We start from the raw sequence: 461,373 nt of genomic DNA on the forward strand, positions 1-461,373 counted from the left end.
TTGGATTTTGCTCATTACTTACTGCTCCATCACCAAACTCCCATTTATATGAAATAATTTTCCCATCTTCATCTTTTGATCCGTTGCTTGTAAATGAAATTGCTTCATTTACATTTCCACTATACGGACCGTTTATAACCGCAACTGGTGCTTTATTCTCTGCCCCTTCTTCCGTATTAATACCATGGAACACAACATCATATTCAAATTGTCCTGATGCATTCACGCGATAATTTACGAAGTATGCTGTTACTGTTTTATAGCCTGTCCATTCCTTTGCACTTAAACGTTTTAACGTATCATTAACGTTTTGTGTAATTGTTTTCCAATCTTCATATTCTCCTTTTGCTGCAGTTCCTGTATATGTTCCTTGTAGTGTGAATGTATTAAAGAACTGTGATTTATTTTTCTTCACTGATACATTTTTCAATTTTGCTTCCGCTGTTATTTCTGCTGCAATATCTGAAACTGGCTTCGATGCATGATTCGCTAAATAATCGTCTGATACTAATGGCACATTATATTTCTCACGATTATCAACTAACATTTGCATATAGTCTTGATATTCTTTATTTAAATTCGCATCTTTACTTAATGTAGAGCGATATGCATCATATGCTGTTACATCATTTTTCCTAATAAGATCATGTATTTTATCAAACATATCATATCTCTTATTGTACATATACGATTGTAAAGCAAAGGAATAATTATAGAAATCCCACGTTCCATACTTTGCATTTAACGTTCGCTCTGCCGTATAACGCTCTGCTGGGTTTGAAGATAACCCTCCTATAATACTCTTTCTCGGTACAACATTATCCGTTCTCGTTGCCCCTGCAAAAAATTCAGCATTTCCTTCTTCAAACCAAGATAATCTTTCATTTTCATATATTTTTCCTTGTCCCCATAACCCTGGTACTTCATATCTACCTTGTAAATAATGCGTGAACTCGTGCCGGAATAATTCTTCTAAACTATAAATACTTTCTTCTGGCGTACGCTCATAAGTAAAGAACGTACCTGTTCCTTCTATATAAAGACCACCGTTATTCGTTTCATATCCGTACAATTGACGATTAAATTGATATTCCGCTGGGCTATTATAAATAACCATCGTTAATACATCATCAGGATTTCCTTTTTCTAAAGGTTGATCACTTTCAACCGTACGATGGAATTGTGCCTTCACTTCTTTTGCCGCCCAATATAAACGTTTTACTTTTTCTTCTGTCACTTTATCTCCAGCTTTTAAAACAATTGCCCCATCATCAAACGTATACGTTTTTGGCAAATATTTTTTCTTTCCATCTTCTCTTATTTGATCTAAATTCACCACTTTACCATTTGCATCTTTCCCGCCATAATTCGTTGCAATTTGCTCAGCAGCTACGAAATATTGCTCCCCTAAATATGGATATATTTTCATCGCATCTGTTACAACTTGTAACCCTTTCGTTCCTGTACTATGGAACGTACCGAGTCTACCTGTATAATAAATGCCATTATTAATAAGCCAACCGTTTTTTGCTGTAATCGTTCCCATTAATGCAAAACGACTTAATTCATTAATATAACTATCTATTTTCTGATACCATACTGTATCTTTCGGTGCTTTCCTCGTATCGTACAAATACGATTGAATATCATAATCAACACCTTGCATAATATCGTAAATAGCATTTCCAGCTGAAAGATTATCTACTAATGTAGAAAAATTATCATTATATTGTTTAAAAATCTTTGCAGCTGATGTTATCGTTTCCACATCACTCGAAGCGTTTCCTATTAACTTTCCGTATGATGATACCACTCTATTTTGCTCTAATGTACCCAGCTTGAAATTTGAATTGTTAGCTATCGCTTTTAATGCAGGTAAGCATTTATCATGATAACTCCGTTCATTTAATTTACTAAGAACCTGTCTAGAATCTTTTCAATAAAATTGCCACACCTGCCAATAAGCAACTTTGTCTACTGTTTTCAAGTGTTCGTTCACAGTTTTTCCACAGTCTGCGGTAATTTTCCAACCAAGCAAAAGTTCGCTCTACGATCCAGCGTTTGGGTAACACAACAAACTTGTGAAGTTCCGAGCGTTTGATAATTTCAACTGAACAATGAATCGTTTCTTTTATCGATTGTGCAAATGATGGGCCCGTATATCCACCATCACAAAGTATATTTGTCACTTTGTCCAATGATTTTTTATGCTTTTCACACATTTGGATAGCACCTTCTCGATCTGTTATATTCGCAGTTGTTACTTCAATCGCATGAATGAGACCATTGGTGTCTACAGCGATATGTCGTTTGATTCCTGATACTTTCTTTCCCGCATCGTAGCCTTTTTCACTCGCTATCCATGTGTTTTTTACACTTTGTGCATCTACGATGCAGAAGCTTGTCTGTTTTTTTCGCCCCTCTTGTTCACGATAGGTTTCGATCAATTTTTTTATGCACTTTTTCAAGAAGACTTATGCCATTCTCGTCTACTTTCCGCCAAATCTGGTAGTAGGAATAGACGGTTTTCCAGTTTGGAAAGTCCCTTGGCAGATTACGCCATTGACAACCTGTCGTAAGCAAATATAGTACACCGCAGAATACCTCGTACAAATCAACTGTGCGTGGGCGCGTCGTTTTCCGTGCATTTTCTAAATCTTCACGAATCAGTTCAAACTGTTTACGAGTAATATTACTGGTATAATCATGTATCATTAGGAAACATCCTTTTTTGTATAGATTATATCATAGATTTCAGACAGGTTCTAAGTTCCGAATTATAAAATCCTAAATAAAATCCTGAACGTAATACCTCCACTAATGTCTCAATCCCTTTTGAATCATCCTTCGTATAGGCTTGTCCTTGCTGCTTCAATTTATCAATAATCGCCTGCATCCTACTATCATTTTGATAGAATGCTAGACTGTCTGTATTAAACTGAAATAGCCCCGTAATTTGCTCCCAATCAATTGTTACAAGTAAATCTACTAACTGCTGATTGCTTAATTGATTTAATTCAGCAATTGTATAAGTTTTCGCTACAGCTAATTGCTTACTTTCTTTTTTCACCTCAGGTGGTCTTTGTGATAAATCGGCAAATTGTAGCCTTTTCTCAAAAGACTTGCTTTCGAGCACTTTCGATGAATGAGCTAATTCTTGTACTGGTAGTTGTACACCGACTGGCTCCATTTTGAGCACATTTCGATAAGAAACTTGCTCTCCCTTAGTATCTTCTGCCAAACTTCCCCCTTGAAAACTTCCTAACATTAAACTAGCAAAACTTATCCCTACTAACATTTTCTTTGAATAGCCTTTCATGCTCTCCCCTACCTTACATTTTTAGTGTCCCGCTCCATTATTTTACTATTTTTACTTTTTGTCCTGTATTGAGAAAAAAATAAGGTAACGTTCACACATGTATCCATTCCATGTAAAATTAACGCTTGACTTTCCGTGCATTTTATATCAAAAAAAGATAGATAATAGCAAAATTTCTGCTACATCTATCCTCGTTTTCAACACTATGATTTTAACTTTATAAACGTAACTTCCGGTAATGTTTGCATATGCTGAATAAACTCATTCTTTTCTTCTGACGATATATTTTTCAGTTGCATTCCTACCTTATAAACAGTTTCTGTACCTTGCTGTGAAGCTTCCACCTCATATGAGAGTATTGGGATGCCTTTCACTTGTAGTGTTTCTAATATTTGTTGTATCGCTTCATGTTTATTTACAAACATTTGCACTGTTATATTTTGCGGAAATAAAAATTGCACCTTAAAAATACGACTTACAATTTCTAAACCAATTAAAACGAGAATCGTCGCTCCAATGCCTACTACATACATTCCCGCTCCAATTGCTAATCCTATACCGGCAGTAGCCCATAAACCAGCCGCGGTCGTTAATCCTTTCACCGCCTGCTTTTGAATAATAATTGTGCCTGCACCTAAAAAACCAACTCCACTAACGACTTGTGCTGCAATACGACTTGGGTCTAGAGACATATGCTCTTCAAACACAATATCTGAAAAGGCATATTTCGAAACAACCATTATTAACGCACTTCCTACCGCTACGAGGAAATGAGTCTTTAATCCAGCTTCTTTCGATCGAATTTCTCTTTCAATACCAATCATTGCTCCTAACAAGCCAGCAACACCGATTCGTATAATAAAATCAAAATCTACACTCACGGGCACTTCCCCCTTTCATTCATTATAGATAGATAAAACAAAAAATATCACAAACATCCATTTATCAACATGAAGGAATACCACTAAAATACACTTAATACTCCGGCCGTTTTATGTTAATATTTAAAATATTAACATAAAATAAATAACTTCTAATTTTAAACCTTCACTAATTTTCTAAAAAATAAAAGGTGAATTACATGAAATTAGGTTGAGAAACTTCGGAAAACGCTTTCATTTTGTATCATAATTTTTTATAAATACTACATAAACAAAGGAGCTTACTAACAATGAACGTCTCGTTACTTACACCTACTACTGATTTACAAGAAGAATACTTAGATTTCTATAACGAATGGAAAGATAGCGGTGAAACAATGATCCCGTGGGTTATCTCAAAAAATCCTGCTAACTTCCCAGCTATGGTTCAAGAACTTCTCGATGCGCATAACGGAATAAATATCCCTGAAACTTGGGTACCAGATTCTACATATTGGCTCGTTACAAATAATAATAGAATTGTCGGAGCTGTTAATATACGTCATAGTTTAACTGAACATCTATTTAACGCTGGCGGTCATATCGGTTATGGCATTCGCCCTTCTGAAAGAAGAAAAGGTTATGCTACGAAATTACTAGCATTATCATTAGAAAAAACGAAGGAATTAGACATCACGAAAGTACTTGTCGTTTGCGACGCAGTGAATACCGCTTCTGAAAAAACGATTTTACATAACGGCGGGCTTCGTGATCATGATTTCACTGAGGAAGATGGGAATGTAGTAAGAAGATATTGGATTGAGCTATGAATGATCACAAATAAGCGAGAAAGTGATTATACACTTTCTCGCTTATTTTACACTGCTTCTATTTCAAATTGTACTGTAATACCGCTTGGATCTACCACCACAAACCCATTTGTAGTTTCATTTATTTCATGTTGTTTTTCTATTAATCTTTCTTTCACTTCATCTAACGCCTCTTTATACGGTAGTACAATCGTATACACCTTTAGCCCAGTTGCATGTACTGGTGGGTGTGGATTGTTTACTCCGTTCCACGTATTTGCACCAATATGGTGATGATATCCCCCTGCTGAAATAAATAAGCAATCCTCTTCACGCTGTTGTACTTCAAAACCTACTGTTTCCACATAAAATTCATGTGATTTCTCTACATCAGCTATTCGTAAATGTACGTGCCCAACGACAGTATTAGCAGGCAAACCATCAAACTCATAATCAACAAGTGTTGCCAATTCTTTTAAATCAAGTGGTGTACTTCCTCCTGGCCCTTCTCCCCATTGATCACGCGGACGGTCTGCATAAATTTCAATACCATTCCCCTCTAAATCTTGCAAATAAAAAGCTTCGCTATATGTATGATCACTTGCACTATTAAACCTTGAAATTGGTAAAATTTCATTTGAATATGTATAACGCCCTTCTTGCTCATCCGGGCTGTCAATTACATTTTTATTACGAAGAACCCCAAATAGCGCAGAAGCAAAAGCTTCACGAGTCGGAACTAAAAAGGCTACATGATATATACCAGTCGTACGCGGTTCTTGCAGTACCCCGTCCTCTAACCTTTCAAGAACAAGTAACGCGTTCTTTCCACCTTTTCCAGATAAATATGCTTTATTCCCCTCTTGCTTAATTACCTCTAATCCTACAACATTCTCATAAAAAGCAATTTGACGCTCTAAATCTTTCACTTTAAATTCAACATGACCAATACGTGTTTTCGGATGAATTTTTACCATGAATAACTTCATCTCCTTATCCCTATATTTTCCCATTACATATAACCGTTACTATGAAGGATACAACTAAAATCATCCTATGTAAATAAGAAAAGTCAGAATTCACATGCATTTTTATTTTCATAATAAAAATGCCACCTTTTCTAACTTTTAGAAAAGGTGGCATTTTAACTCTTATCTCATTTTATGTACTTCAGCAACTAGCTTTCCACCCTGAATGCCCATATAAAGCTTCACAGGTGCATCATTCGTATTTTCAAATACTAAATCTAAATATGGATATGCAATTGTAGCATCTCTTCCTTGTGGAACATAACCTACCGTTTTAGAATGTGTAGTTCTCTCCACCATTTTCAGGCCAGCTTGATCTGCTGCATTGTATAAAGTTGAAGATGTTTGACAAACACCACCGCCATATCCATCTACTAATTTACCATCTACTATTTCTTTCCCTAATTGATATCCTTTATCTGGTGTTGTATCACCGATTAATGAATTAAAAGAGAAACGGTCTCCTTTTGCTAACACAACTCCATTTATGCTCGCTGCTGACAAACGAATATTCTCAATACGGCCACCTGTTGAACCACCTAAGTTCGTTTCATATCTACCAATTACCGTACCATTTCCTTGCGCATCACTTAATGTTGCGACTGGTTTTTTCTCCACAATCGGCAACTGATACGTAGCATCCCACATACCAACATTTAACAATTTATCTACTAATTCTTTTTCCATTAATTCATAAGAAGGTTTTCCTTCTTGCCAACTTCCATCAGGTGCTATACGTGAAGGAACCATTTTTTTGTCGACGCTTTTTCCAACCTCACCAACAACCTTTGTTACAGACTTTTTAAATTTCGCTTCATCTTCAAAATAGCCTAAACTAGATAAATCTAATTTTTTCACTTCAGTACCAGTTCGACCATCAACTAAACTAATAGTATCCTGCACTTCTGCTTTAGCCTCTACAGTATGCCCACCAATATCACTTACCAATGCAACATCACTTACTTTTGCACCACAGCCACTCATTATAGCTACACATAACACCCCAACCAATATACCCTTTACTTTACGGAACAATATACTCTCTCCCTTTCCCCAACATCACTATTATGTATTTATTTCATTTTTATGTATGTTTTGTTACAATCATTTTACAATATGTTTATAAAATGTTACAAGTTATTTTTCACTCTATATAAATTACTCTTTTCTTTTATAAATGTCTATACATATTTACATAAAAGTTTGAGTTTGATAGAATTGTAACTTTTATGTAAACTCTCTCTTTTATCCAGTATATACCATTAAGCAAAAGAAATACAAATCAAAAACCCTCAAGCTATTTTTTATAAAGTGAAACTGTAATCAGTGGGGGTTTTACGGGCATCCCGACCTTCTTTGTTTCTGCTGAATTTTGACATGGGGGTCTTATTGCCCAGCAAATAGCGGGATAAAGAGAAATCCCGTCAACATAAATAGGTATTTGCCGTGCCACCACTCCGCTTTTGCACATACATTATGGTGAATTCAACCTATTTTAAAGAAATGGAGGATGTTATTATGTATCCCTACAATCCATATGATCCATATAATCAATATGCGTACCAACAACCACAGTATGACTTACAAACACAATATCAATCTTATATAGATCAAGCAGAGCACACGAATCCATATGACCAAAATAGACAATTCCAACTTCCAATCTCTTTTCCTGGCACTGGAAATCGTCAATTAGAAAGACGCGTAAATGAGCTTGAACAAAGAGTTCGTCAACTAGAAAATACAGTTGAGCGCCATACACGTAGACTAAACCGCTTAAACCAACGTTTACGCACAGTAGAAAACAGACTAAACATTCCATTCGCAGCATTAGAAGACGGATTTTAATCGAGAAAATAAAGATTATATAAAGGAAGGGGCTTCCCCTTCCTTATATAAATTGACGAAAGTTTTTTCCATCTCTATACTGATAAGAGTTAATGAAATGAAACAAGGTGATAAATATGGATTTTGAAATAAATTATCTTTCCTTTTATGTTGTACAAGTAGAAGGAAAAGGTGAAGCAGTTGATAAACGCTACAAACATTTTCAAACTTTAGACGCTGAAGAATATGAAGATAGTTCCTTAAAAGAATTTTTGAATGGTGAGTTATTAAAAATATCGAAGCGAAAAGTAGAACGTCATGCAAAAACAGAACAAGCCCCAACAAAAATTGGTCGCTTTATTGTAGAAGAAGGGCACGAACTTGATTCAAACCCTCATTACAACCTTTTTAATCGTATTCGCTTTGCAGAAACAAAAGAAAACTTTAAAGATATGAGCGAACCTCTCGTTTATACATATCTTGACACAAGCGCTGTACGTGGTGGTGTATTTTTAATTGCTCAGGCAAAACTACGCAAATACTTTGATGATCCCTTCGTATTCGTAATGAAATGCGACTTTGAACCAAAGGTTGCTTCTATTTCTGATGAATCAACACTGATTCGTAACGTTGAAATGGCCATCACAACAAAGAATATGAAATCTATCCAATATCCGTACATGCCTGAAGAAGGTATGGTTGAAGTAGGCGAACTAAAAATACACCAAGCATCACATGCCCGCTACTTTGAAGACTTCTTAAAATTCGTCGAATACGAACGCTCTATGCCTGAAATTATGAAAACACAAGTAATGGACATGGTATACGACCAAATTGAAGATGTATTTGAAGAAGGTACGGAAGAACGCGAACAATTCGACCAAGCGATGGAAGTATGGGCTGCCAGTCCGAAACGCGAAATTATGGAACAATTTTCAACCGAAGAAGTAATGGAAGCAACTGCTCAAATCGTCGAGCATGCTCCTGAAGTCGAATTAAAACTAAAAGCAGATCATATCTCTGTGAAGGCCCTGCTTGCTGATTTCGGGGATCAAATACATATTGCGAAGGTAAATGATCGATATGTACTTATGATTGAAGCAGACACACTTACATTTGAAAAAGGCTTCTCTCCTATTGAGTTTCTGAAGCCAGATGAGCTGCAAGATGTGATTGAGCGGATTGAGAATAAGCAGCAGTATTCGTTTGATCCGAGCGGTATTGAATAAAGTGAAACTTTAATCAGTGGGGTTTTGTTCATCCCCCACTAATTATTAACCCTCACCAATCGGGCCTTTACGGGATAAATACTTCCATATAACTGTTGTTACTGGGCGCTTTTAATAAGCGCTCTTTTGTTTATATTAAAAACCGATTCTACTAAGAATCGATTTTTCTGCTTTATAATAAAACATGTTTATTTTCAAATTTTTTTGATGCAAGATGACATTTGTTGCAGAATCAAATACATCCCTTCCTTGTTATACAAGCTTATTTCCATTAGAAATATCTACTTCAATATTTCTAGTTGACCAAGTCCTTCTATAAGTTGTTAAGATGCAAATTTCACTTTACTACCTCAAATTTATTGTACTCGTAAAAAGATAATTGAAAACGATATTCCGGATGTTCTCTCACCCAATCGTAGGCTTCTTCTAAAATTTCCATTTTGTTTTGCAAGTCATTAAGTTCACTACATTCGTCCCTTTTCTGTTTGCACAGAGGGCAGAATCCATTCACTATTTCCGCACTCGTCGCCCTAATAGTTTTACTTTCTAAATCAACTACTAGACGAAGAATAACAGAATGCTCTTCTTTTGTAGTCACCTTCATTTCAGCAATCCGATCCTCATTCCAAAAGACACCGTTTAATTGCATCTTTACTGTGACATCTTTAATATCCAAGTCTACCACTATCACACCTCCCTTGTACAAAACTCAATCTTACTCTTCTATTTTAAACTTTAATACACCACAACTTAAAGAGATATTAAGTTTTTTCCAATTCTTCTTTACTATGAAAGAAAGTGTAGTTAATGCTAATTGTGTGGTAAATATTATCCCAAAAACTAAAACAGTTAAAATGTTAAAGATTGTTTCCATTAAACTACACTCTTTTCTTTATATATATTTTTATTTTATTAATACGGTTTAAAACTCTTATTACGTCTTAACAATCCCAAAGCAATTATAATGCACAATCACAACAACAAGTTGATGCCTATTTAATATCAATACGCTGTTATTACATGTATGTAGTTAGAGGTGGAGGAGAAATTCATTTAACCTCTGTATTCTCCTCCATCTCAGCCAAATACCTAATCTGCCGTTCCGCTTTTCTCACTGCTGTACGAAAATGTTTTTTCAGGAGTTCTACTGTATTTTCACTTATATAATATCTTTCCGTTATACTTTCCCACGTGTCACCACTTTCAAATGTACTCCATTCAAAAGGGCGTTCTGTATTTTTCTTTAGTTCTTTAAACACCCATTTTCGCATCTTTTTTTTCGCTTTTTCTGTTAGTTTTCCGTTTTTTACAAGTTCAAGTTCACCATGTCTTTTGTATCGCTTATTAATATCTCTCTCGCTATATACTTTAAGAAGTATATTTGCTGTATTTTCAGCATCTGCTAAAGCACGGTGCTGTTTTCCTTCCCACGTTAAAGCGAGCTGTTCTACCGCAAATTGTAAACTTGGCGTATGTTCAAACAATTCCTCATATGCTTGGAAAACAAATTTTTGCAAATCAATTCTATTTTCTTTTTCTATACTTGGGCATTCAACACCATATAATGTACAATCATGAGATAGAAAGCGATAATCTTCTTTTCCCCATGAAACAAATATAGAACCTTCGCCGATGAACTGAATAAATTTCTCTATAATTTGAGGGAATTTTTCTACACCCATTAAATCTTTTTTCGTAATACCGGTTAATTTTGTTGTATGACGAGTTAATCGTGCACTTGGTTTTACTAACTCCGAAAATTCTTCAATTATCTTCATTGTACCTATTTCTATTTTTACAGCTCCGATATCAACTATTTCTGATGGATCTTCTGATTTATACGGTCTGAAATTCCTTTCAATATCAAACACAATGAAATGTGTAGCGTTTTTCAATTTATTTACCTCTTTCTAAATTCCTTTTCACACAAACACTTTATTTTCAGTATTTATTTATTCATGTACTTTATACAAAAATACTCCGAATAAATGAATGAAAATTCAGTCTTGTTATGATATGTAAGTAGGAGGACATCTATAAAAATGCAAAAAAAAAGAAGGGCGAGCCCTTCTTTTTTCAAAAATTACTTCTTGTTTACGTTAGTAGCTTGAGGTCCACGGTTACCTTGTTCTACTTCGAAAGTAACTTCTTGACCTTCTTCTAAAGTTTTGAAGCCTTCGCCTTGGATAGCTGAGAAATGAACGAATACGTCTTCTCCGCCTTCAACTTCGATGAAACCGAAACCTTTTTCTGAGTTAAACCATTTTACTTTACCGTTTTGCATGAAAAAAATCCTCCTACAATGTACGTATATGTACATATTCATTTTCAACCACCTTACAATAATAAGCCAGATATTAAAAAACTGCAACCCCTGAGGAGATTTAACATTGCTATCCTCCTCGGAAGTTACAGCTCATTTAAATCTCTATATTATTAAAAGTAAAATGGTTTAAATATACTATATCATATCAATATAATAAAAGTAAAGTTTTTTTCTTAAATTATTTTTTGTTCCCACTGCATTGCTTTTAATTCACCTGATCCGGCTACTACATAACCATCTTTTTGATTAACAATGCGCCATCCGTGCCCTTTAACTGAATCACATACTGTAACAATACCTTCTTCAAGAAGCACACGGCACACACTACTAATCCCCGCCTTATTTTGCGTTGAAGTTGTATATAAAACATGTTGATCTACACTTAAGTCTAAATAACTACTTGCTTTCTGCTCACTTTGACATGTATGCCAATATATTTTTTCACTTGCAATACTTTCATCTATTTTACAATAAGAAATATTCCCGCTAACTCCCTTGCACGATCCACTTGCCGCTACTAAATAAGAATTGTGTAAAGTCAACGCGGAGATCATTTGATTCATCGCAATTTTAATCCTCTTTAATTTACGTGTCTTCAAATCAAAGAGCCAAACACCACCATATTTAGCATGTATTTTCGTACCAATAAATAAGTAATGTTTATATAAAAATAATGATCGAATAGACGGTGCCGCACTGCCATACTCAAGAAACGGATGAATAGTTTCCCATGTCAAACCGAAATTATGAGAAAGATACAGCGTTTTTTCTCCATGAGCAACAACAGTTCCTTGTACAGTGCTACATACATTCCAACTCGTTGCTTTTGTTGGAAAACGCTGAATTGTCCAGTTCTCTCCACCATTCATACTGCGAATAAAAATCCCTTCGTCACCTACACCATAAACTACATTATCTTCGCTATGTAAATCCCTAATTCGTTTTTGAAAACCATTTAAAATTCGTTTCCATTCTCCGTCTTGTTCAACAAATAAGCCATTATATGTAGTAGCTAACAACAGTTTTCCATCTCTTAACTTTGTAATAGCAGTTGCACTTAACATTGTCTCCACGTTGACACTCCCATTCTTAGAACTTCTCAGCAAATGCAATTGCAAAATTACTGCATTTTTCAACATCCTCTTCATCTTCTGGAGCTAATTCAATTTTCAGCCCTTCTTGTACAAGCTCTGCACCGCGTTCCACAAGACGTTCTTCAAATATCGTTACCGCTTCACAAAACAGTTCATACGCCGTATCACCCGATCCGAATACCGCTACCTTTTTCCCAGCTAAATCTATATTTTCTAAGTCATCATGAAAATCTTCCGCTTCAAATGGTAATTCACCATCGCCCCACGTATAAGATCCTAAAATGATTCCATCATAAGCTAATAATTCTTCAGCATCCATGCCTTCCATTTCTTGCAATACTACTTCATGATCAAAAGCATCTAAACTAACTTTAATTAAATCAGCAATACTCTCTGTATTTCCTGACATACTTGCATAAGCTATTAAAATTTTTGCCACTTTGGCATCCCCCTCTAACGATAAATGATTCTCATTCTCATTATATTAATAATGAGAATCAATTTCAATTGATTTTTTCTACTTTTATTTACATTTCACATTACTTATTTCAAATAAAGTGAGGGTATTCATCCCCCACCTAACTTCTTTGTTTCCGCTGAATTTTGAGGCGGGGGGTCTTACTGCCCGGCAAATAGCGGGATAAATAAAAAAGCACAGATGACTATACAATCATCTGTGCTTTTTTATTATTTTTTAAAAATACCAAAAGGCTTTCCTACTGGTAAAACAACTTTTCCGAAGTGTGTATTTAACACTGCTGCTGCTGAACCGTAGAAAGATAATAACGAAATAAGAAGTTCAGAATATGCTGCTAAATTATGCATTGCATGCGGCATAACACCTAAAGTACTTAATGAAAGACCGATAAATAAGAAATCAATAAGGACGAAAATCATAAATAATACTTTATGTGTTTCCATTGCACCAATTGTCATAAAGATTGTGAAAATCAAATATCCGATAAAGGCTACACCAAGCTGTTTTGAATCTGCAGCTTGTGCTAATTTTTCGCCAAATACTCCAAGTTGAATTAACCAAGTCATTCCAACACCTAGCCAAAATAGACCGTACGCACCGAATGCTGTTGTACCAAATGTATTGTTATGCTTTGCATCATGAATGCAAGCAAAGATTTGTGCAAATCCTCCTAAAAAGATTGCCCACGGTAATACAAGTGAAACGCCATCTGTTAAGCCTAACTTTTGAGATGATGCTACAAGTGTTACCATCGCTAATCCAAATAGACCAATTCCAGATGGATCCGCTGTTGTCATTTTCACATGATGTGTAGTAGTTTGATTGCTCATATAAACCTCCTGATTATAAACATACTCGAATACAATACTTAAATCAGAAGACTATGTCAATGGTTTTTTTTGTATGTTGTCAGACGTTATATTTTATAATGATTAAATATATTTCTGACCACTTCATAAGGTTTTATATTCACTTTTTCCAACTCGTTTATCGGTAGCCATAACGGAATATAATTTCCCCTACCTTCCAGCTGAAATTCCTCAGCTGTCCCGCTTTCGAACACTCCGCCTGTAATATAGGCAGCATAATAATATTCATTTCCTTTATATTTTACCTTTGTAATAAGGTGCTCCACTTGTATATGTACCCCTAATTCTTCGTATACCTCTCTTTTCGTTGCCTCTTCAGGCGTTTCACCTTCCTCAATCCCTCCGCCAGGAAAAACATAATATGTTTCCTCTTCTCGAATACGTTTTATAAGAGCGATTTTTCCTTCCTGTACAATGATAGCGGCTCCGCGATTTCTTATCATTTTATTACCTCAATACGAATCGCAACTGTTCCCCACTCTTTTTCTTGTTCTTTCGTATATATTTTGTATGTACTTTCTAACCTCTCCTCTAAACTATCATTTTCACAATCCAATAATTTTTTATCGATTTGTTCATACATAGCTTTAAAGCTCTCGTATCGCTTTATTTCCGTTACTTTTACCGTCATCATTTCTGTTGTCGTAAGATTCGTAAATACGATTTCATCGCCTTTGTTTATTAGTTGACGTTTTTTATCGTATAGGCGTACTTCATATACTTTTTTCCCTGATTGAATTGACTGAAACGGTTTATTATATAAACCCATTTCGTATCGCATACATCCCACTCCCTTTTGTTCATTTCACCTATTAATACAGTTCACATTACTACATCTTGCATATAATATTCCATACGTATCACTTAATTGAGAAAGGAGGCTGAAGAAGCATGTTATATTTAAATCAAAAACCTGAATATAATAAATATGATATTGGTGATTATACTTATAGTAAAGTAGGGCCAACCATTTTTTCTTGGAACGATGAAACAAAATTGAAAATAGGTAAGTTTTGTTCATTAGCAGAAGAAGTCGTTTTCATACTTGGCGGTGAACATCGCGCAGACTGGATAACAACTTATCCATTTAATGCACTTTTTGATGAAGGAGCACATATTACTGGTCACCCTTCTTCAAAAGGTGATATCGTAGTTGGCAATGATGTATGGATTGGTTATCAATCCTGCATTTTATCTGGTGTTACAATTGGTAACGGTGCCATTATTGGTGCAAAAAGTGTTGTTACAAAGGACGTACCGCCATATGCAATTGTGGCTGGTAATCCAGCAAAATTTATTCGATATCGTTTCCCGCAAGAAACAATTGACAAACTAGAGAATCTTGCATGGTGGGACTGGGACATTTCTGTTATAAAAGGAGCTATTCCATTACTACTTTCCGACAAAATCGACGAATTTTTCACCTCGCCCGAAAAAGAATCTACATGATTAATGTAGAAAGAGCATCCTTCTCTTACAGGATGCTCTTTCTTCATTTATTTTTTCTTTATTTGCAAATGATCACACGGAGAACATTGAAAAGGAATTTTCCCTAAGCAATTAAGATTCGTTTCGCAAATTTGTTCAATTGTTGGAACAAATGGAATGACAACTATGTTACTTTCTACTATTTGTGTAACAGGTGGCAACACTGTGCCTACTTGATGTTCAAAACGAATACTCGCTTGATTTATATAATTTCCTGAACCATTTGGCGCGCTCTGTACTGCTACTTGGAACGAAACTGTCCTTGCTTCACCAGGATTTAAACTTCCTATAATAAATCCTGATACTGGGTTTACATTTGGCACTGGCGTATTATCAACCGTTACAGTTCCAAGAACAAATTGAACACTACTATCTAACATATCTTGAAAACGAATATTTTGTATTGCTGTATCCCCCGTATTTGTAATAACTGTCGTAAACGTAATAACATCTCCAATTGTTGCTGCCTGTAAATTTGCTGTTTTTACGACTGTCGTTGAGACATTTTGAGGAATAAACGGGATAACAACTGTATTACTATCACCTTCAACTACTAATGGCGGCTCATTCGGATTTACAGTTGCAAGCCCATTCGCTGTAGCAGTATTTGTAACTAAATTATTTATTTGCCCTCCTATTATTACAACTTGGAAATTAATAATTGCTGCATCATTTGGCTGAAAATCACCTAACGGAATACCAGTATTCGGGTTAGCGAATGGAAAAGATACATCATTTACCGTTACCGTGCCATTTATAAATAGCGTATTCGGATCAATGATATCTGTTAACACAATGTTGGTCACAGGAACTGTACTATCATTTATAACAGCGATTCCGTAAGTGACAACATCCCCTATCATTGCTACTTCAAAGTTTGCTCCTTTTGCAACAAATAAGATTGCAGTATTTACCGTCACTATAACGGTATTGCTCGTATCCATCACTGTAACTGGCGGCTCCCCTGGTACTAAAATATATTCTGCTAACGCCCCAGCAACGTTCACTACTGTACCACCATCTGGAAAACTTGTAATCGTAGCTTCATATGTTACAATCGCCGTCTCACCGACTGGAATGTCTACAATCGTAAATCCAACCTGCGGATTTACTCCCGGACGAGCTACTCCATTTACAGTTACACTATTTGGTACAAAAACAGCTTCCTGAGATAGGACATCGATAAATTGAATATTCATCGCATCAGCAGTACCAGTATTTAATATTCGAACCGTATACTTTACTGTTTCTCCTACTCCAACAATTGAATGATCTACTTCTTTTTGCATATCTAAACTGCCTCTATTTACTGGTGTGACTGTCGTATTACTTGAATTCGTAATTGTAAACGGAGGTTCTCCTGGAATTAATTCAAAATCACCCGTTACTCTTGCTGTATTCATAATGCTACTAGAAGGCGGAACTGCGATTACATTTACTTCAAATGTAATTAATACGCTATCCCCTACTGCAAGATTAGGCAATGCAAAGCCTACAAATGGATCTAAACCTACTTGCGGAATCCCATTTATTTGTACACTTCCAGGAACGAATTCTAAACTAGGTGATGGAACATCGCTAAACTGAACGTTCGTCGCTGGCACTGTTCCCGTATTTGTAACTTGCACACTATACGTTAACGTATCTCCTAATCGTGTTGCTTCTTTATTTACAGATTTTATAACGCTGAATCGTCCTCTATTCACTCTAGTTATCGTCGTATTACTCGGCTCTGTTACTACAACCGGTGGCTCTCCTGGCACTAAAGTAAAGCTTCCTGTTATATTTGCAACGTTCGTAATTGTTCCTGATGACGGGATGTTTGTAACTGTCGCTTGAAACGTCACTATAACTGTCTCACCAACTGGGATATCTCCAACTCCAAATCCAGTAATCGGATTTAAGTTTGGTTGCGGAGCTCCATTTATCGTTACACTATTTGGTACAAATGACGCACCTGTTGAAATCGTATCAATAAACTGAACATTGTTAGCTGTTACTGTTCCTGTATTCGTTATTTGCACTGTATACGTCAATACATCTCCAACTAGAGTAGCGGCTCTATTTACTTGTTTAATAACATTAAAGCGTCCTCTATTTACAGTTGTGAGTGTTGTATTACTTGGCTGATTTACTATAACTGGTGGTTCTCCTGGTACTAAAATAAAGCTTCCGGTAACATTTGCCGTATTGGCAATTGTTCCGTTTGACGGAACGCTAACAACTGTTACTTGGAATGTGACTTCTACACTTTCACCTGGAATTATATCCGGAAGTGAGAAGCCAGTGTTAGGGTCTAATCCAGGCTGTAACGCACCGTTTATCGTTACACTATTCGGTACGAATGTTATAGAGGATGGTAATACATCACTATATTGAACATTCGTCGCTATCACTGTTCCCGTATTTTGAACTACTGTTGTATATGTGATTGTATCGCCTACTGCAACAACCGGCTGACTTACTGATTTTAAAACATTCAAACCAGATTCATTTATTTCTGTTAATGTCGTGTTACTTGTCGTCGTTTCCGTAATAGGCGGCTCTGTTTCACTTACAGCAAACGTAGCTGTAACATCTACAAAGTTAACAATCGTTCCACCTTCTGGTATGCTCGTAACCACTTCCTGATATGTGACGAGTACAAAATCATCTACAGGTATATCTGGAACTGTAAAACCAATGAAAGGATCTAATCCTGGTGCTGGTACCCCGTTTATACTCACGCTTCCTGGTACGAATGCTACACCGGCGGAAGTAGTATCGATAAATTGAACATTCGTCGCTGGCACTGTTCCGAAATTAAAAATCAATACATCATACGTTAATATTTCTCCTACAGTCGCTACTTCCTTATCTACTATTTTCACTGGAAAAATAAACGCTATATTAATTGTCGTAACGACTAAATTCGTTAATATCGTTTCCGTAATCGGTGGTTCCTGCGGATTTGGTTGTGAAGTAAATGTAACGTCTGCATCATTTAATATGACTTCATTATCTGGAATTTCTGTAATCGTCACTTGGAATGTGACCTCAATACTTCCACCAGCGATTAATAATGGCGTAACTGTAAATCCTATTTCTGGATTTAAACCAAGTTGCTGCACTCCACCTATCGTTACACTATTGTCAACAAACGTCGTTCCTTCTGGTATGACATCTTGGAAGAACACATCTGTAACAGGGATAATTCCTACGTTTGAAATGAGCACGGTATACGTTAATACATCCCCAACAGCCCCAGTTGCAACATCAACTGTTTTTGTTGCTGTTACTTCACCAGGAGGAGGTAACGGTATTGTAACTACCGTTGTATTACTTGAATTCGTTGTTGTTACAGGTGGTTGTAAAGGATTTAATAAGAAAGTGGCTGTAGCAGATGCTGTATTTAATACTGCTCCACGTGTAGACGGTGCAACTACCGTAACTTGGAACGTTACTGTCAATGCTGTTCCAGCTGCAATATTAGGAAGCGGGAAACCAACATTTGGGTCAAATCCAGGTTGTGGCGTTCCATTTATCGTTACACTATTTGCTACAAATGTTGTTTCTGGAGAAACTGGATCAAGGAAAGAGACATTCGTTGCTGTTACTGTACCGTTATTTCGAATGACAACAGAATACGTGTAAGTTTCTCCAAGTGCTGCTTGTTGTACAGATGAAGATTTTTGTATATTTAACTGTGCTGTGTTTACTTGCGTCACTACAAAATTACTATTTGTAACAGTCGTTATTGGAGGGTTTGCTGGATTTATAAGAAAACTTGCAGTAACGTTCGATTGGTTTCTTATATTTCCACCGCTCGGAACACCCGTCACTGTAACTTGAAACGTAATGGTAGCCGTTTGCCCGACCGGAATATTTGGTACCGGGAATCCTGCCATAGGATCCGCGCCTTGCTGTACGACTCCATTTATCGTCACACTATTTGCTACAAAGGCAGTACCAGACGGAATTGGATCTTGAAAACCAATATTCGTTGCAGGAACAGTTCCTGTATTTTGAATAAGAATCGTATACGTTAACGTATCTCCTACACCGGCTTATGGTGTATTTACACTCTTCATTACATTAAGTGATCCTACATTCACTCGCGTCACAACAATATTACTAATCGTTACAATTGTAATTGGTGGCTGGAGAGGACTTACTTGGAAATCAGCAGTGACATTCGCATTATTCGGAAGAACTCTATTTGGTGGTACACTCGTGATTGTCACTTGAAAAGTGACCGTCACCATACCTCCTACTGGAATATTAGCAAGTGGAAATCCAGTTGTCGGGTTTAAACCTGGTTGAGGTGTCCCGTTTATCGTTACACTATTCGCTACAAAAGTGGTTCCAGCTGGAATCGGATCAAGGAATGATACATTTGTCGCTACTACCGTTCCACTATTTTGTATAGCAACTGTATATGTTAGTGTATCTCCTACACCTGCTTCAGTAGCGCTCACACTCTTCATTACATTTAACCCTGAGGAATTCACAACTGTCATAACAGTATTACTTGGAACCGTCACAGTAATTGGTGGCTCTGTTGGATTTACAAGAAAATCTCCAGTTACATTCGCGTTATTTACAACATTATTCCCTGGTGGAATTTCATCAATTAATACCTCAAATGAAATAATTACACTCGCGCCAGTAGGTAAATCATTTAATGGGAATCCTAGTCCTGGATCTGCCCCCTCTTGTAAAACACCATCAACCAATACACTATTTTCAATAAATAATGTCCCTTGTGGAATTGAATCTTGGAAAAATACATTTGCAGCTGGTACACTACCTGCATTTATAACTTCGATTGTATATACTAAAACATCTCCTACCGTTGCAACATCCGTATTGACTGCTTTCACAACTTCAAAGTTTCCTGATTGTACTGTCGTATTCACAACATTACTCGGTACATTGATTGTTACTGGTGGTTCATTCGGATTCACTTGAAAGCTTGCTGTTACATTTGCTTGATTTAAAATATCTTCATTTTCTGGATTCTGTACAATTACTACGTCAAATGTGACTACAACCGTTTGAGCCGCAGGAATATTCGGAAGAGAGAATCCTGTATTCGGATTTAGTCCACTTTGCTGTACTCCATTAATTGTTACAGAATTTGCAACAAATGAAACAGCAGAAGAAATAGGGTCTTGGAAAAATACATTTGTTAACGGAACGTTCCCTGTATTTTGGACGGCAATTGTGTACGTTAAAGTATCCCCTACCGCCGCTTGCGTTGTATTTACTTCTTTTATTACATTTAAACCGCCTGTATTAACTTGTGTCACAACTGTATTCGTTTGTCTATTAATTGTTATCGGTGGCTGATTCGGAATAACGACGAAATTAGCAGATACATTTCCGCGATTCGCAATCGTACCTCCCGATGGTGTAGATGTTACTCGTACTTGAAATGTAACAGTCCTACTTCCGCCAGGAGATATATTAGCTACTGTAAACCCAGTCGCTGGATTTACCCCAGGTTGTGAAACCCCATCCACAGTCACACTATTTACGATAAATGTCGTTCCAATTGGGATCGGATCTTGAAAAATAACGTTCGTTGCAAGTACATTTCCTGTATTTTGAATTGTTACCGTGTACGTAAGAACGTCGTTAACCGTTGCAAAAGCTTTATCCACTGTTTTTCTCGTTGCTATATCAGCTATATTAATTGTCGTAACTACAGTATTACTTGTCGCTTGCCCTGAAACTGGTTGTTGACCAGGCACTGGAGTAAAGGTAAATGTTACACTCGCACGGTTTGGAATTGGATTGACAAGAGGGTTCGATGTTACTCGAACTTGAAAGCGCACTACAGTCGTTTGCGATGCATTAATACTTCCAAGATTAATACTACTTGCTGGATTCGCTCCTGGACGCGCTACTCCATTTACCGTAACGCTATTTGCGACAAATGTTGTTCCAGCAGGGATACTATCAACAAAAATAACATTGTTCGCAGTGACGTTTCCATTATTTGTGACATTAACTGTGTACGTTAATACATCATTAAGCGTTGCCGTCTGTAAATCTACAGATTTCTGCATACTTATAGTTGCTTGATTCACTGTCGTTTGTACTGTGTTTGAAGAAGACGTACTTGTAATAGGAGGACTACCAACGAAGGGACGGAATTGATATGACACCATTGCACGATTTAAAATAGGATTGGGATTCGGGAATGATGTTATTCGAACTTGAAATGTAACAATTCTCTGCGTGTTATTTGGGATTGTGCCTAAATTAATTCCATTAGCAGGGTTTGCATTCGGCTGTGTTACTCCCCCTACCGTAACACTACCTGCAACAAACGTCGTTCCGCTCGGAATACTATCACGTAATACAACGTTTTCTGCACTTCCTGTTCCTGTATTTGGGACCGTAATTGTATAAGTGAGAGTATCCCCTACCCCCGCGACTGTTCTATTAACTGATTTAACAGGATTAATAATTGGACCTGTTGCATCAATTTGAACACCAAAACCAGCTGCAGCGTATCCATCTCCATTTGTAACAAATCGAACCGTTGCTGATGTTTGACTGTTTACTAAAGATGAGGAGGCATCTACATTCGTAATATCCCACCCCTGTCTTCGGACGGCCAAAGCTACCCCTAACGGCTGATTCAAATCTCCAAACGTGCCGCTCGTATCTAAATTTCCACTGTCATTACAAATTTGTGACTGAAAGAAATTATTCGCAGGATTTCTCGGTCCGAATAATGCAACTGTAGCATTTGCATTCGGCCCAAAGCGAAGTTGATCTCCAACAATGTTAGAATCACCTTCTTGAGCAGTTACGAGCACTCTTCCTGTAACAGCTCCTGTTGCCGGCGTAGCAAAACCTGAAATTGTAGCATCAACTGGCGGGGATGAAGCATCGATAATTTCTTGACCTGCATATACTGACAAATTTCGAAGTGGTAAACTTGCATTTTGATACACAACCTCAAGCGTCCATCCAGCTGAACGACTGATTGTTGGGTCGGCTGAAGTTCTTGCAGCTGGCACAGCACCCGTTGTATATGTGCCTGCCCCACCTGCACTAACAAGATTCGTTACATTGGCAGAGCGAGCATAATAAAACTGATTTCCTACTGAACCTTGCTGCGCGGTAGCAGGATCTGGCGTAACAGAAAACGTCCCTGCTGGCGTTGTAAATGTAATGTTATCATTTAAAAATGGTAACACATCTTCCGTATCAGTCCGGAAAGTACCAGCCCAAACTAATTCTGCATATAATACACTGCTTCCCGCTGGAAGATTTAAAATTGCACTTGAAGAATTCAATTGCCATTCATCTGTTGTCCCTGCTGGGAACCCTGGTACTTGCAATGCTGTATTTACTGTCGTAAACACAGCAAGTGTACCAAAAATATTACCTGGTGCAGGTGATGTAGGGCTAAGTCCCAGCGTATTCCCAGTAAACGTGACGGCACCAGGTACTGTTGTCGTAAACCTATTTATAAAAGGCACACAATCATCTCATTTCAATTATAGTAAAAAGTGCTCTATACTATAAAATGTAGACAAACTATACAATGTACGTTGTCCAACAAAATTCCGCACATATGAGAGGGGTTTATAAAACTATGCGCTACGTTATCATAACAGGAACTTCACAAGGTTTAGGTGAGGCAATCGCTACGCAATTATTAGAAGAAAATACAACTGTCATCTCTATTTCTAGAAGAGAAAATAAAGAGCTTACGAAACTTGCAGAACAATATAACAGCAATTGCATTTTTTATTCCCTAGATCTTCAAGATGTACATAACTTAGAAACTAACTTTAAAGAAATCATCTCATTTATTAAAAAAGACAATGTATCCTCTATTCATTTAATTAATAATGCGGGTACAGTTGCACCTATGAAACCAATTGAAAAAGCAGAAAGCGAACAATTCATTACGAACGTTCACATTAATTTACTTGCACCTATGATTCTTACATCTACATTTATGAAACATACGAAAGACTGGAAAGCAGATAAACGCGTTATTAACATTTCATCTGGCGCAGGAAAAAATCCTTACTTTGGCTGGGGTGCTTATTGTACAACGAAAGCTGGTGTAAATATGTTTACACAGTGCGTAGCAACTGAAGAAGCAGAAAAAGAATATCCAGTAAAAATCGTCGCTTTTGCACCTGGCGTTGTTGATACTAATATGCAATCACAAATTCGTGAAACAAATAAAGAAGATTTCATAAACTTGGACCGCTTCATTGCATTAAAAGAAGAAGGAAAACTATTATCACCTGAATATGTTGCGAAAGCTATTCGTAACTTACTAGAAACTGAGGACTTCCCTCAAGGCGAGATTATTAGAATTGATGAATAACAAAAAGGTGTGCTAAAATAGCACACCTTTTTGTTTTACTTCTCTAAAAATATAAGCACAGACTCCGCAATTTTCTCATAACCAATTTCTTGATAAATTTTATTCGATATCGGATTCGCTAAATCAGTATATAACGTAGTCGTCTTATACCCTTCCTCTAACATACGTTGACTAAGTGCTGCTACACACTTAGATGCGTATCCCTTTTTCCTTGCTTCTTTCGGCGTATATACAAAATTAACTGTTATATTATTTTTAGTTGGTCTCGTTTTTGCAGCTACAGAAACGAGTTTCCCATCCACTTCCAAACCAAACAGTCGATTTGTAGTTATTAATGTATACGCAGTTTGTTTTGCTTCTTCTTTCGTAGTAGGAAGCTTTACGTCTTCACAAAATTGATATATCCACTGTTCTATTAATGGTAATTCATCATTATTTACCGCTCGAAAAAGTCCATTCGCATTACACTTCTTCTTTACTCTGTTCAACTCATACACACCTTGCTCCATTGCAACATGCGTTTTTTTATTTTCTAATACTGCAATCTCTTCCGCTAATTTCTGTACAATTTTCTTATTACCGATCAATCCAGGAATATCCGGATATACTTTCGTTAATTCTTTTGCAAGTTCCTCAATAGTTACTCCCGCAATTTCAGAAGTTGCAACAATGATTTGTTTCTTCTCTTCTGTTTGCAGAAATACAACCGCAATTTCTTCTCCTTGTTTCGCTATCCCCATAAATGTTGGTTGTTGGACCATTTGTAATACACCTAATATGAGATTGTTTTCCTGCTCATTCTTTTCTAGAAATGGTGTAACATCTTCTTTAAAATGAACAATCTCTTCATATACATGTAATTGAATCATCGACAATCTCTTCTCTCTATTTATATTTTAATTAAGTATTGGCGATTAATTCATTAAATCCCTCTTTTACGATTCAATAATATTCAAAGCTAATGTATTCAAAGCATTTTCAGCATGTAAAATTCTCTGTTTTTCCTTTTCAAATACATCTTCTTCTTTTCGAAATGACTCTTGTCGATTTTTAATCATACGATTCATTTCTTTTTTACTCGGTCCACCGTATACATTTCTTTTTTGAATAAAAGCTTCTGGCGATATAATTTCTTTCCACTCTTTTTCTAATAAATTTATTTTAAAATGTTCTTGCAAGTACATATTTACCTCTTTGAAGTGTAATTCATGTAGCTCTTTTTTCTGCTCCAATAACATATTTGCAATAGCACTTGCTGCATGATGAGCATGCCGAAATGGAATTTCATAGTTTTTTGTTAAAACATCGGCGAAATCCGTTATCGTTATTGCATGTTTATAGGAACGACTTTTTAACGTTTCTTCTTCTACTTTCATCGTTCGGATCACTGCATTCATCATACAAAAAACACGAATTGCCTTTTCAATCCCTTTATATAAATATGGCTGCAGGTCATCTTCCGTATCGACAATATCACCAAATGGTGTATTATGAATCATTTGAAATACTGTAAATGCTTCTCCTAAAGCACTACTCGTAATTGCACGAGCGTGTTCAATTGAAACCGGATTTCGTTTTTGCGGCATAATACTACTGATTTGTACATATGGCTTTGCAACAGTAATACCGTCATATTCTTTCGTTGCTAACAACAAAAAGTCATGAATCCATCTACTCGTATTCGTCATCATTACCATAAGTAGCGAGCTAACTTCTAATAAATAATCCGCTCCAGCAACAGCATCATATGAGTTCTCAATTACATTTGTAAATCCAAGTAGATGAGCAACTCGTTCTCGTTTAATCGGGAAACTTGTTGTAGAGAGTGCAGCTGCCCCCATTGGAGACTGATTTAAAAGCTGGTACGTTTTTTTCATTCGTTCTAAATCTCTTTGCATCGTATCATAAATTGCTAACGTATAATGACCAAATGTTGTTGGCTGTGCTGGTTGTGTATGTGTATAAGCTGGCATGATCGTTTCCTTATGATCAGCGGCAAGTTGCAGTACACTTTCTTGCAATAACAAATGATGTTCTATTAATCGTAATACATATCGCCTTAAACTCATGCGATACATCGTTACGCCCATATCATTTCTACTTCTACCAATATGCATATTACTTACAAAATCGCATTTCGCTTCTTGAGAAATTAAATGTTCGACTAAAAAAAAGAGATCTTCATGCTGCTCTGTATAGAGCAATTGCTCTTCTGGAATTCCCTCTACCTTTTTTAATGCGTGTAATATAACTTTAGCTTCTTCCTTTTTCATTAAATTTTCTTCCGTCAGCATCGTAATATGTGCTTTATGCACTTGAAACATATCTTTCAATAAGTAATTTCTTTGAAAATGAAATACATGTTGTAATACACAATCCACATATGTTTTCCCAGGGAAATCAGCGCCTTCACTCTTTATAAACTCTTCTTTACTTTGTTTCATCACCTTTTCCCCTCTCACCTAAGTATTACTACCCATCATACCCAGAGATAGAAAAAAAGTGCTTGTACATAAAAATAAACTCGGTGCTCTCTGCACCGAGTTTATTTAATAAAAGTCGCATCATACTTATCACTTTGCAACACTTGGAAATGTAAGTTTGCTAAATGTTTCCGTATTTCTGCACTATCGTCTTCATTTAAATTATTCGCCAAAAACACAATCTCCGTACAGTTTCCACGTTTATCCATAGCGTAAACTGCTTTTGTAACCGTCCATGGTGTGTAACCATTCTTTTGCCCCGCATGTCTGAATGTTTTACGGTATTTCTTGGCACTCATGTCTGTTTCAACGATATTTGCCCACACTTTTTCTTCAGCCTCTGTCAAGCCACCTTTATGGTTTGCCTTTTGAAGTAATACCATATAATCATTTGCAGAAGCTGCTGGTAATCTATCTGACCAAATTTTGTCGTAACGTTCCTCTAAATAAAGCGGAATTTCCTTCTGTAATAATGGTCCCTTCTTCTTTAAGCGTTCATGAATAATCATCGCATATTCACGATATTGCTCTTGAGACATTTCTTTTAACTTTTTCTCTATTTTATATTTTGGAACATGTAATTCTTTATGCAAATATCCCGGGATATACAAAGATGAAACGATTGGAAATAGTGGTTGATGTGCAGGAAGTGATAAACTTTGTAAATTTCGATTGATGTTATCTAATCCTAACAATTCCATTAAGTATTCAGCATTTGCATTCGAACTAAACTTAACCATTCCTTTTGCCACTTCTTCTAAAGAAACCGCTCCTTCAGTTATCTTGCCCGTCTTCTCCAAATACTTTTGCCATCTATCTTGTGCACCACCATCTGTATTCGGCACATAATAACGATTCACATCATTAATCGACACGAAACTAGAAGAATCAATTTTCCCTTCAGTAACTTGTTTCGTATATTCAAGCGCCACAATTAATTTCATCGTACTAGCAACTGGCAATACAACATTTGGGTTTACAGAATAAACAACTTTATCATTTCTCTTTACTAGAAGCGCACTATTTTTTTCATCTTTATGTTCTTCAATAAAAGATGCAATATACTGTGCATCATCATTATTTGAACTCCACACTTTTTTCACTAAAAAGTTACCCGATATTAGCAAAACAAAAATACCCACAATTACTGCGCATACTATAGTTTTTTTCAAGTAAAATTCCTCTCCTATTGTGTAACTCTTCTCTATTTATCATTTAAAAACAAAATAATGGAGATGGTCATTTAAATAACCATCTCCATTATTTTAACTTGTATGCTCCTATTATGTCTACGTCATAAATTTCACAAAATCCTCAAGAAACTTTTTATAATGTAACGACCAACCAATTCGCACCCAATTTTTTAATGCTTTTGCATCAGGTTGAGGCCGAAAATCAGCAATACTCTCTCCTTTTGCAATTCCAACTGTATCTACATCGACACGACGATATACATAATCTAAAATGGATGGATTTGCCGCAACCATCATTGTAACGACGTCATGTACTGGACTACCTGTTATTTTCGGGTTTAACTTTTTATATGCTTTATAATAATACGTAAATATCGGCTCGATTAACTTATTAAAACTCGTTTTAGAGTGTTTCGTAATATATTTTACCATTTCCGGTGTAATAATTGCTTCAGATGTAACGTTAAGTGGCACTAATGTCACATTTTTGGCATTTTGCATAACTAATTGTGACGCAATGGGATCACCATGAAAATTCGCCTCTGCGACTGGTGTTACATTGCCAGGCATTAAGAAAGCACCGCCCATTATATAATATTCTTTCACATACTTCATCATCGGCTTTTCTAAAATAAATGCTGTCGCTAATGTTGTTGATCTACCAGCATCGACTATTATTAATTCTCCTTTATATTTTTCAAGAAGATCAAAAAATGTACAAAAAGGCTTTATATTTGGTGAAAAAGTTTTTGGAGGTTTAATTGGCCCTAAACCGTCTGTCCCATGAATTTCTGGATAATACGTCGTAATATCTCCGGATAAAGGAATTTTCGCACCATTAATAACAGGTATATCTTCCCGTCCTGCCATTTGCAATAAATATGCGGCATTACTTGTCGCCTTTTCTTGTGTTACATTTCCATATCCCGTTACTACACCAACAATATCAATATCAGGATGCAACAATCCATACATAATTGCTAAAGAGTCATCAATTCCTGGGTCTCCTAAAAATAACACTTTTTTCATCGACCTCAACTCCATCCCCTCAGTTGTTATTAATTTATGAATAACCGTGGATATACAGAATAAAAAAAGAACAAATTCATAAGAAAAAACGCAGTCTTATAAGGACTACGTTCTTCAGCTAACCTATACTGTTTTTTTTACAGCACTCATACTTCCAATAACATAAGCGATAAACGCAAAACAAATCGGGAAGACAACTGTATGTATACCGAATGGATTTGGATAGAAAAGATGAATACACATATATGAGCCTACCCCAACTAAAATAGACGCAAGCGCTCCTGTAGCATTTCCTTTCCTCCAATATAACCCTAATACGATTGGCCAAATGAATGCTGCTTCTAATCCACCGAAAGAAAATAAATTTAGCCATATTAAAAAATCTGGTGGTTTAATCGCCGCTGCATAAACGAGTAGTCCTACAATACCAGTAATCCATAAACTTCCTTTTTTTATCGTACTGTCTGCTGCATCTTTATTTATGTAATTTACGTATATATCTTTAATAATTGACGAGCTTACAAGTAATAATAAAGAGTTTACTGTAGACATAATCGCTGCCATCGGTGCAGCTAAGAAAACTCCAGCTAACCAAGGAGGTAACACTTCCATCGCAAGTAGCGGCATTACTTTATCTGGTACCGTTATACCTGGAAGTACTACTCTTGCAAATACACCAGTTAAATGCATACCGATCATAATTGTGCCAACGACAACGGTTCCAATTATTAAAGCTTGATGCATCGCTTTTGAATTTTTATAAGACATGGCACGCACGCTAATTTGCGGTAAGCCGACAACGCCAATTCCAATTAAAATCCAAAATGATGTAACATATGATTTCGTTAAACTGCCATCTGCTCCGAATGGTGTAATTAACTTTGGATTAATTTGAACAAGTTCCTGCATAATCTTTTCAATTCCACCACCAGCAATGACAGTAGCAATTAAAATGATTGTCGTTCCAACTAACATAATGATTCCTAATAATGTATCTGATAGAGCAACTGCACGAAATCCACCAATTAATACGTACACAAGTACAGAAAAAGTAAATAAAAATAGTGCTGTTGTATACGATAGACCCGTTAGTGACTCGATTAATCGTCCACCACCGACCCACTGGGCTACTGTCGCTGAAAATAAAAAGATAATAATACATAACGCAGAAAGTATAACAACTGCTTTATTATTGTATCTCCCTTTTAAATAATCGATAAGAGTAATTGCTTCCATCTTCCTAGCGATAATTGCAAACTTTTTACCGATAACCGTTAAAACGATATAGCCTGTTACAACTTGAATCGCAGATAACAGTACCCATCCAAGCCCCATATTGTAAGCAATACCAGGGCCACCAATAAAGCTACTTGCACTACCGTACGTAGCAATCATTGTCATCGCTAATAATAAACCGCCTAGCTCACGCCCACCAAGAAAATATTCTTGTAAAAATTTATTATGAGCAGTTGCTTGCACACGTCTTGAAGCATATACACCAATTAAAAATACAACGATAAACGAAATTATCATTGGAATGATTACATACCAATTCATCTATTATTCCTCACTTTTTTCTTCCTCATCGAGTGAAATATCTTGAAATACAAAACGAACAACTAAACTAAGTAAAATAACCATAACGATAAATCCAACGATACAGCTATAAAAAAACCATGCGGGAAAACCTAATACATATGTATATTCATTCGGATTTTTACTACCAAGCCCATAAGCAAATCCGTACCATATTATAAAATTAATAATAGCAAGTCCAAGACCAATTAACGCTTCTCTATGGGCTATTCGAAAGCGTGGATCATCATGATAATCTTTCATTTTTACCCCTCCTCTCACGATGTATTATTGTACCATTGTTCTTCTAGTTTTTCCTACTAGAAAGCAAAAACAAGCAGGATTTTTTATAATCATATAGAAGCTTCTCTTACATTACATATTTTTTACAATTGTAACACAAATGAAATTTGAATTTTCAGTATTTCTTAATTATGATTTTAATTAGAGGCTTTCCATCTAGTTTCCACATCCTTGATTTCGGAATAAGCGCCGTCTCGTACTGCGTTTACATTATATTTTCAAGGGGGTTATACAAATGAGTCAACTAGCTGTAAATCTTCGTGAAAAGGTAGAGAAATTTCTTCAAGGTACAAAAAAGTTATATGTGAATGGATCTTTCATCGAAAGCGCTTCCGGTAAAACATTTAAAACACCTAACCCAGCAACTGGTGAAACTCTTGCCGTCGTTTCTGAAGCTGGTCGCGAAGATATTCATAAAGCTGTAGTCGCAGCTCGTATGGCTTTTGACGAAGGTCCTTGGTCTCGTATGAGCACCGCTGAGCGAAGCCGTCTCATGTACAAGTTAGCAGATTTAATGGAAGAACATAAAGAAGAGCTTGCACAGCTCGAAACATTAGATAACGGAAAGCCAATCCGTGAAACAATGGCAGCAGACATACCACTTGCAATTGAGCATATGCGCTATTACGCTGGTTGGGCTACGAAAATCGTTGGTCAAACAATTCCTGTTTCCGGTGATTACTTTAACTATACACGCCATGAAGCTGTTGGTGTCGTTGGTCAAATTATCCCTTGGAACTTCCCGCTTCTTATGGCAATGTGGAAAATGGGAGCAGCGCTTGCTACAGGATGTACAATCGTTTTAAAACCTGCAGAACAAACTCCACTATCTGCTCTATACTTAGCTGAATTAATTGAAGAAGCTGGATTCCCGAAAGGTGTTATTAATATCGTACCTGGATTCGGTGAATCAGCTGGACAAGCTCTCGTTAATCATCCACTCGTTGACAAAATTGCATTTACCGGTTCTACTCCTGTCGGTAAACAAATTATGCGACAAGCATCCGAAACATTAAAACGCGTTACACTTGAATTAGGCGGTAAATCACCAAATATCATATTGCCAGATGCTGATTTATCTCGCGCGATTCCTGGTGCACTTTCTGGTGTTATGTTTAACCAAGGACAAGTATGCTCTGCTGGATCACGCTTATTTGTTCCGAAGAAAATGTATGATAATGTCATGGCTGATCTCGTCCTCTATTCTAAAAAACTAAATCAAGGTGTCGGTCTTAACCCTGAAACAACAATTGGCCCTCTCGTTTCCGAAGAACAACAAAAACGTGTAATGGGCTACATTGAAAAAGGGATTGAAGAAGGCGCTGAAGTACTTTGCGGAGGAAGTAATCCATTCGATCAAGGCTACTTCGTTTCTCCTACAGTATTCGCTGACGTAAATGATGAAATGACGATCGCAAAAGAAGAAATTTTCGGTCCAGTTATTTCTGCAATACCGTTTAACGATATTGACGAAGTAATTGAACGTGCAAATAAATCACAATTCGGCTTAGCGGCTGGTGTGTGGACAGAAAATGTTAAAACAGCACACTATGTTGCAAGTAAAGTACGTGCAGGTACAGTATGGGTAAACTGTTATAACGTCTTTGATGCAGCATCTCCATTTGGAGGATTTAAACAATCTGGTCTTGGCCGTGAAATGGGATCTTACGCATTAAATAACTATACAGAAGTAAAGAGCGTTTGGCTTAACTTAAATTAATGAGAAAGAACCTGACCTACCTGGTCAGGTTCTTTTCATTATGTATTCCTTTAAACTTGCAGTCCTCCGCTCACATTTAATACTTCACCTGTAATATAAGATGCGTATTCTGATGCTAAAAAGGCTGCTGCGTTCGCAATATCTTCTGGCGTTCCAATTCTACCAACTGGAATAGCGCCAACCATCTTTTCTTTCACTTTATTTGGTATCGTTTTGGTCATATCTGTATCCATAAACCCCGGACAAATCGCATTACAAGTAATACCGAAACTTCCAACTTCTTTCGCTGCTGTTTTCGTTAATCCTACAACTCCTGCCTTTGTAGCCGCATAATTTGCTTGACCTATGTTTCCTTCTCTACTAATTGAAGATATATTAATAATGCGTCCATACCCTTGTTGTCTCATGTAAAGAAGCGCGGGTTGCATACAATAAAAAACTCCAGTTAAATTCACTTGTAATACTTGTTCCCAAGCAGACTTCTCCATTTTATGTAACATTGCGTCTCTTGTAATTCCAGCATTATTCACCAAAATATGTAATGTACCAAATTTTTGAACCGCATATTCAATTAACGACTTTGCTTCATTTTGATTACTCACATCACATCGATATGAGCACACTTCATATCCTTCATCTGATAACTCATGTGTCGTTTTTTGTAGATTCTCTTCATTTACATCGCTAATTAATACTTTCGCCCCTAGTTTTGCATAAACCCTTGCAATCTCTTTTCCAATTCCCTGTGCAGCTCCTGTTACAACAGCTGTTTTCCCATTTAAAAACTCCATTCCTATCCCCCATTTCTATTACTTATACTGTATATTTCGGCTCCTTGCTTTCCAATTCCTCTTTGTATAAAAAAGTCTATTTGTGTCAAACTAACTTTGCAACGTCGCATAAACGCAAGGAGATTGTGTCGAATGAACAAAAAGAATTTCAAACAAAGCAAAGCAACGGATGGCATTGATGTTGAGTTCTCTCGCGAACTTGCTGACCACAATGACTTAGAAGCAAACGCACGTGCAAATGCCGCTGATGCACGTCAAAAGCGCCAATCAACCGAAAAATAAGGTACATCACAACCTTATTCTTTTCAAAAGGGACCTACTACCCAACAAAATAAACCGAGAGACATCTCTCGGTTTATTTTCTATATTTTTTTGCATAATGAGCCAAAGTAAGCAACGGATATATATGAGCATAACTATGATAACGAATATAAAACCCACCTGGTAAACCTGTTCCAGTAGGATATTTTTCATTTATATAAGAGTTGGAGAGCAAATATGAAATACCTTTTCGAATAACTGGCGTTTCTTTATCATAGTAAGAAATGAGGGCATCTAACGCCCATGCTGTTTGGGATGGTGTACTAAATGGCAAAGTAACAAATCTTTTTTCCACACTACTTTGGCAAGATTCTCCCCAGCCACCATCTTCATGCTGTATATGTTCAAGCCATAAAGCTGCTCGTTTCACTGATGGATCGCTAGATGGTATTCCTAGTGACCGTAAACCAGTCAACACTGCCCACGTACCATATATATAACAAATTCCCCATTTCCCATACCACGATCCATTTTCCTCTTGTACATTCATTAACCAATTTATCGCACTTTGTTTTTGTTTCTCGGGCAATTCATTTTGCGTATACGTTCCGAAAAATTCTAATACTCTTCCTGTAATATCTGGTGTAGAAGGATCTGTAATCATATCACTTGCATTTTCGATTGGTAAATTTGCTAATATACGGCTCGTTACCCCTTTTTCAAAAGCCCCCCAACCACCATCATTATTTTGCAATCCTTTAACCCAATTAACCGCTCGCTTCCAAGCAGTGTCTACATTTTCGTTCCCTCTACTTCGCGCCAATGCTCTTAACGCAGCAGTTGTATCATCAATATCTGGAATCGTCGTATTCACATCCGAAAAGCCCCAACCACCTGGGAAGAGATCCGGTGCATGTACACTCCAATCTACTTTCTTCGTTTGCTGTTTTCTTAATAAATATGCTGATGCATTGTGAATCACTTTACTTGCTTTCGGAACTTGAGCTTCTTGCAAAGCATAACTGAGTAAAGCTGTATCCCATACAGTTGATGGAGAGTTTTGCAAATGGCTCCCTCTCTCCATCTTCCATATATAAGATGTGATTCCCGTTATAGCTTTTTGAATAATTGGTGATTGAATAGAATGTCCTAATGCAAGTAAAGCATAAATCATATAAAACGAGGCAGTTGCGTAGCTATATAATGTTCCATTTTCATCAATACGCCCTTTCATAAAACGTTCTACTTCCTCATATCCTTTATGATGCAAAGAAAGTGGATACGTTATAATTTTCTTCACGTCACTTACTAACGTTTGAAAAACTGGAGACCGATCCTCCCGAAACCATTCTCCGCCCCCGCCTGCAATGTGATTTAAATTTGGCAATAACTTTTTCCCTACTCGGAATCTTTTATTTAAACACAACATCATCGGAATTAAATGAATACGTGCTGAGCTACTCAGTTCAAAAATACTGAGAGGGGAATCATTCTGCAGAAACATAATTGGTGTTGGCAAATGAAAGAGAGAAGGATATTCATATTCTCCATGAATCGCTAATAAAAACTTCGTCATAAAATGAGCACGCGCTACCCCACCGCGCTCATTTATAAACATTTCCGCTCGCTTCATATTCGCATCTTCTTTTGTATATTTTTCCGATGCAAGTAAGGCAGCATAAGATTGAATTGTAGCAGATAAATTACCACCCACTTCATCTTCATACAATTTCCATGTTCCTTCATTTGTTTGGAGTGATGCTAATCTTTTTACAAACGGTTCTATCTCTTTATCTTTACCTAATAATTTTAATAAAAAAATCATATGACAATCTGTTAGTGGCGCTCCTTCAAAACAAAACCGCCACGTACCATCTTGCCGTTGCATTGTTTGAAGTGCAGTTGTTCTTCTCGCTATTTCTTCATGCACTTTTTCATATAATAACAAGTTGCTCACCCACCCTTTCGAAATCCGTATAACGATATTCAAAAAGGTAGCTGAATATGTATAAAAACAAAGAAAAGCAGAACATATAAAATGTTCTGCTCATAAACAATACCCTACTCCGACAATAATCCCTAATAAAGCACCGACTACTACTTCATACGGTGTATGCCCAACAAGTTCATTTAACTTCTTATATTCTGTTTCTCTACCGTGAAAAAAATCATTCAATATTTTTGCTTGTTTACTTACTGCAAGCCTTACTCCTGAAGCATCATACATAACAATAATGGCAAAAATAGTAGCAACCGCAAACATCGAGCTTTCCACACCTTCTACTACCCCAACTCCTGTAGCAAGTGCTGTAACAGTTGAAGCATGAGAACTCGGCATCCCACCTGAAGCGAAAAACTTTGCAAAATCAAATTCACCCGTTTTGACTAATTTAAAGACTACTTTCGTTAATTGTGCTAAAAACCATGAAATTACAGCGGCCATAAGCGGATCATTATGTAAAATTGTTTCCATGTTCTCAGCTCCCTACTAGCTATGATGGAAATCCTATATAGTATCAGTATAAAGAAAAATGCGTAGAAAATACTACGCATTATGATACTTTTGCTGATTTATTTTTTATAAATTTCGGTTGTTTCTGCACTAAAAACTTTGTCTTCGCTACCGAGAATACAAATAAAGCAACCCATATACAGAAAAATGCAATCATATGTGTAGATGTGAAATGTTCACCAAATACAAATACACCTAAAATTAAGCTAATTGTTGGCGCAATATATTGTAAAAATCCCACCATATAAAGCGGAATAAGTTGTGCTCCTTTTGCAAAATAAAATAGTGGTAATGCCGTTACAATACCTGCTCCTATTAAAAGTAACGTTGATAACATTGAAATAGATCCAAATGAGCCGAAACCATGTGCTCCTGTCATAACAAGATAAATGATTGCAAACGGCGTCACTAACATCGTTTCCATCGTAAGTCCAATTGTGGCATCATAGTTTAACAGTTTTTTCGTTAATCCGTATAATCCAAATGAAAAGGCAAGTGAAAGAGAAACCCACGGAATAGATCCGAAACGTACTGTTAAAATGACAACCCCTACTCCTGCTAAACCAACTGCAACATATTGCCAAAAGTTTAACTTTTCCTTTAAAACGACTGTACCAAGTAAAATACTAATAAGCGGATTAATATAATAGCCAAGACTCGCTTCAATAACATGATTATGATTAACGGCCCATATGTAAACAAACCAGTTTCCGCTAATCAAGACTGAAGCTATTGTTAATGACATTAATAATTTAGGTCGTTTAAAAAGATTCACAAATTCCCCAATAAACTGGCGAAACCTCTTCGTAACACCTAATACGAGTAACATAAAAACAAATGCCCAAACGATGCGGTGTGCTAATATTTCATCTGCTGGAACTTCCTCAACCCATTTCCAATAAATCGGTAGAATTCCCCACATCGTATAAGCACCAGCCGCATATAGTATCCCTTTTTTTTGCTCTGCTGATTGACTCCCCATCTTCCTTTTTCTCCTCTTCTCATTTTTTCTCCATTATACGGTCTCACATGCTCACTTTACCAATAATCAATCTGCATTTCTTTCGACATTTCTCATACAACGAATAATAAACATACCGTTATTACAACAAGTAACGGTATGCCGAAAACAAATTTCTTTTTATGAGTTTTATGATGAAACATATACATGCCGATCCAAGCTCCAACTGCTCCTCCAGCTGCCGCCGATAAAAACAAAGTACTTTCTGGCGTTCTCCACTGTTTCTTCTTTGCTTTTCGTTTATCAAGCCCCATAAGGCTAAAAGCTATAACGTTAATAATAAGAAAATAAATCCATTTCATCGCTTTCTCTCCTTATGAAAAATTCGATTAATAGTAACACGAAAAAACGACGGAAACAACTGAAGAACTCTTTTTATCCAACTAGTTTCATTCCTTTTTCTTAATTAGCTACCTTCATATTTACATAACCAACTAAAATCGCAGTTAAAGCATTTAATATAGAAAAATGTTATGAGCAGAATCTTATATTTCATTACATTCATCCACTACCATATCATCAAAAAAATTGCTCTCAATCACTTTCTCATCAAAACGAAGAACTACAATTAGCCCTACATATAAAGAAACAAAATTTAGAAACCATTCCCCATTCTCATCTTTCTTAGCTAAGCATTTAAATATCTCTTGAAATTGCCCCCGCTCGTCTACAGCAACAATGGGACGTACACCAAAATATTTCAATACAAGATTCAGCTTCAGCTGTACGGATAATGATAAAATATATTTTAATAGCTTCGTGTACTCTGCACTATCTTTTTGACTATACAACTTCACAAGCTTTGGATGTAAATTCGAAATCGATAATTCCTCGTCAGTCATTCTAGTTACTTCTATCGTTTCAATCATCTTTTTCATATCCATCACATTCACCCCTTCTGAAAAAATTCTAAAGCCAAAGAGTACTTAATTCAAAATGTACAACAATTGTGCGTTTCTCGTCTCTCGTTCTTCCTCACTGACTAAATCATACTTTTTTAGGAGGTGAAAAACATCATTTAATAATTTCTGCGAATGAATACCTTGCAAAAAACTCTTTAACTCTTTAAAGATCCCTTCAGGTAAAAAATTCTTTTGACTTTCAAGCTTATTCATCACATCTTCAATAGAATGATCAATGTTACATGCCATACTAAACTTCCCCCTCTATCCTCTATAAATAATATCCTCAGCTAACGATGTAAACACTTCTCCAACAAGAGAATCGTCATCATATACAGATGAACCATTATTTTCTTCACGTTTTGCAAAAGGTATCTTGGCAATTACTTCTGCTTGCAATTGTTCTGCAAGCATTTCGCCGCCGCCTTTTCCGAAGAGATAATTTTTCGATCCATCTTGCTCTTCATAATAAGCCATATTTTCCACAATACCTAAAATCTCATGCTTCGTATGTTTTGCCATTACACCGACTCTTGAAGCAACGAATGAAGCTACATTGTGCGGAGTTGTAACAATTATTTCTTTCGCTTGCGGAATCATCGCTGCAACATCAATCGCAACATCTCCTGTACCTGGTGGTAAATCAAGTAATAAATAATCTAATTCTCCCCAGTGCGTATTCGCAAGGAAATTTTGAATCCATTTATTTAGCATCGGTCCGCGCCACATAACTGGGTTATTTCCTTCTGTAAAAAATCCCATCGACATGATTTTAACACCGTGACTAATGACTGGAATTGCCGTTTGATCAATCATCGTTGGTTTCGTATTCGTTTCCATCATAGCTGGAATACTAAAACCATATATATCTGCATCTAATATCCCCACTTTCTTGCCCATACGAGCTAGTGCAGTTGCAAGATTAATTGTCACCGTTGATTTTCCAACTCCGCCTTTTCCACTCGTTACAGTAATAAAACGTACTCCTGAATCCGGGCGAAGCATGCTCGGCATACCAGTTTTTGTTCTAGTATTTTTCTTTAACTTCTCTGTTAAAGCTGCACGTTCTTCTTGTGTCATAGAACCAAATGTTACATCCACTTTAGAAGCACCAATTGCGTGAAGTGATTCTTCAATATCTTGTTGAATTTTTGCTTTTAACGGACAACCTTGGATTGTTAGTACTACTTCAAGTTTAACCTCTGTTCCGTTCATTTGTACATTTCTAACCATATTTAATTCTACAACACTTTTGTGTAACTCTGGGTCCTCTACATGTTTTAATGCATTCATTATTTGTTCTTGAGTAAGCATGGAACTCATCCCTTCTCTTATTCTAATTTATATACAACATCTTCTTGGCGCTTCATCTGGTGAAAAAGCTTATTACCCGCCGCTAACGGGCGGGATTAATGCGACTATATCTCCAGCCTTTATCATCTCTTCATTCATTACAAGCTCCTCATTAACAGCCACCATCACTTTATCCAGCGATTGTAAACAATAGCTGACTTTGAGCCATTCTTTTAATTGCTGCACTGTCATTTCTTGCTTTTCTGAAATTACTAATCGATCCGATCCAACTTCCTCACGCAAATTTGCAAATAATAAAATTGTAATCATTTTCTCATTCTTCCTTCTTTGGTTTTCCTTCTGGATATGGTGTGTTTTCAAGTTGATCTCCAATCCACATCGTTCCATCTTCCCAAAATTCTTTTTTCCAAATTGGAACAATTCGTTTTATACGTTCAATCGCGTACTCATTCGCTTCATAAGCTACTTTACGATGCGGTGATGAAACTGCAATGACTACCGCAATATCCATTATTTCTAGCCGCCCTACACGGTGCGTAATTGCTACTTTTGCATCCGGCCATCTTTCACTAATCTCTTCACCAATTCTCATAAGTTGTTTTACTGCCATCGGTTTATATGCTTCATACTCTAAATGTAGCGTTCGTTTTCCTTTTGTTAATTCTCTCACCGTACCAATGAATGTTGTAATCGCACCTGCTTCCCTTCTTGCGACTTTATTCGTTACTTCTTCAACTAAAATCGGATTATCTACAATTTCAAATAGCGCTTGTCTCATTAGAACCACCTCTCACTTTATGAAATGTCCAAGGCCATTCACTACCTTCGTTATCTTCTAATAATAGAACATCAACAAACATATCTTTTTTATATCCTCTTGTCCCGCCCGGCAATACGATAAACGCATTTGATTCTGCCAATGAAGAAACTGAGCTAGATTTATCAAACCCTGATGGATAAGCGATTAATTTCCCCTCATCATATTGCAATTTTGCTCGTACAAATCTTGTAAATGGATTCGGTTTTAGAAAATCTTCTCCTAATAACGCTTTTTCTCTTTTTAAATGTACTTTTTCACTAAACATATACGTCCGAATACACGGTCTTACGAATAATTCAAACCCTACGTAACAAGCGGATGGATTTCCTGATAAACCAAATAATAACTTGCCATTTAATTGTGCTACAGTCGTAACACTTCCTGGTCGCATTGCAACTTTATTAAAAAGAACAGATGCACCTAACTTTTCGTAAATAGCTGGTAAATAATCATAATCTCCTACTGATACACCGCCCGTTGTAATTAACATATCTACTTGGCCAAGCGCTTCTTTCACAGCTGTAAAACACGTATTAAAATCATCACTAAACTTCCCAAAATATTTTACTCTGCCGCCCGCTCTTCGAATTTGAGACAATATCATATACGTATTACTGTTTCGGATTTTCCCTGGCTGTAATGAATCATCGACATCAAGCAATTCACTCCCAGTCGCTAACAGTCCAATTACAGGCTTTCTCGCAACTGGCACTTCACTATAACCGAATGTAGCAAGAAGAGCTGAAATACCTGGATTAATGTACGAGCCTTTCTTTGCAAGAACCGTTCCTTTACGAGCATCTTCACCTTGAAAAGAAATATTGTCGCCCGTTTTGAATGATCGCTTCACTTCCATATAATTGTTGCCATTCTTCTCATATTGACGAGTCAGCTCTAACATAACAACCGCATCACACTCATTCGGAATTTGTGCTCCCGTCATAATTCGAACTGCTTGAAACGGACCTACTTTCTCATGGAATAGCGATCCTGCACCAATTTCACCCACTACTTCAAATACAATTGGCGTTTTATAACTTGCTAAATTAGTATCTTCTGCTCGAATAGCAAATCCGTCATACGGCGAACGATTAAATGACGGTACATCATGGTCAGCTACTAAATCCTCCGCTAATATACGTCCATAAGCTAATTCAATTGGTAATAGCTCCTTTAAGCCTTTATCAGCAAATCCCAGCACTTTACGAACAGCTTCTTCAACCGTAATTGGCACTCTTCTTTCCATTGTTGACACCCTCTCTATTAACCGAATACGCGATAATATAGTTGTTTCGCTTTCGAAATATCATTTGTACCATGAATAAAAACACGACCATCTCGAAAAACAACCACGCGGTAATCATCGAATTGGCAAGATAGTAAATACGGATTCCGATCTACTTTTCCCAGTTTTTTTAATACTTTTTCTATATCATCAAAATTGTATTTCCTATTGTCTACTGTTCTAATTTGAACTGTATTTCTTCCGCATAAAACAGCTGCTTTCGTTTGATTTTCGTATGATAAATAAGGATAAGTTCGATTCAAACCGCATGAGAGACAAGCGTCTGTTTTTATTTTCCCTAATTTTATAAAATGATTTTGATTACTCCATATATCAAACATGAAAAATGTTTTTCTAATTGCTGAGAAATCTTCCACTAAAATTTTGAGCGCTTCTGCCACTTGATATGCTGCGACGATTTGAACAGTCGGGCTAATAATCCCAGCAGTATCACACGTCACACCTGTAACAGGGATATTTTTCAGCATACAATGTAAACACGGTGTCTCTTGCGGAATAATTATATAACTCATACCATATGATCCAACGCAAGAACCATATACCCACGGAATATTATGTTTTTGTGATAAATCATTTATTACAAATCGAATATCAAAATTATCTGTTGCATCAATGATTACATCTACATTTTTTAATAGACCTTCCATATTTTCTGAAGTTGCATCCATTACGAAAGCATGTATTTGTACTTCCGAATTAATTTGTTCTAGCCGATTTTTTGCAGCAATTGCTTTCGGCATTTTCTCTCTCGCATCTTGTTCAGAGTACAATTGTTGCCTTTGTAAATTACTCCATTCAACGTAGTCACGATCGATAATCGTCAACTTGCCAACACCTGCACGTACGAAACTTTCGGCACTTGCACTTCCTAATGCGCCTGCCCCTACAATTAACACATGTTTATTTCGAATTTTTTCTTGTCCTTTACTCCCAATTGGTTTGAACAACTGTTGTCGTGAATACCGATCAGCCATTACATACCCTTCCTCTCAAGAACTCTATTTCATATTAGAATGTTGTTTCTGATAACAAGCAAAGTAAGCAAAACCAACAAACCCAGCTCCTCCAATTACATTTCCGATAAAAACAGGAACAAAATTTTTAGCCAGATCCATCCACGTTAGATGACCAGCAAAAATAACAGCGGAAATGACAAACATATTTGCTACTACTTGCTGAAATCCAATCACTACAAATGCCATAATTGGAATCCAAATTCCGATGATTTTCCCGACAAAATCACTCGTCCCGTAAGCGAGCCAAAGAGCAAGACAAACGAGCCAATTACAACCAATTGCTAAAATCAAAGTTCTCCCAAATGATTCATGTAACTTCCCTTCCGCTATCGCTACCGTTTTATTTAAATACTCTCCCTCTGTTAATCCGCCAAGATGTCCAAAGCAATACGCAACGAAAATTGCTCCAATAAAGTTCATGAGAGTAATCCAAACCCAGTTATTCAGTACACTTATCAATGTAATTTTCTTTGCATAAAGCGCCATAGACAGTGACATCATATTTCCCGTAATTAATTCTCCTCCTGCTAATACTACGAGCATGAGTCCAACAGGAAATACTGCTCCTCCTAAAACATTCACTAGACTTCCCCAGCGCTCAGGTAAATTCCCTAAAACTCGAATGTTAAGTAAAAAACCTATCGCAATAAACGCTCCTCCTAAAAAACCGAGAATAAGCATCGCTGGCAATGTCTGTCTTACTTTTTGAACACCGGCCTCAATGACAAGCTCAGCAATTTGTTCCGGCTTATGAAATGCCATTACCCATTCCTCCATTTTCTCTAAATAAAAAAGCAGCTTCAAAAAACCTTCTCAAAATAAAGGTTTTTGAATGCTGCTTAATTTCTCTGCACATCTTTTACAGAGATATCAATCATCACTTTTACTATAAAATAGAAAATCCACAACTCTTGTAAATTTTCCATTTTTCACTATGACGCTAGCTTTATATATTAACCACCGATATGTGACATTTCAATTTTAGGTATTGTTTTCTTATTTGTATGATTTAAGCGTTCATCTGAATAACGCTCTTCCCTATTATTCCATATATCGCGTACTACATCTGTAATGTCCTCATCTGTATGTTCAGAACGAAGCAATTCTCTTAAATCACTTCCTTTAGAAGCAAATAAGCAAGTATATAATTTTCCTTCTGCAGAAATACGAGCTCTCGTACATGATGAGCAAAAAGAATCTGTTACTGATGAAATAATACCTATTTCCTCATCGCTTCCTATATAATGATACCTAGTAGCCACTTCACCAGAATAATTTGCTTCTATCCGTTCTAACGGCATAACTTGATGAATCGTATCTACTATTTCTTGTTTAGAGACGACCTCTTTTAAATCCCAACCATTATAATTTCCAACATCCATATACTCAATAAAACGAAGAATATGCTTATTTTCCTTAAAATATTGCGCCATCTGCAAAATGTCCTGTTCGTTTTTTCCCTTTTGAACGACCATGTTTATTTTAATTTTCATTCCAACTTCAGCTGCAGCCTGTATTCCTTCCAGAACCCTTTGCACTTTGCTCTTATTACCATTTAAATAGAAAAACCGCTCTTCTTCTAAGGAATCTAAGCTAACTGTTACACGTGATAGTCCCGCCTTATATAAATCAGGAGCAAACTTTTTAAGTAACGATCCATTGGTTGTTAAACCGATATCTTCTACACCATCAATTTTATTAAGGCGCTCAATAAGCTTTGGAAGCCCTCTTCGAAGTAACGGTTCTCCGCCTGTAATCCGTAATTTTCTCACACCTAAAGAAACGAAAATACGTGTTATCCTTTCAATTTCATCAAAAGATAAAATTTTATCATTAGACAAAAACGAGTAATCAGGACCAAATATTTCTTCTGGCATACAATATCGGCAGCGAAAATTACAGCGATCAGTAACTGAAATACGTAAATCCTTTAACGGACGTTGCAACTTGTCTAATGTAACTGATTTCATCTTCATTGCCTCACTTTTATTTTATATTTAAAACACGTTCTGGATGGGTATATACATTTAAGGAGTGATTACGAATAAATCCTATTGTCGTAATACCTAAATCTTCCGCTAGTTGCAAAGCTAACTCAGTTGGAGCTGATTTTGATAGTATAATTTCACAACCGATTTTTGCAACTTTCAATAATATTTCCGAAGAAATACGACCACTAAAAACAATGATTTTATCTTTTATAGAAATATCGTTTCTTAAACAATAACCGTAAATTTTGTCTAGTGCATTATGCCTACCAATATCCATTCGGCTTAAAATAATACCATTCACATCACATAAAGTTGCATTATGAACCCCACCAGTACGATGAAACGTATCCGCAGATTGCTGCATTTCTTTCATTAACCGAAAACAATCATCGGCAGCAACCTGTACATGGACACCCTTCATTTTTTTTGCACTTAGTGCATCATTTGCAAAAACAAACCCTTGCCTACTCATACCACAACAAGACGTAATATAGCGTTTATTTTGCATTTGTTCATAATACGGATTTACTTTTGTCGTTGTTACATGCACAAATCCTTCTTTCTCCTGCACCCATACACTATCAATATCTTCATACTTCCGAATGATTCCTTCAGACGCTAAGAAGCCTATTACCATATCTTCTATATATTCTGGAGTACTAACCATTGTAACAAACTCCTGTCCGTTCATTTTAATGGTAACAGGAAACTCTGTTACAATGCTGTCCTCTATATGTTTAAATGCTCCTTGTTCATAACGAAAGATTTCTCTTTCTACCTGTATCGATTTCACGATCAGTATCCTTCTCTCACGTTATATTTTTATCAAAAACAAATACAGAAACTGCAATATCTTCTTCTACTTTCATATCTGAAAACAAATTCACTAATTTCGCTCCAACAAGTTCCTCCAAATGTTCACGGGAATTCGCAGCATACACTTCTTGAATCATTTTCGTTCTAGCCATATGAACCATTTCCGCACCGTCCATCGTACTTGAAATAAATTTTTCAGTAGGTGTTAAGTTTCCATAAAGAGTCGCTATAGCCATATTTTCCGCAAAAACAGTATGAATTCGTTCTGGTCCTTTTCCGAAAAGTTCCTTTCGAAGTTTTCGTATCATATCATTAAATTCATGTACTTTTTTTGACATACAATTATACCTCCCAAAAGCCTCATTTTACTCTATTATATATTTTACCAAAATGAGCCTTCCGCCCAAACTATTTCCTACAAATATTTGGGCGGAAAGGTTCACTTCATGAAGTTTATTCGTCTTTTAACCCTTTCCCCATACCTTTTAAGAAATGAAGCCCAAACCCGATAGCACGGTTAATATCTGGGTCTTTCAATACTTTCATAAGATCGAATATCCCTACTTTTTTACTACTTTCTAGATGTTCATTACCTTCTTCTAGCCCGACTAATAAACTACCTATAAGCTTTTTCGTAAGTTCTGGGTCAAGTTCAGTTAACGCACCTGCAGCGCCCATCATATTATTAATTAAATTTGTAACAGGCTCACGAGTTACTTGACCTAGAACAATTTTCGCAATTGGTTCTTTCGCTTTTAGCATTGAATTTGCAGCTTCTAGCATTCCAATGTCATTTAATTCCCCTACTATATTAAACACCTGATTTAGAGCTTCTTCATTATTAGTTAGAAGCTCTTTTAAATCATCTAACTTTTGCTGTTTTATTTCTTCCTCAGTTAATTCTTGTTTTTGAATCATTTTTATAGGTGCAGCCATAGTTTTCTCCTCCTACTTATCCGTTAAATGCACATACCCTGGACGTGCCCACTTACGATGTACCTCAATTCCAGCTTGAGGGTGACGTTTTTTATTGCGTGGGTTCGCTTTTGGCATCGGATTTTCGCCATCAACTTCTAATACTTCCATACGTACTTTTGTTTGTTTATACGCAGGTGTATTCGTACGTACATCCACAGCAGGACCTGTTAAGAAATTAATTGCCGTTTCGTTATCTGTAGAGTTCATCGGTAAATATAACTCATTCGCTTTTACACGATCTGTAACGAGTGCACGTAATTTTAATGCTCCAAAAGGAGAGACAAGACGAACTAACGAACCTGTTTTTACGCCACGTTCTTTTGCAAGGTCTGGAGAGATTTCAACGAAAACACCAGGTACTTTCGTTTGAATACCTGTTGATTTATTTGTCATATTCCCTTCATGGAAATGCTCAAGCATACGACCGTTGTTAATGTGAAGGTCAAACTCAGCTGGAAATTCAGCTGGACGTACCCAGTCAGCAATCGCAAAACGAGCTTTTTTATCTGGGAAGTTAAATCCGTCTTGGAACAGAAGTGGTGTATTCGTTCCAAGACGGATTTAACTTCCCCAATGGAAACTGTTCCATCCTTCAAGCACTTCATAGTTCGCTTGCGAGAACAATGGTGATAAACTTGCCATCTCAGCAAAGATTTCACTTGGGTGGCTATAATTCCAGTTTGCACCTAGTTTATTCGCAACTTCCTGGACGATCCACCAGTCTGGTTTCGCATCTCCTAGCGTAGGAAGAACTTGATATAATCTTTGGACACGGCGCTCTGTATTTGTGAAAGTACCTTCTTTCTCAAGAGATGGCGCTGCTGGTAATACAACATCTGCATATTGAGCAGTTTTAGAAAGGAAAACATCTTGCACAACGAAGAAATCAAGGCTCGATAACACTTCATGTACATGATTTGCATTAGAATCTACAAGAGCCATATCTTCTCCTACAAGATACATTGCTTTCATTTTTCCTTCGTCAATTGCGTGAAGCATTTCGATATTATTAAGACCTGGTTCACTATCAATTTTCACTCCGTAAGCAGTTTCAAATTTCGCACGTTCCATTTCGTTAGTAACGTGCTGATATCCTGGAAGCCATCCTGGTAAAGTCCCCATATCACAAGCACCTTGTACGTTATTGTGGCCTCGAAGTGGGTATGCACCTGCTCCTGGACGACGATAGTTCCCTGTTGCAAGAAGTAAGTTTGAAATTGCAGCGGAAGTATCAGAACCACCTGTATTTTGCGTTACCCCCATACCCCAAAGGATACATGTACCATCTGCATCACGAATCATTTCAGCCATTTGAATAAGTGTTTCTTTTGAAATGCCTGTTACTTCTTCTGCATATTCAAGTGTATATTCCTCTAGGCTTTCTTTGAAATCTTCAAAGAAGTTTACATTCTCATTAATGAATTCCTGATCATGCCAACCTTGATCGATCATATATTTCGTAACAGCCATTAACCAAACTTGATCTGTTCCTTGTTTTGGACTAATAAAGACATCTGATCGCTCTGCCATTTCGGTTTTACGAAGATCAGCTACAATTAACTTTTGTCCGTGTAATTTATGTGCACGTTTAATACGTGTAGCTAGAACAGGATGACCTTCTGTCGGATTACATCCTACAATAATAACAAGACCAGATTGCGCAATATCTTTAATCGTTCCGGCATCACCGCCCATACCAATTGTACGGAACAAACCATCCGTTGCTGGTGATTGGCAATAACGTGAGCAGTTATCAATATTATTCGTTCCAAATACTTGTCGAGCTAATTTTTGAATTACATAATTGTCTTCATTTGTAATTTTAGAGGAAGAAATGAATCCGATAGAACCTTTACCGTACTCTTCTTTAATAGCGCCTAATTTATTTGCAACTACATTCAGTGCTTCTTCCCATGTAGATTCAACAAACGTTCCATTTTTACGAATTAAAGGTTTTGTTATTCGTTCTTTAGAATTTACGAAATCCCAACCAAATTTCCCTTTTACACAAGTGGAAATTGCGTTAACTGGTGCATCTGAAGATGGCTGTACTTTAAGAATTTTACGCCCCTTCGTCCACACTTCAAACGAACAACCTACACCACAAAATGTACATACTGTTTTCGTTTTCTTCGTACGAGTATCACGCATGGCCGCTTCCACTTCTGATACCGCAAAAATACCGCTATATCCAGGCTCAACTTCTTTAATTAAATCTACCATCGGTTCAAGAATATCTGGTTTTAATCCCGTCATAAATAAATTACAAAACCTTATTCTCTTAAAAGCGCATAAAACCGCTATATTACGCAATTTTGCACTATATCCAAATTTATAAATAGCAACATATTTCTGGTTATTTATGACCAATTTGTTACCGCAAAAATTCAAAATGAAACTAATAAAAAATAAAAGAGCACAGCGTGTTAATAAAGTGTACCACCACTTTATTAACCGTTCGCCTAACGTAACTAGGCAAACACCTGCTGTAACTCTTTATGTACCTTATTTTATCGTACATAAGGGTTCCTCCGCAACAGTTTGCTTACATTTTGTGGCATACTGTTGCTTTTTTATTTCCAAAGGAGACGAGCCCTTATGAAAAAACTAACTGCCTATAATGCAGATGTTCAAAAATATATGCAACGAAATCGTTTAAGCACGCAAAAGAAATATGAGATTATGGATACTTTGAGAAAACGTGTCGATGATACGAATCAAAGCTTCGAAAGTTTATTTCCTTCTCGCTCTAAACGAAAAGATGTAATGGATCATATTATTTATTTACTTTCTGGAAATGGTATATGCAAGATTTCCGCTGAAACACTAGCAGATAAGGCTGACTGTTCTGTAAGAACTGTGACCGATACTGTTCGTGCATTAAAACAAACAGGTGAAATCCTAGTCGCTGGATTAGCTGATGGTAAGAATAAATATGTATTTGTATTAAAAATGCACCCTAATTTCACAACAATCATGAAAGAAGTATTTTACATAGATGCCAACCAAATTGCTGAACGAACTGCCGAGCAGGTTGCCGAACAGAAAAACTCTGAAACCGTTGAGGCTGTAAGCCTGAAAGACGAAAAAACGAGTTCTAACTATAATAACTCTATTAACTCTTTTAATTCTTTAAAACAAGAAAAAAATAATGATAAAGTATCCTTAATGGAATCCATTGAAATTGAGCTAAAAGAAGTGCAAAACGATGCACAAAAAGAATTCGAAAGAATCCATACGTATTTTGTGAATGAATACCAAGAAATGATGTACCACACAATCAAAGCTGGAACATATCACCCTGCTTTAAAAATCAATGCATCGATTATCGGTCTACGTGTAGGTAGCAATTGTGATGAAAACCTATTTCGTCTTGCATTCAATGCGCTAGGGAAAATTGATAGGTTCTTAAAAAACAACGGTATTCTTACAGACAGTATACAAGCCTTATTTACGAAAGTTTATACGACTAACATCAAACTATCTAGAATTCCTAAAAAAACTAATATAGGTCCTTCTGATGTACATAACCAAGAATCATCCTTCATTTTTTACAATTGGCTAAATGATACTGGCTCAAAAGAGCCGTCCACAAAGACAATAGACGGCTCTCTTGCTCCAGGTGTGTATTACAAAATATCTAAAGAAGAAGCTGATGAAATGGGGTTATATTGAATAGAGCAGATGTCCTGATTTCACTTTACAATTCAGGTATAACATGTACTTTTGTATATACACCTTGTTGCACAGCGAATTGTTCTAATGTCTTTTGCCTGTATGATGTGAGCGTAAAAAAGTGAATAATAGGGACTTTCCCGTTATATTTGTTTTTATAATACACAGTGAATTCACCGTACCGATTCATTTTTTCAGCGTTTATATTCATCGTCTGTTTACGATCAATTTCTACAGCGTTTAATATCCCGTCGTCATCTCGGAATTTCACATCAGAAATAATCGTTTTCTTTCGGTCATTTACTTTATAACGGATGGGTGCTTCTATTTGCCAGTCATCAGGACAAAACAGATAAAGCCATGCTTCGTTTCTCATAAGACTATGCGCTAACCGACTATTGGGTATAACTTTCTCATTATCATCAAATAGCTCTCTACCCTTTTTATTTAGGTAATATACATGTTCTTTTTTATACACTGTACTATTCACGAATGAGCTTAAACCCTTTAATATACGGTTTGCATTTCTTATGCCACCTAAATCATGTATAGCCATTAAATGCCTACGTGTAGCAAATTTCAGCTTTCTAATCGAGGTCAGAATCATCATTTGTCTGTTGATTTTGATATGTGTCTGGATGTTCATCTTTCTTCACCTCATATTGTTTTAGTACATCCCACATCTTTTCATTCGTAATATAAGGAACTTGCACTTCAGTCAATCGATCAGTCTTAAAAATCGCACGCCCTGGAATGCTGTGTATGGTTTCAAGCCCTGGTTCATCTATAACAACTTGTGAAGCTGTTGCTGTTGGCAACCTGAAGCCTAGCTTCGCATCTGAATTCTGTTTCACTTGGCGTGGTAACGTATCCCCAGTTGGATACTGTGTACAGAAAATTAGTCTAAACCCTAATGCTCCACCTATACGCGCTATATGAGACAGCATTTGTTGGCAAGCTCCTAATAACTTTTGTTGTTCTCTATTCATACTTTTATCAGGACAAAGTTCTGCGCCTTCATCCACGATAATAAAATAGCGTTCTTTTATATTTGTTTCTACCACATTGGTATAATGGTGTCCTTTCATAAAAAGCATTTTTTCTTCCATCCTTTTTAAAATCATACTCAATACTTGAAAGGCCTCAATTGGCTTTTCCGCAATAGATTCTACCTGTTTTACGTTCGTGTAAGGTCCAAACTCCAATCCACCCTTTAAATCAATAATGTAAAAGTGAACATGCTCTGGATTAGCTACAGTAAGTGAAGTGAATACATTCTTTAAAAACACCGTTTTTCCCATCCTCGTTAGTCCACCTAAAGTCATGTGCGGTGTTTTATCAAAGTCATGACAAATTAACTCTTCTAAACTTTGCCCGATTGGTACACGCCATTTGCGCTCTTGAATTAAATTCGTTGACCATTCCCATCTCGTAGGTATTTCTTTATGGAATACTCGAATATTCAATTCATAATTATCATACTGGATTCGAACGGGTTTATTTAGTCCTTCAGAAACAACGTCCTCGACCTTCTGGATGATTTTACTTGGCATACCAACAGGTAAAGTGTAAATGTATGTTGTACTGCGATCATCAATATTTTTCTTTTGAAATTTTGGATAATGTAGCTTTTCTTCTTTTTTGATTGCGATTCCAGACACTTCAAAGAATACTTGTATCTTGCGTTTATCATCATCTTTACGTTTGAGCTTATCACTTACCAAGGCATATCCAAATGAAGCAACGGGTATTAACAATAATTCAAGCATTGATGAACACTCCTTATATATCCTATAAGGATATAGTTGCATTTTTTTGGAAGATAACAGGACGAGCATTTTTGCTTGTGAGTTCTATTGTCCCTCTCTTCCACATCGTATTCCTTCATAGAAACATAACGAGAATATAACGTAGAAGATATAAGAACGAGCCCGTAAGCGTCGTATACAAGGTTATACGTGGAAGCCAATGTGGAACACTCTTCCCCATTTTTTCAGCTGCACTCATCGCAATTACAGACAAGCCTGTTGCCGTCCAAATAATGACTGCTTCTCCTGCAAGTGTCATAGCCATTCCTCCTCAACCAGTTCCTCTTTCTCACGAAATTTAATCCCTGATTTGGTAGCTACAATTTGATACCGCTCCATTAAATCTTGCCAATTCAATATATCTTCCTCTTCTCCATATAAATCTTCTTCAATAACTTGCGATAAGCTGAAATACCCTTTGTACTCTTTGTTATCAAATACTTCATGGTTCCTCATGTGAGTAAGAATGGATTCCGTCTCTTTTCTGGATCTTGACTCGTTATACATGTGACGTAGTTCTTTTGATGAATATAAATACGGTGTTGCATTGAGGTAACTATACTGAGAACGCATATAATCCTCTCCTCCGTTGATATCTACAGTACCATTTGGAATTCCAAGTAGATTTCTTCGTGGGCTTCCGAATGGAAGTAATATAGGTATATGACGTGGAAATTGTTTTTTGCATGTCCTCATCATTTTTTCCACTTATTACTTGTACTTTTTTTGCAGGTATTTGAAATTACTTGTAGAAATTGATTTCTTGAGGTGAACACGTATGAATTTTAAATGTAGATTGAAAATCATATTTGCAGAAATGGATATTAAACAAAGTGACTTTGCTAAAAAAATCGGCATCGACGGCTCGACTCTTAGTGCCATTGTTCGGAATAGAACTCAGCCAAGATTTGATACTGCATACATGATTTGTAAAGAACTAAAAAAACCTATTGAAGAAATATGGATACTTGAAGAGGAGTAACACAATGCAAAAACCAACATTCAAAACACTAAATCAAATCGTTGAAGGATACTATCATCCAGAAAAGGGATTATCTGAGGTTGCAAAGTTTATTGTAGAACATGAGGAAGAATCTTTATTTGTACTGGATTACAAAGGAATTTTGTATCAAAAAACATCCGGTCAAAAATATGATCAAGGTTACGAAACACTACTACTACCTTATACAGAAATACATTCAAACTCTAAACAAGACTTACTACAGCTGTTGAAACAAAAAATGATTGTTTATTTTACATATACCGAAAAAGATCAACAAAAAGAGGATTTTGTACCTTTTATGAGGAATCAGATTTTTTCATTTATGAGTCATCTGCTGAAAAATATCCAGCAGAATAAAAAAGCAAATGCAGTTAAATTTTTTCTCATGGATATTGAGGCTATAGGTTATATTCCTAAACTTCCTAAAATTATGGCTGGCTGCCGTGGGTTTAATATGGGGACTTTTTTATTTGTAGATGATAAAGAAACGCTATTATATGGATATGACAAAGAACAAGTAGATAAGATGTATAACAACAGTCTCGTTATTTCTAAAGTATACAAATAAAAAATCCGCCTCCAAAAGGAGACGGATTCTTTGTTGTGCAATAGATCAGAGAACATATTTAAAATATAAATCATATAGAATTATCAGTCAATAAAAAGTTCTATCTTTCAATCATATTGGATATACTGTAAATGACATCTAGAGAATCACCACATGAGAGTCGCCTTCAACTGGGGAAGGCGACTCTCATATTTTAAACATATTTTCAAAAATCTTTACATATATTAAAATGCTCCTGTTATGTTATACACGATTCTTTCTATACGAAAAGGCAATCCAGACTCACCACCCTGGATTGCCTTTTCATTTTTAGTCGCGCGCTCTCATTTTTTACATATATTAAAATGATTCCATACAACAAAATATATCTTTTCGTCTCATCCATATGCACTTTTTCACTGAACGCGTACAAAAGCCACCCTTTTGCTAACACACTATACAAAGGAGGTGCTAATTTGAATATTCAAGATTTACACCAACAACTAGAGGAACTACAGCAAAATGATTATCTATACTTGTATACATGTAATTTAGACGAACTTACCTCTACCATGATGCAACATATGGGTACAATCGATGCCTACACAAGAGAAATGCTCATTTATCCATGTTTTCAGTATTTTATACAACATAATCTTTTAGATATTGCACAATTAGAAGTTTTACTAGCCTCCTGCCTCAATCCAGATTATTTATATTTTGAAATATCTTCTTCGCAAACAGATGGCATTTTCACTCGTTCCTACACACTTGCACTGCTCACTTTAATCATACAATATGATACAAAGCACTCTTTTTTAACAGAAAAGCAACTAGTAGACGCTCTAGAAAAAATACTCCAATACTTTAAATTAGAACAAGATTATCGGGTGATCGTGCCTGACAAGGGATATACACGGCATATGCTACATGCTTCATCAGCCCTACATGCCCTGATTCAAAACCCCAATATTTTAACTATTCATTATGAAAAAGTAGTTCATTGCTTACTGAATACAGCATTTCACTACCAACACCTCTACTATAACAACGAAGACGAATATATCATTACACCAATCATAGCAATGTTACAGCATGAATTTCCACAAACACAATTTCTATCAATTCTTACTAAGAAAATCCAACGTCTTCCTCAAATGAAAGAAAGGCTTACACTAACACAATTTTCTATTTTATATGGAAATATCAAAATTTTTTTACGAACATTGTTTTTCCGTGCGAAAAAAGATATGAGCTTAACAAACACTGCAAATCAAATTGAAAAAATACTCAATCAATTACCTCAATATTTTTAAAACAAGGAGGCGAAAACCTCCTTGTTCTCTCTTCCCTACTTCACATACACAAAGGCTTCGCTTGCTGTCATATAGTATGTGTGCCCTTTACTATTGTGTACTTTAAATTGCGTGAAGCCATCCACACTTACTTTTTCATCGATTATAAATCCTTCGCCACTATCGACTGTACCCGCTACAGCGCTATCCTGCCATGACGGTGAATCATAGAATCGAAGGTTCTCCACTTTGGCCATAACACGTTTCCCTACAACCGGATTTACTGATTCTTGCTTTTCAAACCTGATGTACGCTGGATTATATTTCACCCATTGGTCACCACCAAGGTTGAGCCATCCATCTTGCTCTCCCCACACTTGATACGCTTCAGGCTTATTCAGCTGACGAATCTTAGAATAACTTGTACCTGGTCCTTTACGTAAATTCACATTGTAGCCTTCAATATAAGCAATCCCATCTGTTACTGCTGTTGGTACTTCTTCTGGTTTAGACGGAACAGAAACATCCACACTAGAGTTATTATATGCTCGCTGCACATCACTTCTAAACTGTGATTCTGACACGCCATGGCTACGTAAATAATCAATCGGGTCTTCATGATCTGTACCGCCCAGGTACTTTCTCACGTCGTTATGCGTCCATAATCCTTTTTCTACGGATAGATTCTTATCTTGTAAGATTTTCGCTAACAGTTTTACGTATTTCTCATAACTCTGTTTAAACTTGGTGTAATCAGCCGTCTCACATAACTCTACATGGACAAATCGGTTATTTGCTCCTGGTCCTGCACCGTACGCAATGTATTTTGTATCCGCAATCTGAATGGTTTCATTCCAGTCCACTGCGTAATGAACGAATGCATTTCTCCAGGTACGTGTCTCATAACGCTGAATGTTAATGGCCGGCGCTTCCGGTGTTGCCGTACTGTGAGCAACCACTCCTTCATACGCTCCTACACCGCCCCTGTATGGCGTTTTTGGTACATCAGGTATCAGAAGTATTCTATCGGCAAAAACACTCGTAGAAAGCGAAAATACTATACATACTATTGTAACTATCCCCAGCAATTGTTTCATGTTTATTTCTCCTCCCATAGAAAAACGCACCACCGATTGGTGATGCGTTCTCTTTGTTTTTATTTGTCTGTTTGTACTGTGCCTTCGTGGTCGCTCCAGATTCCTAAAGCGACGCCCAGTGTGAAAATATACGGTAGTACTTCATCGATAAAACTCTTCGTTTCTAGTAATCCAGCCTTCGCACAAATAAATCCCAAAAGGGAGGCAAGTGCCACCCATGTTTTCCAGTTACGTAATCGTTTTTGCATGTTTTCTCTTGTCATGTTTTAGAGTCCCCCTTTTAATACAAACGCCAGTATCGCTGCAATCATTCCGCCTACAATACTTTTTACTAACCAATTGGTATTACTTAAAATTTTCTCGATATTCTCTTCAATCTTCGCCACCTTGCTTTCCACAACGGCGAGACGGACTTGAATATCCTGTACTTCTTGTTTTGCTTCCTCGCATTCTCTACAGTGTTCCATTGGTATCCGCTCCTCGGCAATAAAAAATAGAGCCCCTAGTAAGGAGCTCTCCTATCCCTATTTACATAATTTTGATAACTAACCCTAATATTCCGGTTACAACTGCACCGATTACAATCCGTAAAATCCAAGTTGTATTCATACTAATTTTCTCTAATTGCTTATTAATTGTTAAAATATCTTTTTCAGTTATTGTTGTACGTATCTCTAGAGTACGTATATCCCGCATCATTTCTTTTTGCGTAAATTTTAATTCTTCTATTTCCTTCCCGATATCTCCCATATATCCACATCCTTGTCCTAAAAAATCCCCCTCTCTTTTCTAGAATATTCTAGGAGCGGACAAGATGTTCTCACTTATGATGAAGAGCCCTTATTTGTAATCAGGTCTAAAAATGGTAATGCCCTCTCGCGCAAGTGCACGCATCTCTTCATCCAGACGATCTAATTCACTTCGTTTTACTTCTGAATCCATCGCTGTATCTGATTTCACTTGATAATACTCTTTACGTAATTTCGCCATCGCTTTATCTACCTTATGGAACGACTTCATTTCATCCGCATTCGGTGCGTCTTCCTCATTCTTTTTACTATCCGCCCCAATTGCTTGTTGTTCTTCCATGATGTTATAGTAATCTTCCATGACTTTCCCGCCACCTTGCCCATTGACAAAAAATGTTTTCAGACCTGGGGTGGATTCATTCCACTCCTGCGCAACTGGTGTCGGTGTTTCTTTATTCGATATTAATGAAATAGCGGCGTCTAATCCTTTTAATGGATATTGTCCCAATCCCGCCGTATATCCTTTATATACATTATCAATCTTGTATGGAGAAGCTTCGATTCCAACTGTATCTAATGCATGTGCCATTTCACGTGCCGTCAGGCTCGTATTCGGGCCATACTGTTCTTTCGGTGAATTCTTTTCATCACGCGTTGGCACAATTTTTCCATCTCTAAAAAAGCTATAGTTTGCCATATTTTCCACAACTGGCTGCATGACGGTAGGCATCCAAGGTACTTTCACCGCATCGTTGATGGTTTTCCCATATCCCTCAAACGCGTAGGGGTCACCCTCGTCCATTCGATTCGCCCGTTCTGCCGTGTTGGCCAGTAAGGAAATATCAAATGGCTTTGGAATTCGTCCCACTTTATCTGTTCCAGGAATCGCGTAGGACCAATACGTGTCTTTCTCTTGCTGCGTCATATTATCGATCATTTCTTTTTGTTTCTCATTTCCCATTTGATAACTCGCGTAGGCTACTGCACTTGGCGGAAGGGTAGAACCAGCAATACGAGCGCTCGTCCGAATTGGATGTTCTTTCATGGATCGAATCAATTTATCTTTTCCTTGTAGGTTAGCATTTAAGAATGTGAACACACGATTAGCAGACTGTACGGAATTCCCCATACGGTTGAAATCCATTAAATCACGCGCTTGATAAGCCGATTCTTCAGGTGTGAGCCCTTTCTTCAGAGCTTTCTGATACGCTCCCACTTTCGTTGCTTCTTCGGATACTTCAGAAATCGTTTGTAATACTTTCAGCCAATTCTTCGGATTCGCAGGAGCGGTTATGGTTTGTATGGCTTTTGAAAGACCTTCTTTTTGCTGGTTACCGATTCCCTCTAACTGTTCTTTCAACAAGTCACGATCGGCAGATAAATACCCACCATATGAACCACCCTGATTGACCCAGTCATCATACACCTCTGAACCTTTTCCGAATCTCTTTTTCCCAACTTCTTTCAGTCCCTTTACAAAATCAAATGGATTGTATCCGACATCACTCGTCACATAAGCTGCAAATTGGTCACGTATTGGGTTTCGCAGTGCAAATTCAGGCGTTAAGGTTGCCCCAGCACGTAGCCAATCACTTGGTTTCGATGCGGCCAATATAAACTTATTTGTCACTTCCTTGTCCATTGCTTTCACGGCACGATACAATTCCGGCGCAAGTTGATATTGTTCTTTCTCACCATTGCGGAAAACAGTAACGATATTTTCTTTTGCCACAGACTCTTTTCCATCACCGGCAAGCTTTTCAATCCATTTCCCTGCGCCTTCTTTTTCTGCTAAATCCGCAAGAGACAAACCGACTTTATTTCGTTCTATTGCTTGCATCGATTTGAAGGTATTTTTCACAATGCTTTCAAATGGATCAATGACATTTCGGCTCGAACCTTCTATACGTTTCACAGGATTTGTTAAGTCAACAAATCCTTTTCCGCCTCCGAACCCTTCCCCCACACCCTCTTCATCAAAGTAACGGTTAAATGGCATGTAGTTTGGATGCTTTTCCCGCATGGCAGCAACAGCATCCTTAGATAACATATTTCCTTCTACCAACATATCTAACAAGGAGTCATTGTAAGCTTTTATCTTTTGGTGTGCTTCTTGTATTTCGGGCTTATCAAATCTCATAATCGTTTTTTCAATTTCTTCCGGGGTGAATCCTGTTTTGATTCCTTGTCCTTCTAAGTCTCTCGCATGAATGGCAGTCACATAATCCCGTATATCCGCCATATCAACCTTGGAATCTCCAAAGATATTACGGAACTCTTCCACCTTCATTTGCGCCTTTTTAGGCGTTCCTGCCGCAAGTCTTGCTTTCTTATAAGGAGAGACCGAAGCATCGGCTAATTCCCCGCCAAGTATGTCTTTTTCCGCTTTAGAGATAGGATAGAGCCTGTCTATTCCCTCTGTATAGAATTCCTCTTTTGAACTCGGTAGCTTTTGCAGTACTTGCTTTATACGTTCCAAACCGGTAGATTTTTCATTTACATTGATTTTCCCACGGAAACGTGCTTCATCCCCTTGGTTCGCCCATATTTGCGCGTCTTCTTGGACTTTTTGTAACCCCTTCTGTACATCCTTCGGAATGATACTTTGAAAGTGCTTCATAAACTCAGGTGCTTCTTGTTCTGCCATGGCTGGGTTGAGTAAGTAACGACGCATAAATTCCGCCATACCTTCTTGACGAATTTGTTCAGGGGTATAATTTTGACCGGATGTATGAGCACCCAGTTTCATGAATTCCTCATCAAATTTTGGGTCATTCAATCCAAATTTCTTATCCAAATGATGACCTGTTTCATGCGCTAACGTTTCTAAGTCCCCGTACTCACGTGTACGAATGACTTCCGGATTTGTTTTATACATGCCCGTAACAGCCTCGTCTCCGATACCCATACGCCCTGTACGAAGCGTAATGCCTAGATTCTCACGGAAACTATCTAGTAACTTTTTATGCGTAATGGTCCGCCCATCTGGCGCCATAGCGGATTGAATGACCGGAGGTGCATGGCGCATCGCTTGTACGTCATCAGGAAGTTCTCCATTTGAAGAAGCTTTCTTTTTCTGTTTCGCCACACTTTCTAGTGCTTGTTCTAACGATGGTGCGGATTCTGATGCAGCTTGAATCGGTAAAGATTCTGTTTCATTTCTAATACGTGTATCTTGCAATGCTTGTTCTTCCACAGCGTTGTTCGTTAATTCCCTTTGTTGTCTTTCCTGCTGCATGACATCATCCGATACGTTAGAAGTATGCCCCTTCGTCTTACGTAAATTTTGCACCGCATTCATCAAACCGTGGGCAAGTGGGTTAATGGCCGCCCCTGCTGCGGTCTCTACGCCAATCCGTTTCAAATGGTCTCCTACCGTCTGTTCCGGATTCACATATGCTTTGGCTGGTGTTTCTGCACCTGCAATAAGAGCACCTGTTACCGCGCCCTCTTTGGCATATTGCCCTATCTTTCCAAGTTTAGAAGTATTTTCTCCCACCTTCGCAGCCATTCCCAGCTTCCCCGCTACGTTCGCAGCGCCTGCACCTGGGATTACATAGCCAAGCCCCGTTGATACAAAGTCAGCGACATTTTCTCCTACACCTTCACGATGATCTTGCCAATCTACCGCATCTTGTCCTCTTACTTTTTTCATGGCCGCACTTGGCGCATGGAGTAACGTGGAATCCATGGTACGATTTGCAAAGCGATTGACTTCTTTCGTTCCTCTGCTTTTCCCACCATCTTTCATATACTCATCCCAAACTTCTTGTCTGGTCTTACCTTCAGGTGGCTTAATCATTTCACCAAATTTTCCTGCTGCGAATTTTAGGTCATCCAAAAAACCACCTTCCTGAGAAGGTGGCTTTTTCGAAATACTATCAATGGTACTCATCATACGATTGGTACGACTAGCTTCTTCCTGTTGTTTCATCCAGTCTGTGGATGTGGATTGTGAAATACTGTTCGCTGCTTTTATTTGATCTAAAAACGGATTTCTCTCTGGTGGCTTTCTATGGTCCTCGTTATTTTTATCAAATTCAAGGTTTTGATAGATATTCTCTAAAGGTTCTTCCTCTTGTCCTTCTTTCAAAGCAAAAATTTCTTTTTTACAAGATTACCTGTATTTTCATTCCGAACTTGAATGGATTGCGTATTTTTTTCATATTTATCTTGATTCCCACTATAATAATCCACACGACGCACATCTTGCTGTGCTGTATTGGAATGGAGTTCAATCATGCGTTGCAGCGTAGCACGCTGATTATCATCTAGCCCACCATTGTCTTTTTCCCAATCCTTCACCATAGAAGAAGCTTGTTCTCTTTCTATATCGCTTTTCTTTTTACGAGGCATCCTTCACACTCCCTACCAAAATCCTTTCGGTCCAAACTGTTTCAACAACGGCGAAGACTCCCATGGCTTCCTCATTAACAGCGACTCTGCATACGATGGTGCGTTCTTTGTTTCTTCCTTCTTCTGTCCATAGGCATACGGGGCATGATTTGGATTACTGTACCAATTGATTTGATCACGTGTATAACCGTTCAATAAAGATTTTGAACTTAAACTTGGTGAACTGTTAGAAGAACTACCACTACTTGACGTTCCTCGCGAGCCGCCACCTCCACCACTATTTCTAGAGGCGGCTACTTGCTTTTTTAAGTTATACTCCTGTTGCCAATGGCTATCAGATACACCATCTCTCCCAGAACGATAATTGAATTCTTGTTGCCAACGATTGTCGGATACACTGTCGCGACCGGCCCGGTAATTATAATCTTGCTGCCAACGGTTATCCGATACACTGTCCCGACTTACTTGATAGTTATAATCACGTGTATCTTTTTGTTTCCCATAATTAAAACGACTCAAATCGAGATTGTAGTTCCGATTATCATGATTTACGGAATGATTAAATCGGCTCACATCAAGATTATAATCACGTAAGTCTTTCTCCTTTCCATAATGAAAACGATTCAGGTCTAAATTATAATTCCGATCATCATTTTTCATTTGATAGTTAAATCTATTTTTATCAAGATTATAGTTTCGACCATCATGAAAAATCGTATAATTAAAACGCTGTTGGTCTAAATCATAATTTCGATCGTCATTTTTCACGGTGTGGTTGAAACGATTGATATCCAGATCATAGTTTCGATCATCATTTCGAACCGTATGATCAAACCGGTCTCGTTCTAACCCATAGTTTCGATTATCATTTTTCACTTGATGGTCAAATCGTTTGTTATCAAATTGATAATCTCTCCAATCTTTGTCTTTCGTATAATCAAACTTATCACGCTCTAACTCACGATTTAATGTGTCATTTTTCTGTTGATAATCGAAGCGCTCTTTATCAAAATGATGGTTTCGTAAATCATTTTTCTGTTGATATTCAAAACGGTCTTGATCCATCTTCATTCCTTGTTCTCCACTCCATTCCTGAAACGCCTGTTGGCGTTCACGGAAACCAAGGTCTTGGTCACGTTCCATCAGTTGGCGAGCTAAAGAAGCAACTTTTTGTGTACGCTCTGCTTCTAAATTTCCTCTTTGTGATAAACCTGCAATCGCGATTTTATTCATCGCATCTTGTGATAAACCCGAGCTCCCCATCCCTCTTGCAGCTGCTTGTTCTGCTGCTTGTGTTTGACTATCCGCTACACTCGTTTGCATGTTTTGCAATGCTCTTTCATATAAAGAACCTAGCTCATCATTCGCTTGTAAGCGTGCATCTTGCATACTTACATTACGCCGTTCTGGCGTTGTAAACACTGGATAATTCGTCATATAAATTCACCTCATCCCATTGAAATGGCAATATAATGAAAAGCCATTGAAGTATCTCTTGTTGTATTTTTATTGTGCAAAGTAAGTGTAAAAGAAGTCACCGTAACTTGTGACAGATATACCACGATGTCTCCTGTTCCAATATCTCCATTCGCCGCTGTCACTGTAACAAATGGAATTTGGGAAAAGGCAGGAGTAAATAAGATTTGTTTCTGCAACGTTTGCCCACGACTGATCTGAATAAAATCTGTCTTTCCTGCTCGTACGTTATTTTTATAGAACCCATACTCATTTAAATTTTGTAAAATCCCATCATTGTCATTATGAGCATTAATTAAATTCGTAAATTCTTCATTTACTTGCCCAGATGAAATGGTTGTACCTGGCATAAAATTATATTTTCTTTGAATTTGTACCATATGACGTCTCCTTTCTTCTTTTCAATTCATACTGAACCCCGATGCCGTATACAACAAAAGGACGTATATGAGTTACGTCCTCAATCATCATGCCTATTTTTTTCGTTCGATTACTTACCCGTAGTCGATTAATATACATTTCGATTCTATCAAATGTATGCTGATCCCAAATCGCTTCATCCCAATTGGACACATTCGCAGCATTTGGTCTTGTACCATCTACCTGCTTGGTTTCAAAATCTAATTTCACTCCTAACCGATACCCGCCCGGTTGATTACTATGCAACCATATCCGATGAATCTTTTTGTCTTGTGTCATCAAACCAAAATCAAAATACTTGGTTTCCATGCGAAAAGGAATCGGCTTTCCATCATCATGATATTCAGGATGAAAGACATACGCATTTTTATTGCTTCCAAAATAAAAATTCCCATCATAGTTTACGAATACATCCGCTTTGATATTTGAATACACAGTCCAACACGCTAGCAATTCATCATAGACAAGTGTTTTTCCATTTGGAAAAGATAGATAGTACTTCCCTTCAAAATAACCCGCAACAGCTTTACTTTTTTCTGTAAGTGGGATCGCACGCATTGTCGATTCTATTTGCTTGGTTATAATTTGTGCACTTACCATATTAAAGTCATTCGCAAATAATCCATATACATGTGTATCACTCAAATAAAAAATTTGATTTCCAACTACTTGAATACTCTCAGGTGCCATACAGCCCGTTGGTGTATTGATTTTTACCAATTCATAATCATATGTTGTTTTTCCATATAAAGCCCATATGGAATGCCGGCAGAAGATAAGTAAACTATTTCGAAACGTTACCAGCCCTACGATTTCATCATTTTCATGACTTGCCACATCAAAAAAATTAATGGCGGGAAAATAATCATATACAGCGTATCCAAGTTTGGGATCGATGTGGGAGAATGAAACCCGATTCTTTATGTCATGACCCACAACAAATAACCGCCCGCCAAAGAAAGCCATGTATTTGCAGGTAAATAAAGAACCTATATCATTCAATCCTGGATTTCTTTGTTCATCCGCAGTCGGTACATATGGTGTGACAGAGGATAGCTGATTGTCAGCATACACTTTTAGAGAGATATTATTGGCAACTAAAACAACACGGTTTCCTTTTCGGTCTTTCATCGTGATAAAATTCGCTCTGTCACCAGTAGAGGGCGGACCTGGGATATCAACAAAGAACTTCCCATTCCATCTCCTCAGACGGTCACCCATCATCAATAACTCATTTGTGCCATCCGACTTGAGAAATGTATAGGCACCTGTTATCTTTTCTCCTACATAACCAACTTGCTTATAACCTGTTCGTTTCCGAATTTCCCCTACACCAATCACTGCATTTTCTACTTTACTTAGTTCTTTATCCTCAATTACATTTGCATACACTGTATCATTCAATCCCATTGAAAAATCTTTGAATTCAGCAGTATCCTTCACTCCTCATCACCTACTTTCAATCCGCAAGGAAGGTAGGAGCATCACTATACTCGTGGATGGTCTTCATTCGCACACCTGACCTCTTTACTTTCCGTTTCTCACGAAAGACGGCATATTGTTGCCTACGTTGTTCATATCGCTGCATACGATCTGGCCTATCCGCATAATCTCCATCCATAAACTGTAGTTGTCCAACAGCGTATAAAATTAATAAATCGTGATAGGGACTATCCATTTCAGGTACATCTTCCATTCCTTTTAGATGACTTAACTTTTTATAATAATAGACCTCAATAGGTTGTTGACTCCCGCCTTGTAACATCAATTCATTTCCCCACACCCAATACCCTTGCTGATTTTCTTCCCCTACAGGTATACGCGGAAATACTTTGTTCGTTTGCATCACTCGTTCTATATCTTGTACGTCATTTGGTAATGTGTATGGATATGTTAAAGTGGCTTTCTTTTCTATCCTTGCAATCGGGGTGATATCATCTAATGCACGATTGAGCCAATGTTGAATATCTCCATTTTCAAAAATGTCGTCAACATCCCGATTCACTTGCAGGATTAGTTCTTGCAGATTCACAATAATTCCCTCCCACTTTTACACCCTGTACATATTTTTGTACCCCATCCACACGGCCATATGCATGCGCGTTCCAAAAGGCTTCTTTTGATTCTCTCGCATAATCTTCCGCTAGATCATTCAGTTTTCTCTCTTCTTCTTGTTGTCTCTTTTTCTCTGTATCTTCCACAGTTTGAACAGCGGAGAATCCGTTCACTGTATGGATTCTCTTGATATGGTCTACAATTCTTGCGTCCAATTGTTCAAATCCGATTTGTGGAATTTTCATAATCGACATATCTAGTAATCCATCCATGATGACATGTTCCCCATTTTTAGGATTCCACATAAGATACAAGTGAGGATCATAGGATTGTAGCTGTTCTTCCACATGATAGATGTCATTTAAAACTGTTCGTTGAAATCCTCTTTTTTGATACGGATTCATGATTTATACCTCCATGTTCGAACATGCAAAAGAGGAGCGATTCGCTCCTCTCATTTTATTTTGTATATCCAGTTGCTTCTTGCACGTCTGACAGTTGCCAGAAGGCATTACGTGCGTGACATACCACTGTTTCTAACATATACGCGGTCGCTTCATATGCAGCTTTATTCGGTACACGCGAGAACATTGAACCATCCTCTTCCATGAACTGAAGGTCCGCTACACGGTATAATCCTAAATCGTCATAATTTCCTCCCCACACAATACCTGCCGGCATATAACGGTCTACTAAGAATGGTTTCCCATCAAACTCTAATGCAGAATAGCCACCTTCTAACTGCATTACATTTGTGTAGCGTTTATTTGTAGTCAGTACAGCCTCGTATGCTGCACGTACACCGTGCGAACCCATAAGAAAGTCTGTTTCTTTCCCACTCACAATGGATGTTTCATCCATCACTAAACGTAGTAGCGCATCGGAAATCGGACGAGCCGTTCCATTATTCGCAAACATATTTGCTTTCCACCATGTATATGTGGAAGGATTTAACCCTTGCAAGATGAGCTTATCATCAATAATTCCGTTTAACCCCATTGGCTCTAAATTAGAAGACCCAGTCGAAACAATACCATCTGTCGCCGCGGTTGCAACTGCAGCACCGTCAATCGTAATGGTAGTCGCTGCACGATCAATCGCTGTAACAGTTCGATTGCTTGTTGTCACGCTACCTGTCGCATTGACAATATCGACTTTTTGACCAACAAAGAATCCCTTCACACTACTTACGACAAGTGCATTTGCAGCTGTCGCTTGTGCGGTACAGTTTGCAATACGTCCTGAACCATTACCGAAGGTAACACGTGCACGGAAGTTTTTCATATCCGTTGTAAGTCCCTTTACCTCTGATTCTACTGCACGAAGATACGACGTTTCATTTTTCTTCGATGATTCAATGGTTTGTACGGTAAGTTCTAAACGACCAGCCACCATACGTGCTGTACCTGTCGAGCTCTTATACGCTTGTTGCCCCGCTGTTGGTAAGTTACCATTTTCAGCAACTGCTCCAACGCCTGTATTACGTCCAAAGTGGTGAGGAATTAAGAAATTCGAACCATCACCATTAATCTTTTCCACTTTCTTTTCCAACTGTGAAACGATGTAATTCGCATTGTTGATTTGTTCTTTAATCCCTGGTAAGTAATCGATTTTTAAAACATCCGCTAATGTCGTTAATGTAGCACCCATAAGTAGGATACCTCCTTATATTTGTTGGTTTGCTGATCGTAATCGTTGCAATGCTCTTTCACGCGCCACTTTAAAATCTGTAGTTGGTTCATCAGATACAAGTCCTGTTACACCAGGACCTTCCACCTTCGGCGCTTTCTTACTTTGTAAATATTCCTGAATGGCCGTTTCTTTTGCTGAAGTAAGCTGTTCTTCTAACTGCTGCGCACGCATGGCGTTATACGCTACTTCAAAATTAGGAACATTCTGTTCCACCATGAATTGTTCTAACGCTGCTGCATCTGCGCCTTTTTCTTGTGCGAATTGCCCTAACGCTTGAGTGAATCGTTGTGATAATTGTTGTTGTTCACGCTGATATTCCAGTTCTTCTGCTCTTTGTGCCTTTGCTTCCAGACTCTCTAATTTCTGCTGAATTTCAGGCGTCACACCAAACTTTTCAGCACGTTGTAATAAGTCTTGCTGTTCAATTGCTTGCATCATACTATCAAGATCATTATGGCCAGATTGTTGCATGAAGAAATTCATCGCACGATTATACTGGTCATAGTTACCGTATCTTTCAGCAGCCTCTTGTTCCCAACGCTGACGTTCTTCCATCAGTGCGGCTTGTGTACGCTCTTGTAGTCTCTTAGCAAAAGCTTCTGACTGTTCCATTGCTTCAGGTGGTTGTCCTTCTGGATTGTTTTCTATTGGCGATTGCTCAATTTGTTCAGGTGGCGTTGTAACTTCTCCTGTACCTTGTGGGAGCTCGACTTCTCCACCTTCAACGTTAGGAGGTGCAGTTTCAGTTAGTGGTTCACCACCGCCTTCCAAACCATTAAAGTATTGAAAATTACCTAAACGTAAACGAAATGGTTTTAACATATTTCTTTCCTCCTGTGGGTGGGCGCAAGTCCACATTCAACGCCCGAATTTTTGTATAGAAAAAAGCCGCTATTAGTAGCGACTTATAAAACAACCCAATCTTCTGCTAAAGTATCAGAAGTACTTGGAGACCATGTAGCAACATCGTTTTGGGCTGTTTTCAATGCAAGATATGCACGATACGGGACATTTTCACCGCCAAATGCTTCTTTCATAATATCTGTAGCTGGTGGATATGATGCAGCAGGCACATAATAAACGAACATACCTTTACCATTCCAACCTTTACGTGCAATTTTATTTCCCTTTTTAACCGCTTCAATTGCTTGTCCAAAATCCATTTATTTCTCTCCCTTCTGCACTTGTTTTTCTACTTTCTTTTCTTCAATATCTAATTTACGATGTTGTAGCTGTAAGTCTTGTTCTTTCATAGCTTTCTGTTCTTCTTGCATGTGTTGTTCTTGTTCCATCTGCTGCCTTCTATCCGCTTCCATTGGCGCATTGAGTGCCTCCATATGTTGCTGTACATGGTCATCAACTAACTGCTGCACTTCAGGCGGTAATTCATCGTATAAGCTTGATTTTCGAAAAGCATTATGAATATATACATGCACTTCATGATCGTAAAAGTCACGCACCTGCGGTGTCGCTAGTTGTAGTTGCGGTGGTTGCATTCCTGCCTGCATGGGGTCTACACCTTGTGCTTGCATCGCTTGGGCTTGCTCCTCAAACTGTTGTTGTTGCATGCTGTATTGTTGCAATGCTTGTAACGACTCTGGATTCTGTGCAAGTTGCTCAAATTGTTTATTTTCCATTTTCGCTTTGTTTTCGTCTAATTGCTGCATTTCAAATAGCTCATTGCTATCTCCCATACCCATTAATTTTAAAAATCCCTGGGTATCTGGTGAGCCGTCTTTCTTCACAATTGCCCCTTTATCCCACATGGTCATAATGCGGTCTTGTTGCGCTGATTTCATTTCTGGAAGAGAAGAACCTTGAATAATATTAATGTCTTCTCCACCACTTAAATCAGATCCAGTAAAGCTTATTAATTCAATATCATTATCAGGACCAAGAATACGGGCCATACGTTCTTCGGTATAATGTTTCTTCATCAGCATAAGTACACGTTGCAATAAACGTTTCATACCATGCTCATAGTTTTGAGAAGAAACCGCAAGCTTCTCATTCTCCTGTTCTACCATAAGAGATAACCCACTATACGTATCTAATCCAGACGGTAAACGTCCTTGTGAGATTTCACGTGCACCTGATAAATCATCGATATCCGCATCATGATTATTTAAAATCCGATCATAGAAGGACGGGATATCTGGCGCACCAACTCTTTCCGGTCTCGCGCCCTCAATCGGTGTGTAGTGAACAATTCCGCCTTCTTCATTCGTAATTTCATCTTCATCCACACTTGAACCCATGGGCACAAGCCACATACTATTCCCCATTTTCCTTGCATGTGTGGCAAACATAGAGCGCATAATATTGATTTCACGCTGAATCGGCAACATATCTTTAATAAATGCTTCCGCTTTTACACTTCCTGGTATCGGAATATCACCAAAGATAAAGAACGGAATGTCCCCAGCATTTTCGTCTATATCCAGTAATTGTCCACCTGCAATCGTAACTTTCAATCCATTTGGATGCTTACCACACGGTTTTACCCACATTTCATCTACCATTGCCATATTAGGACGCTTTTTACTTGTAGAGTTGAATCCATTTTGCGGTGTCACATCAAACGCGGCCGCAAACCCTACATTCTCATCGGCAGATACGTCTTTTCCATACCGTTCTTTGATGTAATCAATATCACGTGGCTTTCTTTCCACAATCCAACGAATCTCTTCGTCCATTTCGGCGGCGGGGTCAATGTATACAGTGAGCGGGTCACAAATACGACAACGGATTTCACCTGTATACAACTTTTGCATATCTTCTTCGAATCCAATTTCCCCTTCCCCTGGTGTAATATCTTGACCAGCTTCCGCATCAAAGTACACTTTTGCGGCACACCAGCCTTTTACACCGTTATTCAGGAAAATATCACGTGTTTTTCGATCCATTCCTGTTTGTTCCCACCAATATTTAAGAAATTTTGATGCTGCCTTCGCAATTTCAATACGAGTTTCATCGTTACTATCCGGTACCACATCAAATTTCACACGATTTTTAATTTGTTTCGCAAGCTTTACCATCATACGCGGTCGAATTTGGTTTACTGTAATTCGCTGTTCTCCATTTTCAAGAGGTGCCGTAATCATTTTCTTACTTGTCGGATTCCATACAAGCCACTGATTCCCACGATAATAATTTACTTGTGCCATCATTTGGCGCTTTTCTTCCCAGTCCTCGGCTTGGGTAATACGTTCTTCCACAAGAGACACCCAATCATCAGGACGCTTCTGTTCTTGCTTTCGTTCCTTTGGTTTATTGAGACCAAACAATCATCTTCACCCTCTTCCCACAAAAAAAGAGCTTAGACAGTCTCTGCCGCAAGCTCTTGTAATTCTGATAATGTCGTTTTACTTTTGACTTCCATACCTTGTTTCTCCAAGTGTTCTTTCAATTCCGCTTTTGTCGCATTCTCGATCCAGTTCTCATATTGCACTAGTTTGGTTTTCTCTTTCGGAATAGCATGCGCTTCTATCACATAACTAGGTATGTGTAATTCTTGAATCTCCACAGGCGTGTAGGCAAATGCCGGGTCAACTTCAGCTCTCTTTTCATACATTTCCTCATAATTATCCGCTACTGCGAATCTGTCTATACTTCCTAATGTTAAGCGAAATACTTTTGCCATAAAAAGCACACTCTCCTTTTTCTCACATATTAAATTTCATTATCGTAATGCCAAAAAGAAGAAAGAGCTGTTCACAAACCAATTATATTGGTTTATAACACAGCTCTCTTTTCATGAAGTTATAATTTTAACAACATTTTTCTTGTATTTCGTTCATCATGTCCATCGTATATTTCATCATTTCATCACATTCTTGCATTTTATCCCGCAGAGCCATATCCATTTTCATATCCATACACATCATATTATCCATCATCATCTTCATACACTTCATCTCACAAATCATTTTTTCCATAGACATCATCATAGGCATTTGATTTAACATTGTTTTTTCCATTTTTACATCCCCCTAAAAATTTTATAGTCTTGCAAGTGGTTTAATTCCCCTTCTTTCTACAAAAACCTTCAGTTCTATTAAAAACAACATTGAGAAATATATAGTTGGGATGCTTACTTATTCTAAATGATATATTGGTACTGGCTTTTCTTCTTTCTGAGCTTTCACCATCTTCACTTCACCCTGCTTGTATTCGGCAAAAGATGGTGCTTGGATACGATCATACAATTCCTTACGCTCTAAGCTCCACAATTCAATCAATTTATATTTCTCTTCACGATATAATCTTTCAATATATCGGAACATATAGCCTTGATATAAGATAATGGCTACCAATATAAAAAAGACAACATATGTCATTGTAGTTGCCCCCCTTTTCTTCGCCCTCTTGATAGTCTAATAATGTGGCGATGTACCTTTTCTTCTAATGTCACTGGCTCTTTTGGAATGAATTTTTCCTTCGCATGATAATAGATAAATCGGTTTAATGCTTGTGACATTGCATCTACCTGGTCATCATTTTTTCCTTGTGGAAATGATGCGCACTCTTCCACAAAATCCTGTGTCCATGGAGCTTGTCTTGGTAAATACACATTACCTGATTCAATATATGGTGAAACTGCATTCACACGTGCAACCTTCCCGCCTTGTGGATTCACTGGAATCATACCGCCTATTTCATTCTTTAACATCGAAATAATCGCTGGTCCATTCGCCTTATCCTCCACTAATTTAGCGTGTGCTTTCGGATATTTCCTTACCATATTGCGAATGGCTTGTAGGGTAGTTGGGAAGTTCATACGTGCCTTGAGATTATCGATTAAATACATATCCGCACCATTCTTGCCCCATACCTGAATACAAACAAAGTCACTGTCTGCTTCATCTTTAAACGTTGCATCAATACTCATAATCGTATGCACCATCTTTGGCAACGTATCATAATACTGCCACCATTTACGTTTTAATAGATTCCCTTCCGCTGCGGTTGGTCTGCCTTGATACAATGAGTTAAAGCTACTTGGATATCGTTTCCGTTCTTGTATGAATTCGAGTCCATATCGCTCGGGCCATAATGGTTCACCTACTGCTCGTCCTATTACATCATCTTCCTCGGCTTCCAGTGGAAGATTGTAGACTTGCCACGGTAAAGGCTCACCATATTCCTTACTTAACAACCTCCCCTGTAAATCATCTTCGTGCCATCTTGTTAGAATGAGAATAACAATTGCACCCGGATGTAAACGAGTAGAGAAGCTATCTATCCACTCATCCCATATCTTACCGCGATGTGTTTCACTATCCGCTTCTTCACGGTTCTTAATCGGGTCATCGATAATCATTAAGTCCGCACCCATACCAGTGATACCTGATAATACACCACGTGAGATCATGCCACCTATTTCATTATCGAGTAACCATTCATCATGTGCCGAGCTTTCTTTTGATATATGGATATCAAACAAATCTGCTCCATACTGTTTTACCTTCTCTTTATTCTTCTTACCAAAACGACGAGCGAATGTATCACTATAACTTATCTCAATCACTCTCTCCTCTGGGAAGTTCCCCAAATAATAAGATGGTAACGTCTCTGTAATCGTCATGGACTTACTATGACGTGGTGGCATATTGATAGCAATGTATTGGTTCGTGGTTGGAATCTCACCTGCATTCATTTGCTTCTTCTTATCAATCGCTTCTTGAATAACACGTCCAACAAACTCACTATGCGGTGCTTTTTTATATCTACCTTCATGCACATAGCACACATACTCATAGTAATCACGACGAGCTATTTCCCTTTGTATCTCCTCCACTGTCGGTAGGTTTGGTAAGGATTGACTCAATTTGTTTCAACTCCTCCACAGACAGGTTGCTCAGTTCTGGCTTTTGTACAACGGTTTGTTTCATCTCCCCACTATGGTCAATCTCACGTCGATCACGCCACACAGTTGGCTTTCGATTCTTGAGCCAAAAGATAATGGCTGTTGTATCAGGTGGGACTTGTCGTTTCACTCGTTTAGTTTCTATGCTTTGAAACTCACCGTCCACCTTCTCCCTCTCCACAGTGACTTCTTCATACGTGTAGCCTGTCGCTCGCTTAAATAATGCATTCTCTACTTCACGATCTGATACTTCTTTTCCTTTTGCTAATGCACCTATAATTAACGGGTATTTATTCTTCCAATTACTCAGTGTAGAACGCCTCACACCCATGTTATGGGCAATCTGTTCTTCTATAAGTCCATCACGTGCCCATCCTTCTATTTTTAACAATCCTTCCTTTGTCAGCCAAGGGTGTACTTTTCCTTTTTTCATATCTCTCACCTCATGTTCGTTTTAAACTAAAAAAAGTAGCTGTTAGGCTACTTTACATGTGCTGTATTGTTTTCATTTTCTCGTATATATCTGTATAAGGTCGCTCTTGCTACATCAAACATCTCACATACTTCCACTTTTGTTTTACCAGCTTCCAGCATTTCCATCATACCTTCAATCTGTTGTGGCGTATGAGCTTTCTTTCTACCGCCTTCACGTCCTCTTGCCTTTGCAGCAGCCACACCGCTTACCACACGTTCATTAATTACCTCTCGCTCCATTTCAGCCATCGCACCGAATATATGGAATAAAAACCTGCCCATTGTTGTCGAGGTGTCAATCCCATCTTTAATCGATACAAAGTGAATCCCTTTTTCATGAAACTCTTGGAGCAAGTTCACAAGCTGATGCATCGTTCTTCCTAAACGATCTAACTTGTAGACAACCAATGTGTCACCTTTTCGAAGCTTTCCAAGAAGGGATTGAAGCTCAACCCTATCTTTTTTCGCTCCACTTTCCTTTTCTGTGACGATTTCTTCACACCCAAACTGCTTTAATTCGTCCCATTGCATATCTAAATTTTGGTTTCTTGTTGAAACACGCGCATATCCAAATATCATAAAACCATCACCCCTTACCTTTGATGGTTTCATTGTATCAATTTCATGTATCAAAATCAATAGTTTTTAATACATAGTTTTGATACGCAGCGAACGTTACTAATAGGCTCTATGTCTGAACGTCTCATAATCTGTAGTTTTTGAGACATTCACTTTACAACATATCAGTCTTTATTAATCAAGATAATAGCTGGTCCTTCCACAACTACTCCAGCCACTTCCACCTTTACATGTGGCTCCACCTGAATTTTCGTTACTCCTTCACGTGTCTCTAATTCTTCACTTATGTCTTTTGTAGCGATGCTCTGTAAGTTCATCTTACCCCCTCCTTCATCAACATTCATCTTATGTACCAAAACCATTTTTAGAAGTCTGGTTCGTCCAACACAAAGAGAGCACCCGCGCCAGTTGGATGCTCTTCATGTGAGTAGGAGTTTCTTATGAGTGAACAATACCCTAACGAAGGATTGTCTCCACACTTTAATATATGCTTGTCTGTATCAAAAGGTGACATAGAGAAAGCGCCCGTTTCCGCGAGTGCTCTCATAAAAAATGACATAACCGATAAGAGTGTTTTGTTATATACTATCCCATTAGCCAGCAAAGTGTGCACATGAAAAGAGCACCTGTGCCAGGGTGCCCTCTAGAAAGGTATTATGTTGCGAGCATGAAATAAGAATATTGGAGCTTATTCCATACTCTATTTTATGATTTTTTTCTGATATCGTTACTTTAATTACGGTACTCAAAAGGTAACAGATTCATTTAATTTCTATACTAGAGATTCACGCATAATCCGGTAGTATTCTTCAATTAAACTTTGAATCGCATCTTCTTTTTCAACTTCAGATAGTGACGTATTACTTAACACTTGAGAGACCCCATTTTTCAGATGAAATCTTGGGTCTCTCATTTTTTTACGTTTCATTAGAATGCTTCGTGTTCTTCCCGCCCAATCATCCAGCTCAAAGCCATTCAGTTGTTGGAACTCTTCCGCCGATGGTAAAAATGGTTCTAATTCTTTTTTCATGTTTCATCCTCCTTGAAAATTTACCATTACGGTATGTGATATTTTATTGTCTCTATAAAAAAGAGCAACCGATACGTTCAGTTACTCTTTCGTCAAATGTCTATGCTATTACTATAAACCATTTTTTCAATGGGGACTATTCACAAAACTGGGTGTCAATAAAGTGATAATTGTTCAACCAGTTTCATTCGCTTTAGAATTTCTGCATGTTTCTTATATATGTAACTAGAACTGTACCCTAATTCATATGCGATAGTGTCTAACGTTTTACCTTCCACATATTTTCTACACATAATCATATATTCTAGCCCTTTAAATTGATTAATTAGATTCTTTAAATCATACCTATCGTTCATTCTATGCGCCAATTCATACTCAATGGCCGCAATATGATCCTCTACTTTTGTACCATCTGAATCAGGGGCTAATTTATACTTGGCTAAATCACCACCTCTCCAGCGTTTTAATTCTCTTTTACTCCGATGAAGGTTATGTTCTAAGTAGATAATCTCGTCTTCTAATTTTTGATAGTCGTTTAGCCATTTGAACAAGGATGATTCACCTACTCTCGTTATACGTTCTTAAAACCCCTTCTAAGCGCTTCTAACATTCCATACACCTATGGTATTCAGAAAAGATTTAAACTTCAATTTAATAGGTTCCTGTGAGTCTTTTTTCGTTACAAAAGGCATTTTCAGAATGGAACCCTCTTTTTGTGCTCAGGTACATGATATACCTAACCTTGTACTATACTTTCATTGATTTTTTCAATTAATTCTTCTAATTCCGCTGCCGTTTCTAAATCCGCTGTATTATCCGCAATCTCTGTTAATTTTGCAGATAATGCTAATAAAAAATCTGTGGATGCTTTCATTTCTGTTACCTCCGTATAAAATTATCATTTTGATTCATACTATACTTAGCCTCCATAAGGCTGTAATTCTGAATTCTATGAATGAATTTCTCCTGATTCCTTTGTATCGCTTAGCAGTTAGCTTTTGCTAGCTGCTTTGTTTTTTTGTATAAAAAATTGAAACCGATACATACTATAAACACTTGATTTCGAACCTTTCTGTTCTACCTGAGGAACTCTTGCGCAGGAGTTCCCTTTTTTACGCCCTATTTTAGGGGAGAAAATGACTTTCTACTCATTCCATGACCTTTGGTATTCAAAAGCAATGAGAACAAAAGTTTCTCCCTGTAGTTAGGACGTTTTTCGCATACGTTCGGCAATTCTTTGACGCTGTTCCTCTGTAAGTACCCGTTCTTTTCGTAATGTCACGTTTTTCTCACTCAGAATGCACTGGATTGCTATTGGTGTTCCTTTCTCATCTTTATCCATTACTTTTATTTCTTTACCCAACTGCATTAATTTGCGAATATGTTTCGGAACTGCGGTATATACTTTCCATTCACGAATCTCGTTATCAAATACAAGTACTGTTTCTTGTTCTGATTTTGAATACGCCATTGTTTATTTTCCACCCTTCGCTCCATTGATTAACTGTGTAATTTCATAAACACCGTTCTCCCTTACATTCATGATTTCCCCTCCCCTTCTACTAATCGCTCCAGCTCCTCGCAACTCCCTTCAAAGAAATCACGCCCGTCCGGCAGTTTGAATATGTTCTTCTGAATCAGTATTTCTATCAATCTGTCTTGCTTGTTCATGTTGCCTCCTAGCTTAAAAAGTCCCTGCTCTCAAATAATGTTTCGCTTGATAATAAAAATGATGATATATCCAGTTACCACTGAATTTTTTATCTACATACACAATTTCAAAGTTATATTTTGCTTTAAATGTGTTCAGTCTGCCAAGTAACGCTAATGGATTATATTTTGAACGGTACTTACCTTGCAACATCTTTTCATATCCGTGTAGGTCTTCCACAATTAAAGTGAAGGGGATGTCTTTTGAACGAATCAACTCATTTTCAAACGCTGTTTGCGTATCTTTTTGTAAGTTCCCTGTGATCTCATCCATGTGGGCTTTCCGTTCTACTCGGCTATCTAAATAGATATCACGAGGTATTCCTAACTCTTCATTTTTTGGAATCATACAACCATAATCACCGGTATCTAATTTTTGATTTCTAATTGGAATGTCCTTTTGATGTAAGTAATCAAGAATATGGCCATTTACGTTTTCACGCGTATCGATAACGATCGTTAACGTTTTAAGAATGTTGCTTATTTCTTTATCTGTGTAATGAAAATAAATCATCCACATCCTCCTGTCCTTGCATATATAACTGCTCGTTCATATATCTTTCTAGCTATTGCATTAGATTCAGCATCTTCAAATTGGCGATAATCTTCATACACTTCTTTCCATCCGTTCTTCGCAAGTACAATCGTCCAGTCATAGAACATTTGCAGTGAATCCGTATCAGCAAGCAACCAATCATGCAATGGCTGGTTATGCTGCCATCCACAAAATTCATAGAATATCTTCTGGATTGTCACCTGTTCTGCGCTTGCATCCTTCCACGATTGAAACCAAGCATCAATTTCACTGAAATTTTGTTCAGCCGCTTGCATTACTTCCGTTGGAATTAAATTTTTTCTTTTTATCCCAATTCGATTATCAATTGGATCTAAATACATATCGGCACCAGATTTCCAAATAGAACTTATGATTTCTAAAACTTTCAAATCTATCACCTCAATTACTAAAGCGGTATTAAAAACCACTAAAAAGCGCCTCCAACAACTCAAAGTTATTTAAAATAACTCCCTTGAGTCCTACAGCCCCAAGGGTTTGAGGAGAAATCATTATTTTTGTTATCGGCCCGCTACAAAAGCGCTCCTAATATATATATTTATATTTTTTATTTAATATAAGATATACTAACTAAAATAATTAAATATATATAAAACAGGGGTTGAACCCTTGGTATGATTGGATTTCTGAAAAGTTATTAAAAGCTAAGACAAGTTATTTCAAGGGCCAAAATCGTTATTGAGTAAGCTTAAAATGGCTATTTTCCTCATTTTTAATAACTCTTTTGTTAGCTGGCTTCCGTTCGAATAAGGTAATTCCTGTAAGAAATGTCTTATTACCCGTTCCTTTTGTTTTGCCAAATCCCTTCGTTTCTATCATACGATAGAAGGACCGATTCCCTAAAGCTCGTTCCCCAGAACGAAAACACCATGTTTCATACACGTTATACAGTTCCTTTGCTTCCATTTTGATTGCTTCATTTTTCGGTTCATCTATATAACAAACTTCACTCAGAAATGGCCCCAGAATATCCATATCTTCTTTATATCGTCCTGTTGCTTCCGCTACTACTTTTGGCTCTTTGAGCCCCTCTTTTTGCCACTTCATGCACCCTTCAATCGCCCAGTTGAGAATCCCTGACATTTCTAATGATAATTTTTCAGATAATCGTTTATCCCGTTTATGTGCTGGTAGATTCAAGTGAAAAGGAATTAATTTAACGCGTCTCCAAATCCCTTCATCCAATCCTCCCACAATAGGTTTATGATTCGTCGTAAAGAATACTTTGAAGTCTGGAACGAATTCAAAATACTCTTGTCTTAAGAATCGTGCTAAAACAGGCTCTCCGCCCGTTATTTGCTTCACAAATGAATCGGCAAGTCTTTCCCCTTCCTCGCTCTCAATCGCGCTTACAAAGCGAGCTCCGGCCAATCTTGCAATATCATTATTTGCACCTGTTTCTTTCTTCTTAATGAATGTATCTGACTTTGCTTGCTTCCCATACTCACCCATCAAGTCTTTGATGGTATTGATAAATGTGGATTTCCCATTTGAACCACCACCTACTAAAAACATCATGATTTGTTCTGAAATATCACCTGTTAAGCTATATCCAATTAACCGCTGCATATATTCCAGCAATTCTCCATCACCTAAAAAGATTTGATCTAAGAATGTAAGCCAGGTCGGACACTTCGCTTGTTCGTCAAATGTCACGTTGGTGATTTTTGATAGATATAAATTACGATCATGTGGACAAAGCTGACCTGTTCGTAAATCCACCACTCCATTTTCCACATTGAGTAAAAAAGAATGTCGATCAAATGTTTCACGCTCACCTGGAACTAACGGCATAAGGTCCTTAATGCTATTCATTCGAATGTTTCTACGCTCGCACATCCGCGCCCATTTCACTTCCGGCTCATCCTCTGACTTATAGAGACTACGAAGTACTTTTGCTGTCATTCTTTCAATCTCTTTTCTTGTATCTATTCTCCAACGTTTCCCGTCCCATATGAGCCACCCCATCTCGTTTACATACTTGATAATATGGCCATATTCATAGGCAATACGTTCCGCATTTCCGAGTTCTGTTAAACGAAATTTCTTTTTTGGCTTGTCCTCCACAACTTCAGTGGTATTTCCCTCACGGAAATCAAACGAAAATTCTTCAAATTGATCTTGATTATCTAAAATAGTTGTAGGTGTGGAAGAAATCGCATTTGCAATCGTTCTTTCCCCATATGTTTCATTTGTATCTCTAAAATGGATCACATCCCATTTATCACGCATTAGTCCACTCTCACGAAACATAGAATCCATTCGAGTTGCTGAATTCCCAGTCCAAAACGCTAAATAGTTACATAAAGACTGATCGCTTCCGGAATGATCACCATTCTTTACATTACCGTTAAATAAAGAGCGTATGTCATCGCCTTTCTTACTCCGAAACATTCTTTCCCATAATGCTTCGTTTGAAATCTTAATTTCATCTTTTTCAAAGTCAGCTAGATTCACTCGACCTTGAATGTCGCTATCATCAAAGTATGTTTCAAATACTTCCGCTAACTCATCTGTACGATCATACACATCATTTGAATTTTCACGATTCCCAGTGAAAGTAAAGAAGCGACCGTATGAGTAAATTTCTAAACCATGTTTTGTATTTTTTCGTCCTGTTCCTAAAACAGATTGTGGAAGGCTACCTTTGATGATGATATGAATGCCTTTCTCTGATGGTGAAAATTCTGTATAGCTGTCTAATGTATCGATAATCTCTGTTGAAAATGCATTCGTTTTACCGTCCACAACACACTTATCAATATCGATTCCGATGTAATTGTCCTGCCTGCTGAACACGAAACCTATACCGTCGTAATCGCCTTCTAAGTAAAACTTGACCGCTGTCGCAAATGTTGACCAAGTACGTCTATTATTTGCCTGCGCCATCTCCCCTGTAACTTGATAGGGAATTTTAGTTGCCTTACCATCTTTTTTCTCTTTTCGCCAAAGTATCCATTGCGGAAGAGCCTTTAATTCTGTTGGAATTTCGTTGAAATTGTATGGATTCTTTTTCATTTTTTCCTCCCACTTGCCTTTTAGGATATAAAAAAGAGAAGTCGGCACATACCAACCTCTCTATGCAGTTATTTAGAACGGTAACATGTCATCGCCCACTGTTACTGCTGGACTACTTGTTATCGGATTTACGTCCGACACGTCATAATATTTTGCTTTGGCTGCCGTACGCTTTTGTTTCTGGCCATCCACAACCTTATCGTATTCTTCATGTTTTACTGTGATTTTCACATTTTTATTGAGTAATTGTTTCGCCATATCTTCTGGTGAAGTAAAGACATGGTTATTATGAAATCCACATGCTTTTAATAATGAGTTAACGATTTTCACAGAAACCTCATGTTCAAACGTAAAGGTGTTATAGAGTACTTTCACTCCTTGATGATTCTGCGGTACGTCACTACGAATTTCAAAGTCTACAGATAGTTTTGGCTTACCTGCTTGCGTTCTACCCGCTTCTGCATTTACAATGACCGCTTCATATTTACCTTCAGCAACTAATTCAAACCCTGTACTTGCATTTGATTCATCAAATTTAAAGAAACTCATGATTTATTTCCCCCTGTATTTTAGTTTGTGGATGGCGCTATTAATTCTTCTTGTATGCAACCTTTCCTCGCATCGAGATGGTTCTTAGCAAAAATACTTTGATTACCCTCTAAAACAAACCCTCTTGTACCATCTGCCTTTTTCACTAATTGACCAACAACATGAACGATTCCCATAATGTGATTTACGATCTTATCCCGAATATCCGGAATGAATTGTGTATATTGCTGACCATCATCATGAGTGATAGTTCTTGTTGTTTCCCAAGCTGTGAAAATAACATTTGCATCTAATGAATTAAATGTTTCTACTACTTTCAAAAGATGGTTATCTAACAAAGCGTAATCCTTTAATTCTGGCATACCACTTTTTGTCTTTTCACCTTTTTTTAGCAGCCATAATTTTTGGTAATGTGTTAAATTATCGATAAAGACGTTATCGTATTTACCGATGTTTTCTTTTGCCAATGCGTAAAACTGTAGAATGCTTTCATGTGGATGTTCACCATCAATTCTCGCTACATCCACATTGTCATAGCCCGATAACACTTGGCTTGTCCCATCAATATCCAGGACTAATGTTTTACCTGGTAACACCCCCGCAACCGTTGTCTTTCCGTTACCTGGCTTGGAATAGATGATGATTTTCGTCTTTTTACTTTTTGTAATTTGAGCACCGTTGGTGATTTCCATTTTGTTCACTCCCCTCCATACTTTTCAGAACAAAAATTGAAGCTTCGAGGTCGAAAATTTTACCTATCGTATCTAAAATATTCTTTTCTACAATCGGTTTCTTTTCTTCTAGTCTTTCTAACTCGCGCCTGTATTCTCCCAATCGTCTTTGTTCCACAGACAGTGATTTCTCTAATTCTTCAATACCAGCGTTCACTTTACTCACCCGCTACTTTCTTTATGGAATGAGACTCTACATATTGTTTGATGCAATCTGTTTCATCATGTATGTAATCACCATCAATATCGCGGTACTCTTCACCAAAATAGATTTCCTTGCCGCAACTTTTACAATCGCTCATAACATTATTTACTACTGAATCATGACGATTCCTGACTACAATTGGATTTTCAATCATTTACTTTCAGTTCTTTTAATCGGTTTGTCCAAAAATCAACTTGATACTCTGCATGTTTTATTTCGTAATCTCTCCGATGTTGCTCTTCTTCCTCTTCAATTCTTTCAAGGAACTCAACAAGCTTATCTATTTTTTCTTTATCTGTATTAATCCAATAAGAATTAATGGCTTCTTTCAATTCAAAGGCTATATCTAATGCAGTATCATCTGTATTGATATAGTCTTTTTCTTCAGTAATGATATACGAACGTTTGATTCCTAGTTTCGTAACGACTTCATTCAGTCGGTTTGGAAATTTAAAGTAATAACTAACACTCACATCAGACGAATTTAATACATTGTAATTGCCTACATTTCTTTCAACTGTTACAAAATCTTTAACTGGCTTATTCATTTGTCAGCCCCCCAAATTTATTTTTCATTCTTTCTGAAGTGTAAAGAGAATAATAGATGACATTGTCATTGATAAATGAAACTTCATACGGCAACTCTTCTGATTCACGTGAGAGGATGTTTGGTTTCAAACTGTTTTCACCTAACACCCACTCAAATGTTTCATTGCTCAAATGAACTTCATTCCCACGAATACTGAGAATACCGTTCTCGTTTTCTTCGGCTCGTATTGCTTGTACCGCTCGGCTTACTTCTTGAATATCCATTCATCCGTACACTCCTTTTTATATGCATATATGTTATACTGAGATTGAAAATTGTTTTTGTCTAAATTGCCAGTGGCTGCTGGCGATTTCCCTTGAATGATCGTTTTCCTAAGAAAAATGACCTTAGAACCTGTCTGAAATCTATGATATAATCTATACAAAAAAGGATGTTTCCTAATGATACATGATTATACCAGTAATATTACTCGTAAACAGTTTGAACTGATTCGTGAAGATTTAGAAAATGCACGGAAAACGACGCGCCCACGCACAGTTGATTTGTACGAGGTATTCTGCGGTGTACTATATTTGCTTACGACAGGTTGTCAATGGCGTAATCTGCCAAGGGACTTTCCAAACTGGAAAACCGTCTATTCCTACTACCAGATTTGGCGGAAAGTAGACGAGAATGGCATAAGTCTTCTTGAAAAAGTGCATAAAAAAATTGATCGAAACCTATCGTGAACAAGAGGGTCGAAAAAAACAGACAAGCTTCTGCATCGTAGATGCACAAAGTGTAAAAAACACATGGATAGCGAGTGAAAAAGGCTACGATGCGGGAAAGAAAGTATCAGGAATCAAACGACATATCGCTGTAGACACCAATGGTCTCATTCATGCGATTGAAGTAACAACTGCGAATATAACAGATCGAGAAGGTGCTATCCAAATGTGTGAAAAGCATAAAAAATCATTGGACAAAGTGACAAATATACTTTGTGATGGTGGATATACGGGCCCATCATTTGCACAATCGATAAAAGAAACGATTCATTGTTCAGTTGAAATTATCAAACGCTCGGAACTTCACAAGTTTGTTGTGTTATCCAAACGCTGGATCGTAGAGCGAACTTTTGCTTGGTTGGAAAATTATCGCAGACTGTGGAAAAACTGTGAACGAACACTTGAAAACAGTAGACAAAGTTGCTTATTGGCAGGTGTGGCAATTTTATTAAAAAGATTCTAGACAGGTTCTTAGGTTTAACGGTTTATAATTAGGATTGATTTTGAGAAATGCTGCATTTTTCTTTTTTTTCACTGTGGATTCACCCATCTCAAATTTCCTCGCGATTTCTCTTGTCGTATACCCCTCACCAACGTGTAGAATGATTGACTTTTCTTTTTCTCCCAGTACACTCGTTACTTCTTCAAATTCAACTGATAACAGCGCTTCTTCTTCCACATTTATAGGAGAAACTGCAAAAAATCATTTTCTGTATCATCTTCTGTATACAAATCAATGGAATGAAAACACAATTTATTTCTTTCTTCATAATCAACAGACCGTGGAATTTTGATTGTCATACCTTTTGTATGAACTTCATTTCTTATTTTCCACTTTAGTGTCATCATTACATATGCATTAAAAGTAGATTCTTTTTCAGGATCGTAATTCAAACATAATTCCCATAATTTGATTCTTCCTATTTGAACAAGATCATCAAAATCCATATAATTTTTCTTTGCAATTTTTTCTGCATTCGCATGACTATGAAATTGTTGCTTTATTGCAGCAAACACTAAATGTTGTTTCTCTTCGAATAACTTTTCAGGTGTCATATGTATTCTCTCCTTTTTATTTTTATAATTTTCTGATATAATACAAGTGATATTGAGTTCTCAGTATCCCTCTGGTTATTATTTTGTTCTAATCTAGTATTGTGGATAAAGAGACCTAATTTCGGGTCTTTTTGTCTTTTGGGATTTTTTACAAACAGATAATTCAGAATATATTTGGTATAATAATATTGAAGAGTGTTAATTTCTCTCAAGTAGTATGACTATGTACAGAAGAAGTCCTATTTTATAGGGCTTTTTCGCTTTCTACAGCTTGTATGTGTAATTTCGCTGCATCCACTGCATGTTTCTGTAAATCCTTTAAAATCGCTTCCCCAGCCTCTATACCATGCTTATCAATAATAGCTATCACCAATTGATTAAAATCCCACATTCTCGCCATTCCTACTTGTTCGACTAATTGTTTTTCACGTTTGCCATATTGTTTGATATTCATTGTTTATATTTCCCCTTTCTCTAATAACCCCAGATTAGATAGCCACACATTATTCCTACAGCAAATGGAATGATCCCTATTTCTACGAAATATGCAAGCCAATTCAGAGCTTTATTCATCAACAAACACTCCCCTCTGACGCATATACGCATCATCATGACCAGAAACGATGTGGAGGAATCAAGGGGGACTGCTTCTAATCATGATGACAAGCATAGGCTTGTCGTTTTATTGGTTATACGTTTTATAAGCTTTATACAATTCAGATGTAGCTGTAACAATGTTTGAAAAATCGGCTAAGTTGTTAACAAAAACTTGGTCCTTCATAACATCAATTAATTCTGTTAGATCTAAAATCGTTTTCTCTACAGCCTCTTCTAAATGAGCGACTGTTTCTTTTGAACCAGGATGTTGTATGATAATTTCTGCTGGTCCTGTTGCATTGATTCCTCTCGTTTCATTCACATTTAAGGAAAATGTCTCATTCTCATGAACCTGCATCAGGATACTTTTCCTCTCTTCTAACATATTTTTTAACGAAGAGGGGTTTTCTTGTGGACCATCTTCTTCGATAGTCTCGGGTACAGATGCTTCCGCTGTTAACTTTTGTTCAAGCGATTCTACACGTTTGTTCAATTCCCTTAGTGCCTCTTTCATATTACCCATCTCACTCATCCACCTTTTCATTTTGTTTTCCACACGTTAGGCATTGCTAGGCTTTCCCTAGCCGATGTATTATATTTCCATTCATCTTTTTATATCGGTTCACGAAATTATATGTTATAATTACTATCCAATAATTTATTCTCCAACCTTGTGAGCCCTAGCACCCTACTGTTAGGGCTTTCTCCTATTTCAAAACCGCTAGCACTTCTTTCCCACATCGCTGATGTTCTTCATCCCATTTCTTTGCTACCTCTGGTTGCTCACGTAGATCAGCGATTAATTCTCGTAATGCACACTGCGCCATACACGCATGACGGCGTTCTATGTACACTTCTTTTTCCTGTGTGGTCATTTCTCCACATCCTTCATCCACACTCTATCTATCCAATCCATCACATATGCCAATCCGCCTAGACCCGCAAAGAATACAGCTACCATACATAGCGAAAACGTGCTTTCTTCCATCAATCTAACAACCACCTTTCTTCATAAAAGTATCGAGTTTCTTTCGAGTTAATCCTTGCAGCAACACTTTATGCTGATCGACAAGACCGTTCGGAATATCTTCAATCGAACGAAGTTTTAGTTGCCGTTTAATGTAGGAAGTAATTTGGCGCATGACCTGGGTCGTTTCTCTTTTCGTAGCCTCTTCCGCTACGATTTTTTCTACTTTCTTTCTTGCGTTCTCCCCAATTTGTTCTACCATTTTCTCCACTTTGAAACAGTCGTCTGTTGTAAGCTGAACGTTTTCTTTCGCTAACACATGCGCTTTCTCATAACGTTCTTGTTGTAACTGTTCGCGAATGATTCTCTTGGCCACATGCGACCTTGTCGCTTCTTTAAATTGCTGTTTGACTTCTTCCACACTTTCATTTATTTTAGACAGCTTCTTTGTATGTTCTTTCATCGTCTTTTCTGTTTTTGCTTGGCTCGTCAGACTTTCTTCCATGTATGCATGAATGCTATGTAGCGTGGCAGATTGTTCCACCGCTCTCCCATCCAGTGTGATTGGTTCTACAGATTGCTTTCTCATTAATTTTCCCAAGATTCATTCCTCCCGTTATTTATCCAGCAAATGTGTGGTCTAATATTTGTTCCATACGATCCATTAGAGTGCGTATGGACTGAATGTCCCTCCGCAGATACTCTTTTGTAATAGGTGCTGCATTTACAATGGCACCCGTTTGTAAACTACTTACAGAACACGATTTAATAAGTTCTTCAAGCTCTGCTCGTAAAGTGTGGACGGTCCAATTCGCCATAAAGTCCATTGAATCTTGTTCTTGTTGTAAATCCTCCACATTCTTGTGCAGAGCTTTCTCTTTTTCTTGATAGAATCGGAGTTCTTCCTTGAGTTTTTTATTATCATCATTTAATTCGTTTATAATATTAATATGTTTCTTAGACTCGATTTCTACCTCTTTCACCACTTCTTTTTCGACAATCGTAGGTGCTTGTTGTTCTAATTTTTCTAGCTGCTTCCGGGTGAGTTGTTCTGATTTGCGGGCTTGTGTAGCCTCTTTCTGCGCTTGTTGAAGGAGCTTGTCTTTTTCTTTGAGTGACTTTTTGACTTCTCTTAGTTCTCTTACAGTCATCTCATCAACTGTTTTTTCTTCTCCTGTGGAGGGAATCGTGTGTGGTTCTTCGATGAATTGTTGACGGTCTATTTCTGATGGCAATGCAATAATTTGAAAAATCTTAGATGATGGCAAATCGGGAAACGTACCCCGTTTTTCAAATTGTGTATATGCCCTCATGAACTTCCTTGCTGTGCTATCATCTAAATCCATATCAATTAACCAATTACCGAAATCCCCATGCGCTAAATCGTTTTCTTTCACATGCTTTAATCGTTTCCCAATCTCAAATATCGACTGACCTGCAATTTGCTGATAACTTTTTATTTCTGCTGTAATCACATTGATGTCAGTTGATAAAGTTATTACTTCATTCACTGTCTCATCTCCTATCCTATGTACTTAGAATGACTCGTATTGAGTTCGTATGACGATGTACTAAATGTAATTGGCCATCTATCTTCTTAAAGATTAGCCAATTATCAGGATTTAACTTATATGAATTGATATGTATCTTTTCTCTCTTGGTTGGTCTTTTACCATTTTTCATAAATGCTCCTCCCACCTTTTCTGTTTATTTTTCAAACAGCTCGTCCACTGTTGTTTTGAAGTATTTTGCTAGTTTTTGAGCTTCTTTTAAGGTAAAGTCACTTTTACCGTGTTCCTTAGCAAAATATGTTCTTGGTGCAATGTGAATCAAATTTGCCGCTTTCTCTTGTGTCATGCGTTGCTCTTTTCTAGCGATGAATAGGTTTTTGTGCATAGATATCACTCCTTTTAAAAGAAAATGTTGATATTTCAACTCACCAATTAGCTACTTCAGGATAAATTATTTATCATCAAATACCGCAAAATAATCAGGAAAAAGCTCTCTAGCGCTCCTATTAAATACTGTTTGATATCTTGCTATTATATAAGGTCTCGGTATATACCCATCTTCTATCTTCCTTATGTACGCTACTGATATACCTAACTTTTCCGCTAATTGTTTTCTTGTCATTTTGCAATTGAGTCTCTCGTTTTTAACTATATTACTCATTGAATCACCTTCTTATCAGTTTAACCCCTTCGGTATCCTCAGTATAAATGATAACTTTTTGAACATCAACACTTTTTATAAATTATTGAACATTTTTTTCTTAAAAGGGTTTAAATTGATATTTTTTTTAACTATAATGAGAATAAGACATTTCGGTTATGAAAGGGGATTATTCAAATGACCTTGGGCAACAAATTAAAACAATTAAGAGGAAAGCGCACTCAAGGTGAAATAGCTAACCAATTAAACATTTCTAGACCTACTTACTCTCATCTGGAGACAAATAGAATTGAGCCAAGCATGTCCTTACTTACAGCGATCGCTGATTTATATTGTGTGACTACAGATTATTTATTAGGACGATCACAAGATTCCCGTTTAACGGAAGCTGAAGATAAAAAAACGGCTGAAATGGCTTCACGTTTTGCTGAATTGGTATCCGACCTACCAGAAAATGAACAAGAAAATGCGTGGAAACAAGCTTTGATGTATGTGCAATTTACTAAAACGCAAAAATAAGAGATAATTTTCTACCAAAAAAGCTAACTTAATTGTTAGCTTTTTTGGTTTCTATTTCTTCATATACACTTGAGGTAATGACTTGTAACACCTCTTTAACATCTGTTCTCTTGTTTTCTAAAAACCACTTTACCATTAACTCTTTCGCCAATTGTTCTTTGTTCATTTCGCATTCTCCTGATTCCATTCTACACGTATTTAGAACCATACAAAGTCTCTCCTTTTTATAAATTGTAAAATTATAGGTGACCTATTTTTGAAACATACCCCTTTAGAATGGGTCACCCCTAAAAGCACGAAAAGTCACTACTAAGTAGTGACTTTTTTTAAATTCTATTCAGCTAGTTCCCGGATCGTTAAACATATATTTTATTTCTGTTTGTTTCTGTTGAACTTCTTTCTGTTCAAAATCACTTAAACTTCCTCCCCACAAACTCACAATCCCCAGAATCATTAATACTGTCACTATCTTCACTTTCACGCCAACACAACCCCTTCCTTGTTAAGAATCATTTTATACATTTGTCCATAAAAACTCAATCCCATTAATTCAAATTCCAGTAACGCCTGTTTAATACCATCAATATCCTGAATACACATCGAATGTGCAATTCGAGAAAAAGGAGTATGCCCAGCTTCTTTTAACTCTTCAAAAATAGAAAGTGCAAGTTCGCGATTCCCGAAACGATACTCAAATGTCGCCCGCTCAGTTGGATGAAGTGTCGATACATCAATTTTATCAATGTTTATATTATTATATATCCGGACGTGAGCTAAAGTGGTTTGGACTGCTATATATTTTTGAGATGGCTGAGATACTTTAATTTCCTTTAACATATCCCCCGCTTGTACCAAAAGGGCTTCAGCCTTTATAGGATTCTCAACCTGAAAACTTTCCGCCAAACACGAAACGCCTGTCATTTTAATCATCGGAATATCAATAGGTGAATCAATAATCCTATAAGCAATTTTTCTACACTCATTCAACTCTATCCTCCATAAATGCATAAATGCAATGCGTTCATCTGCAAACATGCGAAGGTAATCTTTTATTCTCCCTTTCTTAATTAGTTTAAGATTTGCCTCAACCTCATCTACATATTGAATAATTGCATTATTATTAGGTTTATCCGCCAACGCTAACATATATAAAATGTTAGCCATAACTTGAACATGCGGATTCGAAGAAAAACGAGTCTCCCTAATTTTTTCGTAAAGTAGTTGCCCTCTTAATTCATTTTTATTACGTTTATTAAACAATATGTATATTGTAAAAAATATTGATAAACTAGAATTTTCTTTATTTTGTTCAATAAGCTCATTCATTAAACTATATTCACCTTGTACCTGACAATAAATTAACCCTACTTCTAAATGTGCTGGATGATTACATGCTAGAAAATACTTAGCTGTAATTTTTCGTTTATCCTCAGGATTTTCATACAGAAAATTTATAGCTGTAAAAAACAATTCTACATCCATTTCGCTTTCTGCATTTATACCCCTTCGGAATGTTTCACGACTTGCACCAATCCTTATAGCAAATTGCCGACGTGTGAACCCAGAAGATTCAATTTTCTCCAACAATTCGTCCATAACTTTTTTCATGTTGTTCCCCCTTACCCTTAAAACATAAAAATCCACCATCCTATTTTCTCAACCTCTAAACTGCACTACGAATGATGAATATCTGTTAAACTAAGATAATATGAAGTGACCCCCTAGATTATCAAGTCAGGGATTTTAACCCATAATAATGAGTGAAAACAAACATTACGAATGGGTGTATACCCTATGATAATAGGAGGCCACTATGGAAAATATAATATATATTGGGATGGATGTCCACAAGGAAAGCTTTAGCTTATGTGCATTGCACGGAACAACTGGGGAAATTGTAAGAGAAGCACGATGTGCTTCAAATGTATCTCTCGTAAAAAAATTTGTTGAGAAACTGAAAACAAAATATGGTGAAGATATAAAAATTAAAGCTGGATACGAGGCTGGTTGTTTAGGATATTCACTTCATAATCTGCTGGAGCAAAACGGGATTGATTGTGATATTTTAGCTCCCACAACAATGTACAGTTCATCAAAAAACAAAATGGTGAAAAATGATAAATTCGATGCCAAAATGATTGCTATTAATTTAGCGAATGGCACCTATAAAGAAGTATATGTTCCAGAAGAAGAGGATGTTGCCGTGAAAGAGTATATCCGCATGTTAGGTGATTTTAAAACATCATTGAAAAAAATAAAACAACAGATAAAAGCATTCCTTTTAAGACATGGCTATATTTACGAAGGAAAATCAAGCTGGACAATCGCTTATATGAAATGGGTAAAGAATCTTGATCTACAAGGATTATTCAAAGAAACGTTAGGCGAATACCTATTACAGTATGATGTTCTAGTTGATAAAATTGAGCGGTTCAGTCTGAGACTAGAAGAATTATCTCATAGTGAAAGATACGAAGAACCAGTGGAAAAGTTAAGATGCTTAAAAGGGATAGACACAACCGCAGCAATGACAGTTCATGTGGAGATTGCAGACTTCACTCGGTTCCCGACGGCTAAAGCATTTATGGCTTATGTAGGATTGACGCCAAGCGAAAGCTCAAGTGGAGAGAAAATCAGTCGAAGTTCGATTACAAAGCAAGGCAATTCGACAGTTAGGTCTACTCTTGTAGAATGTGCAAATGCGTTGGTAAAGGGAACAATCGGATTAAAATCGAAACGAGTGAAAGCCAGACAAAGAGGGCAACAAAGCGAAGTAATTTCCTACGCGGATCGGGCAGTAGAACGGTTACAAAGAAAATATCATCGCATGATATATCAAGGGAAACCTCGAAATGTGGCCATTACAGCGATTGCAAGAGAACTTGGGTGTTTTATCTGGGGATTAGAAACAGGTAACATTTACTGAAAATAAAAGAAGAAGGGATATGAAGTTGATGGATTCATAGTTAGAGACCAAAGTATCAATTGATGGCATAGATGAGCTTCAGAGATAGTGAATTACAGGTCTGGCTATCTATGACAACCTCTCTGCTGGCGCGGCTGAAATTCTGATAAACAAGCTATTTATTAGAATTTGAAAAGATGTGATCCACGTATTGAGATTATAAGAGCCTAACGACGGACCATTAACCTGAGGTAACCAATCCACGAATAACAGAGTGGTTAACTGTCGATAGATCTTATTTCTGAAGCTTTTGTATGCCATCAAAAAAATATGGGTGAAAAACTATTGACAAAGGTCACTTCATAACAGGAGGAACTCGTATGATGCAAATGTTTGTCCTAAGGTAGGTTTAGGATGAACGGTGTGAGAGGCTTTATGGGTGGACCTCTTACACACGCTCTGCGAGTTTTATGCTTTAATTATTTTGTTTTTTAGGACTATTCTGTCTATTTGTTTGATACAAACCCATATACTGTATCCAAAGCCAATTTTAGCACAAACACATATTCTATTCCATCATGAAATATATTTCTCAATATAGCTTCTAAGAAAAATATTGAAATTATTCAACTTCTGTTTCAAATATTTCACACAAATAATGAATTGAAGTTCATTTTTTATTGTATTCTACTCAAATCAAGGTAGAAACCAGCCAATTTTCAATAATTACACCCAACCAATTAAAAATTGTATTACAATATTACAAAAAATAAATGTCGAATTTTCTCAATATACGCCCCACAATCATTATGGTAATATGATTTCATCCTTACTTGTATTATCCTGATTGGTTTCCCTAACCAATCTCCCCACTAATCCTAGTGGGGAATTTTATTTTTGGAGTATTTTCGGATTTAAATATGCTATACTGTTTTAAACGGTAATTTTATTTTCATGTAGGTAATATGGTATTAAAATTAAAGTGGTTAAAGTCAAAGAAAAGGCTCTCAATTTATTTTGGGAGCCTTTTCTTTTGGTAACAAACAAGTTATAATCTATTCAATAAATTGAATTATCAATCTTTACATATACAGGAGGGATTCCTATGGTGGTCTACAAAGATAAAGAACGCGGAACCTATTTCTTCGTTGTCAGAGTCCGTCAGTTTGATGGCACTCAAAAACAAGTGAAGCGTCGTGGGTTTAAAACGAAAAAGGAAGCACGTGAAGCTGAAGCTAAAATGTTAGTTGAAAAAGAAACGAACTCTAGCTTGACGTTTGCACAAGTGGCTGATAGTTATTTTGATTGGTATTGCCAAAGGAGGAAACAGTCTTCGATTAACGCCATAAAAAATGCAATTTATAATCATTTACTAAAAGAATTTGGTAAAATGAAAATTGATACCATTACCGCAAAACATGTAATGAACTATCAAAATAAACTCTTAAATAACTACTCCGCTGATACTCTAAAGCAAATTCATACTATACTATCCGCTATATTCAATTTTGCGATAAAATTTTATGGATTGACTAGCAATCCAGCACGTATTGCAGGAAACTTTGAATTAGAATCAAACAAACGAATGAGTTATTGGGAATTCGATGAATTTCAAAGGTTCATCGATACTGTAGATGATTTACTTTACAATGCATTTTTTTCGACACTTTACTATAGCGGCGCTAGGAAAGGTGAATTATTAGCTTTAACATGGGCGGATGTTGATTTTGTAGGAAAAACGATTAACATCAACAAAACTGAATACAATCGTCAAGTTACAAAACCAAAGACAAAATCATCAAATAGAATCATCTTATTGCCTATACTTATCATTAATTTATTGAAGAAATTAAAAGAACATGCTACATTAACAGCACCAGTAAAAAATGATTATGTTGTTTTCGGTGAGTTTTATAATAGTATTGCTACCTCCACGTTAGATGAACGATACAAGAAATATGTGGCTACTGCTGGAGTGAAAAAAATTTTACTTCATGAATTTAGACATTCACATGCATCTTATTTAATTAATAAAGGTGTAAGTCCACTTGTAGTAGCACAACGACTAGGTCATTCTGATGTAGCAACAACTCTGAATACTTATAGTCACTTATATCCGTCAAAACAAGCAGAAGCACTCGCCTTTATAGAAGACGATTTGGCAAAAAAGTTACCAAAGTGTCACCAAGGGCTCTAAAACCCTTGGTATATATGATACCGCATTTAATCCCGTCATAAATCCAGCTTCACCGAGCATCGTTTTCTCCATTAAAGCGTTACAAGGACAAATCGTTACACATTGACCACAGCTAACGCATGAAGAATCATTAATATTTACTCCTTCATCCCAAATAACTCGTGGGCGTTCCGCTTCCCAGTCTATCGATAACGTTTCATTTACTTGTAAGTTTTGACACACCTCAACGCATTGACCGCATGCAATACATTGATTAGGATCATAGCGATAAAACGGATGTGTCATATCAACTTCACTTACATCTACTTTCGGTTCATACGGATATTTTTGATGTTCAATTTCCATTAATTCTGCTGTATTATGCAGTTTACAGTTCCCATTGTTGTTGTCACATACTGTACAGTATAATAAATGATTTTCTAGTAACCGATCCATCGCCTCTGTTTGTGCTTCTTTTGCGCGAACAGAAGCACGTTCAATGTTCATACCTTCCATCACTACTGTCGAACAAGATCGCATTAACTTTCCGTCAACTTCTACAATACAAGTGTCACATGTTTGAATAGGATCTACTTCTGGCACGTAACAAATTTGCGGATGTTCAATCCCGTTCTCATTAATAACACCCAATATCGTTGAACCGGGCTCCGCTGTATACTTTTTTCCTTCAATTGTAATATGAACCATGTTGTTATTCATGGTCTTTCCCCCTTTTTGAGAATAAAAAAACTCCACCACGAAAATATACGCACCGCATTTCGGCACGTTATTATCATGGTGGAGTAGTTTATTAGCACATCTTGCTAAAATACCAATCCATTTATTCATAAATAAAACGATAGAGTCATAACAGGTCATATCACGATTCCATCTTTAACACTATAATTATAGCGTTAAAGTTAAAAATATACAATATAAAATTTAAACTACGCATATGTCAGCTTGTAACTATCCATAATAACCCATATAAAGTGAAACTTTAATCAGTGGGGGGTTTTCTTCATCCCCCACTGATTATCAGCCCTCACCAATCGAGATAAAACATAACAAGGAGTAAGCGAACAAATGGGGTCTTTTAATAAATGGATTCGTGGTGAAAAATCTTTTTCTACCCAAGAGCAAGCTGATTACGCATTAAATAAATCTATCTCTTCTTCCCTTTCCCTTAATTTAAAGCACTTGTCCAAAATGTTTAGCGGTATTCCAGAATTAATAACACGCACTTTTCCATTAAAAAACGGACAGGAAGCTGCACTTATATATATGGAAGGACTTGTAGACAAAACTGTTATTAACGTAAACATTCTTCGTCCTCTCTTATTTAAAGAGTGGAATGAAGACGATTTTTGGGAAGCATCTGTTTCTATCGGAAATATTAAAAAAGTTCAACAGTGGACAGACATTGAACAATCTCTTTTACACGGCAAAAGTATTTTATTTATAAACGGACAACTATCCACTTTAGAGCTTGATACGCAAGCGGCACCAAAAAGGAGCATTGAAGAACCTACAACAGAGAGCTCCATAAAAAGCTCACACGAAGGATTTAATGAAGTAGCGAGCGACAGCCTTGCACTTATTCGTCGATATATTCCAAATCGCGAATTAAAAGTGAAGGAATTCACTGTTGGTGAACGAGCTACTTCAAAGGTTTTTTTGCTTTATCTAGCAGATGTTGCGAACGAAAATGTCGTAAAAGAAATGGCATCTCGTATCGAGTCAGTAAAAGTTGATGCGATTCTTACTACTGGTGAATTAGAGGGGTTTGTTGAAGATAATTCCTTTACTCTCTTTCCGCAATTATCAATAACTGAACGCCCTGACACAACAGCACATCATATTCTAGATGGGCGAATTGCCGTTGTTGTAGATCGCTCACCAGGCGTATTAATAGGACCTATGACCTTTTCATCCTTTTTTCAGACGATAGATGATTACAGCTTCAGACCCATGATTCCATCTTTTATACGACTTCTTCGTTTCACTGGGCTATTTATTGCAATATTTGCTCCTGCTCTTTATATTGCTATGATTTCCTTCCATTATGAAGTGATTCCGCTCAAATTGTTGTTAACGATTGGAGAATCTCGAGCCAAAATTCCTTTCCCCCCATATTAGAAGCTTTATTAATGGAATTAGTTCTCGAAATGCTCCGAGAAGCAGCGATTCGGCTTCCTGGGCCTGTTGGACAAACAATCGGCGTCGTAGGAGGAATTGTAATTGGACAAGCTGCCGTTCAAGCTGGGATTGTTAGTAACGTTATGGTTATCGTCGTATCAATTACTGCGGTTGCCTCCTTCATTATTCCTAACTTAGAAATGTCAGCAGGAATTCGACTTCTTCGATTCCCAATGATGATAGCCGCCTCTTTATTTGGCGTCATTGGAATTATGGTTGGAATGGCAATCATTATTATTCATATACTTTCTATGGAATCTCTCGGTGTTCCTTATGGTAGTCCTTTTTCTCCGTTATTTGCTTCGGATTTAAAAGATACCCTTGTACGTTTCCCATGGAAAATTATGAAGAAACGACCACTATCTCTACAATTAAAACAAGATAACCGGCAAAGAGATGTTGAGGAAAAGGAGGATAATAAGTGACAAAACGTGCAAAGAGGGAGATTAGTTTATTTCAATACATTTTAACGATTAGTGGTGTTCAAGTAGGATTCGGTGTCCTTACACTTCCGCGTGAAGTTGCACAAGGGGCAAATACAGATGGCTGGATGTCTATTATTATTGGATGTGCTCTCACTACTTTAGTCAGTTTATGTATTGTGAAAATTATGGAAAATCATCCTGGATATACTTTACTCGATGTGCTGACTCGTTATCTTGGGGAGTGGCTAGGAAGAGTAGGAATGATTTTTTGGATTTTATATGCTGTCCTTGCAGCTATTTCCTTAATTTTTTCCCTCTTATACGTTATTCACATTTGGATTTTACCTAGAACTCCAATGTTTTTAATTATGATTTTACTATCTATTCCAATGTTAATGCTAGCATGTAAAGGCGTTCTTATTATAAGTCGCTATGCTGTTTTCACTGTATTTTTCACACTATGGATGCCTTTTCTATTGTTTATTCCGCTTAAAGATGGGCATTGGATTTATCTTCTTCCTCTTCTTAAAGAAGGCTGGATACCAGTTTTAAACACAGTAAAATCAACTATCATTGCGTTTCTCGGATTTGAGTTTGCATTTGTCCTTTATCCTTATCTCAGTAATAAATCATCTGCAAAAAAAGGAATTGTTCTTGCGAATTTGATTACGCTATTTATTTATCTTCAAGTCACGTTTGTCTCTTTTGTTTATTTTAGTCCAGATGGTATAACAAAGTTTTTATGGCCGACTCTTTCTCTTGTTACACCATTTCACTTCTCATTTCTTGAGCGATTTGAAATTATCTTTTTGTCATTTTATCTCTTTATTATTTTTGATTCCTGTATTCCTTATATTTTCACTGCTTCAGATGGAATTAATCAATTACTTAACAAAAAAAGCAGTTCATTACCTATTTATGTTTTATTATTCGGGTGTATTTTCATCTTATTCTTTTATATCCCTTCCTCTTACCAAATAAGTTCGTTGCGAGAATTTTGGGGAACTGCAAGTTATTTTATCGTTTTTCTATTCCCAGTCGTATTTCTCTTATACATGACACTTTATCAGCATTGGAAAAGGAGAAGAGTTTAAATGAGGCGCTTTATTCATTTCACTATACTTTACTTTCTCATAACCTTTTTAACAGGCTGTGGAGATCGACTCGACTTAGAAAAACAATCGATTTCATTAATTTACGGCTTTGACGCAAAAGCAAAAGGAAAATTAATTGTGTACCACGTAAATCCTATTTTTAATGAAGACGTAGAAAAAAAGTACGAAACACATGAAGCGAAAGTACGTACACCTCGAGAAGCAAAAGCAACGTTTAATAGTTCAAGTGGCGGTTTAGTATCTACAGAAAAGTTACAGCTCATTTTATTTAGCACAATTTTTTTAAAACAAGAAGGGGCTATGCCTTACCTTGATGTTTGGTATCGTGATCCTAAAAACACTGGAAACATGCGCATGGTTGCAGTAGACGGTCCAATTTCTTCAGTTATATATAATAACTTTAAAGATAAGCCTGCCCTTCCCGAGTATTTAACAGATTTAATTAACACGAACAAACTGTACAATCGGACCGTTTTTACGACATTCCATGAATTTCACAGGCAAACGTTTAATAAAGGTATAACACCTGCTATTTCAGAAATAAAAAAAGGTAAAAAGGATGTTATCGTTACTGGTTCCGCGCTATTAACTTCTCGCGGAATTTATAAAATGTCATTAAATCGTTATGAAAGCGCCCTTCTTCTTTTGTTACAAAAGAAAGCGAATACACCGGTTTCGCTTACATTGAAAATCCCTTCTACTTCAGTTGAAAGTAATAGTGATTTAAAAGATACCGATGGCGGCGATTTCGTAACAATAAATGTTCTTAGCATGAATCGTGATATCCATACAGACTATAGCGATAACCACTTCAAATTTCATGTTAAAATGGATTTAAAAATTGCTGTCTCTGAACTTACATTCAATATGGATATAGACAAAGATAGAAAGAAATTAACTTCTCTTATTACAAAACAACTAAACAAAGATTTGAACGATTTAATCCACAACATTCAAAAACAGCAACTTGATCCATTCGGATTTGGTGATTATGCGAGAGCGTTTCAATATAAAGAATGGAAACAAGTCGAAGATGATTGGCCGAGTGCCTTTTCAAAAGCTAATGTGAAAGTGGCACCAACTATTAAAATTTTAGAAAATGGGATTATTAAATAGAAAAAACACGCTACTTGTTCTTATATGAATAAGTAGCGTGTTTTCATTTCCATTACAAGTATTATTTCAATGGACTATACTTTATTTCTATTTCTAACATTACTATGTTTTTTAGCATATACAAAATATATGAAAACCCCTACTATAATCCATGCCACAAAACTAATTAAAGTAAGCTTAGAAAGGTTCAAAGCTAAATATATACAACTTACTATCGAAACAATAGGTAAAAAAGGTACTAGAGGAGCACGGAATGGCCTCTTCATATTAGGATGTGTCTTTCTTAATACAATGACAGCTATAGATACAAACACAAATGCTGTTATCGTTCCCATATTCACTAAATTAGCTAATAAATTCAAATCCACTAATCCCGCTAATAAAGCTGCTAGTATACCTGTAACCCATGTATTAAAAAATGGAGTTTGTAAACGTTTATGGACACTTGAAAGTCTTTTTGGTAACAATCCATCTCGACTCATCGAATAAGATACACGAACAAATGCAAACATAGCTACTAACAGAACTGTTGTTAGCCCTGCTATCGCTCCCACCGATAACAACCCAGCAATTCTATCTTCTCCTACAATGCGCAACGCATATGCAACCGGATCAGCAACATTTAATTCCGTAAACGGAACCATTCCAGTTAACACGAATGAAACACCTACATATAGAACCGTACAAATGAACAAGGAAACAAGTAGCCCAATTGGCACGTTACGTTGTGGACGCTTCACTTCTTCTGCGGCTGTTGCAACTGCATCAAATCCTAAAAAAGCAAAAAATACAGTAGCAGCGCCTCCTACCACACCGTGAAAACCAAACGGTAGAAATGGTTGCCAATTCTCTGGTCTTACATATTGTGTCCCTACAACAATAAATCCTACAATAACAGCCAGTTTAATAATAACCATTATATTATTTATTCGTGCACTTTCTTTTGCACCACGGCTTAATAAAAATGTAACAACTAAAATAATAAGAACTGCTGGTAAATCAATGATTCCACCCTTCCCCATTCCTGGTGCCGAAGCAAAAACCGTAGGAATGTGAATATTAAAACCTAGTAGCAATGACTGAAAATATGCTGACCAGCCTGCTGCAACCGCAGAAGTCGCTAATAAATACTCCAGCATAACACACCAGCCAACTATAAATGCAAAAATCTCACCTAGTGTCATATATGTATATGAATATACACTTCCCGAAACTGGAACTGTAGATGCAAATTCAGCATAACAGAAAGCTACACATGCACATATAATTGCCGCTAATACAAAAGATAATACAATCGCCGGACCAGCATGTTTCGCTGCTACAATACCAGTTAATACGAAAATACCTGTACCAATAATTGCTCCAATACCTAAAAGAGTTAAATCAATCGCTCCTAAAGTTTGATTCAATACTTTTTTCTTTTCTTCATCCATTGCTTTCTTTATGAAAAGACTCATTCTTTGAAACCTCTTTTTCAAGTTTATCTCTTACTTGTTACATTCTTTATTACTGTTCTATTTTAAAAATAAAAATATACATAGTTCACTTCCCTTATAGACTTAGTAACCCACCTCAAAAAAACAGAAAAATCAATCCCCTTATAGCATATTGAATTTTCAAAATATTAATGGTACAAAAAACCATTAAGAATGCTGATTGAATTTATCATACAATTAATTATATTGTCAATAATAAATCAATCAAAAATAATCGGTTGATTATGTATCAAATGTTATTTTTTATACATAATTATTTTCTCAAAAACATTGTTGTTTTCCACCTTAATATTCATACACATTTTATTACATTGATTTTCATACAATTTTCATTGCATACAATGCAATGAAAATCATAATAACCTCAAATGAATTATTATTTAAAAATAATAATTCATTTGAGGTTATTTTACCATTTTAATACTAACAAAAAAGTGCAGATTTTCATCTGCACTTTTTTTATTCTTCCGCTTCAGCTTCTGCACTACTATTTTCAAGATGCTCCTTCTGAGCTTCCTCTTGCAGCTCCGCTGAAATCATCCCATAATAAAGTTCCGGATATAACCCAAATATTTGATATACACTTCCTAAAAACGGCATCAGAATCCCTCTTTTCTAAAGTTGTATTGCCACTTTTAAGGATTCCCTTTTCATTCATTATACATTCGTTTTTGACGTTTCTTCTTCATCTTGAACACCTAATAAATTTTGCCATTTTTTATACGGAGCGCTATTTGGATCTACATATCCTTTTGCATGCGAGCGATCCCACAATTGTTTAATAAACATTTCTTTCTCTTTCTTTGCCACCATATCGGCACCTGTACCGTAATAGTTCTGGAAATACAACTCGATTTCATCAAGGAATAGTCTTAATAATTCATCTGATGTTTCTTCTAACGTCGGATCATACTTCGCTTCACGGTCATACATTAAAATCATATCTAAAAGATTGTGGACATGTTCTTTTCTAAGCCATCTTACATCTTGGGCTCCTAATACGAACGGATGTGTATATAAATGTCCACCTTGTATCATCGCCTTTTCTTGCTCTTCTTCAAATCGTGACAAGATGTTTTCATAAATAAACGGATTATGAAGCAACGCTCTGTGTAATTTATAACTTTCGCTTGAAATATTTTTCCCCATCGACTGAATTAAAAAGCTACGTCCTACACCGTTATATTGATACACAAACTGTCCATCAACAGCAACTAAACTAATCCAGCGATACATATATGCGTATAGTAATGCACGATTACATTTATCATAATCTAATTTTGTTTGAGTCGCGTTTAAATCTGGCATAAAGGCTGGTAAATGCCAATACTTATCTAAATGCGGCGTTAAACTAGATTTTTTACTATTTAATTTGTTTACACGGCGATAATACGATTGGAAATAGTCACCTTTATCATTCATAAATCCATTTGAAATATGTCCTGATGATAATTTAGGAAAGTTTTGCAGCGATAAGCCGTAATGCGCTCGATAACAGATCACTTCAAATGGCGAAAAGGCTTCATGTACTGTATCTTTTTCTTTAAACATTTCTTGAATTAATTCCTCTTGCAACTCTTTCTTTAAAGAAGGATGTATACCCCAATATTGTAATTCCCTATGATGAGCAACTTTCGGAACGAATGGACTCGCTAAATGGAACAGGTCTTCAATTTTTTCACGAACGTATTCATCGCGATCACGTTTCTTATAATCTGCTTCTTTTCGCAACGCTTCAATAATATTCAGTTCTAATTTATCACGATAGCGTACTTGCAGTTCGTCATAACAATAGCTCAGTATATGTTCTCGGTAGAAATCCTCTACCTTTTTCGACTGAATCTCTTCTGTTTTCGCATCACGACAGTATTCCCCGTACAAACTCATATAAATTTCCGCTGATATATCTTTCGGTAGTACACCTAAATTTAAATGTTGCTGCATATCTTGCCATATCTTTTCTTGCAGCTGTTCCTCAGCTAATACATATACATTCGTCGGGTTTGTTTTCCCTTCAAATTCCTTACTGCGCTTTTGGATTTCAAACAGTAAATTTTCACGTGTTTCATGTAAATTATCAAAAAATCTTTCCCAATATTGAATCATTTTATTAACTGCTTGATATAGCGATTGATATACAAGTTCTAATAGCATTTCTTTTCGATATTCATTTAATTTGTGTACATATTGCGTTACGATGTCTTCAAATTCTCTTTTGAATAAACGTTGCTGATTATTAATCATTTTTCCGAACCAGCCTTGTTGTTGAGCAATTTCTACTCGGCGTACAGCCGTTACCGTTCCATCAATATTACCCACATTAAATTTTTTATCGTAATTTTGAATTACATTACGCTTTTGTTCATTATTTTCATGTAGTCGATTCATTTTTTCTACTAACTGCTTTCGAATTTCATATAACATAAAACGTGCTGCTACTGGGTGAACGGGATCTGTTTTCTTTAAAAACCATGTATTTAATTGATAGGACTGCCCTTCAGAGCCACTTGGTGAAAAGCGGTCTGATTCAATCATGTCATATAAAAGTGTCGTTACATGTTCATGTACCCGGCTCGGAATCGCATACGCATATAAACGAACCGCATGATCCACTCTTGCCACTTCACCCTTCATTTGTTCCATCATTTTCAATTTCGTAGCTGAAATTTTACACTCATGTTGCAGACGATTTAATTCCTCATCTTTTTGCACCGTTCGTTGTACATAACTTTCTACAGCTTCTAAAAAAAGTTTTGATTTCGCAACTCCGAGCTTACCACCCTCTGCTCCTTCACGTGTTTCATTGTACATTTGTCTATAGAAAATATGAGCTTGCTCTGGACGGGTAGCAAGATGCTCCAAGTCCTCTAAATAACTTTTACCTCTCTCCGGCTTTTCACGTTGCATCCCACGTTTTACATCTTGATCGTATCTTTGCTTCTTCTCTTGAAACAGTTGATCTAAATGAAGCCACGATTCATCTAAACCTTGCACAGCCCATTTTAAAGCACAATATTTTAACACATGTTCATATGGATAAATGAGTTTTGCCGTTCCTGCCCCGCAATATCGTCCTTTTCCGCTTGATTCTGCTAATTGCTGAATTTGATTGTCTTCCTGTGCAAAATGACTTGTGGACATCGGGCTAAATAACTGTAAATAAATTGTATTTGCCATCTGTTCCATATAGTCTGATAAATTGTGTAAATGGTGTCCATGTAGGTTTTCGTAATCGTATAAGAAACAATAATTGTACGGTAAATGATGTTGTTTAATTGTATGATTCGTTCTTCCGTCTTCATCTACTTGATCAGGGCGATACTCTAATTCAATTGTTACACCGCCGCGTTTTGATAATTCTCCAGTAGACCCGAGCGTAATAGCATGTAATTCTTTTAACGATGCATAGCCATTTGCTTGCACCGTTTCAAATTCTTTCGCGCTAACCGTTCTCGTCTTTACTAAAACATCCGGCATTAAAAACGCACCGCGTATTAAAATGTTATGATGCTGCAATTTCTTCCGAAGCATTTCACGTAAATATAAAGCAATTTGCAGAAACATCCCTGAACCTGTTCCGCCTGCTAGTGATGTTACTATAATGACACGCACACCATATTCCGTTTGATCACTTGTAACCGGAAAAATCTTCTCGATTTCTTGCCAAAAAGACGTCAATTTATCTTCTTTCATCGCAGCACGTAACGCTAAACGTGAAATGACGCGTAACTGTCCTGCTCCTTCTGTTAATGGTTTATCAAGTATAGTCGGATCCATCGGAAACCACTCTGGGATCGTTGGATCTCCCGCAATATACTCCCTAGGCGTTTTACTAGAACTTGTTTGTGTCTTAAACTTTCGAATATGATCGAATTTACTTAATGTATTCACATCTGTATCAAATACGTGCATTGCTACCTTTTTCCGGCGCTCTTCAGGCAGTTTTTCATATATTTGATGCGTCACAGTACTACCGATTCCACCTAAACCAATTAATATTGTTGGAACTTGTAATGTCATGTGAACCACCTTCCTATTCTTGCTTGTTTGAAAAAAGGGAAAGAGGATCAATACTCCATCCCCTTCTTATCCCTACCTACTATTCACATTCGTACTTGTAAATCTCTTTACCATATCCCCTATCAATTAGTAAAAGTTCATTTGGATATAGTGTCTTATGTTCCATTCCTACTTCATCCTCTGCTATAAACATTCCATCAATAATCATTCCAACTACTTGTGATTCTTTCGCTACAAAGACAGATTTCGAACCTTTCTTCGCTATAAACGTAACGGATTGCACGGTTTTTCTTTCTGCTCTAAATGGGATACCAAAATAATGGTTCCACCATTTATTTCGAAGTAATTCTGGTTCAGATTGATATAGCCAATCTTTCGCTACCTCTTGATCCCATTCATAATACAGTAGTGCTTTCCGGTGAAATCTTGGCCGAACAATCCATCCTAAAACAATGATTCCTACTGCTAGCAGTAATAAAGTGATAGGAATGACAAACTTAAAAATAAGCGCATATTTTTCATAAAACGGAGCATCTTGAATATGGAATGTTATGTTTTTCTTTACTTCTTGTAACTTTGAATCCTGCATTACGATGGTAGCTTCTACGGTGCCGGTATCTGTAAAATTAAATGTGTCGGAGTAATAGGGACGAGGATAAACATAGATTTGATTTCCATGTTGCTTTATTTCATAATTGATTGATTGTTTAGATGTGACACCAGTAGATTTTAATAGTTTTTTTACAGCTTCTTCTGTCATTAACTTACCATCTAACTGTGGTTGTAAAACAAATGGTTTACTATTCTCTAAATTTGTCACTTTTTCTTCATAATCTTTTGTAACAGTTTGAAGTGATAATTTCGGTTTCTCAGCTGTTTCAATTTTAAATTCTTTCGTCTGTCTATAAAACCCCTTTATATTCATATGAACTTTCCCGCGTACTAACCCTTTACCAAGCTTCGTTTCGTAATAAAACACATGCCTTTTATCGTTCCACTTCATTGCATATTGTTTTCCATCTATTTCTACTTCTGCCTGAAAGTAAGAAGACTGAACTGGCAACTCCGTAGGCTTTGCTTCAATAACAGCAGTAACACCTTCGTACATGTTCTCTACATTTTTTTGACTACTATCATCTTTGTCATAAGCAGAAACCGTATAATTAAGCGCTGGTTCAACTAATACTTGTAGTCCTTCTTTCTCAATGTCCTGATCCACTTCTATCGTATAAGTTCCTGGTTTAATAACTTCCTCATTTTCCGTACTTATATGAACTATATTTCCGAACAATTTTGCTTCTCCTGGTGCATGTATGGAAAAAGAAGATTGTAATTGTAATGGTTTAGAAATTTGTGTGACCTGATAATCGGGCAGAGAAGGCGATTGTCGTACAAGCGTCATACGCTTTAACGGAAATGGTGTTGTAATCTCTACTCTTTTCCCCACTACTTTCGTTTTTACAATCGATTCAACAGAGGAGAATGGATCACGATTTGCAACTAATGCTGCCACTTGATTTACACTTTTTACAATGCCATCTTCTCCGCTTGACGGCATCGTAACACCATTTATCTCTTTCTTCCATATTTCCTTGAACGTATTTAGTTGTTCTTTTTCTTGTTGTCCTAAATCTTCTTCCATCGTAATTAAGACTGGATGTAACGATATCTTTTTTGTATCCATTTCTTTCTTAAACTGGGCTAATTTCTGCAAAATTTGTTCTTTTCCGCCAACCTTATCTTTCTCTAAATCATTAAATGCCCCGTCAGTTAATACAATAAGCCAAAATTCACGTTTTCCATCTATATCTGCTTCCTTTTTTATAGATTGCATCGCCGTTTCTACCGCGCTAAATGGAGTATTTAAATACGTTTTCCACGCTCCAATTCCCTCAATTTCTGTTTGCCTTTTATCCTTCGTTAACGAAATGTTTAATGGATCATTCGGCTTACTCATTGGAACGTAAGAAAATTTATCTTTTTCATCCAATAGCGCAACTAAACTTTGCAAAGCATAATTGGCATATTTCCAGCGATCGTTATTTCTCATGCTGCCCGAATCGTCATATACAAGTGAAACGACCCTTTCCTTTGCCTCCTCTCCTTTTGCAAAAGCTGATAAAGGTAAACATATAAATAGAAACAACATGAACGTGGCACAAATTCGGATTTTCATGATGAGGCTTCGCCACCTTTGTAGACAAATTCCTATGTTTAAATTTATGAGAGGAAACAAGATATATGACTTGTATTTTAGGACAACTAACCCACCATAACCTTATTATGTAAACAGATCATACACTTGGTAATATTCCTTCTAGCATTCTCTATCCAATTATATAAGTAAAAAAGCCTGTTTAAGCTCCACGCTTAAAACAGACTTTTCCTACTTTTTATTTTAAAAACACATAACAAAAAGTTTGATTTTTGACTTAACACATCACTTCTATTGTAAATCCACCAGGTGCTTCAATATAAAACGTATACGCATGGGCATGCTTAGGAGGCTCGACCAAAAATCCATCTTCCTTCAATCTTCGATTTATCTTGTCTACTTGTTCTTCACTTTCTTGTGGAAATCCTACATGAAATGTTTTTGGATACTGAACTTCTTTCCCTTTCATTAACGTTAGTATAAATCCATCATTATCACGCATAACTGCAAAGGCATTCCCCCTTGTTCCACTACAAGTTAAGCCAAAATACTTTTCTAAAAACTCTCTTGCAGCTACTACATCTGCAACTGTTAAATTAAGATGTTTAATTCCCAACTCATCACCTTCTTTCTTAATTTTCTAACATTTTATCATACAATTAAAAAACACGCCTTTCACAGCGTGTTTCATTGCTTTACATACACTTCAACAATCGGATTCTCTTTATGATCCGCATGCAAGCGTATATTCTCTTCACCTGTATTATAAATACTAGCTAATAACATTATCGTTAACACATTAGGTGTCTTCGCATCACTTCCGTATTTTCTCTCAAGCGCTTCCTTATATTCAAAATCTAAATCCCCCTGCACATATGTATACACTTCAAAACCATCTTCTAAATTGCAAACTACTGTATCAATAATATCTGTCCCTACTTGCTTCTTCATTTCCTCTCGTAACGCTTCAATAAAATCTTCCCATGGTACTTCGTATGTCTGAAACTGATCTGTAGATTTCATGCCTTTTCCTCCTTATATATCCTCTTCTTATATTTCCCCTTTCCTATAACAATTATGATAGATAGGGCATTCGTACAAGCCGCACTTGTCCCCCTTACATATCGTATTACTGTAATGCGGAAGGAGGAAAGAATATGCATAGACAAAAATGTTATCATACATGCCAACGTTATTTCGGAAAAGTTGTTCGGATTGAAGACCGTGATGGCCGTATACATTTAGGTAAAATAATCGATGTGACACAAAACTCTGTATGGATCGAACCGGTGCAACAGCGCTCATCTTTTGATTCAGGGTTCGGATACTACGACGCTTATGCAAACGGTGGTTGTGACCTTTGCGGCGGCCTTAGCAGGTGTGATAGTTGTGGATTCGGATGCGGTGGTGGATTCAGCAGCTGCGGATGTGGTGGTCGTGGTTGTAGTAGTTGTGGTTGCGGCGGCTGGGGAGGCGGCGGTTGTGGCTGGGGTGTTGAACTCGGATTTGGTTTCATCTTCGGAATTACATTAGCTGCATTATTTTTCATTTAACATAGTAAAGAGTTGGCTACCTTTAGCCAACTCTTTTTCTTTATTTTTCACATATAAAAATACGATGCCCTAAAATGTGTTGGTACATAAGCCGTACATTTTCATGCTGTACCCACGCCTCATATAACTCATTCGGAATATGTGAGGATACATTCCATTCTGGCTCTTCTACATAGCCAGAGATCGTTTCTGCAATCGTGCCACCGCCAGCAATTGTAATTCTTTTAAAATTTGCTTTCTGAAATAATTGTACCCACTCATTCTCAGTTAATAATTCTTTCATACCATATAATTGGGCGATTTTTTCTTCCTCACCCTTATCAATGTGCCTATCAATAATCATTTCAATGACAACAAGCTTACCGTCCTGCTGTAATACACGATAACACTCCGAGATAACCCTTTCTTTGTCTGTAAAAGCGATGATTGATTCTCCAAGTACGAACTCAAATGAGTTATTCAAACACGGTAATTGCTCTACATTTCCTTCAATTAATTGTATAGCTAGCCCTTCAAACAACCATCTATCTTTTGCCTTTTGAATCATAATTTCATTCTTTTCAACCGTTGTTACTTTATAACCAAATTCCCTTGTCATATATGCCGCTGTTTTCCCCGTACCGCAACCTATCTCAAGGACATTCGCTCCATATTTAAAAGGCAGTTGTGCTAACAATTGTTTTGTTAACGTAAAACCACCAGGATGAGCACTTCCTATTCCGTAATAAGCTAGGAAATCGATGTATGTGTTTCGTTTCATGGAATTCTCCCTTTTTTTATTTTATATATTCGAGGACGGAAGAAAAGTGCATAGAAAAAAGGGCGTATTGTACGCCCCTCATCTTACTTATCCTCTGTAATATATGCCCATTTATAGCTGTAGTCTCCACCAACTGGATGGTGAACAATACCTTTTACTTTCTGTCTTTGAACGATAGCATCACCACGTTGATATAATGGTGCAATTACAGCATCATCAAGTAACATTTTCTCAGCTTTTAGTAAGCTATCCCAACGTTCTTTCGTTTTCGTTAATAGCTCGCCTTTACCTTTTTCTACAATTTCATCATATTTTGGATTTGAATATCCAGTTTGGTTATGAGGACCATTTGTAACGAACATATCAATGAATGTCATTGGATCTAAGTAATCAGGGCCCCAACCAGCGTAAGATAAATCATAATCTAAATCTGATTCTAATTTTAACTTTTGTTTAAACGGTTGATTTTTCAAGTTCACTGTTAACCCTGGTAAGTTTTTCTCAAGTTCTCCTTTTAAGAACTCCCCTACTTTTTTCGCATTATCGCTATCGTAGTTTAATAGCTCAATCGTTACTTGCTCTTTTCCAAGTTCTTTTTTCGCTTTTTCCCAATGCTCTTTTGCTTTTTTCACATCTGTTTTTAAAATATCTCCGTTATCTTTACGGAAGTCTTTTCCATCTGGACTCTTCGCAAATTCTTTTGGTACTAAGTAATCTGCCGGTGTAGATCCATCATTTAAAATAACGTTCGTTAAGCCTTTTTTATCATATGCCTTTGCAATCGCTAAACGTAAATCTTTGTTTTTTAATACTGTATCTTGCCCACCACGTTTTTGGTTTAAACGTAAGAAGAACGTTGATGGTGTTTTTTGTGTATAGAAGTCTGGATTTGATTTATATTTGTCAACCATTTCAGATGTAAGTCCCGCACGATCGATTTGTCCGCTTTCATATAAGTTTACACGTGTACCGCTATCTTTTACTACGTTAAAGTTGATTTCATCTAACTTAACTGTTTTATTATCCCAATATTGTGCATTTTTCTTTAATTTCCATCCTTCTTCATGTTTCCAGTCTGTTAATGTAAATGGTCCGTTGTATAACGTTGTATCTGCTTCTAAACCAAATTTTTCACCTTTTTCTTTTACGAATTTTTCATTTAACGGATAGAATGTTCCGAATGAAGTTAATTCTACAAAGTAAGGAACTGGATTTTCTAATTCTACCTCTAATGTGTAGTCATCTACAGCTTTTACACCTAACGTATCAAGTGGTGCTTTCCCATCATTAATTGCTTTTGCGTTCTTTAAATCAAACATAATGTATGCATATTCCGCTGCTGTATTTTTATCTACCGCACGTTTCCAAGCAAACACGAAATCCTTCGCTGTTACAGGGTCTCCATTTGACCATTTTGCATTTTTATTTAATGTAAATGTATACTTTTTACCATCATCACTCTTTTTATATGATTCAGCAACCCCTGGAGCTGCCTTATTATCTTTATCAAGTCGATATAAACCTTCCATTACGTTATTTAAAGCAAGAAACGATACTTGGTCTGTCGCTTTCGAAGAATCCATAGATGGAATTTCTTGGGCTTCTGTTAAATTCAATACTTGCTTAGCTGCTAATTTTCCACCTTCTTTTTCACCACTTTTCGGTGTTGTGCTTGCCTTCTCTTTATCTCCTGATCCAGAGCAAGCTGTTAATGCCATACTCATTACTAAAACTGGTGCTACGACCGCTGTCAATTTTTTCATCTTTTTTCTCTTCATTTTTTTGTACCCTCCCCAATTATATGTACGATATTAACATTTAGAAATTCTCTACTAACTTTCGTTATCAGAAAATTCTTATTAATTAATATTCTACTATTTTTTTAGATTTTGTAAAGTATTTTTGTAAATTTTCTAAATATTTATTTTTTTATTATAGTAACTTGTTGTTTTAACTACTATATGAATTATCCCCCGTCTACTATATGTAAACATCCCTCCCCTTATTCCAATCTATTACTACGTTCTATATTTTTCTTATTAGCATGAGGTCTCTTACTATCATTCATCTGTCTTACTACTTACTGACCTCTCTATTTTCCTCCGTTAGAACCTTCCTAATTACCTACCCGATTCTCAATAGGCTAACGAGATTTATTCCCTTATGCATACTAAAAAGCATTTCAAAAGCAGCTCAGCCACTTTTGAAATGCTTTCACTTTATTTTTTTCCGCCATCCTCAGTTACATACGCCCACTTAAAGCTATATTCTGGACTGATGTTATGTTTCACAATTCCTTTTACATTCGGTTTCATTACGTACGATCTTCCTGTTTGATATAAAGGAACTAACCCTGCATCTTCTTCAAGGAATAACTTTTCAGCTTTCCCTAACGTTTCCCAACGTTTTTTCGCATCACTCATTAATTCATTACCTGCTTTTCCTACCATTTCATCGTATTTTGGATTTGAATAACTCATTTGGTTGTACGGGCTCTTCGATTCAAACATATCAATAAATGTCATTGGATCCGCATAGTCTGGACTCCAACCTGCATAAGAAATTTCATAATCTTGCGCAGTTTCTAATTTTAATTTTTGTTTGAATGGCTGAATTTTCGTATTAATCGTTACACCTTTTAAATTTTTCTCAATTTGATCTTTTACATAGTCAGCAATCTTTTTCGCAGTTCCATCATCATAACTTAGTAATTCAATTGTCACTTGATCTTTTCCAAGTTCTTTTTTCGCCGCTTCCCAAGCTGCTGCTCCTTTTTTCGGATTATATTTCAGACCATTTTTAAATGTATCTTGATAATCTTTACCATCTGGCCCTGTCGCAAGTCCTTTTGGAACCAATTGATCTGTTGCTTTTGATCCATTATTTAAAATTACATTTGCCAATCCTTTTTTATCAACTGATAATGCAATTGCTTCACGTAGTTTTTTGCTCTTTAAAGGTGTATCTTGTCCGTTACGTTTTTGATTTAAACGTAAGAAGAATGTACTTGATTCCGCATACTCACCATATTCTTCTTTGTTCGATTTATATTTATCTACAAACTCTCCTGATAGTAATGTAAAATCAATTGATCCTGTATCATATAAGTTTACTTTCGTTGCAACCTCTTTTACTACACTATAGTTAATTTCTTCTAATTTCACAGTCTTTTTATCCCAGTACTTATCATTTTTCTTCAGCTGCCAACCTTGTTCATGTTTCCATGAAGACATAACGAATGGACCGTTATACACAGTTGTATCTGCTTCTAAACCGTACTTATCACCTTTTTCTTTTACGAATTTTTCATTTAATGGATAGTATGATGGGAATGCTAATAAATTTAAAAAATACGGTACCGGTTTTTCTAATTCTACTTCTAGCGTGTAATCATCTACCGCCTTCGCTCCTAATTCAGTTACAGGTTTTTCCCCTTTATTAATCGCTTCTGCATTTTTAATATAGTAAGCAATAAATGCATATTCTGCCGCAGTATTCTTATCAAGTAAGCGCTGCCATGCGAAAACGAAATCTTTCGCTGTTACAGGATCACCATTTGACCATTTTGCATCTTTTCGCAGTTTAAACGTATACTTTTTACCATCTTCACTTTTCGTACTAGACTCTGCCGCAGCAGGAATTGGCTTATTATCTTTATCAAGGCGATATAGGCCTTCCATCGTGTTCCCTAAAATTTGCGCACCTAATGTATCAGTAGATTTAGAAGTATCCATCGTCGGAATTTCTTGGTTTTCCGTACGATTTAATACTTGTTTCGCTGCATATTTAATATCAGATTTTTTTTCTTCCCCATTATTTGATGTAGTAGTCGTTTTCTTTTCCCCACCTGACCCAGAACATGCTGTCAATGCAACACTCATCGCTAAAACTGGTACCACAACTGCCGTTAACTTTTTCATCTTTTTTCTCTTCATTTTTGTACCCTCCCTAATTATATGTACATTACCAACCCTTGAGAGACCCCTTACTAAAGATTCATTTTTCAGAAAATTACAACTAATGTTATTCTACTCTTTTTTCACATTTGTAAATAGTTTAATTTTAAATATTCTAACTTTTTATTTTAGTAGGATTTATCCCCCATCTACTATATGTACATACTATACACCTTATTCTCCTCTATTTAACCATACTAAAAATTAGTATTTTAAGTTCACAAAAAAAGCATTTCAAAGTAGCTAAGCTACTTTGAAATGCTTTTTTAACTCTATTATTTTTCAGTTACATATGCCCATTTAAAGCTAAATTCTGGACTGATATTATGTTTTACTACTCCCTTTACATTTGGTTGTAAAACATAAGAATCTCCACGTTGATATAAAGGTACAATCGCTACATCTTCTTCAAGTAATGTTTTTTCAGCTTTTCCTAACTCTTCCCAACGTTTTTTTGCATCGCTCATTAATTCCGTTCCAGCTTTTTTCACCATGCCATCATATTTAGGGTCAGAGAAGCTCATTTGGTTATGAGAATGTCCAGTCTCAAACATATCTAAGAACGTCATTGGATCTGCATAATCCGGATTCCATCCGCCATACGAAATATCATATTGTTGTTCAGTTTCTAATTTTAGTTTTTGCTTAAATGGTTGAAGTTTAATATTAACTGTTACACCTTTTAGGTTTTTCTCAATCTGATCTTTAATATATTCGCCAACTTTTTTCGCATTACCAGTATCGTAGTTTAAGAATTCAATCGTAACTTGATCTTTTCCAAGTTCTTTTTTCGCTTCTTCCCAAGCTGCAGCAGCTTTTTTAGGATTTGGTTTCAAACCGTTTTTAAATGTTTCTTGGAAATCTTTACCGTCCGGTCCAGTTGCTAACCCTTTTGGTACTAAGAAGTCAGCTTCTTTTGATCCATCATTTAAAATTACATTTGCTAAATTCTTTTTATCAATTGATAGCGCAATTGCTTCACGTAATTTTTTGCTCTTTAATGGCGTGTCTTGTCCATCACGTTTTTGGTTCATACGAATGAAATACGTACTCACTTGTGAATATGTGCCAAATTCATCTTTCTTGCTTCTATATTTATCAACGAACTCTCCATTTAATAAAGCAAAGTCAACTTGACCGCTATCATATAGATTGACTAAAGTCGCAGCCTCTTTAACAACACTAAAGTTAACTTCTTCCAGTTTCACAGTCTTTTTATCCCAATATTGATCATTTTTCTTTAATTGCCATCCTTGTTCATGCTTCCAATCTTTAAGAACGAACGGTCCGTTATAGACAGTTGTATCAGACTCTAAACCGAACTTCTCGCCCTTTTCTTTTACGAACTTTTCATTTAATGGATAATATGATGGGAATGCTACTAAGTTTAAGAAGTACGGTACTGCTTGCTCTAACTCAACTTCAAGCGTAAGATCATCTACTGCTTTTACTCCTAATTCAGTTACAGGTTTTTCTCCTTTATTTACTACTTCTGCATTTTTAATCGGGAATGCGATAAATGCATACTCAGCAGCTGTTTTTGGATCTAATAGACGTTGCCAAGCGTATACGAAATCTTTCGCAGTTACTGGATCTCCATTTGACCATTTTGCATCTTTGCGTAGTTTGAACGTATATTTTTTACCATCTTCACTTTTCGTGCTAGATTCTGCTGCTGCTGGAATCGGCTTATTATCTTTATCAAGACGATATAACCCTTCCATCGTATTACCTAGCATTTGTGAAGATACTGTATCAGTTGATTTTGAAGAGTCCATCGTCGGAATCTCTTGTGTTACTGTTCGATTTAACACTTGTTTTGCTGCTAATTTTTCCCCTGATTTACTATCTCCACTAGAGCTAGAATTTGTGCTTGTCTTCTTATCTCCACCTGATGTAGAACATGCTGTTAACGCCATGCTCATTGCTAAAACCGGTGCTACAACTGCTGTTAGTTTTTTCATTTGTTTCTTTTTCATTTTGTACCCTCCCTAATTCTTAACGATAGCTATTAAAGAATTTTCTGATAATTCTGTTTTTCTCTATATATTTATCAGACGATTCTTACTAATTCTTATTCTACTAATTTTTTAATTTTTGTAAAGTATTATTATTGAAAATTTTTAAAAAATTATTTTTTTACAGTAATATTCATAAAAATTCCATATTTTGTTCAAACCTTATTTCGCATTCATACACATTCGTTGTTTTAATCACTTTCATCTCATTTACCACTTGAATACTTGTTAATTATTGCTAATAAATAATGCATATATCTAAAAACATCTTTTCTACAAAAATAAAAAAGTCAGCAAAGCTGACTTTTTACCCGACCATTTTCTCTCTTTTCATTTCCTCTACTACTCTCGTATACTTCTCATCATCAAATTCATTTTCACTTTTCGCAACAACTACAGTTGCAATACCGTTACCAATTAAATTAACGATAGCACGTGCTTCTGACATGAAACGATCTACACCAAGTAATAACGCTAAACCTTCTAATGGGATAACATTCATTGCAGATAGAGTAGATGCTAGTACAATGAATCCCCCGCCGGTTACTGCTGCTGCTCCTTTAGATGTAACTAACAAAATAGCTATTATAGTTAATTGTTGACCTAGTGAAAGATCGACGTGAAAAACTTGCGCTAAAAATATAGTTGCCATTGATAAATAAATCGTTGTTCCATCTAAGTTAAAAGAGTAACCTGTTGGAATGACTAAACCTACTACCGGCTTCGAACACCCGAAGTCTTCCATCTTTGTCATCATCCGCGGCAGTACTGATTCTGACGATGATGTCCCGAGAACAATAAGTAATTCTTCTTTAATATGCGCTAAATATTTCCACAAACTAAATTTGTACAGTTTACAAATAAAATTTAAAACAATAAAAACAAATAATGCCATTGTCGCATATACACAAATCATTAATTTACCAAGTGGTATGAGCGTGCTTAAACCATACTTCCCAATTGTAAATGCCATCCCACCGAATGCTCCAACCGGTGCTAATTTCATTACAATTGATAAAATGTTAAAAAATACTTTCGATAATCTTTCAAAAAAGTCAATAACCGGTTGTCCATTTTTCCCTAACATCGTTAACCCTGCGCCGAATAAAATGGAGAAGAACAGAACTTGTAAAATATCACCTTTGGCAAATGCTTCAAACATGTTAGACGGCACGATATGTAAAAAGAAATCCATCCATTTCATTTCTTGTCCGCTTTGAACATATTGTGAAACATCTCCGCCCTTTAGTTTTGAGGGATCTAATCCATCTCCTGGACGTACAACATTCGCTACGATGATACCAATAATTAAAGCCGCTGTTGTAACAATTTCAAAATATAATAGTGCCTTCCCACCAACACGGCCTACCTTTTTCATACTTCCCATACTTGCAATACCTAGCACAATTGTTAAAAAGATAATCGGTGCAATAACCATTTTAATCATATTGATGAATGTTTCACCAATTGGCTTCATTTGTTGTCCAACACTCGGCCAAATTGCCCCTACTGCAATACCACAAATAATAGCCACAATAACTTGGAATGTTAAATTCTTTACGATTCTCATTTTTGATACTCCCCTGTATTTTCATTTCTCCCATACTATTTCAATAATTGCTAATGATATATTCTATGTAATAGCCCCCCTGTTATTTAACTTAAACTATAATTTATGTTACACTATTATCTTAAACTTGAAAATAGTATATAACATTTAAGGATAAAAGACATACTATTTAACATAATAAAAAAGCAGACATTACATCTGCTTTAATTCTCCTCAATCTGTTTTTCACTTAATCCTAGATGTGTTCTAAGAGTATTACTCAAACTCTGTAGATCTTTTTTATTAGGATTATAATAATATACACGTTGCCCGTTTGGGCCATTAGGTAAGTATAAATCATCACCAGCTAATTGTATTTTTTCAACTGAACCGTTTAAACCGTATTTATAAAAAGATAAAATATCATCCATTACTAAATTTGTTTTAAAATCACCATCAACCGCCTCAACTATTTTTTCTAGCTTCGTAACCGATCCTACACTTTTTAATTTACTTAAAATCGCTTCAATAACCAGTTGTTGGCGCTGTCCTCTCATTGCATCACTATCAATATGGCGCGTTCTTGCTAGTGCAAGTGCTTCTTCCCCATTTAATTTTTGTAATCCTTTTTTCAAATGAATCGCATCAGGTTCATCTTTACTATTTTGCTCCGTAAATTCAACTGGGACATCCACTTCAATACCATCTAACCCATCAACAATTTTAGTAAAGGAACCAAAATTAAATTTCACAAAGTAATCAACAGGCACCTGTAACAATTTCTCTACCGCTTCCACAGAAGCTTGCGGTCCTCCATCTTTACCATTTTTAACGAAACCACTTCCATATGCATGGGTTATTTTATCTTTTTTCTTTTCAACTGGAACATATGTATATGTATCACGCGGTATGCTCGTTAATTTCACTGTTTTATCGTCTTTATTAAAAGTCGCTAACAATAATGCATCTGTATGAAATGCACCATTATATTCCTTTTGTCGTTCTTGATTTTCATCAATTCCCATAATTAAAAGTGAAACATGATTTGCAATTGGCTTTACAGATTTCTCACGTAAATTGGATTTTTCACCTCGTGCTAAATTCAAATTAGATTTTTGTACAAGACTAGAAGTTTTCATATATACATAGGCTCCATAGCCAATTCCACCAAATAGTAATACCGCCAGTAGTAAACTTATTATCTTTTTCTTTTTATATTTTTGCTTATTTTTCTCTTCTCTTAAAAATGAATGATTCCCCATTTACTCTCCTCCTGTTTCTATTCATCCAATATGTTTTTCATTTTTTCATATTTAGCGCTATCCTTTTGAAACATACTTTCTTTCAATCCCTTATCTATTTGTATCCATTCAGTCGTAACTGAATATTGAATCAAGCCTTCTTGAAAACTAAGAAATTTCAACATAATCCCTGTATTTTTCTCCACAACCATTTCGAATTTCCCTCTTAAATCTTCAGAGGTGCTAACAGGCATCTCTATGTTTATAACTCCTTCAATTTTGTAGCAATCTAATCCAAGATATTTCGTTTCTTTATAATTCCAATCTTTATATCGAATTAATAAATCTGCGAATTCTGATTGAATACTATATTTAGCTAGCCCTACATATTCATCATCATATCTCTTTTTCTCATCTGATTTTCTCACTAACCTTTCCGTAGGATTTAATTTTAATAGTTCATTGTTTCTTTCTTTCGGGTTCCATTTTGTCTCTTTATAGGTATACTTCTCATCATCAAACTCTTTTTTCTTGCCCTCGTTATATATAATTGTTCGTTTTTTGGCTAGTTTATCTTCTTTCGAAGAGATACCTCTTTGTTTCTCCGTATCAATCGCATACTTATATGTTGTAGCAATTCTTGATGAGCTAGAATATTCCTCAAATTGTCCTGAAATATTTTTAAAATAATCAATAGAATCTAGCATTTTTTGATGAATCTTTTCTTTATCTGGATAATGTACATTCGATTTTATTTCTTCTTCATTTTCATAATCAGAAAACGCTTTTTTCTTTACATATTCAAATACTCCACCATTTTGCGCAAAACTTTGTATAGAAAACTCAGACATAGATACCACTGAAAGTATACAAACCGCTGCACTAATTATCATCATATGAATTTTGTAACTCTTCTTTTTTACCTTAAGATTATGTAGCGTGCCATTAATCTTTTCATTTAACTCTGGAGGTACTATAACATTTTCATCTTTTATTCTCTTTTTTAATTTCTCATCAAATAATTTTTCATTATCCATCCTTTACACCCCCTATTCCATCTTTAATCGTTTTTGTAGTTGTTCCCTCGCACGTGATAATCTTGATTTCACTGTTCCTTTCGGTATTTCTAACAGCTTTGCTACACTCTCTTGATTCATGTCTTCATAGTAATAAAGCACCGTAACAGCTCTTAATTCTTCATGTAACGATTGAATCGCATTACACAAATCTATATCTTCATACTGATCACACGCACTCATAATATAATCATTCTCTTCTGTCACAATTACATTTTTATACGCTCTAATAATATTGTTACACTCATTTATTAGTATTCGAATTAACCAAGTTTGAAAAAATTCTTCTTTTTTTAATTTTTTTATATTTTCATAGGCTTTTAAAATTGTTGTCTGTATCGCATCCTCTATATTTGTCTCATCACGTAACATCGCCTTTGCTATTCGATACATCTTCGCTTTTTCTGTATGTATAAGCGCTATAAAGGCTTCATGATCACCTTTTTTCGCTAAAGAAACATCCGTTTCTTCTTTTACAATCATTTTATATAAAGGGATTACTTTCACAATTGCTCCTCCTGTTTCATCCTCACTTCATCACTTCCAATTTAACTTTACATATATTAGACGTATGAACCTAGAAAAAGGTTCACTTTTTTGAATATTTTTGTAACTAAAAAGATAAATATCCTTTATAAGGATGCAATAAACATACTAGTTTAAATTTACAAATAAAAAAAGCCCACTTTCTCAGTGGACTTTCTACTCTATAACGGTAAATCCCTCTTCCTAAATACTACAATCGCTACGATAAAAATACAAAGCGCTACAGTAGTTAAACCTATACTTACCGGCCATATATTATATGATCCTTCAGCAATTTCTTTCGGACGAAACAGCGTGAATAATGATAGGTTTTTCATCCATTCTAACTTATCACTTAACTTCCCTACCATATCCAATACGAAAAATAAGATAGTTAAACTCGCTGAATAACTTAGTGCTTTTCTTTCGTCATTACATATACAAGAAAAGAAAAATGAATACGCACTAATGACTAAAAATATGAGCCCTCCGACTACATTTATCTTCAAAAATAATTCTTTATTTAAGTTATTATCTTGTAAAAACCATTCTGCACCTACTAACCCAGCTACATACGTAACAGATACAATAATTAGAAGTCCCAATATGAGAACAGCAGCTTGTGTAATCGCAATTTGCACTCTAGATACAGGTGTTGCTAGCAAGTATGCCATTGCGCCTTTATCTACATGACGAGCAATTAAATGTGTCGCAACTGTTACGCAAAAAATTGTTAAAATGATAATAAATAATAGACTATAGTATTCGCCCGCTAGAAAATCCATTACGTTTTGAATCGGACTTTCCATACCAACGATTTTTTTCACGCTATCAGGCATGGCAGCTATTAATTCATTTAGCCCTTTCGCTGATACCATTGACGGGAATATCCAAATTAATAACCACAGATATAAAGCTGCACCAGACGCATAACTCAAAATATTTTTTTGTGTTTCTTTCAAACTAGCTAAAAATAATTGCTTATTCATGCGTTACCCCTTCTTTCTTATCGTAATAATGCATAAATAAATGTTCTAAATCCATCGCTCTCGTTTGAAGTGCCGTTACATTATAGTTTGAAAGTGTTTGTAAAACAGTTTGATAGTTTCCTTGTACAATGATAGATGCCTCTCTGCCTTTTACCGCTTCAAATTGCAAATTACACTTTGTAAGGGACTCAATCTCTTCTTGTGATGATACTGTTACATCTATCACCTGTCTTCTCATACTTTGTAAATCGTGAATATTTTCAACCGTTACGAGTCGACCATCTTTAATAATAGCTACTCTATCACAAGTTCTCTCAATTTCAGTAAAAATATGTGATGACATTAGGATTGTTTTTCCTCTTTGCTTTTCCTCTAATATTAAATCTATAAATACTTGCTGCATAAGTGGATCAAGTCCAGATGTTGGTTCATCTAAAATTAACACCTCTGGATCGTGCATAAATGCAGCGACTATCCCTACTTTTTGCTTCATTCCTTTAGACATTTTGCGAATCGGTGTTTTCACATCAAATTGCAGACGCTCTATCAGTTCATCTCGTCTTTTCGTATCCTTTAATCCTCGCATTCCTTGCATTAATTTTAAAAACTCTAATCCGTTCATTCCTTCAATAAAAGAAATTTCACCCGGTAAGTAACCAACTTCCCTTTGAATTTTCGCCGCTTCATTCCAACAATCTAATCCAAAAATTGTCGCTTTACCAGTTGTCGGTTTTATAAATCCCATTAAATTACGAATCGTCGTTGATTTCCCGGCACCATTCGGTCCTAAATAACCAAATACTTCTCCCTCTTTTACATCAAATGTAATATGAAACAAACCTTTTCCGTTCGAAAACTGTTTTGTGACATCTTGAACTGAAATCATAATTCCACCTCATTTTTTGAAATATTTAATGTGTGATATTTCAAAATTATTGTACTCCTCATCTTCCATATTCGCAACAATTTTTTGAAATATTTATTAGTCCATATTTCAAAATTATTGTTTTCCATTATTTTTTCTTGTATATTTTAAGTGAGGTGATTGCATTGAACGGCTTTGAAAGAGTAAAAGAAAAGAAAAAGCGTGCCATTAAAGAAGCAGCATTCGTATTATTTTCAGAACGTGGATTTAATGAAGTGAAAATAGAACATATCGCAAAAGAAGCAAACGTTTCTCAAGTTACAATTTATAATCATTTCGGAAGTAAAGATGCGTTATTTAGGGAGCTTATACAAGAATTTATCATATCTGAATTTCAATATTATAAAGAGCTTGCAGAAGAAAAATTACCTTTTCATGATATGATGCAAAAAATGATTGTAAGAAAAATGAATACTGGCGGATTATTTCAACCTGATATGTTACTACAAATGATGCAAAGGGACGAAGAACTCCGTAAGTTTATTTATAGTTATCAAAATGAAAAAATCCTACCCTGGTATTTAGAAATATTAGAACGAGCTCAGCGCAAAAACGAAATTAATCCACACCTTACTAAAGAAATGATGTTACTTTACATTCAAATGTTTACAAAATTAGGTGATGAATTTGGAGCACAACTTCTTGAAGGAGATCGGGAAAAACATATAAAAGATATCGTTACGATGTTCTTCTATGGTCTTTCTGTTCCACAAAAATAAAAAGACACGAATTTCGTGTCTTTTTTATTTTATAGAAATGACTCTACCCTTTTCACTACTTTCAATCGCTAATTGAATCAGTTTAATAACATCTAAACCTTCTTTTGCTGTTACAGGTAGTTCCTCACCATTTAATATACTATCTCGTACACCTTTATAATAATTGTCATAACAACCGACTTCTGTTGGAATACGCTCTAAGCTTTCTTCTGTTTCTAAAGTAGCAAAATTCTCTTCATCGTCTACTCCATAACCGTTATCACCTGGCTTCATTCCATTTTTTAATTGCTCTTCCTGCGAATCCATACCGTACTTCACGATAGAACCTTTCTCTCCATGCACTATAAAATGCGGTCCAGCTTTTTTCACATAACTGCTACTACGTAAAATGACACGTTTAACTCCGTAATGAAGTACTATGTGGAAATAATCATCCACCTCTGCACCTGGTCGTTGTTTTATTACATCTGCACTTATCGCATCTGGTTTCCCGAATATTGATAACGCTTGGTCAATTAAATGCGATCCTAAATCGTATAATATACCGAATCCTGGTAGATTTTTTTCTCTCCATCGATCACGTACATGTGGACGGAAACGATCAAAATTCGATTCATATGCGTATACATTCCCTACTCTGTTTTCTCCTAACAATTTCTTAATTGTTAAGAAATCATTATCAAAACGACGATTATGATATACGCTTAACATTACATTATGCTGCTCTGCTAATGAAATAAGCTCTTCTCCTTCTTCAATTGAGACAACAAATGGTTTTTCTACAACAACATGCTTACCTTTTAAAATTGCTTCTTTTACATATGGAAAATGAGTTGTATTAGGTGATGTAATAACAACTAAGTCAACATCAGCTCGCTTCACCAATTCATCAATTGTACTAACAACATTAGCGTTTGGTAATGTTTCTTTTACTACCTCTTCTTTTGAGGATAATACAGCACGAATATCATATTCTTCTATTGTTTGTAATAGTGGGATATGAAATGTCGTACTAGAAAAACCATATCCTACAATCCCTACACCTATTTTTTTCATGTTGCCCCTCCATTTGTCCCGCTTTAACGGGCAGTAAGATTCCTAACTCAAAATTCAGTGAAAGCTAAGGCATTAGGTGAGGAATCAACTGCTTGTTAAAGCCCGATTGGTTCAACTAATAATCAGTGAGGATGAAGAAACTCCCCATTGATTAAAGTTTCACTTTATGAGAACGATTTCATTCAGTTATTATAACAAGATTATTATTATTTACATAATAAATTGCCTAGAAAAAAGCATCTTGCTACTATTCATAGCAAGATGCCCTCTTTATTCTGGTCTTTTCTTCGTCCACGTTTCTACTACTTCACCAGTATCATTAACATCTAGCACAAGGCTACCATTACTATACCGGTCTTTATTTCGATACGCTTTCGGATCAATCTCTTCTACAATGTTTTTCTCTGTCTTCATGTAAACTAATTCATCGTCCCGAACAATTTCAATACCGACAATGCGGTACGGATTACGTTTTAATTCTTTGAAAATAACAAGACCGCGTTTCGCCCTCGTTGACTTTTCAATTTCTGATGCTTTTAGACGTTTTACAGCACCGCGCTGTGTTACGAGAATAAGTTGATCTTTGTCACCATTTAACGGTTTACCAGAAGCGACATAGTCATCTTCTTTTAAATTAATTGCTTTAACACCAGCAGCTCTTACACCGACTGGACTTACTTCATCTTCATGGAAAATAAGTGCATATGCACCGTGTGTAGCAAGAACAATATCACTCGTTCCATCTGTCGCAAATATATCGACAACTTCATCATCTTTTTTCAAGTTTACAGCAACGAATGCCCTTGAATAACGCTGAACTTTATATTGATTTAATTCTGTTTTCTTTATCATACCATTTCGTGTTACAAATACGATAAATCGTTTTTCTTCCTCAAAGTTCGGTACAACCGTTGCCCAAATGATTGTTTCATCCCGGTCGAGTGAAACGATATTAGCAACGTGCTGACCTAAATCTTTCCAACGAATATCTGGCATTTCGTATACTGGCAGATATATATAGTTTCCTTTATTCGTAAATAAGAGGACTGTCTCTGTCGTATTCGTATCGAATCGTTCAAGTAAGATGTCACCCTCTTTCATACCGAAGTCTTTGCCGTTTGAGGCATTATGTGAGCGCCATCCAGTACGTTTCACATATCCTTCTTTCGTTACAGTAACGATGACATCTTCTTGTGGGATCATCACTTCTACATCGATTTTAATTTCCTCGATTTGATCTTCAATAATCGCGCGTCGATCATCACTATATGTTTTCTTAACTCTCTTTAAATCTGTTTTAATTACTTGAAGTAATCTTTTTTCACTTTGTAAAATTGCCTGTAGCTCAATAATTTTCTTATTAAGCTCATCTGCTTCTTCTTGTAACGCCGTAATGTCTGTATTCGTTAAGCGATATAATTGCAAGGAAACAATTGCTTCTGCCTGTGCTTCTGTAAAGCCAAATTTTGCACTTAAATTATCTTTCGCGTTACGTTTATCTTTTGAAGCTCGAATTGTCTCAATTACTTGGTCTAAAATCGATAATGCTTTCTTTAAACCTTCTACAATATGTTGACGATTTTCTGCTTTTCTTAATTCATATTGCGAACGTCTCGTAATAACCTCTTTTTGATGTCCAATATAAGCATCTAAAATTTTCGGTAATGTCATAAGTGTTGGACGACGATTATTGATCGCTACCATATTAAAGTTATATGGAATTTGCAAATCTGTATTTTTATATAAATAATTTAAAATACCTTCGGAGTTTGCTTCTTTCTTTAATTCAACAACAATTCGTAAACCAGTACGATCTGTCTCATCACGCACTTCAGCAATACCATCTAACTTTTTATCTAGACGTAATTCATCCATTTTCTTTACAAGGTTTGCCTTATTCACTTCGTAAGGAATTTCAGTGATTACAATTTGTTGTTTCCCACCGCGCACTGTTTCAACTTCTGCTTTTCCGCGAATAATAATTTTACCTTTACCTGTTTCATACGCCTTTTTAATACCATCAATCCCCTGAATAATACCGCCTGTTGGGAAATCTGGTCCTTTCATAACTGTTAATAAATCGTCAACAGTACTATTTGGCTTATCGATACGCATCATTGTAGCATCAATAACTTCTCCAAGATGATGCGGAGGAATTTCTGTTGCATAACCAGCGGAAATCCCTGTAGATCCGTTCACTAATAAATTCGGGAACGCTGCTGGTAATACAACTGGTTCTTCACTCGTATCATCAAAGTTTGACACGAATTCAACTGTTTCTTTATCAAGATCACGTAATAATTCAGATGCGATTGGTGATAAACGAGCTTCCGTATAACGCATCGCTGCCGCTGGGTCCCCATCAACACTACCGTTATTACCATGCATTTCAACTAAAACATTACGTACTTTCCAAGTTTGGCTTAAGCGTACCATTGCTTCATATACAGAGGAATCTCCATGTGGATGATAATTACCGATAACATTACCTACTGTTTTAGCTGATTTACGAAACGCTTTATCATGTACATTACCTTCTACATACATAGAATATAAAATACGTCTTTGTACTGGCTTTAAGCCATCACGTGCATCTGGAAGTGCACGATCTTGAATAATATATTTACTATAACGTGCAAAGCGATCACCTAACACGTCTTCAAGCGGGAGGTCATGAAACTTCTCTGCTTGCATGTTATTCCACCTCCGTCTCCATAATCATTTCATTTTCTAAAATATTTCCTTCTTCTTGCATACCAAACTGTACATTACGTTCAATCCATTTACGGCGCGGTTCTACTTTATCGCCCATTAATGTTGTAACGCGACGCTCTGCTCTTGCTGCATCATCAATTTTCACGCGAATTAATGTACGCGTTTCAGGATTCATTGTTGTTTCCCATAATTGATCCGCATTCATTTCACCAAGTCCTTTATAACGTTGTAACATATAGCCTTTTCCAACTTTTTTCGTTACACCGTCTAATTCCTCATCTGACCAAGCGTATTCAATTACCTCACTCTTACCTTTTCCTTTACTTACTTTGTATAAAGGAGGAAGTGCGATAAATACTTTACCAGCTTCGATAAGTGGCTTCATATATCTGTAGAAGAACGTTAATAACAATACTTGAATATGAGCCCCATCCGTATCGGCATCGGTCATAATTACAACTTTATCGTAGTTAATATCTTCAACATCAAATTCATTTCCTACACCGCCGCCAATCGCATAAATGATTGTATTAATCTCTTCATTTTTAAAGATATCAGCAAGCTTTGCTTTTTCTGTATTAATTACTTTACCACGTAACGGTAATACGGCCTGGAAACGTCGGTCTCGTCCTTGTTTCGCAGAACCACCGGCAGAGTCACCCTCTACTAGGTACAGTTCATTTTTTTGCGGGTTACGTGATTGTGCAGGTGTTAATTTCCCGCTTAACGTACCTTCTGATTTTTTCTTTTTCTTACCACTACGCGCTTCTTCTCTTGCTTTACGGGCTGCTTCACGGGCTTGTGCTGCTTTAATTGCTTTTCTCACAAGAAGTGTAGCTACATCAGGGTTTTCTTCTAAAAAGTATGCTAAATGCTCAGATACAATGGCATCAATTGAAGAACGCGCTTCACTTGTACCTAGTTTCCCCTTCGTTTGCCCTTCAAACTGAAGCACTTCTTCTGGTACACGTACCGAAACGATAGCCGCTACACCTTCACGAATATCTGTACCTTCTAAGTTTTTATCTTTTTCTTTTAATAGTGCTACTTTACGAGCATACTCGTTAAACACACGCGTCATCGCTGTTTTAAATCCAGCTTCGTGTGTTCCACCATCTTTTGTACGTACGTTATTTACAAACGAAAGAATATTTTCTGAGTAACCATCATTAAACTGGAATGCTAGTTCTGCTTCAATCCCGTTTTGTTCACCAGTGAAATATACAACCGGGTGAATTGAATCTTTTTCTTCGTTTAAATATGAAACGAAAGCTTCGATTCCTGTTTCATAATGAAATATATCTTCTAAATCATTACGTTCGTCTTTTATCGAGATTTTCATTCCTTTTAATAAGAATGCAGATTCACGTAATCTCTCACATAATGTTTCATAATTGTAATTTGTCGTGCTGAAAATCGTTGTATCTGGTTTGAAATGCATCGTAGTACCAGACTCTTTCGTCTTCCCGATTTTCTCAAGCGTCGTTACAGGAACACCGCCATTTTCAAAGCGTTGTTCGTAAATATTTCCGTCACGCTTAATCGTTACGACTAACCATTCTGATAAGGCATTTACAACCGATGCCCCAACACCGTGCAAACCACCACTCGTTTTGTAACCACCTTGACCAAACTTACCACCTGCATGAAGTACAGTTAAAATAACTTCAGGTGTAGGTTTCCCAAGTTTATGCATTCCCGTAGGCATTCCTCGCCCTTTATCTATAACGCTAATACTATTATCTTTATGTATTACGACTGAAATTTCGTCGCCAAATCCCGCTAACGCTTCGTCAACGGAGTTATCTACTATTTCATATACTAAATGATGCAATCCACGGCTATCCGTACTCCCGATATACATACCCGGGCGTTTTCGAACGGCTTCAAGTCCTTCTAACACTTGAATCGCATCTTCATTATATTGGAACTGATGCTTCGCCAAACTCCTTGCCCCTTTCCTAATCCAAAATCAGAACATATGTTTCTATTATAGAATAACGCCTCGACTATAGTTTTGGCAAGTTATCTTATCTCTTTTATATACCATCTTCAATAGAAAAATCCTTGTTTTCTCACAAGGATTCCTCTAGGCTACTATTTCAGAAAAATAATCGTTTGTCAACGAGAAATGGATATGTATTCCAAGATTACACATTCCAAACCTTTATTATGATCCAAATGATCAAGATCCAAAATGGGATTACAAATAACAATCCCCAAAAACAGCCTTTAAAAAATCTCATGATGAACACCTCGTTCATCGGCCCTACTTATCTATAATGAGGGCTGAATCAATCTTTCTACCTTTAAATCTATACTATTTTGTCATCGCATGTTCTACTTTAATACAACGATCCATTATTACAGTATAGTCTTTTTCTTTTAAAAGTTTATATGTATCCTCATCTTGTACTCCTAATTGTGCCCAAAAAACATCTGCATCAATCTCTACAAATTCTTTTGCAACATCCATTAAAAACTCTGAGCGACGAAATACATTTACAATGTCAACGTGTTCCTTAATATCCTTTAGTGAAGAAACTGCCTTTTCTCCGAGCACCTCATCTACTGTTGGATTAACTGGAATAATGCGGTATCCAGCATCTTGCATTGCTTTTGAAACCATATACGATGTACGTTCTGGCTTATCTGATAATCCAACAACCGCAATTGTTTTGCTTTTCTTTAACACTTCACCAATTTCCGTACGAGTTGGGTTTTCAATTGTCATAATTAATCCCTCCTATTCCTTTAGTATAGCCGATAAAGAAAGTCTCTTTCAATATGAAAGAGACTTTCTTTTATTTCGATTATTGATTCTTTGTAGCTGAATTATCTGCTAAAGTAGCCGATTTCGTCATTTTTTGACCGTTACGGTAGAATGTAACTTCTACTTTCTCGCCTACTTTTTTCTTTTCATATAAATATTTACGGAATTGAAGAGCATTCTCTACTTTTTGATTATCTAATGCTACTACAATATCATATTGCTCTAAACCAGCTTTTTCAGCTGGTGATATTGGGTAAATTTTACCTAATACAACGCCGTTTGTTACTTCTTTCGGTACTTTCAATTGATTGACTGCATAAGCTTGCACATCTTCTAGTGAAACAACACCTACTCCAAGAGCTGGACGTTTTACTACTCCATCTTTTTCAAGAGATTCAATAACTGGTTTTGCGATGTTAATTGGAATAGCAAATCCAATTCCTTCAACTTCTTGTTGTGCAATTTTACTTGAATTAATCCCAATTATTTCACCATTTTGGTTAAATAATGCACCACCACTATTACCTGGATTAATCGCTGCATCCGTTTGAATAACTTGTGCTTGCCAATCTGGTCGTTTATCCCCATCAATATCAACCGGAATTTCGCGTTCTTTACTACTGATTATACCTTCCGTTACACTTCCATCAAATCCAAGTGGATTACCGATTGCAATGGCTTTTTCACCCGCACGAAGTTTACTTGAATCACCTAAAGTGGCAACTTTATTTACATTAGATCCATCAATTTCAACAACCGCTAAGTCTAACCAAGGGTCCTTACCAACTAATTTCGCATCAACTTGCTTTCCGTCGCTCAGCTTCACAGCAAGTTTATTTGCTCCATCTACTACGTGGTTGTTTGTTACAATATATGCTTTATTTCCTGCTTTTTTATAAATAACACCTGATCCTGAACCGGCTTGTTGTTCTTGACCTGTCGGTTGCATTGCAAATGGATCAACACTTTGTTGCATATTAATAACACCTACAACAACATCTTTCGCCCCTTCAATCATACCAGGTAAATCAGTTTCATTTTTCGCTTTATTTACAACAGGAACTACAGTACCTTCTACTTTTGAATCCGAACTAAATGATGATACTGGCGCTCCATTATTTTGAGCCCATGGCATATATGGTGCTGCAAAACTAATCGAAACCGCTCCGACTACAGCTCCCACTAAACCTGTGAAGAAATAGCCTTTTTTACTACCTGATTTTCTCACTTCTCTCGTTTCACTATGCTCTTCATTTAAATTTGGTCCGTCGTAATATCCCATGTTTTATTTCCCCTCTCTGGTGAATTCGTATTTTCAGTATAGTCACGTTTTGTGTCCTTCTTGTGAACTCATCGTGAAATCCAATTAAAAAAATACACTTATCTAACATTGTAGACAAAAAAAGTATTTTTTGTACATTTTACCTTCAAAAGAGAGTATAAAATTACCATTTCCCTAGGCTAAATTACACAAAGCGTTCTAGATTATTCTTCAAATTTATAACCAACTCGAATAACAGTACCGATATGCTTCGCTTTATCTCCTAGCTTATTTCGAAGTTTTTTAATATGGGTATCAACCGTTCGGTCATCACCGTAATAGTCATATCCCCATAACTGGTCTAATAAATGTTGACGTGATAACACAATTCCTTTGTTCTCCATTAAATACACAAGAAGTTCAAATTCTTTATGTGTCAATATAATTTCTTCTCCATCTACTAAAACAGTTCTAGATAGACGATTCACTTCTATTCCAGCTAAAGACATAGCATTTTCTTCCGCTACTCCTACCGCACCATCCGCACGTTTCAATAACGTCTTTGCGCGAGCTACTAATACTTTCGGGCTAAATGGTTTCGTTACATACTCGTCTGCACCTAATTCGAAACCTAGCAATGTATCATCCTCATCCGAACGTGCTGTCAACATAATAATTGGTACTGCTGATTCTTTTCTAATTCTTCTACAAACAGACCATCCATCTATTTCCGGTAACATAATATCTAACATAATTAAATCAATTTCATGCTCTGCAAATAACTCTAACGCTTTTTTTCCATCTTCTGCTTCGATTACTTCAAAGCCTTCATTACGAAAATAATCACTAACAATTTCACGTAATCTTCTTTCATCTTCAACAAGCAATACTGTTTTATTCATATAATCTATCCCGCCTTTTTACTCTTTCAATCGAATAATACGTTGATTGGAGCTTCCGCGAAATGGAAGTGTTAAATCTTTTTCCTCAATTTCAAACCTTCCATCGACTAAAACATCCCCATAATGTAACAACTCTATCATATCATTATTTTGAGAACTCTGTATCTCTTCTAACGTATAACCTGTATACATCCATAGGTTTTTTTTCAAATCTTTCACGATTTTTGCTACCATTTTCACTTCAGCAGCTTGAAAAAATGGATCTCCACCTGAAAATGTTACATCAGTTAATGGATTACTTGCAATCTCTTTCACAATTTCTTCTACTGTCATTTCCGTTCCGTTGCAAATATTCCACGATTTCGGATTGTGGCAACCAACGCAACGATGCGGACAGCCCGCAAAAAACACGACTGTCCGCAATCCTTCTCCATCTACTACACTATCATGAATAATATTCATCACTTTCATTTATGTTTCACCCGATCTATCTCTTCACTACGTTTCGCACTATTCCACTTTGACATATCTCCTACAAGATAGCCTGTTATACGGCGAATTCTTTCTATATTAGCCTCATCTTCATTCCCGCAACTTGGACATTCATTCCCAATAACCCCGTGATAACTACAGCACTTACAACGGTCAACAGGATGATTAATTGAACCGTATCCAACGCCATGTTCTGCCATGGCTTGTACAATTTGTTTTAATGCCTTTTTGTTATGCATTGCTGCTCCGTCTAGTTCAATATAAGTAATATGTCCCCCGTTACATAGAGCATGAAACGGGCCTTCTAAACGGATTTTATTTATCGCTTGAATGTTATAATAAACTGGAATATGGAATGAATTCGTATAGTAATTATGGTTCGTTATACCGCTAATCACGCCAAATTCTTTTCTATCTTTTTTCACAAACTTCCCTGATAATCCTTCTGCTGGAGTTGCAATTACTGAGAAATTCAGTTGATGTTCTTCTGTCGCTTTATCCATTCTATCTCTCATAAAGGAAATAATTTCATACCCAAGTTTCCATGATTCTTCATCTTCCCCATGATGCTTTCCTGTTAAAGCTACTAAACATTCCGCAAGACCGATAAAACCAATACTTAACGTCCCTTGTTTTAAAATCGAGGCTACGGAGTCTTCAGGCTGCAACGTTTCTCCACCACGCCATACACCTTGTGAATATAAAAACTGAAAATCTCTTGCTCGCTTCGTACATTGATACGCAAATCTTTCTAATAACTGCTTAATTCCTAAATCTAAATAATAGTTTAGCGCTTCAAAAAACGCTTCTTTTGAACCACTAATTAACGCTAATTTCACTAAATTAATAGACGTAAATGATAAATTCCCTCTACCAATCGCTGTTTCTTCTCCATGTATATTAGACATAACACGGGTACGACATCCCATGTAACATACTTCACTTTCTGGTCTTCCATCATAATGTACTGCATTAAACGGAGCATCTAAAAATGAAAAGTTAGGGAACAATCGTTCAGCCGTTGTCTCTAATGCTAATTCAAATAAATCGTAGTTCGGATCACTTTCTTCAAAATTCACACCTTTTTTCATCTTGAAAATTTGAATCGGAAAAATCGGTGTCTCCCCTTTACCAAGTCCAGCTTGTGTCGCTTTTAAAAGTTGTTTAATTAACATTCTTCCTTCTTTTGATGTATCTGTTCCATAATTAATAGAAATAAACGGTACTTGTCCTCCGCCCCTACTATGCATACTATTCGAATTATGAACGAAAGCCTCACACGCTTGATACGTATCATTTTCCGTTTCTTCCCATGCAAATTCTTCTATTTGTTCTTTCGTAAGCGGATATGATTGTAATCGTTTTTTATGTCTCTCAATTGTTTTTCGTACATAAGGTGCTAAATCAATATCAAAGAGTGCAAACGATTGACCACCATGCTGCATATTTTGATTCGCTTGAAAAATAATAGACGAAAGAGCCAATGCACTTTTAATGTCTTGCGGTTGTCTCATATGTCCATGTCCAGTATGAAAACCATTAGCAAGCATTTGCGCTAACGGAATTTGTGAACAAGTCGTCGTTCCTGTTGCATAAAAATCTAAATCATGTGGATATAATATATTTTCATTTATGGCTTTTTTCACTTGATCTGACAATAAATTCTCAACAGCATAATATTTTGCACTCTCAGATGCGAACGTTCCCATTACGCCCATTGGAGAGCGGCCGTCTACATTTGCATTTTCTTGCATCAAATCTTGTTCATTGCCGTGGACTATTGTCTCAAACACTTTCATTAATTCTTCTTCTCCACGTGTATTATTTTGTAACATTTATAACCCTCCACCAATATGTTGTTATCTTTTGATTAAAATGTTACTACATATAGTCTTACTGTTTCTGTGAGAAATGTAACATTACTGTGAAATTTTTTTCACGAAATAATGAATTTTTCATTTACAAAAAAGAAATGTGCTCTTTACAAATGTATGGTACAATATACGGGAAAAACTCTTTTTACCCTTTATCAACACATTTGAATAAAGGAGACTGAACTTATGGTTACTACATATCTTTTATTTATCGTTGCCTACTTACTTGGCTCGATTCCATTTGCACTAGTTGTTGGAAAAATCGGCTACGGAATCGATATTCGTGAGCACGGGAGCGGTAATCTAGGCGGAACAAACACATTCCGCACATTAGGGAAAAAAGCAGGTTTTACCGTTACAATTGCTGACATTTTAAAAGGGACATTAGCAACAAGTCTACCAATGATTTTCGGGTTAGATATTCATCCACTATGGTTCGGGTTAGCGGCTGTTCTTGGACATGTCTATCCAATCTTCGCGAAATTCCGCGGTGGTAAAGCAGTTGCAACTTCTGCTGGGGTGCTATTATGCTATTCACCAGTTGTTTTTGCAATATTGGCTGTTGTATTTTTCACCCTTTTATTTACAACAAGATACGTATCACTTTCTTCTATGGTAACAGCAGTTGTTGCTGTTATTGCATCCATTGTTAGCGGGGATAAAATCTTCATTATTGCGATGTGTTTATTAGCAGGTATGGTTATTTATAAACACCGTGCAAATATCGGACGAATTATAAATAAAACTGAACCAAAAGCAAACTTTTCAAAAAAGCAAAAATAAGATCGTAACCCACATAACGCAAAAAGAAAACGTGAAGCATATTAATAGCGTCTTTTTGCGTTATTTTTTATACTAAAGAAAAAGCAACATAATTTGGAGGAACTATACATGAATCTTTCCGTAACAAAAGAAGCAGCACAATGGTATAAAACTGAATTAAACTTACAATCAAATGAAACACTACGCTTTTTCGTACAATACGGTGGTTGCAGTACTGTGCAAAAAGGACTTTCTTTAGGTATTCGTAAAGATGATCCTGCACATCCTGCTGTTCAAATTCAAGAAGAAGGTATTAATTTCTTTATTGAAGGCGATGATGAATGGTTCTTCGATGGACATAATTTATCTGTTACACTTAACGAAGGTGACGACTTCCCACAATTTAATTATGAAAAATAAAAAAACGTGGCTTCTGCCACGCTTTTTTATTTTTTCTTAATTTCCTCATATTTCGCATACCACTCAGGATATAACTTTTTAAATGATACAGGGCGGAACCCTTCTTTTTTCGCACAAATATTCGTTGTGCTTGCAGTAATACACAGTTCACCATCACCATTATATATTTCATATCCATATACAACGCGAAGTGGGCTCACAGTATCTACCCATGTTTTTACGATTGCTTTTTCTCCGTAACGCATCGCTTTACGGTATGAAATTTGTAAATCTAACACAGGAGAAATAATTCCTTCTTTCTCCATTTCAACATATGAAAAACCTAAATCTTGTATAAGTTTCGTGCGACCTAACTCAAGCCACACTAAGTAGTTTGAATGGTAAACAACACCCATTTGATCTGTTTCCGCATAACGGATTTCAACTTCATGTTCTGCTACAAACATATGTATTCGCCTTCTTTCACTTCTGCTACCTTGCATACATTTAATCATAATACAGTGACATCAAAAATAAAATAAAAATAGTGAATCTTTTCCCGAAAGGAGCCAGCATATGATTCAAATTGTAACGGTTCGTAGTGGTGATAGCGTATATAGCTTGGCATCAAAATATGGATCAACACCTGACGAAATAGTAAAAGACAATGGATTAAATCCAGCTGAAACGCTCGTTGTTGGTCAGGCACTTATCGTTAATACGAAAGGGAATAATTATTATGCACAGCCTGGTGACAGCCTATATCGAATTTCTCAAACATATAATGTCCCCCTCGCTAGTTTAGCTAAAGTTAATAATTTATCTTTAAAATCTATTCTCCATGTCGGACAACAATTATATGTACCAAAAGGCACAAAACGAGCTGTAGAATCCATCGCTTATTTACAACCTTCAACTATACCGATTAAAGAGAGTTTAGTTAATGCGACACGCGCCATCAATCCATTTTTAACATACTTAGCCTATTTTAGTTTTGAGGCAAAAAGAGATGGCACATTAAAAGAACCTACTGAAACAGCTAAAATTGCTAATATTGCAACGCAAGGTAAAACAATCCCTATGCTCGTTATTACAAATATTGAAAATGGTAATTTCAGTGCCGATCTAACATCAGTTATTTTACGCGACGCAACGATTCAAAACAAATTTATTACTAACATTTTGCAAACAGCTCAAAAATATGGCATGCGAGACATTCATTTCGATTTCGAGAGTGTAGCACCTGAAGACCGCGAGGCGTATAATCGCTTTTTACGAAATGTAAAAACACGCTTACCTAGCGGGTACACATTGAGCACAACTCTCGTACCGAAAACAAGTTCAAATCAAAAGGGAAAATTTTTCGAAGCTCACGATTATAAAGCGCAAGGGCAAATTGTTGATTTCGTCGTCATTATGACATATGACTGGGGATGGCAAGGCGGTCCACCGATGGCGATTTCTCCTATCGGTCCAGTGAAAGAAGTACTTCAATATGCAAAATCTCAAATGCCTCCACAAAAAATTATGATGGGGCAAAATTTATACGGGTTTGATTGGAAGCTTCCATTTAAACAAGGAAATCCACCCGCAAAAGCAATTAGCTCTGTCGCAGCTGTTGCACTAACTCGTAAATATAATGTCCCTATTCGTTATGATTTCACAGCCCAAGCTCCTCATTTTAATTATTTTGATGAAAACGGCGTGCAACACGAAGTTTGGTTTGAAGATTCACGGTCTGTTCAAAGTAAATTCAATTTAATGAAAGAACAAGGTATAGGTGGTATTAGTTACTGGAAAATCGGTTTACCATTCCCACAAAATTGGCGTTTACTCGTTGAAAATTTTACGATTACGAAAAAGGGCTGACAAAAGTCAGCCCTTTTTGTACATTTTGTTAAGATTCATCTTTGATTTCACTTTTTAATGAGTCAATACTTTCTAAACGTCTTTGATTTTTTGCTTCAATAGCAGCACGATCTTTTTCATTAGAAAGTTCCGCTGTTTCTTTTGCTTCATTAAAGTTATCAACTGTATTTTGCACCATTTCTTGTAACTTTTCAGCGTTGTCACTTCGATTATCTGGATTTGGCATGTACTTCCCTCCTAATATTGTATATACACACCATCTTAAATTACCTATCTTTCCTCAAATTTATACATAAAAAAGGAGAATGTAATATTCTCCTTTTCTTTAACCATTATCAACAATCGGTTGTTTACCTGTTTGATCTTGCATTTGCTTTCCTTTATTTCCACCAGCTTTTTTCGATTGTGTTCCAATATGATTTGGTGCAAAGTCTTTTGAATTTTTTTTCGGATTACCCATTACTATCGCCTCCTTAACACTAGTATCGTACTAGTGTTAAGAATTATTCAACTTGCTTAAAAAGTTTCATTTCATAACGTTTTTCAATGCGCTCTTCAATGCGATCAATTGCATCACGATCGCTTAATAATTGTTGTTTATTTTCATTTACAAGTTCTTCAAACGATTTACGGCGACTTCTTCTCATGTTGTTCACCCTCTCTCCTTCGCTTTCTTATTACATAGTATGAGCAAACAAAAAACTCTTTAATCAGATTTGCAAGAAAATTTTATGTTTTAGTACTCCTAAAAAAACTCCGTGTACAATATATTGCACACGGAGTTTTTCATACCATAATATTTAAATACTCTTTCAACTTTTCATCTGCATTCATTTCATTTTCTTTATAATCATGAAGCGCCTGTAATACAAAATCATACTGCTCTAAAATATAACTTTCTAATTTCATAACATCCTCTAAGCTATTAAGCATAATTCTCGTATTACCAACTTCACTTTTTAACGCCGGTTCACATTTTAAACTTGTACATATTTCTTTCACATCTTCTTCTAATATCTCTGTTAATACATATTTCTTTCGCCCTTTTACCTTTAATCTCATAACTGGATAAAAAGCTTTTATATCTAAATAACTTCCTACGTTCATACAACGTAGCCATTCTACATTACGTTTATTACATGCAAGTATTTCTTTCACCGCTTCATATACCGCAGTTTCATCAAGCATAGCCTTATTTACTTTTCGTTTCCCTTCTTCTTCAATAGCTGCACACTTTTGATAAACAGCAGCACACGTAATGCAATCGTCAAATGCATTATGAGAGCTTAAACGAATTCCAAGCATTCGTTTTAACGTTTCAAGTTTATGATTAGGCGCATGCTTCATGTATTTCTTCGCTAAAAATACAGTATCAATTACTTTATTTTTAGGTTCAGGCAACCCAAGCATATTTACATTACTTTTCAAAAAGCGCATATCAAAAGAAGCATTATGAGCCACAATAACATTTGTATGTAAAAATGCTAAAAATAAAGGTAACACTTCTTCAATCGTCGGTGCATCTGAAACGCGATAATTGGTAATACCTGTTAAACTCGTTATTCGGTCCGGAATTGGCCGCTCTGGATTCACGTATGAAACAAATTGATCTACCAGTTCATGATTACGATATTTCACCGCTGCAACTTGAATAATTTTATCATTATAAGGGTTAAATCCTGTTGTTTCAAAATCAATTACAACATAATCTAACGGTAAGGATACATTCCCCACTCCATACACTCCTTTATCTCTAAACGTTTATATTTCTTACATCATATCATGAAGTTATTACTACTTGAAAAAGAAAAGGCAGAAATGGGAACTCTCCACCTCTACCTTTTTACCATTATTTTAATTTAGCAACCCTTTTCTCCATCTCTTTTTGCGTCATCGGCCCAATAAACTTATCTTGAATGACACCTTTTGTATCTATAAAATACGAAGTTGGAATCGTAATTACTTTATACGCTGTTGTCACATCAATGTTCTTGTCCAATAAAACAGGAAAAGTAATTCCTTTTTCTTTAATAAAATTGCTTACCTTTTCTTCCCCCCCACCTTTTTCTGAAGGCGTATAATTGATTGCTAAAATTTCTACGTTTTCTTTATGTTCTTTATAGAAAGCCTCCATATCAGGCATTTCTTGCTGACATGGTCCACACCACGTAGCCCAAAAGTTTAAAATTACTTTCTTTCCTTTTAAATCCGATAACTTTACATTTGTCCCATCTAACTTAGTTAATTCAAAGTCTGGTGCGCTCTTCCCTATCTCAATACCATTCCTTGCGATAATCTCTTTCATCACAGCTTCACTTTTTTCTTGCTTCACTTTTACCGCCTGCTCTTTATTACCAAACTGTTCATAAGCTGCATATCCCGCTAAACAAAGTAACACTACAATAATCGTAAGCTTCCGCCACATTTTATATCACCCTAACGTATTATCTTCTTTTAACACATTCATCAAAATACTATATATCTTATTTTAGCTTATACGGACAAGCTTGGAAATATTCACATTCTAAATAATCAGAATTTTTATAACTGTGATGAAATATTTACCTTTCCATCATATAATTAGAAATAAATAGAATATTTTACAATGAAAGGAGCTCTCATGAATTTATTTGAAAAAATACTTCTATATATTCTTAGTTTTATATTTTCCCCAATCGGAATTATCACATGGATTATCTCACTATTTAGTAAAGACCCTGAAAAAAAACAAGTTGGACGTATTTGTCTCTATATCGCATTAATCTCATTTATCCTTTGGGCAGGCCTCGGCATTATTACTTTTTTCACGATGACTACCATTACTACTATAGAATAGTTATAGAAAGGATGATTATTTTGGGAGAACACCCTATCACCAAAGAGCTACGCTATATACGAATATGCTTAGTTATTTTAGTAATCGTTCTTTTATTTTTCAACAGTGAAAAAGTCGTTGAAATTTCTACAAATCATGATTCCATAGAAAATGTTCCCACCAGTAATATGACACAAATTGCGGAAAATACATTCGCTATTCAAGAATATAATCCATTACTAAGTAGCGAACATACAATTAAGATTGTCAAATATAATCCAGATACAAATCAACTTACTCTCGTCAAAGAAGTTAATTCTAGTGATCCGAATTCTTATACTTATCAACTTAATGAGAACGAATAAAGTGAAACTTTAATCAGCCCTCACCAATCGGGCTGCCCGGCAAATAGCTGAATAAAGATAAGGGCATTACATATTTCTTATCTTTTTGTTTGCAACTCTTTGTACAATGAGTTGCAATTTAATAATTCTCTAGGATTCCCACATTCCACAATAGTCCCATTCTTTATGACAACAACACAATCTGCTATCATCGCTCTCTCTACATCATGTGTTGCCACAATTCTCGTTACATCTCTTCCTATCCCTTCAATCATATTCCAAACCAGTTCTTGATTGCCTGGATCTAACCCAGCCGTCGGTTCATCTAAAATAATAAGAGTTGGATTTGATACAATCGCTCGCAATAATGCGAGACGTTTTCTTTCGCCTCCTGAAAGCTCTTCACCGCTTTTATGTAGCACAGTTTGACTCCCTTCAGGTAACCCTCTAATAATCGGCGTTACATTTATAAGTTCACTATTTTTTTCTAACTGATTTTCTAAACACTCTTCCCCGAAATACATATTCTCTGTTACCGTCGTTCGGAAAAAACGTGGTTCTTGCCAAACTGTAGTCATACGAGCTTCATTACCATAATAAGCAATGCTACCGTTAGATGGTTTATACAAGCCCGTTATTAACTTTAAAAGCGTTGTTTTTCCTGCACCGCTTTCTCCCACAATAATAACGAGTTCACCAGGACGAATTTGCAAATCAATATTACGAATTCTGCATTTCTCTTCGTCATTCTCCTGAAATGAAACATTTGTTATCCTGATACCCATCGCTCTTTCTACATTGTTATCTGCTGCTCGTTTATTTAAAAAGCAAAAAGTTCTATTTGCCGAAGCGACTGCAACTTGTGTCATTATTAATAAATCGCCCACATAACGGACAGGGAAAAAGAGCATCTCAATTGTCGCTAACACTGCAATGAGTGAACCAACTTCTATTTCTCCCCTCATTATTTTTTGTGCACCTATAATGAGAACAAGGATATATGCTCCTGTTTCAATCACCGTTCCAACTACTCCAATACAATGTTGCATCATCGTCTTCTTTACTTCCGATTTATACGATTGTGCCGTTACTCTTTTAAATAAGCGAATTGCCCATTTTTCTTTTTGTAAACTCCGCAAATCTTGTATCCCCTTTACAAACTGTGACACCATCTCTACAACACTTGAGTGATTTTTTTGAGCAACGCTTGCAATATCTCTTACCTTTTCTCCCATCAGTATTGGAACAATTGTACTTAAAAATAAAAACGGAGTTACCCACAATATAAACTGTATATCTATATGTTGTAGTGCTATGAAAGCTCCAATAAATTGGGCAATAGCGTGTATATATTCTATTAATATAGAGCCATATAATCTGACCCAGTTCGGAATATCAGACACGACCAAAGTTTCTAACTCTCCTTGCTTAATCTTCTCACTCTCTTCAAACGGTAATGAGAAATAGTGACGCAATAATTCTATACGTTTCGTTTGTAATATACGTTGACTCGCTTTTGAACTTATATAATCAAATAAAAGATTGTTCGCCCACATTAAAAAGCGACTACCCGCAAACAAAGCTATATATAAATACGCACCTTTTAGCTCTCTTTGAATAAGATTGTCTACAATTAATCCCATGAAAATTGGGCGTGATAAATTTAAAATGGCAGCAATTATCCCACTACATACAGCTGCTATTACTAATATTTTCTCTTGTCGTAACGGCAACAATATTCTTTTATACTCTGTCATGACGTTGCCTCCATTTTTATAGTAAAAAGAAAGGGATGAAACCAAATGGTTTCATCCCTTTCCATAAAATAAGGAAGCTAACTATTGTTAGCTTCCTTATTGTTCATTTTAATTATTTAGTTCGACACTTTTGATTCTTCAATTTTCTCACGAAGAACCATTTGCAGAATACCACCGTGACGGTAGTAATCAATTTCAACTTCACTATCGAAACGAGCTACTACTTCAAATTGTTTTTCGTTGCCATCTAAATCAGTTGCAACTACTTTTACAAGATCACGTGGTCTAACTGATTTGTCGATTTGAATTTCAAATGACTCGTTACCAACAAGACCTAACGTTTCAGCACTTTCGCCATCTTTAAATTGAAGTGGTAATACACCCATTAACACTAAGTTACTGCGGTGAATACGTTCGAAGCTTTCTGCGATTACTGCTTTAATACCTAATAAGTTAGTACCTTTCGCAGCCCAGTCACGAGAACTTCCCATACCATAATCTTTACCAGCAACAACTAGAAGACCTGTGCCATCTTCTTTATATTTCATAGCAGCATCATAGATTGATGTTACTTCACCAGTCGGCCAGTATGTTGTATATCCGCCTTCTGTTCCTGGTGCAATTTGGTTTTTAATACGGATGTTCGCGAATGTACCACGCATCATAACTTCATGGTTACCACGACGAGAACCGTAAGAGTTAAAGTCAACTGGTTGTACGCCGTTTTCTAATAAGTAGCGTCCAGCTGGTGTGTGCTTACCGATTGAACCTGCTGGTGAAATGTGGTCTGTCGTTACAGAGTCACCAAATTTACCAACTACACGTAAGCCTGATAACGTTTCAACTTCACCTGGTTCTTTAGATAAACCTTCAAAGAATGGTGGGTTTTGAATGTATGTTGAATCATTATCCCAAGTATATAAAGCTTCGTTTGAAGTTTGGATTTCATTCCAACGCTCATTGCTGTTAAATACTTGTGCATATTCTTTCTTGAACAGTTCAGATGTAACAACGCTTTGAACTACATCTTCAATTTCTTTAGCTGATGGCCAAATATCGTTGAAGTAAACAGCATTGCCATTTGCATCTTTACCGATTTCATCATTTTTCAGGTCAATATCAACAGTACCTGCAAGTGCATATGCCACAACAAGTGGTGGTGATGCTAAGTAGTTTGCTTTTACAAGTGGATGAATACGACCTTCAAAGTTACGGTTACCAGATAAAACAGATGTTACTAGTAAGTCGTTTGCTGCGATTGCTTCTTCTAATTCTGGCGCTAATGGACCAGAGTTACCGATACAAGTCGTACAGCCGTAACCAACTGTTTGGAAACCTAATTGATCTAAATATGTTGTTAAACCAGACTTATCTAAGTACTCTGTAACAACTTTAGATCCTGGTGCTAATGATGTTTTTACATACTCAGGTACTACAAGTCCTTTTTCAATTGCTTTCTTCGCAACTAGACCTGCTCCAATTAATACGTATGGGTTTGATGTATTTGTACAGCTTGTAATTGCTGCGATTGCAATTGCACCTGTTTTCATCGTTACTTCTTTATCTTCTAATGTAACCTTCACTTCTTTATCGAACTCTTGCTCATTAAATCCAAGTCCTTGTGTTCCAACTGGTGCTACAACAGCTTTATGGAACGCATCTTTCATATCTGAAAGTGGAATTAAATCTTGTGGGCGTTTCGGTCCAGAAAGGTTAGATTCAATTGTATTTAAATCAATTTCAACAAGATCAGTATAGATTGGATCTTTACTGTCTGCTGTATAGAATAAACCGTTCGCTTTACAGTATTCTTCAACAACGCGAATTTGTTCTTCATCTCTACCTGTTAAACGTAAGTATTCTAATGAAATATCATCGATTGGGAAGAATCCACAAGTTGCGCCGTATTCTGGTGCCATATTTGAAATTGTTGCACGGTCAGCTAAAGGCATGCTCTTTAGTCCATTACCGAAGAACTCAACAAATTTACCAACTACACCTTTTTGACGTAATACTTGTGTTACTTTTAATGCAACGTCTGTCGCTGTAGTACCACTTGGAAGTGTACCAGTTAATTTCACACCGATTACTTCAGGTACTGGGAAGTATGAAGGCTGTCCAAGCATTCCTGCTTCTGCTTCAATACCACCAACGCCCCATCCAAGAACGCCGATACCGTTAATCATTGTTGTATGTGAGTCTGTTCCAACTAATGAATCTGGGTATGCAACTAAGTCACCTTCAGCATTTTTCACAGCATGAACAACTGGTGCTAAATATTCAAGGTTTACTTGGTGTACAATACCTGTAGCTGGTGGAACCGCACGGTAGTTATCAAATGATTTCTGTGCCCAGCTTAAAAATTTATAACGTTCTTCATTACGTTTAAACTCTAAGTCCATGTTGAATGCAAGCGCGTCTGCCGTACCCGCTCTATCAACCTGTACAGAGTGGTCAATTACAAGGTCTACAGTAATTTCAGGATTAATTTTGTCAGGATCTCCGCCCATGTCTGCCATTGCTTTACGAAGCGAAGCCAAATCAACAACAGCTGGAACACCAGTGAAATCTTGTAAAATTACACGAGATGGTTTAAATGGAACATCGATATCTTGAACATCTTTCGTTCCCCATTTCGCTAAATTTGTAACATGCTCTTCTGTGATTACACGTCCGTCTACTTGACGAAGTACTGATTCAAGTAAAACTTTCACGGAATATGGTAATTGAGATACGTTGCCAACCCCTGCATTTTCAAGCGCTTTCAAATCATAATAATGATACGTTTTTCCATCTACTTCAAAAGTTGCACGTGATTGAAATGGATTATGTTTGACCATTATGTTTCCCCCCTGTTAAACGTGACTAAGTTGTCTGAATATAAAATGTAGACAAACTTTTCAATACCTTACGATAATATCTTATTACAACTTTCTAAATAAGTAAATAATAAGAAACTTATAGATTATCATAAGTTTTCTTTATGTTTCTAAATTTGAATAGCTTTCATGCTCCTTATGAATACTATTATCATAAAGTAAAGTGCTCTATCCGCGGTTTACTTACAGTTCGTACATACTATGAACTGCTCATCATTCAACATACAAAAAATGTTATAGAGGTGAAATAAAATGGGTAAAAGAAAAGCAAATCATACTATTTCAGGAATGAATGCTGCATCTGCACAAGGACAAGGAACTGGTTACAATGAAGAATTTGCAAACGAGCCTTTAACTCCAGCAGAGCGACAAAATAATAAGAAACGTAAAAAGAACCAGTAAAGAAAAATCCCAAAAGGTCTATTTTCCTTTTGGGATTTTTTCTAATGTTTATAACGTAGTAATTCCGAAACCGTTACAAATCGATAGCCCTGCTTTTTCAGCTCAGGTAAAATTTTTGCTAGTGCTGCTACCGTTTGACTACGATCATTTCCTCCATCATGTAACAATACAATATCGCCACTTTTAGCATTTTTCACTACATGATTTACAATGGATTCAACCCCTGGATTTGCCCAATCACGTGGATCTTGATGCCACGACCATAGAACAGTTTGATAACCAGCTTCTTTTGCTGTTTTAAATACAGCGTCGTTAATATATCCGCCAGGAGGACGGAATAACAAAGGTTCTTTCACCCATTTTTCAAAAAATTTCTTTCCATCTAAAATATCATTTTCTAATTTTTCATCTGATGAATTACTCGCATACAAATGATTCATCGTATGATTTCCAATTTCATGTCCCTCTTTTAACACTTGTTTCACTAAATATGGATTGCGCTGAACTCGAAATCCAATCATAAAAAATGTCGCTTCAGCCTTATATTGACGTAATAAATCTAAAACTTGTGGTGTATACGTTGGATCTGGTCCATCATCAAATGTAATTGCAATAATTTTTTCATTATTAGGTACTTCCCATGTTACATAACCAGTTGGTTCTAACTCTTTTCTGAGCAACATTTTCGCTTCCACTTTTTCCACTTGAAATATATGTACTGCACATAGCAAAGAAAAAACTAATAGAAAAATTTTCTGTTTTAGCATAACGTTTACTAAAGCAGCAAGGTTGTCGAATAAACAACAACCTCATTTACTTTTCTAATCGATCTACATTTCGCATTATATTTTGGAGATTATTTTCATATTGCTCAAGTTGTGGACGTTGTGTTTCTGAAGCTACCTCTAGTGCATTTTGAATTTGTTCATATGCTTCCTGAACCTCTTGGCGTAATTCTTTTAAATCATGACCGTAGTTTGGATCATTTTTCACAATGTTGTTAAATGCATTTTCTGCTTGTGTAACGCCTTGCTGCGCTGCTTGAAACGCTTGTTGTTTATCTTTATGATATGGCATTATATAATCCCCTTTCTGTAATAGTTAGTCCCAATTATCTTTACCTTTTTTTCTAAAAACATTCTCGTATAAATTTGCAAACTTCTCTCATTCTAAAGAGGAAGAGGAGGTGTCACATACAATGGGAAAAAACAATCGTGAAGCGAAAGAAAAAAAAGGACAACCTGAACCATTAAGCGGATCTCATAAAGTAAAAAACCGTAACCATTCACGCCAAAAACATCATGCGCATCATGATATGTAAAACAAAAAGTGCACACTAGCTATCTTTTCCACATACAATGTTTATATTTTTCCATTTATTCTTCACCCCTAATTCATTCATGCATAACATAGTATGAATTGAGATTTTACGGAGGGTGTCTTACATGGGCAAGAAAAAGAAGGATTGTCTTTTTCATGTTGATGGTTTCGAAGAATGGATGGATCAATTTTGTTCTGACTCTTGTAGTAACTTTAGTTTCCCAAATCAAATTCATATTGACCTTTGCGAAACGGAACAAGAATACATTTTGGAAACAGATGTACCAAATGTAACTGAACAAAATGTAGTCATTAAAAAGATGAAGACAGGCCTAACCATTTGCATACTTCATAATAATATTTCTTTACAGCGGATCATTCCTTTACCCGATAATATTATTTATAAGAAGATGCTAGCCTGCTTAGAAAATGGATATTTAGCCATTCATATTTCCAAAAATGAAGTTGCTGATAAGCATGAAAAGAAAGTTCTTTTTTCAAATTAAGAGTTAATATAATACACACTAAGCCCCAGTTGGTTACTGGGGCTTATGTTATTTCGCATGCATTTCTATATTAGAATTTCTATCATATCTTTTTTTCGATAAACCTTTTGTAACTAAAAACACAGGAAATGCCACAGTTGAAAATATAGCTAATGCTGAAAATACTGCAAACCCATTTTGGTACCCGTAGTAATCGAGAAGTACTCCTCCAAACCACGGACCTATTACTGCTCCAATTCCCGAAAAACCCATCGCACCGAAGTATGTTCCTTTTAGATGCGCAACAGCAATATCATCAATAAATACATCCGTCATCGAAAACATTAAGACTTCTCCAATTGTAAAAATAATTGTACAAACGGCAGCACCTAGCATAGATTCTACTATTCCAAAGCCAAATAATCCCCCGCTCACAAATAAAGTCCCAACCATAATTGATGTTAACGGTGTATACTTTTTGCACATTTGAATAACAGGGTATTGGATAATCACTACAACAATTGCATTTAAAGCGAGCATATATGAGAATAGCTTCACCCCATCCTCAAATATATGTGCATTTGCAAAATATTGAGATACTGTCGTCGTTAAATGTGAAAAACCGCAATTACTCAAAATAATACCGACTAAAGCAACTAAAAATACTATATCTTTTCGCAATATACGCATTGCATTTAACATTGTAACAGGTTTTTCTGTACTCACTTTCTTTTTTTCCATTGGATACTTCTTAAATTGGAACGCTAATATAGCTGTATATAGAATATATACCCCAGCTGCTACTAAAAAAGGAATTGTTGATTTTGCACTTCCAATCTGTAATCCAACAATTGGTCCAATAGCAACTCCAACATTTATTGCACCGTATCGTAAGTTATAGACGAGTAACCGATACTCAGGCTTTGTTAAATCTGATAATAATGCTCTTGATGTTGGCTCAAAAAACGACCTACATAATCCATTTAAAGCGTTTAATAAAAAGAAACTTAAAACATGATCCGCAAGTGAAAAACCTATAAACACAAAAATCCAAACGATCATGGACCAGAGCATAATTGTTTTCCGGCCAAATCGATCTGATAAATTCCCTCCGATAAAACTAGCAAAAACACCAACAAGTGCACTCGTTCCGATAATAGCACCAGTCATTCCAGCTGATACACCTTTAACAGTCGTTAAATAAATCGCTAAAAAAGGGATACTCATTGAAGTTGCAAACCTAGCAAACAATGTCCCTAAAATAATACTCATTCCAAGCGGATGAATATGCTGTAGCTTCCCCTTCATCGTTAAACCTACTCTCTCTATTTTCACAAAAAAAAGAAAGCAAAGGATCTGCTTTCTTTTCCTTTTTCTATACTTGAGCTGTTGATACCCGAGTTGTTCTCGTTATGTCCATATCAATTCCATATGTGAACTGTAATTCTTTACACACATCTTTAATTAAGATTGCGACATTATACTTTTCATTAAATTGTAAAACTATGTTTTCTACTTCTTCATATGTATACTTATATTCCCCTGTAATGACACTTTTTAGATCAAAGCATTCGTTAATACAAAGTTGTACAAGTAGCTGGTCATATTTCTCTATTACATCTTCTTTCTTCCAAAGTAACTCTTTTACATATAACCGATCAAACTTCACACTTTCTCGATTACAATCCGTTAAAATCCGGGTCATTTCATTTAATTCTCGATATAATTCAGAAATATTTCTGCTTAAACTAAGCAGTTTATCTACGCCGTTTTCATATAACATATTCATTCCACCCCCGCATTTTCTTTTTCTTATTATAGCAAGAAAATTCTAAAAATAGTTTCTTTCTTCTGAAATATTAGGAAACTAATTTCAATTGCTTTACAATGAAACTAGTTAATGCGGGAGGAGAAAGAAAATTGGAGCACAAATTATATTACACTGACGCTTATAAGCAAGACTTTACTACTAAAATTATAAAGCAAGATTATGATAAAGACGGTAACTTATACGTTGTTTTGAATGAAACAGCATTTTATCCGACAGGTGGCGGACAACCATATGATACTGGTACATTAAATGATATCAATGTAATCAATGTAGAAGAGATAAACGGCGAAATTCGTCACTACATTGCAGAACAATTACATACAGAAGACGTAGAAGGTAAAATCAATTGGGATCGCCGTTTTGATCATATGCAACAACATGCAGCTCAGCACATTTTATCTGCTGCTTTTTGGGACCATTTTAACATGCCTACAATTGGATTCCATCTTGGTAAAGAAACAGTAACAATTGATTTAGAAACAGAAAATCTTCATGCAGAAACGGTTGAAAAAGCAATACAAATTGCAAACAAAATTGTTTTTGAAAACCATCCAATCCGCATCCAGTGGATGAACTTAGAAGAAGCGAAAAGGTTGCCCCTTCGTAAAGAACCGACTATGACAGAAAATATACGCGTTGTTATGATCGAAAACTTTGACTACAACGGCTGTGGTGGAACGCATCCGAAACGAACTGGTGAAGTTGGTCCTATTCAAGTACTAGGATGGGAGCGCAATAAAGGTGGTATACGCTTAACGTTTATCGCTGGTTGGCGTACACTTAAATTAATGGGACAACAGCAACAAATTATGAAAAATGTTTCTAAACAATTAAACAGTAGCGAAACTGATATTCCAGCAAAAGTGGCGCAACTGCTTACTTCTCAAAAAGAAAACGAAAAAGCAATACAAACAATGAATGAAAAATTATTATTTGCAGAGGCAAATGAACTACTTCAACACCCTACGGAAATACATGCCGGCATACTTATTTCTAAAGTATTTACAAATCGTTCTATGCAAGAAATCGCAAAGCTTTCCGCTATTATTACAGAACAACAAGAGCATGCAATTACGTATTTCGTCATCGAAAATGATGACAAACTACAATGTATTCTCGCTTGCGGAAAATCAGTATCGCTCGATATGAATGCTCTTTTAAAAGATGCTCTTCCTACAATCGAAGGAAAAGGTGGCGGAAATAAAAAGAGTGCCCGCGGTGGCGGGAAAGCAATTATGAGTGGAGATGAATTTTTAAATCAGCTTGTTTCTTCTTTACAGTCAGCAGTTTAAAACATGTTATGAAGGATAGCGAAAGGCTATCCTTCCCCTATATTTACAGACCTATATTTTGTTTCAAACCTTGATAACTCCCTGCATTTACAAAACCTTCACTTATAAGATTGATAAAAGTTTCCGAAAAACCATAATGACTTAAATCTTTAATCGGCACCATTTGCACATCATGAATTGGATTATGATCAAACTCGTTAGAAGGTAGCATAATTTCACCTTCAATCCTTTTAAGCAAAAACGTTATATGTAATAAAGACGGGCGAGCATCTGGTTTATCACAAACATAGAGTAGCTTCTGAATGTTAACTTCTAACCCTGTCTCTTCTCTCATTTCTCGAATCATTGCTTCCTCTAACGTTTCGCCATTCTCCACTCTTCCTCCAGGTAAAGACCAATTCCTATTAGCAACTTTTTGCTTTACTAACAATAATTTTTCACCTTCAATTAAAATTCCCGTAACACGAACTTGCATTACATTTTCCATATGTAATCTCCTCTTCCCATTATATTTACAAATTAACCCTTCCATAAAAAGAACATACGTTTTATAATTAAAGAAAATTATGGAAGAAAGTAGTTGTTACATTCATGCGTCCACCTTTAACAAAGTCTATATCAATTGAAGATTTCCAAAACTATTATTGGTTAAAAGCAGAACTCCAAACATTTTGTCGTGAGAATGGGTTGCCAGCTAGTGGCTCTAAGATCGAAATAACCGAGCGTATCTCACATTATTTAACTACTGGTAAAATATTAAAAAACAGCTCTGTTCAAAAGGTGAGTAAAGCTTCCCTATCCTATAAAGACCTTTCTCTTCAAACGATTATTACTAACAATCACCGCTGTAGCGAAGAGGTTCGTGCTTTTTTCAAAGAAAAAATCGGAGCAAACTTCCGCTTTACAGTAGCTCTTCAAAAGTTTTTTAAAGACAATGTTGGAAAAACATATGAAGACGCCGTAGCTTTTTGGCATGAAGAAAACAAACGAAAAAAAGACCCTGCATACAAAACAACTATCGGTGCACAATTTGAATACAATCGCTTTACTCGTGACTTTTTCGAAGATCCAAATAATAAAGGGAAAGCAAAAGCTGATGCGATTGCTGCTTGGAACGAAATGAAAGCGAAACCTGGTAGTAATGTTTATGTTCCTCAAAAAGTAGAAAACTAGTTACCTCGCTAGTCTTCTACTTTCTCAAATAATAGCGCAATCCCTATCCCGCCTCCAATTCCTAATGTAGCAATTCCATATTTCATAGACTCTCTTTGTGCCTGATAAAACAAACGTGTTACAAGCATAGCACCAGATGCGCCGTACGGATGACCGAGCGCAATTGCTCCACCATTTACATTTACTTTTTCGTACGGAATTTGTAACTCTTTTGCGCAAGCAACAACTTTTGAGGCGAATGCTTCATTTATTTCAAAATAATCGATGTCCTCTACTTTTACATTCATTTCGTTTAATAATTTGTTCACCGCAAATATCGGACCAGTCCCTGGAAGATTAGGATCCACTCCCACTACAGCACTACGAACGAAACGAAGGACAGGTTTATACCCTAACTTTCGGGCTTGTCCCTCTTCCATTACAAGAACAGCACATGCCCCATCATTTACACCACATGAATTACCTGCCGTCACTGTTCCATTTTGTAAAAATGCGGGCTTTGTTCTTTTAATGATTCGTTCATAATTCATTTCTGGCTTTATAGATTCATCTAATAATCCATTAAAAGAAAATATTTCATCATGTATATATCCTTTTTCTAACGCTTGCAGTGTCCGCTTATAACTAAGACAAGCATACTCGTCTTGCATTTCTCTCGTTATATTATAACGCTCCGCAACATATTCAGCCGCTACTCCCATGTCAGGATCACCAATTGTTTCAGGTGAAAATCGTGCTCTTTTTTGAAAAGGTGACGTACTTGTACTCTCTACTCCCCCGGCGATATAACACTTACCTGCCCCGCCTTGAATGAGATGACACGCAGTTCGAATTGCTTCTAAACCAGCACCACATTGCCGATCAATCGTTACACCAGGAATATGATAGCCAAGTCCCGCCTCTAAAGCAGATAGTCTCGCAACATTCCCTCCTGGCCCAACAACATTACCTAATATGACATCATCTATTTCCCTCTCAATCCCTTTACTTAAAAACGTAAGAAGCGGCGTTGTTAATTGCTGAACTTCATACTCTTTTAACATCCCATTCTTCTTACCAATAGGTATTCTTTTCGCCTCTACAATAACTGCTCTATTCATATATTTTCTCCCGGTTTTCAATCATACTTTTTGCTTCCATACGAGCGATTTTCCCACTATTTGTATAAGGTATTCCATCTACAAAATGCCATTCTTTCGGTATTTTAAACGAGGATAATCGTTGTAAGCAAAAACTCTTTAATTGTTGTTTTGTAGCACTTCCTTTTACGATCGCGACCGGCTTTTCACCCCAGTAACTATCTTTCACACCAATTACAACTATTTCATCAACAGCTGGGTGTTCATGTAATACACTTTCTATTTCTTCTGGATAAATATTGATTCCTCCAAATAAAATCATATTCTTCTCTCTACCAACAATATATATGAAGCCTTCTTCATCTTCATAGCCTATATCTCGCACTGTCATCCAGCCTTCTGCATTCAACTCCCGTGTTAAAACCCCATCTATTATGTATCCCATAAAAAACTGATCACTTTTCACATAAACAGTTCCTATTTCACCTTTTTGTACTTCTTCGCCTACTTCATTACATATTCGAACTTGCACATTATGACAAGGTTTTCCTACTGAATTTGGCCTTCTTTCGCTTTCTGCATCGACTAGTGCTGTTACAAAACTTAACTCTGATGCACCATAAAATTCATATCTTTTCGCATAAGGAAATATATTCTTTATTTTTTCTTTCGCTTCAGCTTCCCATTTCGCTCCTGATGAAATAATTTTCATTTTATTTTCTATTAATCTATTTTCTTTATATAAAGATTCAAGCATTGTCGGAACTGTATACATAACCGATATATTTTCAGTTTCTAACTTATCTAATACTTGATTCGGAATGAACTTTCTCATAATGTGCACTGTTTGTCCTACATATAATGCACTTATTGCCCCGTATAAGAAAAGAGAATGAACGAGCGTCCCAGCTATTAAAATTGAATCCTCCCTTTTCATATGAAAGTCATGTACATTACAATCAAAACTATGAACCCACGATTGCTGTGCACGTAAAAATGCTTTTGCTGTTCCTGTTGATCCTGATGTAAATCCCATATAAAAAGGAGCATGTTGTACACTTTCTACAGTGGAATATGTAGGAAGATATTTCTCTATCATTCTTTTCCACTCATCAATTTCAATTACTCTTCCTTCTTCATCCAATAGATCATTCACCTTATATCGTTCTGTCACAATCATATCCGGATTACTAATTTCAATTCTTTCTCTGAGCTCATCTTGTTTCCACTTTATATCTAACGGAACACAAACCCACCCGGCCATAGCGGCACCAGAAAATAGTTGTAAAAACTCTATACGATTTTCTAATAGGATTGCTATCGTTTTATTCTTCGATTTTTTTTCATTTAACCAGCTTGCTACTTTACAAACTGATTCAAACCACTCTTTATATGTTAAAACTCTATCATTTTCCTTTATCGCTATTTTATTTGGTTGTAAAGAGGCATGCTTTTTATATTCTTTTGTAATCCCCATATGAGACGTCCTTTCTTTACAATAATAATAAAAAGAAACACGCAATTAACGTGTTTCTTCCCTTTATCATCCCGCATTTGTATATTTTCCATTCTTTAAAGCGGGCGTAATAATATGTTTCAATGAACGATGTAATTTTGTTACGAGAACTGCCGCAATAATTGCTTTTATACAATCCCCTGGTAAAAACACAGCACTCACTTTCATTATCTCCCATACAGAAACATCCATTAAGAACGCTTGTACAGTAATACCAAATACATAAACTACGAAAATACCACCAATTATATTAATACATAATACTTTTATAATAGAAACTTCACGTAAACGCTCAATTAAATAACCAATAACAAACGCCCCAATGATGTAACCAAGTAAATATCCTGCACTTGGTCCAACAAATACACCAAGGCCACCACGTCCACCAGCAAGCAATGGTGCTCCAACTCCTACAATAAGTAAGAAAATAAGCTGACTTAACGCACCTAGACGTGATCCTAACAACCCACCCGCAAGCATAACACCGAGTGATTGCAATGTAATTGGAACTGGTGTAATAGAAAGAGCAATCGGAGGTATTAACCCTAACACTCCCATAATAGAACTAAATAAAGCGACGAAAACTAAATTTTTTGTATTCATATTTGCTTCTCCTATTTGTAAACTTAAAATTGTTTTTAGGTAACATATCACAAAAATTATATTATCTTTCCACCCCCCTTTTGTCAACCGTTAATGCATTAGAGTTTACAAATAGAAGTTCACTTATTTCTCTCTATGCAAATGCTCCAGTTCTTTCCGAAGCGCCTGTTTTAAAAACTTCCCAACAGATGTTTTCGGTATTTCTTCCATAAAGACAATATCGTCTGGCAACCACCACTTCGCAAACTGTGGTTTTAAAAACTCATATATTTCTTCTTTTGTAACCGTACTATTTTTCTTTTGAACAACGCAGGCAATTGGTCGCTCTTGCCACTGAGGGTGAGGAACTGCAACGACAGCCGCTTCAAATATAGCATCATGTGCCATTAAAGCATTTTCAAGATCGACCGAAGAAATCCATTCTCCCCCGCTTTTAATAACATCCTTCGTACGGTCAACAATTTTCACGCAACCTTCCTCATCCACTGTGACAACATCACCAGTATATAACCATCCATCGCGAAAACCTTCGACAGTACGATCATCGTTATAATAGCTTTCAGCGATCCAAGGTGCTCGTAAACATAATTCTCCCATCTCAGTACCATCCCACTTCACGTCACCATTTGTACCGACTACTTTCATCTCGACACCAGGTACAAGATATCCTTGTTTAGAGCGAATTTCTAGTTGCTCTTCATACGATACTTCCGTTTCATAACTTTTTAAACGCGCAAGTGTTACGAGTGGACTCGTTTCAGTCATACCATATGCATGTATGAACGGAACATTATGTTTCTGTTCAAATGCTTTAATAACACTTTTCGGCGCAGCTGCACCTCCGCATAGTATTCTCGTCATACTAGATAAATCGTAACTATTATTTTCTAACTCTTGTAATACGCCGAGCCAAATTGTCGGCACACCCGCAGCTAACGTCACTTTTTCTGATTGAATCATCTCTAATAAAATTTTCGGAGTAAACATCGGTCCTGGAAGAACTTGTTTTGACCCAAACCAAGTAGCAGCGAAAGGAAGTCCCCAAGCGTTCACATGGAACATCGGTACAATCGCCATTGCAGCATCACTTTCCGATAAAGCAGCTGTATCCGCTAAACCGAGTGCCATACAGTGTAATACAGTACTACGATGCGTATATACAACACCTTTCGGATTTCCTGTAGTCGCTGACGTATAACACATACCAGCTGGTGTATTTTCATCAATATCTTTTACAAATTGGAAATTTGGATCGCCTTCTTCTAATAGCTTTTCATAATGATATACAGGCTTCAGCGTAGTGTTTGGGAGTTCATCTTTATCAGTCATAATAATGTAAGCTTGTACAGTTGATAATTGTGATTGAATATTTTCAACAAGCGGTACGAGATCTTCATCTATAAGTAGAATTCGGTCTTCTGCGTGCTGAATAATATATGAAATATGTTGAGGAGATAAACGAATGTTAATTGTGTGCAAAACAGAAGCAATACCTGGAATAGCAAAATACGCTTCCACATGCCGATGATGGTTCCACGCTAATGTTCCTACACGTTCACCTTCTTTAATTCCAAGCTTTTTCAACGCACTGGAGAGTCTTCTCGTCCTTTCCCCTAACTGCTTATACGTTAACGTTGTAACTGTATCATGCGTCCGTGAAACAATTTCTTTCTTCGAAAACAGTTTCTCTGCTCTTTCCATCATAGAACTAATTGTTAGCGGTACATTCATCATCATATTGGTTATATCCCCCTTTAAAGCGTTTTCATTTTTTCGTTTATTATAACAGACTTCCGCAAATGATTACGACATTTTTCTGTATTTTCTGAATTATTTCTTTGGAAATAATTCAGAACGATAAACTATCTATCTTTTTTCTTACTTTCTTTTTCAGTTTAAAAATAAAACGATTACTGTATTCCTTATTTTCTACTAAAATTCGATATATCTCCCATACTCCTAACACACGAACAAAAAGATAAACTCCGATTTGTTGTTATCAAAATAAAAAAACTCCTTGATTCATTTAAAGGAGTTTTCAATGTAAGATATTTCATTGATTCATATATCCTTCTCTAGATATACAATATCTTTTTGTATCGCGATTCTTACCTTTAATAAACATATCCTTCTGAATTGTATATTTGTACTCCATATTCAAACGTTTCATTAATTTTTCAGATGCTTCATTTTCTGAATCACATCCCGCTTCAATACTATTAAGATGCAACTCATGAAAACCATAGTAGAAAAAAGCTAATGCAGCCTCCGTGGCTAATCCTCTTCCCCAATATTTTCGAGATAAGGCGTATGCAATTTCTGCTGTATGTGTGACCAAATCATATTTTATAAATCCACACGTGCCTATAAGTTTTTTCTCCTCTTTTAATACAATTCCAAGAGGTGCTACTTGCCCTTCATTATATTGCCCCACAATTTCTTCTACATAGTTATATGTGTCACATAACGATTGATGAGCATCCCATACAGTAAAAGTTATCATCTCTTTATCTGTAGCATACTCATATATATGTAAACTATCACTCATATTCATTTTCCTTAACATAAGTCGTTTCGTATACAACGTTGGATATGACCATTTCTCAATGATCATAACGGCTTCTGCTTAAACTTTTCATAATGTCGTACTTTTAATAGAAGGATATTCCCGCAATCTGTACAAATATAAGCATCCACCGGTGAAGATGTGAACATCGTTTCCTTTTTCCGTATTTGTGCATATCCGACAAACTCACCTTCTCCTATGTTTTGAGAACCACAATTAGAGCATGTCTGCACGGTTTTTTGTTTCATGAGAGCACCACCTTTAATCTGTTTCCACTCCCTTCGACAGCTCACTTCCATTTCCCTTCCAAAAAACCTCTTATTCTCTCACATTTCAACAGGAATCTCAAAACAAAAATCGTATATGTACTATGAAATATATTTATTAACGGAGGAATTTTATGACTACTGTTATGACACTCGATATAGCAACAGAAATTGAAAATGCAGAAATTGATATGCTCTCTTCTAGATTAGAGAGACTACAAACAATAAGCGGAAACCCAATGCAAGTGCAAATGAAAAATTTCGGTAGTGCCACTGCCTTTTCATCAAAAATAATTGCCGGTCCTGCTTTTAATACGGTAAAAGGTATTACAAATGCAGATGCGATTGATGCAATCATTTCTTATTATGAATCACTACAAATCCCTTGTCGTTTTGAAATTACCCCAGCACAAGGTACAACTGAATTATTTCAATACTTATCTCAAAAAGGGTTTTATCAATCTAGCTTCCATACTGCTTTGTATAGTATACCGAGAGAGGGTTCATCACTTCCTCCTTCTAATATTACAATACGAAAACTAAAAGAAAATGAGTTTGATATTTTTGCAGACATATATATACGTGGATTTAATATGCCATCCTTTACAAAAGATAGCGTGCGCCAAAATAATGAAATTCTTTACAATGAACCAGGATGGCATTTTTTCATAGCTGAAGTTCAAAATATCCCTGCTGGTATTGGTGTCCTGTATATAAATAAAGGTGTCGCATCATTAGCTGCTTCTGCTACTTTACCAGAATTTCAGCGTAAAGGCTGTCATACTGCATTAATTCAAAAACGAATTAAGACAGCTATTGAATCCAATTGTACTTTAATAGTTGGACAAGCAAGGTTCGGTAGCGGCAGTCAAAATAACATGGAACGTGCCCACATGAAAATTGCTTATACAAAATCAATATGGACCGCAAAAGACATATAATTTACTTTATTTCTCCTTCCGTTACATTTTTAAACATTTTATGACAAATCCTTTTCTATCCTATTAATCATTTGAATATTCAAACTAGATTTGTTACGCTATTACTAGATACATCATTCAACTTGCAATATGAAAAGAGAATTCTAATCAAACTACAAGGAGGAGAAATGTATGACTAAACATGATCATGGTTTAAAAGAAAAAGTAGAAGGTGCCATTGATAAGGTAAAAGGTGAAGTAAAAGAAGTTGTTGGGAAAGTAACTGACAATAAGAAATTACAAGCTGAAGGAAAATGGGATAAGGTGAAAGGCACTGCTAAAGATACAGTTGGTAATGTAAAAGAAAAAGTACATGAATATAAAGAACACAAGAAAGAAAAATAAAAAAAGAGCCCATCGGCTCTTTTTTTATTTTCCTTCATTCTTCTCTAGTACGTATAAATCTTCTTCGATATTCGTTAATTTCTCACTTACAAGCTTTCTTGCATCTCCAATTGCTTGATTATATGCAAACGGTCCAACTAATTTAATCATTTCTTCTATTAAACGCTCTGCTTGGAAACGTCCAATTTCATCTAAATCTTCTTCCATAAAAAATTGCTGAATTTGTGCTACAAGTTCTTCTTTTTTATCATTTGGTATTTTTATATTCATCATCGTTGTTACTCCTCTATATTTAAGATAGTATCTTCCTTAACTCTACCATAGAAAAACGATTACCAGGACAGCTTTTTGTAACTCCTTCTAACTCTCTATGACCGAGTATATTTTCTTTCTTTATAGCAAATTGCTTCATAAACAGTTTGCATAAAGAATATAATGCATTCACTTGTGCAGGAGTTGGATCGTATTTATCGAAATTTCCCGTCATACATATTCCAATTGTATGGTGGTTATGGTCTTTCGCGTGCGCTCCAATATGTAAACCTCGTCCTTCCACTACAGTTCCATCCTTTTCGATAAAATAGTTGTAACCAATTCCGCTCCACCCCCTTACAGTTTGATGAAATTCATGCGTTTTATACACGTCCCATCCATCTTCAGCTGTATGGTGAATAATCAGTTTGTTTACTTTTTCTAAAGGAACTAATTCATCTTGAAATGTTAGATTGACACGTTTAATTTCCATTTGAACTGCCTCCTCTTAAAAATCAATCATAATAATCGTTTTATCATCTGGCCTTATTCTTTTTTCGCCTTCTAGCTCTTCAATGATTGCTATATATTCGTTTATACTATTCTTTCTTATATATGCAACAGTTTGTTCTAATGACCAATCTGGGTGAAATAACCCGTCTGAACAAATAAAAATCCCACTCACTTCATCTGTATGTAATTCACCATGTTGTAAATAATGTATCGCTTCTTTCATTCCATTTGCAACTGAATAACCATTTGGCATATTTGCAAGATAACGATTGTATTTTAACTGTTCTCGAACATCTTGAAAAACATATTCTTCTGGTACAGATAACCCTTTTTTACGATCTTCTTCCCTCTTCTTTTTTGCTCTTTTACTAATTCCTTCAACTGTGTCTTTCGTTAATACTTGCATCGTTCCATTTTGAAAAGTTGCGACAATCATACAGTCCCCAAGCTGCGCATATTCAATTTTCTCACCAACTATTTGGACTGCCGCGATACATGTGCACCACAAATGCTCTTTTTTTCTCGTGTCTACTTCATATTCTAACATTTTGCTTTGCAATGCTTCATTTGCTTTGGCAACTGCAAATTGTAAACTATGATTCTCTCGTAATGCAGTAAAATAACTTGCAAATAAATGCGAAGCGATGTATGCTCCATTATGTCCCTTTTCATCACGAAACGGGACAAGTGGTGTTGCACCGTCACATACACCATAAATCTTTTTATCTTTATTACAAAAATAAGAATCCTCACATTCTTGCTTCAACGGGCTTTTCTGTTGATATGTTTTTATCTTCACAACTGTATCCCCTTTCAAATGATAAAATACTCAAATTCTTTCGATTAATCTAATTTACCAAAATAAACTGTTTTTACCCAAAACTTTCAATATCATATATAATCTTGAAATAATATGAATTTTTCAGTGAAGGACGGGAAAGAAATGGTCAGATTCCTTGGTGTTATTATCGGTTCTATTATTATTGCGGTTGCCTTTAATCTTTTCCTTATCCCCCACAAAATTTTAAGTAGTGGAATTGGCGGAATTGCTATTATTTTAGGGATTGTAACCCCTGTAAACACAGGCATTATTAACTTTGTATTAAACTTACCTATCCTTATTTTAGGGTACATAGGTCTTGGAAAAAAAGTAATTTTTAACACAGTTGTCTCTGTAGTTGTATTATCTGTTGCATTATACTACGTTCCAGTAAAAGTCGTAGCAACAGACCCATTGTTATCTTCTATCTTCGGAGGTGTCATCGCCGGAGCTGGTATTGGTCTTGTTTTTAACTGTAATGGATCCACTGGTGGATTTGATATTATCGGTATGCTTTTATCCCGCAAGCGAGACATTAAACTTGGCGGATTCCTTATTATTTTAAATGCAGTCGTTGTAATAATCGCAGGATTCTTCTTCACCTGGGATGTTGCACTTACAAGCTTACTTTCAATTTATGTAACTGGTAAAGTAATTGATGCTGTTCATACAAAACATCGTAAAGTTACACTTATGATTGTAACAAATGAAGCAGAAAAAATGAAAAAACAACTTCTTTCAACTGTTGTACGTGGAATAACGTTACTTGATGGCGAAGGTGCTTATTCAAGCGAGAAAAAGCGTGTACTTATGACCGTCGTTTCTCGTGAAGAATTAGCAAGTATGAAACTAACAATTTCTGAAATCGACCCGAATGCATTCGTTAATATTACAGAAACTGTAGAAGTGTTAGGACTTTTTAGAAGAAGTTAAAGACTAGGTGGGAATCCACCTAGTCTTTATTTTGCATAAATTCAATTCGGTTTCCAAATGGATCTGACACGTAAAATCGAATTACATCTGGCCGTGCATAATCATCAATCACTTTAACACCTTGCTCTATAAGTGTTTGCTTAAATTCATTAATTTCATTCACATAAAAAGCTGGATGAGCCTTTTTTGCTGGTGTAAAGTTCCGCTCGACACCAATATGGATTTCTTGATTTCCGCATTTAAACCAACATCCACCTCGTTTTTTCAACTCTTCTGGCTTTGGAATTTCTTCCATACCAATCGTATTCCCATAAAAATCACGCGCCTCTTCTTCACACCCTACAGGTGCAGCTACTTGCACGTGATCAATCCCTTGAATATAATTTTTCATTTTCTCTCCCCCTCCTCTACCCTAATGTTATACGGAAAACAGCCGTCTGTAACTTACAAAAGGTTTATAAAACAATATAAGCTCCCCTTATTACCATCCTGCATTCACCTTGCAAAAAATAAAAAAAAAACAAAATTTATTCTATAACTTCCATTTTTTATAGAAATACACATTACATCTATATTATAGTTATGAATAGACAAATCTTTTTAGATGCTATTTGTACGGAGGAACTATTATGAGTCGTAAAAAATATTCACCAACTCAAAAAAAACGTCATCCGAACATTTCTAGACGTTTGCGAAACCATATACAAGATCGTTCATTAACAGAAATGTACGCATCTCTGTTCGAACACAATCCTGATAGTATTATTTCATTAAATTTAGAAGGAGTTATTCTACATATAAATCCTTCTGCCGAAAGAATATTAGGTTACACTTCTTTAGAATTAGAACAGAAAAATATTACCTCTATTTTAGAAGCCCATATTTCTGAGCAAGTATTACAAAATATAAAGAATACTGAAGCGGATAATCAACAAGAGTATATCTTATCTATTTATCATAAAAATGGATTCTTATTAGATGTTGTGACAAAACTAGTTCCTATTTTTGTTCAAAATCGTCTTACTGGCGTATATGCTATTATGAAGCCGCTTGAAAAATCAGAAAGAATTGAGAATATGCTAAAAGAAAGTGAGAAGAGATTACGTACATTAGTAAACTCCATGCCTGCGTTTGTTATATTTAAAGATCATGAAGGGCGCTGGCTTGAGGCAAATGATTACGCACTTTCTTGCTTCAATTTCCATCATGTACCTTACCACGGGAAAAAAGATAGCGAACTCATTCAATATAATGAAGCATACCGAGAAGCTTTTTTACATTGTGAAGAAATCGATGAACTAGCATGGCAACAAAGACAAATTCTTCATGGCGAGGAATTTATTATACATAGAGATGATTTCGATCTAATCTTAAGTATATCAAAAGTTCCGCTTTATCATCCTGATGGTTCTCGCAAAGGTCTTATCGTGATGGGGAGAGATGTTACTGAGCTAAAAGAAACTGAAAAGTTACTACGAAAATCAGAGAAGCTCGCAGTAGTCGGACAACTGACAGCTGGAATTGCCCATGAAATTCGAAATCCACTCACTTCTCTAAAAGGTTTTCTAACGTTGCTCCTCCCTGAAATAAGTGAAGAGCAGAAATGGTATATCGATGTTATGTTAAGTGAGATTTCACAAATGGAATCCATCACGAGTCAATTTATGGCGATGTCTAAGCCACAAGTATTATCTATCCAAACTTGTAACATACAAACTTTAATTGAAGAGGTAGTTACATTTATTTTACCGACTGCAATTATGCATAGCGTTCATATCATCATGGATCATTTTGATTACGTATATGATATTCAATGTGACGGTAACCAATTAAAACAAGTTTTTATAAACATATTAAAAAATGCGATAGAAGCAATGCCAAATGGCGGAAATATTTTCATCCAAACAAAACCATTAGAGAATAATTTCATCTTAATACGAATTATCGATGAAGGTTGTGGCATTCCAGAAGATCGTATCTCCCGTCTAGGCGAACCTTTTTATAGTTTAAAAGAAAAAGGCACAGGACTAGGATTAATGATGTGTTACAAAATAATTGAAGAACATCATGGTAAATTACACATTTCAAGCGAATTAAATAAAGGTACAATTGTTGATATTGAGCTACCACTTTCTTCATCTCACCTTGCAATCCAGTCTTAAATAAAAAAGAAGCATCTGCTAATCGTTAGCAGATGCTTCTTTTTTTAAAATACTTTGTCATACCACTCTTTTGCTTTTTCTACTTCACCCATCGTTAATTGATGCCCTCGATTTTCCCAATGCATTGTTACATTCGCATTTGCATTTTCTAATAGTACCTTCAATTCCTCTGACTCTGCTGATGAACAAATTGGGTCATTTGTCCCAGCAGCAATAAACACAGATTTCCCTGCTAAATTTGCTAATTGCATTCCTCTTCTAGGCACCATTGGGTGATGAAGCACAGCACCTTTTAATGCATTCTCATAATGGAATAATAAGCTTGCTGCGATATTTGCCCCATTCGAATAACCGATAGCTACAATGTTATTTCTATCGAATTTATATTCTTTAGCCGCTTCATCTAAAAATTCATTTAATTCCTTCGTACGGAAAATTAAATCCTCTTCATCAAAAATGCCCTCTGCTAATCGGCGGAAGAAACGCGGCATCCCATTCTCTAACACATTTCCCCTAACGCTTAATACCGACGCTTCCGGATCAATTATTTCTGCAAGTGATAGTAAATCTAATTCATTACCACCTGTGCCATGAAGTAATAATAACACTGGTTTTGACGTATCTTTTCCTGTAACTGTTTAGCCTACTTAAAAAGGCAAGATAAAGAGAAGAAATGTCTGTTATACATTTCTCCTCCAATTAGTTGATAAAGGCAATATCCATCGTTCCTTCACGAATTAGTTGTTCTATTGTGTGGAATACAGGTTTACCTTGTTTTTGTGCGGTTTGGATGAAGCTTCTCGTTAAACAAAATATTCACGCTCCATCTTCGGCACGAAACGTACCTGATACTTTTTGTTTTACTTTTGCCATTCGAATATCTCGCTCCGCTTCATTATTATCAAATGGAATATCCGCATGTGTGAGAAAACCTAAAATGGCATCTTTGTCTCGGACAAATCGGTCCCATAAATTTTTGGATGGCGATTGTTTAGAACGCTTTTAGGACTTATTCTTTTCTGCCTGAGGGGGATGACATGCAACTCCATCCTGCAGGATGGCTTCGTATGCCTGCTCAATTTCTAGAAGATCCCATAATGTAAGCTTTCCCTCTTGTTCTTCTTTGCGTTGTTTGGCATCACATAATAATTTTTTCATATTTTCTGCCCATGTTTCACCGGTTTGCTCAAAAATCCCTTGTAAATCTCGTAAAAGATGAGCATTACATAAAATATGTTGGGACTGTTTATATCCAAAATAAGAGGCCCATCCATCATGAACAGCAATTCCTGAGAAACGGGGTAACACACCAATTTCATTCATTGCCTCTTTTCCACGTTTTGTATGTACAACTTGAAGGTTTATGTCTTTTGTGCTCATGGTATGGAGCCACTGACGTTCTCGATTTACACGAATCCTAGTCTCATCAAAATGAACAATGCGAGACTGTAACAAATGAGATTTTGCTTTTTCTTCAAATACGTCCAAACGCTCTCCGAATACACGATTCATATGGACAAGTGTTCCTTCACTAATGGTATGACCGAATTGATCACGAATATAGGCAGCTGTACGGGCATACGAAAGCATCTGATAATTGATGAGATAAACAACTAAAGATTGGATACGAGAACTGTATTGTACAGATTTGGTGACATGGGGTAAAAACAGTCCTTCTTCGAACGACAAACAATTCGAACACACTTTTCCTTCGGATTCATATTGAGTCACCTCTATTTTTGTAGAAGGTAGGTCGAAGACTTGTCGTTTTTTTCGACTGACAATCTGTTCCTGTTCTAAAGAAGATTGACATTTTGAACATAGGAAAATAGGGTGCGTCACAATATGATGTGGATTTTCAACAGGTGCCAGCCTATAACCTTTGTGACCGATTTGTCCACCTGATTTCCGTCCTGTTTTTTTCCTTAAACTTTTCTTGAGGGGCTTTTTACAGCTATCTGTAGAAGGTGGTTTATGGCTATTTGAAGAATTTTTTTGAGACGTTGCTTGTAATTTCTGAATTTCCATCTGCAAAGATGCAACAGTTTCCTTTAATTGTTTGTTTTCCGCTTCTAATTGTTGGATGTATACGGTTGATTTGAGATGTTCCTCCATAAAAAGGTTTTGTATGGCTTCCAAACCCATGTGATACGACTGACAAATTTGTTCCATAGTCACCACTGCTCACCTCTCGTTTCGTCTATTCCTATGAGAAGTATGGGCTAAACTAACAAAAGCTAAACTATGAATTCATCAATATCAACAATATTAAAAGACTAAGCAGTTACCTTTTCCTTTTTGAAAAACATGTTTCATCATAATCCTTTTCCCCCTTCAATCACTTTAATCTAAATTTCTCACTTCAAATGGTAAAAGCGTTTGTTCAATCTGTTTTCTATGTTGTTCATATTGTTCCGGTAACTTTAATTCCTCACCCATCGTCTCTAACGATTCATCATGAGCGAAACCAGGAGGATCTGTTGCAATTTCAAATAAGATTTCACCATGTTCTCTAAAATAAATCGCGTTAAAATAATTTCGATCTTGTACAGGAGTTACGTGATATCCAAAACGCGACACATGCTCTTTCCAGTCTAGCTGATCAGCATCGTCAATCGCTCTCCAAGCTATATGATGAACTGTACCAACGCCCATTTGGCCACGACCGATTGTTGATAATTTCAAATCAATAATATTTCCAATATCAGCAGAAGAACGGAATCGAACAAATTCACCCTCTTCTCCGATTTTCTCAAGACCCATAATATGTTCTAACAATTCAGCTGTTTTTTGAGGCTGTGCAGATAAAAGAACAGCACCTCCAAACCCTTTAATTGCTACTTCTGGTGTAACTTCTCCAAAACTCCAATTATTTAATTCGCCTGCTTCTCTTTCAACTAATTCTATATGCAAACCATGCGGATCATCAAATTCTAAATACTGCTCTCCAAAACGAGTCATTTTCGTATACGAAACATCGAATTTTTCTAATCTATTTTTCCAAAACTCCATTGCACCTTTTGGTACAACGTAAGACGTAATTCCTACTTGACCGTCCCCAATAATACCTTGACGAGCACCTGCCCATGGGAAAAACGTAATAATTGTTCCAGGTTTTCCTCCTTCATTTCCAAAATAAAGATGGTACGTACCTGGATCATCAAAATTCACTGTTTGTTTCACTAAACGTAACCCTAATACACCAGCATAAAAGTCTACATTTTCTTGTGGATGCCCTACAATCGCTGTAATGTGATGGATTCCCATTGTTTTCTTTTCCATTTCTTCCACTCCTTTTTTATTTCATTATAAAAATTCTTTTACATTTAAATTCATTATTCATTTTGTCCATGCTGCAAAGTAAAATCCGTTATAATAATTTTATCTCGAATTCGAGATATTAATTACAAAAATACATATTGGTGTCTAACCTATCAAATTATCTTGAACTCAAGATAATTCACAAAAAATATTCATTCGATTTATAACCATAATAATTTTTCATTATGCATGTTATTTATCTCGAACTCGAGATTTATTATAAGTTACTTATTTTTTATTGTCAATAAGTCCTTACTTTCATTTTACATGTAAAAAGAGTAAACGCTATTCATCGTTTACTCTTTTTGCAAATCATTTCTTTTCTTCTTCCAGTACTGCTTCCATCTCATTAAATTCACGATGAACTGCCTTAACGGGTTCTTTCGTTAATAAACTTACAACGATAACAGTTAATAAACTACAGAAAAATCCAGGTACCATTTCATACATAATTGCTTTTAAACTTGGAATTTGTACCCATGCTATAACAACTACTGCACCAACAATCATACCTGCAAGAACGCCCCATTTATTCGTCCTTTTCCAATATAAACTTAATAAAATGGCTGGTCCGAACGCTGAACCAAATCCAGCCCAAGCATAACCTACAAGTGTTAAAATTGTATCACTTGGATGATACGCTAAAACAACTGCGATCATAGCTACTACTAATACTGACAATCTACCGATAAATACAAGTTCTTTGTCACTTGCATTACGACGGAATAATGTTTTATAGAAGTCTTCCGTTACTGCACTTGAAATAACAAGTAATTGTGAGGAAATACTACTCATAATCGAAGCCAAAATAGCTGATAATAAAAATCCTGTAATGTACGGATGGAATAAAATATTGGAGAATGTTACAAAGACCATTTCTGGATCTTGCAATGTTGCATTATTTTTAGCATAATAAGCGATACCAATTAGACCAGTAAGCATTGCACCTATAATTGAAATTGTCATCCAACCGATACCGATTCTACGAGAAGTCTTTAAATCTTTAATAGAGGTGATTGCCATAAAACGGACAATAATATGCGGTTGACCAAAATACCCAAGTCCCCATGCTAAAAATGAAATAATGCCAAGTATTGTGGTCCCTTTAAACATATCTAAATGCGATGCATCGACTTGTTTAATCGTATTAAATGTTTCTGTTACACCACCGACATCCGTAAAAGCAACAATTGGCACTAGTACAAGCGCAATAAACATAATACAACCTTGCACAAAGTCCGTCCAACTTACGGCTAGAAAGCCACCAAATAGTGTATACGCAACAACGACACCTACTGTTACAAATAAACCAATTTTATAATCAAGGTTAAAAGAATTTTCAAACAAACGTCCACCTGAAACTAAACCAGCCGACGCATAAAATGTGAAAAATACTAAAATGACGATAGCGGAGACAAAACGAAGTATTTTCGTACGATCTTTAAACCGATTCTCTAAAAAGTCTGGAATCGTAATTGAATCATTTGCCACTTCTGTATACGTTCGTAAACGCGGGGCAATGATTAAATAGTTTGCATACGCACCTATTAATAAACCTATCGCAATCCATACACTTGATAATCCTGTTGCATACATCGCACCAGGTAATCCCATTAGCATCCAACCACTCATGTCAGAAGCACCAGCTGATAAAGCTGTAACTGCTGGGCCGAGTCCCCTCCCGCCTAACATATAATCTGATAAATCGGATGTCTTCTTATAAGACCAATATCCGATATACAACATACCTGCCATATAAATAGCAAGCGAAACCATAATTTCAATCTTCACCAAATCTCTCCCTTAGTCCATAAGCCATTCAAAATTTCGAAAAATGACTTTTTCTATTTTCTTGTTTTCGCTTATGGTTCCCTACCTTAACAAACATTTTTTGTTCTTTCAAGTGAACGAGCACTGTTCATTACATGTGAAAACCTTTATAAACGCCTTTATTCCAGTGGATTACAATGATTTTTCAAGAATTCAAAGTAAAAATATTCAGAAAATTATATAGTGTTTTTTCACACCTTATTTACATTCGTTTACCCGATAAATTTTAAAAGAAAAAGCCATACAAATGTATGACTTTTAGCTTATTGACGTCTCAATTTTCGCTTTCTCTACATATACTTTACGAAATTTCATATAGCATCCAATACGCCAAGGTACTATATAACAAACCGCAAGAGTGTAGAAAAGAATGCCGATTGACTTTGGATCTAGACCTTGTAAATGTCTTCTAAAATAAGCACGTAAAAGAATGATAACTAAAAATGTAGCAATAAAAGCGATACTTTTTTTTGCATAAATTTGACCATCTTCTCTGACTTCATACCCACTTAAAATAATAAGTGGAATTGACAATAACAGTCCGATCCCAGCAGCTATACCAATTTGCCAACCAGCAAGTTGTATCGGTGCTGCGTATAAAGAAAAACCTGGTAATAAGAAGAATAATGGCAATAGTAGTCGTCTTCCTTTATTATTAATTGGTCGATTCATAGAGCGCATGCGTCTAAATATAACGAGCCCTATGACGAGTAAAAAAATTGTAATACTGTACGAACCTTGCTGCAAGTGAATCTCTCCCTAAAAATAGTCATTTTCAAAAATACTCCCCTATTATACTCCTAATTTTTCCAAAAATATAATTATTCCTCTAAAAAATCTTACACATCAAATATACTTTTAGGTTTGATTTACTATAGGAAACAATTCCGAAAGAGGAACTACTCTCCCCACCTCGTCTTTAAACACAATATGCTCTCTAGTTAAATGGCGCGGGCTCTTCACTCCCGCCGCTGCCGCTAATGAAAATAAACTATATCTCATACTAATAATATAATTCATGACTCGCCACTTCTTCTCATACGGATCTAACGCTTTTTGATAATGCGGATTCGTCGTGGCTACACCAGATGGACATTGACCAGAATTACATTGAAGGGCCATAATACAGCCACTTGCCATCATAAACCCACGGGCTGAACTTACAGCATCCGCCCCAATCGCTAAAGCAATCGCCACTTTATCTGGTGTGATTAATTTACCCGATGCAAATACTTTAAACTTGTTACGGACACCATAATGGTTTGCTGTATCAATAAATGTAAGTAATGCTGGAATAAGCGGCAGTCCCATATAATCTGCCATCGATTTATACGTTGCTCCTGACCCGCCTTCTGAACCGTCGATTGTAATAAAATCTGGGTAAATGTTTAGTTCTTTCATTGTTTTTATTAAATCTTCCAAAGGCTCCTGCTGACCAATTACAATTTTCATTCCAACTGGTTTACCGCTGTTTTCTTGCAACTGTTGAATAAAACAAAGTGTATCCGCTGCATTCTTTAAAAATGAAAATCGATTCGGTGAATTAATCGTCTCTCCCTTTCGGACGTTGCGAACAGAAGCAATTTTCTCATTTACTTTTTGCCCCTCTAAATGACCACCACGTATTTTAGCACCTTGCCCAAATTTCAATTCGAATGCTCTAATATTACTTTCTTTCGCTTTCTCCATGAATTTTCCCATTGAAAAATTACCGTCTTCATCACGGTATCCAAATAACCCTGGACCAATTTGCGCAACGATATTCGCTCCTGTATGTAAATGTTCTGGAATAACGCCACCTTCACCCGTATTAATCCACGATCCGCCTGCCATTTTTGCTCCAAAACCACTCGCTAAAATATAATTTTCTCCAATCGCACCGTAAGAAGTCGCAGATGCACCAAACATGCCATGTAGCTTCCACGGATATTTACGGTTCTCACCGACTATAATTGCATCATCTTCTTCGTACAGCCAAAGATTCGTTGTATCCGCTGTCAATTTTTCTCTTCTTGAAAATAACCCTTCTTTATGAATCACGTACTTTTTACCTTCCCGCTCTTGCGTGAGATTCACACTTAATTCCTCAGTTAATATCGGAAATAATGTATTAGCAATATAATATCCAGAAGCTTCAAAATCTCGTTTTGATCCAAAACCAAGTATTTCAGAGCGATATTTCGCTAAAAACATAACACTTTGAAAATCATAACGTGAGAAAGGCTTTCCATCCGTATCATGATCAAACCAATATTGTCGAAATTCAGGCCCTATCTTTTCCAGTAAGTAGCGCATTCTTCCTAAGTACGGATGTAATTTTAAAATAGAATGGTGTGTTCGTTTTTTTATAAAAAATGTAATGATAAAAAAGACGATTAAAAGCAACATTAAAAATAGTAATATACTAATAATAACGAGTAGCGTTTCACTCATCCCGCTTCCCCCTATGAAATTCCATAATAAAAGGAGAACACTAGATGTGCTCTCCTTTTATCTTTATTCATACTAACGTAGCAAGATGCTCTTTCGCGTCATATTCAACTAAACTTTCAGCGTGTTTAATTCGATGAACAAAGTCTGGATTAGCAATTAACGGTCTTCCGAATGCCGCTACATCAATCGTTCTTTCTTGCAACGCTTCTTCGGCCTCTTTCGGATTTAAATTACCAACCCCAACAATCGTACCATCCCAATATTTTCTTACTAGTTGATGAAAATTCTTTCCGTCAGCAATCTCTTGGGTATAATTCATCGTTGAAGGATGGATCATCGTTAACCCAACCTCTTTAAACATATTTATGAACGTTTCAATTGCAAACTCAGGGTTTTCCCACATATAAGTAGGATTATCACCTTTGAAAGCAGAGAAACGAAGAAGTGTTTTATTAGCTCCAACAGCTTCTATTACAGCCGCCGTTACTTCTTTCATAAACGTTAACCTTTGTTTTAAATCACCGCCATATTTATCTGTTCGCTTATTCGCAAACTCATACGTAAATTGATCGATTAAATATCCGTGTGCACCGTGAATTTCTACTCCATCAAATCCAGCTTCGATCGCATTTTTCGCAGCTTGTGCGTATTGCCCGATCACTTCTTGTATTTCTTCTAACGTCATTGCTTCTGGCGTATCAAACGGTTTACGAAAGCGTGGAACATTTCCCTCTGCAGCGATAGCCGACGGTGCTTGTGGCATTTGACCACCAATTATTTCATGATGACTCATACGCCCAACATGCCATATTTGAGCAATAATCGTCCCGCCTTCTTTATGTACCGCCTCTGTAACAGGTTTCCAAGAATCGATTTGCTCTTGTGTATAAATACCTGGTACTCCTGGGTTTCCTTTTGCTCTCGGACTAATGACAATTCCTTCTGTAATAATTAGTCCAATTCCATCCGCAGCACGTTTTCTGTAGTACTCCACTACATCCGCACCAACTACTCCAGTCTCATTATCTGCAAAGCATCTTGTCATCGGTGCCATCGCTATACGATTACGAAGAGACCAAGCTCCAACTTGAATTGGATCAAACAACTTTGTTTCTTCAACGTTTTCAAAAAATCCCCCAGCATTTACTTTTGTTCCTTCATAAATACTCGCTGCTTTATTACTTGAACTTGTCATTTTTCTTCCCCCTAAAAAATCTTACTATAATCGCATCATACTTACTTTTAGATAGTAACGTCAATTTTTACGACTTTACAATAAAAAATTCGAATATCCAAAAAATAAAATGCTATAAATAATATTAAAAAGGTTTCCTTAGGAGGAAACCTTTTTTGTTGACCATATATGGCTGTCAATTCGTTTATCTCTTTAATAAAAAAAAACACCTTATCAATAGAAGTAAAAATGGTTCAGTATTCTTCTAAAAATAATAACTTATATACCTAAAACAATGAAAGCCCTACCTCTCTTTCATCCTTACGGCTCCTCGTCCGTGCCAGTGTGAATCAGGATTGCAAAAATCAAGTAACTATTTTATCGAAGTATTCAATTAAACTTCGAACATTCATAAATGAAATTAAAAAATAAAAATGGATTTGATTGTAGTAATAACAATAGAGGTAATGCTCTAAAAGTGGTTTGAAAGAGTTGAATGTCTTTGAAATGATAAATTTTCTATAATTATGTTCCCAAAAAATTCAAGATCTTTTTTGGGATATAATACATTATTTGTAATGAACCTTAACAAAAGCTTTTTATCTGATTTTCTGTGATACCTTCAATTAATCCCAGTTCACTAATCAAAAATTCATATGCGTTATCTAACATCTTCTTTTCGCTTGCATTAAGTGCTTTTTCTTTCTGTATACGCATTAAATCACGCACAACTTCAGCACCTTCTTGCATTTTACCCGTCTTTATTTTATCAGTGTTCAATTTATACCTTTGTTTCCATGTAAGTAATCTATCTGATTCCCCATGTTGAAAAATATCCATTATGTGTGCTAATGCGGTTATATCCGTAACTGGACGTATATTCGAATTCAATATTCTCCCTGCTGGAATCATTAGTTCCATATTACTAGCCGACATTTTTATAACATAATACTGTTGTTTTTCTCCTGAGATTTCCTTCTCTTCTATGGCTTTAATTATACCTGCTCCCTGCATTGGATAAACAATGTTATCGCCAATTTGAAACAAATAATCCACCTCCATATATGGTAACCTTCTCAAGCTTAACATACTTTTAGTTTTTTAGCAAAATTTTTATTTTATCATAAAATTATTTTACACGTCAACACTTCAGAAGCAAGAAATTAAATTTACACAATACACTATAAAAATCGCAATTCCATTAACGGTTCCACACACATTCATTCTCTTTTAATACAAAAACACATCACTACATTTAAGTAGTGATGTGTTTTTGTTAAGGCATAAATAAAGATCTACTTTTCCGTCTATATACTAACTTGCTTACTAACCGTTTCCCTCGCTAAAAGAAAACTCATAATCACTTGCGCTGCTACTCTACTCGTCATATCTCTGAAATCAAGAGTTGGATCAATCTCTACTATATCCATCCCTTGAACGAGCGGTTCTTTACCAAGGAATTCAATCGCATCTAGTAAAGTCGTACTATCCATTCCACCAGGCCCAATTGCTGGACAACCTGGTGCAAACGCTTGGTCTAGCACATCCATATCAAGAGAAATATAAATAGAAGTCACACCTTGATTTCTTAATAATTCAATACTTTCCGTGATAATATCTTTTATTTCTCGCTCTCGTACGTCTTTCATTGTATACACTGTTACACCATGCTCTATTGCATATTCATGGTACGCACGTGCATTAGAAAAATTACGAATTCCAATTTGAACAAGTTGTTTCCCTGTAATGACATCATTTTCTAGTAAACTACGGAATGGTGTACCATTTGACGGGCCTCCATCATCTAAATTACGTAAATCATGATGAGCATCAAATTGAATAATTCCGACCTTTCCTTTACTGTTTGCAAAACCTGTTATACTCGGAAAACTAATCGAGTGGTCACCCCCAAGAACAATTGGTATCATGTTCGGGTTTACTTTCGTTACATGACCAACTGTTTCCGCAATTCGTTTATGACTTTCTTTTATATCCGTCACATGCATCGTAATATCGCCGCAATCATATAAGACACTTTCTTTCATATCGTGTTTTTCTGTAATTGCATATGTGCTATATGCATCTAACATCGCACGAATTGTCTTTGGAGCAAAACTTGCTCCTGAATGACTAATAGATGGTTTAGAAAGGGGTGCTCCAATTAAGGCAGCACCGAATATTTCTACGCCTTCCTCCCAATCTTTAATCATCTCACTCCATTTTGTCACTTCACGATCAATAAACTTTGCATTTTTCTTTAAATAGTGGCCGTGCTCCACGATTGTTCACCTCTTGTATATGCAATATTACCATTCTTCCATACTGTATTCACATGACTTACGCCGTAATGATACGGTACGTAAGCATAATTGTAAGCATCCCATAAAACTAAATCTGCCTTACGACCAACTCTAATTTTCCCAGCTACATCACCACGGTTAATAGCATATGATGAGTTAACCGTTACGGCATTCCAAACTTCTTCTGGTGTCATTTTCAGTTTTAGCATCGCAATGCTCATAATAAGCTGAATATTTTCAGTTGGACAGCTACCTGGGTTAAAGTCTGTAGCTAACGCAACTGCAACACCTTCATCAATCATTTTACGACCACGAGCAAAGCTTTCTTTATTTAAATAGAAAGTTGTTCCTGGTAATAATGTTGCTACTGTATTCGAGTTTGCAAGCATTTCAATCCCTTTATCAGAAGCTCCAACTAAATGGTCCGCTGATGCTGCACCGATTTCTGCCGCTGCTTCCGCACCACCAAGAGGGTCGATTTCATCTGCATGAATTTTCACATCAAAGCCAAGCTCTTTCGCTTTTAATAAAAATTCTTTTGATTCTTCCACAGAGAACACACCTGTTTCACAGAAAATATCAACGAACTCCGCTAATTGTTTCTCTTTCATTTCTGGTAATAAATCTAACATCCATTGTAAAAACTCTTTCGATCTACCTTTATATTCTTTCGGAACTGCATGAGCACCTAAAAATGTGGAAACTAAATCGACTGGATGCTCTTTTTGTAATTGTGCTGTTGCCTCTAATTGTTTCCATTCCGTCTCATCATCTAATCCATAACCACTCTTCGCTTCTACAGTAGTAACTCCGAAAGATAGCATACGGTCTAAATGGAATTTCGCTTTTTGAACAAGTTCTTCTTTCGACGCCTGTTTCGTTGCATTTACAGTTGCAAGTATGCCTCCGCCTTGTTCTAAAATTTCTAAGTACGGAACTCCTTGTAGTTTTAGTGCGATTTCATTTTCACGAGATCCACCAAATACAAGGTGAGTATGCGGGTCAACAAGACCAGGAGAAACCATTTTCCCGCCGCAATCAATAACTTCTCTCGCTTGTAATCCTTTCGCTTCTTCCGCTGTTCCAACGAAAGTAATTACACCATTTTCAATTCCAACCGCACCGTTTTCGATAACAGGAAGCGTGTTCATCGCTTCCCGTCTTAACAAGCCATCTTCTTGATCCATTGTTAGTAATTGACCGATATTTATTAGTAAAGTGTCCAGCATGTTTTCTCCTCCTTATTTCATCATCGGAATGTTAACGCCTTTTTCTTTCGCAGTTTCCACAGCTAAGTCATACCCTGCATCCACGTGACGAACAACACCCATACCAGGATCAGAAGTTAATACGCGCTCAATTCGTTTTGCTGCTGCTTCTGTTCCATCTGCAACGATAACCATTCCCGCATGAAGTGAATAACCCATACCAACGCCACCACCGTGGTGAACAGATACCCAGCTCGCACCGTTTACACTATTAATTAATGCATTTAAAATTGGCCAGTCAGCTACTGCATCACTACCGTCTTTCATCGCTTCTGTTTCACGGTTTGGAGATGCTACTGATCCGCAATCTAAATGGTCACGACCAATAACAATCGGTGCTGATAATTCACCATTTGCAACCATTTCATTAATGATGCGACCAAATTTCGCACGCTCACCGTAACCTAACCAACAAATACGTGATGGAAGTCCTTGGAACTCAACTTGTTGACGTGCCATACGAATCCAGTTACATAAATGTTCATTATCAGCGAACTCACGTAAAATTACTTCGTCTGTTTTATAAATATCTTCTGGATCACCAGAAAGTGCTACCCAGCGGAATGGCCCTTTTCCTTCACAGAATAATGGACGAATAAATGCTGGAACGAATCCTGGGAAATCGAAAGCATTTTTCAAACCTTCATCGAAAGCAACTTGGCGAATGTTATTTCCATAATCAAATGTAATTGCACCTTTTTCTTGCATCGCAAGCATCGCTTCCACATGTTTTGTCATACTTTCTTTTGATAATTGTACGTAACGTTCTGGATCTTTTTCACGAAGTTTCGCTGCTTCTTCTAATGTGTAACCTACTGGAATATAACCGTTTAATGGATCATGAGCAGATGTTTGATCTGTAACTAAATCTGGCGCAATATCACGCTTCACTAGTTCTGGTAAAATCTCTGCCGCATTTCCTAGCAAGCCAATTGAAATTGGTTCTTTCTTCTCTTTATACTCGTTCGCAACAGTTAATGCTTCTTCTAATGATTCTGTATACATGTCACAATATCTCTTTTCAATACGACGATCGATGCTGCGCTTATCAACATCAATAGCAATGACAACACCGCCGTTCATCGTTACAGCAAGAGGTTGTGCACCACCCATACCACCTAAACCAGCAGTAAGTGTTAATGTACCTTTTAATGAACCGTCGAAATGTTGACGAGCTGCTTCACCAAATGTTTCATATGTTCCTTGTAGAATCCCTTGTGTTCCAATGTAAATCCAGCTACCAGCTGTCATTTGTCCGTACATCATAAGACCTTTTTTCTCTAGTTCTCGGAAGTGATCCCAGTTTGCCCATTTTGGTACTAAGTTTGAGTTCGCTAACAGAACGCGAGGTGCATCTTCATGCGATTTAAAAATGGCAACTGGTTTTCCTGATTGAACAAGTAACGTTTCATCGCTTTCTAACGTTTTTAATGAATCTACAATCGCCTGATAGCTTTCCCAGTTACGAGCTGCACGGCCAATTCCGCCATACACAACTAATTCTTCTGGTTTTTCAGCAACTTCCGGATCTAAATTGTTCATTAACATACGAAGTGCAGCTTCTTGCACCCACCCTTTCGTTTGTAACTCTGTACCTCTTGGCGCGCGAATTGTTTGTTTTACTTTTTCCATTTCAATCTCTCCCTTTTCTCGTTTTATAGTGCTGCGTTTACATCCAATCTTTCTTTTATCGAATAATTCGTTTTTAACCAATGTGCAATATTTTCAATATCCGTTGAGAAGATGCGATCATTTGTAATAGATGGTACTTGCTGACGCCCTTGATGGTAGAAGCTCTTCGTCACTGTACTCATGTTTTCAATCCCGCGATATTCTGCCGCTTGCATCGCACAAATCATTTCAATTGAAAGAACACGTCTTACATTTTGAATAATTTGATGTGCATGACGTGAAGCGATTGTTCCCATACTTACGTGATCTTCTTGGTTAGCTGATGACGGGATTGAATCAACACTCGCCGGATGTGCTAACGTTTTATTTTCAGAAACTAGTGACGCTGCAGCATATTGCATAATCATTGCACCAGACTGAAGTCCTGGTTCTGGACTTAAAAATGGCGGTAAATCGTTTAACTGCGGATTTACTAAACGCTCAATACGACGCTCTGAAATGTTTGCAAGTTCTGCCATTCCTACTTTTAAGAAGTCCATCGCAAATGCAATTGGTTGACCGTGGAAATTACCACCTGAAATTACTTTTTCCCCGCCATCAAAGATTAGCGGATTATCTGTCGCCGCATTCATTTCAATTTCTAATTTTTCTTTCACATAATTTAATACTTGCCAAGAAGCACCGTGTACTTGCGGGATACAACGAAGTGAATAGGCATCCTGTACACGTAGTTCTCCTTGTTTTGTTGTTAACTTACTATCATGAAGAATGTCACGAATTCTGCTTGCTACATCCACTTGCTCTTTATAACCACGTGCTTTATGAACATTTTCATCAAATGCATCAATAATGCCTTGTAACCCTTCAATTGTCATCGAAGCAATTAGTTCAGCTTGATACGCCGTTGCTTCTGCTTCTATATAAGAAAGAACTCCTTGTGCTGTCATCGCCTGCGTACCATTAATTAACGCAAGACCTTCTTTCGCTTCAAGTTCAATTGGCTCAAGCCCTTCTTCTGTAAGAGCAACCATTGCATGAACGCGTTTCCCTTTATAGAACACTTCACCTTCGCCTAATAATACGAGCGCAAGATGAGATAAAGGCGCTAAATCTCCACTTGCACCAAGTGAACCTTGTTGCGGAACGACTGGATGAATTTTACGATTTACAAACTCAAGAAGCATATTTACAACAAGCGGCCTTACGCCTGATACTCCTTTAAGCATCGTGTTCGCTCGTAAAATTAACATTCCGCGCGATACTTCTTCCGGGAATGGATCACCTATCCCACATGCATGTGACTGAATTAAATTATGTTGAAGTGCCTTTACATCATCTTTTTGGATAAGCACATCACTAAACTTTCCAAATCCAGTTGTAATACCGTAAACGACTTTTCCGTCCTCTACAATTTTCTCAACTACTTCGCGGCACTCCGCTACCTTTTGCATACTAGTTGGACAAGCTGTTACACCTTCTCCTTCCAGTAATAACCTCTTCATTTCTTCAACTGTCAATGTATGTCCTGTTAACGTAATCATCATTTTTCCTCCTTAAAAAGGCAAAAGGGGACCTTATCTTTTTAAGACAGACTTCTGTCCTAAAAAAGTAAGGCCCCCTTCTAACTAATAGACTATGGGCAAATCATATGTGATTAATTCCTAAACCAATCGCCTCATGCTCAGATCCTTTTACAGGTGCACCAATCGTTCCATATAATGCAACAGCAACCCATTCGCCTTCTTTTTTCCCGTCGTATGGTGTACCGCGCACAATCGCAAAACGAAGTCCTACTGTACGAAGAACGTCTGCTAACTGAATTTGACCTCTCGTCACTCCGTACAAAGCTTCCATAATTGCATGATAAAGTGCATGTGTTTCTCTGTAAACGTCTGTTTCAATAACTTGGTTGCTTTTAGCCGCTGTTTCCATTGCTGCGACAACCTTTTGCGAATTCATCGAACCCACTTTCCCCGTACAATACTTCCAACCTTTTGGAATGGATAATACAGGACTTTCATTCTCATCCGCAAGTGCCAACAGCATGGCCATACGACCAATTCGATGTGTTCCTTGAAGAAGCATGTGACTCTCTCATTTCTTTTGAATTATTTGAATATTACTTAATTTAAGAATATATGAAAACGGTTAAATCGTCAATAGTTTAAAATCATATTCAAACATTTTTTTCATCCCCCTAATTTTGTGTACACAAATGATTTACACAAAATTTCCAGACGTGCTATAGTCTCACTAACAGATGCAAAGGGGCGAAATTTCAGTGACAAAACGAAAAGATATTCATTTTCGAATTGAAGAGAAATTACTTGAAAGGTTTGAATCAGCACTCCATTACGAAGGTTTAAAGAAAACAGATGTATTAACACATGCAATCCAACAATTTTGCACAAAGGTGGAATGTGACAAAATGAATGATGTAAAACGTCAATATAACGTTAGCAACCATTTACAAACACGCATCGACACACATACACATTACGAAGAAAAACACGTAGATTTAGATAAGATCGTCATTGAACATTTACACCTTCAAGGGGATGAAAACATATTAGAGGTTGGGTGCGCTAGTGGAAAATTCCTTTCCCTTTTACAAACAAATGGTCATAAAGGCCCATTAACCGGGTTTGATCAATCCGAAGCTATGCTTGCTGAAGCTGCTAAAATAAATAACTTAATAGAATGGAAACGAGGGGACGCTAGTAAACTTCCTTTCGAAACAAATTGTTATGACCTAATAATTGCAAGACATATGTTATACCATGTGAAAGATGTTGAAAAAACAATTCAAGGCTTTTATAAAGTCATTCGTTCTGGCGGAACACTTTTAGCTACAACAAATTCTAAAGTTTCATTACCTCGTATAGTTGAAATGTGTAACAACATGCTTGACGCATTTGATCTACCGAAAACATCACCAGCAGTCTCTCCATTTTGTTTAGAAAATGGTAAAGAGATAGTAGCATCTGCTTTTCAAACGGTTGAAGAAACAGTTATTCATAATGCGCTCGTTTTTGATCATGCTACCCCAATAGTAAACTATATTTCCAGCATGTTTCCATCGTTAAATATACCCGATAATATGTATCTTCAAGCCGAGATGAAAGAATGGCTAACAGAAGAAATCAACAAGGAATTATCTCTCCATAACGGTATATGGCGCGATCCAAAAACGTTAGTAATTTATCGGTGTAAAAACGTGTAAAAGTTTCTCCATTACTACATTACCTTTACCACAATAAAAATCTGTATTATGTTTGTCTGCCACTCCAAAATAAGAGGCAATTGCTATTCCAAATGGTACAAATGCATGCCCTTGTGCTGTAATAATATTTGAGTGTTGCACAACTTCTTCATACACGAAATTTTCTACTGGAAAACAATCGAATTTTTGATAATCTATAGTCGCAGTATAAGAAATCTCTTTAAATAACCCTGCTTTTGCTAGCGCATACGGTCCAGCACAAATTGCCGCCACTAATTTTTCTTGTTCATGAAATTGACGAATGATTGAAAAAAGAGGTTTTGCATCTTCCAACTGTACTTCTTCTCCACCTGGAATAAGTATCCCCTCATACTCATCTACACGTACTTCACTTACTTCTATATGTGGCTGCACTTGCAACCCAGTTTCACTTATAACCAATTCATTCGTTAAGCCCGCTGTAATGATTTCATATTTATTTTTCAGCAATGCCGTCGCTACTGTTATTTCAAACTCTGCAAATGTTGAGTATACAAATAAAAGTATTTTTTTCATAGCCCTCTCTCCTTTAACCAGTCCATAAAATATACCTCTAAATCGTCCACTGTTAATCTATTCGTGTCCACATAAGTTACAGGAAATTGTTTATACCAGTCTTTTTCAGTTTCTACTAATTTAAATTGCTCCTCAAACGTACTTCTGTTTCTTGTTCTATCATTATTTTTTCTATCATATACATTCTTTTTCGTAACATCTAAGTAAAAAATCACATCCGAACGGCATTCTCTTAATTTATATAATTCATCTTTCAATTCAGTTTCTATATCCCACTCTTCTCCTATAATCGTTGGATAAAAGAGTGTAAAAAACTCAATGTCTTCTGGTCCGCGATCAAAAATTACGACTGAATCTTTCACATTTTGAAACTCCTTTATTTTTGCTTCCATAAACATTTTTTGATTCATAATAAACCCTACTTTTGAATTCATATCTAAATTCAATTTTTTTCGCTTCTCTACAATTGGATATGGATTTTCATATATAACTCGAAACCCTCTCTTTTCTAACCTTTTTGCTAATGTTGTTTTTCCGCTAGCCATCGGCCCTTGCAGTGAAATTACGTATGTCACACCTCTCATTCCCTTACACTTTAGTACACCTATAATATACAGAATCTTGAAAACTCTCAACATTATATATATCATCTTGTTTCTTATTCTTATCTAACTTATAATGAAAAATAGAGATTATGACGGACGCATCAATAATGTAAGCTTGGAAATCCAAGCTTACGTTATTTTTTGCTTTCCCTTTTCTAATAAAAAGAGTATACTAGATTAGAACGTATGTTCTTAATAATTACATACAGTAAGGAGATAGAACAATGGTATACGACACAAAAGCAATTTCTTGGAATGAATCTTTAAAACAACTTCAACGCCGCTATACAAACAAACAAGTTGACCGAAAAGAATTTGAGGATATTGAACTGATGGAATTCTTCCGCGATAACGACTACATTTCTTTACCTACACACATAAGCGGCCTATCAAAAACACGTTTTACTTCTTACTCTATTTTCACAACTGAAGATAAAGATCGTAAAGTTGGCACATTAATCATTGAATATGTAGAAGATGATAATAATAATTTACATGTGGAACAACTATACTTTGTTTAAATGATAACGCTTGGTCAAAATGACCAAGCGTTCTTGCTTTCTATGAATCTCACTGTATATAATATGAATAAAAGAAAACCGCTATCATTAAGGGGGGATATGCTTGCTCGAAGGATGGTTCAGTTGGTTCATTGTATTATGGACGGTTATTTTATTAGGGCTTATGTCTATCGGTGGATACTTTATGTTCAGAAAATTTTTAAAACGTTTACCAAAAGAAGACGGCATGTCCATTTTGGATTGGGAAGAACACTACATAAATAAAACGAGACATTTATGGGCTGACGAACAAAAACAATTGTTAGAAGAGCTTGTAAGTCCTGTTCCAGAACTATTTCGCGATGTTGCAAAATCAAAGATTGCTGGAAAAATCGGGGAACTTGCATTACAAGAAAATGCCTCTCAAATTACACAAGACTTACTTATTAAAGGATATATCATTGCCACACCAAAGCGTGATCATAAATTTTTAATTAAAAAACTACAAGAAAAAAAGATTGATTATTCTAACTATCGATCTTTACTCGCAAAGTAACTTCATATTATTTTCGATAAAAAAGACAGCGCCTTTGACGCTGTCTTTTTATTTGGTACATATACAGTTTTTAAGTTAGCTTCATATCTTTTTCATTATAAAAACCATCTTCTTTTTCCATTTCCTTCTGTAATTTCGTAAAGGAACGATACATTGCAATTCTCCATGACACAATCATCGCGAACGCAAGTAAAAAGAACATGCCACTAAGTTGTCCTAAATCAAGAGATTGGCTTAAGTATGTTTTAAATACAATCCGCACTACAAGTAATCCAATTAATATAAAAACAAAGGCTTTTGAACGCTTCAAATAAATCTCTTGTCCTCTAATTTCAAATTTAGATGTTTTAATAAGAAAAATAGAGAAAAACAAACCGACGCCAATTGCTTCTAACATTTCCGCTGGAGTTAATCGAAATTCAGGAAAAACATACATCAATGCTCCCGTGCTCATAAAAAATGGCGGAAGTATAATTTTTTTCAATGTTGCAGGTTTCTTAGCTGCTTTTAAACGAATAAACATCGCACCGACAGCCATACAAACAGCAACGATACTTGATAAAAGAACTATGTTCATATTTTCTCATCCTTTTTTGTGGCTATATGCAAAATATACTTTCATTATATGCTTTTCCGTTAGTATTTCCAACATTTTCGCAGAATAATACTAAAAACCGGTAAAACCACCAAATAAACTTGAGAAATATACGATAATTTTCGTCATCCAGTTAAAGTATAGGAAGACCCCCATAACAATCATAATATATCCTCCGACTTTCATGAAGGCCATACTATTTCTTTTAATCCAAGACATTTTCGTAATAAAGAATGACAGTACGAAAAACGGGATAGCAAATCCAAGTATGTAAGCAATCATGTAAATCATTGCTGATTCTGGGTTTGTTGCTGCTAATCCAATTACAGACACTAGAATTGGTCCGGTACATGGCGTCCACCCTGCTGCAAAGGCTAATCCAATTAGTACTGATCCAAAATAGCCACTTGGACGATTTTTAAATGTAAATTTACGGTCTTGCATTAAAAATTTCGGCTTAAACACCCCAACAATAATTAAGCCGAACACGATGATAAATATACCACCTAACTGTCTGATTAAATCTTTATAGTCAGTAAAGATTCCTCCAATAAAACTTGTACCAAATCCAATTGCAATAAATATAATTGAAAATCCAAGTAAGAAAAACGCTGTATGTATCATACTTCTTTTGCGAAGCATTGCATTTTCTTCTTTCAATTCAGAAACCGACATACCTGTTATGTACGATAAAAATGCCGGATAAAGCGGTAAGCAACATGGGGAAATAAATGATAAGAACCCGGCGCCAAACGCTAAAAAAATACTAATATCTTGCATCATTCCACTCCTCTCCCTAAATATTGTAACAAAAACACATAAAAATACTATGAACAATTCGTGAAATCACTTTTACAACGTGGCAATAAGAAAAACCGTACTTCCTCACAGTTTCTAATAAAACATTTTCATTTCCTTCTATTATATAGAAAAAACTCAAATGGATTATGAAACTCCTTTAATTGTCACTACCATAACAAAGGTAACATAGTTTCTCAAATAATTAGCACGTTACTAGTACGTCTATATACATATTGGTTTAAAAAATATTTTTTTCAAATGCTAGCTCTATACAATGCAAAGTTGATTTTATAATACTTCTACTATTAATAATTTCAAGATTATGCATAAATATCATACTTTTATTATTATTCTATAAAATGTCATACTTTTCTTTCATTTGACCCTTTATTTCTAATTTTGTATACTTCCCTCTAGTTATATATTTTCGATACGGAACAACTTCATATAGATGGGAGGAATTTTTCATGCTTCGTTATTCTCTTTTAGTTTTATTAGGAGCGTGTAGTTATGGAATTTTAGCTATTTTTGTTAAGCTTGCATATGCAGAAGGATTTTCACTTGGAGAGGTAATTGGCAGCCAATATTTGTTCGGTTGGATTATTTTGCTTGCTATTACACTTCTATTTTCTAGACATCGCGTTCCTTTAAAGCAAGCATTACTTTTATTCGTTGCAGGAACATCTGCAAGTTTTACCGGGATTTTTTATTATGCTTCATTAAAAACTGTACCAGCTTCTATTGCAATTATTCTTTTATTCCAATTCGTTTGGGTCGGAATTATCATTGAAGCAGTCGCAACAAAAACATTACCTTCAAGAGAAAAAGTTATTTCTGTTATTTTCTTACTTGTAGGGACATTTTTATCAAGTGGTTTACTTGAACAATCAGTAGGTGCTTTCGATACGACTGGGGTCATTTTAGGTTTATTATCTGCTGTTACATTCGCAACATACATTTTCGTAAGCGGAAAAGTTGCTGTTGAAGTACCTTCATTACCGCGCGGTGTTCTCTTAATGACTGGTGCTTTAACTTTAGTCATGATTGTATTCCCACCAACATTTATTTTTAATGGTGCCATTTCTCAAGGTCTTTGGAAATACGGTTTAGGATTAGGAACATTTAGTATCGTTATTCCATCTATTGCCTTTACAATCGGGATTCCAAAAATCGGTTCTGGCTTAGCGACTATTCTTGGTGCAGCGGAACTACCAGTTACAACAATTATGTCAGTATTCGTTTTAAAAGAGGCTGTACTATCTTCACAATGGTTCGGTGTATCACTTATATTAATTGGGATTGCAATCCCGCAAATTGCATACGCAATGCGTGGACGTTATCGTAAACATCATACGCATAAAAAAGTCGCAGCATAAAGTGAAACTTTAATTAGTTGAACCAATCGGGCTTTTATGGGATAAACGAGAGAGGATTTTCATTTGAGAATCCTCTCTTTTATTGTTGTATACTTATGATAAATATTTTGCTGAAGAAAGAAGGCATACTACATGGTATCTATTTCAAATCAACTAAAAGAAAAACTTATTTCCATCCGTCGACATTTACATGAGTATCCAGAACTATCATATGAAGAGTTCGAAACAACAAAAGCAATAAAAAATTGGTTAGAAGAAAAAAACATTACTATCATTGATTCCAATTTAGAAACAGGAATTATCGCTGAAGTGTCTGGTAATAAAAACGGACCAATTGTAGCAGTTCGTGCTGATATTGATGCCCTTCCTATTCAAGAAGAAACACATTTGTCCTATGCATCTAGAGTACGAGGGAAAATGCATGCTTGTGGACACGATTTTCATACAGCTGCCATTTTAGGTACTGCTTTCTTATTAAAAGAAAGAGAATCTTCCCTAAATGGAACGGTTCGCTTCATATTCCAACCAGCTGAAGAAAGTAGTAATGGCGCTTGCAAAGTTATTGATGCTGGACATTTACGTAATGTGCAAGCGATTTTCGGCATGCATAATAAACCTGATTTACCAGTAGGTACAATTGGCATTAAAGATGGTCCACTGATGGCTGGAGTTGATCGATTTGAAATTGAAATTCACGGAGTTGGTACACACGCGGCTGTACCAGATGCTGGCGTAGATCCTATTGTCGCATCCTCTCAAATTGTGATGGCACTGCAAACAATTGTAAGCCGAAATATAAGTTCATCTCATAATGCGGTTGTTAGTGTTACAAATATTCACGCAGGAAATACGTGGAACGTGATTCCTGAAAAAGCTACGTTAGAAGGAACGATTCGCACGTTCCAAGCTGAAACACGTGAAAAGATTCCAGCACTCATGGAGCGTATTATTAAAGGTGTATCTGATGCATTAGGTGTAAAAACGAAATTCCGTTTTTATTCAGGCCCTCCTGCTGTTCACAACGATAAAGCTCTTACAGACTTATCTATTCAAGTTGCCACAAAGATGAATCTTAATATCATCTCGCCTAGTCTATCAATGGCTGGAGAAGATTTCTCATTTTACCAACAGGAAATACCAGGTTCATTCGTCTTTATGGGAACGAGCGGTACACATGAATGGCATCATCCTGCTTTTACAATTAATGAAGAGGCACTGCCTATAAGTGCAGAATACTTTGCTTTACTAGCCGAAAGAGCACTTAAACAATTCTCATAAAAAAAGCCGTTCAAAGTGCATCTCAGCACCCTGAACGGCTTTTCTTATTAAGTTAAATCACGTTTTAAAAACACAGTATATGAAATACATAAAAATACGAACAAATAAAGTAGCAACATACATGATGCAAACGGGAATGTTACTCCATCAATAAAACTTCCGTTCTTTGAAATACTATATAAATCTGTGTTTGCTGGCAATAAATATTTCGCCCAGTTATATCTAGTGGCTGCTAATAACGCAATATTGCCTGATAAAGCAAGGAATAGTGAAATACCAATTGCACCTCCACTAGATCTCGTTAACACAGAAATCATAAATGCAAACGATGCGTACACAACCGTTGGTAACCACGATAAAACATAATATTTACTTGCTTCTACAAAAATGTTTTGTTTTATTATATTTCCATCTTGGAAAATAAACTCACTCCATGCAGGCTGTTGGAATTTATAAATAACAAGTCCACATAAAGCGGAGAAGATCATATTAAATATAAATAATAAAGCTGCAAATATAACGATTGCTAAAAATTTTGCTGTTAAAATTTTAAAGCGACTCGCTGGTCGTATCGTTAAAAATTTATATGTTCCCCAGCTATATTCATTCGCAAAAATTGTACTTGCATACACGAGGATAAATGGGAGCAAAATTGGAAATACGATAAAACCTGTATCTCTCATGAAAGAAAGTGGAGAACTGCTTGCCGGTGCTGTATCCGTATCTAAATGCTTCATCTTAAGCTGGTATTCTTTTACAAGCTCATCCCCTGATTTTTCTGCTAAAATAGCTTCTTTTTTCATGCCAAGCTTTTTCTCAATTTCTACAGTTCGTTCTGTATAATCTACTTTCCATCCTTTTGTTTCCGGTTCAAAATACTTTACCGTAACCCATCCTAATCCGATTATTAATACTGCAATAACTGCAAATGGAATAATCGTTCGCTTCCGCTTAAATATTTTATACAGTTCGTTATATACTAAATTAAACAATATCTTTTCCCCCTGTTAATTCTAAAAATTGCTCTTCTAACGTTTTTCTTTCTTCATATACACGATACACTTGAATATTTTTCTCAAGCAATGTACGAATAACATTTGGGATTTCTTCATCTTTTACATTAATAAGTAATTCATTATCTTTTACTAAAACATCATGCCCTAATATTTCTGCTGCTTTATTCGCATCATCTACACGTATACGGATCGTCTCCATCTCTTCGCTTTGGCTATGCTGAATATTTTGCGTAGCCACATATTCCCCGTGCTGAATAATGATAACTCTGTCACACATTAATTCAACTTCTGAAAGTAAGTGACTTGATACAAGTACAGCTTTTCCTTGTTCATGTGCAATTTTTTTTATGTACATTCTCATTTCATGTATTCCACTAGGGTCTAATCCATTTGTCGGTTCATCTAGTATCAACACGTCTGGATCGTGAATAAGTGCCTGAGCGATTCCTAAACGTTGTCTCATGCCGAGTGAATACGCTTTTACTTTGCGATCAATTACTTGTCCCATCCCTAACAATTTCACTACTTCATCGATACGTTCTTCGGTCACATTACCATTCATTCGTCCGAAATATGTTAAATTTTCATAGCCGCTCAAAAAAGGATAAAATTCAGGTGTCTCAATTACCGCTCCAATTTTCGCAGCTGTTTTTTCGAATTGCTGTTTCACAGATTGACCATCAATCCATACTTCACCTTCTGTCATACGGATCATACCAACCATCATTCTCATTAAAGTCGTTTTTCCAGCACCGTTTGGTCCGAGTAAACCGACAACCTCGCCTTTTTTCACTTCAAAACTAATATTTTGTACAAGTGTCTTTGATCCGATTCGCTTCGTTAACCGATCGACTTTTACAATTGATTGTTCATTTGTCATTCTATACAACCTTTCCTTCCCATTCTTTGTCAGGTCTTTTCACTGTAACATGATTATTTTTATGTGTAAAATGGAAAAAGGCATGATTTCTCATGCCTTTTTCTTGAAATGCAACGAATTTTTATCTTGTAAACTTTGAACAAATCGAAAACATTGCACCATCGATAATAGAAGGATAACAATCATAATTATACTCACTACTACTATTGCATATATTGTAATCGGTGCACTATTTATCCCTTGTATTCCTGCTATTCTTATAAAGATAATCGTAAATAATTTTAAAAATAACATCCCATTAACTAATCCAAAAACAAACGCTGCTCCATAAATGAATAATTGCTCCTGACATAATAAACATAGTACATCATTTCTCTTCCTATTCTCTGCTACATAAGATTTAACTTCTTCTTTCTTCACTTGCAGAAGAGAATAAGTCATTTTATATGTAATAAACGTACATATGAAAATGACTACGATAAACAACGTGTAAAAACACATTTGAAATAAAAGCGTAGTCCCTAATTCCCCAGCAACTACTTCATTAAATTGTAACGATATCATAAAAAACAAAATCATAGTACTCATAGCAATCCACATAAATTGCTTTATCCTTTTGGTAGCAAATGTTCTAATATTTTTTCTCGCTAACCGACATAAAGACATAAAATTCTTCCCCTACCTTATTACATACGCATTCTATACTACTAGTGTATAAAAATATGACATTTTAAACATCGCACTACAATCGGAATTTCTTCTAAGTCTTTAGTCCTAGAAAACGAAATGATAAAAAATCACATTTAGAATATAATTGTAAAAAGGAGGAGATTGCATGCGTATAAAATTACTATCAATCTTGTGTTTATTATTACTCCCAAGTTGTAGCCAAATAAAAAACAATGAAGTTGCCATTGTTGAGCCATACAAATTAACAAAAGAGCAAGCTTCTATTTTACAAATGACTCCTTTTCAAGAAGGAAATAGCATGTTTTATAACGTTACGCTTAAAAATGATAAAGATGAAATAAATGCTACAATTGATTATTATAACAATGGTAAAAAAACAAAAGAAATTGCTAATATAGCTACCTCACATTTTTCAAAAAAGAAAGTAAAGCTTTCTTTTTTACCACCACATTTCCAATTCAATAAAGATATACAAGAAAAAAGGCAGTGGTATATGAATATTGAAGGTGGTTCAACGCTTGTTCATGAAGAATCACCACCAAGCGTAAATAGCTCCGCAACTACTACAATCCAATCTATAAAAAATTTAAAATACAATCAAAAAACAATTTTAGCTGCTGTAATCCAAACAAGTAAAGAAACTGTAAGCGTCCCTACAATTGACGAAGACAAAGGTATTGATTTACTCTTAAAAGAAAATGAACACGTTTATCTATTTAGTATCGAGCTAAAAAAAGAACAATAAAGCGGAATTAACTCCATTTTCTGTTACTACTATTACTCATCTTCTACTTCTATTCTTTTCTTCTCTCTTGCAATTTTTAAAAACTCTAGTAGCTCTGGATTACTATTCATTTTTTTGTAAGCCACTGACATTTCTGCCACAAAATTAGAATCATATAATTCTTTATATACAACTTCTGTTTTATATAACTTATTTGCCGATACGGGTATTACTGTAATTCCAATCCCTGCTGCTACAAGCCCCATAACTGTTTGATACTCTGTTGCTTCTTGTACAATACGTGGACTAAATCCTACTTCTCTGCAAAGAGATAAAATTGTATCATACAAAGCTGGCCATACTGGTCTCGTAATAAATACAAACGGCTCATCTCGTAAATCTTCTATATGTATTTCATCTTTCTCTGCAAGTGGATGTGCCTTTGGTAAACATAAGGTGCAAGATAACCTTTGAATTGGCTCTAATTCTAATAATTGTGTTGGAATTGGTGGACGTAAAAAGCCAATATCAATACGGTTATCATGAAGTGCATGAACTTGATCTGGTGTTGACAATTCATGTAATGCAACAGACACTCTCGGAAATTTCTTTCTATATTCCCTAACAATTGATGGTAAAATATCATATATCGCCGCACCTACAAAACCAATTGAAAGTGATCCTACTTCTCCCCTTTGCGCACTTTGTGCAACTTCTACTGCTTTTTCAATTTGTTCAAACGCTTTTTTTACTTCTTTTAAAAACATTTCTCCTGCTTCTGTTAGTTCAACCTTTCTTTTCGTTCTTGAAAATAATGTAACTCCCATTTCTTTTTCTAATTGCTGTATTTGTTGACTAAGTGGTGGTTGTGTCATTTGTAAACGAGCAGCTGCCCGTCCAAAGTGTAACTCTTCTGCCACAACAACAAAATATTGCAAATGCCGTAATTCCATTTTTGGACACCCTTTTCACTTTCGATTAATATGTCTAATATATTAATAACATATAATTTATATATTAGACAAATATTTTGAATGAACGTATAGTAGAAATTGTTAATTCTTTTTTACAATTTTTATGTAAAAAAAGAAAGAGGTGGTTACTGTATGAAATGGTGGAAGTTAAGCGGACAAATTTTATTACTATTTTGTTTCGCTTGGACAGGTGAATGGATTGCAAAACAGGCACACCTCCCAGTTCCAGGAAGTATAATCGGTATTTTTTTATTATTAATTTCATTAAAATTTAACCTAGTTAAAAAAGAATGGATACAGGACGGAGCAGATTTTTTATTAAAAGAACTTATTTTATTTTTCATCCCTTCTGCAGTCGCTGTCATACGTTACAGAGATACACTAACACAATATGGAATCGATCTCATTTTAATTATTATGATTAGCACTCTTTGCGTTACCTTAGTTACAGGACTTTTAACAGAATTGCTACTAAAGCGGAAAGGATCAACGCAATGATCGGATTTCTTTGTTTACTATTAACACTATTCACATATTGGATATCAAAAAAAATGTATCAACGTTGGAATTGGAGTCTACTTTCTCCTCTTCTCGTCTGTCCCATTATTTTAATTGCTTTATTGCTCGGATTAGATACACCTTATGAAACATATGAATCTGGTGGTCACTGGTTAACTGAATTATTAAAGCCCGCAACAGTTGCTTTTGCATGGCCAATCTATAAATATTTTGATTTATTAAAGAAACATGGAATGGCTATCTTACTTAATGTCATTGTCGGTTCGTTTTTATCAGTCATTACTTCAGCACTACTAGCAAATTATTTTCAAATTGATTCATCACTAGAACATAGTTTAGCGCCACATATCGTAACAACACCAATCGCAATGGCTATTTCAGAAATGATTGGTGGCATGTCACAATTAACTGCTGTATTTGTCGTTTTAACTGCCTTAACAGGAGCATTGCTCGGTCCTTCTCTCATACGTATTTGCCGTATTAAAACAGCAATCGCAAAAGGTATTATGTTAGGAACGAGCGCAAATGGAACCGGTACATCAAAAGCATTCGAAATCGGTCCTGTGGAAGGAACAATCGCAAGTTTATCCATGCTTTTAACAGCAGGCGCTAGTTTAGTTATCGTTCCGCTTTTCTTGTCTTGGATACATTAAAGAAGCAAGTATTTACATACTTGCTTCTTTATCTATATATTGGCACAGCAATTCATAATCCTCTGGAAAAGCTAAACACAATTGTTCAACTTCATGTATCCCTTTCCAAGCAATTTCATGTATTAACTCATCAGGATCTTGGATTTTCATATTACCGCCTATTTGTTTAACAAAATAATAATGGACATACACTGGAACACCGTATGTAATACCCTCTTTTTCATATATTTTATTTACAACTTCCACATTGTAACCTGTTTCTTCCCAAACTTCCCTAATACAACATTCTTCTAGTGTCTCTCCCTTTTCAAGTCCTCCACTTGGGACAGACCACCTTTTTTCTTCTCCCTCTTTGCCCTGCAATACCATTAAAACTTCATTTTTTTCATTTACACATACCGCTGCACTACCTATCCATCTCTCCATAAACATCCCTCCCCTACTAAAATTCGCCTTCTTTATTATTTTCCCCTTAAAAAAAAAGGAAAATAATAAAACAATGACGAAAAGTTACATCAACTTCATAGACAATCCCTTCTTAGAAATTAAAACTGGAAGGATGAAAATATGATTTCTAATTATGTTGTGGAATGTGTCTTTTGTGAAGAAAATCGAAAACCTCGCCAAGCTATTGTCACAGTTCCCGCCACTACTCAGCTACTAGCCCTTGAAAAAGTGCGCGCGGAATGCAAACGTCGCTTCGGAAAAACTGTATTATTGCAAACAGAAATTAAAGAAGAAATAATTTTCGAACAAAAAGAAAGCTGACCATAAATTGGTCAGCTTTCATATCCGATCATATTTTCACATGAAGATTAGGGGCATCCTCTTTAAGGATCGGGATTTTCCCATTATGTACGTTCCATAATGGTCATCGAACAATATATTTCTATGCAATTAACTATTGAATAGAATAGGGCAAAACTTGTTCGCATTTTTAGAAAAGGGATAGGGATATAATTCAAGTAGTACTTCGAATACTCGAACTTTACACTCATAATATTAAAACAAATCCTTTTATATGGGAAATATGAATTACCTATATAATTCATTCGTAAAATATATTAATAGTTTGCTATATTAATTTTATCCCGCTATTTGTAAGCAGTAACCCCCTACTTATTATAATTTCACCTTATTCCATCAATAGCATACATCCAGCTAAAACTGGTGTCATAATCATCGAAAACCTCAAAAGCATTCGCGGTGCATAATTTGTAAACTTCGCGCCAATATATGCCCCTAACATGGTCCCAATTAATACTTGCAATAACAATATATAATCTAAATATCCTTCCGAACTATATCCTAGCCCGCCTCCAATTGCAATCGGTAATATAACAAGCATCGTTGTCCCTACAGATTGCTGAATCGTTAGTCTCAATAAAACCATTAATCCAAGCTGAATAAACGGTGCAGAACCAATCCCAAATGAACCAGCCATCATTCCAGTAACTAATCCAAGGCATATACATTTCAACAAGTAGTTCATGGAAAACTCTTTATGCTTATATAAAGATGACTGTTCTTTGTTTTGGAACATAATTAATTTAATAAACATAAAAATCGCCGATAAAAATAACATCCCAGCTGTAAACCAATGAAGAAGATGTGCTGGTATAAGTGAACCAAATTTAGAACCAATATAAGAGCCAATTGCGCCAAACCCCCCAACAATCCCGCCTATAATAAGTGCTACATTACCTTCACGGTAATGACTGACAACACCTGATAATGTCGTAAACGCCATTGCAGTTAAAGATGTTGCAAGAGCAACATGAATAGGAATATGAAATACTAAAGTGAGTATCGCGATAATAAACCCAGCTCCTCCAGTAACACAATTATCCATCATATTTATCCTTACATACAAATAAAAAGCATCCTAGATGGATGCTTTTTATTTCAATGATATGTACTTAATCTTGATTAATCAAAATAACCGCTGGACCAGCTACTACTACTCCAGCTACTTCTATTTTTTCAAATTCCTTTACTGTAATAGATATAACTCCTTCTCTTTCCATCAATTCTTTACTCAGGACATCAGTCGGGATTGCTTTCACCGTCTTACCTCCTTTTCATTTATACAATATGATAAAGTGAAACTTTCATCAGTGGGGTTTTTGTCCGTACTTATTGATTATTAACCCTCACCAATCGGGCGAATAATCGCCCAATGCATCTATATATATGCATCACCTCCGCTTTCATTCCTTATTCCACTCAAAAACCTTCTCCCCCTTCCTTGACATATTGAAAAATAAAAAAGAAGCTATAACATATAGCTTCCCTCCACGTTTCTTTAATCTTTATGCACCGTATATTCCATGACTTTACCATCTCTATCAAATTGTAAAATAAGCTGTTCGCTATCTATTGGAATAAAGCCACGTTCAGTCCCAAGATAATACAAAGTGATAACTCCTTCTTCCCCACTTCCCGTTTCCGTTGGGGCTCCTAACAATTGTGTAATTTCTTCATTTGATTTCCCTATTAATTTATATTTTTGTAATAGATCATCTACCATATGTACCCGCTTATCTGCATGATTTAACCATCTATTTTGATTAAACTTTGATGTATATTCATTTACACTTAGTTGTACAGTGCACACTATTAATGGTATGAGTGCTACTATTCCCCCCCCCCAACATTTGCTTCTTTTCTTCATTACGATTTTTAGAAACATATAAAATAGCCCTTTGAATCATGACTAATAAAACAAATGGTATGAATACTACAAAAATGCTCCTTACACTTAAGGGTATATGGACCATATCAATGACGAATATAAATACAATGTACATTACTATATATAAACAAAAAGAGACATACAAAATGCCACGTAGCATAGCGTTCAGAAAGATCTCCCCTTTTAACTCACTATATAATTCATCCGGCTAATCATTTCTTGAATCTGTTCTAATTCTTGCACTGTATATACTACTTCCCCTGCTAATATTTCATTTCTAAAGAACGTTACAATTTGCTCCCGATCTTTTAATCTAGGTGTTTCCTCACTAGAAAGGTCTACTATTTCTTTTCCATTTTTATTATAAAAATATACAACTGGTTTTACTTTTTCTTTTATACTATTAGCCTGCATTTCTTTCAAACCACTGTATAAAATTTGAGATAGTTTCTTCGCCCTATATACTGGATTCCCTTCATTTTTCACTTGTATAGTTGACGAATCTTTACCTACTATATATTCAAATGTCTCTTCTTTTTCAACTTCTTGTTGATACTTACCCATTTCATCAATCATAAATGAATATATACCAGCATTTTCTTTCGTTAAACCATGAATTAATTTCTCTTCCCATTCTTTCGTCTCAAGTAGATAAATACCAGTTTTGCACAAGATGAGATGATGGATTCGATTATCGTTTATTTCACTATTATTTTTAATAAAAACATTCGGCATGATTTGAATTTCAGCATCTAATATGGTGCCTTGCTCTATGAATCCTCGTTTCATATAATGTAATGTTTCGTACGTATTCATTTCAGCGCCGTTTTTAGTATATTCTCGTAGATTTGCAATTAGTTTTTGAAACATATGTATTTCGTTATTATGTTTATTTTGCATTTCACTACGTTCTTTACTATGCTGCACAGCTAATTGATTTTTCATCATACGCATATTTTCAATTTCTCTATTTGCACTTACTTGTAAATCATTGTATTTTTTCTGTTCCATATTTTTTAAATTATTTTGTTGTTCTTTATGCTCTATCACCGTAGCTGCAATTTCATTTTTATACGTTTCAATTGCTTGTTTCTTTTCAAATTCTACTTGCTGACTCTCTGATTCTAACTGTTTATTTTTATAAAACAGCACAAATACTACAGCTAATAATATTAAAACCGCACCTATTAGCACATAATTCATATTTTTACCCCTTTATTTCATTTTCGATTATTTTTTATAAATATATCTATTATAGTATACTATGGTTTCGATATAGACTTTGTAAAAGTTGTATATTTTTAATAAAAGGCACCTCTGACGGGGCACCTTTTATTTTCACTCTATTGTACACCATACTGAATATAACTTGGATCGTAGTATATCCATTGATTTGTCCCTAAGCAAAGCCATCCATCTTGCTTACTCCATACTCGATACGATTCACCATGATGTAACTGTCTTATAACATTTCCATTTAATGATGGAGCATCACGCAAATTTACATTATCACCAGTAATATTCGCCACATAATGTTTATACTGAATATAACTCGGATCATTATATACCCACTGATTTGTCCCTAAACAAAGCCATCCATCTTGTTCTCCCCAAACTTCATATGTTTCGCCACGATTCAATTGACGAATTACACTAGACTGCAAAGATGGTCCACTTCTCAAATTCACATGATCTCCATTAATTATAGCAACCCCGTACACTGGAGTTGCATTATTAGGCGGGGAAACATTACCTCCACCACTTGCTCCATTCCCTTTTAAAGCTTCTAATGAAACTGCAGCTGATACATCACAATTTCCTACGCCTGAAATTTGTCCAGAATCTGTGTACTGCCACGCTGTCCACGCTGTCCATCCACCAGCATCAGCAGGCGGTGTACTCGAGTATTTAGCAATCCAAAGCGGTATATCACTTAATCCGCTAATTCCGAACTCATTAATATACCAAACTCCTGTATATAACATTACATCTTTTCCAGTAGCCTGTTTCACATAATTTATGAAGCTTCTTGCCCAATTCGATATAGCGTTACCAGTTAAATTACTGTTACTCGGATCTGTTGGTGATTCTAAATCCAGAACTGGCATTAAGTCTGTCTGGTTATTTTGTAATATACTCACAAAATATTTTGCCTCTGAAATTGCATCATTTTGTTCTGGGCGTGCAAAATGGTATGCACCAATTAATACATTCGCATTTCGTGCTGCTTGTACATTCTTAGTAAAAGTAGGATCAATGTAGTTTACACCTTCTGTCGCTTTTGCATACGCTGCTGGAATTCCAGATGCCTTCACTGCATTCCAATCAATATTCCCTTCCCAATGAGACACATCAATAAACGTAACATTTGAACTTGATCTGTTTTGCATATAAAATCTCCTATCATTTTTTTACTTCGTATACATACAATATGTACAAGTTTCATAAGAGGACACGACATTTATGCTATAGAAACAAAGAGTAAACATATTTTGTATACAAAATAAAAAAGACCTTGTATTACAAGGCCTTTTGCAAACTCACTTTATTTTGTAACAAATACATATTATAATACAAACCTTGCTCACTTAATAATTCTTGATGTGTCCCTCTCTCTATTATCTCTCCATCATGCATCACAAAAATTTGATCCGCATCTTGAATTGTAGATAACCTATGCGCAATGGCTATCGTCGTTCTACCTTTTCGCATTTGTTGCAACGCTGTTTGAATAGCCTCTTCTGTTTCTGTATCGATATTAGCTGTTGCTTCATCTAATACTAATACTTTCGGATTCGTTGCTATCGTTCTAGCAAAAGCAATTAATTGTCGTTGACCGCTTGAAAATGCTGCACCTCTTTCTACTACTTCTGTTTCATACTGTTTTGGTAACTTTTCAATAAACGTATTCGCTTGCACAAATCGAGCAGCTTCTTTTACTTCTTCATCCGTAATTTCTTCATTATACATACGAATATTTTGCTTTACATTTCCAGCAAATAAAAATGCATCTTGCAATACGAGTCCTATTTTCTTTCTAATTTCTCGTTCTTCAAATTTTTCTAAATCTACACCGTCTATTACAATATTTCCTGACTTAATATTATAAAATCGCATTAACAAATTCATAATCGTACTTTTTCCGCTACCAGTATGCCCAACAAAAGCAACCGTTTGCCCTTGTTTCACGTGAAATGATACATTTTTTAAAACGTCACGCTTTCCATCATATGAAAAAGTAACATTTTTAAATTCAATATCTCCATCCACGATTTGAGGATTCTCATTGCCTTTTTGAACCGGTGCTAAATCTTTCTCGTCCATTAAATGAAATACACGTGATGACGAAACAAGTGCCTGTTGGAAGAAGGACAATTTCATCATCATCTCATTTACAGGTTGGAAGAAACGATGTATATAGTTAACAAAAGCATATAAAACTCCTACTTCAACAGGACTCTTTAAAGCATCAATCCCAAATAAACCTAGTACTAACGCAATAGCTACAATATGTACTAAATCCGTAGCTGGTCGTAAAAGTAATGCGTCTAACTTCAAAGTACGTCGCCCTGCACTATAATGTTTATTATTCACTTCTTCAAACTCTTTTCTCATACGTTTTTCTTGTCTGAACACTTGAACAATATTCATTCCTTGTATGGACTCGTTCAACTTTGCATTTAACACGCTTAGTTGATTACGTACTTCTAAATAAAAAGCCGCACTTTTCCGGCGATATAATACCATAATCGCAAACATTATCGGAATTAATACGAGAGAAAATAGCGCTAATTTTACATCTAATAAAAACATCGCTACTAAAATACCTACTAAAAAGACTACATTTTTTACAAATGTTGATAATACACTGACATAAAAATCTTTAATCGCTTCCGTATCATTTGTTATACGCGATACAAGTGTACCAATCGGCGTACGATCAAAGAAACTTAATGACAGCTTTTGAACATGTTCATATACTTCAACTCGCATATCTTGAACAATCTTAAAAGCAATGTTCTGAAAGTACAATAGATTTAAATACGTAAATAGTACTTTTAATAAATGAGCAACTATGTAAATTACAAATAAAGTAACGAGCGCTGATCGTCCAAAATCCCGCGGTACTAGGTGTTCATCGAGGAATTGTTTAATTAAAAAAGGACCCATCATTTCCGTTACTGTCGCACCAACTAAAAAGATAAATGCTAAAGATAGTAACCCTTTATATGGCTTCATATAGGAAAGCAATCTACTTAAATCACTTCGCTTCTTCTCTACCATCATACGCCTCCTTTCTCGACTAAAGCTTCTAATTGCTGGCTTTCATACATTTCCTTATACCAGCCGTTTTCCTTCATTAATTCCTCATGTGTACCTCTTTGTACAATTCTACCTTCATCAACAACAAGAATAAGATTGGCATGCTGAATTGCACTTAATCGGTGTGCAGTAATAATCGTCGTTTTCCCTGCTCTCTCCCTCTTTAAGGCACTTAAAATCGTCTCTTCTGTTTTTGCATCTACCGCTGATAAACAATCATCCAAAATTAAAATTTCAGCATTTGTTAATAAAGCACGAGCAATAGAGATTCGCTGTTTTTGACCACCAGATAACGAAACACCTCTTTCCCCTACTACTGTTTCATATCCTTCTGAAAATTGGAGGATGTCATTATGAATACAAGCAATCTCTGCAGCTTTGGTAATTTCATTATATGTAGCATCCGCCTTTCCAAAGGCAATATTCTCACCAATACTTGCTGAAAATAAAAAATGATCTTGCGGCACGTATGAAATGGCAGAACGGACACCATGAAGTGTTATATCTCGAATATCTCGCTCCCCAATTTTTAATTCACCATTAAAATGATCATACTCACGGATTAAACATTTTAATAAAGTCGTTTTCCCTGCGCCTGTACGTCCTACAACTCCTAGCGTTTCGCCCTTCTTCAAATCAAAGTGAATATCGTTTAAATGTAACAATTCATTTTTCTTATACGAAAATGAATCAACGGCAAACGAAACATTACCGCTCGCTATTGTATGTACAGCATTTTCGCTATTTACTACATCTGATTTTTGTGAAAGAATTTTTTCTACACGGTCATATGAAGCACGCCCACGCTCCATAATATTGAATAACCATCCAAACGCTAACATTGGCCAAACGAGGGTACCTAAATATGTCGTAAATGTAACGAGATCACCTACTGTTAATTCACCTCTTACAACTAATACTGATCCGTAACATACTGCGATTAAAAAAGAAAATCCAACGATAAGAGAGATTGTCGGATCAAATAACGAATCAATACGTGCAACTAACACATTTTTATGTACAACATCTTCTGATTTTCTTCGAAACGCCTGTAAATCTTCTTTCTCTTGTCCAAGCGAGCGAATCACTTTCATTCCACTCATACTCTCTTGCACTTTATCATTGATTTCCGAAAACGATTGCTGTGCTTTATGAAACCTTTTATGTAATAAAGTTCCATAATAATTTGTCGAAATAGCTACAATCGGCATTGGAATTAAACTTAATAATGTTAACTTCCAACTAATTGTAAAACCCATCGCTACGAGTACACATCCTCCGACAGCTAATGAGTCAACAAGCGTCAAAACACCTGCTCCAGCAGTTTGCTGGATCGCTTGAATATCATTGGTCGCATGTGCCATTAAATCACCTGTTCGATTTGACTGATAGAAAGATGGACTCATCTTTGTAAAATGTTCATACAAATTTTTTCGTAATTGGCGAGCTAATTTTAATGAAGACCCGAAAATCATAATACGCCATATGTAACGTAATATGTACATCGTAATACCTACAATTACTAATAGTACAACCCATTTTAGTAACTTATCGGTCGTCAATGTTCCATCATTAATTTCATCTACAACGATTCCAATTACTTTTGGTGCTACAAGTTCTAAAAGTGCAACGCCAAACAATAAAATAATTCCAGTTATGTACGCTCGTTTTTCTTGTTTAAAAAACCATGCTAAATTCATAAACACTTTCATTTTTTTCCTCCTCCCTTAAAATGAGCGATGTTTTCAGTTTACCAAAAATACAGAATTTTTAAAAGTTTTAAAAACTATAACTAACAAAAAGAAAGACACTCTTAGCGAGTGTCTTTTAGCGCTTATTTCATTTGTTGCTTGTTCATTGCGCTCATCATTTGATTGATTTTCTTTTGGGAAGGTTTTTGTCCCATTTGCATCATCATCATTTTTAACATTTGTTCGTTAATTGGTGGATTTTTTTGTAAGTAATTCATCATGTATTTGCGGGCAATGAAAAATCCTAACGCCACGCCTGCTACTAGTGCTACTACGCCCACTAGAATACCTAACCAAATTGGCATATATTTTCCTCCTTCATGTTGTCTACCTTACAGTGTACTAAAACCTTTTCAATAAGACAAGATACAATTCGACATTTTTTACACATATGTTCGTACTTGTTTTAGAGGATTCAGCCATCCGTACTTTGTATTTTCATAATCCATAGCTAAAAATGTTAATTCACACTTTCTTAACACCTCAAAGAACGTCGTTTCCATAGAGACATTTCCAGAGGTATTCATACGAATATAGTGCGGTTTCACCATTATTTCGCCGTACTCCGCTCCCGTATAAAGTGTATGTGTATGATGTGTTCTATCATATTTACCAAGAACGCGCAAAGCTTGTTCTAATTTATGATGAATTTTCATTACTTGCAATGGCATCGTTATATACATCATTTGCTTATATAACACTTTTTTCTCCGAAAGGGACCCAGATTCTGAAAATCGAGCAAATAAATCAAAAAACAAATATTCACGACCAAAATAAGCTTTCGCAATATCCTCTTGAATTAAATACAATTCATACGTTTTCATTTTTCCACTCCCAATCTGGACAACCTTTTCTCTTCATTATATATAAGAAAATTTGCAATGATTGTCTGACTGCGGAGAGATAAAAAACTTTTTCTGTCGAAAAAACTCATTTACATAGAAAAACCTCTCCATGCCGGAGAGATTTTTCTGAAATCATTAAAGCATTTCTTTTACTTTACGAACAACGTTCTCTACAGTAAATCCATACTCTTCCATAATCTTCTCACCAGGAGCAGAAGCACCGAATGTATCGATACCTAACACATCTCCTTCAAGACCTACGTAACGGTGCCATCCGAATGTAGCACCCATTTCGATTGCGAAACGTTTTGTTACTGCTTTTGGTAATACAGATTCTTTGTACTCTGCAGTTTGAGCTTCGAAGCGATCCATAGATGGCATGCTGACAACAGCTGCGTCAACGCCGTCTACTGCTAATGCTTTTTGAGCTTCAACAGCTAGGCTTACTTCAGATCCAGTTGCAAGTAAGATTACATCAGCCGTTTCTTTCTTGCTTGCAGAAACTACATATGCACCTTTTGCTACTTTTTCATACGTATCATCTTTTGCACCTTCTAATGTTGGAAGGTCTTGACGAGTTAATACTAAAGCAGTTGGTTTGTTTGTAGATTCTAAAGCTAGTCTCCAAGCTGCAACAGATTCGTTACCATCAGCAGGACGAATAACAGAAACGTTTGGCATTGCACGAAGCGCTGCTAATTGCTCGATTGGTTCATGTGTTGGACCATCTTCACCAACAGCGATACTGTCATGTGTGAATACATACGTTACTGGCAATTGCATTAATGCTGCAAGGCGAATTGCTGGACGTAAGTAATCAGAGAATACGAAGAACGTACCACCGTAAGTTTTTAAACCACCATGTAGTGCAATACCGTTCATTGCTGCACCCATTGCGAACTCACGTACACCGTACCAAATGTTTTTACCGCTGTAATCATCTCTTGTAAAGTCTTTTTCGTTATTCATGTATGTTTTGTTAGAACCAGCAAGGTCAGCAGATCCACCGAAGAATGATGGTACAGACTCTGCAATTGCATTAATTACAGCACCAGAAGAATTACGAGTTGCTGCTTTTGATCCTAATTCATAAGTCGGTAAGTTTTGCTCCCAACCTTCTGGAAGTTGACCGTTCATTGCTGCTTGGAATTCGTTTGCTAATTCTGGGTATGCTTGTGCATATTCACCTAGCATCGTGTTCCACTCAGCTTGCGCAGTTTCACTAACATCTTGTACTGTTTTACGGAAGTTGTCATATACTTCTTCTGCTACGTGGAAGTCTTGCTCAGCAGTCCAAGCATATGCTTCTTTCGTTAATTTTGTTTCTTCTACACCAAGTGGAGAACCATGTGAAGCTGATTTTCCTGATTTGTTTGGAGAACCGAAACCAATTGTCGTTCTTACTTCAATTAGCGTTGGGCGTTTTTCGTCAGCTTTCGCTTCTTCAATTGCTTTCGCGATTGCTTCAATATCGTTTCCATCCTCAACACGGATTACTTGCCATCCGTATGCTTTGTAACGATCTTCTACACTTTCAGAGAATGAACGATTTAAATCGCCATCTAATGAAATATCGTTTGAATCGTAAAGCACAACAAGACGACCTAATTGTAAATGAGCAGCTAATGAAGATGCTTCAGCAGAAACGCCCTCCATTAAATCTCCATCACCACAAATAGCGTATGTATAATGATCTACTACATTATACGCATCACGGTTATATTTAGCAGCTAAATGTCTTTCAGCCATTGCCATACCTACAGCAGTTGCAATACCTTGTCCAAGTGGACCAGTCGTTGCATCTACACCAGCTGTATGACCGTACTCAGGATGTCCTGGAGTTTTGCTTCCCCATTGACGGAAGTTCTTTAAGTCATCCATTGTTACATCATAACCAGATAGGTGAAGTAGACTGTATAATAACATTGAACCATGACCTGCAGATAATACGAAACGATCACGGTTAAACCACGTTGGGTTATTTGGATTGTGTTTCATAAATTGAGTCCATAATGTATAAGCCATTGGTGCTGCACCCATTGGCATTCCTGGGTGACCAGAGTTTGCTTTTTCAATCGCATCGATGGATAATGTGCGAATCGTGTTGATAGAAAGTTGTTCGATTGAATGTGACATGCTATTCTTCCCTTCGCTTATATTAGTAAACGTTTTATACATTTATATGATAGCTTCCCACGCAAGATTATACAACATGTATCGACAAATATGTTGATATTTTTTTGATTTTTTATAAAAAAATCAATGTTTCCGGGAATGTATGGGCATTCAATATGACATACTTTTTCATTATTTTTATTTTAAAAAGAAAGGGAATTATCTGTATATTTATACAAATTCCTTCTATACTTACTTTTTTAAATAAGTTTTTAAAAACATAAAAAAGCATCTAACTTCGATGCTTTTCAAATAAGTTAAACAATCCGTTTCCGAATCGAGCTTGAAATCAAATCAATTATAATTACCATTAAAATAATGCCTAATAAAATAATACCAACACGAGACCAATTCCGTGAACTCAGCGCAAAAATTAAAGGTGTACCAATCCCTCCTGCTCCAATAACCCCTAAAATTGCAGCGGATCGTACATTAATTTCAAATCTGTATAACGTATACGATAGAAAATCTGGTAACACTTGCGGTAACACCGCATACCAAAGTATTTGAAAACGATTTGCTCCTGTTGCTAGTAACGCTTCCGTCGGTCCTTTATCTATGTTTTCAATTCCTTCTGAATATAGTTTTCCTAACATTCCAATAGAATGCAATCCTAAGGCTAATACTCCTGCAAAAGAGCCTGGACCAACAGCTTTTATAAATAAAAGAGCCATAACTAATTCAGGAAACGTACGAACAAAACTAAGTACAATTTTCCCAGATCCTGAAGTTAATTTTCCACTACTCATATTCGTTGCCGCCCAAAAGGCAAACGGAACAGATAAAAATGCAGAAATAAATGTACCTAATATCGCAATTGCCAACGTATCAATTAATCCATGTAATAAATCTTCACCATCTGGCAAAGATACATACGACCAGTCTGGACTCAATATCCCTGTCATAATTGCTTTTGTAATTTCTCCCGCCGTTTCCTTTATTCCCTCTAGCGGTACTCCTGAAAAAGCCCATATATAAACAAATGTAAGTACTATAAAAATAAACGAGCGATACACACTCGGTTTCTTCGGTTTTGGTACGATTATCGTCGTTTTACTCATTATAATTTCTCCCGCAACAATGTACTTACATAATCAATTACCAATACAACAACAAGAGTATAGATGATAATAGATGCAGTTTGTTGATATTGTAAAAATCCAAGTGTACGATCATAATATAGTCCAATACCACCTGCTCCTACTAAACCTAGGACAGCCGCTGCCCGTACATTCACCTCAAATGTATATAGTACATAGGAAACAAAGTGTGCTTTTACTTGTGGAATGACTCCATAAACAATCCATTGCACCTTATTAGCCCCTACAGCTGTCATCGCTTCTAGTGGGCCAGGGTCAATTGATTCAATTGATTCATACAACAATTTCGCCACGAGCCCAATTGAGAAAAAAGTAAGAGCTAAAATACCCGGAAGTGGTCCTATTCCAAAAATAGCTACGAAAATTGCCGCTAATAATAAATCTGGTATCGTTCGAATAAAATTTAAAATCAATCGAGCTGGACTGTATAAAAATGTACTAGTAAACACATTACTTGCCGCAAACAGTGCAAGTGGAATAGCTAAAATCGCTCCTAAAGTCGTCCCAATAATCGCCATACGTATTGTATCTAACATTGCTGTTGTAATAACTTGAAAATAACTCCAATCTGGCGGCACCATTTCTTTTAACAAATCCATTATATTAGGAAAACCAACTACTAGCTTTGAAAATGATGCGTCGACCTGTATACTACTTCCCCACAACAGTAAAATGAATAGAATAAACGTTAACATATGTTTTAACTTACTCGGCGGCTTCGGTATCGACTTCGAATATATCGTCACATCATTCATTTAACTGCCACCTCTAACAATTCACTTTTCTGTGCTACGTCACCATAAATTTCAGCAAACTTTTCATCCGTTGCTGCTTCTACTAAACCATCAAAAACAATTTCGCCTGCATGTAATCCAATAATACGCGTCGCATATTGCCTAGCTAAAGCAATAGAATGTAAGTTTACAATTGTTGTAATTCCAAAATCTTCATTAATTTTCTTTAAATCATCTAATACTTGCTTTGTTGTTAGCGGATCTAACGACGCAACAGGTTCATCTGCCAATATGATTTTTGCTTCTTGCGCCAATGCTCTAGCTATCGATACACGTTGTTGTTGTCCTCCTGATAATTCATCAGCACGTGCATATGCTTTTTCTAAAATATTCACTCTTTTTAACGCTTGAAATGCGAGCTCCACATCCTCTTTCGGAAACAAACCTAACGTTGTACGCAATGTCGAATGATATCCAACACGGCCAGCTAATACATTCTTCAATACTGTTGATCGCTTTACAAGGTTAAAACTTTGAAAAATCATACCAATATCCCGGCGCATACGTCGTAAATCTTTTCCTTTTGCAGCAGTAATAGACTCACATTCAATCATGATTTCGCCTTCTGTAATCTCATGAAGACGATTTACCGATTTTAGAAGTGTAGACTTTCCAGCTCCGGACAGCCCTACCATTACAACAAACTCACCTTTTTGAATTTTCAAGTTTATATTATTCAATCCTTTTGTACCATTTGGATACACTTTGGAGACATTTCGAAATTCTATCACACATCTTACCTACCTTCTATGTATTCAAAACGGCAAACTAACTGAAAACATTCCCTTTCAGCTAGCTGCCATTTCCATATGTATTATTGCGTTTTTACTTTCTTCCCATATTCACGAACGATGTCAAATTTACTATCATCAGATTTAACATATCCTTCATGTGAATATACTTCTTTAATGATTTTGTGACCTTCCTCATTTTTTCCAATTTCAATGAAAGCATCCTGTAATTTCTTGCTCCACTCTTCATCTAAATCAGAACGTACCGAAATCGTATCGTTTGGAATTTTCTCCGTAAATTTCACTATTTTCGTTTGCTCGAATATATTCGGATAATCTTTTTTTACAATATTACGAGCATCTTGGAATACAACAGCTGCATCTACGTCACCATTTAAAAGAGCAATAAGCGACTGATCGTGACCTTTTAATGTAACAGGTTTCACATCTTTTAACGGATCAATTCCCTCTTTTAATAGAACAGCTGCAGGCCATACATACCCTGCTGATGATGTTACATCTTGATAACCAATCTTTTTACCTTTTAAATCTTTTACACTATTTATATTAGAGTCTTTTTTAACAACAAACTCAGATTTATAATAATCTACTAAATCTTTTGTAGGAGCTCCTGTTTCATCCTCTACTCCAAAACGTTGTGCTTGTAAAATTACATTTGCAGCCTTCTTTTCATGTGCTAATACGTACGCTGTTGGCGGTAAAAATCCTACATCTACTTGTTTAGATGCCATCGCTTCTACAATTGTATTGTAGTTCGTTGAAATACTAACTTTTACTGGAATATTTAACTTATCACTTAATAGCTTCTCAAGCGGTTTTGCCTTCGCCTCTAACGTATCTGCATTTTGAGAAGGAACAAATTGAACATTTAAAGTCTTCGGTACATACCCTTTTTTCGTATCTTCATTTTTACTTGCACTTGATTCCTTCGTTCCACAGCCACTTAATAATCCCGCTGCTAGTACAACTGTTGTGCTCATTGCAAAAACTTTTTTCAACATATTAATGCCTCCATTTTTCATTGTTATAAAATAACCTTTCATAAACATGAAGAAATATATCACATATTTTTACAAATAATTGATTATTTACAGAATCTTTACACATTCTATACACTCACATTAAAATTCTCTTCACATATTTGATATGATGAATTGGAAGATAACAATAGAAAAGGTGAGTCATATTGGAACAAAATCAAACTGTAACTTTAAACATCTTATTAACAAGCGATATACATGGCACTGTTTATCCTATTCACTACCAAGATAACTCCCCAGCAGAACTTGGTTTAGCTAAAATTTCTACTCTTATAAAAAAAGAACGTTCCCAAAATACAAACGTTCTTTTAATTGATAATGGCGACTTTATTCAAGGAACACCATTTACTTATCATTATGTTACATACGAAAAAAACAAAAAAAACCCAATGTCCTTATTAGCGAATTACTTACAGTATGACGCTGCAATTATCGGCAATCATGAGTTTAATTACGGGATGGATATATTAAATAATGCTGTGACTACTGCGAACTTCCCGTACCTATCAGCAAACATTTTAGATAAAAACATAAAGAAGCCTTATTTCGGAAAACCTTATATAATCAAACAGATTGAATCCAATATAAAAATTGCTATTTTAGGGGTGACAACGCACTACATTACCAATTGGGAACAACCCCATCACATTAAAGACTTACAATTTGAAGATGCATTAGAAACAACGAAAAAGTGGGTTTCTTACATTCGCAAACATGAGAAACCAGATTTACTAGTCGTAGCGTATCACGGGGGAGTTGAACGAGATTTACAAACCGGGGTACCGACTGAAGTTTTAACAGGAGAAAACCAAGGATATGCAATGTGCCATGAAATTGAAGACATAGATATTTTATTAACAGGCCACCAGCACCGGGAAATTGCTCACACAATGGCTAACGGTGTAACAATTTTACAGACCGGATGTAATGGAAACTCCGTTGGAAAAGTAAAAATAACATTCGAAAAAACAAAACATAAATGGGTTAAAAAAGAGAGTTCTTCTGAATTATTATCTGTACAAGGAGTTGAGGCTGACCAAGATGTACTTTCATTGGTAGCCGATTACGAAGAGAAAACACAAAAGTGGCTTGATCAACCTATTGGAATCATTCAGGGGGATATGCAAATTTCAGATGCTATGCAAACTCGTTTGCATGATCATCCTTTTATCGAATTCATAAATAAAATACAGATGGATATAGCTAATGTATCAATTTCTTGTACAAGTTTGTTCCATAATACATCTCCAGGTTTCCCGGAACATGTAACAATGCGTGACATCGTTTCTAATTATATTTATCCGAACACATTAAAAGTAATTAGACTAACTGGAGCGGACATAAAAAATGCTCTTGAACTCTCTGCTTCTTATTTCACATTAAAAACAGATGGATCCATCACCGTAAGTCCTACCTACATAGAACCAAAGCCACAACATTATAATTATGATATGTGGGAAGGGATTTCATACGTATTAAACATTTCAAAACCAATTGGTGAAAGAGTAGAATCTTTACAGCATAACAGTGCTCCTCTTAATATGAATGAAGAATATGACGTTGTAATGAATAATTATCGTGCAAGTGGCGGGGGAAATTTCTTTATGTTTCAAAACAAACCGGTAGTAAAAGATATCCCCACAGATATGTCTGAACTTATCGCTAATTATATATTGGAACATAAAACGATAGAAGCAACAGTTAATAACAACTGGAAAGTTATTAAATAACGATTTTTACATATAAAAAAGATGGGCTTCGCCCATCTTTTAATTTAATCTTGCATTATCTTGCTTTTTTAAAGCTTTTAATTTCGTCGGTGTAACATCTGTACCTTCTTCGTTAACAACTTTAATACCTTTAAGTTCGTTTAACATATTTTGACGAAATCCTTTTAAATATTGTTCACGTAGCGATTGACGCTCACGTTGCTCTTCTTCAGTTAAACCTTCAGCTTTTGCTTTTTTCGCTAAGAAGTTAATGCGTTCAACGAGTTCGTGATTAATCATCTCGAATCCCCCTTCTAATCAAAACTGATTATTATCATACAATAGTTACTCTTCTTTATCAAGCAATTGCTTCGTATACTCTACATATCTACGATGTACAGTCGCCTTTGAAACATTATGACCAAATCCACGTAATGTTGCTGCAATTTCTTCAAAAGTGAGTTCACTTTTTCGCAAACGTACAATTTCCTCAATTGGCACTTCTTTTTTCTCTCTTCCTACACTTAAATGACGATTTTTTAAATTTTTTTCTGGACGATAACCTTTTTCTACTGCACGTTGCATACCTCGTTTAATTTTCAAATTATGAATCTTTCTTTGATATTCTTCAACAATACCAATAATATCTAATACCATTGAATCAGAATCCGACAATTGTAATTCACCATTATGTGTATGCGTATATACTTTTATGCCTTCTTTATGTAAACAATGCATTAACGCGATCTTCGCATTTCCTCTACCAAGACGCGTTTCATCTTGTATAAGTAACACATCAATTTGTTCGTCTCGAATTGTATCCAACACCTCTAATATACCGTCACGTTCAATTGTATATCCACTAGCCTGCTCTTCAATCACCTTAGTAACATTCATTTGATAGCGCTCAGCTAAATGCAATAATTCATCTTTTTGACGTAATAATGATGTTTCTTGCGCTTCTTTCGTTGTACTCACACGTGCATAAATAATTGCATTCATTTTGAACCCCTCTTTCTCCCTATTATTTCCCTATAGTGTAACATAAATCCGCCATTTGTTCGAACTTATGTTTGTAGAATGTTTTTTCACATGTTATACTTATTAATAAGAAAAATGAAAGAAAACGAGGTGTTAGAAAACATGGAAAAGTTAACGAAACGCCAGCAAGACATTCTCGACTTTATTAAGCTAAAAGTACAAGAAAAAGGATATCCACCTTCCGTACGTGAAATTGGTCAAGCAGTCGGCCTCGCTTCTAGTTCTACAGTGCACGGACATTTATCACGATTAGAAGAAAAAGGATACATTCGACGCGATCCAACAAAACCACGTGCCATTGAAATTTTAGGTGAAGACCGAATGGATACGGAAACACAATCTGTTATTCAAGTTCCAATTGTCGGAAAAGTCACTGCTGGTTTACCAATTACAGCGGTCGAAAGCGTAGAAGAACATTTCCCACTTCCAGCTAGTATTGTTGCTGGAGCAGACCAAGTGTTCATGTTACGTATTTCTGGAGATAGTATGATTGAAGCTGGTATTTTCGATGGAGATTTAGTTGTTGTTCGCCAACAGCAGTCTGCATATAATGGTGAAATTGTAGTCGCTTTAACAGAGGATAACGAAGCAACAGTTAAACGTTTCTATAAAGAAAAAGACCATTTCCGTCTACAACCAGAAAACTCTTCATTAGAACCTATCATTTTAAAACAAGTGTCAGTTATCGGGAAAGTAATTGGCGTATATCGTGATTTACATTAAAAATAACAAAAAGAAGATAATTACCTTATTTATATACGGTAATTATCTTCTTTTTGTATTTTGATAGATTTCCATGCATTCTATTTCTTATTAACGAGTTTCAATCGTCACATCTCCCGCAGCCGTTTTACCGCTAATCTTTTTACTACCATTTCCAATTGTTACATTTTTATTTTCTTCATTAAAAATCGTTACATCTCCCGCAGCACTTTGCCCAGTAATTACCGCATCTTGTGGTTTTTCCGATAAAGTAATATCTATATCTCCCGCAGTTGAACTTGCTTCTAGATTATATTTAGAATCATGATCTTGAATATTTATTTCCCCACTTGTTGTTTTTGCGGTCACTTTCCCTAATACCTTCTTAAAGTTCACCTCACCAGCTTTTGTCGATCCCTCCACATTCTTAGCCGTTACTTGTTTCAACTCTACTTCTCCAGCAAGTGTTCTAACACTTACGCTATCACTTTTCACATCACTCATTTCGATTTGTCCAGCAGATGAATTTACTTTTACATCTTGGTAAGAGCGTTCGGGCACAAGTAGAGTCAATTTAGACGTTTGAAACCTAAAATCGTAGAAAGAAAAATCAAATGAAGCACCTTTTTCTCTTTCCCCAATAATTTTTAATGTGTCACCATCTTCTGCGATACGAATCTCTTGTTTACGTACATCTCCCGATTGCTTTACATAAAAAGAAGAGTCAGGAGATTTTTGAACAATAATATCCCCGGCATCTAACTTAACTTCTATATTTTTTAATGTTTTGTTTTTAATTACATTTTCTTTATCGCCTTTTTCAGCAGTTTGTACTGCTTTTTCATATGTTTGGGAAATTCCTATTACTCCAATAACGATACAAGCGATAGCGATTAAAAATAGTTTTTTCATCATTTACTCTCCTTTTATCATTTTGAAGTTCCATATTACATATCGTACACACAATCTCTTAAACCACTTTGTACTATAAAAAGCGATAATACATAACAATAAACCTACTCCAACAAACGTTATACTAACGAAAAGATCCAACCATATAAAAGTACCCATAAATACTTTTCCAATAACGAAAAGTGGTGTTACTACACTAGCAATACCACCGATCCAAAAAGAAAATATAAAAGCAATAATTGCGACTAACGGGCCTAACACAATAATAAAATTAAACAAACTAAGTCCAATCGCTGCCATAACAGCTCTTGTCACATTTGAAGTCGATGGATTTTTTTTCATTTCATCGAAGCGATACATCGCAAGTAATTCTTTCGCGATTACTTTCGGAGAACCAAGGCCCTGTATTATTTCCGATTCAGTTTTCCCCTCTTCTAGTCCAAACTGAAAGTGCTCTTCATAATCCAATAAAATATCTTGCCTCTCTTCCTCTGGTAACTTTCTAAGATAACTTGATAATTCTTTAAGAAACCCTTCTTTACTCATCCCATTCCACCCCTTCAATAATTTCTTGTACCCCTTTCGCAAAATCACGCCATTCTGTTACTAACAAATGAAATTGCGTCTCCCCTTGCTCTGTTAATTGATAATATTTACGAGGTGGCCCTTCCGTAGATTCCTTTAAATACGTTTGAAAATACCCTTCTTTCGTCAAACGACGTAATAAAGGGTATACTGATCCTTCCGATATTAAAAATTTATTAGAAATTTGCTGAACAAGTTCATAACCGTAACTATCTTTACGTTTTACAAGTGCTAATACACAAAGTTCAAGCACACCTTTTTTAAATTGAACGTTCAAGTGCCATCCTCCTTTCCTATCTTATACTGTTCAATACACGGTACCTGTTTTATCCATAATATACCACTTAGTATTGTTTATTGCAAGGTACTAAACTATATTTATTCCCTAAATTTAGAAAATGAACTAACAAAATTCTGAATAAAACTATGTTATAACTAAGCAGCATTCAAAGTTTCATTTCATTTACATTAATATTAGACTTCATTCACTCTTTCCTCTTGAAAAATCCACCACAACCTTATTCACTATAGCTAATGAGAAAAAGCCCCAATACTTATCGGTATTAGGGCTTTTTCTCATTAGCTATATATGAATCGAATTCCTATTTGAGAACCTGCATATGCGACAAATACTTTAATACCATATTTTATTTCTCATCATCGTTCCCCAAGATTTTTCGCTTAACATCTGATAAATCCTTCGACAACGAACTAAATGCTTTTGCTTGTTCTTCAATGACCTGTTGATTTTTTTCAATAACTTTTTGATATTGTTCTTCGCGCTGTTCATTCTTTTTTTGCGTAGTAAACAGCATCCATACAAATAAAGCTGCGAATGCTCCTTGTTGAATCATTGAATTGAAGATTTGTTCTTCCATCGTTCTCATCTCCTTTTCAAAAATTAAAGAGAATCATACGAGTGATCCTACTCTCATATCCTTATCTCACATTAAAATGTTCTTCTTTTACCCATGTGTTTTGCCCAATATCGATATAACCATCTTTTCTTGCAAAAATCCCATATGGATAAGATCCATCCACATTTCCTTTATAATTTCCATTTGGACCATCATATGTGTTAATGCCATAACCTGCTGGATATTTTGAGTAAGCATGGAACCACTCTACTTCAAAGTGTTCTTCTTTCGCCCACGCTTCCCAACCTAGACATAACATATTTTCATTCCCACCATACCAAGCAGCATCTATAATTAAATATGGCATTTTTGTATTAATGACATGACCTGTGAACCAAGCATCTTTTCCAGGACCACTATATAAATTGATGCCCCATCCTTCTGGGTATTTAGACGTTGCAATTCCCAGCCCTTTTGGTTGTAGTGGTTTATTGTTATCTTCATTAAATGCTTTGTTTATCTTCTCAATGAATTGATCCACTCTTCCTTCATCGAGCATTCGATGTGGGCAATGCTTTCCACTCCACGATTTATGTGTACGTACATTACTAATCGGTATATTGAATTGTTTCATTAACTGAGCAATAACAATTGCTGCATTATCCTCCGCCTTGTAATATCTATCCCCACCGCTTAGAGAATAGCAAATTTCCACTCCGATAGATTTACGATTACCATTTCCGTTACCATCACCCGCATGCCAAGCATTACGATCAAACAGAATACCTTGTACTGCTTCTTTGTCATCTACTGCAACATGAAACGACACTGAATTATTATTCCCAATCATATACGATATCTCATTTTCTGCTGATGCATCATTGTACGTATTATGTACTGTGATGAATTCTGGTGTCATTGTATTGGGACACTTTATACCATATTTACTTGGATCCACTAATTTTTTTCTAATTTCCATTACTGATTATCTCCTTTTTTATTTTTTATCATTTAAAATTCCACTGAATTATTAAGTACATCTAGAAACTAAATCCTCAGACAGGCCATATTCTATATAATGGGTTATGGTCCTCACATTCAAAAAAAAAAAGAGCAACTTTTTACATCAGTTGCTCTTTCAAAAATCGCACTCTATATTCCGCCCAGCATTTTACAGATATTACTCTCATCTCAAGAGGTATGATAACAAGTTTTTTCATCCTACTTAATACATGCTGATTTAAAGATATTATCTTACATTAAAATGCTCTTCTTTTACCCATGTGTTTTGTCCAATATCAATGTAACCATCTTTTCTCGCAAAAACACCATATGGATAAGATCCATCCACATTTCCTTTATAATTTCCATTTGGACCATCATATGTGTTAATACCATAACCTGCTGGATATTTTGAGTAAGCATGGAACCACTGCACTTCAAAGTGTTCTTCTTTTGCCCAGGCTTCCCAACCTAGACATAACATATTTTCATTCCCGCCATACCAAGCAGCATCTATAATTAAATATGGCATTTTTGTATTAATGACATGACCTGTAAACCAAGCATCTTTTCCAGGACCACTATATAAATTGATGCCCCATCCTTCTGGGTATTTAGACGTTGCAATTCCCAGCCCTTTTGGTTGTAGCGGTTTATCAGAAGGTTCAGTTGTACCACCACCGTCTCCTTTTCCTAAGTAGTCTAATGGATTCACAGCATTACTCTTATTGATGTTCCAAGACCCTTTATGCAATTCAAAATGCAAGTGTTGACCACTAGAATCCCCTGTGTTCCCCATAACCCCAATAGTTTGTCCTTGTGTAACATAATCACCTTCTTTTACTGTTCGAGAACCGCTACGCATATGGGCATATACTGTTTCCCATGTAACCCCATCAATAGTGTGCACAATCATAATACATTCACCATAACTGGATGAAATATAAGAACGACTAACTCGTCCGCTAGCTGCTGCATAAATTGGATGATAGCCCGATTCAGCAAGATCTATCCCATGATGATCTGGTCTGCTCCCCCGAAATCCACTTGTTACTCTCGTTGTATCTGTTGGATAAATAAATTTTGCCATAATAATCTTCCTTTCTATTCATACGTAATATAAAAAGGCACTTAAAAAAGCACCCTTTTATATTTTTTCTATATATTAAAATTTATAATTTAAAATCAAATAATAAAAAACTTTGTTATTACCTTACATTAAAATGTTCTTCTTTTACCCATGTGTTTTGTCCAATATCAATGTAACCATCTTTTCTCGCAAAAACACCATATGGATAAGATCCATCCACATTTCCTTTATAATTTCCATTTGGACCATCATATGTGTTAATACCATAACCTGCTGGATATTTTGAGTAAGCGTGGAACCACTGCACTTCAAAGTGTTCTTCTTTTGCCCAGGCTTCCCAACCTAAGCAAAGCATATTTTCATTCCCGCCATACCAAGCAGCATCTATAATTAAATATGGCATTTTTGTATTAATGACATGACCTGTAAACCAAGCATCTTTTCCAGGACCACTATATAAATTAATGCCCCATCCTTCTGGGTATTTAGACGTTGCAATTCCCAGTCCTTTTGGTTGTAACGGCTTATTGTCACCGCCACCAGTTCCTCCATCAAAATCTACATATTGTTTAACAATTTCAGAGTAGAAGAAATTCCCCCCGTTTTTATATCGATAACCACCATTGTAGGCAACAGCGATAGGGTTACTATATTTCACCATAGCACCGGTCGTATTTCCAAGTGATGGCGCAACAACCGTTTTAGAATACAGATCTGCCACCGGTAATGAATGCTGTTTATTGTTAGAAGCTAACCAGCGAAGGTAAGCTCGACCAAAATTATACGATTGAACAATGGCACTTAAATCTGTAATGCCATTTTTCTTCGCATCATCAAAAGCACCCTTTAAATGCTTCACTCCGTAATAAATTGAATCTTTCGGGTTTTTAATTGTATTCATTGCCCATCCTTGTGATTCACTAGACTGCATAATATCAGGTGTCGTTTCAGAATTCCCTCCACTTTCCACCATAATAATTCCAAGCACGTAAGGAACTAACTCAGGTACACCTTGTGCAGAACATTCGCTTTCTACCATTGATTGCCAACGTAATACCTGTTGTGGCAAATTCTTTGTTTTGACTGAAGCAGCTAATAAACTCATCATTAAACATCTCCTCATTTTTCTATTATTTTCGCCTGTAAAACTACTACTTTACTAAATATAACTAGAAGCTAAAGACCTATTAATCCATCAAATCACTTCATATTACTCACCTTCTTTCACAACAAAAAGAGCAACCATAAAAATAGTTGCTCTTTCGTCGAAATCTTATATTACTACTATAAATCACTTTTTCAATACTTTCTGTACACTACATGTATCCTACAAAAAGGTAACACTAAAATCCATCTAAAAACTTGACAATCTTCCTTATTTCAGCATGTTTTCGGCGTATATAGCCTGTACTATAATGTAATTCAAACGCAATTTGCTCTAAAGTCATTCCATCAACATATTTCATTTTAAGTATTTGATGATCCAGTCCTGTAAACTTATTAATCAAAAGCTTTAAATCATACTCTTCATTCATTTTATGAGCTAATTCATATTCAATTGCTTCAATCCGCCCTTCTACCTTAGCCCCTTCCGATTCAGCGGTTAATCTTACATTTTGCAAATCACCGCTAATCCAACGCTTCAATTCGGCTTTTGATTTATCTAAGTTGTATTCTAAATAAGCAATTTCTTCTTCTAACTTCTTATAATCTTTGAGCCATTCGAACACTTACTGATTCACCCACTTCCGTTCTTTTTACAAAGTCTCTTAATACTAATTTAATAGCATGAATATGCTTATTAGCCTTTTCAATCTTTATTACTTGTAAATCATCTAGCATTTTTTCTTATGACCTATATTTATTTAACACTTCTTGTAATCTCTCACGCTCTTCATCAGTAGACTGCACGGTTTTTCTTTCCTCTTCTAGATTTGTTGATTCATCATCTTTATATAACCAATCGGGTACAATCTCTTTTCTATTTGAATACTTCCTACCTGTCCCGTTATATTTCTTTTTCTTGCTCATTTCGAAACGTCTATCTAGTATGGCCACATCAACTAATGTTTTAACTTCTTGCTCCTTCCAATTCTTCAATATAGCCTTAATGTAGTTCCATCTTGGCGCATTCTCATCAACGGCTTTATTAATTGCATGCTGAATTAACTCCCCACTAAACAAATTACAAAAACTCCCCAACTCTGCAATTGCAATTTCACTTAACGGAATGCCCATCCCCTTAATAAAGTTACAACTTACTTTAACCCTCTCATTGATGAATACACGAGATTCTAATTTATCCATATCATCATTATTATTTCGTTTATTAGTATTTAGTCTATTAGTATTTAGTAGTTTCTGATTTTCCTCATATGGCTTTACCACATCTTGGTTTTCCATTTGTGGCATGTTCCTTTGTGGCGTTTCGTAAATTTCCGTATCCCACCTTGTAATTTTTTTCGTATTCCCATCACGAACAGGATAACGTTTTACATAACCTAATTCTTTTAATTCCTTAAAACCTGTACGGAGCGAATCTTCTCCATCCTTAGCATGTCGAGCTAATTCGCTAATATGAAAAGTCCAATCGTCTGGTAATGTAAGCGCATAGGCTAAGATTCCTTTCGCTTTCCATGACAACCTTTCATCTTTTAAACCAGTATTATTTATAACGGAATAATTACTATCTTTTTTCACTCGAATAATCCCCATACTAGCCACCTCATCAATTCTCAAAAACGGTATTCAATGTTATACTTATCTAGAGATATTTTTTCTTATAGAATCCGCTGCAACGGATTCTTTTCTTATGCATTCATTCAAAACAATCATGCTATCCATATCTATTTTCTTCTAAACCTCTCTTATTCCTCAAGTTCAACATCCACTTGGATTTCGATATTCATTGGAATTTCTTGTGTTATACGAATCACATTTTGACTCATTCCTTTTTGAATAAGCTTTCTAACCTGCTCTTTTGCATCTTCTTTTGTTTTAAATTCACTGACAGTTGGTAACCCTGCTAAACTGCTAGTAATTACTAAAATCTTTCTTTGCATGTTCTTTCCTCCTACTGAATGTCTGCCATATTTATTTGTGAGTTTTTAACTGTAATTTCTTCATTTAAAACAGTTGGAATTGAATATTCTTCATTAATCATTTGTATTGCTCTATCCAAATGATAACGTTTAATAGCTTTATAACTATTCACACCAAATTCCCGATGTAACTGACTATAAATATCTCTATATAACTTCCTTCTAAGACCGATATCCTGATAAGAATTTGAATTTTTACCTCCCAATAACATAACACCTAACCTTTTTACAGCCCTTGTTATCTCTTCACACTCGATAGCATAAAGCGGCGTATTTTCTCGCAAACCCTTCACCTCAGACTTTATCTCTTGTATCTCCTGAGTATGTCCTTCTAACGCAGCAAATGTTAACTTTAAAACCCCCATTGGATCCTTTGGCACATTTTGTTGATTTTGTATATATTGCTTCATTCGTTTGAACTCTTTCATAAATTTGATTTTCATTCCAACCGCTTCTCTACTGGTATATCCCATAACAAGTAACGTGAATGCTTCTTCTGTTAAATCATATTTAGGGATTCGCCTATTCTTTGAATTAAAATAAGTGGACTCGTGAAAATTTTCTCCTCCAAACTCTTCACCTACATATACAATTTGTTTTCGAACTTCCTTCAAAACGTCGAAGTGATTTTTTTTGAATATCTTCGCAATTATCAAACTATCCGTTACTACTTTGCCATTAACTTCAAATACTAATGAACTATGTACTGATGAGTCAATTAATTGCCCCATCCTCATCTCCTCCTCACTACTAATTTTGGACTATCTTTATTGCATTGAGATAATTTCGCACTACGCATAATTCTTTACTTTCTTTTTACAAATTAACTAGTTATCGGAATTTAAATTAAATACTTTGATATGACCCCTCTTATTAAATCATCATTCAATAATTCGATTATAGGGTTACATTTTAAGTAAATTTCCTCCGATTTCAATTCGCTTCATTTTCTTCAAATTCAAAAAGATATTCCAAACTATGTTCTGGAAAAAAAGTTTTCTTAATTTCAAAAGCTTCATCATAATAAAAACGAAATTTACCATTTATTTTGTCGCTCACTGTTGCGTGGCGAAGTTTCAGATGCGAAGAAATTTGTGTAATCATAATTCTTTTTCTCGCCATCTCTGCACGCAAATTCGGATACATTGACTCACCACCTGTTTTTTTGTACGATATTGCGTTCATTTCCATTTAAATATAAACTCAGTTTCGTATTTAGTCAACAAAAAAACGTATTTAAATACTCAATTTCGTATATTTTTCTATTTACTAACAATTTTAGTTAGGTTATGATATATACAGAAATACGCAATATCGTATACATTTTAATAAGAAAGATGGTGAAAGTAATGAAAAAAGCAGAGGTTGTAACACGCTTAATAAAAGAAGCTGGCTATAGCAAAAGAGCCTTCGCCGAAAAAATAGGTCTCCCCCCCACAACACTGCAATCCATGTTATCAAGAGGGATTGGTAAAGCGTCTGTTGATAATGTCATAAAAGTTTGTAAGGGATTAGGAATTACTACTGATGATTTAGAAAGACTCGCAACTCAAGAGGACAATACTGTTAAAGAAGAAGTTTCTATTTATGAAACCATCCAAAACGATCAATCAAACATTCTTCATATTCCTATCATTGGTTCTGTAGCAGCTGGTACACCAATATTCGCTGAAGAAAATATCGAAGGCTATTTACCCATGCTGAGTACATTTTTAAACAAACGTAAAAAGTATTTTTATCTTACTGTAAAAGGCACTAGCATGAATCTCGAATTCCCTGATGGTTCTTATGTTTTAGTAGAGGAAACTCCTTATGTTGAAAACGGACAAATTGCTGTTGTAAAAGTCAATGGTTATGATGCTACCGTGAAAAAGATTTCAAAATCCGGAAGCATCATTACTTTAATACCATTGAGTAATGACCCTATCCACGAACCAAAAACTTACGACCTTTCAGCTGAAGATGTAAAAATAATTGGTCGCGTTGTACAGGCAGTAAAGAATTATTAAGTTATAGCACAAGTGATTTAAAAAAGATAAAATCAATTCTTTTGAAAAGATTTTCTTAGTAACATGATTTAAAATAACCAAAAACAATCCATTATCTAGTAGTTAATATATCCAATAACTTCACTAAAAAAGCCCTGATACCGTAGTATCAAGGCTTTTTCAGTTCATAAATTATATAAAACTTACGTTTATCTGATAATGTTTTTCTATGATATCACTACTTGTTATTAATTATTGGCTTTTATGTGGCTATTTTTCATTTTGCAACCACATAAAATTGTAATAATAGGGAATTAAAAAACCCTTGATACGAGTTGTATCAAGGGTTCAAGCCTCTTAGTATAGAGACATATATTGATCGCGTTCCCATTGGTGAACTTGTGTTCTAAAGATATCCCACTCAATCTCTTTCGCTTCGATGAAGTGCTCAAGTAAGTGTTCTCCTAGTGCACCGCATACTACTTCATTAGATTGTAATGTAACTAATGCTTGCGCTAATGTTGCTGGTAAGTCAACGATACCTGCTTCTTCGCGCTCTTCTTTTGTCATTACATAGATGTTACGATCTACTGCTGCTGGTGGAGTTAATTTGTTTTTAATTCCATCAAGACCTGCAGCTAATAATGTAGCCATTACTAAATATGGGTTTGCAGCTGGGTCAACACTACGCACTTCTACGCGTGTACTAATACCACGAGATGCAGGGATACGTACTAACGGACTACGGTTTTGTGCAGACCATGCTACGTAACAAGGCGCTTCATATCCAGGTACTAGACGTTTATATGAGTTTACAGTTGGGTTTGCTATCGCTGTAAATGCTGGTGCATGTTTTAAAATACCTGCGATGAAGTGACGAGCATCATCACTTAATTGTAAGTCACCGTTTGCATCAAAGAATACATTCTCACCATTTTTAAATAATGATAAGTTACAGTGCATACCTGAACCGTTCACACCGTATAGTGGTTTTGGCATAAACGTTGCGTGTAAACCATGTTTACGAGCAATTGTTTTTACAACAAGTTTGAATGTTTGAATGTCATCACATGAGCGAATTGCATTTGCATATTTAAAGTCAATTTCGTGCTGTCCTGGAGCAACCTCATGGTGAGATGCTTCAATTTCAAATCCCATTTCTTCAAGTTCAAGAACGATATCACGACGACAGTTTTCCCCTAGATCCATCGGCGCAAGGTCGAAGTATCCACCGTTATCGTTTAGTTCTAATGTTGGATTTCCTTTTTCATCAACCTTAAATAGGAAGAATTCTGGCTCTGGTCCAAGATTGAAGTCTGAAAATCCTAAAGCTTCCATTTCTTTTAACACACGTTTTAAGTTGTTACGTGGGTCTCCATCAAATGGAGTGCCATCTGCATTGTAAATATCACAGATTAGTCGAGCTACTTTACCTTTTTCAGCTGTCCAAGGGAAAATTACCCAAGTGTCTAAATCAGGATATAAATACATATCAGACTCTTCAATACGTACGAAACCTTCAATCGAAGATCCATCAAACATCATTTTGTTATCAAGAGCTTTCGTTAATTGTCTCACTGGAATCTCTACGTTTTTAATTACCCCTAAAAGGTCCGTAAATTGTAAACGGATATACTTTACATTCTCTTCTTTCGCCAAACGGAAAATATCTTCTTTTGTGTATCTAGACATTATAAATTCCTCCTTAGTCCCTCTAATCGCCTTCAGAATCAGTTATCTTTAGTGAAAAAATCTTGAAATGTCACCTTGTCGCAATGAAGTTCGATTGAATCTACCTGTATGTTGTAGTTCATCTCGAAGTATTTTGCGAAGCTCAGTTTTTGAAATTTCTTTCGTTTCTTCTTTTACTTTCACTGCTTCTGTTTGATTTTCTTTCATTAGTAACACTTGTTTAATACCAGCCATATTCAGGCCTTGATCTAACAAATCTTTAATTTCTAACAACTTATCTACATCGTTAAATGAAAATAATCTACGATTCCCCTTTGTACGGGTTGGAGAAACAAGATTATGCTCTTCATAGTAGCGAATTTGACGTGCAGACAATTGTGTTAAATCCATAACAATACCAATAGGAAACAGCGGGGCAGAACGTCTATCTTCTTTCATTTTTCAGTTCCTCCTTCGCCTTAACTGCTTCTCATTTTATACCATGTTATGTTTAGTGTCAATAGATGTTAGCTTTTCTTACATGATTTTTTATAATTTTTTTATGAATTTTTTCATTCTTTTTTCTAATCGCATAAATCATTACTTTTATACGAAAAAAGCTGCCAAAATCGACAGCTTCCCATTAAGAAATTATTAATAAATTCTTTTCAATCAATTCGTCAATCGCAGAACAAATCGCAATTTTAACATGCGAATACGTTAAGCCACCTTGCACATACGCAACATACGGTGGTCTAATTGGACCATCAGCAGACAATTCAATACTTGCACCTTGAATAAACGTTCCCGCCGCCATGATTACATCATCTTCATAACCTGGCATATAGTTTGCATACGGAGTAAAATGCGAATTAATTGGAGATGCATATTGAATCGCTTGGCAGAAGGCAATCATACGGTCTTTATCATCAAATTGAACCGATTGAATTAAGTCTGTTCTTGGCGCATTCCACGCTGGTGACGTGTTCATTCCTAACTTTTCTAAAAACGCAGCTGTAAAAATTGCACCTTTCAGCGCTTGTCCTGCAACATGTGGCGCTAAGAAGAACCCTTGATACATTTCTTGCAGACTGTATAAAGACGCTCCAGCTTCCGCACCAATTCCCGGAGACGTTAAACGATATGCACACGCTTCAACATACTGTTCTTTCCCGACAATATAACCACCAGTTTTAACAATTCCGCCGCCCGGGTTTTTAATAAGCGAACCCGCCATTAAATCTGCACCAACATGACATGGCTCTTGCTCTTCAATAAACTCGCCATAACAGTTATCTACAAACACAACAACATCAGGTTTAATTTCTTTAACAAACGCGATCATCTCTTTAATTTGAGAAATAGTAAACGATGGACGAGTAGCATAACCTTTCGAACGCTGAATACCGATCATTTTCGTATTATTATGAATCGCCGCTGCAACAGCCTCAAAATCAACAAGCCCAGCACTAGTTAGCGGAACTGCATTGTAACCGATATTATATTCTTTAAATGAACCTACACCTTTCCCACGTACACCAACAATTTCCTCTAACGTATCATACGGTTTCCCAGTGATATACAATAACTCATCTCCCGGGCGTAAAATACCAAATAACGCTGTAGAGATAGCGTGAGTACCTGAAATAATTTGCGGACGAACAAGTCCAGCTTCCGCCCCAAATACATCAGCATACACTTTTTCTAACGTATCACGGCCAATATCATCATAACCATAACCTGTTGTCGGGATAAAATGCGAGTCACTAATTTTATGTTTCCGAAAACTTTCTAATACACGAAACTGATTGCTTTCAATCACTTCATCCGCACGTTTATGTACTTCTGTAATCTGACTCTCTACTTCTTTTACAATTGGAGCAATTTTTTCTCCATTTTTCAAACGATCAAACATTTTTATTTTCTCCTTCTTCCACTAAAAATCTCTTTAATTGCACATTAAGCGATGAATGAGTAAAAATATACCCTGCACAATCATATACAAATTTATCTTCTAGAAACTCCATCTTTGCTAATAGAGTTTCCGTCTTTAAAAGCGTTAACAACTTACCTTCACTCGGAGGGATTTCCACTCGATAACAATCCATTTCTTTCTTCATCTTCGTTTCTATCGCTTCTTTTATACGCAATAAATCACTTTCTTCAAAAGCACTAGTCATTAAGAAATCACTTTTCGGAAACGGAATAAAGTTTTGATGTAATTCATCTTTTTTATTATATAACGTAATAATAGGAATATGGTTAATTTCAAGTTCTGATAATAATCGTTTTACTGTTTTTTCATGCCCTATGTAGTTAGGATCCGCGGAATCAACTACATGTAAAATGACATCTGCTTCCCCCGCTTCTTCCAGTGTCGAACGAAAAGCAGCGATTAATGAAGTGGGTAAATCTTGTATAAAACCAACAGTATCAGTTAGTAATACTGTATAACCAGAAGGTAACGGCATCTTCCTCGTCGTTGGGTCTAATGTTGCAAACAGAAGGTTTTCTTCAAACGTATCAGCTTCCGTTAATCTATTAAACAGTGTCGATTTCCCTGCATTTGTATACCCTATTAACGAAACTTGAAATACTTTATTATCTTTTCTTCTCTCACGATATCTTTTTCGATGTTCCACAACAACTGCAAGTTGTTTCTTTATTTCATCAATACGGGATCGAATATGACGACGATCCGTCTCTAATTTCGTCTCACCTGGTCCTCTCGTTCCAATACCACCACCAAGACGCGATAAGGACAATCCTTGCCCCATAAGACGCGGCATTGTATATTGCAACTGAGCTAATTCTACTTGAAGCTTACCTTCCCTCGACTTCGCACGTTGCGCAAAAATATCCAGTATTAGTTGCGTTCGATCAATTACTCTCGCATTTAATACTGAGGATAAATTCCGAATTTGACTCGGCGTTAATTCATTATTAAATACAATAACATCCGGCTCTAATTCTTCAGTTAACATTGTAAGCTCTTCTAATTTCCCTTTACCTATGTAAGTTGCCGGATGAAACTTTGGTCGTTTTTGCGTTGTTGACACTAACAATTCTGCTCGTGCAGTCTTCGCTAGTGATGCAAGCTCTTTCATGGAATGCATAAATTTTTCATCATCATCTTGTGGCAATTGACAGCCTACTAATATGACTTTTTCTTTTTCTTCCATCAAATATGTTCACTCATCCTTTTCGAAATTTAAACCTTCTAATATAATAGCAGAGGAAGCACATTTCATCTAGTTAGCGGGGGAGAAAATTCATGGCATGGGAGATTTTTAGCATCATAGGCACAATCGCTTTCGCACTAAGCGGAGCCATTGTTGCAATGGAAGAGGATTATGATATTTTCGGGGTGTATATTTTAGGAATGGCAACCGCATTTGGGGGAGGTGCCCTTCGTAATTTATTAATCGGTTATCCGATTGTCGCGTTTTGGCAACAAGACATGTTATTCCAAATCGCACTTTTATCAATGACTATTATTTTTCTTTTTCCAAATAAGTTAATTAGACATTGGAAAAAGTAGGAAAATATCACTGACGCTATCGGCTTATCAGCATTTGCTGTACAAGGAGCATTATATGCCCAAAAATTAAATTTACCAATTAGCGCCACAATTGTAGCAGCTGTTTTAACTGGTATTGGCGGCGGTATCATTCGCGATCTTTTAGCCCGCAGGAAACCTCTCGTTCTTCGAGCTGAAGTATATGCCTTTTGGACAATTTTAGCAGGTTTTTTAATTGGCGCTCAAATTATTGTTAGCGATTGGGCTCTTTACATTTTATTCATTTTAATTGTTTGCTTCCGCATGGTTTCTATTCATTACAAATGGCATTTACCACACAGACGTATCGAAACGAAAGAACGTTCAATCCATAAATAGCAATCTAACCTCTTTACATATCGTAAAGAGGTTTTTCTTTTCTAACGATTTTTTCTTTATATAATGTTTATACTAATTTTTAAAGTGAGGTGAATACAAATGACAAACCACGTTAATAAAGGAGCTCAAAAAAGCTCAGTAAATCAATTTGGACACGATCCTAATTCAGCACACGAAAAGAGCGCTAAAATGGAACACTTCCATAAAGTACACCAAGAAAAAGAAAAAAAAGAGTAAACGAACTTATACACAAAAATCGACGCACAGTTTATGTACTGTGCGTCTCCTCTTCGAGCATCAAATCCATACTCGATATTCCAATTAAATCATTTTTATCATAGGCATCTTCTTGCAACAACCGCATCGCCTGTGTACGAATTGATTTTTCAACAATATTCCGTACATACCGCCCATTACTAAACGATGTAATTTGCGACGAATACTTTACAGCATGTAAATGATCCCTAAATTTCCATTCAGCCTCTTTCGATAACTGATATTCACGATCTTCATACATTCTTTTCCCAATTTCCAACAACTGATTTACCGAGTAATCCGCAAATTCAATAATAAATGGAAAACGAGATTGCAGCCCTGGATTTAATGAAAGAAAGTGATTCATCTCTCTTGAATATCCAGCTAAAATCAATACAAAACCATGTTGTTTATCTTCCATATGTTTTACAAGCGTATCAATTGCTTCTTTTCCAAAGTCCTTCTCTCCTCCTCGAGCTAAAGAATACGCCTCATCAATAAACAAAATACCTCCCATTGCTTTTTTTATTAAGTCTCTTGTTTTTTGAGCTGTATGGCCGATGTACTCTCCTACAAGATCAGCACGTTCAGCTTCAACCAAGTGGCCTTTCGATAGAATATTCATCTCAAACAGCAATTTCCCTATCATTCTAGCAACAGTTGTCTTCCCTGTACCTGGATTCCCTTTAAACAGCATATGAAGTACTTGCTTCTCTGACTTCAATCCCTTCTCTTGTCTTTTTTTATTCACATAAATCCAAGCATATATTTCTTTTATTATCTTTTTTATATCATCCATCCCAACAAGCTTCCCCATCTCTTCTTCAATTCTCTGCAGCATTTCATGTTTAATTGCAGTTTCATTTGAAATTACCGTTTTATTTTCTGCGGCTGGCAAAGAAATTTTCTTTCGATGGTTTAACACAATATTAATTTGATTGTTGTTTTTCTTTCGCATCGATTGTTCCATACAATCACCTCATTTTATCCACTCACCAAATATTATTATTCCTGTCCCCCTTGTAAATGCCTATTTTCAGAAAAGTTTGCTATAATATAAGAAATAATTAAGGTGGTGGGACTATGGAGACAACGGAATTCCATGATACAATACAAGCCTTTTCTATTTTTTTATTGAATAAAGGCCGAAAACCCTCAACTATTAAACGTTATGTTTATGACGTTGAAGACTTCGGACATTGGTTAGAAAAAAACAAAAAGCTCCCTTCCAGTAATATATGGGCTACACTTTGTACAAAAGACTACGAAGATTACTTTTCCGATTTAAAAACGAATCGACATTACTCAGAAAAAACGATGCATCGTGTATTTATTGTACTAAATAGAATGCATCATTTTCTAAACATTCCTAATCCATTGAAAAATATGGAGATATCTATTCAACCAGACCGTACACTTCGTAACGAAGATTTCATTTCACCTGATGAAGAAAAAAGGTTAAAGTATATAGTCACTTCATTAGAAGGACTTTCAGAAAAACAACTTCCTGTGCGCCCCTTATTAATGGATCGCAATATTGCTATTTTAAATCTATTGATTGACTACGGTTTATCCTTACAGGAACTTACAGCATTAACAATGCATCACGTTCACTTTGAAACTAACACATTATCAATCCCAGCAACCGCAGGTGTAGAAAGAACAATTACATTAGCAAAAGAAGACAAAAAACAACTATATAATTATTACAAAAGCATCCCGGAACCAGTTCGTCCTAAATACCATAGTGATGATCCATTATTTGTCGCATTCGATTTTAACCGTGGAACATACAGGTGGGTATATGAAAATGATGCACCAAAGGCATTAACGGAAATTGCTATACAAAAAATGATTCGCCTCGAAGTGGCTAGAGCCAATTTACGTAAAGGAATTTCAGGACAACATTTTCGTAACACCTATATTTTAAACTTAATAAAAAAAGAAACTCCTGAATCAGAAATTATAAAACTCGCTGGATTCAAATCAAAAATTTCATTAAAGCGATATTATCAATACGCAGAAAATAGAAAAAACGCCTTATTGTAAGGCGTTTTTTCTATTTTTTCTTTAAACAAACGATTTTACTATGACCATTTAACTAATTTCTGCATCTACTATGATGAGTTTCGTTCACATTTTCGTGAGAAAGGAGAGATTTAATGTCTCGTTATAACGACAATCAAAACAAATTCTCCAAACCATGCTTTCCAAGTAGCGCCGGACGAATCCCAAATACTCCATCAATCCCAATTACTAAAGCTCAACTTAGAACATTTCGTGCGATTATTATTGATTTAACAAAAATAATCCCAACACTTTTCGCAAATCCATCTCCCCAAAATATTGAAGATCTAATCGATACATTGAACCTACTGAGTAAATTTATTTGTTCACTAGACGCTACTTCCTCCCTGAAAGCACAAGGGTTAGCTATCATTAAAAACTTAATAACTATATTAAGAAATCCAACCTTTGTAGCAAGCGCTGTATTTATTGAGCTTCAAAATCTCATTAACTATTTACTATACATTACAAAATTATTCCGAATTGACCCTTGCACACTTCAAGAGCTCCTTAAATTAATAGCAGCATTACAAACTGCTCTAGTTAATTCCGCTTCGTTTATTCAAGGACCTACCGGACCTACTGGACCAGCAGGCGCTACTGGTGCTACCGGTGCCACTGGACCTCGAGGTAACACGGGCGCTACCGGCGCTACTGGACCTCAAGGTAACACAGGTGCTACTGGTGCTACCGGCGCCACTGGGCCTCGAGGTAACACGGGCGCTACCGGCGCTACTGGACCTCAAGGTAACACGGGTGCTACTGGTGCTACCGGCGCCACTGGGCCTCGAGGTAACACGGGCGCTACTGGTGCTACCGGACCTCAAGGTAACACGGGTGCTACTGGTGCTACCGGCGCCACTGGGCCTCGAGGTAACACGGGCGCTACCGGCGCTACTGGACCTCAGGGTAACACGGGTGCTACCGGTGCCACTGGGCCTCGAGGTAACACAGGTGCTACTGGTGCTACTGGTGCTACCGGACCTCAAGGTAACACGGGTGCTACCGGTGCCACTGGGCCTCGAGGTAACACGGGCGCTACCGGCGCTACTGGACCTCAAGGTGTTCAAGGTAACACGGGCGCTACTGGTGCTACTGGACCTCAAGGTGCTCAAGGTAACACGGGTGCTACCGGTGCCACTGGCGCTACTGGTATAGGAGTTACCGGACCTACTGGACCTCAGGGACCTCAAGGTAACACGGGCGCTACTGGACCTCAGGGTGTTCAAGGTAACACGGGTGCTACTGGTGCCACTGGACCTCAAGGTGTTCAAGGTAACACGGGTGCTACTGGTGCTACCGGTGCTACTGGACCTCAAGGCGTTCAAGGTAACACGGGTGCTACTGGTGCTACCGGTGCTACTGGACCTCAAGGTGTTCAAGGTAACACGGGTGCTACTGGACCTCAAGGTGTTCAAGGTAACACGGGTGCTACTGGTGCCACTGGACCTCAAGGCGTTCAAGGTAACACGGGTGCTACCGGACCTCAAGGCATTCAAGGACCAACGGGTGCTACCGGCGCTACTGGCATAGGAGTTACTGGACCTACTGGACCTTCTGGTGGACCTACCGGACCTACTGGGCCAACTGGACCTAGCTTCCCTATAGCAACAATTGTTGTAACAAACAATATCCAGCAAACAGTACTGCAATTTAATAACTTTATTTTTAGTACTGCAATTAACGTAAACAATATTATCTTCAACGGCACAGATACAGTTACTGTTATTAACGGTGGTATTTATGTAATTAGCGTATCCATTTCTACAACTGCGCCAGGATGCGCTCCACTCGGAGTAGGCATTTCAATTAATGGAGCAGTCGCAACTGATAATTTCTCTTCAAATTTAATAGGCGACTCACTTTCATTTACTACAATCGAAACATTAGCAGCTGGTGCAAGAATTTCTGTCCAATCTACTCTTAATGAGATTACAATCCCTGCGACAGGAAATACTAATATCCGCCTTACTGTATTTAGAATCGCTTAAATTTCATCATATATTGTTTATGACAAATAAAAAAAGAGCGAGGAAACTGAACTGCACCCCAATTGTTAGACACAGTCTAACAATTGGGGTGCAGTTTTTCTATGGCTAAATTTACAGCTGATGAAAAAATACAAATCGTTCTACGTTATTTGAACGGAAATGAAAGTTATCGAGAAATGGGTAGATCGCTCGGTATAAGTGACACAATCATTTTGAATTGGGTAAACCAATATAAACAGAATGGTCTGGAAGCTTTTCTAAAACGATGTACAAATTACACACAACAATTTAAACTAGACGTACTAAACTTTATGATTGAAAACGGTATGTCCTTATTTGAGACGGCAGCTATCTTTAATATTCCTGCCCCTTCAACGATTTCTGTTTGGAAAAAACAGCTCGAAACACAAGGAATTGATGCCCTTCAATCTAAGAAAAAGGGGCGTCCATCCATGAAAAAAGATTCAAATAAACAAGTAAAACAACCTTTAGCTGAAGGATCAGTCGAAGCACTTGAAGCACGCATTAAACAGCTTGAGATGGAAAATGAGTACTTAAAAAAGTTAAATGCCTTAGTTCAAAACAAGGAAAAATCACAAAACAAGACAAAGCGCAAGTAGTCTATGAATTAAGGCATAAATATTCGGTGAAGGCACTCGTGGAGCTAGCTACTATTCCTCGAAGCACGTATTATGATTTAGTAAAGAAAATGAATCGTCCAGATGTAGATGCCGATTTGAAAGCCGAGATTAAAGCGATTTATGAGGAAAATGAAGGTCGTTATGGTTATCGTCGCATTCGTGATGAATTAACGAATCGTGGCCAGAAAGTGAACCACAAGAAGGTTCAGCGCATTATGAAAGAGCTTGGGTTAAAGTGTGTTGTGCGTATGAAGAAATATAAATCCTATAAAGGAAAAGTCGGTAGAATTGCACCTAATATTTTAGAGCGTAATTTTCATACAGATGCACCGAATCAAAAGTGGGTAACAGACATCACAGAGTTTAAATTGTTTGGAGAAAAACTGTATGTATCACCTGTATTAGATTTGTATAATGGTGAAATTATTACCTATACAATTGGTTCTAGACCGACGTATTCGCTTGTTTCAGACATGTTAGAGAAAGCATTGGAACGTTTACCTGAAACCCACCAGCTACTGATGCATTCGGATCAAGGATGGCATTATCAAATGAGACAGTACGTCCGGACACTTGAATCAAGAGCTATCGTCCAGAGTATGTCTCGAAAAGGCAACTGTTACGACAACGCAGTAATAGAAAATTTCTTTGGGATTATGAAGTCGGAGTTCCTCTACATAAAAGAATTTGAAAATGTAGAGCACTTTAAAATAGAATTAGAAAAATATATAGATTATTATAATACGAAACGGATTAAGGCAAAATTAAAAATGAGCCCGGTACAATACCGGACTCACTTTTATCAAGCTGCCTAATGAAATAACCGTGTCTAACTTTTAGGGGTCACTTCAAAACTCGCTCTTTTTTGTTATGTACAATAATTCATTACTATTCTAATTCAATTGAAACATTTTTTTGTGGTACAAATGTAGAAATTGCATGTTTATAAATAAGCTGCTGCTTACCTTCTGTTTCCAGCAGGACTGTAAAATTATCAAATCCTTTAATTAATCCACGAAGCTGGAAACCATTTAATAAGTACAGCGTAACAAACGTATTTTCTTTACGGAGTTGATTTAAAAACTGATCTTGAATATTGATTGATTGCTTCATGTCGAATCCTCCTCTTTTTCTCTACTTACTATTATTCGACTTTACTTGTAACTTTCCTTCTATGTATCGTAAAATTTCTGACGTTTTTTCACCGTCTGTAACATCAAACCACGTGACATCCATTTTATTACGGAACCACGTTAATTGACGTTTTGCATAACGACGCGAATTCGTCTTTAATTGTGACACCGCATCTTCTAAAGAGGCTCGATTCTCAAAATAATCATAGATTTCTTTATATCCAATCGCTTGAATAGATTGACAATCTCGTATCCCTCTATTATACAGCCCTTCTACTTCCTCTAATAGGCCTTGTTCCATCATCAAATCCACTCGTAAGTTAATGCGATCGTATAGCATTTCTCGATCCATTGTCAAGCCAATTAATGAAACATCATAGAGTAACTCTTTTTCTTGTTTCTCAATTTGGTCACTCATTTTTTCACCCGTCATGTGGAAAATTTCTAACGCCCGAATGACACGTCGTGCATTATTTGCATGAATACGCTCCGCACTTTCTGGATCTACTTCTTGCAATTTTTTATGTACATATTCCACACCGCGTTCTAAAGCTAACTTTTCCATTTGCTCTCGGTATATCACATCACCAGCATCATCTGTAAACTGATAATCGAATAAAACAGATTGTATATAAAGACCGGTCCCACCAACTATAATTGGTAATTTACCACGTTCTGTAATTTCTCGAATATGCTTGCGAACACGTTCTTGAAATTCCGCGACAGAAAATGAATCTTCCGGATTTTTTATATCGATCATATAATGTGGAATTCCGTCCATCTCTGCTTTTGTTACCTTTGCAGTTCCAATATCCATCGTTCGATAGATCTGCATGGAATCACCACTAATAATTTCACCGTTCAACGCTTTGGCAAGATCGATACTTAACTTCGTCTTTCCAACAGCAGTTGGTCCAATGATGACAGCAACTTTTTCACGTTGCACTTCTCCCATATCATTCAACTCTCTTTATGTAATATACTCCATCTATTGATTATACCCAATCTTACCAATTTTAACGGCATGATTGCAAGTTCTTTCATTTCGGTACATGAAATTACACAGAAAAAAGAACATAGTTTGTCCAATTCTGCATATACATGATAAAAATAGTTTCGAGAGGATGAGTTAACTATGAAACAATCCACCATCAATTTTTCATCTTTGACAAAAGACCTCATTTTAGCCACTTCTACAAAAGAACAAAATTGTTCACAAGAGGAATTATACTTCGCCCTAAATTGTTTACTACGGGCTTTTCATTCTACTCTCCATGAAACAACATTACATCCAGAAAATAAAAATACAGAATATATACAAACGCAATTTTGCAGTGCATATAAAATTATCACAGGTAAAACTATTTATCCATTTCAATAATCCATAAAAAGCGGCTGCTTACATAGTTTCAAGCAACCGCTTTTTATATTAATATCGATAACCTATTGTATAACTTTCACTTTTACAGATTTGCGCCCCCAGCTATTAGCACTACCATCTGAACCGACTAATACATCAATACGATTTCCTTTAATCGCACCACCGGTGTCTCCAGCAATCGCTTCTCCATATCCTTCTACCCATACTTTTGATCCAAGCGGAATTACTTTCGGATCAACAGCAATTACTTTCATATTTGGATTTGCTGTTAAATCATGCCCCATTGCAGTTAATACACGACCACCATACGAACCATTCTCACTCGGATCTGCTGTATATGCCGTCGCTTCTACTGTAATTTCACGACCACCAGTAGGCGCACTTGTTTCAGTAGATTTTGCAACTGGTTTTGCAGCCGGTTTTTCTTTTACCACAGGTTTACTTGATTCTACATTCTTAATAGAATCGTTACTCTTAACAGACTCTTTATTCTTAACTACTGTATTATTTTTAACTGGCGTATTTGTTCTAGCTGGCGCTTCTTCTTGAGCTACAACCTCTTTCTTTTCGATTACAGGTGCTGTTCCTGTTAAAAATGGCACGTGAACATATCCAACTTTTCCATTGTAGTCGAATTGTAACCATTCATTTTGAACTTGATTCGTCGTTTCAATCACATCATTTTTATTAAGTTTACCTAAAATTTCAGAATCAGTATTCGCTCCAGCACGAACATTTAATACGCCCGCCGTTACATAATATGTGCTCTTTGTAAAATCGGCACTTACAAACGCTTCCTTACCGTTCAACTTAATTTTTGTCCATCCATTTTCTGTATTTATAACATCTAGTGTATTCCCACTGAACACTTTACCTACAAGCTTTGACTCTACATTTGGGTTTTCTCTAACATTTAATACGTCTGTTGTTACAATTGTTTCCGCTTTAGCAGAACCCGCAAAAATCCCAAGACCAAAAACTGCTGCTGTTGCTATACCTAATAATTTTTTCATGAATAGCCTCCATTTGCTTTGTTTTCGTATTTTCATTATAGCAACAGATTTTTAGAATTTTTAGAAATCACACAATTACAAAGCATTCGTAATATACGATTAACGAGTTGTAACATAAATTTCCATATTAATAAAATGTATTCCTCATACAATCTCCAGTGGTTTTCATATATTTTTCATATACGAGCACAAGAACTTTTTTCCAGAAAAAATTACAGTGTTACTTTTTTGTTACAAAAAATTCACAATTCGTTACATCTTTTACCAAAAAACATCAATATTCAATTGTTAACCTATTTTTTTGTAATAAAAAGAGAGCAGCTACTAAAAACTGCTCTCTTTTTATTTGTTATTGAACTTTCTTTTTCCAAACACCTAGCATAACAGCCGAAACAATTGTTCCAATTAATATAGAGAAAATATATAGTAACGGTTTATTTACTAATGCTATTACAAATAATCCACCATGCGGTGCCGGTAATGTAATTTGGAATAACATAGATAACGCACCTGCAATACTTGAACCAACAACACAACTTACGATTACTCGAACCGGATCTGCAGCAGCAAACGGAATCGCACCTTCTGTAATGAACGATGCTCCCATAATATAATTGGTTAAACCAGATTTACGTTCCGCTTCTGTAAACTTTGATTTAAAGAATGTAGTTGCGAATGCAATCGCAAGTGGCGGTACCATCCCACCAGCCATAACTGCTGAGTGCACTCCAAAATTCTGTGCTTCTATTGCAGCAATACCAAACGTAAATGCCGCTTTATTAATTGGCCCCCCCATATCAATTGCCATCATACCACCTAAAATAAGACCTAGTAATATAGCATTCGTACCGTTTAAACCATTTAACCACCCTGTCAACATTTCATTTAATGCTACTACAGGCGGAATTACTACTTTTTGCATTACAACTCCTGTAATCAATAATCCAAAGACTGGATATAACAATACAGGTTTAATTCCTTCTAATTGTACTGGTAGTCCTGAAAATAATCTTTTCAACCCTAAAACAACATATCCAGCTAAGAAACCAGCAATTAACCCACCTAAAAATCCAGCATTCGCATTCGCCGCTAAAAATCCACCTACAACACCAGGCATAAAACCAGGACGATCAGCAATAGAACTTGCAATAAATCCAGCTAAAATTGGTACAAGGAATAAAAACGCACCTGTTTTTCCTCCACCAATTGACATGAACAATTCAGCTAAAGGACCTTCCGCCTTTATACCACCAAACGAAAACGCTAGCGCTATTAAAATCCCGCCGCCAACAACGAATGGAAGCATATTACTTACACCGCTCATTAAATGCTTATAAATTCCTAATCCTTTTTCTCCCTCAATACTTTCTGATTTCCCGTCCTCTTTTACACCTTTAAAGATTGGTGCATCTTGTTTGACAGCTCGCTTAAGCAGATTTTCCGTTTTTCGAATCCCATCAGCAACTGGCACTTGAATGACATGTTTACCAGCAAAACGATTCATTTCTACTTGTTTATCCGCCGCAACAATAATAGCTGTTGCACGTTCAATATCCTCTTTCGTTAAACCGTTTTTAATACCTGTTGATCCGTTTGTTTCAACTTTAATTGCTATTCCTAACTCTGTCGCTTTTGCTTTTAAGCTATCCGCTGCCATATATGTGTGAGCGATTCCAGTTGGACAAGCTGTAACAGCAAGTACGTACGGTTCATTTCCTTCTGGTTTTGCGACTTCAGTCTCTTCTTCTTTTTCATTCTCTTTTTCATCAAATAGTTGAAGAAGCTCACTTTCATCCTTTGCTTCTAATAGTTGCTTGCGAAATCCTTCATCCATTAATAATGTCGATAAACGAGACAACGTTTCTAAATGAGTATTATTCGCTCCTTCACTTGCAGCAATCATAAAGAATAAGTGTGCTGGCTGTCCGTCAAGCGACTCATAATTGATACCGCTTACACTTCTACCAAAACAAATCGATGGTTGTTTAACAGCCTTTGTCTTCGCATGAGGTATTGCAATACCTTCCCCTATTCCAGTCGTACTTTGGGACTCCCGCTTTAAAATAGCTTCTTTAAATTCCGTTTTACTATTTAAACGATTTGCCCCGTTTAATTTCTCAACTAATTCATCTATGACAGCTTCTTTATTTGAAGCTGTCAAATCCATAATGACTGTATCCCTTTTTAATAGTTCTGTAATTTTCATATGTTGCTTCCCCCTATCGCTTAGCTACAATTACTTGCGACAATAATTCTTCTACTTTTTCCTTCTTACATAAATCAGCTGAAAATGCTGTTGCACTCCCTGTTGCAACGCCGTATTGAAATGCCTTTTCAATATCTTTTGTCTGTTCATATTTGCCTACAAACCCTGCAACAAGAGAATCTCCGGCCCCAACTGAATTAATTACAACACCTCTTGGAACAGTCGCTTCATATATACCTTCTGCCGTAAATAATAAAGCTCCCTCTCCAGCCATCGATACGATAACGTGTTTTACACCTTGTTCAATTAATTTTCTTCCATAAGGTAAAACGTCCTCTACTGTTGAAAGCTCCACTCCAAACAACTCACCAAGTTCATGATGGTTTGGCTTAATTAAAAATGGCTTATTTTTAATTACATGTTGCAGTGCGCTTCCACTTGCATCTACTACTACACGAATACCTTTTTCAGCTCCAAACGCAGCAATTGATTCGTAAAAGGTACTTGGAATAGAGACCGGTACACTCCCAGCAAGTACAACACAATCTCCAGGTTGCATACTCTCAATTTTTTTCATTAACTGTTCGAACTGCTCTTTTGTTACAATAGGACCTTGGCCATTTAATTCTGTTTCTTCTTCCCCTTTTATTTTCACATTAATGCGAGTATCTTCATCTACTTGGACGAAGTTTGTTGTTACACCTTCCGTCTGTAATACCTCTTTAATAAATTGACCAGTAAATCCACCAGTAAATCCAAGTGCTATATTTTTAACACCTAAACGCTGAAGAACACGAGAAACATTAATTCCTTTTCCTCCAGGAAACTTCATATCTTTCTCCGCTCGATTTATTGTTCCTAAATCAAAAGAAGAAACTTGCACTACATAATCAATAGATGGGTTTAAAGTAACTGTATAGATCATTGTTTATCAGCCTCAATTACATTGGTTTGTCTTTTATATTTTTCTAAATCAATTTCTAAATGGTTTGTAATAATATTTGCTTCTTCAACATTTGCAATTTTCGCAAATGCAACTTCTGAAAACTTACTTTCATCAATTAAGAAATATCCTTCGTTTGCTAATGTTAATGCCATTTGTTTTAAGAGCGCTTCTTCTGGATCTGGCGTTGTAAAGCCAAGCTGTTCATGTACACCATTTGCACCTAAAAAACATTTATCAAAACGATACTTCTGCATACTTTCCTGTGCCATAGCACCGATTAAAGCTTTCGTCCTACTCTTCATCATTCCGCCTAGTAAATACGCACGAATATTATTTTCAACTAAAGCTTCAATATGCATAAGTCCATTCGTAACGACAGTAACATCTTTATTTATTAAAAATGGAATCATTTCAAATGTTGTACTTCCTGCATCTAAATAAACACAATCACCTTGTTCAATAACGCTAGCCGCATACTTAGCAATTTGTTGTTTTATTTGAATGTTTTTGGATGATTTTTCAACCATCGTTGGTTCTTGCCCTTTTCCTGTTAAAACAGCGGCACCACCATGAACTCTTTTTAATAACCTTTGCTTTTCCAATTGCGCTAAATCACGGCGAATTGTCGATTCAGAGCTTTCTGTTCTTTCAACTAATTGCTGTAATTTTACAACTTTCTGTTCTTTTACAAGTTGCAATATCATTTGATGACGTTCAGGAGTTAACATTTTATTCACCTCTTCTTTGATTACAGTATAATGAAAACGGTCACAAAAATCAACCGTAAACAATCAAAAAATAATCAAAAACATCCAAAAACGTTTATAAACAGCAAAAAGAAACCTATTCGATCAAACAATCAAATAGGTTTCTTTTCTAAATTCACTTATAAAGAAGCTTTATATATACTTAAAACATCATCTTTATTTAATTTTTTAAAGTTACCAAATTCACCATACGCCATCGCTTTATCCGCCATTAAATCAATTTCATTTTCTCCAATAGCGTAATCAGATAATGTTACTGGCGCCTCAATTGAAGTCCAAAATTGACGTAACGCCTGAATTCCTTCTAACGCAATTTCTCGATCAGTCTTTCCATCTGTTTCTACATTGAATACTCGAATAGCAAACTGTTTAAAACGACTTACATTTTCCTCTACAACATGCTTCATCCAGTTCGGGAATAAAATCGCAAGGCCACCCCCGTGTGGTATATCATGAACAGCAGAAACTGCATGCTCAATATTATGAGTCGCCCAATCTCCTTTTACTCCCATTGCTAAAATGCCGTTTAACGCCATAGTACCACAATATAAAATAGTTTCTCTATGCTCATAATTTTCTAAATCACTTAAAAGCTTAGGAGCGGTCTCAATTACTGTTTTTAAAACAGCTTCACAATAACGATCTTGTAGTTCTGTATTCGTTCCATGATGGAAATATTGTTCTAATACGTGCGACATAATATCTACCATACCGTAAATTGTTTGATCTTTCGGTACAGAAGTAGTATGAACTGGATCTAAAATCGAAAACTGCGGGAAAGTAACCGGGCTACCCCATCCATACTTTTCATTCGTTTCCCAGTTTGTAATTACCGAGCCTGCATTCATTTCAGATCCTGTTGCTGCAAGAGTAAGTACAGTACCAAATGGTAATGCCTCATTAGCAAATGTTTTTTTCGTTACAATATCCCATACATCTCCATCGTACTTACTACCAGCTGCAATTGCCTTCGTACAGTCGATTACACTCCCTCCACCAACTGCTAAAATAAATTCAACACCATTCTCTTTACAAATTTGAATCCCTTTCTTTACAGTTGATACACGTGGATTCGGTTCAACACCTGTTAATTCAAATACTTCTGCATTAATATCCTTTAAAATAGAAATTACATTATCATAAATACCGTTTCTTTTAATGCTGCCTCCCCCGTATACGAGAAGAACTTTTTTACCGAACTGTGGAATTTCAGTTTTTAACTGTTCTAATTGACCTTTACCGAAAATAAGTTTCGTTGGATTACGAAATACAAAATTTTGCATATTTCTTTACCATCCCTTCTATATGAAAAGCAACTATACTTTTGTATACCATATTTTTTTCATTTCACAAAAATATTTGCTTAATAAAAAAATCCCAGCCTACAGGCTGAGATTTTTTTATTGGTAATAAGGTGAGATCATTAAGTAAACAATAACACCAGATAAACTTACATATAACCAAATCGGCATCGTCCAACGTACAATTTTACGGTGACGTGTTAATTGATTTGTAAAACCAAATACAAGCGCAAACAATGCAAGTGGTACGATAATTGCTGCTAGGATAATATGTGTAATTAAAATGATGAAATACACATATTTAATGAATCCTTCTCCGCCAAAATGTGTTGCCGGTGCTAAGTAATGATACGATAAATACGACACACAAAATAGTAAAGTTGTCGTAAATGCTGCAAGGATAAAACCACGATGCATTTTCACATTCTTTTTAATAATAGAGAATAACGCTGCTAATAAAAATACGAACGTAAAGCTATTAAAAATCGCGTTTAACATTGGTAAAATCGTTACATCAAAATGTACTTCTCCTTCATAGCCAACAGGTCCAAAGAACAAAAATAAAATAATCGCATTTACAATTACAGAAAGCGTTATCACAATAGGAGCATAGCTTTTCTGATTTGTTGATTGATCCACCAAAATGGTCACTCCTTCTTCCTTCAAGTATGTATACATAACCTCACTATTTTAACATATTATTCACAGTGTAAATGTGACAATAGTTTGACACAGCAAGACAAGACAAAGAAAAAAATCCTTCTTAATAAAACTTCTTAAGAAGGATTTTATCGCTTTATTATTCAAATAGCAATGCGATTAGTTTTTGTTAAAAAATGTATCGCTATATGCTTGAAAAATTTCAGACACTTGATATCCCATTAATGAAATTGCTGTTAATGAAAAGAAACCAATCATAAGAAATCGAAACCACATATAAATCTCCTCCTTGTATTTAGCTTAAAAAACATTCGCTATATTACAAGTTGAGTGGCACTCTTCATCGTCACTTTCCTTTTTCCTTACAATTGCTGTAATAAATCGAATCATAAAGAAAACTACAAAAGGAAATTGTTCGTAATTCACATTGGCATAGTTTAGCAACGGCTCGCGCTGCACATCGAACGGAGATGAGAAGGAATAGAACATACCTTGCTCTTCCATATATACAATTACAATTTTCATGCAAAATACGATTCCTAGAAACGAAACAATATCTTGCCATTCTGTCGTATATAACAGGTTATACAGCTCTAATACATACTCTTCCATCATCATCCCCCCTTCCTTTTTTACCATTTTGCTCGCCTTCGTATAAAAAGTCAAGAAAAAAGTTTATATTCACTATGACAATAGTAATTACTTGTTTCTATGATTATATATGATTCTTTTATAGCAATGATTGGGTGTAACTCTCTTCGAAAATAAGAAAATTAGAATCGAACAGATTCCTCATTCTTACTTTTAGGATGCAAAACTGTGATATTTTTATTTCTATTAAAAATAAAATAAGAAAGTATTATAAGAACAGTAACAAACATTGTTAAAAATGCTTGTGAACGTAAAGTATCAATTGCGAACATCGCAACTAAAACTGCTATAATAGCAGCAATTGTAACATACGTTACATACGGAAAAAGCCACATTTTCACTTTCAAATTTTGTTGTTCTACTTTCCCCATTTTTTTACGCATCTTTAAATGCGAAACTGCAATAACGAGATAAACTAGTAACGCAATCCCGCCAGATGCATTCACTAAAAACAAAAAGACTTTATCTGGAGAAATGTAACTAAACACAACTCCAATATAAGCGAAGAAAGTTCCAAATAAAACCGCTCGAACGGGAACACCACTACTGTTCAATTTTAAAAATGACTTTGGAGCATCTCCTCTTTCTGCCATTGAAAAAAGCATTCTTGAATTTGTATATAAGCCTGAATTTAAGCAAGAAAGTACAGCTGTTAAAACGATAAAATTCATAATTTGTGCTGCCGCTGGTATTCCTATATGTTCAAGTACAGCTACAAATGGACTTTTTAATATGTTTGCTGAATTCCATGGCAGTAGCGTGACAACTACCGCTATAGACCCAATAAAAAATACAAGAATACGCCAAATCACACTGTTTGTTGCTGTTTTTACTGCTTTTACAGGTTCTGCAGATTCACCTGCGGCTACTGCTACAATCTCTGATCCCATAAATGAAAATATAACAACAGTAATTCCAAGCAGGACCGAACTTATACCGTTTGGCATAAATCCACCTTGTCCAATTAAATTCGAAGTGCCGGGTGCTTCTGTTCCTGGAACAAATCCTAAAATAACAGCAAGACCTAGACAAAGGAACAAAACAATACTTATTACTTTAATAAAAGAAAACCAATATTCAAACTCTCCAAATGATTTCACCGAAAAAACGTTCGTCAGCGTTAATAAAATTGTTAATATTAAACTTAATAACCAAAGCGGTATTTGTGGAATCCAATATTGGATAATACCAGCACCTGCTGTGGCTTCTATTGCAATAACAATTACCCAAAAAAACCAGTATAACCAGCCTATTGTATAACCCGCCCAAGGACCAATCGCTTCTCTTGCATACGTTGCAAATGAACCACTTGTCGGATTAACAGCTGCCATTTCTCCTAGCATTCTCATGACGAAAATGACTAGAAGTCCTGCTAATGCATATGAAACGATAGAACCTGGTCCTGCCGAATGTACAACTGCACCACTTCCAACAAACAAACCAGCCCCTATTACGCCGCCAATTGAAATCATTGTAATGTGGCGTATTTTGAGGTCTTTCTTTAGATTTTTATCCAAATCTTGTACATCCCCTTCCAAACTAAATTTTGAAACTTATGTAAGAGTACTGTGCGAAAGATTTTGTCCTATACTTTAAAATATATCAAAATATTCTGAATTTAACAATTGCAATTCAACCTTCTTCAAAAATTATTACATTAGGTTTAATACTTTCCCATACACAATTGTTGAGAAAATTATAGTCCCCTTACAAAAGAAAGAATTTTCAGATATTATTAAATAAACAAGATTATACATCTAGACAACTTTTTTGTATAGGAGTGTTGATATGTTAAACAAGTTCAAATTTTTTTGTTGTATTTTAGTAATGTTCTTACTTCTACCGCTATCCCCTTTCCAAGCACAAGCAGCAAACAATTTAGGTTCAAAATTACTCGTTGGATATTGGCATAACTTTGATAACGGTACTGGCATTATTAAATTAAAAGACGTTTCACCAAAATGGGATGTAATCAATGTATCTTTTGGTGAAACTGGTGGTGATCGTTCCACTGTTGAATTTTCTCCTGTGTATGGTACAGATGCAGACTTCAAATCAGATATTTCTTATTTAAAAAGTAAAGGAAAGAAAGTAGTTCTTTCAATAGGTGGACAAAATGGAGTCGTTTTACTTCCTGACAATGCCGCTAAGGATCGTTTTATTAATTCCATACAGTCTCTAATCGATAAATACGGTTTTGATGGAATAGATATTGACCTTGAATCAGGTATTTACTTAAACGGAAATGATACTAATTTCAAAAATCCAACTACTCCCCAAATCGTAAATCTTATATCAGCTATTCGAACAATCTCAGATCATTATGGTCCAGATTTTCTATTAAGCATGGCTCCTGAAACAGCTTATGTTCAAGGCGGTTATAGCGCATATGGAAGCATATGGGGTGCATATTTACCAATTATTTACGGAGTGAAAGATAAACTAACATACATTCATGTTCAACACTACAACGCTGGTAGCGGGATTGGAATGGACGGTAATAACTACAATCAAGGTACTGCAGACTACGAGGTCGCTATGGCAGATATGCTCTTACATGGTTTTCCTGTAGGTGGTAATGCAAATAACATTTTCCCAGCTCTTCGTTCAGATCAAGTCATGATTGGGCTTCCAGCAGCACCAGCGGCAGCTCCAAGTGGTGGATACATTTCGCCAACTGAAATGAAAAAAGCTTTAAATTATATCATTAAAGGAGTTCCGTTCGGAGGAAAGTATAAACTTTCTAACCAGAGTGGCTATCCTGCATTCCGCGGCCTAATGTCTTGGTCTATTAATTGGGATACAAAAAACAACTTCGAATTCTCAAATAACTATAGAACATATTTTGATGGTCTTTCCTTGCAAAAATAACAAAGTAAAACTATAATTAGCCCCCATCAATCGGACATTTATGGGCAATCAATGCAGGATAAAAACAGCAATAGGACCCTTTATAGGTCCTATTGTTGTTTTTTATTTATGAAAACTACTTTGTCACATCTAAAGTTTCAAGAAACTGTTTTCCATCGCCCAACATCGCACGTTCCTCCGAATCATATTGTTAAATATTCTAGTCACTCTTTTGCTTCAACACAAAAACTGAAAGTTCAGGTACACTACAAAATCTAACAGGCATCCTAGTAGTCCCAATACCACGATTTACATATAAATATAACTGCTTACTCTTCCCCTCCACTTCATACATACCTTCAACATAGCTCTCAGCTAGTTTGGTAGTAATTAACGGACCTACAAAAGGGATTTGGACTTGTCCTCCGTGACTATGTCCTGACAGTTGAAGATCAACTGGGTAACGATTTATTTTGGTTACAACATCCGGCTCATGTACTAATAACATGTTAAAATCATTTTGTTTCAAGTTTTTTAAAGTTGAATCTATTTTCGGCTTCCCTAATAGAAAATCATCCAAACCTGATATTGTAATATATTTGCCGTTTTCCACTTTAATTTTCTGCACTTCATTTACTAATACAGAAAAACCAGCTTCCTCCATATATCTTTTGTAAAATAAACTACCGCCCCCGCCCCTATCATGATTCCCAAACACAGCATATTTCCCTAAGGGAGCATAAATTTTCTGCAAAATAGCCTTCGCTTCCTCTCTTTCTGCACTATAAGAACCAAATTTATCTATTAAATCTCCGGTAAAAACTACTATATCTGGATGTAATTCATTCATCTTCTCCACCAAATGTTCAAGTTGCTTCAATGTAAACTCTGGCCCTAAATGTACATCTGAAAACTGTAACATTTTTTTATTATTAAATTCTTTAGGAATTGCAGAAGCTTCTATTTCATTCCATGTAACTGTTACTAGTTTTCGTTCTATTTCTGTCGCATAATAATACAAACTTACTAGTATCATTAATATACTTATAAAACTAATAATAAATATCTTTACGATTGATTTTTTTCGTTCTTTTTTTACATGATTCGTATTCATGTTTTCACCTCTAGAAACACTTTAAATCCTTATTGTTACATTAATGTGACAACATGAACAATGTTATTAATATGTAATTTCCTCCCTATTCACTTTGACAATTTTATACAGAAGTCATACCATATTTTTATAATGTATATATTTTCGAATCTTTTTCTATTCATTCCATCATTTTATTACGGAGGGGTTATTCATGTCTGTATTTACACCAGAAGAAATTACGGAACTTGCTGCGAATTCCGGAAGGAAAAAAGCTCATTTATCATTACTCCCTATGCTAATTCTCGGTTTTTTTGGCGGTGCTTTTATCGCATTAGGGTATTTACTCGATATTCATGTTATTGGGACAATGCCAAAGGCTTGGGGATCATTTTCTAGTTTTCTAGGCGCTGCTGTATTCCCTGTTGGTCTTATTCTCGTTATTCTTGCAGGCGGTGAACTAGTAACTGGTAACATGATGACAGTTTCTATGGCCTGGCTCCAAAAGAAAATTACTTTATTTTATTTCATACGAAATTTAGTTATTGTTACATTTAGCAATTTCATAGGAGCTGTATTTGTAGCCTATTTTTTCGGTCATATCGTTGGCTTAACTGAAGGAGCTTTTTTAGCGAAAACTATTTCTATCGCTCAAGCGAAACTACAAGATACACCATTGCAAGCATTTATTTCTGCAATCGGATGTAATTGGCTCGTTTGTTTAGCTGTTTGGCTCAGTATGGGAAGTAAAGAATTTATCGGAAAGATTATCGGTATTTGGTTCCCAGTTATGACTTTTGTTGCGATTGGATTTCAACACGTTGTAGCAAATATGTTTGTCATCCCAGCCGCAATTTTTGCCGGTCATTTCACTTGGGCTGAATATTTTCCAAACTTTATTTTTGTTTTCTTTGGAAATTTAGTAGGAGGTATGTTATTTGTAGCACTACCTTACTTCATATCTTATAATAAGAAACTATCTTCTTATCAAGAGAAGACTGAAATGAAGAACAAATCTCTGTCGGCTTAAATAGAATGTCTATAAAGAACCCTAAAAATATTACAAATTTCATTTTTTTTGCGAATATATGTACGTACACTTGTTCTCGAATGTTTTATACGTTATAATAACAACTTAAATAGCATTATTTACATATGAGGTGAAAAACATGAACAAAACAGAATTAATTAAAAACGTAGCACAAAATGCTGAGATTTCTCAAAAAGAAGCTACTGTAGTTGTACAAACTGTAGTAGAATCAATCACTAACACTTTAGCTGCTGGTGAAAAAGTACAACTTATCGGATTCGGTACATTCGAAGTTCGCGAAAGAGCTGCTCGTACAGGCCGTAACCCACAAACTGGTGAAGAAATGCAAATCGCAGCTTCTAAAGTACCTGCTTTCAAAGCTGGTAAAGAACTAAAAGAAGCTGTAAAATAATGAAAAATATCCTTCTCATTTATGAGAAGGATATTTTTTCATAACATAATTAATAAAAATCTGACCATTATGCTGTTTCTTTTGTTCTTTTATGCAAATAAAATCTTTACTTTCAAAAAAAGGTTTTGCGGTAATGCTCGCCTCTGTATATATCTCCCTATGCCCTAGGTTCATTGCTTCTTTTTCTAACTTCTGTAGTATGTATGAAGCGACTCTTTTCCCTTGATAATCTTTATGCGTAAATAAACGATCTACGTAACGATCATCGTTATAATCCCCAAACCCCACAATCATACCTTTATGATCGGCTACATAGCTAATATTCTTTTCTAAAGACTGTAACCAATTTTCTCTATCTAGTCGCTCCGGTGCCCACGCCTGTAGCTGTAACTCATTATAATCTTTTGCATTAACCGTATGAACTGTTTCATAGAACAATTGTAATACTTGATCTAAATCTTTTTTCTGGAATGTTCTAATTATAATATCTTTTAACATATATAAGTCTCCTTACCAAACTACCTCTTAACTTTTCTACTACATACGATTCTATATTTCTGCTTTATTATATCGTTTTAATTTCTATACGAACAAAAAAACAATACTTATTCAAGTATTGTTTTTTAATTCTATTCAATTACTTAATGTAGCTTTTTAAGATTTTAATTTAACTCTTTGTAATCGTAATGCATTTAATACAACGGATACAGAACTAAATGCCATCGCTGCTCCAGCAACCCAAGGGGCTAAGAAACCTAATGCCGCAATTGGAATTCCTAACGCGTTATAAGCTAATGCCCAGAATAAATTTTGTTTAATATTTCTTATCGTCATTTTACTCATAAATATCGCATCAGCAATACTATTTAAGTCACCACGGATTAACGTTATATCCGCTGCTTCCATCGCTACATCCGTTCCCGTTCCAATTGCCATACCAATGTTCGCTGTAGCAAGAGCAGGAGCATCATTTATCCCGTCTCCAACCATCGCTACTTTCTTACCATTTGTTTGCAGTTTTTTCACTTCTTCTGCTTTTCCTTCTGGCAATACTTCTGCAATTACGTGATCAATACCAACTTGCTTTGCAATTGCCTGAGCAGTTTGTGTATTATCTCCTGTAATCATCACAACGTCTAGACCCATTTTTTTCAGTCTTGCGATAGCTGCTTTTGAAGTATCTTTCACAGTATCTGCAACGGCAACTATACCAGCATATTCTTTATCGATTGCAATAAGCATTGCTGTTTTTCCTTCTCGTTCTAGCGCTTCCATTGATTTAGAAACTTCTTCAATATCAATATTGAATTTCTTCATTAATCGACGTGTACCAATTAATAAGTGTTTTCCTTCTACAACTGATTCGATACCAAATCCCGGAATCGCTTCAAACGTTTCTGAACTTGGGATATCAATTTTCTTTTCTTTAATTCCTTCTACAATCGCTTCTGCAAGCGGATGTTCAGAATTTCTTTCTGCTGCCCCTACTAATCTAAGCAGTTCATTTTCATTGAATCCATCTGCTACAATTACATCTGTTAATACCGGCTTCCCATTTGTCACTGTACCCGTTTTATCTAAAATAACCGTATCTAATCGGTGCGTTGCTTCTAAATGCTCTCCACCTTTAAATAAAATACCATACTCAGCCGATCTTCCTGATCCTGCCATAATAGATGTAGGCGTTGCAAGACCTAATGCACATGGACAAGCAATAACAAGTACTGCTATCATTTTCTCAAGTGCTCCGCCAAAATCACCAGGTGTAACAAATATCATCCATACTGCAAATGTGATAATCGCAATCACAACTACAACCGGTACGAAAATACCTGAAATTTGATCTGCTACCCTTTGAATAGGAGCTTTTGAACCTTGTGCCTCTTCTACTACTTTAATAATTTGAGCTAATGCAGTATCTCTTCCTACCTTAGTTGCTTTCACTTTTAAAAATCCATTTTTATTTATTGTCGAACCTATTACTACATCCCCAATTGACTTATCAACAGGAATACTTTCACCCGTTAACATCGATTCATCAATTGCTGACTTTCCTTCTACAATCTCACCATCTACTGGTATTTTTTCACCAGGCTTTACATAGACGATATCACCAGCTACTACTTCTTCAATCAAAATTTTTATTTCTGTTCCATCTCGCACAACTGTAGCTGTCTTCGCTTGTAAACCCATCAATTTTTTAATTGCTTCTGATGAGCGCCCTTTTGCTTTCGCTTCAAATAATTTACCTAAAATAATTAATGTAATAAGTACCGCACTCGTTTCAAAATATAAATCTGTCATATGTTTCGAAGAACCAATAGATTGAATACTTAAATATACACTATAGAAATACGCGGCCGACGTTCCAAGCGCCACGAGAACATCCATATTCGCACTTTTATTACGTAACGCTTTATAAGCTCCAACATAAAACTGTCCACCAATGATAAATTGAACAGGAGTTGCAAGTGCTAGTTGCACCCAAGGGTTCATTAACATATCTGGTAAATAAATAAACGACGTAAATGAGAAATGACTAACCATTGCCCACAATAATGGGAAAGATAAAATAAACGAAATAATAAACTTCTTCTTTTGTCTTTCAATTTCTTGTAATCGATGATCAGTTGATGCATCTTGATCATCTGGTTTCACTTCTAATTTATATCCTAGCTTCGTAATCGTACTCTTCATTTCATTTACATTAACTTCATCAGGATTAAAGTCTACTGTAGCTGATTCTAAAGCAAAATTTACTGTCGCTTTGTTCACACCATCTAACTTATTTAAACGCTTTTCAACTCTATTTGCACATGCTGCACATGTCATTCCTGAAACAGTAAATTCAGCTTTATCACTTACAATTCCATATCCTAACGATTCAACTTTTTCTTTAAACTGTTGCGGATTTGTTTTAGTTGGATCGTACATTATTTTTGTTTTTTCAAGTGCAAAATTTACATTTGCCTCATGAACACCTTCTACTTTTTTTAGACCTTTTTCAATTCTATTTGCACATGCCGCACATGTCATTCCCGATATTTGAAGATTGGCCTCTTTTTTTTCATTCATGTCTCTCACCTCTATATACCCTTATGAGGTATAATGATTAGCAAAATAAATCGTACTTTATTTAAAGTACGATTTATTTCCATATCTAAAAATAATTATTGAACATCGTATCCTTGGTCTTCGATTACAGCAACGATATCTTTTAATGTTACGGCAGACGAGTCGATAGTAACTTCAACAGTTCCTTCTGCTAATTGAACCTTCACTTGTTCAACACCGTTTAGCTCTTTCACACTGCTTTCGATAGCATTTACACAATGTCCACAAGACATACCTTCAACCTGTAATGTTAACTGTTCCATTTAAAATCCTCCTCTTGTTTATTCATTGTTTGTTAATCACAATTACATCTTACCATACCCCCCTAAGGTAATCAATGGTTTTATATCATGATTTTTCAATTATTTTCTAAAAGTTTATTTTACACACACTTTTTCACATCAATACGCCGAGATCTTATTATGAAGGTAAACAAAAAAACAAGCCAGTGACATACTAGCTTGTTTTTACGCTTTTGAAAAACGTTCAAATACAGTCATTAATTCTTCAATTGCTTCGTCACCATTGCCATCTTTAATAGCACCTGAAACACAATGACTTGTATGGTTTTTTAATACACCCATTCCTACTTTTTTCATCGCTGCATTAATCGCTGAAATTTGCACTAAAATATCCACGCAATAACGATCATTTTCAATCATATTTTGAATACCGCGGACCTGTCCTTCAATTCTCTTTAATCTATTTATAATCTGTTCTTTTTCTTTTTCTGATCTATGTGTTACTGCTTCATGCTCTTTATGATCCATATTATCACCTTCTTAAAGTTTCTCTTCATTCGAGGGTGTTGCAAAACTCATAAATATCCAAAAATGAATGCATAAAGAAACCCGTTTTCCTGGAAGAATGATAGTATCCTAAAACTATCTCCAGAAAGGACGGATTTACTAGTATGATAACCAATTTTGATCAAAATCAATCCATTTTACAAATTTTATTTGCCTACGTAGACAGTTTAACCATTGGAGGCGTTCCGCCTATGACAGGCCGCCCACCCATCTGTAGAAAAGCTTTACTCAAATGTTTTTTTATAAAAACGGTATTCCAGATCAATTCATTACGTAAGTTAACTCGTTTTTTACATCAATATCCTTCATTTCGTGTATCTTGTGGCCTTTCGCTTGTTCCTCATATATCTACTTTTTCACGTGTAGGCACTTGGTTTCGCAACGAAGAAATTCCGTTGCTTCATAAACAAATTCTTCAAGAAAAGAATTTAGGGTTAATTCCGTGCGTTTTAATTGATAGTACAGCCTTACGGAGTAGTTTATATGATTCTCAAGCGAAATGGGGAAAATCTACTCGCTATGGTTGGTATAAGGGATATAAAACTCATGTCTGTTCTACACCAGAAGGTGTTATATTGTCGTATGCATTTACAACCGCAAATGTACATGATAGTAAAATAGCTCCTGCATTGCTTCGGGATATACAAAACCAAAATGTGTTATTTTCCGTTGCAGATGCCGCTTATGATAGTCAGCACATTCATGAAATTGCCGGAGCATGTGATATCTTTGCGATCAATCCAATTAACCCGCGTAATAGCGGACCAATCAAAAGTACACATCGTCGTGTAGTGTCTCATTTTCTACAAACTACCTTTGGCAAACAGTTGATGAAAGAGCGTGGAAAAATTGAACAACAGTTTAGTCATCTCAAAGATAAAGGGCTGGAACAGCCACGTTGGTATGGTCAAAATCGCTATCTATTGCATGTTCAGCTAGTTTTTCTGATTCATAACATTGCATATTTATTTTAGTTTTGCAACACCCTCTTCATTCAATAAAACAATTGTTTTTTATGAGTATACCAATTATAGCATTAAATATCTACGCATGATACCCCATAAGAGTATATTTACACTTTATGATTATTCTTAACAACTCATTAGCTTCTTAATCTCAATTTTCAGTATACCCTTTCCTTTTTGTCACAAAATCATTATATCTCTCATCAAAATTCAATAAAGTGAAACAAGAATAAGCGGGGATTAACCGCCCCCGCTTATTCTTCGTCTATAATTTTTTAATTTTAATTTTCAGATATTTAACCCTAGAATTTTTCTTTCCATATATAATTATTGCTGATCACATACTTTTGTATCATTCACTACTGAAGTTCCTTCAACGGTTACCGTATGAAAACAATCATTCACTCGAACTGTCACAACATTATCTTGCCGATTAATGATATGATATTCATTAAAATTTTTATTCAGAGCACTGCGAATTTGTTCTCCTTCATAAATTGGGATGCCATGCGATAAAACCCAAATAAGTCCAGCGATAGCAAGAATTGTTTTCATACGATCTACCTCCTTGGGAATATAGTGAACTTTTAATCCATGCTTTTTCAACTCTACGAATCATGATTGAAATAAACCAAGCCTTTTTGGAAATAAGTTCATTTCGTCTATTTTATGTTTATGCTAATTGTGACCGATTTGTGACAACTTTTTGTCTCTTTAGACGAAAAGTTGAAACAAAACTTTCGAAAAGGACAATTCTACATATTAAAAAAGGTTATGGAATGTTTTATCCATAACCTTTTTTCCTATACGTAACTAATAAACCTCAATCCTTTACTTAAAGACGTCGGCACAACAGATGCATGATTCTCCCCTTCAGCTTCATAAAACTTAAATTTAAGTTTATCGTGGTTTACTTGGAGAAGGCGCTCTGATAATTCATTTGCACCTACAACCATATGCTCTCGTTCTAGTGACCCAACTGTAAGGAACACTCCTGTTTCAAACTTAGCATTGTTTAATTCATGTATAAGGTTCTCTTCTTTTTCAAGTACGGATTTATTATTCCACCATATAGATGGACTACTAATAAAATAATTTTGAAAAGCATTTAAGTTTGTAAATAGTATATAAAGAGCAAATAGTCCACCTAAAGAATGTCCAAATAACGTTTGCTTACTTTTATCAATCTCAAAATTCTTTTCAATTTGTGGTTTCAGTTCTTCTTCAATAAAAGTATAGAAATTATGTGCTCCTCCTGTTTTAGGCCACGGTTTACCGTCTGGTTTTAAAGGGGCATCTTTTGAAATTACGCTAGGCGTAAAATCATAGCACCTTTCTTCCCCTGAAAATGCGCCTTCAATTGGATAACCCACTGCTACTATAATAGCTGGTGAAACACCGGTTTTTTCCGCTCTTACTGATTGTATTTTAACTGCTTCATGAAATGTTTGAAAAAAGGCATTGCCATCTAATACGTAAATGACAGGATATCCTGAATCCGGTGCTGGTTGCCTCGGCTTTGAAATATGAATTTGATATTCCTTACCTTCTAATTTTGAATACATTTTCCACTGCTCTGTATTAGATGTTATAATCTGCTGTTTTTCAACTGTAGTATTCACCCTATTCCCCCTCTTTTTTAACTTGTTACATATATTTCGATTTTTTCTTCTTCAGATACAACGCTATCATATCCGAAACAAACAGGAGCCCCGTTATACGGATCAATCATGACACGTGCATCAATATGAAATACTTCTTTTAACACTTCATTTGTAATGATTTCTTCCGGGCTACCAGTTGTAACAATTTCTCCTTCCTTCATTGCAATAATTTCATCTGAAAACCTTGATGCATGGTTAATATCATGTAATACCATAACAACCGTACAATTATGTTCTTTATTTAACTTCTCCACAATTTGTAATACATCTAATTGATGAGACATATCAAGGTATGTAGTTGGCTCATCTAATAGCAACACTTCTGTCTCTTGTGCTAATGCCATCGCTAGCCATACCTTTTGTCTTTGACCACCTGATAAATTTGCAATTTGTCTCGTTCGAAATTCAGAAGTTTTCGTTATATCTAATGCCCAATCAATCATTTCTTTATCTTTTGTCGTTAACTTATTTACGTTATTTCGATGTGGATAGCGTCCATAAGAAATTAATTCTTCCACTTTAAGCTCACCTGGTGCAATTGGAGTTTGCGGGAGTAAAGCTAACTGCTTCGCAATTTCTTTCGTTGGAATTGTATGTAAATCCTGTCCTTGCAAATATACTTTACCGCTTTTTTGTTTTAAAATTCTTCCCATTGTTTTTAACAATGTCGATTTACCGCAACCGTTTGGACCTATAATTGTCGTTACTTTTCCTTCTTGTATTTCCACATTTAAATCGCGAAACACTGTAAGCTTTTCATAACTTGTTTCTAAATTTTTTGCACTTAAAATACTCACTTTTATTCCTCCTCTTACGCTTTCGCCTTATAAAGTAAATATAAGAAATACGGTACACCGACAATAGAAATAACGATTCCAACTGGTAGCTCTACAGGTGTAAAAACTGTTTTCGCAATAAAGTCTGAAGCAATTACAAGAAACATTCCGATTACGCCGCACGTAGGAATTATATACTTATGTTGAATACCGACAAGCCTTTTCGCTATATGCGGTGCCATTAAGCCAATAAAACCGATACTCCCTGAAACAGCAACACATGCGCTCACAAGCCCGATACTACTTAATAGTAAAATCGATTTCTCTCTTTCTACTGAAACACCTAAACTTGTAATACTCGTTTCTTCCAATTGAAATAAATCTAATAAATAAGCTTTCTTTTGTATAAGCGGAATTAAGATAATAAGCCATGGTAACATAGCCACAATATACTTCCAGTTTGCACTATATATGCTTCCAGACACCCACACTGCGGCCATTTCAAAATCAGTTGACTTCATTTTGAGTGATAAGTACATAGAAAAGGCTCCAAATCCTGATCCAATTGCAATCCCTGTTAATAAAAGTCGCTGCGAATCTAATTTACCGTTTTTCCAAGAAAACAGATAAATGATGATAGCTGCACCTAATCCGCCTACTAAACCAAACATTGGCATCATCATAATAGAAACCCAGTCTGTGCTTTTTAATTGCCCTTGAAAGAAAAACATAAAAATGACAATCGCTGTTCCTGCTCCGGCATTTACGCCTAAAATACCTGGGTCCGCCAACCCATTTCTCGTAATCCCTTGAATAACGGCACCCGCAACACCAAGGCCTAATCCTACTAATCCAGCAATTACGATGCGCGGAAGGCGAAACTCAAAAATAACTAAATCATGTTCTGGTACTGGATCAATTCTAAAAAGTGTTTTAAATACATCTGTAATCGTAATGTCGAACGTACCATTTGTTAAACTAATATAAATAGCACATAGTATTAAAAATATAATAATCCCCATCGTCATTCCGAAACGTTGACTTGAACTTTTAAGCATGTCTCTCTCCTCCTCTAGTACGGATTAAATAAAGGAAGAAAGGAATTCCAATTAAAGAGGTAACGACTCCAATAGGTGTTTCAAATGGATAGTTTATAAATCTACTCAAAACGTCACATAACGCTAAGAAAACGCCACCAATAACACCTGCACATGGCAAAATCCACTTATAATCTACCCCAATTATAAAGCGCGTAATGTGCGGAATAATTAAACCTACAAAACCAACTTTCCCCACTAAAGCAACTGCTGTTCCTGTTAAGAAAATTACCGATAAAATTGCCATCGCTTTAACTAGTTTTGTACGTTGCCCTAAATTAATAGAAACCTCTTCGCCTAATGAAAGAATGGTAATAGATTTTGATATTAACAATGCTAAAATTATTCCAATTATCCCAAACGGTATCGTGATTTTAATGATATTAGGATCTACTTGATCTAACTTTGCATTAAACCAAAAACTAACATTTTGAGAAATTTGGAAATACGAAGCCATTGCAGCCGATACACTACTTAAAAATGTTCCAATAACTGTTCCTATAATCGCTAACCTAACTGGTGATAAGCCATTTTGAAGGAGCGAACCAAAACCAAATACGATACCGGCTCCTAGTGCAGAACCAATCATTGAACATACAACCATACCAATTGATGACATTCCCGGAAGAAAAATCATGCTAAGTGTAATAACAAAGGCAGCGCCATCCGTCACACCCATAATAGAAGGGGATGCAAGATAGTTTCTTGTCATCCCCTGCATAAGTGCTCCTGATATGGCTAGAAATGCTCCGACTAAAAGAGCTGCAACTACCCTTGGTAAACGTGAAGTAATAATAATATTATGATTTACATCGCTTGAATCAAAATGAAATAATGCGTTCCACACTGTTTCAGCGTCAATACTTTTTGCCCCATACAAAATCGAAAGTATAATTGTAAATAAGATGAGTATGGGTGCTATACATAATATAGTTACTGGTACTGCATTTGTTTTCTGCATATCATTCAACGCACCTTACTTATTGTATTATTTAGATAAATTTTTCACGGCTTCTTTTAAGAATGCTGTTTTACTCCAAGCTGTACCACCTTGTGCCATTGGATCTACAACATTTACAAATACTTTCTTTTCCTTCGCAGCATTCATACTTTGCCAAATTGGATTACTTTCAATTTCTTCTAACACTTTCGGGTTTTTATTTTCACTTGCCTCATATTGTAAGAAAATATAATCTGGGTTAAGTTCAGCAAGTTTTTCAAATGAAATTTTCTCTTGTGCTTTTACAGTTTTCAATTGTTCTGGAGCAGTTAGTCCAAGATCTTTATAAATTACAGGGTTGAAGTATACTCCTTCTGGATATAGGAATAATTCATTTGCTCTTAGTCTTATGACAAGTACTTTTTTATCTTTTAACTTATCTCCTAGTTTTGCTTTTGCTTTTTCAGCGTCCGAATTGTAATCCTTAATAATTTTTTCTGCTTTATCTTTTTTACCAGTTAATTCTCCCATTAACTTTAAGTTATCTTCCCAATTTGTTGAAACGTGTGATACCGGGAATGTAGGAGCTACTTTCGTAAACTTTTCAGCTGTTTCTGCTGGGAATTTCGTACTCGATGTAATAACATCTGGTTTTAATTGTAGTAATGTTTCGAAATTGGGTTGCATTTTCTCACCAACAGATTTAGCACCTTCTAACTCTTTTTCAAGATATTTTGGTAATTTACCACCTACAGTAATGGCACCAACTGGTTTAATTCCAAGTACTGCCGCATCTTCCATTGACTCTAAACTAGCTGTCGCAATTTTATCTACTTTTGCTGGCACTGTATACTCTTTACCTAAATATGTGATTTTTCGTTTTTCATCTTTTTTCGTTTCCGTAGCTTTTGTCTGTTGTTTTTGCTCGCCTGAAGTTTTATCCGCACTATTACATGCCGCTAAACCTACACTTAAAACTGTAACCATCCCTAAAGTAAATAATTTCTTGTTCATCTTTATATGTCTCCTCTCGAATTTTCAAACTATATTCTCAATAAAATTTAACTATATGAACCTTGTCCCATATATATATTTCATTAGATTAATAATTTTATCCAGAACTCATTCCCGTTCACTTCCCCTAGACTATAATTCTTTTACGCCTTCATCACTTGATAATCATTTTCACTGATAATGATTATCGTTACTAAGTATATATTTAATATGAAATTATTTCAAGAATGATTTGAAAAATTTTAACAAACTGAATTAAAAAAAGAAGTATCTCCCTAATATTAGGGAGATACTTCTTTTTTTTAGAAATTTATATGTAATTCAACTGGACAATGGTCTGACCCCATTACTTCACTATTAATTTTCGCTTCTGTTATTTGGTCTTTCATTCGTTCCGAAACAACAAAATAATCTAAACGCCATCCAATATTTTCACCTTTGTAATCTTGCTCTTACATTTATGAATACATACATACGCACTTTATTCAGGTTATACTAATTTCAGAGGTGATGTTCTATGCACAATGAAGGAGTTACATTAACAAATGAGTATTGGCAAGCAATTATTCATAATGATTCTTCCTATGATAGCAAATTCTTTTATGCTGTGAAATCAACTGGAATCTTTTGCAGACCATCATGCAAATCAAGAATACCGAATAGAAACAATGTACGAATTTTTCATCATGCAGAGCAAGCATTAAGTGAAAACTTTCGCCCGTGCAAACGTTGTAAGCCAAATGGAATCACTTTACCTAATGAAGAGTGGGTAAAACAAATTAAAGACTATATCGAAAAGCATTATGACAAATCTTTAACTCTCGACATGCTTGCGGAAATGTGTCACGGTAGCCCTTTTCATTTACAACGTACTTTCAAAAGAATAATAGGGCTAACTCCTATAGAATATATACAACAATTCAGGATTCTTAAAGCAACCGAATACCTTTTACACACAAATCAATCTATTAAAGAAATTAGTACTGCTGTCGGGATAGAAAACCCAGAATATTTCGCAACTTTATTTAAAAAGAAAACCGGATTTACTCCTACTGAATATCGAAAAAAGAACGAGATGAAAGAGGGATACGATAATGAATTCCTACAAAAATAATTATATATATTGGACGCTACTTACACATAAAAATTGGCAATTTCATATTGCTGCAACTGAAAATGGACTATGTTTCATTGGATCACAAGACGAAAACTTTGAAGAATTAAATATATGGGCTAGAAAAAAACTGCCCCAACATATATTGATCCATAGTCCAGATTACTTGCAAATATATACGAAAGAAGTTATCGAGTATTTAGAAAACAAGCGAGAAACTTTTACATTCCCTATCGATGCTTATGGAACTAATTTTCAATTATCTGTTTGGAATACGGTACGTGAAATTCCTTATGGAAAGACATATTCTTATACAGAAATTGCTGAAAGAATTCAAAAACCTAAAGCTGTGCGCGCCGTTGCTTCTGCTATTGCTGCTAATCCTCTTCTTATCACCATTCCTTGTCACCGCGTTATTGGGAAGAATGGGAAACTAACCGGATTTAGGGGTGGATTAGAAATGAAGAAAAAATTGCTTACATTAGAAAAGTTGCAGGTGGAATTCATATGACAGCAGAATATAATAGCGTATTATCTATAGCAGTTCCAAAAGAATTTTGTTTCCAAGAAAATTTACGTTATCTATCACGTTCTAACAATGAATGTATGTTCCATATTGAAGATAACAAAATTTATAAAGTTATCCCTGTTCAAGATGTAAATCCTTTAGTTGAAATTAGTGTGAATACAGATGGCAATATTCAAATACATTGTTTAGAAGAATCATATACATCTGAAAAATCGATACGTGAAGCTGTAGCTAACTATGTAAAAGAATGGTTTGATTTAACTACTGATTTAGCTCCCTTTTATACATTAGCTAAACATGATTTACTCCTTCAAGGACCAATTGAACAATATTACGGCCTTCGTACTTTAGGTATTCCAGACTTATTTGAGGCACTTTCCTGGGGAATTATCGGTCAACAAATTAACTTAACATATGCTTATACGCTAAAAAGAAGATTAGTTGAGCAATTTGGAAGTTATGTAGAATGGGACGGTAGAAAGCATTGGATATTCCCATCACCTGAAACAATTGCAAATCTACATGTAGAAGATCTCCAACAATTAAAAATGACGACTAGAAAATGTGAATATTTAATCGGTATTGCGAAGCTTATTACAGAGAGAAAACTATTAAAAGAGGATTTACTGCAAACACAAGATGTAAAGGTTGCTGAGAAACAATTAACCGCTATCCATGGTATAGGACCATGGACTGCCAACTATGTTTTAATGCGTTGTTTAAGATTTCCTTCAGCTTTTCCAATTGATGATGTTGGTCTGCATAATGCAATTAAATTTATAACAGGTTCCGAAAATAAACCGACTAAAAATGAAATAAAAGATTTCGCGGCAAACTGGGCTAATTGGGAGTCTTATGCGACTTTTTATTTGTGGCGAGTACTATATTAAAAGAACCAAGTAGCACATTCGTACTACTTGGTTCTTTTTTAAGCTTGCTCCTCAAAACGTCTTGCAATTTCCACAATAACTTGAACAGCTTTTTCCATAGTATCTACCGAAACATACTCAAATTTACCGTGATAGTTTTCACCACCAGTGAAAATATTCGGCGTCGGTAATCCCATATATGATAATTGTGATCCATCTGTGCCTCCGCGAATCGGATGAATATTTGGTTCAATGTCTAAACTTTTCATTGCTTCATATGCAATATCAACAATTTCTCTTACCGGTTCAATTTTTTCAAGCATGTTATAGTATTGATCATTCATTTCTAAAACGACTGCATCTTCGCCATATTTTTCTTGCATAGTCTTCACAATATTTTTAACGTTATTTTTACGTGCCTCAAAATTTTCACGATCAAAGTCTCGAATAATATAATACGCTTTACTTTGCTCAACATCACCATTTAAAGAAAGTAAATGATAGAATCCCTCATAGCCTTCTGTATATTCTGGCGCCTCTTCTACTGGTAAATACCCGTTAAACTCCATAGCCAGTTTAGTAGCATTGCGCATTTTATTTTTCGCTGTTCCAGGATGTGTATTCGTTCCGTTAAACGTTAACTTAGCACCTGCAGCATTAAAACTTTCATACTCTAAACCACCTAATGGACCTCCATCCATCGTATAAGCGAATGATGCACCAAACGCTTCTACATCAAAATGCGCTGGCCCACGACCAATTTCTTCATCCGGTGTAAATGCTACTCTTATTTTCCCGTGCTTAATTTGCGGATTATGTATTAAATGGTTCATTGCAACCATAATTTCTGTAAGACCAGCTTTATCATCTGCTCCTAGAAGTGTTGTACCATCAGTTGTAATAATGGTATGTCCTTTATATGATGGTAATTCCGGGAACTGCTCTGGTGTTAACACAACATTTAGCTCTTCATTTAACGTAATTGCATTACCATCAAAATTTTCATGAATTTGTGGTTTGACGTTTTTCCCTGTAAAGTCTGTTGCCGTATCTAAATGGGCTAAAAATCCGATTACAGGAACATCCTTGTCCGTATTAGCTGGAAGTGTTGCCATTACATAGCCATTATCATCCATCGTTACTTCTGTTAAACCAATTTCTTTTAGCTCTTCCACTAATAACTTACCAAACTCAATTTGTCCTGGTGTTGTTGGTACTGTATGACTTTCTTCATTTGATTGCGTATCAATTTTTACATATCTCGTAAATCTTTCAATAAGTTCTTGTTTCAAGTTCATTCACTCCCTTTTATGTTCCTCCCTCCATTATAATCCTTAAAACGAAATATTTTAACTTTTTTGACTGTGAAGATGTATATTTCATTTACATTGTTAACACTTTTACATAACAAAAAGAAAATTAGCGAACATATTTAAAGTACAGCTTAATACAAATAAATCCACCCTATTTACGACTCTCATCGCAAATAGGGTGTTGCTGTTTTTATCTCGCAATTTAAGAATATATACTACTCATTTACAATAAAAGTATATACATCATCATAAATACAGCCATTTACTTTAATCACATACTTCCCAGGTTTATTAAAACTAATTGTGTATTTATTTAACTGAATTGCTTCTTTATCTCCAGAAAGAATATCAATGCTTCTGCCACTTAATACATACAATTCATTTAGATTCATCGTTACATCAATTGTATTGAAATTTTCTACTTTCACTTGCTGTGCTTCCGCAACGCTTACACTTGGTTCTAAAAACAGTAGTCCACTTAATCCAATCGTACCTGCTAAAGCAACTCCCGCAAACTTTTTAATCTGTTTCATTACAATGACCTCCTTATAGATTTTACGTAAAGGCAATGTCCTCCCTTACACCACAAAGCCTATATGTAATGAAATGAAAAGTAAACGGGGACTGTAAGACAAAATTCTACATCTTTTTCTCCTATTGAATATAAATCCAACGTTTGGAATTTTGACACATTTAAAATTGTTTCCCTAAACCAATTTCTCCATAATTTATTCAAAGACTGAATAATTACTTATTTATTTAACATTCTAACAATAGTTGATAAAGATGCTTTCTATTCAAAAAAAGACTTTGCTATAAAAGTAACTTTTACAACAAAATCCATGCAACTAATTTTATTCAGCTTTCCATAATCTCTCTACATTCATTAATTGTTCTTCTTTAAATTCCATCTTATATATATCCGGTTTTGACGTATTCATTAAAAATTCAAAACCATATTGTTTATCAAAATAGTTCATCATTAATGTCATGACAAGCCCATGTGTACCAATTACAATTTTGCATCCTCGAAAATCCATTAAGATTTCTTTTAATACTTTCACTACTCTTCTCTGGCAATCTGCATATGACTCTCCTTCCGTTCGTGCAAAGTCCGGATTAGAGAACATCTTCTGTACAAGTGGATACACCTCTTTGTCTGATATAACCTGATCCTCACTTGAAAACATACACTCTTTAAGATTTTCATATACTACTATTTCTTTTTCATGGAAATTAGCTGACTCCTCTATCGTTAGCATAGCCCGATTATAAGGACTGGAAATAAAAGTATCAATCCTCTCCGCTTTTAATATGTCAGTTACTCTACGGGCATCCATATGTCCCCTCTCAGTTAATCCACGCATTCTTTCATTTCCTTCTAGTTTTGGTGATTCACCATGTCTAACCATATAAATATATGTGCTCATAATTTCTCCTTAAAATTTTTTATAAAGTGAAACTTTAATCAGCCCTCACTAATCGGGCTGCCCGGCAAATAGCGAGATAAGTTAATAAATCACGTTCATTTATCCCATTTCAACACTTAGGGGTAATACTAAAATACTTTATAAACTGTGCTGATTTGTTCGTCTAATCCATTCTCCTACTAAACTCTCAAATAATTCAGGCTGCTCAATTTGCAAATTATGCCCTGCCATATCTAACACTGCTAATGTTGCCCTTGGATATTCTTCAATAATTTCTATAATATTTTGATAACCTACTGATATATCTTGTCTTCCAGTCAGTAAAAGAACGGGATTTTCATATTTTTCATGCTGAAAATCCATAGTAAGAGAGTAATTCTTTTGCAACCTTTCAATAAATTCATAATTAGCAACATCTAACCCAGGCTTAATTTCTTCTTTAAATCGCTTATATGTATATTCATTTGCTATTACAGCTAACTCACAAAATTCCTCTCTTTCTGTGGAAGTGAGCGTATTTAAAAATTCCTCATCTTGTACAATTACCTGTTTATATGGAAGAATCCTTTTTTCTGGCTCCGCTACAACAACAGGACATACTAATAGTAATCCGCTAACTCTCTCAAACATCTTTGCAAGTATACCTTTGGCTAAATAGCCTCCATATGATTCTCCTACCAATAAAAATTTTTCAGTAGAAATGATTTCCTCAATAAATGTGATAAGCACTTCTACTATACGATCTGAACTATTTATCCAATTTGGAGCATTCGATTTTCCCATTCCAGGTAAATCAATATATATTCGCTTATAACCTTCATATTTCTGAAATACTGATTCCATACATTTCATCATTAACCTATGGTCAGGGGCGCAGCCATGTATGATAATGACCGGTTTACCCTCTCCCACAATTTCATAGTATATTTCTGCATCTTTAATTCGATATATCATAAAAAAGCCTCCCTATTTAGTGGCAATACTATTCCACTCTGTAAGAATACACGTTCTTATTTTATATCTTTTCTCAACATTTTCACAAATATTAATTTTCAGATTAAAAATAAAAAGCTCACCAAAAAAAGATACTCATCATTTTATATGCAATTTTGCATCTCCACTTACAAATCACTAAAAAAACTTTACAATTCAAAGGATGACTAAATATACAATTTCTATTTAAAGTCTTGATACAGTCTGTACTATCAACCGCAATATTTTTCCAACCTTAAGAATACTTACACTCTTTAACACTTTCCTTATAAACATGATTTTTATAAGGAAATCTGATACAATTCTTAAATAATATTATTATGTATAGATATAACGAACATAGTGCATAATTAAAGAAGGTGATTTCATTGAAATTAAATAAAAATTTACAATTATGTATATTAATCGGAACATTAATATGCTATTCAATCTATTTTATGTTTTTCTATCTATTCCCTACTCATTTTTCAAATTCAGATGTATGCTTCGCTTCACTTGTCGTTGAAGCCATTACATTTGTATCACTGATTTACTCTATATATTCTAAAAAAGTCAGTTCAAATCCGTTTTGGATATGTATTACAATAGCAATTGGTAGTTTTTTATTAGGGAAAATAGTATATACATATCAAGATAGCTTCTTCGAAATTCCAATACATCGTTTTACGGTTTCTGATGTATTTTACATGTTTTTTCTATTTTTCTGTCTTATCGCTTTCTGCTATAAAATCTTAAAGGAATGCAATAAATGGGAAAAAGCGTTCTTTATTTGTGATATATGCATAGTGCTTACTTCCATATTTACATTAGAATGGTATTTATTTAATCAACCAAATTTAAATATATTCGCTCTTTCACTAGGAGATGTTTTCCTTTCATTTTTATACCCAATTGCAGATTTATTATTTCTACTGCTAGGTGTTAGTCTCATTTTCCGTCCAACAATTTTTAATTCCAAACGGAAAATTTATATCTTTATTTTTGTATTAATAAGTTCTGCAACTTTTAACTATATTTATTTTTACTTAAATAACCACTTATCAACTGAAACGATAATATTATTACGTCTTTTATATAGAATACCTATATTACTTATTGCAATAGCTGGCTCTATTTCAGAAGATCATAATAGCCATAAAAATTATTTCCTTGTAAACCCTATAATAGGAAAAAAAGCTTTAGTTGTATTTCCCTATCTTGCTGTTGCAATACTAATCGGGTTTACATTAAAAGAACAAACATCATCTTCAACTCTCATTACAGGAAATTGTATTACTTTTATTTTCGTACTCATTCGTCATTCTATCGTACGTATGCAAAACAATTCCTTAACAAAACGTTTGCAGGCATTTAATGCCCAACTAGAAGAAAAAGTTACTTTACGGACGTCTGATTTAGTTCATAAATCAGAGGCTCTTTCTCAAAAACAGCAAAAGTTTAAATCATTATATGAATATCATCCTGACCCTATCTTCACCATTGATTTAAATGGAATATTCTTAAATGTAAATAAGGCTGGGAGTGTACTACTTGGGGCACCAACGGATGAGTTACTAGGTGAAACTTGTTTTTCGATCATTTTAGATGAAGATAAGCATAAGCTAGCATTGGCATTAGAAAAAGTGAAACAACAAGAATCGGCATTCTTACAACTTAGTTCTCAATATAAAGATGGCTTTACTTATTTTTTATACGTTACAATCATTCCTATTATAATAGACGGACAAATTTCAGGAAGCTATATTATGGTGAAAGATATTACTGCACTAAAAAAACAGCAAGAAGAAATAAAATATTTAGCATTCCATGACACTGTAACGAAAATTGGTAACCGTGCCTTTTTCCATAAGAAATTAAAGAGAGTTATAAAAAATGCTGAAATAACAGAAAGCGAGTTTGCATTATTATATTTAGATTTAGATCGCTTTAAAGCAATTAACGATACACTTGGACATTCATCAGGAGATTACATATTAGAAGAAGTAGCAAAGCGATTCCAATCATGTCTTCCATCACATACTCATCTTTCAAGAATCGGTGGCGATGAATTTACAATCATAATTGAAAACTATACTGACGAAGATTACTTATTCCAATTATGTAACCAATTATTTAAATGCATGAAAAAGTCATTTATCATACATGAGCATAAATTAACTTTATCACTGAGTATCGGCATCGCTATTTATCCACATTCCGGAATCGATACCGCTACACTTCTGAAAAACGCTAATGTTGCAATGTATGATGCAAAAGCAAAAGAACTTAACTCTGTATCTATTTATGACGATGTAATCGCTAAAAAAATTGAAAGACGATTGCGATTAGAAAAAGATTTACCAAACGCACTACAAAATGAAGAATTGTTCCTTTTGTATCAACCTCAAGTTGATAGTGAATCTAATAAAATTATCGGTGCAGAAGCTTTAATTAGGTGGAATCATCCTGAATTAGGTATTATTTCTCCATACGAGTTTATTCCGATTGCAGAAGAAACACTACAAATTATTTCAATAGGTAAATGGACATTAGAGCAGGCTTGTAAACAAATGAAACGTTGGCACGCACTCGGATATTCACATTTAAAAATAGGTGTAAATTTATCTGCTAAGGAATTTGAACAAGAGGATTTTGTAAAATCTATTTCTTCTACTTTAACAAATACAGGTTTACCAGCAAGCTCTCTTGATCTTGAATTAACAGAGCGAATTGCAATGATGGATGAGCGAGAAACATTGATAAAACTGCGTACACTAAAAAGTTTAGGGATTCACATTTCTATCGACGATTTTGGTACAGGTTATTCTTCGCTAGCCTACTTACCTTTGTATCCAATTGATACGTTAAAAATCCCGAGAGAATTTATTACAATGTCTGAAACATGTGATGATGGAATGGAAATTATTAAAACGATCATCACATTAGCAAATACATTAGGAATGTCTGTCATTGCTGAAGGTGTAGAAACGAAAGAGCACGTAAATTTCCTTCAAAAAAATAAATGTCAGTTTATTCAAGGTTATTATTACAGTAAACCTATCCATATTCATGCATTTACTGAGCTATTAGAAAACGGCATTCACCCATAGTACATAACTAATTAGAACAAATATAGCAAAAAGGAAAGAAGATACCTTCTTTCCTTTTGTTTTTCTATTTACATTTCTATTACTTCACCACTTCATTTATTATATCTATTATTTGATGAATTCCCTCATCATTTGTTTTCTTATATCCATTCATGTTTTGAATATATTTCTCCTTATTTGTATACAACTTATTTACTGCATGTATAAATGTATTCGTACTTACTCTGTCTTGGAGTATAACTTCCGCATATCCTTGCCGTGAAAAATATTCAGCATTTAAAACTTGATCTCCCCTACTGGAACTGTTAGTTAACGGGATAAGCAACATCGGTTTCTTCAAAAATAACAATTCAGAAATAGCAGTAGAACCCGCTCTAGAAACTACAACACTTGCCATATTTAGTATATGCGGCAACTCGTCGCCTATATATTCAAATTGCATATATCCCTCCATGCCAATAGATGGGTCTACCTTCCCTTTACCACATATATGAATAATATTAAAGTTTAATAGTATTGTATCTACACATTCCCTTACCATATCATTTATCCACTTAGCACCCTGACTCCCACCCATAATTAATAATACTGGTTTATCTTGCTGAAATTCACAATATCTTCTTCCTCGTAATACGTTACCCTTCTCAATTTCTTCCCTTACAATTGGTCCTACATAAACCTTCTTCTCATTACTTACATTTTCTCCTGTCTGAGGAAATGTTGTGCATAGCTTTGTAGCAAAAGGTAATGCTATTTTATTGGCAAGCCCTAATGTGCTATCTGGTTCACGTATAATTATAGGCACACGATTTAACCATGCTCCTATAGCTACAGGAACTGAAACAAATCCTCCTGCTGAAAAGATAACGTCAGGCTTTGTTTTCTTAATTAAATTATAACTTTGTAAACAACCGCGTATAATTTTAAAAGGATCTTTAAAATTCTCCCAATCCCAATATCTCCTAAGCTTTCCCGTTGAAACACTATTGTATTTAACATTTTGCACTAATGATTTTTCAATTCCATTTTTGGATCCAATATACTCGACTCTCCAGCCTTTCTCTATAAATTTAGGAATTAATACAATATTAATCATAACGTGTCCGGCTGTACCGCCCCCAGTAAAAAGAATCGTTTTGCTCATAACTTATACCCACCTTTATTATTAAAAATCTAGCTTTCTCTTTACCTTTTAAATGTAAATAAACTTATTATTTTTTATATAAATCTTTAACTCCACCTCTATATCTTGTAAAAGATCGTTAATGAGTTCATAAAAATCATTTCCATACTCACTACACTCGTATTGAGCAAAGATTTGAATCACATACCTAGTTTCCGTCTCTAATGCTGACTTTATTTGATTAACCCTTTTTTCTTCTACATACGCTTGATATTTATGTATTGCCTCATACAGACGCAATACATGCGCTTCTTCATCTCTCCAATCCAACGTATCAACAATTGAAAGAAATAGCGTATTTTGATTATCTATTATTTCATAATCATTCATATATTTCTTACACCCTTTTTTGTTTTTCATTGCATGCAGATGTCACTACACTTCGCATACTCAAGTACATCTTTTAATGATTGATGAAATTCAATTTCTGGGATCCAACCTAACCTTTTTATTTCCTCTATTGCTAAACTCTCATTTGAGTCGCTCCCACTTTTCCCTGTTTCCTCTATAAAAAAATTTAGCTGTGTTAATTCTTTATATTGTTCTAGTACATTTAATAAAGATTGTTTTACTCCTGATCCGATATTATATTGTTTTCCATTTATTCCATCTCGTAATAACACATGATACGCTTTAATCGCATCACGTACATCTAGAAAATCTCTACTATCTTTCAAACTGTTTACTTCAATAATGGCTTTACTTCTACCTGATTCTATATCTATCATTTTCTTTGCGAGAATCGAACAAATGCCATTCGATTCCCCTGGACCAATTAAGTTTGAGGGCTTTGCAATGATAATATTTGAATCCATTAATCCTCCCCAAGCCTCTGCGATAATGACTTGCATCGTTTTACTTAAACTATATGGATTTGAAATTTTTATTTCGTTCATACTATCTGCTTGCAAAGCAGATCCTATAACTAATGTTCTACAATGCGAGGCTTCTTGCTTAATTGCTTCTAATAAATATAACGTTCCTATTACATTAATCTCTATATACTCAAGAGCAGCTGTCCAAGATTCTATAACCGAATTCCTTCCTGCTAAATGCAATACGTAGTCTGGCTTTATTTGTTTCATTACCTTCATTACTTCGCTCTTATTAGTTAAATTACACGTAATACCATTTCTAATTTTTTCTCTATGTGCACGATTTTGAAACATAGGAATTACATGAAAGCCCTGCTCTAAAAAATAGTGGCAAGCATGGCGTCCTGTGAAACCATTTGCACCAGTTATTAAAAGGCTCGCATTTTTTTTCATCGCAAAAACCCTCCTTTTAATAGCATTTGTTTCACCTCATGTTTTGCAAGCAAGTCTTGTTGAGAACTAAAACTCTTCACATCCACTAGCGGATAGCTAGAATAATATTCTTGAAGTCCTTCGATAGGAATCGTCGGTAGTACCACAAAATAATTTTGATCAAAACTTATACTTGTTTTACTCTCTACCTCAGATAGAAGCATTTCACTTAATTTTTCACCCGGTCTTATCCCTACCTCTTTCACCTTAATATTTTCTTTTTTTGAATCTTCAATTAATATTTCTGCTAAATCTGTTATTTTACATGCCGGCATTTTCATAACAAAGATTTCCCCGCCTCTACCTTGATATACTGCTTTAAATAACAATCCAACAGCATCTTCAACTGTTAAGAAAAATCTAGTCATATTCGCATCGGTAATCCCTACTGGTGAAGATCTTTTAATTTGTTGTTTAAAAAGTGGTACTACACTTCCACTCGTTCCTAAAACATTTCCACCACGAACACAAATGAATTTTGTTTTCTTCGTTTGTATATTCGCATGAACCATTAATTTTTCACCAATTGCTTTTGTCATCCCATACGTATTTGATGGATCGGCTGCTTTATCCGTTGAAACATATATAACTTTTTCAACTTGCATCTGTATAGAGGCTTCAATTACATTTTGCGTACCATGTATATTGGTTTTTATAGCTTCATAAGGATAATACTCACATACTGGAACATGTTTTAAAGCTGCAAGATGGAACACATAATGTACACCTTGGCAAGCATAGACTAGTTGATCTTTATCACGAATATCTCCAATAATAAATTTTAACCTATCATCATTTATATACTTTTGCTGCATTTCAAACTGAACCGTTTCATTTCTTGAAAAAATTCTAATTTCTTTCGGTGATTTTTCTAATAATTGTTTTATAAGTTCATGCCCCCACGAACCTGTCCCACCAGTAATTAAAATTATTTTATTTAACATTCTTTTTCCTCCTACGAAACATCTCAATTTAAATAATATTTATTGAATTATTTTCAATTGATTCGAATCATAATCGTCGTTTGTTACATTTAATTGACAAAATAAAAAAACAGAAACTATTAAACATAGTTTCTGTTTTTCATTTCACCTCACAACAGTAAGATTTTTTATACTGTTTGCATGATAAATATAAATAAATTCCTTGTAAAAAAACACCGCTCATTTATTTCTTATACTCGTAATAAAATAAATAGAATGATTCATAGCCAATAATCATGTTTAAATTTATGAAAAAGGGAGGTAACGGAATGGACCGAAGCAATTCAAATCATACATATAACGGACCTTCCAAAGCACTGCCTCTCTCCCTATTCGACGTAAAAAATGAATTAAAACAAAAAAGCAAGCTTATTCCTTCTGACACCATGTATAAATTAACGAAAGAAGAACAACTCATCATCAACAAAATAAAAATACAAACAGAACAGCTAAATAAAAATAATGTTACAAGAACACGCGCATACTACCAATTTTACATTCAATATCCAGAAATACATTGGGCACTGCTTGGACATATGGTATCACGTAACGGCGGTTGGAATATGACTGATTTAAAGGGGGATTTATATACGAGAATTTTATCAGAGAAAGATCAATTCATATTTTTTTCTTTTTTAGAAAGAGGGAATTGGCTTATTTTCCAAGATGTATACCCTCAATTTTTACTTTACGAACAAAGTGTAAAGAGATCACAAAAGTTATTTCACCTTCTTTCTCACCTAAATGTTTCTACATTTATGGAAACGATGTGGAACCATTTTTGGAAAACAGGTAACAAAAAAACTTTAGCGATTGCAACTATTATTAATGAACAAAACTACTTAGAAAAAAGAGTGATTCAAAATGTACAATTTAAAAAGACTGTACTAAATAGTATTGGATTTAAACTCTTTGATTTCTTTCAGTTTAATCATATTCTTTTCCCATTCTACGAAAATGATAAGAAACAAAAAGTATTACTATTTGGTGATACAATGAAACATTTCACTTCCTTACATGAACGGATATTAATCGGAAAAAGATTGTACTCATTATTATTTCGAGATACACATGTTTTATCTCAAATAATAAGCTGGGCTCAACACCATCCACATACAGGATCAAGGAAAGATTACTGGCCCCATTTATTTTCAAGTGTAAATGAATCTTTTTCCCGTGAGTTTTATAAGCGCCGAATAAAGAAATGCCAGTTACGAAATGGCGCTTATCGCATATACAGCCCTGCACTCATCTATGCATGGCGAGATATGAAGCATGAAGAAGTTGACAGTGAAGATTGGTTTACCGATTGGCAAGTTGTAAATTACTTAGTTGATAAGGAGGAAAATATAAATGGACAAATTACAGAAGACTACTGCAAAACACTCGAAAAAATTGAACTCGCCATTCTCGCAAAGAAAAATGTCCTCCTCCGAGAAGAAGAATGAGTTTCTAGCATTAGTAGTTACAATCTTTCTCTCTTCTATTATTGGAACTTGCTTAGATGCCTTTTTTGTTCATAAACAAATATATTCCTTTCCGGCTAGGCCCTTCTCATCCACATTTTCGGTTAATATAGCTTTTACATTGTTCGTACTGCCGATTTTAACAGTTATCTTTATACACATTTCAAAAAAATTATCTAAAGTTTCTAGAATTTTATTTATTATTTCAATCGGTATTTGTGCTAGCCTTTTTGAACAGGTTGCTGAAAGTTTAGGTTTATTTGTACATAGTGCGAATTGGAACCATACATATTCTTTATTTGGTTATATGATTTTTCATTCTTTTATTTGGAACGTATATAATTGGATAAAAAAATAAAGAGACCATTATAGGTCCCTTCTTAAGCATACTCTTCCGTTATTGCTAATGGTGCCAATGTTTGAAGGCTTTTAGAGCGTAAACGATAGGCAACGACTTTCTTCTTATATTGCTTAATGACATCAACATGTTCCTCATAGCTATATAGAGAAAATCTAATCTCTTTATTCCCTTTCTTCGTATCAATGACTATTGGTGTCCCTTCTCCGTGCGGCGGGAAATAATGTTTATCTAAAAACAAAGCCTCATTAAATTCATGAATAACTTGTAGTTTCATTTCTCCCTCTATATTTTTTCCATCTATCGATATAGAAGTATTTTCCGCCTCAAGCTTTTGATGCAATTCAAATCTACTAATAATTGATTCTACAACAGAAGTGGGCATACTAGAAACTAGCACTTTAAGAGCGCCAAAAATAAATAATGTAACTATAAACCATGTTGTCATTTTCATCATCTCCATTACATTTTAAAATATAAATTTCGTTCCATACGGTATGAATATACTAATGAGTATTCCAGTTACAATCATCGTCACCGAACCGATTGTCGCCTCTTTCTCGCCTTCCTTCACGAGACGGCTCACACCGATAATATGTGATGCACAGCCCATTCCAACTCCTTTTCCAATCGTACTTGTTATACTGAAAAACTTAAGTACTGTTGGTCCGATCATAGCGCCTGTTATTCCTGCAACAACTACAAAACTAGAAGTCATAGATGGAATACCACCAATTTGATCCGCTAATGATAGGGCAATAGGCATCGTTGCTAACTGTGGTAAAGTAGTTAATATAAGTTCCTTATCTATATTTAAAATTCCGCCAATCACTACATTCATACTCGTTACAGCCACTATACCTATCACTACTCCAATAAGTATCGATAAAAAATTTTTCATAAGTATCTTTCGCTCTTTAAATAGAGGTATGGCTAATGCTACAATTGCAGGGCTCAATAAGCTTGAAAGAATGTCTCCTCCATTTTCCCTATACTCATGATGAGAAATACCAAAAATGAAAAATAAACAAATCATAATTGCCGTAACTGTTAACACCGGTAACGTAAATGCAAACGTAAATTTTTCATATAGCTTTGTCGCCAAGAAATAAATTGCTACAGTAATAATAATTAAGACCATTTGAATCGTGCACCTTGTCGATTTTATTTTTTTGTTGTTATTAATAATTGACTTATATACCCTGAAACAATCAAAGTTACTACAGTACTTGCAACTACTAAAAGGAATATAATACTCCCCTTACTGAAAAGAAAAGACCCGTATTCCATCAGCCCTGTTGTCGAAGGGATTAAAAATAACGGTAAAAATACGATTAACTTTTCCGCACCTAACTCAAACCATTTTAACGGTAAAATGCGAGTGGAAAGGAGCAGGAACAGCATTAACATCCCTATTAAACTTCCTGGCATTGATAGATGGAATACTCCTTGAATCCACGTACCCACTAGGCTAAATACATATAGCACGCCTACTTGAAGTAAAAGCGTCACGTACTTCATTTCTTTCCCTCATTTCACTATCACACATCCATATTATGAAATCTCATGTAGCGTGTCGGCAAACCGTTTAATTCCAAGTTGAATTTGTTCTATATTCGCTCTACCAAACGTAAATCGTATATATTCATTTTTCGAACCTAAAACACTGCCCGGAACAAATGCGACACCATTCAGTATAGATTCACCTAATAAGTGATATTCATCAAACTTTCCTTTCACTTTACACCATACATGTATTCCACCCTCTGGCACGAAACATTCAACTCGGTCTCCCAATGTTCCTTCAAGCTCTGCAATTAATTCATCTCTTCTTTGCTTCAATTGTCCACGAAGTATCGCAATATGTGTATGAAAATCCTTTGATTCTAAAAATTGATTTGCTACCCACTGCGTAAATACACTATGGCCAAAATCAACTTGTTGCTTTGCATCTGCTAAACGCTCAATTACACGTGTAGGACCAATTATCCATCCAATACGTAATCCTGATGCAACAATTTTTGATAATGAACTTATATAAAGAACATTTCCATTTTGGTCCATTGATTTTAATGTCGGGTTCACTTCTCCATTAAAAGAAATTAAACTATACGGATCATCTTCTACAATTGGTATACCGAACTCAGAAGACAGTTCTAAAATTTTTTTACGTCTCGCTAATGAAAGCACAGTACCTGTTGGATTTTGATAATCTGGATTCAAAAATACCATACGAATGCGATGCTTTTTGTGCAAATCTATTAAGTCATCTGGATTCATTCCATGCTCATCAACAGGTAAATGAAATATGTTTAAACCGGCCGATTTAAACATTGGAAGCGAAAAACAATATGACGGATCTTCAATCGCAATCGCATCGCCAGGTTTTAATAAACATTGAACGATAAGATTAAGCGCCTGTTGTGCTCCTGACGTAATAAGAATAGAGCTTGAATCTGCTTCAATTTGTTTATATTGCTGAACATGTGCTGCAATTGTTTTTCTCAACATCTCATTTCCAAGTGGATGGTCATAGCCGAGGTTTTCCATAAATGTTTTCTCCGACAAAATTGTTCGAAATCTATCACTTGGAATTAATTCTGGTGACAGTTCACCACTTGCTAAATTAATTAAATCATCTTTTTGTGTTTCCGTTCGAATTTGTTGAACGAGTGGTACGTTAGGTAAGAACGATCCATCCTCCACGTACCTACCCCAGTTCGGTATTCGTTTATGTGAGACACCCCATATATCTGTATTGACCCGTGTTCCGCTTCCCTTTTGTCGTTCTACTACTCCAAGTGATTTTAATTCTTCATACGCAGCTACTATTGTACTCCGGTTCACCTGTAATTTCTTTGCTAACATACGCTCAGAAGGTAACTTACTATCAGAAGGAAATTCGCCTGAAGAAATGCCTCTTTCAATATAATCCGCAATTTGTTTATATACAGGTGTCTTATCTGCACGATTTGGTTTCCATTCCATATAGTTGCCCCCTCTCAAAACTAACTATATTTTACTCACTAATAACAGTATTGACTGTAATAATAGTATTAATTAATTACATGATTTAAAAATCTTTCTACTGTCATATTAAAGCTACTTGGCTTTTCTAAATAAGGTAAGTGTCCACTATTTTTAAACTCAATAAAAGTTGTATTTTTCAAACGGCTTTCAAACTCTCTTACATATTTCTCGGGGACAAAATCATCATTTTCCCCTCTTATAATTAAAACGGAACATGTAATATTCGAAAGAAATGGTCTTTGATCATAATCTACTAATTCAGCAAATAATCTTTGAATATGCACCGGATTAATAAACTGTAAAGATTGATAAAATCCCCTGACAATTACTTCATTATTCGCTACTCCCATCGCCTTCAACAATGTATCCGCCCATTTTTTCCCGTTATCATGTAAGCTAAGCAAATCATATACTTCAAGCCGCTTCTTTCGATCCTCAGGCTCCAAATAGGGAAATGCATTTACAATAATTAAGCTAGAAACACATTCTGGATATTGGATAGCAAAATCAACACCTACTCTAGCCCCTTTTGAAAGTCCACAAATGACTACTTTTTGTAACTTTAAATAATTGCATAACTCATACAAAACATTTACATATTCTTTAAAGTTAATTTCTAGCCCTCCAGATTTTCCATGTCCTGGTAAATCAAGTGAGATCACTGTCCATTTCCCCTTAAAATATTGCCTTTGATATAACCAATTATTTGCGTTTCCTCCAAGCCCATGTAAAAACAATATGACTGGACCTGATCCTTCTATATTATAAAAAACCTTTCGATTCTTATATACAAAATACATATTCATCACCTTCAGCTGTAGCATCACTTATTTTTATCTTTGAATGAATATATCCAAAACGGTTCTCTTTCTAACCACTCGACTGTTTCCGGTACACCATCTTCATACTCTCTTTTTAGTTCTGTTACTTTAGTCGTAAACTGTGATGCATGTGCTTGCAATGCTTCTAGCTTTTTTGGAACATATTCTTTCACTTCATTTTTAAAATGTGGCGGACCTATTTCCACTTCATGATTATTTGAAAAAGCTACCGCATAAAACGTTGGTCTTTTATTTTCCTGAATAGTAGCTAAAGCCGCAGCCACCGCTTCTCCTGTTGCATCATGATCTGGATGAACTGCATATCCCGGATAAAAAGAAATGACCAATGAAGGATTCAATTCTTCTACACATTTTTGTATTACACGTCTTAACTCTCCAGGAATTTCAAATTCAAGGGTCTTATCACGATATCCCATCATACGTAAATCTTTAATACCTAAAATATTTGTAGCCCTCTTTAGTTCTTTCTCTCTTATAGCATATAATGATTCACGTGTTGCAAAAGGAGGATTTCCCATCGCTCTCCCCATTTCACCTAACGTTAAGCAAACATAAGTTAGAGGAACATTCCGCTGGACATAAGCTAAAATTGTACCCGCCACGCAATATGACTCATCATCTGGATGCGGAAAAACAATTAAAACGTGACGTTCATTTTTTATCAAAATCATCTTCCTCCATCATACACAATATTAACCTTTTTCTTTAAAAACTATTAAATCACTACTGCATACCACGTTACTCCAACAAGTAGTACGAAAAGAAGGATAATATAAATAGTTGATAAGTTTTTCACATTTCTCTTTGTAGACTTTCCGTAATTCTCCTCCACGTTTCTTGCAACTAGTACAGTCCCAAATAGCGATACAATTACAATAATAACGACTAGTGAAATTGCAAAACTCATTGTCTTTTCACCTCTCTAAGACCCATCTATTTTAATTAAAGAACTTACATAAAAACCTTCCTCTTTAAAACGTTGATAACATACTACCTTTCTTCTCTTATCATAATAGATGTTTGTAAAAAGCGGACCAACCACTTTCGTGTTTTTTTACTCATCCACTTTAAAAATAAAAAGAAGCGATATATTTTATCGCTTCTCACTCTCATCATCTTTATTCTTTTATTAATGACTTATTCGCTCTTATAACTTCTTGATACAATAATGGTGACCACTTTTCATTTATGTAGTCTTGAATTACCCAGCCTACTCTCGCAGGATTCTTTTGTTTTATATGGTTTGCAATTTCAGGATTTATATAAGAGGCATAGTAATATGGACTATTCCATGCTGTACCACCAGAAGACAAGCTTGTAAAATTTATATATAGATGATTTAAATCCTCACTATTGTTCATCGTTTCATTCATTGTATCTTTAATAGATTTTACTTTCTCATCATAACTCACTTTATATTTATCTTGTACTGTTACATTTACATTTTGATTTACAGTTGTGGTAAACGTCTCATTATCCGGCCAATAAAAATTATTATATCCTCCAGATTCATTACTACCACTATATCTTTTTAGTAGTACAATTTTCCCACGAGCATCTCCAAGTTTTATATTTCCTTCTGTTTTTAAAAAGATAGGATCAACAAAATAATTTTTTTCAAACGTACTACTAAATGAATCTTCTGCCCCTTTCATATCCTCATACTCTTTTTTTAAGGACATAATAATCGTTTCACTCGGATTATCTCTTAAAAATTGTTTCGCTTCGTTTATGAATTCATGCAGTGTTACATAAAGATATAATGGCCCATGATGAAGAACTATCGTATTATCATCTGTTAAACGTCCTCTTATATCAAAAATGCGAGCTCCATGGTCCATTTGATAGCGAAAATCATATTCTTGCGTCATTCCCCATACTTGCTTAATCGGATTTTGCAACTTGAACGTCCCACTATCGTGTGTTCCTGGAATTGAAATTCGTGCTAACGGGATATTATCAGGTATAGGTTGCATCCATTTCGACCAATTTTCAAGCTCATTAACAGAGCTAGCTGCAACTACTTGCTTATCATGTAAAGCAAATACAAATGTGATAAATATTGTACTACATATGAATAATTTCAAAATTAACTTCTTATTGCTCATTATTATCCCTCTCTTTTTCTGTTTTTATATCAAACTTATTGAATATAATATAAGCTAGTTCAGAAAAAATAAATAATATTTCATCAATATGAAATATTGCATAGAAGTAAAGTTAAAAAATCATTCACATATACTAAATTAGAAAAATTTAAAGGAACTTCATCTGAAGTTCCTTTTACTTATTTTATGTTCAATACGTATGAACCACCTTTATTCTCATATTTATAGACGTATAAATAATATTTACCTGGCTTTGCATTATAAGTTCCTTTAACTACATTGCCTTCATTTTCACCATATGCTACATAGTTATTTAAATCTGATTCATGATGAAGTACCCATGTCATTCCGATATTTTGTTCATTTAGTAAAGAAATATTAATATTTTCCGGCGAGTCAATTTGGAAAGTAAATACATCTACTCTATCACTATTATGTAGCGTTCCTTTCACCGGTGTATGAAAGTTAACTTTATTTGCCTGTCTAGGCTCATTATTTGGTTCATTTTCTGTTACTTGTAATTCATTCCCACCGTTTGGTTTTCTTTGTTCATAGCCTAAGTTTACTAGTATAGACTTCAAATCTGGTAAAACACCAATTTTATCTGCATATGGATCTTTAGATTTTGTTCCTGTGCTCTGGTTGCTTAATATTGCTCTTAGTTCACTAGGTCTATATGGTTGTCCTAAATTTTCTTTAGCAATGCTTTGTACTAAAGTCGCTGCCCCAGCAATAATTGGCGAAGCACTAGATGTTCCACTAAAGCTTGAAGTATAAAGATTTACAGCACTTCTACTTTGTTCAGCTGTAGTTGTATCTACATTTTCTCCCCATCCGTACACATCAATACGGCTTCCATAATTCGAAAACCACATACGTTCATGAGGGAAAGATGAAGAGCCAGCGCCTACCATAATTGCACCCGAATCTTTAAAATCTTTACTATTACGATTTAAGACTTGCTTACCTTTTCTATCTTTGAACTGGTCTAAATCATTCCACCCATTTGCTCCAGCCTCTATAATTACAATCCCTTTATCTGTACCAGCACGAATTGCATCAAAGATATCTGGTTGTACTTCAACAGGTAAATATTTATCACCATATCCATCGAAAGATGCTTGCGCCTCTAACAATAAAACATCCCCAGCTTCTAACTGATTTACAGCGCTTAATATTGCATCAGCCGTATTATACTGTCCGTTATCTCTTATTTGAGAGATAACCTTTGCTTTCGCTTTTGGCGCAATCCCAATATTCCCGACTTCATTGTCCTCAGAGGATACAATTCCTAGTACAGACGTCCCATGACCGACATGCTGATCTATATTTCTTCCAGACATTAATTCAATATTTTGATGTAATAAATCCTCATGATTTAATAGCCATCCGTATTCCATATCAACAAAAGTGATACCATTTCCATTACCGCCTTGAATTTCCCAGGCGAAAGGCGCATTAATACCGTATGGGGCCGCTTCAAGATAACCTTGCTTTTTAAATCTAGGATTGTTACTAGGATTAAGAGCTACACTTGATGATTGCACTTCAGGTGGCATTATTTTCTCTTTTCTCTTCATATATGCATCTTCTATTAAAGAAGATGCCTTTAACTTATCTACTATTTCTTCTTCATACCCACTATTTTGATTTTGAAGAATATAGTAGTTTAATAAACTTGTAGATACATGATTAGGTGCTTTCACTTCAAGGTTTTGTATTTGTTCCGGGCTTACAGATGTGAATAAACGAGTAAATGTTACATCTGGATATTCTGTCAAAAGATCTTTTATTACTTTATCATTCGTTTGAGATTGTATTTGTTTTTCAATACCATCTTCATATGGCAAATCCAAATCCGCTTTAAATTTTACAATGATTTGCTTATCTGTTTCTTGTTCTATCCCTGATTTAATCTGCTGTTCTATAGAATCAGCATGTACACTATTGATAGTACCCCCTGTTCCTAAAAGTGTTGTAATGATTACAGTTGACGCACACATTTTTCGAAATATTTCCATTGCATTAATCCTCCTATTAATAATTAATCATTATATTAATCTATAATGATTTCGTTTCTATAACGTATTCCCTTTCTACTAAATAGATTATAGTAATCAGAAATATGAACTTCAATGTATTTTCATATGCAATATTTCATATTCGGACTCTACACTACACGAATATGAAACTTATAGTGATTATTTATTTTATATGTTCTAATATAATTACATTAATATATTACGCATATATACATTTCAAACTACATTACTTAATAGTTTCACCTTAATTTTTTCTTAGGAGGATTTACAATGAAATTACTAAAACTAAAACATATAATCCCTTTATCTGCAGCTGCAATTACATTCGTATGTAGTCAAAGCACAGCTGAAGCTTCTACCATTCATACAGTAAAAAAGAACGATACACTTTGGGGCATTAGTAAACAATACGGAGTTTCAATACAATCCATTAAACAGGCTAATAATAAAAGAAACGATCAAACCTTTATTGGCGAACAGTTACATATTCCAGGGTCCGTGAAATCAAATGAAATCACTGTTCCTCAAAACGCCAAGCCTGCGAACATTTCTGGACAAATTATTTATCAAGTACAACCGGGAGATTCATTAGAAACGATAGCAAGGCGTTACAATGTCACTGTCCAATCTATAAAACAAATGAACAATACAGTCGGAAACAAGCTTTATACAGGACAACATTTAAAAATCAACTCAAGCATTTCACAAAAAGAAAAAGACTTAATGGCACGCTTAGTTACTGCTGAAGCAGGTGGCGAATCGTATAAAGGAAAAGTAGCAGTAGCGAAAGTTATACTAAATCGTGTAAATGCAAAAGGTTTTCCAAATACAATAACAGGCGTTATTTATGAACCTATTAAATACGGATATGCATTTACTCCTGTTACAGATGGAAGAATTAATCAGCCTGCAAGCACAGAAGCAAAAATGGCTGTAGAAGAGGCTATCTCCACAAATGGAGTACATTCTGACTGGCTTTATTTCTACAATCCAAAAACATCAACAGACAAGTGGATTACGACACGTCAAACAGTAGCAGTAATTGGTAACCATGTGTTTGCTAAATAAGATTTAAAATCATTAACAGACCTCTTCACTTAAAAGGTCTGTTTTTTTCTATGTAAGATGTTATTAATCATATGACATAGTTATTTTTCAAACTATTTTTTCTTTCAAATAAAAATTTTTGTATTTACTCCACCACTCGTAGAAATTAATAAAGCATCAAGTTCAAAAACTCCCACTTTATTAATAAAAGCTATTTCTTAACTTCATAAAATTGTTATACACTAGAAAAATAAAAAACAAACTATTCGTTAGCAGGTGGAAGAATATGTATGATGTTACGATTATCGGCGCTGGAGTAAGTAGCATTTTTATGGCTTATTCACTAGCTAAAAGTAACAAAAAAGTTTTAATTCTTGATAAAGGTAAAGCGCTAGAAGATCGCCATTGTCCTTTAGACGAAGGAAAAGTGTGTAATTGTACTACATGTGATAAATATTTCGGGTTTGGTGGTTTAGGCAAATCTGAAGGGAAATTTAATTATACAAACGGATTTGGCGGAGAACTTGAGAAAAAAGTCGGTAAAGAGGGTTTTATACAACTCATGGCTGAAGTAGATGAAATTCTATGTCAGTTTGGTGGAAGTTCGGTTTCAAAATATTCTACTGAAAATTCAAGTCTCACTAAGAGAGCTGAAGCGTGTGGTTTACAAATGCTAACAACAGAAGTAAGACATCTTGGTACTACACTTTCCAGTAACATTTTTCAGCAGCTCTATGAATTTTTACTGACGAAAATAAAGATCCAATTTCATATAGATGTACAACATATTCTGAAACAGGAAGATCATTTTACAATAGAGACAAATCAAGGAACAGTTCAAACTAAGCAACTAGTATTAGCAACTGGGCGCTCTGGAGCCGATTGGTTAAAAGAAATGTGCAGTTCCCTAAATATTTCTCAGGAGCAAACACGTGTAGATTTAGGAATTAGAGTAGAAATGAAAGAACATCAATTACGCTCTATATTAAAAGATACTTTTGAAACAAAACTTTCTTATCAAGGTGAGCATTTCATAGCAACTACTTACTGTATGAATCCAAAAGGACGCATCATTCGAAAGTACGAAGAAGGTTTAGTTATGCCTGACGGTCAAAATTTTCGAGAGCAAGGAACTGGCACTTCTAACTTAAATTTCACTTTATTTATTCCTCGCTATTTTCCAACTCTCAAAGAAGCAAATGTATACGCAAGTTCAATTATTCAAGGCATTAACCAAGGACGAGATCGGATTGTTATACAGCGCTTAGAGGACTTACTAAAGAAACAACCTACGGTGGAAAACAGCATGGAACATAATCGTATACAACCTACACTACAGGGAGATTATGGAGATTTGAATCAAGAAATTCCTCAATTATATATTGAAGGGCTAAAAGAATTTTTATTAGGTTTAGAACAATTTATACAAGAGCCTATCGATCAACATACTTTACTATATGGAATTGATGGAAAGTTCTATGCTCCTACGATAAAAATTAATAATCATTTTGAAACTAGTGTACATGGGCTATTTTTAATTGGAGATTGTTCAGGCGTTACGCATTCATTATCTCAAGCAGCTGCAAGTGGTCTGTATGTTGGAAAGTACTTATCTGACATTTAATTTTTATCATTAAGATGTCAATCAAATATTTTCAATTTCAAAACACTTTACTTATATAGTAAAAGTATATTAATAAGTCCCCTACCCTTCACGGCTAATGATTAACAGACAAAAGATTTTGATTTTACAAAATACATATGTAATATAACTGTATATTTAAAACGATTGACATTCAATTCTAATAAATTGAATGTCAACCGTTTTAAAAGTCTCTATCCATTTTCACTTTTATTTGTTCGATATTTTGTAACATCATCATAGTGTTTAATATGGTAGGATGTCTATAAGTCAATTTCACTACAACTATGACTTGTTCTGCCCGTTTCTCAAAAAGAGTTATATTTATGCTACTACGCTTTAAAAAACCCCATTATATATATGAATACTTCAAATTATTCCCTTTAGAAAACAAAATCTAAATGGTTCATCACACTCTAATAGTTATAAAAACATAATATATAACTTTAGTTAAATAAATTATATAAAGAAGGTGTAAAAATGAAGAACAAAATAAATTTACAAATACAAAATATAAGTTTTGTTATAATAATGGGTTTAGCAGTATGGTTAAAAACATATCTTATTACGCGATTCAGTTTTGATTTAAAAATCGAGTCTTCGACGCAAGAGCTCATTTTGTTTATTAGCCCTCTAGCCGCATCATTAGCATTTGTTGGATTAGCATTATTTGCAACTGGTGAAAAGCGAAATTATATAGCGCTCTGTATTAATTTCTTATTAACAATCGTGCTTGTTGGAAATGTAATGTTCTATGATTTTTATAATGATTTCGTTACATTACCAGTACTTGGACAAACCTCAAACTTTGGCCAATTAGGCGGCAGTATTATAGAAATATTAAACTACAAAATTATACTCGCATTCGTAGACATTGTTTTCTTCTTTATTTTATTAAAAAAGAAATCATTGGTCTTTAAAACAGAACGTGTAACTCATTCTACGCGCTTGTTATACTTTCTTTTAACGATTGGTGTATTCTTTGCGAATCTACATCTTGCAGAAAAAGAGCGCCCTGAATTATTAACAAGATCATTCGACCGAGTCATGCTTGTCAAAAATTTAGGCTTATATACTCACCAAGTATATGACTTAACACTGCAAGTAAAAGCTGGGTCACAAAAAGCACTTGCTGATAGTAGTAAATTACAAGAAACTGAAAACTACGTAAAAGCAAATCAAAGCGAGCCAAACCCTAATATGTTTGGTGCAGCGAAAGGAAAAAACGTAATTGTCGTCACTCTTGAATCCTTGCAGACCTTCTTAATAGGCGCATCAGTGAACGGGCAAGAAGTTACACCATTCCTAAATGAATTCATAAATGAAAGTTATTACTTTGATAACTTTTTCCATCAAACTGGTCAAGGGAAAACATCTGATTCTGAATTTCTAATCGATACGTCGTTGTATCCATTAAATCGAGGAGCTGTATTCTTTACACACGGTAACAATGATTATACTGCAACTCCAGAAATTTTACGTCAGCAAGGTTATTTCACTTCTGTATTTCATGCGAATAACGCAACATTTTGGAATCGTAATATTATGTACTCCACTCTTGGTTATGACCGTTACTATAATGAACTTGATTACAAAATCACGCCAGAAACAAATTTAAATTGGGGATTAAAAGATATCGAATACTTTGATCAATCAGTAGATATATTAAAAACTGTTAATCAACCATTCTATGCTCGTTTCCTTACTTTAACAAACCATTATCCATTTACGTATGATGAAGATACAAAATTCATTGAACCATACAACTCTGGTAATGGCGTATTTGATCGTTACATCGTAACAGCACGTTACTTAGACGAATCCATTAAAAAATTTATTGAACGTCTAAAGGCCGAGGGGCTTTACGATAATTCTATTATTGTGTTATACGGTGATCATTATGGCATTTCCGAAAAACATAATCGTGCAATGGCACAGTTTTTAGAAAAAGATCAAATAACAGAATTTGATACTTTAAATTTACAACGTACACCTTTATATATTCATATTCCTGGACAAACAGAAGGTCAAACTATTTCAAAGCCTACGGGACAAATCGATATGAAACCTACTATTCTAAATTTATTAGGTGTTGATTCTACGAATGATATCCGTTTTGGCCATGATATGTTTTCAGATGAATATACTGGCTTTGTTGTTTTACGTGATGGTAGCTTCGTTACAGATAAGTATGCATACAAAAACAACACTTTCTACGACCGTATAACAGGTGAAATTGTAGATTTACCAAAAAAAGAAGCTCAAGCCCTCATTAAACGTGCACAAAATGAATTACGAATGTCTGACAAAATTATTGAAGGCGATTTATTACGTTTCTCAGAAAGTAATAAAATTAAAACTGGCGAAGTACAAACTAAAATTAAAGAAACAGAAAAATAATCTATATGAAAAAGGAGCAACTTATTACAGTTGCTCCTTTTTACTTTCTTATAACACATCAGATTTTTTATTCTACGCTTGTTTCTAAAACTACATCCGCAAAAGTATTATCATCACCTATATTTAAAATCACTTCACATTGACGCAATCTCAATTCAAAGAGCATGATAGAATCGTGATAGATTTCAGGATTTGATTTCATCTTATGTAATATCTCTTGTTTTTCTTGTATTTCTAAATGCGTGTTTTCTACAGCTTGCTTTAAGGAGTTAAATGGATTCCTAAAGAATATATTAATATCTCGCTCTTGTGTGTTTTCAAACAGCTCAAATTGCAAGAAAAATTTCTTCATAATAGAAGCCGTTACTTCAGTATAATCTTCATTTTCTACATACTGTTTGTATTTGTTATATAGCATAGATTTATTTTTAGGAAGAACTCCAAATAATTTACCAGCACTTTTCAGTAAAAATTGTGCTGGCGTAAATCGACGTAAAATATTTACTTCATCCATTTGTATTCTAGTCGTCATCCTGTCAGTATCTCTGCGCCAGTCATCAAGTACTTTAAAGTCACATTCTAACTGTATTCTATTTTCTCCAAATAGTGAATTAAGCCCTTCACTAAGTTCTTCTAAATATGTTTGACTTTGAAGAAGCTCATTATTAGAAGTTGCAATCCAATTTTGCATAGAAAGAGCCAGATTAGGTAACACAGTTTGTTCTAAATATTTATGCACTCTTTCATTCATTGCTTTATTTAGTTCCGTATCCATGTGCCCGAAATCACTTTCTTCACTAATTAAATTAGAACAGCTCTTTAATATCTTCGGAATATTTTCAGTAAGATCATTTGTAATTTCAGTCTTCATTGAACGATACGATTGTGTAATGAAATGAATTTTTTCCCTCTCAAATGTAGTAAGGTTATTAATGCTACCGTTTAGTTTCACTAGCATATCTTCATTCCAATTAATAGCATCCACCAGATTATTTTCTTTCTCAACACGTTTATCCAAAAGATATGTAATTGTTTTTCGAATGAAAAATAATAACTTTTCAGTACGTTCTGCATCGATATTTTTATGATTAAAGTTAAAATGAATAAACTCAGTTAAATCATTTAATTGTTGACTACTTGTATATAACGAGGAATAAGGGACAATTCTCGCATACGGGAAATATGTGTTTATTCTCGTTGCCGTATCATGTAATACCCTTTTCACTTCTGCTTCACTGTAAATGTTATCGATTTTATTTAATAAGAAATGAATTTGTAAATTTGGCGTATGCTCTTGAATACTTAATAGAATGTCACGTTCTTTATCAGTAAAAGGTGAATCCGCATTCAATACGAACAGTAATTCGTCTACAGAATTTAAATATTCGAATATCTCATCTCTAGTGTCGTTATTCCTATTAAAGCCAGGTGTCACTACAAATGTAAGTTTATTTTCATTTAAAAATCTACATGGTAATTTAAATTCAACACACGCTCTATCTCTATATGTTTGATAGTGCTGAGACATCATATTATGGTAATCAGAGACATCTTCCGTTGTTGTAATTGCTGAGTCTGTTATAGCGTTTATTTCTATATGAGCATCATTTTTTAAAACTACTACATTTGAAATTGATTTTTCTAATATATTTTCTCCTAATATAGAGTTAATAAATGTAGTTTTTCCGCTCCCTGAAGTTCCCGTTACTAAAATACGATTTGTTCTTAAATCTGCGAGCTCGTCAACTAACCATTTAAATCGGTGACCTATTTCTATATTCTGCTTTTGTGCCCACTGTGTAATAGATTCAAAAAGGTGTAAGCTGTACTCTAAGCCATTTACATGATTAATAGAATGTGACAGTAAGTTTTCCGCATGTTCTATATTTGCTGAATCTATTTTGGAAGGGAAAATCTCATCCCATGCCAATACAGCTGCAGATGGAAATACAGCATAAGATGGATTGACTACCTTTAACCAATTTGCTAACAGATTTGGAATGATATCGTTTAATTGTCTAAGCGTATATTGACCTTGAATTAATGCAAAGTACGTTTCTTCGTAAAGAGCAGAAACTTTGTTCCATATATCGGACGAATGTATTTCAATATGTAAGAAAAATTCATTTATTGTGTTAAGCCACAATAAGTAATTTTTTTCATTTTTATAACTGTTCCAGAGTGATGAAACCATTTGCGTAAATTGTACTTGATCTACATTATTTAATGTAGCTAATGCATCATAAAAATAGTCTGGTGAAATATGTTTAGTAAACCCTTTATCGATATATCCTTTTAACACCTCAAACCAAGGATACGATTCTATGCGAATTAACTCATTCACAGCAAGCTCTACTGCACTATCAAAATCTTGCTGTTCCTCATAAAAGGAACGGGCAATTTTTGTGACATTCGGATAATCAGGATTTAAAGAAACTGCTTCTTTAATAACACCGAAAGCTGAGTCAAAATTATTTTGCTCAATGTAAAGAGAAAGTAATTGTAGTCTAATTTCGGTCATCAATATTTTATTATCAGTAGTAATAGAAGTATAAATATTTTCAGCAAATGATAACTGATTCAGTTCGAAATAAGCATCCGCAATATTTTTTTGTGCCCATGGTGCTAATTCATTACTAACCTTCTCCCATTTAAAAATAGCTGCTTCAAAATCTTGATGACGATAATAAAATTCACCTTGTGCAAAACGAATATAAGACCCATCAGAAATCTCATTTTTTTCTTCGTTTACATAAACTTGTCCAAGTACGTCAAGAGTTGGTTTTGTTTCATTCTCCATTAGGAATGTTTCATAATACATCTTTTTTATTAATTGTTTTTCTAATCTCATCTTTTCCCCCACTATATCTTGAAAATACATTTTTAAGATATGTCAATACTTTTTGTATGTATGCTTTTTATCTTAACAAAGAATATCTTTTGGAAAATTTCATTTTCCTTTCATTTTTCAAGTTAGATTGAATTTTTATGAGAAAAGTTTCAGTTTTTTTTCAATTCCCTTTCAGTTATGAAACAGCATTAAATGTTCCTAATAACCTAATAACACTATAATATTCCACATTATATTATCAGGAAAATCCCATATAAACCATATTATAAAAACAATCTATATTGAATTTATATACATAATTCACTGTGCTGTCAAACAAAAAAACAACAATAGGAGCCAACAGCTATTCATACCATTTCTTTCTCAAATTGTTTTCCTTTAAAATGTTTCAGTAGTTATGTAATTAAATTCCATTAACCTATATAAATAACTAGTCCAAAAAATATCTATATGCATATCATGTTATAGTAAAGAATTTAGGAGATCCTAAAAGGAGGCATTTTCATGTTTGAAGATAAATCTAAAATAAATTACCCATATGAATTTACTGAAACTACAACAGTTCCTCTAAAGAACCCCATTGATAAAAAATTCAAGAACGGCACAGGTACACATAACTTCCCAATTAAGAAGCACTATAAAGAGCAAGTTCTATACACTGAAAAAATTAATAATAATAAAAATAAGTAATTGTATAGACCTTTATAACAATTAGCCAAATAAGAAGCAACATTTGGCCATGCATAGTTATTTAGTTAGTAATGATACAATTCATGCACATTTTAAAAAGTGCTGTATACAGCGCTTTTTTATACATAGATAAATTTAAGCTAACACAACCAAGAAATAAACTGTAAAATTACTCCACCATATTCTCGTTTAACTATTAAATCTACATATGAAAAGGGAGCAACAGTAAATGTTGCTCCCTTTTGAAATATAATTTATTCACTCTACATAACCCTCTTAAACATCTTCTCCAACTCATAAGTAGAATGATGCACAAGAATCGGTCTTCCGTGTGGGCATGTGTATGGGTTTGTTGTTGTACGTAATTCTTCCAGTAAGGCAAATATTTGATCGTTCGTTAAATATTGATTCGCTTTAATGGATGCTTTACAGCTCATCATGATGGCTGCTTCTTCACGTAACTTTTTAATATCCACTTTTTTTAGTTTAACAACTTGCTCCATCATTTCATCGATAATTTCTGTTTCTTGTCCTTTCGGGAACCATGTTGGATGCGAGCGGACGATAAAGGATTGATGGCCGAATTGTTCTAAAAATAGCCCAACTTTTTTTAGTTCTTCTAACTGTTCTTCGACACGTAAAAATTCAGTAAGAGATAGATCAATACGGTACGGTACAAGTAACTCTTGTACTTCTTGCGCTACCCTTCCTACTTTATCACGGAAGTATTCATAATTAATACGTTCCTGCGCGGCATGCTGGTCAATCATATATAAGCCTTTATCATTTTGAGCGAAAATATATGTTCCATGCATTTGTCCAATTGGATAAAGTGGTGGTAAGTCATTCCCGTTCATTTCAATCTCTTTTATTTCCCGAACTTCTTCTTCTAATTCCTCTAGTTCAAAATCCTCTTCATTACTGTCCCACGATTTCTCTTCTTGAATTGGTTCTTCGATTATCGGTTTAGTGGATGGTTGCCAACTTTGTTCTTCTCTTATGAGCGACTGTGGTGGTTGCCATTCTTGTTTCGGCGGTTGCCACAGTTGTGGTGGCTGTTTCACAGCCTGCGGTTCTTCTTGTTTTGCATCCATGCCAGTTGGTAAAACAATGTCCGGCATAGATGGTTCTTTCGGCTTCGCATGCTCAAACTGGAACTGTTCTTGCACACTTTCGTCTTTTTCTTTTTTCTTCGTTGTTACGCCTGCATCTGGAATGAGCTGTATTTTTTTAAATGCAGCTTGCAATGTTTCTTCGATCAGCTTTAGCAATTCTTGTTCTTTACTAAAACGAACCTCTAACTTCGCTGGATGTACATTAACGTCAACTAGCATTGGATCCATTTCAATCGATAAGAAGCCAATTGGATACCGGCCGACTGGCAGTAATGTATGGTATCCTTGCTGAATTGCTTTCATTAGTACAAAGTTTCGAACGTAACGACCATTTACGATCGTTGACATATAATTACGAGATGCTCTCGTTACTTCTGGTAATGTTACATAGCCTTTAATTGTAAAGTCTAAAGATTCAGCTTCAATTGGAACAAGCTTCTTCGCAACTTGAATACTGTAAATCGATGCAAGTACTTGTCTTACATCACCGTTACCTGATGTATGAAGCAATTTCTTTTCATTATGAAACAGTTTTAACGATACTTCTGGATGTGACATTGCAATACGATACACGATATCTGTAATATTCCCGAGCTCCGTATGAATGGTTTTCATATATTTAAGACGCGCTGGTGTATTAAAGAATAAGTTTTGTACTGTAATATCTGTTCCTTTTCGGCTCGCAGTCTTCTCTTGCTTTATAATGTCTCCACCTTTAATTATGAGGTGTGTACCAGGCGCATCACCTGTGCTAGTAATTAATTCTAATTCACTAACAGAGGCAATACTCGGCAATGCCTCACCGCGGAAACCGAGTGTTCTTATGCGAAACAGATCGTTTTCATCTTTAATTTTACTCGTCGCATGGCGTTCAAAAGCGACGATACAGTCTTCTTCTGCAATACCATCACCGTTATCAATGATACGAATTTTCGATAACCCAGCTTCTTCTAAGTGGATTTCAATAGATGTACTATTCGCATCGATAGAATTTTCCACAAGTTCTTTTACGACTGAAGCAGGGCGCTCTACTACTTCTCCTGCCGCAATTAAGTTAGAGAGTTGGTCATCGAGTTTGCGAATTTTCCCCATCTACTTACTCATCCTTTCTTTAACTTTTTCTGTAAGCGATACAATTCGTTCATCGCTTCTAAAGGTGTCATATCAAGTAAATCGATTTTTTTAATTTGCGCCAATACTGCTGTTTCTTTTTGATCTAGCAGAGGTTTGTCTTGTTTCTTCGAAGACTGTTCTCCTCCAAAGAAAGATAGTTGCGATTCTTCTTCAGTCTCTACTTTCGTTTCCTGTATTTCTGCTATTTCCTCTTTTACAACTACAGGTTCTGGAGCAGCTTCTTGTACTTTCACTTCTACTCGTTTTGGAATAATAATTTCTTCCTGTCCTTCTAGCTGTGCTAACACTTCTTTCGCGCGGGCGATTAAGCTATCTGGAAGCTCTGCAAGTTGCGCAACGTGAATTCCGTAACTTTTATCTGCTGCCCCGTCTTGAATTTTATGAAGGAATACTACTTTTCCATTCTCTTCAATTGCTGAAACGTGTACATTTTTCAGTTGATCTAAACTCTCTTCTAACACCGTTAATTCGTGATAATGCGTAGAGAATAACGTTTTTGCACCAATTTGGTCATGAATATGTTCAATAATTGCTTGTGCAAGTGCCATACCATCATAGGTAGATGTACCGCGTCCAATTTCATCGAATAAAATTAAACTTCTTTCTGATGCGTTTGCAATTGCATTTTTCGCTTCTAACATTTCGACCATAAATGTACTTTGACCTGATATTAAATCATCCGCTGCACCAATTCTCGTAAAGATTTGATCAAATACAGGTAATACTGCTTCTGTTGCTGGTACGAAACAACCGATTTGCGACATAACCGTTACAAGTGCTAATTGTCTCATATACGTACTTTTACCAGACATGTTCGGCCCTGTAATTAAAAAGACATCCATATTCTCTGGCATAATACAATCATTCGGTACATACAATTTCCCGTTCAATACTTTTTCAACGACAGGATGACGACCATCTTTAATAAAGATTTCGCGCTTCGTTGTCAGTACAGGTTTTACAAACTGTTCTTCTTCACTAACTGTCGCAAAACTTTGCAGTACGTCTAATTCACTAATTACTTTCGCTAAATGTTGTAATTTCGGAATAAATACTTTTACTTCTTCACGAAGTGCTGTAAATAAATCGTATTCTAGCTGTACGATTTTTTCTTCAGCTTCCAAGATTAACGTTTCTTTTTCTTTCAGTTCATCTGTAATGAAACGTTCAGCATTAGCAAGCGTCTGTTTACGTTCATAGCGACCTTCTGGAAGTGCTGCAAGATTCGCTTTCGTTACTTCAATGTAGTAACCGAAAATACGGTTGTATCCGATTTTTAACGATTTAATTCCAGTAATATCACGTTCTCTTTTTTCAAGCTCAGCAATCCACGTTTTCCCGTTTTTACTCACGTAACGATATTGATCAAGCTTGTCATTATAACCATCTTTAATAATATCTCCATCTTTAATTGAAAGCGGTGGGTTTTCTTGAATACTTCTTCCTAGTAATTCTGTTAAGCTTTCACATGGATCTGCACCTTGAATTAATCTCGATGCATAAGCGTTATCTAACAAACTAATTGCTTCTAAAATAGCTGGCACTTGAAGTAATGAACGTCTTAATTGTAATAAGTCTCTTGCATTTACGTTACCAAATGCAACTTTTCCTGCTAAGCGTTCTAAATCATATACTTCTTTTAACTTTTCTTTTAAATCTTCACGTAAGAAGTAATCATTTACAAACGTTTCAACCATTTCTAAACGCTCTTCAATTCTTTCTTTCTGTATAAGTGGACGTTCCATCCACTGTTTTAACATACGACCACCCATAGCTGTTTTCGTCTTGTCCAATAACCATAATAGTGATCCTGTTTTTTCTTTCGTCCGAAGTGTTTCTGTCAGTTCTAAATTTCGCTTTGAATGTACATCAATTTTCATAAATTGATTCGTATAATAAATTTCTACTGGTTGCAAATGATCTAAAGAACGTTTTTGCGTTCTTATTACATAGTTAAATAAACGTCCAACTGCTTTAATTAATTTTGCTTGTGAAACATTTTTCACAAGATGTTCTAATCCTTCCGGAATTGCCGTTGCATCTTCATACGAAATCGTCATTTTCAATGTTTCAGTTAACTTGTTTAGTTCATCTTTAGAAAATGAAGAATCAACAACAATTTCTTTCGAACCAGTTGCATACACTTCTAATAAAATATCTTCTACTGAACCAGTCAGTAACGTTACTGTATTTTGTCCAGTCGTTAAGTCGTTACAAGCTAATGCATATGATCCATCTTCAAAATGTGTTAATGCGGCTAAGAAGTTGTTTTCTTTCTCATCAATTGTACGCCCTTCCATCATCGTTCCTGGCGTAATTAATTGTACTACTTCACGACGTACTACACCTTTAGCTGTTTTCGGATCTTCTACTTGCTCACAAACAGCTACTTTATATCCTTTTTCAACAAGTTGTTCAATATAGTTTTTAGCCGCATGATATGGTACACCGCACATTGGTATACGTTCACTACTACCGCCATCTCGGCTCGTTAATGTAATTTCAAGTTCATGGGCTGCTTTAACAGCATCCTCAAAGAACATTTCATAAAAATCGCCTAAGCGAAAAAATAAAAAGGCATCTTGATAATCTGCCTTAACCTTTAAATATTGCTGTATCATAGGCGTATATTGAGTCATACTTTTCCTCCATAATTCTTACATGATAATCTATTTTCATATATGTCGCATTTCACGGACACTCTTATCTCCTATTTCAGGAGTCTTTCTTCATTATAACATATTTCATAAAGAATCATGTTCATTCAGCGCCACTTATGTAAAGTAAAAAGCTAGGAAGAACTTCTCCCTAGCTTTCTATTACTCTTCTTCTGCATCAACGATAAAGTTCGGATCTAATTCTTCAAATTCATCATCAGCAATTTGGAAATCATCATCTGATTCTACGCAGCCTTCAGGATTTACACTTACACAAATTTTCGTTTCTCCAACTACTTCTGTTACAAATTCACGTTCTACAGTTACAACAATTTTATTACCATTTGGTGATACAAGTGCTTCTAAACAATTTGGCGGCTGAATAACACGAGCAATAATTTCTAAATCGTCACCAGAAAAGTTTTTATCACGATAACCAATACTTACTTCGTCCGTGTAGTTCACACGTTCTGTTACAACTTCAGTCTTTGTATTTCCATCAAATGAATACCAAGTGTTCACATCATAGAAACCTTCAATTTCCACATGTTTTCCATTCTTTCTTGCTTCGTACGAGTGGTTAATTACCCAGCACCCTAAAATACTTGTTGGCTCATTATTCGATTCACATGTATGCGTTGACTTTGTATACTTACGTCCTTTTCCAACCACTGCTTTTGTAATAATCTCTCTAAATTCGGACATTCGTAACCCTCCTCAATAACTATTCACTTAATCATATGCGTGACAATAGTGGAATGTGTCATTCTTTTTTTGAGAAGACCTTACGTTTAATCCACAAAAAAAGAGATGTCAATATGACATCTCTTTAACAACCACAATTTCCTTTTTTACTTTCTACCGCTGCGCCAGTTTCACCCTTTAGTACATCACCACCAGTTGAAATTAATATTTCATCTGTTACGTTGTTAGAAATTGTACTAGCAACTAACTGTAATAAGTCATTTACGTATGTTTGTGAAGATTTAAATTGTTGTACGACTGGAATACTGTCTAACTTATCTTGCAATGCATCAATTTCAGCTTCTACCTTTTTTAAAGCTTCCCATTTCCCGTAATGTTGCAAGTTTACTGCTTGTTTTTGCAGTGCTTTAATTTCATCGATTGCGCGCTTTACATTTTCATTTTTATGAATTTGCGCCTCTGCTTTCTTAAAAAAATCAACTTCTTCTGTTTCAGAAATCATTTTTGCTAATTCTTTCGCTTGTTCAACAATGTCATCTTTCGAATATACTTTCATCTATTATTTCACCTCAATCGGCTCTTCAACTAATTCCCCGTTAAGAGACCAAGTTTTTGCTTCCGTTATTTTTACTTTCACAAGCTGACCAATTAAAGATTTTGAAGCGACGAAGTTTACAAGTTTATTCGTACGAGTATAACCTGCAAGTACTTCCGGATTATTTTTACTTTCCCCATCAACTAACACTTCTACAATTTGACCTTTGTAACGACTATTCTTTTCAATTGCCAACGTATTTACTAGTGTATTTAAGCGTTGAAGACGTTCTTTCTTTACTTCCATCGGTACATTATCTTTCATTTTTGCAGCTGGTGTACCTTCGCGAGGAGAGTAAATGAATGTAAAGGCAGTATCAAACCCTACTTCACGATATAACGACATCGTTTCTTCAAATTGCTCATCTGTTTCATTTGGAAAACCAACGATAATATCTGTTGTTAATACTGCATCTGGAATTGCTTCTTTAATTTTTCTTACAAGTTCTAAATAATGCTCACGCGAATATTTACGTGCCATAATTTTCAACATATCCGTACTTCCAGATTGAACTGGTAAATGGATATGTTCTACTAGGTTGCCACCTTTTCCAAGCACTTCAATTAAGTGATCATCGAAATCACGTGGATGGCTCGTTGTAAAACGAATACGGGCAATATCAACTTTACGAAGTTCGTCCATTAAATCGCCAAGACCGTATTCTATATCTTCAAAGTCTTTACCATATGCATTTACGTTTTGACCAAGTAAAGTAATTTCTTTATAACCATTTGCAGCTAAATGACGAATCTCTTGGATAATATCTTCTGGACGTCTACTTCGCTCTTTTCCGCGTGTATACGGTACAATACAATACGTACAGAATTTATCACAGCCATACATAATATTTACCCAAGCTTTAATATCACCACGACGTACTTTCGGAAGGTTTTCAATTACGTCACCTTCTTTTGACCATACTTCAACTACCGTCTCTTTCGAGAACATCGCATCTTTTAGAATGTACGGTAATCTATGAATATTATGCGTTCCAAATACCATATCTACATGCTGATTTTTTTGCATAATTTTATTTACAACAGATTCCTCTTGAGACATACAACCACATACACCAATTAAAAGGTCTGGATTTCTTCGTTTGAGTGACTTTAAATGGCCTAGCTCACCAAACACCTTATTTTCAGCATTTTCACGAATTGCACAAGTGTTTAATAAAACTACATCTGCATCCTCAGTTGAAAAAGTTGGTTCATATCCAAGTGCGGTGAAAATACCTGCCATTACTTCCGTATCATGCTCATTCATTTGACAACCATATGTACGAATATAGAACTTTCTTCCTGTACCAAAATTGCGAAACTCTTCAGGTAAGCCAAAATCCCGTTCAATTTTAACTTCTTCTTTCCCACGCTTTTTCGCATCCTTTAAGGAAGGTGGTTGATATACATTTTCAAAGTATTTACTATAATCTTTCTCTTCTTTTTTCGTAGAGGAATTTGCTTGTTGACTTGCTAATCGTTGTTGCTCGTTCATCGGTAATCTCCTTTCACCCTTAACTATACATACTCTATAGTCCATTTTAATGCGCCTAGACTCACCTCAAAAATGGTTAGATAGCTTGAGAAATAACTTGTCCTTTGAAACTTGAGTAATCAATCTAATCATTCATAAGAATGAAGTCTTCCCCACGCAAATAGACATTCCCTTTTTATCATTTCTTGTTGTCCTACCAAAAAGCATATTGCTTTATCCCTATAAACATTACCATAGTATGATGTATTTCGCCAATTTTAACAATAAAGAGGCCCTTTATTATCTTACATTTCATAAGCAATGAACTTGCCATTTTCATACAACGATTTATATATTATTTTATCATTCTGAATTTTCTAAGTAAATAAGGCTACCCTATATTTTTGTACATAAAAAAAGGTTACCAAATCGGCAACCTCCTCTTCTTACATTACATAAATTCAGCAACAAGCTCATCAAACATTTTCTGATCCATATTTAAATCAGATTTCACTAAAGGCTCTTCACTATAGCCTTTAACAAGTTCTTGATATGATGGTTGCTTAGTATTTTGATAAATTAACCCTGTTACTAAACCGTTATTTTCCATTAAAGTTTGCATAGCCATCATGCGATTAGATGGATCATATCCCTCTACTGTGCTTAGTTTCGTTAAATTCTCTTTAAACCAATCGTAAGTATTTACTTTATTGTAAGTAACACATGGGCTAAATACGTTAATTAATGAAAATCCTTTATGGTTAATACCAGCTTCAATAATTTGTGTTAATTCTTTTAAATCACTCGAAAAGCTTTGCGCCACAAATGTCGCACCAGCTGTTAAGGCCATTTCCATTACATTTAGTGATGGTTCAATTGAACCTTGTGGTGTGCTTTTCGTTTTAAATCCAGCTTCACTACGTGGTGAAGTTTGCCCTTTTGTTAATCCGTAAATTTGGTTATCCATTACGATGTACGTAATGTCGATATTACGACGAATAGAATGGATTGTATGACCCATACCAATCGCAAACCCATCACCGTCACCACCTGAAGCGATAACTGTTAAATCACGATTTGCCATTTTCACACCTTGCGCAATTGGAAGGGCACGACCATGAATACTATGCACACCATATGAATTAATATAACCTGAAATACGGCCTGAACAGCCGATACCAGAAATAACAGCAAGTTCATCTGGATTTAGGCCAACGTTAGCTGCCGCACGTTGAATTGCAGCTTGCACTGAGAAGTCTCCGCAACCTGGGCACCAGTTTGGCTTTACACTGTTACGAAAGTCCTTAAATGTTGCCATTTAATACAACCCCTTTTTTGCATTCGTTGTAAATCTCTTTCGGCAAGAATGGGTTTCCATCATATTTTAAAAGACTAGAAATTTTCTCACCATTACCAAGATTCATTTTCATAATGTTAGCAAGCTGACCTGTTGCATTGTTTTCTACTACTACAACACGCTTCGCCTTTTTCACAAGTGGATCGATTTCAGCTGTTGGGAACGGGTGAATTAAACGCACATGAGCATGGTTTACTTTCATACCCTCTTGTTCTAAACGCGTCATTGCCTCTTCGATCGCACCACGAGTTGAGTTAAATCCAACAAGCAATACGTCTGCTTCTTCATGCTTAACATTTTTATAAACAGGGGTATTAAACTTCAAGTTCTCCATTTTACGGAAACGTTTGTCCATTTGATCTTTACGGTTTATTGCTGATTCCGATGGTTTTCCAGTTTCATCATGTTCTACACCTGTAACATGGTGAACACCATTTTTCATACCAGGTAAAACACGTGGTGAAACGCCGTCTTCTGTTACTTCATAACGCTTGAAGTATGCTTTATTTTCACGTTCTGGTAATTCTACTTCTAAATCAAGCTTACCACGACGAATTTCCACTTTATCTAATTTAAGTAGTTCTACTGTTTGTTTTCCTAAAGAAAGCTGTAAATCTGTTAAGAAAATAACAGGAACTTGATATTCTTCAGATAAGTTAAATGCTTCTACAATGTCATAGAAAGCTTCTTCAACTGTACTTGGCGCCATTACGATTTTTGGAATTTCACCATGCGTACCGTAAATCATCGCCATTAAGTCAGACTGTTCTTGCTTAGTTGGTAATCCTGTACTTGGGCCGCCACGTTGTGTATCAACAATTACTAATGGAGTTTCTGTAATACCTGCTAAACCGATTGCTTCCATCATTAATGAAAGACCTGGACCAGCAGATGCCGTTAATGTACGAACACCAGCATAGTTTGCACCGATTGCCATTGTACAAGCTGCGATTTCATCCTCAGTTTGGATTACTGTTCCGCCGACTTTCGGTAATTTTTTAATTAAGTATTCCATAATTTCTGATGCAGGTGTGATTGGGTATGCTGACATAAAACGAGCACCACCAGCTACCGCACCAAATGCGATTGCATCGTTTCCAATCATAAACATGCGTTTTTTACCATCAGCTTTTTCAAGCTGCATCATGTTTACTTTCTCACCTAGTAATTCTTTCATATATTGAGAGCCGCGTTTAATTGCGTCCATATTCTTTTGAACGACTTGCTCTCCTTTACGACCAAAGATTTCTTCAACAACATCTAAATAAGCTGTTTCATCTAATCCTAATACTGCACTTGATGCTCCAACAGCAACCATGTTTTTCATTAATGATGTGCCTAATTCTGAAGCAATATCTGTAAACGGTATCACATATAGATTTACATCTGTATTGTCAGGTATTGTTGGATTAAATTTCGCATCCGCAACTACAATTCCACCTGGACGTAGTTCGTGGAAATTAAAATCAATTGTTTCTTGGTCAAAAGCAATTAAAATATCTAAATCATCTGAGATCGCTCGTACTTCTGTTGTACTTACACGAATTTTATTATTTGTATGGCCGCCTTTTATACGTGATGAGAAGTGGCGGTAACCGTATAGGTAATATCCTAATCGGTTTAATGCAATACAGAAGATTTCTCCTGTACTTTCAATTCCTTCACCTTGTTGGCCTCCAACTTTCCATGAAAGTTGACTAATCATCTCCTACACCCCTTTTGGCTGCATTCATTGTAGTGTATTTTTTTACAGTAATAGTTTAGCATTTTTTATGCAAATAAACTACAACGGACGCAAATTATGCCTCTTCTGATTTCCCTGAATCTTTAGTATAAAGCTATTTTGTTTTTCATTCTAGTATTAGGTCTTAAAAAAAGCAATAAAATCAAATGAATTAATTTTAATTTTTCTGAATTTTAAACCAAAACTTAAAAACTCATATGTTCTACAAAATTATCATATAAAAATCGTTCTACAGTAGATGCAGCATAGTGTTTACAAAGCTCATTCATTACATTTTCATAATCTCGATAAACTGATACATTTACAACTGTTTCTAAAATCCCATCAAAATCTGAACCAAATCCTATATTGTACTCTCCACCTAATGAACAAATATATTCGATATGTCTTACTATATCTGTTATATTTGCTTCATTTTCATTCGTTAGAAACTGCGGTACAAAAGTGACACCGATCATGCCATTTTTCTTTATAAGAGCTTTAAGTTGTTCATCGTTTAAATTACGTGGGTGCTCGCAAAGTTTCATACAATTTGAGTGGGAAGCAATAGGATTTTTTGCAATCTCTATAACATCCCAAAAACTTCTTTCATTCAGATGAGACACATCAGTCCATACATGTAGCGCATTCAGTTCTTGTACAACCTGTTTACCAAAATTCGTTAAACCCGCCCCACGTGTCTCTAGCGCACCATCAGCTAAGAGATTGGCATAATTCCATGTTAGTCCAAAAGAACGTACTCCCAGGCGATACAACAACCGTAATTTCATTGCTTCTTTTCCAATTGCTTCGCATCCTTCTAGTGTTAATATCGCTCCAACCTCGTCCTGTTTTAACATGTTAATATCATCTTTTGTCTGAATAAACTTTACACCTGGTAGGGATAAAATTTCATTATAAAAAATATCTACCATTTGTAATGCTGCTTCAAATCGGTTTTCATATGCCACTGTTTCTGGTACATATATAGCAAAACATTGTATACTTCCTTTTCTTCTCTTTAACTGTTCAAATGTAATATGTAATTGTGAATCATCGTTAAAATTCCTTTTCCCTTGTGCACTCCATAACTGAAGAAGCACGTCACAATGAGCATCAAAAATTTTCATTTTCATTCCTCCATTATAAAAACAACCTGTTTGCATACTGCAAACAGGTTGTTTAAAACTTAACGAGGTTCTACAATTAATTTTATTGCTGTACGCTCTTCGCCATCAATCATAATATCTGTAAACGCTGGGATACAAATCAGGTCCAAACCACTAGGCGCTACAAATCCTCTTGCAATTGCTACTGCCTTTACCGCTTGGTTCAATGCACCTGCACCAATAGCTTGAATTTCTGCTGTTCCGCGTTCGCGAATAACACCTGCAAGTGCACCAGCTACAGAATTAGGGACCGACGTTGCTTTAACTTTTAATATTTCCATTCCGCGTTTCCTCCTCGTTTCTTTAAAAAGTATTAGCAATTATTTCACTTTAACTTATATTCACGAGGAATGGCGCGTATTCCTGCTAAATTTTCGTAATTTTTCTAAAAAATTAAAATATAATAACTTATCTAAAATTTAACGAGAATTTACTCAAAAAATGGTTGATCGTCATTAATTAAAATACGTTCAATTTTCTTTGCTTTTCCTGTATTTGGATCCACATCAATTAACACTGCACTTAATTGCGTTCTACCATTTGTTACTTCAAATCGTACTGGTAAGTTTGTTAAAAACTTCTTCAATACTGCTTCTCTGTCCATACCTAATATTCCGTCATATGGCCCTGTCATCCCAACATCTGTAATGTATGCTGTTCCGCTTGGTAAAATACGGTTATCTGCTGTAGGGACATGCGTATGCGTACCTACTACTGCTGTAGCACGCCCATCTACATACCAACCTAGCGCTTGTTTTTCACTTGTAGTCTCCGCATGGAAATCAACAAAGATAATATTCGTACGTTTTTTCGCAATATTAATTAATTCATCCACTTTACGGAATGGACAATCAATCGGAGGAAGGAAAGTACGTCCTTGTAAGTTAATAACTGCAACTTCTGTTCCATTACAGTTCACAAAGATAAGTCCTTTTCCTGGAGTTCCTTCTGGGAAGTTAGCTGGTCTTGCAAGATATTTTGCATCATCGATGAATTCAAATACTTCACGATTATCCCAAGCGTGGTTTCCAAGTGTAACTGCTTGCGCCCCACATTCTAAAAAGTTTCGATATATTTTTTCTGTAATCCCACGGCCACCTGCTGCGTTTTCTCCATTAATGATTGTTACTGTAGGTGTATATTTTTTCTTTAATGCCGGTACGTATTGTTGAATCATACCTCTACCAGGAGATCCTACTACATCCCCAACAAATAATATTCTCATATGTCTTACCCTTTCTATGTACTGCATTTTTTATTGCTATAGCATCAAGTAAATTCCTTATAATATGTTTATTATAAGTTTGTTTCACTTTTATACTATATAACTAACTGTCTTTATTTTATCCAATTCCAACACAAAAAAATAAAGTGGTGTTTCACCACTTTATTTTGCGTATTCCACTGCACGTGTTTCACGAATAACAGTTACTTTAATATGTCCTGGGTAATCCAGTTCATTTTCAATACGTTTTCGGATATCACGAGCTAAGCGATGAGCTTCTAAGTCATCGATTGTATCTGGTTTTACCAAAATACGAACTTCACGTCCTGCTTGAATTGCAAATGACTTTTCAACGCCTTCATAAGACTCTGAAATCTCTTCTAACTTTTCAAGACGACGAATATAGTTTTCAAGTGTTTCACTACGAGCTCCCGGTCTTGCAGCTGATAAAGCATCTGCTGCTGCAACTAAAACTGCAATGATAGAAGTTGGTTCTGTGTCACCATGGTGAGATGCGATACTGTTTATAACTACAGGATGCTCTTTATATTTCGTTGCAAGTTCAACACCAATTTCAACGTGGCTTCCTTCTACTTCATGGTCAATCGCTTTTCCGATATCATGTAATAGACCTGCACGTCTTGCTAGTTTTTCATCCTCGCCAAGCTCTGCCGCCATAAGTCCAGTTAAATATGCAACTTCCATAGAGTGTTTTAAGACGTTTTGACCATAACTTGTACGGTATTTTAAACGACCTAAAATTTTAATTAAATCTGGATGTAATCCGTGAACACCCACTTCAAACGTTGTTTGCTCTCCGACTTCGCGAATATACTCGTCCACTTCACGTCTTGATTTTTCGACCATCTCTTCAATACGCGCTGGGTGAATACGTCCGTCCTGTACTAGTTTATCAAGAGCGATACGAGCTGTTTCACGACGAATTGGGTCGAATCCAGAAAGGATTACCGCCTCTGGTGTATCATCGATAATTAAGTCAATACCCGTTAACGTTTCTAACGTACGAATATTACGACCTTCACGCCCGATAATACGTCCCTTCATTTCGTCATTTGGAAGATTTACAACCGAAACGGTTGTTTCAGCAACATGATCAGCTGCACATCTTTGCATTGCAAGAGATAAAATCTCTTTTGCTTTCTTATCCGCTTCTTCTTTCGCGCGAACTTCACTTTCTTTTACCATAACAGCGATTTCATGAGAAACTTCACTTTCTACTTTACCAAGAATAATTGCTTTCGCTTGTTCGCGTGTCAGATTGGAAATGCGCTCTAATTCTGTTTGTTGCTTTTGAACTAACTCTCCCACTTTGCTTTCCAACTCTTCAATCTGTTGTTGTCTCGCTACAAGAGATTCCTCTTTCTTCTCTAACTGTTGCTCGCGTTTATCGAGCGTTTCGTCTTTACGATCAAGGTTCTCTTCTTTTTGCATTAAACGATTTTCTTGTTTTTGTAATTCGCTTCTACGGTCACGAATTTCTAATTCAGCTTCTGTACGAAGTGTATGAATTTCATCCTTTGCTTCTAAAAGCGCTTCTTTCTTAAGTGCTTCAGCATCACGATTCGCTTCGTCTAAAATACGTCTCGCTTCATTAGCCGCACCATTAATCTTCGCTTCAGCAATAGACTTTCGAACAAAAAAGCCAACAACTGCACCGACTGTTGCAAGCAAAATGGAGATGAGTATCCAAACTGTACTCGTCATGATTTCACCTCCCCTTGCTATGAATGAAAAAAGACTGTCGGCATGTACATTGAATTACAACATACAGCAAAGACCGTCGTCCCGCTTTTTTAAGGGACTTTCTTCATTTCACAATTAAAATGTCATATTATTATTTCGGTAAGATTTAAACCTTACTCCGAATATTACTTCTCTTCTTGAGAAGAGTATATTGTATATAAGAAAAAATATACATTCTCATTGTATCTATCGTAATTTTCATTGTCAAGCGTTGTCTACTTTTACTTTCTTTGCCTTCAGCCTTGAATGTGACCTAAATTTTAAAAGTAAGGAGCCTACTATACTGGAAAACCTTAGTAATTCCCATTTCTTTTACTTAAAATATTTAAATATCCCTCTTTACACAACGCATTTGAAGTAAAAAAATATTTTTTATCTATAATATTATGCTCCTTAATAGTAGATAAAAAAATAAAAGACACGAGGCCGTGTCTTTTATTTTTTTAATCAAGAAGAGTTGAATCTTCTGCGCCCTCAGCACCAGAATCTTCACTAATTCCGTGATGCTCACGAATAAAGAAGGCAATTTCTTCTCTTAAATCTGTATTTTCTTTTAAGAACTGCTTCGAATTTTCACGACCTTGTCCTAGGCGTTCTTCATTATAAGAATACCAAGCACCGCTCTTTTGAACGATATCAAGCTCAGAAGCCATATCCAAGATTTCACCTTCTCTTGAAATACCTTCTCCGTACATAATATCAACTTCAGCAACACGGAATGGTGGTGCTACTTTATTTTTCACTACTTTTACTTTTGTTTTATTACCAACGATGTCGTTACCTTGCTTTAATTGCTCCGCACGACGCACTTCAAGACGGACAGTTGAATAGAATTTCAACGCACGACCACCTGGAGTTGTTTCTGGGTTTCCGAACATAACCCCAACTTTTTCACGAATTTGGTTAATAAAGATTGCAATTGTTTTTGATTTGTTGATTGCTCCTGAAAGCTTACGAAGTGCTTGTGACATTAAACGTGCTTGTAAACCTACGTGTGAGTCACCCATGTCGCCTTCAATCTCTGCTTTCGGTACAAGAGCTGCTACAGAGTCAATTACGATAATATCAACCGCACCACTTCGTACAAGTGCTTCCGCGATTTCTAATCCTTGCTCCCCTGTATCAGGCTGTGATAATAGTAATTCATCTATGTTAACGCCTAATTTTTGTGCATATACAGGATCCATTGCGTGCTCCGCATCGATGAATGCTGCTTGTCCACCTTGACGTTGTACTTCTGCAATTGCATGTAATGAAACTGTCGTTTTACCTGAACTTTCAGGTCCGTAAATTTCGATAATACGGCCACGTGGATATCCGCCTACCCCTAGTGCCACATCAAGTGCTAAAGAACCACTAGAAACTGTAGAAACTCTACGCTCCGCTTGTTCTCCTAATTTCATAATTGAACCTTTACCGAATTGCTTCTCTATTTGTTTTAACGCCATATCTAACGCTGCTTGACGATCACTCATTCAAAATTCCTCCTTAACTGAATTGCTAATCTTATTATACCTATTTTCAATTCAATTTGCCAACAAAAATCGAACATTTATTCGATTTTTTTATTTTCTATCAAATAATATCTAAATTTAACCGTAAAAAAACTAGAAGAAACTTATATCTCTTCTAGCTTTTTATATAAATGATAAAATCCATATTTTGCTGTTCGTTCTCTAATTTGTTGACGACTTCCGCTTAAATTAAGAGGAAAGACTACAGTTGGTTCATCCTTAATAGAAAGCCCAACAAATACTGTTCCTGGTTCTTTCTGTTCTGAAGCATCTGGCCCTGCTACACCAGTGAAACTAATTCCGATATCCGCTTTTAGTACATCCTTAACATTTTCAGCAAGATAACGAGCACATTCTTTACTAACTGCACCATCAGTATGCAACACTTCTTCAGGCACACGTAAAACATGTTGCTTCACATCATTATGATAACAAATGACACCGCCTTTAAACACAGAAGAAACACCAGCGTTTTCAGTTACTTGATTTCCAAAAAGACCACCTGTTAAACTTTCTGCACACGCTAAAGTTAACCCTTTTCTCTTCAATAACTCGATTGCCTTATAATGCAAAAATTCTTGGTCATATCCGTAGAAAAATTCTCCTACTCTTTCTAAAATCAAATCTTCCACATATTGAATTAGTTTCTCCGCTTCGCTAACATTTTGATGCTTAGCGGTTAAACGTAATGTCACTTCTCCATCATTTGCTAATGGGGCAATTGTTGGGTTTGTTTGTCCATCAATTAAATCTTGAACTTTCACCTCTAATTGGGACTCCCCAATACCGAAGAAACGAAGCACACGAGAATAAATGTTTTCTCCTGTTGTAAAATTACGTAAAAAAGGCTCTACGTAACTTACATACATTGGTTTCATCTCTTTTGGTGGCCCTGGTAATAAAATATAAACTTTTCCGTTCTTATTTACCCCCATACCCGGCGCCATACCGTGGTCATTTGCAAATACTGTTGCTCCATTTAAAACGAGCGCTTGCTTTTTATTATTCTCCGTAAATTCACGGCCTGTACGCTTAAAGTAATTACTTATTAAGGCTAATGCCTTTTCATCATACACAAGCTCTTCATCTAAACTAGTAGCTATCGTTTCTTTCGTTAAATCATCTTTTGTCGGTCCTAATCCACCTGTGAAAATAAGTATATCAGCACGTTCTTCCGCAGCTTCAATCGCCTTTTGCAATCGCTTATTATTATCACCAACAACAGTATGATAGTACACGTTAATTCCGATTGAAGCTAACTTTTCAGATAAAAACTGGGCATTTGTATTTGCAATTTGTCCAAGTAATAATTCAGTTCCAACCGCAATAATCTCAGCATTCATCCCAATTCCCCCATAAACTTCTATTTTGAGTTTACAAAAGCAGCTCTATTTTTCCAGAAATAATCCCATCCTGAAATAACAGTAAAGATTAATGCAATCCATATGAAGATATCCGCAACTGGAATATGGATTAAATTTAAAGGTACATCGTGTAATAAATATGCTGCAATCGCAATAATTTGTGTCCATGTCTTAATTTTTCCTAGCTGGTTTGCTGCAACTACTTCCCCTGTTCCAGCAAGTACAAGACGTAAGCCAGTTACCGCAAACTCACGACTGATAATTACAATAACAATCCAAGCCGGTACATATTGCATCTCTACCAATGTAATAAGTGCTGCCGAAACAAGTAATTTATCAGCTAACGGGTCAAGAAACTTCCCTAAATTCGTTACAAGATTATATTTTCTTGCGTAATGTCCATCAATCCAATCTGTAGCTGAAGCAATGATAAAGATAAGTGCCCCCACTAAATGTTGAATCGGTAAATCAACATCACCAATTTTGTATGAACCCCAATCAAAGGGTGCTAACATAATTACCATAAAAATTGGAATTAAGAAGATTCTAGATATTGTAATTTTATTTGGTAAATTCACAGCTATTCCTCCATCATATCAAAAACATTTGTTCATCGAAAAAAAGTCATCGAAGCGATGACTGTTATTGTGCAGGTTGCTCTATCCCTTGGTTTTTTATCACCAATCTTTGGTGAAGTTCTTTTTCTGGATCCAATGGATAAGCGACCACTTGGCCATTCAGTTTAACTTCAACATTCGTTGCATTTCCAATATTAAGTCGCACTTCTTTTAATGTTGATACATCACGTTTTTCTATTTGGCCCTCTTGTACTGTAGCGTTTAGAATCACATTCCCAGCTTCATCTTTAACATCTACATAACTCGCACCTTTACCCGATAATTCCAGTTCTAATGTTTTATTATTATGAATTTCCAAAGTAGATACCTTTCCAGTTGTTCCAACTACTTTCACTTCTTGCTGTCCAGTTGGTTGTGCTGGTTGCTCCTCTTTCTTTGGTTCTTCTTTCTTTGGTTCCTCTTTTTTTGGTTCCTCTTTTTTTGGTTCCTCTTTTTTTGGTTCCTCTTTTTTTGGTTCCTCTTTTTTTGGCTCTTCCGCTTTCACTTCATCTTTCTTCGTATCTAACGGAGAATCTTTCGCTTTTTGAACTTCAATTTTCTCACTTTGAGCGCTCGGAACTTTTTCATCATCTTTTCCAGTTAACGCTTGAAACACAAACCAGATTACCACTCCAACTGCGATTACTAACAGCGCAACTAAGATTTTCGGCATGTGATCTGCAATTGGCCATGATGAAGATTTTTGCATTGTTTCTTGTGTTTTTTGTCCCGTTGATACTTGTGGAACTTCACGCTTTTCAGATTGTGGTATCGTACTCTGATGTTCTACGAGCAGTTCCTCTCCATTTAATCCAACCGCATCTGCGTATTGTTTAATGAATGCACGCGCATAAAAAGCTCCTGGCAACACATCATAATTGCCTTCTTCAATTGCCACTAAATGGCGTTTTTGAATTTTTGTAATCTCATGCAGCTGATCAATAGACAAGCCTTTCGCTTCTCTTGCTTCTTTCAGCTTTTGTCCCAATTCCGTCACTACTAACACCTCAATATTTCTTTAAAAGTCAAACATAGAGAAATTATTTTGCGTACCTTGCTCAATTTCATCTACTAAATTATATTGAATTTCTTCATCATAATCGTTACGCAACTCGATAATATAATCAAAATCATCCAATGTGTATTCTGACTGACTCACAAATACATCAGGATGTTCCACAACTTTCGTTGCAGGCAATCTCATAATTTCACGAACGAGCTGCCAATGTCTTTCGTTAGCACGCTTCGTTGACACAATTCCATCTAGGATGAAAATATTGTCATCGCTATACTCATCTTCAATTAATTGACTACGAACAGTTTGCTTAATAAGAGTAGATGATACAAATAACCACCTTTTATTTGCACAAACACTTGCAGCAACAATGGATTCTGTTTTTCCGACACGAGGCATTCCGCGTATCCCAATTAGTTTATGGCCTTCTTTTTTCATAATTTCTGCCATAAAGTCTACAAGTAAGCCTAATTCATCACGCACAAATCGAAATGTTTTCTTATCATCTGCATCTCGTTGTATGTACCTACCATGCCTAACCGCTAGCTTATCTCTTAGCTTGGGCGGACGATATTTCGTTACCGTTATGTTATCCATCGTATTTAAAATTGATTCAAGTCTAGAGATTTGCTCTTGATTATCACACATAAGAAGTAACCCACGTCGTGCATTATCTACACCATTAATTGTGACAATATTAATGCCGAGCATACCGATTAACGAAGAAACGTCACCAAGCAAGCCAGGTCGGTTTTTATGTATTTCATATTCAAAATACCATTCAATCATCCAAGATCACTCCCCTTGCTTACTTTACACCTACGTACTATATTATATGATTTCACCTTAATAGGGAAGCTAAATGTATAATCTACCCTGTGTAATTATTATACAAAAAAAGTAGAGAGGAGAATCTCCTCTCTACTTTTACTTATGTTGTACGAACTTAACCATTAAATTTGCAATTGTATGTTGCTCCTGTTCATCAGCAACTTTCCAAAGCTCAGCTAATAATTTCTCTTGGTCATTGCGTCCTTCTACTTCATTAGCAAGATAGTCGCCAACACGAAACGCCATATCTGATACCGCACCGCCATCTAAACCTTTGTCTTGCGCTTGCTCTAAACGTTCTCCTAAAAAGCTCTTCCACTGATCAAAATTATCTAATACTGACATAATTAAGCACCTCACTATTGAGTAATAAAATCATCCTTAATTTGTGCAACTATTCATTTTTTATGTAAGAATTTTTTAGCAGTGCCAACCGCCATTCACTCCGATAATTTGTCCAGTTATGTAAGACGCTCCTGGTGATACGAGGAATGAAACTGTTTTCGCTACTTCTTCTGGTAATCCTATTCTACCTAATGGTATATCTTCAGCAATTCCCATTTTATCTTCTTCAGAAAAAACACTTAACATTTCCGTTTCAATTGCTCCTGGTGCTACTGCATTCACACGTAATCCACTTAAAGAAACTTCTTTCGCTAAAGCTTTCACATATGAATTTTGTGCCCCTTTTACCATTGAATAAAGCACTTCACAAGAAGCCCCTATTTGTCCCCATATAGATGAAACAATTACAATATTACCACTTCTTCTCCCGATCATAGGCGGAAGTGCCATAGAAAGTAATTTATATACGTTCTTCACTTGAAGTTCTACCATATAATCCAATTCATCGTTTGTTACATCTGTTACTAGTCCAAAAATACTCTTCCCAGCTGCGTATACAATAACATCAATAGGATGTTCAATTTGTCCCCACAATTGCTCTGCTCCATCACTAGAAGCTAAATTCGCTTGAACAGGGATAACTTCTCCCCATGCCTTCTGCAATTCCAATACCTTTTCTTCATTGTTATTGTAATGAACATAAACTGTATATCCATCTTGAATTAATTGTTTCGAAATAGTAGAGCCAATTCCTCCGCTCCCTCCAGTTACTAACGCATACTTTTTCATAAAGTCCCTCTCTTATCTCTACAAGTTCAATTTTCACATAACTAAATAATACCCTCATCTTACAATTTTTCAATGATAAGATGAGGGTATCTTTTTAATTTTATTTTTTCGGTAACACCTGACAAATACTCATTTTGTCTTCTGATAACAATAATTTCGCTACTTCTTGTAAGTCTTGAACGGTTAGTCCTTCTAATACAGTCAATGCGTCAAACAGGCTAGATTCATTAAACGCGTATCGTGTAAATTGATTTGCAATATATTCTGGTGAATTCAACGAGCGTAAAAAACCACCAATTTTCTTTTTCTTCACTCGTTCTAATGCCGCCGCATCTAATTGATCATAATCTGTTTTTAATAAAATATCTTTTAAACGATTTGCCAATTCATCAGGTTGTTTCGTATCACCGCCAACCATTGCAAAACCGAAGTTATTTTCTTCTGTATAGTCATACGAGAATGAATCATCAATAAGCCCTTCATTATATAAAGTTTCGTAATGAACAGAACTTTTTCCAAATAAATAATCTAAGAGTAACGTAAGCGCAATTTCTTGTTTTAAAAGCGCTTGCCCCTTTTCCTTTAAATTAGTCGCTTTAATACCAACTAAACATTTCGGTGTTTGCACAGGCATTGAAATAATTTTTTTCTTTTCATTTACCTCATTTGGTTCTTTTTCAAATGAACGCACAATTTCTGGCTGGTTTTTATAATCTTTTTTCGCTTGATTTTCACGTACTAAATCCATTGTTTTCTCTGGATCAATTGCACCCACAACAAATAATAACATATTGCTCGGATGATAAAATGTTTCATAACATTCATACAATAAATCTTTCGTAATTTTACTAATAGATTCGATTGTCCCTGCAATATCAATTTTAATTGGGTGTTTTACAAACAAGCTATCAATTAACCCGAAGTACAAACGCCAATCTGGGTTATCTTGATACATTTGAATTTCTTGCCCAATTATCCCCTTCTCTTTTTCAACCGTTTTTTCAGAGAAATAAGGCTCTTGCACGAAGTTTAGCAATGTATTTAAATTTCGTTCTACGTTTGAAGTACATGAAAAAAGGTAAGCTGTTCGTGTAAAGGATGTAAAAGCATTTGCCGATGCTCCTTGTTTACTAAACAATTGGAAAGCATCGTGATCTTCTTTTTCAAATAATTTATGCTCAAGAAAATGTGCAATTCCATCAGGCACACGAATCATTTCTTCTTTCCCTAATGGTACAAATGTATTATCTACAGAACCATATTTCGTCGTAAACGTCGCAAATGTTTTATTAAATCCTTGTTTCGGTAAAACATATACATCTAATCCATTAGGAAGTTTTTCATAATAGAGTGTTTCTTTTAATTGCTCATAAACAATTTTCTCCATTTACTCTCCCTCCGTTCCTTGTAAAAAGTAAATTGTATCTAGTTCAATATTTTTAGCAACTTTTACAATTTCTTCTTTCGTCACACTTTCTATACCTGTAAGCCATTCTTCAACTGGACGTGTACGATCTGAAATAATACCATGATATAGCATTTCTACAAAGCCACGTGGTGTATCAATTGCCTCTAATATTTGATTTTGGATGACACTTTTTGTTTGATGTATTTCTTCTTCAGAAAACTCTCCGTTTTGCATCGCAAGCATTTGTTCTTTAATAATCTCAACTGCTTTTTCATAATTTTTCGCTTCGATTCCTGACATAACAAATAATAAACCTTTATGACTTTCAAAGCGCGATGCTGCATAGTACGCTAAACTATTTTTTTCACGCACATTTACAAATAACTTCGAATGAGAAAAGCCACCAAACAATCCATTGAACAATTGCAATGCAAAATAATCTTCATCTTTATATGTGACAAATGTACGATAACCGATGTGTAATTTACTTTGTTTTAATTCTTGTTTTTCAACAACTTCTTTTTCTTCATTGTTTCGTCTATGAAGGAGTACATTTCTTTCTCTCACTGGACGAGTTGAAATAGAAAAATACTTACTTACAAGATCAACGGCGTTTTCTGAAATATCACCAATAATATATAGATCCATTTCATCTTCCGCTAACACCTTTTGATAATACTGATACAAACTTTCATTTGTAATAGACATAACACTCTCTTTTTTTCCATTTGCACTTAAACGATACGGTTCTACTTTGCACATTTCTTCAATTAAACGCTCGTTTGCATAACGCATTTTATCATCATAAGTAGCTTCAATTCTCTGTAACAGTGCTCTTTTTTCACTTTCTACGATAGAAGATAGGAAACCGTTCCCCTCCGTTGCTGGATGTAACACAATATCTGACAACATAGAAAGCGCTTTTTCAAATAACGGTGGTGCATCATGTAAATAAACTTCATTTGCAATGTCTACATAAATGGAGATAATATGGTCTTCCCCTTTTTTACTTACATCTACCGCTAAAGAAGATCCGTATAATTCTTCTAAATATTGACGAAGACGAATTACAGAAGGTAATTTTTCTGTCGCACTTTGCAATACGTATGGCAATAGGGCACGCTCTGTCACCGTCTCCTCATTTAAAGGCGCTTTAAAACGAAATACAAAGGTATTCGTTTTATATTTATCAGTCGGAATAATATGTACGCGCAAACCACCTAACTCATGTAGTTGTTGTTCCATTAGTTTCATTTATAGCCCTCCTTTACGTATATAGGAATATTCCTCTTCAATATACAGTTTTTAGAAATAAAAAATCAACTTTTCTCCCTTATTATGCTTACATATGATTCTTTCTAAAAACTTTAATATGTAAGGAACATAGTAAAATTCCGTATTAAATATATTCTATGTAAAAAAGCCCACACTAATGTGCGAGCTTTTTTATACTTATAAAATACTTATCGTTTTCCTTTTTCATAAGGAGTTCCTAATGCTTTAGGAGCTTCAGAACGACCTACAAAACCGACAAGCGCTAATATTGTGAATACATATGGTAATATCGTTAATAAAACACTTGGAATTTGGTCTAATACAGGGATTGTTCCGCCCGTTACACTTAAAGATTGCGCAAAACCAAAGAATAGAGCTGCACCTAGTGCGCCTAGTGGATTCCACTTTCCAAAAATCATAGCAGCTAAAGCTAAGAAACCTTGTCCTGTAATAGTTGCCCCTGAGAAGTTATTAGAAATTGACATTGCAAAAATCGCTCCACCAATTCCAGCAAACACTCCTGAAATACAGACTCCAATATAGCGCATTTTATATACGTTAATCCCCATCGTATCCGCTGCCATTGGGTGTTCACCAACAGCACGTAGACGAAGACCGAACGGTGTTTTATAAATAACATACCAAACAACGAATGCTAAAATAATGGCAATATATGACGTTATTGGTACGTTCGAGAAAAATATTTTCCCTAAAACCGGAATATCCGAAAGGCCTGGAATATCAATCTTTTCAATACGATACTGAATAAAGTCAGTCTGCCCTTTATCAAAAATCTTCTTAATTGCAAATACTGTTAAACCAAGAGATAAGAAGTTAATGGCTACACCACTTACAACTTGATCTGCTCGGAATGTAATAGAAGCTACCGCATGAAGTAATGCAAATAATCCACTACCAATTGCCGCAAATAGTAACGCAATCCACGGAGTCATCGTTCCCCAAGTATCACCCATTAATAAGTTTGTAACGACTCCAATAAATGCACCAAATAGCATTAGTCCTTCTAATCCGATATTTACAACACCCGATCGTTCACTAAATACACCACCTAGTGCCGTGAAAATGATAGGTGCCGATGTATATAACGTACCCGTCACAAGAATGGCTAATATATCTAAAAAGCTCATTTATTTCCCCTCCTTGCTCATGCGTGTAAGCGCCCATCTTAACACATAACTACATGCAACAAAGAAGATGATACATGCAATAATTACATTAATAAGCTCTGACGGTACATCTGCCTCAAAGTTCATTTGAGGGGAAGCACTTTTCAAACCACCAAATAATAAAGCTGAAAGGATTATACCAAACGGATTATTCCCTCCAAGTAATGCTACGGCAATCCCATCAAATCCTACTCCTGTAAACGAAGACATCGCTGTCATACTCTGGAATGTCCCTAATCCTTCCATCGCTCCACCAATCCCCGCAAATGCACCAGCAATTGTCATGGAGAATACTACATTACGAGAAACTTTCATACCTGCATATTGAGAAGCATGCTGATTAAATCCTACTGACTTTAATTCGTAACCTAAAGTTGTTCGATCTAATAAGAACCACATTAAAATAGCGATTAAAATTGCTACAATAATTCCCCAGTGTAGACGTGAACCATCAGTAATAGAAGCAAGCCAGTCTGAAGATAGTGACGCACTCTCTTTAATATCATACGTTTTGTCATTACCCGCATGTAAGAAACGCTTAATGATGTCATACGTTACATACAACGCGATATAGTTCATCATAATAGTTACAATAACTTCATTCACTTGAAACTTCCCTTTTAAATATCCCGGAATGAAGCCCCAAATTCCGCCCACCAATGCTGCAAATAAAATAGATAATGGAATATGAAGGAAAGCTGGTAGTGAGACTGCATAACCGAACCAAACCGCTGCAAGCCAACCAACTAACAATTGACCCTCTACCCCGATATTAAATAAACCTGTACGAAATGCAAACGCCACCGATAAGCCAGCAAGAATAAGCGGTATCATTGTACGAAGCGTTTCACCAATCGCACTTGCGCTGCCGAACATTCCTGTCCAAAGTGCACTATAACCAACAATTGGATCATAGCCACTAACTAGCATTACAATCGCTCCTACAAGTAAGCCGAAAATAACGGATAGTACTGGGACTAAAATATTTATCGTTCGTTCTGTTAAAAGCTTTTTAGCCATTTGTACCCACCTGCTCCTTCTTTGTTCCTCCAGCCATTAACAATCCAAGCTGTTGTTCATTCGTTTCTTTCGCATCAACTATTGCTACAATTTCCCCTTCATAAATAACAGCAATTCGATCGCTAACATTTAAGATTTCATCTAACTCTAATGATAAAAGTAATACACCTTTTCCTTTATCCCTTTGCTCTATTAATCTCTTATGAATAAATTCAATTGCTCCTACATCTAAACCACGTGTTGGCTGTGCCGCAATTAATAAATCTGGATTTCGGTCTACTTCACGTGCAATAATTGCTTTTTGTTGATTCCCCCCAGATAGAGCGCGTGCTAACGTTTGCTCACTAGGTGTACGCACATCAAACTGTTCAATAAGAGCCTTTGCTTTTTCTGTAATTTTGCTGAAATTTAAAATCCCTTTCTTTGAAAATGGATTTTTATAATACGTTTGCAGAACTATATTATCTCTAACAGAAAAATCAAGAACGAGTCCGTGTTTATGACGATCTTCTGGAATATGACCAATTCCTTCTTCTGTTATTCTTCTAACAGGCCAATTTGTTATTTCTTTTCCTTTAATTGCAATAGAACCTGACTCAACTTTTCGTAAACCAGTAATTGCTTCTATTAATTCACTTTGTCCGTTTCCATCAATCCCTGCAATCCCAACAATTTCCCCCGCACGAACAGTTAAGTCAAGGCCTTTTACAGCAGGTAGTTGACGTGCATCGTGAACAACAAGGTTTGCAATTGAAAGTACCTCTTCTTTTGGCTTCGCGTCTATTTTTTCTGTTTTAAAATTCACTTGACGTCCGACCATTAATTCTGCAAGTTTATTTTCATCCGTATTTGCAACGTCAACCGTTCCAATCCCTTTTCCTTTACGAATAATCGTACAACGATCGCAAACTTCCATAATTTCTTTCAACTTATGTGTAATAAGAACAATAGATTTTCCTTCTTGCACAAGCTTTTTCATAATTTGAATTAGCTCATGAATTTCTTGCGGTGTTAACACAGCTGTTGGTTCATCAAATATTAAAATTTCTGCACCGCGGTAAAGAGTTTTCAAAATCTCAACACGCTGCTGCATACCAACTGAAATATCCTGTATTTTCGCATATGGATCTACAGATAAACCGTATTGTTCAGACAGTTTTTGAATTTCTTTAGCAGCTTCCTCAACAGCAATTTTCCCTTTTTTCTTCGGTTCATTTCCGAGAATAATATTCTCTGTAACTGTAAAATTATGAACAAGCATAAAGTGTTGATGGACCATTCCAATACCAAGGTCATTTGCTATATTCGGATTTGTGATTTTTACAGGTTTACCTTTAATTTTAATTTCACCCTGCTCTGGTTGGTACAAACCAAATAGTACATTCATTAATGTGGATTTCCCTGCACCATTTTCTCCAAGTAAAGCATGTATCTCACCCTGCTTTACTTGCAGCGTAATATCATCATTCGCTACAATGCCTGGGAATACTTTCGTAATGTTATTCATCTCAATTACGTATTCCATTGTGTTCCTCCTTTTAACAGGGAACATTCCCTATTACACTATTAACTTATTAAGCAATTCGGAAGTTTTATACATACAAAGGTTAGTTCTATGAACTAACCTTTGCTATTTCTCTATTTATTTTTTTAGAGAAGCTTCGTATTCTTTATACTCTTTATCTGTAGCTGGCACTTTAATTTCACCGGCTGTAATTTTCTTTTCAAGCTCTTCTACTTTTGTTAAAATTTCAGGGTTAACTTTTTTCACGTTATCAGTTGTTTTTGAAATACCAATACCGTCATCTTTTAAGCCAAACTCTTCAATTTTTCCACCTTTTAAATTCCCATCTTTTGCTTCTTTAGCTACTTTTTCTACTGCTACATCAACACGTTTAATCATTGAAGTTAATGTTACATTTTCAGGCATACCTTCTTGATGTTGGTCACGGTCAACACCGATTACCCAAACATTTTCACCTTTTTTCTTACGGTTTTTCGCTTCTGTGAACACACCGTTACCTGTCCCACCAGCAGCATGATAAATTACGTCTACGCCTTGACCATACATTGCTGAAGCAAGAACTGTACCTTTTTCAGGCTTATCGAATGCTTCTGCATATTCAGATACGATTTCAATGTTTGGATTTACTGCCTTTGCACCAGCTTTAAATCCATTTTCAAATTTACTAATTAAATCACTTTTCATTCCACCAACAAATCCTACTTTATTCGATTTTGTTGACATAGCTGCTACCGCACCTACAAGGAATGATCCTTCATGATCTTTAAACGTAATGCTCGTTACGTTCGGTGCATCTACAACAGTATCTACGATTGCAAATTGTTGTTTTGAAGATTCTTTTGCTACTTCTTTAATTGCACCTTCTAATTTATAACCAATTCCGAATGTTAAATCATATTTATCTTTTGAGAATTTTTTTAAATTCGGAATATAATCAGCTTCTTTTTCAGACTGAAGGTAACGATAATTTGTCTTTTCTTTTAAACCATTATCTTTACCAAACTTTTGTAACCCTTCCCAAGAAGATTGGTTAAATGACTTATCATCAACGCCCCCAACATCCGTTACAAGACCAACCTTGAAATCTTTATTGTCTTTCGTGTCTTTCTTGTCACTGCTCGCCTTATCCGAGTTACCACATGCACCTAAAACTGTACTTGCTGCTAAAGTTAATGATAATAAAAGGCCTGCTTTTTTCTTCATACTAGAAACCCCTCCAAAAATGATATATATTTATTTATTCTTACGCTGCTGTTCCTTACTTCTTGCTGTCACCTCCCTAAAAAGGAATTTACCTACATACGCTTTCTTAATACGTGGAAGCTAAATTTATCAGCTCTAAAGTAATTGATAGAATATAAGATTGGCTCATCATTTTGATCATAGTGCATTTGTTTTAATACAAGCAGTGCTGTTTCAGGCTCACATTCTAAAATTGGTGAGATTTTAGGGTGATAGCCAATTGGCTCAATGTGAGCAACCGCATATGTTATGCGCTTATGCGTGTTATTATGTATCACCGTTAATAATGATTCCTCATTGTAACCCGATAAGTCTGGCAATATTTCTTTTGCAAGTTTATCGATACAATACACAACAGGTTCCCCATCTGCTGTACGCACGCGTTCAATCATCACTGCATTAAAACCATCTTCACTATTAAACTTCTCTTTTTCCTCTTCTGTTAAAGTTGTAGTAGATGATGATAAAAAGATTGTTCCTGGTGTTTTCCCCACACTAGAAATCATATCTGTAATACTAGAAAGTTGTTCTATTCCAGAAGAAAATAATGGCTTTGCATTTACAAATGTCCCTACACCATGTCTACGAATGACAACATTTTCTTCTTCTAAAATACGCAACGCTTCCCTTAAAGTCGCTCTACTTACGCCAAGTTCTTTCGCTAAATCAAACTCTGATGGTAACTTTTGTCGTTCTTTATAAGCGCCATCTTTAATTTTTTCTTTGATGTGATCAATCACCCGTAGATATAGGTGACGACTATCAGATTTTACTGACATAAGACTCCCCCGCATTTCAATTATTCGACCTCTGATGTAAGACTTCTTTTCTCTTTTTTCAACTTACAACATAGTACAAATGACTAAACACCAAAATAAGTGTAATTGTCGAATAAATAATAATAATTTTTTAAAATAAAATTTTCACTCTTTATTGCATAAAAAAAACTTTGCACCATAAACATTCCTCATTTCGAGAAAAAGTTCGGCACAAAGATCCTTTACATCCTTTGTTACACACTTTTCCCCTCATAGTCTAGCAATTCATGGTTGCCAGGTAGAAACTTATGGACCTTATCTCCAAGATTATATGAGGCAGTGATTCTTTTCGAAGTAATCTTACCACTTGCTCTCATACGTGTCAACAAAATCCAACATTTTTCCGCATTAAATATCGAACATTTACATAAAACATACTAAAAGTATTCGTATTCTAAAGGGCACCCCTAAATGTAAGCCCTTTCTTTATCGCTGAGTATAGTATATAACAAAAACACTATATAAAAAAAGCCTAATTGTAAAAACAATTAGGCTTTTTTTAAGAACTTTTTTCTTGTACATCATTAATGAGTACTTCCCTCGGTTTACTCCCTTCATACGGACCTACTACACCATTCATTTCCATTGCATCAATTAGGCGAGCAGCTCGCGTATAACCTACTCTAAACCTACGTTGTAACATAGAAACAGATGCTGTTTGCATTTCCACTACAAGTTGAACCGCTTCATCATATAATTCATCTTCTACTTCCTGCTTCGTATCAGGAACATCTTGCGGAATCATATCTTCTTGATATTGTGCTTTTTGCTGTCCAATAACATATTCTACAACTCTCTCAACTTCATCATCTGATAGAAATGCGCCTTGTACACGTACAGGTTTCGATGCACCAATTGGTATAAACAGCATGTCTCCACGACCTAGTAGCTTCTCTGCACCACCACCGTCAAGAATTGTACGAGAATCTGTTTGAGAAGATACAGCGAATGCAATACGTGATGGAATATTTGCTTTAATAACACCCGTAATAACGTCAACTGACGGACGTTGCGTTGCAATAATTAAATGAATACCAGCAGCACGAGCCATTTGCGCTAGACGCATAATCGCATCCTCTACATCAGACGAAGCAACCATCATTAAATCTGCTAACTCGTCCACAATTACTACAATATAAGGTAATTCGGGTTGTTTCGCTTCTGATTGACTATTATGCTCTTTTATATAATCGTTGTATCCTTCAATGTTACGTGTACCACTATGAGCAAACAATTCATAACGACGTTCCATTTCACTCACAACTTTTTTCAATGCTTGCGATGCTTTTTTCGGATCAGTTACAACTGGCGTTAACAAATGAGGCACACCGTTATATACATTTAGCTCTACCATTTTCGGGTCAATCATCATTAATTTTACTTCATGTGGTTTTGCACGCATTAAAATACTAACAATAATACCGTTAATACATACACTTTTCCCGCTACCTGTCGCACCAGCTACGAGTAAATGAGGCATTTTATTTAGACGGGCTAATACAGCTTCACCTGTAATATCTCGGCCAAGACCAATTAACAACTTCTCTTCCGGATGATTATTAGCCTTAGAGTCAAGAACTTCCCTCAGCGTTACCATCGAAACCTCTGAGTTTGGAACTTCGATCCCTACAGCTGATTTCCCGGGAATTGGCGCTTCAATACGAATGTCCTTTGCAGCTAAAGCAAGGGCTAAATCATCACTTAAACTGACAATTTTGCTTACCTTTACCCCCATATCAGGATACACTTCATATTTTGTAACTGCAGGACCTCTATGCACTTTTGTTACTTTCGCTTTCACTCCAAAACTTTGGAATGTACGTTCTAATTTACGAGCATTCTCATAAATTTCCGCATTTTCATTTGTAACTTGCTTATTCTTTGGAAATTTTAATATATCAAGTGAAGGAAGCTTGTAATCTTTATTTTCTACATTTGAAAATTGCATAGGAGGTGCTTGCGCTTCACTCTCTAACGATTCAACAATTTTTTCTCCACGCTTTTTCTTTGGTTCTTCAATTGGCGGAGTCTCTTCAATAAACGGTGAAGTGATCAACTCTTCTTGCTCTACTTCGATTCGTTTATCCTCTTCTTCATTTACAGGATAATTCTCAGTGAAATTCGAAATAATCGGAGGATCAATTGAGATTTCTTCCATCGGCTCAATAATTTCTTCTTGTTCTGCAGCACGTTTGCTTCTTGTGCTTCTTGTGCTTCTTGTTGTTTTTTTCTTTTCTGTTTGTTCAGCCGTTCTTTTGGCTCTCCAATCTTTATAATCCCCTTGCATCACTTGAAACTGACTTCTAAGAATTCTACCAACTGGAGCTAACACTTCTCCAATATGCTTATTTGTTATACAAAGTATACCGAGAATAACTAGAATAATACCAATGATATAAGCTCCTACTTCGTCAAATAAGAAGTAACATGTTGCGAACATAAGCGCACCAAACATACCACCACCTAAATGAACGCTATCTGGCCCCTTTTTCATTTCAAGAAAGAAGTTATCTTTCGTACTCACAATAACAGAAGTATTTTGCACTGCTCCATCTTTTGTAAGAAGGTTAAATAATGTAATATGACTAAACATTAATATCGCCAATACAATTAAATAAAATCCAATTAATCGTTTATTTAAAAGGTTCGGCCATCCGCGTTTTATAACAAAGGAAACCGATAAAGCTATTACACCTAACACACCAATTATGTACCACTCACCAAAGAAGAAGCGAAAAAATAACACAAACGATTTCCCTACAACACCTAGCTGTAAAATCGTAATGATTGAAAGTGCAAAAAGAGTTAAACCGACGATTTCATAATACAAAGTTGGCTTTATCGTACGTCTTGCCTTTGCCTTCGTCCCTCTTTGCTTTTGTTTTGCCATTTCTTCACCTCGTGTTCTACATATAAGTAAAGCTCCCTTCAAAATGCTCTATTTATATGTCTGTTTTCTCTATTTTTCAGGTCTTTATATCTTCTATTTTTACACTTCTTGTAAAATGCTAAATAAACAGAAGAAAGCAGCCTACTCATGGCTGCTCAACCGTCTTGTTTTTTATATTATACCATAGCTTCTAAACAAAATCCTTCTTTTTGCTAAAAGGTTATTTTCTGACCGGGCTCAAACTCTAAATAGTGAAGTGGGTCCGTACTTAGCACACGTACAATAGAATAACATCCATGTTCCTCTTCAGAAACCATTAATTCCACACCATTTATATTTACAACTTTTTGACTTTCACATTGTGAATAATCGACCGGATACACAAGTTGCTCTGGCATAATTGTATATAAAATCATTGTAGCATTGTCCCTTCTGTACTATCTTCCGCACGAACATCTATTAATTCGTTTAATTTTCGAATCGCATTTCCAATACCGCCGACATCATCTATAAGACCGTACTTTACTGCATCTCCACCAATTACATTCGTCCCAATATCTCGCGTTAAATTTCCTTTCGCAAACATAAGCTCTTTAAAACGATCTTCTGTTACTTTCGAGTGCTTCGTCACAAAACGAATGACTCTTTCTTGCATCTTATCCAAATACTCAAATGTTTGTGGCACACCTATGACAAGACCTGTTAAACGAATTGGATGAATTGTCATCGTCGCAGTTTCCGCAATAAACGAATAGTCAGTAGAAACAGCAATCGGTACACCGATGGAATGTCCCCCACCTAAAACTAGAGATACTGTTGGTTTTGAAAGTGAAGCTACCATTTCAGAAATTGCTAGCCCAGCTTCAACGTCACCTCCAACTGTATTTAATATTAAAAGCAAACCTTCAATTTTCGGATTTTGTTCAATCGCAACAATTTGCGGAATGATATGCTCATATTTTGTTGTTTTATTTTGCGGTGGTAATTGAACATGACCTTCCACTTGTCCGATAATCGTTAAACAATGAATACGTGATTCATTCATCTGTGGTACATTTGTCTGTCCAAGCTGTTGAATTTTTTCAACTATTGAAGCCTCTTTTCCAGCTTCTTTTGGCTCAGCTTCTTTTTCTTCATTTGTATATCGATCACGTTCTGTCATTTCGCATCCCCTTTCACTCGTATATAACTATTATTTCTTAAGTTATAAATTTCATTCGATAGGGTTAAAAAGAAAAAAGATCACCCATAAGGGTGATCTTTTTATACTTCCATAATAATCGGTAAAATCATAGGTTTTCTCTTTGTCTCTTCGTACAAGAACTGTCCTAATAATTCACGAATATTTTGTTTTAACATTGACCATTCAATTGAATATTCTTTAATTGACTGCTCAACAATCATACGTACAATCTCTGTAGATCGTTCAATTAACGCTTCTGATTCACGAACATATACGAAACCACGTGAAATGATTTCTGGACCAGAGATAATTTTCTTTTCATCTTTACCAAGTGTTACAACAACTACTAGTATTCCATCTTGAGATAACATCTTTCTATCTCGAAGAACGATATTACCAACGTCACCTACACCTAATCCATCAATTAAAACATTACCAGCTTGTACTTTACCGACTAAGTTCGCTTCATCGTCACCAAAAGCAATTACATCGCCTTTTTCTACGATAAAGATATTTTCTCTTGTAATACCTACATCTTCAGCTAAATATGCATGTGCTTTTTGCATACGGAACTCACCATGTACGGGTACAAAGTACTTTGGTTTCATTAAATTTAACATTAATTTTAATTCTTCTTGGCTACCGTGACCTGACACGTGAACTTTTCGTTCGCCGTAATAAACAACTTCAGCTCCAGCTCTAAATAACAAATCAATAATTTTTGATACAGATATTTCATTACCCGGAATTGGCGAAGCAGCAATGATAACAGTATCACCTTTACGAATTGAAATTTGTTTATGTGCTTGTTTTGCCATTCTAGATAGAGCAGCCATCGGTTCACCTTGACTACCTGTCGTTAAAATAGCTACCTTTTTCTCTGGGAAGTTGTCTACTTCTTGTAATGAAATAACCATACCTTCTGGAACATCTAAATAACCAAGACGTCTTGCAATGTCTACTACTTTCACCATACTACGTCCTACTACCGCTACTTTTCGCCCTGTTTCAGCAGCTGCATCAAATACTTGTTGAATACGATGTACATTCGATGCAAATGAAGCAACGATAATACGACCTTCTGCACCGTAGAACACTTTAGAGATTTCTACACCAACTTCTTTTTCTGAACCTGTATAGCCTGGGCGCTCTGCGTTTGTACTATCAGATAATAAGCAAAGTACGCCTTCATTTCCGATTTGCGCCATTTTCCCAAGGTCTGCTCCACTATTTCCAATTGGAGTTTGATCGAATTTAAAGTCTCCCGTATATACGACTGCACCTTTTGATGTATGGAAACAAACGCCAACAGAATCCGGAATACTATGTGTCGTTCCGAAGAATGACACCGTTGTAGTGTTAAATTCTACTGTTGAATTTGAATCGATTGTTTTTAGGTCTACACGGCCTAACATGCCCGCTTCACCAAGTTTTTCTTGTATAAGTCCTACTGTTAATTTCGTTGCATAGACTGGAATAGATAATTTACGAAGTACATACACAATTCCACCAATATGATCTTCATGACCGTGAGTAATAAATAAACCTTTTACTCGCTCTTGATTTTCCACTAAATATGTAATATCAGGAATAACGATATCAATTCCAAACATTTCATCTCCCGGGAACATTAACCCTGCATCTACGATAAAGATTTCAGAATCAATTTCAACACAGTACATATTTTTCCCGATTTCACCTACTCCACCAAGAGCAAATACTTTAACAGACTCATTCTCTTTTCTCTTCATGTTGTTGCCTGGTTTAAAAATCTTGCAAACACTGATTTCACTAAAATTGCAGAGACACCAGGGGAAACTCTACAACCACCATATTTTCACCGTCCAAGACGAATGTCCTTACCGTTATGCGATATCATGTCCTTGTTTATTTTTTAAACCAGGTTTCACCTCTCTTTCATTATATAAATCAAATATCTTATTCGATATGATATGAAAATTTAATTAAATTATAATTTTTCCCAATTTTGCTAAGCATACCCGTACTAAGCTACTTAGCCATATTATACCTGATACAAGAAATAGAACACAAGTTAAATCGTGCGAAAGAAAGAGTAAAAGAACGGAATGACAACAAAAGTATCGAACGTATTTCCTTTATATTTACTCCGATTTTATACTCCATATTATTTTTAAGAACTAGCCATACATACGCTAAATTCATTTCATAATAGGAAGTTTCAAGATTTATTTTTCTAGAATCCAACAAAAACACTTACAAAATGGAGTTTTTTTATGAATTACGTCACATTTGAGGGGATTTCTCTAAAAACAGACACCGTAGTTTATTACGTTTATGCCATAATATCTATCATTTTTTGACTCAGTTAAAGGGGTACGATTATTTTCTTATACACATAATGAAGAAGCGATTAATATTCTTATAAGAACACATATAAGTGAGAAAAAGAGGAAAAGATTTGCATATAATAAAAAATGACCTAGTTCTACACTAGGTCATTTTTTATTAACGAGGGATAGATTGCATTACAGATTGTAACGTTACTCTTTCTTCTTCTGTTAATGGAAGAAGTGGTAAACGTACAGAACCTACATCTAATCCAACCATTTGTAACGCTGTTTTTACTGGAGTTGGACTTGGCGCCATAAATAATGAATCAGTTACTCTTACAAGTAATTGATGTAATTTTTGTGCCTTCTTAAATTCTCCTGCTTGAAATGCTGTAATCATTTCTTGCATTTCGTTTCCGATAACATGAGAGGCTACCGAAACGATACCTTTCGCTCCAACTGCCATAGCTGGTAACGTTAAACCGTCATCACCGCTGTATACCGCAAAGTCGTCCGCTGTTTTTTCAATGATTTCTGTCATTGTTAACACATCGCCGCCGGCATCTTTAATAGCAACAATGTTTTCTATTTCTGATAAACGAACAACTGTATCAACGGAGATTTGTACAATAGATCGTCCTGGAACGTTATATAGCATAACCGGAAGCGGCGTGCTTTCAGCAATTGCTTTAAAATGCTGATACATTCCTTCTTGACTCGGTTTGTTATAATACGGTGCTACTAGCATTACTGCATCCACACCAACTTCTGTTGCCTTTTTAGTTAAGTCAATAGAAGCATGCGTATTATTGCTACCTGTTCCAGCGATTACGGGCACTCTTTTATCGACAACAGATACGACATGGCGATATAACGCTACTTTCTCTTCTGAAGTTAATGTAGGAGATTCTCCTGTCGTTCCTCCTACCACGATTGCTGTTGTACCGTTATCAATTAAATAATTTACCAATTTCGTTGTCTTTGCAAAATCGATATTCCCGTTTATATCAAACGGTGTTACCATCGCGGTTGCAATTGTCCCAAAATCTATCATGGTCTCACTCCTTATTGTTCCAGTTGCTTTTCTTTTGAAAGCTCAAACGCACTATGTAATGCATTTACAGCCTCCACTAAATCAGTTTCTTTTACAAGAACCCAAATTGTTGTATGACTATCTGCCGATTGCAGGATTTGAATACCTTTTTCCGCTAAAGCTGTAACGATTTTCGCAGTAACCCCTGGGTATCCTGCCATTCCAGCCCCAACGATAGATACTTTCGCACAATGTTCTGTCACAATTGGCTCATATCCAAGGTTCTGTAATAATTTAACTGCATGACTTGATACATTATCACTCACCGTATATGCTACGCCAGTAGGTGAAATATTAATTAAATCAACACTTATTCCTTCGTTCGCCATCTCTTTAAACACATGTTGTTGCAAATCATATGCCGTTTCTTTTGCAAGCACTTTAATTTGCGTTACGTTTGATACGTGGGCAATGCCTGTAACAGGACGTTCTTCTACATCACGACCTCTTGTAGCACCGTCATATGCTGAAATAAGCGTACCTTCACTATCAGAATACGTAGAACGTACACGAAGTGGCACTTTTGCATGCATCGCAATTTCAACTGCACGTGGATGAACGACTTTCGCACCTTGATAAGCCATGTTACAAATTTCGTTATACGTTACAGTTTGAAGATGACGTGCATCTTTTACAATACGAGGATCCGCAGTCATAACACCTTCTACATCAGTGAATATATCGATGTATTCAGCATGAAGTGCAACACCTAATGCTGAAGCTGAAGTATCACTACCTCCGCGTCCAAGTGTTGTCGTATCACCTTTTTTCGTTTGTCCCTGGAATCCTGTAACGACGATTACATCTACATTTTCTAACTCTTCATGTATACGATCGCAATTCATTTCAATAATCTTTGCATTCGTAAAGTCATCATTCGTTACAAAACCAGCTTGTGCACCATTTAATGCTGCTGCTTTTATACCGTTCTCATTCAACATATTAGAGAAAACAATTGCAGAGATTAACTCTCCACACGATAATAATAAATCTTGCTCACGCTTAGAAATAGTAGATTCCTCTTGATTTACAAGACTTAATAACGTATCCGTTGCATATGGTTCACCTTTACGGCCCATAGCAGATACGACAGTAACTACTTTATAACCAGCAGCTAATGATTTTTTTATATGATGAAGCGCATGCTTACGTCCATTGTCATCACGTACTGATGTGCCACCAAATTTTTGAACAATTATTTTCATATTTTGCACCTTCTCTTAGCCGTTTATACTAATTGTAATTTTACTAAGCGCTCTGCAATTTGAACAGAATTCCATGCAGCGCCTTTTAATAAGTTATCAGATACGACCCAAAGATGGAATCCTTTATCGTTATTTAAATCTTTACGGATTCTTCCAACGAATACTTCGTTTTTACCTACTGCAGTAGCTGGCATTGGATATAACTGCTCTTCTGGATTATCTTGTAGAACAATACCTTCCGCATTTGCAAGTAAGCTCTTTAATTCTGCTACTGTTACGCCTTCTTTTTCTACTTCGATGTAAACAGACTCAGAGTGTCCTGATACAACTGGTAAACGTACACATGTTGCCGCTACTTCTAATTCAGGCATATGCATAATTTTTTTCGTTTCGTTAATCATTTTCATTTCTTCAAACGTAAATCCATTATCTTGGAATTTATCAATCTGTGGAATCGCATTAAAAGCAATTGGGAAATGCTTCTTATCACCTGATACAGGAAGAACATTTGCCTTAACTTCTTCGCCATTTAAGATTGCTTGTGATTGTTCATGCAGTTCTTCAATAGCTGCCGCACCAGCACCTGATACAGCTTGATATGTGGAAACGATTACTCGTTTTAAACCATATTGCTGACGAACTGGCTCAAGAGCTACTACCATTTGAATTGTAGAACAGTTTGGATTTGCAATAATACCATTATGTTCTTTTAAGTCGTTTTCATTTACTTCAGGTACAACAAGTGGCACGTTTTCTGTCATACGGAATGCACTTGTATTATCAACAACAATCGCACCGCGTTTTGCTGCTTCTGGCGCTAATTGTTTCGATACAGATCCACCAGCACTAAATAGTGCAATATCTACTCCTTCAAAGCTTTCAGGAGTTGCCTCTTGAACTGTAAATTCTTCGCCTTTAAATACAAGTTTCTTACCTGCAGATCGTTTAGATGAAAGTAACGTTAATTTCCCGATTGGAAATTCTCGTTTCTCTAAAGTATTTAACATTTGTTCACCAACTGCGCCGGTTGCTCCAACTACAGCGACATGAAAAGTTTTTTGCTTTTCCATCACTATGCCCCTTTCTAGATACCAATCCTTCTATAACTTAGAATCAGAAGGAGTATACAATACCCCTTCTAATCTTAATAACGTTAATTTTATCATATTCTACAGTAAGAATGATGGTTTCATCAAAAATTGTCCGTTTTTTTTCGTTTTTTAATTCATATATCTGAATTTTTCTACGACCACCGGTTGCAATTGCTTTCCTTGCAGCGCTTCTAATACTGTATCTTCCAGTAACTCCATACGAGCTACCATTGAGTTCGGTTTTTTCTCTGGCGCATCTTGACCGAACGGAACGAAGTAGATGTTTTTTGTTGCCATTAGGCGCATGAGATTTACCCCATTTAACCCTAAAGCATCATTCGTCGAAACTGCCAATACGACAGGCTTGCCATTTCTTAGCGTCGCTTTTGCTGCCATTAGTACTGGAGAGTCTGTCATTGCATTTGCAAATTTACTCATAGAATTTCCTGTTAAAGGAGCGATTACCATGCAGTCTAATGGAATTTTAGGTCCAAGTGGCTCTGCTCCAACAATTGAATTAATTGCTTTAAAACCTGTTATTTCTTCAATCTTCTTAATCCACTCTGCTCCTTCTCCAAATCTAGTATTTGTTGATTGAACAGTGTATGAAACAACAGGACGTACTTCTGCTCCTTCAGCAATTAATTTTTCTAAGTGCGGCATAACTTCCTCATACGTACAATGTGAACCTGTAAATCCGAAACCAATTCGTTTCCCCTTCAAACTCATTTCTTTTCCTCCTCCTTTGCGATTGCATCTGCTGCTAATAACTGAGAAAGAACATTTGCTAAGATTTGCCCAGCCGTTTTTGGGGCAACAATACCTGGTAATCCAGGTGCTAGCAATGCTTTGACTCCTCTTTTTTCTGCATATCTAAAGTCGGTACCGCCTGGTTTAGAAGCTAAATCAATCACTAACGTATGAGCTGGCATTTTTGCAATAACATTCGCTGTTACAACGAGGTGCGGAATCGTATTAATTACAATATCGATATTTCCTACTTCTTTCTCTATGTCTTGCATATGAAAAGGAGAAAACATCATTTCTGTAATACGTGCAATATGTTCAGATCGTCTTGCTCCAACTTTGACATGGGCTCCTAATGATTGAAATGCTCTCGCAACACTCATTCCTGTTCTACCAAATCCTAGAACCATTACATTGGACCCATGAATTGTATAGTCGGTATGTTGAATTACCATCATTAATGTACCTTCTACCGTTGGAATAGAATTGTATATTGCTACATCATCACGATCAAATAATTTAACAAGTTTTCGGTTCGTAGTAGATACGAGATTTTCCAAGTAAGGTGTACCAATACCTGAATATATAGTAAAGTGTTCTGGTGTATTTTCAATTTGTTCTTTCGTTATTGAAACTTTTTCATTTGAAAAAATAGTATCTACTTCTCCTTTGGCATTTGTACCGGCAACCGGCAAAATAATTGCGTCTACAGAAGTGAAATCTAAATTTTGTATACTTTCTTTTGCTGCCCCTGTGAAACCATGATCTAACTGATCAAAACCTATCAAAGAAAGTTTCGCATCCAATTCAACTAGCTTACGAATTACTTCTAGCTGCCTTGCATCTCCTCCTATGACAGCAATATGCATCTCAGTCAACATTCCCTAATTCACCTTCTTTTTCTGTCATTTATAAGAAAAGTGCCTACTTTTTCTTTTTCCTCCACATCATATGTAATGTACGAGTTTATGGTGATTGAAAATCCAAATGCACATATGATTTATCAGGTTTCTATGTAGATACAAAAAAAGATGACCAAAATGGCCATCCTTCACTCCGAATTTGAACGATCTATACTATCACAAAGAAGCATATCGTGTCCGACTTTCTTTATTTGACTCCATGCCACCCTTACTTCTTGTGGTTCCTTTTTAAAACCTCCCCACTTCCCTACAGGTATTATAAGTGTTTGTATTTGCCCGTCTTTCTCATTAATCTCTAAATCCATATAACCTAAGACTCCCATTTTTTCCGCTTTTTCTATATCTACAACCTCTTTACCACTTAATTCACTTAATCGCATACACACTCCACTCCCCTAATGAATTTTTCATTTGCATTGTCTATAATTAGTACCTATTCTATATGTATAAAAAAAATAACCTTCTCTCATTTAAAAAGAGAGAAGGTTATTTTTTTTACATCGTAAAAATTGATTATAGTTTTATTCCTTTTGGAAGTTTTCCGTCTGGACTAATAAGTGCTGCAGAGAACTCGTCAGTAAACATATTGCGAATTAATCCGTCCACATTTTCTTTTGTTACAGTGTTTACACTTTCAATAATCTCATCAAGTGAACGATGTTTACGAAGAAGCAATTCATTTTTACCGTTACGGCTCATACGGCTATTTGTACTTTCTAAACTTAACATTAAGTTTCCTTTTAATTGCTCTTTACTATTCATAAGCTCTTTTTCTGTAATACCTGTATTTTTCAATGTCTCTAATGTTTCTTGCATTGTTTCATACAATGTATCTAATTGTTGGCTACCTGTTCCACCGTAAAGTGTTAACATGCCTGTATCTTCATAAGAAGAGTGGTAAGAAAATACTGAGTAAGCTAATCCACGTTGCTCACGTACTTCTTGGAATAAACGGCTACTCATGCTACCGCCTAAAACATTATTTAATACAATTAAGTTATAAATATCTTCGTGTCCCATTTGTAAGCCTTTATATCCTAGACATAAATGAGCTTGTTCCGTTTCTTTTTTACGGGCTACCTTATTGAAATGGAAAATTGGGCTATGTACTTGTTCACGGTTTGTTGTTCCTTCATAACTACCGAAATATTGCTCCACTGTTTGTAAAAATGCTTCATCAATATTTCCTGCGATTGATACAACTACATTTTCAGGTGTATAATGATCTTTTATATATTGACGTAACGTATCACCTGTAAACGTATTAAGCGTTTCTTCTGTTCCTAAAATAGGATATCCAAGTGGATGCGTTTCATATGTTGCTTTCGTTAACATATCATGCACAATATCATCTGGAGCATCTTCGTACATTTTAATTTCTTCACATACGACATTCTTCTCTTTTTTCAGTTCTTCCTCATCAAATGTTGAATTAAAGAACATATCTGCTAAAACATCTAAAGCATATTTAGCATGCTCATCTAATACTTTTGCATAGTAACATGTATATTCTTTTGAAGTAAATGCATTCACTTGACCACCAATGCTATCAAATGATTCTGCAATCTCTCGTGCACTACGTGTTTCTGTCCCTTTAAAGAACATATGCTCTAAAAAGTGAGAAATCCCATTATTTTTTTCATTTTCATTTCTTGATCCCGCATGGATCCAAATACCAATTGCAACCGATCTTACAGTTGGTATATTCTCCATAACTATTCTTACACCATTTTTACAAGTATATTTTTTAATCAAAAACTTTCCTCCTACTGCCAGTTTCTCTAAATAAAACGCTATTATTTAATGATAACAAGTTTAAGGATGAATGTCATGCAAATGTATTTAATCCACACGTTTTTCATCCAGTAATTCAGTTATATTCCCCACTTTATATCCTTGTTCCTTCAATTTTGTAATCATTATATCTAAAGCCTCTGCTGTAGACGAAGTAGGATGCATTAATATGATAGCACCTGGATGTATTTTTCTCATTACTCTCTGCAATAGTACATCCGGCTCAGGTCGCTTCCAATCAATCGTATCTACAGTCCACATAATCGTTCCCATTTGAAAATCATCTGCAATCTTTACGACTTCATCTCGAAAACTTCCACTCGGCGGGGCAAACCATCTTACTTTTTGATTCGTTACTACTTCTATCATTCGATTTGTTTTTTGTAACTGCTCTCGTATTTCATCAGACGATAACGTTTTCATATTTGGATGTGTGTATGAGTGATTTCCAACTTCTTGTTTTGCATCGACAATCATTTTTGCAAATCGCAAATTTTCTTTCACCCAACGTCCTTCTAAAAAGAAAGTGGCCTTCACATCATGCTTTTTCAATATCTCTAATATGCGAGGCAAATACTCATTTCCCCATGCCACATTTATTGTTAATCCTACCATCTTTTTATTTGGATGCCCTCTATAAATTGGAGCTGGTGATAAATCTTCTAAATGAACACTCGGTGAGACTTCTTTGAATTCAAGATATTTTTGATCAAATTCCTTTAGCTTCTTCATATTATTATACGATGCTTCAATATCCACTTGTCTTCCATTATATCCAGGTGTTGCCTTCCATATTTTATCAATCATTGCATTTTGAGGTGCAATCTCATACTGTTTTGCATGCTTTTGAATTTCTTCATGCAAGTTATCTTGCGCAAAAACAGAATAAGAGCCTAAACTGACATATAAAGAAAATATACATATGTATGCCAATATACGAACTTTCATATAAACCCTCCCAAATTAACTATATAAAAACATTTTCTTCTTATCTTTGTTAATTTGAGCGTTATAATGAAAACTATACCTATACCGACATAAAAATATATTGAACATCATGTTTTTTACATAACAAAAAAAGCCAGTTAAACTGGCTTTTACTTATTGCTGCTCTTGTTTGTTTTCTTCTTTAGCAGCTTCTTTTTCTTGCTCTTCTTTTAGCAATACTTTTCTAGATAGATTTACGCGACCTTGCTTGTCAATCTCGATAACTTTAACCGTAATTACGTCACCGATTTTTACAACGTCTTCTACTTTACCTACACGCTCAAGTGCAAGTTCAGAAATGTGAACTAATCCATCTTTACCGCTGAATAATTCAACGAAAGCACCGAATTTCTCAACACGTTTCACTTTTCCTTCGTAGATTTCACCTACTTGTACTTCGCGAACGATATCTTCGATAATTTTCTTAGCTTTGTCGTTCATTTCTTGGTTTATTGAAGAAATGAATACTGTGCCATCTTGCTCGATGTCAATTTTAACGCCAGTTTCTTCAATAATTTTATTGATTTGTTTACCGCTCGGTCCGATAACGTCACGGATTTTATCTGGATTAATTGTCATTGTAATAATCTTTGGAGCGTACGCTGATAATTCAGTGCGTGGCTCTGGAATAACAGATAACATATGATTTAGAATGTGCACACGACCAACTTTCGCTTGTTGTAATGCCTCTTCTAAAATTTCACGAGATAGACCATCGATTTTAATGTCCATTTGTAGTGCAGTTACACCTTGTGCTGTACCTGCTACTTTAAAGTCCATATCACCTAAATGATCTTCCATACCTTGAATATCAGATAAAATTGTGTAATGCTCACCAGTTTTAACTAGACCCATTGCAATACCTGCAACTGGAGCTTTAAGTGGAACACCAGCATCCATCATTGCTAAAGTACTACCACAAATACTTGCTTGTGAAGTAGAACCATTTGATTCTAAAACTTCAGATACAAGACGTACTGTGTATGGAAAATCTTTTTCAGATGGAATTACAGGCTCAAGTGCGCGTTCTCCTAGTGCACCGTGACCGATTTCACGACGACCTGGTCCACGCATTGGTCTTGTTTCACCAACACTAAATGATGGGAAATTGTAATGGTGCATAAAACGTTTTGATTCTTCTACGCCAAGACCATCTAAAATTTGCACATCGCCTAATGCACCTAATGTACAAATACTTAATGCTTGTGTTTGTCCACGAGTGAACAAACCAGAACCGTGTGTACGAGATAAAATACCAACCTCTGATGCTAATGGACGGATTTCGTCACCTTTACGGCCATCTGGACGGATTTTTTCAACTGTAATAAGACGACGTACTTCTTCTTTTACAATTTTATATAAAATCTCATTTACTTGTCCTAATGTATCAGCGTCAGCTTCCTGCGCTTCGTAATGCTCAATAACACGCTTTTTCACTTCGTTAATTGCATCTTCACGTGCATGTTTCTCATGTACTTGAATTGCTGAATGCATATCTTCTTCAGCCATTTCACGTACAGCTTGGTTAAGATCAGCGTCAACTTCATAAAGTTTCACTTCTGATTTCTCTTTACCTACAGCTTGTACAATCTCTTCTTGGAATGCAATTAGACGTTTAATTTCGTCATGACCAAACATAATTGCTTCTAACATTGTTTCTTCAGGTACTTGATCTGCTCCTGCTTCAACCATGTTAATCGCATCTTTCGTACCAGCTACAACTAAGTGGATATCACTTTGTTCTTGCTGTTCTACTGTTGGGTTAATAACGAATTCGCCATTAATACGGCCAACTGTCGCACCAGCGATTGGACCTTCAAATGGAATATCTGAAATCGATAACGCTAATGAAGAACCAAGCATAGCTGCCATTTCAGAAGAACAATCTTGATCAACACTCATTACAATGCTGACAACTTGTACTTCGTTACGGAAGCCATCTGCGAATAGCGGACGAATTGGACGGTCGATTAAACGACTTGCCAAAATTGCTTTTTCACTTGGACGACCTTCACGCTTAATAAAACCGCCAGGAATTTTTCCGACTGCATATAAACGCTCTTCATAGTTTACTGTAAGTGGGAAGAAATCTACATTTTTTGCTTCTTTTGATGCAGTTGCTGTAGATAGAACCGCTGTATCGCCATATCTTACTAATACTGCTCCGTTCGCTTGTTTTGCAAGCTGACCAGTTTCAACTGTTAGCTGGCGACCAGCTAAATCTATCGAGAAGACTTGCTTTTCTTGACTCATTTAAGTACCCCTCTCAATTTAAAGTATTCAATTCTTCTATGTAAATGGATAGTATATCACAATATTCTACCTCTAGTATTGCCTAAAATTAAGTAAGCTATAAAGCGTAGAAGATATATTTTTACCTAACAAAAAAGCGGGAATATTCCCGCTTCTTTGACTATCGACGTAAGCCAAGCTTTGTGATTAATTCACGGTAACGTGTGATATCGCTATTACGAAGGTAAGTTAGTAAGTTACGACGTTTACCAACCATCTTTAATAGACCACGACGTGAATGATGATCTTTCTTGTGAGTACGTAAGTGCTCGTTTAGAGTGTTAATTTGCTCCGTTAGGACAGCAATTTGAACCTCTGGAGAACCAGTATCAGTCTCATGAGTTCTAAATTGTGCAATGATTTCATTTTTACGTTCTTGTGTTAAAGCCATCCTATTTCACCTCCTATTAATTAAACCCCCAATTACCTAGCAAGCGTCGGTGAGTCGCAATGCCAAGCAATGGTTGTCATAAAGTACATAACATAGAATACTACTTTTCATTTGAAAAAGCAAGTATATTCTTTTCGCTCATAAAATATTCTTGTGCTGTTTTCTTATCTTTTGCGATTTGTTCAACTAACTCATCAATACCGTTGAATTTCTTTTCTGCTCTTATACGCATATGCCACTCTACTGTAACATTTTGATCGTATATATCTTTGTTAAATTCAAATAAGTGCACTTCAATTGATAATTGACGCTCATCTTCTTTAAAAGTCGGTTTATATCCAATATTACATACACCATCGTACCATTCATCGTGAACTTTTAATCTCACTGCATAAACACCTACAGGTGGCAATAAATACTCATCACTTAAACCTACATTAGCTGTTGGAAAACCAATTTGACGCCCACGTTTGTCGCCGTGTATAACTGTTCCCGCTACAGTATAGGCTCTACCTAAAATAGATGGAATTTGCTCCATTTCGCCATTTCGAATTAGCTTTCGTAATGCTGTAGAACTTACTTTCTCTTCTTGAAATTCAACTTTTTCAATCACAGTCTGTGTAAACTCCCCTCTTGCATGAAATGGTAAAGTCTCCATCTTTCCTTTTCCTAAACGTCCATATGAATAATCAAACCCTGCTACTACATGCTTTACATTTAAACCAATAATATAATCATCTACAAATTGTTGCGGTAATAACCCTGCAAATGATTCATCAAATTTAATCACATATAATATATCGATTCCTAAGCTTTCGACTATTTTTTCTTTATCGCGCATTGGTGTAATATACTCCACATGCGCATCCTTTTTCCCTAAAACAACAGATGGATGAGGATGAAATGTCATAACTGCACTTTTATATCCTCGTTCGTCCGCTATTTTTTTCGCAGTTCGAATTACACATTGATGTCCTAAATGAATGCCATCAAAAAATCCTAATGCCATTACAGTAGGTGGTAATTCTAATTTATTTTGTTCATGTGGATGAGTTAAATGAATAAGTTTCACGCTTGAATTCACCTTTTTCTGTAATAATCCTTCCAATAATTCATTATAGCTTTAGTTCTTGATTATTCACAAGTACTTTCATCGGCTTTAACATGCCAGGATGTTTCGGATGATGTTCATAAATTGCTAAGCAACGATCATTTTTATCAAACACTGTAATAAATGGTGCTGTTATTTCTAATTCATTCTTTAAGAACATACCATTCTTTATTTTCTCTGCTTGCTTTTCATCTACAACCATTTTTGGAAACTTACTTAATGCTTCATCAATTGAAATGAAGATAGACTCTACTGTTCCATTTTGCACGTTTTCTTCAATTTCTTCAAATGATATGCAATCTTCTAATAAAAATTCACCAGATGCCGTTCTTACAAGGTGAGACATATGTGATGGGAAACCAAGTTTCTCCCCGATCATTACAGCTAATGTTCTTACATATGTTCCTTTACTACACGTTACACGGAAACGGAATGAAATATTTTCACCTTCAAAAACTTCACGATCATCAAGTAATACGAATTCATGAATTGTAATTGTACGAACTGGACGTTCCACCTCTTGTCCTGCTCTTGCATATTCATATAATTTTTTCCCGTTTACTTTTACAGCCGAGAACATTGGTGGCATTTGTTCAATCGTGCCTGTTAATTCCGCAAGGGCTTTCTCTACTTCCATACGAGTAATAGTACGATCTACATTTTTCGTTTCAACAACCTCACCAGAAGCGTCTTCAGTTGTCGTCGAAAACCCTAATGTTACTTCACCTTCATATGTTTTCGTTTCACTTGTTAAAAATTGTGCAATTTTCGTTGCTCGTCCCACACAAATAGGTAATACTCCTGTTACATCTGGATCTAATGTTCCCGTATGACCAATTCTCTTTTCTCGCAATATCTTTCTTAATTTAAATACACAATCATGTGATGTCATGCCTTTTGGCTTATGTAATAATACTACACCTTCCATATATGTTCACCTCATCATAATTCTTTCGTATTAAATATCCAAAACTTATTTTGCATTGAAAAAATGGATAGACAAATGTCTATCCATTATTCTTCACGTTTACCGTCTTTATTAATTTCATGTAAAAGTGTATCAATTCGATGACCATATCCGATAGACTCATCAAACTCAAAGGTAATTTCCGGTGTTTTACGAAGACGAATACGTTGGCCAATTTCTGAACGAATAAAGCCTTTTGCCTTCGCTAAACCTTTTAAAGTATTTTCTTTCTGTTCTTCGTCACCTAAAACAGAAATATATACTTTAGCAATTTGTAAATCACCACTCACTTGTACATCTGTTACTGTAACAAATCCAATACGTGGGTCTTTAATTTTACGACTGATAATATCGCCTAATTCTTTTTTCATTTGCTCGCCCACACGGTTCGCACGTAATTTCATAACTCTTCACCTCATTCAATACCATTCCAAATGTGTTATTGTACGTTCAATTTCAGGAAATGAATCGATGTACTCAAGTACACGATTCATTTCTTTTTCACAGATAACACGATTTGAGGATACGGAAACAATTGCAATTTCTGTACGTTGCCATACATCTTGATGCCCAACTTCAGAAACAGCTACATTATAGCGCTGTTTCACACGAGTTAACACACGTTGTAAAATTGCACGTTTCTCTTTTAAAGAATGCACATCGTAAATCATACACTCGAATGAGAGTGAAGCGATAATCATCGCTTCACTTCTTCCATAATGTACGCTTCAATGATGTCCCCTTCTTTAAGATCATTATATCTCTCAATTGTAATACCACACTCATAGTTTTGTGCAACTTCTTTTACGTCGTCTTTGAAACGTTTTAACGTATCAAGTTGTCCTTCGAAAATTACTACGCCGTCACGGATAATACGTACGCCACTATCACGCGTAATTTTACCGTCTGTTACGTAACAACCTGCGATTGTTCCAACTTTTGTTACTTTAAACGTTTGACGAACTTCTGCTTGACCGATTACTTTTTCTTCGAATTCTGGATCAAGCATACCTTGCATCGCTGCTTCAATCTCTTCGATTACTTTATAAATAATACGGTGTAAACGAATATCAACGTTCTCTAATTCAGCTGTACGCTTCGCGTTCACATCTGGACGTACGTTAAATCCAATTACAATTGCATTAGATGCAGAAGCTAAAATGATATCAGATTCTGTAATCGCACCTACACCAGTGTGAATGATTTTAACTTTTACACCTTCAACATCAATTTTACGAAGTGATGCTGCCATCGCTTCAACAGAACCTTGTACGTCTGCTTTTACGATTAAGTTAATTTCTTTTACATCGCCCTCTTGGATTTGTTGGAATAAATCTTCAAGGCTTAATTTAGATTTCTCACCACGTTGTGCAACTAAAGCTTCTTGTGCACGTGATTCACCAATTTGACGAGCTTTCTTCTCATCAGCGAATGCCATGAAACGATCTCCAGCCTGTGGTACTTCGTTTAAACCAGTAATTTCAACAGGAGTTGATGGACCAGCAACTTTTACACGACGACCAATATCACTTACCATTGCACGAACACGTCCGAATGAAGTTCCAACAACGATTGGATCTCCAACTCGAAGCGTACCGTTTTGAACAAGTAATGTCGCGATAGTTCCTTTACCTTTATCAAGCTGTGCTTCGATTACTGTACCAGTTGCATAGCGGTTTGGATTTGCTTTATATTCTTCTACTTCACTTACAAGAAGGATCATTTCTAGTAAGTTGTCAATGCCTTCGCCTTGAATTGCAGAAATTGGTACGAAAATAGTATCTCCGCCCCAAGCTTCTGGAACTAATTCATATTCTGTTAGTTCTTGCATTACGCGATCCGGGTTTGCAGCTGGTTTATCCATTTTATTCACAGCAACAATAATTGGTACTCCTGCTGCCTTCGCATGGTTAATTGCTTCAACCGTTTGTGGCATAACACCGTCATCCGCTGCAACAACAAGGATTGTAATATCCGTTACTTGTGCACCACGAGCACGCATCGTTGTAAATGCTGCGTGACCAGGTGTATCTAAGAATGTAATCTTCTTATCGTTTACTTCAACTTGATATGCACCGATATGCTGAGTAATTCCACCCGCTTCGCCTGCAGTTACTTTTGAGTTACGAATAGAATCCAGTAATGTTGTTTTACCGTGGTCAACGTGTCCCATGATTGTAACTACAGCTGGACGTTCTTTTAAGTTCTCTTCATCATCTTGCTCATCAATGAATGTTTCAAACTCAGTCTCGCTCACAATTACTTCTTCTTCTACTTCAATACCGTAGTCGTTAGCAATTAACTCAATTGTATCTTTATCCAAGTCTTGGTTAATTGTTGCCATAATTCCAAGCATGAAGAGCTTCTTAATAATTTCAGATGGCTCTTTGCTTAATTTTTTAGCAAGATCTCCTACTGTAAGGCTTCCAGAGAAAGTAATTTTATCTGGTGTTTCTACAATTTGAGTTTGTTGTCTACCAGCAAAGTTCTCTTGACGTTTGTCTTCGTTCCCTTTGCCTTTTTTCTTTTTCTTATTGCTGTTCTTTTTACTGCGAACAACTTTTTCTTCTACTTCAAACTCATCTGCAACAGAAGGTTTTTCAGTTTGATATTCATTATCTAATTTATTTACTACTTCATCGTCTAACATTGTCATATGATTCGAAACCTCGATATTCATTTCTTTTAGTTTTGTCATAAGATCTTTACTTGAGATATTATGTTTTTTTGCATATTCATGCACTCGAATTTTACTCATACCTTCACCCCCGGTAATTTGTATCGAGCATGCTACGCAGCTTTTTCGCAAAGCCTTCATCTAACACAGCTACAACGACTCGCTCATCTCTCCCAATCGCATGCCCTAATTGTTGTCGATTTTCGACCTTTCTCATTGGTACGTTGTAGTACGTAGTTTTATCTGTGATGCGTTTTGTAGTATTTACTGACGCATCTTCAGATAGCAATACAAGTTTTGCTTTGCCACTTCGTACTTCTTTTAAAACGAGTTCTTCACCCGAAATAATTTTCCGAGCCCGGTTTGCTAGTCCTAAAAACGATTTCCAATCGGACACTTATTTCGACTCCTTCTCAACAAGCTCAAGAAGCTCTTCATATAAAGAACCGTCGATTTTCGCTTTTAGATGATGTTCCAAAACATTTTTCTTTTGAGCTTGAAGAATGCTCTCCTTGTCCTTCGACAAGTAAGCACCTCGTCCTGATTTTTTCCCAGTTAAATCAATGGACACTTCTCCCTCTTTGGAACGAACAATGCGAACGAGCTCTCGTTTTGATTTCATTTCTTGCGTTGCAACACATTTTCGTAACGGAACTTTTCGATTGCTCATACTCATCACCTCTATTCGATTTCGTCTTCCACTGAATCGAATCCAAATGCGATTACGCTATCTTCTTCTGTTACAATACCAAGTTGTTTCGCATCAGACTCACTCTTAATGTCAATTTTCCAGCCTGTTAATTTAGCTGCAAGACGTGCATTTTGTCCACGCTTACCGATAGCTAATGATAGCTGGTGGTCTGGAACAACTACTGTTGTCGCTTTTTCTTCTTCATCTACAAGTACTTTAACAACTTGTGATGGGCTTAATGCATTTGCAACATATTCAACTGGATCATTTGACCAGCGAACGATGTCAATTTTTTCACCTTTTAATTCGTCTACAATGCGTTGTACACGTTGCCCTTTTGGTCCTACACAAGAACCAACTGGATCAACATCAGTGTTCTCTGCATATACAGAGATCTTAGAGCGATCGCCAGCTTCACGTGCTACAGAACGAATTTCTACAGTTCCATCATAGATTTCAGGAACTTCCATTTCGAATAAACGTTTTAAAAGACCAGGATGTGTACGTGATACGTAAATTTGTGGTCCTTTTGTCGTTTTTTCTACTTTCGTAATGAATACGCGAATACGATCATGTGGTTTGTATTGCTCATTAGGCATTTGCTCACTTACAGGTAATAAAGCTTCTACTTTTCCTAAGCTTACATAGATGAAACGAGCATCTTGACGTTGTACAATACCTACCATAATATCTTCTTCACGGTCACTAAACTCAGAGTAAATAACACCGCGCTCTGCTTCACGCACTCGTTGTGTTACAACTTGTTTTGCAGTTTGTGCTGCAATACGACCAAAGTCTTTTGGTGTTACTTCAATTTCTAGTACGTCACCATCTTGATAGTTTGGATTAATTTGTCTTGCTTCCTCTACAGAAATTTCAAGACGTGGATCAAACACATTGTCTACTACGTCTTTACGTGCTAAAACTTGAATTGTTCCCACTTCTGGGTTAAAGCTCACACGAACGTTTTGTGCTTGATTAAAATTGCGCTTATAAGCAGAGATTAAAGCTGCTTCAATCGCATCAATAATAATGTCTTTGCTAATGCCTTTTTCAGATTCTAATACGAGCAAAGCATCTAATAACTCAGTGCTCATGAAGATCCCCCTTCTAACTAAAACGTAACAGCAAGTCGCGCATTTGCGACTTTATCCATCGAAATTTGGATTTCTTTTTTACGTGTTTTAATTGTTAATAATAATGTTATTGTTGTACCATCGTAAGAAAGCAGCTTTCCTTCAAACATCTTTTCACCATCAATCGGCTCATATGTTTTAATTGCCACTTGTTTTCCTACCGCTTGCTGGAAGTCTTTTTCTTTCTTTAATGGGCGTTCCGCTCCAGGAGATGATACATCCAAAAAGTAAAGATGAGGAATTGGGTCCTCTTTATCTAAAGCTTCGCTTAAACGTTCACTTACCGCACCGCATTCTTCAATGTCGACTCCCTTTTCAGAATCGATGAATACGCGTAAGAACCAGTCTTGTCCTTCTTTCACATACTCTACATCTACAAGTTCAAGATTTAACTCTTCAACGATCGGCTGCGCAAATGCTTCTACAACTTCTGTGACTTTCTTATCCATAAACAGCCTCCTTCCTGCCGTCATGTACCATTTAAAAGAAGAAGACCCCGCCAATTTAAAAACGGTCTATCTTATTCTTTCTCGTTAGCTAACAAAAGCCCCTGCTGTTCAGCAGGGATTATCTGTCTTAGTATTACCAAATTTAAGAAGTAAAACTTGTAACAAAATATGTATATACGACAGAAATCTTTTACCTATCTACGTAGATAAAACATAGATAGTAACACGAAAGAGTGGGTTTCCCCACTCTTTTCTTTACACAATATACATGACATGGTTATCTCGGTTAATAGTATATCATAGGAAATGTTGATTTGCAAAGACTTTTCCTACCTACTAGAACAGTGATAACTGGTTTTGATCCGGTAAGTCTCCTAAACAACCTTGGCTATCTAAATACTCAATAATTGTTTTCGAAACCTTACTTCGCTGTTGCAAGTCTTCTTTTGATAAGAAGTCTCCATTTTTACGTGCTTCTACAATACTTAAAGCTGCGTTTGTGCCAAGACCAGGTACTGCATTAAATGGAGGGATTAATGTATCTCCATCAATAATAAATTCTGTTGCATGTGAGCGGTATAAATCCACCTTTTGGAATGAGTATCCACGCTCACACATTTCAAGTGTCATTTCTAGTACCGTTAATAAACTCTTCTCTTTCGGCGCAGCATCGAGTCCCTTTTGAGCAATTTCATCAATTCTTGCACGTATAGATGCTGAACCTTTCGCCATTGCCTCTACATCAAAATCATCTGCACGAACTGTAAAATATGCGGCATAGAATAACAGTGCAAAATGTACTTTAAAGTATGCGATACGTACAGCCATAAGTACGTAAGCAGCCGCATGGGCTTTAGGGAACATGTATTTAATCTTCTTACATGAATCAATATACCAACCTGGTACATTATTATTTTTCATGTCTTCTTCCCATTCTTCCGGTACACCTTTACCTTTACGAACCGACTCCATGATTTTGAAGGCTAATGATGGATCTAGACCTTGATAGATTAAATATACCATGATGTCATCACGACAACCGATAACTTCGCTCAGCGTACATGTACCGTTATAAATTAACTCGTTTGCATTACCAAGCCATACGTCAGTACCATGTGATAGTCCAGAAATTTGGACTAACTCTGAGAATGTCGTCGGTTTTGTCTCTTCTAACATCTGTCTTACGAATTTTGTACCAAACTCTGGTATACCAAGTGTACCTGTTTTACAGTTAATTTGTTCTTCCGTTACCCCTAACGATTCTGGACCAGAGAAAATTTTCATTACTTCTGGATCATCCGTTGGGATTGTTTTCGGATCAATACCACTTAAATCTTGTAACATACGAATAACGGTCGGATCATCGTGTCCTAGTATATCAAGTTTCAATAAATTATCATGAATCGAGTGGAAATCAAAATGCGTTGTTCTCCATTCAGCACCAATTGAATCAGCTGGATACTGTATTGGTGAGAAATCAAAGATATCCATGTAATCTGGCACAACGATAATACCGCCTGGATGCTGTCCTGTTGTACGTTTTACACCGGTACACCCTGCTACTAAGCGATCAATCTCTGCATTTCGAATCGTTAAGTTATGATCATTTGCATAACCTTTTACATATCCGTAAGCAGTTTTTTCCGCAACTGTACCAATCGTTCCTGCACGATATACATAGTCTTCACCGAACAGTACTTTCGTATAGTTATGGGCACGTGGTTGGTATTCCCCGGAGAAGTTCAAATCGATATCGGGTACCTTATCTCCTTTAAATCCAAGGAACGTTTCGAACGGAATGTCATGTCCATCTTTTACATATGGAATATTACAAGCAGGGCATTCTTTATCTGGTAAGTCAAAACCAGAACCTACAGAACCATCATTAAAGAATTCTGATTGCTTACACTTCGGACATACATAGTGTGGTGGTAATGGGTTTACTTCTGTAATTTCCATCATCGTTGCAACAAATGATGACCCTACCGATCCACGCGAACCTACTAGATATCCGTCTACTAACGATTTTTTCACAAGCTTATGTGAAATTAAATAAATTACGGCGAATCCATGCCCAATAATACTTTTTAATTCTTTTTCTAAACGTGCTTCTACAATTTCCGGTAGCTCTTCACCATAAATGCTACGCGCCATTTTATAACTCATATCACGCGTTTCATCATCAGCACCTTCAATTTTCGGTGTGTATAGATCGTCTTTTACTGGATGCACATCACCAATTAATGACGCAATCTTTTGTGTATTTGTTACAACAACTTCTTTCGCTTTGTCTTCACCTAAGAATGAAAAACATTCTAACATTTCATCAGTTGTACGGAAATGTACTGGCGGTAATGAATGTCGATTTAACGGATTGGCTCCGCCCTGCGAACTGACTAAAATTTTACGATACATTGCATCCTCAGGGTCTAAATAATGCACGTTTCCTGTAGCAACAACTGGTTTATCTAACGTCTCACCTAGTTTTACTAAGTTAGAAATAATTGTTTTTAATTGACCTTCGTCTCGAACAAGTTCACGTTCTACTAAATGACGCAACACCTCTGGAGGCATTACTTCAATGTAATCATAGAACTGGGCAATTTCTTCTACCTCTTCAGGTGCCTTTTGCATCATTGCCTCGAACACTTCACCTTTATCACAAGCCGTTCCTACTAAAATTCCTTCACGGTATTTTTTTAATAGTGACCTCGGCACACGTGGTACACGGTAAAAGTAATTAAGGTGAGAATATGAAACAAGTTTATATAAATTTTTCAATCCAACATCTGATGTGGCAAGTAACGTCATATGACTTGGACGGCCACGCTTATACGCATCCCCTTGTCCCATGCTATCATTTAATTGATCGTGATATTCAAATCCCTTTTCAATTACGTCTTTCAACATTTTCACAAGTAAATATCCCGTCGCTTCTGTATCATAAATCGCACGGTGATGTTGTGTTAATTCAATATCAAGTTTTTTACACATCGTATTTAATCGATGATTTTTCATTTCTGGGAATAAGAATCGTGCAAGTTCTAACGTATCAATAACGGGGTTATTCGTTTTTTCTAGTCCAGCCTTTTTAAAACCTACGTTAATAAAGCCCATATCAAAGCTCGCGTTATGAGCAACAAGTGTATGGTCGCCCATCCATTCCTCAAACTTTTTAAACACTTCGTCCACTTCAGGTGCATCAGTTAACATATCATCTGTAATACCTGTCAATTCAATAATCGTCGCTGATAATGGTTGATGTGGATTTGCGAAAGATTCAAAGCGATCAATAATTTCGCCACCCTTTACTTTTACGGCAGCCAACTCAATGACTGTATCGTATACAGCTGATAAACCTGTCGTCTCAACGTCGAAAACAACATACGTTTCCTCTGCAAGTAAACGATGCGCTTCGTTATACGCTATCGGTACACCATCATTAACTAGATTTGCTTCTACACCATATATAACTTTAACTCCAGCCTTCTTCCCCGCAGAATACGCCTCTGGGAAGGACTGAGCCACGGCATGGTCTGTAACCGCAATAGCCTCATGTCCCCATTTACCAGCTTGAGCAACAAGCTTAGAAACTGGAGTGACAGCGTCCATTTGACTCATCGGAGTATGGAGATGCAGCTCTACTCGTTTTTCGCCTTCTGGTGCTTTATCTTTACGAGACGGTCCTGTTATTTCATTAATATCATTTGCAATCATTACTAAATCTCGAACGAATGTATCGTTTTGAACAGAACCACGCGCTTTCACCCACATTCCTTTTTTCAAGGATTGCAGCATTGGAATATCTTCTTTGTCACGCGAGAACATTTTGATCATAATAGAATCCGTATAATCCGTTATTTTTAAAGTTAATAACGTACGTCCACTACGAAGCTCTTTTGTTTCTACATGGAAGACATATCCTTGAACCGTTTTTCTTCTTTCTTCATCTTGAATTTCTCGCATCGGTGTAATCTCTTCATCTGGCTTAATAAGATACCCGAGTGTAATCGGTCCTTCATACACAACGCTGCTTTCTTCAGCTTGCTTCTTCGCCATTTCTTCCATAGCTTGTATAACACGCTCGCGGTCTTCTTGCTGCGTTTGTTCACGAAACTTTTGCATTTCTTCTGTATTTTGCTGTATATGTGTGTCTAACTGAAAACGCGGGAATCCAAAAACTTCGTATTGATCCCCTACTGGTTTCGCAACGTTTTTCTTTAAAGCAGTAGACTCCAGCTCGTTATTCACATTTATTAGCAACTTCACTCCATTCACCTGCGGAAGCTGCTTCTTTAAGTATGCGAACATAGGTGAAAATGTAATTCGTTCCGTACAAAGCGGCCAATACGCCCTCACTTCTTCTTCTGTAAATTGTTTATTCTCTGTTTCTAATGCAAATGTTGTTCTTGCAATATGAGAAAATGATTGCTTAAGCTTTGTTTCTAGCAATTCATATAATTCTGTAGGCAAAATACGTGGCACCTGTAAATCAAAATGCCAACTTTTATTCGCTTTATCAATAACGAGCCTTTCAATACCACCGCCTTGTAAATATTGATTTATAAGGTCGTCTGGTATTTGCAACTGCTGGAGCAAAATTTGAAATCGCTCTTGTTGTTCATTTGTTAAAGACATAAGCACTCTCCTTCCATTTGCTATTATAAATTGAAACGTACCACAAAGAAAGATTTCTCACCTCTTCTTTTACAAAATACGTTTACAAAGAAAGAGAAGGTACCCCATTACGAGGTACCTCTTCTTATTTTAAAATATTTGCAATATATGTTTGAAGTTCTTCTACGTTTACTTCTTCAGACTCACCTGTAGCACGTACTTTCACTTCTACAATACCTTCGTCTGCTTTTTTACCAACTGTAACACGAACTGGAAGACCGAATAAATCTGCATCTGCAAATTTAACACCTGCACGTTCTGCACGATCGTCTAATAACACTTCATAGCCTTGTTCTTGTAATGAGTTGTAGATATTTTCACCCATTTCACGTTGTGCATCCGATTTCATATTTACTGGAATTACATGCACATGGAACGGTGCTACAGCTTTTGGCCAAACTAAGCCGTTCTCATCGTTAAACTGCTCTGCAATTGCTGCCACTGTACGAGATACACCGATACCGTAACAACCCATAATAAGTGGTTGTGTTTTTCCGTTTTCATCTAGGAATGTTGCGTTCATTGCTTCACTATAACGAGTTCCTAATTTGAATACATGACCAACTTCAATTCCGCGTGCAAAAAGAATTGTTCCGTTTCCATCTGGAGATTGGTCTCCTTCTTGGATGAAGCGTAAATCTGTATATTGACTTACTTTAAAGTCACGTTCTGGATTTACATTTACATAATGGAATCCTTCTTCATTCGCTCCTGAACATCCGTTAACAATTGATGCTACAGCATGATCAGCAATAATTTCGATATCACCTGTTACATTAATCGGTCCTAATGAACCAACTTCACAATTTAATAATGCTTTTACTTCTTCATGAGAAGCAAGCTCAACAACTGAAGCGCCGTATACATTTTTCACTTTCACATCGTTTACTTCGTGATCACCACGAACAAGTACCACTACTAATTTCTCATCTACTTTAAACACCATAGACTTAATGCACTTGTCAGCTGCAATGTTTAAGAATGCAGATACTTCTTCAATTGCTTTTTGGTCTGGTGTTGCTACTTTTTCAAGTGCTTTTTCTGCTTCGTCACTCTTCGTATACGTAGCTACAACAGGAGCCATTTCGATGTTTGCTGCATAATCAGATGTGTCAGAGTATGCAATTGTATCTTCACCAACATCAGATAATACCATAAATTCATGTGTATCTTTTCCGCCCATTGCTCCAGAATCAGCAATAACTGCACGGAAATTCAAGCCACAGCGAGCAAAAATGTTAGAGTATGCTTTATATAAACGATCGTATACTTCATCTAAGCTCTCTTGTGTAGCATGGAAAGAGTATGCATCTTTCATTAGAAACTCTCTTCCACGTAATAAGCCGAAACGAGGTCTTTGCTCATCACGGAATTTTGTTTGAATTTGGTATAATGTTAACGGTAATTTTTTATATGATTTCACTTCATCACGCACAAGATCCGTAATTACTTCCTCATGTGTCGCTCCTAATGCGAATTCACGAGCATTACGATCTTTCATACGCATTAATTCAGATCCGTAAGAATACCAACGACCTGATTCTTGCCACAATTCCGCAGCTTGCATAGCTGGCATTAATAATTCTACAGCTCCTGCGCGCTCCATTTCTTCTCGAACGATACGTTCTACTTTGTGTAATACTTTTAATCCAAATGGTAGAAAGCTATAAATACCAGAAGCATTTTGACGCATAAAACCTGCACGAAGTAATAGCTGATGACTCTTAATTTCAGCATCAGCTGGAACTTCACGTAATGTAGGACTGAGTACCATACTTTGTTTCATTTATTTGCACCTCTTCATTTTACTCTTACACGCAGTAAAACCCCTCACCTCGAGTTAGGTGAGGGATTTTATTCTACGAGCTCTATTTCATTATAAGTTTCACTTTATTTTACAAGAAAAACTTACGAATGTCATTCCAAGTTACAACTAACATAAGTAACATTAATAATGCAAAACCAATAAAGTGAACCATTCCTTCTTTTTGGCGATCAATTGGTTTCCCTCGTAACGCTTCAATTAAGAAGAAGAATAAACGGCCACCATCTAAAGCAGGAACTGGTAATAAATTAAATAAACCAAGATTAATGCTTAGAACTGCAGCTAAACTTAGTACACGCGTAAACCCATAATCTACAACTTGATCTGTTAGATTATAAATTCCTACTGGACCTGATAACTCATTAATAGAAAATTGACCAGTTACTAATTTAACAAGAGATTCAAAAATTAGTTTCGTCCATTGGTACGTTTGTTCAAATCCTGATTTAATAGAACCCATTACTGTTTTCTCTACAGGAGAATACACACCGATTCTACCAACTTCGTCTTTTCCTTCTTTATCGAGTGTTGGCGTTACTTTCACATTAAACTGTTCATTATCACGCTTTACTTGTAACGTAATTTCTTTATTTGGGTTTTCACGTACAATAGTAACAACATCTTTCCATGTACTTGTGTTTTTCCCATCAATAGCTTGAATTGTATCATTCTCTTTCAATCCAGCTTGCTGTGCTGCACTGTTATCCATCACTTTTCCGACCGTTGGTTTGTCAATAGGAACCCCTTGTACAAATCCAAGAATCACAAAAATAACAAATGCTAAAATGAAGTTCATTGCAGGACCCGCAAAGATTGTTAAAGCGCGTTGCCCTAGTTTTTTCGAGCCAAATTGTCTATTATACGGAGCAATTTGAATTTCTTCCCCCGCAGTAATAATACGAGCCTTTTCATTCACTCGGAATGTTTGAAGCTCTTCCTCGTACTCTTCATAGCCCGAAATTGTTAAATTATGCTCCAAATCAGCTTGTTCGACTTCAATAACACGAACATTTGGATACTTTTCATATCCATCAAAAACTAATTTCACAACTTCGTCTTTTTCATTTAATACAAGGCCAACCTTTTTCCCAGGCTTTAACTCAACTGTGTCCGCATCCTCGCCGGCCATTCTTACATAGCCACCAAGGGGCAGTAATCGAATCGTATACACCGTTTCATTCTTTTCAAATGAGAATATTTTCGGACCAAAACCAATCGCAAACTCGCGGCATAAAATACCTGCTCTTTTTGCGAAATATAGATGCCCTAGCTCATGGAAAAATACGAGTGCACCGAAAATTAATATAAAGGCAATCGCTGTATTCAATTCCATAACCACCTTTGCTAAATTTGTTCCATCACAAACCGTCTTGTGGCCGCATCAATTTCCAAAATTTCCTCTAAGCTCGGTCGTGCAATGACATTGTGATGGTTCATTGCTTTTTCAATGAGGTCTTCCACTGTTAAGAAACCAATTCTCTTTTGTAAAAAGGCTTCAACAGCTACTTCATTCGCTGCGTTCATTACAGCTGGCATACTTCCACCTGCTTTTCCAGCTTCATACGCAAAACGTAAACAACGGAATCGTTCTTGGTCCATTTTCTCAAAATGCAACGTCCCTATTTCCCATAAGTTTAACTGTTTTGTGTCTGAAAGAGGCAATCTATCAGGATATGTAAATGCGTATTGAATTGGTACTCGCATATCAGGTGAACCAAGCTGCGCCATTACACTACGATCTTCAAATTCAACCATAGAATGGATAATACTTTCTTTATGTAAAACAACATCGATTTGCTCATAAGGGATACCAAAAAGCCAATGTGCTTCAATTACTTCTAGTCCCTTATTCATCATTGTAGCAGAATCAATTGTAATTTTCGAACCCATTGACCAGTTTGGATGTCGAAGCGCATCTTCTACGGTTACATGATGCAATTCATCCCTCGTTTTATCACGGAAACTTCCACCAGAAGCCGTTATAATAAGACGAGAAATTCTTTTTTCATTTTCACCATTCAAGCACTGAAAAATAGCCGAATGTTCACTATCTACTGGAAGTAACGAAACATTATGTTTTCGTGCTGCTTCCATTACAAGATGTCCTGCAGTTACTAACGTTTCTTTATTTGCAATTCCAATTGTTTTTTTCGCCTCAATTGCACGAAGTGTTGGTAACAACCCTACGCTACCTACAACAGCATTTACTACAATCTCCGCATCTGGATGTAATGCTACTTCTAAAAGTCCTTCACTACCATATACAATTTTTGTATTACCAGAAACAGATTGTAATTTTAAAACATCTTCCTCTCTTTGCACAGAGACGATTTGCGGAGAAAATTCTTGAATTACCTTTACTGCGTAGTCAATATTTTTCCCTACAGAAAAAGCAACGAGACGGAATTGGTCTGGGTGCGAGCGTAATACATCTAAAGTTTGTGTACCAATTGATCCGCTTGCACCTAATAAACTAATGTTTTTCATGACTCCAACCCCTCGTTCATTTATTAATTGTATTGTAATAAGAAGTAGAGAATTGGTAAAACGAATAACCAACTATCTGTTCGGTCTAATATACCACCATGCCCAGGTAAAATTGTACCTGAATCTTTTACGCCATAATGACGTTTAAAAGCAGATTGTACTAAATCACCAATTTGTCCAAAAATAGAAATGATAATTGTCAGCACAATTAAAATTACTACATTCGATTCGACTGGGAAGAACACGTTGTAAACAAGTGCCACAATAATTCCACAAACGATGCCGCCTAATGAACCTTCAATCGTTTTATTTGGACTAATTTCTGGCCACAATTTTCTCTTGCCCAATGCTTTTCCTACGAAATATGCGCCTGAATCAGTAGCCCATATAACAAATAATGCGCAAAATACATATTTAATTCCTAATATTCTCGTTTCATTTAAATATAAGAATCCCATTGCCACATATGTCGTTGCCATCAGTAAAAATGAAGCATTATCAAAAGTAAATGTATTCTTAGAAAGGACTGTATATGATAAAAGTAATAAAACAATCACAAATGTGATTTCCAATTTACCTAATCCAATCCATGTAAACAGTTTTGATGCACTACTTGGAATTAAAAGAATCCACAATAATACTGCAGCTAAAACTGTCGGTACTGAAATAAGCGTAAGCTTATTCATACGAATTAATTCATATAAACCTATAGAAGCAAGTGCATACACTAAAACCGTAAAAGGCACGCCACCGTATATTACGATGGGAATGAATAGCGCGGCAGCAACCACTCCAGTAATAATTCTCTGTTTCACTACCAAACCCTCTCTTTCTACACGCCTCCGAATCTGCGCCCTCTATGTTGAAAGTCAGTAATCGCATTTAGCAAATGTTCTTCTTTGAAGTCTGGCCAATACACGTCTGTAAACCAAAACTCCGAATATGCAATTTGCCATAACATGAAATTACTAATACGTAGCTCTCCGCTTGTTCGGATTAACAACTCTGGATCAGGTAAAGAACTCGTCATTAAGTAGGAGGAAAGCATTTCTTCACTTACCTCTTCAGAACGAATTTTTCCTTCCTCATTATCTTTCATCATATGTTGCACAGCAGAAACGATTTCATCTCGACTTCCATAGTTTAACGCGAAATTAAGAATTAATCCCGTATTCTCTTTCGTATCTTCCATGGCTTTCTCCATCGCTCTGCGTGTATGCGTAGGAAGACGATCTTTTTGCCCTATTACTCGGACTTGTACGTTTTCTTCAATCAATTCTGGTAAAAATGTACCTAGAAATTCTTCTGGAAGCTTCATTAAATAATCAACTTCCTTTTTCGGTCTTTTCCAGTTCTCAGTTGAAAAAGCATAGAGAGTTAACACTTTCACATTAAGTTTACTTGCAAATTTTGTAATTTTCTTTACAACTTGCATACCTTCATGATGTCCCGCAATACGAGGCATTGCTCTCCTCTTTGCCCATCTTCCATTCCCATCCATAATGATGGCAATATGTTCTGGGATATATCCTTTTTTCACTTCTTCAACGAGATGATCAAACGATGTGTCCTTTTTACCTTTAAAAAAAGGAAAGTTTTTAAACATCATTCATACCCTCCAGCAAGCAGACGTATGCCTAAAAGTGTAAAAAGACCCCCTTAAGAAGAGGGTCATATTTGCGAAGTTATCGCTATTACACTTCCATGATTTCTTTTTCTTTGTTTTTTGCGATTTCGTCAACTTTTGCAATATATTTATCTGTTTCTTTTTGGATATCTTCAGTATATCCTCTTAAATCATCTTCTGTAATCTCGCCAGCTTTTTCAAGCTTCTTAAGATCATCATTTCCGTCACGACGTACGTTACGAACAGCAACTTTTGCTTCTTCAGCATATTTTTTCACAACTTTTACAAGATCACGACGACGCTCTTCTGTTAGTGCAGGAAATGCAATACGAATTACAGTTCCATCATTAGAAGGGTTTAAGCCTAAATCTGCTTTTAAAATTGCTTTTTCAATATCACCGATAGAAGTTTTATCATAAGGTTGAATTACTAGTAAACGTGCTTCTGGAACTGTAATGTTCGCTAATTGCACAACTGGTGTTGGTGCACCGTAGTAATCAACTTGTACCTTATCTAATACAGACGCGTTTGCACGGCCAGCACGAACTGTTGCTAATTCACGAGAATAAGCAGCAACTGCTTTTTCCATTTTTTCATTTGAAGACTTCAATACTTGTTGTCCCATATTTATTTCCCCCTTACCACTGTTCCGATATTTTCGCCTAAAACGGCACGTTTAATATTACCTTTTTCCATAACTGAGAATACAATTAATGGAATATCATTATCCATACATAGAGAAGAAGCTGTAGAATCCATTACACCTAAACCTTCTTTTAATACATCTAAGTAAGTAAGCGTTTCGTATTTTGTAGCTGTTGGATCAATAGATGGATCCGCATTATATACACCATCTACATTGTTTTTCGCCATTAAAATTACATCTGCTTCAATTTCTGCCGCACGTAATGCTGCTGTTGTATCTGTAGAGAAGTATGGGTTACCTGTACCTGCTGCAAAGATAACAACACGTTTTTTCTCTAAGTGACGAACTGCTTTACGACGAATGTAAGGTTCTGCAACTTGACGCATCTCAATTGAAGTTTGTACACGAGTTTGAATTCCGATATTCTCCAAGCTATCTTGAAGAGCTAATGAATTCATAACTGTCGCTAACATGCCCATGTAATCTGCCCCTGCACGATCCATGCCCATTTCACTTCCAATTTTCCCACGCCAAATGTTACCGCCACCAACAACAACAGCAACCTCTACATCAAGTTCTGCAATTTCTTTTACTTGTTCCGCAACTGACTTAATAACAGTTGGGTTAATTCCAAATCCTTGCTCTCCAGCTAAAGCTTCTCCACTTAGCTTTAAAACGACACGATTATATTTCGGTTTACTCATAATGAACCTCCAATTGCTTACATCTTTATTTTAAAAAAGGGAACACAATGTGTTCCCTAATCTGTATTAGTTACTACCTTTTACTTGGTTCATTACTTCTTCAGCAAAGTTGTCTTCGCGTTTTTCGATACCTTCACCAACAGCGTAGCGAACGAATCCTTTTAATGTTCCGCCTTTAGACTCAACGAATTGACGAACTTTCATATCAGGGTTTTTAACGAATGCTTGGTCAAGTAAGCAAATCTCTTCGAAGAATTTGCCTAGACGGCCTTCAACCATTTTCGCAACGATTTTCTCAGGCTTGCCTTCGTTTAATGCTTGTTGTGTTAATACTTGACGCTCATGCTCAACTTCTTCAGCTGTTACAGCATCGCGGTCGATGTATTTAGGGTTAACTGCAGCGATGTGCATTGCAACATCTTTAGCAGCAGCTTCATCAGTAGAACCTTCAAGAACTGTTAATACACCAATGCGTCCACCCATGTGTAGGTAAGCGCCGAATGCATCTGCATCAGTTTTTGATACGATTTCGAAACGACGAAGTGTAAGTTTTTCACCAATTTTAGCGATTGCTTCGTTGATGTGCTCTTCAACTTTTTTACCGTTTTCCATTGTTTGAGCCATAGCTTCTTCAACGTTAGCTGGTTTGTTAGTTAATAAGTGAGCAGCTAATTCTTTAATTAGTGTTTGGAAACCTTCGTTTTTCGCAACGAAATCAGTTTCAGAGTTTAATTCTAAGATTAAAGCGTCGTTACCGTTTGTTTCGATGAAAGTTAAACCTTCAGCAGCAATGCGGTCTGCTTTTTTAGCAGCTTTCGCAATACCTTTTTCACGTAAGAAGTCAATTGCCTTCTCCATGTCGCCGTTAGTTTCTGTTAAAGCTTTTTTGCAGTCCATCATACCTGCGCCAGTTTTTTCACGTAATTCTTTTACCATTTGAGCAGTGATTGCCATACTTTTCATCCTCCTAAAATATGTATTTATACCTTTTATAAAGGTGTTTATACCTTTTATAAAGGTGTTTATACCTTAAAAAAGGTGATAAAAGGCCGAACCCCTTATCACCTTTCCAACTTTGTTACGCAGTAACAGTTTCTTCACCTTGTTTTGCTTCAAGGATCGCGTCTGCCATTTTAGATGTAAGAAGTTTTACAGCACGAATTGCATCATCGTTTGCTGGGATAACGTGATCGATTTCGTCTGGATCACAGTTTGTATCAACGATACCGATGATTGGAATGTGTAATTTGCGTGCTTCAGCAACTGCAATACGCTCTTTACGAGGGTCTACTACGAATAATGCACTTGGAAGACCTTTCATATCTTTAATACCGCCTAAGAATTTCTCAAGACGCTCTAACTCTTTTTTAAGTTGAACAACTTCTTTCTTAGGAAGTACTTCGAAAGTACCATCTTCTTGCATTCTTTCGATGTCTTTAAGACGCTTGATACGCTTTTGGATTGTTTGGAAGTTTGTTAAAGTTCCACCTAACCAACGTTGGTTAACGAAGTACATACCAGCACGAGTTGCTTCTTCTTTAATAGCTTCTTGTGCTTGTTTTTTAGTACCTACGAATAAGATGTCTCCGCCTTCAGCAGCGATGTCGCGCATCGTTCTGTAAGCTTCCTCAACTTTTTTCACAGTTTTTTGTAAGTCGATGATGTAGATACCGTTACGCTCTGTGAAAATGTAACGCTTCATTTTTGGGTTCCAACGACGAGTTTGATGTCCGAAATGAACACCAGCTTCAAGCAATTGCTTCATAGAAATTACTGACATAATATAGTTCCTCCTAAATGGTTTTTGATATCCTCCGTTTACTTCATCTCTAAGCGAAACTACAAACGTAGCACCAACACTTAAATCAGTAAACGTGTGTACTTTGTACTGACACCACTGCTTACTATATCATACTGAAATATTACAATCAAGTCGAAAATGCGAACAATGTAAAACTTTCTTTGTTCATACTCGAATTCTAGTATTACCAACCTTCTTTTCTTTTAAGCAAAAAAGTAAATACAATTAATAGTTTTCCCAGAAAAAACGCTTATGACACTTTTCACAAGCATCTTCTATCCATTGCACAAAAAAACTCTCCTCAATTGAGGAGAGTTTTTTATAAATTAGTTTGTTTTTAATTTAGCAAGTTCTTGTAGAAACTTGTCGTTTAGCACTTTAATGTATGTTCCTTTCATACCTAAAGAGCGAGACTCAATAACACCAGCACTTTCTAATTTACGTAGTGCATTTACGATTACAGAGCGAGTAATTCCTACGCGATCAGCAATTTTACTTGCAACAAGTAAACCTTCTGTTCCATTTAACTCTTCGAAGATATGCTCAATTGCTTCTAACTCACTGTAAGATAATGAGCTGATTGCCATTTGAACAACAGCTTTACTACGCGCTTCCTCTTCGATTTCTTCTGCTTTTTCACGTAAGATTTCCATACCTACAACAGTTGAGCTGTACTCAGCAAGGATTAAATCATCATCTAAGAACTCTTGACCAAGACGAGCTAATACTAATGTACCTAGACGCTCACCGCCACCAACGATTGGTACGATTGTAGTTAAACCTTGACCGAATAATTCTCTGTTTTCTACTGGGAATGCTGTGTAAGCACTGTTCACATCTAAGTTTGAAGATGTTTCTGTAATGTTGAATAAGCTTTGTGTATATTCTTCTGGGAATTGACGTTCTGCAAGCATTTGCTTCATGCGTTCGCTTTCGATTTGTTGGTGAATTGCATAACCTAGTAATTTACCACGACGGCTAACTACGAATACGTTTGCTTCGATTACTTCACACATTGTGTCAGACATTTCTCTAAAGTTTACAGGCTTCCCTGCTGCGCTCTGTAATAACGCATTTAATTTTCTCGTTTTTGCTAATAATTCCATTTCAAAAGTTCCTCCTACATGTTACTCACATATTTTTTCATCACTTGGAAACTAGGGCGAGTCACCTGATGACACTATTACAAAATAAACTGGCTCACATCTTTATTTTTAGCAATTGTTGCTAATTTCTCCTCAACGTATTGAGGTGTTATCGTTATTTTCTCTAACGTAATTTCAGATGCTTCAAACGATAAATCTTCAAGGAGCTTCTCCATAATCGTATGAAGTCTTCTTGCTCCAATATTATCTGTATCCTGATTAACTTGATAAGCAATCTCAGCAATCTTACGAATAGCTTCGTCTGAAAATTCAATTTCTATACCTTCAGTCGCTAATAATGCCATATATTGTTTAATTAACGCATTGTCAGGCTCGATTAATATTTTAACAAAATCGTCTGTCGATAATTTTGTTAATTCTACTCGAATCGGAAATCTCCCTTGCAATTCCGGAATTAAATCCGACGGTTTAGACATATGGAACGCTCCAGCTGCAACGAATAAAATATAATCCGTTTTTACTGATCCGTATTTTGTCGCAACATTCGACCCTTCTACAATTGGCAGAATGTCACGTTGCACACCTTCACGTGATACATCTACGCTATTCGACTGCTTACCAGCAATTTTGTCAATTTCATCGATAAAAATAATCCCGAGCTGTTCAGCACGATAAACAGCCTCTTGTGTAACTTCATCCATATCAATTAAGCGCTGTGCCTCTTCATTTGTCAAGAGTTTTCTTGCTTCTTTTACAGAAAGTTTACGTTTTTTCGTTTTTTTCGGCATAAAACTTCCTAGCGCATCTTGGAAATTCATTCCCATTTGTTCCATGCCAGTTCCTTGTAACATATCAAACATGGAAGACTGTTGTTCAGTCACTTCAATCGATACAATTTCTTCTTCAAGAAGCCCTGCAGCAAGCTTTCTCTCTACATCTTGACGTTTCTTTTCGATTTCAACATCTTCTTGTGTATCAGACGTTTGATTCGAATTTTGAGCGCCTCCAAAAAGCATCTCTAATGGATTTTTGAATCCAGATTGCTTCTCCGGACTCGGCACTAAAATTTCAACAAGACGTTGATTCGCTTGCTCTTCTGCTTTATCTTGAACTTTCACTACCATTTCTTCTTTTACGATACGAACCGATGTTTCCACCAAGTCACGTACCATCGACTCTACATCTCTACCCACATATCCAACTTCTGTGAATTTTGTAGCCTCAACCTTAATAAAAGGTGCTCCAACGAGTTTCGCCATTCGTCGTGCTACCTCTGTTTTCCCAACACCTGTCGGTCCAATCATTAAAATATTTTTAGGTGCAATTTCGTCACGTAAATTTTCAGCTAATTTACTGCGGCGATATCGATTTCTCAACGCTACAGCAACCGCTTTCTTTGCGTCTTTTTGACCGATGATGTATTGATCTAATTTTTCCACAATTTGGCGCGGAGTAAAATGTAAATGCATATAAAATGCCTCCCTTACGATTCTACAATTCTTCAACAATTATGTTGTGATTCGTATAAACACAAATATCGCCAGCAATCTCTAAACTCGCTTTCGCAATTTGCTTCGCTGTTAAGTGTTCACTTGCATATTGCTTTAAAGCACGACCTGCAGAAAGTGCATAATTCCCACCAGATCCAATTGCTAAAATACCATCATCCGGTTCAATCACTTCTCCTGTACCTGAAACAAGGAGCATAGTTGTTTTATCCATGACAATGAGCATCGCTTCTAGCTGACGTAACATTTTATCGCCACGCCATTGTTTTGCCATTTCAACAGCAGCACGCTGCAAGTTGCCATTATACTCTTCTAATTTCCCTTCAAACATTTCAAAAAGAGTAAATGCGTCAGCAACTGATCCTGCGAAACCAGCTAAAACTTTACCTTGGAAAAGTTTACGAACTTTACGAGCTGTATGTTTCATTACAACAGCATTTCCCATTGTCACTTGGCCATCTCCAGCCATTGCACATTCTCCATTATGATGAACTGCAAATATCGTTGTAGCGTGGAAATTTCCCATAGAAAAAACTCCTTTATTTGTTTTTATAGCTTTTAAAGCAATTTATGCCCGCGGGTGATGCTTCATGTAAACAGAACGCAATCTTTCTTTAGAGACATGCGTATAAATTTGTGTCGTCGACAAATTTTCATGGCCTAATAGCTCCTGTACAGTACGTAAATCCGCCCCTTCATCTAGCATATGTGTAGCAAATGTATGCCTTAACATATGGGGACTTATCCGCATTGTCAGCGAAGCCTTTTTAATAAGTTCATTTAAAACATAACGAACCCCACGACTTGTTAGCGGTGTACCTTTCGCATTTAAAAATACCATATGAGAATCTTCGTCAGTCTTATTAACTAACTGTTTTCTCCCATTCTCTATATAAGTAATTAAAGAATCTTGCGCATAGCTTCCGAACGGAATATACCTTTGTTTTTTTCCTTTTCCCATTACTAAAATTGTTCCCACCGCAAAGTCAATATCGGTAAGTTGTAAATTGACACATTCACTCACACGGATCCCAGTCGCATACATCAACTCTAATAAAGCTTGATTCCTTTGGCCTAATGGCGTTTCCGTGTCAGAAACTTCAAATAATTCCTCTAACTCTTCAGCATATAAAAACTTTGGAATTGACAATTCTTTTTTGGGGAGTGACGCAAGTGCAAACGGATTATCCTTTCGATAACCTTCACGCATCAAAAAACGATATAAACTTCGTAAGCTTGATACTTTTCTTGCGACAGATTTACGGGCTAACTTTTCATCGTGCAACGTCGTTAAGTACAAACGAACATCCGCGTATGTAACGTCTAAAAAAGAGGATATGCCTTCTCGTTCCATAAATTGCACAAAATGTTCTAAATCATTTTGATAACTTGCAATTGTATATTTTGAATAATTTCTTTCAATTTGTAAATATCCAACGAATAATTGTAACAATTTCTTCACATTCACACAACTCACCTCAATAAAGGCTACTAAATCGTATCACAACTTAGTAGCCTTTGCAAGAAATTTAACTAAATATTTACAAAATTTCGAATCGTTTCTAAAGCGCGTGCTGCGTACGCTTCATTTCGTTCTGCTTTCTTTTTAATCTTCTTCTCTAACGGTGCAAATAGACCGAAGTTCGCATTCATCGGCTGGAAGTTTTTAGCGTTCGTTGCCGTAATGTAATTTGCCATGCTACCCATCGCAGTTACTGGCGGTAATACAACTGGCTCTTCACCTTGCACAAGACGCGCAGCATTAATTCCTGCTAATAATCCTGATGCTGCTGATTCAACATATCCCTCTACTCCAGTCATTTGACCAGCGAAGAATAAATCATCACGTTGTTTATATTGATATGTTGGACGAAGCAAATTAGGTGAATTAATAAACGTATTACGATGCATTACACCATAACGTACAATCTCTGCATTTTCCAATCCCGGAATTAACTGTAGCACTTCTTTTTGCGGTCCCCACTTTAAATGAGTTTGGAAACCTACGATATTGTATAAAGTTCCCGCTGCATCATCTTGACGTAACTGAACAACAGCATATGGCGTTTTCCCTGTTTTTGGATCTTCCAATCCAACAGGTTTCATAGGTCCAAATACTAACGTCTGTCTCCCTCTACTTGCCATAACTTCTACTGGCATACAACCTTCAAAGAAAATTTCTTTTTCAAACTCTTTTAAAGGCACTGTCTCAGCAGCAATTAGAGCCTCATAAAAACGATCAAACTCTTCTTCTGTCATTGGGCAATTTAAATATGCAGCTTCACCTTTGTCATAACGCGATTTTAAATATACTTTATTCATGTCAATATTGTCTTTTTCTACGATTGGGGCTGCAGCATCATAGAAGTAGAAATAATCTTCTCCTGTTAATTCTTTCAATTTTGCAGAAAGATCAGGAGATGTTAATGGACCTGTAGCAATAATTGTCGGTCCCTCTGGAATATCTGTAATTTCTTCATTCATTACAGTTACATTTGGATGGTTCTTTACGTATTCTGTTACTTTAGCTGCGAACTCATGACGATCTACAGCTAAAGCACCTCCAGCTGGTACAGAGCACTCATCCGCCGCACGAATAATTACAGAATCCATTAAGCGCATTTCCTCTTTAATAACTCCAACTGCATTTGTTAAAGTGTTTGCACGAAGTGAGTTACTACATACTAATTCAGCGAATTTATCTGTGTGATGAGCTGGCGTTTGCCTTACCGGTCTCATTTCATATAATCTAACTTGGACACCACGTTTTGCAATTTGGTAAGCCGCTTCACTTCCTGCAAGACCTGCGCCAATGACGTTTACTACTTGTGTTGTCATTTATATCACCTTTCCTTTTCTTCCCGAAAAAAATGTGAGCAGTTACGCTCACATTTGTTGTTCTTCTTCATAATCGCACGAAATACATTGTACTTGCACGCCTTTTTTCAACTTTTTCTCTACAAGCATGCCTTCGCACTTCGGACACTTACGACCAATTGGCTTATCCCAAGATACAAAGTCGCATTCCGGATACGTACCGCACCCATAGAAAAGACGTTTCTTTTTATTACTACGGCGTTCAATAATTTGACCCTTATCACACTTTGGACAAGTAACACCGATTTCTTTCACAATCGGCTTTGTATTACGACAATCTGGGAAATTCGAGCAAGCCATAAATTTCCCGTATTTACCCATTTTAAAGACCATTGGGTGATTACATAATTCACAATCTTCCCCAGCTGGTTCATCTTTAATTTCCACTTCACGCATTTCTTTTTCCGCTTTTTCTAAACGCGGTTCAAAACCTACGTAGAAATCATCAACAATTTTTACCCAATTCGCATTTCCTTCTTCTACTTCATCAAGGCTTTGCTCCATATTGGCAGTAAATTCAATGTTAATAATTTCTGGGAAAAACTCTAAAATAAGTTCAATTACTATTTCACCAAGTTCAGTCGGAACGAAGCGTTTATTATCCAAACCTACATACCCACGCTTTTGAATTGTTTCAAGTGTAGGTACATATGTTGACGGTCTTCCAATTCCAAGTTCTTCAAGTGTTCTTACTAGGCGAGCCTCTGTATAGCGCGGAGGAGGTTGTGTAAAATGTTGCTTTGGTTCTAAATCCTTTGAAAATACAGTTTCCCCTACTTCTAAAGGTGGCAGCATCTTATCCTTTTCTTCAGCACCATCATCTTTTGACTCTACATACACTTTCATAAATCCTGGGAACTTTACAACCGATCCACTTGCACGGAACTGAACATTGTTATTAATGAGTCTCGCTGTCACAGTATCCATTATAGCAGACGCCATTTGACTTGCAACAAATCGCTCCCAAATCAATTTATATAATCGAAGTTGATCACGACCTAAGAAACTTTTTAGTTCCTCTGGCTTTCTCATTACTGAAGTAGGACGAATTGCCTCATGCGCATCTTGTGCATTTGACTTTTTCGTTTCTTTCTTCTTTTCTGTTCCTATGTATTCCGTACCATACGCTTCAGTGATGTAAGTACGAGCCTCTGTTTGAGCTGTTTCTGAGATACGTGTTGAATCAGTTCTCATATACGTAATAAGACCTACAGTTCCTTGTTTTCCAAGATCTATCCCTTCATACAATTGCTGTGCAAGCATCATTGTTTTCTTTGCTCGCATGTTTAACTTACGTGCTGCTTCTTGTTGCAAGGAAGATGTTGTAAACGGTAATGCAGGATTACGTTTTCGCTCTTTGCGCGTTACATTTTCAACTGAAAACGCATTGTCTTTCATCTGTTCAATTATTTCATTCACTTGCGTTTCATTTGTTAATTGAACTTTTTCACCATCTACACCGTAAAAGCTTGCTTCAAATGTGTCTTTTCCTTTTACAAATTCTGTTTTAATTGTCCAGAATTCTTCAGGTTCAAAGTTTTGAATTTCCCTTTCACGCTCGATGATTAAACGAACTGCTACAGATTGTACACGTCCTGCACTTAATCCTTTTTTTACTTTCTTCCATAATAAAGGACTAATATTGTAACCAACAAGACGATCAAGTATACGTCTTGCTTGTTGTGCATCTACTAAATCCATATTAATTGCACGAGGATGTTTAAATGATTCTTTGATTGCATCTTTCGTAATCTCATTAAACACAACCCGACAATCTGATTCAACGTCCACATTTAACGTATTCGCTAAATGCCAAGCAATTGCTTCCCCTTCACGGTCTGGATCGGCCGCGAGATAGACTTTCTTTGCTTTTTTCGCCGCTGATTTTAAATCTTTTAAGACGGGACCTTTACCACGAATGGTAATATACTTCGGGGTGAAGTTGTTCTTTACTTCTATCCCCATTTGACTTTTTGGCAAATCGCGAACATGTCCCATAGACGCGACAACTTTGTATTTTTTCCCTAAATATTTCTCAATGGTCTTCGCCTTAGAAGGCGACTCCACGATTACGAGGTAATCTGACATGCTAGTGCCTCCTTAAGAGGTGGATTCAAGTCTTCATTAATCTTATTGATTTCTCTTGTTTTTGTCAATCAAGAATGAATATACCATACAGTGCCAATCTACCATTTGTCAATAATTGTTTAATAAAAACATAAAAATATAAGGTTAATTTAAAATCTCTTCCAAGATATCTTCTGCATTTCTTACTAGTTTTGCTCCTTGCTGAATAAGATGATTCGTTCCCGATGCCCCCTCTATAAATATAGGTCCAGGAAGCGCAAACACCTCTCTATTTTGCTCTAACGCAAGGTCTGCAGTAATAAGTGTTCCACTTCTCGATTTCGCTTCTACAACTAAAACACCTTTACTTATACCACTAATAATCCGGTTCCTTTTTGGAAAATACCACTTTTTCGGTGCATAGTGCGGCGGATACTCTGTCAATAACAATATATATTCCTTCCACATTTCATATAAATGTCTATTTTCTTTCGGATACATAAAAGACAATCCATGCCCTAATATCGCAATAGTCGGGCGATGATGCCTTACTGTAATCTCATGAGACATTGTATCTATCCCTTTTGCAAACCCACTGACAATAAGCCACTCTCTTTCTAATAAAGGGTGTAAAATAAACTTCAAACTCTCATGACCATATAATGATGGTTCTCTCGTTCCAACAACTGCTAATTTATTTACTTTATTCAGGAAATCTTTCTCTCCTTTTCCATATAAAACGAAGGGAGGGTCTTGTATTTCACGTAATAATTGCGGATAATCTTCATCCCATATCGTTATATAAAAAATACGATTTCTCTCTAAATAAGATATATATTGCGGAAGATTTGAACTTTGAAGAAATTTTACTAGTTCTGAAGATTTTTTCGAGGATATTCCAGTGTAGTGTTCCATTTGTTTTTCGTTAAATTTATATATGTTCTTTAATTCTGGATCGACATATAGTAGCCTCTCCATCGCCTTCCAATAATCTGCTAGCAAGTAATGAAGATGTAATAATCTCTCTCTTTTCATCTTGATTCTCCTTACCCATAATTTTTATTATGTAAACAGAAAAAAGTGTAAAAAGACACCCTCAAGTAAGAAGGTGTCTTTCAACAGATTAATAGTTTTTACAAGTCTCAAATAAACCTTTTTCTTTTAAAACAGAGATTAGCGTTTCTCCCATAACTGCTGGAGTTTCAGCTACTTTAATGCCACAAGCTTCCATTGTTTTAATCTTTTCAGCAGCAGTTCCTTTACCGCCAGAAATGATTGCACCAGCATGGCCCATACGTTTGCCAGCAGGCGCTGTTTGACCACCAATGAAGCCTACAACAGGTTTTGTCATATTAGCTTTTACCCATTCAGCTGCCTCTTCTTCTGCTGTACCGCCGATTTCACCAATCATAATTACAGCATGTGTTTCTTCATCTTCATTAAATGCTTTTAACGCATCAATAAAGTCTGTACCGTTAACAGGGTCTCCGCCGATACCTACAGCAGTAGATTGGCCAATACCTTCTTGTGTTAACTGATATACAGCTTCATAAGTTAATGTACCAGAGCGAGATACGATACCAACATGACCTTTTTTATGAATATATCCTGGCATAATACCAATCTTACATTCATCTGGTGTGATTACACCTGGGCAGTTTGGTCCAAGTAAACGTGTATGTTTACCCGCCATATATCTCTTTACGTTTACCATATCTAATACAGGAATCCCTTCAGTAATACATACTACTAAATCAATTTCTGCATCAACAGCTTCCATAATTGCATCTGCCGCAAAAGCGGGTGGAACGTATACAACTGAAGCGTTTGCGCCTGTTGCTTTCACTGCATCTTCTACTGTATCAAATACTGGTACACCTTCAATATCAGTGCCGCCCTTACCTGGTGTTACACCACCGACAATTTTCGTACCGTATTCAATCATTTGTTTTGTATGGAATAAACCTTGAGAACCTGTAATACCTTGAACAATAACTTTTGTATCTTTATTAACTAATACGCTCATTTTTCTCCCCCGCTTTCTATTAGCCCACTAGTGAAACAATTTTTTGTGCACCGTCTGCCATAGATTCTGCTGCAACAATATTTAAGCCAGACTCATTTAAAATTTTCTTACCTAGTTCTACGTTTGTGCCTTCAAGACGTACAACTAAAGGTAACTCAAGACCTACTTGTTTCGTTGCTTCAATAACACCTTCTGCAATAACATCACACTTCATAATGCCACCAAAAATGTTAACGAAGATACCTTTTACATTTTTGTCAGAAAGGATAATTTTGAATGCTTCTGTAACTTTTTCTGCAGTTGCACCGCCACCAACATCTAAGAAGTTAGCTGGGTCACCGTGGTAATGTTTAATGATATCCATTGTAGCCATCGCTAAACCTGCACCATTAACCATACAACCGATATTTCCATCTAAAGGAATGTAGTTTAAGTCGTATTTTGAAGCTTCAATTTCTTTTGAATCCTCTTCATCAAGATCACGAAGCTCTAAAATGTCTTTATGGCGATATAACGCATTAGAATCAAAGTTTAATTTTGCATCTAATGCCATAACTTTACCTTCGCCTGTTGTAACAAGTGGGTTAATCTCAGCGATAGAGCAATCTTTTTCGATAAACGCACGATATAAGCCCATCATAAACTTCACAGCTTGTCCTACAAGCTCTTTTGGAATATTGATGTTAAATGCAATTCGGCGCGCTTGGAAACCTTGCAAGCCTACTGCTGGATCAATATATTCTTTAAAGATTTTTTCAGGTGTTTTTTCTGCTACTTCTTCAATTTCTGTTCCGCCTTCTTCAGACGCCATTAAAACAACTTGAGAAGTTGCACGATCTAAAACTAGACCTACATAATATTCTTTTTTAATATCGCAACCTTCTTCGATAAGTAAGCGTTTTACTTCCTTACCTTCAGGACCTGTTTGATGTGTCACAAGTGTAGTTCCTAAAATGCTTTCTGCATATGTACGAACTTCATCTAAATTTTTTGCAACTTTTACTCCGCCAGCTTTGCCGCGTCCACCAGCGTGAATTTGTGCTTTCACTACACATACATCTGTTCCTAATTCTTTCGCTGCTTCTACAGCTTCTTCTACTGTAAATGCAACCTTCCCGTTCGGAACGCTAACCCCATAGCTTCTAAGGACTGCCTTACCTTGGTACTCATGGATATTCATGGTCCCATCCTCCCCTGTTTTCCTGTTTTACTCGAAAAATTTTTTAATGTTTAAAAAACATTACATTGCCATTGTATAAGATGATTGGCACGCTGTCTACAATAAAGTGTCAGAAAACTGAAATCGCTTTATTCTTTTTCGAAAATAGTAATGTTTATATGCCAAAATAAAAAAATAAGCTGTATATTTACAGCTTATTTTTGAATCATATCTTTAATTGGTGCGAATGACTTGCGGTGTTCATCTAGTACTCCATGCACTTCAATTGCCTCTAAATGTTGCTTTGTGCCATATCCCATATGTTGCTCAAATCCATATTCAGGATACTTCTCTCCCAGTTCTTTCATCATACGATCTCTCGTTACTTTTGCTATAATGGATGCTGCTGAAATCGAAACACTTTTCGCATCACCTTTAATAATTGATGTTTGCGGAATTGGTGTAGGAAGCTTCATCGCATCAATTAATAAATGTTGGGGTGTACAAGATAAATTTGCAACTGCATCTAACATCGCTTGTTTCGTTGCTTGGTAAATATTAATATCATCAATAACTTGCGGTGATACAATTCCTACTCCAATTGCAATTGCTTGTACTTTTATTTCATCATAAAAACGCTCACGTTTCGCTTCACTCAACTTTTTCGAGTCATTTAACCCTGGAATATAAAAATCCTCAGGAAGAACGACAGCTGCCGTCACAACAGGCCCAGCCAATGGCCCACGCCCTACTTCATCAATACCCGCGATATATGTGACCCCTTTTTCACGCAAAGCATTTTCATACTTGGACATTTCAAAAAACTTCTCTTTTTCTTTCTGTTCTAACTCTTTTTGTTTATACCACTTCAAAACGAGCTTTTGAACACCTTTTCGATCATCTTTCATTAACAGTTGAAAGCGATCATCTTCTTCATTCATAATTTCTTTCAATACATTTTCCGCTTCTTTTATCGTCATAGTTTGCATTTATACAAGCTCCTTTTTAAACATATCCAAAAAGAAAAGACGCACAAACGCACGTCTTATACTTCTTCTATTTTTTCCACATCTTCCACTTGCTCTCCAAACTCTTCCGGTGTTTCAAACGTCATTTTTCCAAGTTTGCCACCACGAAGCTCACGAAGCACAAGCTCAGATGTCTTATCATAATCAATCATTCCGCCGCCCATTAAGCAGCCTCTATTTTTTCCAATTGCATCGAATAATTCCACAATATCTTCTGGAATCTCATTTAAATTATAGCGTTCTTTCAAGCGTTCTGGATAATGTTTCTCCATAAAACGTAATGCGTAAACAGCTACATCTTGTAAATTTAAAATTGAATCTTTAATTGCACCCGTTGTCGCTAAACGAAGACCCACTAATTGATCTTCAAATTTAGGCCACAGAATACCTGGTGTATCTAACAATTCCATTTCCTTCCCAACTTTAATCCATTGTTGAGCTGTTGTCACACCTGGACGATCTCCTGTTTTAGCAATATTTTTCTTTGCCAATTTATTAATCAATGTAGATTTACCAACATTTGGTATACCTACAATTAATGCACGAATCGCTCTCGGTCTAATACCTTTTGCAACCATTTTATCAAATTTTTCTTTAACAAGCACTTTACAAGCTGCTGCAATTTCCTTCATACCTTGTCCAGCTTGCGCGTTAATCGAAATTGCCATATGGCCTTTTTCTTTAAAATATGCGATCCATTGTTTTGTTAAACGATCATCCGCCATATCCGCTTTATTTAAAACAACAAGCCTTGGCTTATGTGTAATGATTTCATCAATCATTGGGTTTCGAGATGATAATGGTAATCGAGCATCTACAAGTTCAATTACAACATCAATTAATTTTAATTTCTCCGTTACTTGGCGTCTAGCCTTCGCCATATGCCCTGGAAACCATTGAATTACCATGTTGCCACCTTCTTTTTCATTTATTTCACAATACGTGCGTCTTCTAACGGCCAATATAACATATTAGCTTTACCAATTACTTGATCCATTGAAATCGTACCGATTGAACGGCTATCTTTACTAAAACGACGATTATCACCTAAAACAAATAATTGATCTTTTGGAACGGTTTTCTTGCCTGTCATTTCTTCAAGATTAAAATCATATGTAAGCGGTCCATCAGCAATTTGCTTTTTCTGCTTGTCTAAATACGGCTCCTCATAAGCCTTTCCGTTAACATACAGTTTATCATTACGATACTCTATTTCATCGCCTGGCAGGCCTATAATGCGCTTAATGTAATCTTTATCTTCTGTTGCTCGAAATACGATAATATCAAAGCGTTTTGGATCTCCAATGTGATAACCAATTTTATTCACAATCATTCGATCACGATCATGTAAAGTAGGTGCCATCGATACCCCGTCTACGAGAATTGGCGCAAAGAAAAACTGTCTAATAACACCAGCTAATACAACAGCAATCAAAATTGCTTTAATCCATTCCCAAAGTGAACTCTTCTCTTTTTTCATGCATTTCCCCTCCACGGTTATGTAAACTGCTCGTATTATACCAAAATTTCATATAGATTGGAAAAAGGGAGCTTGTGCATTTACAAGCTCCCATACATGTCTTATCGAATTTCTTTAATACGTGCTTTTTTACCGCGAAGGTTACGTAAGTAGTATAACTTAGCACGACGTACTTTACCACGGCGAAGTACTTCGATTTTCGCGATTCTTGGCGTGTGAACTGGGAATGTACGCTCAACACCTACACCGTAAGAAATCTTACGAACTGTGAATGTTTCACTGATTCCGCCACCACGACGTTTAATTACAACACCTTCGAAAAGCTGAATTCTTTCACGAGTTCCCTCAACAACTTTTACGTGTACACGTAAAGTGTCACCAGGACGGAATGAAGGAAGGTCAGTTTTTAATTGGCCTTTTGTAATTTCTGCGATTAATTGTTGCATATTAAATTCTCTCCTTTAAACAGATGCTCTTATAAAGTCTTAATAAATTACAGCGGAACATCGTTAATATGGCTACTGATTTCAGTAGCACAAATGTTATAATAGCATATTACTAGGCCTGTTGCAATAGCAAATATATGAAGTTATTACTGCTCTCGCTTTATTTCCTCAAGCCATTTTTTCTCTTGTTTAGATAACTCTCTCTCATCTAACAAATCAGGTCTACGCGTATACGTTCGACGCAAAGATTCCTTATGTCGCCATTCATCAATGTTTTTATGATTCCCTGACATTAATACATCCGGTACCTTCATACCACGAAAATCAGCTGGACGTGTATAATGAGGATGCTCTAATAAACCTGTACTAAACGAATCCTCTACTTGTGAAGCATGATTTCCTAGCACACCTGGCAAGAGACGTACAACACTATCAGTAATAACCATAGAGGCTAATTCTCCGCCCGTTAATACATAGTCACCAATAGAAATCTCATCCGTTACGAGATGCTCACGAATTCGTTCGTCATACCCTTCATAATGCCCACATACGAAGATCAAATGTTCTTCCCCTGCAAGCTCTTCCGCTTTCTTCTGCGTAAATCTTTCGCCCTGCGGACACATTAAGACAACTCTAGGCTTACGCTCTGTCTCTTTCGTCAAATCTTCTACAGCATCAAAAATAGGCTGAGGAGTAAGGACCATACCAGCTCCTCCGCCGTAAGGATAATCGTCTACGCTATTATGCTTACTTGTTGTATAATCACGAAAGTTAACAACACGAAGGTTTACCGCTTCTTTTTCTTGCGCCTTCTTTAATATAGAAGATCCAAATACACCGGTAAACATGTCTGGGAACAACGTTAAAATATCAATTTTCATTATAGCAGCCCTTCCATTACATGAATGGTTACTAATTTATTTTCAATATTAACTTGAAGTACAACGTCATCGATATAAGGAATTAAGAGATCTTGACCCTTCGGGCGTTTAATTACCCAAACATCATTTGCACCAGGAGATAGAATCTCTTTGATTGTCCCTAGCGCTTCTCCTTCTTCCGTTACAACACTGCAACCAATAATTTCATGATAGTAGTATTCACCTTCAGCAAGTTCACCTAACTGCTCTTCTGGTACTTTTATTAAAGAACCTTTAAACTTCTCTACTTCATCTACATTGTTATATCCTTCAAATGTTAATAAATCGAATGTCTTATGTTGGCGATGAGAAGTTACCTTCACCGGAAGGTAGTCTGTGCCTTTCTCATTCGATATGTATAACGTGTTTCCTACTTTATATCGCTCTTCTGGAAAATCAGTACGAGAAATAACACGGATTTCCCCTCTTACGCCATGAGTATTTACAATCTTCCCTACGTTAAACCATTTTGTCATAAATAGTATGTCACCCCTGGTTTCTATATAAATTAAGCATCTCCATTTCACAGATGGAACATGCACTCTCTATTTAAATGTTAAAAAAGGGAGAGGAATAACTCCTCGCCCTTTTTTACGTTTATTGAATTTCCAGTGTTACTTTTTCATCATTATGATGTCCCACTGAATACAAGAGCATTCGAATCGCTTTCGCAACTCTCCCTTGCTTTCCAATGACTTTTCCAACATCCTCAGGATGTACAGTTAATCGATACTTTATCTCTCCGTTGCAAAGTTCCTGTGTAACTTTTACATCTTCAGGATAATCGACAAGAGGCTTGACAATCGTCTCGACTAACTTCTTCATAGTCATTGCCTCAATTACTTACCTTGTTTAGATAAGTGGAATTTCTCCATGATACCTTGGTTAGAGAATAAGTTACGAACTGTATCAGATGGTTTAGCACCATTTCCTAACCATTTTAATGCTGCTTCTTCGTTGATCTTAACTTCAGCTGGTTGAGCAACTGGATTGTAAGTTCCGATTTCCTCAATGAAACGTCCGTCACGAGGAGAACGAGAATCTGCAACAACTACACGATAGAAAGGAGTTTTTTTAGCTCCCATACGTTTTAAACGAATTTTAACTGCCATTTATAAAGCACCTCCGAATTTATTTCACACAGATAATTATATTAGCAAAAAGACTATTGCTTTGTAAAGTATTTTTTCTTAACAGAGCCATCTTTTTTTCCTTACATGAATGGAAACTTCAATCCACCTAGTCCTTTTTTCTTACCTTTTTGCATTCCCGTCATCGTCTTCATCATTTTTTTCATGTCATCGAATTGTTTAATTAGACGATTGATTTCTTGTACAGTTGTACCGCTACCTTTGGCAATGCGCTTTTTGCGACTAGCATTGATTATTTCCGGTTGTTCTCGTTCTAATTTAGTCATAGAACGAATAATTGCCTCAATATGCCCAATTTGTTTTTCATCAACTTGTGCATTTTTCAGCCCTTTAATTTTATTTGCACCAGGAAGCATTCCTAACAATTCATCAAGCGGCCCAAGTTGACGCACTTGTCCAAGTTGTTCTAGGAAATCGTCAAGCGTAAACGAAAGCGTACGCATTTTTTGCTCAAGTTCTTTCGCTTTCTCTTCATCAACTGTAGCTTGCGCTTTTTCAATCAATGTTAAGACATCGCCCATCCCTAAAATACGGGATGCCATACGCTCTGGATGGAACGCTTCAATTGCATCTAGTTTTTCACCCATACCAGCAAATTTAATCGGCGTGTTTGTTACAGCCTTAATAGATAATGCAGCACCACCGCGCGTATCACCATCTAACTTCGTTAATACAACACCTGTTAAACCTAACTGTTCATGGAAACTTTGTGCAACATTTACCGCGTCTTGTCCCGTCATCGCATCGACAACAAGGAAAATTTCATCCGGTTTCGCAACTTCTTTAACTTTCGCTAATTCATCCATTAGTTCTTCATCAATATGCAGGCGACCCGCTGTATCGATTAAAACATAATCGTGATGATCTTCTTTTGCTTTTGAAATCGCTTGTTTCGCAATTTCAACAGGACTTACTTGATCTCCTAAAGAGAATACAGGCATGTCCAATTGCTTCCCTAATGTTTCAAGCTGTTTAATCGCTGCTGGACGGTAAATATCCGCTGCAACAAGCATCGGTTTACGGTTATGCTTTTTACGAAGCAAATTCGCAAGCTTACCTGTCGTCGTTGTTTTACCCGCACCTTGCAGACCAACCATCATAATAACAGTCGGTGGCTTATTAGCAACAGCAATTTTGCTTTGCTCTCCGCCCATAAGTTCTGTAAGTTCTTCCTGTACAACTTTAATTACTTGTTGTCCAGGTGTCAAACTTTTCATTACATCTTGTCCGACAGCACGTTCAGACACACGCTTCACAAAATCTTTTACTACTTTAAAGTTAACATCTGCTTCTAAAAGAGCTAGACGAACTTCTCTCATCATTTCTTTCACATCGGCTTCAGAAACTTTTCCTTTGCCGCGGATTTTTTGCATTGTCTGTTGAAGTCGGTCGGCTAATCCTTCAAATGCCATATTGCCGCCCTCCTAATCTAATTTTTCGATAGCTTCAACAACTTGTTTCATTTCTTCATTCACATGCTCTTCTTCGCTGATTAGCTGTTTTAGCTTTGCAACAAGTCGCTGTCGCTCTTGAAACTTTTGAAGTAATACTAATTTTTCTTCATATTCTTCAAGCATCGCTTCAGTCCGTTTAATGTTATCATACACGGCTTGGCGACTTACATCAAATTCTTCCGCAATTTCACCAAGAGATAAATCATCTAGATAATAAAGCGACATATAACTTCTTTGTTTTTGCGTTAACAACGATTGATAAAAATCAAATAAATAGTTCATTCTCGTTGTTTTTTCGAGCATGTTGGATCATCCTTTGTTAAGTGATTTCCCTTTACATGAATTAGTTTACATGTAGTCCAAAAGAGTGTCAAGTTTTTTTCTTAACATCATATATTTTTTATAGAAAAAGAAGCGGAAATACCGCTCCTTTCACTTATACTTCTTCTGTTTCTACTAAGTTCGCAAATAAACCATACACATATTGTTCTGGATCAAACTGTTGCAAGTCATCCATTTGCTCTCCTAATCCAACAAACTTCACTGGTACATCCATTTCGTTACGAATCGCTAATACAATACCACCTTTAGCAGTTCCATCTAACTTCGTTAAAACAATACCAGTTACATTCGTTGCTTCACGGAATGTTTTCGCTTGGCTTAAACCGTTTTGTCCTGTTGTTGCATCAATAACAAGTAATACTTCATGAGGAGCACCTGGTACTTCACGCTCAATTACACGCTTCACCTTCTCTAATTCTTTCATTAAATTTACTTTATTTTGCAAGCGTCCTGCTGTGTCACATAGTAATACATCTACCTTACGTGCTTTCGCAGCTTGTACAGCGTCATACATAACCGCCGCTGGATCAGATCCAGATCCTTGTTTAATCACTTCTACACCAACGCGATCGCCCCATACTTCTAATTGTTCAATCGCTCCAGCACGGAATGTGTCTCCTGCCGCTAATAGGACTGACTTACCTTCTGATTTAAACTTATGCGCCAGTTTACCAATTGTCGTCGTTTTTCCTACACCATTAACACCAACAAATAAAACAACCGTTAATTGGTCCTCTTGCATATTAATTTCGTTACTAAAATCGCTGTCGCCTTTGTAAATTCCTACTAGTTTTTCTGAAATAACAGCTTGTACTTCTTTTGGATCTTGAATGTTACGACGTTGTACTTCTTCTTTCAATTGGTCAATTAATTCCATTACCGTCGCAACGCCAACGTCTGCACCGATTAAGATTTCTTCTAACTCTTCGAAAAAATCTTCGTCCACTTTACGGTAACGATACACTAAATCATTCACTTTATCCGCAAATGAATTTCTCGTTTTTTCTAATCCTTGTTTAAATTTCTCTGTAACTGTATCCGTTTGTTTTGAAATTTTTTCTTTTAGTTTTTTAAAAAAACTCATACTTTCCCATCCTTCCTATTCACTTGCAACAAGTTCTTCTCCGGCGTCTAAACGAACCGAAACAAGTTTAGATACCCCTGATTCTTGCATTGTTACACCGTACAACACATCAGACTCTTCCATTGTACCTTTTCTATGTGTAATTACAATAAACTGCGTCTCATTACTGAATTTCTTTAAATACTGTGCAAAACGAGCTACATTCGCCTCATCAAGGGCTGCCTCTACCTCATCTAGTACACAGAATGGTACTGGGCGTACTTTTAAAATACCAAATAAAAGCGCAATTGCTGTTAAAGCACGCTCTCCACCTGAAAGTAAACCTAAGTTCTGCAGTTTCTTCCCTGGCGGTTGTGCTACAATATCAATACCCGTATTTAGTAAATCCTCTGGATTAGTCATTACTAAATCCGCTCTACCGCCTCCAAATAATTCAGAGAATACCGATTGAAACTCCATTCTAATGCCTTCAAACGTAGTAGAAAAGCGTTTTTTCATTTCTTCATCCATTTCGGTAATAAGCTGGTGCAATGTCGCTTTCGCTTCTTCTAGGTCGTCTCTCTGCTCTAGTAAGAATGTATGACGCTCCGCTACACGTTCATATTCATCAATTGCCCCTAGGTTCACTGTACCTAACTCTTCTATAGATAATTTGATTAATTTTACTTTCTTACGCGCATCTTCTGCAGGCATTGTCATTGTATATTTTAGTTTTGCCGCTTCAAATGAAATCGTATATGTTTCACGTAAATGTTGTAATCTATTTTCCAACTCTACATCAAGTCGATTTATTCTCACTTCTTGATCTTTCAACATTTCAAGAATATATTTATGTTTACCTGTCGTTTCTTTCAAATTGCGCTCTAAATGTTCTACCCTCTCTTGCAACGATACACGTTGTTCACGACGAGAGCGAATTAATTCTGAAGTTTGATTACGATCATATGCTTTCTTCTCAATCATATTCGTAATTTGCTCTTCACCACTTGAATTAGATGTCATTTCTTGTTTTAAGAACGCTAAATCCTCTTTCGTTTTTACAAGTGTCGCATCCGTTTCTTCTTTTTCCTTCGTCAATCGTTCAACTTTTTCTTTTTGATTAAATAAGCGTTGTTGCTTTTCAGCTACCAAAACTTTTAACTCCGTCATTTCTTTTTGAACTTTTTCTTTCAAAGAATGTTGCTCACTTTTTTGTTTTGTTAAAGCTACAATTTTACTATCTAACTTAGTGATATCAGCTTGAAGATTCGTTAAAATCCCTTCTAACTCCTCTTTACGCCCTTGCATTTTTACTCGATCTTGTAAAAACCCTTCAATCTCTAAATCATAAATAGACAATCGATCATTAATACGATGTTCTTCTAATTCTAGACGATTAATCTCTTCTCTTAATTTCTGCTCATCTACACGATCTACTTCTACAGTTTGCCTTAGTTCGCGTATTTTCACTTCTTTTTCTTGAATCTCTTGTTTTACTGCTTTAACAAAGTTTTCTAACTTCATTGTTTTTTCTTCCATATCAGTTAACTTGCGAGTCCACTCTTCCAGTTCACGTTGGCGTCCTAATAAAGAAGATTTCGCTTGCTTTACCGCCCCACCAGTCATAGAACCGCCAGGATTCACTACATCACCTTCGATTGTTACAATGCGATAACGGTATTGCAGTTGTTTCGCCAACTCATTTGCTCCGCGTAAATCTTTCGCAACAATAACCGTACCTAATAAATTTGAAACTACATTTTCATATTTATTGTTGTACTGCACAAGTTCTGCCGCCACACCTACAAACGATGGGTGTTGATTTGCAATGCGTAATTGCTCAAATGATAAAGACCTGCTTTTAATAACAGCTTGCGGTAAAAACGTTGCACGTCCATGTTTATTTTGCTTTAAAAATGCTATCGCATTACGAGCATGCTCCTCTGTTTGTACAACAATGTGCTGCATCGCTGCACCTAGAGCAATTTCCATTGCAACTTCGTATTCTTTCGGTACCGTTAACAGTTCCGCAACAGCACCCTCGATACCTTGCAACCTATTTTCTCTAGCTTTCAATACTTCACGTACACCTTGATAGAATCCAGAATAATCTTCTTGCATCTCTTCAAGCATTTCTTTTCGAGAACGTGCCTGTTGCACAAATTGATATGCTTGATACAGTTTTGTTTCATTTTCACTATACTGCGTCTTACATTTCCCAAGCGCCGCCTCTGTCTTCTGTATGTTTGAGAGAATGCCAGCTACTTTTTCTTTCGCTTGTTCGTAACTTTCTACAAGTTTCGTCTTTTTCGCTGTAATTTCCATACGCATTTCTACATATTTCGCATTCTCTTCATCTAGACGCTCGTTTTTAGACGTTTGCTGTTTAGATTGTTCTTCAATCATAGATAATTCATTACGATGACTAGCTTGTTGATTTAAAAGCTCAATATAGTCACCTTTTAAATTCTCAATCTGTTCCTCTAAATTGTCAGCAAAAGTAGCAAGCAGTTGCTCATTATCATGCAATTTTTGCTCCAACTCTTTTACTTCATTCACAAATTGCATTAAAGCTTCTGTACTTGACTCAATCTCACCATCGTAACTTTTAGCTTTCTCTGTTAATTCAACAATTAACTGCTCAAGTTGCGCACAATGCGTCGTAGCATTTTGCTTTCTCTCTTTTAACAACTCACGCTGCCCTTCAAGTTTTTCTAGCTCTTTACTAGAAAGAAGAAGTACTTCTTGCAACGAGTCTACAGACTCATCTACCGCTTGTAATTGTCCTCGTAATTCCTCAAGCTCTTCTTCACTTTTTTGTAAATTCGTTGACATTTTAGCTTCTTCGTTTTTATTATGCCCAAACTGATTTCGAAGCGCTTCCCATTTCTCGTGCAATTCTTCAATTTCATGGACAATAAGCGCGGCTTCTACTTTCTCTAATTCTTCTTTATTCTCAAGATAATCTTTCGCAATAGAAGCTTGTCTTTCTAAAGGTTCTACTTGACTACTTAATTCATGAATTATATCTTGTACACGATTTAAGTTTTCTTGTGTTTCTGCTAATTTCCCTTCAGCTTTCTTTTTGCGAAGTTTGTATTTTAGTACGCCTGCCGCTTCTTCAAATACACCTCGACGCTCTTCTGACTTACTACTTAAAATCTCTTCCACTTTCCCCTGGCTAATAATTGAAAAAGCTTCTCTTCCCATACCAGAGTCCATAAATAAATCGATAATATCTTTCAATCTACATGATTGTTTATTAATATAAAAATCACTATCACCTGAACGAGATACACGACGTGTTACACACACCTCATTGTATTCAATTGGTAAACGTTGATCTTCATTATTTAAAGTTATTGTTACTTCAGCAACATTAACCGCTCTCCTCGTATCACTGCCTGCAAAAATAATATCCTCCATCTTTGCACCACGTAATGATTTTGCAGATTGTTCACCAAGTACCCAGCGAATTGCATCAGTAATATTACTTTTCCCGCTTCCATTAGGTCCTACTACAGAAGTTACACCTGGGACAAAATCAACAGATACACGCTCAGCAAAAGACTTAAACCCTGCTATTTCTAATCTTTTTAAAAACACGAAAGGCCTTCCTCCTATTCTCCGTCGTTATAAATGTTCTCTATACAAAAACAAGTATTATACGGATTTACCTTCTTTTTCATTATAAACAAAAAGAAAGTTTCATTCTATGCACAAGGAATCCCCCTCATTCAAAGGGGGATTCCTTATAGTTGTTCTTTTAATTTTTTCAATGCTTCTGCAGCAGCTTGTTGCTCTGCTTCTTTTTTCGACTTACCACTACCAAGACCTAAAGCTACGTTATTTAACGTAACACGTGACACAAATTCTCGATTGTGAGCTGGTCCTTTTTCTTGCAAAATTTGATACTCAACATTGCCACTGCCATCACGCTGAATCAATTCTTGCAACTGACTCTTATAATCCATCACATGAGAAAAAGCACCCTCATTAATTTTCGGATATACAATTTCTTTTAAGAATTCCCAAACTGTTTCTAGCCCTTGATCAAGATAAAGGGCACCAATAAACGCTTCAAAGACATCCGCTAATAAAGCTGGTCGTTCACGTCCACCTGTCATTTCTTCACCTTTTCCTAATAAAACAAGGCTACCAAATGACAATTCGTTCGCAAAACGAACAAGAGATGGCTCACATACAATAGCTGCACGTAGTTTTGTTAACTCTCCTTCGCTCATTGTCGGATATTTTTGAAACAGATACTGCGATACAGTCAGTTCCAATACTGCATCTCCAAGAAATTCAAGACGCTCATTATCTTCATGCGGTTTTTTTCGATGCTCATTCACATACGATGAATGCGTAAATGCTTGAATCAATAATTTTTCATCTGTAAACGTAATACCTATCTTTTCTTGAAACACTTTAAATGCTTCACGATATTTTGTTTCGTATTTTTTTTCTCTATATTTTCGGTACGGCATAGGTCCCTCCAGATATAAGCCAGAAAGCCCCGCTAAAAAACGGGACTTCACTTAAGCATTATAGATGACTCTCTATGTAAGTCACAGCATCGCCAACAGTAGCAATCTTTTCAGCATCTTCATCAGAAATTTCCATTTCGAATTCATCTTCTAATTGCATTACAAGTTCTACTACATCTAGGGAGTCTGCTCCTAAATCTTCCTTGAAGCTTGCAGCTGGTACTACCTCAGTCTCTTCTACTCCTAAACGATCAACGATGATTTTTGTTACGCGCTCTAAAACATCTGCCATTCCATTCACCTCCCCTCAAATATTATATTAAATATTGACCAAAAAAACTAGGTGAAATCGATTCTTTTATTACATTACCATACCGCCATCAACATTTAACGTTTGACCTGTAACATATTTGCTTTGATCAGAAGCAAAAAACGTTACAGCATTCGCGATATCTTTCGCTTCACCAAATTGAGCAGCTGGAATAACTTTTAACATTTCGGCTTTAATATTCTCATCTAGTACATCCGTCATATCAGTCGCAATAAAGCCCGGCGCAATTGCATTCACTGTAATATTTCGACTTGCTAACTCTTTTGCAGATGTTTTTGTTAATCCAATAACACCCGCTTTAGCAGCAACATAGTTAGCTTGTCCTGGGTTTCCTATAACACCAACAACCGAAGCGATGTTTATAATTCTACCGTGACGTTGACGCATCATATAACGAGATACTGCTTTTGTACATAAGAATACACCTTTTAAGTTTGTATTAATAACTGTATCCCATTCTTCTTCTTTCATACGCATTAATAAATTATCTTTCGTTACACCAGCATTATTTACAAGAATATCAACTTGTCCAAATGTATCTACTGTTTGTTTCACCATATTTGTAACATCATCAGCATTTGCAACATCTGCTCTTACCGCAATTGCATCAGAACCTAATTTTTTAATTTCATCTACTACTTCATTTGCTTTTTGTTCATTACCAGCATAATTTACTACTACATTTGCCCCTTGTTTCGCTAAATCAATCGCAATCGCGCGACCAATTCCACGTGAAGCGCCAGTTACTAATGCTACCTTCCCTTTTAACATCAGTTTTCTCCTCTCAAATTTGAAATGGTATCTTTTAATGTCTCTTCATCGTATATCGCATATGCTTTTACTGATGAATCAATTGACTTCATAAGTCCAGCAAGTACTTTTCCAGGTCCAATTTCAATAAATGTATCTACTCCCTGGTTCACCATATATTCAATAGACGGGTACCATAATACAGGCGAATAAAGCTGTTCGATTAACTTTTCTTGAATGTCTGCACCACGTGTAATAACTTCCGCCGTAACATTTGCAATAACAGGAATATTCGTGTCATGAATTGTAATTTCATTTAAAACACTTTGGAACTTCTCAGCTGCCGGCTTCATAAGTGAAGAATGGAATGGCCCACTTACTTTTAGTGGAATCGCTCTCTTTGCACCATTTTCTTTCGCTCTTTGAGAAGCAACCTCTACGCCTTGCTTCGTTCCAGAAATCACAATTTGCTTCGTACTATTCATATTAGCGATTTGCACTGCATATCCTTCACTTGTTACTTCTTCTGTAACTTGTTTCAGCATATGTGGGTCAGCACCTAATATAGCTGCCATTGCGCCTTCCCCGCCCGGAACAGCTTCTTCCATATATTCGCCACGTTTCCTTACAGCATATACAGCATCTTCAAAAGTTAATGCACCAGCTGCTACAAGAGCACTATATTCACCTAAACTATGACCAGCGACAAAGTCAGGTGTAATGTCATACTCTTTCAAAGCTGTCAAAATAGCAAAACTCGTTGTTAATAATGCAGGCTGCGCATTTGTTGTTAATGTAAGCTTTTCCTGCGGTCCTTCAAAAATCACTTCTGAAAGTGAATCTTCCAACACCTCATCTGCTTTTGCAAACACTTTTGCAACCTCTTTATTATTCTCTGCTAATTGTTTACCCATTCCAACTGCCTGTGAACCTTGGCCCGGAAAAAGAAATGCTATTTTTCCCATTTCAAATCCTCCTCTTATTGGAGTGACTCTTTCTCCATTACGCTTGAAATCGTAGGAATTACTTCTTTCGCTACCATTTCTCTCGTTTGACGAATCGCACTAAATATCGACTGGTCATTAGAAGAACCATGAGCCTTAATGACAGGTGCTTTTAATCCAAATAATGCAGCTCCTCCATACTCCGAATAATCCATTTTATCTTTTAATACCATAAGTTTTGGCTTTAATACCGCCGCTGCTAATTTGCTCGTAAATGAACTCATTAACTGTTCTTTCAACATAGAGAATAGCGCAAGTGCTGTTCCCTCTAATGATTTCAACGCTACATTCCCTGTAAAACCATCACATACAACAACATCTGCTACACCTTGCAATAAATCTCTTGATTCAACGTTCCCAACGAAATTAATTGGCGCATCTTTAAGCATTGCAAATACTTGCTTTGAAAGCTCGTTTCCTTTTCCATCCTCTGTTCCAACGTTTAATAGTCCAACGCGAGGATTTTCAATTCCTCTTACCTTCTCAGCATAAACAGATCCCATTACTGCATATTGATATAAATGAATTGGTTTTGCATCAACATTTGCTCCAACATCTAACATAACAAAACCTTTTCCATCTACAGTTGGCATTGTAGGCGATAAAGCTGGTCGCTCAATTCCTTCCATACGACCGACTACAAATAATCCAGCTGCCATTAAAGCTCCCGTACTACCTGCGGATATACAAGCGTCTGCTTCTCCATCCTTTACTTGTTGTGCCGCAAGCACCATTGAAGCTTGTTTTTTTCGACGAACCGCTCTTACTGGTTCCTCCGTTGATTCTATTTTTTCGTCTGTATGAAGAATAGTAATTCGTTCATCACTCGTTAAGTATTGACGAATTTCCTCTTCTTTCCCTACTAACGTAATATGTAAATCAGAATATTCCTTAATAGCTTTCATTGCCCCTAATACTACAGCCTTTGGAGCGTGATCTCCGCCCATTGCATCTATTGCGATTTTCATAAGTTGTTACCTTCCTCACTATAATTACTAGATCGATACATTTCAAAAGTGCCTGTAAAAACAAGTTCTTCTCCAACGAAGCTACGCACTTTGACAACCGTCCGTCCCTTATCATTCTCTACATCTTCAACGCGCGCTTTTGCAACAACACGCTCTCCTAATTTTACAGGGCGAATGTATCGAATGGTAGACTTTGCAGTTAAAGCTAATTCTTCATCAATAACCGCAACAGCTAGTGAGTTTGCTTGCGCAAACAGATGATGCCCACGAGCAATTTGATTTCTTTTAAATACATGTTCTATCTTTACTTCAAAGATAGAGATTGCATGTCTATCTAATTCAATATCAATAATTTCTCCAACAACCTCTTCTAACGGTAAAGATTTCACATCTTCTTCATGTTGCTTTGTAGCTACATGTTTAATTCTCTCTCTTAATTCAGGAATAGACAATTCCATACGATCAAGTCGTACTGTTTGTATACTCACTTGAAATTTTTCCGCTAAATCTTCATCCGTAATAAAAGGATTTGATTCGATTGTTTGTTGTAATAACTCTTGTCTTTCTTTTTTACTTCTTCTTTTTTTCATACCGCACCATCCATTTTTATGACTAGGTACTAACAGTAGTATATAATCATTAAAAGTAGAATGCAACAAAAACTTTTGTTGACTCCCTTTAATCGAGCTTCTCTCCTTGGAAAACACCTGTCCCATCAAGATACGTACGCAAGGCAGCATACTGATCATTATGCCAAAACGCTTCTGAATCTACTAGTATCGCCGCATCTTGCCTTGCTGTTTCTAACGCTCGATAATCATGTACCATGTCAGCAACCTTAAATTCTGGTAAGCCACTTTGCTTACTCCCAAAGAAATCTCCAGGACCTCGTAATTCTAAATCTTTTTCTGACAATACAAATCCATCATTTGTTTCAGTCATTATGCGCATTCTTTCTTTCCCTGTTTCTGATTTAGGGTCTGCTATTAATAAACAATATGATTGTTCACTACCACGGCCGACACGCCCTCTAAGCTGATGAAGCTGCGATAAACCGAAACGTTCTGCATCATAAATAACCATTACAGTCGCATTCGGTACGTTCACACCTACTTCAACAACTGTTGTCGATACAAGAATTTGTACTTTATTTTCACTAAACTGTCCCATTATCTCTTCTTTTTCCTGAGACGATAATCTCCCATGCATCAATCCAACTTGGCATTTCCCTTGGTAATGATGCGTCAGCATACTATGTAAGTCGATAGCATTTTGCACATCAAGTTTCTCAGATTCTTCAATTAAAGGACAAATAACGTATGCCTGTCTTCCTTTTTTTATCTCCTTTTCAACGAAACCGAGAACGCGATCTAACATATCATGTTTTGCCCAGTATGTTTCAATCACCTTTCTACCTGCTGGCATCTCATCGATTATCGAAACATCCATCTCTCCAAATGCAGTAATTGCAAGCGTACGCGGAATTGGTGTCGCTGTCATAAATAATACATCTGGACTTTCACCTTTCTCCCGTAAAACTCGGCGCTGCGCTACACCAAATCGATGCTGTTCATCTGTAATAACGAGACCCAACCTATGAAATATAACTTCATCTTGAATTAAGGCATGCGTTCCAACAAGAATATCTATTTCTCCTTGTTCTAACTTCGCTAAAATTTCTCGACGTCTCGCCCCTTTAACAGAACTTGTTAACAGTTCCACCTTCATACCAAAATGCGAAAACGTTTCAGCAAGCGACTGATAATGTTGCTCAGCTAAAATTTCTGTAGGAACCATTAAAGCACCTTGATAATGGGCTAATTTCGATGCATAAAGGCCAATCGCAGCAACAACTGTTTTCCCAGAACCAACGTCACCTTGCAATAGTCGGTTCATCCGATAAGGAGATGTCATATCTTTCAAAATTTCATCTACAACTCGGCGCTGCGCACCCGTTAATGGAAACGGCAGTGCATCGATAAATTCTTGTAATTCTACTGACGGAATCTCTTTCTTCGTCCCTTTTGAATTTTCCCTCTCCATTTTCCGGAGCGTTTGCATTTTCAGCTGAAATAAGAAAAATTCTTCATATACAAAACGGCGACGCGCTTGCTTCAAATCTTCCTGTCCTACCGGAAAATGCAATGCCCTGAGCGCTTCATATCTTGGTAATAATTTATATCGCCCTAACAAACCATCCGGTAACACTTCGACTATAGAATCTCCATATTCCTTTAACGCTTGAGCAATAAAACGACGCATCTGTTTTACTGTAAGTTTCCCCTTTACTGAATAAACAGGTTCCACTTCTTGTTGACGTACAACCGGTCCAAAATGAAGTTCTGATACAGCAATTGTTTGACGATGTTGATCCCATTTACCAGTAATCGTTATCGTTTCATCTAACTTTAATTTTTGCTTATAGTAAGGCCTATTAAAACATACCGCCGTAATTAAATAACGACCGACGAGAACACGAACTGTTAAACGCGATTTCTTCTTACCATAATATTGCAGCAAAGGAGCACTATGAACCTTCCCTTCAACCGTTACACGTTCATCATGCTTTACTTCAGCAAGATCTTTCATCGCATAATCTTCATAACGGTACGGAAAATGTTCTAATAGATGAGAAACTGTATAAATACCCATCTCATGTAGTAACTCAGATGTTTCTCCTCCGATCCCCTTTACATCCGTAACAGGAACTTGTACAACATCATTCAAGATTCTCACACCCCGTCACATTATTTTCTTTATTGCATTTTGTTTGAGTACCAATTAGCATCTGTAATCGCTCTCTTTCACCTTATATATTCTATCATAGGCATTCTAAGAGAAACTACTCAAATCCCTTATATAAAACAAGTAAAAAAGAGCCTCACTATTAGCAGCAAGGCTCTTTTCTCTCTTCAATATGCTAGCCTTTTGAATAAAAACTAGTAATAAACTTCATATTACTACTTCTTATTCATTAGCAAGTAAGTAATCCATTTATTTTCAAAACGAATCTTATCTTATTCTACAGAGAAGATGAAAGAATACACTGGTTGGTTTCCAGCATGTACTTCTACTTCTGCATCTTCAAATTTCTCTTCTACAAATTCAACTAACTCCGCTACTTCTTCGTCAGTTGCATCTTCCCCTTGTAGAATCGTTACGATTTCAGAATCTTCATCAATAAGCGCTTCTAGTAATTGCTTCGCAGCTCCTACTTTTTCAGCATTTGTAGATACAATTTTCCCATCTGCAATACACATGAAATCATCTTTTTGAATTGCTACACCATCAATTTCCGTATCACGTACAGCATACGTAATTTGACCTGTTTTCACATGAGATAAAGCTTCTTGCATGTTTTCTTCATTCTCTTCTAACGTTCCAACTGGGTTAAATGCTAACATTGCTGCCATACCTTGAGGAACTGTTTTCGAACGAACAACAATAACTTCTTGATCTACAACTGATGCCGCTTGTTCTGCTGCCATTACAATATTTCCGTTATTCGGTAAAATAATGATTTTTTCAGCATTTGCTTCTTCAATTGCCTTCACGATATCCTCCGTACTTGGATTCATCGTTTGACCACCTTCGATAACTTTCGTTGCGCCGATGCTCTCAAATAAAGTTTTAATACCAGAACCCATAGCTACAGTTACGATACCATATGGTTGTTTTTCCTTCGATTGAGCTGGTTGCTCAGGAACCATAGTAGGTTCATCTAACAAAGCAGTATGCTGTTCACGCATATTTTCTACTTTAATCTTAATTAAACTACCGTATTTTTGCCCGTAGTTCATAGCGTCTCCAGGATGTTCTGCATGGATATGAACCTTTACAATTTCATCATCAGACACAACTAGTAGAGAATCACCATATACACTAATATCTTCACGGAATTTTTGTTCAGAGAAATTATGCTCTTTCACCTTTTCAGCCTCTAATTTCACCATGAACTCCGTACAATATCCATACTTAATATCTTCTGTACTCAATTGGCTTTGTACACTACGGTGATGTTCTGCGCGTACCATTTCATTCATAGATGGTTGCGTCGGTGCATCAGAAGAAATCGTTTCTCCTTTTAAGTCAGCTAAAAATCCTTCGTATACCACTACAAGACCTTTACCACCGCTATCTACAACGCCAACTTGTTTTAATACAGGTAATAAATCTGGCGTACGATTTAACGATGCGTTTGCTTCTTTCACAACGTCTTCCATAAACAAAACAAAGTCGCGCTGTTTTTTCGCAACTGTTACTGCATATTTACCCGTTTCTCTTGCAACCGTTAAAATCGTTCCTTCAATCGGTTTCATAACCGCTTTATAAGCCGCCTCTACTCCAGCTTCTAGTGCTGCAGCAAAATCAACTGTTGTTAATTCTTCTTTTTGTTCAATGGATTTAGAGAAACCACGGAACAACTGAGATAAAATAACTCCAGAGTTACCACGAGCTCCCATTAATAATCCTTTGGCTAAACTTACGCCGACTTTACCAGCATGCTGTGAAGGATTTGCTTTCACTTCACGCGCACCTGAAGTCATAGATAAGTTCATGTTTGTACCGGTATCGCCATCTGGAACTGGAAATACGTTTAATGCATCAACAAGCTGAACATTATTTGTTAAATTATTCGCTCCTTGCATGATCATTTGTGATAAACGTTTTCCATCAATTTTTTGAATTGACACAGATTTTCCTCCTTAATGCACATTACAAGTTTATTACTTTAACTCCTTGTACGTAGATGTTTACAGAATCTACTGCTAGTCCTACAGTTTGATCTAATGTATATTTCACTTTCGTCTGCACATTATGTGCCACTTCTGAAATTTTCGTACCATAGCTCACAATAATATACATATCAATATGTACTTCATCTTCATCTTTACGAACAATAACACCTCTAGTGAAGTTTTCTTTTCGTAAAATGTCTGTTAATCCATCTTTTAACTGATTTTTTGATGCCATACCTACGATACCGTAGCAATCTACCGCGGCACCTCCAGCAATTGTTGCAATTACATCTGTACTAATATCAATTTGACCGTACTTCGTTTTAATTTCAATTGACATCTCGTTTCCCCCTTCATAAATGGTGAAAGTGAGCTAGACTACTTTAGTTACTATCATATAATCTTTTTAAAGAAAATTCCATCGTTCTTTCTTTTCACTCTCATATTTTATGTTTTAAATTACACTTTTTTATGATGAGCAAAATAGTCCATTGTTATTATACAACATGTACCACTATAATATGTCAAGCAATTTTTATGGATTTCAACTTTTCTTCATTGACATATAGTGTCAAGTAAATTTTCTTGATTTCTTTTTTCTACGGTGTTGCATTCTCTTTTTAGTTGTGTTAAATTATAGTAGTGTTTTTAGCATCGCATAAAAGACTAACATTGAAAAATTACGTATGGTAAGGTATCAAGGGAGGGAAATATAAATGGCTCGTGTTTGTGCTATTACTGGAAGAAAAGCTCGTTCTGGTAACTCTCGTTCTCACGCAATGAACGCTACAAAACGTAAGTGGGGCGCTAACCTTCAAAAAGTTCGCGTACGCATCGACGGAAAAGTTCAACGTGTTTACGTTTCTGCTAGAGCATTAAAATCTGGCAAAATCGAACGTGTTTAATAATAAAAAAAAGAGCCTATCGGCTCTTTTTTTACTATAACAATGGAAAAAGCACCGGTGATAGGTGCTTTTTTTAATCTTTTTTGAAGGTATTTAACATTGCACGAACAATTCCACCAAGAAATTTAGGTAACTTAATTGTATAAAATCTCATGGTTTCCCTCCTAATCCCCATTACTCCACTTGGTCACTATATGATGTAAGGAGCAAAATTGTTTCTTCAATCAGTGCTTCTTATCAACATTAATATGCCAGAAGTAAATGAAAAAGTACCTTTTTCCTTAACGAGTTCGTTACTAATACAAAGTGTTGATCCCCACTCTATTGTTTTATTAGTAAGCGGGTACTTAAAACCAAACAATGTAATCCCTTCCACTATTTCAGTAACTGGTACAAAAGATACATAAGGAAATTTTTTATTTTCTTCAATTATATGTGTACCCACTTTTTTAACTGTTATTTCATTTTTATTGTCCACAATACACATTTCTATCTCTACTTCTAACCCTTTTAAAAGCATCTGTATATTTGCCAAACCGTGATCAAGCCTGCCACCGGTAGCACCAAAAATACGAATTAGTACCGGTTTCTGTCCTAATGCCCAGTTAATTGCAATTTCTAAATCCGTTTGATCTTTTTCTCGCGGAACAATATGTAATTCGTTCGTTTGCTGTCCCATCCATACTAATTCTTCTTCAGTAACTGAATCGTAATCTCCAAACGCAACAGCCGGTGTAATCCCTTTCTTTAATAGACGGTATACTCCCCTATCAACCGCTGCCCACACTACTTCCTCATTCTCATATTGAGCAAAATCTGCGCAATATTCCGAAGGTCCTCCTGCCAAAATATGAATAATCATTTTTTCTTCCCCTTCCATTGTAAAAAGGCAATCTGCCATTCGGTAGATTGCCTTTTTACATATTTTTACCCTATCCTATAAATACCTTACTAGGATAAAAGTTCATCACTACCCACGAATTACGCGAATTGCTTCACCGCGGTCTTTTTGATTGTATACTGCTGACCCAGCTACAAGTACATTTGCTCCTGCTTCCACACAAAGCCTTGCTGTTTCAGCATTTACACCACCATCAACTTCAATTTCTACTTCTAGATTGCGCTCTTTCACCATTTCTGCAACTTGTTTAATTTTCGGTAATACAGAATGGATAAACTTCTGTCCACCAAATCCAGGGTTTACTGTCATAAGTAATACCATATCTATATCTTCTAATACATGCTCAATCACTGAAACTGGCGTATGTGGATTTAATACAACGCCCGCTTTAATACCATGAGATTTAATTAACTGAATTGTACGATGTAGATGTGGACACGCCTCTACGTGAACAGTAATAATATCCGCTCCCGCTTGTGCGAAAGTCGGGATATAGTTGTCAGGATTTTCAATCATTAAATGTACATCTAATGGTAATGATGTAATTGGACGGATAGCTTCTACAATTAATGGTCCAATCGTAATATTTGGTACGAAATGTCCATCCATTACGTCAACGTGAATGTAATCCGCTCCGCCCTTTTCTACATCTTTAATCTCTTCCCCTAATTTTGAAAAATCTGCTGATAAAATCGATGGTGCAATTTTAATCATAACTAATACCTCGGCTTTCTCTCTCTAATTTCTTCTACGAATTGTTTATAGTTCTTATAGCGATATTCTGTAATCTTCCCTTCTTCAACCGCAGCTTTCACAGCACATTTCGGTTCAGAAAGATGTGTACACCCTCTAAATTTACAGTATTGGCTCGCTTCTTTCAACTCTGGAAAACAATATGTAAGATCTTCTACTTCTATATCAATGAAATCTAGTGAACTAAAACCCGGTGTATCTGCTACTAGTCCACTCCCAATTGCAATTAATTCTACGTGTCTTGTTGTATGCTTCCCGCGTCCTAAATGGGAGGAAATATCATTTGTTTTCAGCTCTAATTCTGGACGTAGCACATTAAGCATTGAGGATTTCCCAACACCAGATTGACCCGCAACGACAGAAACACAATTTTCTAAGTATGGTTTTAATATATCAATACTTTCTGACGTATTAATAGAAGTAAATAAAACATCATAACCCATCTCACGATAATCATTCGCATATGCTTCAACAGTTGCTTTCATCTTTTCATCTACTAAATCCATCTTGCTAATACAAATAATTGGCTTAATGTTATGATATTCAATCAGCACTAAAAATCGATCTAACAGTCCAGGATTAAAATCTGGTTCTACTGCAGAGAACACAAGGATCGCTTGATCGACATTAGCAATAGGAGGTCTAACAAGTTCATTTTTTCGATCAAACACTTCAAGCACATAACCTTCAGTTGGATTATCTGCCTGAAAAACAACTTGGTCTCCTACAAGTGGTGTAATTTTATTTTTTCTAAATACACCTCGCCCACGACATTGCGTAACCCCTTCTTCATGCTGCACGTAATAAAACCCACTTAAAGCTTTTATAATTTTTCCTTCTGGCATAGAATTCTCCTTTTTTGTATAAGGTGATGCTGAATTTAAAAATGAATGGATTTAAATTTTCCAAATAACGATTTCAAAACCTACCATATATACTTTCGCTAATATACATTAAATTTCCCATTAAATGCAAAAAAATATTTACAGCTGCATCACTTTACTAGCTTTTTGAATCATATATTTTTGCCTGCTATACCGTCCACTTTGTAGACAGCATAACAGGCAATAATAATAAGTAGACTTTCACTATTATTGAGTTGGATATGGTACTTCTTTATCAATAATCGTTACTCCATCTCGTACAATTTTATAGTGTCCCTTTGAACCTTCTTGAATTACAAATTCTAAAGAAATAGTCGCTGATTCAGTAATTGTTCTCGTTTCAACCGGTCTATCCATTTTTTGCTGCATGTCTTCTTTATAAATTTCTATTGTTTGCGGCTTTTTTTCACCTGTTACAGCAGGCTCATACGGGATAGAGATATTGTCCAATTTTACCGTTTTAGTCACTTTAGGCTTTTGACCATCAGAGATAATAATAGTTACTTTATCTCCCTCTTTTAATGGTGTACCTGGTTTTGGAAATTGCGAAATTACAAGTCCTTTTTCGACTGTATCTGAATACTCTCGTTTTATATCTGACGTTAGTTTTCTCTCATTCAAATAACCAGTTACACTATTTTCAGTCCACCCCGAAAAGTCACCTGGTCTAATTTGATAAGGACCTTTACTTACCCAGATTTTCAGTTCTTGCTCCGCTTCTATAACCATTTGATCAGGCGTCGGAATTTGCTCTACAATTTCACCTTTCGGCTTATCATTTTCAATATAATTTACTGTAACTTGTTTATATTTTTCTTCTAACTCAGCTTTTACACTCTCAAAGTTTTGCCCTGTGAAATTCGCCATCTTACTTTTCTGTTTTCCACCTGATTGATAGATAGTAATTTTAGCGTTTTCTTTTACGACTCTTCCTGCTACAGGGTCCGTTTTTATTACATCCCCAACTTCAACATCATCTGTATATACAATATTAGGCTCGGTCACCTCAAAGCCCTTTTCTACTAATGTATTTACAGCTGTCGTGTATTTCATACCAGCCACATCAGGAACTTTCACATCTTTCGGAATAAATAATCCTGGAATAACCGTAAGCGCTAATGTTATTCCTATTGCTAAAAATAAAAATGTTGAAATTAAAACTTTAAGCCACTTGTTACTCCGTTTTTTCTTCTTATCTAACTCAGCTGCTTCTGCTCTTATCGGTTCTTCCACCTTACTCCCTTTTAAAACAATCGTTTCATCACTTACATTTTCAAATAATTGTTCTTGTTGAATAATCGGAATCGCTTTCGTCGCTTCCATATCTTCTGGTATGTAAAACGGTTGCTCATTTATCCTCTCTGGATATAGCGCAGTTTCAATATCTCGCTTCATCGCATTGGCAGATTGATATCGATGGAACGGATCTTTTGCAGTTGCTTTTAATATAATATTTTCAACACTTTGCGGAATATTTTCATTCCATCTTTTTGGTGATGGGATTTCACTTTGTAAATGTTTTAAAGCTATAGCAACAGCAGATTCGCCAGAAAACGGTTGTCTTCCTGTTAACAATTCAAACATAACTATCCCAAGAGAATAGATATCTGATTGTTTATTTGCTATCCCGCCACGTGCCTGTTCTGGTGATAAATAATGGACTGAACCGAGCACTGAATTTGTATGTGTAATTGTTGTTGCACTTGTAGCTGTCGCAATTCCAAAATCTGTTACTTTTATTATTCCATCAGCTCGAATTAAAATATTGTGCGGCTTTATATCACGATGCACAATTTCAAAATGATGGGCGTGTGCCATAGCGGATGTTAACTGCTCCATAATATCAAGAGCTTCTCCTATAGGTAACATCCCTCGCTCAATTATGTATTGCTTCAATGTTTGCCCTGGTACATATTCCATGACAAGATAGTATATACCATCTTCTTCTCCGACATCATACATATTCACAATATTTGGATGCGACAACGTTGTAACAGACTGCGCTTCTCGATGGAAACGTTTAATAAACTCTTCGTTATTTGAGTAGTCGAGTCTTAATATTTTTACCGCTACATCCCGGCCAAGTATATCATCATGAGCTAAATATACATTGGCCATTCCGCCACCACCAATCATTTTCAGCAGCTTATAACGGTCATTTAAGCGTTTTCCAATCAGCACGTTGCACTTCACCTACTTTCGTTTGTCGAACCCGCATAATCAATAAGAACAAGTGTGATATTATCTTCTCCACCGCGATCATTTGCCAATTGAATGAGACACTGCCCTTTACCTTCAAGCTGTTCATTTAACTGTAAAATTTGTCGCATATCATCAATAGAAACTTTGTTTGATAACCCATCAGAGCAAAGAAGTAATTGATCATCTTCCTCAATCACCAACGTTTTAACATCTAACCCAACTTTTTCTTCTGTTCCTAATGCTCTTAATAACACATTCTTTTTCGGATGATACTCTGCGTCTTCCTTCGAAATTTCACCATGTTTCACAAGCTCATTTACAAGTGAATGATCTTCCGTTACTAGCGTCATTTCTCCTTCTGATACCATATAGCAACGACTATCTCCTATATGCCCTATTGTCACAAAGCTTGGTGTACAAACAGCTATTATAAGCGTTGTTCCCATACCATTACATTCTGCATTTTGCTGAGCATATTCATATATACGCTCATTAATAATCCCAACACTAGTATGTAACCATTGTTCTACTTTTTTCGGCTCATTCATATTATGTGTTTGCTTCCAATAATCATGGAATAATTGAATGGCCATCGAGCTAGCTACATCACCAGCTCGATGACCTCCCATTCCATCTGCTACTACCGCTAATACATTTCCATCTAAATTGTGAAAAACTCCTGCACTATCTTCATTATGTTGACGAACTTTTCCTTTATCCGATAGAAATACGGCTTTCATCTCGTCACCTCGTCTCTTCTTTGCGCTCCTTCGCACGCAACTGACCGCAGGCTGCATCAATATCATGACCTTGTTCACGGCGAATCGTTACATTCACTCCACGATCTTTTAACGTTTTCTCGAACAAGAAAATTTGTTCACGTGGCGTACGTACATAATCACGTTCAGGTACGTAGTTTACCGGAATCAAGTTCACATGACATTTTACACCTTTTAAGAGCGCAGCAAGCTCTTCAGCATGCTCTACTTGGTCATTTTCTCCTCCAAATAATCCATATTCAAAAGTAATACGACGCCCTGTTCTATTTACATAGTATTTAATAGCTTCCATTAAATCTGGTAATTTATAAGCACGGTTAATCGGCATTAATTTTGAACGTAATTCTGAGTTTGGAGCATGCAATGAAATCGCAAAATTAATTTGTAGATCTTCTTCAGCAAACTTATAAATTTTCGGGATAATTCCACTCGTCGAAACAGTCATATGTCTCGCACCAATATGAAGTCCTTTTTCATGGTTAATGATGCGTAAGAATCCCATTAAATTATCATAGTTATCAAATGGTTCTCCAATCCCCATAACAACAAGAGAACTTACACGTTCTTCTGTTTCATCAAGCGCACGCTGAACTTCTACTACTTGCGCTACGATTTCTCCAGCTTCTAGGTTTCGCTTTAATCCACCAAGTGTCGAAGCACAGAACGTACACCCAATACGACAACCAACTTGCGTTGTTACACAAATGGAATTTCCATATTCGTGTCGCATTAATACCGTTTCAATAGAATATCCGTCATATAATTGGAATAAGAATTTAATTGTTCCATCCGAAGACGTTTGTTTTACTAACGTTTTTAAAGTAGTAATATCAAAGGAATTCGACAATTTATCACGCAATCCTTTAGAAAGGTTTGACATATCCTCATAATTTTTTACACGTTTTTTATATAACCAATCAAAAATTTGTCCAGCACGGAACTTCGGTTCTCCTTGTTCCTTTAACCAATCTTGCATTTCATGAAGTTGTAAAGAGTAAATTGATGGTTTCTTCATTTCTAAATTTTTCTTTTGTTTTCTTACAGTCGTTTCCATGATGCTACACCTTCTTCCTTAAACAAGCAATATAAAAGCCATCCGTCGCAAAATAATGCGGTAAAATTTGCACTTGACCTTCATCAATATACGGAGTTAATTTTTCTGGCATACGCTCTTTAAGCGTAGTATCCCATTCAAATTCAGGATGTTCTTGTAAAAATTTCTCTATTACTTGTTCATTTTCTATTTTCTCAATTGTGCACGTACTATAAACAAGACGACCGCCTTGTTTTAATAATGGTGCTATTTTTTCTAGTATTGCAATTTGAATCGTCGATAATCTTTCACTATCGCCTTTATCTTTTCCTAACTTAATATCAGGTTTACGTCTAATTACACCAAATCCAGAACACGGTGCATCTACCAATATTTTATCAAACGTTTCATTTGCAAAGTGCTCTTGCACTTTTCTAGCATCTAGCGCTTTAGTTTCGACATTTTCTAGACCAAGTCGCTCTGCTTGCTGCTTAATTAAACGTACTTTGTGTGCATGTAAATCAAGGGACATGACCTTACCAGTTCCCTTTAATCGTTCCGCGATATGCGTTGTTTTTCCGCCTGGAGCAGCACAACTATCAAGAACTGCATCTCCCGTATTCGGTTCTAAAGCGCGTGCTACAAGCATAGAACTTTCATCTTGAATAGAAAGAAATCCTTTTTTAAACGCTTCTGTATGCGCTACATTTCCTCTTTCAATCTGAATAGCATCATCTGATAAGTCACCACGTTTTGCTTCTATACCTTCACTTGCCAACAACTCAATCGCTTCTTCTACAGTTACCTTATCAACATTCACACGCGCTGTTGGTACAGGGGGTAACATGTTTACTTCGCACATTTTTTCTGCAGTTTCTAAACCGTATTCTGAAGTCCACTCTTGGACAAGCCAAACTGGATGACTTGTTGTAATTGCAAGACGTTCTACTGGATCCTTGATTTCATCTACAGAAGGTACACCTTCTCTCTGAATCGAACGTAATACACCGTTCACCATACCAGCAATTCCTTTATGCCCGCGACGCTTTGCAATCTCAACCGCTTCATGAATAGCCGCTCTTTCTGGCACTCGGTCTAAATAAATCATTTGATATAAAGATAAGCGAAGCAATACTCTTACCCACGCCTCAACCTTCTTTTTTAAAAAAGGCTGTAAATAATAATCTAATGTGTCACGACGTTGAATCGTTCCATATACAATTTCAGTTAATAAACCAATATCTTTTCTATCAATTGCACTTTTTTCAATTAGATTATTTAAAAGTAAGTTGCTATATGCACCACTTTTTTCCACTTGAATTAAACCATCAAGAGCTAATTCACGAACATTTTGTCTCATGCATTTTCTCCTAACTTCGTTCCAATTTCAGGTTTTGTTCCACGTAAAAATTGTGAACAACTCATACGCTTTTTACCAGAAGGTTGCAATTCAGTAATTTTAACACCTGTTTCATTACTCGTTGCTACAACAAAACCATCTTCTTCGATTGCAACAATCGTACCTGCTTCAGCCGGTTCAGTTATAGGCACTTTTTCCCCCCACCATACTTTAACAACTTGTCCTGCTAAAGTTGTATAAGCAACTGGCCATGGATTCAATCCGCGAATGTGATTGTATACTTCTTCACCTGTTTTTGTCCAATCAATTTTCTCTTGCTCACGTTTTATATTGTACGCAAACGTTACTTCTTCTTCGTTTTGTTTAATCGGTTCTAACTTACCTTGAATTAATAAAGGCACTGTTTTAGATAGAAGGTGTGCTCCTGCTTCACTTAATTTATCAAATAATGAGCCTGTCGTTTCACGCTCTTCAATTTCAACTTCCACTTGCGTTAAGATATCACCAGCATCCAATTTTTCTACCATATACATAATTGTAATACCTGTTTTTTCTTTACCTTCCATAATTGCATAATGAATTGGTGCACCACCACGAAGTTCAGGAAGTAAAGAAGCGTGAACATTAATACACCCATACTTTGGTGCTTCTAAAATTTCATTTGGTACAATCTGCCCAAATGCAGCTGTTACAATTAAATCTGGCTCTAATGCCAATACTTTTTCATATTCATCTTTTTCACGAATTTTTAACGGCTGTAACACAGGGATACCATGTTTTTCCGCTTCAACTTTAACAGGTGTAGGTGTTAATACTTTTTTTCTACCTACTGGACGATCAGGTTGCGTCACAACACCTACTACCTCATAGCCATCTTCAATAAGACGACGAAGCACCGGCACTGCAAAGTCCGGTGTTCCCATAAACACTACTTTTATCATTTAAAAACCGCTCCTTTTAACACCTATTCTAGTTCGTTTTCTTCATAATATCTTGTCACTTTCGATGTAAATAAAACACCGTGTAAATGATCAATTTCATGTTGAATTGCACGCGCTAAAAATCCTTCCGCTTCTAATAAGAATACTTTCCCACGGCGATTTTGCGCTCTTACTTTAATATAATGGGCACGTTCTACTTCACCATAAAGTCCCGGGAAGCTTAAACAGCCTTCGGGACCTACTTGTTCACCACGTTTTTCTAATATTGATGGATTGATTAACTCGATTTTCCCAGTATCATCATCTACATCAACAACCGCTACTTGCAAGCTTACACCTACTTGAGGCGCAGCTAAACCGACTCCGTCCGCAATTAACATTGTTTCATGCATATCTTTCAACAATTTCACTAACTTTTTATCAAAGTTAATTACTCTTTCGCATGGTGTTTCTAACACTTCATTTGGATGCTTTATTATTTCTAAAACTGCCATATTTCCCTCCGCTACATTAACATTGTTGGATTAAAATCAATTGAGATTTGTAGCTCTTTTTGCATTTCTGCTTGATAATGTTCATTTACCATTTTGAGCACGTTCTTTAAGTTTGGTTCCCGTTTGTATTTTATCATGCATTGATAACGATATCTATCTTTTATCCTTGGAATCGCTGAAGCAACTGGTCCTAGCACCATTGTTTGCTGTGAGCAATGCGTTCGTAAATACGAGGCAATTTTTTCCGTCACTTGTACCGCTTTTAATAATTCTGGATGAGATACAGTTACGAGTACAACATAGTAATATGGGGGATATTGTCTTGTTCGTCTCATTTGCATTTCTTGGTCAAAAAACACATCATATTGTTGGTTCTTCGCTAACTCTATACTGTAATGTTCTGGCGTATACGTTTGAATCACAACTTCCCCTGGCAATTCATGTCTACCCGCTCGTCCACTTACTTGCGTCAGTAACTGATATGTCTTTTCACTCGCCCGAAAATCAGGTAAGTGAAGCATCGTATCTGCAGTTAAAACCCCAACGAGCGTTACTTTCGGAAAATCTAATCCTTTAGCAATCATTTGTGTTCCAAGTAATATATCTGCTTTTTCTTCCCCAAACGCCTTTAATAATTTTTCATGCATTCCTTTTCGACTTGTCGTATCTACATCCATTCGAATGACTCGTGCCTCTGGAAATAGTTTTGTAATTTCTTCTTCTACCTTTTGTGTACCTGTACCAAAGAAACGAATGTATGTACTTTGACAAGCTGGACACTCAGTTGGCATATTCTCTTCGTAACTACAATAATGACATTTTAAACGATGATTCATTTTATGATATGTCAATGAAATATCACAATGCGGACATTGGACAACATACCCACAATCACGGCACATAACAAATGTAGAATGACCTCTTCTATTTAAAAAGAGTACCATTTGTTCTTTCTTTTCTAATCGATCTGCTATTTTTTCATGCAGCGCCTTAGAAAACATTGATCGATTCCCGTCACGAAGTTCTTCTCGCATGTCAACAATCTCTACCGTTGGTAAAGCTTGTTCATTCATACGTTTTTCCATTGTTAATAGTTCATAAACACCTTTTTTCGCCCTTGCAAACGATTCAAGTGTTGGTGTCGCACTACCAAGAACGATAGGACATTTATGATATTGTCCTCTCCAGACAGCTACATCTCTTGCATGATACCTCGGATTATCTTCTTGTTTGTAACTTGATTCATGCTCTTCATCAATAATAATAATCCCTAAATTCTCAAAAGGCGCAAAAACAGCTGAACGCGCACCAACTACAACTTTCACTTCTTTTCTTAAAATCTTACGCCACTCGTCATACTTTTCTCCAACAGACAACGCACTATGAAGAACTGCAACTTGCGAGCCAAACCTACCTTTAAAACGATCCACCATTTGGGGCGTTAGTGCAATTTCAGGAACAAGAACGATAGCTTCTTTTCCTTTCTTGAGCACTGCTGCTATAGATTGTAAATATACTTCTGTCTTTCCACTTCCTGTAACACCATATAGTAAAAATGGATTATAAGTTTCATTTGTAATTGATGATAAAATCGGTGTAATAACTTGTTTTTGTTCCTCCGTAAGTGGAAATGGTTTTGTTTGTTCAAAATCATCATCGTCATACGGATTTCGGTATACTTCCACATACTTTTCTGAAATGAATCCCTTTTTAACAAGTGCTTTTATTGGAGCATCTGTTATTTGTAACTCTTCTGTAATTACTTTCAACGGTGTACTTTTATAATTTTCCACAAAATAATAAAGTACATCTTGTTGTTTTTTACTTTTCAGTTCAAATGCCGCTAATTCCAATTTATCTTCTGGCAACTCCGGCTGAACCACTCTTTGCTTCTTCTTTTGTACTTTATCTTTCACTTGATAAACGACTTCAACCGTACCATTTTTAATTTCTTGTTGAATAGTTCGGTATAAATGTGGCTGTTGCTCGATTACTTCAAAATCAATTGCTTCTTTATCCTGAAATAAATATAGTATTTCAGGTGCTATTTCTTCCTGTTTACAAAGTTGTAGACGTTTTTTATACGTTGCTTTTATCGCAGTTGGAAGCATCACTTGAAAAGCTGAAATCATGTAGCATAACGTTTCACTTGTAAGCCAATATCCAAGCTTTAATAATTCATCATTTAAAACCGGTGTTACATCTAATATTTCATGGATTGTCTTTAACTTCTTACTTTCTACATCCACCGAATCTTTAATCCCAATAATAAAACCTTGCAATTTTCTTGGCCCAAACGGAACTACTACACGCATTCCTGTCTGTACAATATCTTCCCATTTTTTAGGAATAATATAATCAAATGGTCGATCTGTCTGACGGGCAGGTACATCAACAATTACACTTGCAAATTTCATAAACGATCATCTTCTAACATCATTTCAATTTGCTTCAATATTTCACGAGCTACCTCTTTTTTCATTAAAAGTGGCAACTCAATAACTTTTCCATCTTTTCTATACATTGTTACAATATTCGTATCCGTGCCAAATCCAGCTCCTTGCGCTTTTACATCATTCGCGACAATCATATCTGCATTTTTCTCACGTAGTTTTTTCGTTGCATATTCCTCTACATTTGTCGTTTCAGCAGCAAAACCGATAAGTAACTGTTTATCCTTTTTCTGACCTAATGTTTTTAAAATATCCACCGTTCTTTCAAGTTCAATGACAGCATCACCATTTTGCTTTTTCATTTTATTCTCATGCACATATTTCGGACGATAATCTGCAACTGCTGCTGTTTTAATGACAACGTCTACGTTTTGATAATGTTGAAGAACTGCTTCTAACATATCTTGTGCAGATTCCACTTGCACTGTCGTTACATGTAACGGTGGATTTAATGCTGTCGGTCCTGAAACGAGTATAACATCAGCGCCTAAATTCGCTGCCACTTCCGCAATCGCATACCCCATTTTCCCAGAAGAAAAATTCGTCATAAAACGAACTGGATCAACCTTTTCACGTGTTGGGCCAGCAGTTATTAATATTCTTTTTCCCTGCAATGGTTTGTGTTCTGAGAAAGCTTCCTCTAACCGTGCAATAATTGCTTCAGGTTCTTCTAGTCGTCCCTTCGCTACATATCCACATGCTAAAAAGCCTTCCCCAGGCTCAATAAATGTATATCCTAGCGTTTTCAATGTCATCATATTTTTTTGAACTATTTTATTTTCATACATATGCACATTCATAGCAGGCGCAATCCATACCGGAGCTGTAGTAGCTAACAAAGTAGTTGTAATCATATCATCTGCAATACCACCAGCTAACTTTCCAATACAATTGGCAGTAGCAGGTGCGACAAGTACAACATCCGCCCAATCTGCTAAATCAATATGAGCAATAACAGCTGAGTCTTTCTCATCGAATGTATCCGTATATACATCATGGCGAGAAAGCGCTTGGAATGTAAGAGGCGTAACAAACTTCATTGCCGACTCACTCATCATTACTTTGACAATCGCGCCAGATTGTGTCAATTTACTCGTTAACGCAGCTGCTTTAAAAACCGCAATGCCTCCTGTTACACATAGAAGTATCTTTTTCCCTTTTAGCATATGACTCGTCCTCTTTCTTTTTCAAACTTATAATACTGAAATAGAATTCTCAGCTCGTCAGTACCAATATTTCATTCCTTTCGTAAAAAAATAACAACCTACTTGTAAATAGGTTGTTACCGTTACATAGAAAATTATAAAGTCTATGTTTTATTTTGTCGAAGGCAAAGGCTTATTCAGCTACTTTATCTTCACTTGGTACGTAGCTTAATGCTTCTGCATCGATTTCTTCTAATGCTTTACCTACACATTTATGAGAAACAGGTTTTTCTACAACACAGTTATTAGCAAGTTGCATTTCACGTGCGCGTTTTGCAGCCACTGTTACTAAAGTGTACTTAGAATCGATTTTTTGTAGTAATGAGTCAATTGATGGATTTAACATAATTATAGACCCTCCGTCATTTCTTTATAATATTTTGCTACCCTTTCGCGGCGGCAATGTTCGCCAACCACAATTGCTTTAATTCTATCACAAGCTAATTCAACTTGATCGTTTTCTACTACATAGTCGTAAGCGTCCATCATCTCGATTTCTTCTTTCGCTACAGTTAAACGATTTTCAATAACATCTTCAGTCTCTGTACCACGTCCGACAATACGGCTCTTTAGTTCAGATAAACTTGGAGGTGCTAAGAAAATAAATACACCTTCTGGGAAAGCTTTCTTAACTTGAATTGCTCCTTGCACTTCAATTTCTAAGAATACATCTTTTCCTTCTTGTAATGTTTTTTCAACATAGTCAATCGGTGTTCCGTAATAATTACCTACGAACTCAGCCCACTCAAGTAATTTTTCATTACGAATCATTTCCTCGAATTCTTCTCTTTCTTTAAAGAAATAATCCACACCATCTACTTCACCTTCACGCGGCTTACGTGTCGTTACTGAAATAGAGTACTGAAAACGTGTATCCTCATGGCTAAACAGCTCTTTACGAACCGTCCCTTTTCCAACCCCAGAAGGCCCTGAAAGAACGATGAGCAATCCTCTTCTACTTCTCATAAATATGTAAAACCTACCCTTCCTCACTTAAATCTTCTTTATTATTCAAACGATGTGCAATCGTCTCTGGTTGAATTGGACTTAATACCACATGCCCATCATCCATAACAATAACCGCCCTTGTTTTTCTCCCATACGTAGCATCAAGCAAAGCATTATGTTCGCGTGCTTCTTGTACTGTTCGTTTAATAGGAGCTGACTCCGGACTTACAATAGCAATAATTCGATGAGCAGATACAATATTTCCGTATCCAATATTTAAAAACCGCATGGCCATAGTTTGCGCCTCCTAGTACGTCTATCCGATTTCTCCACCACGTATAACTTTATATATTTTTTGAAAGCTACTCAATATTTTGTACTTGTTCACGAATTTTTTCAAGGTTATTTTTCATTTCTACAACATATTTTGAAATTGTTAAGTCATTTGCCTTAGAACCAATCGTATTAATTTCTCTATGCATCTCTTGCACGATGAAATCCATTTTCCTTCCAACAGGCTCTTCAATCTGCAATGTTTCACGAAATTGCTCTAAATGACTTTGCAAACGAACTAACTCTTCATGAATATCACAACGCTCTGCAAAGATTGCGACTTCTGTTAGCAATCTTTGTTCATCTAGATCTTGATTATGTAATTCTTTTAAGCGATTTTCTAATCGTTCACGATATTTTTGTGTAACAATTGGTGCATGTGGAATAATCGCATTTACACAATTGCTAATCTCTTGTAAACGATACGCTATATCTTTATGTAATCGTTCTCCTTCGCCATCTCTCATCGTTTTCAACATATGAGCAGCTTGACGAACAGCCTCATATAAACTGTTCTCAAAATGTTCATTTACATTTTCTATTTCTTCAATTGCTGTTACTTCTGGCATTGCCATTAATTGTTCGAGTGTAATAGAATCTTGTAATTGAAATTTCCCTTTTATATCTTCCATCATCGATTGGTACTGCTCAAGAAGTGACCAATTCACACTTAATTTTCTTTCAACAAGTCCTTCACCTGCTATACTAATAGACACTTCGATGCGCCCACGTCGAACTTGCTGTGCAATTATTTTACGAATTTTGTCCTCAAATACCATCATTTGCTTAGGAAGTCGAATACTCATCTCTAAAAAACGGTGGTTCACCGATTTCATTTCTACTGTAATTTGAAAAGTATCACTTTCTACTTTCGATCTTCCAAACCCTGTCATACTAGAAATCATTTTTATCACATCCAAGCCATAAAATAACTCAATGAAAAAGGTAATAGAGACAAGGCTCTACTACCTTCTGTAAATTATATCACATTTTCATAACATTGACTATTTCAAGTTTAATCCCTTCTTATATAACATCGGCTTTTTCTTCTTAGCCTTTTTCCCTGTTAATAAAGAACCTACTAGTAAGAAAGTCGGAATTGATGACAAACCTCCAATTAATAACCAATCTCTTGCTTGTATCGGCATTGTGCTAAAGATCGGTTGTAACGGTGGATAATATATAACCACTAGCATAAGTAGTAACGAAATAATAACCGCCCCTACTAAATACACGTTCCCAAATGGATTACGGTGAAAGACAGAATGCTCACTACGACAATCAAATACATGAATAAGCTGTGCAAGTACCAACGTCGCGAACGCTACAGTTTGTGCATATTTCAGTTCATTTGGATGTTGGTTATACGCAATAATAAACGCCACTAACGTCACTGCTCCAATTAAAAACCCTCGACTTATTATTTTCCACGCAAGCCCTCTAGCGAATACCCCTTCTTTCGGGTGACGCGGTGTTCTCTTCATCACATCTCCTTCAGCCTTATCCAAACCTAATGCCATCGCTGGTAAACCATCAGTAACTAAGTTCACCCATAAAATTTGAATAGGAACCATCGGCAGTGGTAATGCAAGTAACATTGCAAATAACATAACTAAAATTTCTCCAACATTTGACGCCAATAAGTAGCGAATGAACTTACGTATGTTCTCGTATATATTTCTTCCTTCTTTAATCGCTGACTTAATTGTAGCAAAATTATCATCTAGTAAAACAAGTGAAGAGGCTTCTTTTGCAACATCTGTCCCTGTAATCCCCATCGCTATCCCAATATCCGCTGTTTTTATAGCTGGAGCATCGTTCACTCCATCACCTGTCATCGCTACTATATGTCCTTGATTTTGCAATGCTTTAACAATTTTCAATTTATGCTCAGGTGATACACGAGCGAATACATACGTATCTTCTACAACATTTTCTAATTCCTCCACATCCATATTCGCGAGTTCTACTCCTTCAACAACGCGTCCATCTGGTGGTAAAACTCCTAATTGTTCAGCAATCGCCATTGCTGTCACTTTATGATCACCTGTAATCATTACTGTTCGAATACCAGCTTCTTTACACTCTTTTACCGCCTGCGCGACTTCTGGCCTTGGCGGGTCAATCATACCTTGTATCCCAACCAACATAAAATCTTTTTCAACGTCTCTTTCATGTTCAATAGAATCCGTGACTTTTAAAGGTTTAAACGCAACTGCAATTGTTCGAAGCGCTTGACTACCTAAGCTATGAATAGCCGCCTGTACTTCTTTTCTATATAGCTCACTTAACGGCTGCTGCTTATCCCCCCATAAGATTGTTTGACTCATTTGCAAAAGAACATCCGGTGCTCCTTTCGTAACAATAAACTTTTTCCCCTCTCGATCTCGTACAATAACACTCATCATTTTTCGAGTTGAATCAAATGGAAATTCACGAATAATTTCAAATTTCCCTTTCAATGCCTCACGTGTTATCCCAGCTTTCATTGCTGCAGCTACAAGCGCTCCCTCTGTTGGATCTCCATCTAATACGTACGCCTTTTTCTTTTGCATAATATTTGCATTGTTACATAGTGAACCAAATGTAAGTAGCTGATAAAGTGATTTTGTCTTAGCTGGATTCACTTCTTTTTCACCTTTCATAAAAGAGCCATTAGGTTCATATCCTTGCCCTGTCACTTTCCACAATTCTCCGCCTGACCACATATGTGTTACCATCATTTTGTTTTGCGTCATTGTTCCCGTTTTATCAGAGCATATAACAGAAGCGCAGCCTAACGTTTCTACGGCCGGTAACTTCCTTACAATTGCTCTCTTTTTTATCATACGCTGTACACCAAGTGATAAAGCTACTGTAACAATTGCTGGCAATCCTTCTGGAATAGCCGCAACAGCTAGCGATACCCCAGCTAAAAACATATGATATACTTCATTCCCTTGATACACACCAGCCAATACAACGAGCGCTGTCAAAATAAGAGCTACAATAATTAATATTTTTCCGAGCTGTTCTAACCTTCTTTGCAGTGGCGTTTCCATTTGCTCTGCATTTTGCAACATATTTGCAATTTGCCCCATCGCTGTATTCATACCAGTTGCTACAACGACTCCTGTACCAGATCCTCGCGTAATCATTGTCCCCATAAAAGCCATATTTTTTTGATCACCAATTGCAACATCTTGCCCTTGCAATGCTTCTACCTTCTTTTGTACAGGTACGGACTCCCCTGTCAAAGCAGACTCTTCAATATATAAACTTGATGCCTCAACAAGACGCACATCAGCCCCAATACGATCACCACTGGAAAACTTAATAATATCACCTAAAACAAGTGCTTTAGATGGTGCTTTTACCCACTTTCCATTCCGCATTACAGTAACTTGCGGGGCGGCTAGTTCCTTTAAAGCTTCCAATGATTTTTCAGCTTTTCTTTCTTGAAAAAAGCCGAGAATACCATTGATAATAACAATGGCAACAATAGCAATAGAATCAATGTATTCACCTAAAAACGCAGAAACAATTGTTGCTCCAAACAAAACGAGTACCATGAAATCTTTAAACTGTGCTAAAAATACCATTAGTGCAGAAGGCCTTTTTGCTTCTTCTAATTCATTAGTACCAAATTTCTTTACTCGCCCTTCTGCTTCTTTCTCTGTAAGTCCAACCTTTACATTCGTATTCGTTCTTTCTTCCACTTCATGTGCTCGCATTCCATACCAGTTCATCCTGCTATCGACCTCCTGATTCCAGACATACTCTATTGAAAGCTTATTCAGCCTCGTCCAAAAAAATGCTATAATTAACATTTAGTTAGAAAGGAGTGTTCATTTATGGCATTCGATGGATTATTTACAAGAGCGATTACACATGAAATTGAAAATTCTCTTTACACAGGAAGAATTTCCAAAATATATCAACCTTCAAAATACGAGATTTTATTACATATTCGAGCGAATGGAAAGAACCAAAAACTAATTCTTTCATCTCATCCTACATATGCGCGTATGCACTTAACGAATCAAAACTACGATTCGCCAGCAATACCGCCGATGTTCTGTATGCTTCTTCGCAAACATTTAGAAGGTGGATTTATTGAAAAAATTGAACAAATCGACTTAGAACGCATTATTCAAATTACAGTTCGCAATCGTAATGAGATCGGAGACGAATCATTAAAAACATTAGTAATTGAAATAATGGGACGACATAGTAACATTATCTTATTAGATACGAAAACAAACGTGATTTTAGATAGCTTAAAACACGTTTCATTAGCCGTAAACCGTCACCGAACTGTATATGCTGGTGCTGAGTACGTCGCGCCACCAGCCCAACATAAAATCAATCCTCTGCAAATTGAAACCGCAGATGATTTTATTAGACCGCTAGACTTTCTATCTGGAAATATGGATAAACAACTCGTCGGTGCTTTCATGGGAATATCCCCATTATTTGCAAAAGAAGTAGTAAAGAAAGCCGGTATGGTAAACGAGAAAGCATTATCAGAAGCATTTTTCTCTGTACAAACACCATTACTATCTCATGCATATACACCTACAATGATTACTGCAAATGGAAAAGAATTCTTTTATCTTTTCCCTCTTACACACTTGCAAGGAGAAGAAAAAACATTCTCATCAGTGAGCGAATTGTTAGATCGTTTCTTCTTTGGCAAAGCAGAACGTGATCGTGTAAAACAACAAGCTCATGATTTAGAACGCTTTATGCAAAACGAAAAAAATAAAAACGAGAAAAAACTCATTAAACTCGAAAAAACACTGCAAGATGCTGGAAAAGCAGATAAATATCAACTATTTGGAGAGCTACTTACAGCCAATATGTACGCTTTAAAAAAGGGCGATAAAGATATTGAGGTCGTTAATTATTACGATGAGAATGGTGGAACTGTAAAAATCACATTAGATCCTTTAAAAACACCATCTGAAAATGCACAACGCTATTTCCAAAAGTATCAAAAAGCAAAAAATTCAGTTGTTGTTGTAGAAGAACAAATTGAAAAAACAAATGAAGAAATTCTTTATTTTGATAGCTTACTTCAACAAATGGAAGCTGCTTCTTCAAAAGACATTGAAGAAATTCGTGAGGAATTAGCTGAAGAAGGTTATGTGCGCAATCGCAAAACGAAAAACGCAAAGAAAAAGCCTACTAAACCAGTATTAGATAAATATGTAGCAAGTGATGGCACAGAGATTTTCGTTGGTAAAAACAATAAACAAAATGATTATTTAACAACGAAGTTTGCCCGCCGTGATGAAATTTGGTTACATACGAAAGATATACCTGGCTCTCACGTTGTCATTCGTTCTTTAGAGCCTGCTGAAGAAACTTTACTAGAAGCTGCCAAAATTGCTGCCTATTACAGTAAAGCGAAAGAGTCTAGCTCTGTACCTGTTGATTTCACCAAAATACGCCATGTCAAAAAACCGAGTGGTGCAAAACTTGGTTTTGTTACGTACGACAATCAGCAAACCGTATATGTAACACCAGATGCTGATATTGTAATGAAATTAAAAGCATAAATAAAAAAATGCGTTGCTTGTATGCAGCGCATTTTTTATATGTTTTCAATTTCGTTGCTATATCCATTCAATATTGTCAAAAAAATTGACAGTATCATTTCACATTTGTATAAATTTTTTTACAGCATGTAAATAAAGTACAAGTGTAACTCCAATCATTTTTCCCCATCCCCCTGCTATTCATTGAAGCAATCTAGATTTTATGAACAAACCGTCTCCCACAAATTACGGGCTATTTTTTTATCTCCCCTAAAATATATGTTGTCCCTACTATCCTTTCTTCAAATATACATTTTGGCACGCTATTTGCTTTATTCAATACTATGAATAGGAGGAATTAACATGACTTTAAAAATTAATAAAATCCAAAATCAACTACAAAACTATGAAATTGACGGGTTACTTATTACAAAAAAAGAAAATCGCCAATATGCAACAGGCTTTACAGGTAGCGCTGGCGTCGTCTTAATCTCTGCCGATCAAGCTGTTTTTATCACTGATTTCCGCTATGTAGATCAAGCGAAATCACAAATAAAAGATGCTGAAATTATTATGCATAAAGGAAATTTAGAAAAAGAAATTGCACATCAAGTATCGAAATTAAACATTCAAAAACTTGGAATTGAAGAAAACAACATGACATTGCAACAATATAAAAACTTGCAAAAATACGTACAGGCGGAAATGATTCAAGTGTGCGAAATTATCGAAAATATTCGTATCATTAAAGACACGCCTGAAATAGAAACAATGAAAATTGCAGCTAATATCGCGGACGAAGCATTTCACCACATTCTTACGTTTCTAAAACCAGGAATAAGTGAAAATGCTGTACGAGATGAATTAGAATTTTTCATGCGAAAAAAAGGTGCTGCATCTTCATCATTTCAAATTATTGTAGCTTCTGGTGTTCGTTCTTCTCTTCCACATGGAGTTGCATCAAATAAAATAATTGAACGAGGCGACATCGTTACATTAGATTTCGGTGCACTTTATGACGGATATTGTTCTGATATAACACGTACTGTAGCAATAGGAGAACCATCGGAAGAATTCAAAAAAATATACAATGTTGTACGAGAAGCGTTAAAACGTGGGACTGAAGCGATTAAGCCTGGAGAAACCGCGAAAAGTATCGATGATGTAACAAGAAACTACATTACAGATTGTGGATATGGTCAATATTTTGGTCATTCTACTGGTCATGGTCTTGGCTTAGAAATACATGAACCTCTTCGCTTATCCCAAGAAAGTAAAGCTACATTAAAAGAAGGTATGGTTGTTACAGTTGAACCAGGTATTTACATACCAAACTGGGGCGGTTGTAGAATTGAAGACGATATCGTCATTACAAAAGACGGATATGAAGTTATTACAAAATCAAATAGAGAACTAATTGTAATCCCTTGTTAAAATCATGGCCTTTTTAAAAGGAGTTTTTCTCTACACATAGAATTCCTTCTCTGGAGTATTCGTTTAAAGAGTCTAGTGGTAATAAGTCAAGAGTAAAACAAGACTGATTTTTTCTAGGTGCGATTTTTTCAGCATACGGAAATAGACCCGACCAAAAATGAAATTTTTTCGGGCCGTTTCCAAGATTGCGTCAATAACAAAGTGTTATTTTTCTATCACGCTCCTTGGTGGCGTGTAGAGTTGATGGTTACGTAGTAGCGTATCCACCAGACGCACAAATTTTCTTGCGGTTAAGACGATGGCTCTTTTGTGTTGATGTTTGGGTGTTTCTTTGTATTTCTTTTGATAAAATGCTTGATATTCAGGCAAATATCTTCTTACTGAATTGGCAGCCTCAACTAAGTAATAGCGAAGATAACGATTGCCTTGTTTGGTTAAGGGCGTATTTTCAGACTGATAATTTCCAGATTGCTTGATTTTCCAGCTTAATCCGGCATATTTAGCTAGTTTCGTTTGGTCTTCAAATCGTTGGATTTGTCCGATCTCAGCTAGTAATCCAGCAGCATACACTTTTCCAACACCAGGAATACTCGTCAAGCATTGGTATTCTGGTAGGACCATTACGAGCTGTTCAATTGCCTTATCAAGGTCTTTGATACTGGCTTCGAGTGCACGAATTTCGCGAGCAAGAATACTCAGGATAATATTGATGGATTCTTGAGCGACTTCTCCTAAACGATAAGACATAGTAATGGCTCGTTGAATCGTTTTCGCTAATCCTTCTGGATTTTTAAACCGGCCGTTACCTTTTTCTTGAAGCAAAGAGGCGAAATCTGTTAAAGGCATTTGAGCTAATTCTTCTAACCCATAATCTTCTGTCATTAAAGCGATTAAGGTAGCTCCAAATACAGAAGAAGGAGTTTCGCTATTCTTTAACTCACGCGTGAGCGTGTTGCATTTGTAAGTTAAATTTTCGAGAAAATGTTGTTTCGTTTCTACAAGTTGTCCAATTAATTGGTAACGTGTGCGAGTTAAACGTTGAAGAGCCATATATTTCTCTTCTTTAATGGGAGACGTAGTGAATCTTTGGATTCTTAAAAAGTCAGCGATTCGCATCGCATCATTTTTATCTGTTTTATCTTCATCAAATATTCGACTGAATTGCTTGATGCGAAAAGGATTTTCGATGGTAACGACGGTATTTATACGCTTTAATTCTCGATCCTCATTAAAAAATGTAGCAGGATGAAAGCTGTACATAGAAGTTGACTCCATGCCTATGACGATTTGAGAAAACGAGTACACATTTTGAAATTCTAAAATTTTTTGTTTAATTTGATGAGCGCCTTTCACGTCATTTCCGAGACTCGCTTCAAGAAGAATTGTCAATTGGTTATCGTCTGATAAAAAGCACACATCTAGTTTCTCAGAGCTGACATCTAATCCGACAAATAAGTTCATTTGGAAGGACCTCCTTTCATTGGTTATTTGGAATATGCTTCGATACTATGGGATTTCCCAGAAGCTCATTGCGTAACCACAACCTCGCCTACGAGAATACAATGACAACTTTTGGGGGCTACCTTTTGAACTACTATCCAAAAGCCCAATCAGTTATCGAAACAGCTAGTGTGTTGGTAGTGATAGCAATGGCTCGGGTAACAGACTTTTTATCGTAGACAGAGCTACAGGGGAAATGAGCAAATTCCCGATGGATCCTTTCCATACATCCATTGTATCTGGGAAATTCAATAATATCGAAACAAATTCCGTAAGGAATCTTGTTATCTATTTTTTTTAAAATCAGGGTAATTAGAAAGCAGAAATACTGATCTAAACTATATTCTACGAGGGGGAATTTAAATTGAATTTTGTAATTGATAAAATAGAGGGTTTACAAGTAGAATTTTCAAATCTTGTTTCCATGATGAATTACGCTCGCTATACAACAATGCAAGCAGTGGAAGGTTTAACAATTGAAGAACTTGATTATTTATATGATAAGGACGCAAATTCAATTGGTATGTTATTGTATCATATGGCTGCTATTGAATTTTACTACCAAATTCATACCTTTGAAGACCGTGAACCGACGGAAGCTGAATTAGAACATTGGTTACCTGCTATTGAGTTAGGGAACCTTGGACGCGAGAAAATAAAAGGAAAATCTATAAAATTTTACATCAATACATTACAAGAAGTACGTTCCAAAACGATTGCAACATTTCAATCATTACCTGATGAATGGCTGTTTAAAACAACAGACTTTTGGTATGACAAACCAGCTAACAACTACTTTAAATGGTTTCACGTTTTTGAAGATGAAATCAATCATCGCGGACAAATTCGTTTAATTAAAAAAATGCAAAAAGCCCATTCAGTAAAATGAGAAAATGCCACCGAATAAGGTGGCATTTTCTTTTATTCATTAACGAATAACTTTTCGTTTAATTTTTTAGTGACTATCGCTACCAACATTAAAATGCAAATTAAATATAGTAATTTCGCAATAAACAACCATTCTTGAAACATTACAATTCCATCTATTATCTCATTTCCTTTTAATAACAAAAATGGGATCATACTAATTATAATGATAAACTCGATACTGAAAACCATTTTCTTTTTTCGACTATATGCTTTCCATTCATTCCAGCGATACATAGGAGCAAAAATCAATACGCCAATACATAATATAACTGGTACCCATCCACTGTTAAGAAATTGCCCTGAAATAACTGATAATAGTAAACAAACGAGCACACCATAATATCCTATTCTCTCTCTCATTCGTACTCCCCCATTCTACCTCTCCTAAAATTCCATTTTTAGGATTAATTGTATTGTAACATCCATTTATCGTCCTTACCATTACAGTACATGAAATTTTACTTTTTTCTTTTTCCTATACTCACATACTTTCACTGCTTTCATACAATAAACTACACGAATGCCTAAAGGATGTGAATGTTATGGGAGTTGAATTAACGCTATTACACGCTCTCTACATTATTTGTTTACTCACTATTATTACCTTTTTTATTCTCCGGAAAGATACGACGATTATTTGTATCGTTTTTATCTTTTTATTAGCATTAACTGCAACAAGTTCTATCCCTCTTGCCATTAGCGGGATTTTTCAAAGTTTCATTTACGCCATTACTGAGCTATTACCAACTATATTAATCATCTCCATTATCGTATCAATGAGCAATTTACTCGTTCATACTGGCATAAATGATACGATGATTTCACCATTTACAAAAATGATTCGTACACCTACACTCGCCTACTGGATTATCGGCCTTTTAATGATGACCATTTCTTTCTTCTTTTGGCCTTCTCCAGCTGTCGCCTTAATGGGAGCTATTTTATTGCCGGTTGCTGTACGTGTCGGTCTTCCTCCAATTGGGGTTGCAATTGCTATGAACTTATTCGGACACGGCATCGCCTTATCTGGCGACTTCGTTATTCAAGGTGCACCGAAATTAACTGCAGACGCGGCTGGTCTCCCTGTTTCCAGCGTCGTATCTGCAAGTGTTCCACTTGTTATCGTTATGGGCATTGTGACAACTTCCGTCGCTTTTTTCTTCTTACGAAAAGAGTTTCATACAGGCTTATCTATACAAGAATCTATTCCATTAACTGCGTCTTCTAAAACGCTCACTTCATTATCTCCTCGCACAAAGAAATGGCTCGCTATATGTATCCCTACCGTATATATCATTGATATCCTTTGCATGATTCAATTTAAACTACAAGGAAGCGACGCAACTGCACTTATCGGCGGAACGACTGTTATTATGATTATCATCATTTCACTCATCGCCTACAAAGGTAATGGACTAAATAAAACAACCGATTATTTTATAGAAGGGCTCCAATTTGGATTTAAAATCTTTGGTCCAGTTATTCCAATTGCTGCACTCTTTTATTTAGGAGATAGCGGCTTTGTGAAAATTATCGGAGACTATTTACCGAAAGGTTCACATGGAATCATTAACGACTTAGGGATTGCCTTATCTCAAACGGTCCCTTTAAACCAATACGTATCGGCGGGAACATTAACTATCGTTGGTGTCATAACAGGCTTAGATGGATCTGGTTTTTCCGGTATATCGCTTGCTGGTTCCATTGCAAACCTTTTCGGAACAGCTTTAGGTCATGGAACAGCTACATTAACAGCACTCGGACAAATTGCGGCTATATGGACCGGGGGCGGGACGTTAATTCCTTGGGCGCTTATTCCTGCTGCTGCAATTTGCAAGGTAGATCCATTTGAACTGGCACGCCGAAACTTTTTACCGGTTGTTATCGGTTTAATTGTCACCACTATCTTTGCGAGGTTTATTTTATAACGTAAGCAAGTGTTCTCTTGCTTACGTTTTTTCTTGTAAAATTCATCATGAATTACTGGTTTTCAACAGGGATTCGTTATCCCTTAGCGAAATTATATTAGGAGAGTAATTTTTTCAAAACGTTTACGAGAAACAGATTACTGCAATTAGAAAAGGGGACATAACTATGAATGAATTGATTTTCGTCTTATTAATTTGTCCGTTACTTATCTTTATCGTTTCTGTTATTGGAACGCGCAAGTCGAAAACGTATTACGTAATGCCGATTGTAACGTTTGCTAGTTTTTTAATAATAGGTGTTATCGCCTTTACTCCAAAATTTTTCTTTTGGGTCGGCATGTATAGCATTTTCTCATTTATTGTTTCTTATGTGACTCTATTGTTTGTAAGAGGATATAAGCTTGCAGAAAGCACTAAGTAGTTAAGGAGATTGTAATATGATTTTCTTTGATATTGATGGAACTTTACTTGAATTTTTAACAATGATATAAAAAAACGACCGCGTTCCCCCGCAGTCGTTTTTTTCGTGTTACGCTGTGATCCAAGCTTCGTTAGCTGGATTTTTACGCCACTCTTGTAATTTTTTCGTTTCAGCTTGTCCAATCATACCTTTTTCTGCTGCTACTTCAGTTAATGCACTGTAATCGCTTAAAGAGTATGATACTACGTTAGCTGCTTCTAGTTTTTCTTTTCCTGCTTCAAGCTCGTATGTGAAGATTGATACGATTCCTAATACTTCACATCCAGCTTCGCGAAGTGCTTCTACACATGTAATTGCACTACCGCCAGTTGAAATTAAGTCTTCTACTACTACGACTTTTTGACCTTTTTCAGCTTTTCCTTCGATTTGGTTCCCTTTACCGTGACCTTTTGCTTTACTACGTACGTAGCACATTGGTAAATCCATACGATCGCTTACCCATGCAGCGTGCGCAATACCAGCAGTTGCTGTTCCTGCAATAATTTCTACAGTTGGGAAGTGCTCTTTAATTAACTCTTCTAATCCAGCTGCAATCGCTTGACGTACTTTTGGATAAGATAAAGTTAAACGGTTATCACAATAAATTGGTGATTTCATACCTGAAGACCAAGTGAATGGATCATTCGGTTGTAAAAATACTGCTCCAATTTCTAATAAATGCGATGCGATTTCTTTTTTCATACTGTTACACCTTCCCACTGTTGTTTTACTGTTTTATACGCTTCAAGCGGATTTTCTGCTTTTGTAATACTACGTCCAACTACGATGTAGCTTGAGCCAAGTTCCCTCGCACGTTTCGGTGTTGCTACGCGCACTTGGTCATTTACATCATCGCTTGCAAGACGAATCCCCGGTGTTACTGTTACAAATTCATTTCCGCATACTTCACGTAATTTTGGAACTTCAAGTGTTGAACAAACAACGCCATCAAGTCCACTTTCTTTCGTTAATTTTGCATAATGAGCAACCGCTTCTTCTAACGTTTTCTCAATGCCGATCTCTTTTTTCATCATAGCTTCCGAAGTGCTTGTTAGTTGTGTAACTGCAATACAAATCGGTCTCTCTTTTCCTTCTTGCTTACCTTCCTCTAATCCCTCAATCGCAGCTTTCATCATGCTGCTTCCCCCAGCAGCATGAACATTTACCATATCAACATCTAGACTAGCTAGGCTACGCATAGCGCTTTTTACTGTATTCGGAATATCATGAAGTTTTAAATCTAAGAAGATCTTATGTCCCTTTTCTTTTAAGTACGTAATAATCGCAGGGCCTTCTTTGTAAAATAACTCCATACCTACTTTGACAAATAACTCTTCCCCTTCAAAGTGGCGTAAGAATTGTTCTACTTCTTGTTTCCCTGGAAAATCTAGTGCAACGATTAACGACTGTGACATGTTTGCTTCCAGCTCCTTCCTTGACATTCCGAAATGTGATCAAATCCTAATTCATCTAATAATGCTGGTAACTCTTCAATAATTGTCGGACATACGAACGGATCGATAAAGTTCGCTGTACCTACTGCAACTGCGCTTGCGCCAGCATAGAAGAATTCAATTACATCTTCAGCTGTTTCAATACCACCCATTCCGATAATTGGAATGTTAACCGCTTGGCTTACTTCATGTACCATGCGAATTGCTACTGGCTTAATCGCAGGACCTGATAATCCGCCTGTACGGTTTGCTAAAATTGGTTTAGCTGTTTTTAAATCTAGACGCATACCAAGCAATGTATTAATCATCGTTAAACCATCTGCACCTGCATTTTCAATCGCTTTTGCAATTTCTACTATGTTTGCCACGTTCGGTGACAATTTCACGTATACAGGTACTTCAGAAACCTCTTTTACTCGCTTCGTTAAATCAGCAGCAATTTCAGGATTTGTACCAAAGGCGATACCACCTGTTTTTACGTTCGGACAAGAAATGTTTAATTCTAGTGCATGGACATTAGGCGCTTTAGAAATTTCCTTCGCAACCGCTACGTAATCCTCAGCTTGTGAGCCTGCAACGTTTGCAATAATTGGAAGGTCAAATTGTTCTAACCATGGTAATTCCGAATTCATTACTTTGTCTAATCCCGGGTTTTGAAGTCCGATTGCATTTAGCATGCCGCCTGGTGTTTCAGCAACACGAGGCGTTGGATTTCCATAACGTGGTTGTTCTGTCGTCGCTTTAATCATGATTGATCCTAGTACACTTAAATCGTAAAACTGTGCATATTCACGACCAAACCCAAAGCATCCAGATGCCGGTATAATTGGATTTTTTAATGATAATCCTGGTAATTCAACTTGCAATCTGTTCATAGTACAACCTCCCCGATTGGAAATACTGGTCCGTCGCTACACACCTTCTTGTAAGAATGTCCACTTGGATTTTCTTGTAAGTGGCATACACATGCGAAACAAGCTCCAATACCACAGCCCATACGTTCTTCTAATGAAATATAGGCTTTTTTCTCTTTGTAACGTCCTTCTAATGCACGAAGCATCGCTAGCGGACCACATGAATAAAGAATATCAAAGTCAATTCCGTAATTATCAATTACATCTGTGACAAATCCTTTTGTACCGTGTGTACCGTCTACTGTCGCAACGTACGTATCACCAAGTTCTGCAAATTTTTCTTCATAGAAAACTACATCTTTCGTTTGAAAGCCTAAGATGTGAATAACACGTACACCTTTTGCAACGAGGCGCTGTGATAATTCATAAAGTGGTGGTACACCAATTCCCCCACCTACTAGTAAAGCTGTTTGACCAGCTTCTGCTTCTTCTACAGGAAAACCGTGTCCTAATGGTCCTAGTACATCTACCATTTCACCTTGTTTTCTAGTTGCTAATGTTTTTGTCCCTTGTCCTTCGGCACGATATAGCATTGTAAATTCGTTCTTCTCTTGATCTACATTACAAATACTAATTGGGCGGCGCAGAAGGGGCGCAATGCCCTCTGCTACCTTAATGTGTACAAACTGCCCTGGTTCGTTCATTTGCTGTACTAACGTTCCTTGAAGCACTAATTCGTAAATATTTTTTGCGATTTCTTTTTGGTTAACGACGATCATATTTTGCTTTTGCATCATGCATGTACCACCTCGTGACGCTTTGTTTGCGTAATTTCTTTCATTGAATGAGCTGAGAATGTCATAGATTCTAATACTCGTAAGATTGCTCTTGTTGTATCAAGTGATGTTAAGCAAGCCACACCATTTTCTACTGATTCACGGCGAATGCGGAAACCATCACGCGCTGGTTGTTTACCTTTTGTTAATGTGTTAATTACAAACTGTGCTTTTCCTTGACGGATAATATCTAGTAAGTTGTAGTCTTCAGAATCAATTTTGTTTACAACTTGTACTGGGATATTTTGCTCTTCTAATGATTGTGCTGTTCCAGCTGTTGCTAATAAGTTATAGCCGATTTCGTGGAAACGTTTTGCAATTTCCATCGCCTCTTCTTTATCTTTATCCGCTACAGTAATGATTACTGAGCCGTGCGTTGGGATGTTAATTCCAGAAGCAACTAATCCTTTATACAATGCTTTTTCAAGCGTTAAGTCTTTACCCATTACTTCCCCTGTTGATTTCATTTCAGGTCCTAATGTTGTATCAACTGAGCGTAGTTTCGCGAATGAGAATACCGGAGCTTTTACATATACTTCTTTCTCTTCTGGGTGATAGCCAGTTCCGTATCCTTGCTCTACTAGGTCTTGCCCTAAAATAACTTTCGTTGCAACATTCGCCATCGGTACGCCTGTAATTTTACTTAAGAACGGTACTGTACGGCTTGCACGTGGATTTACTTCAATTACGTACACTTGATCTTTGAATACTACAAACTGGATATTTAGTAATCCAACAATGTTTAATCCTTTTCCAAGTGCAATTGTATGTTCAATGATTTGTTCTTTTAGTTTTTCAGATAAACTTTGTGGTGGATATACTCCAATTGAGTCACCAGAGTGAACTCCAGCGCGTTCAATATGTTCCATAATACCTGGAATGAATACATTCTCACCATCGGAAATTGCATCTACTTCAATTTCTTTACCAACCATGTAACGGTCGATTAATACTGGGTGATCTGCATGAACTTTAACTGCATTTTTCATGTAGTGCAGTAGTTCTTCTTGGCGATATACGATTTCCATCGCACGTCCACCTAGTACGTAAGATGGTCTTACTAATACTGGGTAACCAATTTCTTCTGCGATTGCTACCGCTTGTTCTACAGTCGTTGCTGTTTTACCAACTGGTTGCGGGATGCCAAGTTTTGTTAAAGCAGCTTCGAATTTATCACGATCTTCTGCACGGTCTAAGTCTTCAAGTGATGTTCCTAAAATTTTCACACCGTGTTCTTCTAGTTTCGCTGCTAAGTTAATTGCCGTTTGTCCACCGAACTGAACGATAACACCTTCTGGTTTTTCTAAATCGATAATATGCATTACATCTTCAATCGTTAATGGTTCAAAGTATAATTTGTCAGAAATACTGAAGTCTGTTGAAACTGTTTCTGGGTTGTTGTTAATGATAATTGCTTCATATCCAGCTTCTTTAATTGCCCATACTGAGTGAACTGTTGCGTAATCAAACTCAACACCTTGACCAATACGGATCGGACCAGATCCTAGAACTACTACACTCTTACGATCTGTTACAATCGATTCATTTTCTTCCGCATATGTGCTGTAGTAATATGGCGTTGCAGATTCAAACTCTGCCGCACAAGTATCTACCATTTTGAATACTGGCATCATATTATTTTCTTTACGCATATCGTAAATTTCGCGCTCCGTTTTGTTCCAAGCTGCTGCAATGTAGTGATCGCTGAAGCCCATTTCTTTTGCAGTTTGTAGTACTTCCATATTTCCTACATTCGCTTTTACTTCACGTTCCATATTTACGATGTTTTCAACTTTTTGTAAGAAGAAGAAGTCCATTTCACACCATTCATTGATTTCTTCTTTCGTTACACCTTGGCGAATTGCTTCTGCTACAATAAACAGTCGTTCATCATCCGCTTTAATGATACGTTTTTTCATCGTTTCTTTATCAAGTTCTTTTAAGTGGTCTAATTCTAAGTGATAAATGCCAAGCTCTAAAGAACGAACTGCTTTTAGTAATGATTCTTCTAAGTTACGTCCGATTGACATAACTTCACCAGTTGCTTTCATTTGTGTTCCAAGCGTTCTGTTCGCTGATTCAAACTTATCAAACGGCCAACGTGGAATTTTTGAAACAACATAGTCTAACGCTGGCTCGAAGCAAGCGTAAGTTTTTTGTGTTACTGGGTTTACGATTTCATCTAACGTTAAGCCGACTGCAATTTTTGCTGCTAATTTCGCAATTGGATATCCAGTTGCTTTAGATGCTAGTGCAGATGAACGACTTACACGTGGATTTACTTCGATTACATAGTATTGGAAGCTATATGGATCTAGTGCAAGCTGAACGTTACATCCACCTTCAATTCCTAGTGCACGAATAATTCGTAATGACGTGTTACGTAACATTTGGTATTCACGGTCGCTTAGCGTTTGGCTCGGTGCTACAACGATTGAATCACCTGTATGAACACCAACTGGATCGATGTTTTCCATGTTACACACTACAATTGCGTTATCATTTGAATCACGCATTACTTCGTATTCAATTTCTTTACAGCCAGCAATACTTTTCTCCAATAAACATTGTGTTACTGGGCTATGTTTTAAACCACTTGTTACGATTTCAATTAGCTCTTCTTCGTTATGACAAATTCCGCCGCCCGTTCCTCCTAATGTGAACGCTGGTCGAACGATTACTGGGTAACCAATTTCGTTTACAAATCCATATGCTTCATCAAGGTTATGAATAATTTCACTTGGTGGTGTTGGTTCATTTAAATCTTGCATTAATGTACGGAATAAATCACGATCTTCCGCTTGCTCGATTGCTGATAATTTTGTTCCTAAAATTTCAACTCCGCACTCGTCAAGTACGCCTGATTTTGCAAGTTCAACAGCCATGTTTAAACCTGTTTGACCACCTAATGTTGGTAGGATTGCATCAGGACGTTCTTTACGAATAATACGGCTTACGAATTCTAATGTTAATGGCTCGATGTATACTTTATCAGCTGTTGCAGTATCCGTCATAATTGTTGCTGGGTTAGAGTTAACAAGGATTACTTTGTAACCTTCCTCTTTAAGAGATTGACAAGCTTGTGTACCAGAGTAGTCAAACTCCGCTGCTTGCCCAATTACAATTGGTCCTGATCCGATTACTAAAATTGTGTTAATGTCTAGGCGTTTTGGCATAACTCTTCCCCTTCTTTCTTGAAGTTTTCAATCATTGTTAAGAAATCTTCGAATAAATCATTTGCATCTTCTGGTCCCGCTGAAGCTTCTGGATGGTATTGTACTGTAAATGCCGGGAACTTCTTATGACGAAGACCTTCTACCGTTCCATCGTTTAAAGCAACATGTGTAATTTCAAGATCTGTATTTTCAACTGATTCTTCTTCTACTGCGTATCCGTGGTTTTGAGATGTAATTGCTACTTTTCCAGTTGCAAGATTTTTTACTGGATGGTTTAAACCACGGTGACCAAATTTCAACTTACTTGTATTTGCACCTGATGCTAGAGCGAACAATTGATGTCCTAGGCAAATTCCGAATAAAGGAACTTTACCGATAATGTCTTTTAACATTTCAATTGCTTCTGGTACATCTTTCGGATCTCCAGGTCCATTACTTAACATAATTCCATCTGGGCTAAGGCGTAAAATTTCTTCCGCTGTTGTGTTGTAAGGAACTACAATTACATCACAGTCACGCTTATTTAATTCTCGTAAAATACCATGTTTCATACCGAAGTCTACTAGTACAACTCGGTGACCACGACCTGGGCTTGGGTATGGATCTTTCGTTGATACGCGTTTTACATGATCTGTAAATACTGTCGCTTTTAATTGGCTTACAATGTACTCTACATCTGCATCCATGTTACAAAGGCGTCCACGTAATGTACCGTATTGACGAATTTTTCTCGTTAATTTTCTCGTATCAATCCCTGCTAATCCTGGGATATTTCTTTCTTTCAAGTAATCATTTAACGAAATTTCATTACGGAAGTTTGATGGGTGATCACAAATTTCGTTTACGATTAAACCATTTACAGATGGGTGAATGGATTCAAAATCGTCACGGTTAATGCCGTAGTTTCCGATTAATGGGTACGTGAATGTTACGATTTGACCGCAATATGATGGATCAGATAATGTTTCTTGATATCCAGTCATTCCTGTTGTAAATACAACCTCACCTGACTTTTCGATTTCGCCTCCGAAACCTGTTCCAATTAATACTGTTCCATCTTCTAAGATAAGTTGTCTTTTCATACTAATGCACTCTCCTTTTGCCATGCGATCTTACCACCAACGATTGTCATTACCGGCCATCCTTGGCATTTCCAACCTGCGAATGGTGTATTTTTTCCTTTTGATAAGAATGTTGTTGGGTCAATCTCTTCTTCTTGTTCTAAATCAATGATTGTAATATCAGCTGCTCTACCTTCTTTTAGGCGACCTGCTTCTAAGCCGAATGTATCAGCTGGCTTTTCTGTTAAGAATTGAATTAACTGTTCTAGCGTAATAACTCCCTTTTTCACAAGGTTTGTGTATAGAAGCGGGAATGCTGTTTCAAAACCAGTAATTCCAAACGGTGCTCTTTCAATTCCTTGTGCTTTCTCTTCCGCTGTATGCGGTGCATGGTCAGTTGCGATCATATCGATCGTTCCATCTAATAAACCTTCAATTAATGCTGCATGGTCTTCTTTTCCACGAAGCGGTGGGTTCATTTTAAAGTTAGGATCAGCTGATGGGATATCATCTTCACATAACACTAGGTGATGCGGTGTTACTTCTGCTGTTACTTTAATTCCAGCGCGTTTCGCATCACGGATTACACGTACAGAACCTTTCGTACTTACATGACATACGTGATAGTGGCAATCTGCTGCTTCAGCAAGCAGTATATCCCTTGCAATATGTACAGATTCACATACTGATGGGATACCGTTTAATCCGTGTTTCTCAGAAAACTTCCCTTCATGTACACAACCTTTATTAATAAGCGTATTCTCTTCACAGTGCGCAACTACTGCCATATCTAATTTTGCTGCACGTTTCATAGCCGCTAACATCATGCTCGCATCTTGTACGCCTACGCCGTCATCTGTGAAAGCAAATGCTCCAAGTTCTTTTAATGTTTCGAAATCTGTCATTTCAGAACCAGCTTGACGTACTGTAATTGCTCCGTATGGTAGTACGTTAACATGAGCTTTTTCTTCAATACGTTTTTGCAAGTCTTCCATATGTTCTCTGCAATCTGGTACCGGGCGTGTATTTGGCATTGCGCAAATTGTAGTGAATCCACCTTTTGCCGCTGCTAGTGTACCTGTTTCAATTGTTTCTTTATGTTCACCACCTGGTTCACGAAGATGTACGTGTACATCTACTAATCCAGGTGCGATTAACTTTCCGTTCACATCGATTACTTCAGCATTATCTGCCGTAATATTTTCTGCTACCTTAGCGATTTTACCGTCTTGTACGAGAAGATCCGTTGCTACGATTTTTCCTTCTTCATTCATATAACGACCATTTTTAAACAAATAATTCATGTTTCATTCCTCCTAATACATTTGGTAAGGCGCGTTTTAGTACAGCCATTCTTACGTAAACTCCATTTTCCATTTGTTTAAATATACGTGAACGCTCACACTCAACAAGTTCACTTGCAATTTCAACATCACGGTTTACAGGAGCTGGATGCATAATAATGCTTCCTTCTTTCATACGCTTTTCTCTTTCTACTGTTAATCCGTGTTTCTCATGATATTCTTTCATAATGTCTGTTTCATAATGATCATGACGCTCATGTTGTACACGGAGTAACATCATTACATCAACTTCTGGAACAAGTTCATCTAATGGTTTGTATGTTCCAAATGTGTTGTCTTCATCTTGCCACTCTTCTGGACTTGCAAAGTAAATTGTTGCACCAAGCTTCGTTAATGCTTCTGCATTAGAACGTGCTACTCGGCTATGACGAACATCTCCTACTATTGCAATCTTCAAACCTTCAAATCTTCCAAACTCTTGTTTAATTGTAAGAAGGTCCAGTAGGCACTGTGTTGGGTGGTTTCCGCATCCATCTCCAGCATTTAAGATTGGAATATTCACCTGATCTTTTAGTTCATCGAAGTAGCGATCTTGCTCGTGGCGGATGACCACTGCTTTTGTTCCGATTGATTCTAGTGTTCTTATCGTATCGTATAGAGTTTCTCCTTTTTGTACGCTAGATGCATCAGCTGAAAAGTTTAAAACATCAAGTCCTAATCTCTTCTCAGCAACTTCAAAGCTAAATCTCGTTCTCGTACTATTCTCAAAGAACAAGTTCGCAACAAAAGTTTGCTCTGTCGTTTTGCTCTCTTTTCCATTCGCAAAATCTTCTGCATCTTTTAGGATTTCTGAAATTTCTACTTCCGATAATTCACTCATCGTTAACAAATGGCTCATCGTCATCCCTCATCTTTCTGATTTTTATGTTACCACTTTTGAATTTTTATAACAACCTTTGCATAAAAATACCCTAATCGTGTGAGACTAGGGTGCAAGAAAGAAGCCACCCTTTCCGGTCTCACAGGACTGAATTAAAAGGTTATTATTATGAAGCAATCTGCTTAGATTGTTTTATTTGTTTCGTTTCCGGTAGTAGTAGATTTAACAGTACACCTACAATTGCTGCTAGTGCCATTCCTTCTACTTGGAATGATTCTCCTACATGAAGTACCGCTCCACCAATACCGATTACTAATATTACTGATGCAATCATTAAGTTTCGTTTGTCACTTAAATCTGTTTTATCATCTACCATCATGCGTAATCCGCTTGATGCGATTACACCGAATAGTAAGATTGATACACCACCCATAACTGGTGTTGGGATCGAATGAATCAGTGCAGAAATCTTACCGATAAATCCGAACATGATTGCGAATACTGCTGAACCGATGAATAAGTATACACTGTATGCTCTCGTAATTGCTAGCACACCGATGTTTTCACCATACGTTGTATTCGGTGGCCCACCGATTAGTGACGCGATTAATGTTGCTACTCCGTCACCGAAGATTGAACGGTGTAAACCTGGTTTTTCAATTAAATCTCTTTTAATAACATTTCCAAGAACAATTTGATGTCCGATATGTTCTGATATTGTTACTAGTGCAACTGGTACCATCAAGAGTACAATCTTCCATGAAAACTCTGGTGTGTATGTTACAAATGGTACTGTGAAATCTGGTACAACAAACCATTTTGCCTCAGCTACCGGCTTTAAGTCTACTAGCCCTTGGAAGTAAGCGAAGATATATCCGCCGATAATGCCAAGTAACACTGGTATGATACTGAAAAATCCTCTTCCAAATATCGAGCATATAATTGTAATTGCTAATGTTACTAACGCTACTGAAAAGTGTGTAAAGCTATATTTGCCATCCGCACCGTTCATCGCCATGTTAACTGCTGTATGTGCTAAAGCTAGACCGATTACCATTACTACTGGACCAACTACGATTGGTGGTAGTAATTTCATAATCCACTCTGATCCTGATTTCTTAATTCCGAGTGAGATTAAGATGTACACAAGTCCTGCTAGCAAACCACCAAGCATTGCCGCTCCCGGTCCACCTGCCGTTTTCGCTGTTATAATCGGTGCGATAAAGGCGAATGATGATCCTAGATAAGCAGGTACTTGACCTTTCGTTATAAGAAGAAACGCTAACGTTCCTAATCCACTTGATATTAATGCTACTGATGGATTCAATCCTGTTAAAAACGGAACAAGCACTGTTGATCCAAACATCGCGAACAAATGTTGTATACTTAAAAATAACCATTTTCCCGGTTTCGGTACTTCATTAACGTCTAACACTGGCTTTTGTTCCATTGTTACATCCTCCTTCAGTTTAAATCTTTGCAATAAAAAAACTCTTTGTGCCTGTGCACAAAGAGTCCTACACTTTCGTATGCCAAATTTGACATATGAAAGCCAAGACCCTTTGGCAGCCTCACAGGACTACATTTAAAAGGGCTTTACTTATCGTATATGCTTACTCGATCTTGTTGATCTGTCTCTTGCAAATCAACTTCGATACGCTCTTCACTTGATGTTGGAATATTCTTCCCTACATAATCAGCGCGAATTGGTAATTCGCGATGACCTCTATCAACAAGAACCGCCAATTGGATTTGAGATGGTCTACCTAAATCCATAAGAGCATCCATTGCTGCTCGAACTGTTCTTCCTGTATATAATACGTCATCCACAAGGATAACTTTTTTCTTCGTAATATCTACAGGGATATCAGAACCTTTTACAAGTGGTTCTTTATTTTTCGATTGTAGTGTTAAATCATCACGATATAACGTAATGTCTAACTCTCCAACTTCCATTTCTTTTCCTTCAATTTGACCAATTCGTTCTGCCAAACGTTGTGCAATAAAAATTCCACGAGTTTTAATTCCGACAAGAACACAATTATCGACACCTTTATTTCGTTCCACGATTTCATGACTAATTCGTGTTAAAGCGCGGCGAATCATTTGGTCATCTAAAACGACAGCTTTCTCTTGCATGCTCTACACCTCCAAGCTTTTTTCTTGCGTGAGAGTAATGGTATAAAAAAGTCCTCTCAGCGTGTGCGAGAGGACTTTTGAAAAAAGGGTACAACATACCCTAAGTATTTCAAACCGTTACCTTCTCAACCTCACGGGGCTGTGTTAAAGGATCATTATTTAACTGTTGTCAGTATCTCAGTTTTCTTATGATTTGTCAATACTATTTTCGTAAAATATTTAATGCGTCTTCAAACACTTCTGGAATCGGTGCCTCAAACTGAATATATTCACCAGTACGAGGATGATCAAAGCCTAAAATACCCGCATGAAGTGCTTGTCCATTCATATCTAACGTTTTCTTCGGACCATACTTCGGATCTCCTGCAAGTGGATAGCCAATATATTTCATATGAACACGAATTTGGTGCGTACGTCCCGTTTCTAAGCGACATTCTACAAGTGTAAAGTCTTTAAAGCGTTCTAACACTTGGAAATGCGTAACAGCGTTCTTACCATTTTCATCAACTGTCATACTTTGACGCTCTTTCTTATCACGAGCAATCGGAGCATCAATCGTTCCCTTATCATGCGGAATCACACCGTGTACAATCGCTTTGTAACGTCTCGTTACTGTTTTTGCTACAAGCTGATTTACAAGCGATTCATGTGCCATATCATTTTTAGCAACCATTAATAGTCCAGATGTATCTTTATCGATACGATGCACGATACCTGGACGCATTACACCGTTAATGCCTGATAAGTCTGTACAATGGTGCATAAGGCCATTTACAAGTGTACCACTTGTATGCCCTGGTGCTGGATGTACAACCATACCACGTGGCTTATTTACAACAAGCACATCTGCATCTTCATAATAAATTTCTAAATTTAAATCCTCTGGTTGAATATCTAACTCTTCTGGTTCAGGAATTGTTACTGTAATTTCATCTTCTTCTTTTACTTTATAATTCCCTTTTACCGCTTTCCCGTTTACTGTCACAACTTCATCTTTAATCCATTGCTGCACTTGCGTACGTGACCATTCGTTATTTATCCCTGTAACGAATTTATCAATTCGCTCGTTTTTTTGCTCTGCTGCAACTGTTACTTGTACTACTTCACTCATTCAATTACTCCTTCGCTTTCTTGCCTTCTAATAATGTTTGAATAATAATTAATACAACACCAATACATAATGCTGAATCAGCTATATTGAATACTGGATAGTTGTACGAGAAAATATACACGTGAATGAAATCCACTACTTCTTGTCTAAATACACGATCAATAAAGTTACCAATTGCCCCGCCCAAAATTAGGCCTAACGAAATACCTAGAAGCTTGTCTGTTTTCGCATACTTTTTCATATAAAATACAATAAACACTACAAAAACAACTGTAATAATGTAGAAGAACCACATTTTATTTTCTAAAATACCCCAAGCAGCGCCTCTATTTCGATGTGATGTTATGTATAATACATTGTCGATAATCGGAATACTCGTACCCAATTCCATGTTCTTTACAATTAACCACTTCGATATTTGATCGATAGCAATGACGAATAACGCTATTACATAATATATCATTTTCATTTCCCCCACAAAGACAGTGTACCTCAAAATTTTAGCATAGCTGCTACCTTTTCACAATGAACCTTTATAGAAGAATAAAATAAATTAAAAAAAGGTAATATAATATCGTTGTGCGTATTCATACATTTACCTTTTCATAAAAGAATTCATGAATCGTACGGGCAGTCGGCATTGTCTTCATTTGCTTTGTCGAAATTAATCTCCCCGTATCTTCACAAATACCATACATGTCTATTTCCATTTTAAATAATGCGCGTTCTACATCCTTTAAATCCTCTTTTATATCATGTAATAGCAATTTTTTCTTTATCTCTTCCTTAATTTCATATCCAAGCTCTTGGCTGAACTCGACATCATATTTGTGCATTACTTCTTTAGCTAGTCTCTCTTGCAACTCTTTTCTCATCAATTGCAATTCTTCTTTTATTTCCATGTAAATTTCATTCACGTGTACATTCCTCCTAGCTGTAATGTACAGTTAGTGTGTCCGAAATTTATTTGCTTACCTCACACACATTTTTCCTTCACAGGAAAGAGTCTGAAAGTGATTTTGATATGCCATCAACAAAAAAACTGACTGTATCAATAGCAGTCAGCTTTTTTTATTATTTTACATAGTTTTCTTTAACAACTGTTGCACAACGCTCACATAATGTTTCATGTTCAGCATCTTTACCAATTGTTTCTGAAACTACCCAACAACGTTCACATGTTTCACCAGTTGCTTGAGCAACAACAACCGCTGTATGTTCATACTTCGGTGCATCTGCTGGCGCTTCATCCATCATACCACCAAGTTTATACTCAGAAACGATGAATAATTGCTTTAAGTCTTCGCTAATAGACTCTAACATAGCTTTCATTTCTGCAGTTGGATATAGCGTAATGCTTGCATTTAATGACTTACCGATTACTTTTTCATTACGAGCTACTTCTAGTGCTTTTAACACGTCATCACGTAATGTCATAAATGCATCCCATTTTGTTTTTAACGCTTCCGCGTCATCTAATTGTACAGCTTCTGGCATATCAGTTAATTGTACACTTTCTTCTGTTACGCCTGGAATGTATGGCCATACTTCATCAGCTGTATGCGGTAAGATTGGTGTTACAAGTTTCGTTAACGCAACAAGAACATCATATAATACAGTTTGAATCGCACGACGATCTTCGTGGTTTGCACCTTCAATATATAAAATGTCTTTTGCAAAGTCTAAATAGAATGAACTTAAATCAATTGTACAGAAGTTATGAATTGCATGATACACAGCAGCGAAGTCGTATGTCTCATATGCTTCTTTAACTTTTGTAATTAAGTCATTTAATTTCACTAACATGTAACGATCTACTTCACGAAGTTCAGCTACAGCTACTGCATTTTCACTTGGCTTAAAGTCGTCTAAGTTTCCTAATAAGAAACGGAATGTGTTACGGATTTTACGATACACTTCTGCTACTTGTTTTAAAATATCATCTGAAATACGTACGTCAGATTGATAGTCAACAGAAGATACCCATAAGCGTAAAATGTCTCCGCCTAATTGATCCATAATTTTCTTCGGTACGACAATGTTTCCAATCGACTTACTCATCTTACGTCCTTCACCATCTAGTACGAAACCGTGACTTAGTACGCCTTTATATGGAGCTTTACCTGTTACAGCAACTGCTGTTGATAATGAAGAGTTAAACCAACCACGATACTGGTCAGATCCTTCTAAATATAAATCAGCTGGACGCTGTAAATCTTCGCGCTCTTCTAATACCGCTTGGTGAGAAGAACCTGAATCGAACCATACATCCATGATGTCTGTTTCTTTACGGAATTCGCCATTTGGGCTACCTGGATGTGTAAATCCTTCTGGTAATAGATCTTTCGCTTCACGCTCGAACCATACGTTAGAACCGTGTTCACGGAATAAATCTGCTACATGGTTAATTGTTTCATCCGTAATAATTGGATCACCATTCTCAGCATAGAATACTGGAATTGGCACACCCCATGCACGCTGACGAGAAATACACCAGTCACCACGGTCACGAACCATATTATGAAGACGAGTTTCTCCCCATGCTGGTACCCATTTTGTTTCTGCTACAGCTTCTATTAATTCTTTACGGAATGCTTCAATAGATGCAAACCACTGTGCTGTCGCACGGAAAATAATTGGTTTTTTCGTTCTCCAATCATGTGGGTATGAATGTGTAATGAATGTTAGTTTCAGTAACGCGCCTACTTCTTCTAATTTTTCTGTAATTGGTTTGTTAGCTTTATCATAGAATAAGCCTTCAAATCCAGGTGCCTCATTTGTTAATACACCTTTATCATCGACTGGGCAAAGTACTTCTAATCCATACTTTTTACCAACAACGAAGTCATCTTCCCCGTGTCCTGGTGCTGTATGAACACAACCTGTACCTGCATCTGTTGTTACGTGGTCTCCTAGCATAACTAATGAATCACGATCGTAGAATGGATGTTTTGCAACTGTGTACTCAAGTTCGCTACCTTTTACTGTTTTCACAACTTCAGCATTTTCCCACTCTAACGTTTTTGCAACTGTCTCAAACAGCTCAGAAGCAATGATATATTTCTCATCGTTTACTTTTACAATGCTATATTCAAGCTCTGGGTGAACAGAAATACCTAGGTTTGCAGGTAATGTCCAAGGTGTCGTTGTCCAAATGATGTACTTTTCATCACCTTCTAATACGTTCTTTCCATCTTTTACAGGGAATGCTACGTAAATAGATGCTGATTTTTTATCTTGATATTCAATTTCAGCTTCCGCTAAAGCAGATTCACTCGTTGGAGACCAGTAAACTGGTTTTTGACCTTTATAGATATAACCTTTTTTCGCCATGTCACCAAACACTTTAATTTGTTGTGCTTCATAAGCTGGCTCTAAAGTAATATATGGATTATCCCAATCTGCACGTACACCTAGACGCTTAAATTGTTCACGTTGACGTTCTACTTGTTCATATGCATACTCTGCACATAACTTACGGAACTCAGCAACTGTCATTTCTTTACGTTTTACACCTTTATTTGTTAAAGCTTGTTCAATTGGTAAACCGTGCGTATCCCATCCTGGAACATATGGCGCACTAAAACCAGTCATTGATTTATAACGAACAATAAAGTCTTTTAATACTTTATTTAATGCATGTCCCATATGAATGTCACCATTCGCATATGGAGGTCCATCATGCAATACAAATAAAGGACGTCCTTTTGTATGTTCTTGTACTTTTTCGTAAATATTCATTTCAGCCCATTTTTCTTGCATTGCAGGCTCACGTTTTGGTAAATTCCCACGCATTGGGAACTCTGTTTTTGGCATCAGTAATGTATTTTTGTACTCCATGCTCAATTCCTCCTTACATGTATAAAAGAAACACTTAAAAAACGGAATAAAAAAGAGACCTACTCATCCCAAAAAGGGACGAGAAAGTCTCCCGCGGTACCACCCTAGTAGATCATATACATGTGTATAGAATCCTCTTTATATTCTTAACGCGAATACACGCCTACGCTTACTCTATTTGTTCAGCGCGGAACTCCAGGGTGATATTCCCACTATCTCCTTATCCTGAGCTTACACCATCCTCAGTTCGCTATATAAGGTTTGAAAAGGTACTTATCCCTATCTTCGTTTTTCTTAATAAATATGTTGTTTAAAATTATATGTAATAATGAGAAAAACGTCAAGCTTACACTGTTTCTTCTTTTTTCAACAGTTCATCTACTTCGTCTTCTAATTCAATTAGTTTATCCCAATCATCGTTGTTTAACATCTCAAGCTGTGTTTCTAATAACATACGGAAACGAGTTCGGAATACTTTCGCTTGTTTCTTTAGCTCTTCAATATCAAAAGCAACTTTTCTTGATTTTACTAATGCTTCGTTAATAATACGATCAGCATTCTTTTCTGCTTCACGCACAATTAATTTCGCTTCTTTTTGCGCATTACGTTTTACTTCTTCCGCTGCTTCTTGTGCAACGACGATAGATTTGTTTAACGTATCTTCAATATTAGAGAAATGATCTAACTTCCCTTCTAACTGCGCAACTTTTTCTTCTAAAGCTTTTTTCTCACGAATGACCAATTCATAATCTTTGATAATTTGATCAAGAAACTCATTTACTTGATCTTCATCATAGCCACGGAATCCGCGACCAAATTCTTTGTTATGAATATCTAATGGTGTTAACGGCACAACGCCACCTCCAAGTAGTTATCTAAATTTCCTCTTTCAATTATATCTTTTCTTCGACAAAATAGGAGGATTTCCTTCTAAAAAACCAATCATTTTAGTATACCATACAAAATTCTCCATTTGTCGCGTTTTGTTCTACCTTCTACAGAAAATAATTTACTTCGGCCATATCCTCTAACAGAAAAAACATCTCCTGGATAGCATTCATAAGAAGTTTGCTCCACTGTTTTCCAATTGACTTTTACTAAACCATTTTTTATGAAAGGTTGTACTTTCTGTCTAGATAAATGTAACATTTCAGCTAACATAACATCTAAACGAAGTGAAGAAACCGTTCCAGATTTCTCTCCCCACGTTTCATCTATCTGTAGAATTTGTTCTCCTTGCACTGACGCTAAAGAGACTTTTACTTTCCCTATTGATTGTAAGTTCATCTCAATATACGATACAATTTCTTTCGCAACTACAATTTGGGCACGATTTTCTTGCAGCAAAATATCACCACATTTTTCTCTTGTTAAACCAAGAGACATAAATGTACCTAATATTTGCCTATGTTCTAGCGTATAAAACTTGGAAGGATAGTCAATTTCTAATACTTCTACTTGAAATTCTTCTTCATTTAATTCTAGATAGTCTGGATAAATAAGTGCTCTTTTACGCTCTGCATTAGGCGTTGCACCACCAAATTGCACAGCAACATCACCTTGTCCTATTACCATAGAAACAATTTGTTGTTGCCTAGGATCAAGAAAATCCGTTAACTTCACTTGATGGTATTCCGCCGCTCGCTTCCACTCTAGCACTTTATCCACAAAGACCTCCTCATCAGGCCTAAAATGTTCGTAGATGCTCATGTATTTACCTTCTTACTATAAAAAATAGCTTAATAAACTGAACAAACCAGTTTTAGCAAGTTTCAACGCAAAGATCGCAACGATTGGAGAAATATCAATCATTCCAAGCGGCGGAATAAAGCGGCGGAATGGTTCTAAATACGGTTCACAAATACGTGCCAGGAACTCTCCAAAAGCTGATTCCTTTGCACCAGGAAACCATGATAGGAGAATGTAAATAATAAGTGCCCACGAGTAAATCTCGATAGCATAACTTAACACTATAAAAACTGTTGTCATGGCGTATTACCACCTCTTTATATTTGTTTCTTCTTCTTCACCGAATAACTCTGAAATCGCACCAACAATATCTACATTTTCAGGTGTACACATAAATGTTTTCGGTCCTATTTTTTGAATGTCCCCGCCTATAGCGTATACAGTACCACTTAAAAAGTCAACGATACGTACCGCTTGATCAGTAGACATTCTCTGCAAATTAATTACAACAGCTCGTCTACCTTTTAAGTGGTCCGCAATCCCTTGTGCTTCCGAATATGTGCGTGGTTCTAATAAAACAACTTTTGAAGATTGTTTTGCTGTTTCAATACTCACAACATTTTGCTTCGGTTGCGCTTTCGGAAACGTAACGTCTTGTTGTTCTGGTGGATCTTGCTGCTTTTTCATGTCTGTTTGCTCCTTTTCATAACCATATTGAGCTGCTTCTTTTTCTTCCGGTGTATCAAAAAAGAAGTATTTTACTTTTGACCAACTCATAATAAGATTCTCCTTCCTTTTACGCTTTCCCTACTAAAATCGTTCCCAAACGAATATATGTAGCCCCTTCTTCAATTGCAATTGTGTAATCATTGGACATTCCCATTGATAATTCTTTACATGGCGCATGTAATAACTCTAGCTCCTGCACCTCTGTTTGCAGCATACGTAATTCCTTAAAACAGCGTCTGATTTCTTCCTCTTCTTCTGTAAATGGAGCCATCGTCATTAGTCCAACCACTTCAATTTTATCGAATTCTTGCAAACTTTGAATAAAAGAAACAACCTCTTCTATTGCCAATCCTTGCTTCGATTCTTCAGATGAGGTTTTCACTTGAATAAAGCATTTCACTTTCTTATCAGCACGTTTCTGAATTTCTTTCGCCAGCGAAAGACGATCTAACGAATGTAAATAATCAATTTCATTAATGATTTCTTTTACTTTTCTCGTTTGTAATGAGCCAATAAAGTGCCAATTAACTTTTGAACCGAAATGCTCGTATTTCTGTAAGAAACCTTCATTTCTATTTTCACCTAAATCGATAATTCCAGCTTCAATTACTTCGTTTGTTTTTTCAATCCCTACAGTTTTTGTAACTGCAACAAGTTTAATATCTTGCAACGAACGTCCAGCTCGAGCGCAAGATTCTTTAATAGCTTCGTTTACAATTACTAAATTTTCTTGTACTGTCACTTGCTTCCTTCCTCCTTAAAACCTATGAAACTCAACATTCTTCCTGTCTTACCTTGATCACGACGATGAGAGAAAAATAGTTGCTCTTCACAGCTTGTACAAAGAGATGACATTACAATATGCTCTTCTTTTATGCCTGCTTGTACACATAATATACGATTAATTTCTTTTAAATTAATTGCGTACTGCCCGTCAGAAATTTTTTGATGAGGAACAGCACCGCTAACTACTTCCTGTGCTGCTGTTAATACACGATCATCCACAACATAACAACAAGATCCGATCGACGGCCCAATTGCAACATGAATTTCATCACTTGAAATACCTTCTGCATTCCACTTTTGAATCATTTCCTTTGCAATCTCTTGTACAGTGCCTTTCCATCCAGCATGCGCAAGTCCTATCATACCATGTGATGGTGCATAAAAATAGAGCGGAACACAATCCGCGTAACAAGACGTTAACAGAACATCTTCATTACTCGTATAAATGCCATCTGTTTTTGAAATGCCGTCCTCATATGAATAGACACCACTTCCCTTTTCCTGTTGCCCTACTTTTTCAACATGATGAGCATGAACTTGTTCAGAGCAAATCCAGTTTTCTAATGGTTTTTGTAACTTATTTGCTAAAATGCGTCTGTTTTCATGAACGTTCTCCACGATATCATTCACATGTAATCCTAAATTCATCGCATGAAAGGAGCCTGTACTTATCCCACCATCTTTTGTCGTAAATCCAGCAGTAATGTTTCCAAGTTCTTTCCACGCTTGTAAATACAGTATACCGTCCACATATTTAAATGGTTCTCTCATAATAAAGCGGCTCCTTTTAATTAAAATAACAGAAAAAAGCATGGTACTTCCTGTCTATTTTACCATACTTTTATTTTTTCATAATCCTAACAGAAAAAAAAGAGGAATTTGTAATATTCTTTATGAAATTGTCGGTGTTTGTATTGATTCTGTTACAGAATTAACAGGATTTACTCTTACAAGTATGACATCCTCCCCAATTTTCACAATTTCCTTCCAAGGAATTACAATCTCAACATCTTTTCCAAAAATACCTAGCATACGTGTCTGTTTGGAAATAATAACAGAACAAACTTGCCCTGTGTTCATATCAATTTCAATATCTCCAATATTCCCAATCCTTTTTCCATCTGAAATATTTATAACATCCTTCATCTGTAACTCTGAAATTCGTATCACCATTTTTATCCTCTCCCTTATATGACAAATTGGAAACTGTTTCTCATATTTACAGGAAGCCATCTATACGAAACACCATGCTAGTTTCATTATATGAACACTAATCCCCTACTATGAGCACAAACCATATTACATATAAAAAGGTCTCACCATAATTGGTGAGACCTTATCCTTGAATCGTTTTATTCATTTGTTTAATAGCTGACTTCTCTAAACGTGATACTTGCGCTTGGGAAATCCCAATTTCTTCTGCAACTTCCATCTGTGTCTTTCCTTGGAAGAAACGTTTTCTAATAATCATTTTCTCTCTATCATTTAAACGCTTCATTCCTTCTTTCAATGCTAATTCTTCAACCCACTGCTCGTCCTTTTGTTTTTCATCACTTAACTGATCCATAACAAAGATAGGATCTCCCCCATCATTATAAATCGGTTCAAATAATGAAACTGGATCTTGAATCGCATCTAAAGCAAATACTATCTCTTCATGAGTTACTTCTAGCACTTTTGCAATATCCATTGCTGTTGGTTCTTTTGAATTTTCTGCAATCAATTTTTCTCTTACTTGCAAAGCTTTATACGCAATATCTCGCAATGAGCGCGATACGCGAATCGGATTATTATCACGCAAATATCTGCGTATTTCCCCAATAATCATCGGCACAGCATACGTTGAAAATTTTACATTTTGGCCTAAATCAAAATTATCAATTGATTTCATAAGTCCGATGCAACCAACTTGAAATAAATCGTCAACATATTCTCCTCTGTTATTAAATCTTTGGATGACGCTCAGTACAAGACGTAAGTTTCCATTCACTAATTTTTCTCTTGCGCTTATCTCTCCACTTTGCATTTCACGAAATAATTTACGCATTTCATCATTTTTTAATACTGGAAGTTTAGCTGTATCAACACCGCAAATTTCTACTTTGTTTCTCGTCAAAGTGTTCCCTCCTATCGGGAGTTGCTGTACAGTGTAAAGTATTTCCTTTGAAGGGGATTTTATGCATGTGGTTTTTTCACGATTTTTTATTTAAATTATCTTTCCTAATACAACTAAATAGAATAAGACCAGCCTACATAACGGCTGGTCTTATTCTTCACACCATTTTATTAAATTCTTTTCGTAATCTTTTTATAATTCTTTTTTCTAAACGCGAAATGTATGACTGTGAAATCCCAAGCATATCCGCCACATCTTTTTGCGTCTTTTCCTCTCCTCCAGCAAGCCCAAACCGAAGTTCCATAATTTGTTTTTCACGATCATTTAATTGGTGTAATGCTTTCATTAAAAGGTGACGATCTACAGTAGCTTCTAAATCTTTTGTAATAATATCATCATCTGTACCTAACACGTCAGACAATAACAGTTCATTCCCATCCCAATCAATGTTTAGTGGTTCATCAAAAGAAACTTCCGAACGATTTTTGTTATTTCGACGTAAATGCATTAAAATTTCATTTTCTATACAACGCGATGCATATGTTGCTAATTTTATTTTCTTTTCTGGATTAAATGTATTTACCGCTTTAATAAGGCCGATTGTTCCTATACTAATCAAATCTTCAATATTTATCCCTGTATTTTCAAACTTTCTTGCTATATATACAACGAGCCTTAAGTTACGTTCAATAAGTAATGACCTTGCTGCCTGATCTCCTTTTGGCAATTTATTCAAAAGAACTTCCTCTTCTTCTTTTGTTAACGGTGGTGGCAACGCTTCACTTCCACCAATATAATAAATTTCATCGGTCTTAATTCCTAATTTCAGCAATACTTTATACCAAAGGTATACTAAATAAAATTTTAATTTCATCATATTATCCCGCCTCTCATTTATTAAGCGATCACCATTTTTTGCGAAATCAACATTTTTGGATGCACAATACATTGATACTCCCCATTAGTAGACAGCTGTTGTGTATTTAATCCAATTAATACTTTGTTTACAACAATAGAACTACCTTCATGGTCAACTTGCACACTGTCAGGCTTAATTGCCCACAAAAATTGACTCTCTACTCCTACTGCACGGAAAGGAATTAAGCGTAATTTGGTCGCCCAACCAGAATCATTTTCTGGTATTTGAGGAATTTCTGTTTTGGAATAAATTTGTTCTGTTAACCAAGATGGTAAGCAATGTTCTAATGATGAAACATGCATAATCATAACAGGTGTTTTTGTTAATGGGTCATAAAGTTGGTTCCCACTGTCAATAAGACCTGCGAGTTCTAGTTCTTCTTCGGCTAATTGAATTTTTACTTTCACAATTTGATCATAGTGTATTTTCGTGACCTCTACGCTTTCAATACGCTTTTTAGAAAAATAATAAATTACTGGAAAACCAAAAATAACAAATAACCAACTAATTGGATCACCGTAAGAAATTGACTGAGATTGAACCAATCCATTTACCATTTCATTCGTTTGCAAAAAGAAATGAGTTCCAATTAATCCTCCGCCAACCATAAAGGTTACAAAGTAAAAAGTAAAAACAGTTTGTGCATAATTTCTAAATGTTGTAAACCCAAATGCTGTATACACAATAAGTAACGAGTACAGTAGTTTCATAATTGGATGTGTCATCATAGAAGCAAAAGGAGTAAAGGCAAAAATAACAATAGTTGAACCTATAAATGCCCCTAACACAAGCCTCCATCTTTTGATTTTCTTTTTTAACAAGGTAGCTGTTAATAAAAGCAAAAGAAAATCAATGCAGGCGTTTAACAACCAAACAACGTCGGCGTAAACAACCAAACAAGTCACCTCTTTTTTCAAGTTGAGACTAGTATAATGCATATCCAATAGGAAAGTGTGTCAATTTGCGGAGGTGTTTTTTTGTTATTTTGTGATTTCTAGACATAATCTGTCGGTAAAAAATAAAAGTACAAATTCATAGAATGATATACTCTTATTTTCACAAACAAAATATATTGAAATATACGAAATAAAAAAAAAGACCTGCTTAGCAGGTCTTTTCCATAAAAAACAAAAAGGAGCATGAAAGCTCCTTTTTTTATCGTCTACGACGGTTACGTAAAAATGCTGGAATATCGATATCATCTGAATCTGAATGACGCTCATGTACAACTGGCTCTTCACGCTTCATTTCACGTTTTACTTCACGCTGTTTTGAAGGTTGAGCTACTGGTTGTTGCTGTTGTTGCGTGTGGTTCGCATTCGGACGAATAATTGGTTTTGGTGGTTGAGTTGCAATGCTATCATCAAAACCAGTTGCAATTACAGTTACAACGATATCATCTTTTAATCCTTCGTTAATAACAGAACCGAAGATCATATTTACTTCTGGATCTGAAGCTGAAGCTACGATGTCTGCCGCTTCTTGTACTTCATATAAGCTTAAGTTAGCGCCACCCGTAATGTTCATGATAACACCTTGAGCTCCATCAATAGATGTTTCTAGTAATGGGCTAGAAATCGCTTTTTTCGCAGCTTCTGCAGCACGATTTTCCCCATTACCAGAACCAATACCCATTAAAGCAGAACCTCTATTAGACATAATTGTCTTTACGTCTGCAAAGTCTAAGTTAATTAAACCTGGCGTTGCAATTAAATCCGAAATACCTTGAACACCTTGACGTAATACGTTATCAGCTTCACGGAATGCTTCTAACATTGGCGTATTTTTATCAACAATCTCTAATAAGCGATCGTTTGGAATTACAATAAGAGTATCTACATTTTCTTTAAATGCTGCAATACCAGATGCTGCTTGCGTCGCACGCTTACGTCCTTCAAAAGTAAATGGACGTGTTACAACACCTACTGTTAAAGCACCTAATTCTTTTGCAACTTGAGCAACAACTGGAGCTGCACCAGTTCCAGTTCCACCGCCCATACCGGCAGTTACGAAGACCATATCCGCACCACGAAGTGCTTCTTGAATCTGTTCTTTACTTTCTTCTGCAGCTTTTTTCCCTACTTCAGGGTTTGCGCCTGCACCAAGTCCACGCGTTAATTTTCCACCAATTTGCATTTTTGTTTCAGCTTTTGATAGATTTAATGCTTGTGCATCAGTGTTCACAGCGATAAAGTCTACACCTTGTACACCGTGTTCAATCATACGGTTTACAGCATTGTTTCCGCCACCGCCGACACCGATAACTTTTATATTCGCTAATTGATCTTGAGTAGTATCAAACTCTAACATGTCGAAATCCCCCTAGAACCTCATTTTTCGTGTCCAATTTTAATCCCATAAATAACGGAATACACGTTTTACTTTTGACATCATGCGGTCATCATTTTGATTATTATTGTTTTGATTACGAGTTTTTTGTTTCGTGGGTTGCTGTTGTACCGGCGTTGGTGCTGGTGCTGGTACTGGTTCAAAATGCTCTTGCTTTTCCTGCACATTTTTCCCACGTAATTTAGCTTTTTGATAAGAATGTTTAATTAATCCAACTCCACTTGTATATTGGGGCTCACGCACACCAATATAATCAGGAGTTGCTACACGAACATTTTCATGTAAAATATCATATGCAAGATCAAGAACACCTGGCATAGAAGCAATTCCGCCAGTTAGTACATAACCAGAAGCCACTTGCTTTACTCCTAACTTACGCACTTCATCTTGAACAAACATTAAAATTTCCTCTACACGAGCCTCTATTATATCCGATAATTCCAACTGAGAATATTGTTCTGTTTGATCACTTCCCATAATAGGAACCGTAAACATCTCTTCTTCAGATGCTGTATCATAAAAAGCATGTCCATATTTCAACTTAATTTGATCTGCATTTTCTGTTGAAGTTTTCAACCCAATCGCAATATCTTTCGTTATATGGTCTCCACCTAATGGTAATACGCTCGTCGCTTGTAACTCTCCATCTTTAAAAATAGATAAAGTTGTAGATCCTCCCCCCATATCAACAAGGGCTACTCCTCTATTTTTTTCATCTGAAGATATTGCAACTGTTGCAGCCGCTAAAGGTTGAAGACAAATATCAACAATTTCAAGACCTGCTTTTTCTACACAACGAAGTAGGTTATGTAGTAAAGTTCTCGAGCCTGTAATAAGTGTACCTTCCATTTCTAATCTTACACCGATCATCCCGCGTGGATCGTTAATCTCGTCAAGACCGTCTACGATGAACTGTCGAGGTACCACATCAATAAACTCACGTTCTGGAGCAATTGACACAACTTGTGCTGCATCTAGAACGCGTAAGACATCTTCATTCCCGATTTCACGATCTTCATTTGAAACAGCGACTACTCCGTGACAAGGAAGTAGCTGTACCTGGTTTGCATTGACACCTACTACAACTTGCTCAATGTGGATTCCCACCATGCGCTCAGCTTGTTCAATTGCTTTTTTAATTGATCGAACAGTCTCGTCTATATCAACTATCGATCCCTTCTTTAAACCATTTGATTTTACATTTCCAACACCAATAATGTTTAAGCTGTCATTAACCATTTCACCAATGATGACTTTAACATTGGATGTACCGATGTCAAGACTAACATATATTTCATTGCTGTTCATTCTTTGGCACCTCCTTCTTTATTTATACCATACAACTCAATATATGGAACAACAATCGCAACTTTACTATTTATAAGAAAAATATTCAACGTCTTTATACGTTTCCCTTTTTTAACCCTATATTTTTCTTATTTTTATTTAGCATTCAATTAAGAATATCGCAGTAAACTATGAATAACTGCTTATCTTGAAATAATTCTATTTCGAGTGTAAAGTTTACCGCCAAGTATAAGTCTACACTAAGATGTACTCATAGAAAAGTGAAACTTGTACCAATACTAGTATGAATCTAAGAATTTTTACATATTTTTCATCAAATGAACCATTCTTCTAAATTCGTATACACATAATAGAACATTCGTTTCGTTTTTTCTGCTATAAGTAACGAAAACTACCATTCTATTCTTTTTTTTCTTCCGCACCTAATTCTTTCGTATATGCACCTACTTCTAAGTCAATTAATACCTTCTTACCTGGCTCAATTGTTTTTAAAATAAGCGGATAGGCTTCCATACGTTTTGCGAAATTTTGAATTGTAGTGCTCACTTCATAACCTTCATTCATATATAAAGTAAGATGATCTTCATTCGCATTCGTTGGTGAATAGCGAATCTCCGAAATAGATTTTAAAATAGCTGGTGTTAATTTTTCTAGTTCAGCGATTAACTCCTTCATTTTCTCTTCTTTAAAAGGTTCGAAAATCGGTGCTGCAACAGGAAGTTTTCCATTAGGTAGTACATCAAGTGTTTTTCCATTCTCTAATAACGGTTGTAATTTTCCCTCTTTATTTATATAACCAATCGTTACATATTCTTCGATATGAATATCAATATTGTTTGGAAAACGTTTTTTTACATTTACTGCTTTAATTTCTTTTCGCTTCGTTAAGTTTTCTTCAGCTTTATGTGCTGTCACTCGGAAATAACTTGTATCATATGTCACGCCTGAATCCTTCATTACTTGTTCATCCGTCATATAGTGATTTCCAAACACACTAATCTTTTTTATATTACTAAGCGGAGACCGAAAATAAATTAAAAAGAGCACTAATAAAAATAAAATTGATATGTATAAAATCAATCGATGATTAACATTTTTTTTGTTTTTTTTCTTTTGATTTTTCAATTTTGGTACACGATCTTGTAGTTTAATCACTTTACTATTATTCATGTACGATCCCCCTATGTAACATAAAGAACGGCATGTTCCTCATGCCGTTCTTATCTTCTTATTATAACATAAATGATAATGAGCGGAACGAATAACCGTTATCTTCCAATGATTTCTACTTCTGTGTGCATATCTACATCAAATTTATCCTTAATTGTATGTTTTATTAATTCAATTAAAGACAATACATCTTGCGCTGAAGCTCCCCCGGTATTAACAATAAAATTGCCATGCATTTCAGAAATTTGAGCTCCACCAATCCTATAACCACGAAGCCCTGCTTTTTCTACTAAATCTCCTGCAAAATGTGGGATTGGATTCCGAAATACACTTCCTGCACACGGGTGATTCCATGGTTGCGTTTCACGGCGGTAATCTTTATTATTTTGCATGCTACGTACAATTTCTTCACGTTTTCCCGCCTGTAATTGAAACACCGCCTCTAAAACAATACCAGGACGTTTCGTTTGCAATACAGATGCCCGATAAGAAAACTCCAGTTCTTTATTCGTTAACCAGTCAATTGTACCGTCTTCAAACAGAATGAGAGCCTTCGATAATACACTCGATATATCCGATTTATGTGCACCTGCATTCATATATACTGCACCACCGACACTTCCTGGAATACCGCTTGCAAACTCCAATCCAGCTAACCCTTGACGACTAAGTAAAGTTGACAATTTAATAAGAGGATATCCACTACCAACTCTTACCTTATGTTTTTCGACCTCTAAGTGATCTAATCCTTCTCCTAAACGAATAACAACACCTTCTATGCCTTGATCAGATACAAGAAGGTTTGAACCGCGACCAATTACAGTCCACTTCGTTTTGTATTGTTTTACTAACTGTAATGTTTTTTCAATACCGGCTACATGCTTTGGCACAATTAAAATATCCGCTGGTCCACCTATTTTCATAGTTGTATAACGTGCTAACGGCTCGTTAACTAAAACACGACCAACGTCTGCTTCTATAAGCTCATTTACTAATTGTTCCATAGACAATCTCCCCCATATTAAGTCTCCTTATGACAATAATATGCAGGGCGTTCACCTAACGTTATCCCTCTATTTACGGGCAGTACAGCTCCTAAATCAAAATTAGGCGATAATAAAGAAATTAGGCGGAATGAGGATACCAGTAAACATCCGATTAGTGAAAGGTAATAATCAACGAGAGAGAATCACTCCCCGCTGATTAAAGCCTCACTTTATTTTTTTACAAGCTTATTCATTACTTCATACAGCTTATTTGCTGCATCTGGAATACCTAGTTGCTTAGCAGCTAGCTTCATATTTTGTAATGTTTGTGCATCTAATAAAATCTCATCAATATCACGAATAAGCGTTTCAGCTGTTAAATCTTTTTCTAGTAACATTTTTGCCGCTCCTTTATCAACAACTGAACGTGCATTCTTTTCCTGATGATTATTTGTTACATACGGACTCGGTATTAACACACTTGGTTTTCCTAACGCTGTTAATTCTGCAAGTGTTGTTGCCCCAGCCCTTGAAACAACAAGGTCTACACCAGTTAGTACCTCTGGCATATTATGAATGAACGGCTTAATAATAACATTGCTTGGGTTCCCTTTTTGCTTCACGGCTTCCATCACTTTGTCATAATGTACTTCACCTGTTACATATAGTATTTCGTAGCTTTTGTTCCCAAACTGTTCAATTGCTTCAACGAAGGCATCGTTAATCGGTCTAGCCCCACGACTTCCACCAAATATAAGTACAGACTTTTTAGGAAGAGAAAGCCCAACTGAACGTTTCCCCTTCATTCCATTTTGATCCATTACCTCTGATGCTCGTGGATTACCTGTCATTACCACTTTTGACTCTGGAAAATGCTCTATAGCTGCTTCAAAACAAACAGCAACTTTATCAACATAACGGCTTAAAAACTTGTTCGTTACACCTGGTACACTATTTTGTTCATGTACAATAGTTGGAATACCTAATTTGGCTGCAGCGTATACAACTGGTCCACATACATATCCACCCGTTCCAATTACGATATCCGGATTAAAACGACGAATATATCGTTTACTATCCTGTACACCTTTTAGAAAACGCATTACTGTTTTCACATTATCTAATGATATTTTTCGTTTAAATCCACTTATAACAATAGATTGAAATGGTATACCTGCTTTTGGAACGATTGTACTCTCTAGTCCATTTTCCGTACCAATATATAAAAATCTTGCTTCTGGATTTAACTTTTTTATTTCTCTAATTAAAGCAAGAGCTGGATAAATATGACCACCAGTACCCCCACCACTCACTAATACACGCACTACTAACTCCTCCGCTTCTCTTTTCTTATTTCCATTATATTTATTTCTATATACATATTGCATTTTTACACACATACGAAAAACCCTGTCTTATAAACAGGGTTTAGTAGCGAGAATGGCGACTTATATTTAATAATACACCTACTGCCATTAACATTAATGTCAAACTTGATCCACCATAACTTAAAAACGGCAAGGTAATACCCGTAACAGGCATCAGTCCTGTTACAACACCAACATTAATCATTACTTGAATCGCAATCATCGCCACAATACCTACTGCTAAAAACGTACCATATAAATCTGGCGCTCCTAATGCGATACGAATCCCGCGCCATAATAATAGACTAAATAATAATAACACAAATGAACCACCAATAAAACCTAATTCCTCGGATAAGATCGCAAATATAAAGTCAGTTTGTGGTTCAGGTAAATAAAGAAATTTTTGTCTACTTTGTCCAAGTCCAAGCCCAAATAATCCACCAGGTCCAATTGCAAGTAATGATTGGATAATTTGAAATCCACTCCCGAGCGGATCTGACCACGGATCTAAATATGATGTAATGCGTTTCATTCGATACGGTGCTGATGCAATTAACCCTACAAATCCTGCTACACCAATCAAACCAAACATTGCAAAGTGAAAGACCCTCGCTCCCGAAATGAATATCATAATGATACATGTCCCAACCATTACCGTTCCTGTCCCAAGGTCTGGCTGTAACATAATCATCCCAAAAGCAAGAAACACAAAACTAAGAGCCGGTAATAAACCACGTTTAAAAGATGTAATCAATTTTTGCCGTTCTGCTAAAAACTTTGCCAAGAAAATAATCATCGCAAACTTCATAAATTCTGACGGTTGAATCGAAAATGCTCCGATTCCAATCCAACTTCGTGCTCCTCCTCGAACAAGACCTACTCCAGGAATAAGAACGAGAATAAGAAGAATGAAGCAAACTAGCAAAATCACTTTTGAATACGTACGCCACACCCAATAATCAATTTTCATAATAAAAAACATAGCTACTACACCAAGACCCGCAAACAGTAATTGTCTTTTTGCAAAAAAGAATGAGTCCCCCATTTTATAAGAGGCCCAAACTGCACTCGCACTATAAACCATAATCATTCCGATTGTCAACAATGAAAGTGTTACGATGATGAGCATAAAATCAGGCGTTTTCTTCATTACCCACAAACACCACCTCTTTAGGCAGAACCTTTTGCCCTATGTAACAAAACATCAGTAGGTGTTAGCCTACTGATGTTTTGATTTACTTTATATAAGTTTATGCACAGCTTGTATAAAAATGTCTCCTCTTTCTTCAAATGTTTTAAATTGATCCCAGCTTGCACACGCTGGAGAAAGAAGAACGACATCACCATCTTTAGAATGAGCATAAGCTTTCACCACTGCTTCATCTAAAGTATCGACACTTTCAATTATATCTAATCCTGCTTTTTCTGCCGCTCTTACTAGTTTGGGAGCTGTTTGTCCAAATGTTACAATCGCTTTTACATTTTTGAAATACGGAATTAAATCATCGAATTCATTTCCGCGATCAAGCCCACCTGCTAGTAACACAATCGGTTGTGTAAACGCAGATAGTGCTTTCTCAGTCGCTAACATATTCGTTGCTTTTGAATCATTATAAAACTTACGGTTGTTAATCGTTGTTACATATTCTAAACGATGTTTTACACCCGTAAAACGTTTTAACACGACCGTAATTGCTTCATTAGAAGTACCTAATAATTTCGCAATACTCATCGCAGCTAAAATATTTTCTAGATTATGTTGACCAGGTAAAACGATATCGCTTACTTCAACAACTTTTTCACCTTTGAAATAAAGAGCGTTATCTTTTATACACGCACCATCTTCAATTTCTTTCGTTGTCGAAAACAGGATTTTTTGACCTTTAGAATACGCAGACAAAGCCATCACATCCGCATCATCCGCATTTATTACACTATAATCATTTTCTGTTTGGTTTTTAAAAATATTTGCTTTTGCTAAACCATATTCTTTCTTCGTCCCATGATAATCTAAGTGGGCCTCAAATAAATTTAAAAACGCAGCAATTTTAGGTTGGAACAATTCTACTCCCATCAATTGAAACGATGAAAGTTCTGTAACTACAACTTCATTTTCTTTTGCATCCTGTGCTACTTCACACGCTACAGTTCCAATGTTCCCTGCAATTACAGGATGCTTTTGTCCTTCTTTTAGCATTTCAAATGTCAGCATTGTCGTCGTCGTTTTACCGTTAGACCCCGTAATCCCAACAAATGGTGCTTCTGAAATACGATATGCTAATTCAACTTCCGTAACAATCGGAATTTGTTTTTCTTTCGCAGCAACTAATATTGGATTAGAATACGGGATTCCTGGATTTTTTACTACAAGAGAAATATTTCTCTCTAATAATTCTAAAGGATGACCACCGCATACAACGTCCATTCCTTTTGCTTGTAATTCTGCAGCAAGTACATTCTCTGCTAAAGGCTTTCCGTCATTTACAATAACATTTGCCCCTAGCTTTTGTAACAATGTAGCTGCTGCATAACCACTTTTTGCAATACCCAATACAAGAATATTCTTATTTTGAAATTCAGTTACAGTTTTCAATTACATCCACACCCCGATATAAATTCCTAACACAGCTAATAAAAATCCTGCAGACCAAAACGTCACAACAACACGCCACTCTGACCAACCACATAATTCATAATGATGGTGTAATGGACTCATTTTAAAGACACGTTTTCCTGTTGTTTTAAATGAAATGACCTGAATGATAACCGATAAAGTTTCCATTACGAATACTCCGCCAATAATTACAAGTAGCAATTCTTGTTTTAATAAAATCGCTACAGCTGCAATGGCTCCACCTAAAGCTAATGAACCTGTATCTCCCATAAACACTTTTGCTGGATTCGCATTGAATACTAAAAATCCAAGTACAGCTCCTACAACTGCCATACAGAATATCGCTACTCCAAATTGCTCTTGTGCCACAGCAATAATACTAAATGCTCCAAATGCAATAGCAGCTGTTCCTGATAATAAACCATCTAAACCGTCAGTTAAGTTAACTGCATTTGATCCACCAATAAGCATAAATAGTACAAGTACGAAATACGCCCAACCTAATTCAAACTTAACATCCGTTCCCGGAATCATGATGTATGTGTGGAACGCTTGCCCTTTTCCAATTAAAAAGAATGCAATAGCAATAACAAGCTGACCTACTAATTTTTGCTTTGATGTTAAACCAAGATTTCTCTTCTTAACTACCTTTATGTAGTCATCTAAAAATCCAATCAATCCGTAACCAAACGTCACTAATAGTAATAATGAAACCTCTGCACCTAAATAATTAAACTTAATCGCCATAATAAGTGAAGTTACCATCATAGATACGTATATGACGATACCACCCATTGTCGGTGTCCCTGATTTTTTTTGATGTGACTTCGGTCCCTCATCACGAATACTCTGTCCGAACTTTAATTTTCTTAAAAATGGAATAAACAATGGCGAAAGGGCAACAGAAATTAAGAATGCTACCCCAGCCGTTACTAATAAACCTTGCTCAAGCACATGTAGTCCTCCTCTCACGTTGTTACTCTTCGTTGTTTAAACGCCCTGTAATTGCTTCTTTAGCAACTTCACGATCATCGAAATGATGAACTTCTTTACCAATAATTTGATACGTTTCATGCCCCTTACCAGCAATAATAATGATATCATCTGCTTTCGCTTTAGCGATTGCATGGTGTATTGCTTCTTTTCTATCAATGATCATTTCATAATTTTTCCCGCTTGCACCATGTACCATATCATCTAAAATAGCCGCTGGATCTTCACTTCTTGGATTATCTGATGTATAAATTGCATGAGTTGCATATTTTGTTGCAACACTTGCCATTATCGGTCTCTTCGTTCGGTCCCTATCGCCACCACAACCAACGATACAATACACATCACCTTTTGCAAATTGTTTTGCAGTTTTTAATACATTTTCTAAACTATCTGGCGTATGTGCGTAATCAACAATAACTGTATAATTTTGCCCTCCATCAACAACTTCAAAACGTCCTGGAACCCCAGCTAAATCCTTTATAACAGCAATGATTGTTTCTAATTTCACACCCGAAACAAGTCCTGCTGCTGTTGCTGCAAGTACGTTATATACATTAAATTTACCTATTAATTTCATCGTAACATTTACACTTTCATATGGTGTGACAAGCGTAAATGTAGTCCCGCCACTCGTCATAACGATATTTTTTGCCATAATGTCACTTGTTGTATCAATACCATATGTTACAACTGTTGCTGCAGTACTTCTCATATACTCTTCTGTTACATTATCATCGCTATTCAGCACAGCGTACTTTTCACGATTATGATTATAACTATTGCCAAGCTGTGCAAATAGTAACCCTTTTGCATGTTTATATTCTTCCATCGTTTTATGATAGTCTAAATGATCTTGTGTTAAATTCGTAAACACCGCTACATCGTAATCACATCCGTGTACACGACCAAGATTTAACGCATGTGACGAAACTTCCATTACCGTGCTGTCCACACCTTGTTCAACCATTTTTGAAAACGTCTGTTGAAGTGTTAGTGCATCTGGTGTTGTATTTTTCACCTCAAATGTTTCATCACCGATTTTCATATTAATCGTTCCAATTAGCCCTGTTTTATGACCATGTGCTCGCATAATCTCATCCATAATATGCGATGTTGTTGTCTTTCCATTTGTACCTGTAATTCCGATTAAATGTAACTTGTGTGTCGGTTGACCATAAAAATAATCAGCTAAAACCGCTAACGAACGAAAAGTATTTTTCACAAGTACAACTGGAACGTCAACATCAATTGGTCTTTCCGCAACAATAGCAGCCGCTCCTTGTGCCGCTGCTTGCTTAGCAAAATCATGGCTATCAACCGTATATCCTTTCATACATACAAATAAGCTTCCCTCTTTCACTTTACGTGAATCAGCTTCTATAGATGTGATTTCTGGATTTTCTTTTGGAACAACTGGAAAATCATGCAAACATGATACAAGTGTATGCAACTTCATTTCACTAAACCCTCTCTACATTGTTTATTTATCTTTTTTTCAGTAAGCAACACATTACCTCCTATATAAGGAGGTAAGTGCTACTGACCTATTTATGAATGAGACACTTACTGTCTCAAATTAAGTAACTGTTCTATAAAGAACTCACTTCCACCAATTGTACCATAAAACGTACTATGTTACCTTTAATTCCCGAAGTAAATTCTAATTTTTGAGCCTTCTTTTACTTTAGCTCCCGCTTCTGGTGATTGTTTAATTACTTTCTCTCCATCTCCACTTATATCAAGCTTCAAATCGACGAGTTGTGTTTGTAAGTCTTTCTTTTTCATTCCAATTAAATTCGGAACTTCCACAGTTGGTGTATCGCCCCATTTATATTCTTTCTCAACTTGTTCTTTTCTCGGTTTCACTCCCATAACAGGAAGCGCATCTCGAAGGATATTCCCGACAATCGGAGCTGCTACCACTCCACCAAACTGTGTAACCCCTTTTGGATTATCAACAGCAACATACACAACAATCTCTGGATCATCCGCTGGAGCAAATCCGATAAAAGATACTATATAATTATTCTCTAAATATTTACCATCTTTCACCTTTTGAGCAGTACCCGTTTTTCCACCTACACGAAATCCATCAATATAAGCACCTTTACCAGAACCTTTCGCTACAACATTCTCTAATGCATAACGAACTTTTTCTGAAGTTTCCTTGGAAATAACTTTTCTTTTCTCAACAGGTGTCTTTTTACTAACAACTTGATTATTTTTCGGATCAATAAACTCCTTAGCTATATACGGCTGATACAATGTTCCACCATTTACAGCCGCCGCTACAGCTGCTACTTGTTGAATTGGTGTAACAGAAACCCCTTGGCCGAATGAAGTTGTTGCTTGCTCTACTGGACCAACTTTATCTAAATTAAATAAAATCCCACTGCCTTCACCTTGCAAGTCAATTCCAGTCTTCTGCCCAAAACCAAAATTACGAATGTATTTAAATAATCGGTCTTTACCAAGGCGATCACCAAGTTCAATAAATCCCGGGTTACATGAGTTTTGAACGACTTCTAAAAACGTTTGACTGCCATGACCTCCTGCTTTCCAGCATTTCAATCTAGCTCCACCTACTTCAGCTGCTCCATCATCATAAAACGTATCCTTCTCTAAGTCTACTAAATTTTCATTCAATGCTGCAGCTAATGTAATGATCTTAAATGTTGAACCAGGCTCATACGTACTCCATACAGGTAGATTTCTGTTATACACTTCTGGAGAGACACTTTGAAAATCCGCCGGGTCAAAACTCGGTCGACTAGACATACCTAAAATTTCACCATTTTTAGGATTCATTGCAATCGCAATCATACCGTCAGGATTATAAGTTGACTCCGCAATATTCATTTCTCTTTCCATAATCCTTGTAATACGCGCATCGATTGTTAATCCTAAATTTAAACCAGCTTCTGGCTTTTTGAAATCATCACCAACATTAGGCATCCTTTGTCCTTTCGCATCTGCAAAAAAACGCACATGACCTTTGTCCCCATTTAGCTCTTTATCATAATATTTTTCTAGTCCCATAAGACCTTGGTTATCGCTACCTGCAAAACCTAATACATGTGATAAAAAGTTTCCAAATGGATAGTACCGGATAGAATCCTCTGCGATATACACGCCCTTCAAACTTAATCCTCGTACTTCTTTCGCTTTGTCATGTGATATTTTCCTTCCGCCTTTATCTAACCTTACAATCGATTCTTTTTTTGTAATCCTTTTATAAATCTCATCTTTTTCCACACCTAATACTGCAGCTAACTTCTCTGCAGTCTCTGCTGGTTTTTCAATTTGCCTCGGTACAACAAAGACAGTTGGAGCACTTTTATTCGTGGCAAGTTCCACACCATTTCGGTCTAAAATTTTCCCACGTTCGGGTTCAAAAGTAATATTACGACTCCATGAATCTTTCGCACGATCCGTTAACATATTCCCAAGAAAAAATTGCACATATCCAAGACGAATATCGATAATAGTGAAAATAAGTATACCTGATATAAGTATAAAAATAAGTCGTTTTCTAACTGTTACATTTGATACACGCATATCGGAACAAGCCTCCCTTACGCCTAGCTTGTTCCAATATATGCTTGTACTTATTTAATTAGAACTTATTCTCTTTTACCATTACGGCTTTTCTGCTTCTTGCTGTGGTTCGAGTGGCGGTACGAGTGTGACACCTAATTCTGTACCAGGTTGTAATAATGTTCCTTCCGCCACACTTTGTTCTGTTACGTATCCTGTACCAGAAGGTTTCAAGTTAAGCTGTAATGTCTTCGCTAAATTCATAACATCACGCAGTGCCCATCCTTGTATATTTGGCATTGTAGGCTTATCTCCTACCAAGAAGACTCGGTCGCCTTTTAATGTTTGTTCAGTCGCTTTTGGTACTTGTTGCTGTACTTTCCCTTCACCTAGTACGATTGGACGAAGTTTTGCTTTATCAATCGCTTTCCCCGCTTCAGCCATCGTTTTACCAGTTACATCTGGAACAGTAGTTTGTTGTTCTTTCAGATGTTTTTTCGGATCTTTCACTTCATTTGGCTTAATCTTTAAATACTCTAAACTATTTTTTGTTACATATTTAAAAATATCAGCTAAAGGTTGTGCGCCGTTCTCGTCATCTTTTAATTTCGGCTGTTTAACAGCTACATACACGACAAGTTGTGGATCGTCCATTGGTGCCATACCTAAGAATGAGAATATATAATTCTGTCTTCCTGTCATATAGCCGCCTTTTCCATCCGGAATTTGCGCTGTACCTGTTTTACCACCAACTGAATATCCATCAATTTTATAAGCTGTCCCTGTACCTTTCGGAGATGTAACAACACGTTCTAATAACTGTCTTACTTGCGCTGCTGTTTCTTTTGTAACAGGTTTTCCTACTTCTTCTGGCTTATGTTCTAATTTTACTTTGTCTGTTATCGGATCTACAATTTTATCAATTGCATAAGGTTTCATCATTTTCCCATCATTTGCAATGGCCGTTGCAGCTTGTACAAGCTGAATTGGTGTTACAGTGGAACCTTGTCCAAAAGCTGTTGTCACTTGTTGTATTTGCTGATCAAATAAAATTGTATTCGATCCTTCACCTGATAAATCAATGTTCGTTTTTTCATCTAATCCAAAACTATGAATATATTTTCGGAAACGTTCTGGACCAAGTTTTTGATCTCCTAAAATTGCAAACGCTACGTTTGAAGAACGCTCTACCCCTTCATCAAACGTGATAGAGCCCCAACCAGCACCGCCATTATGATCTTTTATTTTCCTATTTCCGACTTGATATGTCCCGGATTGATAATAATCTTGTCCTTTGTACACACCTTCATTAATAGCTGCCGCTAACGTAAAAATTTTCATTGTTGATCCAGGTTCAAATGCATTGGCAATCGCGTCATTGAAGAAATATTTAATTTGGCGATCATTAGGGTCATAACTAGGTTTAGTAGACATCGCTAATATTTTCCCAGTTTTCGGATCTGCAACAATCCCTATTAAACTTTCTGGCTCATATTGCTTACTTGCTGCTTTCATCGCGTCTTCTAAATAACTTTGGACACGTTGATCAATTGTTAAATAAGCGTTATCTCCATTTTTAGGTGCCTTTACATTAACTTTTCCCCCATCAAGGGACACACCTTTACGATCACCTGTATATGCTACTTCTCCGTTCGAAGCACTTAAGTATTTATCCAAGCTTTTCTCTATGCCAAATTGACCTACCGAGGTTCCATTCTCATTTGGTTTTGCATGACCTATAACGTAAGATGCAAAATCACCGTTTGGATACACCCTTGCATTTTCTGTAATAAAAGATATTCCCGGCAACTTCAACGCTTCTATTTGTTCCTTCTTTTCTTTCGTCAAATCCTTGCCTAACGTTCCAAATTCGACTTGACTTCTACCTTCCTTGTTTAAAGAAGCTAAAATATCCTCTTCGCCTTTTCCAAGTACTCCTGCAATTTTCTTTGCAGTATCTTCTTTATTCTCAACTGAGTTAGCACCTTTTAGTGCAGCTACCATTTTGTAAGAGTTTGCGTCTTGCGCTAACACATGACCGTTTTGATCATAAATGGTTCCTCGGTTCGCTTCAAGAACTCCTGTTTTACTATGCTTTTGTTTAGCAAGTGCATCTAAATCCTGATTATGAACTGTTCCTGTTGATTGTATGTAAAAAAATCGGGCTAATAACAGCAAAAAGAGCAGGAGGAAAAATATCATAAAATAACCTGCTCCCTTATTGGTATGAAATTTAGTCATATTCTTCTTCATCGTTCCTTCACACCTATTGCCTTATTTGAGGCCTTTCACATTATTCGCATTAATTTCTAGACCGTGTTTTTTTGCAACTTCAGCGATCCGTTCATAGCGACTTAACTTCTCTACTTCAGCTTGTAATTCTTGATTTTCTTTTTGCTGCTGTACAATTTTTTCTTCTATCGTCGCTGCTTCTACATTAACTTGATAAAGGCCTGCTTTATTTCCAATAAACGCGACACAGGCATACAATAAAAAGCCAATAAACGCTACATACAACAGTTTTTCGATTCTTGTAATTTTCGCTTTAACCTTCGGCTTAGCCATCTGCTGTGGGGGCGTTTGAATTTGCACCTCTTCTTGCGCTTGTTGTTTGTACTTTACAGCTAAATTAGTCATACCTCTCTCTCCCTTTTATCGTTTTTCAGCGATTCTCAACTTCGCAGAACGCGCACGATTATTTTCTTCTAGCTCTATATCAGAAGGTAAAATCGGTTTTCTTGTAATAAGCTTTAATTTCGGCTTAAATTCATCAGGAATAATCGGTAATCCTGGCGGCAATTGTGGCGTTGTACTATTTCGCTTAAACGTTGTTTTACAAATACGATCTTCTAATGAATGGAATGTTATAACACTAACCCTTCCACCTGGCTTAACCATCTCAATAGCAGATTCCAATGCTTCTTCAAATACTTTTAATTCATCATTTACAGCTATACGAATTGCCTGAAACACTCGCTTAGCAGGATGCCCACCCGTTCTGCGAGCAGGAGCCGGAATACCTTCTTTAATTAGCTCTACTAATTCTCCTGTCGTTTCAATAGCTTTATTCTCACGATAAGCTTCAATTTTTCTTGCAATTTGTTTTGAAAATTTCTCTTCACCGTATTGGAAGAAAATCCTTACAAGTTGTTCATATGACCAGCTATTTACAACATCGTACGCTGTTAATGGGGCATCTTGATCCATCCGCATATCTAGCGGTGCATCATGATGATAACTAAAGCCTCGTTCTGGTGTATCTAATTGTGGGGATGAAACACCTAAATCAAATAAAATACCGTCTACTTCTGTTATACCTATTTCCTGCAGTTTTTCAGCTAAATAACGGAAGTTACTCTTTACTGTTATAAACTGTTCACCGTATGAAGAGAACTTTTCTTTCGCGTTTTGAATCGCTATCTCATCTTGATCAAACGCTATTAATTTTCCACCTTCAGTTAATTGGGATAATAAATAAGAACTATGTCCTCCTCCCCCCAGTGTACAATCTACATATGTACCATCTGGCTTTATATCTAAGCCGTCTACTGTTTCCTTTAAAAGCACTGTTACGTGTTTAAACATTGTTGCACCTACTCTTTTTCCAATTAATTATGTTGAATGTATCCCTTCCTCTAAACACATATTTCACGCTTAGAGAATGAAATAATACGAAAGAACGACTCATTTAACTTACCAACAAAGGCAACATACTATACAAATCGCTATTTTCTTTTATTATATACTAAATTTTATCATCTTTTGCGGGAATTTAAATAAAAAACTGTCGAAAAAGCGAATAATACGTTTACATTTTGTGCTATTTTGTCATATATTTAAGTATCCAACACAATTGCCATATTTAACACTTTTTTGATTGATAATTCAGAAAAAAATCACTTCACAGTAAATTCAACGGAATAAAAATAAAATCCTGCTCCAAAGAGCAAGATTTTATAGTTTTATAACATGATGTTTTCCGTCCCAAGAAAAAGGGTTTTCCATTACACGATCAACGAAATCCAAACCAAACTGATTTAAATAATAACATACATTCCACACACGTTCTTGCGGTGCACCTAATGGACGAAGTGCGAATTGTATACGGCGGAATTTATTTAGCTGAACCTCATACTTTTTCTCAACATTTCTTTTCAACATTCTTTCCAGCAGTTCAATTTGTTCATTAATTTTCAATTCGTTTTTCCCTGCAAACGCACCTAACCCTGGCTCTATTTTCTTTACAAATTGCTGTAAAGATGTATGAATATCGGCAATTTCTTTTTTCGCCTTTTCAAAATGATCATCAATCGGTTCCTCTATTTGATTAGACAACCAGTTTTCACGCAATTTATCGACATCATTTAAAAACGGATCACTTTCTCTCAATTGCAAATCAAATAAATCCGTCGCTATATCTCTCTCCACATAAGTAATTGTAAGACGAGGAACGACAGGTGGCATTTGAAAACCGACAGTATGGAATACTTGTTGTAATTCACTCCAATAAGCTAATTCTCCTGGACCTCCAATAAATGCGAGCGTAGGAAATACATACTCTTGCATAAGAGGACGTGTTACAACATTATTACTAAAACGTGCTGGATTTCTCTCCATCTCTTCAATCAACTCTTCGTATGAAAAGGAATGCGCCCCATCCTTTCCAACAAACTTACCTTGTTGATCTTCAAGCAATACTCGTTCATTATCTATTTCCATGAATATATGCACTGCATGAGACTTCGTTTCAATAATCGGTTTGTATCCTAGTTCTTTAATTACTTCTTGCTGATTACGAAGCCCCTCTTGTATCTCTTTATACTTACTTATAATTCGCTTGAAAAATGGAATTTCTAACTTTCTTAATTCAGGATGATGTGAATCAACAAGGATTAAACCAGAATTAGCAAAGATTTTCGTAATAAGATGAGCAAAGAAATCTACATACGTATTCGATTTTTTCAAAGCATCATCAACAAATTTTAATACATCCTTTGTAAAATTTGTTTCTGGGTATGTTTTAAAAATCTCTTCAATCCAATTTCTACAATCTTCAACAGAAAGTTCAGACTCAGAAGCACTCGCCTTTTTCGGATTACGGTCATAAAAAATAGTTTTTTTCATCTTTTTATTTTTCGCTACAAAAGTATGGTTAATCTCATCCATATCATGGTCTTCACCCGCAATCCAGAAGACAGGGACAACTTTAACTCCTAAACTTTCTTCCTTTTCCTTTGCAAGCTGTAAAATTGAAATAACTTTATGAATTGTATAAAGCGGTCCAGTTAATAACCCTGCTTGTTGTCCAGCTATAACAACATATGTATTTTCATCTCCAAGCGCTTTTACATTTTGAAGTGTAGATTCTCCCGCTTGTAATTTTGTATTATATTCTAATAAATGCGCTACTAAATCTTGGCGGAAAAACTCCCTTTCACGCAAATCATGTAAACGTTGTTTAAAAGCATCTTCTGTTAACATATAATCAAAACATGACTGTATCTCTTTTTTACCGTTCATATAGTCCGCTACAACACCTTGTTGCGGAACAGAGATTTCTTTTATCTCCATATAATTCTTCCTTTCGTATCCAGTTCTCTCACCAATCCACATTGTAGTCAATGTTTCACGTAAAAGCAAAGAATAACACTTATACTCTTGTTTCTAACCCTTTTATTGCATCGAACAAAAATTGAAGTGTCGGAACTGGTAGTTGCTGTTTCTTAGCTTCTTCTAATACATATCCAACAATCGCATTAATTTCCGTCTGTCTATTCGCTCTTACATCCGCTAACATAGAGGATGTATTACGAGACGTTCCTTCACACACATTTCGTACCATTTGCCATACCATTTCTTTTTCTCCTCTAATAAGAAATGCGACCTCCTGAAACACTTGCTCCATCATTTGATAAAAAAAACGATTCGTGATTAATTCACCATTCTTAACTCCCAATAGTGCTGTCAATGGATTGATACATACATTTACTACTAATTTTTTGTGCATAATCTCTTCCCAATCCGTTTCTATTTGAACTGGAAAATAAGTAACAGGAAAATAACGGCATATTTTCTTGAAATGTATAGATTGACCACAAACCACTCCAAATTTTGTTACCCCTATCCCAGTATGATGAACGATATGCCCTCCCTCTTTTTTCGCACCATGTTCTACAATACCAACAGCTATATTTTCACTCCCTATTTTCAGCATCTTTTGAAGATGCGACATTCCGTTTTGCAAAAAGATTAATGATGATGCCCCTTCCACAAACGGTAGTACGTCATCTATATGATATTGCTTCACAGAAATAAATATATAATCTAAATTTTGTGCTACCATACTTTCTATCGGTAAAACAGATGGATATACTGTTTCACATCTTCCATCTCTAATACAAGTTACACCTGTTTCATTCAACTCTTCAGCCTGCTTAGCCGTTCTTGTAAACAACGTAACATCTTGGTTACTTTTTTGTAAATAAAATGTATACAATAGACCAATAGCACCTGGTCCGACAATTCCAATTTTCATTTTCACACAAGGGATTCACATTAAGCGCCCTTGCCTCCCCTCCTTTTTATATCTTTTTAAAGTACATGAGCACGCCCTATAATTTCGTTGTCCTCTGCCAAACAAATACACTCTCTTTTTTCGCTATGTATAATACTGCCTATTAATACACTTATACTCTTAGTTTAGCAAATCCTCAAAAAAATAATAAAAGAAATATACTATCTTCTTCATAAAAATAAAAAAATGAGTTATACTATTATTGTAAATATTTTTACTTTTCTGCATTCAACAAGATAACAAAAGGATGTGATGTAATGGGATTCCCAAAAGTTGAGCGCTTGCTCATCAATTATAAAACGTTAGATGAATTCAAAAAATTTAAAGGGTGCGGAGCCCAAGAACTATCTATGCTGGAAGAATTGCAAGCAAACATTATTGAAAACGACAGTGAATCTCCATTTTATGGCATTTATTATGGTGGATCACTAATCGCACGTATGAGTCTATATATGAAAAGAAACGGCGGAGAACCATTCGAAATTACAGGTCCTTACCTAGAACTTTATAAACTTGAAGTATTACCAACTTTTCAAAAACAAGGATTCGGGCAAATGCTTGTAAATCATGCGAAACAAATGCAATTTCCTATTAAAACAATAGCACGTATTCATTCAGCTGGTTTTTGGGATAAATTAAATTTCAACCCCGTATCAGTAACTGATGGTGATTTTTATATTTGGCATCCAGAAACAAATTTGAATGCGGTTACAAACGAAGAATCGGCTTAAGAAATAAAAAAACAGCTGTATAACAGCTGTTTTTTATTTCTTAAGCTTCTCTAACTTCTCATTCGAGCGAGCATTGTTTCTTTCCGCTACCATTACACTTCTTTTTTGATCGATATAATCAAGTAATGTTCTATACTCTTCTTCATATACTGATAATCGCTCCAGAAGGCGCTCTCTTTCTGTTTGTAATGATTCAACTTGTTGTTGCAACACCGTTAAAGAGTTTTCATCTTTATAATTTTGCAAGAAATCAATAACATCATTCAACGTAATTGACGTAGGTTCTAACACCTTTGTCTCTTTCACTTCATAATGTTCTACTTTACGAAGTTGCTTTGCTTCCTCAATACGTTCTTTATATTGCTTTCTTACGTAAGAATTCCACCTAAACCCACATGCTGCTGGTGTACGAGATAAATTTTTTCCCACTTCCTTAAAGGCAGAAAGTTGTGTTCCACCTTCTCGAATATGCCGGAGTACTACTTCTGCCAGAAGCAAATCTTCATCATCAGTCCAAGCATCTTGTCTTGTTGTCGCCATCTCTCTAGTCCTCCCTATGCATTTTTTATTAAGCATATGCAGTTACTAGAAAAGATAGAATACAACAACTAAAGATTAAGACAAAAAAAATAAACGCAGAAGATATCTTCTGCGTTTATTTTCCCGCAATTACTTGCTGATTACTTCTTTACCTTTGTAAGTACCGCATGCTTTACATACACGGTGAGCTAATTTCGCTTCACCACAGCTTGGGCACTCTACCATACCAGGTACTGATAATTTGAAATGCGTACGACGCTTTCTTTTTACTGTTTTAGAAGTTCTTCTAAAAGGTACAGCCATTCTTCCCACCTCCTTAAAAGAAATAGTTATTTTCATATGAAGGCCTGAACCAGTCTTCCGATTATTTGTCAAAAAACTTTGCAAGTCCTGCCAATCTTGGATCAACAGTCTTTTCTTTGTCTTCTTCCGAAATCACTTGCCAGTCTTGACCTTGCGTCGGTGCTCCACCAGAAACATCATCACTGAAAATTTGCATTGGAATCTCCAAAAGTATATTTTCCTTGATTACGGGCAGTAAGTCAAGTACTTCTCCTTCTAAAGAATGAATTTCAGCTTCAGTTTCAAATTCTTCTTGTGAAGTTTGGAACACCTCAGTTGTTTTAATGTCAAATGGTAATGTCACATCTACTAAAGAGCGAGAACATGGTAAAACCATGCTTCCAGTTATATGTAGATGAAACGTAAACTTACCGGAGCCAAAATCAACTCTTCCCGTTACATGAACAGGATTAATTTCACGAATATCTTTCTCGACCTCTTTTAGCTCACTTACATCTACCATCTCATCCAATGTCAATCCTTTATTTCTCAATTTATTCAATTGATGGATGGACCATTTCATATCATATCACCTCAAGGCAACAAACAAAATTATAGCTAGCCATTTTATATTTGTCAATGTTTTTTCTTTACACCTCTAAAGAAGCATTGTGTCCATTATGTGTTAAAACGTGTGTTTTTGTCCAGCTATATTTTCTATTTTAGACAAAATGGACATAAAGTAAATAATAAATGTGGTACAAGTTGTGGTCAATGTGGTCTGCGTGGTCAAAAGAGAGTGGTCGTTTACGATCACTCTCTTCCTATATGTATTCCCATTTACTATTCCCGTTAACGCATACAGAATTAATTTTTTTGAACTACACTAGGCTTTATGATTTCTTCTATTGTACTTGTCCTAAAAATACATACACCCCTTTTATTTGGTTTTTTACTCTTGTAAACATATTGTTGCATCAACGTTTTTGTTTCTTCCCTTTTCTAATCATTTTCTATAAAGTGGGGCATTAACAAAAGAATGGGGCAAAAGTAATGAATGAAAATCCAGCTCTTTTTTGTTGAAATGAAGCTAAAAAAATAAAACTATATAGAATCACATTTTAAAAATTTTGTATTAATTGTTATGATTTACTTAATTTAAAGGAGGGCGATTGTATGAAGGGTGTTCGGTCTATATTTAGGGGCTTCCGTTTATTAAGTAAAATAGTTAATCCAATACTAAAGGCATTAACTAAAAGCAAATTTTAATTTACATAGAAATGACTCATTTTGCATATATTATTTATGCATCCAGAGAATCACCACATTTTGGACGCCTTCTTACTGAAGAAGGTGTCTTTTTGTTTTCACAGCATATTAGGCACTTTAGAAGCATATAATAAATTGCTCCTGGCATGATGCCATTTTATATAGAAAAACACTCCTGTTCACAACACCAGGAGTATTTTTCTCATATTCCACCATGTTACGACATAAAATAAAATTAACACGTTCCTCTTTTATAATAAGCATCCTATGTAACCAGAGCACTTCTCAAGAGTACTCTGGTTTTTATTTTTAATTTTAATAAAACTATTCTTTTGTAGAAAATCACTTCACATACACATAGGCTTCATTTGTTGTTACATAGTATGTTTTGCCTTTACTATTGTGAACTTTATATTGTGGTGAACCATTTACATTTACTTTCGCATCAATTGTAAATCCTAATCCTGCATCTACAGAACCAGCCACATCTTTATCCTGCCAAGATGGAGCATCATAGAATCGTAGGTCATTAACTTTAGAAACAACATGCTTACCTACAATAGAAGAATCCACTGTACTCTTTTTATTAAACTTCACATAAGATGGATCGTTCTTAATCCACTGCTCTCCACCAAGATTTAACCAACCATCCTTTTCAGCCCATACAACATAAGATTCTGGTTTGTTTAATTGACGAATCTTAGAATAGCTTGTACCCGGTCCTTTTCGTAAGTTAACGTTGTAACCTTCAATATAAGCAATACCGTCTGTTACAGCTGTTGGTACTTCTGCTGGTTTAGATGGTTTTTCAGGTACAGAAACATCAACACTAGAATTGTTATAAGCTCGTTGTACATCAGCACGGAATTGAGCTTCTGATACGCCATGAGACTTTAAGTAATCAAGTGGATCTTCATGATCTGTTCCGCCAAGATATTTCGTCACATCGTAGTGAGTCCATAATCCTTTTTCCACAGATAAACCACGATCACGTAGGATTTTAGCAAGTAACTTCACGTATTTATCATAACTGCGTTTGAATTTATCGTAATCTGCTGTTTCGCAAAGTTCAACATGTACAAAGCGTTTATTTGCTCCTGGTCCACCACCATAAGCAATATACTTTGTATCAGCAATTTGGATTGTTTCATTCCAGTCAACTGCATAGTGAACAAATGCGTTTCTCCATGTACGAGACTCATATTTTTGAATATTGATAGCTGGTGCTTCTGGAGTCGCCGTAGAATGAGCTACAACTCCCTCATAAGCGCCAACACCGTAACGATATGGCTGTTTAGGTAAATCTGGAATAATAAGTGTTCTATCAGCAAAAGTGCTTGTTGCAATGGATAAAACTAAAATAAACGCAAAGACTACAGAAGAAATATGTTTTAATGTCTTTTTCATTTTTCATCACCATTCCCCATGATTTTTTGTTTAATATCTGACACATCTTTTGAAAGTGAACCAAATGCTTTTGCCTGCTCTTCGATGACCGCTTGGTTTTTTTCAATCACTTTTTGGTACTGCTCTTCACGCTGCTCATTCTTTTTTTGCGTAGTAAAAAGCATCCACACGAATAACGCTGCGAATGCTCCTTGTTGAACCATTGAATTAAAAATTGCATCCTCCACTGTTCTCATCTCCTTTTTATCAATAAAAAAAGAAGCATACATATGCTCCTGATTAAGCTGCAAAGCAACTTGGATCCATCCCAAATATCTCTGCAATATCTTCTTCACTTCTATCCTTCAGATAAGATTCCGTTGTAGAAATATCAGAATGATTAGCAAGCGATTTTAATTTTTCGAGTGGTACACCTTGCACCTTTAAATTATCTAATCTGCTATGACGGAAACAGTGGGGATTGATTTTAAACTCTTTCCCTTCCTTTTCGTTCAGCATCTTAGCAAATATGTCGCACCAATAATTAAATACACTCTTGTTCAGTTTTTTTCTCTCACCATTCTTATAAACACGCACAAACAAAGCTGGAATAGTATCCTTACCTCGCTGATTTATATATAAACGAATGCATTTCTGCACCCGGTGATTGTAATATAATCTAAACTTCTTACCACGTTTCCCTCGTACCACATTTGTATAATAACGTTCTGTTAACCCTTCTTTCTGAACCTGGTAAACCTCATTCTTTCTAGCTGCGCTGTAATAAGAAAGCGCCAAATACGTTGCTAACATATATTTTTCTTGCTCGAGTAATTCGTCGATTAACCAATTAATCTGATCCTCAGTTATAAATGTGATATCTCGAATTGGATTCTTAGGTAAACCACGTACTCGAGAACCTACATTAAATTCATAATCATAGTCATCATCATCCGCACAAAACTCTAACGCGGACCTTAATGCACTCATTAATCCGTTCACACGAGCATTAGACATCCCCATATCTTGAAAAATAATAGATAAATTTCGAATATCTTTACGTGTTAAATCAATAAGATTTTTATTTCCGAAGTGTTGATGTATTAGAAACAAAATAATTCGTAAATCCCAACCGTATTGCTTTAAAGTGCTTGCCGCTTTTCCTTGTGCTTTCTTTTCAATCAGAAAATCTTTGACTAGGTTTTTATTTCCTTGGCTAACATGCTTTTCGTAAATTGCTTGGTCTACTATTCGTTTCACACTAATCATCTCCTCAAAATAAAAAGAGAAGCGATATCGCCCCTCTTGATCTATGATTTGAATTTATTCAAATCCGTATTTTGTACAAAATAAAAACAGCTTATGGCTGCTTTGGTTCCTCATTTATTAATTGTTGTACTAATACCTTTAATTCATAAATTTCAGCTTTCATTGAAACTTTCTCAAGTTTTTCTGCTTCAAGTTGTTCTTTAAGAGTGTCAACTTCCTGCTTCAACATACCGTGGTCAAATTGAAGATTTTTAACTTTAAAGTCAACTTCTTGTATTGATTGAATAGAAATTGCAACCGAGCTATAAAGTGTTACAGCGTCTTTCTGTGGTGTGGTGAATACATCGTCAGAGTCCTCCGCAATCATGCCGTAATTAATTGGAAGTGTAATAGACTCCCCTGACTCGAAGCGTTCAACATCTCTTATAAAGTGATACTGTTTGATGTTTACAGAGTTGATTTTATCTAAAGCAGAGAATGGAAGGTCTTCTATGTCCGTTTTAAGCGTACGAGAAGAATTAGGGATAAATTCTTGCGCCCACATACGTCCTGTAGCAGATATATTTTCTTTAGCTCGCAGTGTTCTTAACTCTATATCTCGCCATCCATTACCATACACATCTTTAATTTGTAAATTCATATCATAGCCTGATACAAGACTCGCTCTTAGCATTAATCTTCCCATGTTTAAATCATGATCATTAACGCCATTGGCAAAGTATATACTGTTACCAGTACTTTTTCTATCAAAATGAAACTCACCATAGTCATTTTTAAAATAATGTGGCTCTGTGGTTGTCACTATAAACTTTCCGTATCCTGGAGCCCATCCCACTGAATTAAAAACAATGTCATTCAAATTATCAAAATATAATCTTCCGGCTGCATATGCATACAGATGTCCACCGTCATTCTGCATTTGAATATATGATGACCATATATTGGTGCCTTCTGCATTTTCTCCTTTAGAAATCCCAAATTTCGCATACGCTTTAGAAGGTTGATCGACTCCATTAATTCGTGGCATGACTTGATAAATATAAAACGATCCTGTAC

Annotated in this window: 447 protein-coding genes, 14 pseudogenes, 1 riboswitch and 1 other annotated feature (2 of these 463 running past the window's edge); of the genes and pseudogenes, 73 read left to right on the forward strand and 388 right to left on the reverse strand. The window is 36.1% G+C overall.

What is annotated here, in order from left to right; all coding sequences use genetic code 11:
- From colA to V6946_RS18390, 4 genes and pseudogenes are all read right to left on the reverse strand, one after another.
- Positions 1 to 1,918, reverse strand: a pseudogene (gene colA / locus V6946_RS18375) (collagenase ColA) (its annotated part extends 449 nt beyond the left edge of the window); the annotation flags it as partial.
- A gap of 7 nt (positions 1,919 to 1,925) precedes the next feature.
- Positions 1,926 to 2,715, reverse strand: a protein-coding gene (locus V6946_RS18380) for an IS5 family transposase (protein WP_372584424.1) whose coding sequence is annotated in 2 segments (ribosomal slippage) — positions 1,926 to 2,456 and positions 2,458 to 2,715 — 789 coding nt in all. Because the reading frame shifts where the segments join, the coding sequence is not laid out codon by codon here.
- Positions 2,716 to 2,767: 52 nt separating this feature from the next.
- Positions 2,768 to 3,319: pseudogene (locus V6946_RS18385) on the reverse strand (M9 family metallopeptidase N-terminal domain-containing protein); the annotation flags it as partial.
- A 203-nt stretch (positions 3,320 to 3,522) separates the two neighbouring features.
- A complete protein-coding gene (locus V6946_RS18390) occupies positions 3,523 to 4,200 on the reverse strand; it encodes an MgtC/SapB family protein (RefSeq protein ID WP_000109719.1) in 678 nt (225 codons plus the stop codon).
- 290 nt (positions 4,201 to 4,490) lie between these two features.
- Between V6946_RS18390 and V6946_RS18395 the strand changes: the two genes are divergently transcribed.
- A complete protein-coding gene (locus tag V6946_RS18395) occupies positions 4,491 to 5,009 on the forward strand; it encodes a GNAT family N-acetyltransferase (RefSeq protein ID WP_001103123.1) in 519 nt (172 codons plus the stop codon).
- Between the two features lie 47 nt (positions 5,010 to 5,056).
- Here the strand turns inward: V6946_RS18395 and V6946_RS18400 are convergent, their stop codons facing one another.
- Both V6946_RS18400 and V6946_RS18405 read right to left on the reverse strand, forming a co-directional pair.
- Entirely contained in the window at positions 5,057 to 6,001 is a 945-nt protein-coding gene (locus tag V6946_RS18400) for a VOC family protein (protein ID WP_002024552.1), read from the reverse strand.
- A gap of 138 nt (positions 6,002 to 6,139) precedes the next feature.
- Entirely contained in the window at positions 6,140 to 7,051 is a 912-nt protein-coding gene (locus V6946_RS18405; protein ID WP_000488973.1) for a VanW family protein, read from the reverse strand.
- A 483-nt stretch (positions 7,052 to 7,534) separates the two neighbouring features.
- On the opposite strand from V6946_RS18405, the gene V6946_RS18410 reads away from it, so the two are divergent.
- Positions 7,535 to 7,864, forward strand: coding sequence for a hypothetical protein (locus tag V6946_RS18410; RefSeq protein WP_000283715.1), 330 nt, complete (start codon positions 7,535 to 7,537; stop codon positions 7,862 to 7,864).
- Positions 7,865 to 7,980: 116 nt separating this feature from the next.
- On the forward strand, positions 7,981 to 9,072 hold the full coding sequence (locus tag V6946_RS18415; RefSeq protein ID WP_000345046.1) for a DUF3900 domain-containing protein: 1,092 nt from the start codon (positions 7,981 to 7,983) through the stop codon (positions 9,070 to 9,072).
- Positions 9,073 to 9,409: 337 nt separating this feature from the next.
- On the opposite strand, the gene V6946_RS18420 is transcribed toward V6946_RS18415, so the two are convergent.
- From V6946_RS18420 to V6946_RS18455, 8 genes are all read right to left on the reverse strand, one after another.
- Positions 9,410 to 9,757, reverse strand: coding sequence for a hypothetical protein (locus V6946_RS18420; RefSeq protein ID WP_006922630.1), 348 nt, complete (start codon positions 9,755 to 9,757; stop codon positions 9,410 to 9,412).
- 364 nt (positions 9,758 to 10,121) lie between these two features.
- On the reverse strand, positions 10,122 to 10,967 hold the full coding sequence (locus V6946_RS18425) for an exonuclease (protein WP_000786417.1): 846 nt from the start codon (positions 10,965 to 10,967) through the stop codon (positions 10,122 to 10,124).
- 188 nt (positions 10,968 to 11,155) lie between these two features.
- The gene (cspB, locus tag V6946_RS18430) at positions 11,156 to 11,356 is read right to left on the reverse strand and encodes a cold shock-like protein CspB (RefSeq protein ID WP_001179150.1); all 201 of its coding nucleotides are present in this window, start codon (positions 11,354 to 11,356) and stop codon (positions 11,156 to 11,158) included.
- A 215-nt stretch (positions 11,357 to 11,571) separates the two neighbouring features.
- Entirely contained in the window at positions 11,572 to 12,471 is a 900-nt protein-coding gene (locus V6946_RS18435) for a hypothetical protein (RefSeq protein WP_006922620.1), read from the reverse strand.
- Positions 12,472 to 12,487: 16 nt separating this feature from the next.
- A complete protein-coding gene (locus tag V6946_RS18440) occupies positions 12,488 to 12,931 on the reverse strand; it encodes a flavodoxin (protein ID WP_001062752.1) in 444 nt (147 codons plus the stop codon).
- A gap of 248 nt (positions 12,932 to 13,179) precedes the next feature.
- Positions 13,180 to 13,800 carry an acetate uptake transporter gene (locus V6946_RS18445; protein ID WP_000070938.1) on the reverse strand — a complete coding sequence of 207 codons (621 nt, stop codon included), beginning with the start codon at positions 13,798 to 13,800 and terminating at the stop codon, positions 13,180 to 13,182.
- A gap of 86 nt (positions 13,801 to 13,886) precedes the next feature.
- Complete coding sequence (locus V6946_RS18450; protein WP_366981681.1) at positions 13,887 to 14,282, reverse strand: NUDIX domain-containing protein; 396 nt, start codon at positions 14,280 to 14,282, stop codon at positions 13,887 to 13,889.
- A complete protein-coding gene (locus V6946_RS18455) occupies positions 14,279 to 14,620 on the reverse strand; it encodes an ASCH domain-containing protein (protein WP_006922617.1) in 342 nt (113 codons plus the stop codon). The genes V6946_RS18450 and V6946_RS18455 overlap by 4 nt, the downstream gene beginning before the upstream one ends.
- 110 nt (positions 14,621 to 14,730) lie before the next feature.
- Between V6946_RS18455 and V6946_RS18460 the strand changes: the two genes are divergently transcribed.
- Positions 14,731 to 15,288 carry a CatB-related O-acetyltransferase gene (locus V6946_RS18460; protein ID WP_000966302.1) on the forward strand — a complete coding sequence of 186 codons (558 nt, stop codon included), beginning with the start codon at positions 14,731 to 14,733 and terminating at the stop codon, positions 15,286 to 15,288.
- Between the two features lie 47 nt (positions 15,289 to 15,335).
- Here V6946_RS18460 and V6946_RS18465 read toward each other — a convergent pair.
- Positions 15,336 to 22,808, reverse strand: a pseudogene (locus V6946_RS18465) (hypothetical protein).
- Positions 22,809 to 22,924: 116 nt separating this feature from the next.
- Here V6946_RS18465 and V6946_RS18470 point away from each other — a divergent pair.
- Positions 22,925 to 23,674, forward strand: coding sequence for a (S)-benzoin forming benzil reductase (locus tag V6946_RS18470; RefSeq protein WP_006922615.1), 750 nt, complete (start codon positions 22,925 to 22,927; stop codon positions 23,672 to 23,674).
- Between the two features lie 35 nt (positions 23,675 to 23,709).
- Here the strand turns inward: V6946_RS18470 and V6946_RS18475 are convergent, their stop codons facing one another.
- The 6 genes from V6946_RS18475 to V6946_RS18500 form a co-directional block, all read right to left on the reverse strand.
- Positions 23,710 to 24,543, reverse strand: a complete 834-nt coding sequence (locus V6946_RS18475; RefSeq protein ID WP_366981680.1) for a GNAT family N-acetyltransferase — start codon at positions 24,541 to 24,543, stop codon at positions 23,710 to 23,712.
- A gap of 66 nt (positions 24,544 to 24,609) precedes the next feature.
- Entirely contained in the window at positions 24,610 to 26,118 is a 1,509-nt protein-coding gene (gene argH / locus V6946_RS18480) for an argininosuccinate lyase (protein WP_006922613.1), read from the reverse strand.
- 101 nt (positions 26,119 to 26,219) lie between these two features.
- Entirely contained in the window at positions 26,220 to 27,329 is a 1,110-nt protein-coding gene (locus V6946_RS18485) for a serine hydrolase (protein ID WP_000751366.1), read from the reverse strand.
- A gap of 117 nt (positions 27,330 to 27,446) precedes the next feature.
- Entirely contained in the window at positions 27,447 to 28,379 is a 933-nt protein-coding gene (locus V6946_RS18490; protein WP_000756457.1) for a nucleoside hydrolase, read from the reverse strand.
- A gap of 123 nt (positions 28,380 to 28,502) precedes the next feature.
- Complete coding sequence (gene panF, locus V6946_RS18495) at positions 28,503 to 29,936, reverse strand: sodium/pantothenate symporter (protein WP_001104820.1); 1,434 nt, start codon at positions 29,934 to 29,936, stop codon at positions 28,503 to 28,505.
- 3 nt (positions 29,937 to 29,939) lie between these two features.
- Complete coding sequence (locus tag V6946_RS18500; protein ID WP_000656239.1) at positions 29,940 to 30,218, reverse strand: YhdT family protein; 279 nt, start codon at positions 30,216 to 30,218, stop codon at positions 29,940 to 29,942.
- 274 nt (positions 30,219 to 30,492) lie between these two features.
- Between V6946_RS18500 and dhaS the strand changes: the two genes are divergently transcribed.
- On the forward strand, positions 30,493 to 31,977 hold the full coding sequence (gene dhaS / locus V6946_RS18505) for an aldehyde dehydrogenase DhaS (RefSeq protein ID WP_006922610.1): 1,485 nt from the start codon (positions 30,493 to 30,495) through the stop codon (positions 31,975 to 31,977).
- Positions 31,978 to 32,027: 50 nt separating this feature from the next.
- Here dhaS and fabG (V6946_RS18510) read toward each other — a convergent pair whose 3' ends face one another.
- On the reverse strand, positions 32,028 to 32,768 hold the full coding sequence (gene fabG / locus V6946_RS18510) for a 3-oxoacyl-ACP reductase FabG (RefSeq protein ID WP_000395036.1): 741 nt from the start codon (positions 32,766 to 32,768) through the stop codon (positions 32,028 to 32,030).
- Positions 32,769 to 32,900: 132 nt separating this feature from the next.
- On the opposite strand from fabG (V6946_RS18510), the gene V6946_RS18515 reads away from it, so the two are divergent.
- Positions 32,901 to 33,050 carry a YfhD family protein gene (locus V6946_RS18515; protein WP_001035815.1) on the forward strand — a complete coding sequence of 50 codons (150 nt, stop codon included), beginning with the start codon at positions 32,901 to 32,903 and terminating at the stop codon, positions 33,048 to 33,050.
- Positions 33,051 to 33,123: 73 nt separating this feature from the next.
- Here the strand turns inward: V6946_RS18515 and V6946_RS18520 are convergent, their stop codons facing one another.
- The 17 genes and pseudogenes from V6946_RS18520 to fdhF form a co-directional block, all read right to left on the reverse strand.
- A complete protein-coding gene (locus V6946_RS18520; RefSeq protein ID WP_006922609.1) occupies positions 33,124 to 34,977 on the reverse strand; it encodes a prenyltransferase/squalene oxidase repeat-containing protein in 1,854 nt (617 codons plus the stop codon).
- A gap of 99 nt (positions 34,978 to 35,076) precedes the next feature.
- A complete protein-coding gene (locus V6946_RS18525) occupies positions 35,077 to 35,502 on the reverse strand; it encodes a divergent PAP2 family protein (RefSeq protein WP_000447820.1) in 426 nt (141 codons plus the stop codon).
- Between the two features lie 79 nt (positions 35,503 to 35,581).
- The gene (gene rarD / locus V6946_RS18530; protein WP_000535541.1) at positions 35,582 to 36,523 is read right to left on the reverse strand and encodes an EamA family transporter RarD; all 942 of its coding nucleotides are present in this window, start codon (positions 36,521 to 36,523) and stop codon (positions 35,582 to 35,584) included.
- A gap of 92 nt (positions 36,524 to 36,615) precedes the next feature.
- Positions 36,616 to 36,864: a DUF1294 domain-containing protein gene (locus V6946_RS18535; protein WP_000871349.1), complete on the reverse strand. Its 249-nt coding sequence runs from the start codon at positions 36,862 to 36,864 to the stop codon at positions 36,616 to 36,618.
- A gap of 183 nt (positions 36,865 to 37,047) precedes the next feature.
- Positions 37,048 to 37,446 (reverse strand): hypothetical protein, encoded by a 399-nt coding sequence (locus V6946_RS18540; RefSeq protein WP_366981678.1) that lies wholly within the window; start codon positions 37,444 to 37,446, stop codon positions 37,048 to 37,050.
- A gap of 42 nt (positions 37,447 to 37,488) precedes the next feature.
- A complete protein-coding gene (locus V6946_RS18545) occupies positions 37,489 to 37,713 on the reverse strand; it encodes a hypothetical protein (RefSeq protein WP_000752375.1) in 225 nt (74 codons plus the stop codon).
- 15 nt (positions 37,714 to 37,728) lie between these two features.
- On the reverse strand, positions 37,729 to 38,778 hold the full coding sequence (locus tag V6946_RS18550; protein WP_366981677.1) for a P-loop NTPase: 1,050 nt from the start codon (positions 38,776 to 38,778) through the stop codon (positions 37,729 to 37,731).
- Between the two features lie 72 nt (positions 38,779 to 38,850).
- Complete coding sequence (gene moaD / locus V6946_RS18555; RefSeq protein ID WP_000628503.1) at positions 38,851 to 39,087, reverse strand: molybdopterin converting factor subunit 1; 237 nt, start codon at positions 39,085 to 39,087, stop codon at positions 38,851 to 38,853.
- A gap of 4 nt (positions 39,088 to 39,091) precedes the next feature.
- Positions 39,092 to 39,556 (reverse strand): molybdopterin synthase catalytic subunit MoaE, encoded by a 465-nt coding sequence (gene moaE / locus V6946_RS18560; protein WP_001248111.1) that lies wholly within the window; start codon positions 39,554 to 39,556, stop codon positions 39,092 to 39,094.
- Positions 39,537 to 40,844, reverse strand: coding sequence for a gephyrin-like molybdotransferase Glp (gene glp, locus V6946_RS18565; RefSeq protein WP_406622086.1), 1,308 nt, complete (start codon positions 40,842 to 40,844; stop codon positions 39,537 to 39,539). Before glp ends, moaE begins: the two co-directional genes overlap by 20 nt.
- A 17-nt stretch (positions 40,845 to 40,861) precedes the next feature.
- On the reverse strand, positions 40,862 to 41,878 hold the full coding sequence (locus tag V6946_RS18570) for a molybdopterin-synthase adenylyltransferase MoeB (RefSeq protein ID WP_000785260.1): 1,017 nt from the start codon (positions 41,876 to 41,878) through the stop codon (positions 40,862 to 40,864).
- A gap of 24 nt (positions 41,879 to 41,902) precedes the next feature.
- Positions 41,903 to 42,682 carry a formate/nitrite transporter family protein gene (locus V6946_RS18575; RefSeq protein ID WP_000863998.1) on the reverse strand — a complete coding sequence of 260 codons (780 nt, stop codon included), beginning with the start codon at positions 42,680 to 42,682 and terminating at the stop codon, positions 41,903 to 41,905.
- Positions 42,683 to 42,873: 191 nt separating this feature from the next.
- Positions 42,874 to 43,890, reverse strand: a complete 1,017-nt coding sequence (gene moaA / locus V6946_RS18580) for a GTP 3',8-cyclase MoaA (RefSeq protein ID WP_366981676.1) — start codon at positions 43,888 to 43,890, stop codon at positions 42,874 to 42,876.
- Between the two features lie 16 nt (positions 43,891 to 43,906).
- The gene (gene fdhD, locus V6946_RS18585; protein ID WP_006922606.1) at positions 43,907 to 44,704 is read right to left on the reverse strand and encodes a formate dehydrogenase accessory sulfurtransferase FdhD; all 798 of its coding nucleotides are present in this window, start codon (positions 44,702 to 44,704) and stop codon (positions 43,907 to 43,909) included.
- A 16-nt stretch (positions 44,705 to 44,720) separates the two neighbouring features.
- Complete coding sequence (locus V6946_RS18590) at positions 44,721 to 45,065, reverse strand: DUF2294 domain-containing protein (RefSeq protein ID WP_000039582.1); 345 nt, start codon at positions 45,063 to 45,065, stop codon at positions 44,721 to 44,723.
- Between the two features lie 115 nt (positions 45,066 to 45,180).
- A complete protein-coding gene (locus V6946_RS18595) occupies positions 45,181 to 45,663 on the reverse strand; it encodes a DUF1641 domain-containing protein (protein ID WP_006922604.1) in 483 nt (160 codons plus the stop codon).
- A gap of 12 nt (positions 45,664 to 45,675) precedes the next feature.
- A pseudogene (gene fdhF / locus V6946_RS18600) lies at positions 45,676 to 47,964 on the reverse strand (formate dehydrogenase subunit alpha); the annotation flags it as partial.
- Positions 47,965 to 48,303: 339 nt separating this feature from the next.
- On the opposite strand from fdhF, the gene V6946_RS18605 reads away from it, so the two are divergent.
- Positions 48,304 to 49,380: a cytosolic protein gene (locus tag V6946_RS18605; RefSeq protein ID WP_366981675.1), complete on the forward strand. Its 1,077-nt coding sequence runs from the start codon at positions 48,304 to 48,306 to the stop codon at positions 49,378 to 49,380.
- A gap of 25 nt (positions 49,381 to 49,405) precedes the next feature.
- On the opposite strand, the gene V6946_RS18610 is transcribed toward V6946_RS18605, so the two are convergent.
- From V6946_RS18610 to V6946_RS18625, 4 genes are all read right to left on the reverse strand, one after another.
- Positions 49,406 to 50,026 (reverse strand): replication-relaxation family protein, encoded by a 621-nt coding sequence (locus V6946_RS18610; RefSeq protein ID WP_270729147.1) that lies wholly within the window; start codon positions 50,024 to 50,026, stop codon positions 49,406 to 49,408.
- Positions 49,968 to 51,149: an FtsK/SpoIIIE domain-containing protein gene (locus V6946_RS18615; protein WP_366981674.1), complete on the reverse strand. Its 1,182-nt coding sequence runs from the start codon at positions 51,147 to 51,149 to the stop codon at positions 49,968 to 49,970. The genes V6946_RS18610 and V6946_RS18615 overlap by 59 nt, the downstream gene beginning before the upstream one ends.
- 115 nt (positions 51,150 to 51,264) lie before the next feature.
- Positions 51,265 to 51,447 (reverse strand): hypothetical protein, encoded by a 183-nt coding sequence (locus tag V6946_RS18620; protein ID WP_366981673.1) that lies wholly within the window; start codon positions 51,445 to 51,447, stop codon positions 51,265 to 51,267.
- On the reverse strand, positions 51,444 to 51,761 hold the full coding sequence (locus tag V6946_RS18625; protein WP_001257567.1) for a hypothetical protein: 318 nt from the start codon (positions 51,759 to 51,761) through the stop codon (positions 51,444 to 51,446). Before V6946_RS18625 ends, V6946_RS18620 begins: the two co-directional genes overlap by 4 nt.
- Positions 51,762 to 51,966: 205 nt before the next feature.
- Between V6946_RS18625 and V6946_RS18630 the strand changes: the two genes are divergently transcribed.
- From V6946_RS18630 to V6946_RS18640, 3 genes are all read left to right on the forward strand, one after another.
- Positions 51,967 to 52,170 (forward strand): helix-turn-helix transcriptional regulator, encoded by a 204-nt coding sequence (locus V6946_RS18630; protein ID WP_001009469.1) that lies wholly within the window; start codon positions 51,967 to 51,969, stop codon positions 52,168 to 52,170.
- Positions 52,171 to 52,174: 4 nt separating this feature from the next.
- Positions 52,175 to 52,759 carry a type IV secretory system conjugative DNA transfer family protein gene (locus V6946_RS18635; RefSeq protein ID WP_366981672.1) on the forward strand — a complete coding sequence of 195 codons (585 nt, stop codon included), beginning with the start codon at positions 52,175 to 52,177 and terminating at the stop codon, positions 52,757 to 52,759.
- Positions 52,760 to 53,214: 455 nt separating this feature from the next.
- Complete coding sequence (locus tag V6946_RS18640) at positions 53,215 to 54,054, forward strand: DUF2785 domain-containing protein (RefSeq protein WP_277547078.1); 840 nt, start codon at positions 53,215 to 53,217, stop codon at positions 54,052 to 54,054.
- Positions 54,055 to 54,089: 35 nt separating this feature from the next.
- On the opposite strand, the gene V6946_RS18645 is transcribed toward V6946_RS18640, so the two are convergent.
- The 35 genes and pseudogenes from V6946_RS18645 to V6946_RS18815 all read right to left on the reverse strand — a co-directional run bounded on the left by V6946_RS18645 (position 54,090) and on the right by V6946_RS18815 (position 81,430).
- Entirely contained in the window at positions 54,090 to 55,130 is a 1,041-nt protein-coding gene (locus V6946_RS18645; RefSeq protein WP_406622087.1) for an N-acetylmuramoyl-L-alanine amidase, read from the reverse strand.
- A 59-nt stretch (positions 55,131 to 55,189) separates the two neighbouring features.
- Entirely contained in the window at positions 55,190 to 55,393 is a 204-nt protein-coding gene (locus V6946_RS18650) for a hypothetical protein (protein WP_366981670.1), read from the reverse strand.
- Positions 55,394 to 55,396: 3 nt separating this feature from the next.
- Positions 55,397 to 55,597 carry a hemolysin XhlA family protein gene (locus tag V6946_RS18655; protein ID WP_366981669.1) on the reverse strand — a complete coding sequence of 67 codons (201 nt, stop codon included), beginning with the start codon at positions 55,595 to 55,597 and terminating at the stop codon, positions 55,397 to 55,399.
- A 61-nt stretch (positions 55,598 to 55,658) separates the two neighbouring features.
- Positions 55,659 to 55,880: a hemolysin XhlA family protein gene (locus tag V6946_RS18660; RefSeq protein WP_144519584.1), complete on the reverse strand. Its 222-nt coding sequence runs from the start codon at positions 55,878 to 55,880 to the stop codon at positions 55,659 to 55,661.
- A 90-nt stretch (positions 55,881 to 55,970) separates the two neighbouring features.
- Positions 55,971 to 60,235, reverse strand: a pseudogene (locus V6946_RS18665) (LPD38 domain-containing protein).
- 12 nt (positions 60,236 to 60,247) lie between these two features.
- A complete protein-coding gene (locus V6946_RS18670; RefSeq protein ID WP_406622088.1) occupies positions 60,248 to 61,672 on the reverse strand; it encodes a hypothetical protein in 1,425 nt (474 codons plus the stop codon).
- Positions 61,673 to 61,683: 11 nt separating this feature from the next.
- Positions 61,684 to 62,091, reverse strand: a complete 408-nt coding sequence (locus V6946_RS18675; protein ID WP_406622089.1) for an H-type lectin domain-containing protein — start codon at positions 62,089 to 62,091, stop codon at positions 61,684 to 61,686.
- The gene (locus tag V6946_RS18680; protein WP_406622090.1) at positions 62,066 to 63,574 is read right to left on the reverse strand and encodes a hypothetical protein; all 1,509 of its coding nucleotides are present in this window, start codon (positions 63,572 to 63,574) and stop codon (positions 62,066 to 62,068) included. The genes V6946_RS18675 and V6946_RS18680 overlap by 26 nt, the downstream gene beginning before the upstream one ends.
- Before the next feature lie 16 nt (positions 63,575 to 63,590).
- A complete protein-coding gene (locus V6946_RS18685) occupies positions 63,591 to 64,163 on the reverse strand; it encodes a hypothetical protein (RefSeq protein ID WP_256426142.1) in 573 nt (190 codons plus the stop codon).
- Positions 64,120 to 64,590 carry a 2,3-dihydroxybenzoate--AMP ligase gene (locus tag V6946_RS18690; RefSeq protein ID WP_406622091.1) on the reverse strand — a complete coding sequence of 157 codons (471 nt, stop codon included), beginning with the start codon at positions 64,588 to 64,590 and terminating at the stop codon, positions 64,120 to 64,122. Before V6946_RS18690 ends, V6946_RS18685 begins: the two co-directional genes overlap by 44 nt.
- Positions 64,591 to 64,645: 55 nt before the next feature.
- Positions 64,646 to 65,836: a phage major capsid protein gene (locus V6946_RS18695; protein WP_366982158.1), complete on the reverse strand. Its 1,191-nt coding sequence runs from the start codon at positions 65,834 to 65,836 to the stop codon at positions 64,646 to 64,648.
- Between the two features lie 15 nt (positions 65,837 to 65,851).
- Entirely contained in the window at positions 65,852 to 66,700 is an 849-nt protein-coding gene (locus tag V6946_RS18700; RefSeq protein WP_366981660.1) for an MFS transporter, read from the reverse strand.
- An 83-nt stretch (positions 66,701 to 66,783) separates the two neighbouring features.
- Positions 66,784 to 67,041 (reverse strand): DUF2829 domain-containing protein, encoded by a 258-nt coding sequence (locus V6946_RS18705; protein WP_366981659.1) that lies wholly within the window; start codon positions 67,039 to 67,041, stop codon positions 66,784 to 66,786.
- Entirely contained in the window at positions 67,042 to 69,165 is a 2,124-nt protein-coding gene (locus tag V6946_RS18710; RefSeq protein WP_406622092.1) for a hypothetical protein, read from the reverse strand.
- A 32-nt stretch (positions 69,166 to 69,197) separates the two neighbouring features.
- On the reverse strand, positions 69,198 to 69,521 hold the full coding sequence (locus tag V6946_RS18715; RefSeq protein ID WP_327643101.1) for a hypothetical protein: 324 nt from the start codon (positions 69,519 to 69,521) through the stop codon (positions 69,198 to 69,200).
- A gap of 127 nt (positions 69,522 to 69,648) precedes the next feature.
- On the reverse strand, positions 69,649 to 69,858 hold the full coding sequence (locus tag V6946_RS18720; RefSeq protein WP_086387183.1) for a hypothetical protein: 210 nt from the start codon (positions 69,856 to 69,858) through the stop codon (positions 69,649 to 69,651).
- Between the two features lie 117 nt (positions 69,859 to 69,975).
- Positions 69,976 to 70,218, reverse strand: coding sequence for a hypothetical protein (locus tag V6946_RS18725; protein ID WP_140337020.1), 243 nt, complete (start codon positions 70,216 to 70,218; stop codon positions 69,976 to 69,978).
- The gene (terL, locus tag V6946_RS18730) at positions 70,215 to 71,708 is read right to left on the reverse strand and encodes a phage terminase large subunit (RefSeq protein ID WP_406622093.1); all 1,494 of its coding nucleotides are present in this window, start codon (positions 71,706 to 71,708) and stop codon (positions 70,215 to 70,217) included. Before terL ends, V6946_RS18725 begins: the two co-directional genes overlap by 4 nt.
- Positions 71,644 to 72,180: a hypothetical protein gene (locus tag V6946_RS18735; RefSeq protein WP_366981653.1), complete on the reverse strand. Its 537-nt coding sequence runs from the start codon at positions 72,178 to 72,180 to the stop codon at positions 71,644 to 71,646. The genes terL and V6946_RS18735 overlap by 65 nt, the downstream gene beginning before the upstream one ends.
- 47 nt (positions 72,181 to 72,227) lie before the next feature.
- Complete coding sequence (locus V6946_RS18740) at positions 72,228 to 72,800, reverse strand: recombinase family protein (RefSeq protein WP_088114496.1); 573 nt, start codon at positions 72,798 to 72,800, stop codon at positions 72,228 to 72,230.
- Positions 72,801 to 72,964: 164 nt separating this feature from the next.
- Positions 72,965 to 73,117, reverse strand: a complete 153-nt coding sequence (locus tag V6946_RS18745; RefSeq protein WP_088114497.1) for a BC1881 family protein — start codon at positions 73,115 to 73,117, stop codon at positions 72,965 to 72,967.
- A 455-nt stretch (positions 73,118 to 73,572) separates the two neighbouring features.
- Positions 73,573 to 73,830 carry a hypothetical protein gene (locus tag V6946_RS18750; RefSeq protein WP_366981652.1) on the reverse strand — a complete coding sequence of 86 codons (258 nt, stop codon included), beginning with the start codon at positions 73,828 to 73,830 and terminating at the stop codon, positions 73,573 to 73,575.
- Between the two features lie 155 nt (positions 73,831 to 73,985).
- Entirely contained in the window at positions 73,986 to 74,381 is a 396-nt protein-coding gene (locus V6946_RS18755; protein ID WP_098679038.1) for a hypothetical protein, read from the reverse strand.
- A 185-nt stretch (positions 74,382 to 74,566) separates the two neighbouring features.
- Positions 74,567 to 74,704, reverse strand: coding sequence for a hypothetical protein (locus V6946_RS18760; RefSeq protein ID WP_366981651.1), 138 nt, complete (start codon positions 74,702 to 74,704; stop codon positions 74,567 to 74,569).
- Positions 74,705 to 75,034: 330 nt separating this feature from the next.
- On the reverse strand, positions 75,035 to 75,301 hold the full coding sequence (locus tag V6946_RS18765; RefSeq protein WP_366981650.1) for a hypothetical protein: 267 nt from the start codon (positions 75,299 to 75,301) through the stop codon (positions 75,035 to 75,037).
- A 68-nt stretch (positions 75,302 to 75,369) separates the two neighbouring features.
- Entirely contained in the window at positions 75,370 to 75,501 is a 132-nt protein-coding gene (locus V6946_RS18770; RefSeq protein ID WP_366981649.1) for a Fur-regulated basic protein FbpA, read from the reverse strand.
- Positions 75,502 to 75,514: 13 nt separating this feature from the next.
- Entirely contained in the window at positions 75,515 to 76,054 is a 540-nt protein-coding gene (locus V6946_RS18775; protein ID WP_366981648.1) for an ERCC4 domain-containing protein, read from the reverse strand.
- Positions 76,051 to 76,485, reverse strand: a complete 435-nt coding sequence (locus V6946_RS18780; RefSeq protein ID WP_406622355.1) for a hypothetical protein — start codon at positions 76,483 to 76,485, stop codon at positions 76,051 to 76,053. The genes V6946_RS18775 and V6946_RS18780 overlap by 4 nt, the downstream gene beginning before the upstream one ends.
- A gap of 304 nt (positions 76,486 to 76,789) precedes the next feature.
- Positions 76,790 to 79,132, reverse strand: coding sequence for a phage/plasmid primase, P4 family (locus tag V6946_RS18785; RefSeq protein ID WP_366981647.1), 2,343 nt, complete (start codon positions 79,130 to 79,132; stop codon positions 76,790 to 76,792).
- 72 nt (positions 79,133 to 79,204) lie between these two features.
- The gene (locus V6946_RS18790; RefSeq protein ID WP_366981646.1) at positions 79,205 to 79,681 is read right to left on the reverse strand and encodes a DUF669 domain-containing protein; all 477 of its coding nucleotides are present in this window, start codon (positions 79,679 to 79,681) and stop codon (positions 79,205 to 79,207) included.
- Between the two features lie 20 nt (positions 79,682 to 79,701).
- Positions 79,702 to 80,373 (reverse strand): AAA family ATPase, encoded by a 672-nt coding sequence (locus V6946_RS18795; protein WP_366981645.1) that lies wholly within the window; start codon positions 80,371 to 80,373, stop codon positions 79,702 to 79,704.
- A complete protein-coding gene (locus V6946_RS18800) occupies positions 80,336 to 80,569 on the reverse strand; it encodes a hypothetical protein (RefSeq protein WP_366981644.1) in 234 nt (77 codons plus the stop codon). The genes V6946_RS18795 and V6946_RS18800 overlap by 38 nt, the downstream gene beginning before the upstream one ends.
- 1 nt (position 80,570) lies before the next feature.
- Positions 80,571 to 80,714, reverse strand: coding sequence for a hypothetical protein (locus V6946_RS18805; RefSeq protein WP_406622094.1), 144 nt, complete (start codon positions 80,712 to 80,714; stop codon positions 80,571 to 80,573).
- 49 nt (positions 80,715 to 80,763) lie between these two features.
- Positions 80,764 to 81,165: a hypothetical protein gene (locus V6946_RS18810; protein ID WP_366981642.1), complete on the reverse strand. Its 402-nt coding sequence runs from the start codon at positions 81,163 to 81,165 to the stop codon at positions 80,764 to 80,766.
- Positions 81,158 to 81,430, reverse strand: a complete 273-nt coding sequence (locus tag V6946_RS18815) for a hypothetical protein (RefSeq protein ID WP_366981641.1) — start codon at positions 81,428 to 81,430, stop codon at positions 81,158 to 81,160. The genes V6946_RS18810 and V6946_RS18815 overlap by 8 nt, the downstream gene beginning before the upstream one ends.
- Positions 81,431 to 81,607: 177 nt before the next feature.
- On the opposite strand from V6946_RS18815, the gene V6946_RS18820 reads away from it, so the two are divergent.
- Positions 81,608 to 82,397, forward strand: a protein-coding gene (locus tag V6946_RS18820; RefSeq protein WP_406622095.1) for an IS5 family transposase whose coding sequence is annotated in 2 segments (ribosomal slippage) — positions 81,608 to 81,865 and positions 81,867 to 82,397 — 789 coding nt in all. Because the reading frame shifts where the segments join, the coding sequence is not laid out codon by codon here.
- Here the strand turns inward: V6946_RS18820 and V6946_RS18825 are convergent.
- The 9 genes and pseudogenes from V6946_RS18825 to V6946_RS18865 form a co-directional block, all read right to left on the reverse strand.
- Positions 82,383 to 82,990, reverse strand: a pseudogene (locus tag V6946_RS18825) (sigma-70 family RNA polymerase sigma factor). The gene V6946_RS18820 and the pseudogene V6946_RS18825 overlap by 15 nt on opposite strands.
- 244 nt (positions 82,991 to 83,234) lie before the next feature.
- Positions 83,235 to 83,444 carry a hypothetical protein gene (locus tag V6946_RS18830; RefSeq protein ID WP_366981445.1) on the reverse strand — a complete coding sequence of 70 codons (210 nt, stop codon included), beginning with the start codon at positions 83,442 to 83,444 and terminating at the stop codon, positions 83,235 to 83,237.
- A gap of 228 nt (positions 83,445 to 83,672) precedes the next feature.
- The gene (locus V6946_RS18835) at positions 83,673 to 84,110 is read right to left on the reverse strand and encodes a hypothetical protein (RefSeq protein WP_366981444.1); all 438 of its coding nucleotides are present in this window, start codon (positions 84,108 to 84,110) and stop codon (positions 83,673 to 83,675) included.
- Between the two features lie 184 nt (positions 84,111 to 84,294).
- A complete protein-coding gene (locus V6946_RS18840) occupies positions 84,295 to 84,462 on the reverse strand; it encodes a hypothetical protein (protein WP_366981443.1) in 168 nt (55 codons plus the stop codon).
- Between the two features lie 117 nt (positions 84,463 to 84,579).
- Positions 84,580 to 85,155, reverse strand: coding sequence for a hypothetical protein (locus tag V6946_RS18845; RefSeq protein WP_366981442.1), 576 nt, complete (start codon positions 85,153 to 85,155; stop codon positions 84,580 to 84,582).
- A gap of 19 nt (positions 85,156 to 85,174) precedes the next feature.
- Positions 85,175 to 86,065, reverse strand: coding sequence for a hypothetical protein (locus V6946_RS18850; protein WP_366981441.1), 891 nt, complete (start codon positions 86,063 to 86,065; stop codon positions 85,175 to 85,177).
- Between the two features lie 16 nt (positions 86,066 to 86,081).
- The gene (locus V6946_RS18855) at positions 86,082 to 86,237 is read right to left on the reverse strand and encodes a DUF6906 family protein (RefSeq protein WP_406622096.1); all 156 of its coding nucleotides are present in this window, start codon (positions 86,235 to 86,237) and stop codon (positions 86,082 to 86,084) included.
- A 24-nt stretch (positions 86,238 to 86,261) separates the two neighbouring features.
- Positions 86,262 to 86,450: a helix-turn-helix transcriptional regulator gene (locus V6946_RS18860; RefSeq protein ID WP_085308741.1), complete on the reverse strand. Its 189-nt coding sequence runs from the start codon at positions 86,448 to 86,450 to the stop codon at positions 86,262 to 86,264.
- 66 nt (positions 86,451 to 86,516) lie between these two features.
- Positions 86,517 to 86,726 (reverse strand): helix-turn-helix transcriptional regulator, encoded by a 210-nt coding sequence (locus tag V6946_RS18865; protein WP_033692792.1) that lies wholly within the window; start codon positions 86,724 to 86,726, stop codon positions 86,517 to 86,519.
- Positions 86,727 to 86,903: 177 nt separating this feature from the next.
- Here V6946_RS18865 and V6946_RS18870 point away from each other — a divergent pair, with 177 nt between their 5' ends.
- Positions 86,904 to 87,245 carry a helix-turn-helix domain-containing protein gene (locus V6946_RS18870; RefSeq protein ID WP_000172213.1) on the forward strand — a complete coding sequence of 114 codons (342 nt, stop codon included), beginning with the start codon at positions 86,904 to 86,906 and terminating at the stop codon, positions 87,243 to 87,245.
- Between the two features lie 28 nt (positions 87,246 to 87,273).
- On the opposite strand, the gene V6946_RS18875 is transcribed toward V6946_RS18870, so the two are convergent.
- The 3 genes from V6946_RS18875 to V6946_RS18885 form a co-directional block, all read right to left on the reverse strand.
- The gene (locus V6946_RS18875) at positions 87,274 to 87,411 is read right to left on the reverse strand and encodes a hypothetical protein (protein ID WP_179860833.1); all 138 of its coding nucleotides are present in this window, start codon (positions 87,409 to 87,411) and stop codon (positions 87,274 to 87,276) included.
- A gap of 171 nt (positions 87,412 to 87,582) precedes the next feature.
- Entirely contained in the window at positions 87,583 to 87,726 is a 144-nt protein-coding gene (locus V6946_RS18880; protein WP_179860832.1) for a hypothetical protein, read from the reverse strand.
- The gene (locus tag V6946_RS18885; protein ID WP_366981439.1) at positions 87,723 to 88,853 is read right to left on the reverse strand and encodes an AimR family lysis-lysogeny pheromone receptor; all 1,131 of its coding nucleotides are present in this window, start codon (positions 88,851 to 88,853) and stop codon (positions 87,723 to 87,725) included. Before V6946_RS18885 ends, V6946_RS18880 begins: the two co-directional genes overlap by 4 nt.
- 205 nt (positions 88,854 to 89,058) lie before the next feature.
- Between V6946_RS18885 and V6946_RS18890 the strand changes: the two genes are divergently transcribed.
- Together V6946_RS18890 and V6946_RS18895 are read left to right on the forward strand one after the other, a co-directional pair.
- Entirely contained in the window at positions 89,059 to 90,171 is a 1,113-nt protein-coding gene (locus V6946_RS18890) for an IS110 family transposase (RefSeq protein WP_406622097.1), read from the forward strand.
- A gap of 1,084 nt (positions 90,172 to 91,255) precedes the next feature.
- Positions 91,256 to 92,347, forward strand: a complete 1,092-nt coding sequence (locus tag V6946_RS18895; RefSeq protein ID WP_065484922.1) for a site-specific integrase — start codon at positions 91,256 to 91,258, stop codon at positions 92,345 to 92,347.
- Here the strand turns inward: V6946_RS18895 and V6946_RS18900 are convergent.
- Positions 92,327 to 93,046 (reverse strand): annotated as a pseudogene (locus V6946_RS18900) (2Fe-2S iron-sulfur cluster-binding protein); the annotation flags it as partial. The gene V6946_RS18895 and the pseudogene V6946_RS18900 sit on opposite strands and share 21 nt — an antisense overlap.
- Before the next feature lie 366 nt (positions 93,047 to 93,412).
- On the opposite strand from V6946_RS18900, the pseudogene V6946_RS18905 reads away from it, so the two are divergent.
- The 3 genes and pseudogenes from V6946_RS18905 (at position 93,413) to gerSC (ending at position 97,181) form a co-directional block, all read left to right on the forward strand.
- Positions 93,413 to 94,950: pseudogene (locus tag V6946_RS18905) on the forward strand (spore germination protein).
- Positions 94,947 to 96,044: an endospore germination permease gene (locus V6946_RS18910; RefSeq protein ID WP_000166518.1), complete on the forward strand. Its 1,098-nt coding sequence runs from the start codon at positions 94,947 to 94,949 to the stop codon at positions 96,042 to 96,044. The pseudogene V6946_RS18905 and the gene V6946_RS18910 overlap by 4 nt, the downstream one beginning before the upstream one ends.
- Positions 96,045 to 97,181 (forward strand): spore germination protein GerSC, encoded by a 1,137-nt coding sequence (gene gerSC, locus V6946_RS18915; protein ID WP_006928459.1) that lies wholly within the window; start codon positions 96,045 to 96,047, stop codon positions 97,179 to 97,181.
- Between the two features lie 74 nt (positions 97,182 to 97,255).
- On the opposite strand, the gene V6946_RS18920 is transcribed toward gerSC, so the two are convergent.
- The 6 genes from V6946_RS18920 to V6946_RS18945 all read right to left on the reverse strand — a co-directional run bounded on the left by V6946_RS18920 (position 97,256) and on the right by V6946_RS18945 (position 105,875).
- Entirely contained in the window at positions 97,256 to 98,638 is a 1,383-nt protein-coding gene (locus V6946_RS18920) for an APC family permease (protein ID WP_000051661.1), read from the reverse strand.
- Between the two features lie 498 nt (positions 98,639 to 99,136).
- Entirely contained in the window at positions 99,137 to 99,277 is a 141-nt protein-coding gene (locus V6946_RS18925; RefSeq protein ID WP_001116192.1) for a hypothetical protein, read from the reverse strand.
- A 57-nt stretch (positions 99,278 to 99,334) separates the two neighbouring features.
- Positions 99,335 to 102,697, reverse strand: a complete 3,363-nt coding sequence (locus V6946_RS18930; RefSeq protein WP_366981438.1) for a tubulin-like doman-containing protein — start codon at positions 102,695 to 102,697, stop codon at positions 99,335 to 99,337.
- A gap of 79 nt (positions 102,698 to 102,776) precedes the next feature.
- Positions 102,777 to 104,873 (reverse strand): vWA domain-containing protein, encoded by a 2,097-nt coding sequence (locus V6946_RS18935; RefSeq protein WP_366981437.1) that lies wholly within the window; start codon positions 104,871 to 104,873, stop codon positions 102,777 to 102,779.
- Between the two features lie 256 nt (positions 104,874 to 105,129).
- Complete coding sequence (locus V6946_RS18940; protein ID WP_000511518.1) at positions 105,130 to 105,468, reverse strand: VOC family protein; 339 nt, start codon at positions 105,466 to 105,468, stop codon at positions 105,130 to 105,132.
- A gap of 71 nt (positions 105,469 to 105,539) precedes the next feature.
- Positions 105,540 to 105,875, reverse strand: a complete 336-nt coding sequence (locus V6946_RS18945) for a hypothetical protein (protein WP_000842887.1) — start codon at positions 105,873 to 105,875, stop codon at positions 105,540 to 105,542.
- Positions 105,876 to 106,009: 134 nt separating this feature from the next.
- Here V6946_RS18945 and V6946_RS18950 point away from each other — a divergent pair, with 134 nt between their 5' ends.
- Positions 106,010 to 106,405: a hypothetical protein gene (locus V6946_RS18950; protein WP_000555006.1), complete on the forward strand. Its 396-nt coding sequence runs from the start codon at positions 106,010 to 106,012 to the stop codon at positions 106,403 to 106,405.
- A 40-nt stretch (positions 106,406 to 106,445) separates the two neighbouring features.
- Here V6946_RS18950 and V6946_RS18955 read toward each other — a convergent pair whose 3' ends face one another.
- The 10 genes from V6946_RS18955 to V6946_RS19000 all read right to left on the reverse strand — a co-directional run bounded on the left by V6946_RS18955 (position 106,446) and on the right by V6946_RS19000 (position 119,405).
- Positions 106,446 to 107,165: a class I SAM-dependent methyltransferase gene (locus tag V6946_RS18955; RefSeq protein ID WP_006928455.1), complete on the reverse strand. Its 720-nt coding sequence runs from the start codon at positions 107,163 to 107,165 to the stop codon at positions 106,446 to 106,448.
- An 83-nt stretch (positions 107,166 to 107,248) separates the two neighbouring features.
- Positions 107,249 to 108,943, reverse strand: coding sequence for a peptide ABC transporter substrate-binding protein (locus V6946_RS18960; RefSeq protein WP_000823438.1), 1,695 nt, complete (start codon positions 108,941 to 108,943; stop codon positions 107,249 to 107,251).
- Between the two features lie 441 nt (positions 108,944 to 109,384).
- The gene (locus tag V6946_RS18965) at positions 109,385 to 111,100 is read right to left on the reverse strand and encodes a peptide ABC transporter substrate-binding protein (RefSeq protein WP_000823465.1); all 1,716 of its coding nucleotides are present in this window, start codon (positions 111,098 to 111,100) and stop codon (positions 109,385 to 109,387) included.
- A 296-nt stretch (positions 111,101 to 111,396) separates the two neighbouring features.
- Entirely contained in the window at positions 111,397 to 113,100 is a 1,704-nt protein-coding gene (locus V6946_RS18970) for a peptide ABC transporter substrate-binding protein (protein WP_000730167.1), read from the reverse strand.
- A 346-nt stretch (positions 113,101 to 113,446) separates the two neighbouring features.
- A complete protein-coding gene (locus V6946_RS18975; RefSeq protein WP_001223628.1) occupies positions 113,447 to 114,709 on the reverse strand; it encodes a dicarboxylate/amino acid:cation symporter in 1,263 nt (420 codons plus the stop codon).
- Between the two features lie 203 nt (positions 114,710 to 114,912).
- Positions 114,913 to 115,950 (reverse strand): LCP family protein, encoded by a 1,038-nt coding sequence (locus V6946_RS18980; protein ID WP_000526716.1) that lies wholly within the window; start codon positions 115,948 to 115,950, stop codon positions 114,913 to 114,915.
- Between the two features lie 17 nt (positions 115,951 to 115,967).
- The gene (locus V6946_RS18985) at positions 115,968 to 116,966 is read right to left on the reverse strand and encodes a hypothetical protein (RefSeq protein WP_000368242.1); all 999 of its coding nucleotides are present in this window, start codon (positions 116,964 to 116,966) and stop codon (positions 115,968 to 115,970) included.
- Positions 116,967 to 116,978: 12 nt separating this feature from the next.
- On the reverse strand, positions 116,979 to 117,512 hold the full coding sequence (locus tag V6946_RS18990; protein WP_006917575.1) for a sigma-70 family RNA polymerase sigma factor: 534 nt from the start codon (positions 117,510 to 117,512) through the stop codon (positions 116,979 to 116,981).
- 200 nt (positions 117,513 to 117,712) lie between these two features.
- Positions 117,713 to 118,519, reverse strand: a complete 807-nt coding sequence (locus V6946_RS18995; protein ID WP_001041419.1) for an ABC transporter permease subunit — start codon at positions 118,517 to 118,519, stop codon at positions 117,713 to 117,715.
- Positions 118,512 to 119,405, reverse strand: coding sequence for an ABC transporter ATP-binding protein (locus tag V6946_RS19000; RefSeq protein WP_000626577.1), 894 nt, complete (start codon positions 119,403 to 119,405; stop codon positions 118,512 to 118,514). The genes V6946_RS18995 and V6946_RS19000 overlap by 8 nt, the downstream gene beginning before the upstream one ends.
- A gap of 155 nt (positions 119,406 to 119,560) precedes the next feature.
- Between V6946_RS19000 and V6946_RS19005 the strand changes: the two genes are divergently transcribed.
- A complete protein-coding gene (locus tag V6946_RS19005) occupies positions 119,561 to 120,163 on the forward strand; it encodes a TetR/AcrR family transcriptional regulator (RefSeq protein ID WP_002024578.1) in 603 nt (200 codons plus the stop codon).
- 24 nt (positions 120,164 to 120,187) lie between these two features.
- On the opposite strand, the gene V6946_RS19010 is transcribed toward V6946_RS19005, so the two are convergent.
- The 8 genes from V6946_RS19010 to V6946_RS19045 form a co-directional block, all read right to left on the reverse strand.
- Entirely contained in the window at positions 120,188 to 121,219 is a 1,032-nt protein-coding gene (locus V6946_RS19010) for an oxidoreductase (RefSeq protein ID WP_366981435.1), read from the reverse strand.
- Between the two features lie 270 nt (positions 121,220 to 121,489).
- Positions 121,490 to 123,913 carry a DNA topoisomerase IV subunit A gene (parC, locus tag V6946_RS19015; protein ID WP_001147470.1) on the reverse strand — a complete coding sequence of 808 codons (2,424 nt, stop codon included), beginning with the start codon at positions 123,911 to 123,913 and terminating at the stop codon, positions 121,490 to 121,492.
- 1 nt (position 123,914) lies between these two features.
- Positions 123,915 to 125,879, reverse strand: a complete 1,965-nt coding sequence (gene parE, locus V6946_RS19020; protein ID WP_001062199.1) for a DNA topoisomerase IV subunit B — start codon at positions 125,877 to 125,879, stop codon at positions 123,915 to 123,917.
- 375 nt (positions 125,880 to 126,254) lie between these two features.
- The gene (locus tag V6946_RS19025; protein WP_000151390.1) at positions 126,255 to 126,668 is read right to left on the reverse strand and encodes a CoA-binding protein; all 414 of its coding nucleotides are present in this window, start codon (positions 126,666 to 126,668) and stop codon (positions 126,255 to 126,257) included.
- Between the two features lie 79 nt (positions 126,669 to 126,747).
- Entirely contained in the window at positions 126,748 to 127,989 is a 1,242-nt protein-coding gene (locus V6946_RS19030; protein WP_000542646.1) for a S1C family serine protease, read from the reverse strand.
- Between the two features lie 203 nt (positions 127,990 to 128,192).
- Entirely contained in the window at positions 128,193 to 128,870 is a 678-nt protein-coding gene (locus V6946_RS19035; RefSeq protein ID WP_001044679.1) for a response regulator transcription factor, read from the reverse strand.
- Positions 128,871 to 128,888: 18 nt separating this feature from the next.
- The gene (nrdG, locus tag V6946_RS19040; protein ID WP_000867081.1) at positions 128,889 to 129,341 is read right to left on the reverse strand and encodes an anaerobic ribonucleoside-triphosphate reductase activating protein; all 453 of its coding nucleotides are present in this window, start codon (positions 129,339 to 129,341) and stop codon (positions 128,889 to 128,891) included.
- Positions 129,338 to 131,197, reverse strand: a complete 1,860-nt coding sequence (locus V6946_RS19045) for an anaerobic ribonucleoside triphosphate reductase (RefSeq protein ID WP_000940063.1) — start codon at positions 131,195 to 131,197, stop codon at positions 129,338 to 129,340. Before V6946_RS19045 ends, nrdG begins: the two co-directional genes overlap by 4 nt.
- Before the next feature lie 225 nt (positions 131,198 to 131,422).
- Between V6946_RS19045 and plsY the strand changes: the two genes are divergently transcribed.
- Together plsY and V6946_RS19055 are read left to right on the forward strand one after the other, a co-directional pair.
- The gene (gene plsY / locus V6946_RS19050; RefSeq protein WP_000258974.1) at positions 131,423 to 132,019 is read left to right on the forward strand and encodes a glycerol-3-phosphate 1-O-acyltransferase PlsY; all 597 of its coding nucleotides are present in this window, start codon (positions 131,423 to 131,425) and stop codon (positions 132,017 to 132,019) included.
- Between the two features lie 108 nt (positions 132,020 to 132,127).
- Positions 132,128 to 132,418: a HesB/YadR/YfhF family protein gene (locus V6946_RS19055; RefSeq protein WP_001054455.1), complete on the forward strand. Its 291-nt coding sequence runs from the start codon at positions 132,128 to 132,130 to the stop codon at positions 132,416 to 132,418.
- Between the two features lie 26 nt (positions 132,419 to 132,444).
- On the opposite strand, the gene V6946_RS19060 is transcribed toward V6946_RS19055, so the two are convergent.
- Entirely contained in the window at positions 132,445 to 132,864 is a 420-nt protein-coding gene (locus tag V6946_RS19060; protein WP_000495812.1) for a thioesterase family protein, read from the reverse strand.
- Positions 132,865 to 132,973: 109 nt separating this feature from the next.
- Between V6946_RS19060 and V6946_RS19065 the strand changes: the two genes are divergently transcribed.
- A complete protein-coding gene (locus tag V6946_RS19065) occupies positions 132,974 to 134,266 on the forward strand; it encodes a glycosyl hydrolase family 18 protein (protein ID WP_366981434.1) in 1,293 nt (430 codons plus the stop codon).
- Between the two features lie 28 nt (positions 134,267 to 134,294).
- Here the strand turns inward: V6946_RS19065 and tlp are convergent, their stop codons facing one another.
- The 5 genes from tlp to V6946_RS19090 all read right to left on the reverse strand — a co-directional run bounded on the left by tlp (position 134,295) and on the right by V6946_RS19090 (position 136,691).
- On the reverse strand, positions 134,295 to 134,492 hold the full coding sequence (gene tlp / locus V6946_RS19070) for a small acid-soluble spore protein Tlp (RefSeq protein ID WP_001133511.1): 198 nt from the start codon (positions 134,490 to 134,492) through the stop codon (positions 134,295 to 134,297).
- Between the two features lie 99 nt (positions 134,493 to 134,591).
- Positions 134,592 to 134,726 (reverse strand): acid-soluble spore protein SspN, encoded by a 135-nt coding sequence (gene sspN, locus V6946_RS19075; protein WP_000527987.1) that lies wholly within the window; start codon positions 134,724 to 134,726, stop codon positions 134,592 to 134,594.
- 43 nt (positions 134,727 to 134,769) lie between these two features.
- The gene (locus V6946_RS19080; protein WP_366981433.1) at positions 134,770 to 134,913 is read right to left on the reverse strand and encodes an FbpB family small basic protein; all 144 of its coding nucleotides are present in this window, start codon (positions 134,911 to 134,913) and stop codon (positions 134,770 to 134,772) included.
- A gap of 139 nt (positions 134,914 to 135,052) precedes the next feature.
- A complete protein-coding gene (locus V6946_RS19085; RefSeq protein WP_000528755.1) occupies positions 135,053 to 136,000 on the reverse strand; it encodes a 3'-5' exonuclease in 948 nt (315 codons plus the stop codon).
- 115 nt (positions 136,001 to 136,115) lie between these two features.
- Complete coding sequence (locus V6946_RS19090; protein WP_006917475.1) at positions 136,116 to 136,691, reverse strand: redoxin domain-containing protein; 576 nt, start codon at positions 136,689 to 136,691, stop codon at positions 136,116 to 136,118.
- Positions 136,692 to 136,886: 195 nt separating this feature from the next.
- On the opposite strand from V6946_RS19090, the gene V6946_RS19095 reads away from it, so the two are divergent.
- Both V6946_RS19095 and V6946_RS19100 read left to right on the forward strand, forming a co-directional pair.
- A complete protein-coding gene (locus V6946_RS19095; protein WP_001047912.1) occupies positions 136,887 to 137,102 on the forward strand; it encodes a hypothetical protein in 216 nt (71 codons plus the stop codon).
- An 11-nt stretch (positions 137,103 to 137,113) separates the two neighbouring features.
- Positions 137,114 to 137,446, forward strand: coding sequence for a YmzC family protein (locus V6946_RS19100; protein WP_081631290.1), 333 nt, complete (start codon positions 137,114 to 137,116; stop codon positions 137,444 to 137,446).
- 77 nt (positions 137,447 to 137,523) lie between these two features.
- Here the strand turns inward: V6946_RS19100 and V6946_RS19105 are convergent, their stop codons facing one another.
- Together V6946_RS19105 and acnA are read right to left on the reverse strand one after the other, a co-directional pair.
- Positions 137,524 to 139,182, reverse strand: a complete 1,659-nt coding sequence (locus V6946_RS19105; RefSeq protein WP_000141522.1) for an ABC transporter ATP-binding protein — start codon at positions 139,180 to 139,182, stop codon at positions 137,524 to 137,526.
- 116 nt (positions 139,183 to 139,298) lie between these two features.
- Complete coding sequence (gene acnA / locus V6946_RS19110) at positions 139,299 to 142,022, reverse strand: aconitate hydratase AcnA (RefSeq protein ID WP_000238564.1); 2,724 nt, start codon at positions 142,020 to 142,022, stop codon at positions 139,299 to 139,301.
- Positions 142,023 to 142,313: 291 nt separating this feature from the next.
- Between acnA and sspO the strand changes: the two genes are divergently transcribed.
- Positions 142,314 to 142,463 carry an acid-soluble spore protein SspO gene (gene sspO / locus V6946_RS19115; protein ID WP_000518057.1) on the forward strand — a complete coding sequence of 50 codons (150 nt, stop codon included), beginning with the start codon at positions 142,314 to 142,316 and terminating at the stop codon, positions 142,461 to 142,463.
- Between the two features lie 41 nt (positions 142,464 to 142,504).
- Here sspO and pdaB read toward each other — a convergent pair whose 3' ends face one another.
- Both pdaB and V6946_RS19125 read right to left on the reverse strand, forming a co-directional pair.
- Positions 142,505 to 143,230: a polysaccharide deacetylase family sporulation protein PdaB gene (gene pdaB / locus V6946_RS19120; protein ID WP_061665781.1), complete on the reverse strand. Its 726-nt coding sequence runs from the start codon at positions 143,228 to 143,230 to the stop codon at positions 142,505 to 142,507.
- Between the two features lie 46 nt (positions 143,231 to 143,276).
- Positions 143,277 to 143,540, reverse strand: coding sequence for a hypothetical protein (locus V6946_RS19125; protein ID WP_001146296.1), 264 nt, complete (start codon positions 143,538 to 143,540; stop codon positions 143,277 to 143,279).
- 121 nt (positions 143,541 to 143,661) lie between these two features.
- Here V6946_RS19125 and V6946_RS19130 point away from each other — a divergent pair, with 121 nt between their 5' ends.
- Positions 143,662 to 143,784: a small acid-soluble spore protein P gene (locus V6946_RS19130; protein ID WP_000517649.1), complete on the forward strand. Its 123-nt coding sequence runs from the start codon at positions 143,662 to 143,664 to the stop codon at positions 143,782 to 143,784.
- 124 nt (positions 143,785 to 143,908) lie between these two features.
- Positions 143,909 to 144,289: an Hsp20 family protein gene (locus V6946_RS19135; RefSeq protein WP_000516748.1), complete on the forward strand. Its 381-nt coding sequence runs from the start codon at positions 143,909 to 143,911 to the stop codon at positions 144,287 to 144,289.
- Positions 144,290 to 144,337: 48 nt separating this feature from the next.
- Here the strand turns inward: V6946_RS19135 and V6946_RS19140 are convergent, their stop codons facing one another.
- Positions 144,338 to 145,576, reverse strand: coding sequence for an MFS transporter (locus V6946_RS19140; protein ID WP_366981432.1), 1,239 nt, complete (start codon positions 145,574 to 145,576; stop codon positions 144,338 to 144,340).
- A gap of 67 nt (positions 145,577 to 145,643) precedes the next feature.
- On the reverse strand, positions 145,644 to 146,051 hold the full coding sequence (locus V6946_RS19145) for a hypothetical protein (RefSeq protein WP_000965149.1): 408 nt from the start codon (positions 146,049 to 146,051) through the stop codon (positions 145,644 to 145,646).
- 137 nt (positions 146,052 to 146,188) lie between these two features.
- Between V6946_RS19145 and V6946_RS19150 the strand changes: the two genes are divergently transcribed.
- On the forward strand, positions 146,189 to 147,391 hold the full coding sequence (locus tag V6946_RS19150) for a DHHA1 domain-containing protein (protein ID WP_006927344.1): 1,203 nt from the start codon (positions 146,189 to 146,191) through the stop codon (positions 147,389 to 147,391).
- A gap of 43 nt (positions 147,392 to 147,434) precedes the next feature.
- Here the strand turns inward: V6946_RS19150 and V6946_RS19155 are convergent, their stop codons facing one another.
- Positions 147,435 to 147,878, reverse strand: coding sequence for an NUDIX hydrolase (locus V6946_RS19155; RefSeq protein WP_006927347.1), 444 nt, complete (start codon positions 147,876 to 147,878; stop codon positions 147,435 to 147,437).
- A gap of 104 nt (positions 147,879 to 147,982) precedes the next feature.
- On the opposite strand from V6946_RS19155, the gene V6946_RS19160 reads away from it, so the two are divergent.
- Complete coding sequence (locus V6946_RS19160) at positions 147,983 to 148,564, forward strand: DUF6434 domain-containing protein (RefSeq protein WP_001247730.1); 582 nt, start codon at positions 147,983 to 147,985, stop codon at positions 148,562 to 148,564.
- A gap of 8 nt (positions 148,565 to 148,572) precedes the next feature.
- Here the strand turns inward: V6946_RS19160 and V6946_RS19165 are convergent, their stop codons facing one another.
- From V6946_RS19165 to V6946_RS19195, 7 genes and pseudogenes are all read right to left on the reverse strand, one after another.
- On the reverse strand, positions 148,573 to 149,664 hold the full coding sequence (locus V6946_RS19165; RefSeq protein WP_366981431.1) for an acetyl-CoA C-acyltransferase: 1,092 nt from the start codon (positions 149,662 to 149,664) through the stop codon (positions 148,573 to 148,575).
- Positions 149,657 to 151,120: an acyl-CoA synthetase gene (locus V6946_RS19170; protein ID WP_006927353.1), complete on the reverse strand. Its 1,464-nt coding sequence runs from the start codon at positions 151,118 to 151,120 to the stop codon at positions 149,657 to 149,659. The genes V6946_RS19165 and V6946_RS19170 overlap by 8 nt, the downstream gene beginning before the upstream one ends.
- Before the next feature lie 66 nt (positions 151,121 to 151,186).
- A complete protein-coding gene (locus tag V6946_RS19175) occupies positions 151,187 to 151,762 on the reverse strand; it encodes a biotin transporter BioY (protein WP_001093333.1) in 576 nt (191 codons plus the stop codon).
- A gap of 123 nt (positions 151,763 to 151,885) precedes the next feature.
- Entirely contained in the window at positions 151,886 to 153,499 is a 1,614-nt protein-coding gene (locus V6946_RS19180) for a long-chain fatty acid--CoA ligase (RefSeq protein WP_000980205.1), read from the reverse strand.
- Between the two features lie 112 nt (positions 153,500 to 153,611).
- Positions 153,612 to 153,752 (reverse strand): annotated as a pseudogene (locus tag V6946_RS19185) (transcriptional regulator); the annotation flags it as partial.
- A gap of 63 nt (positions 153,753 to 153,815) precedes the next feature.
- On the reverse strand, positions 153,816 to 154,376 hold the full coding sequence (locus V6946_RS19190; RefSeq protein WP_000582837.1) for a GNAT family N-acetyltransferase: 561 nt from the start codon (positions 154,374 to 154,376) through the stop codon (positions 153,816 to 153,818).
- Positions 154,373 to 154,576 carry a hypothetical protein gene (locus tag V6946_RS19195; protein WP_000810948.1) on the reverse strand — a complete coding sequence of 68 codons (204 nt, stop codon included), beginning with the start codon at positions 154,574 to 154,576 and terminating at the stop codon, positions 154,373 to 154,375. The genes V6946_RS19190 and V6946_RS19195 overlap by 4 nt, the downstream gene beginning before the upstream one ends.
- 152 nt (positions 154,577 to 154,728) lie before the next feature.
- Here V6946_RS19195 and V6946_RS19200 point away from each other — a divergent pair, with 152 nt between their 5' ends.
- Together V6946_RS19200 and V6946_RS19205 are read left to right on the forward strand one after the other, a co-directional pair.
- A complete protein-coding gene (locus V6946_RS19200) occupies positions 154,729 to 155,535 on the forward strand; it encodes a GNAT family N-acetyltransferase (protein ID WP_006927357.1) in 807 nt (268 codons plus the stop codon).
- Between the two features lie 171 nt (positions 155,536 to 155,706).
- Positions 155,707 to 155,919, forward strand: a complete 213-nt coding sequence (locus tag V6946_RS19205; protein WP_000160410.1) for a CsbD family protein — start codon at positions 155,707 to 155,709, stop codon at positions 155,917 to 155,919.
- Positions 155,920 to 155,943: 24 nt separating this feature from the next.
- Here V6946_RS19205 and V6946_RS19210 read toward each other — a convergent pair whose 3' ends face one another.
- Genes V6946_RS19210 through V6946_RS19220 form a run of 3 tightly spaced genes read right to left on the reverse strand, consistent with a single transcriptional unit; the run spans position 155,944 to position 157,501 of the window.
- Positions 155,944 to 156,192, reverse strand: coding sequence for a DUF2164 domain-containing protein (locus tag V6946_RS19210; RefSeq protein WP_000981064.1), 249 nt, complete (start codon positions 156,190 to 156,192; stop codon positions 155,944 to 155,946).
- 19 nt (positions 156,193 to 156,211) lie between these two features.
- Positions 156,212 to 156,664: a peptidoglycan recognition family protein gene (locus tag V6946_RS19215; protein ID WP_006927358.1), complete on the reverse strand. Its 453-nt coding sequence runs from the start codon at positions 156,662 to 156,664 to the stop codon at positions 156,212 to 156,214.
- A 15-nt stretch (positions 156,665 to 156,679) separates the two neighbouring features.
- Entirely contained in the window at positions 156,680 to 157,501 is an 822-nt protein-coding gene (locus V6946_RS19220) for a protein phosphatase 2C domain-containing protein (protein ID WP_033692858.1), read from the reverse strand.
- A gap of 126 nt (positions 157,502 to 157,627) precedes the next feature.
- Between V6946_RS19220 and V6946_RS19225 the strand changes: the two genes are divergently transcribed.
- Complete coding sequence (locus tag V6946_RS19225; protein ID WP_000251344.1) at positions 157,628 to 158,437, forward strand: YitT family protein; 810 nt, start codon at positions 157,628 to 157,630, stop codon at positions 158,435 to 158,437.
- Positions 158,438 to 158,456: 19 nt separating this feature from the next.
- Here the strand turns inward: V6946_RS19225 and V6946_RS19230 are convergent, their stop codons facing one another.
- Positions 158,457 to 158,828, reverse strand: coding sequence for a VOC family protein (locus V6946_RS19230; RefSeq protein ID WP_000800772.1), 372 nt, complete (start codon positions 158,826 to 158,828; stop codon positions 158,457 to 158,459).
- A gap of 238 nt (positions 158,829 to 159,066) precedes the next feature.
- Here V6946_RS19230 and V6946_RS19235 point away from each other — a divergent pair, with 238 nt between their 5' ends.
- A complete protein-coding gene (locus tag V6946_RS19235) occupies positions 159,067 to 160,599 on the forward strand; it encodes a BA3702 family sensor histidine kinase (protein ID WP_000087654.1) in 1,533 nt (510 codons plus the stop codon).
- Positions 160,600 to 160,643: 44 nt separating this feature from the next.
- Here V6946_RS19235 and V6946_RS19240 read toward each other — a convergent pair.
- The 13 genes and pseudogenes from V6946_RS19240 to hutP form a co-directional block, all read right to left on the reverse strand.
- Positions 160,644 to 161,228 (reverse strand): annotated as a pseudogene (locus V6946_RS19240) (alpha/beta hydrolase); the annotation flags it as partial.
- A 187-nt stretch (positions 161,229 to 161,415) separates the two neighbouring features.
- Positions 161,416 to 162,771 (reverse strand): annotated as a pseudogene (tnpC, locus tag V6946_RS19245) (IS66 family transposase).
- Between the two features lie 171 nt (positions 162,772 to 162,942).
- A complete protein-coding gene (locus tag V6946_RS19250) occupies positions 162,943 to 163,881 on the reverse strand; it encodes a ring-cleaving dioxygenase (protein WP_366981430.1) in 939 nt (312 codons plus the stop codon).
- Positions 163,882 to 164,232: 351 nt separating this feature from the next.
- Positions 164,233 to 165,711, reverse strand: coding sequence for a sodium/proline symporter PutP (gene putP / locus V6946_RS19255; RefSeq protein WP_366981429.1), 1,479 nt, complete (start codon positions 165,709 to 165,711; stop codon positions 164,233 to 164,235).
- Between the two features lie 297 nt (positions 165,712 to 166,008).
- Entirely contained in the window at positions 166,009 to 166,497 is a 489-nt protein-coding gene (locus V6946_RS19260) for a cytochrome c biogenesis protein CcdC (protein WP_366981427.1), read from the reverse strand.
- A gap of 111 nt (positions 166,498 to 166,608) precedes the next feature.
- Positions 166,609 to 168,183 carry an FMN-binding glutamate synthase family protein gene (locus V6946_RS19265; protein WP_006927376.1) on the reverse strand — a complete coding sequence of 525 codons (1,575 nt, stop codon included), beginning with the start codon at positions 168,181 to 168,183 and terminating at the stop codon, positions 166,609 to 166,611.
- A 67-nt stretch (positions 168,184 to 168,250) separates the two neighbouring features.
- A complete protein-coding gene (locus V6946_RS19270) occupies positions 168,251 to 169,378 on the reverse strand; it encodes an alkene reductase (RefSeq protein WP_006927378.1) in 1,128 nt (375 codons plus the stop codon).
- 564 nt (positions 169,379 to 169,942) lie between these two features.
- Complete coding sequence (locus V6946_RS19275) at positions 169,943 to 170,404, reverse strand: CarD family transcriptional regulator (protein ID WP_170317877.1); 462 nt, start codon at positions 170,402 to 170,404, stop codon at positions 169,943 to 169,945.
- A gap of 260 nt (positions 170,405 to 170,664) precedes the next feature.
- On the reverse strand, positions 170,665 to 171,636 hold the full coding sequence (gene hutG, locus V6946_RS19280) for a formimidoylglutamase (RefSeq protein ID WP_000399850.1): 972 nt from the start codon (positions 171,634 to 171,636) through the stop codon (positions 170,665 to 170,667).
- A complete protein-coding gene (hutI, locus tag V6946_RS19285) occupies positions 171,615 to 172,886 on the reverse strand; it encodes an imidazolonepropionase (RefSeq protein ID WP_000887539.1) in 1,272 nt (423 codons plus the stop codon). Before hutI ends, hutG begins: the two co-directional genes overlap by 22 nt.
- Before the next feature lie 12 nt (positions 172,887 to 172,898).
- Entirely contained in the window at positions 172,899 to 174,557 is a 1,659-nt protein-coding gene (gene hutU, locus V6946_RS19290; RefSeq protein ID WP_366981426.1) for a urocanate hydratase, read from the reverse strand.
- Positions 174,558 to 174,580: 23 nt separating this feature from the next.
- Positions 174,581 to 176,098, reverse strand: coding sequence for a histidine ammonia-lyase (gene hutH / locus V6946_RS19295; protein ID WP_000631874.1), 1,518 nt, complete (start codon positions 176,096 to 176,098; stop codon positions 174,581 to 174,583).
- Positions 176,099 to 176,201: 103 nt separating this feature from the next.
- Positions 176,202 to 176,642, reverse strand: a complete 441-nt coding sequence (gene hutP, locus V6946_RS19300; RefSeq protein ID WP_000926516.1) for a hut operon transcriptional regulator HutP — start codon at positions 176,640 to 176,642, stop codon at positions 176,202 to 176,204.
- Positions 176,643 to 176,838: 196 nt separating this feature from the next.
- On the opposite strand from hutP, the gene V6946_RS19305 reads away from it, so the two are divergent.
- A complete protein-coding gene (locus tag V6946_RS19305) occupies positions 176,839 to 177,780 on the forward strand; it encodes a class I SAM-dependent methyltransferase (protein WP_006927384.1) in 942 nt (313 codons plus the stop codon).
- On the opposite strand, the gene V6946_RS19310 is transcribed toward V6946_RS19305, so the two are convergent.
- Positions 177,751 to 178,335, reverse strand: coding sequence for a DJ-1/PfpI family protein (locus tag V6946_RS19310; RefSeq protein WP_006927387.1), 585 nt, complete (start codon positions 178,333 to 178,335; stop codon positions 177,751 to 177,753). The genes V6946_RS19305 and V6946_RS19310 overlap by 30 nt on opposite strands.
- Positions 178,332 to 178,919, reverse strand: coding sequence for an AAA family ATPase (locus V6946_RS19315; RefSeq protein ID WP_002024590.1), 588 nt, complete (start codon positions 178,917 to 178,919; stop codon positions 178,332 to 178,334). The genes V6946_RS19310 and V6946_RS19315 overlap by 4 nt, the downstream gene beginning before the upstream one ends.
- Before the next feature lie 245 nt (positions 178,920 to 179,164).
- Between V6946_RS19315 and V6946_RS19320 the strand changes: the two genes are divergently transcribed.
- Together V6946_RS19320 and V6946_RS19325 are read left to right on the forward strand one after the other, a co-directional pair.
- Positions 179,165 to 179,461 (forward strand): hypothetical protein, encoded by a 297-nt coding sequence (locus V6946_RS19320; RefSeq protein WP_000262401.1) that lies wholly within the window; start codon positions 179,165 to 179,167, stop codon positions 179,459 to 179,461.
- Positions 179,462 to 179,564: 103 nt separating this feature from the next.
- On the forward strand, positions 179,565 to 179,996 hold the full coding sequence (locus tag V6946_RS19325) for a DUF2621 domain-containing protein (RefSeq protein ID WP_000889377.1): 432 nt from the start codon (positions 179,565 to 179,567) through the stop codon (positions 179,994 to 179,996).
- A 70-nt stretch (positions 179,997 to 180,066) separates the two neighbouring features.
- On the opposite strand, the gene V6946_RS19330 is transcribed toward V6946_RS19325, so the two are convergent.
- The 3 genes from V6946_RS19330 to V6946_RS19340 form a co-directional block, all read right to left on the reverse strand.
- A complete protein-coding gene (locus V6946_RS19330; RefSeq protein WP_001028439.1) occupies positions 180,067 to 180,573 on the reverse strand; it encodes a CcdC family protein in 507 nt (168 codons plus the stop codon).
- Between the two features lie 90 nt (positions 180,574 to 180,663).
- Complete coding sequence (gene ccdA, locus V6946_RS19335) at positions 180,664 to 181,371, reverse strand: cytochrome c-type biogenesis protein CcdA (protein ID WP_001152676.1); 708 nt, start codon at positions 181,369 to 181,371, stop codon at positions 180,664 to 180,666.
- Between the two features lie 16 nt (positions 181,372 to 181,387).
- A complete protein-coding gene (locus V6946_RS19340; RefSeq protein WP_071732505.1) occupies positions 181,388 to 181,537 on the reverse strand; it encodes a peptidase T in 150 nt (49 codons plus the stop codon).
- Positions 181,538 to 181,859: 322 nt separating this feature from the next.
- On the opposite strand from V6946_RS19340, the gene V6946_RS19345 reads away from it, so the two are divergent.
- Both V6946_RS19345 and V6946_RS19350 read left to right on the forward strand, forming a co-directional pair.
- Positions 181,860 to 182,768 carry a DMT family transporter gene (locus V6946_RS19345; protein WP_000947046.1) on the forward strand — a complete coding sequence of 303 codons (909 nt, stop codon included), beginning with the start codon at positions 181,860 to 181,862 and terminating at the stop codon, positions 182,766 to 182,768.
- 132 nt (positions 182,769 to 182,900) lie between these two features.
- On the forward strand, positions 182,901 to 184,046 hold the full coding sequence (locus V6946_RS19350) for a M20 peptidase aminoacylase family protein (RefSeq protein WP_006927411.1): 1,146 nt from the start codon (positions 182,901 to 182,903) through the stop codon (positions 184,044 to 184,046).
- Positions 184,047 to 184,093: 47 nt separating this feature from the next.
- Here the strand turns inward: V6946_RS19350 and V6946_RS19355 are convergent, their stop codons facing one another.
- The 3 genes from V6946_RS19355 to V6946_RS19365 all read right to left on the reverse strand — a co-directional run bounded on the left by V6946_RS19355 (position 184,094) and on the right by V6946_RS19365 (position 186,608).
- Positions 184,094 to 185,038, reverse strand: coding sequence for an ABC transporter permease (locus V6946_RS19355; RefSeq protein WP_000482759.1), 945 nt, complete (start codon positions 185,036 to 185,038; stop codon positions 184,094 to 184,096).
- Positions 185,031 to 185,942, reverse strand: a complete 912-nt coding sequence (locus tag V6946_RS19360) for an ABC transporter ATP-binding protein (RefSeq protein ID WP_000180622.1) — start codon at positions 185,940 to 185,942, stop codon at positions 185,031 to 185,033. Before V6946_RS19360 ends, V6946_RS19355 begins: the two co-directional genes overlap by 8 nt.
- A gap of 90 nt (positions 185,943 to 186,032) precedes the next feature.
- On the reverse strand, positions 186,033 to 186,608 hold the full coding sequence (locus tag V6946_RS19365) for an FtsX-like permease family protein (RefSeq protein WP_006927412.1): 576 nt from the start codon (positions 186,606 to 186,608) through the stop codon (positions 186,033 to 186,035).
- Between the two features lie 169 nt (positions 186,609 to 186,777).
- On the opposite strand from V6946_RS19365, the gene V6946_RS19370 reads away from it, so the two are divergent.
- Positions 186,778 to 187,377: a hypothetical protein gene (locus tag V6946_RS19370; RefSeq protein WP_006927417.1), complete on the forward strand. Its 600-nt coding sequence runs from the start codon at positions 186,778 to 186,780 to the stop codon at positions 187,375 to 187,377.
- Between the two features lie 32 nt (positions 187,378 to 187,409).
- Here V6946_RS19370 and alsR read toward each other — a convergent pair whose 3' ends face one another.
- Complete coding sequence (gene alsR, locus V6946_RS19375; RefSeq protein WP_000423234.1) at positions 187,410 to 188,309, reverse strand: acetoin biosynthesis transcriptional regulator AlsR; 900 nt, start codon at positions 188,307 to 188,309, stop codon at positions 187,410 to 187,412.
- Positions 188,310 to 188,462: 153 nt separating this feature from the next.
- On the opposite strand from alsR, the gene V6946_RS19380 reads away from it, so the two are divergent.
- Entirely contained in the window at positions 188,463 to 188,828 is a 366-nt protein-coding gene (locus V6946_RS19380) for a CidA/LrgA family holin-like protein (protein WP_000872365.1), read from the forward strand.
- Positions 188,825 to 189,502 (forward strand): LrgB family protein, encoded by a 678-nt coding sequence (locus V6946_RS19385; protein ID WP_000578954.1) that lies wholly within the window; start codon positions 188,825 to 188,827, stop codon positions 189,500 to 189,502. The genes V6946_RS19380 and V6946_RS19385 overlap by 4 nt, the downstream gene beginning before the upstream one ends.
- 12 nt (positions 189,503 to 189,514) lie before the next feature.
- Here the strand turns inward: V6946_RS19385 and V6946_RS19390 are convergent, their stop codons facing one another.
- Positions 189,515 to 189,928, reverse strand: coding sequence for an NUDIX hydrolase (locus V6946_RS19390; RefSeq protein WP_000442975.1), 414 nt, complete (start codon positions 189,926 to 189,928; stop codon positions 189,515 to 189,517).
- 141 nt (positions 189,929 to 190,069) lie between these two features.
- On the opposite strand from V6946_RS19390, the gene V6946_RS19395 reads away from it, so the two are divergent.
- Positions 190,070 to 190,270: a DUF3903 domain-containing protein gene (locus V6946_RS19395; RefSeq protein WP_000625226.1), complete on the forward strand. Its 201-nt coding sequence runs from the start codon at positions 190,070 to 190,072 to the stop codon at positions 190,268 to 190,270.
- A 367-nt stretch (positions 190,271 to 190,637) separates the two neighbouring features.
- Here V6946_RS19395 and V6946_RS19400 read toward each other — a convergent pair whose 3' ends face one another.
- The 14 genes and pseudogenes from V6946_RS19400 to V6946_RS19465 form a co-directional block, all read right to left on the reverse strand.
- On the reverse strand, positions 190,638 to 191,354 hold the full coding sequence (locus tag V6946_RS19400; RefSeq protein ID WP_006927426.1) for a sulfite exporter TauE/SafE family protein: 717 nt from the start codon (positions 191,352 to 191,354) through the stop codon (positions 190,638 to 190,640).
- 67 nt (positions 191,355 to 191,421) lie between these two features.
- Positions 191,422 to 191,568 (reverse strand): BC1881 family protein, encoded by a 147-nt coding sequence (locus V6946_RS19405; RefSeq protein WP_000644411.1) that lies wholly within the window; start codon positions 191,566 to 191,568, stop codon positions 191,422 to 191,424.
- Positions 191,569 to 191,807: 239 nt separating this feature from the next.
- Positions 191,808 to 192,357: pseudogene (locus tag V6946_RS19410) on the reverse strand (hypothetical protein).
- A 23-nt stretch (positions 192,358 to 192,380) separates the two neighbouring features.
- A complete protein-coding gene (locus V6946_RS19415; RefSeq protein ID WP_001110280.1) occupies positions 192,381 to 193,400 on the reverse strand; it encodes an NERD domain-containing protein in 1,020 nt (339 codons plus the stop codon).
- A 140-nt stretch (positions 193,401 to 193,540) separates the two neighbouring features.
- Positions 193,541 to 194,587: a GH25 family lysozyme gene (locus V6946_RS19420; RefSeq protein ID WP_006920019.1), complete on the reverse strand. Its 1,047-nt coding sequence runs from the start codon at positions 194,585 to 194,587 to the stop codon at positions 193,541 to 193,543.
- Positions 194,588 to 194,717: 130 nt separating this feature from the next.
- Positions 194,718 to 196,481, reverse strand: a complete 1,764-nt coding sequence (locus tag V6946_RS19425; protein WP_406622098.1) for an ABC transporter ATP-binding protein — start codon at positions 196,479 to 196,481, stop codon at positions 194,718 to 194,720.
- The gene (locus V6946_RS19430; RefSeq protein WP_006920021.1) at positions 196,481 to 198,232 is read right to left on the reverse strand and encodes an ABC transporter ATP-binding protein; all 1,752 of its coding nucleotides are present in this window, start codon (positions 198,230 to 198,232) and stop codon (positions 196,481 to 196,483) included. The genes V6946_RS19425 and V6946_RS19430 overlap by 1 nt, the downstream gene beginning before the upstream one ends.
- A 122-nt stretch (positions 198,233 to 198,354) precedes the next feature.
- A complete protein-coding gene (locus tag V6946_RS19435) occupies positions 198,355 to 198,576 on the reverse strand; it encodes a YneF family protein (RefSeq protein WP_001123317.1) in 222 nt (73 codons plus the stop codon).
- 78 nt (positions 198,577 to 198,654) lie between these two features.
- The gene (sirA, locus tag V6946_RS19440; protein WP_000860645.1) at positions 198,655 to 199,095 is read right to left on the reverse strand and encodes a sporulation inhibitor of replication protein SirA; all 441 of its coding nucleotides are present in this window, start codon (positions 199,093 to 199,095) and stop codon (positions 198,655 to 198,657) included.
- 156 nt (positions 199,096 to 199,251) lie between these two features.
- Entirely contained in the window at positions 199,252 to 201,252 is a 2,001-nt protein-coding gene (gene tkt / locus V6946_RS19445) for a transketolase (protein ID WP_366981424.1), read from the reverse strand.
- Positions 201,253 to 201,548: 296 nt separating this feature from the next.
- Positions 201,549 to 202,352, reverse strand: a complete 804-nt coding sequence (phnE, locus tag V6946_RS19450; RefSeq protein ID WP_366981423.1) for a phosphonate ABC transporter, permease protein PhnE — start codon at positions 202,350 to 202,352, stop codon at positions 201,549 to 201,551.
- Complete coding sequence (gene phnE / locus V6946_RS19455) at positions 202,352 to 203,146, reverse strand: phosphonate ABC transporter, permease protein PhnE (RefSeq protein ID WP_001000763.1); 795 nt, start codon at positions 203,144 to 203,146, stop codon at positions 202,352 to 202,354. The genes phnE (V6946_RS19450) and phnE (V6946_RS19455) overlap by 1 nt, the downstream gene beginning before the upstream one ends.
- Positions 203,143 to 203,916, reverse strand: coding sequence for a phosphonate ABC transporter ATP-binding protein (phnC, locus tag V6946_RS19460; RefSeq protein ID WP_000569245.1), 774 nt, complete (start codon positions 203,914 to 203,916; stop codon positions 203,143 to 203,145). The genes phnE (V6946_RS19455) and phnC overlap by 4 nt, the downstream gene beginning before the upstream one ends.
- A gap of 83 nt (positions 203,917 to 203,999) precedes the next feature.
- Positions 204,000 to 204,938, reverse strand: coding sequence for a phosphate/phosphite/phosphonate ABC transporter substrate-binding protein (locus V6946_RS19465; protein WP_000915065.1), 939 nt, complete (start codon positions 204,936 to 204,938; stop codon positions 204,000 to 204,002).
- Between the two features lie 185 nt (positions 204,939 to 205,123).
- On the opposite strand from V6946_RS19465, the gene V6946_RS19470 reads away from it, so the two are divergent.
- A complete protein-coding gene (locus V6946_RS19470; RefSeq protein ID WP_006920043.1) occupies positions 205,124 to 206,707 on the forward strand; it encodes a bifunctional UDP-sugar hydrolase/5'-nucleotidase in 1,584 nt (527 codons plus the stop codon).
- A 39-nt stretch (positions 206,708 to 206,746) separates the two neighbouring features.
- Here the strand turns inward: V6946_RS19470 and V6946_RS19475 are convergent, their stop codons facing one another.
- Positions 206,747 to 206,986 carry a DUF896 domain-containing protein gene (locus V6946_RS19475; protein WP_000607016.1) on the reverse strand — a complete coding sequence of 80 codons (240 nt, stop codon included), beginning with the start codon at positions 206,984 to 206,986 and terminating at the stop codon, positions 206,747 to 206,749.
- A gap of 45 nt (positions 206,987 to 207,031) precedes the next feature.
- Positions 207,032 to 207,688, reverse strand: a complete 657-nt coding sequence (locus V6946_RS19480) for a recombinase family protein (RefSeq protein WP_000991469.1) — start codon at positions 207,686 to 207,688, stop codon at positions 207,032 to 207,034.
- A gap of 141 nt (positions 207,689 to 207,829) precedes the next feature.
- Here V6946_RS19480 and lexA point away from each other — a divergent pair, with 141 nt between their 5' ends.
- Positions 207,830 to 208,450, forward strand: coding sequence for a transcriptional repressor LexA (gene lexA / locus V6946_RS19485; RefSeq protein ID WP_000413738.1), 621 nt, complete (start codon positions 207,830 to 207,832; stop codon positions 208,448 to 208,450).
- Between the two features lie 90 nt (positions 208,451 to 208,540).
- On the opposite strand, the gene V6946_RS19490 is transcribed toward lexA, so the two are convergent.
- The 12 genes from V6946_RS19490 to V6946_RS19545 form a co-directional block, all read right to left on the reverse strand.
- A complete protein-coding gene (locus V6946_RS19490; protein WP_006920048.1) occupies positions 208,541 to 209,344 on the reverse strand; it encodes a DUF4097 family beta strand repeat-containing protein in 804 nt (267 codons plus the stop codon).
- Positions 209,345 to 209,887: a DUF1700 domain-containing protein gene (locus V6946_RS19495; RefSeq protein ID WP_000031384.1), complete on the reverse strand. Its 543-nt coding sequence runs from the start codon at positions 209,885 to 209,887 to the stop codon at positions 209,345 to 209,347. It abuts the gene before it with no gap.
- On the reverse strand, positions 209,880 to 210,203 hold the full coding sequence (locus tag V6946_RS19500) for a PadR family transcriptional regulator (RefSeq protein ID WP_001102628.1): 324 nt from the start codon (positions 210,201 to 210,203) through the stop codon (positions 209,880 to 209,882). The genes V6946_RS19495 and V6946_RS19500 overlap by 8 nt, the downstream gene beginning before the upstream one ends.
- 370 nt (positions 210,204 to 210,573) lie before the next feature.
- Positions 210,574 to 210,804 (reverse strand): BhlA/UviB family holin-like peptide, encoded by a 231-nt coding sequence (locus V6946_RS19505; RefSeq protein WP_000392444.1) that lies wholly within the window; start codon positions 210,802 to 210,804, stop codon positions 210,574 to 210,576.
- A 61-nt stretch (positions 210,805 to 210,865) separates the two neighbouring features.
- A complete protein-coding gene (locus tag V6946_RS19510; RefSeq protein WP_016123244.1) occupies positions 210,866 to 211,762 on the reverse strand; it encodes an N-acetylmuramoyl-L-alanine amidase family protein in 897 nt (298 codons plus the stop codon).
- A gap of 270 nt (positions 211,763 to 212,032) precedes the next feature.
- Complete coding sequence (locus V6946_RS19515; RefSeq protein ID WP_006920050.1) at positions 212,033 to 212,875, reverse strand: M23 family metallopeptidase; 843 nt, start codon at positions 212,873 to 212,875, stop codon at positions 212,033 to 212,035.
- 118 nt (positions 212,876 to 212,993) lie between these two features.
- On the reverse strand, positions 212,994 to 213,980 hold the full coding sequence (locus tag V6946_RS19520; protein WP_033692154.1) for a lysozyme family protein: 987 nt from the start codon (positions 213,978 to 213,980) through the stop codon (positions 212,994 to 212,996).
- Between the two features lie 238 nt (positions 213,981 to 214,218).
- Positions 214,219 to 214,605 (reverse strand): DUF1492 domain-containing protein, encoded by a 387-nt coding sequence (locus V6946_RS19525; protein WP_000464425.1) that lies wholly within the window; start codon positions 214,603 to 214,605, stop codon positions 214,219 to 214,221.
- A gap of 118 nt (positions 214,606 to 214,723) precedes the next feature.
- The gene (locus tag V6946_RS19530; protein ID WP_016123249.1) at positions 214,724 to 215,590 is read right to left on the reverse strand and encodes a DnaD domain protein; all 867 of its coding nucleotides are present in this window, start codon (positions 215,588 to 215,590) and stop codon (positions 214,724 to 214,726) included.
- A 152-nt stretch (positions 215,591 to 215,742) separates the two neighbouring features.
- Complete coding sequence (locus tag V6946_RS19535; RefSeq protein ID WP_001189065.1) at positions 215,743 to 215,937, reverse strand: hypothetical protein; 195 nt, start codon at positions 215,935 to 215,937, stop codon at positions 215,743 to 215,745.
- An 11-nt stretch (positions 215,938 to 215,948) separates the two neighbouring features.
- The gene (locus V6946_RS19540; RefSeq protein WP_006920058.1) at positions 215,949 to 216,707 is read right to left on the reverse strand and encodes a phage regulatory protein; all 759 of its coding nucleotides are present in this window, start codon (positions 216,705 to 216,707) and stop codon (positions 215,949 to 215,951) included.
- 202 nt (positions 216,708 to 216,909) lie between these two features.
- Complete coding sequence (locus V6946_RS19545) at positions 216,910 to 217,122, reverse strand: hypothetical protein (RefSeq protein ID WP_000283431.1); 213 nt, start codon at positions 217,120 to 217,122, stop codon at positions 216,910 to 216,912.
- Between the two features lie 203 nt (positions 217,123 to 217,325).
- Here V6946_RS19545 and V6946_RS19550 point away from each other — a divergent pair, with 203 nt between their 5' ends.
- A complete protein-coding gene (locus V6946_RS19550) occupies positions 217,326 to 217,985 on the forward strand; it encodes a LexA family transcriptional regulator (protein WP_033692152.1) in 660 nt (219 codons plus the stop codon).
- A gap of 336 nt (positions 217,986 to 218,321) precedes the next feature.
- Here V6946_RS19550 and glnA read toward each other — a convergent pair whose 3' ends face one another.
- The 4 genes from glnA to hflX form a co-directional block, all read right to left on the reverse strand.
- Positions 218,322 to 219,656 (reverse strand): type I glutamate--ammonia ligase, encoded by a 1,335-nt coding sequence (glnA, locus tag V6946_RS19555; protein WP_000092763.1) that lies wholly within the window; start codon positions 219,654 to 219,656, stop codon positions 218,322 to 218,324.
- A gap of 48 nt (positions 219,657 to 219,704) precedes the next feature.
- The gene (gene glnR / locus V6946_RS19560; RefSeq protein WP_000656783.1) at positions 219,705 to 220,094 is read right to left on the reverse strand and encodes a transcriptional repressor GlnR; all 390 of its coding nucleotides are present in this window, start codon (positions 220,092 to 220,094) and stop codon (positions 219,705 to 219,707) included.
- Between the two features lie 184 nt (positions 220,095 to 220,278).
- The gene (locus tag V6946_RS19565; protein ID WP_000460304.1) at positions 220,279 to 221,550 is read right to left on the reverse strand and encodes an aminotransferase class I/II-fold pyridoxal phosphate-dependent enzyme; all 1,272 of its coding nucleotides are present in this window, start codon (positions 221,548 to 221,550) and stop codon (positions 220,279 to 220,281) included.
- Entirely contained in the window at positions 221,543 to 222,817 is a 1,275-nt protein-coding gene (gene hflX, locus V6946_RS19570) for a GTPase HflX (RefSeq protein WP_000391407.1), read from the reverse strand. Before hflX ends, V6946_RS19565 begins: the two co-directional genes overlap by 8 nt.
- 92 nt (positions 222,818 to 222,909) lie before the next feature.
- On the opposite strand from hflX, the pseudogene V6946_RS19575 reads away from it, so the two are divergent.
- Positions 222,910 to 223,533, forward strand: a pseudogene (locus tag V6946_RS19575) (trimeric intracellular cation channel family protein).
- A gap of 99 nt (positions 223,534 to 223,632) precedes the next feature.
- Positions 223,633 to 223,770 (forward strand): hypothetical protein, encoded by a 138-nt coding sequence (locus V6946_RS19580; protein WP_000181503.1) that lies wholly within the window; start codon positions 223,633 to 223,635, stop codon positions 223,768 to 223,770.
- 31 nt (positions 223,771 to 223,801) lie between these two features.
- Here the strand turns inward: V6946_RS19580 and spoVK are convergent, their stop codons facing one another.
- Positions 223,802 to 224,758, reverse strand: coding sequence for a stage V sporulation protein K (gene spoVK, locus V6946_RS19585; protein WP_000438174.1), 957 nt, complete (start codon positions 224,756 to 224,758; stop codon positions 223,802 to 223,804).
- 113 nt (positions 224,759 to 224,871) lie between these two features.
- Here spoVK and V6946_RS19590 point away from each other — a divergent pair, with 113 nt between their 5' ends.
- The 3 genes from V6946_RS19590 to V6946_RS19600 all read left to right on the forward strand — a co-directional run bounded on the left by V6946_RS19590 (position 224,872) and on the right by V6946_RS19600 (position 229,302).
- The gene (locus tag V6946_RS19590) at positions 224,872 to 225,837 is read left to right on the forward strand and encodes a site-specific integrase (RefSeq protein WP_000450326.1); all 966 of its coding nucleotides are present in this window, start codon (positions 224,872 to 224,874) and stop codon (positions 225,835 to 225,837) included.
- A gap of 113 nt (positions 225,838 to 225,950) precedes the next feature.
- Positions 225,951 to 227,846 (forward strand): Gly-Xaa-Xaa repeat protein, encoded by a 1,896-nt coding sequence (locus V6946_RS19595; RefSeq protein ID WP_406622099.1) that lies wholly within the window; start codon positions 225,951 to 225,953, stop codon positions 227,844 to 227,846.
- A 101-nt stretch (positions 227,847 to 227,947) separates the two neighbouring features.
- A protein-coding gene (locus tag V6946_RS19600; protein ID WP_085961003.1) for an IS3 family transposase occupies positions 227,948 to 229,302 on the forward strand; the annotation gives its coding sequence in 2 pieces (ribosomal slippage) (positions 227,948 to 228,401 and positions 228,401 to 229,302; 1,356 coding nt in all).
- Between the two features lie 73 nt (positions 229,303 to 229,375).
- Here V6946_RS19600 and hfq read toward each other — a convergent pair.
- Together hfq and miaA are read right to left on the reverse strand one after the other, a co-directional pair.
- Entirely contained in the window at positions 229,376 to 229,600 is a 225-nt protein-coding gene (gene hfq / locus V6946_RS19605) for an RNA chaperone Hfq (RefSeq protein ID WP_000813896.1), read from the reverse strand.
- A 21-nt stretch (positions 229,601 to 229,621) separates the two neighbouring features.
- A complete protein-coding gene (gene miaA / locus V6946_RS19610) occupies positions 229,622 to 230,575 on the reverse strand; it encodes a tRNA (adenosine(37)-N6)-dimethylallyltransferase MiaA (RefSeq protein WP_006922262.1) in 954 nt (317 codons plus the stop codon).
- Positions 230,576 to 230,755: 180 nt separating this feature from the next.
- On the opposite strand from miaA, the gene V6946_RS19615 reads away from it, so the two are divergent.
- Entirely contained in the window at positions 230,756 to 231,001 is a 246-nt protein-coding gene (locus V6946_RS19615; protein ID WP_000814429.1) for a hypothetical protein, read from the forward strand.
- Positions 231,002 to 231,063: 62 nt separating this feature from the next.
- Here V6946_RS19615 and entD read toward each other — a convergent pair whose 3' ends face one another.
- The 8 genes from entD to gabP all read right to left on the reverse strand — a co-directional run bounded on the left by entD (position 231,064) and on the right by gabP (position 240,062).
- The gene (gene entD / locus V6946_RS19620) at positions 231,064 to 232,014 is read right to left on the reverse strand and encodes a cell wall-binding protein EntD (protein WP_000734610.1); all 951 of its coding nucleotides are present in this window, start codon (positions 232,012 to 232,014) and stop codon (positions 231,064 to 231,066) included.
- 349 nt (positions 232,015 to 232,363) lie between these two features.
- Entirely contained in the window at positions 232,364 to 234,220 is a 1,857-nt protein-coding gene (locus V6946_RS19625; RefSeq protein WP_006922259.1) for a PTS fructose transporter subunit IIABC, read from the reverse strand.
- Positions 234,221 to 234,233: 13 nt separating this feature from the next.
- Positions 234,234 to 235,145, reverse strand: a complete 912-nt coding sequence (pfkB, locus tag V6946_RS19630; protein WP_006922254.1) for a 1-phosphofructokinase — start codon at positions 235,143 to 235,145, stop codon at positions 234,234 to 234,236.
- Positions 235,142 to 235,894 carry a DeoR/GlpR family DNA-binding transcription regulator gene (locus V6946_RS19635; RefSeq protein ID WP_006922253.1) on the reverse strand — a complete coding sequence of 251 codons (753 nt, stop codon included), beginning with the start codon at positions 235,892 to 235,894 and terminating at the stop codon, positions 235,142 to 235,144. Before V6946_RS19635 ends, pfkB begins: the two co-directional genes overlap by 4 nt.
- A 158-nt stretch (positions 235,895 to 236,052) precedes the next feature.
- The gene (locus tag V6946_RS19640) at positions 236,053 to 237,216 is read right to left on the reverse strand and encodes an iron-containing alcohol dehydrogenase (RefSeq protein ID WP_025708990.1); all 1,164 of its coding nucleotides are present in this window, start codon (positions 237,214 to 237,216) and stop codon (positions 236,053 to 236,055) included.
- 117 nt (positions 237,217 to 237,333) lie between these two features.
- Positions 237,334 to 237,876: a DUF420 domain-containing protein gene (locus tag V6946_RS19645; protein ID WP_000228315.1), complete on the reverse strand. Its 543-nt coding sequence runs from the start codon at positions 237,874 to 237,876 to the stop codon at positions 237,334 to 237,336.
- A gap of 318 nt (positions 237,877 to 238,194) precedes the next feature.
- Positions 238,195 to 238,533 (reverse strand): hypothetical protein, encoded by a 339-nt coding sequence (locus tag V6946_RS19650; RefSeq protein ID WP_002026213.1) that lies wholly within the window; start codon positions 238,531 to 238,533, stop codon positions 238,195 to 238,197.
- Between the two features lie 134 nt (positions 238,534 to 238,667).
- Entirely contained in the window at positions 238,668 to 240,062 is a 1,395-nt protein-coding gene (gene gabP, locus V6946_RS19655) for a GABA permease (protein ID WP_000360111.1), read from the reverse strand.
- A gap of 271 nt (positions 240,063 to 240,333) precedes the next feature.
- Between gabP and V6946_RS19660 the strand changes: the two genes are divergently transcribed.
- Entirely contained in the window at positions 240,334 to 241,416 is a 1,083-nt protein-coding gene (locus V6946_RS19660; RefSeq protein ID WP_006922246.1) for a chitinase, read from the forward strand.
- A 199-nt stretch (positions 241,417 to 241,615) separates the two neighbouring features.
- On the opposite strand, the gene V6946_RS19665 is transcribed toward V6946_RS19660, so the two are convergent.
- Entirely contained in the window at positions 241,616 to 242,509 is an 894-nt protein-coding gene (locus V6946_RS19665) for a metallophosphoesterase (protein ID WP_001095338.1), read from the reverse strand.
- Positions 242,510 to 242,702: 193 nt separating this feature from the next.
- Here V6946_RS19665 and V6946_RS19670 point away from each other — a divergent pair, with 193 nt between their 5' ends.
- Complete coding sequence (locus V6946_RS19670; protein WP_006922243.1) at positions 242,703 to 243,518, forward strand: formate/nitrite transporter family protein; 816 nt, start codon at positions 242,703 to 242,705, stop codon at positions 243,516 to 243,518.
- Positions 243,519 to 243,657: 139 nt separating this feature from the next.
- The gene (locus V6946_RS19675) at positions 243,658 to 243,930 is read left to right on the forward strand and encodes an HU family DNA-binding protein (protein WP_001043904.1); all 273 of its coding nucleotides are present in this window, start codon (positions 243,658 to 243,660) and stop codon (positions 243,928 to 243,930) included.
- Positions 243,931 to 243,945: 15 nt separating this feature from the next.
- Here the strand turns inward: V6946_RS19675 and V6946_RS19680 are convergent, their stop codons facing one another.
- The 4 genes from V6946_RS19680 to V6946_RS19695 form a co-directional block, all read right to left on the reverse strand.
- Positions 243,946 to 244,428, reverse strand: a complete 483-nt coding sequence (locus tag V6946_RS19680; protein WP_006922242.1) for a GNAT family N-acetyltransferase — start codon at positions 244,426 to 244,428, stop codon at positions 243,946 to 243,948.
- A 156-nt stretch (positions 244,429 to 244,584) separates the two neighbouring features.
- Positions 244,585 to 247,005 (reverse strand): heavy metal translocating P-type ATPase, encoded by a 2,421-nt coding sequence (locus V6946_RS19685; protein WP_006922241.1) that lies wholly within the window; start codon positions 247,003 to 247,005, stop codon positions 244,585 to 244,587.
- Positions 247,006 to 247,100: 95 nt separating this feature from the next.
- Positions 247,101 to 247,307 (reverse strand): copper chaperone CopZ, encoded by a 207-nt coding sequence (gene copZ / locus V6946_RS19690; protein ID WP_000436973.1) that lies wholly within the window; start codon positions 247,305 to 247,307, stop codon positions 247,101 to 247,103.
- A gap of 204 nt (positions 247,308 to 247,511) precedes the next feature.
- Complete coding sequence (locus V6946_RS19695; RefSeq protein WP_000349636.1) at positions 247,512 to 247,814, reverse strand: metal-sensing transcriptional repressor; 303 nt, start codon at positions 247,812 to 247,814, stop codon at positions 247,512 to 247,514.
- A 143-nt stretch (positions 247,815 to 247,957) separates the two neighbouring features.
- On the opposite strand from V6946_RS19695, the gene V6946_RS19700 reads away from it, so the two are divergent.
- Entirely contained in the window at positions 247,958 to 248,827 is an 870-nt protein-coding gene (locus V6946_RS19700; RefSeq protein WP_023520903.1) for an ISNCY family transposase, read from the forward strand.
- Positions 248,828 to 249,145: 318 nt separating this feature from the next.
- Here the strand turns inward: V6946_RS19700 and V6946_RS19705 are convergent, their stop codons facing one another.
- From V6946_RS19705 to V6946_RS19735, 7 genes and pseudogenes are all read right to left on the reverse strand, one after another.
- On the reverse strand, positions 249,146 to 249,373 hold the full coding sequence (locus V6946_RS19705; protein ID WP_000849104.1) for a hypothetical protein: 228 nt from the start codon (positions 249,371 to 249,373) through the stop codon (positions 249,146 to 249,148).
- Between the two features lie 248 nt (positions 249,374 to 249,621).
- Positions 249,622 to 250,440 carry an alpha/beta hydrolase gene (locus V6946_RS19710; RefSeq protein ID WP_006922233.1) on the reverse strand — a complete coding sequence of 273 codons (819 nt, stop codon included), beginning with the start codon at positions 250,438 to 250,440 and terminating at the stop codon, positions 249,622 to 249,624.
- A gap of 17 nt (positions 250,441 to 250,457) precedes the next feature.
- Positions 250,458 to 251,279, reverse strand: a complete 822-nt coding sequence (locus tag V6946_RS19715; protein ID WP_006922230.1) for an ABC transporter ATP-binding protein — start codon at positions 251,277 to 251,279, stop codon at positions 250,458 to 250,460.
- A 14-nt stretch (positions 251,280 to 251,293) separates the two neighbouring features.
- The gene (locus tag V6946_RS19720; RefSeq protein ID WP_000920450.1) at positions 251,294 to 252,316 is read right to left on the reverse strand and encodes an iron ABC transporter permease; all 1,023 of its coding nucleotides are present in this window, start codon (positions 252,314 to 252,316) and stop codon (positions 251,294 to 251,296) included.
- Positions 252,309 to 253,316, reverse strand: coding sequence for an iron ABC transporter permease (locus V6946_RS19725; RefSeq protein WP_006922226.1), 1,008 nt, complete (start codon positions 253,314 to 253,316; stop codon positions 252,309 to 252,311). The genes V6946_RS19720 and V6946_RS19725 overlap by 8 nt, the downstream gene beginning before the upstream one ends.
- Positions 253,317 to 253,343: 27 nt before the next feature.
- Complete coding sequence (locus V6946_RS19730) at positions 253,344 to 254,309, reverse strand: iron-hydroxamate ABC transporter substrate-binding protein (RefSeq protein WP_001035506.1); 966 nt, start codon at positions 254,307 to 254,309, stop codon at positions 253,344 to 253,346.
- Between the two features lie 302 nt (positions 254,310 to 254,611).
- Positions 254,612 to 254,749 (reverse strand): annotated as a pseudogene (locus V6946_RS19735) (exodeoxyribonuclease III); the annotation flags it as partial.
- 77 nt (positions 254,750 to 254,826) lie between these two features.
- On the opposite strand from V6946_RS19735, the gene V6946_RS19740 reads away from it, so the two are divergent.
- From V6946_RS19740 to V6946_RS19750, 3 genes are read left to right on the forward strand one after another with little or no spacing between them, the layout of a single operon-like run.
- A complete protein-coding gene (locus tag V6946_RS19740) occupies positions 254,827 to 255,423 on the forward strand; it encodes a bifunctional transcriptional activator/DNA repair enzyme AdaA (RefSeq protein ID WP_006922223.1) in 597 nt (198 codons plus the stop codon).
- On the forward strand, positions 255,404 to 255,934 hold the full coding sequence (locus V6946_RS19745) for a methylated-DNA--[protein]-cysteine S-methyltransferase (protein WP_001089833.1): 531 nt from the start codon (positions 255,404 to 255,406) through the stop codon (positions 255,932 to 255,934). Before V6946_RS19740 ends, V6946_RS19745 begins: the two co-directional genes overlap by 20 nt.
- On the forward strand, positions 255,931 to 256,842 hold the full coding sequence (locus V6946_RS19750) for a DNA-3-methyladenine glycosylase 2 (RefSeq protein ID WP_000123520.1): 912 nt from the start codon (positions 255,931 to 255,933) through the stop codon (positions 256,840 to 256,842). Before V6946_RS19745 ends, V6946_RS19750 begins: the two co-directional genes overlap by 4 nt.
- Before the next feature lie 38 nt (positions 256,843 to 256,880).
- Here V6946_RS19750 and pepT read toward each other — a convergent pair whose 3' ends face one another.
- The 4 genes from pepT to V6946_RS19770 all read right to left on the reverse strand — a co-directional run bounded on the left by pepT (position 256,881) and on the right by V6946_RS19770 (position 260,518).
- Positions 256,881 to 258,113, reverse strand: coding sequence for a peptidase T (gene pepT / locus V6946_RS19755; RefSeq protein ID WP_000807014.1), 1,233 nt, complete (start codon positions 258,111 to 258,113; stop codon positions 256,881 to 256,883).
- 236 nt (positions 258,114 to 258,349) lie between these two features.
- Positions 258,350 to 258,667: a hypothetical protein gene (locus V6946_RS19760; RefSeq protein WP_000809495.1), complete on the reverse strand. Its 318-nt coding sequence runs from the start codon at positions 258,665 to 258,667 to the stop codon at positions 258,350 to 258,352.
- A 321-nt stretch (positions 258,668 to 258,988) separates the two neighbouring features.
- Positions 258,989 to 259,564: a histidine phosphatase family protein gene (locus V6946_RS19765; RefSeq protein ID WP_000109179.1), complete on the reverse strand. Its 576-nt coding sequence runs from the start codon at positions 259,562 to 259,564 to the stop codon at positions 258,989 to 258,991.
- Between the two features lie 138 nt (positions 259,565 to 259,702).
- A complete protein-coding gene (locus tag V6946_RS19770; protein WP_000640337.1) occupies positions 259,703 to 260,518 on the reverse strand; it encodes an alpha/beta fold hydrolase in 816 nt (271 codons plus the stop codon).
- A gap of 407 nt (positions 260,519 to 260,925) precedes the next feature.
- Here V6946_RS19770 and V6946_RS19775 point away from each other — a divergent pair, with 407 nt between their 5' ends.
- A complete protein-coding gene (locus tag V6946_RS19775; RefSeq protein ID WP_366981324.1) occupies positions 260,926 to 263,646 on the forward strand; it encodes a bifunctional diguanylate cyclase/phosphodiesterase in 2,721 nt (906 codons plus the stop codon).
- A gap of 79 nt (positions 263,647 to 263,725) precedes the next feature.
- Here the strand turns inward: V6946_RS19775 and V6946_RS19780 are convergent, their stop codons facing one another.
- Genes V6946_RS19780 through V6946_RS19795 form a run of 4 tightly spaced genes read right to left on the reverse strand, consistent with a single transcriptional unit; the run spans position 263,726 to position 267,080 of the window.
- On the reverse strand, positions 263,726 to 264,790 hold the full coding sequence (locus V6946_RS19780) for an undecaprenyldiphospho-muramoylpentapeptide beta-N-acetylglucosaminyltransferase (protein WP_000047564.1): 1,065 nt from the start codon (positions 264,788 to 264,790) through the stop codon (positions 263,726 to 263,728).
- A 48-nt stretch (positions 264,791 to 264,838) separates the two neighbouring features.
- On the reverse strand, positions 264,839 to 265,189 hold the full coding sequence (locus V6946_RS19785) for a DUF6572 domain-containing protein (RefSeq protein ID WP_015055176.1): 351 nt from the start codon (positions 265,187 to 265,189) through the stop codon (positions 264,839 to 264,841).
- Complete coding sequence (locus V6946_RS19790) at positions 265,186 to 266,097, reverse strand: NAD-dependent epimerase/dehydratase family protein (RefSeq protein ID WP_000739075.1); 912 nt, start codon at positions 266,095 to 266,097, stop codon at positions 265,186 to 265,188. Before V6946_RS19790 ends, V6946_RS19785 begins: the two co-directional genes overlap by 4 nt.
- On the reverse strand, positions 266,094 to 267,080 hold the full coding sequence (locus tag V6946_RS19795) for a UDP-N-acetylglucosamine 4,6-dehydratase family protein (protein ID WP_025709010.1): 987 nt from the start codon (positions 267,078 to 267,080) through the stop codon (positions 266,094 to 266,096). Before V6946_RS19795 ends, V6946_RS19790 begins: the two co-directional genes overlap by 4 nt.
- A gap of 308 nt (positions 267,081 to 267,388) precedes the next feature.
- On the opposite strand from V6946_RS19795, the gene V6946_RS19800 reads away from it, so the two are divergent.
- Together V6946_RS19800 and V6946_RS19805 are read left to right on the forward strand one after the other, a co-directional pair.
- Positions 267,389 to 268,567, forward strand: coding sequence for a DUF2515 domain-containing protein (locus V6946_RS19800; protein WP_000376164.1), 1,179 nt, complete (start codon positions 267,389 to 267,391; stop codon positions 268,565 to 268,567).
- Positions 268,542 to 268,943, forward strand: coding sequence for a CBO0543 family protein (locus V6946_RS19805; RefSeq protein ID WP_033692454.1), 402 nt, complete (start codon positions 268,542 to 268,544; stop codon positions 268,941 to 268,943). Before V6946_RS19800 ends, V6946_RS19805 begins: the two co-directional genes overlap by 26 nt.
- Before the next feature lie 22 nt (positions 268,944 to 268,965).
- On the opposite strand, the gene V6946_RS19810 is transcribed toward V6946_RS19805, so the two are convergent.
- The 9 genes from V6946_RS19810 to V6946_RS19850 form a co-directional block, all read right to left on the reverse strand.
- Complete coding sequence (locus V6946_RS19810) at positions 268,966 to 269,391, reverse strand: YfmQ family protein (RefSeq protein WP_000214623.1); 426 nt, start codon at positions 269,389 to 269,391, stop codon at positions 268,966 to 268,968.
- Positions 269,392 to 269,412: 21 nt separating this feature from the next.
- Complete coding sequence (locus tag V6946_RS19815) at positions 269,413 to 270,084, reverse strand: LrgB family protein (RefSeq protein WP_006922209.1); 672 nt, start codon at positions 270,082 to 270,084, stop codon at positions 269,413 to 269,415.
- 23 nt (positions 270,085 to 270,107) lie between these two features.
- Positions 270,108 to 270,464 carry a CidA/LrgA family holin-like protein gene (locus V6946_RS19820; RefSeq protein WP_000878492.1) on the reverse strand — a complete coding sequence of 119 codons (357 nt, stop codon included), beginning with the start codon at positions 270,462 to 270,464 and terminating at the stop codon, positions 270,108 to 270,110.
- 33 nt (positions 270,465 to 270,497) lie between these two features.
- On the reverse strand, positions 270,498 to 271,931 hold the full coding sequence (locus V6946_RS19825; RefSeq protein ID WP_006922208.1) for a PLP-dependent aminotransferase family protein: 1,434 nt from the start codon (positions 271,929 to 271,931) through the stop codon (positions 270,498 to 270,500).
- A 68-nt stretch (positions 271,932 to 271,999) separates the two neighbouring features.
- A complete protein-coding gene (locus V6946_RS19830; RefSeq protein WP_326302892.1) occupies positions 272,000 to 272,773 on the reverse strand; it encodes an alpha/beta hydrolase in 774 nt (257 codons plus the stop codon).
- Between the two features lie 23 nt (positions 272,774 to 272,796).
- Complete coding sequence (gene bshB2, locus V6946_RS19835; RefSeq protein ID WP_042867561.1) at positions 272,797 to 273,477, reverse strand: bacillithiol biosynthesis deacetylase BshB2; 681 nt, start codon at positions 273,475 to 273,477, stop codon at positions 272,797 to 272,799.
- 53 nt (positions 273,478 to 273,530) lie between these two features.
- Entirely contained in the window at positions 273,531 to 273,722 is a 192-nt protein-coding gene (locus V6946_RS19840; protein ID WP_000006467.1) for a hypothetical protein, read from the reverse strand.
- A gap of 211 nt (positions 273,723 to 273,933) precedes the next feature.
- Positions 273,934 to 274,923, reverse strand: a complete 990-nt coding sequence (plcA, locus tag V6946_RS19845; RefSeq protein WP_000066288.1) for a phosphatidylinositol diacylglycerol-lyase — start codon at positions 274,921 to 274,923, stop codon at positions 273,934 to 273,936.
- A gap of 179 nt (positions 274,924 to 275,102) precedes the next feature.
- A complete protein-coding gene (locus V6946_RS19850; protein WP_006922160.1) occupies positions 275,103 to 276,944 on the reverse strand; it encodes a peptidase in 1,842 nt (613 codons plus the stop codon).
- 291 nt (positions 276,945 to 277,235) lie between these two features.
- Here V6946_RS19850 and V6946_RS19855 point away from each other — a divergent pair, with 291 nt between their 5' ends.
- The 3 genes from V6946_RS19855 to V6946_RS19865 all read left to right on the forward strand — a co-directional run bounded on the left by V6946_RS19855 (position 277,236) and on the right by V6946_RS19865 (position 282,054).
- Positions 277,236 to 278,033 carry a cell wall hydrolase gene (locus V6946_RS19855; RefSeq protein WP_366981323.1) on the forward strand — a complete coding sequence of 266 codons (798 nt, stop codon included), beginning with the start codon at positions 277,236 to 277,238 and terminating at the stop codon, positions 278,031 to 278,033.
- Between the two features lie 265 nt (positions 278,034 to 278,298).
- The gene (locus tag V6946_RS19860; protein WP_006922162.1) at positions 278,299 to 279,636 is read left to right on the forward strand and encodes an NAD(P)/FAD-dependent oxidoreductase; all 1,338 of its coding nucleotides are present in this window, start codon (positions 278,299 to 278,301) and stop codon (positions 279,634 to 279,636) included.
- A gap of 498 nt (positions 279,637 to 280,134) precedes the next feature.
- Positions 280,135 to 282,054 (forward strand): LTA synthase family protein, encoded by a 1,920-nt coding sequence (locus V6946_RS19865; protein ID WP_006922163.1) that lies wholly within the window; start codon positions 280,135 to 280,137, stop codon positions 282,052 to 282,054.
- A gap of 67 nt (positions 282,055 to 282,121) precedes the next feature.
- Here V6946_RS19865 and V6946_RS19870 read toward each other — a convergent pair whose 3' ends face one another.
- On the reverse strand, positions 282,122 to 284,905 hold the full coding sequence (locus V6946_RS19870; protein ID WP_006922164.1) for a dynamin family protein: 2,784 nt from the start codon (positions 284,903 to 284,905) through the stop codon (positions 282,122 to 282,124).
- 504 nt (positions 284,906 to 285,409) lie between these two features.
- Here V6946_RS19870 and V6946_RS19875 point away from each other — a divergent pair.
- Positions 285,410 to 285,595 carry a hypothetical protein gene (locus V6946_RS19875; protein ID WP_000461138.1) on the forward strand — a complete coding sequence of 62 codons (186 nt, stop codon included), beginning with the start codon at positions 285,410 to 285,412 and terminating at the stop codon, positions 285,593 to 285,595.
- A gap of 263 nt (positions 285,596 to 285,858) precedes the next feature.
- Here V6946_RS19875 and mutL read toward each other — a convergent pair whose 3' ends face one another.
- The 88 genes from mutL to V6946_RS20315 all read right to left on the reverse strand — a co-directional run bounded on the left by mutL (position 285,859) and on the right by V6946_RS20315 (position 384,417).
- On the reverse strand, positions 285,859 to 287,802 hold the full coding sequence (gene mutL, locus V6946_RS19880; RefSeq protein WP_000516465.1) for a DNA mismatch repair endonuclease MutL: 1,944 nt from the start codon (positions 287,800 to 287,802) through the stop codon (positions 285,859 to 285,861).
- Positions 287,803 to 287,810: 8 nt separating this feature from the next.
- Entirely contained in the window at positions 287,811 to 290,483 is a 2,673-nt protein-coding gene (mutS, locus tag V6946_RS19885) for a DNA mismatch repair protein MutS (protein ID WP_000196026.1), read from the reverse strand.
- 180 nt (positions 290,484 to 290,663) lie between these two features.
- On the reverse strand, positions 290,664 to 291,206 hold the full coding sequence (gene cotE, locus V6946_RS19890; RefSeq protein WP_001288799.1) for an outer spore coat protein CotE: 543 nt from the start codon (positions 291,204 to 291,206) through the stop codon (positions 290,664 to 290,666).
- Between the two features lie 124 nt (positions 291,207 to 291,330).
- Positions 291,331 to 291,762, reverse strand: coding sequence for a RicAFT regulatory complex protein RicA family protein (locus V6946_RS19895; RefSeq protein ID WP_000870461.1), 432 nt, complete (start codon positions 291,760 to 291,762; stop codon positions 291,331 to 291,333).
- A 3-nt stretch (positions 291,763 to 291,765) separates the two neighbouring features.
- Entirely contained in the window at positions 291,766 to 293,295 is a 1,530-nt protein-coding gene (gene miaB / locus V6946_RS19900) for a tRNA (N6-isopentenyl adenosine(37)-C2)-methylthiotransferase MiaB (RefSeq protein ID WP_001005378.1), read from the reverse strand.
- A gap of 430 nt (positions 293,296 to 293,725) precedes the next feature.
- On the reverse strand, positions 293,726 to 294,592 hold the full coding sequence (locus V6946_RS19905; RefSeq protein WP_000190155.1) for a 2-oxoacid:ferredoxin oxidoreductase subunit beta: 867 nt from the start codon (positions 294,590 to 294,592) through the stop codon (positions 293,726 to 293,728).
- A complete protein-coding gene (locus V6946_RS19910) occupies positions 294,579 to 296,336 on the reverse strand; it encodes a 2-oxoacid:acceptor oxidoreductase subunit alpha (protein ID WP_366981322.1) in 1,758 nt (585 codons plus the stop codon). The genes V6946_RS19905 and V6946_RS19910 overlap by 14 nt, the downstream gene beginning before the upstream one ends.
- A 224-nt stretch (positions 296,337 to 296,560) precedes the next feature.
- Positions 296,561 to 297,484: a dipeptidase gene (locus tag V6946_RS19915; RefSeq protein WP_000688045.1), complete on the reverse strand. Its 924-nt coding sequence runs from the start codon at positions 297,482 to 297,484 to the stop codon at positions 296,561 to 296,563.
- 59 nt (positions 297,485 to 297,543) lie between these two features.
- Positions 297,544 to 297,804: a stage V sporulation protein SpoVS gene (gene spoVS / locus V6946_RS19920; protein WP_000404341.1), complete on the reverse strand. Its 261-nt coding sequence runs from the start codon at positions 297,802 to 297,804 to the stop codon at positions 297,544 to 297,546.
- A gap of 149 nt (positions 297,805 to 297,953) precedes the next feature.
- Positions 297,954 to 298,748 carry a TIGR00282 family metallophosphoesterase gene (locus V6946_RS19925; protein ID WP_001221095.1) on the reverse strand — a complete coding sequence of 265 codons (795 nt, stop codon included), beginning with the start codon at positions 298,746 to 298,748 and terminating at the stop codon, positions 297,954 to 297,956.
- A gap of 162 nt (positions 298,749 to 298,910) precedes the next feature.
- Positions 298,911 to 300,473, reverse strand: a complete 1,563-nt coding sequence (gene rny, locus V6946_RS19930) for a ribonuclease Y (RefSeq protein ID WP_000204911.1) — start codon at positions 300,471 to 300,473, stop codon at positions 298,911 to 298,913.
- A 482-nt stretch (positions 300,474 to 300,955) separates the two neighbouring features.
- The gene (recA, locus tag V6946_RS19935; protein WP_001283860.1) at positions 300,956 to 301,987 is read right to left on the reverse strand and encodes a recombinase RecA; all 1,032 of its coding nucleotides are present in this window, start codon (positions 301,985 to 301,987) and stop codon (positions 300,956 to 300,958) included.
- Between the two features lie 143 nt (positions 301,988 to 302,130).
- A complete protein-coding gene (gene cinA / locus V6946_RS19940) occupies positions 302,131 to 303,369 on the reverse strand; it encodes a competence/damage-inducible protein CinA (RefSeq protein ID WP_006928395.1) in 1,239 nt (412 codons plus the stop codon).
- 20 nt (positions 303,370 to 303,389) lie between these two features.
- Complete coding sequence (gene pgsA, locus V6946_RS19945; RefSeq protein WP_001052967.1) at positions 303,390 to 303,968, reverse strand: CDP-diacylglycerol--glycerol-3-phosphate 3-phosphatidyltransferase; 579 nt, start codon at positions 303,966 to 303,968, stop codon at positions 303,390 to 303,392.
- Positions 303,969 to 304,032: 64 nt separating this feature from the next.
- Positions 304,033 to 305,004, reverse strand: a complete 972-nt coding sequence (locus V6946_RS19950; RefSeq protein ID WP_406622102.1) for a helix-turn-helix domain-containing protein — start codon at positions 305,002 to 305,004, stop codon at positions 304,033 to 304,035.
- Positions 305,005 to 305,025: 21 nt separating this feature from the next.
- Entirely contained in the window at positions 305,026 to 305,811 is a 786-nt protein-coding gene (locus V6946_RS19955; RefSeq protein WP_000574107.1) for a DUF3388 domain-containing protein, read from the reverse strand.
- Between the two features lie 138 nt (positions 305,812 to 305,949).
- Complete coding sequence (locus V6946_RS19960; protein ID WP_000114450.1) at positions 305,950 to 306,198, reverse strand: DUF3243 domain-containing protein; 249 nt, start codon at positions 306,196 to 306,198, stop codon at positions 305,950 to 305,952.
- Positions 306,199 to 306,273: 75 nt separating this feature from the next.
- Complete coding sequence (ymfI, locus tag V6946_RS19965) at positions 306,274 to 306,987, reverse strand: elongation factor P 5-aminopentanone reductase (RefSeq protein ID WP_006928385.1); 714 nt, start codon at positions 306,985 to 306,987, stop codon at positions 306,274 to 306,276.
- Between the two features lie 100 nt (positions 306,988 to 307,087).
- Entirely contained in the window at positions 307,088 to 308,374 is a 1,287-nt protein-coding gene (yfmH, locus tag V6946_RS19970; protein ID WP_000411980.1) for an EF-P 5-aminopentanol modification-associated protein YfmH, read from the reverse strand.
- Positions 308,375 to 309,649, reverse strand: a complete 1,275-nt coding sequence (gene yfmF / locus V6946_RS19975) for an EF-P 5-aminopentanol modification-associated protein YfmF (protein ID WP_000772418.1) — start codon at positions 309,647 to 309,649, stop codon at positions 308,375 to 308,377. It abuts the gene before it with no gap.
- A gap of 209 nt (positions 309,650 to 309,858) precedes the next feature.
- Positions 309,859 to 310,818, reverse strand: coding sequence for an ABC transporter permease (locus tag V6946_RS19980; protein ID WP_000008857.1), 960 nt, complete (start codon positions 310,816 to 310,818; stop codon positions 309,859 to 309,861).
- Positions 310,819 to 311,877, reverse strand: coding sequence for an ABC transporter permease (locus V6946_RS19985; protein WP_001085254.1), 1,059 nt, complete (start codon positions 311,875 to 311,877; stop codon positions 310,819 to 310,821).
- The gene (locus tag V6946_RS19990; protein WP_000456914.1) at positions 311,870 to 313,402 is read right to left on the reverse strand and encodes an ABC transporter ATP-binding protein; all 1,533 of its coding nucleotides are present in this window, start codon (positions 313,400 to 313,402) and stop codon (positions 311,870 to 311,872) included. Before V6946_RS19990 ends, V6946_RS19985 begins: the two co-directional genes overlap by 8 nt.
- Positions 313,403 to 313,519: 117 nt before the next feature.
- A complete protein-coding gene (locus V6946_RS19995) occupies positions 313,520 to 314,605 on the reverse strand; it encodes a BMP family protein (RefSeq protein WP_000725771.1) in 1,086 nt (361 codons plus the stop codon).
- A 92-nt stretch (positions 314,606 to 314,697) separates the two neighbouring features.
- Positions 314,698 to 315,423, reverse strand: a complete 726-nt coding sequence (locus V6946_RS20000; RefSeq protein WP_000114182.1) for a GntR family transcriptional regulator — start codon at positions 315,421 to 315,423, stop codon at positions 314,698 to 314,700.
- Positions 315,424 to 315,655: 232 nt separating this feature from the next.
- A riboswitch (purine riboswitch) is annotated at positions 315,656 to 315,757 on the reverse strand.
- Positions 315,758 to 315,961: 204 nt separating this feature from the next.
- Complete coding sequence (locus V6946_RS20005) at positions 315,962 to 318,352, reverse strand: DNA translocase FtsK (protein WP_001118788.1); 2,391 nt, start codon at positions 318,350 to 318,352, stop codon at positions 315,962 to 315,964.
- A 212-nt stretch (positions 318,353 to 318,564) separates the two neighbouring features.
- Positions 318,565 to 318,768 carry a YlzJ-like family protein gene (locus V6946_RS20010; protein WP_000605036.1) on the reverse strand — a complete coding sequence of 68 codons (204 nt, stop codon included), beginning with the start codon at positions 318,766 to 318,768 and terminating at the stop codon, positions 318,565 to 318,567.
- A complete protein-coding gene (gene tepA / locus V6946_RS20015; RefSeq protein ID WP_000139806.1) occupies positions 318,765 to 319,514 on the reverse strand; it encodes a translocation-enhancing protein TepA in 750 nt (249 codons plus the stop codon). The genes V6946_RS20010 and tepA overlap by 4 nt, the downstream gene beginning before the upstream one ends.
- 101 nt (positions 319,515 to 319,615) lie before the next feature.
- Positions 319,616 to 321,286 carry a ribonuclease J gene (locus V6946_RS20020; RefSeq protein ID WP_000823096.1) on the reverse strand — a complete coding sequence of 557 codons (1,671 nt, stop codon included), beginning with the start codon at positions 321,284 to 321,286 and terminating at the stop codon, positions 319,616 to 319,618.
- Between the two features lie 736 nt (positions 321,287 to 322,022).
- Positions 322,023 to 322,901, reverse strand: coding sequence for a 4-hydroxy-tetrahydrodipicolinate synthase (gene dapA / locus V6946_RS20025; RefSeq protein WP_000564763.1), 879 nt, complete (start codon positions 322,899 to 322,901; stop codon positions 322,023 to 322,025).
- A gap of 11 nt (positions 322,902 to 322,912) precedes the next feature.
- Positions 322,913 to 324,145 (reverse strand): aspartate kinase, encoded by a 1,233-nt coding sequence (gene dapG, locus V6946_RS20030; RefSeq protein ID WP_000692451.1) that lies wholly within the window; start codon positions 324,143 to 324,145, stop codon positions 322,913 to 322,915.
- A 23-nt stretch (positions 324,146 to 324,168) separates the two neighbouring features.
- Entirely contained in the window at positions 324,169 to 325,215 is a 1,047-nt protein-coding gene (asd, locus tag V6946_RS20035; RefSeq protein ID WP_000414846.1) for an aspartate-semialdehyde dehydrogenase, read from the reverse strand.
- Positions 325,216 to 325,365: 150 nt separating this feature from the next.
- Complete coding sequence (dpaB, locus tag V6946_RS20040; RefSeq protein WP_000053596.1) at positions 325,366 to 325,965, reverse strand: dipicolinate synthase subunit B; 600 nt, start codon at positions 325,963 to 325,965, stop codon at positions 325,366 to 325,368.
- Entirely contained in the window at positions 325,962 to 326,864 is a 903-nt protein-coding gene (gene dpaA / locus V6946_RS20045) for a dipicolinic acid synthetase subunit A (protein WP_000954735.1), read from the reverse strand. Before dpaA ends, dpaB begins: the two co-directional genes overlap by 4 nt.
- Positions 326,865 to 327,034: 170 nt before the next feature.
- Positions 327,035 to 327,286: a YlmC/YmxH family sporulation protein gene (locus V6946_RS20050; protein ID WP_001239759.1), complete on the reverse strand. Its 252-nt coding sequence runs from the start codon at positions 327,284 to 327,286 to the stop codon at positions 327,035 to 327,037.
- Between the two features lie 133 nt (positions 327,287 to 327,419).
- On the reverse strand, positions 327,420 to 328,661 hold the full coding sequence (locus V6946_RS20055) for a pitrilysin family protein (protein ID WP_000592996.1): 1,242 nt from the start codon (positions 328,659 to 328,661) through the stop codon (positions 327,420 to 327,422).
- Between the two features lie 87 nt (positions 328,662 to 328,748).
- Entirely contained in the window at positions 328,749 to 329,648 is a 900-nt protein-coding gene (locus V6946_RS20060) for a polysaccharide deacetylase family protein (RefSeq protein WP_000868224.1), read from the reverse strand.
- Positions 329,649 to 329,801: 153 nt separating this feature from the next.
- The gene (pnp, locus tag V6946_RS20065; protein WP_000076737.1) at positions 329,802 to 331,940 is read right to left on the reverse strand and encodes a polyribonucleotide nucleotidyltransferase; all 2,139 of its coding nucleotides are present in this window, start codon (positions 331,938 to 331,940) and stop codon (positions 329,802 to 329,804) included.
- A gap of 160 nt (positions 331,941 to 332,100) precedes the next feature.
- On the reverse strand, positions 332,101 to 332,370 hold the full coding sequence (gene rpsO / locus V6946_RS20070; protein ID WP_001229392.1) for a 30S ribosomal protein S15: 270 nt from the start codon (positions 332,368 to 332,370) through the stop codon (positions 332,101 to 332,103).
- A gap of 100 nt (positions 332,371 to 332,470) precedes the next feature.
- Positions 332,471 to 333,442: a bifunctional riboflavin kinase/FAD synthetase gene (gene ribF, locus V6946_RS20075; RefSeq protein ID WP_000766706.1), complete on the reverse strand. Its 972-nt coding sequence runs from the start codon at positions 333,440 to 333,442 to the stop codon at positions 332,471 to 332,473.
- Positions 333,443 to 333,485: 43 nt separating this feature from the next.
- Entirely contained in the window at positions 333,486 to 334,409 is a 924-nt protein-coding gene (gene truB, locus V6946_RS20080; protein ID WP_000399350.1) for a tRNA pseudouridine(55) synthase TruB, read from the reverse strand.
- An 86-nt stretch (positions 334,410 to 334,495) separates the two neighbouring features.
- On the reverse strand, positions 334,496 to 334,852 hold the full coding sequence (gene rbfA, locus V6946_RS20085) for a 30S ribosome-binding factor RbfA (protein ID WP_000776437.1): 357 nt from the start codon (positions 334,850 to 334,852) through the stop codon (positions 334,496 to 334,498).
- 15 nt (positions 334,853 to 334,867) lie between these two features.
- Positions 334,868 to 335,149, reverse strand: a complete 282-nt coding sequence (locus tag V6946_RS20090) for a DUF503 domain-containing protein (protein ID WP_000582363.1) — start codon at positions 335,147 to 335,149, stop codon at positions 334,868 to 334,870.
- Entirely contained in the window at positions 335,146 to 337,206 is a 2,061-nt protein-coding gene (infB, locus tag V6946_RS20095; RefSeq protein ID WP_000036343.1) for a translation initiation factor IF-2, read from the reverse strand. The genes V6946_RS20090 and infB overlap by 4 nt, the downstream gene beginning before the upstream one ends.
- Before the next feature lie 4 nt (positions 337,207 to 337,210).
- Complete coding sequence (locus V6946_RS20100; protein WP_001286523.1) at positions 337,211 to 337,522, reverse strand: YlxQ family RNA-binding protein; 312 nt, start codon at positions 337,520 to 337,522, stop codon at positions 337,211 to 337,213.
- The gene (rnpM, locus tag V6946_RS20105) at positions 337,523 to 337,795 is read right to left on the reverse strand and encodes an RNase P modulator RnpM (protein WP_000071127.1); all 273 of its coding nucleotides are present in this window, start codon (positions 337,793 to 337,795) and stop codon (positions 337,523 to 337,525) included. It lies immediately after the preceding gene.
- Positions 337,796 to 337,806: 11 nt separating this feature from the next.
- Positions 337,807 to 338,913: a transcription termination factor NusA gene (nusA, locus tag V6946_RS20110; protein WP_000102604.1), complete on the reverse strand. Its 1,107-nt coding sequence runs from the start codon at positions 338,911 to 338,913 to the stop codon at positions 337,807 to 337,809.
- Between the two features lie 17 nt (positions 338,914 to 338,930).
- Complete coding sequence (rimP, locus tag V6946_RS20115; protein WP_000359096.1) at positions 338,931 to 339,401, reverse strand: ribosome maturation factor RimP; 471 nt, start codon at positions 339,399 to 339,401, stop codon at positions 338,931 to 338,933.
- Between the two features lie 336 nt (positions 339,402 to 339,737).
- Entirely contained in the window at positions 339,738 to 344,039 is a 4,302-nt protein-coding gene (locus V6946_RS20120) for a PolC-type DNA polymerase III (protein WP_000060005.1), read from the reverse strand.
- 124 nt (positions 344,040 to 344,163) lie between these two features.
- Positions 344,164 to 345,864 (reverse strand): proline--tRNA ligase, encoded by a 1,701-nt coding sequence (locus V6946_RS20125; RefSeq protein WP_366981319.1) that lies wholly within the window; start codon positions 345,862 to 345,864, stop codon positions 344,164 to 344,166.
- 109 nt (positions 345,865 to 345,973) lie between these two features.
- Positions 345,974 to 347,230, reverse strand: a complete 1,257-nt coding sequence (rseP, locus tag V6946_RS20130) for an RIP metalloprotease RseP (protein ID WP_140159289.1) — start codon at positions 347,228 to 347,230, stop codon at positions 345,974 to 345,976.
- Positions 347,231 to 347,247: 17 nt separating this feature from the next.
- Positions 347,248 to 348,390 (reverse strand): 1-deoxy-D-xylulose-5-phosphate reductoisomerase, encoded by a 1,143-nt coding sequence (dxr, locus tag V6946_RS20135; protein WP_366981318.1) that lies wholly within the window; start codon positions 348,388 to 348,390, stop codon positions 347,248 to 347,250.
- A gap of 23 nt (positions 348,391 to 348,413) precedes the next feature.
- A complete protein-coding gene (cdsA, locus tag V6946_RS20140) occupies positions 348,414 to 349,205 on the reverse strand; it encodes a phosphatidate cytidylyltransferase (RefSeq protein WP_000813594.1) in 792 nt (263 codons plus the stop codon).
- 17 nt (positions 349,206 to 349,222) lie between these two features.
- Positions 349,223 to 349,999 (reverse strand): isoprenyl transferase, encoded by a 777-nt coding sequence (uppS, locus tag V6946_RS20145; RefSeq protein ID WP_000971296.1) that lies wholly within the window; start codon positions 349,997 to 349,999, stop codon positions 349,223 to 349,225.
- Between the two features lie 85 nt (positions 350,000 to 350,084).
- Positions 350,085 to 350,642: a ribosome recycling factor gene (gene frr, locus V6946_RS20150; RefSeq protein WP_000531501.1), complete on the reverse strand. Its 558-nt coding sequence runs from the start codon at positions 350,640 to 350,642 to the stop codon at positions 350,085 to 350,087.
- Positions 350,643 to 350,644: 2 nt separating this feature from the next.
- Entirely contained in the window at positions 350,645 to 351,367 is a 723-nt protein-coding gene (gene pyrH, locus V6946_RS20155) for a UMP kinase (protein ID WP_000042668.1), read from the reverse strand.
- A 66-nt stretch (positions 351,368 to 351,433) separates the two neighbouring features.
- Positions 351,434 to 352,321 (reverse strand): translation elongation factor Ts, encoded by an 888-nt coding sequence (gene tsf, locus V6946_RS20160; RefSeq protein WP_001018578.1) that lies wholly within the window; start codon positions 352,319 to 352,321, stop codon positions 351,434 to 351,436.
- Positions 352,322 to 352,445: 124 nt separating this feature from the next.
- A complete protein-coding gene (gene rpsB / locus V6946_RS20165) occupies positions 352,446 to 353,147 on the reverse strand; it encodes a 30S ribosomal protein S2 (RefSeq protein ID WP_000111485.1) in 702 nt (233 codons plus the stop codon).
- A gap of 347 nt (positions 353,148 to 353,494) precedes the next feature.
- Positions 353,495 to 354,274 carry a GTP-sensing pleiotropic transcriptional regulator CodY gene (codY, locus tag V6946_RS20170; RefSeq protein ID WP_366981317.1) on the reverse strand — a complete coding sequence of 260 codons (780 nt, stop codon included), beginning with the start codon at positions 354,272 to 354,274 and terminating at the stop codon, positions 353,495 to 353,497.
- A 77-nt stretch (positions 354,275 to 354,351) separates the two neighbouring features.
- Positions 354,352 to 355,743, reverse strand: a complete 1,392-nt coding sequence (hslU, locus tag V6946_RS20175; RefSeq protein WP_000550078.1) for an ATP-dependent protease ATPase subunit HslU — start codon at positions 355,741 to 355,743, stop codon at positions 354,352 to 354,354.
- Between the two features lie 22 nt (positions 355,744 to 355,765).
- Positions 355,766 to 356,308, reverse strand: coding sequence for an ATP-dependent protease proteolytic subunit HslV (gene hslV, locus V6946_RS20180; RefSeq protein WP_000526272.1), 543 nt, complete (start codon positions 356,306 to 356,308; stop codon positions 355,766 to 355,768).
- A 42-nt stretch (positions 356,309 to 356,350) separates the two neighbouring features.
- Complete coding sequence (gene xerC, locus V6946_RS20185; RefSeq protein WP_001101243.1) at positions 356,351 to 357,250, reverse strand: tyrosine recombinase XerC; 900 nt, start codon at positions 357,248 to 357,250, stop codon at positions 356,351 to 356,353.
- A 65-nt stretch (positions 357,251 to 357,315) separates the two neighbouring features.
- On the reverse strand, positions 357,316 to 358,620 hold the full coding sequence (gene trmFO / locus V6946_RS20190; protein ID WP_366981316.1) for an FADH(2)-oxidizing methylenetetrahydrofolate--tRNA-(uracil(54)-C(5))-methyltransferase TrmFO: 1,305 nt from the start codon (positions 358,618 to 358,620) through the stop codon (positions 357,316 to 357,318).
- Between the two features lie 48 nt (positions 358,621 to 358,668).
- A complete protein-coding gene (topA, locus tag V6946_RS20195) occupies positions 358,669 to 360,747 on the reverse strand; it encodes a type I DNA topoisomerase (protein ID WP_001286963.1) in 2,079 nt (692 codons plus the stop codon).
- Positions 360,748 to 360,891: 144 nt separating this feature from the next.
- A complete protein-coding gene (gene dprA / locus V6946_RS20200; RefSeq protein WP_000818043.1) occupies positions 360,892 to 361,761 on the reverse strand; it encodes a DNA-processing protein DprA in 870 nt (289 codons plus the stop codon).
- An 88-nt stretch (positions 361,762 to 361,849) separates the two neighbouring features.
- Positions 361,850 to 362,752 carry a succinate--CoA ligase subunit alpha gene (gene sucD, locus V6946_RS20205; RefSeq protein ID WP_366981315.1) on the reverse strand — a complete coding sequence of 301 codons (903 nt, stop codon included), beginning with the start codon at positions 362,750 to 362,752 and terminating at the stop codon, positions 361,850 to 361,852.
- Between the two features lie 19 nt (positions 362,753 to 362,771).
- The gene (sucC, locus tag V6946_RS20210) at positions 362,772 to 363,932 is read right to left on the reverse strand and encodes an ADP-forming succinate--CoA ligase subunit beta (RefSeq protein WP_001020791.1); all 1,161 of its coding nucleotides are present in this window, start codon (positions 363,930 to 363,932) and stop codon (positions 362,772 to 362,774) included.
- Between the two features lie 194 nt (positions 363,933 to 364,126).
- On the reverse strand, positions 364,127 to 364,900 hold the full coding sequence (locus V6946_RS20215; RefSeq protein WP_001194265.1) for a ribonuclease HII: 774 nt from the start codon (positions 364,898 to 364,900) through the stop codon (positions 364,127 to 364,129).
- A gap of 56 nt (positions 364,901 to 364,956) precedes the next feature.
- Positions 364,957 to 365,847, reverse strand: coding sequence for a ribosome biogenesis GTPase YlqF (gene ylqF, locus V6946_RS20220; RefSeq protein ID WP_000236704.1), 891 nt, complete (start codon positions 365,845 to 365,847; stop codon positions 364,957 to 364,959).
- A gap of 20 nt (positions 365,848 to 365,867) precedes the next feature.
- The gene (lepB, locus tag V6946_RS20225; RefSeq protein ID WP_000711853.1) at positions 365,868 to 366,419 is read right to left on the reverse strand and encodes a signal peptidase I; all 552 of its coding nucleotides are present in this window, start codon (positions 366,417 to 366,419) and stop codon (positions 365,868 to 365,870) included.
- A gap of 101 nt (positions 366,420 to 366,520) precedes the next feature.
- The gene (gene rplS / locus V6946_RS20230; protein WP_001186516.1) at positions 366,521 to 366,865 is read right to left on the reverse strand and encodes a 50S ribosomal protein L19; all 345 of its coding nucleotides are present in this window, start codon (positions 366,863 to 366,865) and stop codon (positions 366,521 to 366,523) included.
- Positions 366,866 to 367,011: 146 nt separating this feature from the next.
- Positions 367,012 to 367,746: a tRNA (guanosine(37)-N1)-methyltransferase TrmD gene (gene trmD, locus V6946_RS20235; RefSeq protein ID WP_000686903.1), complete on the reverse strand. Its 735-nt coding sequence runs from the start codon at positions 367,744 to 367,746 to the stop codon at positions 367,012 to 367,014.
- Complete coding sequence (gene rimM / locus V6946_RS20240; protein ID WP_000170278.1) at positions 367,746 to 368,261, reverse strand: ribosome maturation factor RimM; 516 nt, start codon at positions 368,259 to 368,261, stop codon at positions 367,746 to 367,748. The genes trmD and rimM overlap by 1 nt, the downstream gene beginning before the upstream one ends.
- Positions 368,262 to 368,382: 121 nt before the next feature.
- Positions 368,383 to 368,610, reverse strand: a complete 228-nt coding sequence (locus tag V6946_RS20245) for a KH domain-containing protein (protein WP_000737401.1) — start codon at positions 368,608 to 368,610, stop codon at positions 368,383 to 368,385.
- Positions 368,611 to 368,624: 14 nt separating this feature from the next.
- On the reverse strand, positions 368,625 to 368,897 hold the full coding sequence (gene rpsP / locus V6946_RS20250) for a 30S ribosomal protein S16 (RefSeq protein ID WP_000268750.1): 273 nt from the start codon (positions 368,895 to 368,897) through the stop codon (positions 368,625 to 368,627).
- Between the two features lie 101 nt (positions 368,898 to 368,998).
- On the reverse strand, positions 368,999 to 370,348 hold the full coding sequence (ffh, locus tag V6946_RS20255) for a signal recognition particle protein (protein ID WP_075717459.1): 1,350 nt from the start codon (positions 370,346 to 370,348) through the stop codon (positions 368,999 to 369,001).
- Between the two features lie 12 nt (positions 370,349 to 370,360).
- Positions 370,361 to 370,693 carry a putative DNA-binding protein gene (locus tag V6946_RS20260; RefSeq protein ID WP_000891062.1) on the reverse strand — a complete coding sequence of 111 codons (333 nt, stop codon included), beginning with the start codon at positions 370,691 to 370,693 and terminating at the stop codon, positions 370,361 to 370,363.
- Between the two features lie 133 nt (positions 370,694 to 370,826).
- Positions 370,827 to 371,816, reverse strand: coding sequence for a signal recognition particle-docking protein FtsY (ftsY, locus tag V6946_RS20265; protein ID WP_000007655.1), 990 nt, complete (start codon positions 371,814 to 371,816; stop codon positions 370,827 to 370,829).
- A gap of 15 nt (positions 371,817 to 371,831) precedes the next feature.
- Complete coding sequence (smc, locus tag V6946_RS20270) at positions 371,832 to 375,401, reverse strand: chromosome segregation protein SMC (RefSeq protein ID WP_006928340.1); 3,570 nt, start codon at positions 375,399 to 375,401, stop codon at positions 371,832 to 371,834.
- A 146-nt stretch (positions 375,402 to 375,547) separates the two neighbouring features.
- The gene (gene rncS / locus V6946_RS20275; protein ID WP_001146875.1) at positions 375,548 to 376,285 is read right to left on the reverse strand and encodes a ribonuclease III; all 738 of its coding nucleotides are present in this window, start codon (positions 376,283 to 376,285) and stop codon (positions 375,548 to 375,550) included.
- A gap of 58 nt (positions 376,286 to 376,343) precedes the next feature.
- Positions 376,344 to 376,577 carry an acyl carrier protein gene (gene acpP / locus V6946_RS20280; protein WP_000786062.1) on the reverse strand — a complete coding sequence of 78 codons (234 nt, stop codon included), beginning with the start codon at positions 376,575 to 376,577 and terminating at the stop codon, positions 376,344 to 376,346.
- Positions 376,578 to 376,646: 69 nt separating this feature from the next.
- Positions 376,647 to 377,387: a 3-oxoacyl-[acyl-carrier-protein] reductase gene (fabG, locus tag V6946_RS20285; protein WP_000911773.1), complete on the reverse strand. Its 741-nt coding sequence runs from the start codon at positions 377,385 to 377,387 to the stop codon at positions 376,647 to 376,649.
- A complete protein-coding gene (gene fabD, locus V6946_RS20290) occupies positions 377,387 to 378,331 on the reverse strand; it encodes an ACP S-malonyltransferase (protein ID WP_000515899.1) in 945 nt (314 codons plus the stop codon). The genes fabG (V6946_RS20285) and fabD overlap by 1 nt, the downstream gene beginning before the upstream one ends.
- Before the next feature lie 14 nt (positions 378,332 to 378,345).
- Positions 378,346 to 379,338 carry a phosphate acyltransferase PlsX gene (gene plsX, locus V6946_RS20295; RefSeq protein WP_000684100.1) on the reverse strand — a complete coding sequence of 331 codons (993 nt, stop codon included), beginning with the start codon at positions 379,336 to 379,338 and terminating at the stop codon, positions 378,346 to 378,348.
- A complete protein-coding gene (fapR, locus tag V6946_RS20300) occupies positions 379,335 to 379,928 on the reverse strand; it encodes a transcription factor FapR (protein WP_000747348.1) in 594 nt (197 codons plus the stop codon). The genes plsX and fapR overlap by 4 nt, the downstream gene beginning before the upstream one ends.
- Positions 379,929 to 380,016: 88 nt before the next feature.
- Positions 380,017 to 382,065, reverse strand: a complete 2,049-nt coding sequence (gene recG, locus V6946_RS20305; protein ID WP_006928337.1) for an ATP-dependent DNA helicase RecG — start codon at positions 382,063 to 382,065, stop codon at positions 380,017 to 380,019.
- 290 nt (positions 382,066 to 382,355) lie between these two features.
- Positions 382,356 to 384,032, reverse strand: coding sequence for a DAK2 domain-containing protein (locus tag V6946_RS20310; RefSeq protein ID WP_000027129.1), 1,677 nt, complete (start codon positions 384,030 to 384,032; stop codon positions 382,356 to 382,358).
- A gap of 22 nt (positions 384,033 to 384,054) precedes the next feature.
- Positions 384,055 to 384,417 carry an Asp23/Gls24 family envelope stress response protein gene (locus V6946_RS20315; protein WP_000021109.1) on the reverse strand — a complete coding sequence of 121 codons (363 nt, stop codon included), beginning with the start codon at positions 384,415 to 384,417 and terminating at the stop codon, positions 384,055 to 384,057.
- A gap of 376 nt (positions 384,418 to 384,793) precedes the next feature.
- Between V6946_RS20315 and rpmB the strand changes: the two genes are divergently transcribed.
- Complete coding sequence (gene rpmB / locus V6946_RS20320; protein WP_000124776.1) at positions 384,794 to 384,982, forward strand: 50S ribosomal protein L28; 189 nt, start codon at positions 384,794 to 384,796, stop codon at positions 384,980 to 384,982.
- A gap of 73 nt (positions 384,983 to 385,055) precedes the next feature.
- Here the strand turns inward: rpmB and spoVM are convergent, their stop codons facing one another.
- The 17 genes from spoVM to V6946_RS20405 all read right to left on the reverse strand — a co-directional run bounded on the left by spoVM (position 385,056) and on the right by V6946_RS20405 (position 402,996).
- Positions 385,056 to 385,136: a stage V sporulation protein SpoVM gene (spoVM, locus tag V6946_RS20325; protein WP_001213599.1), complete on the reverse strand. Its 81-nt coding sequence runs from the start codon at positions 385,134 to 385,136 to the stop codon at positions 385,056 to 385,058.
- A 66-nt stretch (positions 385,137 to 385,202) separates the two neighbouring features.
- Positions 385,203 to 385,883 carry a thiamine diphosphokinase gene (locus V6946_RS20330; protein ID WP_033692901.1) on the reverse strand — a complete coding sequence of 227 codons (681 nt, stop codon included), beginning with the start codon at positions 385,881 to 385,883 and terminating at the stop codon, positions 385,203 to 385,205.
- Between the two features lie 69 nt (positions 385,884 to 385,952).
- Positions 385,953 to 386,597 carry a ribulose-phosphate 3-epimerase gene (gene rpe, locus V6946_RS20335; protein ID WP_006928335.1) on the reverse strand — a complete coding sequence of 215 codons (645 nt, stop codon included), beginning with the start codon at positions 386,595 to 386,597 and terminating at the stop codon, positions 385,953 to 385,955.
- Positions 386,598 to 386,599: 2 nt separating this feature from the next.
- Entirely contained in the window at positions 386,600 to 387,481 is an 882-nt protein-coding gene (rsgA, locus tag V6946_RS20340) for a ribosome small subunit-dependent GTPase A (RefSeq protein WP_001113932.1), read from the reverse strand.
- A 246-nt stretch (positions 387,482 to 387,727) separates the two neighbouring features.
- Entirely contained in the window at positions 387,728 to 389,701 is a 1,974-nt protein-coding gene (gene pknB, locus V6946_RS20345) for a Stk1 family PASTA domain-containing Ser/Thr kinase (protein WP_366981313.1), read from the reverse strand.
- 8 nt (positions 389,702 to 389,709) lie between these two features.
- Positions 389,710 to 390,462 (reverse strand): Stp1/IreP family PP2C-type Ser/Thr phosphatase, encoded by a 753-nt coding sequence (locus V6946_RS20350; protein ID WP_000648703.1) that lies wholly within the window; start codon positions 390,460 to 390,462, stop codon positions 389,710 to 389,712.
- A gap of 4 nt (positions 390,463 to 390,466) precedes the next feature.
- Positions 390,467 to 391,555, reverse strand: a complete 1,089-nt coding sequence (gene rlmN / locus V6946_RS20355) for a 23S rRNA (adenine(2503)-C(2))-methyltransferase RlmN (RefSeq protein WP_006928333.1) — start codon at positions 391,553 to 391,555, stop codon at positions 390,467 to 390,469.
- A 4-nt stretch (positions 391,556 to 391,559) separates the two neighbouring features.
- Positions 391,560 to 392,894 (reverse strand): 16S rRNA (cytosine(967)-C(5))-methyltransferase RsmB, encoded by a 1,335-nt coding sequence (gene rsmB / locus V6946_RS20360; RefSeq protein WP_001249666.1) that lies wholly within the window; start codon positions 392,892 to 392,894, stop codon positions 391,560 to 391,562.
- Positions 392,891 to 393,835, reverse strand: a complete 945-nt coding sequence (fmt, locus tag V6946_RS20365; RefSeq protein ID WP_006928330.1) for a methionyl-tRNA formyltransferase — start codon at positions 393,833 to 393,835, stop codon at positions 392,891 to 392,893. The genes rsmB and fmt overlap by 4 nt, the downstream gene beginning before the upstream one ends.
- 23 nt (positions 393,836 to 393,858) lie before the next feature.
- Positions 393,859 to 394,329 (reverse strand): peptide deformylase, encoded by a 471-nt coding sequence (gene def / locus V6946_RS20370; RefSeq protein WP_006928326.1) that lies wholly within the window; start codon positions 394,327 to 394,329, stop codon positions 393,859 to 393,861.
- Between the two features lie 11 nt (positions 394,330 to 394,340).
- Entirely contained in the window at positions 394,341 to 396,746 is a 2,406-nt protein-coding gene (gene priA, locus V6946_RS20375) for a primosomal protein N' (RefSeq protein WP_000666720.1), read from the reverse strand.
- Positions 396,743 to 397,948, reverse strand: a complete 1,206-nt coding sequence (gene coaBC, locus V6946_RS20380) for a bifunctional phosphopantothenoylcysteine decarboxylase/phosphopantothenate--cysteine ligase CoaBC (RefSeq protein WP_000911750.1) — start codon at positions 397,946 to 397,948, stop codon at positions 396,743 to 396,745. The genes priA and coaBC overlap by 4 nt, the downstream gene beginning before the upstream one ends.
- 172 nt (positions 397,949 to 398,120) lie before the next feature.
- The gene (gene rpoZ, locus V6946_RS20385) at positions 398,121 to 398,333 is read right to left on the reverse strand and encodes a DNA-directed RNA polymerase subunit omega (protein ID WP_000933960.1); all 213 of its coding nucleotides are present in this window, start codon (positions 398,331 to 398,333) and stop codon (positions 398,121 to 398,123) included.
- A gap of 2 nt (positions 398,334 to 398,335) precedes the next feature.
- Positions 398,336 to 398,953 carry a guanylate kinase gene (gene gmk, locus V6946_RS20390; protein ID WP_001257741.1) on the reverse strand — a complete coding sequence of 206 codons (618 nt, stop codon included), beginning with the start codon at positions 398,951 to 398,953 and terminating at the stop codon, positions 398,336 to 398,338.
- A gap of 13 nt (positions 398,954 to 398,966) precedes the next feature.
- Positions 398,967 to 399,230: an extracellular matrix/biofilm regulator RemA gene (remA, locus tag V6946_RS20395; protein WP_001251456.1), complete on the reverse strand. Its 264-nt coding sequence runs from the start codon at positions 399,228 to 399,230 to the stop codon at positions 398,967 to 398,969.
- 67 nt (positions 399,231 to 399,297) lie between these two features.
- Positions 399,298 to 400,173 carry a YicC/YloC family endoribonuclease gene (locus tag V6946_RS20400; protein WP_000625866.1) on the reverse strand — a complete coding sequence of 292 codons (876 nt, stop codon included), beginning with the start codon at positions 400,171 to 400,173 and terminating at the stop codon, positions 399,298 to 399,300.
- A 99-nt stretch (positions 400,174 to 400,272) separates the two neighbouring features.
- Entirely contained in the window at positions 400,273 to 402,996 is a 2,724-nt protein-coding gene (locus V6946_RS20405) for a calcium-translocating P-type ATPase, SERCA-type (RefSeq protein WP_006928320.1), read from the reverse strand.
- A gap of 105 nt (positions 402,997 to 403,101) precedes the next feature.
- Between V6946_RS20405 and V6946_RS20410 the strand changes: the two genes are divergently transcribed.
- Both V6946_RS20410 and V6946_RS20415 read left to right on the forward strand, forming a co-directional pair.
- Entirely contained in the window at positions 403,102 to 404,811 is a 1,710-nt protein-coding gene (locus V6946_RS20410) for an NFACT RNA binding domain-containing protein (protein WP_366981312.1), read from the forward strand.
- A 342-nt stretch (positions 404,812 to 405,153) separates the two neighbouring features.
- On the forward strand, positions 405,154 to 406,224 hold the full coding sequence (locus V6946_RS20415) for a Xaa-Pro peptidase family protein (protein ID WP_000172800.1): 1,071 nt from the start codon (positions 405,154 to 405,156) through the stop codon (positions 406,222 to 406,224).
- 204 nt (positions 406,225 to 406,428) lie between these two features.
- Here the strand turns inward: V6946_RS20415 and V6946_RS20420 are convergent, their stop codons facing one another.
- Positions 406,429 to 407,685, reverse strand: a complete 1,257-nt coding sequence (locus tag V6946_RS20420) for an IS110 family transposase (protein ID WP_256426878.1) — start codon at positions 407,683 to 407,685, stop codon at positions 406,429 to 406,431.
- A gap of 403 nt (positions 407,686 to 408,088) precedes the next feature.
- Here V6946_RS20420 and V6946_RS20425 point away from each other — a divergent pair, with 403 nt between their 5' ends.
- Positions 408,089 to 408,613, forward strand: a complete 525-nt coding sequence (locus V6946_RS20425) for a DinB family protein (RefSeq protein ID WP_001012051.1) — start codon at positions 408,089 to 408,091, stop codon at positions 408,611 to 408,613.
- Between the two features lie 32 nt (positions 408,614 to 408,645).
- Here V6946_RS20425 and V6946_RS20430 read toward each other — a convergent pair whose 3' ends face one another.
- On the reverse strand, positions 408,646 to 409,014 hold the full coding sequence (locus tag V6946_RS20430; protein ID WP_006928319.1) for a YoqO family protein: 369 nt from the start codon (positions 409,012 to 409,014) through the stop codon (positions 408,646 to 408,648).
- Positions 409,015 to 409,196: 182 nt separating this feature from the next.
- On the opposite strand from V6946_RS20430, the gene V6946_RS20435 reads away from it, so the two are divergent.
- On the forward strand, positions 409,197 to 410,582 hold the full coding sequence (locus V6946_RS20435) for a hypothetical protein (protein ID WP_366981722.1): 1,386 nt from the start codon (positions 409,197 to 409,199) through the stop codon (positions 410,580 to 410,582).
- Between the two features lie 166 nt (positions 410,583 to 410,748).
- Positions 410,749 to 411,003: a YbeF family protein gene (locus V6946_RS20440; protein ID WP_006928316.1), complete on the forward strand. Its 255-nt coding sequence runs from the start codon at positions 410,749 to 410,751 to the stop codon at positions 411,001 to 411,003.
- 108 nt (positions 411,004 to 411,111) lie between these two features.
- Here V6946_RS20440 and pyrE read toward each other — a convergent pair whose 3' ends face one another.
- The 39 genes from pyrE to panE form a co-directional block, all read right to left on the reverse strand.
- Positions 411,112 to 411,744: an orotate phosphoribosyltransferase gene (pyrE, locus tag V6946_RS20445; protein WP_000711443.1), complete on the reverse strand. Its 633-nt coding sequence runs from the start codon at positions 411,742 to 411,744 to the stop codon at positions 411,112 to 411,114.
- The gene (pyrF, locus tag V6946_RS20450; RefSeq protein WP_006928308.1) at positions 411,741 to 412,457 is read right to left on the reverse strand and encodes an orotidine-5'-phosphate decarboxylase; all 717 of its coding nucleotides are present in this window, start codon (positions 412,455 to 412,457) and stop codon (positions 411,741 to 411,743) included. The genes pyrE and pyrF overlap by 4 nt, the downstream gene beginning before the upstream one ends.
- Complete coding sequence (gene pyrD / locus V6946_RS20455) at positions 412,442 to 413,371, reverse strand: dihydroorotate oxidase B catalytic subunit (RefSeq protein ID WP_001081049.1); 930 nt, start codon at positions 413,369 to 413,371, stop codon at positions 412,442 to 412,444. The genes pyrF and pyrD overlap by 16 nt, the downstream gene beginning before the upstream one ends.
- On the reverse strand, positions 413,368 to 414,147 hold the full coding sequence (gene pyrK / locus V6946_RS20460; RefSeq protein ID WP_097796335.1) for a dihydroorotate oxidase B electron transfer subunit: 780 nt from the start codon (positions 414,145 to 414,147) through the stop codon (positions 413,368 to 413,370). Before pyrK ends, pyrD begins: the two co-directional genes overlap by 4 nt.
- Positions 414,144 to 417,362, reverse strand: a complete 3,219-nt coding sequence (carB, locus tag V6946_RS20465; protein ID WP_006928306.1) for a carbamoyl-phosphate synthase large subunit — start codon at positions 417,360 to 417,362, stop codon at positions 414,144 to 414,146. Before carB ends, pyrK begins: the two co-directional genes overlap by 4 nt.
- Positions 417,347 to 418,444 carry a carbamoyl phosphate synthase small subunit gene (locus V6946_RS20470; RefSeq protein ID WP_000828680.1) on the reverse strand — a complete coding sequence of 366 codons (1,098 nt, stop codon included), beginning with the start codon at positions 418,442 to 418,444 and terminating at the stop codon, positions 417,347 to 417,349. Before V6946_RS20470 ends, carB begins: the two co-directional genes overlap by 16 nt.
- Complete coding sequence (gene pyrC, locus V6946_RS20475; protein WP_001108367.1) at positions 418,441 to 419,727, reverse strand: dihydroorotase; 1,287 nt, start codon at positions 419,725 to 419,727, stop codon at positions 418,441 to 418,443. The genes V6946_RS20470 and pyrC overlap by 4 nt, the downstream gene beginning before the upstream one ends.
- On the reverse strand, positions 419,711 to 420,625 hold the full coding sequence (gene pyrB / locus V6946_RS20480; RefSeq protein ID WP_000018861.1) for an aspartate carbamoyltransferase: 915 nt from the start codon (positions 420,623 to 420,625) through the stop codon (positions 419,711 to 419,713). Before pyrB ends, pyrC begins: the two co-directional genes overlap by 17 nt.
- 148 nt (positions 420,626 to 420,773) lie before the next feature.
- Positions 420,774 to 422,057, reverse strand: coding sequence for a uracil permease (gene uraA, locus V6946_RS20485; protein ID WP_000435928.1), 1,284 nt, complete (start codon positions 422,055 to 422,057; stop codon positions 420,774 to 420,776).
- 146 nt (positions 422,058 to 422,203) lie between these two features.
- Positions 422,204 to 422,746, reverse strand: a complete 543-nt coding sequence (gene pyrR, locus V6946_RS20490; RefSeq protein WP_001156491.1) for a bifunctional pyrimidine operon transcriptional regulator/uracil phosphoribosyltransferase — start codon at positions 422,744 to 422,746, stop codon at positions 422,204 to 422,206.
- 202 nt (positions 422,747 to 422,948) lie between these two features.
- The gene (locus V6946_RS20495; protein WP_000005833.1) at positions 422,949 to 423,857 is read right to left on the reverse strand and encodes an RluA family pseudouridine synthase; all 909 of its coding nucleotides are present in this window, start codon (positions 423,855 to 423,857) and stop codon (positions 422,949 to 422,951) included.
- 4 nt (positions 423,858 to 423,861) lie between these two features.
- Entirely contained in the window at positions 423,862 to 424,320 is a 459-nt protein-coding gene (gene lspA / locus V6946_RS20500; protein WP_000642180.1) for a lipoprotein signal peptidase LspA, read from the reverse strand.
- Between the two features lie 124 nt (positions 424,321 to 424,444).
- Entirely contained in the window at positions 424,445 to 424,774 is a 330-nt protein-coding gene (locus V6946_RS20505) for a molecular chaperone DnaK (RefSeq protein ID WP_001002955.1), read from the reverse strand.
- 157 nt (positions 424,775 to 424,931) lie between these two features.
- The gene (gene ileS2, locus V6946_RS20510; RefSeq protein ID WP_000455951.1) at positions 424,932 to 427,697 is read right to left on the reverse strand and encodes an isoleucine--tRNA ligase; all 2,766 of its coding nucleotides are present in this window, start codon (positions 427,695 to 427,697) and stop codon (positions 424,932 to 424,934) included.
- A 71-nt stretch (positions 427,698 to 427,768) separates the two neighbouring features.
- Positions 427,769 to 427,992: a binding site (T-box leader), on the reverse strand.
- Between the two features lie 51 nt (positions 427,993 to 428,043).
- A complete protein-coding gene (gene divIVA, locus V6946_RS20515) occupies positions 428,044 to 428,550 on the reverse strand; it encodes a septum site-determining protein DivIVA (protein WP_001131611.1) in 507 nt (168 codons plus the stop codon).
- An 89-nt stretch (positions 428,551 to 428,639) separates the two neighbouring features.
- The gene (locus V6946_RS20520) at positions 428,640 to 429,407 is read right to left on the reverse strand and encodes an RNA-binding protein (protein ID WP_002164454.1); all 768 of its coding nucleotides are present in this window, start codon (positions 429,405 to 429,407) and stop codon (positions 428,640 to 428,642) included.
- A gap of 15 nt (positions 429,408 to 429,422) precedes the next feature.
- A complete protein-coding gene (locus V6946_RS20525; protein ID WP_000214232.1) occupies positions 429,423 to 429,686 on the reverse strand; it encodes a YggT family protein in 264 nt (87 codons plus the stop codon).
- 6 nt (positions 429,687 to 429,692) lie between these two features.
- On the reverse strand, positions 429,693 to 430,163 hold the full coding sequence (locus tag V6946_RS20530) for a cell division protein SepF (RefSeq protein ID WP_000119129.1): 471 nt from the start codon (positions 430,161 to 430,163) through the stop codon (positions 429,693 to 429,695).
- Positions 430,164 to 430,182: 19 nt separating this feature from the next.
- Positions 430,183 to 430,857 (reverse strand): YggS family pyridoxal phosphate-dependent enzyme, encoded by a 675-nt coding sequence (locus tag V6946_RS20535; RefSeq protein WP_000218005.1) that lies wholly within the window; start codon positions 430,855 to 430,857, stop codon positions 430,183 to 430,185.
- Positions 430,854 to 431,672, reverse strand: coding sequence for a peptidoglycan editing factor PgeF (gene pgeF, locus V6946_RS20540; RefSeq protein ID WP_001209008.1), 819 nt, complete (start codon positions 431,670 to 431,672; stop codon positions 430,854 to 430,856). Before pgeF ends, V6946_RS20535 begins: the two co-directional genes overlap by 4 nt.
- Positions 431,673 to 431,792: 120 nt before the next feature.
- Positions 431,793 to 432,074, reverse strand: coding sequence for a YlmC/YmxH family sporulation protein (locus tag V6946_RS20545; RefSeq protein ID WP_000236750.1), 282 nt, complete (start codon positions 432,072 to 432,074; stop codon positions 431,793 to 431,795).
- Positions 432,075 to 432,237: 163 nt separating this feature from the next.
- Positions 432,238 to 433,017 (reverse strand): RNA polymerase sporulation sigma factor SigG, encoded by a 780-nt coding sequence (gene sigG, locus V6946_RS20550; protein ID WP_000197753.1) that lies wholly within the window; start codon positions 433,015 to 433,017, stop codon positions 432,238 to 432,240.
- Positions 433,018 to 433,174: 157 nt separating this feature from the next.
- Positions 433,175 to 433,894, reverse strand: coding sequence for an RNA polymerase sporulation sigma factor SigE (sigE, locus tag V6946_RS20555; protein ID WP_000976948.1), 720 nt, complete (start codon positions 433,892 to 433,894; stop codon positions 433,175 to 433,177).
- Between the two features lie 20 nt (positions 433,895 to 433,914).
- Positions 433,915 to 434,832 (reverse strand): sigma-E processing peptidase SpoIIGA, encoded by a 918-nt coding sequence (spoIIGA, locus tag V6946_RS20560; RefSeq protein ID WP_033692899.1) that lies wholly within the window; start codon positions 434,830 to 434,832, stop codon positions 433,915 to 433,917.
- A 259-nt stretch (positions 434,833 to 435,091) separates the two neighbouring features.
- Positions 435,092 to 436,246 carry a cell division protein FtsZ gene (ftsZ, locus tag V6946_RS20565; RefSeq protein ID WP_000888984.1) on the reverse strand — a complete coding sequence of 385 codons (1,155 nt, stop codon included), beginning with the start codon at positions 436,244 to 436,246 and terminating at the stop codon, positions 435,092 to 435,094.
- A gap of 39 nt (positions 436,247 to 436,285) precedes the next feature.
- Entirely contained in the window at positions 436,286 to 437,593 is a 1,308-nt protein-coding gene (gene ftsA, locus V6946_RS20570) for a cell division protein FtsA (RefSeq protein WP_001087558.1), read from the reverse strand.
- 399 nt (positions 437,594 to 437,992) lie between these two features.
- Positions 437,993 to 438,763 (reverse strand): cell division protein DivIB, encoded by a 771-nt coding sequence (divIB, locus tag V6946_RS20575; RefSeq protein WP_001065794.1) that lies wholly within the window; start codon positions 438,761 to 438,763, stop codon positions 437,993 to 437,995.
- Between the two features lie 98 nt (positions 438,764 to 438,861).
- Entirely contained in the window at positions 438,862 to 439,767 is a 906-nt protein-coding gene (gene murB / locus V6946_RS20580) for a UDP-N-acetylmuramate dehydrogenase (protein WP_000437024.1), read from the reverse strand.
- 212 nt (positions 439,768 to 439,979) lie between these two features.
- Positions 439,980 to 441,074: an undecaprenyldiphospho-muramoylpentapeptide beta-N-acetylglucosaminyltransferase gene (gene murG, locus V6946_RS20585; RefSeq protein WP_025709060.1), complete on the reverse strand. Its 1,095-nt coding sequence runs from the start codon at positions 441,072 to 441,074 to the stop codon at positions 439,980 to 439,982.
- Between the two features lie 103 nt (positions 441,075 to 441,177).
- Positions 441,178 to 442,269: a stage V sporulation protein E gene (gene spoVE / locus V6946_RS20590; protein ID WP_000753524.1), complete on the reverse strand. Its 1,092-nt coding sequence runs from the start codon at positions 442,267 to 442,269 to the stop codon at positions 441,178 to 441,180.
- A 90-nt stretch (positions 442,270 to 442,359) separates the two neighbouring features.
- Positions 442,360 to 443,712, reverse strand: a complete 1,353-nt coding sequence (gene murD, locus V6946_RS20595; RefSeq protein ID WP_000860116.1) for a UDP-N-acetylmuramoyl-L-alanine--D-glutamate ligase — start codon at positions 443,710 to 443,712, stop codon at positions 442,360 to 442,362.
- Positions 443,713 to 444,687: a phospho-N-acetylmuramoyl-pentapeptide-transferase gene (mraY, locus tag V6946_RS20600; RefSeq protein ID WP_000893060.1), complete on the reverse strand. Its 975-nt coding sequence runs from the start codon at positions 444,685 to 444,687 to the stop codon at positions 443,713 to 443,715.
- A 22-nt stretch (positions 444,688 to 444,709) separates the two neighbouring features.
- A complete protein-coding gene (gene murE / locus V6946_RS20605; protein ID WP_000766320.1) occupies positions 444,710 to 446,185 on the reverse strand; it encodes a UDP-N-acetylmuramoyl-L-alanyl-D-glutamate--2,6-diaminopimelate ligase in 1,476 nt (491 codons plus the stop codon).
- Between the two features lie 185 nt (positions 446,186 to 446,370).
- Positions 446,371 to 448,287 carry a stage V sporulation protein D gene (locus V6946_RS20610; protein ID WP_006928290.1) on the reverse strand — a complete coding sequence of 639 codons (1,917 nt, stop codon included), beginning with the start codon at positions 448,285 to 448,287 and terminating at the stop codon, positions 446,371 to 446,373.
- 81 nt (positions 448,288 to 448,368) lie between these two features.
- Complete coding sequence (locus tag V6946_RS20615; protein WP_006928288.1) at positions 448,369 to 450,468, reverse strand: penicillin-binding protein; 2,100 nt, start codon at positions 450,466 to 450,468, stop codon at positions 448,369 to 448,371.
- 72 nt (positions 450,469 to 450,540) lie between these two features.
- A complete protein-coding gene (gene ftsL, locus V6946_RS20620; RefSeq protein ID WP_000182804.1) occupies positions 450,541 to 450,903 on the reverse strand; it encodes a cell division protein FtsL in 363 nt (120 codons plus the stop codon).
- Between the two features lie 15 nt (positions 450,904 to 450,918).
- Positions 450,919 to 451,851 carry a 16S rRNA (cytosine(1402)-N(4))-methyltransferase RsmH gene (rsmH, locus tag V6946_RS20625; protein ID WP_000472508.1) on the reverse strand — a complete coding sequence of 311 codons (933 nt, stop codon included), beginning with the start codon at positions 451,849 to 451,851 and terminating at the stop codon, positions 450,919 to 450,921.
- A 369-nt stretch (positions 451,852 to 452,220) separates the two neighbouring features.
- The gene (gene bshC / locus V6946_RS20630; RefSeq protein WP_006928286.1) at positions 452,221 to 453,837 is read right to left on the reverse strand and encodes a bacillithiol biosynthesis cysteine-adding enzyme BshC; all 1,617 of its coding nucleotides are present in this window, start codon (positions 453,835 to 453,837) and stop codon (positions 452,221 to 452,223) included.
- A gap of 79 nt (positions 453,838 to 453,916) precedes the next feature.
- Positions 453,917 to 454,801, reverse strand: a complete 885-nt coding sequence (gene panE / locus V6946_RS20635) for a 2-dehydropantoate 2-reductase (protein ID WP_033687782.1) — start codon at positions 454,799 to 454,801, stop codon at positions 453,917 to 453,919.
- A gap of 296 nt (positions 454,802 to 455,097) precedes the next feature.
- Here panE and V6946_RS20640 point away from each other — a divergent pair, with 296 nt between their 5' ends.
- Positions 455,098 to 455,571 carry an N-acetyltransferase gene (locus V6946_RS20640; protein WP_000506694.1) on the forward strand — a complete coding sequence of 158 codons (474 nt, stop codon included), beginning with the start codon at positions 455,098 to 455,100 and terminating at the stop codon, positions 455,569 to 455,571.
- Between the two features lie 33 nt (positions 455,572 to 455,604).
- On the opposite strand, the gene V6946_RS20645 is transcribed toward V6946_RS20640, so the two are convergent.
- From V6946_RS20645 to V6946_RS20675, 7 genes are all read right to left on the reverse strand, one after another.
- Positions 455,605 to 456,111 carry an RsfA family transcriptional regulator gene (locus tag V6946_RS20645; RefSeq protein ID WP_000246467.1) on the reverse strand — a complete coding sequence of 169 codons (507 nt, stop codon included), beginning with the start codon at positions 456,109 to 456,111 and terminating at the stop codon, positions 455,605 to 455,607.
- A 129-nt stretch (positions 456,112 to 456,240) separates the two neighbouring features.
- Entirely contained in the window at positions 456,241 to 456,414 is a 174-nt protein-coding gene (gene rpmF, locus V6946_RS20650; RefSeq protein WP_001984764.1) for a 50S ribosomal protein L32, read from the reverse strand.
- 61 nt (positions 456,415 to 456,475) lie between these two features.
- On the reverse strand, positions 456,476 to 456,976 hold the full coding sequence (locus tag V6946_RS20655) for a DUF177 domain-containing protein (protein ID WP_000872149.1): 501 nt from the start codon (positions 456,974 to 456,976) through the stop codon (positions 456,476 to 456,478).
- A gap of 1,028 nt (positions 456,977 to 458,004) precedes the next feature.
- Positions 458,005 to 459,069: an N-acetylmuramoyl-L-alanine amidase gene (locus tag V6946_RS20660; RefSeq protein ID WP_366981719.1), complete on the reverse strand. Its 1,065-nt coding sequence runs from the start codon at positions 459,067 to 459,069 to the stop codon at positions 458,005 to 458,007.
- A complete protein-coding gene (locus V6946_RS20665) occupies positions 459,066 to 459,296 on the reverse strand; it encodes a BhlA/UviB family holin-like peptide (RefSeq protein WP_000389067.1) in 231 nt (76 codons plus the stop codon). The genes V6946_RS20660 and V6946_RS20665 overlap by 4 nt, the downstream gene beginning before the upstream one ends.
- Positions 459,297 to 459,348: 52 nt before the next feature.
- Positions 459,349 to 460,308 carry a site-specific integrase gene (locus tag V6946_RS20670; RefSeq protein ID WP_366981718.1) on the reverse strand — a complete coding sequence of 320 codons (960 nt, stop codon included), beginning with the start codon at positions 460,306 to 460,308 and terminating at the stop codon, positions 459,349 to 459,351.
- Positions 460,309 to 460,408: 100 nt separating this feature from the next.
- Positions 460,409 to 461,373, reverse strand: partial view of a phage tail spike protein gene (locus V6946_RS20675; RefSeq protein ID WP_406622107.1) — the 3' end only. The gene runs 3,061 nt beyond the window's last position; only the last 965 of its 4,026 coding nucleotides appear in the window; the start codon falls outside the window, past its right edge; the stop codon is at positions 460,409 to 460,411.

This window comes from Bacillus sp. PPSBB_2 (assembly GCF_045291115.1).
Taxonomy (GTDB): domain Bacteria; phylum Bacillota; class Bacilli; order Bacillales; family Bacillaceae_G; genus Bacillus_A; species Bacillus_A cereus.

What these genes read in the sequence shown, in the direction of transcription:
- ftsA (WP_001087558.1), bottom strand. Translation starts at nt 437,593, where the DNA reads ATGAACAGCAATGAAATATATGTTAGTCTTGACATCGGTACATCCAAT.
- glnR (WP_000656783.1), bottom strand. Translation starts at nt 220,094, where the DNA reads ATGAAAGAAGATAGACGTTCTGCCCCGCTGTTTCCTATTGGTATTGTT.
- V6946_RS18535 (WP_000871349.1), bottom strand. Translation starts at nt 36,864, where the DNA reads ATGAAATGGATTTATTTTCTTATTATTAACGTTATAGCTTTTAGCCTT.
- V6946_RS20440 (WP_006928316.1), top strand. Translation starts at nt 410,749, where the DNA reads ATGAATGAATTGATTTTCGTCTTATTAATTTGTCCGTTACTTATCTTT.
- V6946_RS18965 (WP_000823465.1), bottom strand. Translation starts at nt 111,100, where the DNA reads ATGAAGAGAAAAAAGATGAAAAAGTTAACGGCAGTTGTGGTACCAGTT.
- V6946_RS18875 (WP_179860833.1), bottom strand. Translation starts at nt 87,411, where the DNA reads ATGAACAAAGAACAATTGGCGAAAGAGTTAATGGTAAAGTGGTTTTTA.
- rsmH (WP_000472508.1), bottom strand. Translation starts at nt 451,851, where the DNA reads ATGTTTAAACACGTAACAGTGCTTTTAAAGGAAACAGTAGACGGCTTA.
- V6946_RS19550 (WP_033692152.1), top strand. Translation starts at nt 217,326, where the DNA reads ATGAAAAAAGCAGAGGTTGTAACACGCTTAATAAAAGAAGCTGGCTAT.
- panF (WP_001104820.1), bottom strand. Translation starts at nt 29,936, where the DNA reads ATGAATTGGTATGTAATCATTCCAATGATAATTTCGTTTATCGTTGTA.
- rsmB (WP_001249666.1), bottom strand. Translation starts at nt 392,894, where the DNA reads ATGAGACAAAATGTTCGTGAATTAGCTCTTGATGGTTTAATTCAAGTG.
- V6946_RS19725 (WP_006922226.1), bottom strand. Translation starts at nt 253,316, where the DNA reads ATGCAGAAAACAAATGCAGTACCAGTAACTATATTATGTATAGCACCC.
- V6946_RS18540 (WP_366981678.1), bottom strand. Translation starts at nt 37,446, where the DNA reads ATGGATATGAAAAAGATGATTGAAACGATAGAAGTAACTAGAATGACT.
- V6946_RS19705 (WP_000849104.1), bottom strand. Translation starts at nt 249,373, where the DNA reads ATGAAAACAATTCTTGCTATCGCTGGACTTATTTGGGTTTTATCGCAT.
- V6946_RS20330 (WP_033692901.1), bottom strand. Translation starts at nt 385,883, where the DNA reads ATGGCAGATTGCCTTTTTACAATGGAAGGGGAAGAAAAAATGATTATT.
- pyrK (WP_097796335.1), bottom strand. Translation starts at nt 414,147, where the DNA reads ATGATGCAAAAGCAAAATATGATCGTCGTTAACCAAAAAGAAATCGCA.
- V6946_RS19215 (WP_006927358.1), bottom strand. Translation starts at nt 156,664, where the DNA reads ATGGAAATTAAACGTGTCAATCTAACATTTCAAGATGAATTAGTTCCT.
- V6946_RS19155 (WP_006927347.1), bottom strand. Translation starts at nt 147,878, where the DNA reads ATGGAAAATGTAATGCAAGTTCGTGTTACGGGAATTTTAATTGAAGGT.
- V6946_RS20640 (WP_000506694.1), top strand. Translation starts at nt 455,098, where the DNA reads ATGGGATTCCCAAAAGTTGAGCGCTTGCTCATCAATTATAAAACGTTA.
- V6946_RS20050 (WP_001239759.1), bottom strand. Translation starts at nt 327,286, where the DNA reads ATGCGATTAAGTGAATTAAGTGGTAAAGAGGTTGTAGATATAGAAAAA.
- V6946_RS19165 (WP_366981431.1), bottom strand. Translation starts at nt 149,664, where the DNA reads ATGAATAGAGCAGTTATTGTAGAGGCGAAAAGAATACCTATTGGTAAG.
- V6946_RS19100 (WP_081631290.1), top strand. Translation starts at nt 137,114, where the DNA reads ATGATTATTTTGGGAGAACACCCTATCACCAAAGAGCTACGCTATATA.
- lexA (WP_000413738.1), top strand. Translation starts at nt 207,830, where the DNA reads ATGGAAAAGTTAACGAAACGCCAGCAAGACATTCTCGACTTTATTAAG.
- V6946_RS19915 (WP_000688045.1), bottom strand. Translation starts at nt 297,484, where the DNA reads ATGAAAATTTTTGATGCTCATTGTGACGTGCTTCTTCAGTTATGGAGT.
- hutP (WP_000926516.1), bottom strand. Translation starts at nt 176,642, where the DNA reads ATGCTTCTTCAAGGAACACATCGAATTGGTCGTATGGCCATGCTGTTG.
- pfkB (WP_006922254.1), bottom strand. Translation starts at nt 235,145, where the DNA reads ATGATCTATACAGTTACTTTAAACCCATCTATTGATTATGTAGTGCAA.
- V6946_RS20430 (WP_006928319.1), bottom strand. Translation starts at nt 409,014, where the DNA reads ATGAGAGAGAGAATAGGATATTATGGTGTGCTCGTTTGTTTACTATTA.
- V6946_RS18950 (WP_000555006.1), top strand. Translation starts at nt 106,010, where the DNA reads ATGCATAGACAAAAATGTTATCATACATGCCAACGTTATTTCGGAAAA.
- V6946_RS18705 (WP_366981659.1), bottom strand. Translation starts at nt 67,041, where the DNA reads ATGGATTTTGGACAAGCAATTGAAGCGGTTAAAAAGGGAAATAAAATT.
- miaA (WP_006922262.1), bottom strand. Translation starts at nt 230,575, where the DNA reads ATGGGAGAAGTGCAACGTGAAAAAGTTGCTGTCATCATTGGACCAACT.
- V6946_RS18790 (WP_366981646.1), bottom strand. Translation starts at nt 79,681, where the DNA reads ATGAGTTTCTTTAAATTTGATGAATCAAATGCAAGTACAGGGTTTGAA.
- sigE (WP_000976948.1), bottom strand. Translation starts at nt 433,894, where the DNA reads ATGATGAAATTAAAATTTTATTTAGTATACCTTTGGTATAAAGTATTG.
- V6946_RS19895 (WP_000870461.1), bottom strand. Translation starts at nt 291,762, where the DNA reads ATGAAAGTATATTCGAAAGATGACATTGTTGAACAAGCGAAAGAATTA.
- mutS (WP_000196026.1), bottom strand. Translation starts at nt 290,483, where the DNA reads ATGACTCAATATACGCCTATGATACAGCAATATTTAAAGGTTAAGGCA.
- V6946_RS19435 (WP_001123317.1), bottom strand. Translation starts at nt 198,576, where the DNA reads ATGCCAATTTGGTTAGGTATTCTAGTGGGCGTAGTAGCACTAGTAGCA.
- V6946_RS18955 (WP_006928455.1), bottom strand. Translation starts at nt 107,165, where the DNA reads ATGAAACGAAACACATACATCGATTTCCTAGCTTATTACGGAATAGGA.
- V6946_RS20400 (WP_000625866.1), bottom strand. Translation starts at nt 400,173, where the DNA reads ATGATTTCTAGTATGACAGGGTTTGGAAGATCGAAAGTAGAAAGTGAT.
- V6946_RS19805 (WP_033692454.1), top strand. Translation starts at nt 268,542, where the DNA reads ATGTCCTCCTCCGAGAAGAAGAATGAGTTTCTAGCATTAGTAGTTACA.
- hfq (WP_000813896.1), bottom strand. Translation starts at nt 229,600, where the DNA reads ATGAAGCAATCAATCAATATTCAAGATCAGTTTTTAAATCAACTCCGT.
- V6946_RS19780 (WP_000047564.1), bottom strand. Translation starts at nt 264,790, where the DNA reads ATGAGCAAAACGATTCTTTTTACTGGGGGCGGTACAGCCGGACACGTT.
- rncS (WP_001146875.1), bottom strand. Translation starts at nt 376,285, where the DNA reads ATGCCGTACCGAAAATATAGAGAAAAAAAATACGAAACAAAATATCGT.
- V6946_RS20520 (WP_002164454.1), bottom strand. Translation starts at nt 429,407, where the DNA reads ATGAGCATCTACGAACATTTTAGGCCTGATGAGGAGGTCTTTGTGGAT.
- V6946_RS18960 (WP_000823438.1), bottom strand. Translation starts at nt 108,943, where the DNA reads ATGAAGAGAAAAAAGATGAAAAAATTGACAGCGGTCGTAGCACCAGTT.
- V6946_RS18450 (WP_366981681.1), bottom strand. Translation starts at nt 14,282, where the DNA reads ATGATAAGAAATCGCGGAGCCGCTATCATTGTACAGGAAGGAAAAATC.
- V6946_RS18830 (WP_366981445.1), bottom strand. Translation starts at nt 83,444, where the DNA reads ATGAATATCAAACAATATGGCAAACGTGAAAAACAATTAGTCGAACAA.
- V6946_RS18815 (WP_366981641.1), bottom strand. Translation starts at nt 81,430, where the DNA reads ATGGATATTCAAGAAGTAAGCCGAGCGGTACAAGCAATACGAGCCGAA.
- cspB (WP_001179150.1), bottom strand. Translation starts at nt 11,356, where the DNA reads ATGCAAAACGGTAAAGTAAAATGGTTTAACTCAGAAAAAGGTTTCGGT.
- V6946_RS20545 (WP_000236750.1), bottom strand. Translation starts at nt 432,074, where the DNA reads ATGGTGATACGAATTTCAGAGTTACAGATGAAGGATGTTATAAATATT.
- V6946_RS20215 (WP_001194265.1), bottom strand. Translation starts at nt 364,900, where the DNA reads ATGCAAACTATGACGATAAAAGAAGCGGAAAATGTATTGAAAGAAATT.
- rpmF (WP_001984764.1), bottom strand. Translation starts at nt 456,414, where the DNA reads ATGGCTGTACCTTTTAGAAGAACTTCTAAAACAGTAAAAAGAAAGCGT.
- V6946_RS18410 (WP_000283715.1), top strand. Translation starts at nt 7,535, where the DNA reads ATGTATCCCTACAATCCATATGATCCATATAATCAATATGCGTACCAA.
- V6946_RS19265 (WP_006927376.1), bottom strand. Translation starts at nt 168,183, where the DNA reads ATGAGTGAAACGCTACTCGTTATTATTAGTATATTACTATTTTTAATG.
- lspA (WP_000642180.1), bottom strand. Translation starts at nt 424,320, where the DNA reads ATGATATATTATGTAATAGCGTTATTCGTCATTGCTATCGATCAAATA.
- V6946_RS18570 (WP_000785260.1), bottom strand. Translation starts at nt 41,878, where the DNA reads ATGGCTGATCGGTATTCACGACAACAGTTGTTCAAACCAATTGGGAGT.
- pdaB (WP_061665781.1), bottom strand. Translation starts at nt 143,230, where the DNA reads ATGCTAAAACAGAAAATTTTTCTATTAGTTTTTTCTTTGCTATGTGCA.
- V6946_RS18760 (WP_366981651.1), bottom strand. Translation starts at nt 74,704, where the DNA reads ATGAAAGCATCCACAGATTTTTTATTAGCATTATCTGCAAAATTAACA.
- uraA (WP_000435928.1), bottom strand. Translation starts at nt 422,057, where the DNA reads ATGGAACAAAAGCCAGTGTTAGACGTTAATGAAGTACCGAAACCGGGA.
- V6946_RS20405 (WP_006928320.1), bottom strand. Translation starts at nt 402,996, where the DNA reads ATGAACTGGTATGGAATGCGAGCACATGAAGTGGAAGAAAGAACGAAT.
- rsgA (WP_001113932.1), bottom strand. Translation starts at nt 387,481, where the DNA reads ATGCCAGAAGGAAAAATTATAAAAGCTTTAAGTGGGTTTTATTACGTG.
- V6946_RS19510 (WP_016123244.1), bottom strand. Translation starts at nt 211,762, where the DNA reads ATGGAAATTAGAAAAAAATTAGTGGATCCAAGTAAATATGGTATAAAG.
- pyrB (WP_000018861.1), bottom strand. Translation starts at nt 420,625, where the DNA reads ATGAGCCATTTGTTAACGATGAGTGAATTATCGGAAGTAGAAATTTCA.
- parC (WP_001147470.1), bottom strand. Translation starts at nt 123,913, where the DNA reads ATGCAAGCAGAGAAGTTTCATGACCTCCCGCTTGAAGACGTGTTAGGT.
- V6946_RS19205 (WP_000160410.1), top strand. Translation starts at nt 155,707, where the DNA reads ATGACTAAACATGATCATGGTTTAAAAGAAAAAGTAGAAGGTGCCATT.
- dpaB (WP_000053596.1), bottom strand. Translation starts at nt 325,965, where the DNA reads ATGAGTTTGAAGGGGAAACGAATTGGTTTCGGATTTACAGGTTCACAT.
- V6946_RS18935 (WP_366981437.1), bottom strand. Translation starts at nt 104,873, where the DNA reads ATGAAAATCCGAATTTGTGCCACGTTCATGTTGTTTCTATTTATATGT.
- dprA (WP_000818043.1), bottom strand. Translation starts at nt 361,761, where the DNA reads ATGAAAAGAGAGAGATTATTACATCTTCATTACTTGCTAGCAGATTAT.
- V6946_RS20260 (WP_000891062.1), bottom strand. Translation starts at nt 370,693, where the DNA reads ATGCTCGAAAAAACAACGAGAATGAACTATTTATTTGATTTTTATCAA.
- V6946_RS19000 (WP_000626577.1), bottom strand. Translation starts at nt 119,405, where the DNA reads ATGATTTCAGTTCAAGATGTCACAAAACAGTTTTCGAACGGAAAAGGT.
- V6946_RS18515 (WP_001035815.1), top strand. Translation starts at nt 32,901, where the DNA reads ATGAACAAAAAGAATTTCAAACAAAGCAAAGCAACGGATGGCATTGAT.
- gerSC (WP_006928459.1), top strand. Translation starts at nt 96,045, where the DNA reads ATGAGGCGCTTTATTCATTTCACTATACTTTACTTTCTCATAACCTTT.
- V6946_RS18810 (WP_366981642.1), bottom strand. Translation starts at nt 81,165, where the DNA reads ATGAATAAGCCAGTTAAAGATTTTGTAACAGTTGAAAGAAATGTAGGC.
- dpaA (WP_000954735.1), bottom strand. Translation starts at nt 326,864, where the DNA reads ATGTTGACTGAGATGCATATTGCTGTCATAGGAGGAGATGCAAGGCAG.
- V6946_RS18590 (WP_000039582.1), bottom strand. Translation starts at nt 45,065, where the DNA reads ATGTCAAAAAAAGTACATGAATTTAATGATATGATACGAAAACTTCGA.
- V6946_RS19595 (WP_406622099.1), top strand. Translation starts at nt 225,951, where the DNA reads ATGTCTCGTTATAACGACAATCAAAACAAATTCTCCAAACCATGCTTT.
- V6946_RS19415 (WP_001110280.1), bottom strand. Translation starts at nt 193,400, where the DNA reads ATGAATTATGTGCTAATAGGTGCGGTTTTAATATTATTAGCTGTAGTA.
- rpsO (WP_001229392.1), bottom strand. Translation starts at nt 332,370, where the DNA reads ATGGCTTTAACACAAGAACGTAAAAATGAAATCATTGCACAATTTAGA.
- V6946_RS20495 (WP_000005833.1), bottom strand. Translation starts at nt 423,857, where the DNA reads ATGAGTGAAGTAGTACAAGTAACAGTTGCAGCAGAGCAAAAAAACGAG.
- V6946_RS18750 (WP_366981652.1), bottom strand. Translation starts at nt 73,830, where the DNA reads ATGAAAAAAGAATTAGAACCATTTTTACCATCGGCGGAAGAGTTCCAA.
- V6946_RS19250 (WP_366981430.1), bottom strand. Translation starts at nt 163,881, where the DNA reads ATGGAAAAGAAAACAATGGGAATCCATCACATTACAGCGATTGTAGGG.
- murB (WP_000437024.1), bottom strand. Translation starts at nt 439,767, where the DNA reads ATGGAACAATTAGTAAATGAGCTTATAGAAGCAGACGTTGGTCGTGTT.
- V6946_RS19390 (WP_000442975.1), bottom strand. Translation starts at nt 189,928, where the DNA reads ATGGAGAGATGGATAGGTAGTGCAGCGGTATGTGTAAATGAAAAAAAT.
- rpe (WP_006928335.1), bottom strand. Translation starts at nt 386,597, where the DNA reads ATGATTAAAATTGCACCATCGATTTTATCAGCAGATTTTTCAAAATTA.
- V6946_RS20525 (WP_000214232.1), bottom strand. Translation starts at nt 429,686, where the DNA reads ATGACAACAGTTTTTATAGTGTTAAGTTATGCTATCGAGATTTACTCG.
- V6946_RS18895 (WP_065484922.1), top strand. Translation starts at nt 91,256, where the DNA reads ATGGTGGTCTACAAAGATAAAGAACGCGGAACCTATTTCTTCGTTGTC.
- rpsB (WP_000111485.1), bottom strand. Translation starts at nt 353,147, where the DNA reads ATGTCAGTAATTTCTATGAAGCAATTGCTTGAAGCTGGTGTTCATTTC.
- V6946_RS18400 (WP_002024552.1), bottom strand. Translation starts at nt 6,001, where the DNA reads ATGGGAAAATATAGGGATAAGGAGATGAAGTTATTCATGGTAAAAATT.
- V6946_RS19210 (WP_000981064.1), bottom strand. Translation starts at nt 156,192, where the DNA reads ATGATGAATATAAAAATACCAAATGATAAAAAAGAAGAACTTGTAGCA.
- V6946_RS18945 (WP_000842887.1), bottom strand. Translation starts at nt 105,875, where the DNA reads ATGAAATCTACAGATCAGTTTCAGACATACGAAGTACCATGGGAAGAT.
- V6946_RS20470 (WP_000828680.1), bottom strand. Translation starts at nt 418,444, where the DNA reads ATGAAAAGACAACTTATCTTAGAAGATGGAACAGTATTAATTGGAACA.
- V6946_RS20060 (WP_000868224.1), bottom strand. Translation starts at nt 329,648, where the DNA reads ATGAAAGTTCGTATATTGGCATACATATGTATATTTTCTTTATATGTC.
- V6946_RS19125 (WP_001146296.1), bottom strand. Translation starts at nt 143,540, where the DNA reads ATGCCATATCATAAAGATAAACAACAAGCGTTTCAAGCAGCGCAGCAA.
- V6946_RS18785 (WP_366981647.1), bottom strand. Translation starts at nt 79,132, where the DNA reads ATGAAAAAGAATCCATACAATTTCAACGAAATTCCAACAGAATTAAAG.
- spoVE (WP_000753524.1), bottom strand. Translation starts at nt 442,269, where the DNA reads ATGAAGAAAACGCCTGATTTTATGCTCATCATCGTAACACTTTCATTG.
- V6946_RS18985 (WP_000368242.1), bottom strand. Translation starts at nt 116,966, where the DNA reads ATGGATAATGAAAAATTATTTGATGAGAAATTAAAAAAGAGAATAAAA.
- V6946_RS18545 (WP_000752375.1), bottom strand. Translation starts at nt 37,713, where the DNA reads ATGGCATGTAACATTGATCATTCTATTGAAGATGTGATGAATAAGCTT.
- V6946_RS19860 (WP_006922162.1), top strand. Translation starts at nt 278,299, where the DNA reads ATGTATGATGTTACGATTATCGGCGCTGGAGTAAGTAGCATTTTTATG.
- V6946_RS19140 (WP_366981432.1), bottom strand. Translation starts at nt 145,576, where the DNA reads ATGAAGGGGAAGCTACAGCATATTCATCCGCTTGGAATGAGTATTATT.
- frr (WP_000531501.1), bottom strand. Translation starts at nt 350,642, where the DNA reads ATGGGACAACAAGTATTGAAGTCTTCAAATGAAAAAATGGAAAAAGCA.
- rny (WP_000204911.1), bottom strand. Translation starts at nt 300,473, where the DNA reads ATGACGAGTACAGTTTGGATACTCATCTCCATTTTGCTTGCAACAGTC.
- V6946_RS20125 (WP_366981319.1), bottom strand. Translation starts at nt 345,864, where the DNA reads ATGAAACAAAGTATGGTACTCAGTCCTACATTACGTGAAGTTCCAGCT.
- rbfA (WP_000776437.1), bottom strand. Translation starts at nt 334,852, where the DNA reads ATGAAATTACGTGCGAACCGTGTGGGCGAGCAAATGAAAAAAGAATTA.
- V6946_RS19770 (WP_000640337.1), bottom strand. Translation starts at nt 260,518, where the DNA reads ATGATATATCGAATTAAAGATGCAGAAATATACTATGAAATTGTGGGA.
- V6946_RS19515 (WP_006920050.1), bottom strand. Translation starts at nt 212,875, where the DNA reads ATGGCAAAATTTATTTATCCAACAGATACAACGAGAGTAACAAGTGGA.
- plsY (WP_000258974.1), top strand. Translation starts at nt 131,423, where the DNA reads ATGGTTACTACATATCTTTTATTTATCGTTGCCTACTTACTTGGCTCG.
- V6946_RS19495 (WP_000031384.1), bottom strand. Translation starts at nt 209,887, where the DNA reads ATGAGTAAAGAAGGGTTTCTTAAAGAATTATCAAGTTATCTTAGAAAG.
- V6946_RS19905 (WP_000190155.1), bottom strand. Translation starts at nt 294,592, where the DNA reads ATGGCAACATTTAAGGACTTTCGTAACAGTGTAAAGCCAAACTGGTGC.
- hslV (WP_000526272.1), bottom strand. Translation starts at nt 356,308, where the DNA reads ATGGGAAATTTCCACGCTACAACGATATTTGCAGTTCATCATAATGGA.
- V6946_RS19350 (WP_006927411.1), top strand. Translation starts at nt 182,901, where the DNA reads ATGGTATCTATTTCAAATCAACTAAAAGAAAAACTTATTTCCATCCGT.
- sucC (WP_001020791.1), bottom strand. Translation starts at nt 363,932, where the DNA reads ATGAATATCCATGAGTACCAAGGTAAGGCAGTCCTTAGAAGCTATGGG.
- V6946_RS19800 (WP_000376164.1), top strand. Translation starts at nt 267,389, where the DNA reads ATGGACCGAAGCAATTCAAATCATACATATAACGGACCTTCCAAAGCA.
- V6946_RS19365 (WP_006927412.1), bottom strand. Translation starts at nt 186,608, where the DNA reads ATGTCTTTATGTCGGTTAGCGAGAAAAAATATTAGAACATTTGCTACC.
- hslU (WP_000550078.1), bottom strand. Translation starts at nt 355,743, where the DNA reads ATGCATTTACATTTTACTCCGCGCCAAATTGTGGAAAAATTAGATCAA.
- sirA (WP_000860645.1), bottom strand. Translation starts at nt 199,095, where the DNA reads ATGAAAACGTATGAATTGTATTTAATTCAAGAGGATATTGCGAAAGCT.
- V6946_RS18980 (WP_000526716.1), bottom strand. Translation starts at nt 115,950, where the DNA reads ATGGGGAATCATTCATTTTTAAGAGAAGAGAAAAATAAGCAAAAATAT.
- V6946_RS18745 (WP_088114497.1), bottom strand. Translation starts at nt 73,117, where the DNA reads ATGAACTTACAGAGCATCGCTACAAAAGACATAAGTGAAGAATTAGAG.
- sspN (WP_000527987.1), bottom strand. Translation starts at nt 134,726, where the DNA reads ATGGGTAATCCGAAAAAAAATTCAAAAGACTTTGCACCAAATCATATT.
- V6946_RS19680 (WP_006922242.1), bottom strand. Translation starts at nt 244,428, where the DNA reads ATGTTAAAAGATATTATAATTAGAACATTCCAGAAAAAAGATTTAGAT.
- V6946_RS19105 (WP_000141522.1), bottom strand. Translation starts at nt 139,182, where the DNA reads ATGACAGAGTATAAAAGAATATTGTTGCCGTTACGACAAGAGAAAATA.
- V6946_RS18835 (WP_366981444.1), bottom strand. Translation starts at nt 84,110, where the DNA reads ATGGGTAATATGAAAGAGGCACTAAGGGAATTGAACAAACGTGTAGAA.
- V6946_RS19830 (WP_326302892.1), bottom strand. Translation starts at nt 272,773, where the DNA reads ATGTATTTTGTATATAAGAATCGAAAGGTTTTTTATAATATAGAAGGA.
- V6946_RS18995 (WP_001041419.1), bottom strand. Translation starts at nt 118,519, where the DNA reads ATGAATAAGCAATTATTTTTAGCTAGTTTGAAAGAAACACAAAAAAAT.
- alsR (WP_000423234.1), bottom strand. Translation starts at nt 188,309, where the DNA reads ATGGAATTACGGCATTTGCAATATTTTGTTGTTGTGGCAGAAGAGTTA.
- V6946_RS19030 (WP_000542646.1), bottom strand. Translation starts at nt 127,989, where the DNA reads ATGGGATATTACGACGGACCAAATTTAAATGAAGAGCATAGTGAAACG.
- V6946_RS19200 (WP_006927357.1), top strand. Translation starts at nt 154,729, where the DNA reads ATGACTACTGTTATGACACTCGATATAGCAACAGAAATTGAAAATGCA.
- ftsZ (WP_000888984.1), bottom strand. Translation starts at nt 436,246, where the DNA reads ATGTTAGAGTTTGATACTACTCAAGATCAATTAGCGAATATAAAAGTT.
- phnE (WP_366981423.1), bottom strand. Translation starts at nt 202,352, where the DNA reads ATGAGTAAAACGACGATAATCGTACCAAAACCGAAGAAACCGAGTGTG.
- rnpM (WP_000071127.1), bottom strand. Translation starts at nt 337,795, where the DNA reads ATGAGCAATCGAAAAGTTCCGTTACGAAAATGTGTTGCAACGCAAGAA.
- acpP (WP_000786062.1), bottom strand. Translation starts at nt 376,577, where the DNA reads ATGGCAGATGTTTTAGAGCGCGTAACAAAAATCATCGTTGATCGTTTA.
- V6946_RS19815 (WP_006922209.1), bottom strand. Translation starts at nt 270,084, where the DNA reads ATGGTCTTAATTATTATTACTGTAGCAATTTATTTCTTGGCGACAAAG.
- V6946_RS20245 (WP_000737401.1), bottom strand. Translation starts at nt 368,610, where the DNA reads ATGAAGAAGTTAGTCGAGACGATTGTCAAGCCTCTTGTCGATTATCCT.
- V6946_RS19135 (WP_000516748.1), top strand. Translation starts at nt 143,909, where the DNA reads ATGGGCAAGAAAAAGAAGGATTGTCTTTTTCATGTTGATGGTTTCGAA.
- V6946_RS18840 (WP_366981443.1), bottom strand. Translation starts at nt 84,462, where the DNA reads ATGACCACACAGGAAAAAGAAGTGTACATAGAACGCCGTCATGCGTGT.
- phnE (WP_001000763.1), bottom strand. Translation starts at nt 203,146, where the DNA reads ATGAATGATGTGACGATATATTCGAAGTCGATACCGAAGCCGCCGAGT.
- V6946_RS18775 (WP_366981648.1), bottom strand. Translation starts at nt 76,054, where the DNA reads ATGATTTATTTTCATTACACAGATAAAGAAATAAGCAACATTCTTAAA.
- V6946_RS19095 (WP_001047912.1), top strand. Translation starts at nt 136,887, where the DNA reads ATGAATTTATTTGAAAAAATACTTCTATATATTCTTAGTTTTATATTT.
- V6946_RS19175 (WP_001093333.1), bottom strand. Translation starts at nt 151,762, where the DNA reads ATGAATACAAAAAATTTAGTTTTCGTCGCTTTATTTAGTTCTATTATG.
- V6946_RS20415 (WP_000172800.1), top strand. Translation starts at nt 405,154, where the DNA reads ATGACTTTAAAAATTAATAAAATCCAAAATCAACTACAAAACTATGAA.
- rarD (WP_000535541.1), bottom strand. Translation starts at nt 36,523, where the DNA reads ATGGGGAGTCAATCAGCAGAGCAAAAAAAAGGGATACTATATGCGGCT.
- V6946_RS18865 (WP_033692792.1), bottom strand. Translation starts at nt 86,726, where the DNA reads ATGAGTAATATAGTTAAAAACGAGAGACTCAATTGCAAAATGACAAGA.
- V6946_RS18605 (WP_366981675.1), top strand. Translation starts at nt 48,304, where the DNA reads ATGAAAAAACTAACTGCCTATAATGCAGATGTTCAAAAATATATGCAA.
- sspO (WP_000518057.1), top strand. Translation starts at nt 142,314, where the DNA reads ATGGGTAAAAGAAAAGCAAATCATACTATTTCAGGAATGAATGCTGCA.
- pgeF (WP_001209008.1), bottom strand. Translation starts at nt 431,672, where the DNA reads ATGAGAGAACCATTTAAATATGTGGACGGTATACTGTATTTACAAGCG.
- V6946_RS18490 (WP_000756457.1), bottom strand. Translation starts at nt 28,379, where the DNA reads ATGAAAAAAGTGTTATTTTTAGGAGACCCAGGAATTGATGACTCTTTA.
- V6946_RS19080 (WP_366981433.1), bottom strand. Translation starts at nt 134,913, where the DNA reads ATGAGAAGAAGTCGCCGTAAATCGTTTGAAGAACTTGTAAATGAAAAT.
- V6946_RS19315 (WP_002024590.1), bottom strand. Translation starts at nt 178,919, where the DNA reads ATGAGAGGTGTGACATACGTAATTTCACTGCAAGGGCCGATGGCTAGC.
- spoVK (WP_000438174.1), bottom strand. Translation starts at nt 224,758, where the DNA reads ATGGAACAATCGATGCGAAAGAAAAACAACAATCAAATTAATATTGTG.
- ftsL (WP_000182804.1), bottom strand. Translation starts at nt 450,903, where the DNA reads ATGACTAATTTAGCTGTAAAGTACAAACAACAAGCGCAAGAAGAGGTG.
- ileS2 (WP_000455951.1), bottom strand. Translation starts at nt 427,697, where the DNA reads ATGGAGTACAAAAATACATTACTGATGCCAAAAACAGAGTTCCCAATG.
- truB (WP_000399350.1), bottom strand. Translation starts at nt 334,409, where the DNA reads ATGGAAGGTGTAGTATTATTACATAAGCCAAAAGGCATGACATCACAT.
- V6946_RS18720 (WP_086387183.1), bottom strand. Translation starts at nt 69,858, where the DNA reads ATGGAAAAAACAATGTTAAATCAAATGCCTATGATGATGTCTATGGAA.
- V6946_RS19385 (WP_000578954.1), top strand. Translation starts at nt 188,825, where the DNA reads ATGATCGGATTTCTTTGTTTACTATTAACACTATTCACATATTGGATA.
- V6946_RS18670 (WP_406622088.1), bottom strand. Translation starts at nt 61,672, where the DNA reads ATGACGAATTATCCAGTGTTTACAACGCCAGAACGGCGTAATGTAAGT.
- V6946_RS19425 (WP_406622098.1), bottom strand. Translation starts at nt 196,481, where the DNA reads ATGGTAGAGAAGAAGCGAAGTGATTTAAGTAGATTGCTTTCCTATATG.
- V6946_RS18765 (WP_366981650.1), bottom strand. Translation starts at nt 75,301, where the DNA reads ATGGCGTATTCAAAATCAGAACAAGAAACAGTACTTGTATTTGATAAC.
- V6946_RS19925 (WP_001221095.1), bottom strand. Translation starts at nt 298,748, where the DNA reads ATGAGAATATTATTTGTTGGGGATGTAGTAGGATCTCCTGGTAGAGGT.
- spoVM (WP_001213599.1), bottom strand. Translation starts at nt 385,136, where the DNA reads ATGAGATTTTATACAATTAAGTTACCTAAATTTCTTGGTGGAATTGTT.
- V6946_RS19590 (WP_000450326.1), top strand. Translation starts at nt 224,872, where the DNA reads ATGGAGACAACGGAATTCCATGATACAATACAAGCCTTTTCTATTTTT.
- rpoZ (WP_000933960.1), bottom strand. Translation starts at nt 398,333, where the DNA reads ATGTTAAATCCATCAATTGACTCATTACTACAAAAAATCGATTCTAAG.
- V6946_RS19235 (WP_000087654.1), top strand. Translation starts at nt 159,067, where the DNA reads ATGAGTCGTAAAAAATATTCACCAACTCAAAAAAAACGTCATCCGAAC.
- V6946_RS18970 (WP_000730167.1), bottom strand. Translation starts at nt 113,100, where the DNA reads ATGAAAAAGAAACAAATGAAAAAACTAACAGCAGTTGTAGCACCGGTT.
- cinA (WP_006928395.1), bottom strand. Translation starts at nt 303,369, where the DNA reads ATGAATGCTGAGATTATTGCGGTTGGAACTGAATTATTACTTGGACAA.
- hutI (WP_000887539.1), bottom strand. Translation starts at nt 172,886, where the DNA reads ATGCTGGACACTTTACTAATAAATATCGGTCAATTACTAACAATGGAT.
- V6946_RS19990 (WP_000456914.1), bottom strand. Translation starts at nt 313,402, where the DNA reads ATGGAATACGTAATTGAGATGAATAACATTACGAAAGTATTCCCAGGC.
- V6946_RS18870 (WP_000172213.1), top strand. Translation starts at nt 86,904, where the DNA reads ATGACCTTGGGCAACAAATTAAAACAATTAAGAGGAAAGCGCACTCAA.
- V6946_RS19465 (WP_000915065.1), bottom strand. Translation starts at nt 204,938, where the DNA reads ATGTTGAAAAAAGTTTTTGCAATGAGCACAACAGTTGTACTAGCAGCG.
- rlmN (WP_006928333.1), bottom strand. Translation starts at nt 391,555, where the DNA reads ATGGAAACGACTGTAAGAAAACAAAAGAAAAATTTAGAAATGAAGAAA.
- hutH (WP_000631874.1), bottom strand. Translation starts at nt 176,098, where the DNA reads ATGATTACGTTAACAGGACATACATTGACAGTTGAAGAAATGAAGAGG.
- V6946_RS19635 (WP_006922253.1), bottom strand. Translation starts at nt 235,894, where the DNA reads ATGTTAACTCCTGAACGTCATCAAATGATATTGCAACTTGTAAAAGAA.
- V6946_RS20530 (WP_000119129.1), bottom strand. Translation starts at nt 430,163, where the DNA reads ATGAGTTGGTCAAAAGTAAAATACTTCTTTTTTGATACACCGGAAGAA.
- V6946_RS19870 (WP_006922164.1), bottom strand. Translation starts at nt 284,905, where the DNA reads ATGAGATTAGAAAAACAATTAATAAAAAAGATGTATTATGAAACATTC.
- tlp (WP_001133511.1), bottom strand. Translation starts at nt 134,492, where the DNA reads ATGCCAAATCCAGATAATCGAAGTGACAACGCTGAAAAGTTACAAGAA.
- V6946_RS19670 (WP_006922243.1), top strand. Translation starts at nt 242,703, where the DNA reads ATGTCTGTATTTACACCAGAAGAAATTACGGAACTTGCTGCGAATTCC.
- V6946_RS19820 (WP_000878492.1), bottom strand. Translation starts at nt 270,464, where the DNA reads ATGAAGTACGTGACGCTTTTACTTCAAGTAGGCGTGCTATATGTATTT.
- V6946_RS18550 (WP_366981677.1), bottom strand. Translation starts at nt 38,778, where the DNA reads ATGCTTACTCAAGAACAAATAATGAATGCATTAAAACATGTAGAGGAC.
- pnp (WP_000076737.1), bottom strand. Translation starts at nt 331,940, where the DNA reads ATGAGTCAAGAAAAGCAAGTCTTCTCGATAGATTTAGCTGGTCGCCAG.
- V6946_RS18645 (WP_406622087.1), bottom strand. Translation starts at nt 55,130, where the DNA reads ATGAAACAATTGCTGGGGATAGTTACAATAGTATGTATAGTATTTTCG.
- V6946_RS19695 (WP_000349636.1), bottom strand. Translation starts at nt 247,814, where the DNA reads ATGGATCATAAAGAGCATGAAGCAGTAACACATAGATCAGAAAAAGAA.
- rimM (WP_000170278.1), bottom strand. Translation starts at nt 368,261, where the DNA reads ATGACAAAATGGTTTAACGTAGGGAAGATTGTAAATACTCATGGCGTA.
- rplS (WP_001186516.1), bottom strand. Translation starts at nt 366,865, where the DNA reads ATGCAACAATTAATCGCAGAAATTACAAAAGGCCAATTAAAAACTGAC.
- V6946_RS18675 (WP_406622089.1), bottom strand. Translation starts at nt 62,091, where the DNA reads ATGGTACAAATTCAAAGAAAATATAATTTTATGCCAGGTACAACCATT.
- V6946_RS18615 (WP_366981674.1), bottom strand. Translation starts at nt 51,149, where the DNA reads ATGCTTGAATTATTGTTAATACCCGTTGCTTCATTTGGATATGCCTTG.
- V6946_RS19760 (WP_000809495.1), bottom strand. Translation starts at nt 258,667, where the DNA reads ATGAAACAGATTAAAAAGTTTGCGGGAGTTGCTTTAGCAGGTACGATT.
- V6946_RS18575 (WP_000863998.1), bottom strand. Translation starts at nt 42,682, where the DNA reads ATGGCATTTCATAAGCCGGAACAAATTGCTGAGCTTGTCATTGAGGCC.
- V6946_RS19480 (WP_000991469.1), bottom strand. Translation starts at nt 207,688, where the DNA reads ATGAATGCAATTATTTATGCACGTGTGAGTACAACGAAAGAAGCGCAA.
- miaB (WP_001005378.1), bottom strand. Translation starts at nt 293,295, where the DNA reads ATGAACGAGCAACAACGATTAGCAAGTCAACAAGCAAATTCCTCTACG.
- V6946_RS18660 (WP_144519584.1), bottom strand. Translation starts at nt 55,880, where the DNA reads ATGGGAGATATCGGGAAGGAAATAGAAGAATTAAAATTTACGCAAAAA.
- recA (WP_001283860.1), bottom strand. Translation starts at nt 301,987, where the DNA reads ATGAGTGATCGTCAAGCAGCGTTAGATATGGCGTTAAAACAAATAGAG.
- V6946_RS19730 (WP_001035506.1), bottom strand. Translation starts at nt 254,309, where the DNA reads ATGAACAAGAAATTATTTACTTTAGGGATGGTTACAGTTTTAAGTGTA.
- V6946_RS19850 (WP_006922160.1), bottom strand. Translation starts at nt 276,944, where the DNA reads ATGGAAATATTTCGAAAAATGTGTGCGTCAACTGTAATCATTACAACA.
- V6946_RS20655 (WP_000872149.1), bottom strand. Translation starts at nt 456,976, where the DNA reads ATGAAATGGTCCATCCATCAATTGAATAAATTGAGAAATAAAGGATTG.
- V6946_RS19540 (WP_006920058.1), bottom strand. Translation starts at nt 216,707, where the DNA reads ATGGGGCAATTAATTGACTCATCAGTACATAGTTCATTAGTATTTGAA.
- V6946_RS19345 (WP_000947046.1), top strand. Translation starts at nt 181,860, where the DNA reads ATGCTTCGTTATTCTCTTTTAGTTTTATTAGGAGCGTGTAGTTATGGA.
- priA (WP_000666720.1), bottom strand. Translation starts at nt 396,746, where the DNA reads ATGAAATTTGCAAGTGTAATTGTTGATGTACCTGCCCGTCAGACAGAT.
- V6946_RS18655 (WP_366981669.1), bottom strand. Translation starts at nt 55,597, where the DNA reads ATGGAACACTGTAGAGAATGCGAGGAAGCAAAACAAGAAGTACAGGAT.
- V6946_RS19790 (WP_000739075.1), bottom strand. Translation starts at nt 266,097, where the DNA reads ATGAAAAAAAATGCGAGCCTTTTAATAACTGGTGCAAATGGTTTCACA.
- V6946_RS20610 (WP_006928290.1), bottom strand. Translation starts at nt 448,287, where the DNA reads ATGCGTGTATCAAATGTAACAGTTAGAAAACGACTTATTTTTATACTT.
- rpsP (WP_000268750.1), bottom strand. Translation starts at nt 368,897, where the DNA reads ATGGCAGTTAAAATTCGTTTAAAACGTATGGGAGCTAAAAAAACTCCT.
- V6946_RS19875 (WP_000461138.1), top strand. Translation starts at nt 285,410, where the DNA reads ATGTTTGAAGATAAATCTAAAATAAATTACCCATATGAATTTACTGAA.
- V6946_RS18625 (WP_001257567.1), bottom strand. Translation starts at nt 51,761, where the DNA reads ATGCGTTCTCAGTATAGTTACCTCAATGCAACACCGTATTTATATTCA.
- V6946_RS19400 (WP_006927426.1), bottom strand. Translation starts at nt 191,354, where the DNA reads ATGGATAATTGTGTTACTGGAGGAGCTGGGTTTATTATCGCGATACTC.
- V6946_RS20315 (WP_000021109.1), bottom strand. Translation starts at nt 384,417, where the DNA reads ATGTCAATTGAAATTAAAACGAAGTACGGTCAAATTGATATTAGTACA.
- V6946_RS19855 (WP_366981323.1), top strand. Translation starts at nt 277,236, where the DNA reads ATGAAATTACTAAAACTAAAACATATAATCCCTTTATCTGCAGCTGCA.
- V6946_RS19980 (WP_000008857.1), bottom strand. Translation starts at nt 310,818, where the DNA reads ATGAGCTTTTTAGATATATTAGCCATTCTTGTGACGGGTACGTTATAT.
- V6946_RS19675 (WP_001043904.1), top strand. Translation starts at nt 243,658, where the DNA reads ATGAACAAAACAGAATTAATTAAAAACGTAGCACAAAATGCTGAGATT.
- dhaS (WP_006922610.1), top strand. Translation starts at nt 30,493, where the DNA reads ATGAGTCAACTAGCTGTAAATCTTCGTGAAAAGGTAGAGAAATTTCTT.
- V6946_RS18500 (WP_000656239.1), bottom strand. Translation starts at nt 30,218, where the DNA reads ATGAAAGATTATCATGATGATCCACGCTTTCGAATAGCCCATAGAGAA.
- V6946_RS19190 (WP_000582837.1), bottom strand. Translation starts at nt 154,376, where the DNA reads ATGATCATTGAGAAATGGTCATATCCAACGTTGTATACGAAACGACTT.
- topA (WP_001286963.1), bottom strand. Translation starts at nt 360,747, where the DNA reads ATGTCAGATTACCTCGTAATCGTGGAGTCGCCTTCTAAGGCGAAGACC.
- V6946_RS20005 (WP_001118788.1), bottom strand. Translation starts at nt 318,352, where the DNA reads ATGGCAAAACAAAAGCAAAGAGGGACGAAGGCAAAGGCAAGACGTACG.
- V6946_RS19565 (WP_000460304.1), bottom strand. Translation starts at nt 221,550, where the DNA reads ATGTTTGATCGTTTGAAAAATGGAGAAAAAATTGCTCCAATTGTAAAA.
- trmFO (WP_366981316.1), bottom strand. Translation starts at nt 358,620, where the DNA reads ATGACAACACAAGTAGTAAACGTCATTGGCGCAGGTCTTGCAGGAAGT.
- V6946_RS20020 (WP_000823096.1), bottom strand. Translation starts at nt 321,286, where the DNA reads ATGAAGAGAAAAGAGAATGAGTCTGTTAAAGTATTTGCTCTTGGTGGA.
- carB (WP_006928306.1), bottom strand. Translation starts at nt 417,362, where the DNA reads ATGCCAAAACGCCTAGACATTAACACAATTTTAGTAATCGGATCAGGA.
- V6946_RS18445 (WP_000070938.1), bottom strand. Translation starts at nt 13,800, where the DNA reads ATGAGCAATCAAACTACTACACATCATGTGAAAATGACAACAGCGGAT.
- yfmH (WP_000411980.1), bottom strand. Translation starts at nt 308,374, where the DNA reads ATGGAGAAAATTGTTTATGAGCAATTAAAAGAAACACTCTATTATGAA.
- V6946_RS18695 (WP_366982158.1), bottom strand. Translation starts at nt 65,836, where the DNA reads ATGGGTGCTACATTAACGACATTAGCGGATGTTTTAAAAATCGATTAC.
- ffh (WP_075717459.1), bottom strand. Translation starts at nt 370,348, where the DNA reads ATGGCATTTGAAGGATTAGCCGACCGACTTCAACAGACAATGCAAAAA.
- fabG (WP_000395036.1), bottom strand. Translation starts at nt 32,768, where the DNA reads ATGGAGTTTTTAAATGGGAAAACAGCTGTTGTAACAGGAGCTGCACAG.
- V6946_RS20420 (WP_256426878.1), bottom strand. Translation starts at nt 407,685, where the DNA reads ATGAACTTATTTGTCGGATTAGATGTCAGCTCTGAGAAACTAGATGTG.
- V6946_RS19010 (WP_366981435.1), bottom strand. Translation starts at nt 121,219, where the DNA reads ATGAAAAAAATAGGTGTAGGGATTGTAGGATATGGTTTTTCTAGTACG.
- gmk (WP_001257741.1), bottom strand. Translation starts at nt 398,953, where the DNA reads ATGAGAAGTAGAAGAGGATTGCTCATCGTTCTTTCAGGGCCTTCTGGG.
- nusA (WP_000102604.1), bottom strand. Translation starts at nt 338,913, where the DNA reads ATGAGCACTGAGTTATTAGATGCTTTGCTCGTATTAGAATCTGAAAAA.
- V6946_RS19490 (WP_006920048.1), bottom strand. Translation starts at nt 209,344, where the DNA reads ATGATGAAAAAACTATTTTTAATCGCTATCGCTTGTATCGTTATTGGA.
- V6946_RS18595 (WP_006922604.1), bottom strand. Translation starts at nt 45,663, where the DNA reads ATGGCTGCACCTATAAAAATGATTCAAAAACAAGAATTAACTGAGGAA.
- rimP (WP_000359096.1), bottom strand. Translation starts at nt 339,401, where the DNA reads ATGGATAAGAAAGTCACAGAAGTTGTAGAAGCATTTGCGCAGCCGATC.
- tkt (WP_366981424.1), bottom strand. Translation starts at nt 201,252, where the DNA reads ATGTCACATTCAATCGAACAACTTTCTATCAACACGATTCGCACATTA.
- V6946_RS19380 (WP_000872365.1), top strand. Translation starts at nt 188,463, where the DNA reads ATGAAATGGTGGAAGTTAAGCGGACAAATTTTATTACTATTTTGTTTC.
- V6946_RS18920 (WP_000051661.1), bottom strand. Translation starts at nt 98,638, where the DNA reads ATGAGTCTTTTCATAAAGAAAGCAATGGATGAAGAAAAGAAAAAAGTA.
- V6946_RS19160 (WP_001247730.1), top strand. Translation starts at nt 147,983, where the DNA reads ATGCGTCCACCTTTAACAAAGTCTATATCAATTGAAGATTTCCAAAAC.
- V6946_RS19180 (WP_000980205.1), bottom strand. Translation starts at nt 153,499, where the DNA reads ATGATGATGAATGTACCGCTAACAATTAGTTCTATGATGGAAAGAGCA.
- V6946_RS18975 (WP_001223628.1), bottom strand. Translation starts at nt 114,709, where the DNA reads ATGAGAATCGTAAAGAATTTAACATTCCAAGTTATTGTGGCTATTATT.
- bshC (WP_006928286.1), bottom strand. Translation starts at nt 453,837, where the DNA reads ATGGAGATAAAAGAAATCTCTGTTCCGCAACAAGGTGTTGTAGCGGAC.
- V6946_RS19055 (WP_001054455.1), top strand. Translation starts at nt 132,128, where the DNA reads ATGAATCTTTCCGTAACAAAAGAAGCAGCACAATGGTATAAAACTGAA.
- V6946_RS19720 (WP_000920450.1), bottom strand. Translation starts at nt 252,316, where the DNA reads ATGCTTAAAAGTTCAAGTCAACGTTTCGGAATGACGATGGGGATTATT.
- V6946_RS18735 (WP_366981653.1), bottom strand. Translation starts at nt 72,180, where the DNA reads ATGAAAAAAGGAAAAGTACACCCTTGGCTGACAAAGGAAGGATTGTTA.
- trmD (WP_000686903.1), bottom strand. Translation starts at nt 367,746, where the DNA reads ATGAAAATTGATATTTTAACGTTGTTCCCAGACATGTTTACCGGTGTA.
- sucD (WP_366981315.1), bottom strand. Translation starts at nt 362,752, where the DNA reads ATGAGCGTATTAGTTAATAAAGATACAAAAGTTATTGTTCAAGGTATT.
- V6946_RS18525 (WP_000447820.1), bottom strand. Translation starts at nt 35,502, where the DNA reads ATGGAAACAATTTTACATAATGATCCGCTTATGGCCGCTGTAATTTCA.
- V6946_RS19750 (WP_000123520.1), top strand. Translation starts at nt 255,931, where the DNA reads ATGACAGCAGAATATAATAGCGTATTATCTATAGCAGTTCCAAAAGAA.
- V6946_RS19825 (WP_006922208.1), bottom strand. Translation starts at nt 271,931, where the DNA reads ATGGAATGGAAACCAAATCGTGCAGATAAGACACCTGTATATAAACAA.
- V6946_RS19310 (WP_006927387.1), bottom strand. Translation starts at nt 178,335, where the DNA reads ATGAAAAAAATACTTTTATTTGTATACTCAACATTTGCAGAGTTTGAA.
- fabD (WP_000515899.1), bottom strand. Translation starts at nt 378,331, where the DNA reads ATGGGAAAAATAGCATTTCTTTTTCCGGGCCAAGGTTCACAGGCAGTT.
- murE (WP_000766320.1), bottom strand. Translation starts at nt 446,185, where the DNA reads ATGAAGTTGCATACACTTGTATCATGTTTGCATGATTTTCCAGTTGTT.
- V6946_RS20660 (WP_366981719.1), bottom strand. Translation starts at nt 459,069, where the DNA reads ATGAAAAAGACATTAAAACATATTTCTTCTGTAGTCTTTGCGTTTATT.
- V6946_RS18930 (WP_366981438.1), bottom strand. Translation starts at nt 102,697, where the DNA reads ATGACATTACAAGTTCCAACAATATTAATTGGTTTAGGTGGAATCGGT.
- V6946_RS19910 (WP_366981322.1), bottom strand. Translation starts at nt 296,336, where the DNA reads ATGATTAGTCAACTTTCATGGAAAGTTGGAGGCCAACAAGGTGAAGGA.
- V6946_RS19740 (WP_006922223.1), top strand. Translation starts at nt 254,827, where the DNA reads ATGCACAATGAAGGAGTTACATTAACAAATGAGTATTGGCAAGCAATT.
- argH (WP_006922613.1), bottom strand. Translation starts at nt 26,118, where the DNA reads ATGAAACAAAGTAAAGAAGAGTTTATAAAGAGTGAAGGCGCTGATTTC.
- V6946_RS20435 (WP_366981722.1), top strand. Translation starts at nt 409,197, where the DNA reads ATGGGAGTTGAATTAACGCTATTACACGCTCTCTACATTATTTGTTTA.
- V6946_RS19745 (WP_001089833.1), top strand. Translation starts at nt 255,404, where the DNA reads ATGAATTCCTACAAAAATAATTATATATATTGGACGCTACTTACACAT.
- V6946_RS18700 (WP_366981660.1), bottom strand. Translation starts at nt 66,700, where the DNA reads ATGTTAAAACCATTTCGTTTACGTTTAGGTAATTTTCAATACTTTAAT.
- V6946_RS18805 (WP_406622094.1), bottom strand. Translation starts at nt 80,714, where the DNA reads ATGAGCGATTGTAAAAGTTGCGGCAAGGAAATCTATTTTGGTGAAGAG.
- V6946_RS18650 (WP_366981670.1), bottom strand. Translation starts at nt 55,393, where the DNA reads ATGACAAGAGAAAACATGCAAAAACGATTACGTAACTGGAAAACATGG.
- hflX (WP_000391407.1), bottom strand. Translation starts at nt 222,817, where the DNA reads ATGGAAGAAAAAGAAAAAGTCATATTAGTAGGCTGTCAATTGCCACAA.
- glnA (WP_000092763.1), bottom strand. Translation starts at nt 219,656, where the DNA reads ATGTCTAGATACACAAAAGAAGATATTTTCCGTTTGGCGAAAGAAGAG.
- dxr (WP_366981318.1), bottom strand. Translation starts at nt 348,390, where the DNA reads ATGAAAAACATTAGTTTATTAGGTGCAAGCGGATCAATTGGTACACAA.
- yfmF (WP_000772418.1), bottom strand. Translation starts at nt 309,649, where the DNA reads ATGAAACTAATGGAACAACAACTACATGAGTTAGGTGGTTTGCGCGTA.
- ftsY (WP_000007655.1), bottom strand. Translation starts at nt 371,816, where the DNA reads ATGAGTTTTTTTAAAAAACTAAAAGAAAAAATTTCAAAACAAACGGAT.
- spoVS (WP_000404341.1), bottom strand. Translation starts at nt 297,804, where the DNA reads ATGGAAATATTAAAAGTTAAAGCAACGTCGGTCCCTAATTCTGTAGCT.
- ylqF (WP_000236704.1), bottom strand. Translation starts at nt 365,847, where the DNA reads ATGGTAATTCAATGGTTTCCAGGGCATATGGCGAAGGCTAGACGCCAA.
- V6946_RS19420 (WP_006920019.1), bottom strand. Translation starts at nt 194,587, where the DNA reads ATGCAAAACAGATCAAGTTCAAATGTTACGTTTATTGATGTGTCTCAT.
- V6946_RS18460 (WP_000966302.1), top strand. Translation starts at nt 14,731, where the DNA reads ATGTTATATTTAAATCAAAAACCTGAATATAATAAATATGATATTGGT.
- V6946_RS19430 (WP_006920021.1), bottom strand. Translation starts at nt 198,232, where the DNA reads ATGAAAGTGTTTATGAATTTAGCATGGTTTTTTAAACAAGAAAAACGA.
- V6946_RS19545 (WP_000283431.1), bottom strand. Translation starts at nt 217,122, where the DNA reads ATGTATCCGAATTTGCGTGCAGAGATGGCGAGAAAAAGAATTATGATT.
- V6946_RS19370 (WP_006927417.1), top strand. Translation starts at nt 186,778, where the DNA reads ATGCGTATAAAATTACTATCAATCTTGTGTTTATTATTACTCCCAAGT.
- panE (WP_033687782.1), bottom strand. Translation starts at nt 454,801, where the DNA reads ATGAAAATTGGAATTGTCGGACCAGGTGCTATTGGTCTATTGTATACA.
- V6946_RS19685 (WP_006922241.1), bottom strand. Translation starts at nt 247,005, where the DNA reads ATGAATGAAAAAAAAGAGGCCAATCTTCAAATATCGGGAATGACATGT.
- moaD (WP_000628503.1), bottom strand. Translation starts at nt 39,087, where the DNA reads ATGATTACAATTTTATTATTTGCAAATTTGCGTGAGGAAGTTGGATCG.
- pyrC (WP_001108367.1), bottom strand. Translation starts at nt 419,727, where the DNA reads ATGAATTATTTGTTTAAAAATGGTCGTTATATGAATGAAGAAGGAAAA.
- pyrE (WP_000711443.1), bottom strand. Translation starts at nt 411,744, where the DNA reads ATGAAAAAAGAAATCGCATCGCATTTATTAGAAATTGGAGCAGTATTT.
- V6946_RS19360 (WP_000180622.1), bottom strand. Translation starts at nt 185,942, where the DNA reads ATGACAAATGAACAATCAATTGTAAAAGTCGATCGGTTAACGAAGCGA.
- V6946_RS20120 (WP_000060005.1), bottom strand. Translation starts at nt 344,039, where the DNA reads ATGTCTTTAACAAATGAACAACAAGAGCGATTTCAAATTTTGCTCCAG.
- plsX (WP_000684100.1), bottom strand. Translation starts at nt 379,338, where the DNA reads ATGAAAATCGCAATAGATGCAATGGGCGGAGATCACGCTCCAAAGGCT.
- dapA (WP_000564763.1), bottom strand. Translation starts at nt 322,901, where the DNA reads ATGATAGATTTTGGGACAATTGCAACCGCGATGGTAACACCGTTTGAT.
- uppS (WP_000971296.1), bottom strand. Translation starts at nt 349,999, where the DNA reads ATGATGTTTAAAAACTTTCCTTTTTTTAAAGGTAAAAAGGACACATCG.
- V6946_RS19615 (WP_000814429.1), top strand. Translation starts at nt 230,756, where the DNA reads ATGAAACAATCCACCATCAATTTTTCATCTTTGACAAAAGACCTCATT.
- dapG (WP_000692451.1), bottom strand. Translation starts at nt 324,145, where the DNA reads ATGAAAATAATTGTTCAAAAATTTGGTGGCACATCAGTACGTGATGAC.
- V6946_RS18860 (WP_085308741.1), bottom strand. Translation starts at nt 86,450, where the DNA reads ATGCACAAAAACCTATTCATCGCTAGAAAAGAGCAACGCATGACACAA.
- V6946_RS19810 (WP_000214623.1), bottom strand. Translation starts at nt 269,391, where the DNA reads ATGACAACATGGTTTATAGTTACATTATTTATTTTTGGCGCTCTTAAA.
- V6946_RS19065 (WP_366981434.1), top strand. Translation starts at nt 132,974, where the DNA reads ATGATTCAAATTGTAACGGTTCGTAGTGGTGATAGCGTATATAGCTTG.
- copZ (WP_000436973.1), bottom strand. Translation starts at nt 247,307, where the DNA reads ATGGAACAGTTAACATTACAGGTTGAAGGTATGTCTTGTGGACATTGT.
- V6946_RS19650 (WP_002026213.1), bottom strand. Translation starts at nt 238,533, where the DNA reads ATGGTAAAAAAGGAAGGGGGGATGATGATGGAAGAGTATGTATTAGAG.
- V6946_RS18475 (WP_366981680.1), bottom strand. Translation starts at nt 24,543, where the DNA reads ATGATTCAATTACATGTATATGAAGAGATTGTTCATTTTAAAGAAGAT.
- glp (WP_406622086.1), bottom strand. Translation starts at nt 40,844, where the DNA reads ATGGAAAGAAGAGTGCCAATTACGGTTGAAGAAGCTGTTCGTAAAGTG.
- V6946_RS19765 (WP_000109179.1), bottom strand. Translation starts at nt 259,564, where the DNA reads ATGAGCACATATATTTATATGGTTAGACATGGTGAATCACCAAAACTA.
- divIB (WP_001065794.1), bottom strand. Translation starts at nt 438,763, where the DNA reads ATGAATAATAGTAAAGTGATTAAACTACAAGATCGTGTACCAAAATTG.
- plcA (WP_000066288.1), bottom strand. Translation starts at nt 274,923, where the DNA reads ATGAGCAATAAGAAGTTAATTTTGAAATTATTCATATGTAGTACAATA.
- V6946_RS19395 (WP_000625226.1), top strand. Translation starts at nt 190,070, where the DNA reads ATGATTTCTAATTATGTTGTGGAATGTGTCTTTTGTGAAGAAAATCGA.
- V6946_RS18885 (WP_366981439.1), bottom strand. Translation starts at nt 88,853, where the DNA reads ATGAAAAAAGTTATGGACGAATTGTTGGAGAAAATTGAATCTTCTGGG.
- V6946_RS19090 (WP_006917475.1), bottom strand. Translation starts at nt 136,691, where the DNA reads ATGTGGCGGAAGCTTACGATTATTGTAGTGTTACTTTGTTTAGCGGGA.
- V6946_RS19195 (WP_000810948.1), bottom strand. Translation starts at nt 154,576, where the DNA reads ATGAAACAAAAAACCGTGCAGACATGCTCTAATTGTGGTTCTCAAAAC.
- V6946_RS19625 (WP_006922259.1), bottom strand. Translation starts at nt 234,220, where the DNA reads ATGAAAATTACAGAACTATTAAAAAGGGATACAGTCATTATGGATTTG.
- V6946_RS19955 (WP_000574107.1), bottom strand. Translation starts at nt 305,811, where the DNA reads ATGATTGAATGGTATTTTGAATATGAAATACATAAAAACCGACCTGGC.
- V6946_RS18690 (WP_406622091.1), bottom strand. Translation starts at nt 64,590, where the DNA reads ATGAATCCGTATCAAAAAAGAGGATTTCAACGAACAGTTTTAAATGAC.
- V6946_RS18415 (WP_000345046.1), top strand. Translation starts at nt 7,981, where the DNA reads ATGGATTTTGAAATAAATTATCTTTCCTTTTATGTTGTACAAGTAGAA.
- rpmB (WP_000124776.1), top strand. Translation starts at nt 384,794, where the DNA reads ATGGCTCGTGTTTGTGCTATTACTGGAAGAAAAGCTCGTTCTGGTAAC.
- tepA (WP_000139806.1), bottom strand. Translation starts at nt 319,514, where the DNA reads ATGACAGAACGTGATCGATATACAAATGAAGAAAAAGAAGCTGAGCCA.
- V6946_RS20615 (WP_006928288.1), bottom strand. Translation starts at nt 450,468, where the DNA reads ATGATATTTTTCCTCCTGCTCTTTTTGCTGTTATTAGCCCGATTTTTT.
- V6946_RS19270 (WP_006927378.1), bottom strand. Translation starts at nt 169,378, where the DNA reads ATGACAAGTTCAAGTAATAAAGCAGCGAGTATTTATGAAGGAACAAAA.
- V6946_RS18635 (WP_366981672.1), top strand. Translation starts at nt 52,175, where the DNA reads ATGCAAAAACCAACATTCAAAACACTAAATCAAATCGTTGAAGGATAC.
- V6946_RS19700 (WP_023520903.1), top strand. Translation starts at nt 247,958, where the DNA reads ATGATAACCAATTTTGATCAAAATCAATCCATTTTACAAATTTTATTT.
- V6946_RS18725 (WP_140337020.1), bottom strand. Translation starts at nt 70,218, where the DNA reads ATGACATATGTTGTCTTTTTTATATTGGTAGCCATTATCTTATATCAA.
- V6946_RS18610 (WP_270729147.1), bottom strand. Translation starts at nt 50,026, where the DNA reads ATGAACATCCAGACACATATCAAAATCAACAGACAAATGATGATTCTG.
- V6946_RS20350 (WP_000648703.1), bottom strand. Translation starts at nt 390,462, where the DNA reads ATGAAAGCCGTATTTCTATCGGATAAAGGAAAAGTTCGTCAACATAAT.
- V6946_RS18770 (WP_366981649.1), bottom strand. Translation starts at nt 75,501, where the DNA reads ATGAACAAGCAAGACAGATTGATAGAAATACTGATTCAGAAGAACATA.
- V6946_RS19225 (WP_000251344.1), top strand. Translation starts at nt 157,628, where the DNA reads ATGGTCAGATTCCTTGGTGTTATTATCGGTTCTATTATTATTGCGGTT.
- V6946_RS20090 (WP_000582363.1), bottom strand. Translation starts at nt 335,149, where the DNA reads ATGATTATCGCTTCACTCTCATTCGAGTGTATGATTTACGATGTGCAT.
- codY (WP_366981317.1), bottom strand. Translation starts at nt 354,274, where the DNA reads ATGGAATTATTAGCAAAAACGAGAAAATTAAATGCGTTATTACAGAGC.
- pyrD (WP_001081049.1), bottom strand. Translation starts at nt 413,371, where the DNA reads ATGAACAGATTGCAAGTTGAATTACCAGGATTATCATTAAAAAATCCA.
- V6946_RS19580 (WP_000181503.1), top strand. Translation starts at nt 223,633, where the DNA reads ATGACAAACCACGTTAATAAAGGAGCTCAAAAAAGCTCAGTAAATCAA.
- entD (WP_000734610.1), bottom strand. Translation starts at nt 232,014, where the DNA reads ATGAAAAAATTATTAGGTATAGCAACAGCAGCAGTTTTTGGTCTTGGG.
- V6946_RS19320 (WP_000262401.1), top strand. Translation starts at nt 179,165, where the DNA reads ATGGTATACGACACAAAAGCAATTTCTTGGAATGAATCTTTAAAACAA.
- V6946_RS18455 (WP_006922617.1), bottom strand. Translation starts at nt 14,620, where the DNA reads ATGCGATACGAAATGGGTTTATATAATAAACCGTTTCAGTCAATTCAA.
- V6946_RS19660 (WP_006922246.1), top strand. Translation starts at nt 240,334, where the DNA reads ATGTTAAACAAGTTCAAATTTTTTTGTTGTATTTTAGTAATGTTCTTA.
- V6946_RS19060 (WP_000495812.1), bottom strand. Translation starts at nt 132,864, where the DNA reads ATGTTTGTAGCAGAACATGAAGTTGAAATCCGTTATGCGGAAACAGAT.
- V6946_RS19035 (WP_001044679.1), bottom strand. Translation starts at nt 128,870, where the DNA reads ATGAATAAAACAGTATTGCTTGTTGAAGATGAAAGAAGATTACGTGAA.
- fabG (WP_000911773.1), bottom strand. Translation starts at nt 377,387, where the DNA reads ATGTTAAAAGGGAAGGTAGCATTAGTAACTGGCGCTTCACGTGGAATT.
- V6946_RS19170 (WP_006927353.1), bottom strand. Translation starts at nt 151,120, where the DNA reads ATGGGGATTACAAAAGAATATAAAAAGCATGCCTCTTTACAACCAAAT.
- ccdA (WP_001152676.1), bottom strand. Translation starts at nt 181,371, where the DNA reads ATGCAAGATATTAGTATTTTTTTAGCGTTTGGCGCCGGGTTCTTATCA.
- coaBC (WP_000911750.1), bottom strand. Translation starts at nt 397,948, where the DNA reads ATGCTAAAAGGGAAAAAGATACTTCTATGTGTAACAGGAGGCATTGCG.
- def (WP_006928326.1), bottom strand. Translation starts at nt 394,329, where the DNA reads ATGGCAGTTTTAGAAATAATAAAGCATCCAAATGAAGTGTTAGAAACA.
- ymfI (WP_006928385.1), bottom strand. Translation starts at nt 306,987, where the DNA reads ATGAAAAAGTATGCGTTAGTAACTGGAGGGAGCGGAGGAATTGGCTCT.
- V6946_RS19530 (WP_016123249.1), bottom strand. Translation starts at nt 215,590, where the DNA reads ATGGGGATTATTCGAGTGAAAAAAGATAGTAATTATTCCGTTATAAAT.
- V6946_RS20000 (WP_000114182.1), bottom strand. Translation starts at nt 315,423, where the DNA reads ATGTCAGTAAAATCTGATAGTCGTCACCTATATCTACGGGTGATTGAT.
- V6946_RS18470 (WP_006922615.1), top strand. Translation starts at nt 22,925, where the DNA reads ATGCGCTACGTTATCATAACAGGAACTTCACAAGGTTTAGGTGAGGCA.
- V6946_RS19785 (WP_015055176.1), bottom strand. Translation starts at nt 265,189, where the DNA reads ATGAAAAACAAAAAAGGGTGTAAGAAATATATGAATGATTATGAAATA.
- V6946_RS19505 (WP_000392444.1), bottom strand. Translation starts at nt 210,804, where the DNA reads ATGGAAGAACAAATCTTCAATTCAATGATTCAACAAGGAGCATTCGCA.
- V6946_RS19665 (WP_001095338.1), bottom strand. Translation starts at nt 242,509, where the DNA reads ATGAATACGAATCATGTAAAAAAAGAACGAAAAAAATCAATCGTAAAG.
- nrdG (WP_000867081.1), bottom strand. Translation starts at nt 129,341, where the DNA reads ATGAAAGTGATGAATATTATTCATGATAGTGTAGTAGATGGAGAAGGA.
- V6946_RS19045 (WP_000940063.1), bottom strand. Translation starts at nt 131,197, where the DNA reads ATGTTACAAAATAATACACGTGGAGAAGAAGAATTAATGAAAGTGTTT.
- V6946_RS19025 (WP_000151390.1), bottom strand. Translation starts at nt 126,668, where the DNA reads ATGACAATTGAAAACCCAACTCGTACGGAAATTGGTGAAGTGTTAAAG.
- V6946_RS19475 (WP_000607016.1), bottom strand. Translation starts at nt 206,986, where the DNA reads ATGATTAATCACGAACTCGTTGAACGCATTAACTTCTTAGCGAAAAAA.
- cotE (WP_001288799.1), bottom strand. Translation starts at nt 291,206, where the DNA reads ATGTCCGAATTTAGAGAGATTATTACAAAAGCAGTGGTTGGAAAAGGA.
- fapR (WP_000747348.1), bottom strand. Translation starts at nt 379,928, where the DNA reads ATGAAAAAAAGAAGAAGTAAAAAAGAAAGACAAGAGTTATTACAACAA.
- V6946_RS19960 (WP_000114450.1), bottom strand. Translation starts at nt 306,198, where the DNA reads ATGTCAGTATTAGATAATTTTGATCAGTGGAAGAGCTTTTTAGGAGAA.
- remA (WP_001251456.1), bottom strand. Translation starts at nt 399,230, where the DNA reads ATGGCCATGCGGTTTTTAAATATTGGATACGGAAATATTGTATCTGCT.
- V6946_RS19985 (WP_001085254.1), bottom strand. Translation starts at nt 311,877, where the DNA reads ATGGCTAAAAAGCTTTTAACAGAACGAACGATAAATATTTTAGTCCCA.
- V6946_RS20010 (WP_000605036.1), bottom strand. Translation starts at nt 318,768, where the DNA reads ATGATTTTATATACAATTATGCCAGAGCAACTTGTGTATCCGGTCGAT.
- V6946_RS19230 (WP_000800772.1), bottom strand. Translation starts at nt 158,828, where the DNA reads ATGAAAAATTATATTCAAGGGATTGATCACGTGCAAGTAGCTGCACCT.
- asd (WP_000414846.1), bottom strand. Translation starts at nt 325,215, where the DNA reads ATGGAAAAGCAAAAAACTTTTCATGTCGCTGTAGTTGGAGCAACCGGC.
- V6946_RS18890 (WP_406622097.1), top strand. Translation starts at nt 89,059, where the DNA reads ATGGAAAATATAATATATATTGGGATGGATGTCCACAAGGAAAGCTTT.
- V6946_RS18715 (WP_327643101.1), bottom strand. Translation starts at nt 69,521, where the DNA reads ATGGCAAAAGTATTTCGCTTAACATTAGGAAGTATAGACAGATTCGCA.
- V6946_RS19865 (WP_006922163.1), top strand. Translation starts at nt 280,135, where the DNA reads ATGAAGAACAAAATAAATTTACAAATACAAAATATAAGTTTTGTTATA.
- V6946_RS18395 (WP_001103123.1), top strand. Translation starts at nt 4,491, where the DNA reads ATGAACGTCTCGTTACTTACACCTACTACTGATTTACAAGAAGAATAC.
- tsf (WP_001018578.1), bottom strand. Translation starts at nt 352,321, where the DNA reads ATGGCAATCACTGCTCAAATGGTAAAAGAATTACGTGAAAAAACTGGC.
- V6946_RS18795 (WP_366981645.1), bottom strand. Translation starts at nt 80,373, where the DNA reads ATGGAAATCACCAACGGTGCTCAAATTACAAAAAGTAAAAAGACGAAA.
- V6946_RS20410 (WP_366981312.1), top strand. Translation starts at nt 403,102, where the DNA reads ATGGCATTCGATGGATTATTTACAAGAGCGATTACACATGAAATTGAA.
- V6946_RS18925 (WP_001116192.1), bottom strand. Translation starts at nt 99,277, where the DNA reads ATGCCGTTTTTAGGAAGTGTATATCAAATATTTGGGTTATATCCGGAA.
- acnA (WP_000238564.1), bottom strand. Translation starts at nt 142,022, where the DNA reads ATGGTCAAACATAATCCATTTCAATCACGTGCAACTTTTGAAGTAGAT.
- fmt (WP_006928330.1), bottom strand. Translation starts at nt 393,835, where the DNA reads ATGATAAAAGTAGTGTTTATGGGAACACCGGACTTTGCAGTGCCGGTG.
- lepB (WP_000711853.1), bottom strand. Translation starts at nt 366,419, where the DNA reads ATGAAAAAAGAGAAGAGTTCACTTTGGGAATGGATTAAAGCAATTTTG.
- pyrH (WP_000042668.1), bottom strand. Translation starts at nt 351,367, where the DNA reads ATGAGTAAACCGAAATATAATCGTGTCGTTTTAAAGCTAAGTGGAGAA.
- V6946_RS19640 (WP_025708990.1), bottom strand. Translation starts at nt 237,216, where the DNA reads ATGCAAAATTTTGTATTTCGTAATCCAACGAAACTTATTTTCGGTAAA.
- pyrF (WP_006928308.1), bottom strand. Translation starts at nt 412,457, where the DNA reads ATGTCACAGTCGTTAATCGTTGCACTAGATTTTCCAGGGAAACAAGAA.
- pyrR (WP_001156491.1), bottom strand. Translation starts at nt 422,746, where the DNA reads ATGCAAGAGAAAGCTGTCGTTTTAGATGACCAAATGATTCGCCGCGCT.
- V6946_RS19840 (WP_000006467.1), bottom strand. Translation starts at nt 273,722, where the DNA reads ATGAGTTTTGCAATTTCACTAGTCGTTATTATTGTAATTGTATCGCTA.
- V6946_RS19995 (WP_000725771.1), bottom strand. Translation starts at nt 314,605, where the DNA reads ATGAAGAAAAAAGCAGGCCTTTTATTATCATTAACTTTAGCAGCAAGT.
- V6946_RS19330 (WP_001028439.1), bottom strand. Translation starts at nt 180,573, where the DNA reads ATGAACATAGTTCTTTTATCAAGTATCGTTGCTGTTTGTATGGCTGTC.
- V6946_RS19520 (WP_033692154.1), bottom strand. Translation starts at nt 213,980, where the DNA reads ATGAGTTTATTAGCTGCTTCAGTCAAAACAAAGAATTTGCCACAACAG.
- V6946_RS18630 (WP_001009469.1), top strand. Translation starts at nt 51,967, where the DNA reads ATGAATTTTAAATGTAGATTGAAAATCATATTTGCAGAAATGGATATT.
- V6946_RS19145 (WP_000965149.1), bottom strand. Translation starts at nt 146,051, where the DNA reads ATGTTATATGAAAACGGCGTAGATAAACTGCTTAGTTTAAGCAGAAAT.
- moaA (WP_366981676.1), bottom strand. Translation starts at nt 43,890, where the DNA reads ATGAAATCAGTTACATTAGACAAGTTGCAACGTCCGTTAAAGGATTTA.
- moaE (WP_001248111.1), bottom strand. Translation starts at nt 39,556, where the DNA reads ATGAGACAAGCGCTATTTGAAATTGTAGATAATCCGATTTTAGTTGAA.
- V6946_RS18740 (WP_088114496.1), bottom strand. Translation starts at nt 72,800, where the DNA reads ATGATATTTGGATATGCGCGTGTTTCAACAAGAAACCAAAATTTAGAT.
- V6946_RS18855 (WP_406622096.1), bottom strand. Translation starts at nt 86,237, where the DNA reads ATGAAAAATGGTAAAAGACCAACCAAGAGAGAAAAGATACATATCAAT.
- V6946_RS19795 (WP_025709010.1), bottom strand. Translation starts at nt 267,080, where the DNA reads ATGTTAAATAAAATAATTTTAATTACTGGTGGGACAGGTTCGTGGGGG.
- infB (WP_000036343.1), bottom strand. Translation starts at nt 337,206, where the DNA reads ATGAGTAAAATTCGAGTGCATGAATATGCAAAAAAACATAATATCTCA.
- V6946_RS20645 (WP_000246467.1), bottom strand. Translation starts at nt 456,111, where the DNA reads ATGGCGACAACAAGACAAGATGCTTGGACTGATGATGAAGATTTGCTT.
- mutL (WP_000516465.1), bottom strand. Translation starts at nt 287,802, where the DNA reads ATGGGGAAAATTCGCAAACTCGATGACCAACTCTCTAACTTAATTGCG.
- V6946_RS19535 (WP_001189065.1), bottom strand. Translation starts at nt 215,937, where the DNA reads ATGCAAAGAAAGATTTTAGTAATTACTAGCAGTTTAGCAGGGTTACCA.
- V6946_RS18620 (WP_366981673.1), bottom strand. Translation starts at nt 51,447, where the DNA reads ATGACACTTGCAGGAGAAGCAGTCATTATTTGGACGGCAACAGGCTTG.
- hutU (WP_366981426.1), bottom strand. Translation starts at nt 174,557, where the DNA reads ATGGAAAAAGTAAAACAAACAATTCGCGCGCCAAGAGGTACAGAGTTA.
- V6946_RS19130 (WP_000517649.1), top strand. Translation starts at nt 143,662, where the DNA reads ATGGGAAAAAACAATCGTGAAGCGAAAGAAAAAAAAGGACAACCTGAA.